A 391,241-nucleotide genomic window follows, 5' to 3' on the forward strand; every position below is an offset into this window, starting at 1 on the left:
CCAAAAGACATCGCAGGCCCTCCGTCCCAGACAGGTCGAAAGGCCTTGAATCACATCCATAAACTCCGGGGAATCACTTTCGGGCATCCCATAGCCTTCCTTGGGCCGGAGTGGGACCACACATACGCCGTTTCCGAATTTCGGTAAAGTGGAATATTTGTGCCGATACGGATTGACCGAGGGCTTGGGTGTTTTGCCCGTCGGGCAACGCAAGTGTTGGGCCTCCGGGCTACGGTCGCCGACTTCCGGGCGTTCGGTCGCACCCGGTTCCCTGTTAATCCCGTGCCTTAACCAACAATTAATTATACGTTTGCGGGTGGGCAACAGCCCGGCCTAGCGTGCGGTGGGGAGCCGTTATCCGCGAAGCCAAACGAGTTGGTGCGTATCATGATGTCCAGATCAAATGGGGCGTTGTTCGCCTCGCTCAGCGCAGCCGCGCTGCTCCTTTCCCCCAGCGACAGTTTTGCACGACCGGGCGGTGCCGCCCCGCATGGCATGGTGAGCGCTGCCGCACCGCCGGTTGCGGCACGTCCGCCGATCGCGCCGGGGGCGCGGTTCCGCGGCCGCAACAATGCTCGCAACAATCCCTGGGTTTATTGGCCGGGCGGCGGCGGGTTCTTCTACGACGGTGCGGCGTACAGCGAACCTTTCGCCGATGCCGGCCAGCCTGTCACCAACGACGTTCGCTATACCTACACCTACGACGTTCCCTGGGACTGGGCGCATCGCTTCCCGCCGAACGTCGTGCCGTCCGATCGGCCCTATGTGCCGAGCTGCCCGACGGAATCCGTGACGGTGCCCGGCCGCGGCGGCGGCGAGCACACCGTCAACATCATGCGCTGCTACTGAGCGGCGCAACTCATTCCGGATGCACTACAAGATTCCGGCCGCGGCTGCCCGGTCGCGGTCGCATTGTTTCTGCCTGACGTTTGCGAGCTCGCGGCTGCAGGCCGCAAAAGAGGTCGTCCCCGGGCGCAGCCCGAACTGACCGCAGACATCCCGATCCTCAGCGGCAATGATGCGCACGAGCTCTGCCTCGGCAGCCTCGCGCAGCGTGGGAGCCGAGACGAGCACGTGGACGGCGAAGGCCGCCACGACGGCGAGCAGCAGCGCAGCTGCGATTCCAAGACGCGGCAGGTCGTCGGCCGTATGCTGGGAAGTGCGAGCCTTGCGTCTGGTTTCGGTCATGAAATCCTCGCGAATGAAAAATCGATAATCAGAAAAATAACGATCGAGCCGTCCGGCAAAATCGGCGGATCGGACACGAATACACGCCGCGCCGCAGCGGAGACGTGAAACAGATTACATATTCAGGCCGGCATGAGCCAAATTCAGAGGCGATACTAGCCGAGCTCAAAACTGGTTATGCCGAACACGCGGTCGAGCCGCAGTGACGGAACTGGTCCAGTGTACATTCGCGCCGTTTCGAATGTCGGCTTCAGGCCAAGGGATTCCGCAAGCGCAATACCTTCGCGGTTCACCGCGGGGATGTCGAGCACAATCTCGCTGCTTCCGGGACAGGCCAGCAAAGCCTGCAGGACAGCGTCTGCCGCGGCGCGGTCATCGGCTACCAGCGGGCCGATCTTGCAGCCGGTCCGGCAGGGCCGGATGACGCCCCACGCGGCGAGCTTGTTATCACGCATCAACGCGCGTCCGACGTGTCCAGGCGTGTTGATCCAGGCGCGCAGGAAAGCGCTTCGCTGCGCCGGGAAGACCGTTGCATCGTCGGCGTCCACAAGCGCGAATGGGATTGTATCGAGCGCAACGACGCCCGCCGGCGGCTTCGGCGGAGCCGCGACGCTGCCGCCATAGCGGATATTGGCGTAAGCGAGCTGAAAGCCGGATTTCTTGTAATTGTCCTGCTGTGCGACGACGCCGTCGAGCCCGATCACACGTGAGCCCGCATGCGCGATCGCAGCATTCCAGATGCGCAGGCCGTGGCCTCTGCCGCGAAATCCTGCCCGCACGATGTAGAAGCCGAGGAAGGCGAAACGGTCGTCGTAATTGACGCAGGAGACAGTCGCGACGGGTTCGCCGTCGATCTCGCCGACGAAGAAGCCTTTCGCGTCGGGGATTGCGAAGCAGGCAGCGTCGCGCAATCCCGGATTCCAGCCCTCGGCCGCGGCCCACTCGATCGCGATGGAGATCTCCTCACGGCCCAAATGGCGGATCTGCAAATCGCTCATGTCGCGAGGCCTCGTGGCGATGGACTTGTTAGCAAGTCTGGTTTGCGGGCAACTCTGGCTGTAGAAGGCCTGATGACAGGCTGAGCCTTCGGTTCGCCTCAACGCTATCACAGGGATGATCGGTCATGGCAGCAGAGAAGGTCGCACTCGTCACCGCGGGCGGCAGCGGCATGGGGGCAGGGGCGGCGCGGCGGCTCGCAGCCGATGGCTTTCGTGTGGCGATCCTGTCGTCCTCCGGCAAGGGTGAGGCGCTCGCGGCCGAGCTCGGCGGGTTCGGTGTGACCGGCTCGAACAAGTCCAATGACGATCTGAAGCGCCTCGTCGACGGCGCGCTGGCAAAGTGGGGACGCATCGACGTGCTCGTCAACAGCGCCGGCCACGGCCCGCGCGCGGCTATCACGGAGATTACCGACGAGCAGTGGCACCTTGGCCTCGACACGTATTTGCTCAACGTGATCCGTCCTAGCCGGCTGGTAACGCCGGTGATGCAGGCGCAGAAGGGCGGCGCCATCATCAACATCTCGACCGCCTGGGCGTTCGAGCCGAGCGCGATGTTCCCGACCTCGGCGGTGTTCCGCGCGGGCCTGGCCGCCTTCACCAAAATCTTCACTGATACCCATGCGGCCGACAACATCCGCATGAACAACGTGCTGCCGGGCTGGATCGACAGCCTGCCACAGCTAGATGCGCGCCGCGACAGCGTGCCGCTGAAGCGCTACGGCAAGGTTGAGGAGATCGCGGCGACGGTCTCGTTCCTCGCATCCGACGGCGCCGCCTATATCACCGGCCAGAACATCCGCGTCGACGGCGGGCTGACGCGCTCGGTCTGAGGCGCGCGCCCGGCGGGAGCAGATTCGGATATTCGCTCGCGCGCGCCTGTCCTGACGCGACGGGGGCCTGCATTTTGCGTCGCTGCAATGAGAAAATGCGTGGCGCTTCGGCCACACCCGTCGCACTTCGCGCGTGGCGGACCGCACCCTTCGTCACAGTCCATGCGAACTTCGCCGCAGCCCAAGACGCCGAGCGGTGTGCCGCCTATGCCTAGGTTGGGCCGGGTCCACTTGGCTGGCGCATTCGAGAACGCAGCTCCGATCGCGTGGGGCAAGGAGATTGCAATGAAGAAGTTTTTGCTGGCGGTCGCGTCGGTTGTTTTAGGCACCGTGTCTGCAATGGCGGCCGACCTCGCGCCGCAGTACACCAAGGCGCCGGCGATCGCGCCCAGCTACAACTGGAGCGGGTTCTATGTCGGCGCCAATGTCGGCGGACAATGGGGCAGCGCCGACCCGACCACATCGACCGTGTTTTCTCCGACCGGCTACTTCGCCGCCAGCAGCGTTCCGGCCATCGCCGCGGTCGGCGCCCAGAAATTCAACAGCTCCAGCGTGACCGGCGGTTTGACCGCCGGCTATAATTGGCAGGTCAACCAGGCCGTATTCGGCCTCGAAGGCGACATCAACTATTTCGGCTTCAAGGGGGGGGCGACCGGCTCGGCGGTCTATCCCTGCTGCGCGCCGTTCAGCTTCGCCGTCAGCTCCCAGGTCTCGGCCGACTGGCTTGCCACTATCCGTGGCCGTATCGGCTTCGTCGCGACGCCGAATTGGCTCATCTATGCGACGGGCGGCGCGGCGATCGCCGAGGTCAGGAGCAATTTCAAATTCACCGACATATTCTCGGTAACGGAATCGGCCGCGATCCGCGACACGCGCGTAGGATGGACTGCTGGCGTCGGCAGCGAACATGCCATTGGCGGTGGCTGGTCGCTCAAGGCGGAATATCTCTATGTTGATCTCGGGCGCAGCACGGCGACAAGCACTAATCTGACTGCGGGCGCGCTGCAGAACGTCTTCACCCACTCGGTCGATCTCAAGTCGAACATCGTGCGCGTCGGCGTGAACTACAAGTTCGGCGGACCGGTCGTCGCCAGATACTGAGCATTCCGTTCCTGTTCTCGCGTGGAAAGCCCTGGCTCGGCCGGGGCTTTCTGCTCCGAAGCTCAGCCGCCGTGCGAGCTCACCAGATGCGCCAGCGCGGGCAGGATCTTGTAGCGGGCGATCTCGTGCGGATATTCGCCGCGATTGGCGAGCAGCACAATGCCGATCCGGTGGGCCGGTACGAGGCCGATATAAGCTGACGCGTTGTTGAGGCCGCCCGGCTTGTCGACGACGGTGACGCCGGGAAGGTGCACGGTCTCCCAGGCCATGGATTGGCCGAACGTGGCTTGGGCGAACCTTTGGTCGACGCGGAAACGTTCGCGCTGTGTCATGCGCAGCGCTTCGCGCAGGTTCGGATCGATCGAACGGCCGTCGACGGCCGCCGCAACGAAGGCTGCAAGATCCCGCGCGGACGAGAACATCTGGCCGGTGCCGGGGAAGTCGAAATAGCTCTGCTGGTTGCCGATCGGGCCGATCGCTCCGCCCTGGTCGGAATAGCCCTGCACGACGCGCCGCATCGAGGCCGCGTCCATGATCGCGCGGTTGTCCGCTCCGCATTCGGGGATGGACGTGGCTTGCATGCCGAGCGGCGTGAGCACGCGGCTCTCGATCAGTCCAGCGATCGGTGTGTGATAGCAGCGCTCGAGCACGAGCTGGAGCAGGACGTAGCCGGCATGACTGTAGATGCGCTGCTTGCCGGGCGCGACGCCGGCGGGCGGTGTCCAGGCGTTGAGCATCGCGATGAATTGCGTCTGCGAGTAGGAATCATTCGGCCAGGGCGGGTGATCGGTCGGCAGCAGCAGTCCCGAGGTGTGCGTGGCGAGCTCGCCGACGGTGACGCGGCGGACATAGTCGCCGTCGAGCTCCGGCAGATATTTCGGCAGGGGATCGTCGAGCCGCAGCTCACCGCGGAGCGCGCCGAGGGCCACCAGCGTCGCCTCAAACGGTTTGCGCAAGGAGGCGAGGCTGAACAGCGTGTCCGGCGTGACCGGCCGCTTGGTGGCGCCGTCTGCGAAGCCGTAATTGAAGAATTCGATATGTTGGCCGGCGTATAGCGCGGCTGCGAGGCCGCCGGGGTGGTCCGGCGTTGCGGTCGGCGCGAGTTCCTCCGCAACGATGTCGCGCATCTGCGCGATCATGTCGGAGTCCGCCGATGCGCGACGCGGCCGGAGCGCGATCGCAACAGGAACGAGCGCGGCGCGTGCGAGGGTTCGCCGGGTGAATTGCGGTGAGATGACAACAGGCGGCACGTGATCCGATAATATGTGTGTGCGCCCCCCGGGGAATCTTCTAGCGGGGAGCGCCCGCTGTCCCAAGTCACAATTGCGCGCTCCGGGTTCCACATCCGCGGTCGGGCGAAATACTTAGCTTACGAGCTAACAATCATTGACGTCCGATCGCGGCAAGCTTATAGTTAGCTACATGGCTAACCAAATATCCCATCTCGACCAGGTTTTTGCGGCGCTCGCCGACCCCACGCGGCGGGCCATCGTGATGCGGCTGTGCGCCGGCGAGGCCTCCGTCGGCGAGCTCGCCGAGCCCTTCGAGATGGCGCTGCCGAGCTTCATGAAGCACATCCACGTCCTGGAGCTGAGCGGGCTCGTGCAGTCGGAGAAGTCCGGCCGCGTGCGCACCTGCCGCCTCAGTCCGGACGCGCTCCTCAGTGCGGAAGACTGGTTCCAGCACCAGCGCGCGATCTGGGAGGCGCGGCTCGACCGGTTCGAGGCTTACGTGATGAAGCTCAAGAAGGAGAGGGCGGCCGCCAGGCGGCCGCCCAAGACGACCGACAAGACCACCAACAAGACAAGCAAACGGAAAGGTGCCTGACGATGACGAGTTCTGCCAATGCTGCCCTGTCGCAATGGTCGATCGACCGCGAGATCGTGATGTCGCGCGTGATCGACGCGCCGCGCGACCTGGTGTTCGAGGCCTGGTCCGACCCAAAGCACCTGCCGCAATGGTTCGGGCCGAAGGGATTCAAGATCGAGACTTTCGAGATCGACGTGCGTGTCGGCGGCGTCTGGCGCTTCAACATGATCGGTCCCGACGGCACCGTCTATCCGAACCGCATGCGCTTCCGCCGCATCGAGCGGCCGTCCCTCATGGAGATGGACCACGGCGCCGACCAGGACGATGACCCCGGCATGTTCCGCTTCACCATCACCTTTGCCGAGCAGAGCAACGGCAAGACCGTGCTGATGATGCGGCAGCTGGCTGCAAGCACCGAGCAGCGCGACGGCATGATCGGTTTCGGCGCCGTCGAGTACGGCTACCAGACGCTGGACAAACTCGCGGCCTATGTCGGCGGGCTGAAGAAGTAAGCTCCCCGCGTTATCCCGGGGGCCTCAAGGAGCGCCCCGGGATCAACTCGGAAACGAGCGAGGCCGTCGCGAATATGACAGCGCGCAGACCAATTATGACAGCGCCGTCACGCAGATTTTTGTCGCGCCTTGCTGCTGATTTATGACAGAATTACTACCGTTGGATGTCATATTGACTACGGCGGAGCGATTCATGTTGCAGTGGCAGGCACGGTCAAATCCCCTCGCGTGGTGGTGGGGGTCCCTGACGCTGGTCAGCACTGCCAACATTCTCGTCTGGTTCATGCTGTACCGCGAGTTCTATCCGACCGTTGCCGGCAGTGTCGGCGGCGGTTCGGATGCTGGCCTGATGTTCCTGCTCTGCGCGGGCTATGTGTTCGGCTGCGCCTTCCGCTCGGTGCTGCCGCGCGCCGACGTGCAGCGCATCTGCCTGTTCGACACCTGGCTGTCGAGCGTGTTCGTCGGCCGCACGGTCGCGACCGTGGCCGAGGTCTGCTTCGCCGCGCAATGGGCGATCATCCTGCATCAGCTCGGTCACATGACCGGCGCAGAGACTGCGGTGAATATCGCGCTGGTGATCGTGCCGATCATCATCATCGCGGAATGTTTTTCCTGGTACGCGGTGGTGACCACCAACTTCCTCTTCAACGCAATCGAGAACTCGCTGTGGGCAGTGACCTTCTTCCTTGCCGGCATCGCGCTGTGCCGGCTGATGCCGGAATTCCAGGGCCCGGTGCGCTGGGCGCTGATTGCTGGCATCGTCGGCATCGCCTGCTTCCTTGCCTTCCTCGTCACCGTCGACGTTCCCATGTATCTCAGCCGCTGGCGGGCCGGGCATGCCGAAGGCGGCAGGTTCCTCGGCTTCCTCGAGGGCCTGCATGACGTCTCGACCAGATGGGTGGTGACCCACGACATCGCGCACTGGAAGGGCGAGCTGACCTGGATGTTCCTGTATTTCAGCGCCGCGGTGTGGTCGAGCCTTGCGCTCTGCGCGCTCTATGCCATGGAAGGCTATCTCACGCGCTATCTCGCCTGAGCGTTCACGCCTCGCCGAGATCGAGCTGCGTCAAGAGTCCCTGCCGTAGCGCCAGCCGGACCAGCTCGATGTCGGAGCCGACACCGAGCTTGTCCTTGATCAGCGAGTGCAGATTCGCCACCGTCTTCGGGCTGACGTGGAGCGTCTCGGCGATCTCCTCCGTGGTGTTTTCGGCGAGCAGCAGCCGCAGCACCTCGAACTCGCGCGGGGTAAGCACGTCGGCGGCCGAGCTCTCGCCGCTGATCCGGCTCAGCGCAAGCTCGTGGTCGATATCCGGGCTGATCGCGATCTTGCCGGCGAGCACGTCCATCACCGCACGCACCAGCGTCTCCGGCGGACTGGTCTTGGTGACGTAACCCCTCGCGCCGGCGCGGATCGCCTGCACGGCGAAGCCGGCATTCTCATGCATGGTGAAGACGAGGATCTTGGCGGCCTTGTCCCATTGCCTGATGCGCCTGACCGCCTCGACGCCGCCGATGCCGGGCATGCTGAGATCCATGATGACGAGGTCCGGCGTCTCGGATTTGAACAGGCGATAGGCCTCCGCGCCGTCGCCGGCCTCGGCGATGACGCGCAGGCCCGGCTGCTTCTCGAGCACGGAGCGATAGCCTTCGCGGACCACGGAATGGTCGTCGACCAGCAGAATGGTCGCGGTCATGCCGCGTGCTCCAGCGCTGGCGGATTGGCGGCTGCGAGCGGAATGACGACGCGCAGCGCCGAGCCACCGGCGGGGCCGGCCTCAAAACTCAGGCGGCCGCGCAGCGCCGCAACGCGCTCGCGCATGCCGAGCAGGCCCATGCCGGATTTCGCGGCGCGATCGGTCGAGCGTCCGTCATCGTCGATGGCGAGTGCGATCTCGCCGGCATGCATCGTCAATTCCATGCTGACCTTGGTGGCGCCGGCATGCTTGGCGGCATTGGTGAGCGCCTCCTGTACGATGCGGTAGAGGTTGGCGCTGATCGTGGCCGGCAGGGTCTCGAACGAGCCGTCGAAACGGATCGAAAAACGGGTCTCGCCGCGGCTGCGTCCATTCCAGCCGGCAACGAGACCTTCGAGGCTGGCGACGAGACCGAGCTCCTCGACGTCAGGCGGGCGCAGCCGGAACAGCGTGCCGCGCAGCGTCTCCATCATGCCGGTTGCGGTCCGCGCAATGCCGTCGCACTCGCCAAGCAAGGAGGGACACTCCTGCGCGGCAGTCTGGCGGGCGGAGGCGGCGAGCGCGCGGATGGCGGCGAGCGACTGGCCGAATTCGTCGTGCAGCTCGCGGGCGAGATGGCGGCGCTCCTCGTCCTGGAGCGCGATCAGTTTCCGCGTCAGCTCGGCGCGCTCGGCCAGCGCAGTGTCGAGGCTTTCGGCGAGATGATTGAAGACGTCGCGAACCGCGGACAGCTCGGCAAGATCGAACGGCGGCAACCGGGCGGTGAGGTCGTTGGCGGCGATCCGCTCGAGGCCGGCGCGGATCATGCGCGTCGGGCGCAGCGCGCGGGCAAGCGCCGCGTAGACCAGGACGCACAACAGCGGCAGCGCGATCGCAAGCGCCAGCATCAGGCGGCCGGCCTCGTGCCAGGCCTCCGCCGTCTGCACGGCCGGATCGACCGAGACCACGGCCTCGCCGAGCTTGGTTCCGCGCAGGATTACGGGCCGCGCGGCCTCGCGGCCGGGGTCGAACAGGCTGTGGTAGAACGCCGTGAAGATCTGCGGCGGCGGGTCCTCCGGGATCGGCGCGCCGCTACAGAAGCGCTGCAGCATCTCGCCGCCGACGCCACGGAAGGCCAGGCATAGGCCGGGCGTCATCACATAGGCTGAAACGGGATCGAGGTTGGGAAAGTCCGAGCGGGGGCTCGCCGCCCACAGGACCTTGCCCTGTTGCAGCTCCAGGGTCTTCGCCACGATAGCGGCAATGCCGTCGATGCGCGCGTGCGCGGCGCGGTCGGCCGTGATCAGGAAATAGGCGGAGATTGCGGCGAAGCAGGCGGCCGATATGGCGGCCACGCGCAAGGTCAGGCGGACCTTGAGATCGAATCTCGGACGGTTCCACATCGGCGGGGCACCTGGCGCGAACGGAATTGTCGCCTCCGCATTAAACGGCAGAACGGGAGCCGCGCAAAGCGGCACCCTTACTGCGGTGCAACGTCGTGAAATTTTCCCGGCGCTGGCCGGGATGGCCACGGCTGCACTGCGCGAAGCGTCCGCCTAGCCTGCGGTCTTTCCGTCACGTGAGGGCTGTCATGCGCCGAACCCTGTCGTTGCTGTCTTTCGTTGTTCTTCTCGGCGCCGGGCTGGATGGCCGGGCCGTAGCCGCTGAGACCACCGTCGCGCTCGACGATTTCAGCTATGCCGATACCTCGGCCGAACCGGCCGACCAGAGCGCCGCCCACGAGCGGCGGCTGCAGGCATTCATGGTCGCGCTCCGGCGGGATATCGCCGCCGACCCGCGCTACCGGCTTGCGCCGTCGATGCAGCAGGGGGCGGCGTTCAAGGTCATCGGCGGCATCCAGAAGACCAGCACGCTGGTGCAATGGGCCAAGGTCGCGGTGATCGACGTCGGCGCCAAAAAGGTCGTGATGGACAAGCTCTACACCTTCCGCGGCGACAATGATGAATCGTGGGAGCGTGCCGAGATCTTCGTCTCCCGCGAGGTCATGGCCGCGCTGGCGCAGCCCTGAGGCCGGCCGGCGCTAGAACGTCAGCTGCACCTTCATCGATTGCGCGCGGTCGCTGGCGAGCTCGAAGGCGGCGACCGCGTTCTCGAATGGCATGGTCGCCGTGATCAGCGGCTTCACGTCGATCAGGCCTTCGCCCATCAGCCGTACCGCCAGCTCGAATTCCGGATCGAAACGGAAGGTGCCGCGGAGCTGCAATTCCTTGGCGACGATGGAGTTGATCGGCAGCGTCATCTCACCGCCGAGGCCGAGTTGCACCAGCGTCGCGCCGGGACGGAGCACGTCGAGTGCGGTGCGCAGCGCGGCCTGATTGCCGGACGCTTCAAACAGCGTGTCGAACACGCCCTTGCCGACGCGCCAGGGATCGAGCGCTGTGGCACTGGTCGCGACGTTGATCGCATGCGTGGCGCCGAGCTTTTTTGCGACCGCGAGCGGCGCGTCGGCGACATCGGTCACGACGATCTCGGACGCGCCGCCGAAGCGCGAGACAAGAATCATCAGCGCGCCGATCGGGCCGCAGCCGGTGATCAGCACGCGCTTGCCGAGGAGGGCGCCGGCCTGCTTGCCGGCGTGGAGACACACCGCGAGCGGCTCGGCGACCGCGGCTTCCGCGAGCGACAGCTTGTCGGCGATCGGCACGGCCTGCGCCGCATCGACCGTGATGAACTCGCGAAAACCGCCCTGCACGTGAGGAAAGCGCATCGCGCTGCCGAGGAAGCGCATGTCGAGGCACTGGTTGCGCATGCCTTCCTGGCAATGCAGGCACTTGCCGCACGGCTTGCTCGGATTGACCGCAACGCGCGTCCCGGTCTTTACGCCGGTGACGCCGTCACCGATGGCCGCGACCACGCCCGCGATCTCGTGACCCAGCGCCATCGGCTGCTGGATCCGGACGACGCCGAAGCCGCCATGATGGTAGTAATGCAGATCGGAGCCGCAGATGCCGCCATTGGCGATCTTGACGCGGACCTCGCCCGGGCCGGGTGCGGGATCGGGATAGCTGTCGATCCGCAAATCCTTCGGGGCGTGAATGACGACGGCGCGCATGGTCTCGTTCCCTCAGGTTTCGCGATTACATCGCGGCGATCATGCCGCCATCGACATAGATGATCTGGCCGTTGACGTAAGTGGAGGCATCCGACGCGAGGAAGATCGCGGCGCCGACCAGCTCGTCAGGCTTGCCCCAGCGCTTTGAGGGGACGCGGCCCATCAGCCAGTTGTTGAAATCGGTGTTGTTGACCAGCGCCTCGTTCATGTCCGTGAGCATGTAGCCGGGGCCGATCGCATTGGCCTGGATGCCGTGCTGGGCCCATTCCACCGCCATCGAGCGCGTCAGGTTCTTGATGCCGCCCTTGGCCGCGGTGTAAGGCGCAATGGTCGGACGCGCCAGCTCGCTGCCAAGCGAGCCGATGTTGATGATCTTGCCGCGCTTGCGCGGGATCATGCGCTTGGCGGCTTCCCGGCCGATCACGAAAGCGCTGGTGAGGTTGGTCTCGATCACCTTGCGCCATTCGTCGGTGGTGAATTCCACCAGCGGCTTGCGGTGCTGGATGCCGGCATTGTTGACGACGATGTCGACCTCGAGCCCTTCGCGGTCGAAGCGGTCGAAGGCCCCGACGATCGCGGGCTCGTCGGTGACGTTGAACGCGGCGCCCTCGGCCTGATGTCCGGCGGCGCGAAACTCGGCGACGGCCTGCTCGACGCGCTTCGGGTCGACGCCATTGACAATGATCCTGGCACCAGCCTTGGCCATGCCTTCGGCAATGGCGCGGCCGAGGCCGCGGGAGGAGCCGGTCACAAGCGCGGTGCGGCCGGAAAGGTCGAAGAGTGCGGTGCTCATCCTAAAAAAATCCTCAAGCGTTGGAGCGACGCACGGTCAGATCGGCGCGATCGAACACGGCGGGCAGAAGGTCGACGCCGAGACCGGGACCTTCCATCGGATAGACATGGCCGTCCTTGATCGTGGGCATCGTGGTGACGAGCTCATTGTACCAGCCCCTGTAGAAGGCGCGCACGGATTCCTGAATCAGCGTGTTGGGCTGGCTGAACGACATGTGGATGGCGGCGATGAAACCGATCGGGCCGATGCAATCATGCGGCGCGAAGGGCCGGTGATAGGTCTCGGCCATCGCCGCGATCTTGCGGCCCTCGGTGAGGCCGCCGGTCCAGCACAGATCGGCCATCACCACATGCATGGCGTCGCGGTCGAGCATGTCCTTGTAGGGGAAGCGCGAGCCGAGGGTTTCGCTGGCGCAGACCCAGACGTCGGTCGAGCGCGCATATTCGGCGAGCGCCTGCGGCGAGTTCATCCGGATCGGGTCTTCGTACCAGGTCGGCTTGTAGGGCTCGAGCGCGCGGGCGATCTGCTTTGCGGTCGGCAAATTCCACAACGAATGGAGCTCGACCATGATCTCCATCTTGTCGCCCACCGCCTTGCGGATCTTCTCGAATGGCTCGATCGCCCGCTTCATCTGCGCCGCCGTGATGTAGAGGCCCTTGTTCTCCTGTGCCGCCGGATCGAACGGCCAGATCTTCATCGCGGAGATGCCGCTCTCCAGCAGGCTTTCGGCGAGCGCATCGGCATGGTGCATGAAGCCGTCGAGGTCCTCGTAGGGACCTTTGGAGGCGCCGAGATTCCAGTTCGCGACCGGGCTGATATTGGTTGAGCGGACATATTGCGTGCCGGCGCAGGTGTTGTAGATGCGCTGCTTGTCGCGGCAGAGGCCGCCGAGCATCTGGTGCACCGGCTGATTGCAGACCTTGCCGAACAGATCCCACAGCGCGATGTCGATCGCCGACGCTGCGCGATATTCGACGCCGGTCGAGGACTGCGCCATCGGCAGGTTCAGCATGTCGCGATGGATCGCCTCGATGTGGAGGGGATTACGGCCGAGCAGGCGGCCGGCAAAGGTGTCGTGGATCTGCGCTTCGACTGCACCCGCACCATAGAAAGTCTCGCCGAGACCGATCACGCCCGTGTCGGTGTGGACGCGCACCCAGATGACGTTGGAAAATTCCTCGGTGCGCAGCGTCTCGATCGAGGTGATCTTCACGGCAATTGTCCTCCCGTCACAGGCGCCTCGCACCGGTCGTGTTTTCATTTTGCGCTGCAGCACGTAGCGCATCCGCGAAAGTCTTACGCTTGCTTGTAATATATCACAACATGTTTTAAGGGTGCCACAAATAAGGCGCCACCCGGCAACGAGAGCGCGGGCTGACGGGAGAGGACGACATGGCACGGCGCAAGCGCTCGCTCGAGGTGGTGAGAAACGACGACGGCGAGGGCAAGCCCTCGCGGCGCAACCGGCTCAATTTCTTCGAGCTGGCCTATCAGAAGATCGAGGAGCTGCTCGTTCATTGCGAGCTCAAGCCCGGCCAGTTCATGACGATGCTGGAATTGCAGCAGATCACAGGGTTCGGCCGCACGCCGGTGCATCACGCCGTCAACCGTCTCTCCGCCGATACGCTCATCATCATCCGCCCGCGCCATGGCCTGCACATCGCGCCGATCGATCTCGCGCGCGAGCGCATGCTGCTGGCCTTGCGCCGGGACATGGAGCGCTTCGTCGTGCGTCTTGCGGCCGATCGCGCCAGCCTCTCGCACCGCAATCAGGCGCTGCACATCGAGCGTTTGCTGCGCGAGCGCCGCGCCACCCTGACCCTCGACGAGTTCAACAGTATCGATCGCCGCATCGATGCGCTGGTGCTGGAAGCCGCGGGCGAGCCGTTCCTGGTGCATACGCTGCGGCCGCTGCACACGCTGTATCGCCGCATCGGCTACATCCACCATCGCTTCATGCCGGGACAGACCGACCTGTCCGGCACGATCGATCGCCATCTTGCCATTCTCGCAGCCGTTGCCGGCCGCCGCGTCGAGGACGCGGTGAAGGCGAGCGATGCCCTGATCGACTACATGGACCTGATGTTCACCGGCATGGAGGCGGGGATCGATCCGCGCCTGCTCGATTGCAGCATCGAGCCGCTGCTTGGCGCTTAAGCTACTTGGCGCTTAAGAAGTACTTGGCGCGTAAAGAGTTTTGAAGAGAGGACCAAAGATGTCAACGATGGCCGTGCCACAACCGACCGCGAGCGAAGCCGCGGTCCGCTACCTCATCACCAATTACAGCCCCAAGGGCAACAAGGTCGGCTGGTTGATGATGGCCTCGATCCTGGTCGAGGCCTGGGATCTCTATTCGATCGCCTTCGTCCTGATCTTCATCAAGGAGCAGTACAATCCCGATCCGCTGATGCTGGGCCTTGCCGCAGCGGGCACGCAGGGCGGCGCACTCATCGGCGCGCTCCTTGGTGGCTGGCTCTCCGACAAGATCGGCCGCCGCGTGATGTTCCTGGTGACGATGGTGATGTTCATCGTGCTGGCACTGGCGCAGGCCTTCGTACCCAGCGTCGGCTGGCTCGTCGTGATCCGTTTCCTGCTCGGCATTCCGCTCGGCTCGGATATCTCGACCGGCTACACCTACATCATGGAATCCATGGCCAAGGGTGAGCGCGAGGTGATGGGCAATCGCTGGCAGTTCATGTTCGCCGTTGGCGAAGTGCTGACCATCGGCGTCATCGTGATCTTCCTGCTGTTCGACATCCACCACGAGACACTGTGGCGCGTGACGCTCGGCCTCGGTGCGGTGCCCGCTCTGATCATCCTGATCATGCGCCACGACGTGCCGGAGACGGCTGTGTGGCTGGTGCAGAAGGGACGTTATCGTGAGGCCAAGCAGGTCGCGCGCGAGATGTTCAACGACGATCTCGCCATGCTGCCCGATCAGGACGTGGTGATGCCGAAGGTTTCGACCCGAGACTTCATCGCCGACCTGAGGAAGGACCCGATCCGCTGGCGCGCCACGATCTACGGCTGGATCGCCTGCTTTGCGCAAGGCAGCGAGTTCTCGACCTTCGCGTTTTACCTGCCCGTGCTGTTCGTGATGGTCGGCGTATCGAGCGTGCTCGGCATCAATCTGGTGACGATGGCGCTGTTCTGCTTCGCCGCGCTGTCCGGCTGGGTCGGTCCGCTGCTAACGCCGAAGATTGGCCATCGCGGCATCTCGATCGCCGGTTTCGGCATCGTGCTGGTCTCGCTGCTGGTCGCGGCCTTTGCGCTCTACACCGACAACAAGATCCTGCTGCCGTTCGCGGCGGCCGCGATGTTGTGGGGCCATTATTGGGACGCGTCGAACTGCATGACCATTCCGACGATGGTCGCCAAGCCCAAGTATCGCGGCACCGCCAGCGGCTTCGCCTACATGTTCGTGAAGCTGCCGTCGTTCCTGGCGATCTTCCTGTTCCCTTCGCTGTTCGCCGCGATCGGGCAAGCCGGCGCCACGCTGTTCGTCGCAATCTTCCCGCTGATCGGATTGCTCGCCGCAATCTTCATCCTGCCGGAAGTTTACGGTTACGAGAACGACTGATCTCGCGAGCTACCTGATCGCGGCGGCCAAGGCCGCGATCAGGGCCGGCGGCGTTACCAGCATGCCGAGCTTGAGGAAGCGCCAGGCGCCGACCTCGATCTTCTCCCGCCGCAGCGCGACCAGCCAGAGGATGGTCGCGAGCGATCCCGTCACCGACAGATTGGGCCCGAGATCGACGCCGATCAGGATGGCGCTGACGACGGGCGCCGGCAGGTGATCGCTGGCCGCGACCGAGCCCGCGACGAGGCCGACCGGCAGATTGTTGGCGATGTTGGTGGCGATTGCCGTTGCAACGCCGACGCTCCAGGCGGCCTTCGGCACCGATTGCGCCACCGCTTCGTGCAGCAGTGCACTGAGCTGACCGATCACACCGGTCTTCACCAGCGCTTCCACCATCACAAAGAGCCCGCCGACCAGCGGCAGCACGCTCCAGGAAACCCCCTTCAGCACGGGGAGAGGCGACTGGCGGTTGATGAGCAGCACGGCGGCCGCCGTCGTACTCCCGCAGAGGAAAGTCGGCAGACCCAATTGCAGATCGAGTGCAGAGGCCCAGATCAACACGATGCCGATGGCGCCGATGCCGTAGGCGGTCAATCGGCCGCCGCGGCCGAGCTTCGGGCGAGGGACCTGCGTTTCAATCGTTTCGTCCTTGAGCTCGCGATGCAGCACAAGGCGCAGTGCGACATAGGTGAGACCGATCGAAGCAAGCGAGGGCAGGGCGAACTGGCGCAGCCACGCCCCAAGATTCGGCATGTGCTTGCCGAAGACCACGAGGTTGGCCGGATTGGAGATTGGCAGCACGAAGCTCGCGGCATTGGCGATGAAGGCGCAGACGAACAGATAAGGCAGGGGCTTGGCGCCGGCCGCGCGCGTCGCGGCGTAGACGGCCGGCGTCAGCACGATCGCGGTGGCGTCGTTCGAGAGCAGCACCGTGACGAATGTGCCGACGAGATAGATCAGCAGGAACAGCCGCTGCGGCGAGCCGCGCGCGTGTTCAACCGCGAACGCGGCCAGATAATCGAACAGGCCTTCAAGCCGGGCGAGCTCTGCGATCAGCATCATGCCGATCAGGAAGAGGTAGACGTCGACGCCCTTCTCGATGCCGGTGAGCGCATCCTGCCACGGCAGGAAGCCGAGCAGGACCAGGGCGCCGGCGCCGAGCACGGCCCAGATCGCTTCGGGCAGTCGAAAAGGGCGGATGATGACGCCCGCGGTCGCGACGACGATGATGCTCCAGGCCCAGATGGCGTCAGACGGCACGTTCGGCAATTGCAGTCTCCCGGTTGCGCCCGACTATCGTATCCGCAGGCTCAAAGCTTCACCGCCAGCAGCACCGCGCCTGCGCCGATCATGGCGATGCCGACCCAGCCTTGCGCGGTCGGACGCTCGCCGAGAAAGGCAAAGGCGAACAGGGCAACCAGTACGACGCTGAGCTTGTCGATCGGCGCCACCAGTGTTGCGGGCCCGAGTTTCAACGCGCGGAAGTAACACAGCCAGGACGCGCCGGTCGCAAGCCCAGACATCACCAGGAATAGCCATGTTTTCGACGAGACCGCCGAGGGCACGGCGAATTGGCCGGTGAAGAACAGCAGCACCGAGAAGGCCAGGAGCACCACGATGGTGCGGATGAAGGTGGCGAGGTCCGGATTGATGTTCTCGACGCCAACCTTGGCGAAGATCGCAGTCAGTGCGGCGAAGCAGGCAGAGAGCAGCGCCCAGGTCTGCCAGGCGGAGAAGAGGGTGGATTTCATATCATCAGGATCCGTTGGTGCATGACGGCGCCCTAGCGCCGCCATTGCGAGCGAAGCGAAACAATCCAGAATCTTTCCGCGGAGGGACTCTGGATTGCTTCGCTGCGCTCGCAATGACGGAATGTGGGGCAACTTTCCACGGCCAAAACTCTCACCGCGCCACCGACAGCTTCTCCGTGATCGCCTTGCGCAAGATGCGCGACAGCGACTCCACCGAATATGGCTTCTGGATCAATTCAAATCCGCGATGGGCGTTTTCGGCGAGCACGTTGCTGTAGCCGCTGGTCAGCACGACGGGCAGGCCCGGATAGCGCTCGCGGATGATGCCGGCGAGCTCGACGCCGTTCATGCCGGGCATGATGACGTCGGAGAACACCAGATCGACCGCGAACTCGTTCTCACCGAGGATAACGAGCGCGGCATTGGCGTTGGCGACGCGGCGGGTGACGTAGCCGAGGTCTTCCAAGAGTTCGGTCGAGAACTGGCCGACATCGTCATTGTCCTCTACCACGAGCACGCGGTAGCCGCGCCCGGTGGTCGCGCTCTCGCTGGTGAGCGATGCGGATTCCTTCCCGGCGGCCGGGCTCTCCGCCTGTGGCAGGTAGATCGTGAAGGTCGCGCCCTTACCAGGCGTGCTCGTCACCGCGACGTCGCCCTCGGACTGCTTTGCGAAGCCGAACGCCTGGCTGAGGCCAAGGCCGGTGCCTTTGCCGACCTCCTTGGTGGTGAAGAACGGCTCGAAGATGGCGTCGATGTTTCCGGGCGCGATGCCGCTGCCGGTATCGGCCACCGAGATTGCGACGTAATCTCCTCCGCGCGCCGATTGCGTGCGCAGGCTCGGAATGCCCTGGACTTTGCGGACGGCGATGGTGAGGCGGCCTTCGCCGTCCATGGCGTCGCGGGCGTTGATGGCGAGGTTGATCAGCGCAGTCTCGAACTGCGCGATGTCGGCGACGGTAAAACAGTCGGCATCGTCGATCTCGACCGCGATCTCGATGCGGCCGCCGACCAGCGGCCGGACCAGCTGCGCCACGCCCTCGACCTGGCTGCCGACATTGAAGATCTGCGGTTTCAGCGGTTGCCGCCGCGCGAACGCCAGGAGCTGCGCGGTCAGTTTTGAAGCGCGCTCGACGGTCTCGGAGATCGCATCGACATAGCGGCGGCGGCGCTCCTCCGGCAGCTCGCGCCGGCGCAGGAAGTCGGTCGCAGAGCGGATGATGGTGAGGAGGTTGTTGAAGTCGTGCGCGACGCCGCCGGTGAGCTGGCCGATCGCCTCCATTTTTTGCGACTGCCGCAGCGCCTCCTCGCCGCGGCGGCGCTCGGTAATGTCGACGGCCTCTGGCACCGCGCCGGTGATGTTGCCGTGGCGGTCGAGCACCGGGCGCATGCCGAACTCGAAATCGCGCTCGCCGATGGGAAGGCGCAACCGCATCTCCATCCGCACCGCTTCGCCTTTCAGCACGGTATCGAAGGCCTCGCGCACGGCGGTGCTCATGCCCTCGGTCGCGCTGAACCAGGGCGTATCCCAGAACGGCTTTCCGATCACGTCCGACGAGTTCGCCGTGATGCCGTCGAGCGCGGTCTTGTTGGCGTAGAGCAATTCACCCCTAAGGTTGACCAGCCCCTGGTACTGGTTGCTGGTGCCCAAAATCGCGCGCAGCCGCGCCTCGTTGGATTCGAGCTCGGCGGTGCGCTCGACGATGCGCTCTTCCAAGGTCTCGTTGAGTTGCCGCAGCTCGATCTCGGCCCGCTTGGCGACGGTGATGTCGTGGGCAACGCCGATGAAGCCGATATGCTTGCCGGTTGGATCCCAGCGCGGCTGCGATTCCGAGCGCAGCCAGCGCCATTCGCCGGAGGCGTCCTTGTAGCGCGCCTCCAGCACGAACGGCTTGAGCGAAGCTTCGCCCTGAACCGATTGTTGCAAGACATGCGGCAGGTCGTCTGGATGCAGCACCTTGCGCCAGTCGAATGCGATCGCCTGGTCGTAGGGCAGGCCGACGAAATCGACATAGGCCTGGTTGGCGAAGGAGCGCGTGCGGTCGAGCTTTGTGACCCAGATCGGCACCGGCGCGCTGTCGGCGATCAGCCGAAAGCGCTCCTCGCTCTCGCGCAAGGTCTCGCGCACCAGCATCTGGTCGGTGGCGTCGATATGGGCGCCGACGAGGCGGATCGCGCGGCCGTCGCCGTCACGCTCGATCTTGGCGACGACGCGGATCCAGCGGGTTTCGCCATCGCTCGGGCGGATGATGCGGTATTCGGCGGTGTAGTCCTCACTGGTCCCGGACAGCGCCTCGAAGAAATGATTGACGGTCGCGTCGCGGTCATCGGGATGGATGCGGCTGACCCAGTCTTCATGGGTCTCGTCGACGGCCTCGGGCGGCAGCCCGTGGATCATCAGATATTCCGGCGAGCGGCGGTTCTTGAAGCCTTCGCGGAAGTCGACCTCGAGCCCGCCGACCTTGCCGATGCGCTGGATGCGCGCGAGCTCGGCCTCGCGCTCCTGGAGCGCGCGATAGGCTTCATCGCGCTCGCGCGCAATGTCTTCGAGGTGCTGGCGCAGCCTTTCGGCGGCAATGGTCTCGGGCAAAGGATCGTTCAAGGCGTCGGCCGTTGTGATGCGGGAGCGCACGTGCCGAGCCGATATTCACACAGACAAAGCGTGATAGCCATTGCTCAAAAGGGAATAGACAAGGAAACGCCCTCGCCGAACGGCATGTGGCGGGTATGAGCGAACGCGGGGTCTGGCTATTTGTTCCAAACATTGGAACGATGGGCCGTCGATAGGCCTGTCCGCGAGGCGCTACAACTCCCCTATCCGAAGAGGCTAAATCTTGAAGCTCTTTGTCTGCCAGGCCTGCGGCAACGTTCTCTATTTCGAGAACCGCGCCTGCGAACGTTGCGGCCACAAGGTCGCCTTTCTGCCGGAGAAGGAGACGATGTCGGCGATCGAGCCTGACGAGGAGGCTGGAGGCGGGACCTGGACCACGCTCGCCGACAGGGGCAAGGGGCGGATGCTGTGCCGCAATGCCGAGTATGATGCCTGCAACTGGCTGACGGATGTTAGCGATACCACCGGCTATTGCCGCGCCTGTCGCCATAACGGCATCGTGCCTGATCTCTCCGACCCCGCGCAGCTGGCGGGCTGGCGAGAGCTGGAGGTGGCGAAGCACCGGTTGTTCTATTCGCTGATCCGCTGGAAGCTGCCGCTTCAGACCCGGCAGGACAATCCCGAGCACGGGCTGATCTTCAATTTCCTCGCCGACGATCCCAACAGCGGCCAGAGAATCCTGACCGGCCATGACAACGGCCTGATCACGATCGCGCTGACTGAGACCGATGGCATCGAGCGCGAGCGGCGCAGGCTGGAGATGGGCGAGCCGTACCGGACGCTGCTCGGGCATTTCCGCCACGAGGTCGGGCACTATTTCTGGGATGTACTGGTGCGCGATGGCGGGAAACTGGAGGAATGCCGCTCCGTGTTCGGCGACGATTCCGCCGATTACGGTGAAGCCCTGCAGCGTCACTATGCCGAACGTGCGCCGCCGGACTGGCAGCAGAGTTACGTGTCGGCCTATGCGACGATGCACCCCTGGGAAGATTTTGCGGAGACCTGGGCGCATTACCTCCACATCGTCGACACCCTGGAGATGGCTAGCGAGTTCGGCATGGAGGTGCGCCCCAAGGTCGATCGCGACGGGGAGTTGTCGACGCGGATCCGGTTCAACCCTTACGAGGCGAAAGGCGTCGAGGCGATCGTCGACGCATGGCTGCCCTTCACCTTCGCCATGAACAGCGTGAACCGCGCCATGGGCCTGCGCGACCTCTATCCCTTCATCCTGTCATCGGCCGTGGTCGCCAAGCTGGGCTTCATCCACAGCCTGGTCCGGGACGTGGCCAAGGCCGGGAAGCCGTAAGTCATCCGAGGGCTTCGCGAGGCCCGTTCGGTCTTGCGCCGGTACGCCAGCGGGGCCGGATTTAGACCGTTGCCTCCCGCCAATTTTGATGTACCACGGGAGCCACACGGCCCGTCCTATAGGCCCCAAACGGCCAGGGAAGGGTCCCGCCCCAGGTCGAGACTCAAGAAAAGCATGTTCAAACGCATTCTGATCGCCAACCGCGGCGAAATCGCCTGCCGGGTCATCAAGACCGCGCGCAAGATGGGAATTCAGACGGTCGCGGTCTATTCCGAGGCCGACCGCGACGCTCTCCATGTCGAGATGGCCGATGAGGCCGTGCTGATCGGCCCGCCGGCCGCGGCCGAGAGCTATCTGGTGATTGAGAAGATCGTGGAGGCCTGCCGCAAGACCGGCGCCGAAGCCGTTCATCCCGGTTACGGCTTCCTGTCCGAGCGCGAGGCATTTCCGCGCGCGCTGGAAGCCGCCGGCATCGTCTTCATCGGCCCGAACCCGGGCGCGATCGCCGCGATGGGCGACAAGATCGAATCCAAGAAGGCGGCCGCGAAAGCCAAGGTTTCGACCGTGCCGGGCCATCTCGGCGTCATTGAGGACGGCAAGCACGCGGTCACGATCGCCGACGAGATCGGCTATCCCGTGATGATCAAGGCCTCCGCCGGCGGTGGCGGCAAGGGCATGCGCATCGCGCATTCGAAGGCCGAAGTCGCGGAAGGTTTCAATCTCGCCAAGGCCGAGGCCAAGGCTTCGTTCGGCGACGACCGCGTCTTCGTCGAAAAGTTTATCGTCGATCCCCGCCACATCGAGATCCAGGTGCTGGGCGACAAGCACGGCAACGTCATCCATCTTGGCGAGCGCGAATGCTCGATCCAGCGCCGCAACCAGAAGGTGATCGAGGAGGCGCCGTCGCCGCTGCTCGACGAAGCCACCCGCCGCAAGATGGGCGAGCAGGCGGTCGCGCTGGCCAAGGCCGTGAACTACGATTCCGCCGGCACTGTCGAGTTCGTCGCAGGGCAGGACAAGAGCTTCTACTTCCTCGAGATGAACACGCGTCTCCAGGTCGAGCATCCCGTCACCGAGCTCGTCACCGGCGTCGACCTCGTCGAGCAGATGATCCGTGTTGCCGCCGGCGAGAAGCTCGCGCTCGCGCAGAAGGACGTCACGCTCACCGGCTGGGCCGTGGAAACGCGCCTCTACGCCGAAGACCCGTTCCGCAACTTCCTGCCCTCGATCGGGCGGCTGGTGAAGTATCGCCCGCCGGCGGAAGTGAGCAAGGATGGCATCACCGTGCGCAACGACACCGGCGTGCAGGAGGGCGGCGAGATCTCGATCCATTACGATCCGATGATCGCAAAGCTCGTCACGCACGCGCCGTCACGCGCGGCCGCGATCGAGGCGCAGGCGACCGCGCTGGATTCGTTCTATGTCGAGGGTATCCGCCACAACATCCCGTTCCTGTCGGCGCTGATGCATCATCCGCGCTGGCGTGAGGGCAATCTGTCGACCGGCTTCATCGCCGAGGAATTCCCGAAGGGCTTTGCGGTGCGCGTGCCCGAAGGTGAGGTCGCGCGACGGATCGCCGCGGTCGGCGCCGCCATCGATCACGTGCTCGGCGAGCGCAAGCGGCAGATCTCCGGCCAGATGGGCGGCCGCATCGTGCAGCGCGAGCGCCGCCGCGCGGTCTGGCTCGACCGCCAGGAGATTTTGCTCGAGGTTGCCCGCGAGGGAGAGGCGATCGCGGTGCGGTTCGTCGACGCCGAGGGCAAGGCCGGCAATGCGCATCTGCTGCAGTCCGCATGGAAGCCGGGCGATCCGGTCTGGCAGGGCACCATCGATGGCCACGTCGTCGCGGTGCAGGCGCGCCCGATCGCCAACGGCATCCGCCTCGCGCATCAGGGCGTCGAGGTGCCGGTCTATGTCTGGACCGAAACGGAAGCCGCCTCGGCGAAGCTGATGCCGGTGACGACGGCCTCCGACACCGGCAAGAAGCTGCTCTGTCCGATGCCCGGGCTCGTCGTCTCGATCGCTGTGACCGAAGGCCAGGAGATCAAGGCCGGCGAGACGCTAGCCGTGGTCGAGGCCATGAAGATGCAGAACGTGCTTCGCGCCGAGCAGGACGGCACCGTGAAGAAGATCCACGCCAGCGCCGGCGCGACGCTCGCGGTGGACGCGCTGATCCTGGAGTTTGCGTAAAGGTGTGAGTTGGGACGGGTGATCGTCCCATAAGCACCCGTCATTGCGAGCGCAGCGAAGCAATCCAGACTGGTGCCTGCGGAAAGATTCTGGATTGCTTCGCTTCGCTCGCAATGACGGAGTATGATGCGGCCTCCGTAACTTGACCGAGACAGCACCATGGCCTTTCGTTCCCGCCGCGAAAAACTGCGATCGATCCTGTCGGGCGGGACCTGCATCCATCCCGGCTCAGTCTATGACGCGATCTCGATCCGCATTGCCGAGGATCTCGGCTTCCCGCTCGGCATGTTCGGCGGTTCGGTGGCCTCGCTCGCCGTGCTCGGCGATCCCGATGTCACCCTGATCACGCTCACCGAGTTGGCCGAGCAGATGCGGCGGATGTCGCGCGCCTCCGCGCTGCCGGTGCTGGTCGATGCCGATCACGGCTATGGCAATGCGCTCAACGTGCGCCGCACGGTGCAGGAGCTGGAGGCGGCGGGAGCGGCCGGTCTCACCATCGAGGACACGCTGCTGCCGGCCGCCTTTGGCGAGACGAAGGCGCAGCTGGTCTCGCTGGAGGAGGGCGTCGGCAAGATGAAGGCCGCGCTCGACGGTCGCAGCGATCCCACGCTGGTCATCATGGGCCGCACCGGTGCGGCCTCGATCAGCTCGATCGACGACGCGATCCGCCGCGCCAAGGCTTATGAAGCCACCGGCGTCGATGCACTGTTCTTCACTGGCATCAAGTCGCGCGCTGAGCTCGAGGCCGTTGTATCCGCAACGCGTCTGCCGATCGTGCTCGGTGGCGCGCCGGACGAATTGAACGCAATCGACTATCTCGCCAGCCGGCGCGTCCGCATCGCGCTTCAGGGCCACGCGCCGATCGCGGCAGCGACCCAAGCCGTCTACGAAGTCCAGAAGGCATTGCGCGAGGGCACGGCGCCGAAAGCGCTGAAGGGATTGCCATCAGCGGAGCTGACCCATCGCGTCATGCGCGAAGCCGAAGTGAAAGCGCGCAGCGCCGACCTTCTCGGACTGAAAAAATGAGCCGGGCGATCCTCCAGGTCATGATCCGCGGCCGCGTGCAAGGCGTCGGCTATCGGGCCTGGGTCGAGTCCCAGGCGGTGACCTGCGGGCTCGAAGGCTGGGTCCGCAACCGCCGCGACGGCAGCGTGGAAGCACTGTTCGCGGGTACGCCCATGCATGTCGCCGACATGGTCGCGCTGTGTCGTCACGGCCCGCCGTCCTCGCGCGTGGATAGCGTCACCAGCGAGACGGCGAGCGTGGATGGGCTGGATTTGCGCAGGGCAGGAGAAACGTTCTCGGTGCTGCCGACGGTTTAGTCGGCCATCACTTCGGAAGCTTCGAGATCGCGTCGCTGAGCTCGTGGATCTCGTACGGCTTGCGCAGGATCGGAAAGTCGCCGCGCACGCCAGCGGCGGCGTCGCTGTAGCCGCTGGCGAGCAGGATCGGCAGGTCGGGGCGGATCTGGCGCAGGCGATGGGCCAAGCCGACCCCGTCCATCTTGCCGGGCATGACGACGTCGGAGAAGACGAGGTCGACGCCGTTATTCTCGACCTCACGCAGCGCGGATTCGGCATCCGCAACCCGGCGCACGCGATAGCCAAGCTGCTCCAGCAGGCCGATGCTGACGATGGCGACATCGGGATTGTCTTCGACCAGCAGCACCGTGCCGCTGCCGCGCACCGGCGCTACCTCAAAGGCCTCGTTCGGCGTGGCCGCGGTTTCGCGCGGCAGCAGGATGGTGAAGGTGGTGCCCTTGCCAAGCTCGCTTGCGACCTTGACCGTGCCGCCGGCCTGATGCGCAAATCCGTGCACCTGCGACAGGCCGAGGCCGGTGCCTTTTCCGACCGGTTTTGTCGTGAAGAACGGCTCAAAAATCTTGTCGACGACGTCGGAGGGGATGCCGAGCCCGGTATCGGCGACGGTGATGGCAACGAATTCGCCGCTGTGGAGCGGACCGTCCAGGACGATGTTGTGCGCGCCGATCGTCACCGTACCGCCGTCGGGCATGGCATCGCGGGCGTTGATGACGAGATTGAGCAGTCCCGTCTCCAACTCGGAGACGTCGGCGTGGATCGGCCAGACCTCGCGCTCGATGTCGAAGGCGAGGCGAACCGCGCTGCCGACGCCGGCGTGAAGCACTTCGCGGATCGCCTCGATGCGGTCGCCGAAATGGATCGCCTGCGGATTGACGCTCTGCCGCCGCGCGAAGGTCAGGAGCTGTCCCGTCAGCGCGGCGCCGCGCTTGGTGGCGGTGTCGATCGCCGAGATCGCACGCTGGAACTTGGAATCGTCGAGGTCGGCCTTCTTCAGGACGTGAAGGCTGCCGCTGATGATCATCAGCAGATTGTTGAAGTCGTGCGCGATGCCGCCGGTAAGCTGGCCGAGCGCATCGAACTTCTGCGACTCCGCGAGCTGCGCCTGCATCGCCTCGAGCTTGATCTGGGCATTGCGCCGCTCGGTGATGTCGCGGGTGATCTTTGCAAAGCCGACGAGGGCGCCGTCCTCGTGGATTGGATCGATGATGACGCTGGCCCAGAAGAAAGTGCCGTCCTTGCGGACGCGCCAGCCTTCCTCCTCGTAGCGGCCTTGGTCCCGCGCGATGCCGAGGGCCCGCGCGGGCTTGCCGTTGGCGCGGTCGGCCTCGGTATAGAAGCGCGAGAAATGCTGGCCGAGGATCTCCTCGGGCGAATAGCCCTTGATCCGCTCGCCGCCGATGTTCCAGCTGGTGATGACGCCGGTTGGATCCAGCATGTAGAGCGCATAGTCCGCGACTCCGTCCACCAACAGCCGAAAACTCCGCTCGCTTTCGAACAAGCCTCTCTGTTGACTGGACTCTTTTACCATTCCTGGACCCCGCCTCGACCGGGAGAAACGCTCAAGAGGGCGGTTGGTTCCCGCTTTCTGGGACGTTTTTAGGCAAAAACTGCGGTCGGTATGCAGGACGGGCACCACGTGATCGCGATGTCCGCAGTCCGGCAAAGATGTCAGGTGGTGGCCACACTTCGAAATGTCGCCGCCATCGCACGCAGCGCCGCAAGCTTTCCGGGATCGCTGACCTTCGAATGGAGCATCACCTTCGAGCTGCCGAGCTTCGGCAGCTTGTGCGCCGGTCCGATGTCGATCAGGCCGGGAGGCGCGATCCGCCGTGCCAGCGGCGCGATTGCAAGCCCGGCAAGCGCAGCCGCGACCACCGCGGTGACGCCGCCGCCGACAAAACGCTCGCGCCAGGCGAGGCCGGCCCTGTCGAGCGCGCGCACGGCGACGGCGCGGACGCCGCAGGGCGGGGCGAGCGTCGCAAGCGGCAGCGGCTCGCCTTTCGGCAGGATGAGGCGCCGTGATGCGAACCAGCCGAACTCGTCCTCGGTCAGCTTCTCGCCGCCGCGGCGGCTGCCCTCCTGGCGGACGATCACAGCATCGAGCTCGCCCGCGTCATAGGCATCCTGCATCTCGCGCGAGAAGCCGATGGTGACGGCGAGGGTGAGGTTTGACGACATCGCATGCAGCCGTTCGAGCAACGGCACCAGCTCGGGGCCTGCGGCGTGATCGGAGATGCCGAGCGAGAGCGATTGCGCGGCCGGTGCCTCGCCGGATAGCGCGCGGTCATGCGCCGCGATCAGTGCCCGGGCGCGGTCAAGGAAGCTGGCGCCGTCGGCGGTGAGCCGGACCGCCCGCGGCGAACGCTCGACGAGGCGTTTGTCGAGCAGGGCCTCAAGCCGCTGCAGCTTGAGACTTACCGCTGCCTGCGTCGTGCCGAGTGCTTCAGCAGCACGCGTAAAACTCTGGAGGTCGGCGACCAGCAGGAAGGCCTGGACGGTGGCGATGTCGAGTGGGGCTGTCATTTTGAATGCTTATCACTGGTATCAATATAGATAAGATACCAAAATGACAGGGGAAGGTCTAGCTTCTCGCCAACACCGCGCAAGCAGCGCGATATCTTGAGGAGAACGACAATGCCCCTGATCACCGTGTCCTACACCTCGTCCCGCCAGTCGCCGTCGCTGAAGGCCGACATAGCCGACGCCGTCTCCGAGCTCACCGCTGAGATCCTGCACAAGGATCCCAAGGTCACCGCCATCATCGTGAAGTCGGTCGATGCGGGTGACTGGTTCGCCGGCGGCAGGTCGCTCGCCGAGCAGAAGCTTGCCAGCTACTGGATCGACATCCACGTCAGCGAGGGCACCAACACCAAGGACGAGAAGGCGGCTTATCTCGCCGCGATGTTCAAGCGCATGGCCGGGATTTTGGGCCCGCTGCATCCCGAAACCTATCTGCATGTCGACGAGGTCAAGGGCGACGCCTACGGCTTTGGCGGCCTGACCCAGGAGCGGCGCTACATTGCCGGCAAGCTCGAAGTGTCGTTGGCTGCGGCGTGAGGCCGCAAGCCGCGGGTGAGTCATCTCACCCGCGGCTTTTGTCGTCAGCTCGCCGCGCGGAACTGAACCTCGGAATTGTTCATGAAACACATCTTGTCGAACAGTGTCAGGTCCAGCGGATTTGGGAGCCTGACATCGCTGAGATCGGGGCAGGGCTTGACGGAGGGGTCATAGGACCGGTCTATCTGCGAGATGAAGACGACGATCAGTCCCTTGTCGCGCGCAAAGGATTTTAGCGCGCGCACCTGAACCGTCAGATCGGGGTTTTCCCGCCTTTGGTCGAGCAGTTGCAGATAGTCGATCACAACGACCGTGCCGCGGGGGACCGCGGCCATTTGCTTGACGATGTAGTCGGCGCTGATGGCGTCGGAGCAATCGACCTCGAAGAGTTTGTCGAACTCCACCGGCTCGACACCAATCGCACGCAAGCGGTCCAGCACGTCCTTCTCAGTGTATTCGAGTGAGAAGAATGCCGCACGACTGCCGGACTTCATGGCCTCGACGGCGAGTTCGAGGCTCATCAATGTCTTGCCCTGACCGGGGCGTGCCCCGACCAGCACGAGGTCGCCGGGCTTAAATTGCGGGAACAGCCTGTTGGCCGGCGTCGCGGCGGCAGCTTTCGCTGCGAGCATGCTCCAGGCGGAAAACCCTTCCGTCGCGGCGATGCGGTCGAGGGCTGCGTGCAGCGGGATGCCTTCCTCGCGGGACAGGCGCTTCGCTTGTCGCTTCAGATGATAGATCGGTGCAGACAACTTCATGGTTAAAACCTCCCATTGCGAGCAGAAGCGCAATCCCTCCTTATGCCTGGCGCTCGAACAGTCGGTCCGACGGTTTAGTCGCCCGACATGAATTCTGCTTTCCCGGCGGAGGGGGGAGGCGCGGGCGGCACCTGATACAAGCGTAACCGATTCCGTGGCCGCGGAGAACGCGCGCGTGGCGCGCCGCCAACAGGAAAACGTCAGGCGGCTGCTTCCGGCAGCAGCGCGCGTGTCGGCCCGAACAGCTCTTCAAAAGCCTGCCGAAGCGCGACGTCGACATCGGCCAGGGTCACCAACTGGCCGAGATCGACCAGCGAGGTCACGCCATAACGAGGATCGGCGACGCCGCAGGGGACGATGCCGGCGAAATGCGCAAGCTCCGGCTCGACATTGATGGCGATGCCGTGGAACGAGACCCAACGCTTCAACCGCACGCCGATCGCCGCGATCTTGTCCTCGTGCTCCGGCCCCTTGTCGGACCGCTTCACCCAAACGCCGACCCGATCTTCGCGCCGCTCGCCGCGGACGTTGAAGGCCGCGAGCGTCTTCAGGATCAGCTCCTCAAGGCTTGCGACATAGGCCCGAACGTCCGGCCGTCGGCGCTTGAGGTCGAGCATGACGTAGGCCACCCGCTGGCCCGGGCCGTGATAGGTGAGCTGGCCGCCGCGGCCGGTGGCAAAGGTCGGGAATCGGGGATCGAGCAGGTCGGAGTCCTTGCCCGAGGTCCCGGAGGTGTAAAGCGGGGGGTGTTCGAGCAGCCAGACCAGCTCCGGCGCCTCGCCCGCCGCGATGGCGGCAACGCGGGCCTCCATGGCGGCCACGGCCTCCGGATAGGGCACGGGCGCGTCCGAGATTCGCCATTCGACGGGCTCACCGCCGGCGGCGGAAAACGACGTCAAATCGAGCTCTTGGCGAGGGTTTTGAGGCGAATTAACCATTGGCTAACCATAACGTGGTGATGATCACAGGCGCAAATGCCAAGTCCTTTGGCGTAAGTCTCCAGTTGCGGTGGTGCTGACAGTGCCTACTCTCGACAAAGTCACCGTGGATCTCATGGTCGTCCTCGGGACGACCACCATGCCGATCCATCAAGTATTACGTCTTTCCCGCGGCGCCATCATCGAGCTGGACGCAACCGAGGCCGACGAGGTCAAGGTTCTCGCCAACAATCTGCCGGTGGCCTCCGGGGTGGTGCTGGTCGACCGCAACCGGATCGCGGTCGAGGTCAAGCAGATGCTGCCGCGGACGCAAGGGACGAGATAAGGCCGATCAGGGGGCAGGGCAGGAACTTTCCTGCCAAGCTTGTGGAATTCGGGGCCTTTGCAGGCTTGTACCCCACTGATGGATTTGTTAGATCGGCGCCGTTGATCCGGCGGGCCTCAAGCCCTAAGCCGGCATCCCCAAAGCGCTCGTGGCGGAATTGGTAGACGCGCTGCCTTGAGGTGGCAGTGAGTAAAATCGTGGGGGTTCGAGTCCCTCCGAGCGCACCATAAACCCACATTTCACATTGAAATCATTAGGCTTTTTTCTGGGTGCTGCCCGGAAATGCTACGACTCCGTTCTCGCTAGGCGTTCGCGTGCCGTTCGCCCGAGGCGCTGCCAGCCAGTCTTCGAGTGACTGGCTCTGATCGAACGTGACGATCTTCTCCATCGCGCTGATTCCAAGCCGCTGTCGATTGGCCTGAGCGATGTAGTGCGCGGGCATTTTTGGGTCGGCCCAGCCGAACATCGCCATCATCTGGCTTTCGGTGCAGTCTGCATAGGCAGCCACTTCGGCTCTAGCCTTGCGGACGCCATGGCAGCTCTTTTTCGGTTCGTTCACGGCGGCCAGGACCGCGTATTTCTTCAGTTTGGCCGCCCATGCCTTCTTGTTCGTCGGGAGAACCCGCCCGCGGACGAGCTTGCCGGTGAATACCTCGGTGCCAATGATGTTTGCCGCACGGGCAGCCCTGAGACTCTCGGCGAACTCCGGATGGAGGGGCACCGTGACGGTGGTATTGCCCCGGCTCTTCTCGGTGGCAATCTGCACAGCCATTTACTTTGCTGCTGCGCTGCTCATGCCGGAGTTGGCCTTCCGGAAGGAAATGAACCGTCACGACCCGGGCCTGACGTGTATCGAAGCACTCAGAAAGGCGTGTGAGACCTCGCTGACTGCCACCGCAATTCGCAACGCCTGTCTTACGCGTGATGGCGCCGCGGTCATCCTGAGTTCGGGCGAGACCATTGAGTACTGCTTCATGTCCGAAGGCCTGAAGGAAGCGAAGGGCATTAGCTGGCAACCTTTTCGGAGGTGGCCGACGCCGGAGCCCGATCGCCTCGGAATCCGGACCTCACGTTTCGTCAGGTTTCAGATCGTGTCATTAGCCTTCAAGGAGGAGCATGCGCTGCCTGCTTTTTTCTCCCGTTAATCCAGACCCTTAACGAGGGCCAGTAGCTCCCTGCGGCTCCTGGGATTGTCTCTCTCAGCCTGACTTCAGAAAAATTTTGCAGACGTCGGCACGACTCCATGAGATGCATGAGCGGGCGCAATGCCGCGCCCACGGGGTGGCAATCGATAGGTTCAGGTTTCGGATCGGAGCCGCCGCGCTGCTCGTTTTTTAGGAATGCGTTTGAGAAGGCTGTCACGCGCCGTTGGCGATCCGTGAGCCAGGGGAGGGAGGCTTGAGATCTTTTGCGATTGACGGTTTCGGACCGTCCGCCGGGTTGTCCCGACACCGATGGTGATGACGGCCGACGATATCCTGTCGCATCCGGCGTTGGAGAGCTGCGTTCGCGGCAAGGCTCAGGCGATGCTGGCGATACACGACGCGAGCCCACGAACTACGTCGCCGTTCGCGACCCAGCAGCGCTGGCTGATGACTCAGGCGATGCTGGCGGCTTATTTTCGCAACCAGGCACAGCAGATCGATTCCGGAATTCTGCCCGCACGACTGGTCGATTCGATCGTGGCCCATGCACTCGCAAGCCGCAACACAGCGACAGCCCTCATCAACGAGATGCTGAAATACGGCACCGTGCGCCATGTCGCGGGGAGCGAAGGCCGGCGCTATCGGCCGATCGAGCCGTCGCCAATAGCGCTTGCAGCGTTGTCGCATTGGCTGGCGGCGCATCTGACGTCGCTGGACGGGCTCGATGGCGGCAACAGATCGGTCGAACTGCGTGAGCGGCCGGCTCTGCTCGGCGCGATTCTGCCGCTCATCGCCGATGGCCTGCTGGCATCGCGCGCGGTTCGGGAGCCGAACGGAACCTTCTCGCTGTTTGCCTGGATCGACGATGGCGGCGTCGTGATGGATCGTCTGATCGTCGGGTGTCAGCAGGATTCGATTGCTCTCTCACGCATTCCGACCGATGTGACGTCGGTTTCGTGGTTGGCGCGGGGGCTCAATCTGTCGCGAAGCCAGCTCGCCCGCAAAATCGCCGCCGCCGAGACGATGAGCAGTCTTGGCTGGTCCGGCGTCCGCGGCAAATCCGCGTTATGGGTATCGGCCGAATTCTGGCGCGAATATCACGCCGCGCAAGCGGTGAAGCTCGCCATTATCGAGCAGGCTTTCGAAGCCTGTCGTCCGTGTTGCGCGGGTGATTAGGCGCGCAACGTTGCGGCATCCAGAAGATGCCGGTCATCGCGAAATTCGCGAGCATCAGCCGTGCCAGAACCGATAATCAAGACCGATGCGAAACTGGTCGAACCGCTCGCCGCGCGACCAGCTGAAGCTCTGGGTGCTGCCGGCAAATCCGGCCGTCGATACCGAACTGGTGACGTTGCCGAGATCGATATGGAGCCATTCGGCGCGCGCAAACCAATTGCCGTCGATATTCCATTCGCCGCCAAGGCCAGCCACCCAACCGGACCGCGTCACCGAACTGCTCGACGTTCCCGCGGTCGCTAAGGGCGACACGCCGCAGCCGCCAACAAGACAGCTCTGTGTTGCCGTTGTATCAATGCGTCCCCAAGCGGCGCCGCCGGTGACATAGACAAGAAATCTGTCCATGGCGATGGTGCCGAACCGGCCGCGCACCGTCGAAAGCCAGGCGGTCTTGCTGCTCAGCGAATCGGTGCCGAAGCCGGTATCGCCGCAGACACCCGGCACAATGGTCCCACGGCAGAAGCCGTATTTGGCATTGGTGAAATCGCCATCGGCTTCGATGCCGACAAGCCAGCGCGGAGCGAATTGCCAATTGTAGCCTGCTTGAACGCCACCGGTGAAACCGGTCGCGTTGATCCGATTGGCAGCCGGGAATGCGAGGTTGGGGAGCGAATCCGTAAAATTCGACGTTCCCGAATTCGAATTGGTGACGCCACCGATGTTGCCGCCGATATAAAAGCCGGTCCAGCCGAGCACCGGCGGTGCGGCGACCACGGGCGCCTTGACGGCCATGTCAGCCGCAAACACTGGCGTCGCGACGAGTGCCGCAAGGCCAAGAATACTGAGCGCGACTTTGTTCAATGCCCCCTCCAGAAAAACGCTTCGTCGGCGACGGACGAATGAAAGCAATTAGTGGTTGACCCTAGCATCCGAAAATAGCGCACACCACCACTATGTGAAAGTAGTGGCTTTCTCGGCATTTCAGAATGTCGAATCAGACGATTCATCCACACCGCGCGAATTTTGCAGGACGCGATTATTGCGGAGCGTTATTGCGAACGTGCATTCACATGCAAGCTCCTCCATCTGCTCATTTTTGGGGCTCGGGCCGCCCGAATGTGTTTTGCCCCACAAATGCGGACTGAACTGCCTTGCGCACGAGACAGGTGTCAACGATACGTGCTTCAGCCGACGGTAACCGGGAGGGTGGCGGTGAAGGCGAAGGGTAAACGCACAGACAAATCGTCGAGCGGCACGACCGCCAAATTCCAGCCCCTGAGCGCGGATGACCTCAACGGCATCGTTGGTGGAAATATCACGCCGCCTCCCGGCCAATTCAATTCGATTGCGGGCTTCGATACATCGCACCTCAATCTCGATGCCAACTCGATGCTTGCCGGTGTCTCTTCTCAGGAGATCGCGCAGGCCGTCGTCAATCATCAGACGACCGAAACGCAGGCGATGCATTTGATCGAGGCCGTGGCGGCTTACGATCAGACTCACACCACCCAAGCGCTTGCTGCCTTTGCCGGCGCGATCACGCAGACTTCGGGCCACACCAATGATGGCTATGCGGTCGGTGCCGAGATCGGCCATCTGATCACCGCGGGGCAGGTGAGTGCCACGCAGGCGATATCGGACGTCGCCGGCGCGGTTACCGCGGGGCAGTCGACCGGCCATGTGGCGGTCACCATGCTCGCGGGTATGAGCGGACCGGTTTCCGCGAGCGTTCAGGCCGCGGCCGGAACGGAAATCGCGGCGCTGGTGACCGCGGGCAACCTCAGCGCCACCCAGGCCGTAACCGACATCGTCAACGCATATGGTGTGGCCGGCGCGCTGACCCTCGATCAAACTATCGATGTCCTGAACGACGCCGCTGGTACGCCGGCCATGCACGCCGCCGTGGCGAGCGAGTACAACAGCCTGATGGCGAGCGGCCTGACTACGGGCAACCACATCGCCGCCGATATCGGTGCCGCAGTGGCGCAGTCCTATTCAGGTATCAGCCACGATTCGACCGCCGACATGAATATGATCATGGTCGCGAAAACCCTGACGATGGATGCGGTTATCGCTGGCGATTATGGTGCTCTGACTGGTTTCCAGCCGTTGTTGGCCACGATGCAGAACGCCGTCGCCAACGGCAACGAGTCCGTTCTCGACAATGCGGTGGCCAATAGCGTGCTGTCGCTGGTGAATGCCGGCGGCCTCACGCTGACGACGGCCGTTGCGGATCTGGTGCAACAGATCAACAGCCACGCCCTCAGCGGCGATCAGGGTTTCGCGCTGCTGAATTCGCTGGTGAACCTCGCGCCGAACTACTCCAATCTTGCGAACAACGTCGGTAGCTCGCTCTCGATCGATGCCGTACTCAATCAATTGGCGCCGGCGAGCGCGCAGACGGGGAGTCTTTCCGACGTCGTCGCTGAAGTGAATTCCGGTCGGTTGGCAGTGGGGCAGGCCATCGCCGCATTTGGCGGCCTTGCTGCCGGCTCCACGGTCGCGCAGATCACGGCAGGTGCCGACATCGCCGGCTTTATCCAGGCCGGCTATATCACCACCAATGCGGCCATTGCCGACATCGTCAGCTCCAACTGGGCCACCACGGAGACGTTCAATTTCCTGCTCGGCATGGCGAGCAGCGGCAACACCGCGATCGCGGGCGCCGCAATTGCTGAAATGCCGAGCGTAAGTTCGCCGTCGCAGGCGGTCGCCGCCATCAATTCCGCCATTGGCCTAACCGCGATCACGCCGACGCAGGCGCTTGGTATCCTGGTCGATCTCGCCAGTTCGACCGGGATGCAGGCGGCTGTCGCTGGTGAAATCGATTCCCTGATCTCGAACCACCAACTGACCACGTCGCAGGTCATGACTGCCATCGGCAGCGCGGTGACCTCATCGGTTCTGACCGCGACGGAAGCCGTGACCTTGCTGGCGGACATCGCGGCGCCGGCTTCCACGACCGTGCAGACCGCCGTCACCGCGGAAATTGCGTCTCTTGTTACGGCCGGCAATCTGACCGCCGATCAGGTGATCACGGCGCTGACCGGTCTTGTCGCGGGCGGCGGGGCTGCGATGCAGTCATTCGTTGTGACGGAGATCGGCGCGCTTGTCGCGGCGAACGAGATCACGACGGTGCAAGCGTTCGCCGACATCGCTGCCGCAGGTGCTTCACATGTTCTGAACGCCGGTCAGACCATTACCCTGCTGGCGTCTTTGGCTGCCAACTCAACGCCTCTGCAATTCACCTTGGGGTCCGACGTCGCCACGATGATCGGGGCGGGCGCGATTACGGCAAGTGCGGCGGTGACCGATATCGCCGGCCTCAACCTGTCGTCGTCGGAGGCATTCAATATACTGCTCGGCCTGGCAACCAGCGGCGACACAGCGACCGCAAGTGCCGCTACCGCGGGAATGGCGAGCCTGCTGTCGCCAACGCAGCTGGTCAACGACATCGATTCCGCCATTGCCAATTTCACGATCACCACGGCGCAGGGAGTGGGCCTGCTGATCCACCTCGCCAGCGGTGCGAACATGACGTCGGCGGTCGCCGGCGAAATCGATGCGCTGATCGCAAGCAATCAGGTCTCCACCAGCACGGCGATGGCGAACATCGGCAGCGCCGTGACGTCGTCCGTCCTCACGGCGGCGCAGGCAGTGACCTTGCTGGCCTATATGGCAGCGCTGGCGTCGACGCCGTTGCAAACCGCCGTGACGGCAGAAATCGCCACGCTGGTGACGGGCACGACCATCACGGCAAATCAAGCGGTCAACGCGCTGACGGCGCTCTTCCCCAGCGGCACCACGGCGATGCAGGCGTTCGTGGTCGCGGAGATCAACGCGCTCGTGGGCGCGAACCAGATCACGGCCATTCAGGCCGTCAGCGACATCGCGGCCGCCGTGACGGCGCATGTCCTGACCGCCGACCAGGCGGTCACTTTGCTGAACATGCTGTCGAGCTCCGGTTCGACCGCCATGCAGGCCGCGGCCGGCGCCGAGATTGCGGCGCTGATCAGCTCGGCCTCGATTTCCACCTCCAATGCGGTCGCCGCGATCACCCACTCGACCAACACGAGCAGTGTTGCGTCGATCGAGCTCGCGATCGTGCAGCTGATGAACGTCGCGGCGAGCGGCAATGCGTCGGTGCGCGCGGAGATCAACGCCGACATCGCGGCGCTGATTTCGACGACCTTCCCGGCCGATACCGCTGTGGCGTTCCTTGCGAGCCTCGCGGCGAGCAATAACGCCGCGCTCGACAATGCGGTCGCCGGCACGATTCTGTCGCTGGTCGGCGGCGGCGCGTTGTCGATCACCTCCGCGATCGCCGACGTGACTCGGGCGGTCAGCGCCCAGGCCGTCAGCGCCGACCAGGCGGTGGCGCTGTTCGCGTCGATGCTGGGCGCCGTCGGCGCCAACGCGACCAATCAGGCCGCGATCATCACGGCGCTCGGTCATCTGGTTCCTGGTTCGCTCACGCTGTCGGCCGTCATGGCGGACATCGCCACCGCCGCGGGTGCTGGTCAGTTGACCCCGGCCCAGGCCATCTCGGCTTTCGTGAGCTTGATCGCCGGCGGGTCCGTCTCCGTGCAGGCTGCAGCAGGCACGTCCATCGCCGCGCTGATTCAATCTGGCGCGATCACTGCGAGCGCCGCCATCGCCGATATCAGGAGCCTCAATCTCGCGTGGAACGAGGCCTCCACCATCCTGCTCGGCGTGGCTGTCGGTGGCAGTGCCGCGACCGCGAGCGCGGTGACTACGGAACTCACCAGCCTGTTGTCGTCGGCTGGCCAGGCACGCAGCGAGATCGCCACCTTTGTCGCCGCTTCCGGGATCGCCGCAACGCCGCTGCTTGGCTTGTTGGTCCAACTCGCCAGCAACACCGCATGGCAGGAGGTTGTTGCCGAGCAAATCGAAACGTTGTCGGTGACGCCCGCGCAAGTGACGACCGCGGTCAACAACGCCGTGATCGCTTCCGTTCTGACGGCGGTCCAGGCCGTGTCCTTGCTGACCGATATCTGCGGAATGGCTTCGGCGAGCATGCAGACCGCGGCAACGACGGAGATTCTCGCGTTGGTCACCGGCGGCCGCATTACCGCTGTGCAGGTGATCGCGGGGCTGACCGGCGTCTTCTCCTCTTCGGGCGGTGAGGGGAGCGGGGCGTCTTCGGCGGCGATGACCTTCGTCTCGCACGTCATCGGCGCGCTCGTCGCGGCCGGGCAGATAACGAACACGGCCGCGATCAACGACATCGTTGGGCTGAGCATCGCGCCGGCGACAGCAGTGGTCGTGCTCGCCGGATTTGCGTCGAACAACAGCTTGACGCTCGACAATGCGGTGGCGGCCGCCATCGTGTCTCTGCTGAACGCCCAGACGTTCAGCATGACACAGGCCGCTCATGGCGTGACCACAGCGGTGAGCAACGGGGCGATCACCGCCGCGCAAGGCATCACGTTGTTGGCGGCGATGCTCGGCATCACCGGCAACGTCAATCCGAATTCGCCGCTCGGGCCGACCGGGATCTATCAGGCGCTTGGGTTCCTCGTCCCGTCCCAGATCACCGCGACGGCGGCCTTGGCGGACATCGTCACGGCGGTCGGCAACGGCCAGCTGACGGCGGTGGAAGCGATCAACGCGTTCGCCTATGTGGCGAGCTCCATCCCGGCGCAGTTCGCAGCGGGCCAGGACATCGCCGCGCTGATCCAGTCAGGCGCCACGACCGCCAGCGCCGCCATCGCGCAGGTCGGCGGCCTCGCCCCGGGTACCATCAACACCAACGAAGCGTTCTACATCCTCGCCGGCATTGCGCTCAACGGCAGCAGCGCGACCGCAAGCGCCGCCGCCGTCGTCATGGCTGGCCTCGGCGTGCCCGGGCAGTCGACCCAATACATCACCACGGCCGTCAACAGCTCGGCAATGACGGTCACGCAGGCGGTCAGCATCCTGCTCGAGCTCGCGGCCGTCACCGGCATGCAGGCGGCGGTCGCCGCTGAACTCGGCACATTCATCTCGAACAACCAGATCACCACGGCGCTGGTGATGACCGATATCGGCAACGCGGTGACGTCGTCGGTTATGACCGCGACACAAGCCGTGGATGTGCTGGCGGATCTCGCGGCACCGGCGTCATTGGCGGTGCAAAGCGCCGCTGCGACGGAAATCACCGCGCTGGTGAGCGGGGGTTACATCACCGGCAACCAGGCGACCACGACGCTGATCGGTCTGCTGACCGGTGGCACGGCGGCGATGCAGGTCTTCGCGCTCACCGCCATCAATGCGCTCATCGCCGCGAACCAGGTCACCGCCACACAGGTGGTGGCCGACGTCGCCGCCGCGGGCAGCGCCAATGCACTGACCCCGGACCAGACGATCTCGTTGCTGACATATCTCGCCGAGTCCGGGTCCGCGACGGTGCTGGCCGCCGTCGGCACTGATATCGCCGCAATGGTCGCGGCCGGCACGGTGACCGCCAGCCACGCGGTCGCCGACATCATGGGCACCACTGACACCGTCACGCCGACCAGCATCCTGCCCGCCATTCCGGTGATGATGTTCGCCGCGGCGAGCGGCAATGTGAGCCTGCAGAACGCTGTCATTGCACAATTGTCGTCGTTGGTCGCACCGTTCTACAGCGCGAGCAGTCTCGATCAGGACGTTGTCGATGCCCTGACGGACGCCTTCGCGGTCAGCAACGTCCCGAGCATCTTGCATATGATGCGGGATTTCGGCCCCATCAACGTCTCTGCCGCCGAGGTGAATGCCGATATCGTCAGAGCTGTTGCGAGCGGCGCGCTGACCGTGAGCAATGCCATCGCGGTCCAGCAGGCACTTGCCGTTCAGCTGGGTTCTGCGTGGCCCAACACGCCTATCACCCAACCGCAGATGGCGACGGCGCTCGGGGCGCTTGCCGCGTATAACAATCCGACGCTCACTGCGCTTGTCGCCAGCACGATCTGGTCCATGGTCAATGGCGGCCAGTTCGCGTCGTTCGCTGTCGCGCTGAACCCTGCCGTCAACAACAACGCCGCGCTCAACGTCACGCAGCAGGCGGCGCTGCTGCTGGCGCTCGCGGCCGATGTGCCCAGCGGCGCGAACAGCACCATCTACCTCAACACCATTGGTGGTGTCTTCGCCAGTCTGACGGCCGCCCAGGGACTCCCGCTCACCGAGCTGACAGCCGACATCGCAGCCGCGGTTAATTTCCATCAATTGACCGGCGATCAGGCGGTTTCGGTGCTGGTCGGTGCCGGATCCATCAGCGTCGCGGCCCAGATTGCTGTTGGCGGCCAGATCGACGCGCTGATCCAGGCCGGCAGCGTCAGCGTGTCCAATGCCGTCGCGCTTGTCGCGGCACTCAATGCTGCCGACGCGTCGTTCGGCGTTCTGATCGGCATGCTGATCAACGGCAACAGCGCAGACATCAGCACCGTTGCGCAGGAGATGCTGAGCCTTACTCAGATCCAATTCCCCGCGTCAGCCTTCAACGACATCAACACCGCGATCTATGCCGGCGCGATCACCGCAGATCAGGGCCTCGCGGTGCTGGCGGCATTCGCTGCTGCAGGCAACGCCTCGACCCAGATTTCGGTCGGCGGGGCGGTTGCCGCACTGATCGGCAACAGCACCATCACGTTGACCAGCGCGATCACCGACATCGGCGCGGCCGTCACGTCGACGGTCCTCAGCGGCGCGCAGGCGGCCAACATCCTGCTCGGTCTCGCGAGCCAGGGCAGTGTGACGACGCAAATTGCCGTCGGCGGCGAGTTTGCCGCGTTGGTCACGGCGAGCGCGCTTACCGGCAACGCTGCGATAGCCGACATTACGGGCGCGGTTCCGTCGATCCTCACGGCCAGCCAGTCCTTCAACGTCCAGATCGGCATGGCATTGAGCGGCGACCCGGCGCTGCAGACGACCCTGACGCCCGCGCAGGTGATGACCGATATCAACGGCGCGCTGGGTGCATCGTCGATCACGGTCACTCAGGCGCTCGCTTTGCTGGCGCAGCTCGCGAGCGGCGGGAACAGCACCATGCAGTCGGCGGTGGCCGGCGAGATCAATCTGCTGGTCGGAAACGCGACCATCACCATGGCGACGGCGGATCAGGCATTCGCCGTGCTGGCGCAACTTGCGGGTGTCGGCAACAGCAGCGTCCAGTCGGCGGTGATCGGCGACATCAATCTGATGATCGCGGATTCGCTCATCACCACGTCGCAGGCAATGACCGACATCGCGACCGCGGTGCACGGTGCGTCGTTGACCGGCGATCAGGCGGTGGCGCTGCTGGTGGGCATCGCCGCGCAAGGCACGCTCAGTGTGCAGTTCGCGGCCGGCGGATCGATCGTCGCGCTGATCGCGGCCGGCGCGCTCTCGGCCACCGGTGCAGCGACCGACATCGGCAACGCGGTCACCGCGTCGAGCCTCACGTCCGACCAGGCGGTCGCGATCCTGCTCGGCATGGCGATCGGCACCAATGCGGCCGCCGCCTCGGCGGCGGCGCACGAGCTTGAAATCCTTGTCACGCCCGCGCAGGTCATCACCGACATCAACAACGCGGTGACGGCGTCCCAGCTCACCGCGACCCAGGCCCTGAGCGTGCTGGCCACGCTGGAGGCGACCGGATCGACCGCGATGCAGACCGCGGCCGTGGCCGAGATCAACACCCTGATCGGCGGGCTCACCGTCACGCAGGCGATGAACGAACTGCTTGCCATCGCCGCCAACGGCCTGACCGTGCAGGGCGCGGTGGCGAACGAAATCAACACGCTGATTTCAGGCAATTTGCTCACCGCCGCGCAGGCCGTCGCCGACATCGGCGCCGCGGTGCCGTCAGTGCTGACGGCGGACGAAGCCGTCACGCTGCTGATCAATCTCGCCACCTCGGCGCCGACAGCGGTGCAGACCGCCGTCAGCGCGGAGATCTCCACGCTGATCACCGGCAGCCACATCACCGCCGACCGGGCGGTCATCGACCTGGTGGGCGTGGCGGCGACCGGCTCCGCCGCATTGCAGGCCGCGGTCGTGGCCGAGATCAACAGCCTGATTGCCGCCAACCAGACCAACGCGGCGCGGATCATCGCCAATCTTGGCACCGCGGTCGCAACTGGCTTGCTCGGCGTGGACGAAGTGATCACGTTGACGGCGATCCTGGTGGCCTCGTCGCCGCAGGCGCAGGTGTATCAGGCCGGACTCGGCATCGCGAACTTCGTCAACTCCGGTCTGGCCACGGCCGCTCAAGCCGTCGCGGATATCATGAGCGCGACGTCGCAGGGTGTGACGCTCGATCAGGCCTACGCCCTGCTGGTCAATGCCGCGGGGGGCAATTCGGCGCTGGACGCTGCCCTGAGGGACCAGCTCTTCAGTGGCACCGTGCCCGATCTCCCGTCTCTCGCCGCGCTGCTGCCGGCAGCGAATTCTGCGGTCGCTGCCGAGATCGGAAAAGCGGTCCTCTGGACTGTCTATCAGACTCCTGTGACGACGCAGGCCCAAGCCAACCTCGAACCGCCAATCGCCGTCAACGCCATCGTCACGCAGCCGTGCGATCAGGCCGTAACGGCTCTGGTCGCTATGGCGGGCCTCGGCGCCCAGTTCGGCATGAACACGAGCGACTTCGGGCGGATTTTCGGCGCGGCGGTGATCAACGGAATCGGCGCGATCATCGGCCACGGCCAGGTGACCGGCGCGAGCGCGGTTGCCGATGTCGTCAACGGCCTGAACGCAGGGCTAATCTCGGCCGACCAGGCCGCCTACATGATGACGTATCTGGCGAGCTCGGGCTACGTGTCGCAAGCCGCCGCCGGCGCCGGCATGGCCGGCATCGTCGCGCAATCTTCGGCCGTTCTCACCAATCTGTACAATGGCAACTACACGTTCCTCATTCCTTCGACGTACAATCTCGACCAGCAGGTCGAGCTGTTCGCAGGAGTGATCGGCGCGCCCAGCGCCAGCGCGTCGCTGCAAGCCACAGTGGCGGGCTGGATCGCCGGCTACACGCCGTTCAACGTTTCGGGCCCGCAAGTCGTCGCCGACATCGACGCGTTGCTCACGAGCGGCGCGCTCACGCCCGCACAGGCGGCGGTCGTGTTCTATCAGCTCGGCGCCAATGTCGGCAGCGCCCAGGGCGGATATACGGATTCGCTACAGACGGCCCTCCAGGGCACGATTTCGGAGCTCGGCCCCAACGCCACCGCCGGGATCGTCGAACTGATCAGCGATCAGATCATCACCGCGGATCATGGCGTCGCCTTGTTGCTGAGCCTCGTCGGCAACGGCACCGGCTCGAACAGCCTCGTCGCCAGCGAAATTGCGAGCCTGGTGCACAACAACGCCACCACCGCCGCGCAGGTGATGACGGACATCACCGCCGCCATGGGCTCGGGTGCCACCGCCGATCAGGCGGTCACGCTGCTGGCGATCCTGTCGGTTCAGGGCAATGCGACGCTGCAATCCGCCGCCGATGCCCAGATTCTCTCGCTCATCACTGGCAACCAGATCTCCCCTGCGCAGGCGATGGCTGACATCGGCAACACCATCGCGGCCGGCACGCTCACCGGCGACCAGGCGGTGGCGCTGCTGGCGAGCCTTGCCGGAAGCGGCAATGCTGTGGTGCAGGCCGCGATCGGTAGCGAAATCGCTGGCCTCATCGGGGCCAGCAATCTCACGGCGAGCCAGGTCAACACCGATCTCGGAAATGCGATCACCGCCCATGCGCTGACGGTCGATCAGGCCGTTGTCGTGCTCGGCAGCGAAGCCCGTGCGGGCAACGCCGCGGTGCGCACCGCGGCCATCGGCGAGCTCTCGGCGCTGGTCAGCGGCAACCAGATCGCGGCCGCCCAGGTCGGCACCGACATCGGCACTGCGATCGGCACCGGCTTCACCGCCGATCAGGCGGTCGCGCTGCTGGCCAGCATCGCGGCCCAGGGCAATGCGGCCCTGCAGGGCGCCGCCGCGGCGGAAATTCTCGCCTTGATCGCCGGCCATCAGGTCACCGCCGCGCAGGCGATGACCGATATCGGCAACGCCATTACCGCCGGCACGCTGACCGGCGACCAGGCCATCGGTGTGTTCGCCCTGCTGGCGAATTCCGGCACCGCGGCCGAGCAGGCCGTCATAGGGGGCGAGCTGGCGACGCTGATCGCCGCCGCCACGATCACGGCCACCCAGGCTACGGCCGATATCAACACGGCCATCACCACCAATGCGCTGACGGCCGATCGTGCGATTGCCGTGCTCGCCAATCTCGCGGCCGCCGGCAACGCCACGGTGGTGGGCGCAGTCATCACCGAAATCGCCGCGCTGGTCGGCGCCAACAGGATTTCGGCCACCTCTGTGGCGACCGATATCGTCGGCACCATCGGTGCGTCGCTCACGATCGACCAGGCGGTCGCGCTGCTGGCTGGCGCTGGCGGACGAGGCGGGGCGGCGCTGCAAGCCGCCGCCATCAGCAACATTCTCACGCTGGTCCAGAACAGCCAGATCACCATCGCACAGGCGCTCACCGACGTCGGCGGCACCGTCGCGGCCGGTACCCTCACGGCAGATCAGGCTGTCGGCCTGTTGGCGGCCGTCTCTAATGCCGGCAGCGCGGCGCAACAGCAGGCGGTCGGCGCCGAAATTGCGGCACTGATCGCGGCGAACCGCATCACCGCCTCGCGGGCGATGACGGATCTCGATAGCGCGGTCGGAGCGGGTGCGCTCACCGCCGACCGCGGCATCGCCGTGCTGGCCGGCGTCTGGCTCGCCGGCGGCACCGGCGTGCCGGCCACCGCGGTCAGCGAAATCCTCGCGCTTGTCACCGAGGGCCGGCTCAGCGCCGCTCAGGCCGCGAGCGATATCGGCGGCATGGTGGGCGGCGTGCTCACCGGCAATCAGGACGTGACGCTGCTGGCGAGCCTGTGGCTGCAGGGTGGCACGACGGTCCGGGGCGCTGTCGCCCAGGAGCTGGTCACGCTGATCACCAACGGCAACATCACGGCCGCGCAGTTCGGCGCCGCAATTACGGCGGGCGCGCTGACGGCCGATCAGGTCATTGCCTTGATGTCGGTGGTCGCGAGCGACGGCGACACCCAGATTCAGATCGACATCGGCGCCGGCATTGCGGCGCTGATCGCCGGCAATCAGATCACCGTCACGGCGGCGATCAGCGATATCGACACGGCCATCGCCGGTGGCGTGCTCACGCCGGACCAGGGCGTCGCGGTCATGTCGGGCATGTCGGCGAACGGCAGCACGGCGGTGCAGACCGCGGTCGCCGACGAGATCGAGGTCCTGGTGCATCCGGTCATTTCGGCGAGCCAGGCGGTGGCCGACATCGCCAATGCCATCGGCAATGGCATTACGGCCGATCAGGCCATCTCGATGCTTGCCGTGCTCTGGACCGAGAACGACGCAACGCTGCAAGGCGCCGTCGTCAGCGAAATTCTCACACTGATTTCCGGAGGCCAGATCACCGCCACGCAGGCGATGACCGATATCGGCAACACGCTCGCCGCCGGCACGCTGACCAATGCCCAGGTCACGGCGCTGTTCAGCGCGCTGTCGAGTGCCGGATCGACGATCGTGCAGAACGCCGTGGCCACCGAGGTCGCGAACCTGCAGGGCGTCGCCGGCATCGATGCGCAGGTCACCAGTCACGGCATCACGGCCGCCGTCGCCATTCCGGCGCTCTTGAGTCTGCTCGCCGGCGATGCGTCGTTGCAGTCGGCGGTCACGACCGAACTTCTCAAGCTGGCGGGAGAGACGCCCAGCGTCATCCCGCTGATCGCCTCCGACATCGGCGCGGCCATCGGACAGAACTTTAGCGCGGATCAGGCGATCAACCTGCTCATCAGCGTGGGCGCGCAGGGCAACGCGGCGCTGCAAGTTGCCAGCGGCGCGGAGATCGCGTCGCTGATCACCAGCAACCAGGTCAGCATCGCTCAGGTGATGTCGGACATGCTCGGCGCGGTCGATTCGCAGTGGCAGGCGGGTCTCGACCCGTTTGCGCGCACGGGAAGTGACATTCGGACCATATCGGCGGATCAAGCGGTTGCACTGCTGACCGTGATCGCGTCGCATTCTGGGGCCGCCGTCCAGGTTGCGGCCGGCGATGCCATCTTCGTGTTCACGCAGCTGAACTGGATATCGGCCGCGCAAGCGGTCGGCGACATCACCGCTGCGGTCACGTCGGGTGCGCTCGGCGCAGGACCTGCGGTGGTCATGCTGGCGGCGGGCGCCGAATTCGCCGCCAATATCCTGCAATCGGGCTACTATACGATCTTCAGCAACGGAATCCCCGCGAACTATGTGGCTCCGACCCAGTCGGTGTTCCTCGGCGGAATCACCACGCTGATTGCCAACAACGCGTTGAGCGCGGCGGCCGCCATGGCCGATGTCGCAACCATCGCGGGCGTTCCCACCCTCGGCTTTGTCGATCAGGCGACCCAGTACTGGATTTATCGGACGCAGTTCGGCAGCGTCACGACCACCCAGTATCAAGGGCCTGGTTACATTTACGCCTACACGATCGATAGCGTCGGGGTGAATGCCACCACCGCACCCACCAGCGCCAGCCAGGTGTTGTCGCTGTTGGTCGGCCTTGCGGAAATCGGCACAATTGCTGTGCAGTCTGCGGCCGGCACCGAAATCTCCACGCTGATCGGACAAAATCAGATCACCGCGACGCAGGCGGCGACCGCCATCGGCGGCGCAATCGGCAACGGCATGACCGCCGACCAGGTCATAGCGATGCTGGCGGGCATCGCCGCCACCGGCACTTCAACCGCGACAGCGGTCGGCAACGAGATCCTCGCGCTGGTGACCGCCGGCAAGATCACGCCCACGCAGGCGATGACCGACATTGACCACGCCGTCACAACGTCGGCTCTGCGAGCCGGCGCTGCACTCGCGGTGCTCAACGCCGTTGCGGCCGGCGGCAATGCCAGCGAGCAAACCGCGGTGATCGGCGAGGTCGGCACGCTGCTGACCGAAACCAAGATCACGTTCTCGCAGGCACTGTCGCTGTTGGCGACCGTCGCGGGCGAAGGCCCGACCGCCGTGCAGACGGCGGCCGTCAGCGAGATCGCCACACTGATCACGGGCCATCAGCTCACAGCAACGCAGGCGCTGTCGACGCTGCTCACGATTGCGGGTGACGGCAACGGCACTGTGCAGACGGCGGTGGTCAGCGAGATTACCACGTTGATCTTGAGCAACCAGCTCACCGTGACCCAAGCGATCACCGGTATCGGCACTGCGGTCGGCGCCGGTCTCAGCGGCGCTCAGGCGGTGAGCATGTTGATGTCGCTTGCGGTGCAGGATACCGCGGCCCAGAGCGCTGTCACGGCCGAATTCCTTGTCCTGCTCAACGCCAACCAGACCACGCCCGATGCCGTGGCGAACACGATCGTCAATGCGGTTCTCGCAGGGACGATCGTGCCTGCACAGGCGCTTACGATGCTGATCGGGCTTGCCGAAGGCGGCAATATCGCGCTCGCGCTCGCTGTCGGCACTGCGATGAACGCCTACACCAGCGGCAACGCCAACAACGGCAATTTGTATACTCTCGACAGCAATGCCGCTGCCGCGATCGCGTCGGCCGTCAATGCCCATGCCATGAGCGCCAATCAGGCCGTCGCCATGCTTGTCGGCATGGAGGTCACGACGCAGGTCACCAGCGCTCTCGTCGCCGCCAACGTCATCACGGCCCAACAGGCCGCCACGGCGCTGTTGCTGGTCTGGACGCAGAACGATCCGTCCCAGCACGTGCAAGCAACCGTGGCCCGCGAACTGACCGCCCTGATGGCCGGCATTGGCTCGGGCGCCCTGATCGCGCCAACTGCGCTGATGGTGGACATCACGGCTGCCGTCACGTCGAATACGATGTCCAGCTCCCAGGCCGTCATCCTGCTCGGCGCGCTGCTCTGGCAAGCGCCATCGACGTCTCTGCCTGCTCTCATCAACGAGGTCGGATCGCTGGCCAATCAATTCGGCGCTGCTCAGATCATCTCGCAAATCCAGGCGATGCTGACCTCGAACCAGGCTCTGGCCGTCTTCTCGAATTTCGAAGCGTATTCTTGGCGTTTGAACGCCGACGTGGCGAAGTACATGAGCCTGCTGTTATCCGGCATTGCCACCGGCAGCGCCGCCAACACCATGCTGGCGGGCGCCGCGCTCGCCTCGATGGTCGAACAGCAGCAGATTTCGTCCTACACGTTCAACATCACGCCGCTGATCACGAGCGGCGCCCTGACCCAGGCCCAGGGCGTCAATGTGCTCGCGGCGACGATCGCCAATCTCTCGCCATCGGACATCGAGTCCGTCGGCATCGCCGGACAGCCGGGCGTCAACGCGATCAGCAACCTCGCCAACTACATCGCCGCTCTGGCGGGTGTCGCCGCGATCGGCGAGATCGACGCCTTTGTCGGCGCGTCGTCGGCGTCGATGGCCGCCTGTGGCGCGCTCGCCGGGGCGTTCGCCGATCTTCTCACGCGGGTGGATAGCCACGGCCAGCCCCTCGCCACCGTTGCGCAGATCGTGACGCAGGTGAACACCGACGTCAGCAACAACGTGCTCGGGGCCGACCGGGCGATCTGGTTGCTCTCGGGCCTCGCCGCTCACGTGACCAGTCCGCTGATCGGCACCGAAATCGCTACGCTGGTGGCCAGCGGCCGCATCACCGCCGCGCAGGCGATCAACGATCTCGATGCCGCCGTCATCGGCAATCTGTTGTCCGCCAGCCAGGCGATCGCGGTCCTTGGTGGCATTGCGGCGAACGCGCATGGCAGCGCCACGCTGCTGACCGGTGTCGCCAACGAAATCGCAAGCCTCGAAGGCGCCGTCCTCGGCACGACGCAATTCCAGGCGGCCATCACGTACGCCGCGGGTGAGTTCGTCGCGCTGGCCAGCGGCCAGAAGACCGCCGCGCAGGTGATCACCGATCTTGAAACCTATTCGACCGCCAGCGTTCCGGCGGACGTGCTGTTGAGCGTGGCGCTGATCGAGAGCCAGGGCGCCGGCCTGACGACTGCCGCCAACGCGATCGCGATCGAGATCTACAACCGCATCAGCAACGATGCCGCGGAAAGCGGCCTCGCCCAGTTGGTCTCGGAGGGCGTTCTCTCCCTGACGATGGCCCAACAGATCGTCAGCCAGGCCTTGACCGCCGCGTGGTCGAACATCCCGACGCCCGTCCTCAATCTAGGGAACGTGCCGGCGACCGGCCCCTATTCGGCCAGCGTTACCGGCGGCATCACCGCGCCCATGACCTTGCAGCAGGCCCTCGTTCCCGCGATCGATCTGCTGAACCAGGATCTCATCGCCTATACGGATGCACCCGCCGTCATCGCCGGAACGATGAGCGCCGCAACGGCGATCGCCAACGTCGAAGCCTACAGCGGCTCCTTCCCCTATGTGGTCGACGTGGCGCTGATGCATCTGTCGGCACTGGTGAACGCCGGCGTCGGCCCGGCGCCGAACCTGACGCTTCTGCAGCAGCTGGGCGGTTACACCCCGGCAGATCTCCAGGCCGTCCAGAACGCCTACAACGTCCTCACCGGGGCGAACGCCGCAATTCTGGTGGCGCTGGGCCATCGCATCGGTACCGGCGCCACCGAAATCGGTCTGGTCGGTGCGATCACCCAAGGATATCTGCCGTACACCCAGGCAATGGCGCTCCTGAACGGCGAACTGACGGCCGCGCTGGTGCATGCCTCGTCGACCGAAAACAGCACGCTGCACAGCGTGGCGAATGCCTGGATCGACATCGTCGCCAACAACATCGCCAACGGCGGTGCTCTCTCGATCCACAACGCCGCGCTGGCGGTGCAGAGCCAGATCGAAAGCGGTGGGCTCACGACCATCCAGTCGTTGCTGACCGGCATTGCGACCATCAATGCTGTCGAGAGCAATGCGGCCAATTACTCCGTCGAGACCGATCTCGCTGTTCACCTCAGCCAGATGTGGACTGTCTTGATATTGCCCGCCAATGCGAGCATCACGGACGTGGCCGCGGCTGCTCACACAGCGACGGCCTGGTACCAGACCGCCTGGACCGCGGCGTGGACCAACTTCCCGCTGTCGCACATCATCGGCGGCGAGATCGCCGGCAACGCGACCAGCGCGCAAGGCTACATGGATCTGCTGTCAAGTCTGCTGGTGTCCGGACTTCCGATCGGGCAGGGGCCACTGTTGAACGCCCTGGGGCTCGGCAAGAATGTTCAGTCCATGCAGAGTGCGTTGATCAACCAAATCTTCGGCACCACGGGCAGCACTGTCGATCCCGAGGACATGGCCAACGGCTTCGGCGATGTGCTCAAAGACGCGTGGGAAAAGATCAGCTTCGGCTATGGCAAGGGTCTGACCGGAAGCGGCGCCGGCGAGGCGGGGGAATTCGAGGTGACGCTCGACTCCGGCACGCTTGTCGAGTTCAGCCCGGCCATGACATTCACGATGGTTCAGCTGGCGTCGAACGGCATGGTCGCATTGATGACCATGGATGCGGTTGCGGGTGTCCTCAACTCCAATCCGGTCATTGCGAATATCTCAGGGCCTCTGCTGGGCGCGTTTAAGCTCGTCGCCAATACTTGCAACCTCGTCACCAACCTCCTGAACACCACGGCGCTCACCTACATGAGTCAGGTCTATACGATGGGTGCGGACATGGTGAATATTTTCGCCGACGGCAGCGACACCCAGAAGATCGCTGCCGATGGGGCGGCGCTTGGCGAGGCGTTGTTCCAATATTCGGTGGGCTTCCAGTTCCCGGCCGTGCAGAACCTCGCACAGGATGTCGGCGCCGCGTTCCAGGATCTGTTCACCGGGCATCCGCTCAGCCTCGCCAGCGACGTGCTGTCGCTTGGCGGTGACACGATCCGGCTGATCCTGAGCAATCCCTACCTGCAGGCCGCCGCGGCCGTGCTCAACACCTATGCCACGCAGGTGGAGGACGATCTTGGCCTGAACAAGGTTGCCAACGCGTTCGAGAGCCTGGGGGATTGGCTGGCCGAGGCCACTGCGCTGCCTCCGAACACCACCGTGCAGCCGCTGGGCCTCAACTCGGCGACGTTCTATCATACCCTTCAATCGACCTTCAGCTGGCTGTGAGGCAAACGTCAGGTTTGGGATTAGGAGTTCACGTGTCCGATCAGACCGAAGTGGCGGCGTCCGGCAAGGCAGCCGATCCCGCAGACCAAAAGGGGGCGGAGGCCTTGGGTACGGCGCTGGGCCTCTCCCTCCAGCAACTGGCCGCGGCCAACGACGCGCAGCAGATTGCCATCATGGCGATGACCGCGGTCCTGGCGCTGTCGCCGGGGACCGCCGCCATCGACACCGAAAAGCTCGGGGCGGTGCTGTCGATCCTGACCAAAGGCCAGCCCAATGGCGACGCCTACCGGGCGCGGATCGCCCAGTACATCTCACTCATGGTCAATATCGCGCGCAGGCTGCCTGCGGCGATGGACGAGGCGAAAAAAGCGGCCGCTCAGGCGCCCGCGGGCGCCACCGAGAGCGCGCGAAAGGACAACTGACGGCGTGGGTCAGGCAGCCGCCGCGGAATTCACCATCCGCGGCAAAAGGCTGAAGTGCCGCAAGGCCATTGGTGTAGATGTGGCAGGCCACCCGGTCAGGACGGGCGCGGCCAGGCGTAGCGAACGGGCATGGCGAACGAGGGCATTTTTCGCGAAGCGGCACTCGAGAGGTTGTCGGCGTCGGAGCGGCTCGACCAGGGGCTCCGTATTGTCGGACGTCCGACTTGGGTCGCGCTGCTGGCGCTGGCGGGTCTCGTGGTCGGCGGCCTGATCTGGAGCATCGTCCTGACGGTGCCGGTCACGGTGCCGGGCCAGGGCATTTTGCTATCGCCGGGCGGCTTGCTCGACGTCACCGCCGACAATCCCGGGCGTCTGTTGAGCTTCAGCGTGGCGGTCGGCGACAAGATCAAGGCCGGTACGGCGGTGGCCCGGCTCGATCAGCCGGAGATTCGCGAAGACCTGATCAACGCGGAAGCCGAATACCGCGACGCCGTCGGCGAACGCGACCAGATCGTGAAATTCCAGGAGCGCCGCGGGCCGACGCTTGCCGCCTCGATCGCGCAGCGCCGGCAGGGCTACAAGGACGATATCGCGTTTCTTGAAAAGCAGCTCGGCTGGCTCGACGATATCGCCAAGGGCGACGCCGTCCTGATGGACAAGCAGATCCTCACGCGCAAGAGCGCGCTCGAGACCCGCGTCGAGATCGGCAAGGCGGAGGCGCAACGCGCGCAGGCCCAGGACGGCATTCGCAACCTCGATTTCGAGGCCACCAAGGCGCAGACCGACGACGAGCGCGAACGCCTCAATGTCGAACTGAAGGTCGCGGCCGCCGAGCGCAAGATCCGCACGGTGCGCGAGAAGCTCGCCCGCCAAAGCGTGGTGCTGAGCCCGTACGACGGCACTGTCATCGAACTCAAGGTCAACCCGGGCGAAATCGTCGATCGCAACGCCGCTTTGTTCTCGCTGATTCCCGACAAGGTCGCCGAGGCATTGCCGAAGGCTGACAAAGACCCGATCGGGCCGCTCTATGCGGTTGTCTATGTGCCGTCGAACGACGGCAAGAAGGTCCGTCCCGGCATGAACGTGCGCCTGTCGCCCTCGACGGTGCGGCGGGAAGAGTTCGGCTTCATCGAAGGCCGCGTCCGTACCGTGGCGGAGGTGCCGGCGACCGCGGAAGGCATGTACCGCACGCTGAAGAACCGGCAGCTCGGACAGTCGCTCGCCAAGGACGGCGCCCCCTACGAAGTCGTGGTGGATCTGTTCGCCGCCAGGGACACGCCGAGCGGTTATCGCTGGTCGTCGTCGCGCGGCCCCGATCTCAGCATCAATGCCGGCACGACGGTCGGCAGCGACATCGAGACCATGTCGTTGCCGGTCCTGAGCCTGTTGATCCCGCCGCTGCGGCAGGTTCTGGGAAGCGGCTCGTGACTACACGGCCTGAACTCAAGACCCGGATCATCGACGCGGTGCGCACGACGCCACAGGTCGCATACTCCTTGCACGCGCTGCATGAGCTGCGCGACAGGGTTGCCGGCGGCTCCGCGCACGCCACGCCCACCATCCTGCAATACGAGGCGGCCGAGTGCGGCGTCGCGTGTCTCGCGATTCTGCTCGGCTATTACGGCCGATGGGTGCCGATCGAGGAGTTGCGCGAAGTCGCGGGCGTCAATCGCGACGGGACCAGTGCCAACAACCTGCTGCTCACCGCGGCGCGTTATGGCCTCGAGGGCCGCGGCTACACGGTCGCTCCCGGCGATCTGACCGGCGACGTTCTGCCCTGCATCGTGTTCTGGGAGTTCAACCACTTCGTCGTGGTGGAGCGTCGCACCAGCGAGAAGGTCTGGATCAACGATCCGGCGACCGGGCCGTGCGTGATCACCGCGCAAGATTTCGAGCGGGCCTTCACCGGGGTGATCCTCGCGCTCGAGCCAGGCGCGGATTTCGTGCCGGGCGGTGAAGCGCCAAACTTTGTGCGCAGCATTCGCCAGACCCTACCGGGCGTCAAGGCGCCGATCCTGGCCGCCGTACTCGGCGGCTTCCTGTTGGTGGTGCCGGGCCTGATGATCCCCGGCCTGCAGCGCGCGTTCGTCGACTATTACATGATCGCCGGATTGTCGCGCTGGCTGTGGTGGCTGGTCGGCGGCATCGCGGCGATCGCGCTGGCGAAGGGACTGCTGACCTTCCTGCAACAGCGCACGCTGGCGCGGTTCCAGGTCAAGCTCGGCGTCGACACCAGTGGCCGGGTGTTGTGGCACATCCTTCGCTTGCCGATGGCGTTCTTCGCCCAGCGCAACAGCGGCGAAATCACCAACCGCCTCATGGTCAGCGACCGCCTGACCGGCCTGCTTTCGGGCAGTCTCGCGGTCACGTTCATCGGCCTGCTGTCGATCGTGATCTACGCGGTCGTCATGCTGGCCTACAACGTGCCGCTGGCGCTGGTGGTGATCGCATTCGCGGCTCTCAACCTGGCGCTGCTGGTCTTGATGTCGCGCCGCTTGTCGGACGCCAACCGGCGGATGCTGCAGGACGAAGCCCGCATGCAATCCACCATGATTCACGGCTTCGCCAATCTAGATACCTACCGCGCCAGCGGCGCCGACAACCTGTTCTTCCGGCGCTGGGCCGGCGAGCACGCCAAAGTCGTCAGCGCCGAGCAGGCTATGGCGTTCTGGCAGCGGCTGCTAGCCGGCCTGCCAATCCTGCTCGGCACGATCGCCGGTGCCTGCATCGTGTTCATCGGCGGCATGGGCGTGATGCAAGGCACCGTCAGCATCGGCATGCTGGTGGCGTTCCAGGCGCTGATGGCCAATTTCAACGCGCCCGTCACCAGCGTGATGGGGTTGACCGCGCAATTGCAGCAGGCGCGGGGCCATATCGACCGGCTCGGCGATGTCGGCCGGCAGCGCGTCGATCCAATTCTCGAGGCCCCTGATGAGTCAGGCGTAATCCCGGCGCTGCATGGCGCCCTGGATATCCAGGGCCTGACCTTCGGCTACACGACGGTGACGGCGCCGTTCCTGCGCGACATTTCGTTGAAAGCGCCGGCCGGCGGTCGCGTCGCCATCACGGGCGCCACCGGCAGCGGCAAGTCCACGCTCGCCCGGCTGATGGTTGGCCTGATGACGCCGCGCGACGGCGTGATCCGGATCGATGGCATCGATCTCGCCCGGCTGTCGGCGCCGGTGTTGCGCTCGGCGGTGGCCTATGTGGACCAGACCACCACGCTGTTCGCAGGTACGGTGCGCGAAAACCTGACCATGTGGGATCTGACCATCAGCGAGGATCGCGTGGTGGCGGCGGCCCGGGACGCGATGGTGCACGAAATGATCGCGTCGCGTCCGATGGCCTACGAGACGCGCGTCGACGACAATGGCCGCAATTTCAGCGCGGGCGAACGTCAGCGCCTTGCCATCGCCCGGGCGCTCGCGGTCGATCCGGTGCTGATCGTGTTCGACGAAGCGATGAGTTCGCTGGATTCCATCGCCGAACAGGGAATTATCGACAACATCCGCCGCCGTGGCTGCACTTGCATCCTGATCTCGCACCGCATTTCGACCCTGCGCGATTGCGACGAAATCATCGTTCTGGACGAGGGCCGCATTGTCGAGCGCGGCCGCCACACCGCGCTGATGGCGGCGCATCGCCATTACCAGAAGCAGGTCGAGGCATGATGGCGACCCGCCCGCCCGTGCTGAGCCTGGCGTCGAGTGACGGAATGCTGGCCGCGCCGTTCGCGGCCGCGCCCAGCATCAATCTCGAGCCCGGCGAGGCGCTGGCGCTCAGCGAAACCCGGCAGGGCCACATCATCGCCGCCGGGCGGGTCGAGATCTATCTCACCGTGAAGAGCGGCGACGAGCCGTCGGGACGCATGTTCCTGTGCGAACTCGGCGGCGGCGAGTACATCGCGCCGATCGTGGTGGCGGACGATCTGCTGGTGACCGCGGTGGCGGTCGAGACCAGCGCGATCGCCGCCATCCGCACCGACACGCTGGCGATCCAGGCCAAAGGCTCCGAGCAGCAGCATAACGCGGTAGCCGCATCCATCGACGGGTGGCTTAGTCATCTGAGCGCCGCCGTGAGCCGCATGGTCGGCCCGGCGCCGCTCGACATCGTCACCTTCGCGCCCGGCGAACAGGAGAAGGCCGCCGGTGAAGCCGCGCTCATGACCCGTGGCGGCGTAGTCTGGTTGACGGCGCTGGGCGCCGATCTGTCGTGCTGTGGCGGCGTGCCGGTCGCCGGCATGAATAGCCGTCAGGTGGCGGCGGTGGCCGGCGGCATCTGGATCTCGCCGGCACGCTCCTGCGATGTTCATGCGGTCGGCACCGCCGATATCCTTCGCCTGTCGGAATGGCAGCGTCTGCTGGAGTTCACCCACGCCACTTTGTTCTCGCTGGTCCGGCGCGCGCACGACACCCGCCAGGACGCGTTGCGCCAGGCGGTCCAAGGCCGGATGGCACGCACCACCCGCACGGTGAATCGTGCCTTCACGCGGTTCGACGCGGTACTGGGCAAGGTCGCGCCGCAAGCGGCCGCCGAGCCTGTCGGCGACGAGCCGTTCGTCGCGCCGTTCGTCACCATTGCGAGCAAGCTCGGGCTCGATTTCACCAACCGGCAGCGCGAACAGCTGTCGCAGGCGCGCAATGTCGACGACGCGGCGCGCGCGGTGCGGTTGCGCAACCGGCAGGTGGTGCTGAGTGGCGACTGGTTGCAGCAGGATCTCGGCCCGCTGATCGGTTTCCTCGACGACACGCGGCGCCCGGTGACGCTGATCCCGACCGACGCGAAGCGCTGGGTGATGATCGAGGCGGAGCACGCCAGGCCGAAGCCGGTCGACGCGACGCTGGCGGCCCGGCTGGCGCCGCAGGCGCACATGCTCTATCCGCCGTTCCCGGATCGGCCGATCGGGTTTCGGCAATTCATCGGTTTCGGCTGGCTGCGCAACCGATGGGATGCGGCGCTCGCCGCCTCCATGGCGCTGGCCTCCGCGCTGCTCGGCCTCGCGACACCGTTGGCGATGCAGCTGGCGTTCGATCGCTTCATTCCAGGCCACGAGACGCTGTCGCTGTTCACCCTCGGCATGGGCCTCGTACTGGCCGCGTTCATCGCCGCCGGCTTTCGTTTCGTGTTTGACATCGCGAGCCTGCGGCTCGACGGGCGCGGGGCGGGCGCCTTGCAGGCCGCCTTCATGGACCGGCTTTTGCGGCTGCCCGACAGCGCGCTGCGCATGAGCCCCGGCAATATCGCAAGTCGCTTCGTCGCGGCGGATCAATTGCGCCGCGGCGCCTATTCGCTGATGCTCGGCTCGATTTCGGCGCTGTTCTTTTTCGTCAGCAACATCGGCCTGATGTTCTACTACTCGCCCGCGGCGGCGGGGGCGGCGATCGGGCTGTTCGCCCTGATCGCCGCGATTGCGGCGTTCTGCGGCTATCATCAGCTCGATGCGTTGACGCGCGGGGAGGAGATCCTCTCCGATATCTACGGCATCGTGTTCCAGCTCGTGCATGGCATCACGACCCTGCGCGCCACCGGATCCGAGCAGCGCGGCTTTGCGCGCTGGGCCATGGACTTCGCCGAACTGCGCTCCCGCATGTACCGGGCGCGGACCTTCGGCACCCTGTTCGAAACCGCGCTGGTGGCCTTCGAGCTGCTGGCGCTGGCGGTCATCCTGTTGATCCTGTCGCAGCTGTCGCGCGACGAACTTTCGACGGGCGCGTTCGTGTCCTTCATCGCCGCCTATGGCGCCTACATGGGCGCCTCGTTGCAACTGGCGCGCAGCGTCGTCGCCGCCTGGAATTCGCAACCCTCCTGGGGGCGTGTGGCGCCCTTGCTGCGCGCCGCGCCTGATGTCGCCGGATCGAAGCGCGATCCGGGCGTATTGACCGGCAACATCGATGTCACCAACGTCTATTTCCGTTACGGCCCCGATGCGCCGTTCGCGCTCCAGGGCATCTCGCTGTCACTGGCGCCGGGCGAGCACGTCGCGCTGGTCGGTCCCTCCGGCTCCGGCAAGTCGACCCTGATGCGGCTGCTGCTGGGGTTTGAGATGCCGGCGAGCGGCACCGTGCAATACGACCGACAGGATCTGCGCTATCTCGACATCGAAATGGTTCGGCGGCAGATCGGCGGCGTGTTGCAGAACACTGCGCTGTTTCCCGGCACGCTCTATGAGAACATCATGGGCACCCACGAGGGCACGCTCGACCAGGCCTGGGAGGCCGCGCGGCAGGCCAATGTCGACCAGGACATCCACGCCATGCCGATGGGCATGCACACCATCGTGACCGAAGCCGCGTCGGCGTTTTCCGGCGGCCAGATCCAGCGCTTTGTGCTCGCCCGCGCCCTAGTCGGCAAGCCGCGCATTCTGCTGCTCGACGAGGCCATGAGCGCCGTCGACAATTTGACGCAAGCCCGTCTGACCGACAGCCTGCACCGGTTGGCGGTGACGCGCCTCGTCATCGCGCACCGCCTCACCACGGTTAAGAGCGCCGACCGCATCGTCGTTCTCGACCGCGGCAAAGTGGTGCAAACCGGCCGTTACGACGAGCTGATGGCGGCCAAGGGCTTGTTCGCTGATATGGTCGCGCGGCAGCTCGTTTGAAATTCATCGCGGCTTCCAGCCTGTGGGACATCCGGCGGTTGCGCATGCAAATGATGTATCGTTGGCCAAGTTGGTGTGGTGACAACAAGGAATGGTGGCCCGGCAGGACTCGAACCGGCAACCAGACCGTTATGAGCGGTGGGGCTAGCGTTACCCTCGCATGGGGCAGGGCTCTTCTTCAGCGGTTCGGCCAAAAGGCATTTTCGCGCGCGAAAAGCACCAAAACTCGTTGCCCTCAGTCGTAACCCTTTGAAATCGCAGCGAATGCGAACGCCCTCCGAGCGCACCACCTGGGGCATAAGTCATTGATGCGAAAATATTTTCGCGATTTCTACTCCCACATTGTTACTCGCAGTGAACCTTTTCTTTGAGCTTTTCCGTCGGCTTCTCTCCGACGTGCTTCTAGTCTGGCGTTCGCTCTTGTCGTGGTCAGCGCTCATTGAACCAAAATCTCGCGAAGGAAAACCACAAGCAGCATACAAGGGGCAGCAGCGTAGCCCATCGTAGAGATAGGCGGGCGTACGTTCATTTCGAACGATAGAACAGCACGCGTCCGGTTGGTATGAGTTGGAGTAGAATATCATAGTCGCCGACATTTGCAGTCAGGACTACGAAGCCGAGCTTTTGCGCCTGAAGGAACAGTACGCAGTCCTGAAGCGCGCGCAACTTGCCGTCCTTTTCATATCCCTGGATGCGGCAGAGGATCCCCGATAGCAGCGCGGCTCGTCCCAGCACCTCTATGTCCGGCGCAAAGATCCGATGTGGTGGCATCGCTTTGATCTGCTTCCCGATTACATCGACGACAGGGGCGGTTCGCGCGTCGGACGGATTCAGCGCGCCGACCGTGTGCATCAACTCCTGGATCGCGACAGTCGAATGGTTGACTTGTCGCTGCGCGATCAGGTCGTCGAGGACCTGATGCGAACGATCTTGCATTTGATCGATATAGACGCAGGTATCGAGCAGTAGTCCCTGTCCGGCGATCGGACTGGCGCTGACGAATGGAAGTTCATCGTCGCTGCGCCGTGCCAGCGTGTTTTCCGGATCGAATCGCGCCCAACGTCGCGCCGCGTCAAAGTCGAATTCCGCCACTTAGAAACCGAGCTTCAACGTTGGATCGACCTTGCCCCGAGACTCCTTGAAAGCCTCTGCGAAATTATCCTCAAGTGCGACCGTCGCCAATGCAAACTCGATCAAGTCCGTATCCGCCTCGATGCCCGTCTGGCGCTTGGCCTGCCGGACCAGGGCGGGACTTACCCGGCCACCGATGCGGCTGTCTTTTTCGCCCAGAAGGCCAGATTGTTCCGCAGCCAGCATGACCGCTTTGAATCGCGCCTTGCTCACGACAAGCCCGCTGGTCGCAAGCTCGCGCTTAAAGGTCTTTATCAATCCAGAGCTGCCCTTGGATGCAGCTCTCCTCTGTTTCGCCCGGAGCAGTGTGCGCTTCTTCGCTGATGCCTTCGCCATGGAATTTCGCCGTGTGTTAGACAAAAATGGATTTTGTCTAACATAGCGCTTTGCTGCTCCATCTTCAAGGCGTCTGCCGGGGGGAAGCCTGGAGGGAAGGGTGTCGGACGCAGGAGACGCCCTCCGAGCGCACCAAAGGCGTAAGTAATTGACACGAAAAATGTTTTCGCGATTTCTCTGCTCCCACATTGTTACTCACAACGAATGTTAGTACTTTACCCGCGCAAATCTCCTGTTTGATCTCGCTCGTCTTGGTGCAGCGCTTAGTTGAACCAACGCCGCGCGAAGGAAAACCACCATTTGATCGCGAGAGGGCAGTGGCGTAGCCCAGCGTAGAAATCAGTGGGCTCGTGCTCATCCGTGAGCGCTACGCGGTTTGTGTCCCATCAAACGACATGTGGGCAGGGTGCGTCCGCACGTTGCCCGACTAGTAGGTCCTTGAGCACGCCTATTGCCGCATGCCGCAATCGCTCAATGACAGCCAAGTCTCGTATGACGGTTACGGCAATGAACGGTGCCGAGACGGGAAAATTGATTTGTCCCGTTGATCCGTTGCCGACGCCCTGGCCCTATGCGCGAGCGCTGATGCTACGCCGGAATTTCAGTTGAACTTGGCAGCGTCCAGCTCTGCGCTATCTCCGTGATTACGCTCAAGGAAGTTTCGGACGAGCGACGCAATTTCGTCGGTTGCTTCGTCGAGTGCGAAATGCCCGCTTCCAGAAGATGAACTTCCGCGTCCGGGGCGCGTGCCCGATTTTTGATCGCGCACCGTATAGCCGGGGAAATTGACATGGCTCCTCTGCAGAATTGAGATTGGAACGAGTTCGGAGCGAATGCGTTCGCAGGCTGCGGAACGTACGTTCACAGGTTGTGTAATGTCATGGAGAACAATCATGCGTCCAGCCACCTCAGTATTGGCTCTAAGCTTAGTCGCCGCTGGTCTAACCCTGCTGCCGGTTGAATCGGATGCACGTCCCCGTGGTCGGGCGGGCGGATTTCATGCAGGCGGTTTTCATGGAGGCGGAGTAAGACCCGGCTGGCACGGCGGTGGCACCCGATGGGCTGGAGGTCGGTACTACCGTGGAGGCTATTACGGCAGAGGCTGGGGAGCCCCCGTAGCCGCGGGCGTGGCAACTGGCGCTGCGCTCGGGGCAGCAGCTGCTTACGGGTCCTGCTATCAAACTCGGTCCGTGTGGAACGGCTATGCGTACGTTCAGCAGTCAGTCAGGGTCTGCTAGAAGCAGCAGCAAGCGCGCCGTCTCCGATCTTCAGTGAGGCAGGCTAGATCGGCCTTCGAATATCCGAGCGCCGGCATTCGAAGCAATTCATCGAGGTGTGTTGGGACGCGGTCTGATGACCTCGTCTGGGCCGGATGGTTGGTCCATGCCGCGTGGAATGTCAATCGGTGTGTCGGCAACGACGGCGGGTTCGTCTATTTTCGCTTCTATGCGCCGGAGCAGGCGTTCTTCGACAAAACGTTCAAGCTGGTTGATTTCGAGATGGTCGGATCGGAACCAACGGTCGGCTCGGGCTCGCGAGCGAAGTGACGCACGGCGGGACGCGCCCCCATGTCGATCACCGCGAGGCGCGTGACCTGCGCCTCGCTTCGCCAGCGAAGCATTTCCAAAAGCACGAGAGCCTCCAATCTGAACGCAAAGAGGAAAGACATGAGAAGCGGAAGCTCAATCCTGACGTCTGCCCTGTTGATCTCATCTCTGTATGGTGTCGTGCCGGCATTGGCGCAACAGGATCAAACAACCCCACCCCTGCTCAAACAGATCAACAACGGAAACTGGCTTCCGCAAAAGGAAGCGGAGACGCTGCGCGACGAGTTGTTTTACCAGCAAGCGGTTCATGCCTACATGACCATGCAGCCCGCGCTGAACGTCATCGGGATGCGCGACGGTTCGGAGGCGGCATTCGGAAAGGGCTACAACGTCCTGCCGATCTGGAAGGACCGCATGGACTCGCGTGCGTGGGTACCGACGCCCAACGCTGATGTCATCTACTCCATGAGCTATCTCGACCTCAAGGAGACCGGACCGCTCGTTATTGCCGCGCCGCCCAACGTAATCGGCATGTTCACCGACTTTTTCCAGCGCACGATCACCGATGTCGGTGCGATCGGGCCGGATCGTGCGCGTGGCGGGCTCTATCTCTTGCTACCTCCAGGTTATGACGGCGAGACACCGCAAGGCTATTTCGTGTTCAAATCGAAAACCTACAACGTCTTTCTGTTCTTTCGTACCGTCATGGCGAACGGCGACAACGGACCGGACCCGAAACCGGCTGTGGCACTTGCAGAAAGAACACGCGTCTATCCGCTGTGGGCTGCGGAGAAAGACGTCAAGCCGATGCAGTTTCCCAACGGAAGCGGCAAGCGCGTGAACATGATGTATCCGGTCGACAATACCTATTGGACCAAGCTCAAGACGTTCGTCGACTACGAACCGGACTCAGCCATCGATCCTGAATTGCGCGGTGTGCTGGCTTCGATCGGCATCATCAAGGGGCAGCCGTTCAATCCGACCAGGCAGCAACAAGAGCTGTTGCAAAAGGCGGTCGAGACGGCGCCCAAGATGATCCTTGCCATGCGGCAACTGGGCAGGCCAGACGGACGTCAGCTCTATTACAACGACAGAAAGTACGAAAACACCTGGGCCGGCGGGACGTCCGAATGGCTCCAGGACGGCTATCTCGACGTGAACCAGCGGGCAAGCTATTTTCAGTTCGCCTATTCGACGGCGTCCGCAATGGTGATGAGGACGCTGGGAGCCGGGTCGAAATATCCGTTCACCGCCCGCGACGCGAGCGGCGAGTTCCTCGACGGTTCGAACACCTACAAAATGCATCTGCCGCCCCATCCGCCGGCCGCGTTGTTCTGGGCGGTGACTGCTTACAACGTCACCGACGGGACCATGCCGGAAACGCCGCAACTGCTGCCGTCGATCAACGGATTCAACAAGGTCGCGACAAACAGCGATGGATCGATCGATATCTGGTTCGGCTCCACGAAGCCCGCCGGCGCTCCTGACTCGAACTGGATACAGACCGTCAGCGGCCGAAACTTCTTGGCCGCATTGCGCCTCTACGGCACCGGCGTCGAATTCTTCGATCAGAGCTGGAAGCCGGATGACGTGGTGAAGGTGAATTGATCTGCGCTCAATGAAGCTAATACAAGCGATCGGTCGGAAAGGAACGAGTAATGAAAACCACATCGGCAAATCAATCAGGGGCCACCCGGCGCGATACGATGAAGGGCGGTATTGTCGCGGCATCGCTCGCTGCTCTGAGCGCCAGAGCGGCTGTTCCCGCCGCGCTATCGACCGCCTCGGTCTTGGCTGTCACGGAGACCGCGCAGGCTCGACCCGCCTCCGGCGCGGCATCGCAGGTCACGGAGCCTGCGACCGGCATCACGATGCATCCAGGCTACGCCAGGACGATTGCGCAGATGGCCTACGTCTGGGGCTGGCCGATTGTGAACATGATGAACCGCAGGGCCATATTCGCACAGGCGCCGCATCCGGGCCACCTTAATGGCGTGGTCCCCGTAGCGCCGACTGGTCAAGTTGGAATGCTCTCCGATTACGTCGATCCTGCGGAGACCTTTGTTACATGCCCGAACCAGGACGTCGTCTATGGCCTTGGGTTCTTCTCACTCGACGATGAGCCGGTGGTCGCGCAGGTGCCCGATTTCGGCGATCGCTTCTGGGTTTATGCCATGTACGATGCGCGTACCGATCAGTTCGGCAATCTCGGCAAGCCTTATAACTCCAAGCCCGGCTTCTACCTGCTTGCCGGTCCGAGGTGGAGGGGCCTGAAGCCGTCCGGCATCACCGACGTCATTCGGTGTCCTACGTCGTTGGCCAATGCCATTCCGCGCATTTTCCAGGATGACACGCCCGAGGACAAAAAGGCAGTTCAGCCGGTCGTGAATCAGGTCGTCTTCTATCCGCTAAAGGATTTTACCGGCAAGATGAAGACCATCGAATGGAGCAAGGCCCCCAACATTCCTGGCCCGAAATCAACCGGGGAAGAAACGAAATGGGTGGTGCCGGAGAAGTTCTTCGATGAACTCGGTCAGGCGCTCGACACCGTTGATCCCTTGCCGGGGGAGCAGGCGATGTATCAACAGTTCCGTCTGCTGCTCGACGCGGCCGCCCAAGACCCGGAACTGAAGAAGCTGCTGGTAGCGATCGCCATCGACACGGACGAGAAGGTCATTCATCCGTTCTTCCAGTGGAAGTACAACGGACGACCGGCCGGCAACGGATGGAATCGCTCGACCAACAACGCGCAATGGGGCGTCGACTATTACAACCGGACCGGGACGGCCAGATCGAACATGTTCGACAACCGTCCGAACGAGACTCAGTATTTTTATACTGACCTGGATGGTGCGGGTGGAGAACTGACCGGCAGAGGCAATTACGAGATCACGTTCGCAAAGGGAGAGGAACCGCCGGTCAACGGATTCTGGTCGCTGACGCTCTACAACGACAAGCATTTGTTCCATCCGAACAATCTCAAGCGCTATTCGCTCGGCACCAAGAACAAGAACTTTAAACGCAACGCCGACGGCTCGCTCACGCTCTATGCGGGCGCGAAATCGCCGGGCGGGGATAAGGAGGCGAACTGGCTGCCGGCGCCCGACGGAAAATTCTCGCTCTACATCCGTGCTTATTGGGGCAAAGAGGGCATCCTCGACGGCTCATGGCAGCCGCCCGTCATTCGGAAAGTAACGTGACACTGATGAGGTAAGGCCGGCGCAAAACACATCGGCCACATCCGGCGAGTTGGCCGCTTCCCAATATGAAAGGGTCGTACAATGACGATCAAGCGATTCCGCACACGTATCCTGTCCTTTTCCGTCCTGCTGAGCGCAACTCTCGTCGCGACCGGCATGGCTTACGGCCAATCCAGCCGCTTCGACGCCTTGGCCAACCTGCCATTCGAACAGAACCGGCCGACGCCGGAGACGGCCAAGACGTTGATGCAGGAGCTTGAATTCCAGCAGGCCACGCAAGCGTACCTGTGGGCGATGCCGCTCATCAACACGCTCGGCATGAAATTCGGCTCCGAGAAGGTGTTCGGCGCCGGCTACAACATCCTTCCGGTCTGGAAGGAGCGGCTCGATCCGAAGACGTTGGTAACGACGCCGAACTCGGACGTGATTTACGCCATGAGCTATGTGGACATGGGCGAGACCGGGCCGATCGTGTTCGAGGCGCCACCCAATCTCCAGGGCATTCTGCTCGATTTCTGGCAGCGGCCGATCCCGGTCGACGGCGGCAAGTTCTTCGGCGACGTCGGATTGCCCGGACCGGACGCCGGCAAAGGCGGCAAGTTTCTCGTTCTGCCGCCAGGCTACAAGGGCGATGTGCCGAAGGGTTACTATGTCTACCGCTCCGGCACGAACAACCTCTTCATCTTCCTCCGCGCCTTCTACCAGGATCCGAAGGATCTTTCGCCCGCGGTGAAGCTGATGGAGCAGGCGAAGATCTATCCGCTGAATCTCCCCGAGGCCGAACGCAAGCCGATGAAGTTTCCGAACGCCTCGGGCGTCGCGGCAAACATGTTGCCGCCCTCCGATATTGCAGCCTTCGAACAAATCAAATGGCTGCTCGATCGCGAGGGTGAGAACCTGGCGGGTGAAGATGGTCTGGGCCTTCTCGCGAATATCGGCATCATCAAGGGCCGCCCGTTCGAGCCCGATGCCGACACGAAGGCGATCCTGAATGCGGCAGCGAAAACGGCTTACAAGACAAGCCGTGTAATCGGCAGAAAGACCGAGATCGGCGGCCGGGACCTCAAAATCTGGAAGGACCGCGGGTGGGTCAATCCGATCAACAATGTCAGTGAGCCGGGTTCCGAGAAGACACTGGATCTGTCGTGGCGCAACAAGAAGGCCGGCTTTACCGAAATCGAGCCTCGCGTCTGGATGTTCACCGACTACTACTCAATCAGTCCAGGAATGGTGTCGTTGTCGCCCGGCAAGGGCGCATTCTACGGGATCGCCTTCAACGACGCAGACGACAAGCCGCTGTCGGGTGATTCCTCGTACAAGGTGACGCTGCCGCCCAACGTTCCAGCCGCGCTGTTCTGGTCTCTCACCCTCTACGAAGCCGAAAACGCCTCAGGCCTGGCGACCGAAACACGGCGCTTCCCCTCGCTGGGATCGCGCGACAAGCCGGAGCAGAACGCCGACGGCACGACGGACCTCTACGTCGGCCCGAAGTCTCCCGCCGCGAAAGAAGCCAACTGGCTTGCCACCGCGCCGGGACGAGGATTCTTCGCCATCTTGCGGCTCTACGGCCCGGAAGAGCCGGCCGTGAACTATAGCTGGAAGCCTGGCGACTTCGAGAAGATCGGATCGGACAGCACGGCAGGTTCAGGCACGAAAGCGAAATGACGCACGGCGCGACGCGCCCATATCGATCCTGGCGAGGCGCGTCGTGCGCCTCGCTCGCAAACCAGATTCGTGACCGCTGAAATTGCCTTCCGCGGCGATCAAGACCGACGCCTGCGAGCGGCTTTGCGTAGATCGGCGACCGCCTGGCGCCAAACGTCGCCGTCGCGTCCACCGAAGCGGCGGGCGTAGGCCGGGTGGAAGGTGATGCGTAGCGGGTAGCCTTCAAACTGGAGCTTTGCTTTGCGCATTAGGCGGATCGACTGCGATTCGCCAAACAGGCGAGACGCGGTGCTGCCAAGAGCAACGATCACGTCCGGCCTGGAACGCCGGATGTCACTCAGCACTGCCGCTCCATAATGATCGACTTCCTCTATTGTTGGGCTGCGGTTACGTAGCCTCCGGTCTTTCGAATACGCGATCGGTCGAAAAGGTATGGCGTTTGCCAAACGCGCCTGTTGGGGGGCGATCCCGGCCTCATTTAGCATCTCGCGCAATGCCCTACCGGCCGGCCCGACAAAGGGCCTACCCTGCGCGACTTCCTCGGCGCCAGGTGCTTCGCCAACCACGTATAGCCGCGGTCGTCGGAACGGGCCCTCAGGCGCGACGCGACGATGATCGAGATGTGTCCTGGCGACGCTTTCCTTAGCCATCGGTTCCTGCGTCCGGCCTGGCCTGACTATGCAAGGTTCAGGCTCTATCAACCGCGATCCCGTCCCTGATTTCCAAAAAGCGCGCGGCACATCCCGTCTCGCCTGGCGGCCGACGGGGGCGTTAGGAACAACCAACGCCTGGGGATGTTTGGCGCTTCGCGGGTCGAAGTGTGCAGGCTCGTCGACCCGGGTCGTTGTGCCGACAGCCTTTGCGCCTACAAACCTTGAGTTCGCCCGTGGAACAAGCCGGCCTTCGCAATTTCACCATCAATTTCGGCCCGCAGCACCCTGCGGCTCATGGTGTGCTTCGGCTTGTGTTGGAACTTGACGGTGAGGTTGTCCGGCGGGTCGATCCTCACATCGGTCTGCTTCACCGCGGAACCGAAAAATTGATTGAAAACAAGACCTATCTGCAGGCGATCGGGTATTTCGACCGGCTCGATTATGTCGCACCGATGAACCAGGAGCATGCGTTCTGCCTCGCAGCAGAGAGACTGCTTGGCCTCGAAGTGCCGCGCCGCGGCCAATTGATCCGCGTGCTGTTCTGTGAAATCGGACGTCTGCTCTCGCATCTTCTCAACATCACGACCCAAGCCATGGATGTCGGCGCGCTTACGCCGCCGTTGTGGGGCTTCGAAGAGCGTGAGAAGCTCATGGTGTTCTACGAACGTGCCTCCGGCGCGCGCATGCACGCAAATTACTTCCGGTTCGGCGGCGTGCATCAGGACCTTTCCCCAAAGCTGATTGACGACATTGAAGCCTTTTGTGATCCGTTCCTTCGCGTGGTGGACGACCTGGATCGGCTGTTGACGCCAAATCGCATCTTCAAGCAGCGCAATGTCGACGTCGGGAGGGTGACGCTGAAGGAAGCCTGGGAGTGGGGCTTTTCCGGCGTGATGGTGCGCGGTTCGGGCGCGGCCTGGGACCTGCGCAAGGCGCAGCCCTACGAATGCTATCCGGAAATGGAATTCGACATTCCGATCGGCAAGAATGGCGACTGCTACGACCGTTATCTGGTCCGCATGGAAGAAATGCGTCAGTCGGTGCGCATCATGAGACAGTGTATCACAAAGCTGCGCGCTTCCGACGGACAGGGTCCGGTCGCGGTGCAGGACAACAAGGTCTTTCCTCCGCGGCGCTCCGAGATGAAGCGCTCGATGGAGGCCCTGATCCATCACTTCAAGCTCTATACGGAAGGGTTTCGCGTGCCGGCCGGCGAGGTCTATGCCGCGGTGGAAGCCCCAAAGGGTGAATTCGGCGTCTACCTGATCTCGGATGGCACGAACCAGCCCTATAAGTGCAAGATCCGCGCACCCTCGTTCGCGCATCTGCAGGCGATGGATTTGCTCAGCCGCGGCCATTTGTTGGCGGACGTCTCCGCAATCATCGGCTCGCTGGACATTGTGTTCGGTGAAATCGATCGCTGACCTCTTGAAGAGGAAACCGCGATGAAAACTGACAAGCAGTGGAAGGGAAGCAGAAATGGTTCATGAAAAACGAACTTTCATCTGCCGCCGAGCGTCCATCATTGGCAGTGCGATCGCCTCCGCGATCGTGTCGGTTGTGACTGTCGAGCCGGCACTGGCCGTCAATCCCGCACAACGGGCCCTATCCGGGGACGAGTCCGTGAACTTCATACGTCAGATCGCGGACCGTGAGAGCAATGCCGGACCGGCTAACTTCGCAGATCTCGCCGAAAGAGTTGTGCCGGCCGTGGTAGCGGTCAGCTCCAAAGCTGCGACGCCCAATTCGTTGCCCGACCAATCATTCGAATTCGGTCGGCCCGACGACGACTCGCCGCAAAGCGAGAATCCCGCGCCGGATGTCCCCGATCGCGGTACCGTTCCAAGAACGACACGCACGGTGAATATCGGATCAGGTTTCTTCATTTCGCCTGACGGCTATGCCGTGACCAACAGTCACATCGTGGAGACCAGTGACATGGCGGAGATCCGCACCAGTGACAAGAAGACCTATTCCGCGAAAGTGGTGGGAAGGGATTCCTTGAGCGACATCGCCTTGATCAAGGTCGAAGGTCGCAACGACTTCAGCTACGTGCAGCTCGCCGACCAGCCGCCGCGCACCGGTGATTGGGTCCTTACCGCCGGCAATACGTTCGGGCTCGGCGGCTCGGTTACAGCCGGCATTGTTTCGGCGCGTGAGCGCAACATCGGGACTGGTTCTGCGCAGGATTTCATCCAGATCGATGCGCCGATCAACCAGGGCGATTCTGGCGGGCCGAGCTTTGACACGAGCGGCAAAGTCATCGGCGTCAACAGCATGATCATTTCGCCTTCCGGAGGCTCGGTAGGCGTCGCGTTTGCGATACCCGCCGAAGTCGTCAAGACGGTGCTACCGCAACTCAAGGACAAGGGCACGGTGACGCGCGGTTGGATGGGTGTCGAGGTTCAATCGGTCACTGCGGAACTTGCCGACAGCCTGGGCGGAAGCGATCTCCACGGCGCGATCGTGGCAGGCGTTCAAGAGAACGGTCCCGCGGCGAAGGCGGGGCTAAGAACCGGGGATGTGATTACCTCGGTGAATGGGGAGCAAATCAAGAATGCCAGCGAATTGACCAAGAAGGTCCACGGGACGGCGCCGGGCTCTCGGATTCAGGTCACTGCGCTTAGACAGGGAAAAGTGAACCCGTTGAGCGTGACCGTGGGCCAGCTGCCGAGTGAACGCAACGTATTCCCTAGCATTCCGAGATAGCGGGATTGTAGTCCGTCACTTGTGAGCCGCTCGGCACAAAGAGATCGATGGTGCAAAAATCAGGAGAGCGCGAATGACATTCAGCTTGAAAAGCCCTGCGTTCCACGATGGCGACCGAATTCCCGCAAAATACACGGCGGATGAACAAGACCTCTCACCTCCGCTGGAGTGGTCGGATCCGCCGGCGGGAACCAAGAGCTTCGCCCTCGTCGTTGAAGATCCGGACGCGCCGTCCGGCACGTTTCACCATTGGGGCCTTTACAACATCATGGGCGAACGAACGCTGCTGCCGGAGGGAATCGGCCACGGCGCGAAGACCAAAACCGAGAGGCTCGGAAAGGGCGTCAATGATTTCGGCGAGATGCGTTATCACGGACCCGCCCCGCCGAAGGGACACGGAACCCATCACTACCACTTCAAGCTGGCGGCGCTGGATGTCGAAGCGCTTTCGCGAGCGCCCAAGATGTCCGTTGCCGACATCTGGAAGTCGGCTGAGAAGCACATGCTCGGGCAGGCCGAGCTCATCGGCGTCTATAGCCGGTGACGCAAACGGCGGTTCGCGATTTGAGAGCGTCTACGACGGCGATCCGAAAGCGCCGCTCGCGCTGGCTGCAAGCACGTTGCTCGCGGCGAAGCCCACCGCTACGAGCGGCCACCCAAAGGAGCGGCGGCGCCGTTCTCGCGCATCGATCGCAGATAGTGCTCTGCGTGTTGAAAGTAGTTCTCCGCAGCAATCCGGTCGCCCTTCAAGGCTTCGGCGCGGGCTAGCGCCAGATAGCGCTCGTAGTGTCTTTGAGCATTCCGGGACGAATTGATCGCGATGCCGTTGCGGGCAGCGTGCTTGGTTTTGCGCATCTGAGACTTGCGCGGCATTTTGATGCTGAAGCGCGGCTCGACCGCCCCGCTGAGTGCAGATGTTGTCATGTCCATCCATAAGTCGCCCGGCTGAAGCCGCACGATGTTCATCTAAAGTCGGTTGGGGGCAGATGGATTGTGGGACGATCATACGTCACCATCCGTCGAAGCTCGCCGCGGCGAGAACCGAAGCGATCCTCATCGACTGCAAACACAGATATAGGAAACCGAGCTGCCAATTCAAGCCGCGTCCAGTCCGAGGGACCGCGCCGAACCGTCCGGTGCAGTTCGCGCGAAACATTGCTTACGAAACGAACGGTACCGCCGCCTGGACGTTGCATGAGAAGCTGCAGCACAGGAGACGCGCATGGACCGTCCGTTGATCGTGCCCGCTGGCAGAGGGCTCCTGGACCCCGGAACCGGCAAACCGACGAGCGACGAGTTTTTCGGCGCGGTCAGGGGCGATCTCGCCGACAAGGGTTTCTTTGTCACCGCGGCCGATGATCTCATCACCTGGGCGCGAAGCGGTTCGTTGATGTGGATGACGTTCGGGCTCGCCTGCTGCGCTATCGAAATGATGCAAATGGCGATGCCGCACTATGACGCAGAGCGGTTCGGATTTGCGCCGCGTGCGAGCCCAAGGCAATCGGATGTCATGATCGTGGCCGGCACGCTGTGCAACAAGATGGCGCCGGCGCTGCGCAAGGTCTACGACCAGATGCCGGAACCGCGATATGTGATCTCGATGGGATCATGCGCCAATGGCGGGGGATATTATCACTACTCTTATTCGGTGACGCGCGGATGCGACCGCATTGTTCCCGTGGACATCTACGTCCCGGGCTGTCCGCCGACTGCAGAGGCGCTCCTTTACGGCGTGATGCTCCTGCAAAAGAAGATCCGCCGAACCGGAACGATCGAGCGTTGAGCGCGAACCGCCCCGGGAGGCAGTAGCATATCGATTGCGGCATCGCTGCGCCGGTATCAATCTCTCAATAATCGAGAACCCATGGTGACGACCGACGTTGTCCGTTCAGCTGTCTTCGAGCAAAAAGGGACGTAATCATGAGTGCAACAGGCCTCGATGTATTTGACAGAACGATCCATCTCACAAACACGTGGCTGGATGAGATGATGACGTCGCTCCCGCATGACAGGCAGCTTGCATGGCATGCGTTGGGAACGGTGCTCCGAACCATTCGCGATCGGATCCCGGTCAATCTAGCCGCACACCTCGGTGCCCAGCTCCCGTTGCTGGTCCGAGGCGTCTACTACGATCAGTGGCGGCCGAGTGAAGTCCCGAAGGACTGGCGTTCTGCCGCCGAATTTCTCGGGATCATTTCCGCAGAGCTGAGCTCGTTGCGGCCGATCGGCGCAGGCGATGCCGCGCAGGCCACGTTCCGGGTCTTGAACCATCACCTTGACCCAAATCAGGTCGAGAAGGTCCGCCATGCATTGCCTGAAGAGGTGCGGGCTCTCTGGACGGCCGGTCGTCAACAAGGGCAGTCTGCCGCCTAACTGGAACGGGACCACGCCTTCCGCAGAGACGGACGGCCCGCCGGATTCTTCACTTGGGCTTGACGAGCCGTCCGTCGAAAGGCCGCATCGCGGTCACCAGTCTGGGCCGATGCCAAAGCTGAAGCCCGGCCCATAGACCCCGATGCCCGGCCGGTCGTAGTAGCCACGATCGTAGTAGTCGTATCGCCGCGGACCGTAATAGTAGTCGTTTCCAATGATGACGCGGCGATCGCCTCTGGTGTGCCAGCATCGGCCGGCGTCGTCACAAACGAGCCGCGCCTGATGGAGCAAAGGCGAGCCGTCTCCGACTTGAAATTCGTCGGCAGCATAAGCGCTCGACGCTATGAGAGCACCAGCACCGGCGAGCAGCGTCAGGATCATTCGTCTCATGTCCGTCTCCTCTGACTGCACGCCCCGACCAGCGAACGCTCCAGCCAGATGGCCGTTCCAATGAATTGCCGGCTGCCGATTGGACAGAATCCTTGAGCTGCCCGGGGTGGGAATGGAAACGTGACCCCGAAGTATCATTATTAGATACGCTGAATGGTGGGTATTGCGGCCGCGGACGTCCAGCCACATCACCTATTGGAACCAAGTGCCATTTGGCGACTTCAGCGTCCATGTGCGACATCGGCGGAGGCGAAAGATCATGGCGACATGTGAAACCTGCGGCAATGACTATGACAAGACCTTTCAGGTCTCGATGAACGGGAAAGCGCACACATTTGACAGCTTCGAATGCGCCATTCACGCGCTAGCGCCGAGCTGCGATCATTGTGGAATCCGTATCGTCGGACACGGCCTGGAGAAGGCGGGTACTTTTTTCTGTTGCGAGCACTGCGCCCAGGGCGAGGGTGTCAAAGGCCTGCGTGATCGGATCTAGCCCGCGCCAGGCGCATCATGGCCCTTCGTTCTGCATCTCGCTTTGAGCGTGCTGCGTCGGGTGGCGACAAGTGAACCGGCCGTACGCGCAACGGCAGGTTACTTAGGGAAATCGGATGTTAACATCCATTCTTGTTCATATCGAACCAGACCACGCATCGCGCAACCGCCTTGAATGCGCCGCGCAAGTTGCGCGTCGCTTTAACGCCAGGCTGATCGGTGTAGCCGCAGCTCAGCTGCGGGCACCAGTGGTCGATAACTACGGCGGGGTTGCCATCGCAGCCGAGATGGAGGCAGAAGAGGAGCGCATCCGGACGGGACTCAAAAACGCGGAGGCGGGGTTCCGGAACTCTCCAGCGGTCGGCGGCCTGCAAACTGAATGGCGCTCAGTGGTTGGGGTGCCTGAAGCGGTATTGGTACGCGAAAGCCGTGCGGCCGACGTCATTGTTCTCGGCCGAGCCCCCGCCCAGCTTGGCGTTTTCAGCTTAATGGACCCAGGCGACGTGCTGATGCACGCTGGCCGACCGGTGCTGGTTGTCCCAGACGGAACACGGAGCCTGGAGGCGAAGCGCATCGTCGTCGGCTGGAAGGATACGCGAGAAGCGCGCCGCGCGTGTCTCGATGCGCTGCCGTTGCTTCAGAGAGCCGACCTCGTATCGGTTGTCGAAGTCGTCGACGAAACTGAAATCGATGCCGCCAAAGCGAGGGTTGCGGACGTTGCGACGTTTCTTGGCCGTCATGATGTCCGCGCAGAAGCGGAAGCGCGTGTGCGCGCGGAACGGTCGGTGGCGGACGCACTCATGCTGGCGGCGGAACAACACGGTGCCGATTTGACGGTCACCGGTGCATATGGACATACGCGGCTACGCGAATGGGTATTTGGCAGTGTCACGGCCGACTTGCTGACACGCAGTCCAAAATGCTGCTTTCTCGCTCACTGATCGGTCAAGAGGCCTGGAATGATTGGCGACATCGATATGGCGCCGGGGCCGAGCTGGTCGAAACCTGCAGCCGCTGAGGCGCGAAAAAAATGCGGAAAAAATTGCGCCGACAGAGGTACGGGTAACCTGCGCGCCTCGTTATTCAGTCAGTGAGCGGTCGACGGAATGACAAAGCCAAACCGAGAGGAATGGCAAATCAAGCCAAAGATCGTTTCACAAGCCCCGTCAGCCTACTTCGGTAGCTGGCGGGGTCGTTTTGCGCGCTTTGGCGCGACCCCTCAACAGGCTATCCACAGGGATATACCGACTTGGCGCACAGCGCTGGCGGCGGTCGGAGGGGCACCGGGCAAGGCTCCCCAGTGTAGGATGGTTGATCCGTCGCGTTTGGCGCGAGCATCATGACCTGTCCTCGCTGGAGGAAGATGCTCAAATCTCCCTGGCTAGCCATATTCCTCGCCGATCCCGTATTCGCGGTAGATCTCGAGCGGATCGAGGTCGGGGAACAGGCGGCATTTGGCCTGGGCGAGATGCAGGCTCACCGCGGCTGGCTCCTTGCCGCTCGACAGCAGCTTGCGAATGTCGTCCATATGCGCGCACGGCTGGTGCTTGGCCTCGAGCTGCTCCAGCGCCACCAGCGCGGTCGCGAGCGCCTCGGTCAGAACCCAGTCGTCGTGGCCCGTGATTCCCTTCTTCGGCATCGGCAGACCCCAATCCGCTGACCTCGGGTGTGGCAGCGGCAGCAGTCTACCGTAGCTTCCGTCGAATCTCCATCGAGCCGGGCGCGTGGAACACGGCGAGGGGCTGCGCTCTCGCTTGCATTATGGCGGCGCGTGGCTAAAAGGCGGCGGCACGCGGGCGATGGTATCTTTGTTGAAACGAAGTTGGGCTAGACGGGCCTCGCGCGACCTCTCTCGGCTGGAGCCAGCATGGTCTTTCTAAGCTTCGTCTACCGCTTCCTGACCAACTTCGCGTTCATGGCGCTGGTCTATTTCAGCCTGAACTTCATGGAGAAGTACCAGAACCGGGCGATCCTCGCGATCCTGGTGCTGGTCTATAGCGGCATGCGCGCGGCCTCGACGCTGCGCGCGTTCTACTTCTTCCAGAAGATCGAGAAGCTGGAAGCCGAGACCAAGCGCCTGCAGGCGCCGATCAATGACGGCTCGGGCGGAACGAATACGCGCAAGCAGGTCGTGGCCGACGTGGCCCGGCTGCGCCGCGACGGCGAGCTCAAGTCCTATATGGACCTGTTCTTCCTGGCGCTGATCGTGCTGCTCTGCGTCGCCAATATCATGCGGCAGTAACGGCTTTTACTCAGGCGCGCTTCTTCACGCTGGTGGCGACGCGGGTCGGGCGGGGCGCCGTGCTCTTGGCTTGGGCCGCGTGCTTCGGGTGTGCAGCATGCTCGGTTCGCCGTGCCTGCATCTTGGCCGCCTTGCCTTTGCCGGCATGCGGCGCTTCGGCGGCCATCGCGAGCCGGGTTGCGGCGCGTCGCGACAAGGTCGCCGACAGCAGCACATCGACCGAGCCCTCGGGGATCGCGAAGAGATCGCGCCCGGGCGCGGGCAGGGTGGCGGCGACATCGGCCTGAGCCATGGTCTTGCGCGGCAACACCAGCGGTTGGTGCCCGGTCTGCGTGTTGAGATCGGCGAGGCCAGGCGCAGGCAGCGTCGCGGTCTGCGTGAACGCGAAGTTCGGCACGGAAGGCCAGCGCGCGATCGGCGTCGTTTCCGTCGGCGGATGCAGCAGCCACTCCACCGCCGTGGTCGGCGTCGCCGGCTGGTCGGCGGTCGCGGGCACCACATGAACGATGCGATAGCCGCGTGCCTTCAGGTCGCGGATGATCTTGGGCAGCGCCGCCACGGTGCGCGCCTGGATGTCGTGCAGCAGCAGGATGCCCTTGCCCTTCGCCTCCAGCCGCTGGATCGCGAGCTGGTAGACGCGATCGGGCGAGATATGGCGCCAGTCGTCGGCCGGGAAGTCGGCGCTCCAGACCTGGATGCCGCGCGAGATCAGCAGGTTTTCGACGCCCTCGGCGCGCATCAGGCCGGGAATGCGGAAGAACGGCGCGAGCTTGGACGGATCGGTCATCGCAGCCGACGTCCACTCGATGCCGCCGTTGATCTGCGCCTCGGCCTTGTCGAGCGGCATCCGGTCGAAGGTCAGCGGATGGTTCATGCTGTGCGTGCCGACAGTGTGGCCCGCCGCGACCAGCTTGCGCACGCCTTCCGGGTTCGCCTTGGCCTGTTCGCCGATGATGAAGAAGGTCGCCTTGATGCACTCGTCGCCGAGGATCTGGAGCACCTGGTTGGAATTCTTCGGCAGCGGACCGTCGTCGAAGGTCAGCACCACCTCGTGGTCTTTCAGCGGCAGCGTCTCGCGGTACTGCATGGTGCCGATGCGCGGATGCTCATGCGGATCGACGACGAGCGTGCGGGAGGTGCCAAGCGCGCCCGGATGGCCCGGGCATTCGGCGGCGAAGGCCGCCGGCGACGCCGTGGTCAGCAGCCCCAGGAGCAGGACGGTCCACGGTCGCGTCCGAAAAACAACGCTACTGCCGATCATGAACCCGGTCTGCCCTCATCTGCGTTTGCCGCCATAGTAGGTCGGAGCCATCAGGAAACGGTTCAGGCGCAAAGACCTTTCCCCGCCTAGGGGTCCCCCTCAATCTTTGCAGGGCGTAGCATGAACGGAGTGTTAATAGGGCTCAAATCACCCCATCTCGGTCAGCCGTGACATTCCGGCATCAATGCGCGTTGGCGTTCTTCTGTAATGTGACCGCCGGGACCAAATGAACCACGTGAAAGCCGTTCTCCCGCAAATACCGGAGGAAGGCCGGCATCATGGCCGCCGTACGCGCCTGGGGATCGTGGAACAGGATGATGCCCTTGCCGGCGGCGGCTAGGCGTTCGGTGACCAGCTTGAGTTCCTGCTCCGGCGTCATGTCGTTCCAGTCGCTGGCCCAGAGATCAGCCCCGAACACGACGATGCCGCGCGACTGGAGCAGGTCGAGCTGGGCTTGCGTCTGTTCGAAATAGGGGAAGCGGAAGAACGGCGTCGACGGCGTCGTCGTCGAGACCCCGTGCAGCGCCATCTCGTCGGAGGCGATGCCGCGGTCGATCTCGTACTTCGCCGCATCGGCCGGGATCCGCGCCATGTACGGATGCGACCAGGTGTGATGGCCGATGGTGTGACCCTCGCGGGCGATGCGCTTGACGAGGTCAGGATATTCGGCGGCGCTCCGCCCGACCAGGAAGAAGGTCGCGCGCACGCATTCCTGTGCCAGCGCCGCCAGCACCTTCGACGTCATCGGCGGACGCGGGCCATCGTCGAAGGTCAGCACCACCTCGTGATCTGCGAGCGGCAGCGTCTGCGGAAAGCTCTTCAGGCCGACGCGCGGCGTGGTCTTGGCATCGACGCTCAGCACCCGCGACGTGCCGAGCGCATCGCTCCGCGGGCAGTCCGCGGCCTCGACTGAACCAATCGCGGTGAGGGCGGCGAGAGCCGGGCCCACAATGATCGAGGTCCATTTCGGTCGATGCATCTTTGCCATTGCGCTCGCGATTGCCTTGTGGGTATTGCCTGACCGTCAGCCCAAACCATCAACCTGTCAACGGCGAGGCGTACCATGGATGAACATATGGATGACGCCGCTTCCACCGGGTCCTTGGTACTCGACCACGTCCCGATGCGCAATGAAGACGGCGAAATTCGGCACGAATTCGTCGAAGAAATTGCCCATGCGATCGAGGCCGCCGACAGCGCCGCGCTGCGCGCCTGCGTCGCCGATCTGCACGAGGCCGATCTCGGTGATCTCATTGCGGCGCTCGCACCCGACGATCGTGTCCGCCTGGTCGAGCTGACGGGGCGCGACTTCGACTTTTCCGCACTGAACGAGGTTGACGAGAGCGTCCGCGAGGAGATCCTCGACGAGCTGCTGCCCGAGACGGTCGCCGAGGGCGTCCGCGAACTGGAATCCGACGATGCGGTCGAGCTGCTCGAAACCCTCGACCAGGAGGAGCAGGAGGAGATCCTCGAGAAGCTGCCGCTGCGGGAGCGCGTCGCGCTCGAGCGCAGCCTGCTGTATCCGGAGAACTCCGCGGGCCGGCGCATGCAGACCGAGTTCATCGCGGTGCCGCAGGATTTCACGGTCGGGCAGGCGATCGATTACATGCGCGATACGCCCGATCTGCCCGACCGGTTCTACGAGATCTACGTCGTCGACAAGGACCAGCACTGGCAAGGCGCGGTTCCGCTGGATGTGCTCCTGCGCGCGCGCCGCCCGGTGGCGCTTGCCGAGCTGACCGACGAGGATCGCCGCCGCGTCTCCGTCCTGGAGGACCAGGAGGAGGTGGCGCGCATGTTCGGCAAGTATAACCTCGTCGCAGCACCCGTGCTCGACACCCAGGACCGCCTGGTCGGCGTCATCACCGTCGACGACGTGGTCGACGTCATCGAGGAAGAGGCGGACGAGGACCTCAAGGCGCTCGGCGGTGTCACCAGCGACGAAGAGCTCTCGGACACGTTTCTGACCATCGCGCGCGGCCGCTTCAACTGGCTGCTGATCAATCTCGCCACGGCCTTCCTGGCGTCCTCCGTGCTCGGCCTGTTCGAGGGCCAGCTCGAGCAGATGGTGGCGCTCGCGGTGCTCGCGCCGATCGTCGCGAGCCAGGGCGGCAATGCCGCGACGCAGACCATGACGGTCGCGGTGAGGGCGCTCGCGACCCGCGAGCTTGGCTCCTCCAACGCCTGGCGCGTGGTCATCCGCGAGACGCTGGTCGGTCTCATCAACGGCGTTGCCTTTGCCGTGATCACCGGTATCGCCGCGGTGGCCTGGTTCAAGATCCCGGGCCTCGGCATCGTCATCGGGCTGGCGATGATCTGCAACCTCATCGCTGGCGCGCTCGGCGGCATCCTGATCCCGATGGCGCTCGAACGCGTCAGGGCCGATCCGGCGGTGGCGTCGGGCACGTTCGTGACGACGGTGACGGATGTCGTCGGCTTCTTCTCCTTCCTCGGCATCGCCACGCTGTGGTTCGGGTTGAAATAGGTCGCGCCTCCGTTCCGTTATTCCGGGGCGCCGCGCTCTCTCCGCTCGTCATTGCGAGCGCAGCCAAGCAATCCATAATCCCTCCGCGGCGACAGTCTGGATTGCTTCGTCGCAAGAGCTCCTCGCAATGACGGGGAGAGGGCGGCGTACCGCTCTCGCATCCCGGGCGCCGCGCCTTTAATCCCACCTTAAGCGTGCTGCCGCATGATCCCTCACGCTTGGGGGAATGAGCATGCGGTTGCGGCTGAAGGCGGACGGACGGGTGGTTGAGTTGCGGGACGGGCAAGAGTTTCCTGTCCAGCCGGTCGTCTCTGCGGTTGAGCCTCCGCCGGCGGAGGCGGGTTCGCCCGCGGTGCGCGATTTGCGCCGGCGCGCCTGTCTCACCCAGATGGAGTTCGCCGCCAAGCTCGGCGTGCCCGTCGAGACCATCCGCAACTGGGAGCAGGGCAAGCGCGCCCCGCGCGGACCCGCTCGCGCACTGCTGGCCGTGATCGCGCATGCGCCCGACACGGTGTTCCAGGCGCTCGCCAAAGCCTGAACGCCTGACGCGAACCCCCCGTTAGCATTGCGCTGAAGATCCGGCCCCGAGGTCGGCGTCCTCAGTTGCACTCTGGCGGACCGGGCCCATAATGATGCCTGTGATGACACTTGGGGCTGCCGCAACAGAGAGGATTCCTCATGCTGTTCGTCGAGGCCAATGGCGCGAAAATTCCGGCGATCGGGCTAGGGACCTGGGAGCTGAGCGGCCGGACCTGCGCGCGCGTGGTCGAGCAGGCGCTGCGGCTCGGTTACCGCCACATCGACACCGCCCAGGTCTATGACAATGAGCGCGAGGTCGGCGACGGATTGCGCGCCTCCGGCGTCCGCCGCGACGACGTTTTCGTCACCACGAAAGTCTGGACCAACCATTTCGCGCCCCACGATCTCGAGCGGTCGGTCAAGGAGAGCCTGGTGCGGTTGCGGCTTCCCGCCGTCGACCTGGTGCTGCTGCACTGGCCCAATTCGCATGTGCCGCTGGAGGAGACGCTGGGCGCGCTGGCGCACGCCAAGCGCATGGGCCTGACACGCCACATCGGTGTCTCCAATTTCACGGTGGCGCTGATCGAGCAGGCGGTCGCGCTGTCACCCGAGCCGCTCGTCTGCAACCAGGTCGAATATCATCCCTATCTGGATCAGGCGAAGGTGAGGGCGGCCTGCGACCGGCATGGGATGGCGCTCGTTGCCTACAGCCCGATCGCGAAGGGCCGCATCAAGGCTGACCAGACGCTCGCCGGGATCGGCCGCGCCCATCACAAGACACCGGCACAGATCTGCCTGCGCTGGCTGGCGCAACAGAATGTGTCCGCGATTCCCAGAACTTCGCGTGTCGAGCGTCTGTCGGAAAACATCGAGATCTTCGATTTCGAGCTCTCCGATGACGAGATGGCCGAGGTCGCGGCACTCGCCAGCCCCAAGGGCCGACTGACCGATTTTGGCTTCGCGCCGAAATGGGATTGAGGGGCTGTTCCGGTATGCTAGGAGCAGGCCGGCAACCCAAGATCGGGCGATGGAACTGCGGAAGATCATACGGACGGACATTGCGGCATCAGCCATCGCGCATCTGACGCTGGTGGTGCTGATCATCGTGATCAGCGAGGTCCATCCGTTTCATTCCGGGCCGCCCGAGACTGTCGCGGTCGATATCGTCACGCCGGAGCAGGTGAAGCAGGAGGAGGCCAAGGCAGAGGAAAAGGCAGTGGAAAAGGCTAAAGAGGAGGCGAAGGAGAGGCCGCCGGAGCCGCTCCCCGAGCTGAGGCTGCCGAAGCTGGATCTCAACGACAAGCCGGACGCCGCGCTGAAGCCTGCGCAGGCCAAGGAGAAGGCGGCTCCGCAATCATCGCCGCAGAAGCAGGCCTCGCACGAACCGCAGCAGAAGCAGCCGCAGCCTCAGCCATCGCAGGTGCCGCCGCAACAGCCGCCGCCTCAGCCTCAGGCGGCTCAGCCGCTATCGCCGGCACCGCAGCCGCAGGCCGCGCCGCCAGCCTATCGGGCGCCGGAGCCTGACGTCACCGTCAAATACGGCGTGATGCTGGGCCTGCCGCCCGAATTGCCGCCCGCGCCGAAAGACGCGCCCAAGGATGACGGCGGCGATGCCATGGATTCGATCGGCGCCAGATTGTCGCCCGAGGTCATTGCCGAGCTTCGCCGGCACTTGAGGAGCTGTTCGAAACTTCCGGCCGGGGTCGCGCCGACCGATGCCGTTCGCATCAAGCTGCGTGCGGTGCTTACCACCGACGGCACGCTGGCGCGTCCGCCGATCCTGATCGAGGCCCCGCCGTCGGCGAAGGGCGTGGCCATCGTGGAATCGGCGATGAGCGCGCTGCAGGCTTGCCAGCCCTACAAGATGCTGCCCGTCGACAAGTACGAGGAATGGAAGGTGATGGACCTGTCGTTCACGCCGGTGGATTTCGGGTCGTAGGCTCGGCGTCGCCCCGACGGGCGAAACACCGCAAAACACCTCAGAGGCTGTCAATCCGTCTTTGCAAAAATATTCCACTTTACCGAAATTCGGAAATAGCGTATGTATCGCCCATCCCGGCTCATCCTTGAGGGGCGATCTCGTGTCGTCTTGTTCGCGAGCCGGGCTTGCGGTGGACGCGGGCAGCGTTGGGTGCGAGAGGTGCGGGCAGGGCGGGTAGTCCCTGTGAGCCCGAAACCGCGTGCCGACGAGCGGCGCTGTCAGGTTCGTCTCGCCAGCAATTTCTCGGCAACGTCGACAAGGCCGGGGAATATTGCGGCGAACTAGCGAGCCGTGCGTACGGCAAAACCGTGTGGTCCTGGCCGTCGTCGCTACGGCCAAGCTTTCGCGGAGGTGTGGAGCGCCCAACCGGGTCAACCACATCGCTAATCTGCGAGGCGAGGGAGGCCAGAAGGAATTCGGCTCCCGGGAGAGCACGGCATAAGCCGTCAAACCACTGCGCAGGGAAGGCCGAGTGATTGGCACCACCCGTATGCTGCTGTGCGGTTTTCCTGCGCTACATTTTCGCGCAGCGGACCGCGGGTGCGAGGTCAGCACCCGGCCTTCCCTGCGCCCTCTTGGACAAGAGGGCGGAGTGACCAGGCAAAGCTCGGGCGAAATACGCCGCGAGGGCGCGAAGGCGCGTCTACGATTCAAATGCGAGGGGGAAGAGCAAAGCTGTTGCCTCATACTCCGTCATTGCGAGCGCAGCGAAGCAATCCAGAGTCTTTCCGCGGAGGGATTCTGGATTGCTTCGCTGCGCTCGCAACGACGATGGGGAGAGGTCCGCGCGACAGACTCCGCTCTCGTGCCCCGGACGCAGTGCAGCGTCTCTTCGACGGTGCGCCGCAGAGCCGGGGCCCATGTCTCAGAGCAATCCGTGCGGCGTGGGTCCCGGCTCCGTGCAGCAACGCTACGCGTTGCAGCGCGTCCGGGACGAGAGAGCATCAATGACCTTGCTTCCGTACCTCCCCACCGTCCACCACCACATCCGGCGCCATCGCCGCCCATGCACTGGACGCAAACTGCCGGCGCCAGGTTACGATCACCACGGCCGCCGTGGTCACGAACAGCACCCAGGGGCTAACGAACCAGCCGAGATAGCCGAGCGCGAAGAAGAAGGCGCGCTGGCCGCGATTGAAGTGGCGGCCGGCGGATTCGAACACGCGCGAGGTGCGGTTGACATGGGCCTCGGCCTCCGGCGTGCCGCGCTGGGAGGCGGGCGGCATGCCGCCGAACAGGATCGCGACATAGTTGAACAGGCGATAGGCCCAGGCGAACTTGAAGAAGGCGTAGACGCAGATCAGCACCAGGCCGACGCATTTCAGCTCCCACATTGCGGGCGAGGTGCTGAGGTCGATCGGCAGCTTGCCCAAAATGGTGATGGCGTCGTTGGTCGCATGCAGCAGCGCCAGCGCGCCGCCGAGCGCGAACAGGCTTGTGGAGGCGAAGAAGGCGGTGCCGTTCTGGAGCGAGGCCATGATCTGCATGTCGACCATGCGCGCATCGCGGTCGAGCAGGCGGCGGACCCAGACCTCGCGGTAGCGGTTCATCCGCGCCGACAGGCTGTCGCGGCCATAGGCGGAATGCTCGAGGGTTGCGGCATAGACCAGCCATTCGATAATGAAGAAGCCGACGGCGGTGATGTCGACCCAATGCCTGCTCATGTCTCTCTCCTCGCGAGGATCGCAACGATTGCCACGCATGCTGGGTTGCGGCAACGATTGATTGGCGGCAGGCAATGGCGTTAAAAGCAGCCGCATAAGAGGACTTACGGAAGGATCAGGACATGGCAGCGCTCAAGCTCGCGATCGGCAACAAGAACTACTCGTCATGGTCGATGCGTCCCTGGCTTGCGCTGCGCGCCAACGACCTCCCGTTCGTGGAGACCGTAATCCCGCTCTACACCGACAATCCTGAGGACAAGGAGCAGATCCTGTCCTTCAGCCGCGCCGGCAAGGTGCCGGTGCTGGTCGATGGCGACATCACGGTGTGGGATTCGCTTGCCATCATCGAGTACATCGCCGAGCGTTATCCGGAAGTGAAGCTGTGGCCCGATGACGTCGCGGCCCGCGCGTTTGCCCGTTCGGTGTGCGCCGAGATGCATTCCGGCTTCATGGCCTTGCGCAACGAATGCGGCATGAACCTGCACCGTCCCGTGCGTCCGGTGACGCTGTCGGCGGACGCCAGCGCCAACGTCGCACGCGTGCAGGAGATCTGGCGCACGTGCCGGACCCGCTACGGCGCCGGCGGGCCGTTCCTGTTCGGCCGCTTCGGCGCGGCGGATGCGATGTATGCGCCGGTCGTGCATCGCTTCCGGACCTACGCCATCGAGGTCTCACCGGAGACCAAGGCCTACATGGACACGATGATGGCGATGCTGGCGTTCCAGGAATGGACCCGCGACGGCCTCGCCGAAACGCTTGTCATCGAAAAATTCGAGACTGTGTAATCGCGAGCATGATCCGGAGAAGTGGACACCGGTTCTCCGACAAGATCATGCTCACTAGAAATGTGAATGGGCGCGGCTTGACGGCATGGCCGCTCGCAGCGCTCAATCACAGGGAATAATGGAGAGGCGACCGCTATGGGAATTCTGGACTCGCTGGAGAACAATCCCGCGCTGCGCAGCGCGCTTGGCCAGCTCGGCGCCGCCGTTCTGCCGGCCGTGATGAACGAGGTGCTCGGCAGCAACAACCAGGGCGGCCTGGGCGCGATCGTCGCAAAGCTCCAGCAGGCGGGTTTTGGCGACCAGGTCAAATCCTGGCTCGGCAACGGGCAGAACCTGCCGATCTCCGCCGACCAGCTGCGCGCCGTGCTCGGCAACGACACCGTCCGGCAGCTTGCCGCGCGCTACAATATTCCGGTCGACCAGCTGGGCGAGATCCTGGCCCAGGAGCTGCCCAAGGCCGTGGATCAGGCAAGCCCGGAGGGTCATCTGCCTCATGGCGCCTGAGGCCTGGTTCCAGCGGTCTGCAGCCCGGCTCTGTTCCCGTTATCGCCCTGAAAAGACTTCAAAATTGGTAGGTTTGCCATGCTCGCGAGGCTGGTCAAAAACGCCGCATGCGTGCTATACAGTGACTGGGCTTCCAGCCGCCTCGCAGTGGGACCACGGGCGAGGCAGGCGTTGTTTGAGTGAATGGAGAGGGTGTTGAAGCACAAATTCTCGATTGGAACGCGCGTATTGTTCACTGCTAGCAACGTCGCGCGCCCGGCTGCGAGTGGTTCGTACGAGATCATTCGCCTGCTGCCGACGGACGGCGACGACTGCCAGTACCGGATCAAGAGCTCGACCGAAGCGTTCGAACGGGTCGCCAAGGAAAGCCAGCTCGCGCTCTCGTAACGCGCTGACGGCACCACCATTGACATCGCGGATGAATTTGCTCCGCCCGCCGTCAAAAGGCCCCGCTTCGCCTCGACAAATTGGGCCGGGGGGCAGTTGCCGACTCGCGGTGCTCGCTTGACCATTCGCTCTTTGCTCGCGTGAGGGGACATCGCGCATGAACTGGGCATGGGCCTCGTCGCTCGACCAAATCTGGCGCTTGCCGGCCTTTCCGATGTGGATGACGCTGGCGGCTGCCGGCTTCTTCGGATTGATCCTGCTGATCACGCTGCTGCGGGCCGAGAAATCGGTCGCCAACGGTGCGCTGACCGTCATCACGCTGCTCTCGATCGGCATCGCGGTGGCCGCAACCATGCGCGTCTACGGACCCGCGGGGCAGGCCGCGCCGAGCGAAGCGCGCGCGCTAGCCATGGCGAATATAAACCTGCCGGCGCTGTCCTGCCTCGACGATCTCGCCGGTGATGCCGTGGCCGTTGGCTGCGAGAAGGCGCTGTTCGGTGCGCCTGACGCGGCGGCTGCCGCCGTTGCTTATACGGCGGCCCGGATCGATCGGCTGACCGCGCTCGGCGACGTCGCGACCGCCGAAATGAGCCTGACACCGGACACGAAGGTGCTGCGCAAGTCGCTGGAGCGCGATCGCTACGGCCTCGTTGCCCAGGTGCTGGTCGTGCGCGACGGCTGCACCCAGTTCGATTGCGCCGCCTTCCGCTCGCTGACCGATCAGCAGCAGGTCGCCGCCCACATGGACGCCCACCTCTACGACATGCTGGTCGCACGCTACGCGCCGACCTGGAATGCCGCCGCGGCGCCGGCGGGGGCCTCGGGCCCGGTCGCCGCGCTGCCGCCGTCGATGCCCACGGGCAAACCGACCAATGCGGAGTTCCCGAGCGCCTCGTCGACGCCGCCGGTGAGCATCATGAATCCTGAGCCGCCGACGGCGGCCACGCGCCAGGGATCGGCCGCCAATGCGGCGGCGGCACCCGCTGCGCCGCCGGCACCACGTGCCCCGGCTGCGACCTCGGCCCAGGCCGCAGCACCGGCTGCGAAGAAGCCGCCGGCGCCGAAGGCTGCGCGCGCGCCCGCGGCCCCGCCGGTTCCGCTCGCGCCGCCGCCGGGCTCGGCTCCCGCGGCTGCGGATAACAACTAGTTCGGCTTTGAAAACCTGTGGCTGGCCCGCTAATGCTGGGCCATGCCACTCCATCTGATCAAGCTTGCCGTCGGCTGTGACTCCGTCAAGGAATTGAAGGGGTGGATCGCCGAGCGGATGCAGACGGCCAAGAAAAAAGGCCTGCCGCGACACCACATCCACATCACCCGCATGGTGCCCAAGCGCGACGCCGAGATTCTCGCGGGCGGATCGCTTTATTGGGTCATCAAGGGCGAGATCGCCGCGCGCGAAAAAATCATCGGCATCGAGCCGTTCCGCGACAAGGACGGCATCGGGCGCTGCCGGATCGTGATGCAGCCGAAAGTGATCTCGGTGTCGCCGCGGCCGATGCGCCCGTTCCAGGGCTGGCGCTATCTCACCGATGATTCCGTGCCGCCGGATCTCGGCAAGTCCGCCGCAGGCACCATCGCGGCGATGCCGGAGCCGATGCGGCGCGAGCTGCGCGATCTCGGACTGCTGTAGTCGCTAGTTCCAAGGTCAATTTTGAGATCAACCTCGGCTATCGCACCGCGATATTGTCGATCAATCGCGTCGTGCCGAGCTTGGCTGCGACCAGAATCCGCAACGGCCCGTCCTTGCGCGAGGTGACAGGTGCCAGCGTCTCGGCATGACGGAGCTCTAAATAGTCGAGCGCAAAGCCGGCGGCGTTGATCGCCTCCGCGCCGCGCGCCATCGCGCTCGCGATGGCTTCGCCGGCCTGGATCCGCCCGGCGCTGTCCTTCATGGTGCGATACAGGACGGTGGCGGTCTGCCGCTCCTCGAGCGAGAGGTAGACGTTGCGCGACGACATCGCGAGCCCATCGCGCTCGCGCACAGTGCGGGAGCCCATCACCTTCACGCCAAGGTCGAGGTCGCGCGCCATCTGCGTCACCACCCGCAGCTGCTGAAAGTCCTTCTCGCCGAAGATCGCGACATCCGGCCGGCATTGCGTGAACAGCTTGCCGACGACGGTGGCGACGCCGCCGAAGAAGTGTGGGCGAAAGCGGTCCTCGAGGCCGGCCAGCGCCGGTCCCTCAGGCACGATGCGCGTCGCAAAGTCCTCCGGATACATCGCCTCGACGCCGGGGTGCCAGACCATGTCGACATCCTCGGCCGCAAGCTTGGCGATGTCGGCCTTCCAGGTTCGCGGATAAGCGCCGAAATCCTCGGTCGGCGCGAACTGCGTTGGATTGACGAAGATCGACACAACGACGCGGCTCGCGCGTCGCTTGGCCAGGCGCACAAGCGACACATGCCCGTCATGGAGCGCCCCCATGGTCGGAACCAGCGCGACCGTGGCTTTTCGCTTGCGAAGATTGTCGACGGCGCGTCGCAGGGCGGGCACCGTGCGGGTGATCAAGGGGTGTCGTGACATCAGGACTCGGGGATCGTTGGGGAATGGGAGCGGCCTGCCGCGCTAGCGGCTAACCTTAACAAGCGGCGGTCGTGGACGCCATGCGTCGACATGCGGCACAGCATCCCCGCAACGCGGATGTCGCGCCATTGTGGGCCGGATCACAGACGCGACACCGCGACACGATTCACGATGAAGACCCGCGCACTGTGATTTCGTTATCCTGTCACGCATTTCACTTGACCGCAGACGCGGCCAACTCGAAGATATTGTTTAGGGGTGTTGAGGATCGCCATGCTTGTGCAGGCTAGCCAAAGCCAATCCGGCTCGGCGCACGTCGTCGTGCTCGGCAATGAAAAGGGCGGCTCCGGCAAATCGACCACCGCCCTGCACATCGCGGTTGCGCTCCTGAAAGCCGGCCAGCGCGTCGCCACCATCGATCTCGACTGCCGCCAGCAAAGCTTCACCCGCTACATCAACAACCGCTCTGCCTGGGCGCGCCGCACCAAGCTCGACCTCGAGCTGCCGATGCATCGCTGCATCAAGCTCGGCGAGACCATGCAGGTCGCCGAGAACGAGAATTCGGAGTTCCTCCAGTTCATGGAGGCGGTCTCGGCGGTCGAGAGCAGCTTCGACTTCATCGTCATCGATACGCCCGGCACTGACAGCTATCTGATGCGGCTGGCCCATTCGATGGCCGATACGCTGGTCACGCCGATCAACGACAGCTTTCTCGATTTCGACGTGCTCGGCACCGTCGACCCCGCCAATTACGCGGTGACAGGTGAGAGCCATTACGCGGAGATGGTGCGCGACGTCAGGCGCAAGCGCCGCCAGCTCGACGGCTCGACCACCGACTGGATCGTGGTGCGCAACCGCCTGTCGATGCTCGGCTCCCGTAACAAGCAACTCGTCGCCGAGGGGTTGAAGGATCTGTCGCTGCGGCTCGGCTTCCGCTACGTCGACGGCTTCGCCGAGCGCGTCGTCTATCGCGAGTTTTTTCCGCGCGGCCTGACGGCGCTCGACGAGATCGACGAGGCCACGCTCGGGATGCGGCCCAATCTCGGCCATCTCACCGCGCGGGAAGAGGTGACGAGCCTGCTCCGCCAGCTCAAGCTGCCGCTCGATGAACGTGGCCGCCGCCGTGCGGCAAATCGCGCCGAGTGGTTCAGCCAGGTCGACAAGCCGCTCGAGGTTCACGACATCCTCGGCGCCTGATCCAGGCGGTATAACGCTACTTCCAGTCGACCAAAACAGCCAGTTCCCGCGGGAACCGTGGTCGTGTTCGGCCGTTTTCATCCCACGTTTACCGCGAAATTGAACCCAATCGAGACGGGTTGCGTCGGATGGTGACCTACACCCTGACGTAGCCGTACAAGAACGCGATGCCCAAGAAACGTGTGCGGCGCACAACGAAAGGGCTGCCAGTTCACAATATTTGGCCTTCCTGTCACGCGGCTGTGACATATATTAGGGAATAGGCGCGAAGGGGCCGAAGAGCTCCTCGAATAACACGATTTTCAACAGGGATCAGGTCGCAGGACCTGAGGCTGAGGACGAAAATGAAGCGTGGAATTGCCGTTCTGGTTTCTGTCGGAGCCCTCTGCGGCGTCGCCTATTTCACGGCGAGCAAGTGGGCCATCAAGCACGAGACCATCACCTTCTACGACGCTTCGCGCGACAACCGTCCCGTGCCTGTCGACATCGCGATCCGTCGCGACAAGGAAATGCAGGCCAACGCCGGCATGATCACCATGCCGGTCGCCGTGATCAATCACGGCAACACCGTCAAGAACACCGAGTACGGCTTCCTCGCCAACATCTTCGCCGCGCGCGGCTACCTCGTCGTCAGCCCGCAGCATGATTTGCCGACCGATCCGCCGATGGTGACCAAACCCGGCGAGATCTATGTCGGCCGCCTGCCGCAGATCCTGCGTGGTGTCGCCAATATCCATCTGGCGATGCAGGAGATGAAGAAGGTTCAGCCCAACGCCGACTATTCCAGGGTGACGATGGTCGGCCATTCCATGGGCGGCGACATCACGATGTATTTCGCCAAGCAGTATCCGGACGAGGTCAAGAAGGTCGTGACGCTGGACAATCTCCGCGTGCCCTTTGTCACTGCCGGCAAGTTCAAGATCCTGTCGTTCCGCTCCAAGGATCCGCAGTTCAAGACCGATCCGGGCGTGATCCCGACCGACGAGGAGTGCGAGAAGGCCGGTATTCAGGTCGTGAAGACCGACTTCCAGCACAACGACATGCGTGACACCGGTCCGGACGGCGCCAAGAACTCGATTCAGGGTATGCTCGATAAATTCCTGAGCGACACTGACAGCGCAATCGCGCCGGTCGATACCACGTCGTCGCCGCCGAAGGTGCTCGAGCCGGGTCCCGTCGCGCTGATGTCGCCGGCCAAGAGCTGATCAGTCCGACTATCGTTCGAAACACGCTTCAAAGCCTCCGCCGGCTTATGCCTGCGAAGGCTTTGCACATTGACCGGGCAGGGCGCGCTATCCACATTGGTGGTGTGAGACCAAGTGCGACCCCAGATGTCCGGCGATCCCATTAAACCGCGCAATAGCGATGCCGTCTCGGCGAGAGCCGAAAGCGACGGCGCGTTGCCGCAGGCAAAGACCTCGACTTCGGAGGACGTCGCCGCCTTTGTCGCCAAGGCGCGTGCACTGTCGCCGCATGCGCCCGGCGCCAAGGGCCGCCTGATCTTCGCGCTGGATGCGACAATGAGCCGGCAGCCGACCTGGGACATGGCCTGTGCGCTTCAGGCGGACATGTTTCGTGAGGCCGCCTCCCTCGGCAGCCTCGACATCCGGCTCGTCTATTATCGCGGCTTCAACGAATGCCGTGCCACCGGGTGGATTTCGGACAGCGGCAAGCTTGCGACGCTGATGAGCAAGATCGATTGCCGCGGTGGCGACACTCAGATCGGCAGGGTGCTGACCGACGCGCGGCGCGAGGCGGTCGCGTCGGGCGTGCGTGCCGTGGTCTTCGTCGGCGACGCCATGGAAGAGAAGGTCGATGCGCTTTGCGCCAAGGCCGGCGAGCTCGGCATGCTGAAGGTGCCGGTGTTCCTGTTTCAGGAAGGCCATGATGCGCTCGCCGAACAGGCCTTTCGCGAGATCGCGCGCCTGACCGGCGGCGCCTGGTGCCGGTTCGATCCGGGCGCGGCGGCACAGCTGCGCGAGTTGTTGCGGGCCGCTGCGGCCTATGCCGCTGGCGGCCGCGAGGCACTATTGAAACTGGCGAAGACGGCGAGCGGTGCGGCGCAGCTGATCGGACAGATGAAGTAGCAGATCAAGCCGGCGCTGCCTGCGGCGGAGGCGGTGCGGCGACAGGCGGCAGCAAGCGTCCCTGCACAAACGTGGCCAAGGCTCTTCTGTTAATTGCGGACGCGCGAAACGACGCCATGCTTTTCGACAAGAGGGCGACTATATTCCAGCCATGACCCTGATCGCCGGCCTTGTCGCCGTTATCACGATTTATCTGCTGCTCCAGATGTTCCGCGCCGCCAATCCGGCGGTGCTGGCGCGCACCATCAAGGTCGGGGGCGGCGTGGTCGCGCTCGCTGTCGCCGCCTTCACGGGCTTGCGCGGCGAATTGGCAGTGGCGATTCCGCTTGGGCTATTCGGTGCCGGATTGCTCGGCTGGACGCCACTAGCGAATGCGGGCTTCGGCAATATCGGAGGCCTGTTCGGCGGCGGCGCGACGCGCTCGTCCGGCCAGAGCTCGCGCGTGCGCTCGCAATTCCTGGACATGCGGCTCGACCACGAGTCCGGCCAGCTCTCGGGCCAGATCGTCGCCGGACCGCACGCCGGGCGTGAGCTCGACGAGTTCGACCTTGCAAGCCTGCTGGCGATGGTCCCGGCATTCGACGCCGAGAGCGTGGCACTACTTGAAAGCTATCTGGACCGCCGGTTTCCCGCTTGGCGTCAGAACGCGCAGGGCAACGCGGCAGGGGGGCAGCGCCGCACGGCGTCGAGCGGCAAAATGACGGCGGAGGAAGCCTATCAGATCCTTGGCTTGCAGCCTGGAGCGGGGCGCGACGACATCAGCCGGGCGCACAAATCCCTCATGAAGAAACTCCATCCCGACCAGGGGGGGTCGACGTACCTCGCTGCCCGTGTAAACGAGGCCAAGGATACTCTGCTTCGTACGCATAACGGCTAACTCCGGCACCACGCCACAAACGCCCGTACCGTGTGAGCTCCACTTGCTCTGTTTGCCGTCGCCCCGATGCCCGCCATTGTCGGCGTGGTCGATCCCTTGAGCAAAGTTTTAACCGTAAAGTCTTGACGAGAGGTTGTCGCGGAACAGCCTCCAGCGCTACCGCTTCCCAAAAACAAGAATGCCCGCGCAGGGCGCGGGCATTTCGCTTGGAGAGGTAGGGAAGATCAGTTGCGGACGGTCATGCAGGAGATGTCGGCGCGCTTCAGCGCCTTGCACACCGCCTCGGCCTGGTCCCGCTCGAGCCCGGCGAAGCGGGCGCGGTAGAGCTTGCGATTGTCCCTGGCGACAACAGGCTCGGTGAACGGATCGGCCTTGCTGAGCAGGCCGCGGGCCGAGCTGCGCGCGGCTTCAATTCGCTGCTGGGCCTCGCTCTCGCTCTCGAGCGCGCCCACCTGGACGATCCAGCCGCTATGGGTGGCGAGCGGCTTGGTGGCGGCGCTCGTCTGGATCGGCTGCGGCGCCGGATCGGCAGAGGCGAGCCTCGCGACCGGGGCAGCGGCGGTGGCCGCCGGCAGCACGCCGAGGATGCCGTTGCCGGTGCCGAAGCCTGCCGGCTGCTGCGGCATCTCGGTCCGGGTGACCTCGGCCCGGGTGGGCTCCGGCTTGTTGATGATGTCGGCCCTGGCGACGACGGCGCCGGAAGTCTCGGCGACGTCGGTGCGGGGCGAAATCGTGTTGGTGACCTGCGGCGCGACCTGGGTCGGGGCGGCGGACGCGACTTTGACCGCGCCGGCCTTGACCTGAACCGTCTTGACCCGGACCGGCTTCATCGGCTCGGACGAGCCCGGAATGAGGGCGAGCGGCTGGCTCGAGATCACCCCATTGGTGAGCGGTGCGGGCTCGATCTTGGACTCCATGGGCTTGGCTTCGGGCTTGGGCTGGGCCGGCGGCATCGCGGCGGTCGCAGCTGCAAGGGCCGACAGGCGCGAGGCGGGTCGTGACGCGGCCGCCTCGGGGGCGGGGGCGGCCGCGACCTGAACCGGCGCAGCGGGACGGGCCGGGGTATCCGAAGCGTCGGCAACGTCGGTGCTGGTGTCGGCGCTGTTGCGCTCGGTCACCGCCACGACAGTGTGGTTGGTCGCGCCCTTCTCGAGATTTTCCGCGAGCAGGTTGCGCATGATGGCATCGCGCGAGCCGCCGCTGCGGCCGCCGAGCACCACGCCGATCAGATGACGGTTGCCACGGCGCATCGAGGTCACGAGATTGAAGCCGGAAGCGCGGGTGTAGCCGGTCTTGATGCCGTCCACACCCTCGACACTGCCGAGCAGGTGATTGTGGTTGCGGATCTGCTCGCCGCGCCAGGTGAACGACGTGGTCGAGAAATAGCGATAGTAGCGCGGGAAGCGCTCCTGGATGGCGCGGCCGAGCGTGGCCTGGTCGCGCGCGGTCGTCACCTGCTCGTCGTTGGGAAGGCCGTTGGCGTTGCGGTAGACAGTCTTGGTCATGCCGAGCGCGCGCGCCTTGCGCGTCATCATCGCGGCGAAATCGTCCTCGTCGCCGCCGATCGCTTCGGCGATCACAACGGCAGCGTCGTTGGCGGAGCGGGTGACGAGACCCTTGATCGCGTCCTCGACGCGGATGGTCTGGCCGGCACGCAGATTGAGCTTGGTTGGATCCTGATCGGCGGCGTGCTGCGACACCGGCATCTCGGTGTCGAGCTTCATCTTGCCGGATTCGAGACGCTCGAACAGCAAGTAGAGCGTCATGATCTTGGTGAGCGAGGCCGGATGGCGAACCCCGTCGGGGCTGGTCGACTGGAGCACTGTGCCGGAATTGCCGTCGACGATGATCGACGCGAATTGCGGGCTGTAGCTTTCGGAAACGTCGCGATGCACACGGTGGTGCGCGTAGTGGCGCCGATAGCGCCGCGCGTCGGCGGCATCGGTCGTGAAGATGACGGCTGTGGTGACCGCGAGAAGCCCGAAAATGCCGACCCGCGCCAAGCGCGAGGAAGACCAGTTGTTACGAAGCATGGAACCCCGTCCCCGTTTGTGACTTGATCACCGGCTCGTGAGGCGAAATTGTGCCCTGCGTACCCGGGATCATTACCTGCTCAGGCTGTCCCTCCGCTGGTGCTCGCCGCGGGGGACGTTGGACCTGAGCCGCTATTCTGGCTAAGGTGATGTTCTCAAACGGCTTTTGACCGTCTGCGGAAGGTGAACACGTCCAGGGAATCAGGGTAGGGGTCCGCGGTTTCCAAAAGCTTAAGGAACCCTTGCGGGAAACCCAGGGAATCTCCGTAACTTGAATTGACTTTTGTGCGTCGCACAAGATTCTTGACTTTTTTGTGCGTTGCACTAATTGTGGGCAGAGTCAGGGAGCCGGGGCTTCCGGACACGAGCCAGGGAAAAGGATTCCAAGATGTTCAAGGTTGAAGACTTTCAGAACTACGGGAAAGAGCATTTCGAGACGTGCGTTGCTTCCGCGACCTCGGTGCAGCACGGCCTCCAGGCGATCGCCAGCGCTTACGGCGACTACACCAAGAAGTCTTTCGAAGACACCAAGTCCTTCGTCGAGAAGCTCTCCGGCGTGAAGTCGCTGGACAAGGCGATGGAAGCCCAGACCGATTTCGCCCGCTCCGCCTACGAGACCTTCGTCGCGGAATCGCAGAAGATCGCCGGCCTCTACAGCGATCTCGCCAAGCAGGCGTTCAAGCCGGTCGAGACGGTCGTGTCGAAGTTCACCCCGGCCGCCCAATAACGCATTCGAAGAGTGCTGGAATCGAAAAAGCCCGGCTGGTTCAGCCGGGCTTTTTCTGCGAGTGGCGGCATGTCAAGAGGTTGGACATGAGGTACCTGGGACGGGCGGCGTCGTCCCGCTTATGATGGTAGGGACAAAGCCCGTTTGACGTGGATACAGGTAGTAGCTGTCGCTGAGCGCAACTGTCCCGCTGATCGTGTAGCCGAGGTTAGGCGTATAGAAGTACGTCGCCTCACCAAGGATAAGCCCAGCTGTCGTCGGCACCCCCGTCAGGGATGTTGGCAGGATGACAGTCGCCCCGGCGGTCCTCGCTGTGCCGTTGAGTGACTGGCTCCAGATCACCTTGGCTGTGACGTTATCGCCGGTCGGCTGCACCTCCGAGACGGTCACGAAGGCCTTGGTGACGTCATAGGGTGATAGAACTTTCGACGAGGCGTTGAGAATGCCGGTGACGTCGCTCGTCGTCACACATTTGTTCTGCGACAGGATATCGGCGATGGTATGTACCGTAGCCGTGACCTTGACATTGATCGAGAGCGCGTTGCCGAGCTCGACTCCGCCCATGCAAAGCAGCAGCATGAACGGTAGCACGATGGCAAGCTCGATGGCTGCCACGGCATTTTCGTCGGCTCGGAATTCCCTCAGGCGCATGGGCAAGCGGGTCATTGATAGGGCTCGTTCTGGAAAGCGGCGGATGCCGTGATCTGGCGATTGCCGTTGGGCAGGTTTGCAAGGGTAAAGCCGAGCGGTCCCATGAAGACCGGCCATTGGTAGATCACCGCCAGGATGACCTTGTCGCTGGGGCCTCCCGGGTTGTAGGGCCAGTTGTTGGCGACACTGCCATCGGCATTGAAAGTTAATGTTGGTGCAGCCGCGCTCAACGCCGACCAGCTGCTCCCCGACTGAACGCTGATCATCAAGTTGTTGCAGTTGAAGATGATACGGACCTGCGAGCAGACCAGGGTCGAAAATTGGGTCTGCGTCATGCCGGCTGCCTGTACCTGGCCGGTCATGACCTGGCGCGCCGACTGCTGCACGACCTGCTGAAGCAGCTGCTGGCCAAAGAAGACCAGGAAGATCTGGATGATTCCAACCAGCAACGCGATGAACACCGGCGCAACCAGCGCGAATTCGACAGCGTTCGCGCCGTCTTCGTCTTTGCGGAAAGTTGCGAACAGCTCGCGAAGGCGTCGCTTTCCGGATATGGCTCGCAACTCGGGCATGACGTTAGCTCAGTTCGTCAGGTGAGGGGCCGTTTCCACGACCAGCAGGAACAGTTTCTTGAGTGCGTCGGTGATGTCGCCGCCTGATTGGACGTCGTAGAACAAGCCGGGCGACGCGCAGGACTTCGCGTTTTGCGCGATCTGTCCGGTCGACGACGAAGGATTGTTGAATGGCGCGATGTAGGAATCGTACCAGTTGTTGCCTGTGAGCGGCAGGTACTCGGTATAAAGCACCGCGATGCGAATTCCCCGGTTCTTGATCGTCGTGCATACCGATGTGTTGATCGGCTGCTGGCACCGATACTTGGAGCCGTTGGCAAGCGGCGTTCCGCTGCAGGACGAGCTCAGCGACACCATCTTGTCATCGACCCCGTCGGTGACGAGGAACACCACTTCCTGAGGTGTATCCCCGGTCTGATTGGATCCTCCGCCGGGTAAGGGCATGAGGTTGTTGACGCTCGTAAGCGCGTTTTCGATGTCTGTGCCATAGTCGGTGGTGCAGCTCCCCGAAACGACGCAGTTCTGATGGTCGACGGTGAGAAGCGAGATGTTGTTGGCGGCCGAGGTCGCGGCACTCGACAGGTCGGCGGATGGCAGCCCCGACGGCGCATAAACCGTGTTGAATCCGTAGTCGAATGTATAGATCGCAGCCCTGTAGGTGTTGTTCTGCGCCGCCTGTACGGTTTGCGCGGTGCGCATGAGACTTGCGGTCGCCTGGGCCACGAGGTCGATGCGCAACGTGATGTTCTTGCTGAGTGCGATGCTGAGGTTGTCCTTGGTCGAGGCGCTCGCGCCGCTGTCGAGATTGGGATGCGTTTCATGACAGGCGAACGCGCAGCTCCTCGAGCCGGAGGGCTGGCTCGCGGTCGCGGCTATCATTTTGGTGATATCGTCCGACGTCGCTGCAATTCCCATCGATGGCGAGTCGTCGAGCAGCAGATAGAAGTTGATGTTCGGCGCGCCGGAGGCGCTGGCCGTCGCTGCGCCCCTGATTGGCCACACGGGGGCGCCGAGCAACGTCGGGAAGGCGTTGCTGGAGTTCGCGGTGTAGCTGACGGTCGCAGTGCGCACCAGGCCGGTGTTGCCGACGTTGACCGTCAGGATCGGATTCCCCGTCAGGCCGCCGGCGATTGCGTTTGCCGTTGCATTGAAGATATTCGTGGCGGTCGTCTGTGCGACTGTCGTGCTTTGGGACATCATCGACGGCGTCACGGCCGCGATTGCGGCGGCATCGGCAGCGGCGTCCAGCTGCGATTGCCGGCGTTGGGCCTGGGTGTAATCGAGCGTCATGCCCAACAAATAGATGGTCGGGAACAGCATGATCGCGAAGATGACGGCGACGTTGGCTTGCTCGGCGGCGGCAAAGCGAGCCAGGGGTCGACGAATGCACCGGGCGGCGGGCAGGCGAAACATGACTTTCCCCGAAATCTCTGGTTTGCCTGATTTCGGGGCGCGCGGCTGAAGACCAGGTAAATTTGGCCGTACAAAACCGGGGCCAATTGCGCGCAAAAGGTCGCGCCCCCGCCGCTGAAGGGGTTCCTGGTTAATGTCGGTGAAACCGAGGATGGATTATTTTGGCAAATCGGTCCGGATTGGTTAACCTTGGCCCGGATCGCCCGAACCGGGAATCGGGACCGCCGCGGCCGCATCGGCTCGGCCGTCGCACGCTTGCGGCGAGCCGGGGGCGGGCCCATATTCCCTGCAATCGATCCGGCTTCGACCGGGCCGGTTGGAAGCGGCGATCCAACAGGGCGGCGCGCCCGTGCGAGGCTCCCCGGTGCGGGACCGCGCGGCGAGCCGCCATACGCTTCCGTGGGGAATTTGAACGCCTGAGCCATGCCGCAAGTGACTTCCAGACTCGATCCGGCCGCCGCCGCCCACGCTCCCCGAATGAGCAACGATGAGAACCGTTCCGGTGGACCGGCGGGTCCGAACACGTCCGTCATCACCAAGGTCAAGCCAAAGACCAAGCGGCCCAACCTCTATCGCGTGCTGATCCTCAACGACGACTACACGCCGATGGAATTCGTCGTCCACGTGCTGGAGAAGTTCTTCCAGAAGGATGTCGAGGCCGCGACCAAGATCATGCTGCACGTCCATCATCACGGGATCGGCGAGTGCGGCGTGTTCACCTACGAGATTGCCGAGACCAAGGTGACGCAGGTGATGGATTTCGCCCGCAAGCACCAGCATCCGCTGCAATGCGTGATGGAAAAGAAGTAACTGCGCGTTCGAGTCCCGAGCTGTCCAGATCGGTTCTGTTCGTGCGGTGTGTGATGTCAGCGGATACCGCTGCATGATCCGGCGAAAATCGGCGCCGACGCCAATCCTGCCCAAACGGGTAGTTTTGCCCAAATCGGAACGGGTTTTGCATTGAGAATGCGGTGGGGCGCGTAATGCCCACCGAGTCGCGGAACCGGTCTTTTGCCGCGGTCTTGTATAACTATATGTGACAAAGGTTGTTGTTGCCTGACCGGGCGATGGCGATCATGATGGTGGGGGCCATAGAGGACGCGAATGCCGACTTTTTCCCAAAGCCTTGAACAATCCCTGCATCGTGCACTGGCGATCGCCAACGAGCGTCACCACCAATACGCGACGCTCGAGCATCTACTGCTCTCGCTGATCGATGATTCCGATGCAGCCGCGGTCATGCGCGCCTGTAGCGTCGATCTCGACAAGCTCCGCACGAGCCTCGTCAATTATCTTGAGACCGAATTCGAAAATCTGGTGACGGATGGCGCCGACGACGCCAAGCCGACCGCCGGTTTCCAGCGCGTGATCCAGCGCGCGGTGATCCACGTGCAGTCCTCCGGTCGCGAAGAGGTGACCGGTGCGAACGTGTTGATCGCGATCTTCGCCGAGCGCGAGAGCCATGCCGCGTACTTCCTGCAGGAGCAGGACATGACGCGCTACGATGCCGTCAACTACATCAGCCACGGCATTGCAAAACGGCCGGGCGTCTCCGAGGCGCGGCCGGTGCGCGGCGTCGACGAGGAGACCGAGACCAAGGGGGCCGAGGACGCCAAGAAGAAGGGCGAGGCGCTCGATACCTATTGCGTCAACCTCAACAAGAAGGCGCGTGACGGCAAGATCGATCCGGTGATCGGACGCAATTCCGAGATCAACCGCGCGATCCAGGTGCTGTGCCGCCGCCAGAAGAACAATCCGCTGTTCGTGGGCGAGGCCGGCGTCGGCAAGACTGCGATCGCGGAGGGCCTTGCCAAGCGCATCGTCGACAGCGAGGTGCCGGAGGTGCTGGCGGCTGCGACCGTGTTCTCGCTCGACATGGGCACGCTGCTCGCGGGCACACGCTATCGCGGCGACTTCGAGGAACGCCTCAAGCAGGTGCTGAAGGAGCTCGAGGCGCATCCCAACGCCATCCTGTTCATCGACGAGATCCACACCGTGATCGGTGCGGGCGCGACGTCGGGCGGCGCGATGGACGCATCGAACCTGCTCAAGCCTGCGCTCGCGTCGGGCACGATCCGCTGCATGGGCTCGACCACCTACAAGGAATACCGTCAGCACTTCGAGAAGGACCGCGCGCTGGTGCGGCGCTTCCAGAAGATCGACATCAACGAGCCGACGGTCGAGGACGCGATCGCCATCCTCAAGGGCCTCAAGCCGTACTTCGAGGACTATCACCGGCTGAAGTACACCAATGAGGCGATCGAGGCTGCCGTGCAGCTCTCCTCGCGCTACATCCACGACCGCAAGCTGCCCGACAAGGCGATCGACGTGATCGACGAGTCCGGTGCGGCGCAGATGCTGGTTGCCGAGAACAAGCGCAAGAAGACGATCGGCATCAAGGAGATCGAGACCACGATCGCCTCGATGGCGCGGATTCCGCCGAAGAGCGTGTCGAAGGACGATGCCGAGGTGCTCAAGCATCTCGAGCAGACCCTGAAGCGCACCGTGTTCGGCCAGGACAAGGCGATCGAGTCGCTTGCCGCTTCGATCAAGCTCGCACGCGCGGGCCTGCGCGAGCCGGAGAAGCCGATCGGCTGCTACCTGTTCTCGGGTCCGACCGGTGTCGGCAAGACCGAGGTGGCCAAGCAGCTCGCGGCGTCGCTCGGCGTCGAGCTGCTGCGCTTCGACATGTCCGAATACATGGAGCGGCACACCGTGTCGCGCCTGATCGGCGCGCCTCCGGGCTATGTCGGCTTCGACCAGGGCGGCCTTCTGACCGACGGCGTCGATCAGCATCCGCATTGCGTTGTGCTGCTCGACGAAATCGAGAAGGCACATCCTGATCTTTACAACGTGCTGCTCCAGATCATGGATCACGGCCGGCTCACCGACCACAATGGCAAGCAGGTCAACTTCCGCAACGTGATCCTGATCATGACCACGAATGCGGGCGCTTCGGATCTCGCCAAGCAGGCGTTCGGCTTCACGCGCTCGAAGCGGGAGGGCGACGACCACGAGGCGATCAACCGGCAGTTCGCGCCGGAATTCCGCAACCGCCTCGATGCTGTCGTCTCGTTCGGCCATCTCAGCGTCGAGGTGATCGGCACTGTGGTCGAGAAGTTCGTGCTCCAGCTCGAGGCGCAGCTTGGCGACCGCGACGTCACGATCGAGCTGTCCGAGCCCGCCAAGGCCTGGCTGGTCAAGCACGGCTATGACGAGCAGATGGGTGCGCGGCCAATGGCCCGTGTCATCCAGGAGCACATCAAGAAGCCCCTGGCCGACGAGGTGCTGTTCGGCAAGCTCAAGGGCGGTGGCCACGTTCGCGTCGTCCTGGTCAAGGACGAAACCGACGAGACCAAGGAAAAGATCGGCTTCGAGTTCGTCGAGGGCCCGGTCACGCCGAAGCAGGAAAAGCTGCCCGGCGCCCGCAAGCGCCCGCCGGGCAAGTCCAAGCCAGGCGGCCCCGGCGGCTCCAAGGGGCCGACCTCGAAGGGGCCGCTGGTCAAAGCGTGATCGGCGCATCATGAATCGAAAAGGCCGGCTGAAAAGCCGGCCTTTTTGTTGGCATGGCGGTGCCTGAATCTAGGTGCCGGCTTCGGGCGCGGCCGCAGCCGGTGGTCGCGGTTTCCTTGGGGCGGACGGCCGCGCGCGGGGAGCGGGAGACGGCTGCATCGTGACGATGACCGGATTCGGCTTGTGATCGGTTGCGGCGCCCGTCGCGGCATCGACGCCCATGCCGACGACACCGCCAAGCAGGAGATTGCCTGCGAAGCCGGCGGCCCCTCCGGTCTGGATGTCCCGGCCGAGCGGCACGATCTGCGGTTCATAGCCTTCCTTCTGGAAGGCGATGGAGATGTCGGCGTTCCGCTTGACGACCACGGAGCACGGCGTTGTGCAGGTCGTTGGCACTTCCAACCCGCTGACGACGGCTTCAACGCCAGACGGTGTCGATGAAATGCTGATGTTCTCGGTCGTGCCGCGCGTGACAGACGCGCAGCCGCCCAGCATGACGCTGAGCGCCACTATTCCAAATGAACGCATGAAATGCCCCTTGTCCCGGCGCAAATGAAGCGCAACCGGAGCGGGAGAGCAATCCCTCATAGGTCTGGATAGTTAAGCCACGCACAGGTTGCGCCTGGGAGCAACGGGAGCCTGTGCATGAACGCCTGTCATTCGCCCCGCAGGCGCTGGTCGTCCTGGACGCGGACATGCTCGGCGCCGCGCGCACCCGCGGGCGACAGCCGCAGCATGCTCAGCATCGCGCCGCACATGGCAAAGCCAACGCCGGTGAAAAGCGCGATCCGGGTTCCCTCAACGGGATAGCGGCCGAGGAACAGCGCGACCAGCGCAGCTCCGGTGGTTTGGCCGAGCAGGCGTGCCGTGCCCAGCATGCCGCTCGCGCCGCCGGCGCGTTGGCGCGGCGCGGCGGCGATCATGGTGCGGTTGTTGGGCGTCTGGAACAGGCCGAAGCCGGCGCCCGCCAGCGCCATCCGCCAGACCACGTCGAGCGGCGCCGGGCTGGCGGGCAGGACGGCGAGTGCGGCGAGGCCACAGGCGAACAGCGTCAGCCCGATGCCGCCGAGCAGGCCGGCCGGATAGTGCTCGACCAGGCGCCCGGCCAGCGGAGCGGCAAACGCCACCGCGATTGGCCACGGCGTGATCAAGAGGCCCATATGCACGGCCGAGTAGCCGAAGCGGCTCTGCAGGTAGAAGGGGATCGCGACGAAGGCCAGCATCTGCCCGCAGAACGAGGCGATCGAGGTCGCAATCGAGAGCCCGAACACCGGGATGCGCAACAGGTCGACCGGCAGCAGCGGCGACTTCATGTGCGTCTCGCGATAGATGAGCAACGCGCCGGCGACGATCGCGATGGCGAACTGGACGAGCCAAGTGATCGGCGCCTCGCCGTGGCCGACGCTGTCGATCGCGGCGATGCCGACGCCGAAGGTGATCGCCGAGAGCCCCGCGCTCTGCCAGTCGAAGGAATGGCTCGCCGGAATCGTATGCGGCAGGCTGCGCAGGCCGAGGACCAGCGTGACCGCGCCGAGCGGAACGTTGATGGCGAACAGCCAGGGCCAGCTGCCGACTGCGAGAATGCCGGCGGCGAGCGTCGGCCCGACCGCGGCGGAGAAGGCAACGACGAGCGCGTTGAGCCCGATGCCGCGGCCGAGCAGGTTGCGCGGATAGGTAAAGCGAACCAGCGCCGCGTTGACGCTCATGATGCCGGCCGCACCAAATCCCTGGATGATGCGCGCGATGGTCAGCAGCGGCAGCGTATGCGCCAGCGCGCAGAAAGCGGAAGCAAGCGTGAACAGCACGAGTCCGACCAGATAGACGCGACGATAGCCGACGATCTCGCCGAGCGACGCCAGCGGCAGCAGCGAGATCGTGATCGCGAGCTGGTAGCCGTTGACGATCCAGATCGAGAAGGCGGGGCTCGCATTCAGGTCGGCTGCGATCGTCGGCAACGCGACATTGGCGATGGCGCTGTCGACGACGGCCATGGTGATGCCGAGCGCAATGGTCAGGATCGCCTGATTGCGCTGGGGCTGTGGCAGGCCGTCGGCATGCTCGATCGGGACGGACGACATGGTGGAGGCGTGCTTGATTCGAGCCGTGATGATCTCCCGATTAGGAAATTGCGCGATGCATCGCAACCCGGCAGGACACGGACGGTTCCTGTGCCGGAAGCAGGTCTCCCGCTGCCACTGGCATGGATCGGTCAGGCTCTCGCAGGCTCACCAGCGCGATGTCCAGCCATTGCTGGTAAGCCAACTAAACAGGCGGCGGATTGCGATCGGAGAAGGTCCCCCGCTGGTGCCAGTACGGATAGGGCAACGTCACCTTGCTAGCCGCGTCGAGCGTTTCGATCTGGTCCTTGGTCAAGGACCATCCGACCGCGCCGAGATTTTCGCGCAACTGTGTTTCGTTGCGGGCGCCGATGATCAGCGTCGAAACGGTCGGACGCTGCAGCAGCCAGTTCAGCGCGATCTGGGAGACGCTCTTGCCTGTCTCCTTTGCGACCTCGTCGATGGCCTCGACGACCCGATAGACGTGTTCGTCCGGTACGGGCGGCCCGAAATCGGCGGTCTGGGGCAGGCGGCTCACTTCAGGCTTCGGCTGGCCGCGGCGAATCTTTCCGGTGAGGCGGCCCCATCCGAGCGGTGACCAGACCACGGCGCCGAGCCCCTGATCGAGGCCAAGCGGCATCAGCTCCCACTCATAATCGCGCCCGACCAGCGAATAGTAGGTCTGGTTGGCGACGTAGCGTGGGAAACCGTGCTTGTCGGCAACGCCAAGCGACTTCATCAGGTGCCAGCCCGAGAAATTCGAGACACCGACATAGCGGATCTTGCCGGCGCGCACGAGGGTATCGAGGGTGCTCAGCACCTCTTCGGGCGGGGTGAAGGCGTCGAAGGCATGGAGCTGGAACAGGTCGATATAATCGGTGCCGAGCCGGCCGAGCGAGCCGTCAACGGCCGCGAGCAGATGCTGGCGTGACGAGCCGATGTCGTTGGGGCCGTCGCCAAAGCGGAACGTGGCCTTGGTCGAGACCAGCACCTTGTCGCGGCGGCCCTTGATGGCTTCACCGAGGACCCGCTCGGATTCACCGAGCGAATAGACGTCGGCGGTATCGAACATCGACACGTCGGCCTCGAGACAAATGTCCAGCAGGCGCCGCGCTTCCGTGGCGTCGGTCGTCCCCCAGGCCGCGAGACGGCCGACGCCGCCGAACGTGCCCGTGCCTAGGCTCAAAGCGGGCACCATGAGGCCGGACCGGCCCAAGCGTCGGTGTTCCATCGAATTGCTCCTCGTGGCCGCTGATTGATTGGCGCGGCCTTGGAAGCAGATCGTAATGCAAGCAGCTGCGTTGTCCTATCGCGCGCTGACATACCCGCCTTGCTTGGAAAATGGCCTAGTCGTGCAGACGCATGTCATCAAATGTTGCGTCTGCGACGCGCGCACCGACCGTCGTCGCAGGAGGTTGCGCTTCGACCCTGGCTGCGGACGAGGCGACGCAGGCAGGTTGGCTGTCGCGCGCCGGCCGCGGCAGGAGACTGAGGCCCCAGCCCACCAGGACCAGCACCGCCAGCCGGATCGCGATCACACCCAGCAGCAGCTCCGACCCGCTTATCGTCGCGTGAGTCCTCATGCATGCGAGCCTGATGCAGACTGCACGACCTGACAATCTGGAATTGGCGAGCATTGCCTTCGCCTGATGCGAAGGCTTGCGATGATGGCTGACCGGAGTGGCTCTCAGTGCGGCAGCTGACTGTGCCGGAAGTCGCGCGGCGACATCCCGAAATGCTCGCGGAAGACGCGGCCGAAATGCGAGACATCGTTAAAGCCCCAGGCGAACGCAATCTCGCCGATGTGGCGCTGGGCGAGCACGGGCGAGGCGAGGTCGCGTTTGCACTGGGCGAGACGCTCGGCCAGCACATGGCGCTGGAACGAAGTGTCCTCGTCGGCGAGGAGATCGTTGACGTAGCGCGAGGAGATGCCGAGCGCGGCGGCGGTCTCGGTCAGCGAGAGGTCGGGGTCGGCGAGGCGTGTGCGGATATGCGCCTTGAGCCGGTAGAGCAGGGCGGAGCGATGGGTCGAGGACGGCAGCGACGTCCCGCCGAGCTGTTCGCTCAGCGCCATGGCGAGCAGGTCGACGGCTTGCTCGGACAGGGTGGCGGCGCTGTTGGGCGCGAGCCGGTCCGCGCTCTGGCAGAGGCGGAAGATGAAATCATAGGCGAGCCGCTCGAGCGGTACATCGGCCCCGAATGTGATCGCGGTGAGTGTCTCGGTGCTGCCCAGCCGGCGCTGCAACATCTCGCGCGGCACCTTGAAGATGGTCTGGGAGAACGTGTCCTTGAACTTCAGCTCATAGGGACGCGTGGTGTCGTAGAGCGCGAACTCGCCGGGATGGATCACGGTCTCTCGACCATCCTGCACCACGGCGCCATCGCCGCGATTGCCGAGCGCGACGAGAACATAATCCTGATCCGAGCGCGCGATGCGCGAGGGCGTGCGGAAAACGTGCTGACGGTCTGAGCAGACCTCGGAGCAAACGGCCTTGCCGAGCGCGACTTGCGTGACCGAGCCGTGAAAGGCGCTGCCGAGGTCGGACTTGCAGTCGAGCCCGACGAAGACGTCGCAGACGATGTCCTGCCAGAGGGCCAGCCGGCGATAGCCGGGGCTGCCGTCTGTCGTGAACTGGATTGGCATCTCACAGGCCTCCCTTTCACATCCAGCAAAACCGCATGGTGGCGCAGATCCAGCCTGACCGCAGGCAAGTTCCGTACCGGGGCGGCGATCCTTCCAGTCGAGTTTTTGTTCCGCCGTGGTCGAGCGCGCGGCTGCCCGGCTTGCCTCAATAGACTGCATCGGACGTGGTCTCCGATCAACCGGCAATGGAGGCGGCAATGGGCATTGAACATCCGAAATACAAGGTCGCGGTGGTGCAGGCGGCGCCCGCCTGGCTCGACCTCGACGCCTCGATCGACAAGTCGATCGCGCTGATCAGGGACGCCGCGGAGAAGGGCGCCAAGCTGATCGCCTTTCCGGAGGCCTTCATCCCCGGCTACCCCTGGCACATCTGGATGGACTCGCCGGCCTGGGCGATCGGCCGCGGCTTCGTGCAGCGGTACTTTGATAATTCGCTGTCTTACGACAGCCCGCAGGCCGAGCGGCTACGCGATGCCGTGCGTAAGGCCAGGCTCACGGCCGTGATCGGCCTGTCCGAGCGCGACGGCGGCAGTCTCTATCTCGCGCAATGGCTGATCGGGCCGGATGGCGAGACAATTGCAAAACGCCGCAAATTGCGGCCGACGCATGCCGAGCGCACGGTCTATGGCGAGGGCGACGGCAGCGATCTTGCGGTCCATGCGCGCCCCGACATCGGCCGCATCGGCGCGCTGTGCTGCTGGGAGCATCTCCAGCCGCTGTCGAAATACGCCATGTACGCCCAGAACGAGCAGGTGCATGTCGCGGCCTGGCCGAGCTTCTCACTGTACGACCCGTTCGCGCCGGCGCTCGGCGCCGAGGTCAACAACGCCGCCTCGCGCGTCTATGCGGTGGAGGGCTCCTGCTTCGTGCTCGCGCCTTGCGCGACGGTCTCGCAGGCGATGATCGACGAGCTCTGCGACCGGCCGGACAAGAACGCGTTGCTACACGTGGGCGGCGGTTTTGCCGCGATCTATGGCCCGGATGGCAGTCAGATCGGCGACAAGCTGGCGCCAGACCAGGAGGGGCTGCTGATCGCCGAGATCGACCTCGGCGCCATCGGCGTCGCCAAGAATGCTGCCGATCCCGCCGGGCATTATTCGCGGCCCGACGTCACGCGGCTGCTGCTCAACAAGAAGCCGTACAAGCGCGTCGAGCATTTCGCGCTGCCGGTGGATACCATTGAGCCCACGGACATTGCCGCGGCGGCGAGCTGATCGCCGGGATCAAGGGGAGGCACGATCATGGAATCCGCAATTCCTCTGCATCTCGAGACACAGCGCACCCGCCACAAGCGCGTGCCGGAGGATTACCAGCCGCCATACCCATCGTTCGTGGCGCGCTACAGGCCCGCGGTGAGCCGCGTCGTGATGGCCTATTTCGGCCTGCAGTATCGCGGGGCGACGCCGGCAGCTGCGGCGGAAGCGCTCGCAGAAATCGCCGGGCTGTTCGCCGGCGAAGGTGGTCCCTCGCATTGGGACCGCGCGCACTATGTCGACCAGGCCGGCCACGCTAACATTGTCTCGGTGGCCTATTGGGACGACATCGCGCGTTTCGACGCCTGGTTTGTGCCGGCACGCGAGGCGTGGACTGGAAAGCACCGCGACGGCATCGGCACCTTCATCGAGGTGCTGCGTCCCACGGTGGCGCGGCACGAGACGCTGTTCTCCTCGCTCGGCAGGCCCGAAGGCGTCGCGATGATCGCCGACGGCATGAGCGGCGAGGTTCAGGAGCACGCCTATTGGGGCGGCATGCGCGACCGCATTCCGCTGTCGCAGACCGACCCGATGTCGCCGGGCGGCAATCCGGAATTGATCCGTGATGGTGCGCGGCTGCGCGTGAAGGCGAACGACAACCTGTGCCTGATCCGCTCAGGCCAGGACTGGAGCGATACCGAGGCGTCGGAGCGCAAGCTCTATCTCGACGATGTCGAGCCGGTGCTGCGTGAGGGCATGGACTTCCTGCGCGACGACGGGCTTGCGATCGGCTGCTATGCCAACCGCTACATGCAAGTGCTCTCGGCTGACGGCAAGGCGAGTGAAAAATCCTACGGCCAGAGCTGGTGGAAAAGTCTCGCTGCGCTGGAGCGCTGGGCGGAATCGCATCCGACCCACGTGAAAATCTTCGGTGCGGCGATGAAATATCTCTCCACGCTAGGGCCGTCAGCGAAGTTGCGGCTCTATCACGAGGTCACGGTGGCAACTGTCGATGAGCAGTTCTTCGAATATCTGAACTGCCATCCGAAGACGGGGATGCTTGCGGCGGTCGAGACAGTCACCGCCTAGGCGACACAATGGCCAAGCAGCTCCGGGTGCGCGGCGCAGATGTGATGCGCGCCGGCGTCCCGCAGCTCGGCCTCGCTGCCATAGCCATAGAGCACGCCGATCGCAGTCATTCCGTTGGTGCGGGCGCCGACCACGTCATGGCTGCGGTCGCCGATCATGATGGCGCTGTTTGCATCGACGCGGGCCTCGTCAAGCGCGTAGCGGAGCAGGTCACACTTGTCGACGCGCGTGCCGTCGAGCTCGGAGCCGAACAAGCGCTCGAAATAGGGTTTTAGGCCAAAATGTTCGACGATGCGGTTGGCGTAGACGGCGGGCTTGCTGGTCGCAACGAACATGCGCTGGCCGGTCGCGGCAATCGTCGTCAGCGTGTCGACAATACCGGCATAGGCCTCGTTCTCGAACAGGCCGATGTTGCTGAAGCGGTCGCGATAGAGCATTAGCGCCTGGTCGGCCAGTGCGTCGGTTCCGGTGAGCTTCTTCAGGCTCGAATGCAGCGGCGGACCGATGCACCAGGTCAGCTCGTCCTCGCTCGGCACTGCGAGGCTCAGCCGCTCGAGGGCGTACTGGATCGAGCGCGTGATCCCGGGCTTCGGGTCGGTCAGGGTGCCGTCGAGATCGAAGAAGACTGTCGCCATCAGGAGCCGGCTCGCGTTGAAATTGGCGTTCCGTTGCTAGTCGGATCGGATCTCAAGTCAAGACCCGTTGCATCATTGCTGCTTCGTCCATTCGACGATCGCGGCGGCATCCGCGCCCGCCTGCGCCTCCCAGGCAGTGATCGTGCCCGTTGCGGCCGTTCGGAGCGCCGCGACGAGGGATGGCGGCGCGGGCTCGGCGATCTTGACGCCGTTGTCGCGCATGCGCGCATAATTCTCCGAGGTGCGATGGGTCAGGAGCGCGAGCTGGCTCTGCTCGGTCTCGGCCGCGGCCGCCATCACCTCGCGTTGCGTCGGCTCCGGTAGCGCGGCAAATGCCTCGCTGCGGACGAAGGCGATCGAGACCGGCATCGCGTAGTTGATGGCTGTGAAATAGGGCAGGAAGTCCCACAGCTTGCGTCCCGCGCCGCCGTCGCCGGAGGTGAGGAACGCGTTCAGTTGATGCTCCCTCAGGCCGACAAGCGCTTTGTCCATCGGCAGGAACTGTGCGTTCGCGCCGGCCGCCTTCATCACCTCGCTGGAATTGGCATCGTAAGCCCGCAAATTGAGTTTCGGCAGGTCGTCAGCGCCTGCAAGCGACCGGTCCGACCACAGGCCCGTCGCAGGCCAGATCGTCAGATAGAGCACCTTGAGGCCGTGGGCGGCGAGGGCCTTTTCGTAAAGCGGCCGTGCGCGCGCATTGGCGGCGCGAGCGATGTCGACCGATTGCACCAGGAAGGGTAGCGTCGAGAGGCTGAGCACGGGGTCGAGGCCCGAGAGCGCGCCTGCAAAGGCGTCGCCGCCCGCGATCCGGCCGTCCAGCGCCGCGCGCGGCATTTCGCCCGAGCTGATCTTCAGCTGATTGTCGAGGGCGTTGGTCACGCTCACGAAACCGTTTGTGCGCGCGGCCACGCGATTGGCGAAAGTGCTGAGCCCGATCCCGGATATGTTGTTCTCGGGATATTCGGTGGTCATCCGCCAGTTCACTTGCGCCATGGCTGGCGCGGCGGACAGGATCAATAATGCGAGGGCAAGGATCGCGCGGATCCGTTTGGCGGGGAAGCGCATTGGGAGAAGCAGGTCAGTCAGCATTTATTGGCAACTCATCGAACCATGGCACGACGCCTCGACATGGCAGATCATCTTGTTGCATGCCGCGCCCGCGTGCGCCACGGCGATACTTGGGCACGGCTGACGCGAATTGCATCACGCATCGTCCCCGCACTGCTCGTGTCCGCGACACAGGCGATGGCTTGGGACAGCTCACCCGCGAAGACCAACGTTGCCGTTCCCAGCGTCGAAGAGCTGGCGATGCCGCCTGCGATGCCGGCGGATGGCCGCGAGAGCGACACGCGGGAATCGATCTGCCTGATCGTTGAGGCGGCCGCACGCGATGCCAAGCTGCCGTTGGAATTCTTCGCCCGCGTGATTTGGCAGGAAAGCCGCTTCCAGGCCGATGCGGTGGGCCCGATGACGCGCAACGGCGAGCACGCGCAGGGGATCGCGCAGTTCATGCCGGGCACCGCGAGCGAGCGCGGGCTTCTCAATCCCTTCAATCCGGTGCAGGCCCTGCCGAAATCGGCCGAGTTCCTGAATGAGCTCCGCAATCAGTTCGGCAATCTCGGCTTGGCTGCGGCCGCCTACAATGCCGGCCCGCGGCGGGTGCAGGAATGGCTCGCCGGCAGTGGTAGCATGCCGGAGCAGACGCGCAACTACGTCTATGCCATCACCGGCGCGACGGTTGACGCATGGGCCAAGGCCGGCAGCACCGGCAAGGGGCCGCCCAGCTCACCGCCCACGAGCTGCCGCGACCTGATGGCGCTGTTGAAGCGCGCACCGAACCCGTTCGTGGCCGAGCTCGAGCAGCATGTCGAGCTCGCTGCCGCCAGGATCTGGGGCGTTCAGCTCGCGGCGGGCTTCGATCGCAACAAGGCGCTGGCGATGTATTCCCGCGCCGTCACGCGCCTCAGCGCCGTGATCGGCGAGCGCGATCCCAGCCTGTTGAGCTCGGTGATGCGCAGCCGCGGTTCGCATCCCTTCTACCAGGTGCGCATCGGCACCGACACGCGCCCCGAAGCGGACGATCTCTGCAACCGCATCCGGAAAGCGGGCGGGGCTTGCTTCGTGCTGAAGAACCGCGGCGTGGCGGGGTAGGCGACAGCTGGAGCTTTCGCTTTGCGAAGAGCGGATCATAGCCTGCATTGATCTTGCGCTGGGTGCAGCCGTGTGAAAGGACAATCAAGGAGCGAACGCCCCGCGGAGGGTGAGCCTTTTGGAGCTGCTGCAGGTGATTGGGGGCGCGACACACAGAGATCCCATCGGAACGATCCACAGAATTGCTCTGGCATGCGCTTGTATGGTGAGCTTCGTGCTCTGGCTTGCATTGGATTCGGACTTCGCCAACGCCCTGTTTTGGGCTGCGAAGCTGGAGGGGCATCCGATCAGTGGGACCGTCCCGGTGAGTAAAGTCGCAATCTGCCTCGGCTGGAGCTTGTTGGCATTCGGATTAATCTGCCACCGCTACTGGATAGGGACGATCGCTATTTTGGCGCTTTTGGCGGCCACCCTTGTTGGCGAGATCGGCTCCAGCATTGTCGACATCAGGTTTTTTGATCTGCCGGTAGCCAAATCGATCGTTCAGTCGGCGCCGCATGGATTGCTTTATGCTCTCAAGCTGCCATTCATCGCGATTGCTCTTGCCTACTTCATCGTTACCAGGCGTGCCTTCGCCAATGCATATGAGCGGCTCTGCCTGGCAGCCATATTGGGCTTGTGCGCTATCATGGCGTGGACCGGCTTGTTCGATCTGATCTATCCGGGCATCGCATGGCGCTAGCCAGCATTGCGCCGCGCATGCCAGCCCCGCCGCGTGTTTCCTTGACGCGGCCGCCGGCATTGCCCGTTATGCAGGCCCGATTCCACAACCCCGACCGGCCGTCCCTTGGCGTTTCCTCCGCTCAATTCTCCTCAATGGCAAAGTCCGTGGCGCACCTTCGCCTGGGGGCTGCGTTCAATCACGCAGACGATCCTGACGCTAGTGCTGTTCGCGACCTATCTCGGCATCGGCGCGCTCGCCCATGACAGCCATTTCAGCCTGCTCTGGGCGCTGTGCTCGACACTGTTCGTCTGGGCCGGGCCGGCACAGATCATTTTGATTACCACGCTCGGTTCGGGTGCGACCGTCATCCAGTCGGCGATCGCGGTCACCGTCAGCGCGATCCGGCTGTTTCCGATGGTGGTCTCCGTGCTGCCGCTGATGCGCACACCAACGACCAAGCGGCGTGAGCTGTTCTTTGCGGCGCATCTCACGGCCGTGACGTTGTGGGTCGAATGCCATCGCTTCCTGCCGCAAGTGCCGCGCGAGCGTCGCATCGCCTTTGTGAACGGACTTGGCTTCGGTCTGGTCTCGGTATGTCTGACCGCCAACACGATCGGCTATTTCCTCGCCGCCAACCTGACTCAGACATTGGGCGCCGCGATCCTGCTGCTGACGCCGCTATCCTTCCTGTTCTCGACCGCGCGCAACAGCCGCGAGGTCGCCGATGTCGTCGCGCTCGCGCTTGGGGTTCTGCTCTATCCGCTGGCCGCGAAGATGAACTCCGGCCTCGACATCCTCGTCAGCGGCCTTGCCGCGGGCACGATTGCCTATGGCGTGCATTGGTGGCGGGAGGTGCGCGCATGAGCGCCCCGCAACTCATCGGCGACTGGCACGCGCTGCTCTTGCTGTTCGTCGCCGGCGTCATTCCCAACCAGATATGGCGCATGCTGGGCCTGTGGTTCGGCGGCGGTATCGACGAGGGCTCCGAGCTTCTGGTCTGGGTGAGGGCGGTCGCGACCGCGATCCTGGCCGGCGTCATCGCCCAGATCGTGGTCGAGCCACCCGGCGCGCTCGCCAGCGTGCCGGATGCCTTGCGCTACGGCGCGGTCGGCGCCGGCCTCGTTGTGTTCCTGCTGACCCGCCGCTCGATCTTCGCAGGCGTTGTCGCCGGCGAAGTCTTCATGCTGGCCGGCAAGTGGTGGTTGGGCTAAAACCGTCGCGAACAGCCAAGGAACTGGAAATATGGTTCGCGAAAACGAACTCCGCGAGGGCGAGGTCGCCATCGAACTTCCTTCAACGGAGGATGCCGGCCTCGTCTTCATCGGCCGCATCCGCACCCCCTGGACCTCGCGGCTGGAGACGCCGCGCCAGGGCCGCGCCGACGGCCCGGTGTGTCGCCTCGAGATTTTCGAGCCGTTCTTGCCCGCGATCAAGGGCGTCGATTTCTACAGCAATCTCGAAGTGCTCTACTGGCTCGACAAGTCGCGCCGCGACATCGTGCTGCAGAGCCCGAAGAACAACGACAAGACCCGCGGCACGTTTTCGCTGCGCTCGCCGGTCCGGCCCAATCCGATCGGCACCTCGATCGTGAAGCTGGTCGGCATCGAGGGCGGCACGATTCTCGTGCGTGGCCTCGATTGCCTCGACAACACGCCGCTGATCGATATCAAACCTGATCGCTGCGAGTTCACGCCATTGGCTGCGCCGCAGCCGGGGGACTTTCAGACGGAATAACGATCAGCTCTTCAACGCCGCGATCAGCTTGATCGCATTCTCTTCCAGCACCTTGACGTCTTCCTTGCGGCTCGCGGGCGGCAGCATCGCCACGCCGTCGTGGCGGGGCATCACGTGCATGTGGAGATGAAACACCACCTGGCCGCCGGCGGCCTCGTTGAACTGTTGCACGGTGATGCCATCGGCCTTGAAGGCCTTCATCGCGGCGGCCGCAATCTTGTGCGTGCCGCGGGCGACGTGAGCATAGTCTTCGGGCTTGATGTCGAGGATGTTGCGGGCAGGCGCCTTCGGGATCACCAGCGTGTGGCCGGGCACCCGCGGCATGATGTCGAGGAAGGCGAAGACATGCTCGTCCTCGTAAACCTTGTAGCAGGGAAACTCGCCGCGCAGGATCTTTGCGAAGATGTTGTTCGGATCATAGGCGGTCATGGCGGCGGCTCCCAAGAATTTTGAGCTTAGTTTTGCGCTTAGTGTCACCAGCGATGGCAAACCGTCAAGGCGCCTCGTCGATGCCTTTCCGGAACGGGCCGAGCTCGGCGAGCTCGCGTCCGGCCTCGGCGACATAGGCACGCTCGCGCTTGAGATAATCGTCGATGGCGCGACGCAGGCCGGGATCGGCGATGAAATGGGCAGAGTGGGTGGTCCGCGGCAGGTAGCCGCGCGCGATCTTGTGCTCGCCCTGCGCGCCGGCCTCGACATATGTGAGGCCGCGCTTAATGGCGAAATCGATTGCCTGGTAGTAGCAGACCTCGAAATGCAGGAACGGATGATGCTCGACCGCTCCCCAGTTGCGGCCGAACAGCGCGTCCGAACCGATGAAGTTGATCGCGCCCGCGATCCAGCGCTCGTTGCGGCGGGCCATCACCAGCAGCACGTCCTGGCTCATGGTCTCGCCGATCAGCGAGAAGAACTCGCGCGTGAGATAGGGACGGCCCCATTTGCGCGAGCCGGTCTCCATGTAGAATTCGAAGAAGGCATCCCAGGCGTCCTCGGTGATGTCCTTGCCTGTGAGCCAATGGATGGTGATGCCGGCGGGTAGCGCATCGCGTCGCTCGCGCTTGATCGATTTGCGGTGGCGCGAGTTCAGCGTCGCCAGAAAATCGTCGAAGGTGGCAAAGCCCTCATTGCGCCAGTGGAACTGCTGGTCGGTGCGCTGGAGGAAGCCGTGCTGGGCAAGCAGCTTCCACTCGGCCTCGCGGGCGAAGGTGACATGCACCGAGGAGGCCTTGCTGACGCCGCACAGCGCCACCAGCCCGCTCGCCAGTGCCTCCGTGATCCGCTCGTGGTCGACGCCGTCGCGGACCAGGAGCCGCGGCCCGGTCGCCGGCGTGAAGGGAACAGAGACCTGCAGCTTCGGGTAATAGCGCCCGCCGGCGCGCTCATAGGCATCGGCCCAGCCGCGGTCGAAGACGTACTCGCCTTGGCTATGCGATTTCAGATAGCAGGGCACGACGCCGGCGACACGGTCGTCGATCTTGGCCACCAGATGCCGCGGTCCCCAGCCGGTGCGGATCGTGGCTGAACCCGATTTCTCAACGGCGGAAAGAAACGCGTGAGATACGAACGGGTTATAGGCGGGCTTTAAAAGGCCGAAAGAATTGCCTGGAAGCCTGGATGAGGTTCCCGTGCCATGCCCGTTGCAGGCCTTGCCAGGATTGGCGCAGGCGTCCCAATCCTCTGGCGAGACTTCGCCAATGGACGGTACGGCCTCCAGCGTGATGTCCGATGATCGCATTGCGCCCAAGATCGTGCATTGCAGCAGCGACTTCAAGGGTGGGGAACATCAAGCCTGCGGCACGAAGCCCTCAAAGATCATCTGATCGGCATATTGCCCAACCCGCGCCCGCTGCTCGGGCGTGCGCACGGTCCAGCCGAGCAGGGCGCAGCCGAAGACGTTTCGGGCGATCCAGGGGGCGGGCGCCGGCAGGTGGTCGACCTTGAAGGCGATGAAGTGGGGCTGGGTCTGGAAGCCGTGGCGGAGGTACAGCATGCTGTCGCGCTGCGCTTGCGTCAGGTAGGCCCAGTACTCGTCTTCATAGGTCCGCTGCGCGACGATGCCGCGCGGGCGGGAGGGCAGCAGCTCACGCAGGGCCAGCACCTGGTCGGGGTCGAAGGACATCCCGACCGCTTGCCCCTGATATGACGCCAGCACCTCGGCCATCCGCTTCACCAGCTTGCGGTCGCCATCAAAATGGCTTTTCACCTCGATCACCAGCGGCACGCGGCCGGCAACCATCGCGCAGAGATCGCCAAGCGACATCATCCGCTCAGGCGTATCCCTGAACCTGATGGCCTTCAGCTCCGCCGCGGTCTTTGCCACCACCGGGCCGGTGGCCTCGGTGAGGCGGCCAAGCGCGTGGTCGTGGTGGACCATGGCCTCGCCGTCGGCGGAGAGCTGGATGTCGACCTCGATCGAGAAATTGCCCGCAACCGCCGCCTGCACCGCGCCCGGCATGTTCTCGACGATACCGCGGGAGATGTCATGCAGGCCGCGATGGGCGACCGGCCGCGCTGTCAGCCAATCCGGAGCACGCACGATGCTGACCTCAGGCGACCTCGAACACGCCTTCGACCTCGACCGCCGCATCCGCGGGCAGCGAGGCCACGCCGACGGTGGTGCGGGCGTGGCGGCCCTTGTCACCGAAGGCCGCGACCATCAGGTCGGAGGCGCCGTTGAGAACCTTTGGCCCGTCCAGGAAGTCCGGCGCCGAGTTGATGAAGCCGCCGAGACGCACCACGCGCACAACCTTGTCGAGGTCGCCAAGCGCCGCCTTGACCTGTGCGAGCAGGTTGACGGCACAGCCGCGCGCGGCCGCAGCACCTTGCTCGAGCGAGACGCCAGCGCCGAGTTTGCCCTTGGCGATCAGCTTGCCGGCGGGATCGAAGCAGACCTGGCCGGAGACGAACAGCAGATTGCCGGTGCGCACGAACGGCACGTAATTGGCGACGGGAGTGGGGGCCTCGTGCAGCTTGATGCCCTGTTCCGCCAGTTTCTGCTCGACCGTGCCCGCCATGTCTCGACCTCGATGTCTGAAAAATTATCCGCTCCGGCGGGTCTGGTGACCGCCGGGCGCGCCCTGTTTCGCCCATCATGCCGCCACATGCAAGCAAGCCGATAGGGCGACGGGACGCCGGGGTGAACTGGATTTTCCCGAGGCAGGTCAGGAGGTTCAACGGAGAGGCGCAACTTTACGTGAAACCGCCGCAGTTGCGACGCAATGGAACGGTCATTAAAGTGTCGAATCTGCGCGTCCCCAGGGAACAGACATGGTGCACCTTTTCCGGACTTCATTCGGTGTGATGGCGCTCGCGATGGCCGCCGTCGGCGCCGGTGGCAGCGCGCATGCCGCGAACGGTCCGTTCCTCGCACACCAGGCGCTCTATGATCTGAGCCTGGTCAAATCGCGCTCCAATTCCATCAACAGCGCGCGCGGCCGCATCCTCTACAATTTCTCCGGAAGTGCTTGCGAAGGCTACACGTCCGAATTCCGCCAGGTCTCCGAGCTCGACAGCGGCGAGGGCAAGGTCACGCTCAGCGATCTCCGCTCCAATTCCTGGGAGGACGCCACAGGGAAAAGCTACCGCTTCAAGATCGAGACGCGGATGAACGAGACCGAGGCCGGCCTGGTCGACGGCTCGGCGGAGCGCGACGGCGACCACATCAACGTCAAGCTGAAGTTGCCGGCACCGAAGAATTTCACTCTCGACGGCAAGATCGTGTTTCCGACCGAGCAGATCCAGCACATCATTGCCGCCGCCAAGGACGGCAAATCGCTGCTCGAGCTCTCCGTCTATGACGGCTCCGACGATGGCCAGAAGGTCTACAACACGCTGACCGTGATCGGTCAGGCCATCCCTGCCGACCGCACCGCCTCGCCCGATCCCTCGACCTCGGACGAGCACATGAAGTCGCTGAAGCGCTGGCCGGTGACCGTCAGCTATTTCGATCGCGACGTCCAGCAGAAGGAAGGCGAGCAGACGCCGGTCTATGCGATGTCGTTCGAGCTCTACGAAAACGGCGTCTCCCGCCAGCTCGTGCTCGACTACAACGACTTTGTCATTTCCGGCGCGATGGGCAAGTTCGACGTCAAGGACAGCAAGCCCTGCAATTGAGGGGCCCCGCGCTCTCTCCTTCGTCATTGCGAGCGCAGCGAAGCAATCCAGAATCTCTCGGCGGAAAGATTCTGGATTGCTTCGTCGCAAGAGCTCCTCGCAATGACGGGCTAGCCCTCAACGCCATCTCCAGTTACGCTCAACCACAAACTCCGGGAGCCAGCACCATGCCCAAGCTCGACCATCTGCGCCCCAGCGGCCTGCACCACAATCCCGCTTATTCCCACGTCGTCACCGCCTCCGGCGCGCGCACGATCTACATCTCCGGCCAGGTGTCGGTGGACGAGGAAGGGCGGATCGTCGGCGAGGGCGATCTCGCCGCACAGACCACGCAGGTGATGCAGAATCTCGGCCATGCGTTGAAGGCAGCCGGCGCGAGCTATGCCAACATCGTCAAGATCACGACCTTCGTCGTCGGCTACAAGCCGGAGCTGCGCCCGATCATCGGCAAGGCCCGCTCGGTCTTCTTCGAAGGCATAGAGCCGCCGGCCTCGACGCTGGTCGGCGTCTCCGCGCTTGCGGCGCCGGAGTGGCTGATCGAGATCGAAGCGATCGCAGTCGCGGATTGATGCTGAGCGCCGCCGGCTCACGCTCCCCGCAAAAAATGAAAAACAACCCCATGCACAGTAGGCGGGCGGTGCAAGGGGACCGCAATTCAATGCCAGTACAAATTTCGCATTTAGCGAATTCCATTTGACGCGTCGGGCAAAACAGTGGCACTCTGCCATGCTGGCATTTTCGAAAAGCCCGTAGCCCGTAGATGGGTTGAGCGTTTGCGAAACCCATCGCGCTTGTTTGTTGGTAACGGGCGATCAGTCTGATGATGGCAACGATTTCGGAGAGCGGTGAGCGGGAAGAGATGGGTTTCGCAAGGGCTCAACCCATCCTTCGGACTGACATCTCTTGCAGCAGCATCATTGCGTCGTCGGCCCGGTCGGTCGGCACGAAGAGATGGTCGTGGTGGAAGGCCGAAACTGCATTGGCGCTGATGCTGGATTCGGCGAGCCGGGCCGTGATGGCGGCGAGAAAGCCGACCGCATCGAGCGCGGAGTGAACCGTCAGGGTGATCAGGCGCGAGGCGAATGCGTAGCTTAGTCCTGCCGCTTGCGCCTCGTCACGCAGGATGACCAGCGTCGTCCCTTCCTGCTCGCGGAACATCAGCAGCGGATTGAGCCCTGCTGGAATGCCCTCGTTTGCCGCGATGGTGCAGAACACGAAGGTGCCCGGCTGCAGCTCCGGTTTCATGTGTTTCAGTAGCACGCTGAGATCGCGTTCACCTGTCACAGCCGTTTGTCTCTCGGGAACGGGGCCCGCCGTATCCCGTCATTGCGAGCGCAGCGAAGCAATCCAGAATCTTTCCGCGGTGACAGTCTGGATTGCTTCGCTGCGCTCGCAATGACGATGTGGATGCACTTTGCCATCATTCCTGCGCTTTCTCCGGGCCGTCATATGCGATGCCCCGAATGACGGCGGCGCTGCCGAACTTCTTGCGCAGGCTGTCCACCGCGCGCTCGGCATGCGCGGCGCGGCGGTCGAGCATGTCGGTGTCGTCGGCGGGGGAGCCTTCGCGCAGTGCGCTGACGCCGGCGCCCATCAGGCGGAAGGCGGTGCCGTCGATCTCTTTCGCCAACATCTCGCGGCAGATCGAAAAGATCTTTGCGGCGAGCTGCGTCGGCGCTGCGATCGATTGCGAGCGCGTGCGCTGGCGGAAATCGGCCGTCTTCAATTTCAGCGTGACGGTCGAGCCGGCAAGCTCGCTGCTCTTGAGCCGCGACGACGTCTTCTCGCACAGCCGCCACAGGATCTTTTCCAGCGAGGCGAAATCGCGGATGTCGGTCTCGAATGTGGTTTCGCTCGAAATCGTCTTGGCGCCGCGATCGGCCTCGACACGGCGATCGTCGATGCCGCGGGCGAGCCGCCACAGCCTGCGGCCGTCGCTCGGAAACTGCCGCATCAGCTCGATCTCGTCGGCCTTCTGCAGGTCGGCGATGAGACGGAAGCCGCGCTGGACCAGGCGCTCCTGCGTCGCCGGTCCCACGCCGAAGATGAAGCCGACCGGCCTCGAAGCCAGCATCGTGCGCGCTTCCTCCTGATCGAGCGCAGCAAAGCCGCGCGGCTTGTCGAGATCGGAGGCGATCTTGGCCAAAAACTTGTTGCAGGACAGGCCGACCGAGACGGAGATGCCGACATCGCGCTCGACGTCTCTGGCAAACCGCGCCAGCACCTTGGCCGGGATCATGCCGTGCACGCGCTCGGTGCCGGAGAGATCGAGAAAGGCCTCGTCGATCGACAGCGGCTCGACCAGCGGCGTCAGCGCCTGCATGGCCTGTCGCACCTCGCGCCCGACGCGGACGTATTTCGCCATGTCGGGCGGGATCACGATTGCATGCGGACAGGCTTCCAGGGCCTTGAACATCGGCATCGCCGAGCGCACGCCATAGGTGCGCGCGATGTAGCAGGCGGCCGACACCACGCCGCGTCTTCCCCCGCCGATGATGACGGGCTTGTCGGCGATGTCAGGATTGTCGCGCTTCTCGACCGTTGCATAGAAGGCATCGCAGTCGATATGGGCGATGGTCAGGCTCGCGAGCGCGCGGTGGCGGACGAGGCGAGGGGATCCGCAGGCGGAACAGCGCCGCAGGCCGAAATTCTGCAAACCGATGTCCAGATCGGCCAGACAATCCCGGCAGAAGCAGCGGGGCCCGGCCGGATCGGCGACGCTCACGGCACATCGCGCTCCCAGGTCCGGTCGCCGAGCGCATCGCCCAGCACCTGCCGCGCTGCGGCAACGTTGGTCGGATGCAGCTCCGAGGCCTTGGCAAAGGCCTTCACGGTGTCGTCATCGCGCAGCACGAAATCGAGCACGCTGAGCAGGAAATTGGGGTCCGAGGCGGCGTTCCGGAGCGTCTCCGGGCCGACCCCTGTCTCAGCCAGGAACAGGCCCAGCCTTTCGGGATCGCCCGCCACAAAGGACAGCGCCTGAATCGCAACGATTTCAGCGACTTCGCGAGGGTTGTGAACAGGCTTTTTCACGGGCCCGGTTTGCCTTTCCATTAACTTTCAGTGTCTACTTTGGATCATGCCCGAGTCTTGGGAGTGAGTCTCGCGCCTGAGTCTTGCGACCCCAGACAAGCAACTGGAAACCACATCGCAGAAAGTGGCCCCTCGGGTTTAACGAAACTCAAGCGAATCTGAGGCTAGTTTGAATCCAGTTTTCGAAGCGCCGGAAAGCGGCGCCTGAGGCGTCACATGCACCGGTCTTTGGGACCAAACAGGAGGGCGGGATGGCTAAGACCGTCCTGATCGTGGAAGACAACGAGCTCAACATGAAGCTCTTCCGCGACCTGTTGGAGGCGCACGGCTACCAGACCTCCGGAACCAGCAACGGCTACGAGGCGCTCGACCTCGTGCGCAAGATGCGGCCCGACCTGGTGCTGATGGATATCCAATTGCCGCAGGTCTCGGGCCTCGAGGTGACGCGCTGGATCAAGGACGATCCGGAGCTGCGCTCCATTCCCGTCGTCGCGGTCACGGCGTTCGCGATGAAGGGCGACGAAGAGCGCATCCGCGAGGGCGGGTGCGAAGCCTATTTGTCCAAGCCGATCTCGGTCGGCAAATTCATCGAGACGGTCCGGCGTTTTATCGGATAGGAAGTGAGTTCAAAGTGTCCGCGCGTATCCTGGTTGTCGACGACGTTCCCGCCAACGTCAAACTCCTCGAAGCCCGCCTGTCCGCCGAATATTTCGACGTGATGACCGCGTCGAACGGCACCGAGGCGCTGGCGCTGGCCCGTCGCGCCGAATGCGACATCATCCTGCTCGACGTGATGATGCCCGACATGGACGGCTTTGAAGTCTGCCGCCGGCTCAAGACCGATCCGGCCACGCACCACATTCCCGTCGTGATGGTCACTGCGCTCGACAGCCCGTCCGACCGCAATCGCGGACTGGAAGCCGGCGCCGACGATTTTCTGACAAAGCCCGTTTCCGACGTCGTGCTGATCGCGCGCGTGCGCTCGCTGACGCGGCTGAAGATGATGACGGACGAGCTGCGCATGCGCGCCATCACCTCGCTCGAGATCGGCATGCAGGCGCCCGAGCGCAGCGCCATCGCCGATGCTGGCAAGGGCGGCCGCATCCTGCTGGTCGACGACCGGCAGTCGTCCTATGAGCGGCTGGCGACGATCCTCGCCGCCGAGCACACCGTCGACGTCGAGTCCAATCCGACCGAAGCGCTGTTCCACGCGGCCGAAGGCAATTACGACCTGCTGATCGTCTCGCTCGACCTCAACAATTTCGACGGCCTGCGGCTGTGCAGCCAGGCCCGTTCGCTGGAGCGCACGCGCCACGTGCCGATCCTGGCGATTGCGGAGGCGGAAAATGCCACGCGGCTGCTTCGTGGTCTCGAGATCGGCGTCAACGACTATCTGCTGCGTCCCATCGACAAGACCGAGCTCTTGGCGCGCGCCCGCACCCAGATCCGCCGGCGCCGCTACACCGATCATCTGCGCGACAACGTGCAGAACTCGATCGAGATGGCGATCACCGACGCGCTCACCGGCCTGCACAATCGCCGCTACATGGAGAGCCATCTGGCGACGCTGGCCGAGCAGGCCTCGACCCGCGGCAAGCCGCTGGCGCTGATGATCCTGGACATCGACTATTTCAAGTCGATCAACGACAATTACGGCCACGACGCCGGCGACGACGTGCTGCGCGAATTCGCGGTGCGCGTGCGCAAGTCGATCCGCGGCATCGATCTCGCCTGCCGCTACGGCGGCGAGGAGTTCGTCATCGTGATGCCGGAGACCGATCTCCACGTCGCCGGCATGGTCGCCGAACGCCTGCGCCGCTCGATCGCGGGCGAGCCCTTTGCCGTCCACAAGGGCACCAAGCGCATCGAGGTCACGATCTCGATCGGGCTCACCACGCTGGAGCAGAAGGGCGAGGCGGTGGCCGACGTCCTCAAGCGCGCGGATACCGCCCTCTACCGCGCCAAGCACGACGGACGGAATCGCGTGGTGTCGCAGGCGGCGTAGCGCCTCAGCCTCAGCGTCGTCCCGGCGAAGGCCGGGACCCATAACCCCAGGGAGAGGTTGTGGGTACGAGCTGATAACTCCGAGTCTTCGTCAAACTACGGCCTGTGGCTATGGGTCCCGGCCTTCGCCGGGACGACAGTTATGATTGCCGCGCGGGCTTGCCTCGCTTTATGACCGGCTTCACCGCACCACCCACATCCACCCCCGCGTTCCGCAGCAGCACCTTCGCCGCTTCCTTCGCCGCGCGCGCCATGGCGGGGTCGTCGCGGACGAGGTCTTGCGCAATCGAGCCGTCGACCAGCAGCACGAGCTGCGTTGCGAGCGCGTCGGCATCCGCAACGCCAAGCTCGTTCAACCGCTCGCGAAACCAGACGCGGCGGCTTTCCTTGAAGGCGATGGCGATCTTCTTCACGGCGCGGTCGGAGGGGCCGAGCTCGGCGACTGCATTCACGAACGGGCAGCCGCGAAAATCCTTGGCCGAAAAGCGCCGCTCCAGCGAATCGAAGGTGCCGAGAATCTGCTCGGCCGGCGGCTTGTCGGAGGGACGCTGGGCTACGAAGCGGCGTTCCAGATAGGCGGCGATCAGCGCGTCCTTGGACGGGAAGTGGTTGTAGAGCGTCCGCTTGGAGATGCCGATCTCGGCCGCGATGGTGTCGACGCCGATGGCGCGAATGCCTTGCAGATAGAACAGCTTGTCGGCTGTCTCGAGGATCCGCTCTTTCATCGTCTGTGGGGCGGGCGGGGGAGCCATGCGGCCGGATAAGTCCTGTTGAGCTTCTCTTGAGCTTCTCTTGGCTTGACAGTGCAACCCTTCTATAGACTAATTACACAGGTCTGTGTACCCAAAATCAGCGCGAATTGCAGACGCCGGCACGCGCGCCGTGCCCATGAGGGAGAACAACAATGCCCCTGTTGCAGGTCCTGCGTCCGACATTGCCGATCCTGATCGGCGCCTCGATCATGCTGACGCTGAGCATGGGGCTGCGGCAATCGCTCGGCATCTTCATGCAGCCGCTGACGCACGACATCCACCTCTCGGTGTCGGACTTCACGCTGGCGCTCGCGGTGCAGAACCTCGCCTGGGGCTTTCTCCAGCCGCTCGCCGGCGCGATGACCACGCGCTACGGTTTTCGTCCGATCATGATCGTGGGTGCCCTGATGTACATCGTGGGCCTCATCCTCATGGCAACCGCGAGCGGGCTTGTCGCCATCATGATCGGCGCCGGCGTGCTGATCGGCACCTCGCTCGCCTGCACCGCGGCTGCGCTCGCGATGTCGGTGGCGGCACGCGCGGTCCCTGCGACCGTGCGTTCGACCGTGCTCGGCATCGTCTCCGGCGCGGGCTCGCTCGGCGCGCTGCTGTCGGCGCCGATCGGGCAGATGCTCAACGAGGGCTTTGGCTGGCGCATCGGGCTTGCCGGCTTCGTCGTGATGTCGGTGCTGATGATCCCCGCCGCCTGGTACGCCGGCCGGGTCGATGCGATTCCGCTGCCGAAGCCGGCCGCCGATGACATCGGCGATGCCTCGGCCATGACAGCGGCGAAGACCGCGTTCGGCAACGCCTCCTTCGTGGTGATGACCTGCGCCTATCTGGTCTGCGGCATGCAGCTGGTGTTCTTGACGACGCATCTGCCGTCGTATCTGGCGATCTGCGGCCTCGATCCGATGCTGAGCGCGCAGACGCTCGGCATGATCGGCGGCTTCAACGTGCTGGGCTCGCTGTTCTTCGGCTGGGCCGGCCAGCGCTGGAACAAGCTGGCGCTGCTCGGCGGCATCTACATTTTCCGCTCGCTCGCGCTCGCCTGGTATTTCATGCTGCCGGCTACACCCGCATCGACGCTGCTGTTCGGCGCCATCATGGGCTTCCTCTGGATGGGCGTCGGCCCGCTCGTCGCGGGCGCCGTCGCCGAGATGTTCGGCCTGCGCTGGCAGGCCATGATCCAGGGCCTCGCCTTCATGAGCCACCAGATCGGCAGCTTCCTCGGCGCCTACGGAGGAGGGCTGATCTACGACCAGCTCGGCTCCTACACCATGGCCTGGCGCATCGGCGTGGCGCTGGGCCTTGCCGGCGGCATCATCCAGGTCGCCTTCGCGCTGATCCGGCCGTCGCAGCCGCCGGCGCCGGTGTTGCGGACGGCTTAGGCGAGGCGAGGGCTCATTATAGGTATGACGCGGATGTCGCGACGCCTGGTTGCGACTGGCCGCTTCTGCCGCCAACGTTGATGTGTGTGCCAGCGACCCCGCAACGAACTTCTCGTCCTATGCGGGATCGCTTGTGACGGCGCTTTCGCCTGAACTGCCGGCCTATTCGGCCAGTTCGCGCATGACCTTGATCAGATCCGACTTGCCTTCGAAGCCGATGCCCGGAATGTCCGGCATGATGATATGGCCGTCTTCAACCCGGACCGAATCCGGAAATCCGCCGTAGGGCTGGAAGAGGTCGGGGTAGCTCTCGTTGCCGCCGAGCCCCAGGCCGGCGGCGATGTTCAACGACATCTGGTGACCGCCGTGCGGGATGCATCGCGACGGCGACCAGCCATGTTGGGCCAGGACGTCCAATGTCCGGAGATATTCGACGAGACCATAGGACAAAGCACAGTCGAACTGCAGCCAGTCGCGATCCGGACGCATGCCGCCGTAGCGGAGCAGGTTGCGGGCGTCCTGGTGCGAGAACAGGTTCTCGCCCGTGGCCATCGGGCCGGGATAGAATTCCGCGACGGCGGCCTGGAGGGCGTAGTCGAGCGGATCGCCGATCTCCTCATACCAGAACAGCGGGTACTCGCGCAGCATCTTGGCATAGGCGATGCCGGTCTCGAGATCGAAGCGACCATTGGCATCGACGGCCAGCCTGGCCTGCGACCCGATCTCCTTGAGCACGGCCTCGATGCGGCCGCGGTCCTCGTCGATCGACGCGCCGCCGATCTTCATCTTCACGACGTTGTAGCCGCGGTTCAGGTAGCCGCGCATTTCCGCCTGCAGCGCGGAGTTGTCCTTGCCGGGATAGTAGTAGCCGCCGGCAGCGTAGACGAAGACCCGCGGGTTGGCCTCCTTGCCCTTCATGTCCGCGAGCAGGCGAAACAGGGGCTTGCCGGCAATCTTTGCGGTCGCATCCCAGATCGCCATGTCGAGCGTTCCGACCGCGACCGAGCGCTCGCCGTGACCGCCGGGCTTCTCGTTCGACATCATCTTCGTCCAGATGCGGTGCGGATCGAGATTGGTGCCATCGTCGTTCAGCAGGCTCGCGTGTTCGGCTTCGAGGATGCGGTCGCGAAAGCGCTCCCGGATCAGCCCGCCCTGACCATAGCGGCCGTTCGAATTGAAGCCATAGCCGACCACCCGCCGCCCGTCGCGGACGACGTCAGTCACGACGGCGACAAGGCTGGAAGTCATCTTCGAAAAGTCGATGTAGGCATTCCGGATCGGTGACGAGATTGGCTTGGTCGTCTCGACGACGTCTACGATACGCATGGCATTATCTTTCTGTGGTTGTTGATGTCTTCGGTTAGGGATCGGTTGCCAGAACTTCGGTCTCGGCCGTGGCGGGCTTGTCGTGGCGCAGCCGCACGGCTTCCTTCGCCTGCTTCTGATCGAACGCGCCGTCCCACTTGGCGATCGCGATCGTCGCGATCCCGTTGCCGACGAGATTGGTCACGGCGCGGGCTTCGTTCATGAAGCGGTCGACGCCGAGCAGAAGAACGAGGCCGGCGACGGGAACGGTGTGGATCGACGATAGGGTTGCGGCGAGCGTCACGAAGCCAGCGCCGGCGACGCCTGCCGATCCCTTCGACGTCAAAAGAAGCACGCCCAGCAGGACGATCTGGTCGCCGAGAGAAAGATCCGTGTTTGTCGCCTGAGCGACGAAGACGGCGGCCATCGAAAGGTAAATGGAGGTTCCGTCGGCGTTGAACGTGTAGCCGGTGGGCAGCACCATGCCGACGACGGTCTTGTCGCAACCGAGCCGCTCGAGCTTCACCAGCATCTGCGGCATCACCGCTTCCGTCGAGCAGGTGCCCAGGACGATGAGGATCTCATCCTTGAAGTAGCGCAAGAACTGCGGCAGCGGAAAACCGGCCCACGCCGCGATGCCGCCGAGCACCAATACGACGAAGAGGATCGTGGTAATGTAGACGCCGAGCATCAGATAGCCGAGTGACCAGAGCGTCGCGATCCCGTATTTCCCGATCGTGAAGGCGACTCCCGCTCCAGCGCCCAGCGGCGCGAGGCGCATGACCATGGCCACGACCCGGAACAGGGCGTGCAGCAGGATGTCGATGACGTTCACCAACGGCTTGCCGTAGTCGCCGAGTTGGACCATGGCGATGCCGATCAGCACCGAAACCAGGATGACCTGCAGCATCATCCCCTTGGCGAAGGCATCCACGATCGTGTTCGGGATGATGTCGAGCAGGAATTGCACGAAGCCGTGGTTGCCGTCGGCGGCCTTCACGTAGGCCGAGATCGATCCCGCATCGATGTGGCTGGCGTCGATGTTCATGCCGGCGCCGGGCTTGATCACGTTGACGACGACCAGGCCGATGACAAGGGCCAAGGTCGAGACCACCTCGAAGTAGATCAGCGACTTCACGCCAATCCGGCCGACCTCCTTGATGTCGCTCATCCTGGCTATGCCGACAACGACCGTACCGAAAATGATCGGCGACAGCAGCATCTTGATCAGCTTGATGAAGCCGTCGGCGAGCGGCTGAAGGCTGGTTCCGACCTGGGGCCAGAGATAACCGAGCAGGCCGCCCAGCACGATAGCAAGCAGGACCTGCACGTAGAGTTCGCTCAAATATCCGAAAGAAGGCGAATTTTTCAATGTTTTCTCCCTGGCGGCTACGTCTATGCCGGGCCTTGGGGGCCTCTGTCGCTGTTTGGGAAGGGCCACTCCGGTCTCCGGAACGGCTTCCGTGCTGCTGTGGTGTTGTGTAGCTTGCGACGATCCGTAGGCTTCGGCCGGAGAGAACGCCAATGCTGTTGCCGAGATTAGTCATGCCGGTTAGGCATCACCGATGGAGCTGATCTGGTTCGAGGATTATCTGGCTCTCTCGGAGACCTTGAGCTTCTCCAAGGCGGCCGAAGCCCGTCACGTGACCCAGCCGGCCTTCAGCCGGCGGATCCGGGCATTGGAGGAATGGGTGGGGGCGCCGCTATTCGTTCGAACGACACACAGCGTGACGCTCACGCCTGCCGGCGAGCATTTCCATGGCCAGGCCGAAATTCTGACCCGGGCGCTGCATCAGTTGCGCCGCGAAACACTCGAAGTGGCCGGACGGGGCACGGGGCCGCTGTCGATCGCGGCGACGCACGTGCTGTCGTTCACGTTCTTTCCGAAGTGGGTTCGGAGCAGCGAGAAGATTCTCGCCTTGGGCAATCTCAATCTCGTCTCGGACAGCATGTTGGCGTGCGAGCGGATGATGCTCCGGGGCGACGTGTCGTTCCTGTTGTGCCACTACCACCGCAGCATGGGCAGCCGGCTCGACACCAGGCAGTTCAAGAGCATCGTCGTGGGTACCGACACGCTCGTTCCCCTCAGCATCGCTGACGCCGGCCGGAAGCCGCGATGGTCGCTGCAGAACGACGAGACCGTCCCCTACCTGGCCTACAGCCCGCAGTCGGGGCTGGGCCGCATCGTGGCAAGCCAGTTGGCGAAGAGGGACCTGAAGAAGATCTTCACGTCGCATCTCGCCGCGACGCTGCTCTCGATGGTCAGGTCCGGAGACGGTGTCGCCTGGCTTCCTCGAACGCTGGCGGAAGACGACATCGAGGCGGGTTCGCTCGTCGAGGCCGGGGACGCCAAGTCCGCGGTCCCGATCGAGATACGGCTGTTCCGCCCGGCAGCACGACAGGGGCAAGAAGTTGAAGCTCTGTGGTCGGCATTCGAAGCCGCAGAGGTCGGCTGAAGAAACACTCGGCAGCCACGCGCTGCCGGGTTGCTATTGCATCCAACGTGGGGTGGGGAGATTTTTCTGACGCAGGAAATCCGGGTTGAACAGCTTGGATTGATAGCGCTGTCCGCCATCCGCGAGGATGGTCACGATGGTCTTGCCCGGGCCGAGGTCGCGCGCGAGCCGCATGGCGCCAACGATGTTGATGGCACTCGACCCGCCGAGCACAAGTCCTTCATGCTCGATCAGGTCGAATAGAACGGGGAGCGCTTCCTCGTCCGTGATCCGATACGCCGTGTCGATTGGCGTGCCTTCCAGGTTCCTTGTCACACGCACTTGCCCGATGCCTTCAGTGATCGAGTCTCCTTCGATCGTCAGCTCGCCCTTGGTGAACCAGTTGTAGAGCGCGGCCCCCATGGGGTCGCTGAGCGCAATCCTGACGGCTGGATTGCGCTCCTTGAGCGCTCGCGCAACCCCACCCAAAGTCCCCCCACTGCCGACGGCACACGTAAAGCCGTCGATTTTTCCGCCGGTTTGTTGCCAAATCTCAGGTCCTGTCGTGCGGTAGTGACCCTCGCGATTGGCGATGTTGTCGAACTGGTTAGCCCAGAACGCACCGAGCTCTTCGGCGAGCTGGCCGGAGTAGCGAGCGTAGTGACCGGGATTCGAATAGGGAACGGCGGGGACCAGTCGCAGGTCCGCACCACACAGACGCAACATATCCTTCTTTTCCTGACTTTGCGTGTCGGGCATCACGATCACGCTTCGATAACCGCGTGCATTGGCCACGAGCGCAATACCGATGCCGACATTTCCGGCCGTGCCTTCGACGATGACGCCGCCGGGTCCGAGCTTGCCGCTCTGCTCGGCATCATTGATCATGGCGAGGGCCGCCCGATCCTTGATCGAGCCACCGGGATTGAGAAATTCAGCCTTGCCGTAGATCTCGCAGCCCGTGGCCTCCGACGCCATTCGCAACCTGATCAATGGCGTATTGCCGATGGAGTCCAAAAATCCCGTTCGCACGCCGTTCATCGCCTGCCCACCTTCACGCTTCCGCAACTTTAGGCTGTTCGGCGGGCAATTCCGTTCTCTAGTTCAGGCGATCCAGGCAACGGTCTTGGCGTGCAGGCCGCTCAATCGGCGATTTTATTCCCGTGCGGTGTTTCATTTTCGCTTGTGGCCAGGGCAGCATGCGCTGAACTGTCCTCATCCGTCGGATACGCAGTTGAACTTTGGGCCCTTGGGGCTATTGTCCTGGGATCGCCGAGTTGGACCTGGCATCGGCGCCTGAGAGCCCATTTCGCTCCCGCCAATCGGCGGAGCGAGTTCATGCACGAAGCTGCTGCCCGTCCCGCGATAGACTGAGGCGGTTCTCACCCAGGAGAGGGCGCCAGGCAGTCACGTGGTGCCGACGTGCCTTTCTCAGAAAACCAGCTGGAGTTGGGCCCTTCGCATGAAAATCCGTGTCGGCTTTGAGATGATCTACGAGTTTCCGCAACCAACGCCTTTGATCGCGGTGATGGGCATTCACTTCACGCGGGCCTCCGACATCATCGTGCCCGATTACCTCACAAGCCAACCCTCCGTGCCGATCACGCCTTATCGCGACGGCTTCGGCAACTGGTGCAGCCGGATCGTCGCGCCCGCCGGTCGCGTGCGCCTCTCCGCCGACGGGACAGTGCGCGATAGCGGTCTGCCCGATGTGATCGTGCCTTCAGCCGCGCAACACGCGGTCGAGGACCTGCCGCCGGACACCATCGTTTACCTCCTCGGGAGCCGGTACTGCGAGACCGATCGGCTGTCCGACGTCGCATGGAAGCTGTTCGAGAAGACAACGCCGGGCTGGGCCAGGGTCCAGGCGATTTGCGACTTCGTTCACGGTCATATCGCGTTCGGCTATGAGCATGCCCGCGCAACCAAGACGGCGTGGGAGGCCTTCAACGAGCGCAAGGGTGTTTGCCGCGATTACGCGCATCTGGCCATCTCGTTCTGCCGCTGCATGAATATTCCCGCGCGCTATTGCACCGGCTATCTCGGCGATATCGGCATGCCGCCGCCGTATTCGCCCGGCGATTTTGCCGGCTGGTTCGAGGCCTATCTCGGCGGCCGTTGGTACACCTTCGATGCGCGCAACAACATTCCGCGAATTGGCCGCGTCCTGATCGCGCAAGGACGCGATGCCGCCGATGTTCCGATCACCCAGACGTTCGGACCCAACACGCTTCTCAGCTTCAAAGTGTGGACCGATGAGGTCGCGGAGACGTCCGGCGCCGCCTCCAGCCCAAGCGACCGCGATTGACCTCGCTATCGGGGGAGGGGCCTGCTACACTCTTCGCATCACCGCACGCTGCCGGGCTGTTATCGGTGACTGAGAGCATTGCGCTCCCGCCTTGATCTTGAAGGGCGGTCTGCATGGCAAACACAGCAATCATCAGGGACGCCTACGGGACTCCGGCAACCTTCGTCGGCTCAAAAACCGGCCGGGACGACGCTCCCTTCGTTTTTGTCAGGGTTGGAGACGAGGAGCGCCGGATGCGATGGTCCGAATGGGATGCGCTTCCAGCGTGGACCGGCGCGCCGCCACCCTGGGCTGGTAAGCAGAAACAATGAATGGATGCTCGACATGAAAATCGTCCGGATAAGAACGCCAATGACGACACTTGTCCTGATCTCCGCGCTTGGCCTGTTCGCGCGCGCTGCTCTCGCCGCGGAGCCAAGCTGCCGAGCCATCGAAAGCACCTCTGAGCGACTGGCCTGCTATGACGCGGCGTTTCCTCCAAAGGCGAAGAAGCCCGCCATGGCCAATATCGATGCGCCGTCCGGCTATAAGGATCCGTTCGTCGAAGAAGAAGCGCGAACCGCGGCCAAGCTGAAGAACATTTGCCGCGGCTGCTGAGAGCTCACCTGACGTCAATCATTGGCGGCGCTTGCATCTGCAGCCTGTGCATTGGCGAGATCGATCGAACCGATCGAAACCATCTCCATGGAGCCGCGGACGTTCTCCGAGGGCACCGTGATCATCGTGGCGACGCGGCGATAAACCGGGAAGCTGAGACCCTCGATCGCCTCCTCGTCGGTGACGACATCATATGTGCCAGCGGGCAGCAGCCGCTCGATGCCGCGGATCCGAAACGGATGTCTGAACGTGACGGTTTCTCGCCGCGAGCGGATGGTCATGTGGGCCTGCCTTTTCGACAAGAGGGGCTCAACCGACGCTGGCGGGGCGACCATGCGCCCGTTGCCCGGCAATAGCCAGCGCTATCGTCGAGACGTGGCGCGCTGCGCCCGCCGTGCGGCGAGCTGCCTCTCGAGTTCGCGGCGAACGTCGTCCACCACGCTGGCCCAGTCGCCTCGCGTGGGCTGCCTGAACAGCTTCATCGACCGATACCACGGACTGTCGTCGCGGTTGAGCAGCCAGCGCCAGTCCGGGTTGAACGGCAGCATCGTCCAGACGGGGGCGCCCAGCGCGCCGGCGAGGTGAGCGACGCTGGTGTCGACCGAGATCACCAGATCGAGGCAGGACATCAGCGCCGCCGTTTCGCTGAAGTCCGTCAGATGTTCCGTGAGATCGACGATGTCACGGCGTTCGGCAAGGAAGGCCCGGTCCTGATCGCGGACGCCCTTTTGCAAGGAGACGAACTGGACGTCGCAATCGAGCAGCGGCGCAAGTGCGCGCAGCGCCATCGATCGATTGTGATCGTTCTTGTGATCGGGATTACCCGCCCAGACCAGACCGACGCGGAAGCGGGTGTGGGGACCAAGCCGGTCCTCCCACGCCTTCACGCGCGCTGCGGGAGGCGCGGGAATGTAGCCTTCCGCAAGCGGGATCGTATCCAGCCGCGTCTTGAACGCCAACGGCAGCGCTCCAAGCGGGCAGTGCAGGTCGAACGCCGGCGGAGACGACCGGCTAACACACTCTGCGACCCCGGCGATGCCGCCGAGACACTGCTGGATCGGAGGTTCGACCTCCAGGATGACCTTGGCTCCGAGCGCGGCCACCATCGGCACATAGCGGGCGAACTGAATTGCATCGCCCAGTCCCTCATCGGAGTGCAGCAAGATGGTCTTGCCTTCGAGCGGCTGGTCACCACGCCAAAGCGCTTGCGAAAAGCCGCGATCGACCAGGCCGACGGATGGAAGCCGCCAGCGCGCCTCGCGCGCAAGCCAGCCGCGCTCGAAATCGCCGGTCAGGAGCTGAAGCGTCGCCAGATAGAACAGCGTCTGCGCATCGTCGGGGGCAGCCGCCTGCGATCTCTGCAGGGTCGCGAACGCTTCATCCAGCAATTGCAGATGCAACAGGACCACGGCCTTGTTGTTGAGCACGGCATGAAAATCCGGGCGAAGCGCCAGCGCCCGATCGAAGCAGGCAAAGGCCTGTTCCAGTCGGCCAAATCGCCAATGCAGCAGGCCGAGATTGTTGTACGTCTCCGCGAGGCCCGGATCCAGCGCAATGGATGTTTCGTAGTCCGCTTGCGCTTCGTCGAACCGGTTTACGGCCGAAAGGCAAACGGCGCGCATTTGGTACAGGGCTGCGGAATTCCGATTCAGCTTCTCGGCTGTATTGAAGCATTCCAGCGCTTCCGCATGCCGGCCGAGTTCTAGCAGCAACATGCCGCAGTTTTGCGCTGGCTCCCAATATTGCGGATTCAGCGTCAGGGCCTGCTGGTAATGCAGCACAGCTTCGTCGCCCTGCGCGACTTGCCAGAGCAAGTTGCCGACGTGATTCCATAGGCCCGCATCATCGGGCTTGAGGCGCAAGGCTTGGCTGTAATGTTGCCGTGCGTCCTCGAGCCGACCCTGCCGCTCCAGGATCGTGGCGAGACTCAGGAGATACTCTGCCCTCGGCGCCTGCCGGACCGCGCGCCCGATCCATTCCACCGCGGCGTCGGGCTGCTGCGCGTGAAAGCAAATCACGCCCAGCAAGTGGAGAGCATCCGGGTGTTGCTCGTCCAGCGTCAGGGCCTGCTGGCAGCAAAGCTCGGCCTCGGCAATTCGTCCCGATTGAAGATGCGTGAAGCCGGTCTGGCTAAGCGCCGCCGGCGTCGCTTGTCCGGATGGCCTGGCCGTGGCCCGGCGCTCGCTGCGATTCATGAACGGCTGGAAATTGTCGCGCTCCGGGCTGATGACTTAGAGCGATGGAGGTCCTAGGAGCCTCGCAATTGAAGAGCGAGGCTACTCCTTCTAACCACGCCAGGATTTCGCGAGGCTGACGGCTCCTCGCCTATCATCGCGCTCCCGTGCCCCGGACGCAGCGCAGCGCGTCTTCAGCGGTGCGCTGCTGAGCCGGGGCCCATGTCTCCACATTCTGCCGTGTTGCTTGCTGGGTCCCGGCTCTGCGCAGCAGCGTTTCACGCTGCAGCGCGTCCGGGACATGAGGGAGCGGCCCAAACGAAAACGGGGCCCGCAAGGGCCCCGCAAACTCTTCAACGCTGCGCCGATCTTACTTGATCTTGGCTTCGCGGAATTCGACGTGCTTGCGCGCCACGGGATCGTACTTCTTCTTGACCAGCTTGTCGGTCATGGTGCGCGAATTCTTCTTGGCGACGTAGTAGAAGCCGGTGTCAGCCGAGGACACGAGCTTGACCTTGATGGTGACCGCTTTGGCCATGTTCTGAACCTCAGAATATTGGGGAATCTGGAGCCGGCCAAACGGCCCGCGTTGGCCGGCAACCTAGCCAGAAACCGCCTGATGTCAAGGTTTCACACGTCGAAAACCACTCGAATCGGGCCCATCAGGCCTCGAAGAACCGGTTTTTCGGTCGGGGAAGGCCCAGATTCTCCCTCAAAGTGGGCCCTTCATATTCTTTCCGGAAAATCCCGCGCCGCTGCAGCTCCGGGACGACCTTGTCGACGAAATCGTCGAGGCCGGCGGGCAGGAACGGGAACATGATGTTGAAGCCGTCGGAGCCGCGCCCGACCAGCCACTCCTCCATCTGGTCGGCGATGGCTTTCGCCGTGCCGACGAAGGCCAGCCCGCCGTAGCCGCCGACGCGCTGGGCGAGCTGGCGCACCGTGAGCTTGTCGCGCCTGGCGAGGTCGACCATGCGCTGCCGGCCGCTCTTGCTGGCGTTGGTTTCCGGGATGTCAGGCAGTTGCCCATCCGGATCGAAGCCGGAGGCATCGGTGCCGAGGATGACCGAGAGCGAGGCGATGGCGCTGTCATAGTGCACGCGGCTGTCGAGCAGAGCGCGCTTCTCCTTGGCTTCCTCGATGCTGTCGCCGACCACGACGAAAGCGCCGGGGAGAATCTTCAGATGCTCGGGATCGCGGCCGATCGTCTCCATGCGGCCCTTGATGTCGGCATAAAGCTTTTGCCCATCGGCAAGGCTGCCGCCGCCGGTGAAGACGGCTTCCGCCGTCTCGGCCGCGAGCTGCCTGCCGTCTTCCGAGGCGCCGGCCTGCACGATCAGCGGCCAGCCCTGCACGGGGCGGGCGATGTTGAGGGGGCCGCGCACCTTCAGATATTTGCCGTTGTGGTCGAGCACATGCATCTTCGAGGGATCGAAGAACAAGCCGCTGTCGACGTCACGCACGAAGGCGTCATCGGCGAAGGAGTCCCACAAGCCCGTGACGACGTCGTAGAATTCGCGGGCGCGCTTGTAGCGCTCGGCATGCTCCATGTGGTCGTCGAGGCCGAAATTCAGCGCCGCATCCGGGTTCGAGGTGGTGACGATGTTCCACCCCGCACGCCCGCCGCTGAGATGGTCGAGCGAGGCGAAGCGGCGTGCCACGTGATAGGGCTCGTCGAACGTGGTCGACCCGGTCGCGATCAGGCCGATGCGCTCGGTGACGGCCGACAGTGCCGACAGCAGCGTGAACGGCTCGAACGAGGTCACGGTGTGGCTGCGCTTGAGCGCATTGACCGGCATGTTCAGCACGGCGAGGTGATCGGCCATGAAGAAGGCGTCGAACTTGCCGGCCTCGAGCTTCCTGATCAGCGTCTTGATGTGGCCAAAATTGAAATTGGCGTCGGGCCAGGCCCCGGGATACCGCCACGCGCCGGTGTGGATGCTGATCGGGCGCATGAACGCGCCAAGCTTGAGTTGCCGTTGTGCCATCGCGCCCTAAATCCCGTTCTGGTGTCGTTGGGGAAGGACATAGGCACGCCGGGGAACTCCGCCATCGGGGAAGGCGGGAAGAATTTTTTGTTTTTCGCGATCTGCTCAGCACAATCCCGTCATTCCGGGGCGCCGCGTAGCGGAGAGCCCGGAATCCATCGGGCCGCAGAGACGGCAAACGAGATCGGGCGAGCGCTCAAGCTTCCCGCGCGCCGGTCCATAGAAGGCCTAGCCACGACCTGTTGCTACCCGTTCCGGAAATTGCCATCCTCGCGGCCGAACACCGCAATGGAAGGCCATGACCTCTGCGAACAATTCCATTCCCGCGATTCTATCGCGCGGCAAAGGCCATCAATTTCTCTTGTATGGCGATGCCTGTTCGGGCGTGCCGGGTGCACCGCACGAGAAGACCTTCGCCTCGGTCAACGCGGTCGTTCAACGCCTCAGACCGCAGCCTGAATTCATTCTGTTTCCGGGCGATGAGATCATTGGACTAACGCCGGATCCGGACGCGCTGCGCTCGCAGTGGCGATATTGGCTGGACACGGAAATGGCCTGGCTCGACCGTGCAGCCATTCCGATGTGGCACACAACCGGCAATCACACGACCTACGACGTGATGAGCGAGGCAGTGTTTCGCGCGGTACTGGACCTGCCGGACAATGGGCCTGCAGGGCAAGCCGGTCTCTCCTACTTCGTGCGGCGCGGCGACCTCGTGATGGTGTTCGTCAACACGCTCTGGAGCGGCCTTGGCGGTGAGGGCCATGTCGAGCTCGCGTGGCTGGAAGCAACGCTCAGAGAACATGGCGATGCCCGACATAAGCTCGTCCTTGGCCATCACCCGGTGTTTCCTGTCAACGGCTTTACGGGGACATATCAGCGCGAGATCGGCCACGAATACGCTCGCCCGTTTTGGGACATCCTGGTGAACGAAAACGTGCTTGCCTACCTGTGCAGCCACATCCTCGCCTTCGATGTGCAGGCGCATCGCGGTGTCCTGCAGATTTGCACTGCGGGCGCGGGAACGGCTCACAGGATGCCGGAAGGCGTCGAGTATCTGCATTGCGTTCAGGCCGCACTTGACGAGGAGGGCATGCGTTATCAGGTGCTCGATATCGACGGCGCCGTCAGGGAGAGGATGGAATGGCCGTTGCCCGATCCTGATCCCGCCAGGTGGAGAGAGCTGCCGCTCGGAGATGTCGATGCGCCGTTCAGCGGACTTGTGACGAGCGGACGTCGGATCGAGCTGAGACTGGTGGGGCAAGGCGCCGCGACCGATGTCGCGTCAGCCCAGACGATTTTTACAGCCTTCGCGCCTGGTTCGATCGCGCCGTTCTGGCTCGGGCTCCGGGGACCGAAGCAAACCCTGACGGCCATCGTTGGTCGTGAGCCGGGGCGCAGTCCGTCCTATTGGTTCGGACCCGATCTTCCAGCAGGCGACGGTTTCGATATTCACGTGACGATCTACCCGGATATGGGTCCCGGTGGTCTCCTGTACCGCGATCACAACTCTCCTCTTTGGTCGTCCTTCACTTCTGCGTCGGCGCAAGGCCTGGAGCAGCTTTCGTGGCCCCGGCATTGGGCGATCGGCCACGGACAAGGCGGCTGCGAAGACCGTGCCTTCAGAGGTGCGGCGCTGAGCTTGCTAATCGCGTGAGTGAGCTTAGTGAGATCGGTGGCTGGATCAGCTCAAAATATCCTTGTGCATCTTGCCGCCGTAGAAATGGAAGAACGGCACCGGCGCGTCGTGGCGCAGCGGGCCGGTGGCAAGGCGGGTATCGAGCTCGTTGAGCACATTCCGTGTCATGGGATGCAGATCGGCGAGCGGTTTTGAGCCGAGCTCGACCCAGACCAATTCGACCAGCTCCGCATCCGCATGGATCACGCCCTCGACGCGGTGGGTGATCGCCGACGCATCCGCCGTGAAGAAGCGCGTGTCGAACCGCTTGACGCGGCCGGGCGGGGTGATCGCGCGCGCGATCAGGAACAGGCTGGAAGGATCTGGCAGCAGGCCCGCATCCGCAAACGGCTTCCAGGCGCCTTCGAGCTTGGCCTTGCCTTCGCTCTTGCGCCCCAAGCAGAGACCGGTCTCCTCGCAGGCCTCGCGGATCGCGGCGATGGCTAGCGATTTTGCGCGCGAGGCCGGGGTCTTCGGGCTGCCCTTGGCGAGATTGGTCTCTAGCTGCGTGGTGATGGGGGCCGCGACTGGCACGCGATAATCATCCTTGTCGACGCGGCCGCCGGGGAAGACGAATTTGCCGGGCATGAACACCACCTTGTCGTGGCGCTTGCCGACCAGGACCTTTGGAACGGTGCCGCTGCGATCGACCAGGATCAGCGTCGCGGCATCCCGGGGACGGAAATAGGGATGGTGATCGGCTTCCTTCTGATCGTGGACCTCAGCCTTTTCGTCCTGCGCAATATCCGTCATGTCCTCACCCAAACCGCTTTTATTTATTTTGCTTACACCGGCGGAATACCATCCGGCGGGTTGTCGTCAAACCCGTGCATGCGCAGAGCCCATTGCAAGCCGACCACAGCTCCCTTCACGGGCTGCAACAGGGCGAGCGAGGCGAAGAAGGTGAAGGGCAAATAGGCCGCGAAGGTCAGCCAGACCGGCGTCGTGTAATTGGTCTCGATCCACAAGATGCTCGGCACGGTGATGTGGCCGACGATGACGATCACGAGATAGGGGGGCAAATCGTCGGCGCGATGCGGCGTGAAGTCGAGGCCGCATTTCGCGCAATTGTCCGCCGTCTTCAGGAAGGCGCGGAACAGTTTTCCCTCGCCGCACCGCGGGCAGCGGCCGCGAAAGCCGCGCTTCATCGCCGCCCAGAGATCGCGCTTCTCGACGAGGCCGGTCTCGCGCGTCCAGATCTTTGGGGCTGTGCTCATGGTCACCATGCCTTGCCCTTCTGTCCCCCGCCTTTGCCCTTGCTCTTTCCTTTGTCCTTCTTGCCGGGCTTTCGCTTCGGCGGCTTGTGTTTTTTGTCCGGGCTGCGTCCGGGATGTGCCTTGAACGCGGGACGGCGTTGCGGACCAGGTTGCCTGCGGTCGCGCGGCGCGGTCTCGCTGGATGACGACAGCAGCTCGAAACGCAGCGCGCCTGCGATGGGAGCTGCCTCGATCAGGCGGACATCAACGACGTCGCCGAGCTGGTACATGGTGCGGCTGCGGGTGCCGACCAGCGCGTGGCGGCCCTCGTCATAGTTGAAATATTCCGTGCCAAGGGATCGGATCGGGATCAGTCCGTCGGCGCCGGTTTCAGCGAGTTTGACAAAGAGCCCGGCGCGCGTGACGCCGGAGACGCGGCCCTGAAAACTTGCGCCGATGCGGTCGGCGAGATGGTGCGCGATCAGACGGTCGACGGTCTCGCGCTCGGCCTTCATCGCGCGCCGCTCGGTCAGCGAAATGTGGGCGGCGACTTCGCCGAGCGATTCCGCCGTGTCGCTGTCGGGCAGGGCGCCTTCGCCGAGGCCAAGTGCGCGGACCAGCGCGCGGTGCACGACGAGGTCGGCATAGCGGCGGATCGGCGAGGTGAAATGCGCATAACGGCGCAAATTCAGGCCGAAATGACCGTAATTCTCGGATGAATATTCCGCCTGCGCCTGCGCGCGCAGCACGACTTCGCTGACCAGCGGGAAGTGGTCGTGGCCTTCGAGCTGCGCCAGCACGCGGTTGAACAGAGCGGGGCGCAACGCGCCGCCTTTGGCGAAGGGGACGTCGAGTGTCTGCAAAAACTCCGAGAGCGCGTGGACCTTCTCCAACGTCGGCTCGTCATGCACGCGGTAGATCAGCGGGAGCGATTTCTTCTCGAGCATTTCCGCCGCCGCGACGTTGGCGAGGATCATGAACTCCTCGATCAGCTTGTGCGCATCGAGCCTGTCAGGGACGACGACACGATCGACGGTGCCGTCGCTCTTGAGCAGAATCTTGCGCTCGGGCAGATCGAGATTGAGCGGATCGCGCTCGTCGCGGGCGCGCTTGACGCAGGCGTAAGCCGCGTAGAGCGGCCTCAGGATCGTATCGAGCAGGGGGCCGGTGGTGTCGTCCGGCCGGCCGTCAATCGCAGCTTGCGCCTGTGCGTAGCTCAGCTTCGCGGCCGAGCGCATCAGGACGCGATGGAATGAGTGCGAACGCTTGCGGCCGTCAGGCGCAATGATCATCCGCACCGCGAGCGCGCCGCGCGGCTCGCCCGGCACCAGCGAGCACAGATTGTTGGAGATGCGCTCGGGCAGCATCGGCACGACGCGGTCGGGGAAATAGACCGAGTTGCCGCGGTCGAGCGCATCGCGGTCGAGCGCGGTGCCCGGCCGCACGTAGAAGCTCACATCCGCGATGGCGACATCGACGATGAAGCCGCCCTTGTTGTTCGGATCGGGATCCACTTGCGCGTGCACTGCGTCGTCGTGATCCTTGGCGTCAGGCGGATCGATGGTGACGAGCGGGACGTCGCGCCAGTCCTCGCGCCCTTTCAGGTTCGCCGGTTCCGCCGCTTCCGCCTCGCGCTCCGCGGCGGAGGAGAATTGCAGCGGAATATCGTGGGCGTAAATCGCGATCAGGCTGATCGCCTTCTCCGACTTGACCGAGCCGAGCTTCTCCTTGACCCGGCCGGAGGCGAGCCCAAAGGCGCGGGAGCGGACGATATCGACGCTGACGAGGTCGCCGTCCTGCGCGCCGTGCGCGTCAGCGGCTGCGATGTTCAGCTCGCGGTCGGCGGACTTCTTGTCGACCGGGATCAGCCGTCCGCCGCCTTCAGGCAGGCTGCGGAACACGCCGAGGATGCGGCTCTTGGTCTTGTCGAAGACCTTGATGATGTGGCCGCGATAGGCCGGGCCTTCGGTCTCATCCGAGCGCTCGACCCGCAGCAGCGCGCGGTCGCCGATTCCGGCTGCGGTGCCGGGCTTTGGCCGGCGTTGCATTACGATGAGGATTTTTGGCGGCTCGCCGCTTTCGACCTCGTCCCATTCGGTGGGGGAGGCGATCAGCTCGCCGTCAGCGTCGCGGCCGGTGATATCGGCGACCAGCGTCGGCGGCAGGCTGTCCGGCTCGGAAACCTTGTGGCGTTTTTTCTTGATGGTGCCGTCGTCGGCAAGCTCGCGCAGCAGGCGCTTGAGCTCGATGCGATCGGCGTTCTTCAGGCCGAACTCGCGCGCAATCTCGCGGGTCCCGACGTTTCCATGATTTGCCTTGATGAAGGCGACGATGGCGCTCCTGTCGGGAAAGCCATGGTCATTCTTGCGTTTCACTTAACCTCTTAAGTCGTGCCGGCACTTTTCTTGGCCGGAGCTTTGGCGGCGGACACCTTGGTCGGCGACGTCTTGACTGCTGAAGTCTTGGCGGTCGACGGCACGGCGGCGCGCGCCTTGCTGGTGGATTCGGATTTGGTTTTGGCCGCCTTCTTCGCGGCCGGTTTCTTCTTCGGCGCGACCTCGGCGCCATCCGCAGTCTTCGCTGCAGTCTTCTCTGCAGTTTTCTTGGCCTTGGCCGGCTTCGCCGCCTTCCTGGGCTTCTTGCCGCCGCCCTTGGCCGCGCGCTCGTCGATCAGCGCGATCGCCTGCGGCAGCGTCACGGTGTCCTTTTCGAACTCCGCGGGGATCGTCGCGTTGACGCCGCCCGCGGTGACATAGGCGCCGTAACGGCCGCTCTTCACGGTGACGGTGCCGAGCGTCGGATGGTCGCCGATAGTCTTGCCGGGATCGGCACCGAAGCGTCGGCTTGGACCCTTGGCGACCTTCTCGGCGATCAGCGTGACCGCGCGATTGAGGCCGATGTCGAACACTTCATCGCCGGCTTCTAAGCTGGCGTAGGTCTTCTCGTGCTTCACGAATGGCCCGAAGCGACCGAGGCCGGCGGTGATCGGCTCACCGGTCTCAGGATGCTTGCCGATCTCGCGCGGCAGCGACAACAGCTTCAGCGCAAGCTCGAGATCGACATCGCCGGGCGAGGTGCCCTTCGGGATGCCCGCGCGCTTCGGCTTCTCGCCTTCCTCATAATCCTTCTGCTCGCCGAGCTGGATGTAGGGACCAAAGCGGCCGGCCTTGACCCAGACGTCGCGACCGGTGTCGGGATCCTGGCCGAGCGAACGGTCCGCGGTGGTCTCGCTGTCGGCGGCGAGCTGACGGGTGTAGCGGCACTCCGGATAGTTCGAACAGCCGACGAAGGCGCCGAACTTGCCGGCCTTCAGGTTCAGCCGGCCGTTGCCGCAGCTCGGGCACTGCCGGATGTCGCCGCCATCGGTGCGGGGCGGATAGATGTGCTGTCCGAGCAGGTCGTCGAGCACGTCCAGCACCTGGGCGACGCGCAGATCCTTGATCTCGTCGACGGCACCGATGAAGCCGGTCCAGAAATCCTTTAGCACCTGCTGCCATGAGATCTCGTTGTTGGAGATGCGGTCGAGCTGCTCCTCCAGATTGGCCGTGAAGTCGTATTCGACGTAGCGGCTGAAGAAGCTTTCGAGGAACGCGACCACGACGCGGCCCTTGTCCTCGCCATGCAGGCGCTTCTTCTCCAGCTTGACGTAGCCGCGGTCCTTCAGAACCTGGAGGATCGAGGCATAGGTCGAGGGCCGGCCGATGCCGAGCTCTTCCATGCGCTTGACCAGCGACGCCTCAGAGAAGCGCGGCGGCGGCTCGGTGAAATGCTGGGTGACGGACAGCGACTGCCGCTTGAGCGCGTCTTTCGGGCTCATCGCCGGGAGGCGGCGTGAGTCTTCGTCCTCCTCGTCGTCGCGGCCTTCCTGGTAGAGCGCCAGAAAACCGTCGAACTTGACGACCTGGCCGGTGGCGCGCAGCTCCAGCGTGCGGGCGCCGGCCTTCGCTGTGATGTCGACGGTGGTGCGCTCGAGCTCGGCCGATTCCATCTGGCTCGCGATGGTGCGCTTCCAGATCAGCTCGTAGAGCCGCGCCTGATCGGCGTCGAGCTTGCGGCTCATGCTGGCGGGACGGCGCGACATGTCGGTCGGGCGGATCGCTTCGTGCGCTTCCTGGGCGTTCTTGGCCTTGGCCTGGTACTGGCGTGGGGCGTCCGGCACGTAGGCATTGCCGTAATCCTCGCCGATCACCTTGCGCGCCTGGGTGATCGCGGACGGATCGATCTGCACGCCGTCGGTACGCATATAAGTAATGAGTCCGGTGGTCTCGCCGCCGATGTCGATGCCTTCATAAAGGCGCTGCGCGATGCGCATGGTGTGCGCGGGCGCAAAGCCGTATTTGCGGCTGGCTTCCTGCTGCAGCGTCGAGGTGGTGAAGGGCGCCTGCGGATTGCGCCGGGCCGGCTTCGCGTCGACCGCGGTCACGGCGTAGCTGGCTGTTTCCAGCGCCTTCTTGAAGTTTTCGGCTTCCGCGCCGGTGCCGATGTCGAGACGCTGGATCTTCTTGCCGTCGGCGCCGACCAGGCGGGCCTCGAAGGTGTCGCCGCGCGGCGTCAGCAGGGTCGCGATCAGCGACCAGTATTCGCGGGCAACGAATTTCTCGATCTCGAGCTCGCGGTCGCAGACCAGACGCAGCGCCACCGACTGGACACGGCCGGCCGAGCGGGCGCCCGGCAGCTTGCGCCACAGCACGGGGGAGAGCGTGAAGCCGACCAGATAGTCCAGTGCGCGGCGCGCCATATAGGCGTCGACCAGTGCGCCGTCGATCTGGCGCGGATGCTTCATCGCGTCCGTGACCGCCTGCTTGGTGATCGCATTGAACACCACGCGCTCGATCTTGTGGTCCTTCAGCGCGCGTTTTTCTTTCAGCACCTCCAGCACGTGCCAGGAGATGGCCTCGCCCTCGCGATCAGGGTCGGTCGCCAGAATCAGGCGGTCGGCGCCCTTCAGGGACCTGGCGATGTCGTTGAGCCGGCCGGCCGCCTTGGGGTCAATCTCCCAGATCATCTTGAAATTGGCGTCGGGATCGACGGAACCGTTCTTTGCGGGAAGGTCGCGGACATGGCCGAACGAGGCCAGAACCTCATAGGACGAGCCCAAATACTTGTTGATCGTCTTGGCTTTCGCCGGCGACTCCACAATGACGATATTCATGTAGTTCCAGTAACTTACGGGGAAATATAGGGCCGAAATCGACGAGATTCGGGTCGGCCGTTTCGACCCGAACATGGGTGGTGAGGCCCTCGCTGTCAAATCGAAGGGTGTTGAAGCCCAGCGAAATGGGAAAAGTTTCATATCGAGAAAGTTGCAAACTACCACCTTGGAGTTGCGGCCGATGTAGGCGTAATGTCCCCAGCGGGCATGGATTCGGATGGGGCTGGTGGCAAAGCCAGGAAAGAAACGGGCGCGCGCCGCATCAGGCGTGCGGGGAGGCTCGCGCAACGAGGAACCGGGGGAGGGCGGGGTCGATGAAGCCGTGGGCTTCATCGCCGAGCAGGCGGGCGCGCTGCGCAAGCTCGCCGAGCGCCACAAGCTCGACGTGCTGCATTATCTCTTAGGCATGACCAAGCTCGAGGCCGACGAGCACCTGCGCCTGCGGAGCAAGCGCAAGCTGTCGTGAGGCGCGGCGGTGCGAGACTTGAGCGCGCCGCTGTCCGACCGTCATCCCCGCGCGAGCGCGCAGCGCTCGTCGCTGGAGGCACGAGTGGCGCGATGCGAAGCATCGCGCCGGGAGCCTCGAAGGATGAACGGCCGAGATGCAGCCGGGCCGTCGTCCTTCGAGGCTCGTCCTGCTTCGCATGACGAGCACCTCAGGATGACGGTGCGGTCAGCCGTTGCGCCCAGCCATCTTCGCCAATCGCTGGCCGAGATATGCGGCGGTGCTGATGTCGCTCTGAGGCAGGGCGCCGTCGACCAAATGTGTCGCCAGGCCAAGCTGGCTGCCCAGGCGATTGCGGCCGCTCGGATCCTCTCCGCCCGGGAGATCCAGCCCGCACCAGAGCATGCCGTGCTGGGCAGCCAGGATGGAAAAGTAGGTGAGCGTGTGGAGTTGATCGCCGCTTGCACACGCGCCGGTCGTGAATCCGCCCGCGATCTTGTTGGCCCATCGCTGCTGGCTCCATCGATCACTTGAAGCGTCTGCGAAGGCTTTGAATTGGGCTGCTGGTCCGCCCATGTAGGTCGGGCTGCCAAACGCGACTGCCTCGGCACGGTCGATCGTTTCCAGCAGGCCCTCATTCTGGAAACGGCCTGACACGATGTCGTCGCCGGTGATCTGACACAGCGCGATCTCCGTCATTCCAGCCGCACCGCGCGCCATCGCATGCGCCAGCCTCTCGGTGGTGCCGGAGATTGAAAAGTAGACGATGGCGAGCAGGGGCATGGTGGCGCCACTTTGCGGTATCTCGTCATCTTCGACGCCGTCTACCTTTTGTACAAGTCCCCCCGCGTCGTCATTGCGAGCGCAGCGAAGCAATCCAGACTGTCTCCGCGGTGGCAGTCTGGATTGCTTCGTCGCAAGGGCTCCTCGCAATGACGGGTGTGGTGACGCTGTCTGCCATCATCAAGCCGATCTTCGCCGCGGCGCCGGCCGCGGTTTCAAGGTGATATCGGCCAGGCTGAGCAATCGTCCATCCTCGGCGTGCAGCTCGAGCTTCTTCACGGCGCGGCCTTTCGCGCGATCGACCATGATGGTGTCGATCTCCTCAGGCGTATCGTCGAACTCCTCGCTCCATTGCCGGAGCGCGACCAGGATCGGGAAGAGGCCGCGTCCCTTCGGCGTCAGCACGTATTCGTGGTAAGCGCTGCCGTCGGAGGCGGGGGCGGTCGCCAGAATGCCGTGCTCGACCATTGATCGCAGCCGCACTGACAAGATGTTCTTGGCCATGCCGAGCTTGTTCTGAAACTCGCCGAAGCGGCTCAGGCCGAGCATCGCTTCGCGGATGATCAGAAGCGTCCACCAATCGCCGATCGCCTCCAGCGATCGCGCGACCGGGCAACCGTCACCCTCAAAACTCGTTCGTTTCACCATCGTCGTAGTCCTGTCGCATTCGCCCGATTTTGGCGCTGATCACGCGCTTGTGTGGTTGCATAATAAAACTATCTGCCCTAGACGCAATATAGTTTTATAATGCAACCACTGGAGACGAGCGTGAGGCTGAAGAGCAAGACGGCGCTGATTACCGGCGGCAATAGCGGCATTGGACTGGCAACGGCAAAGCTGTTCGTGGCCGAGGGCGCCAAGGTGATCATCACCGGGCGCAACAAGGAGACGCTGGAGGCCGCCGCGAAGGAGCTCGGTCCTAACGCGCTCGCAGTCGCGGCCGACGCGACCGACATCGCCGCGACGGAAGCCGCGATCAAGCAGGGCGCCGAGAAGTTCGGCAAGCTCGACATCGTGTTCGCCAATGCCGGCATCCCCGGCGGCACGCCGCTGGGATCGGCAACGCTCGAGACCTTCGAGAAGGTCATCAGCACCAATCTCACCGGCGTGTTCTTCACCGTGCAGTCGGCGCTGCCCTATCTCAACGATAACGCCTCGATCATCCTGAACGGTTCGGTGATCTCCGTGCTCGGCATTCCCGGTTACTCGGCTTACGGCGCGGCGAAGGCCGGCGTGCGGGCGATGGCGCGGATCATGGCCTCGGAACTGTCGCCGCGCGGAATCCGCGTGAATGTCGTTGCGCCGGGTGCGATCCGCACGCCGATCTGGGGCGCGGCGATCGCAACACCCGAAGCGGAGAAGGCGTTCGAGAAGCGCATCGGACTATCGACGCCGTTGGGACGCATTGGTGAACCGGATCACATTTCGAAGACGGTGTTGTTCCTCGCTTCCGAAGACGCCGCGCATATTCAAGGGCAGGAGATCTTCGTCGACGGCGGCGCGGTTGCTTCGCCAGCCGGCGCGCCGATCTATCGCGGTTGATCGACGTTTGCGAAAATTGAATCGGTCGGCGCGCGAGACACGGTTGCGCCGGCCGGTTCCCACACCTGGCGAGACGTATTTTCTGAAGCTTGCGTGATGCATTGAACCTTCGCGCGTGCTGCCAAGACATTTCTACGGGCAGAGGTCATAAGACCCATTTAAGGGAGCCCCTGATGCCAAAGGCAGCTCGCATTTATTCTCCGATTTCAGCACCGCGTATTTACACCGAACGTTCCGCAGTTCCTGCCAAGCGCTCCGACACGTCCGAGTTCATTGGGGTCGCCATCTTCTCCGGCATCGGGCTTTTCATCTCGCTCCTTGCCGTGATCCTGGGTGTGCAGGGCGCCTGGTTTTAGCTTCGCGGACACGCGCCGGTCCATCAGCCGCCGCAGACGCTTTGGCGGCTGATGGTGTCGGCGTGGCCTCAGGCCGCGCGCAGGTTCGTCGCCGCCTGGAGCGCGCCGGCCAGCGCCTTCTCGCGATGCTCCGGGCCGACCTGGATGCCGTCGGCGACGATGAATTCGGGGCTCGTGATACCCATGAAAGCGAACACGCCGCGCAAATAGGTTTCGAGATGCTCGAGCGAGGCGGCAGGCGTGCCCGGGCCGTAATAGCCGCCGCGCGAGATCGCCACGATCACGCGCTTGCCGCCGGCGAGACCCTGCGGACCATTCGCGTCATATTTGAACGTCTTCCCCGCCACCAAGACGCGGTCGATCCAAGCTTTGAGCTGGCTAGGAATCGTAAAATTGTACATCGGCGCCCCGATCACGACGATGTCGGCATCGAGGAACTCGTTCAGCACGGCCGCGCTCGCGGCAAGGTCAGGTCCGAGTTCCGCAGGCGCCGGTGCGCCTTGCGCGGCGGCGAGATGCGACCCCGAGAGGTGGGCGAGCGGGGTCTGGGTCAGGTCGCGATAGACGAGGTCGAGCGAGGGCGTGGCCTGCCGCAGTCGGTCGACGATGGCGGCGGACACCTGCCTGGAGACGGAGTGGGGGCCGAGCACGCTGGAGTCGAGATGGAGGAGTTTCATTGGGGGTCACCTATGGTATAGATTTGTAACCCGCACTACATGAGTGACTATCAAATTCCCCGCAAGAACGCACTTTTTTGAGCCATGGGCACATCTTTGAGACCTGCACACACCGATTTGCCTGAGCCCCGGAGGCCGGATCCGAACCATGCGGACTGCCGCGGCGTAGCCTCGATCCTTGCGCGCGTCGGCGACAAATGGAGCGTGTTCGTCATCATGATGCTGAGCGACGGGCCCAAGCGCTTCAATGAGCTGAAGCGCATGATCAACGGTATCTCGCAGCGGATGCTGACATTGACGCTGCGTGGCCTGGAGCGCGACGGCCTCGTCACGCGCACGATCTTCCCGACCATTCCGCCGCGCGTCGATTACGAGCTGACCGATCTCGGTCGCGGGCTGCAGGAGCCAGTGAAGGCGCTGGGCGAATGGGCGATCGCGCATCAGGAGCAGATCGCATCGGCACGCACGCGCTTCGACGAGCGCAACGGCGGCTAAAGCAGCGAGACCAATCCGCCGCCGTGACGTTCGAGCCGGCCGGCGAGCTCGAGCTCCAACAGCACCGTGCGCACGATCGCGGGCGAGGCGCCGGACATCCGCACGAGATCGTCGACCGTAACAGGCGTGGGGCCGAGCAAGCCCGTGATCTGGTCGCGGTCATGTCCTTGCGGATCGTTCTCGAACGGCTCGCTGTCGGGTTCGCTCATCGGATGCATCGACGGCCGCTCCATGATCGGTGCGACCGCGTTGACGATGTCGGCGGCTTCGGTCACGAGGGTCGCCCCTTGCTTGAGCAGATCGTTGGTGCCGGCGGCGCGCGGATCGAGCGGAGAGCCGGGGACTGCGAACACCTCGCGGCCCTGTTCGGCGGCCATGCGCGCGGTGATCAGCGAGCCCGAGCGGTGCGCGGCTTCCACCACGACCACGCCGAGCGAAGCGCCGGAGATCAGCCGGTTGCGGCGGGGAAAGTCGCGGGCGCGCGGCTCGTGGCCGAGCGGCATTTCGGAGATCGCAGCGCCCCGGTGATCGAGGATCGCGGTGAGCAGATCGCCATGCTCGGGCGGATAGATGCAGTCGTGGCCGCCGGCGAGCACCGCGACCGTGCCGCTTGCGACGCTGGCGCGATGGGCGGCCTGATCCACGCCGCGCGCGAGCCCCGAGATGACGATGAAGCCGGTTTCACCGAGCTCGCGCGCGAGCTGGCCGGCAAACTTCAAGCCCGCGCCGGAGGCATTTCTCGATCCGACGATCGCGATCATCGGACGCATGAGCGTTGCGTTGTCACCGCGCACGGCGAGCAGAGGCGGTGCATCGTCGAGCGTCGCGAGCCGCGCCGGATAGCCGTTCTCGCCAGGCGCGAGCCAGGCGATGCCGAGCTTGCGGCTTGCGGCGAGCTCGGCCTTGGCTTCATCCACGCTGCAGATGCGCCCCGATCGCGCCGCACCGCCGCGGCGCGCCAGATCCGGCAGCCGCTCCAGCGCGGCCCGCGCCGTGCCGAAGTGATCGACCAGCGATCGGAACGTGCGCGGCCCGACATTGTCCGAGCGGATCAGCCGCAGGCGGTCGGTCCTGTCAGCCTCAGTCAGTTCTACGCTCGGATTGATGGCGTCCACGGCGTCTCCTTGTGGGCGCAGCATGGAACAACCTGAGGGCGTGGGCAACAGGGGGGAGCTCGATCGCGGTCAAAAGCACAACCGGGAAGACCCGCCGCGGTCGACGGGTCCTCTCCAAGCTCGTCCGGTTAACGTGCGTGCGCCGCCTGAACGGCACCGACGCTGCCACGCAAGAGGCGTGCGTCAAGGCTGAACGCACCAGCGCCGAAGGCATAGATCTGAAGCAGTCCGCCCGCCATCATCACGTTCTTGAGGAAATGGATCATCTGATTCTGATCGGCAAAGTTGTTGTGGAACGAGACCCCGGCAGCCACCGAGAAGATGGCGAGCGCCAGCGCGACCGAGCGGGCCTGATAGCCTGCGATCAGCAAGAGACCGCCACCGAGTTCGACCAGAACTGCGATCGCATAAGCCACCGGCGGCACCGGTAATCCAGCAGAGGCGATGTAGGCGGTCGTCGCACCATAAGCGGCGAGCTTGCCGAAGCCGCTCATTGCAAACGGGAGGCCGATCATCAGCCGGCCAACGAGGGAAGCATAACGGGTCGTATCCATGGTAGTCGCTCCTGTGCTTGGTTGAGGTCCGACGGCGGTGACGCATCAGCGTCTGCCGTTTGGAAGAAGTTGCGTCGCGGGCCTTCGTTGTGGCCTCACGGTGGCGCTTTTGAATTGCGGCATAAATAGAAATGATAGAAAGTCACCGTTTCTAATTTTGAACCTAAGGACCAGCGCGCGCGGCGACGAGTGCTGCGGCCGAGATGCCTCTCTTGAACTGCTCGACGCATTCATTCGATCGGTGTTGTCTCGCCAGACTCCACGCATGGTTTGCTCGCGTCGACGTGCGCTTGCACGGCCTCGTCGCGATGCTAAAAGCGATCCCAATAAGAAGGATTTTGCCATGATCTCACTCGCCGACCTCCAGCGCCGCGTCGCGAGCGGAGAGCTTTCGCCCGATGACGCCATTGCCCAGTCGCACGCGGCGATCGAGGCCAAGGAGAAGGATGTTCGCGCGTTCGTCCGTCACGACAAGTCGGCGAAAGCTCAGTCCTCCGGCCCGCTGCGGGGCATCGCGGTCGGCATCAAGGACATCATCGACACCGCTGATATGCCGACCGAGATGGGCTCGGAGATCTATCGCGGCTGGCAGCCGCGCTCGGACGCGCCGGTGGTGATGATGCTGAAGCGGGCGGGCGCCACCATCATCGGCAAGACCACGACCACGGCGTTCGCCTCGCGCGATCCGACCTCGACGCTCAATCCGCACAATCTGGGCCATACGCCGGGCGGCTCGTCCTCGGGCTCGGCGGCGGCCGTCGGCGCCGGCATGATCCCGCTGGCGTTGGGCACCCAGACCGGCGGATCGGTGATCCGGCCCGCCGCCTATTGCGGCGCAGCCGCGATCAAGCCGTCGTTCCGGATGCTGCCGACCATCGGCGTCAAATGCTATTCGTGGGCGCTCGACACGGTCGGCCTGTTTGGATCCCGCGCAGAGGATCTCGCGCGCGGGTTGCTGGCAATCACCGGGCGTACTGAATTCGACGGCATTGTCGCGGCGAAGACGCCGCGCATCGGCGTTGTCAGGCAGGAGTTTGCCGAGGCCGTCGAGCCGGCGGCCGAAGAGGGGTTGCTGGCGGCGATCAAGGCGGCCGGGCGCGCCGGCGCCAGCGTGAAGACCATCGATCTGCCCGAGGCGGTGCAGGAAGCCTGGCGCATCCATCCCATCATCCAGGATTTTGAGGCGCATCGCGCGCTCGCCTGGGAGTTCGACCAGCATCACGACGAGATCGCGCCGATGCTGCGCGAGAGTCTCGACGCCACTGTCGGACTGACGCCGAAGGAATATGACGACGCCCGCCGGATCGCGCGACGCGGTCGTCGCGAGTTGGCTGAAATGTTCGAGGGTTTCGACGTGCTGCTGACCTATTCGGCGCCGGGCACAGCGCCGGCCAAGGAACTCGCCTCGACCGGCTCGCCCCGCTACAACCGGCTGTGGACGCTGATGGGCAACCCTTGCGTCAACGTGCCGGTGATGAAGGTCGGTGGCCTGCCGATTGGCGTGCAGGTGATTGCGCGCTTCGGCAACGATCCCGTCGCGCTGGCGGCGGCGTGGTTCCTGGAGGATGCGCTGGCGAAGTCAGGCTAGCGCGGGTTCGCGATCGTCCGATCTGATCTGCACCGCGGCGGCATGCGAACTCGGCCCGAGCCAGCGCTCGGCGGCTTCGCGGCCGCTTCGGTGCAACAGGCGGATGAAGCCGCGGCCGAGGTCGGTGGACGAGCGCTGCGCCAGGCCCTCGATCGAGTCTTCCGCGGCAATTTTGGAGAGGCGCAGTGCGGGCGCTGCGTGGGACTGCGCCCATGCGATTGCTGCGATCTCGGCGTTGAGCGCGGCGTTGGCCGCGATCTGGTCGAGGCGGCGATCGATCGCGGCGAGCGTGATCGGCACATAGCTGTCGCGCGTGGGGGTGACCTGGACGAGCAGCAGATCGGCGGCTGCCGATTGCTGCGCCAGCTCGATCAGCGGCGGATTGCCGCCAAGCCCGCCATCCCAATAGGCCTCGCCGTCGATCTCGACGGCGCAGTGAACCAGCGGCGGGCAGGTCGAGGCCAGCGCGACGTCGGCGGTCACGGCGTCATTGCCAAAAATCTGTTGCTGCCCGTCGCGGATCCGCGTTGCCGCGATCAAGAGCTTTGGGCATCTGGCATTGCGCAAGTCGGCAAAATTGATGTCGCGTGACAGCGCCAGGCGCAGCGGATCGAGATCGAACGGATCGAACTGGCCGGAGCGCAACGTCGGCCCGAAGGCGAGCGAGCTTCCCGCCGGCGAGAAGCCGCCGATCAGCATCAGCGAGCGGAACGAGGCCTCGTGCATCAGCCGGATCCAGAACCGGTTCAGCCGGCTGCGAGCGCCTTCGCGGCCGCCTTCTGCAAGGCCGCAGGCCAGCAGCAGCGCGTTGATGGCGCCGGCGCTGGCGCCGCTGATAGTATCGAATTCAATCGACGGCTCTTCCAGCAGCCGCTCCAGCACGCCCCAGGTGAAGGCGGCAAAGGTCCCGCCGCCCTGAAGCGCTAGTGACAGTTTTCGCGGCGGCCATGGCTCGGCGCGCGGCTGGGCAGGCGCAGCACTGGTTACGACCTTGACCGTTGCAGGAGCTTGCACCACGGGAGCAGGTGGAGGTGCGGGGACAGGCTTCGGCGCGGGAGGCAGTAAGGGCACGTTGGACCAGACGTTGGTCGATGAGAGCAGCCGGCTTGCCGCAGTGCCCTGCGAGCCGCCGTCGTCATGCGTGCCGTCCATCTTCTCGCTCATTCTGAGCAACCGCGTAACACCATTTCCGCCGTCAGGATGACAGGCATGGAACCCGCTCGCCACTGTGGCCGCGAAGGGCTTCCGAGTTGCGAACAGGAATTGGCATATAATGCGGTTGCCCCGCGGCGGTATCCGGACTTTTTCCGGCCTTACGCCTTCTCGCCGATCCGGCTTTCCTTGCCTGATTGCAGCCGCTTGATGTTCTCGCGATGCGCGTAGAACAGCAGCAGCGTCAGCACCACGGCCAGTGAGGCCAACTCATAGTTGCCAAAAAACCAGAGTGAGATTGGCGTTACGAACGCCGCCACGAGCGCCGAGAGCGACGAGTAGCGGGTGGTGAAGGCGGTGGCGAGCCAAACGATACAGAAGACCAAGGCACCGGCCGGAATCAGCCCTAGCAGGATGCCGATATAGACCGCGACGCCCTTGCCGCCTTTGAACTTCAGCCAGACCGGGAAGAGATGGCCGAGGAAGGCGCCGAGGCCCGCCACCATCGCGGCATTGGGGCCGGCGATGTAGCCGGCGATCAGCACGGCCACGGTGCCCTTGAGCGCATCGAGCAGCAGGGTGCCCGCGGCGAGACTCTTGCGGCCGGTGCGCAGCACATTGGTGGCGCCGATGCTGCCGGAACCGATCGAGCGGATATCCTGCGTGCCGGCAAGCCTGGTCAGCACCAGCCCGAACGGAATCGAGCCAAGCAAGTAGCCGATGACGAAGGCCACCGGCAGGAATGCATCAAGCCCCATGGCGGTGTCTCCATGGCCGACATAGCCAGCGCCCATGATCCGGTCCTGACATATTGCCGCGACGCGAGACGGGCCCCGCATCGCCAAAAGACGGCATCCTAGACATGCTCAAAAACCGTCCGTCCGCCAACGATGGTCCGCACCACGCGACCTGTAAAGCGGGCTTCGTCGAACGGGGTGTTCTTGCACGGCGATTTGAGGTCGGCGGGATCGACCACCCAGGGCACGTCGGGATCAATCACGATGACGTCGGCCGGGCTGCCTGCGCGCAGGGTTCCGCCGGGCAGGCCCAGAATCTCCGCCGGCCGGGTCGACATCGCCCGGATCAGCGTCTTGAGGTCGAGCTCCTCATTGTGAACCAGCCGCAGGCCCGCGGGCAGCATGGTCTCGAGCCCGATGGCGCCTGGAGCCGCTTCCGCAAACGGCAGGCGCTTCATCTCGACGTCGTGCGGATTGTGATCGGACATGATGACATCAACGAGGCCGGAGGCCACCGCCTCCACCAGCGCGCGGCGATCGTCCTCCGTGCGCAGCGGCGGCGACAATTTCAGGAAGGACCGGTAGGGGCCGATGTCGTTCTCGTTCAGCGCAAGATGGTTGATCGAGACCGAGGCGGTGACGGCAAGGCCTGCGTCGCGGGCGCGCTTCAGGATCTCGAGCGACTCGATGCAGGACAGCGACGCGGCGTGATAGCGGCCGCCGGTCAGTGCGACCAGGCGCATGTCGCGTTCGAGGATCACGGCCTCGGCGGCCTTGGGGATGCCCATCAGGCCGAGGCGCGAGGCGAACTCGCCCTCGTTCATCACGCCTTCGCCGACGAGATCGGGGTCCTCGGTGTGATGCACGATCAGCGCGTCGAAGTCGCGCGCGTAAGTCAGCGCGCGCCGCATCACCTGCGCATTGGTGACGCTGCGGTCGCCATCGCTGAAGGCCACGGCGCCTGCGGCCTTGAGCAGGCCGAACTCGGTCATCTCCTCGCCGCGCATGCCCTTGGTCAGCGCCGCCATCGGCTGGATGTTGACGATCGCGGTGTCGCGCGCACGCCGCATCACGAAATCGACGGTCGCGGAGTTGTCGATGACCGGAGAGGTCTCGGGCTGGCAGATGATGGTGGTGATGCCGCCGGTCGCGGCCGCCTGGCTCGCGGACGCAAAGGTCTCGCGATGGCTGAAGCCGGGCTCGCCGACGAAGGCGCGCATGTCGATCAGGCCGGGCGCCACGATCATGCCGGAGCAATTGACGACGTCGGTGCCCTCGGGGACGCCGGCGGCACCAATGCCGCGACGGGTCTCGCGGATGACGCCGTCGGCAATCAGGACGTCGCCGGGACCGTCGAAATCCCTGCTGGGATCGACGACGCGGGCGTTGGCGAGCAGGATCGGGCGGCGGTCAATCAGCATGAGCATCACGCGTTCGGCAGGTTGCGGGCGAGCGCTTCGAGCACCGCCATGCGCACGGCCACGCCCATCTCCACCTGTTCGCGGATCAGGGACTGTGCGCCGTCGGCGACCGCCGTGTCGATCTCGACGCCGCGGTTCATGGGGCCTGGATGCATCACGAGTGCGTCGGGCTTGGCGTAGGCGAGCTTCTTCTGGTCGAGCCCGAAATAGTGGAAATATTCGGAGGTCGACGGCACGAAGGAGCCATTCATGCGCTCGCGCTGCAGCCGCAGCATCATGACGATATCCGCGCCGTTGAGCCCTTCGCGCATGTCGCGCGCGACCTCGACGCCCATCCGCTCGATGCCGGGCGGCAGCAGCGTGGAGGGGCCGACGACGCGGACGCGGGCGCCCATGGCGTTGAGCAGGATGATGTTGGAGCGGGCGACGCGCGAATGCAGCACGTCACCGCAGATCGCGACCACGAGGCCCTCGATCCGGCCCTTGTTGCGGCGGATGGTGAGTGCGTCGAGCAGCGCCTGCGTCGGATGCTCATGCGCGCCGTCGCCGGCATTGATCACGGAACCGTCAACCTTGCGGGCCAGCAGTTCCACCGCGCCGGAGGCGTGATGGCGCACCACCAGGATATCCGGATGCATGGCGTTCAGCGTCATCGCGGTGTCGACCAGCGTCTCGCCCTTCTTGATGGACGAGGAGGACACCGACATGTTCATGACGTCGGCACCCAAGCGTTTGCCGGCGAGCTCGAACGAAGACTGGGTCCGGGTCGAGGCCTCGAAGAACAGGTTTACCTGCGTCCGTCCACGCAGGACGGTGCGCTTCTTGTCAACCTGGCGGTTGAGCTCGACATATTCTTCGGACAGGTCGAGGAGGCCGCTGATGTCGGCCGCGGAAAGGCCCTCGATGCCCAGCAAATGCCGGTGGCCGAGGACGAAGGTCGATTTCGATGTCATTAAAGCGAGAGCTATAGGCGCGGATGGCGGAGGGAGCAAGGGCCAATGCCGGGGCGGGGAGTTATCCCCTGATCTGTCGGCCTATTGCCGACGTTGCATGCCCAAGCCGTCTATCTCCGTCATGCCCGGGCTTGTCCCGGGCATCCACGTTCTTAGGTGCTGCCGCAGAAAAGGCGTGGATGGCCGGGACAAGCCCGGCCATGACGATGTGGAGGCATCTCGTGAGATTATTTCCGACGGCGATTGGTGCGATAACCATAATCTCATCCGCTTCAGCCCAATCGCTCCCCGGCGGCTTCGTCTATCTGCGCGACGTCGATTCCACCATCATTCAGGACATCCGCTACGCCACCGTGAACAACTTCGTCGGGCGCCCGCTCGCCGGCTATGGTGCGGGCGAATGCGTGGTGACGCGGGAGGTGGGGCTGCGGCTGAAGGCGGTTCAGCAGGATCTTGCCACGCAAAATCTCTCGCTCAAAATGTTCGACTGCTACCGGCCGGCGCGTGCCTCGCTCGACATGGTGAAATGGTCGCAGAACGGCCACGAGACATCAGCCGATCGGCGCTACAATCCGAAGATCCCCAAGACCGAGCTGTTCCGCCTCGGCTATATCGCGAGCCGCTCGCAGCATTCGACGGGTGCGGCGCTCGACCTCACGCTGGTCGATCTCAAGGCTGACAATTCCGCCAAGATCGATCCGTCAAGATCCTACGCCGACTGCACGGCGCCGGTCGAGGCGCGGCCGCCGGAAGGCAGCGTCGACATGGGCACCGGCTATGATTGCACCGATGCGAAGGGGCATACCGCAGCACCGTCGATCACGCCCGATCAGCGCGCCTGGCGCAGACGGCTGGTGGCCGCGATGGCGAAGCAAGGCTTTGTGAACTATTCGAAGGAGTGGTGGCATTTTTCCCTGCCGGGGGTGGGCGGGGCGGCCTATGATTTCCCGATCCAGCCGCGGCGGAACTGATTCCGGTCCGAGGAAGCGCAGATGACCCAGCCAAGCTTCGCGACCCACGAGGTCTTCAACCAGTCGCCGCCGTTCGAGGACGTCGACCTGTTTGCCGTCGATCGCCCGCTGGTCGACGCTGTGAAGGCCAATGGCGGCGCCGCCGCGGAGCGGGAGCTGTCCGAGTTCGGGAAACATTGGGGCTCGGCGGCGATGGCCGATCGCGGGCGCGCGGCGAACGAGAACACGCCGAAACTCCGCACCTTCGATGCCAAGGGCAATCGCCGCGACCAGGTCGAATTTCATCCCGCCTATCATGAACTGATGGCGCACAGCGCGCATGCCGGCGTGCACAATTCGACGTGGATGGCGGATGGGACACCGGTGGGCGATGCCGCCGAAGTCATTCGTGCCGCAAAATTCTACATGGCCTCGCAGGTCGAGACCGGTCATCTATGCCCGATGACGATGACCCGCGCCTCCGTTGCGGCGCTGGCGATGCAGCCGGACCTGCTCGCCAAGGTGATGCCGGTGTTATCGACGAGGAGCTACGATCCCGGCTTCACGCCGTGGTGGGACAAGCGCGGCATGACGCTCGGCATGGGCATGACCGAAAAGCAGGGCGGCACCGACGTGCGCGCCAACATCACGCGTGCGGTGCGCGACGGGAACGCCTACCGCATCACCGGCCATAAATGGTTCATGTCGGCGCCGATGTGCGACGCGTTCCTGGTCCTGGCGCAGGCCGAGCAGGGACTGACCTGCTTCTTCATGCCGCGCTTCGCGCCGGACGGATCGGTCAACGCGATCCAGTTCCAGCGGCTCAAGGACAAGCTCGGCAATCGTTCAAATGCGTCCTCGGAAGTCGAGTTCGTCGGTGCCCATGCCGAATGCGTTGGTGAAGAAGGCAAGGGCATCCGCACTATCATCCAGATGGTGCAGTTGACGCGGCAGGATTGCGCGATTGCCTCGGTCGGCCTGATGCGCTCGGGCCTCGCGCACGCGCTGCATCACGCCCGTCACCGCAGTGTGTTCCAGAAACATCTCGCCGATCAGCCCTTGATGCAGGCCGTGCTGTCCGACATGGCGCTGCATGTCGAGGCGAGCACGGCGCTCGTCATGCGGCTCTGCCGCGCTTTCGACCGCACGCCGCATGACGCGGCTGACGCGGCCTACATGCGTCTGCTGACGCCCGCGATCAAATACTGGACCTGCAAGAGCGCACCGCCATTCCTTTATGAAGCAATGGAGTGCCTCGGCGGCAACGGCTATGTCGAGGACGGCATTCTGGCGCGCCACTACCGGGAGTCGCCGGTCAACGCGATCTGGGAAGGCTCGGGGAACGTGATGTGCCTCGACGTGCTGCGCGCGCTCTCGCGCGAGCCGGAGGCCGCGATGGCCGTGCTGCAATCGCTTGCGGCCGAGACGAAAGACCTGCCCGGGGCGAGCGAGGCGGTCGCTCTTATCGGGAAAACTTTCCGTCGCGCAACAGCGAGCGCATCGCGCGGCTCGCGGTCGAGAAGCTGGCGCTGCTGGCCGCCGCCGCGGCGCTCAACGGCGTCTCATCCCACCACGCTGAGCTGTTCGCCGCGACGCGCCTCGCCGTCAATCACGCCAGCATGTACGGTGCCGTGGAGCTCGAGAGCGGTGAGGTGCGTGGGCTGCTGGAGCGGGCGCTGCCGTGAGCCCGCCAAACGAAAGCCTTCTGATGGACACGCTCAATCCCGATCATCCGCCGCTGATCTTGAGGCCTGCGCCCCTGCGCGTCTGGAAGTTCTGGGGCACAGCGTTGTGGGGCCTGCTTGTCTTTGTCGCGATGTTCGTCGGCCAGGTTGGGGCGGTCCTGCTGCTAGGGGTCATGCGCGGGCTGCCGCTCGACATGAACTCGATCCAGTCGGTCGGCCGCGAACCGCAGGCGCTGGCGCTGTCCGTGATCATGGGCCTGCCTGCGACGCTCGCGGCGGTGTGGCTCGCCATCCGCATCAAGAAGGCATCCTTCGTTGACTATCTGGCGCTGCGCTGGCCGGCCTGGAGCCAGCTTTTGCTCGGCGCCGCCGGCCTCATCCTGGTCGTGATGGCCTGGGAGGTCGTGTCGCGATCCTTCGGCCGTGAGGCCACGCCAGGCTTCATGACCGACCTGTTGAAATCGGGCCGTGACAAGGGCGCCGCGCTGTTGCTGCTGTTCGCCTTCAGCGTGGCCGCGCCGATGTCGGAGGAGGTGCTCGCGCGCGGCTTCCTGTTCCGCGGCTGGTCGGCGAGCTTCCTGCGCGTGCCCGGCGCGATCATCCTGTCGTCGCTGGTGTGGACGGCGGTGCACCTGCAATACGATCTGTACTTTCTCGCCGAGGTGTTCTCCATCGGCCTCTGGTTCGGCTACATGCGCTACCGCGCCAACTCGCTCTGGCTCACCATTGTGCTGCATGCGCTGAACAACATGACGGCGGTGGTGCTGACGATGTGGCTGGGGGGGTGAGGCGAGGGGCCTGTTGTTTCGACCGCGCTGATCCTGAGCGGGGGCAATTGCCCGTCCGACGATCGCCTAGTATGTTGGGGTAGCACCTACACCCACCTTTGCTCCGACATTGTCGGGGAAAGCCCAAATGTCCGAACTCGAAAAGGCAGGCCCGTCCGCGGCCGGCTCAACCCGGCCGCCCCGGACATGGGATTTCATGCAGACGTTGCTCGTCGTCTTACTTGCTTACGGTGCATTTGTGCTGACGGGCGGGTTCGCGCTGAGGCTCTTGCTCGCCGCCTATGGTGGAACGAAGAACCTGACGCCGGCCGAGTTTCAAGCAGTGTGGGAGCAGGGTCGCTGGCAGGCGTCAGGCATCATCCTGGGAACGCCGGCTGCGATCGCTGTATTGTGGGTAGCGGTCCGGATGGCCGGAAGAGATTTCGCCGACTATCTGGCGCTGAACTGGCCGAGTCGCGACGAGGTGGTCTGCGGGTTCGGCGTCATGATCATTCTGATGACCATCGACACCTTCGTGACGATCAAGCTTGGCATGGTGGAGCCTCAGACCAATTCCGGCATCCTGGTTGGAGGGGCGATAGGGTTGTTCACTTTGGCGATCGGAATCTGCGTTGGGGCGCCGGTGTTCGAGGAGTTCGTTTTCCGAGGATTTATGTTTCGGGGCTGGTCTCAGTCGTTTCTCGGGCCGTACGGCGCCGTCGTGCTAACAGCGGCCCTCTGGGCGCTCAACCACACGCAGTACGGCTGGTATGACCGCTCCTGGCTTTTTGCAATAGGCCTCGTGCTTGGCTATTTTCGCTTGCGAGCTAATTCCACTTGGCTACCAGTGATGCTCCATTCGGGCATGAACACGGGTGTCCTCTTCCTCGGTGGGCCTTACGTTTAGGGCCCGGTGGCCACCAACGCGATCGCGATTGGCATCGTGATCGCCGCCAAAATCGTTTGCAGCGTGATGATCTGCGCCAGCAGCGGCGCATCGCCGCCCATCTGGCGGGCCAGCACGTAGGCGCTTGGCGAGGTCGGCACCGCCGCGCAGATCGCGACGATGGCGAGATTGGTACCTGACAGGCCAAACCAGACGGCGAGCACCAGCGCCAATACGGGCATCAGCGCCAGCTTGAACGCCACGCCGATCGTCGCGCCCAGCCTCGGGCGGAGCAGGCCCTTGAGCTGGAGGCCGGCGCCGGTGACGAGCAGGCCGATGGCGAGCGAGGAGCGGCCGAGCGCGTCGGCAACCTCGTGCCAAATTTTCGGCAGCGGCAGGTGAACCACATTGATGGTGAGGCCGATGATGCAGGCCCAGATCAGTGGATTGCGGATCACGGTCATGACGATGGCGCGCGCCGATTGCTTCTCCGGCGCGGCGTAATGCGCGAGCACGGCGACGCTGAACACGTTGACCAGCGGAATGATCGCGACCATCGCGACCGAGGCCAGCGCCAGCCCGACGTCACCGTACAGATTGGCGGAGACCGACAGCGCGACATAGGTCTGCCAGCGCGTCGCGCCCTGGAAGATCGAGGTGAAGGCGGGGCCGTCGATGTCGAGGCGCGCCAAGGCTGGCCGCAGCGCAAGGCACAACAGCGACATCGCCAGCGCCGACAGCAGCAGCGCGCCGCCGACGCCGGCGACCGGCACTTTTGTGAGGTCGGCTTTCACCAGCGTCTGGATCAGCAGCATCGGAAACAGCACGAAATAAGTCAGCCGCTCCAGCCCGTGCCATTGCGTGTCGAGCCGCATCAGGCTGCGCCTAAGCACCACGCCGAGCACGATGAGGATGAAGACCGGCAGCAGCGCCGCGATCACGACGGCCATGGATCAGCCATTCTCTGAAGCCGTGCGAAGATTGGCGAGCCGGTCAAGCGCGCCCTGCAGGATGAAGATCGCGGCGTGCTCGTCGATCACCTCGGCGCGCTTGGCGCGGCTAACGTCCATGCCGATCAGCTCGCGCTCGACCGCCGCAGTCGAGAGGCGCTCGTCCCAGAGGCCGATCGGAAGCGTGGTGAGGTTGGCCAGATTGCGCGCAAAGGCGCGGGTCGACTGCGCGCGCGGGCCCTCGCTGCCGTCCATGTTGATGGGCAGGCCGAGCACGAAGCCGACGACCTTGCGTTCGGCTGCGATGGCGAGCAGCCGCGCGGCGTCCTGCTTGAACGCCTTGCGCTGGATGGTCTCGACACCGGTCGCGAGCCGGCGGTCCGGATTGGATACGGCAACGCCAATGGTCTTGGTGCCAAGATCAAGGCCGATCAACCCGCCGCGGTCGGGCCAGTGGGTTGCAGCATCGACGAGGGGCAGGATAAGAGCCGGCATGGACTAGCGCATATCACGCGTCGCGCCGCGGAGTGAACCCCGATCTTGGCTCCCGTTGCGCTGCGGCGGTGGTTCATCAGGCCGCGATGATGTCGTCGGCCCTGGTCAGGCATGACAGGAAGCCATGAAGCGCGCTGGTTTGATGGCCGGCGCGACGCTGGATGAACAGCGTCTCGACGCGGCCATGCGACGGGCTCAGCGCGTGCATCGTCACGCTGCCGTTCATCGCGCTGCGCTCGACCACAGCGCGCGGCAGGAGCGTCACGCCCATGTCGGCGGCGACGCAGCCGATCATGCCGTCGAGCGTGCCGAGCTCGAAGCGCGCTGCCGAAGGCCAGCCGAATTCGACGAAGATCTGCTCGAGCCGCTGCCGATAGGTGCAACCGGTGCGGAACGCGAGCGCCGTCGGGCCGGATTCCGGCGTGCCGGCGCGCAGTTCGGCAAGCGAGGCCCAGCGCCGCGCGCTGACCAGCACCAGCTCTTCGCGGAATGCGCTTGTTACGGTGAGGTCGGCGTGCGCGATGGGGCCGGCGACGAAGGCGCCATCGAGTGTGCCTTCGAGCACGCCGGCGACGAGATCGGCGGTCGGCGACGTGCGCAGGCTGAGGCGCACGGCGGGGAAACGGCGGTGGAAATCGGACAGCAGCGGCGGCAGCCGCACTGCCGCCGTCGTCTCCATCGATCCGATCGACAGCGGCCCCTTCGGCTCGCCGTCGTCGCGCGCGGCGAGCACGGCTTCGCGCGACAACGCCGCCATTCGTTGCGCGTAAGGCAACAGCCTCTTGCCGGCGCCGGTCAGCGTCATGCCGCGGCTGTGACGCTCGAACAGCGGTGTGCCGATCTCGGCCTCCAAGGCCTTGATGCGCTGGGTGACGTTGGATTGCACCGTGTTGAGCTCTTCGGCGGCGCGCGTGATGCCCCCGGTGCGGGCGACCGCGGCAAAGGTCTGGATGTCGCTGAGTTCCATGGTGTCGTTTCGCTTTTGTGATGGCAGCGTTCGCTACAATTCATTTTTCGAGAATGCTAGTTGGGCCTAATGTTTCTGTCCAGAGCGGGAGAACGCATGCCGATCACCACGCCGCTGACGGAGCTTCTCGGGATCAGGCATCCGATCCTGTCGGCGCCCATGGACACGATCGCGGGCAGCCGGCTCACCCGCGCCGTCAGCGAGGCCGGCGGCTTCGGGATCCTCGGTGGTGGCTACGGTGACCGCGCCCGACTTCAGGCCGAGGCCGCGGAGTTGAAGGGTTTTGCGCCGTTCGGCATCGGCTTCATCACCTGGAGCCTGGCAAAGCAACCCGAGCTTCTTGAGATCGCGCTCGACGCCCGCCCGCAGGCCGTCATGTTGTCGTTCGGCGATCCCGCGCCGTTCGCGCCGCAGATCAAGGCCAGCGGTGCGCGATTGATGTGCCAGGTCCAGAGCGAGGACATGGCGAAACAGGCGCTCGATGCCGGCGCGGAGATCTTGATCGCGCAGGGGACGGAGGCGGGCGGCCATGGCGCATCGCGAACGACACTCGATATCGTGCCAGCAATCGTCGATCTCGCGGCCGGGCGCGTGCCTGTCGTCGCGGCTGGCGGGATCGCCGATGGTCGGGGCCTCGCCGCGATGATGGTGCTGGGCGCCTCCGGCGTGCTGGTCGGCACGCGCTTCTATGCGAGCGTGGAGGCCAATGCCGCTGCGGACGCCAAGGCGCGCATCCGGACGGCCGATTCGAACGACACAGTGCGCGGCGTCGTTCCCGACTGGTCGCGAAAACTGTTCTGGCCGGCGCCGTTCACTGCGCGAACGCTGGTCAACGGCCATATCAAGACCTGGACCGGCCGCGAGGTCGAGCTGATGCAGCGCGCAGACGACGTTGCCAAGGAATACGCCGCGGCAAAAATGGCGGGCGATTTCGAAATCGCGGCCGTCTTTGCGGGAGAAGCGGTCGGCCTGATCCATGATATTCCACCGGCGGCCGAGATCGTCGAACGGATTGCGACTGAGGCCGAGCAGCTCCTTGCCGGCCGGCGCAACGCCATCGCATCGCTCGCCTGAACCAAGAGAGACACACCATGTGGCCTGACCGTCGACTGATCGATCTCTTTAAGACCGAATTTCCGATCGTGCTGGCGCCGATGGCCGGCGTGATGGACGCCGAATTGGTGATCGCCGTGGCTCAGGGCGGCGGGCTTGGGTCGTTGCCGAGCGCGATGCTGTCGCCGGAGAAGGCGCGCGAGCAGGTCAACATCATTCGCCAGCGCGTGAAGGCGCCGGTCAACATGAACTTCTTTTGCCACACGCCGGTCGAGCTCACGGCCGAGGCCGAAGCGCGCTGGAAGCAGCGGCTCACGGGCTATTACGCCGAGCATGGCCTCGATCCCGCTGCGCCGATCAATGCCGCGAACCGCGCGCCGTTCGATGCCTCTTTCTGCGAGGTGGTCGAGGAGCTGAAGCCGGAGGTCGTCAGCTTCCATTTCGGCTTGCCGGAGCCGGCGCTGCTCAAGCGCGTCAAAGCGGCAGGCTGCCTCGTCATCTCGTCGGCCACGACAGTGAAGGAAGCGGTCTGGCTCGAACAGCGCGGCGTGGACGCCATCATTGCGCAAGGTGCCGAGGCCGGCGGCCATCGCGGCATGTTCCTGACCGACAAGATCTCGGAGCAGCCCGGCACGTTCGCGCTGGTGCCGCAGGTCGCCGATGCCGTGAAGGTGCCGGTGATCGCGGCCGGCGGCATTGCCGACGGGCGCGGCATCGCGGCCGCCTTCGCGCTCGGCGCCTCCGGCGTGCAGATCGGCAGCGCCTACTTGCGCTGTCCGGAGTCCAAGGTCAGCGCAGGCGGCCGCAAGGCGCTTGCCGAGGCGCGGGACGATTCCACGGTCATCACCAATGTGATGACCGGTCGCCCCGCGCGTGGTGTCCAGAACCGCCTGATGCGCGAGGCCGGCCCGATTTCGCCGGACGCGCCGCCGTTTCCCCACGCGGCGACCGCGCTGGGGCCGCTGAAGGCGGCGGCCGAGAAGCAAGGCCGGGTGGATTTCACCAATCTCTGGGCCGGGCAGGCGATCGGCCTCGGCCGGGAGCTCCCTGCGGCCGAATTGACCCGGGACCTCGCCAAATCGGCACTGGCCCGGCTGCGGCAGATGGCCGGGTAGTCCCCAGCGCCGGTTGCGGCGCAAAACCGGCCTCTGCTATACGGCACATAGGTTTTGCCGTGAGAGGCCTTATATAATGTCCGTCGACGCCGCTACCGTCCGCCGCATCGCGCATCTGGCGCGCATTGCGGTTTCCGAGGACGAGGTTCCGCATCTGCAGGGCGAGCTCAACGCCATGCTCGCCTTTGTCGAGCAGCTCTCCGAAGTCAATGTCGAGGGCGTGAAGCCGATGACCTCGGTCACCCCGATGCAGATGAAGAAGCGGCAAGACGTGGTCAATGACGGCGAGATCGCCGACGATATCGTTGCCAATGCGCCTGCGATCGAAGGTCACTTCTTCTTGGTGCCGAAGGTCGTTGAGTAATCCAATTCAGGACGCGTTCCGATGTGCATGCTTTGCGACGATGAGAAGGCCTATCAGGCCTACATGAACTACCTCGACAAGATGGAACGGCAGGGCAAGGCGGCCGATCCCAATGTCGCCGTCAATGCCGTGCTCGACGAGCTCGAGGCCGCTGCGAATGCGGCCGCCAAGAAAAACGACCCGGCCAACGACAAGACCCTGTCTCCGTTCTTCTGCAGCCCGATCAATAAATGACCGATTTGACATCGCTGACGCTCGCCGAGGCCCGCAAGGGTCTCGCGGCCAAGACTTTCACGTCCCTCGAGCTGACCGACGCGCATCTTTCCGCGATCGAAGCCGCGCGCATGCTCAATGCGTTCGTGATGGAGACGCCGGATCAGGCGCGCGCCATGGCCCGCGAGGCGGATGCCAAGATCGCCAATGGTGATGCAGGTCCGCTCGCCGGCATCCCGCTCGGCATCAAGGATCTGTTCGCGACCAAGGGCGTGCGCACCACGGCGTGCTCGAAGATCCTGGGCAATTTCGTGCCGACCTATGAGTCCACCGTGACCTCGCAGCTCTGGCGCGACGGCGCCGTGATGCTCGGCAAGCTCAACAATGACGAGTTCGCGATGGGCTCGGCGAACGAGACCTCGTGCTTCGGTCCCGTCGCCAATCCCTGGCGCCGCGCCGGCAGCAACACCGCGCTGGTGCCGGGCGGCTCGTCCGGCGGCTCGGCCTCCGCGGTGGCGGCGCTGCTCTGCATGGGCGCGACCGCGACCGACACCGGCGGCTCGATCCGCCAGCCGGCCGCGTTCACCGCGACCGTCGGCATCAAGCCGACCTATGGCCGTTGCTCGCGCTGGGGCATCGTCGCCTTTGCCTCCTCGCTCGACCAGGCCGGTCCGATCGCGCGGAGCACGCGCGATGCGGCGATGCTGCTGCGCTCGATGGCCGGGCACGATCCGAAGGACACGACCTCGGTCGACATTGCCGTGCCGGACTACGAGGCCGCGATCGGCAAGTCCGTGAAGGGCATCAGGATCGGCATCCCCAAGGAATATCGTCTCGATGGCATGCCGGCCGAGATCGAAAAACTCTGGAGCGAGGGCGCGGCCTGGCTGAAAGCGGCCGGCGCAGAGCTCGTCGAGGTGTCGCTGCCGCACACCAAATACGCGCTGCCGGCCTATTACATCGTGGCGCCGGCGGAGGCCTCGTCTAACCTCGCGCGCTATGACGGTGTCCGCTATGGCCTGCGCGAGCAGGGCAAGAGCATCACCGAGCTCTACGAGAACACCCGCGCCAGAGGCTTTGGCGCGGAGGTGCGCCGCCGCGTCATGATCGGCACCTATGTGCTCTCGGCCGGCTATTACGACGCTTATTACCTGCGTGCCCAGAAGGTGCGCACGCTGATCAAGAAGGATTTTGAGGATTGCTTCGCCAAGGGCGTCAACGCGATCCTGACGCCGGCGACGCCGTCGGCGGCCTTCGGCATCGGCGAGAAGGGCGGCGCCGACCCCGTCGAGATGTATCTCAACGACATCTTCACGGTCACCGTGAACATGGCGGGCCTGCCGGGCATCGCCGTGCCCGCCGGCAAGGACGCGCAGGGCCTGCCGCTCGGCCTGCAGCTGATCGGCCGTCCCTTCGACGAGGAGACGCTGTTCTCGCTCAGTGAGGTGATCGAGCAGGCCGCCGGCCGCTTCACGCCCGCGAGGTGGTGGTGAATGTCGCCGATTTCATCGCGAGCCTCGACGGCGCGGCGCCCGCGCCTGGCCTGAGCGCGCCGCTCGCCGGTCTCTGGTGGGCCGCGAAGGGCGACTGGGACCAGGCGCACAAGATCGTCCAGGACGACAATGGCCGCGCCGCCGCCTGGGTGCACGCCTATCTGCACCGCGTCGAAGGCGATCTCGGCAATGCCGGCTATTGGTACCGCCAGGCCGGCCAGCCTGCGGCAAAGGATTCATTGGAAGCGGAGTGGGAGCGGATCGCTGCCACGCTGCTCGGGAGCAAGACATGAGCACGGCCACGCACAAGCTTCTGAAGGGCTCAACCGGCGACTGGGAGATGGTCATTGGGATGGAGATCCATGCCCAGGTGACCTCGAACTCAAAGCTGTTCTCGGGCGCGTCCACCACGTTCGGCGGCGAGCCGAACAGCCACGTGTCGCTCGTTGACGCGGCGATGCCAGGCATGCTGCCCGTCATCAACGGGGAATGCGTCAGGCAGGCTGTCCGGACCGGCCTCGGCCTCAACGCAAAAATCAATCTGCGTTCAGTGTTCGACCGGAAAAACTATTTCTATCCGGACTCGCCGCAGGGCTACCAGATCAGCCAGTACAAATCGCCCGTTGTCGGCGAGGGCGAGGTCACGGTTGAATTGGGCGACGGCAAGACTGCCACGATCGGCATCGAGCGGCTGCACCTGGAGCAGGATGCCGGAAAATTGCTGCACGACCAGTCGCCGTCGCTGTCCTTTGTCGATCTCAACCGCTGCGGCGTCGCGCTGATGGAGATTGTCTCTAAACCGGACATCCGCGACGCCGAGCAGGCCAAGGCCTATGTGACCAAGCTGCGCTCGATCCTGCGCTATCTCGGCACCTGCGACGGCGACATGGAGAAGGGATCTTTGCGCGCCGACGTCAACGTCTCCGTGCGCAAGCCGGGCGCGCCGCTCGGCACCCGCTGCGAGATCAAGAACATGAACTCGATCAACTTCATCGGCCAGGCGATCGAGTACGAAGCGCGCCGCCAGATCGAGATCCTCGAGGATGGCGGCCAGATCGACCAGGAGACGCGGCTCTACGACCCCAACAAGGGTGAGACGCGCTCGATGCGCTCGAAGGAAGAGGCGCACGACTACCGCTACTTCCCCGATCCGGATTTGCTGCCGCTGGAGTTCTCGCAAGGCTTCGTCGACGAGCTGAAGGCTGAGCTCCCCGAGCTGCCGGACCAGAAGAAGACGCGCTTTGTCGCCGACCTCGGCCTGTCGGCTTACGACGCGAGCGTGCTCGTCGCCGAGCGCGAGAGCGCGGTGTTCTACGAAACGGTGCTCGACAGGCTCGCCAACCGCGCCCGCGATGGCAAGATGGCGGCGAACTGGGTGATCAACGAGCTGTTCGGCCGTCTCAATAAGGAGGGACGGGATATTACGGGCGCTCCGGTCAACGCCGAGCAGCTTGCCGCGATCGTCGACCTGATCGGCGAGGGCACGATCAGCGGCAAGATCGCCAAGGATCTGTTCGAGATCGTCTGGCAGGAGGGTGGCGACCCTCGCGCGCTGGTCGAAAGCCGCGGCATGAAGCAGGTCACGGATCTTTCGGCGATCGAAAAGGTTGTCGACGACATCATCGCGGCCAATCCCGACAAGGCCGCGCAGGTGAAGGACAAGCCGCAGTCGCTCGGCTGGTTCGTCGGCCAGGTGATGAAGTCATCCGGCGGCAAGGCGAACCCGCAGAGCGTCAACGAGCTGCTCAAGTCCAAGCTCGGCGTCTGACGTCGCGCGTTCGGACGAGACGGCGGGATGCTTGCCGTCACCTCGCGCCACGTCGAGACGAGACGAGACGCGCGCACGCATCGCAAACAGCAAACTTCATCCCGTTGAGGTCACGTTGCAGATGCGAATCGCGGCGGCGCGATTCGCATGAAACGGCGACTTGCACGCGCTCTGACGAGCGCTTCCGCCGTTAAGCATGAAAATAATTTCGTTGCCAAAATTCGCGACTCAGAGTCCGCGATTCGTCCCCGCGACGCCATCGCGCGCTTTGCAGTGCGCATCATCGCACTGATCATTCGTGATGTGCGCGCGCAGAATAATACTTGCTGCATAGTGTTTTCCTGCGATCGCGGCGCTTGCCGACGGCGACGTCACGAGAAGCATTTGCAATCGCTGACGCGTGTCTGTGCGTGCCGGCAAATCAAGCGCGGCTGGCGCACGCGCGCTGCGTCGTCAACACTTCCTTAAGTGAGAAGATGTTTTTTTCGTCGTGTTGGTGTATTCGGGGTGAGTGCACATTCGATCCCCGAATGCGCGCAGCGATTAAAGCCATCTCACACATCGGAGGGCAACATGGCCAAGAAAGCGAAGAAGGCGAAGAAGGCGAAGAGCGCAGTGAAGAAGACTGCGAAGAAGACCCGCAAGGTCGCGAAGAAGAAGAAGTAACTTCGACTTCTGAAGTTGCCGGCTCCCAGAGAGCCGGCACGTCATCAGCGCCTCCTGGAGGTTCTGGTCGACGATAGAGGGTGTCGGCGAGACATCAGGTCAACGGTCGGATCGTCAGCTTTCACGGGCTCGCTCGTCAAAGTCCGGTCCGGCAGAAGAAACAAGTTTTCTTCGTTCGGTGCGGCTCCTTGAATAAGGGCTCCGCAATTCCACAGACGGCCTTCGGGCCAATTTGGAATCTGATCCTGACGTGTTCGCCGACGCCCTCGTTCCCTGAGGCCGGGGTATTGCCGGCATTCCTTTCCCGACATTGTTGATCTGACCGCGACGATAGTCGCACTGCGCTGTCGCGTTGCCTTGGCCGCTTGGGTCTTGGGGCAGGCGAGAGCTGTGGTGTGATTGCGCGCCGCTTCCCCGCACGCGGTGTCATCGCCCGGCTTCGACCGGGCGATCCAGTACACCGCGGCTTCCCGGGGAACGATTGCTGCCTCTGGGAATACTGGGTCCCCAGTGCGCCAGTGCGCACAATGCGGGTGACGACAGTCGGTGGAGAAACACCACAGGACACGCACCACCGCGCGCGATGGTTATCGATGTCCGAAAATCCCAAGGTAAACCAAATCTGACGAATCGTAGAAGTGCCTGCATATCAGGGACTTCTCGAATTTCCCGCGCGTGGGGCGCGCGCATCCGTTTACGTCTGCTTCATCGCGATACTTAAACTGCCATTCAAATTTGCCCGCCATCATCGTCTCCAACAAGCCGGCAAACGGCTTGGGCAACAAGACTTGGACAACAAGACTCGGGGATGAGTTGAACAGCGCAGGATCCCAGAAGGGATCACGCAAATCAGAATTGGACGGGAGCCGCGCTCGGGGAACGAGGCGGCATAAGAAAAAGGGGATGCGTTATGTTTCAGGGTACTTTCGATCTCGATGCGGCAACGCCGATCGATGCAAGCGCGCTGTCGGACGTTCTGTTCGAGCGTGGGATCTATTGGGCGAGCGGCCGCTCGGGCCTGGTCGACCTCGTCGCCGCGCACAAATGGTTCAACCTCGCTGCGCTGAAGGGCCGCAAGGACGCCGTCGCGCTGCGCCAGGAAGTGGCCGGCCAGATGTCCGAGGTCGAGATCTCGGCCGCGCAGCGTGACGCGAGGGCGTGGGTATCCGCTCATTGAATTAAGAAGCGCATCCGGCCCCGTGGCCTCACGGGGCGATCCGGTTGCGCTGAATCAAGTTCCCGCGTCGTGCCACGACGTGTGAGAAATGCGGGCTTGGCCCGCGCGGCATGAGCGATCCCAGAAGAATGGCTCAGTAGTGAGTCGCGGATCGGGCGGTCCGGCCGGCGAGATGCGGACATACATATTATAAGGAGCGCGCGAATCGGGCTGAGCTCAGCCGCGCGAATCCTGGCGCCGGGCTTTCGCGGCCGTGCGACGTCGCTTTTCAGATGAATAGGCCGGGATTCTGCCGCTGGATGGCGGAGAGGGAGGGATTCGAACCCTCGATACAGCTTGAGACCGTATGACGCTTTAGCAAAGCGTTGCCTTCAGCCACTCGGCCACCTCTCCGGTGCGAGCCTTATGCATCTAATTGCTTGGGCCGGTCAATTTGGAAGCGTGTGTTTTCGCTCGAATATTCCCAACGATTTCCGCAGGACTGCGCGCCAATCAGGGCGGTTTGCCTTCCAGTCGAGAAACATCACGTCGGAACAGCGGACGCAGAACTGAAGCGTTTGGCAGGGGCGACAGAGACAGTTTCTGTGGGTTAGGCCATGTCCGCTCTATCAAGCGATTGAATTTACTAGGAATTTCACGCGGCGGTCGGCTTTGCCAGGCAGATGCCGGCTTGCTGCGCCGTTCGAGGCTTATGAAGTCATCGACGGGCGAACCCCTTAATCTCCGCCAGCAGGGAGGCCGGTGCTGATTCCCCCAGTCGGCCGAGTGACTTCAGCTACATAAATGTCTGCGCCGTGCCGGCCGTTTGCACGCGACCGGCCAGAGATCACCGAGAGTTACGGCGCGTTACACATCCTCTGAGTCTGTGGGCCGATTCCACGATTCGAGCGTGTCAAAGCCGCCTCTGTGTGTAAGTCGACCCGCGCACCATCGGGTCGGGAATTTCGGCGGCAGATGAAACCGATCAAAAAAATACAGTAAAAACAATATGTTGCAGACGTCGCGTGATCACATCTGCGTGTTATTTGTGCAACACCCGTCGGAAAACACACGCCATAGGCCCGTTTCGGAGCGTTCTGTTGTTGTGTGTGCAAGGTCGTTCGGTAATTGTGATCGGGCGACGGAGGGGGGCATCCCAAGGTCGTCCCGTTTAGGTCTTTCGCTTAAGTCCCTCGCGTTCATGCGGGTGTGTCCGAAGACGCGAAGGTGGCCAAGGCGGTGATTTAAAGGGGGTTTGGGAATTGGCCATTCGGGTCAGTGACCTTCCCTGAAGAGCAACTTGGAGGTTTAACATGAAGTTGGTTAAGAGCCTTTTGCTCGGCTCAGCGGCGGGTCTTATCGCCGTGGGCGGAGCGCAGGCAGCCGATCTCCCCGTGAAGGCCAAAGCGGTCGAATACGTGAAGATCTGCTCCCTGTACGGTGCGGGTTTCTACTACATGCCCGGCACTGACACCTGCATCAAGCTGGGTGGTTACGTGCGCGCTGACGCAGTCCTCGGCGGCGCCAACGACTACGGTTTCAACAATAGCCAGCCGGCTGCGGCGAACGGTGGTTCGAACAACCGTCTGACGAACTACTATTACACCCGCGCTCGTATGGACCTCAACGTCGATACCCGCACGGCGACCGAATACGGTGTTGTCCGCACCTACGCTGACATGATCTTCAGCTACGATACGGGTAACATCACCGGCAGCGCCCCGGCGACGTTCGCGGCTGGTGGTGCCACGCTCGGCCTCTACCATGCGTTCATCCAGTTCGCTGGCTTCACCATGGGTCGCACGGTCTCGATCTTCGACGCACCGTGGAATTCCTACCCGGCTGGTGGTCCCGATACCATTCCGGGCGGCTCCAACCACGTCACCGGTATCAACCAGTTCGCCTATACCGCTGACTTCGGTCAGGGCATCACCGGTTCGCTGGCATTGGAAAGCCCCGATACGCAGTCCAACGGTCAGGGCAACCTGTGGAACGTTACCGCCTTCACGGCCAGCGGTTCTGTTAGTGGTGCGGGTGTCCCGCTGTTTTCCTCCGCTGCTACAAACGCTGGTAACGCTCTCGTCCTGGGCCAGTACGGCCTCAACGGTTGGGGTGGAACGCGCTCTCCCGATATCGTTGGTGCTGTTCGTGTTGACCAGGCTTGGGGTCTTGCCCAGTTCTCGGTTGCCGCGCATGACCTGCATCCCGGCTACTACGCACAAACGGAACCCTCCGGTCATCCCTCCGACAAGTGGGGTTGGGCTGTCCAGGGTTCGTTGTCGATCAAGAACATCCCGACTGGTGCGGGTGACACGATCAACTTGCAGGCCGTCTACACCGATGGCGACAGCCGGCAGAACTTCCAGGTCCTGTTCCCGCAGAGCTTCTCGATGTACAGCGGTTCGGGCATCGCCTACCAGAGCGTCGGTTTCGCTGGCATTGCTGACGGCGTCTTCGGCGCTGGCGGTAGCATCGAGACCGTCAAGACCTGGGGCGTCCGTGGTGGTTTCACCCACAACTGGAACCCCTACTGGGTGAGCGCGATCTATGGTGGCTATGCTTCGCTGAGCTACACCAGCAACGCCAAGGCCCTGATTTGCGCCAACTTTGTTGCCGCTTACGGTGCCGCTACTGCGACCTGTAACCCGGACTTCAACTTCGGCGTCATCGGCGTCAACACCGTCTGGACCCCGGTCAAGAACCTGGCGTTCACGGCTGACCTGAGCTGGTCGCGCCTGGATCAGAAGTACTCTGGTACAATCGCGATCCCGGCCATCAACGCCTTCGCGAAGCCGACTGCGACGTATGAGCTGAAGGATCAGAACTCTCTGACCCTGCTCCTCCGCGCCAACCGCACGTTCTAATATCGATCTATCAATCGATAGTGAGCCCCCGGCAGGAAACTGCCGGGGGTTTTGCTTTGTGGCGGTACGGCCATTGGTTATGCGAGGCGCAAATCGGCAGATGGGTCATCGAAGGGCAAAAGTCCGGCCCGGGTCCTGCTTTCATTTGCGCCAAGAGCGATAGCAGCAATCAGAAAGTCGTCGAACGCAGGCTCGCGTTGAACTCGACGCCGTACTTTGATGCCGGGGACGTGAGCAATCGTGAAGAGGTGGCGGACTGGTGCGGCAAGGGCCGAAGCCTAGGTACGCGTAGCAACTCAACAGGAGCAATTGCGATGCGTGCGATCTTGGCCTTGGGTATCCTTGTCGCCCTGACCGTCTCGGCCAGTGCTGGAACGACAAATCATAAGCGGCATGCCGCGTCTGCCACACAGACTTTCGCCCCCCGATTGACGCCGCGTGCGGCTAGGGGCTTTGCCTATGTTCCCCACGCGGCCCCATACTCAGCACCGGTCGGACACGGCGATCCCTACCAAAGCCAACACTGGGGCGGTTAACCTCACAAGTGCATGATCGGGAAGAGTGTGAAGCGGTTTTCCGAAAGGGATCGTGCTTCCGCTTTAGAATGGCTCCCGGCAGCCGATATAAGCGCATCAGATTCCTCGATAGCCTGATCCAAATTACTAGAGCCTTCGGACAAATTACTAGAGCCTTCGGACGAAGCATCGGCGGTCGGGCCGCGCGCCGAACTTCTCGCCCCGATTGAGCCTCAGGGTGCGATGGCTTCCTCGCGCCCCTCGGTCGTTCGGGACGTGCCCGCCAAGACCCTATCGCGGGGCAGCCTCTTACGGGCGAGAGAGAAGGTCGCTATTCCACGCTGCCGGCGCCGCGGCGCAAATCGGCCTCGATCTGGAGCCGCGTGCCGCCGCCGAAGCGGGCGCGGTAGACTTGGAGATTCTCCATGATCCGCTGCACGTAGTTGCGGGTCTCGGAGAATGGGATCAGCTCGACCCAGTCGACGGCATCGATCTTGGCGTCGCGCGGATCGCCGTAACGGTCGATCCACTTCTTCACGCTGCCGCGGCCGGCGTTGTAGGCGGCGAAGGTCATGATGTAGGAGCCGCGATAATCCTCGAGCAGGCCGCCGAGCTCGGCTGCGCCGAGCGTGGCGTTGTAGGACGAATCGTTCTTCAGCCGCGAGAGGTCGTAGGTGGCGCCGTGCCGTTTGCAGACGTAACGCGCGGCATCCGGCGTCACCTGCATCAGGCCATAGGCCTGCGCCGGCGAGACGACGGCCGGATTGAACGCGCTTTCCTGTCGCGCGATCGCGTAGACGATGCTGCGCTCGACCTCGGGACCGATCTGCGTGAACTGCGGGATGCCGTTGACGGGATAGGCGTAGAAATCGAACGGCAGGCCACGATTGAGCGCTGCCTTGCCGAGCAGCAGCATGCCGCGTGCGTCGCCGTAGCGCTGGGTCAGCTCGCCGAGGCCGGCAAGCGCTTCGGGATCGCCGTTCTCGCCCATATCGGCGAGCAGCGGTATTGCCATCTCGCGCTCGTCGAGCTCGTAGAGCAGTTGCGCGGCGCGCACGATCTCCAGCCGCTCGGCGCCGCGGCCGCGCGGCTGGCTGTTCAGCTCGATCTGCGGCAGGCCGAGCTTTGCGCGCGCGAGCTGGCCATAATAACTGGTCGATTGCTCGGCAGCGCGGGCATAGGCGTTGCGCGCCTCCTGCTGGCGACCGGCGGCCTCGGCCGCGCGGCCCTGCCAGTAACCGGCACGCGCGAGCGTGGTCGGATTGACGCTGCCGACACCGATGCGGGCAAAGTGCTGGGCGGCTGCGGCGGGATCGTTGAGGAAGCGCAGCGCGATCCAGCCCGCCGTGAACTCCTGCTCGGTCTTGTAGATGTCGCGTGAGGGCAGCGCCGCGTCGCGCGCGATCAGATAGGCGCTGCGGAATTCCTCGGTGTCGATCATCTTGCGGGCCAGCAGGCGCCGCTCGATCCACCATTCGTCGAGATTGTAGAGCCGGTTTGGATCCTTCGGCGCCGACAGCATGAGCTGGGCGGCTTCGGCAAACTTCTCCTCACGGCGCAGCAGCTGGATCTTGCTGAAGATGAAGCCGGGATCATTGTGCAATTCCCGCGGCACCTCTTCGAGCAGAGCGCGCGTGTTCGGCGCCTTCTTGAAGGAGGCGATGCGGGCCTTGGCGAGCGCGACATAGCCGGCGCCGAGCCGTTTTGCCGCGCGCAGTGCCGCCTCGTGCTCGCTGCCATACAGCAGCGTGTCCATCCGTGCCTTCTGGTCGCCCGGCGTGAGCAGGGCGCCGAACTGGTCGAGCGCGTTGTTCTCGGTGTCCTCCGACATCGGATCGCTGCGCCAGGCCTCGCGCACGAGCCGCTCGGCATTGGCGCGATCGCCGCGCGCCAGCATCGCCTTGGCGAGCACGAAGCGGCCCTTGGCCGAAACGGGGGATTCGTTCTCGAACCACGACCAGCCGACGGAATCGTCGCGCCTGTCGTCCCACATCGCAGCTTCAAGGCGCCGGCGCAGGAAGGTCTGCGACGGCCAGCTCGGATTGGCGGAGAGGAAGGCGCGATAGCGCTCGACGCTCGCGCCATTGTCCTCGCTGCGCAGGATGATCCATTCCGCGAGCTTTCGCGCAACGGGGTCCGAAATCGAATCTGCGTAACTGCTGGCGTCGCCCGGCTTGCGCTTGCGCACCAGCTCGATGACGTTCTCGAGCGTGTCCTTGTCGGCTTGCGACGTCGACGAGGTCGCAGCAACCGCGGCCGGCGTGACCGGCTTGCGCGGCGCGGCGTGCTGGCGGGTCGCAGGCGCCAGCACCGGCGTCGCGACAGGCTTGGCGGGGACCGGGGCGGAAGGTCTGACGGTGGCCGTCACCGCCGGCGCGGTCTGCGAGGCCGGAGCATTGGCGGCCGGTCGTGCCTTTGGCGCGGGGGTGGCGGCCGCGGGCTTCGGCTTGTCCTTGGCGGCATCCTTGCTGGCGGGCTTCTTCGCAGCATCCTTCTTCGCAGGATATTTCTTCGCAGGATCTTTGGCCGGCGCGGAAGCTGCTCCCTTGCTGGCGCCTTTGGCGGTTTCTTTGCTTGTGTCCTTGGCCGATCCCTTCGTCGCGTCCTTCGCGGAAGGCTTGACGGCTGGCTTCGCGGTTCCCTTGTCAGTTCCTTTGGCGGCCTGCTTGGCCGGTTCCTTCGCAGTGTCCTCGGCCGTCTCATTGGATTTGGCTAGGGCGACGCAGCCGATCGACAGGCCGGCCATCAGGCAGATGGCCAGACCGGCAGATCGCCATGCGGCGCGCGGAAAGGAGGTCACGGAGGTTCGTCGCCCCGAATCAGTCAATTGGCTCAAGACCTATCTGTACAAGATCTGGCTGTATTTGATTGAATATGCGGACAAAATACCAACAGCCGCTTACCTTCGCCCGGTTTGCACCACCACCGCGGCAAAATCGCGGCTTAAACGGTGCGTCGGCCGGCAGCAGGTCTTTTACCGGCCGGACAGACCCGATAAGAATGGGCCTTGCTCTAAATTCTCGCCGCGTACGGAGGAAGTCCATGGCAGCCAAGACGAAATTCCGGGGGTCGTTCACCGCCTTGGTCACGCCGTTCAAGAACGGCTCGCTGGACGAGGCGGCGTTCCGCTCCCTGGTCAACTGGCAGATCTCCGAGGGCACCAACGGCCTGGTCCCGGTCGGCACCACCGGCGAGAGCCCGACGCTCTCTCACGACGAGCACAAGAAGGTCGTCGAATGGTGCATCGAGGAGGCCAAGGGCCGGGTGCCCGTGATCGCCGGCGCCGGCTCCAACTCGACCAAGGAAGCGGTCGAGCTGGCCCAGCATGCCGAAAAGGCGGGCGCCAACGCCGTGCTGGTGGTCACGCCCTACTACAACAAGCCGACCCAGGAAGGCATGTACCAGCACTTCAAGGCGATCAACGATGCGATCGGGATTCCGATCATCATCTACAACATCCCGCCGCGCTCGGTGATCGACATGTCGGTCGACACCATGAAGCGGCTGTGGGAGCTGAAGAACATCGCCGGCGTCAAGGACGCCACCGCCAGCATGGTACGCGTGTCGCAGCAGCGTGCGGCGATGGGCGAGGACTTCAATCAGCTCTCCGGCGAGGACGCGACCATCCTCGGCTACATGGCGCATGGCGGCCATGGCTGCATCTCGGTGACGTCGAACGTCGCACCGCGGCTGTGCTCGGAGTTCCAGGCCGCCTGGGCGAAGGGCGACCACGCCACCGCGCTGAAGATCCACGACAAGCTGATGCCGCTGCACAACAACCTTTTCATCGAGAGCAATCCGGCGCCGATCAAGTATGCAATGACGCTGCTCGGCAAGATGGACGAGACGCTGCGGCTGCCGATGGTGCCGGTGTCCGAACCGACGCGCGTTGCCGTGCGCAGCGCCATGGTGCACGCCGGCCTGATCAATTGATGCTTTAGCCACCGGGGACGCTTGTCATGAGCGCAGTCGACGAAAAGGGCAGGCGGATCCTCACGGAGTTTCGCGAGTTCGCCATGAAGGGCAATGTCGTCGACCTCGCAGTCGGCGTCATAATCGGCGCGGCCTTCGGCGCAATCGTCACTTCGCTGGTCGGTGACATCATCATGCCGCTCATCGGCGCCGCGACCGGCGGCCTCGACTTCTCGAACTACTACGTACCCTTGTCGAAGGCGGTTACCGCCACCAACTTAGCGGATGCGAAAAAGCAAGGCGCAGTGCTTGCTTACGGCAGCTTCCTGACGCTGACGATCAACTTCATCATCGTCGCCTTCGTGTTGTTCATCGTGATCCGCGCTATAAACACGCTGAAGCGCAAGGAAACGGCGGCACCCGCCGAGCCGCCGAAGCCGTCGGCGGAGGTGGTGCTGCTGACCGAGATCCGCGATCTCCTCAAGAAGTGACGCGCGCGCTTCATCCTAACTGTTAGCTTACGCGCGTATCCCGATCAGGTTTGCTGCCAGGTTTTGAAGGTCATGGCCGATAAGAACGAACGTCCTATCAAGGTCATGGCGGAGAATCGCAAGGCCCGCTTCAACTATGCGATCGAGGATACGATCGAGGCGGGCATTGCGCTGACTGGAACCGAGGTGAAGTCGATCCGCAACGGCAAGAGCACGATCGCGGAGTCCTACGCCGACTCCAAGAACGGTGAGATCTGGCTGATCAACGCCACCATTCCCGAATACCTCCAGGGCAACCGCTTCAACCACGAGCCCAAGCGGCCGCGAAAGCTGCTGCTGCACCGCCGGCAGATCAACAAGCTGATGGGCGCGGTCGACCGCGAGGGCATGACGCTGATCCCGCTCAAGCTCTACTTCAACGAGCGCGGGCGGGCCAAGCTGCAGCTCGCGGTTGCGAAGGGCAAGAAGCTGCACGATAAGCGCGAGACCGAGAAGAAGCGCGACTGGAGCCGGGAGAAGGGCCGGCTGATGCGGGCGAGGGGGTAGGAAATGACTCAGAGGAACCTGCTCGAGGTCGATTGGAGCCAGATCCCGGCGCCCACCGATGACGGCGCCGCCGCGCATCTGAAAGGCCTGACGCTGCCTGCGATCAGCCTGCTCGCGACCGACGATACGTCAGTGACGTTGTCGACGCTCTCCGGGCGCACCGTGGTGTTCGCCTATCCGCGCACCGGCGAGCCCGGCAAGATCTCGCTGGTCGATGATTGGGACATGATTCCCGGCGCGCGCGGCTGCACACCGCAGACCTGCGCGTTCCGCGATCTTTTCGCCGATCTCCGGGCGGCCGGCGCCTCGCACGTGTTCGGCCTGTCGACCCAGGGCAACGAATACCAGACCGAAATGGCCTCGCGGCTGCATCTGCCGTTCCCGGTGCTCTCGGACGAGAAGCTAGCGCTCACGCGCGCCCTCAATTTGCCGACCATGGAGGTCGCAGGCCTGACGCTGATCAAGCGCCTCGCGCTGATCATCGACGATGCCACGATCACGCATGTTTTCTATCCGGTGTTTCCGCCGGACCGGAACGCCGGCGACGTGCTCGACTGGCTGAAGGCCAATCCGGCCGGCGCCTAGTCGAGATCGGCCTTCACCTTCGCGAACACGCTGCGAAACATGTCCGTCGTCAGCACGCCCGTGTTCGTGTTGTAGCGGGAGCAGTGATAGCTGTCGTAGAGCTTGAACCGGCCTGCCTGGTGCACGGCGCCGTGGCCGAAGGGGGCTTGCGAAGCCTTCAGCTTCAGCGGCTTGAGCACGCTGTCGTGTGCAATCCGCCCGAGCGCCACGATCGCGCGCAGCTTCGGCATCGTCTCGAGATTCGTGACGAGGAACGGGCGGCAGGTGTTGATCTCGACCGGCAGCGGCTTGTTCTGCGGCGGCACGCAATGCACGGCATTGGCGATCCGACAGTCGACCAGCTTCATGCCGTCGTCAGGACGCGCCTGATAGGTGCCCTTGGCAAAACCGTATTCCAGCAGCGTGGCGTAGAGCAGATCGCCGGCATAATCGCCGGTGAAGGGTCGGCCCGTGCGGTTGGCGCCCTGCATGCCCGGCGCAAGGCCGACAATCAACAAGCGCGCCTTGATGTCGCCGAACGGTGGTACCGGCGCATTGTGCCAGGACGGCTCGCGCGCGCGGTTCGCCTCGCGAAAGGCGACCAGGCGCGGACAGAGCGGGCAATCACGGTCGGGGACGAGGGTGGGGGCCTGGCGGCTAGACCGGGCTACCTCACTCCTCGAAGTCGTCATCGCCCCTCGGCGCCATCGTGGTCGCGCGCTGGAGGAACTGCGGGGCGTGGTGGCGCGCCTCGCGCTCGCCGCGATCACGCGGGGCGGGGCGTTCGGACGGATCGCGGCCAAGCTTGGACTGCAACTCGACGAGGTCGGTGAAGACGTCGGCCTGGCGACGCAGCTCGTCGGCGATCATCGGCGGCTGGCTGGCGATGGTGGAGATCACCGTGACCCGCACGCCGCGGCGCTGCACGGCCTCGACCAGCGAGCGGAAATCGCCGTCACCCGAGAACAGCACCATCTGGTCGATGTGCTCTGCGAGTTCCATGGCATCGACCGCGAGCTCGATGTCCATGTTGCCCTTGACCTTGCGGCGGCCGGAGGCGTCGATGAATTCCTTGGTCGCCTTGGTGACGACCGTGTAGCCGTTGTAGTCGAGCCAGTCGATCAGGGGACGGATCGAGGAATATTCCTGATCCTCGATGATCGCTGTGTAATAGAACGCACGCAACAGCGTCCCGCGGCTCTGAAATTCCTTCAGAAGGCGCTTGTAGTCGATGTCGAAGCCCAGAGTTTTCGCAGTTGCGTAAAGATTGGCCCCGTCGATGAAGAGCGCGATCTTGTTGGTAGGGGAAGGTGACATTCAGTTTGCTCGCGTAGTGTTCGTGATAAATCGTTTATTGTTGGCGCGGCGGCAGCAAGCCGCGCAATTCAAAGTCCTGCCAAAACCCGTCGAAACCGCAAATCCGGAGAAGTCGGGGCAATCAAGGTATAGTTATGGCGGACCTTCATACACCCGTCGCCGCCCTCAATGGCGGCCCGGGAAACCACCCGTCCCAGCCCCAATGTGGAGGTAGCAGAGGCGTTTGGCGAGGCCAAATCACAAATTTGCCTTGCGAAACCGCCCCGGCCCCTATAACTACCCCCAATCATCCACATATTTCGTCCCACCCACAACGGAGCGACAGTCTATGGCTCGCGTCACCGTAGAAGATTGTATCGACAAGGTCGACAACCGGTTTGACCTGGTCCTGCTGGCCGCCCACCGTGCCCGCATGATCTCGTCCGGTTCACAACTAACGGTTGACCGCGATAACGACAAGAACCCTGTTGTATCTTTGCGTGAAATTGCCGACGAGACCATCTCGCCGGAGGATCTCCGCGAGGAGCTCGTGCACTCCCTCCAGAAGTTCGTCGAGGTGGACGAGCCCGAGCCGGATACGGTGCCGCTGATCGGTTCCGCCGGCGCCAGCGTCGATGCCGACGATACCGAAGTCGCTGTGGAGCGCATGACCGAAGAGGAGCTCCTGAAGGGCCTCGAAGGCCTCGCGCCGCCCGAAGAGCAGCCCGAGGAGGACGAGTAATCGTCCTATCGTGATCGTCGACTTCTTGTGATCTTATCAAAGGCCCGAACCCGTGTTCGGGCCTTTGCTTTTGTTGGCGTTTTCGTGGTTACCATAGCGCTGCCGGATTGCGCCGCGCGCCTGTCATTGAATTGATCGGCCGTGTCCGCGATCGGAGCTTAGGATGTATACAACGGGCCGTTTCATGGTCCGTTTGAAGGCAGGACGGCATGGTGTATCGACGCCGCAGACCCACGCAGATGCAGGCCGCAACCGAATCGGTTGCCGTGGCCCCGACTGCGCCGGTGGCACGGCCAGCGAAGCCGCGCGCGCGCATGATGCGTCAATATGACCTCGTCGAACGCGTCCGGTCCTACAATCCGAACACCGACGAAGATCTGCTGAACCGCGCCTATGTCTACGCCATGAAGGCGCACGGCTCGCAGACCCGCGCTTCCGGCGACCCGTATTTCTCGCATCCGCTCGAAGTCGCGGCGATTCTCACCGACCTGAAGCTCGATGACGCGACCATCGTCGCCGCGCTGCTGCACGACACGATCGAGGACACCGAGGCGACGCGGGCGGAGATAGATCAGCTGTTCGGCCCCGAGATCGGCGCGCTGGTTGAGGGCCTGACCAAGCTGAAGCGGCTCGAGCTGGTGTCGCGCGAGGCCAAGCAGGCCGAGAACCTGCGCAAATTGCTGCTGGCGATCGCCGACGATGTCCGCGTGCTCCTGGTCAAGCTCGCCGACCGCCTGCACAACATGCGCACGCTCGACTTCGTGCCGACCGAGTCGCGCCGGCGCATTGCCGAGGAGACGCTCGACATCTACGCGCCGCTGGCCGGGCGCATGGGCATGCAGGAAATGCGCGAGGAGCTGGAGGACCTTTCCTTCCGCACCCTCGATCCCGAAGCCTATTCGGTGGTGATGCAGCGGCTCGATGCGCTCGCCGAGCGCAACCGCAACCTGATCGGCGAGATCGAGGACCAGCTCTCCAACAATCTGCGCCACAGGGGTCTCGGCGCGCGGGTCTATGGCCGCCGCAAGAAGCCGTTTTCGATCTGGACCAAGATGGAGCGCAAGTCGGTCGGCTTCGAGCAATTGTCCGACATCTTCGGCTTCCGCGTCGTCGTCAACGACATCGAGGCCTGCTATCGCGCGCTCGGCATCGTCCACACAACGTGGCCGGTCGTGCCGGGGCGTTTCAAGGACTACATCTCGACGCCGAAGCAGAACGACTACCGCTCGATCCACACCACCGTGATCGGCCCCGGCAACCAGCGCGTCGAGCTCCAGATCCGCACCGAGGCGATGGACCAGATTGCCGAGCGCGGCATCGCCGCGCACGTCTTCTACAAGGAAGGTGTGGGCTCGCCGACCGAATTCCTCAAGCGCGAGTCCACCGCGTTCGCCTGGCTGCGCCACACCATCGGCATCCTCTCCGAGAGCGCCAACCCCGAGGAATTTCTCGAGCACACCAAGCTCGAGCTGTTCCACGACCAGGTGTTCTGCTTCACCCCGAAGGGCAAGCTGATCGCGCTGCCGCGCCATGCCAATGTGATCGACTTCGCCTATGCCGTGCATACCGACGTCGGCAACAGCGCGGTCGGCTGCAAGATCAACGGCCAGTTCGCGCCGCTGTCGTCTGAGCTTCAGAACGGCGACGAGGTCGAGGTGCTGACCTCGGAAGCCCAGTCGGCGCCGCCCTCGGCCTGGGAGACGCTCGCGGTCACCGGCAAGGCGCGCGCTGCGATCCGGCGTGCCACGCGCACCGCGGTGCGCGATCAATATGTCGGCCTCGGCCGGCGCATCGTCGAGCGCCTGTTCGAGCGCGCCAAGATCGAATACGCCGACGACAAGCTCAAGGGCGCACTGCCGCGGCTGGCGCGCACCTCGATCGAGGACGTCATGGCCGCGGTCGGCCGCGGCGAGATCAAGGCCTCCCACGTCGCGCGCGCGATGTATCCCGACTACAAGGAGGAGCGCGTCGCGCGCTACGGCGTCAAGAAGGGGCTCGCCGCCAAGCTCAAGGAGAAGGCGCTGGAGCCGTCGCGCCGCCCGGTTGCGATCCCCATTGGCGGCAACAATTCCGACCTGCCGGTGAAGTTCGCGCCGAACGGCGGCGCCGTGCCCGGCGATCGCATCGTCGGCATCGTCACGCCGGGCGAGGGGATCACGATCTATCCGATCCAGTCGCCGGCGCTGAAGGATTTCGAGGAGGAGCCGGAGCGCTGGCTCGACGTCCGCTGGGACATCGAGGATTCGGCGCCGCAACGCTTCCCGGCGCGCATCAAGGTCGAGAATGTCAACGAGCCCGGCGCACTGGCGCAGATCGCGACCGTGATCGCCGAGCATGACGGCAACATCGACAATATCAGCATGCAGCGCCGCTCGCCCGACTTCACGGAGACGACGATCGATCTCGAAGTCTACGATCTCAAGCATTTGAGCGCGATCCTGGCCCAGCTGCGCGCCAAGGCGGTCGTCGCCCGTGTCGAACGTGTTAATGGATAGGCGGAGTCGCCTGTCTTTCCGATCTCGTGAGTCCTGAAATGCCCGCACGTCCGCTCCGCCTCGGCGTCAATATCGACCATGTCGCGACCGTCCGTAACGCTCGCGGCGGCCGCCATCCCGATCCGGTCCGCGCCGCGCTGCTTGCGATCGAGGCCGGCGCCGACGGCATCACCGCGCATCTGCGCGAAGACCGCAGGCACATCCGCGACGAGGACATGGCGCGGCTGAAGGCGGAGATCTCCAAGCCGCTGAATTTCGAGATGGCGGCGACCGACGACATGATGCGCATCTCGCTCGCCACCAAGCCGCATGCGGTGTGCCTGGTGCCGGAGCGGCGCCAGGAGGTGACGACCGAGGGCGGCCTCGACGTGGTCGGCCAGCACAATGCGCTCGCGCCCCATATCGCGCGGCTGAACGATGCCGGCATCCGCGTCTCGCTGTTCATTGCTGCGGACCCTGCGCAAATCGAGATGGCGGCGCGGCTGCGCGCGCCTGTGATCGAGATCCACACCGGCGCCTGGTGCGACGCCGTGGTCGACGGCCACGGCGACAAGGCCGAGGCTGAATGGCGGCGGATCGTGGCGGGCGTGAAGCTCGCGAAGGACGCAGGCCTCGAGGTCCATGCCGGCCACGGGTTGGACTACGCGACGGCCGAGAAGATTGCCGCGCTGCCTGAAATCATGGAGCTCAACATCGGCTACTACATGATCGGCGAGGCGCTGTTCGTCGGTCTTGCGGAGACGGTCCGCACGATGCGCGCGGCAATGGATGTCGGACGGAGCCGGGCATGATCATCGGGATCGGCTCCGACCTCATCGACATCACCCGCGTGGCGAAGGTGATGGAGCGCCATGGCGAGCGTTTCCTCGACCGCATCTTCACTGCGGCCGAGCGGGCCAAGGCGGAGCGGCGGGCCAAGAACGAGAAGATGGTGGTGGCGACCTACGCCAAGCGCTTTGCCGCCAAGGAGGCCTGCTCCAAGGCACTCGGCACCGGCATCAGGCAGGGCGTGTGGTGGCGCGACATGGGGGTGGTCAACCTGCCCGGCGGCCGGCCGTCCATGCGGCTGACCGGGGGCGCGCTGGCCCGCCTCCAGGCCCTGACGCCGGAGGGATTCGAGGCCCAGATCGACCTGTCGATCACCGACGACTGGCCGTTGGCGCAGGCCTTCGTGGTCATTTCCGCCGTGCCGCGGGCTAAGCCCTGAAGGTCGGCGTTAATTTTATAATTCGTGTTAAAAATCAACACCTTATTTGTTTTTAATGCGATCCTTGATTGCGTGGCCTGCGACAACCGTCTAAAAGTCCGCGGACGCAAATCAGGCTGGTCGAATTCGGCTTTACGCCGGAATTGGCCCTCACTATCAGAATCAGGACAATCTCCTTGGGCTGCGAATCGGTGGGCCGTTCGCGGGAGGAGGGCGTTCTGTGATCGCCGGCCGGAATTGAGAGAGCAATGAGCGTGACTTCGGGAACGAAAACTGAAAGCGGCGTCGGCGAGACGATCCGGGTCGTGATCCATGCTCTCCTGATCGCGCTGGTGATCCGCACCTTCCTGTTCCAGCCGTTCAACATCCCGTCCGGCTCGATGAAGGCGACGCTGCTGGTCGGCGACTATCTGTTCGTCTCGAAATATTCCTACGGCTACAGCCACTACTCGATTCCGTTCTCGCCGCCGCTGTTCTCGGGACGGATCTGGGGCTCGGATCCGAACCGCGGCGACATCGTCGTGTTCCGGCTGCCGAAGGACGACACCACCGACTACATCAAGCGCGTGATCGGCTTGCCTGGCGACCATGTCCAGATGAAGGACGGTCTGCTCTACATCAACGACACCCCGGTCGAGCGCCAGCGCATGAGCGAGTATGTCGGCGAGGATCCCTGCGGCTCCGAAGGCAGCGGCATCTCGCGCGTGAAGCGCTGGAAGGAGACACTGCCGAACGGTGTCTCCTACGAGACGCTCGATTGCGCCGACAACGGCTACATGGACAACACCAACGTCTACACCGTGCCGTCAGGCCATTTCTTCATGATGGGCGACAACCGCGACAACTCCACCGACAGCCGCTTCCTCGGCCAGGTCGGCTATGTGCCGCAGGAGAACCTGATCGGCCGTGCCCAGATGATCTTCTTCTCGATCGCCGAAGGCGAGCATGCCTGGATGTTCTGGCGCTGGCCGTGGGCGGTGCGCTGGAATCGTTTCTTCAAAATCGTCCGATGAAAGACGAAGCCAAGGACATCACGACCCAATCGATCGAGGCGCAAGCCGCTCCTGAGGGCGAAGCTGCAACCAAGACGCTTGCGACCAAAACGCCTGATACCAAGGCGCCTGATACCAAGACTGCTGAAACCAAGGCTCCGGCGAAGAAGAAGCGGACGCGGAGCAGCAAGGCCAAGGCGGCAGCTGATGCGAATGCGGCGCTCGAGGCGCGCATCGGCCACAACTTCGCCGATCCGAACCTGCTGATGCAGGCGATCACCCACGTGTCGGCGCTGAAGTCCGGACGCAAGCGCGGCGACAGCTATCAGCGGCTAGAATTCCTCGGCGACCACGTGCTCGGGCTCGTCGTGTCCGACATGCTCTATCATGCCTTCCCGAATGCCGATGAGGGCGAGCTGTCCAAGCGGCTTGCCGAGCTCGTGCGCAAGGAGAGCTGCGCCGACGTCGCCAAGTCGCTCGGTCTGCTCGATGACATCAAGCTCGGTTCGGTCGGCTCCAGCGCCGATGCGCGCCTGCGCAAGTCCATTCTCGGTGATATCTGCGAGGCGGTGATCGGCGCGATCTTCCTCGACGGCGGCCATGCGGCAGCGGACGAGTTCGTCAAGCGCAACTGGACCGAGCGCATGCACAAGCCGCGGCGGCCGCTGCGCGATCCCAAGACCGTGCTGCAGGAATGGGCGCAGGGGAAGGGGCTGCCGACGCCTGTCTATCGCGAGGTCGAGCGCACCGGCCCGCATCACGATCCGGAGTTCCGCGTTGCTGTCGACCTGCCGGGTTTGGCGCCGGCCGAAGGCACCGGCGGCAGCAAGCGCGCGGCGGAGAAGGTCGCGGCCTCCGTCATGATCGAGCGCGAAGGCGTTGGTGGCGGCAATGACGGCTGAAGCGAGCGGCGAGGCGCCCATTGCTACGCGCTGCGGCTTCGTTGCGCTGATCGGCGCGCCGAATGTCGGCAAGTCCACGCTGGTCAATGCGCTGGTCGGGGCCAAGGTCACGATCGTCTCGCGCAAGGTGCAGACCACGCGCGCGCTGATCCGCGGCATCGTGATCGAGAACAACGCGCAAGTAATCCTGGTCGACACGCCTGGCATCTTCCTGCCCAAGCGCCGGCTCGACCGCGCCATGGTCTCGACCGCCTGGAGCGGGGCGCATGACGCCGATCTCGTCTGCGTGCTGCTCGACGCCAAGGCCGGGATCGACGAGGAAGCCGAGGCGATCCTCGGCAAGGTTGCCAGCGTGAAACACGAGAAGATCCTGGTCATCAACAAGGTCGATCTGGTCCAGCGCGAGAAGCTGCTGGCGCTGGCGCAGGCCGCCAACGAGCGCATGCCGTTCGCGAAGACCTTCATGATCGCGGCAATCTCGGGCGACGGCGTCGATGACCTCAGGCAGACGCTGGCCGAGATCGTGCCGCCGGGGCCGTTCCTCTATCCCGAGGACCAGATGTCGGACGCGCCGATGCGGCAGCTTGCGGCCGAGATCACGCGCGAGAAGATCTATCGCAAGCTGCACCAGGAATTGCCCTACCAGTCCACGGTCGAGACCGACAAGTGGGAGGAGCGCAAGGACAAGTCGGTGCGCATCGAGCAGACGATCTTCGTGGAGCGCGAAAGCCAGCGCAAGATCGTGCTCGGCGCTGGCGGCGCTACCATCAAGTCGATCGGCGCGGACTCGCGCAAGGAAATCGCCGAGATTCTGGGCGTGCCGGTGCATCTGTTCCTGTTCGTCAAGGTGCGCGAGAACTGGGGCGACGATCCCGATCGCTATCGCGAGATGGGCCTGGAATTTCCCAAGGAATAAGCAAGAACAGATCGGTATTTGATGAGTGTGCCCCGTAACGTCCAGCGCTTCGAAGCGTTGCTCTATGCGTCGCTGATGCTGGATGCGCTGTCTGTGGCGGTGCAGGACCGCACGCCCACCACCGAGATGACCGAGCAGATGATCATGACGTCGACGCTGCTCGCCGGCGTGATGATTTCTCTGCTGATCTATTTCGTCTGGCTGGCGGCGCGCTGGCGCAAGAACTGGCCGCGCTGGGTGCTGGCCGCAGCGCTGGTGCTCTCCGTGATCTCGCTCGGCCAGATCATCGGCGAGAGGGGCATGGAGCTCGACAGCGCCATCGAGATCGTCTCCTGCGTGCTGACGGTGTTCGGGCTATATTTCTCGTTCACCGGCGACGCGCAGGGCTGGTTCAACGCGTGAGGTCTCGCGCGGTGCCGTAGGTTTGCAAAGGCGCGCCCTGGCGCGCCGTGCCCACCATTGATCGTCCGCGTCGCGTGGATCAAATTGGTGGGCACGCTTCCGCTTTGCCCACCCTACAAGCGCTCGAATTGCGCTACAATCGATCCCATGGAATGGACCGACGAAGGCATCGTGCTGGGCGTGCGGCGGCATGGCGAAAGCAGCGCCATCGTCGAGCTCTTGACGCGCCAGCACGGCCGGCATCTCGGTCTCGTGCGCGGCGGTGCCGGCTCGCGGATGCGGCCGCTCTTGCAGCCGGGGAACAGCGTCAGCGCGGTGTGGCGGGCGCGGCTCGACGAGCATCTCGGCACCTACGCGATCGAGGGATTGAAGTTGCGCGCGGCGACGCTGCTGGAATCGTCCCATGGCGTCTACGGCGTCACGCATCTGGCCTCGATTGCGCGGCTGCTGCCGGAGCGCGATCCGCACAACGACATCTTCGCGCTACTCGAACATTCGCTCGACGATTTCGACGACATCGGCAGCGCGGCCGTGCATCTCATTCATTTCGAGCTGGCGATGCTCGCAGAGCTCGGCTTCGGGCTCGCTCTTGAGAATTGCGCGGTGACCGGAGAGACCACAGACCTGATCTACGTCTCGCCCAAATCCGGCGGCGCGGTGTCCCGCGGCGCGGGCGAGCCGTGGCGCGACCGGCTGCTGCGGCTGCCATCCTTCCTGCGCCGTGGCGAAACCGCGAGCGAGCTTACCGATCAGGATCTCCAGGACGGCTTTCGGCTGACCGGCCTGTTCCTGCTGCGCCATGTTCTGGAGCCGCGGGGGCAGGTCCATTCCGACGCGCGCGCCGGGTTCATCAATGCGCTGACGCGGCAGCAGGCCAAAACCGCCCTTCCGGCGTCCTGAAAAGGGGGCAACTCGTCGCCATGACGTCAGCGCGGCTCTGTATTGCCCAATCAGGCAGCTCTTGGCGGAACCAAAGCGGGTTTCCCGGATTGGCCCCTGGGTTCCAACCCCCGGGGGTAACCTGATGCTGATCAAGGGACTTATCGTATCGGCAGCGCTGATGGCGCTGGCGCCGGACGCCCTCGCAGGCGAGCAACCAAGCGTGCTTCGTCGCGCTTCCTGCACGGTCGTCAGGTTCTATGTCGCCAAATATTCCGCTGCGGCCGCAGAGGCCTGGGCGCGGTCCAAGGGCGCAACGGAGGCCGAGATCGAGGCCGCCCGGCGTTGCCTGGCCAATGCGCCTGTCACCGCTCAGGCGAAGGTCCAGCCAACTGTAGCCGCCGGCTGGGCAGGGCAGTAGAAGCCCGCACGGAACCAATCCATCCTTGCCCGATTCGCTTCCACGGTTTAACCGGGCGGCATGGGAAAACGAATCGTTCCGCCGGAAGAACCGGCCGAAATTCATGATGTGCCGCTGCGTGAAGCGCTGGAAGAGCGCTATCTTGCGTACGCGCTCTCTACCATCATGCATCGCGCGCTGCCCGACGCGCGCGACGGCCTGAAGCCGGTGCACCGGCGCATTCTCTACGGCATGCGCCTGCTCAGGCTGGACCCGGGGTCCGGTTTCAAGAAGTCCGCCAAGATCGTCGGCGACGTGATGGGCTCGTTCCATCCGCACGGCGACCAGGCGATCTACGACGCCATGGTGCGCCTCGCGCAGGATTTCTCCTCGCGCTACCCGCTGGTCGACGGCCAGGGCAATTTCGGCAATATCGACGGCGATAATCCGGCCGCCTACCGTTACACCGAAGCGCGCATGACCGATGTCGCGCGGCTTCTGCTCGACGGCATCGACGAGGACGGCGTCGAGTTCCGCCCCAACTACGATGGCCAGTCCAAGGAGCCGGTGGTTCTGCCGGGCGGCTTCCCGAACCTGCTCGCCAACGGCGCGCAGGGCATCGCGGTCGGGATGGCGACCTCGATCCCGCCGCACAACGCCGCGGAGCTTTGCGATGCCGCGCTGCATCTGATCGAGAAGCCCGACGCGAAATCCAAGGCGCTTCTGAAGTGGGTGAAGGGTCCGGATTTCCCGACCGGCGGCATCTGCGTCGATTCCAAGCAGGCCATCGCTGAAGCCTACACCACCGGCCGCGGCTCGTTCCGTGTTCGCGCCCGATGGGAGCAGGAGGAGGGTACGCGCGGCACCTGGGTCGTCGTCGTCACCGAGATTCCCTTTCTGGTGCAGAAGTCGCGCATGGTCGAGAAGATCGCCGAGCTTCTCGACCAGAAGAAGCTGCCTCTGGTTGGCGAGGTCCGCGACGAATCCGCCGAAGACGTTCGTCTTGTCATCGAGCCGAAGTCGAAGAATGTCGATCCGGCCTTGATGATGGAATCGCTGTTCCGGCTGACCGAGCTGGAAAGCAAGATCCCGCTCAACCTCAACGTGTTGATGAAGGGCCGTATCCCCAAGGTGGTCGGCCTCGCGGAGTGCCTGCGCGAATGGCTCGACCATCTGCGCGACGTCCTGATCCGCCGCAGCAATTATCGCAAGACGCAGATCGAGAACCGGCTCGAGATCCTCGGCGGTTATCTGATCGCCTTCCTGAACATCGATGAGGTGATCAGGATCATCCGCACGGAGGACGAGCCGAAGCCGGTTCTTATGAAGACATTCAAGCTTACGGAGGTGCAGGCCGAGGCGATCCTCGATATGCGCCTGCGTCGCCTGCGCAAGCTTGAGGAAATGGAGATCCGTACCGAGGACAAGGATCTGCGCAAGGAGCTGAAGGGCATCGAGGGACTGCTCGCGTCCGAGCCCGAGCAATGGAAGAAGGTCGCCGAGCAGGTCGGCAAGGTCCGCGACATGTTCGGACCCAAGACGCCGCTCGGCAAGCGCCGCACCACCTTTGCGGATGCGCCCGAGCACGATCTTGCCGCGATGGAGGAAGCCCTCGTCGAGCGTGAGCCGGTGACGGTCGTCGTCTCCGACAAGGGCTGGATCCGCACCATGAAGGGCCATGTCGAGGATCTCTCGGGGCTCGCCTTCAAGCAGGACGACAAGCTCGGCTTCGCCTTCTTCGCGGAGACGACCTCGAAGCTGCTGCTGTTCGCGACCAACGGAAAGTTCTACTCGCTCGATGTCGCGAAACTGCCGGGCGGCCGCGGTCATGGTGAGCCGATCCGCCAATACATCGACCTCGAGCCGGAGGCCGCTCCTGTCACGCTGTTCGTCAACAAGGGCGGACGCAAATTCCTGGTCGCGAGCCACGAGGGCCAGGGCTTTGTCGTCAACGAGGACGATTGCGTCGGCACCACCAAGAAGGGCAAGCAGGTCCTCAACGTCGACATGCCGAACGAGGCGCGCACGGTCACCGAGGTGATCGGCGATACCGTCGCGGTCATCGGCGAGAACCGCAAGATGCTGATCTTCCCGCTCGACCAGGTGCCGGAGATGGCGCGTGGCCGCGGCGTGAGGCTGCAAAAATACAAGGACGGCGGCCTTTCTGACATCGCTGTCTTCGAGGCCAAGGCGGGCCTTACGTGGAAGGACTCGGCGGGGCGCGAATTCTCGGCGACCATGAAGGAGCTCGCCGAATGGCAAGGCACCCGCGCCGACGCCGGCCGCCTGCCGCCGAAGGGTTTCCCGAAGTCGAACAAGTTCGGCAAGGTGATCGGGTAGGGCGGCTCTCGCCTCCTCGTCATTGCGAGCGCAGCGAAGCAATCCAGAATCTTTCCGCGGAGACAGTCTGGATTGCTTCGCGCCGCTCGCAATGACGGAGCAAGCGGCGAGACTGTCGCCCTCCAATTCACATTTCAAACAGCAGACACATCTTTGCATTCTCGCGGCGCCTTTCGCCCGAGTTTTGTCTCGCAAGCGCTCTCGTGGAGACGAGGGCGCAGGGAAGGCCGGGCGCCGGCTGGCACCCGCAAGGTCCGTGCGCCATAGAAATGCACACGGGGTGGACCGCAGGTTCGCCGGATCACCCGGCCTTCCCTGCGCGATGGTTTTAACGTGTCCTTCGTGCTCTCCCCGGGGAGCGATGCACTATTGCCCCCGTCGCCCTGCAGATGACTGATGCGCGTGCCCGGTCGGGCCGCAACTTCACCACAGGACTTGACGCACAGGCTCCGGGCGTCAGGACCACACGACTTGTTCGTCCGCGCACGTCTTCGCTGGAACTCCGGGAGCTGGCGTGTGCTCACGCCCGGAGCCATGCGAAGACGCTGTCAGCGTCGTGTCGTGGGCACGACGATCATTGCTCACGGCCAAGGCCGCCCTGCAATGCCGCTCGCGCCCGACGCCGTCGCGTCCATCGCTGCCTGGCCCGCGGTTCGTGACGATCGCGATCCGCCCCTTGTCTCGGGCCAGGGTGTTTCGCTTGTACGACAAATCCGAATTTCGGTAAAGTGGAATATTTTCGTGGATTGTGATTGACAAGCGGTGGCAGGCCGCCGCGGGTGTTTTGCCCGACGGGCAACAATCGACGGGCGCAGGTGCTGGGCTCGTTAACGGCAGCTCGTAGGATGGGTAGAGCACTGGCGAAACCCATCACCGCGCGCCTTGAAGTCTGCAGATGGGTTTCGCTGCGCTCTACTCATCCTACGGGCTCTAGGTTCTAGATCACCCCCGCCAACCGCAGCGCTACACCCGCGGCACAGCTGCCCGCCAGCACCGTCAGCATCCCGAGCTTGAAGCGGAAGATCGCGGTTGCAGCCGCGATCGACAGCACCAGCGCCGGCACGTCGACGCTGGTCGGCACCGGCCTGTCGAAATCCAGCGGGAATGCGTGCACCGGCACGGTCTCGCGGAACAGCGTGTGCAGCGCGAACCAGATCGAGAGGTTGAGGATCACGCCGACGACGGCCGCGGTGATTGCGCCGAGCGCGCCGGCGAGGCCGGTATTGCCGCGCAGCCGCTCGATATAGGGGGCGCCGACGAAGATCCAGAGGAAGCAGGGCGTAAAGGTGACCCAGGTCGCGAGCAATCCGCCGAGCGTTGCGGCGAGCATCGGTGACAGCCCGCTTGGATCGCGATAGGCCGCCATGAAGCCAACGAACTGAAGCACCATGATCAGCGGGCCGGGCGTGGTCTCGGCCATGCCGAGGCCGTCGAGCATCTCGTCCGGCTTGAGCCAGTGATAATGCTCGACCGCCTGCTGGGCGACGTAAGCCAGCACCGCATAGGCGCCGCCGAAGGTGACCAGCGCCATCTTTGAGAAAAACAGCGCGATCTGGCTGAACACGCTGGCCTGTCCGAGGGCCAGAAGCAGCGCGATCACCGGCACCAGCCAGAGCGCCAGCCACAACGCGCCGACGCGGATCGTGCGGCCGTTGTCGGGGCGGACGTGATCGGGCACGGCTTCGCCGAGCATGCTGTCGATCAAGGCGCCGTTGCCGCCGTTGCCGTGACCGGCCGGCGCGAACTCGGGACGGCCCTGTTTGGCGCCGACATAGCCGATCGCGCCGGCGGCGATGATGATGATGGGGAAGGGCACCGCGAAGAAGAAGATGGCGACGAAGGCGATTGCGGCCAGCGCAATCATGACGCGGTTCTTTAGCGCGCGCTTGCCGACCCGCACCACGGCCTCGACGACGACGGCGAGCACGGCGGCCTTCAGGCCGAAGAACAGCGCCTCGACAAAGCTGACATTGCCGTAGGCCGCATAGACGTAGCTCAGGCCCATGATGGCGATGATGCCGGGCAGAATGAAGAGTCCGCCCGCCATCAGCCCGCCGGCGGTGCGATGCATCAGCCAGCCGACATAAGTCGCGAGTTGTTGCGCCTCCGGTCCCGGCAACAGCATGCAGTAGTTCAGCGCATGCAGAAAGCGGCCCTCGGAGATCCAGTTCTTCTCTTCGACCAGGATCCGATGCATCACCGCGATCTGGCCCGCGGGCCCGCCAAAACTCAGGCAGGCGACGCGGAGCCAAACGCGAAAGGCCTCGCCGAAGCTGATGCCGTGACCGGCATCAGCTCCTGCTTGGGCATTACGGATATCCATCACGCCTTCGCCTTGTTGGTCGGCCAGTTGTGAGTTTCTCCGGTCGCATCGCGGCACCAGCGATAGAAGGCGTCGTAGAGCAGCATGCCGGCCTCGAGCTGGTCGAGATCGTCATCATACATCCGCGACAGCCCGAGGGATGCCGCGAGCAGGCCGGGCGCCTCCGGCGCGAGATCCGGCCGCGCGGTGTCGGCACCGCGCACCAGCGTGGCGAGCCGCAGCAGCGCCGGCGTGGCAATGCCGAACTCCTCGATCATGACATCGAAGGTGCAGAGCTCGCCGCGGTGGCTCCAGAACACGTTCTCGATGTCGAAGGGGGCGGCGTTGAAGCGCTCGCCGACCGCGACCACCTCGGATGGTGCAACAAACAAGAACACCGCATTGGGATCGACGAAGCGGCGGATCAGCCAGGGACAGGCGATGCGGTCGACCTTGGGCCGCGCCCGCGTCACCCAGACGGTGCGGCCTTTCGCATCGCGTGGCGGCAGCTTGCGGGTATCGACGAGCGGCAGCTTCGCCGCCTTCCAGCCCTCGAAGCCGCCTTCCAGCGTCTCGGCCCGGACGCCGAGTTGCCTGAGCCAGGCCGCGGTGCCCTGCGCAAGCTTTTCGCCGCGAAAGCATGACACGATCGCGGAGCGGCCGGCGAAGGCGGCACCCCACTCAGCAACATTCTCATGGCTCAGCTTGATCGAGCCGGGGATCAGCCGCCGGTCAGCGGCAAAATCCTCCTCGGTGCGGACATCGATCAGAGCAGGGGCGTTGGCCGTGCCGATCAGGCGCGCCAGCTTGTCGGATGATATGGTCGTGAAACTTGACATGATGCGTCCTCGCATAAAGCAAACGGGACGCGATACTTGGGCATGTCGCCTCGTGGGGAGATCGCTCAAATCCCCATGGCGCTGATTACAGCGAAATCGCGCCACGCTGTCAATCGCCGGTTTCATTGGTATTGAGCGTTCGAAAGATATGTGGCTCGGGCCTATACTGGCCGGGTGGAAGCGGAATTCTGCGGCAGGGGCGGGGTTGATCCTCGGTCGCAGCTAGTAGGCGCTGCCAGGGAGGACCAAGGATGACACGCAAGATCGCGCTCGCTCTCGCCGTTGCCGCATTCGCGCTGTCCGCCCAGGCTGCGTTCGCGCAAAAGCCGGCTGTCGAGAGACTCTACATCATGAATTGCGGTGAGGGTGTTGCTGGCGACATCGGGCGCTGGTCACCCGGAGTGAACGAAGGCCAGTCGATGGATTTCGTCGACACCTGCTATCTCATCAAGCACAGCCAGGGCTGGTTCCTGTGGGACACCGGCATCCCCGACGCCGTCGCCGCGATGCCGAACGGGCTTGCGCCTGCCGATCCGAAGGCCGTGACCTGGAAGCGGCCGAAGACGCTCGCAGCCCAGCTCGAGCAGATCGGCGTCAAGCCCACCGACATCAAGGCGATGGGCGTCTCGCATACGCACCCCGATCACATCGGCAATGTCGAGATGTTTCCGCAAGCGACGCTCTACGTGCAGAAGGCCGAATATGACTGGCCGGGTGCCAACAACGAGCCGCGCTTCAAGCCGTCGCATCCGGTCGAGCTGCTCGTGGGCGACAAGGACGTGTTCGGCGACGGCAGCATCACCATCCTTTCGACGCCCGGTCACACGCCGGGGCACCAGTCGCTGCTGGTGAAATTGCCGAAGACCGGGGCGGTCGTGCTTTCCGGCGACGCAGTCCACTTCAAGAGCAATTGGGAGGCCCGGCGCGTTCCCGTCAACAATGTCAGCAAGGACCAGTCGGTCGCCTCGATGCAGAAGATCGCCGACACGATCGACAAGGAGAAGGGGCAGCTCTGGATCAACCACGACAAGGCCCAGCGCGACAGCCAGAAGATGTCGCCGGAGTTTTATGAGTAAGAGGTGGATCAGCTTTTCGGCGCAGTGACCGTCGGCGGGCTCGTGTCCGGCGTCTTCTTCGGCTTTAGCGTGCCGGCATAGAAGGAGACGAGCCAGACCAGGATGATGGCGAGGAGATAGACGCCCCAGGCCTGCGGAGGCGTGATGGCCCAGCGCAGGAGGCCTTTGAACGTGCGGGGCGGGCTTTTGTCGTCGGTCATGGTGCGCTTGTGCGCGAAAGCGCAGGCTCGGTCAATCCGGCCGCGGCGCCGCGCGGATCAGGAACAGCGCAGCCAGCGCTGACAGGCTGAGCGCGGACGAGACCATCAGCACCTTGGCGCCCATGACATCGATGAGCAGCCCGAAGGCCAGCGGCGCCACCGCCTGCGCCATTCGCGCCGGCGCGCCGATGATGCCGAGGCGGTAGCCAAAATCCTTCGGGCCGAAGATCGACAGTGGCAGCGTGCCACGCGCGATGGTGAGGATGCCGTTGCCGGAGCCGTGGAACAGCGCAAACGCGCTCGCCGCAGGAGCTCCAAAGATGGCGACGACGGCAGCTCCGATCGGATGGGTGAGGCAGGCGAGCCGCGTCGACCACAGCGGATGAAAGCGACTGAGAAAGCCTGCTTCGAGCAGGCGCGCGACCACTTGCGCCGGGCCGATCAGCGCGCCGGCCGCGATCGCCTCGACATGGGTCGCGCCCATGGTCTCCAGGATGCGCGGAAAATGCACGGCCATCGCGCCGGTGACGGTCCAGACCGCGGCGAAGACGAAGGCCAGCAGGATCATGGTGCGGTCGAGCGGAAGATGCGGTTTTTCCGCCGTCGAAGCCGCCTGCTTGGCGCCCTTGATCGCCGGAAGCATGAAGAAATTGAGCGGCAGGCCGATCAGGATGTTGGCGGCAGCCCAGGCGAAGCACGTGTCGCGCCAGCCGATATGGGCGAGCCCCCAGGCAGTGAGGGGCCAGCCGACGGTCGAGGCAAAGCCCGCCATCAGCGTGATGCCGGTGATGGGCCTGCGGGCTTCGGTGCCATAGATGCGGCCGATCGCGGCGAAAGCGGCATCATAGAGCCCCATCGCCATGCCGATGCCGAGCACGAGCCAGGCGAACGCCATCACCGGAACGGACTGCGACAATCCAAGGAGCACGAGGCCGGCGGCAATGGTCAGGTTCGAGACCGACAGCACCTGCCGCCCGCCGAAGAGATCGATCTGCCGCCCGATCCGCGGCCCCAGCATCGCGGAGATCACCAGCGAAGCCGAGAACGCGCCAAAGATCCAGTTGGTGGAGATGCCGAGATCGTGCGCCATCGGATCGGCGAGCAGGGCCGGCAAATAATAGCTGGAGGCCCAGGCCAGGGTCTGAGTCGTGCCGAGCGCCAGGATGATTGGAAGCTGGCGCCCGCTCATGTCGCCGTATGTCTGGTCGTCGGTGTCATCATTTGCATTTGCAGCCCGAGGCGCGGGCGCGTCAACAGCGTCCACGACATATTCGACCTGCTGCGGGCGGGAGCCTTGGTTGGGCGCGGCCTTCCGCTCGTCACGAAGGCACGCCATAATGGCGCATGCAATTGACCTCGCGCCTTGCGCTGATGAACTGGCTGGCCGGCCAGGGGCTCACCGGCCTGCCCGAACCCGAACTCTTGCGCGGCTTCTGCGAGCGCTGCCGAGCCGAAGGGCTGGAACTCTCGCGCGGGCTCGTCGTCATCGACACGCTGCATCCGATTTACGAGGGCCGCGCCTTCCGCTGGAGCGATACGCCGACCAACGAGAGCGACGTGGTCGAATACGGCTCGACCGCCGAGGGCGACGCGGCCAAGAACTGGCGCCGCTCGGTGTTTTATCATTTGCTCGAGCATGGCCACGACGAGATGGTGATCGACCTCGCCGACGCGCCCTCGCTCGATTTCTCGCAAATCGGCGACCTCGCCGAAACGGGTCACCGCCATTTCCTGGCTTTCGTGCACCGCTTCGGCGAGACCGGAGCGCTCGGGCAGATGGACTGCCTCTACTCCTCCTGGACCACGCGACGCGACGATGGCTTCACGGAAGCCGAACTCGCCGCGCTGCGCGATCTCGTGCCGGTGCTCGGACTCGCGATCAAGTCGGCGCAGCAGGTCGACATTGTGCGGACGCTGGGGCGCGTCTATCTCGGACGCGATGCGTCGGAGCAGGTCCTGCGCGGGCGCATTTCGCGCGGCGTCACCGAGCGCATCAATGCCGTGCTCTGGTATTCGGATCTGCGCGGCTCGACCGGGATCAGCGAGAGCATTGGGCCGGACGAGATCATCCCATTTCTCAACGACTATGCCCAGGCCGTGATCGACGCGATCCACGAGGCCGGCGGCGACGTGCTGAAGCTGATCGGCGACGGCGTGCTCGCGATGTTCTGGGGCGAGGACATGGCGGATGCGCGGCGGGCCGCGCTACGGGCCGAGCACCTGTTCCGCAAGAATATCGGGGCGCTGAATGAACGTCGGGCGGTGGAAGGCCGTCCGACGACGTCGGCCTATATCGGGCTGCATGTCGGCGAGGTCTTCTACGGCAATATCGGCAGCGAGGACCGGCTCGATTTCACCGTGGTGGGACCGACCGTCAACGAGGTCAGCCGCATCGCCTCGATGAGCCGCTCGGTCGACCGCGAACTGCTGGCCTCGGCAGAGTTCTACAAGGGCCTCGACGCCGCCGGCCGCCGCTACCTCGTCTCCACCGGTCGCTACGCGCTCCGCGGCATCGGCCGCGCGCAGGATCTCTACACGCTCGATCCCGAGGTCGACGCGAGCGAGCCGGTGACCGGGAGCTACGAGCGGTATCTGGCGAATTAGCACCGCGCAGCCACTTCGTCCCCCACCATGGCCGGCTGCCGATCCAGCGCTACCGCAGGCGACAGCCAAATGATGAGCGCCTGCACGGCGAACACGGCTGCTGCGAGGTAGAGGCACGCTTCCGCGCTGTAAAGGCCGCCGACGATGGCGCCGAGCGCCGAGCCGAGCGGGCGGGCGCCATAGCTCATGATGTTGATGGCGGAGACACGCCCGAGCAGGCGCGGCGGCGTCACCGACTGGCGCAAGGTCGTGGTCGAGATCACCCACAGGATCGGCCCGACGCCGAGCAGGAAGAAGCTGAGGCCCGCAAGCCACGGTGAGGGTACCAGCACCGTCAGCGCCATCACGGCAGCTGCGACGAAGCCGGTGACCGGGCCGAGGCCGACCACGGTGCCGAAGGCGATGCGCTTCATCACGCGCGTCGCAAACAGCGCGCCGATCACCATCCCGACGCCGTACATCGCCAGCACGGCGCCGACGCCGGCGGCGGTCAGGCCGAGATGGCGCACCGCGTAGGGCACGAACACCGCGATCTGCAGGAACCAGCCGGTGTTGAAGATGAATTGCGTGACGAACACCGGCCGCAGCAGCGGATGGTGAAACACGAAGGCCGCGCCCTCGCGGATGTCCTGGAACGGATGGCGCCGCGGCGCCGGTGCACGCGCCGGTTCATAAATGCCGGAGAGCAGCACCACGGCAATGGCCGAGAGCGCCGCGGCAAAGCCGAAGGCCGGGCTTGCGCCCCACCAGCCGACCAGCGCGCCGCCGAGCGCGGGCCCGCTTGCGAAGGCGATGGTGCGGGCAAGCTCGACGCGGGCATTCGCAGCCGGCAGCAGCTCCGCGCTCACCAGCGAGGGCACCAGGGCTGGCGCGGCCACGCTGTAGACGACCGTGCCGCAGACCGCGGCAAAGCCGAGCAACGCCAGCAGCGGCAGGTTGAGCGCGCCGAGCGCGAGTAGCAGCACGATCGTTGCCAGCGCCACCGCCCGCAGCGCCTCGGCGCCCGCCATCAGCGAGCGGCGGGAGATGCGATCGGCAAGCAGGCCGGCCGGAATGGCGAATAGGACGAAGGGTAGGGTGAGGGCGGTCTGGAGCAGGCCGGTCTGGCCCTCCGCCACGCCCAGCGTCAGCACGGCGACGATCGGGGCCGCGGCCAGCGCGATCTGCTCGGCCGACTGGGCCGCGAGGTTGGACCAGGCGAGACGGTTGAAGGTTTTTGGGAGGCGAGGCGGATTTGACATGGCGCACTTCCTGCAAAGTCGAGTAGCCGCCAATAGGCGCCTGTTGCGACGGCCAAACCCACCCGCTTCCCGACAGGGATGGGCACAACGGGAACCAACGCCGCTAGATGCAGTTGCAAATGAGTTGCAATAACGGGCGACATCGGTATTCTGCCAGCATGGATGCCCGATCGCCCGATCTGACCCAGGAACTGACCCAAGCCGGCTGGCGCGCCGACGCGCCGACCACCAAGAGCCTGGCCGAGGTGAACGCCACGGTCGCCATCCCTGCAGCGGGGGCGTGGTGGCGGCGGCTGCTGGCCTTCGTCGGCCCGGGCTACATGGTCTCGGTCGGCTACATGGACCCCGGCAACTGGGCGACCGATCTCGCCGGTGGATCGAAGTTCGGCTACACGCTGCTCTCGGTCATCCTGCTCTCGAACTTGATGGCGATCCTGCTGCAATCGCTGGCGGCACGGCTCGGCATCGTTACCGACCGCGACCTCGCGCAGGCCTGCCGCGCGACCTATTCGCCCGCGACGAACTTCATGCTCTGGCTCGCTTGCGAAGCAGCGATCATCGCCTGCGATCTCGCCGAGGTGATCGGCACCGCGATTGCGCTCAAGCTGCTGTTCGGCATTCCCCTGGTCGGCGGCGCGCTGATCGCTGCGCTGGACGCCTTTCTGCTTCTCATCCTGATGAATCGTGGCTTCCGTTTCCTCGAAGCCTTCGTCATCGCGCTGCTCGTCGTGATCGCAGTCTGTTTCACGGTCCAGCTTGCCGCGGCCGCGCCGCCGGTTGCCGAGATGTTGAGGGGATTTGTGCCGAAGACCGAGATCTTCACCAACCCCGAGATGCTTTACATCGCGATCGGCATCATCGGCGCAACGGTGATGCCGCATAATCTTTATCTGCACTCCTCGATCGTGCAGACGCGCGCCTACGAGCGCAACGACGAAGGGCGCCGCGAGGCGATCAAATGGGCGACGACGGACTCGACCATCGCGCTGATGCTGGCGTTGTTCATCAATGCCGCGATCCTCGTGGTCGCCGCCGCGACCTTCCACACGAGCGGCCATTCCGACGTCGCCGAGATCGGTCAGGCCTTTGAGCTGCTGTCGCCGCTGCTCGGTCTCGGCATCGCCTCGACATTGTTCGCGGTGGCGCTGCTGGCGTCAGGCCTCAACTCGACGGTGACGGCGACGCTGGCCGGCCAGATCGTGATGGAAGGCTTTCTCGATTTGCGCCTGCCGAGCTGGGCGCGCCGCCTTGTGACGCGCGGTATTGCGATCGTTCCGGTGATCATTGTCACCGCGATCTACGGCGAGCGCGGCACCGCGGATTTGCTGGTGTTCAGCCAGGTCGTGCTGTCGATGCAGCTGCCCTTCGCGGTCATCCCGCTGGTCCGCTTCGTCTCCGACCGCCGCAAGATGGGGCAGTTCGCGATTCCGGTCTCCGTCGCCGCGATCGCATGGATCGTCGCGGGCGTCATCGTGGTTCTGAACGTGAAGCTGCTGGTGGATACGCTGTTCGGGTGATGTCGCTACGGGGACCGTTCGGCTTAGCGGTAGATCACAGGAACGGATTGGTGATGCGAAGGCCTTCCTTCAACACCATCCCATGTTGGAAGTCTTCGGACAGCAATGTCTGGCATCCCGCGTGAAGCGCCGAGGCTGCGATCATCGCGTCGTAGGTCGCCATTCCATAACGTTCAGCGAGGCTCAGGCCGGTGTCATGAATATCCAACGTGACGGGGTGGATCGTCAGTAGACCACGCAACGAGTCCAGGAAAGTGTGCGTCTCTCGCCACGACAATTGCATTTTCCGGCGCGCTACGTTGGCAAGTTCGTTGAGGACCTGCACGCTGATCACGCCGCCGCCCGAAAGAGCTTGCTCGGCGCGATCAGCCTTCGTCGCGTCGCCTGACACGAGATAGGCGAGGACGTTGGTGTCGAAGAAGCTAGCGGGCATTCGCTTCTTCTCTGTCGAACTTGAAGTCGGCAGGAAGGCTGCCCCGAAGGGCACGAAGACGCTTTAGCAGCTCGGCACGGTCTGGCTTGCGCGCAACACTGAACTCCCGCTCCCCAGCAACGTGAATTTCGATCTCATCGCCTTCCTTCAGCCGAAGCGCTTCGACGACCGTGGCGGGAAGGCGGACTGCAAGGCTATTTCCCCATTTGGCGACTTGCATATGACTTGCCCTCTGTTAGATATACGTGACGATATATGTATATCTAACGTACAGGATGTCAAGGCCAATACTGGCAACCATGCGTCGCCTGCGCTGGCGACTTGCTTGTTGCGTAACCTCTTTTCATTGCCGACTAACACAGTCCAGACATGTGCCTGAACTTCCAGAGAGATGGCACATCCTGCGGATTGGCTTTCGGCACGTAACCCTGCAGCGTTGCCTTCGGTCCCTTCGATCTGTTTTCATCACGGCCGCATGAGATCGGACCGTCGTATACGCTCATGGTGACATAATAGAAATCGGGCAGGACCTTCTCGATTCTAACATCGGACTCGACGTCTGCATTGGGGCGTGTCCACGAATGGATGATCTTGCGCCCAGGTTCAGTCGTGTCGAATAAACGAGTATCCGGGGCAAAGAGATCGGCGATCTCGCCAACCTTATTGACCTGTTGTCCGTAGCCGTTGAGGAACTTCAGAAGCTTGGCTGGTGGAGGTTTGGCCTCGACGCAACGACCATAATGGTCTTTGTAGCCGGGATCGCAGGCATGGGCGCCGATGCTCGATGTCATGATTAGGGCGGGGAGTGCGACCAGGATGGAGAGTGCGGATGGCACGCGCGTGTTTCTGCTCGCCGCGCGACGTCGACCCACCGTCCCTCAATCCTGCGGCTCGGACGCCGCGTCGCCCTGCGCATCGATGCGCAGCCAGCCTGAGGGCGCGAGGCGCTGCTGCGGCAGGAAGCGGGCCTTGTAGTCCATCTTCTTGGAGCCCTCGATCCAGTAGCCGAGATAGACGTAAGGAAGCCCTTGCCGGCGGGCGCGTGCGATGTGGTCGAGGATCATGAAGGTGCCCATCGAGCGGCTGACCTGGCTCGGCTCGAAGAACGAATAGACCATCGACAGGCCGTCGCTGAGCACGTCGGTGAGCGCGACCGCGATCAACTCCTCGCCGCGGCCGGTGATGCCGCTGTCGGGGCCGCGTTTGCGGTACTCGATGATCCGGGTCTCGACATGGCTGTCCTCGACCATCATGGCGTAGTCGAGCACAGTCATGTCGGCCATGCCGCCATGGCGGTGGCGGGCATCGAGATAGGCGCGGAACACCGAATATTGCTCGGAGGTCGGGACTGCGCTGCGCTGCTCGCCGATGATGTCGGCGTTGCGTGCCATCACCTTGCGGAAGTTGCGGGAAGGGCGGAACTCGTTGGCGATGACGCGGACCGAGACGCAGGCCCGGCACTGGTCACAAGCCGGCCGGTAGGCGATCGACTGGCTGCGACGGAACCCGCCATGGGTCAGGAGGTCGTTGAGGTCGCCGGCGCGCTCACCCACGAGGTGCGTAAACACCTTGCGCTCATGGCGGCCCGGCAGATACGGGCAGGGGGACGGCGCCGTGAGGTAAAATTGTGGGGTGTCGCGCGAGTGCTGGGTCAAGGGACGTCGTGGGCCTCCGAAGTGAATGTCAGCATCGCGCTACGAAAGCTCCGGGTCAATCGGTCCGCTTGGCAGGTCAGGTCAGCCAGCTTAAGCGGACTTGGTTGATAGGTCCTTGATCAGTACGTCCTGGCCGCTTGCGGCACCGGTGCACGGACCGAGTTGTTGATCACGACCGTTCCCAGCACGAAATCGTGCAGCAGGCGCCGGCGGCCGTTGAACAGGCCGACCAGCACGACGAACGGCGACAGGAACGACACCGTCACCCAGAACAGCACGGCATGGGTGGCGCCGAGGACAAAGTAGCCGGGCGCGCCGTACCAGGTGCGCAATTCAAGGTCCATGATCCGCATCCCGATCGTCGCGGAGGAGGGACCGCCGATGCAGGCGCCATAATAGACGATGGCCCAGACCACGGAGGCGGGCCAGGCCAGCCAGAACAGCGCCCAGCCGATGCCGAGCGTGACCACGCCGAACACCGCGATGAAGATGTAGCCGAGGATGACCGGAACGGAGATCACGACCATGTCGATCAGGAACGCGAACACCCGCCGCGTCGCGACACCGCGGAACAGTTCCGGATGCAGATAGGGATCGTAGGCGTGAGCCGCGCCATCACTGCGCCAGGCGCCTGCACCACCCGAATCATAAGACATCGTCCGTCCTCCCAGGGAAAACTCCCGTGGCAGGACATGGGAACAGGCTATTCCCCTGCCAAGGGTGCGCAGAGGTTAACAAGCCGAAATATTCCGGCGATTCGGGGGCGGGGGAGGCGTCACGACGACGCGGGAGATACGCCCACCGGCTACGAGAGCTTATCCTTGGCTCCGCAGCTTCTCTGCCGCCTTCGGCGCAAAATAGCTGAGCACGCCGTCCGCGCCGGCGCGCTTGAAGGCCAAGAGGCTCTCCATCATCGCGCGGTCGCCATCGAGCCAGCCATTGTTGGCGGCGGCTGCGATCATCGCGTATTCGCCCGAGACTTGGTAGGCGAAGGTCGGCATCGCAAACGTGTCCTTCACGCGGCGGAGCACGTCGAGATAGGGCATGCCCGGCTTCACCATCACCATGTCGGCGCCTTCCGAGATGTCGAGCTCGACCTCGCGCAGCGCTTCGTCGGTGTTGGCGCTGTCCATCTGGTAGGTGCGCTTGTCGCCGGTCAGCGTCTTGGCCGAGCCGATCGCGTCGCGGAACGGGCCGTAGAAGGCGGAGGCGTATTTGGCCGCATAGGCCATGATCTGCACGTCGAGCAGACCGGTGCGGTCGAGTGCCTCGCGGATCGCCGCGACGCGGCCGTCCATCATGTCCGAGGGGGCAATGATGTCGCAGCCGGCTTCGGCCTGCACCAGCGCCTGACGCACCAGCACCGTGACCGTCTCGTCGTTCAAAATCTTGCCGTCGGCGATCAGGCCGTCATGGCCGTGGCTGGTGAAGGGATCGAGCGCGACATCGCAGAGGATGCCGAGATCGGGAAACTCCTTCTTGATCGCGCGCACCGCCTGGCAGACCAGATTGTTCGGGTTGGTCGCTTCCGAGCCTTCCTCGTCGCGCAAGGACGGGTCGGTGTAGGGAAATAGTGCAAGGCAAGGGATCGTCAGCTTCATGGCGCGCTCGGCCTCGCGCACGGCCTGATCGACGCTGAGACGCTCGACGCCGGGCATCGAGGCAATCTGCTCGCGCTTGTTGTTGCCGTCGATCAAAAACAGCGGCCAGATCAGGTCGTCGGTGGTGAGCACGTTCTCGCGCACCATGCGCCGGGCCCATTCGGCCTTGCGGTTGCGGCGCGGGCGGACGGTCAGATCGAGGGCATGGGGCACCACTGCACCAGTCCCGCGCGCGACCTCGCGCAGTTCGATCGGACGTCCGTATTTGATCGCCATCACTCTTCCTCCGGCTGGAATTATTCTTATACCAGCTCGCGTGGTTCCCGTCACCGCGGCTTGACCTGCCGCAAGGCAGAATCGAACTGAGCCGCGCTGCCGATTGATTTTGCGGGGCGAAACAGCCAGAAGGGGGCCATGTCCGAGATCTCCACCCGCGATGCGGCCCGCGACAGCGCCAATGCCAGGGACGCCGTCAGAGACAGCGCCCGCGACAGCGCGATGTCGGTTGCGGCGATCTCGTCGGAGCGGCCCGAGTCCGATGATAATGTCTGGACGCGCCGGCTGGTGCTGTTCCTGCGGGTGATGGCGCTGCTGTCGATCCTGAAGGGCCTCTATCACTGGGCGCAGGTGACGGGTTTCGTCGGCGGCGAGGACGAGGCGTTCGAGAACCAGTCGATGGCTTGGCAGGCCTCGACCATCTACTTCGCCGTGATTGAGCTCGTCGCCGCCGTCGGCCTCTGGCTCGCCACGCCCTGGGGCGCGGTGGTGTGGCTCACGACCGTGGTCTCGATGGCGGTGATCGAGCTGATGTTCCCCGGCATCTATGGCGGCAGCCTGGTCGTGGTCGGCGTCGAGGCCTTCATGCTCGCCGCCTATCTCGCGCTCGCCTGGATGGCCGCGCGCGAGCGGCCGCCATAGCGAACTCTCGTGCCCCGGACGCGACGCAGCGCGCCGCACTTCCGGCGTGATGCGTTGCAGAGCCGGGGCCCATGTCTCCACTACCTATGCTCCGGCTTCTTGGTCCCGGATCTTCGCTGCGCTCGTCCGGGACACGAGCGAAGTTGTCGCGACTTGGTTGACCACTCGTTGCGTAAAATTCGAGGTAACTTTTCATTGACCTGGCGATATCCGCCACAGCTCCTAAGCGTGCGTTTCGAAACGGGGCGGGGCTGTTCTGGAATGCGACAGAACGTGCGGACGGAGGGTGAACAGGACCTTGCGACGGTCAACAGAGGGTTGCGAAAAGCCCTTGTGGTACAGGCTTAATCCGCAATTCACTGTCTTAAATTCATGATCTCTTTATTCTCTTATTTAAGCCGATCTTCAAACGCCTCCCCTTAAGTTGCACCTATCAGACGGGACACAAGTTTCGTCGAATGAGTGTCGATAAAAACGACAACAGGGGAAGTGTCATGATGAAAGCCGTCGCAACTGCGGCAGATACCGCAGAGCGCGTTTCGGGCCCGCAGGGTTCGGTGCAGTCGCTCTATCTGGAAGCATTGACTCTGGTGGAGCGGTTGCATCGCCGTCTCCTCGACGTGATCAAGGACGAGTTCGATCGTCGTGGCCGCGCCGACATCAATTCCGTGCAGGCGCTCCTGCTCTATAACATCGGCGACAAGGAGCTGACCGCGGGCGAACTGCGCACGCGCGGTTACTATCTCGGCTCCAACGTCTCCTACAATCTGAAGAAGCTCGTCGAGCTCGGCTTCCTCGACCATCAGCGCTCGCGCGTCGATCGCCGCTCGGTGCGCATCCGCCTGACGCCGCAGGGCCAGGAAATCCGCCGCATCGTCGACTCACTCTACCAGAAGCATGTCAAGACCGTTGAACAGGTCGGCGGCATCTCGGGCGAGGAGTTCTCGACCCTCAACAAGTCGCTGCACCGCCTCGAGCGGTTCTGGACCGACCAGATCCTGTATCGGCTCTGAGCTTTCGAAGGGATTTGGCCAAGCCGGCCCATAACAAGACCGGCAAGCCTTCCCGAAAGCGTCTACCGAACGTGCCTGGACTTCCCCCAAGCGCGCTGGCCCGGCTTCTGCCCGGACCGGCGCGTTTTGTCGTCTCGCGGTTGCGAAAAAATCGACAGTCAGGCGGAACCAGTTCCCTGCCTTCCGGTTATTTCTCCGGATCGGAGGATGCGATGCTGGTCGAACGCGGGTTGCAGGCTACGAACGTCGAGCTCGTGAGCGATTCCTACGCGATCGCCGCGAATTACCTTCGCCGCTCCGGTGCGATCCCCGACACGCTCGTCACCAATGAGCGCCTGCTCGAGATCATCATCAAGCTGCTCCAGCAGGGCGAATTCAACAAGATCAGGCTGGCCAACAAGGCCATTGTCAGGTTCGAGGCGCAGTCCGGCGCCCGAGCCGCCTGATCAAAACTCCCGAAATCCCAGCGAACCAGAGGGGTGCCATGGAAGCCGCCATCGACCGCATCATGCAGACCTACGACCTGCTCGCCAACCGCACGTCCGCGGCGAGCGCAGAGGCGCGGGCCAAGGTGACCAACTACCTCAACACCTTGATGGAAGCCGGCGAGACGGACCCCCACAGGTTGACGGTGTGCGGCCTGACCTATCTGCGCCAGCTCGACGGCAGCGTGGACCCCGTGAAGGCGGGGTATACCGGGCTGTAGGGGGAAATCTGGCGGGCGCCAGCGCGCCATTTTGGGTCCGAATCGGACTCTTCTGGGATGATCGGATCGGTGCGGTTCCGGAGAGCCGTCCACGCTCCAAATCCTTCGATCCCCACCATATCTTGCATAAATGTCAGGCCCGACCCGCAACTACTTGGCCGGGGGCGGGCGATGTGGTAGATCGCGCTCGCCGCTTCCGATCACCACACCAGACCCGCCCGCAGCCCGCCAAAAGGCTGCGGCGGTGGAGATATTCGCAAGATGACCTTCGCCAAAACCGCCTCCGCGCCCGATTCGTTTTTCACCGCCTCGCTCGAGCAGGCCGACCCGGAAATCGCCGCCGCCATCAAGGGCGAGCTCGGCCGGCAGCGCCATGAAGTCGAGCTGATCGCCTCCGAGAACATCGTCAGCCGGGCCGTGCTGGAAGCGCAGGGCTCGGTGATGACCAACAAGTACGCAGAGGGTTATCCGGGCTCGCGCTACTACGGCGGTTGTGAGTGGGTTGACGTCGCCGAGAACCTCGCGATCGATCGCGCCAAGAAGCTGTTCGGCGCCAACTTCGCCAACGTGCAGCCGAACTCCGGCAGCCAGATGAACCAGGCGGTGTTCCTGGCGCTGCTCCAGCCCGGCGACACCTTCATGGGCCTCGACCTCGCGGCCGGCGGCCATCTCACCCACGGCTCGCCCGTCAACATGAGCGGCAAGTGGTTCAAGGCCGCGCACTACACCGTGCGCCGCGAGGACCAGATCATCGACATGGACGCGGTCGCCAGGCAGGCCGAAGAGGTCAAGCCGAAGCTGATCGTCGCCGGCGGCTCGGCCTATTCGCGCGCCTGGGACTTCAAGCGTTTCCGCGAGATCGCGGATTCGGTCGGCGCTTATCTGCTGGTCGACATGGCGCACTTCGCTGGCCTCGTTGCCGGCGGCGTGCATGCCTCGCCCGTGCCGCATGCCCACGTCACCACAACCACGACGCACAAGTCGCTGCGCGGTCCGCGCGGCGGCCTGATCCTCAGCAATGACGAGGTGCTCGCCAAGAAGCTCAACTCGGCGATCTTCCCGGGTCTGCAGGGCGGCCCGCTGATGCACGTGATCGCGGCCAAGGCGGTTGCCTTCGGCGAGGCACTGCGTCCGGACTTCAAGGTCTACGCGAAGAACGTCGTCGAGAACGCCAAGGCGCTGGCCGAGACGCTGAAGAGCCATGGCTTCGATATTGTCTCCGGCGGCACCGATAACCATCTGATGCTGGTTGACCTCAGGCCGAAGGGCCTGAAGGGCAACGTCTCGGAGAAGGCGCTGGTCCGCGCCGCCATCACCTGCAACAAGAACGGCATTCCGTTCGATCCCGAAAAGCCGTTCGTCACCTCGGGCCTGCGTCTCGGCACGCCCGCGGCGACGACCCGCGGCTTCGGCGTCGCCGAATTCCAGCAGGTTGGCGGCATGATCGCCGAGGTCCTCAACGCGATCGCGCAGTCCGACGACGGCAAGGCGCCGCTGGTCGAGGCCGCGATCAAGGAACGGGTCAAGGCGCTCACCGACCGGTTCCCGATCTATCAGTAAGGTCCAAGTAAACTGGTCAAGGTACACGGATGCGCTGCCCGAACTGCAACAGTCTCGATACGCAGGTAAAGGACTCGCGTCCGACCGAGGATTCCTCCGTCATCCGCAGGCGGCGCGTGTGTGTCCCCTGCAATTTTCGCTTCACCACCTTCGAGCGCGTGCAGCTGCGCGAGCTCACGGTGATCAAGCGCAACGGCCGCCGCGTGCCGTTCGACCGCGACAAGCTGATGCGTTCGGTGTCGATCAGCTTGCGCAAGCGGCAGGTCGAGCCGGAGCGGGTGGAGAAGATGGTCTCCACCATCGTGCGCGAGCTCGAGACCGGCGGCGAGGCCGAAATCTCCTCCGAGGTGATCGGCGAGACCGTGATGGAGCATCTGCGTACGCTCGACGACGTCGCCTATGTGCGCTTCGCCTCCGTCTACCGCAATTTCCGCGAGGCCAAGGATTTCGCCGACGTGCTCGGCGAGCTCTCCGGCGAGGAGGAAGCGCGGCTCGCCGCGATCCGCAAATGATCTTCCGTATCCTGGAGGATCAGTTCGCCGAGAAGATCCGCGAGACCAAGGACGCCGATCGCCGCTTCATGCAGCTTGCGCTGTCGTTGGGCCGGCGCGGGCAGGGGCGGACCTGGCCCAATCCAGCCGTCGGCGCCGTGATCGTCAGGGACGGTGTTATCGTCGGCCGTGGCTGGACGCAGCCCGGCGGACGGCCACATGCCGAGCCTGAGGCGTTACGACGGGCCGGCGAGGGGGGGCGCGGCGCCACGCTCTACGTCACGCTCGAGCCATGCTCGCATTTCGGCAAGTCGCCGCCTTGCGCCGACGCGGTGATCGCAGCCGGCATCAAACGCGTGGTGGCTGCGATCGAGGATCCCAATCCGGAAGTGGCGGGGCAGGGCCATGCGCGCCTGCGCGCGGCCGGCATCACCGTGGATGTCGGCCCGTGCGCCGCGGAGGCCGCGTTCGACCACGCCGGTCATTTCCGCCGCATCCGCGACAAGCGTCCCCATGTGATCCTGAAGCTCGCGGTTTCACCTGACGGCAAGATCGGCGCTGCCGGCGGCAAGCCGATCGCGATTACGGGCGAAGCTGTGCGCAACCGCGTGCATCTGTTGCGCGCCTCGTGCGATGCCATCCTGGTCGGCATCGGCACGGTGCTGGCGGACGATCCGCAGCTCAATTGCCGCCTCCCGGGCATGGAAGCGCGTTCTCCCGTGCGTGTCGTGCTCGACCAGAATTTGCGCATTCCGGCCGCGGGCCAGCTTGTTCATTCCGCGCGCGAGACGCCGCTCTGGGTCGTCAGCTCCGAACTCGCCGAAGCCGCCGCGGCGACACGCCTTGGCGCTGCCGGCACGCGGGTGATCCGCGTACCGCCGGGTAGAGGAGCCGGGCTCGACCTTCCGGCCGTTCTGCATGCGCTCGCCGAGAAGGGCATCACGCGGCTGATGGTCGAGGGCGGCAGCCGCGTTGCGGCATCGTTCGTGTCCGCCAACCTCGTCGACGAGATCTGGCTGTTCCGCGGAGCGGAAGAGGTTGGCGCGGACGGGGTCGATGCGCTCGATGCATTGCCCCTGTCGAAAATCACGCAGTCGCAGGCCTACAAGGTTCATGCTAGCGAGACATTCGGTCACGATACTCTCACCATCTACGAGCGCGCCTAACATGTTCACCGGCATTGTCACCGATATCGGCGAGATCGTCAGCTTCAAGCCCGTGGCGCAGGGCCAGCTGCACCGGCTGCGCATCGCCTGCAGCTACGATCGGACCACCATCGCCAATGGCGCCTCGATCGCCTGCAACGGCGTCTGCCTCACCGTCGTCGCCTCAGGCGTCGCTGAGGGCAAAACCTGGTTCGACGTCGATGCCGCCGCCGAGACGCTGGCGCTGACGACCGCGAAGCACTGGAAGCTCGGCACGCGGCTCAATCTCGAGCGTGCGCTCAAGATTGGCGACGAGCTCGGCGGCCACATCGTCGCCGGCCATGCCGACGGCATCGCAACCATCGTCAGCCGCGAGGACCTACCCGAGATGGCACGGTTCGAGCTCTCCACCACGCGGGAGCTGGCGCGCTTCATCGCCACCAAGGGCTCGATCACGCTCGACGGCGTCTCGCTGACGGTCAATACGGTGAAGGACGTGACCTTTTCGGTGCTGATTATCCCGCATACGCTTGATGTCACGACGATCGGCGGCTGGAAGGCGGGCACTGAGGTCAATATCGAGGTTGATTTGATGGCCCGCTATGCGGCGCGCCTGACGGAAATGACGGTTTAAAACTTGGCTTACCCGCCTGCGGCGACTACATAGCGCCGACCCCAGTAAACGGATTGAGACGATGGCAGACGCGCGGCGCGCACCCCTGAAGGACCAGACCGACATTTCCGGCGCACGTGCGCTGATTGTCGAGGCGCGGTTCTATGACGATCTCCAGGACGCGCTTCTGGACGGCGCGGTGGCCGAACTGAAGACGGCAGGCCTGACCCACGACGTCATCACGGTTCCCGGCGCGCTGGAGATCCCGGCGGCAGTGGCGATCGCGGTCGACGCGGCTGCGGCGAACGGCAAACCCTACGACGCGGTGGTCGCGCTCGGCTGCGTCATCCGCGGCGATACCATCCATTTCGAGATCGTCTCGCAGGAATCCTCGCGCGCGCTAATGGATCTTGCGGTGGTGCGAAAGCTGCCGCTCGGCAACGGCATTCTCACCGTCAACAATGAGGACCAAGCCTGGGCGCGGGCGCGCGCCAGCGAGCTCAACAAGGGCGGCGATGCCGCGCGCGCGGCGATCGCGATGCTCCGCATCAAGCGCCGCCTGGCGCGGGCCTGAGCCATGGCTGACACCAGGAAGCCGGCGGGGCTTACGGAGAAGAAAGCGAACCGGCGCGGTGCGGCACGGCTCGCGGCCGTCCAGGCGCTGTACCAGATGGACATCGCCGGCGCCGGCATCAACGACATCTTTGCGGAGTTCGAGAGCCACTGGCTCGGCAACGAGGTCGAGGGCGATACTTACCTGCCGGCGGAAGCCGCATTCTTCCGCGACGTCGTCTCCGGTGTCGTGCGCGACCAGAAGAAGCTCGACCCTCTGATCGACGAGGCATTATCGAAGGGTTGGCCGCTGAAGCGGATCGAGGCGATCCTGCGCGCGGTGTTGCGGGCAGGGGCCTATGAGCTCCAGCACCGCAAGGACGTGCCGGGCCGTGTCGTGGTCTCCGAATATGTCGACGTCGCCAATGCCTTCGTCGACCGCGAGGAGACCGGCATGGTCAACGCCGTGCTCGACCAGATCGGCCGCCAGTTTCGCGGTGATGAGTTCGGGCGGGGGTAGGACAAGACGCAGGGCGGTGAACTGATGCGATGCTGCTGCCCCATACTCCGGTGTCATGCCCCGCGAAGGCGGGGCATCCAGTACGCCGCGGCCTATCGATTTCATACGAACGTCTCTGGAATACTGGATCGCCCGGTCAAGCCGGGCGATGACAGCGGTATGTGGGGTTGACGCTGATGACCACTCCGCACAGTCCCTCCGCCGAAGACTCCCTCATCGCGCGCTACTTCAAGCCGCTGGCGACCGATCCCGGTGCGTTCGGGCTGGTCGATGACGCCGCGATCCTGTCCTCGTCCGGCGACGACATCGTCGTCACCACCGATGCCGTGGTCGAGGGCGTGCATTATCTCGCCACCGATCCGCCCGATACCATCGCGCGCAAGGCGCTGCGGGTGAACCTGTCCGATCTTGCCGCCAAGGGGGCTGCGCCCGCGGGCTTCGTGCTGACTCTGGCGCTGCGCAGCAAGGAGGATGCCTGGCTCAGGCCGTTTGCGGATGCGCTCGGCGAGGACGCCGAGAGCTTCGCCTGCCCGCTGCTCGGTGGCGACACGGTGTCGACACCGGGACCGCAGATGATCTCGATCACCGCCTTCGGCCGCGTGCCGAGGGGGCGGATGGTTGGCCGCACCGGCGCAAGGCCGGGCGACGTTCTTTTGGTGACGGGGACGATCGGCGATGCCGCGCTCGGTCTCGACGTGCTCACCGGCGGCGCGGTGGCCACAGCGCTGGCATCCGATCCAGCTGCAAGAGAAGCGCTGATCTCGCGCTATCGGATCCCTCAGCCGCGCAATGTGCTGGCGCAGTCGGTGCGCGACCACGCGACAGCGGCGATGGACGTGTCCGACGGGCTCGCCGGCGACCTGACGAAACTCTGCGCGGCGTCCGGCGTCTCCGCCACGGTCAACGTGGCGAGCGTGCCGCTCTCGGCCGCGGCGGCAGGCCTGGTCGCGCGCAGCGCCATTTGCGTTGAGACGCTGCTTGCCGGGGGCGACGATTACGAGGTGCTGTGCACGGTCCCGCCGGAACAGAGCGATGCGCTGATGGAAGCGGGGCGGGCGGTCGGCCTGGCCGTCACCGCGATCGGCACCATCGTCGCGGGCCATGAGCGGCCGCGTTTCCTGGACGGGCAGGGCCAGGAGTTGGCCTTGAAGCGTCTGTCCTACAGCCACTTCTAGCAATTGCGCCGGGCCGGCGGCCGGGCGCGCGGGATTAGGTCTAAATACTTGCCGAGATCGGCTTTTTCGGCCTCATCCGGCGTTGCACCCTCAATTTGATTTTGGCAAGCTTGTGACCGACCAGGGCCACACCTTCTGCGAGGGGCGGCCCTGTTCAACATAAGGGCGCCGTACCGCTTGACGGAAAAACAAAAGGCGCCGGGGGTACGTACATCAAGGATCTGAGGCAAAAATCACATGACAGCATTATGGTTGATTGTGCTCTGCGGAGTACTTTCCGTCGTCTACGCGATTTGGGCGACGTCTTCGGTGTTGAGTGCGGATGCGGGGTCACCGCGCATGCAGGAGATCGCGGGAGCTGTGCGTGAAGGCGCACAAGCGTATCTCCGGCGCCAGTACACCACGATCGGCATCGTCGGCATCGTCATCTTCGTGCTGCTTGCCTATTTCCTTGGGCTCTATGTCGCGATCGGCTTTTTGATCGGCGCCATCCTGTCGGGGGCGGCCGGCTTCATCGGCATGAACGTCTCGGTCCGCGCCAATGTGCGCACCGCCCAGGCCGCGACGACGTCGCTCGCCGGCGGCCTCGAGCTCGCCTTCAAGGCGGGTGCGATCACCGGCATGCTGGTGGCGGGTCTCGCGCTGCTCGGCGTGACGCTCTATTTCGGCTTCCTGGTCCACTCGCTGAAGCTCGCGCCCGATAGCCGCACCGTGGTCGACGCCCTGGTGGCGCTCGGGTTCGGCGCGTCTCTGATCTCGATCTTCGCCCGTCTCGGCGGCGGCATCTTCACCAAGGGTGCGGACGTCGGCGGCGATCTCGTCGGCAAGGTCGAAGCGGGCATTCCCGAGGACGATCCGCGCAACCCGGCCACGATCGCCGACAACGTCGGTGACAACGTCGGTGACTGCGCCGGCATGGCCGCCGATTTGTTCGAGACCTATGCTGTGACCGCGGTCGCAACCATGGTGCTCGCGGCGATCTTCTTCGCCAAGACGCCGATCCTCTCCGACATGATGACGCTGCCGCTCGCCATCGGCGGCATCTGCATCATCACCTCGATCATCGGCACGTTCTTCGTCAAGCTCGGGCCGAGCCAGTCGATCATGGGCGCGCTCTACAAGGGCCTGATCGCAACCGGCATCCTGTCGCTGATCGGAATCGCCGGCGTGATCTACTACCTGATCGGCTTCGGCAAGCTCGACGGCGTCGACTACACCGGCATGTCGCTGTTCGAATGCGGAATCGTCGGCCTCGTCGTCACCGCGTTGATCATCTGGATCACCGAATACTACACCGGCACAGACTATCGCCCGGTGAAGTCGATCGCGGCGGCGTCGGTGACCGGCCATGGCACCAACGTGATCCAGGGCCTTGCGATCTCGATGGAAGCGACCGCGCTGCCCGCGCTCGTCATCATCGCCGGCATCCTGGTCACCTACAGCCTCGCCGGCCTGTTCGGCATCGCGATCGCGACCGCCACCATGCTGGCGCTGGCCGGCATGGTTGTCGCGCTCGACGCCTTCGGTCCGGTGACGGACAACGCCGGCGGCATCGCCGAGATGGCGGGCCTGCCGAAGGAAGTGCGCAAGTCGACCGACGCGCTCGACGCGGTCGGCAACACCACCAAGGCGGTGACCAAGGGCTACGCGATCGGCTCAGCCGGTCTCGGCGCGCTGGTGCTGTTTGCGGCCTACAACCAGGACCTCAAGTTCTTCGTTGCAGACTCCGCGCACCATCCTTACTTCGCCGGCGTCAATCCGGACTTCTCGCTGAACAATCCCTACGTCGTGGTGGGCCTTCTGTTCGGCGGCCTGCTGCCGTACCTGTTCGGTGCGATGGGCATGACGGCGGTCGGCCGCGCGGCCGGCGCGATCGTGGAAGAGGTGCGTCGCCAGTTCCGCGAGAAGCCGGGCATCATGCAGGGCACCGACAAGCCGGACTACGGCAAGGCGGTCGACCTGCTCACCAAGGCGGCGATCAAGGAGATGATCATCCCCTCGCTGCTTCCGGTGCTGTCGCCGATCGTCGTCTACTTCCTGATCTACGCCATCGCGGGCGGCGGCGTCGCCGGCAAGTCGGCGGCGTTCTCGGCGGTCGGCGCGATGCTGCTCGGCGTGATCGTGACGGGCCTGTTCGTCGCGATCTCCATGACCTCGGGCGGCGGCGCTTGGGACAACGCCAAGAAGTACATCGAGGACGGCCATTATGGCGGCAAGGGCAGTGATGCCCACAAGTCGGCCGTGACCGGCGACACCGTCGGCGATCCCTACAAGGACACGGCGGGCCCGGCGGTGAACCCGATGATCAAGATCACGAATATCGTGGCGCTGTTGCTGCTGGCGGTTTTGGCGCACTGAGCCGCAAACGACACAAGCCAAAACCCCGCGGCGCGAGCCGCGGGGTTTTTGTTCCTGGTGGCAGCGCAAGGCTACTGCACATCCATCTGCAGGCCTTCCTTCAGGATGATGCCGGCGAACTTCTTCGTCTCCGCGTCCACGAAATCCGCGAATTGCTGCGGCGTGCCGTAGTCGGCGCGGGCGCCCATGGCGGTGATCTGCTTCTTCATGTCGTCGCGCTCCAGCATCGCCTTGACCTGCAGATTGAGCGCCTCGAGCACGGGGGCCGGGACGCCCTTCGGCAGAAACACCGAGAACCATGACGACACATCGAAGTTCGCAAGCTCCGGCGCGCACTCGCGCATGGTCGGCAGGTTCGGTGCGAGATCGCTCCGCTCGGTCGTGGTGACGCAGAGGCCGTTGAGCGTGCCGTTCTGAACCTGCGGCAGGCTCGGATAGAGATTGTCGAACAGGATCTGAATGTCGCCGGCAAGCGCGGCCTGAAGCGCAGGCCCGGCGCCACGGAACGGGATGTGCGTCATCTTCAGCCCGGTGAGCTGGAGGAACCAGGCGCCGGTGAGGTGAGGGCTCTGGCCGACGCCGGAGGAGGCGTAGCTGAGCTTGTCCGGATTAGCCTTGAGAAAGGCAATCAGCTCGGCGACCGACTTGATGCCGGTCTTCGGATGCGCCGACACGATGTTCGGGATCCGGATCATGTTGGACACCGGCTGGAGCTGGTCCGGCTTGTAGCCGAGGTTCTTGAAGATGCTGTAGGCGATCGCGTTCGGCCCGGGATTGCCGATCAGGATGGTGTGACCGTCGGCCTTGGATCGAACGACTTCGGCCGTTCCGATCGTGCCACCGCCGCCCGAGCGATTCTCCACCACCGCGGTCTGGCCCCAGGCGGACTGGAGATGGGCCGCGAGCAGCCGCCCCATCACGTCGGTCGAGCCGCCGGCTGCAGCCGGCACGATGACGCGGATGTTCTCGGTCGGCTTCCAGTCCGCAAGACTCGACCGCGGCAGGATGGCTGCGGCCGACAGACCGGCGGCACCGGCGAGCACGCGACGGCGAGACAGAACTTTGTTGGGCACGAATCCACTCCCTGCTTCTTGTTTTGCAGAGAGCGTATGGAACCCGGCGTGCAACGGCAAGTCGCATTGGGCGGCGGGCGGAGAGCGGCACGACGCCGCAGGCCGAAATGTCAGCTCACGATCTCAGTTGAAACTGAGCAGCTTGAACAGCGGCGCGAGGTAGCTCATCTCCTGACCCGAGGTCGGCGTGGTTCGGCTGATGGAGTCGAAGATCTTGCCGTCCTGGAGGCCGTAATTCGCAAGGCGGCGCACGCGCCGATTCTTGTCGAAATAGACGGCGATCACGCGCTGGTCGACCACCTTCTGGTTCATGAAGGCGACCATGCGCTCCGAGCGCTGCGAGATGTAGTAAAACACTTCACCGTCCAGCGTCGCGACCGTGGAGGGCGTGCCCATCACGATCAGCACCTGGTCCTGGCTCGCGCCGATCGGAATCTGCTCGAGTGCGCCGGGCGGCAGGATGTAGCCCTTCTGGAATTGCTCGCCGGTGCATCCCGCGAGGGCGCCACCGACCAGAGCCACGGCCGCAAGCATGCGCAAGCCGCGCCAGCGTGCATAAAGGCCGCGCCGCTTGTCTGCGCGCAGGCCGGTCTGGTTCGTTATCGTCATAGCGGAACTGATTCCGTCCCCTTGCGTCGCGCGAGGCGCTGAAGTACCGGGCGGAGGCTCTGAATGCAACTCGCGCGCGCCCGCTTGCGGAAACCACAATGCTTTGGCCGTTCAATCACTTCAGGAAACCCCGGCTAGCCCCGGCCGGCACCATTGAGGCCATCTATGGCATGATCGTGACGCAGGCGCGAGAACCCATATTTTACCGGGACTTGGGCGTGCCGGATACGGTTAATGGCCGTTTCGACCTGTTGCTGCTGCACCTCTGGCTGTTGCTGCGGCGCTTAAGGACCGCGCAGGGCGGGGTGGAGCTGTCGCAGGCCCTGTTCGACCGCTTCTGCGAGGACATGGACGACAATCTGCGCGAAATGGGCGTAGGCGACCAGACCGTCCCGAAGCGGATGCGGGCCTTCGGCGAGGCCTTTTACGGCCGGGTCCAGGCTTACGACCAGGCGATCGACACCGGCGCCGAGGGGCTGGCGCAGGCGATCTGCAAGAATATCTTGAACGGCGTCGGGCTGGATCAGGCGCGGCGACTGGCTGCTTACGCAGAGGTCGCGAATGCGGGTCTCGGTCAGATCGACGATCCCGCGCTACTGCTCGGATCCTTCAAATTTCCCGCACCGCCTCGCGAGGATGGAACGTTATGAGCCGACCTTTAGCCGCAACTGAGCCCGACCCCTGGCGCGCGCCTGTGACCGTTGCGCACATTCCCGACACCGGCTTGCACCGTGAGCTGGACGCCTCGGCCGCGGAGCGACAGGCGATGGCGGGTCTTGCGGGCGTGCACGACATTCTGTCGGCTCAGGCCACCTTTGACGTCGTGCCGAAGAGTGGCGGCCGGCTCCAGGTCACCGGCCGTGTTCGTGCCCGGGTTGGCCAGACCTGCGTGGTCACGCTCGATCCGATCGAGAGCGAGATCGACGAGGAGATCGATCTGACCTTTGCGCCAGAGGCCAAGACGCGACGGTTGGAAGACCTGATCGAGGAAGGGCAGGACGGCGAGGAGCCGACGGAGGTCGCCGATCCGGCGGAGGCCATCGTCAACGGAATCATCGATCTCGGCCGTATCGCGACCGACGCGCTGTTCCTGGCCATCGATCCTTATCCCCGCAAGCCCGGGGCCGTGTTCGAGGCGGAGGTCACCGCACTCGACCCCAAGGACCATCCGTTCGCGGCGCTGGAGGCGCTCCAGGGGAATAAGCAGGGCAAGAAGAAAGACAAATAGCTGGGCATTCCCCGTAACACCGCTGTGCTACGGGGGCGTGAGGTGTTTGCGGCGCTGGTTTGAAAGATCACTCCAGCTATTTGATATTTAAGTTGTTTTTGTGAATTCGAGTATCCGCTAGCGGATCGCCCTTAATCCAAAAGGCTGGGGGCAAGAGGTTGTTTCGGGATAACAAAACGCTATTGTCCCGCCCGGTCCGGGTGCGGCGTGGCGCTTGGCCGGTCGCCATGTCCATGGCGAACCCATTTCGCGGTCCCGCTAGCGGCGGACGACCGCGCCAGACCAGGTTTCCGGGATTTTGATGCCAAGCAAGGTTCGTATTGCGCTTGACGCCATGGGGGGCGACGTCGGCGCCCCTGTCGTCATTCCAGGCGCGGCCGTCTCGCTCGGCAGGCATCCCGAGACCGAGTTCCTGCTGGTCGGGGACCGCGCCAGGATCGAGCCCGAGCTCGACCGCCACCCCAGGCTCAAGGCCGCTTCCCGGATCATTCATACCGACGTTGCCGTCAGCGGCGAGGACAAGCCGAGCCAGGCACTGCGCCGCGGCCGCAAGACCTCCTCGATGTGGCTTGCCATCGACGCGGTGAAGAAGGGGGAGGCGGATGTTGCCGTTTCCGCCGGTAATACCGGCGCGCTGATGGCGATGGCGCGCTTCCATCTGCGCACGCTGCCTGGCATCGACCGCCCCGCGATCACCGCAGTGTGGCCGACCATGCGCGGCTCGTCAGTCGTGCTCGATCTCGGCGCCACGATCGGCGGCGATGCGCGCCATCTGGTGGCGCTCGCAGTGATGGGCGCAGCAATGGCAAGCGTAGTGTTCGGCAAGAAGCGCCCGACGGTCGGCCTGCTCAACATCGGGACCGAGGAGATCAAGGGGCACGAGGAGATCCGCGAGGCCGGTGAAACCCTGCGCGCGATGAACCTGCCGGAACTCGATTACATTGGCTTCGTCGAGGGCGACGGTATCGGCAAGGGGCTGGCCGATGTGATCGTGACCGAGGGCTACAGCGGCAACATCGCGCTCAAGGCCGCCGAAGGAACCGCGCGCCAGATGGCGGACTTGCTTCGGAACGAGATTCAGCGGAGCTGGCTCTCCAGGCTCGGTTATCTCTTTGCCCGCAATGCCTTCCAGGCCCTGCGCGACAAGATGGACCCGAACAAGTCGAACGGTGGCGTGCTGCTCGGGTTGAACGGGCTCGTGGTCAAGAGCCATGGCGGGATCAACGCCGAAGGCTTTGCCTATGCGATCGATGTTGGATATGACATGGCCAAATTCGATCTTCTGAACAAGATCAATCAGATGCTCAACCGCGATGGAGGCGCGCTCGGTTCCGCGCCAACCGCGCCGGAGGATGTTTCGTGACCAAGATTCGTTCGGTCGTGCTGGGCTGCGGCTCCTATCTGCCGGAGCAGGTGATGACCAACGCCCAATTGGCGACGCGCATCGACACGTCCGACGAGTGGATCGTGCAGCGGACCGGCATCCGCGAGCGCCACATCGCCGCCGATGGCGAGTTCACTTCGCACCTCGCGATCAAGGCGGCGCAGGCCGCGCTCGCCGATGCGGGGCTGGGCGCGCAGTCGATTGACCTGATCGTGCTCGCGACCTCGACGCCGGACAACACGTTCCCTGCGACTGCGGTTGCTGTGCAGCACGCGCTCGGCATCAATCACGGCGCGGCCTTCGACCTCCAGGCGGTGTGCTCGGGCTTCCTGTTCGCGCTTGCGACTGCCGATAATTTTCTGCGCTCTGGCGCCTTCAAGCGCGCCTTGGTCATCGGTGCCGAGACCTTCTCGCGCATCCTCGACTGGAACGACCGCGGCACCTGCGTGCTGTTCGGCGACGGCGCCGGCGCGGTCGTGCTGGAGGCGCAGGAGCAGCCGGGCAAAGCTGCAACCGACCGCGGCGTGGTGACCACGCATCTGCGCTCCGATGGCCGCCACAAGGCAAAGCTGTTCGTCGACGGCGGGCCGTCCTCGACCCAGACGGTGGGCCATTTGCGCATGGAAGGCCGCGAGGTCTTCAAGCATGCGGTCGGCATGATCACCGACGTCATCGTCGATGCCTTCGAGGCGACCGGGCTCAATGCCGACAGCATCGACTGGTTCGTGCCGCACCAGGCCAACAAGCGAATCATCGACGCCTCCGCCCACAAGCTCCATATCGCGCCGGAGAAGGTGGTGCTGACGGTGGACCGTCACGGCAACACCTCCGCCGCCTCGATCCCGCTGGCGCTGTCGGTGGCGCGCAAGGACGGCCGCATCAAGCGCGGCGACATGATTCTCATGGAGGCGATGGGCGGCGGCTTCACCTGGGGCTCCGCGCTGGTGCGCTGGTAAAGCCACATTCGATAAAATTTTGCCGGAATTGGCCGCGATTATCGATGCGTCTGCATTGATGAGCGGTGTTGACCGCTGTAACGTAAGCTCATAATTTCAGACGACAATTGTTCGCCGTGATGTGGGGCAGGGCGATGACCGATACAAGTAAAACCGTAACGCGTGTTGATCTCTGTGAGGCCGTCTACCAGAAGGTGGGGCTGTCGCGCACGGAATCGTCCGCCTTCGTGGAACTCGTGCTGAAGGAGATCACCGACTGCCTTGAGAAGGGCGAGACGGTGAAATTGTCCTCGTTCGGCTCCTTCATGGTTCGCAAGAAGGGCCAGCGCATCGGCCGCAACCCGAAGACCGGCACCGAGGTGCCGATCTCGCCGCGCCGGGTGATGGTGTTCAAGCCATCGGCGATCCTGAAACAGCGGATCAACGCCCAGCACCGCACCAATGGCGACGCCAGCAAGGCTCAACCCGAGGCGTAAGCCGCCCCGCGCGAAGGATTTGGCATTTGGACAAGGCGCCGGATGCGTTCCGAACCATCAGCGAAGTAGCGCAGGAACTCGACATTCCGCAGCACGTGCTGCGGTTCTGGGAGACGCGATTCTCCCAGATCAAGCCGATGAAGCGCAGCGGCGGTCGCCGCTATTACCGCCCGGACGACGTCGATCTGCTCAAGGGCATCCGCCGTCTGCTCTACGGCGAGGGCTACACCATCCGCGGGGTGCAGCGGATCCTGAAGGAGCACGGCGTCAAATCGGTGCAGGGCCTGGCTGACGGCTCGGCCGCGGTCTCGTTCGGGGCCATCGAGGACGCCATCGGGGCAAGCCTGGTGGAGCCGGACGACGAGGCGCCCATCAAAGGCGTCACTGAAGCCGACGAAAACGACTACCAGGGCGACGAAGAGGAGGGCATCGACTTCCGCTTCGCGGAGGTCGACGACGAGGACATCCTCACCACCTTCCGCAAAGGCGGCACCCCCGCCGGGCCCGCCGGCCCCAGTGCGCTGGATCGCGAGCGGCTCGGACGGGTGCTCGCCGACCTCGTTGCCTGCCGGGAGATGCTCGATCAGGCGCTGAAGGACGGCTGAGGCGGTTTCCGTCCTCTTTGCGGTCGGTTCCGGGGGCTTTGGGCGAAGACGCCAAAATGGTGTGGCTCGCCTTGCGCAAAGCAGCGATCCTAGCTAATGGAACGACGTTCGGAGCGTGGCGCAGCCCGGTTAGCGCACTAGTCTGGGAGACTAGGGGTCGGAGGTTCAAATCCTCTCGCTCCGACCATTTTTCTCAACAGAAACAGAAACTTTTTTGGACGGTGGTCTGCAGCTAACCGCCCGTTTGCAGATAGTTTGCAATCTCGTTCCTCTGCCGTTCCTTGAGTCCGGGTCTGTTCGTTCGCAAATTCGGGCGCTAGCCTGTTTTGACCCTCAGTGGCCTAAATTGAATTTAGTATTGGCGAGCTCAATGTGGATGGTCGATAGCTACTGTCCATTGAGCCAATGAAGCATCCGCCCGAAGAACGGCCTATTCAACGAGAACGAAATCCTAAAGGGAGGCGATTCGATGAAGAGGACTTTGATCTTAGTCGTGCTCGCAACCATGACCTTTGCCGTTGGAAGTGCGCAGGCCATTTCCAATTGTCGCGATCTCGTAAAAAGATGCGAGAATCACCCACAGGGTAATGACGGCCAATGTCAGGCGCGTTTGCAGCATGCGAACGCGACTGGCATTTGGATCGACCGGGACAAAATACAGCACGAATGCACTCGGGATTCGCGATTGCGTACGAAGTAAGTCCACAAAAGACCATCAATCGTGAGGCCATCTATTTCGGTTGCCGCGCCAGCGCTGTCGGAACTGGCATGCGGACGCCACCCCATTGACCAGTGTGATCACAGGCCAGGTCCGCCCCCGCGCGCGGGACCATGTGACGATGATCGAGGCGATCAAATACCAGTTCACTTTAGCAGTCGATCGATTGCAATCTTGACGACTATCCCGATCACGATGCCCGTGAGCAGTATGTTTCGCCAATAACCTGCTATCTTAATCCGATCAGCCGATCGACCTATGTCGAAGGTCAGCCTTGGAAAAACATAGTCCTTGAGGCCGAAGTAGCCTGCCAGAAAAACCACAAGCGGAAGAAGGACCCAACCAGTCGTGCTTTTTTCTGTCACTTCTCCGCCGAACAGCCAAGTCAAAAAGACCGACAGTGCCGATATGAGGACTATCGGAATGAGGAATGATAAAAAGAAGGGCAGGAAAGATGATCTCGGCGCGAGAGAGAACGAATACCAATACTCTGCTCCATGGAGCAACGTGTCCAACTCCCGACGCGCCAAGATGGCGCGGTCGCGATCCCCGGTAATCGTCACCTGCACGACCCTCAACATGTCCGACTCAAAGTTGATCGATATGGAGTGGACTAGGTCCGGGCCAAGTGTTTTTCGGCTTTCAATTTTGATGCGCTGAATCTTCTGTGCCTTGACGAAGCTGTCGGCGAGCAGCGCATCCAGGTTGTGGTCTTTTACCTCGTGATCGTCGTCTAGATAGATTGTAGTGGTCGCAGGACCTTCAGTGAATTTCTTCACCACGGCCACGATCCCTGCCAGAGTGTCCGGCGTTATGTTGTAGGCGCGATACTTCGTGGATATGCTCGAATAGTCAGTCATAAAATTTTCCCCCGCGCAATCTAAGCGCGAGGGATGATTCTGGGCAATAGCGGGGGACTAGCCCAAGCGCCGTATCGCCGTTGGCGGCTCAAGGTGCCTCTGGGCGTCGTCGCAGGCGACTCTGAGATCGTCCGCCAGCCGGATCGCGTCAGCGCGATCACAAATGGTGCCGCCGACGATCGCCCCGTATGAGGTGCGTTCAAATTCGATGACGTCGCCGTCATCCAACGCGACACTTTCGATCCGCGCGGCACGACTGGTCATCACGTCGTTCATCAACTTGGCAACAACACTGCTGTCACCGACCGTCATGGGCCAATTGCGAACGCCGACCGTCAGGACAATCCTGATCGTCCGCTCGGAATCCGTGAGGTGCATAGTGATAGTGTGGAACGACATTCACTTCTCTCCTTGTCAGTGGTTGGGTTGAACGCTCCTCTGACAAGAACCAGCCGGCGAGTGATGCGCGCCGGCTGGTTGCACTGAGAGGAGACGAACGGCCGAAGCTGTTCGATATTTGCGCTATAGTGTTCGCGATCAGGATCGCGCGCGGCAAATTTGCATAGCCCACTCGCGCGATCGACGTTCCTGTTGGCGCTCTAATGCACGCTCGCGCCGCCTAGATTGGCGAGCACCTGCTCGATATCCGTGACGACTTCGCGCGACGGTTCCTCGCCGTGCAGCACGATCGACGGATGGTCGGGATCGCAATCAGCGCTCGACGCTGGATAAACGTCGGCGGCGCGCAAAGCGACCTGAATGCGGTTCTCCACCCAGCCACGCCCCATCACGACGTAGTCGCCAGACCCGGCATGTGCGTCGGTCAACGTGTGAACGAGTTGAAAGTAACGGCCGTCGGCAATCAGCATTTGGTCAGCCCCATGTTTGGTGATGCACGAGACTCGAAATGCGCGATTTGCCAGTCGCCGGCAAGAGGACGCGGCTCGATAAAACCGAAAGATAAGCGATTGCCGACAATACAACCGGAGTCGCATCAGCGGGTTAGCGTTCCTAAGTCTTTTTTGGTCAGCGTCGCTTACATTGCTCGTCGCTTGCTCACGCCGCAGTAGTGAACTATCGTTAAAGCAATTTCGGAGGTCTGTTGCGATCGTTAGCCATGGGAGGTCTGAGCATGGCCAATATCTCGTTCAGGCTCGCAAGGGTTTTCGCCTGGATCGGGCTTGCTTCCATTCTTATTTTTATCGCTGGTGCTACTGTCTGGAGTAGTGGCGCGGATGCGCCGTCGAGTTATAATCCGAATCTGGTGGAGCATGGCTCAACCAGGGTAGACAGGGTAGACTTTGGACTTCTAGCTTTGGTGGGTTCTGCCGTAACTTCTCTAATTGCCACATTGGGGACGGCTTCTACGATCTTGCTAGGTTGGCGCACGGACCTGCGACAGGGCGCAGAATCCAAGCTCAAAAACCAGCAACAAGAATTGCAAATCGAGCAGCTCAAGTTGCAGCTCTTCGAAGTCCAAAGGACATCGGCAAAGGTCGAACCTAACACTCCTGCGCACGCATGATCCTCCGCACCTCGCTGTAGGTTCATTCGCCTTCCCGACGCTCCTGGCCGCTTGCTTCGCTTCCTGCCTCGATCGTCCCCGCTGTCTCTTCATCGTCGGTCGCAACACAAAGCCCATAACGACGTGCCCATTCCAAGGGAAACTTTCTCCCTCCAGAGACAAGCAGAGAGCAACAGCCCAAGTGCTTATCCCGAAGGAGAGAGTTCGAGGATTCGTATTGCGTCGGGGATTGCCTTAATTTCGTACGGGGCAGCACCGGGGGCGATCTGTTCATTAGTCTAGGTGATGCGGTCAGCCAGTCGATGGCCGTCAGCCGCTATGGCCGCGGATTGCTGGTCAGGCTCGGGGATTCTGGCGCCGGCCCTAGATCAACGCCAAGTTAGACGGACCTCTCCGATTCCTCGCTGGGGCCTCGACGATTATTGCAAAAACCCGACCACCATCCGTGTCGTCTCGTCCACCAGCGTCCGCACCATCCTGTCCGACGGCATCTCGGCCTGGTTCAGCACCGTGTTGTGCGCGATCGCTTCGATCGTGCTGACGCAGATGAAGGTTGCGACATCGAGGTCGATTTTGCGGATTTCCTTGCGGTGGTTGTCGAAATAGGCGCGGACGAGAGTGTGGATCTCGCGGTTGAAGGCTTCGACGTCGAGCTTTCCGGCGCGCGGGATCTGCTCGGCGAGGACGCGATGCAGTTCGGGGTTGATGCGGTGCGCCTCGATCGCGACGGTGACGAGGCGACGCACGGCTTTGTCGAGCGGCATGTCTGTGATTTCGATCAGCGCTGAACGGACGATGCCCATGATCTCCTCGTTGTGACGATTGATCACGGCGGCGACGAGCGCCTCCTTGCTCGGGAAATACTGATAGAGCGAGCCGACGCTGACGCCGGCGATTTCGGCGATCCGGTTGGTGCTCGTCTTCTCAAAGCCTTCGCGGACCAGAATGCGAGCAGTTGCCTCGACCAGCGCGTCGACGGTGGCGCGTGATCGCTCCTGCAAGGCATTTTTCCGGGGTTTTGTCGGCGGTTTACGCGCCATGATCCTGCATTCCGAATGCGAGTAGGAAAAGCGAGTGAATGCTCGCATTATAGGCAGGATCGGCGGCCGATGGATAGAAGCAAGTTGGTGCCGGCCAAGCGCAGCAGGTGAGGGCAGGAGCATGAGCGTTGCGAAGATGCTGTCGATCGGGCGGCTTTGCGAAGGCAATTTCGCGCAGGCGAAGCCTTCAAACGATCCCGCGCCGAGCTTGCAGAGCCGCGTCTTCAATGTGCTGCTGCGGCAGCTTCCCTACAAGCAGCAGCTTGCCTCAGCCGAGGCCGTGCAGGCGCATGTGCGGAAGCTCGCATTGGCGCCAGCCTCGCATGAGCCGACCGGTTTGGGCCGCGGCGTCGAGGTGACGCTGACGAAGATGGGCGGGTGGCCGGTCTATTACACGGCGCCGTCATCGGGGCACGAAGGCTGCAACCACGTGATGTTCCTGCATGGCGGCGGCTACATCAACGAGATCGTGCCGGCGCATTGGCGCTTTGTCGGCCAGATGACGCGCAAGGCGGGCGTCGTCTGCGTCGTACCGATCTATCCGCTTGCGCCGCGCGCGACCGCGAAGGATGTCGTGCCGAAGACGGCCGAGCTGGTGCGGATGCTGCTGGAGGATGCGGGATCCGCGAAGGTCACGGTGGTCGGCAATTCGGCCGGCGCCGGCCTCGCGCTCGCCGCCTGCCAGTGGCTGCGCGATCGCGGGCATCGGCAGCCGAACCGGCTGATCCTGATCTCGCCCGCAGCCGATGCCTCGGTGAGCCGTCCGGAGCAGGTTGAAATCGCTGCGCGCGATCCGATACAGGACATTCCGGGAATCGTCGAAGCGGGGCGGCTCTATGCAGGCGAGCTCGAAGTCGGCCATCCCTTCGTCAGCCCTCTCAACGGTGGCTTCCGTTCGCTGGCGCCGATGACGATCTTTTCGGGCACGCGCGATCTGCTGTACCCTGATAGCGTCGATCTTGCCGCGCGGGCGAGGGCCGCGGGCGTGCCGGTCGAGCTGCATCTGCTCCGTGACCAGCCGCACAATTACGCGCTGATGCCGACGCCGGAGGGGCGGCAGGCCCGGGCGATCATCTTGCGTGCGATTGCTTGAGGGTGGGTGCGTGACGATTGTCACAAAGCGCGCCGCCGCAACGGGTCTGGCGCTAGCTGTGCTCGCGCGGGGAAAAGCGGCCCCGGGCGTTTCCTCGATAGGCGTCGTTTTGCGGGGGCCTTAGGCGTGGCCCTTGATCTCGTAGTGACCCGGTACGCATTTGTAGCGGTCGAGGCGCCAGTTGGCGTGATAGATCGGGTGCTCGCCCATCCACTTGGCAAGCGGTGCCTGCGCACCGACCGCACACGCCATCATCGACATATCGGGCGTCATGTTGCTGTCGGTCACGATTTCCTCGACACAGCTGCCCGAGGCAGCAGCGCTAAGCCGGCAGAGCACGGCAACGACGGTAATAAACATTCCAGTCACCTCTTCGGTAGTTTCGACCACGAGGAGGATGCAAGCCGAGTGCCACAACCTGTGTCGGAAACGACACGCCAGCTGGGCCTGCTCGCCCCAGCGTTCCCCATTTGATGATTCGGATTGTAAAAAGATTGCCCATAAACCGAAGCCGGACAAATACGGGGAACCAACAGGGAAAAGGCCGCAGGAATGAGCGAGTGTGGGGGCAGCGCCGCGCGATCCGCCCTTCACAAGGCCGGCGCAGCCGATACGCTCGGCAGCCGTGCGGATACTCGTCAAAAGAGCGGGGCCGTCACGGGACCAAGGAAACGCGAGGGCAGAACATGAAGGTGCGACCGACCGGCGTGATCCCGCCGATGACGACGCCGTTCCGGAAGGACGGCGAGATCGACACCAAGCTCGTGGCGCCCCAGGTCGACTGGATGATCGGCGCCGGCGCGCATGGCGTTGCGGCCGGAGGCTCGACCGGCGAGGGGCACACGCTCGACCACGAGGAATATCGCGAGCTGATGGAAGCGACCGTGGATGCGGTGAAGGGACGCATTCCCGTGATCGCCGGCATCATCGTGGACTCCACGCGCGATGCGATCCGCCGCGGCAGGCTCGTGCGCGACATGAATGTCGCAGCGCTCCAGGTGACCCCGGTGCACTACCTGTTCAAGCCTGATGACGAGGCAATGGTGGCGCATTTTCGCGCCATAGCGGATGAGACTGGCATGCCCATCATCATCTACAACGTCGTGCCGTGGTCGTACCTGTCGCCGGCCTTGCTGACGCGAATCATGACCGAGGTGCCGCTGGTCGTCGGTGTCAAGCAGAGCGCGGGCGACCTCAAGCTGTTCGCAGACCTCATGATGATGGCGCCGGACAAACTGATCTACAGTGCAGTCGACGCGCTGATGTATCCGTCTTACACGTTGGGAGCGCACGGCTCGATAGCCGCGATCCTGACCGCGGCGCCGCACGCCTCCGTCGCGCTGTGGGATGCGGTGAAGGCAGGCGATCATCCGCGTGCGCTCGACCTGCACAAGAAGCTGCTGACGCTGTGGAACGCCGTTATCGCCGATAATCTGCCGGCCTGCACCCGCTACGCGCAGACCCTCCAGGGCCTGCCCAGAACCTATCCGCGTGCGCCGATGCCGGAGGCCTCGTCAGCACAGCAGGCTGCGATCCGCAAGGCGCTGGAAGCCCTCGGCGCGTTGAAGGGACCGCAAGTCGAGGCGGCCGAATAGAATAGCCCGCACCCCGAAATAACTGATGTCGAGCAGCGGCGCCAATCCGCTTTTACCTGCGGCGGCGGCGCTGCTACATTTCACGCGCGTCGCCTGCGCGGCGCGCCAACGACGAAGAAACATGCCGATAAGGGGAGGGGCCGAAGTCCCATGAAGGAATTTGCTGGAAAGATCGCCGTCATCACCGGTGGTGGCACGGGCATGGGGCGCGAGCTCGCCCGGCAGCTTGTTGCCGAGGGCTGCAACGTTGCGATGTGCGACGTCTCGGAGGCCGCGATGGCGGAGACCAGGCGGCTCTGCGAGGTCGAGAAGCTGCCGCAGGGCCTGCGCGTCACGACCCATGTCGCCGACGTCTCGATCGAGGATCACCTCAAGCGCTTCCGCGACGAGCTCGCCGAGCAGCAGAAGACGGACAAGATCCATCTGTTGTTCAACAACGCCGGTATCGGCGGTGGCGGCAGCCTGTTCACCAATACGCGCGAGCAGTGGGAGCGCACTTTCAACATCTGCTGGGGCGGCGTCTATCACGGCGTCCGCACCTTCCTGCCGATGCTGGTCAAGGCCGACGAAGCCCACATCATCAACACCGCCAGCGTCAACGGCTTCTGGGCCTCGATCGGCATGAACCAGGCGCACACCGCCTACAGCTCGGCCAAGTTCGCGGTGAAGGGTTTTAGCGAGGCGCTGATCAACGACCTCCGCTTGCACGCGCCGCACGTCAAATGCTCGGTGGTGATGCCCGGCCATATCGGCACCTCGATCGTCTCCAACTCACGCAAGGTGCAGAGCGGCGACGGATCGGAGCGTCTCAACGCCGAGGAGGTCGTGCTGACGCGCAAGCGCATGGTTGCGGCCGGTGTGCCAGATGCTGACAAAAAGTCGGACGAGGAGATCCAGGCGGCGTTCGCCGAACGCGCCCGCACCTTCCTCGAGGAGGCGCCAACGACGGCGGCGCAGGCCGCCAGGATCATCCTTGACGGCGTGAAGGCGGAGCGCTGGCGCATCCTGGTCGGCGAGGATGCCAAGCTGCTCGACGAACGCGTGCGCGCGGCGCCCGAGCAGGCGTATGACCGCGCATTCTACGAAAGTTTCACCCAGGAAGCCGGCTGGCGGCTCGGCTGACTCTCTCTGGCGGGGACTGTCAGCGAGCGCCCACAGATGTAGGGATGATGAGCATCATCGCAAGAGGTGCGCAGGTGATTTGTTCAGGTAATTTTACTCGGCCAATTACTTGGAAATTTTACTTGGAAATTTTACCTGCGCCACGCGCGTGCATGCTCTTATGACGATACGGAATGTCGCGCATGCGACATATGACACGCGTTCAAGCGATGGTGATCTCGAACGGGTCCCATTCGGCGCGCGGCAGCTTGGTTGGCGAACTGAAATAGTTTAGTGAATCGGGATAGCGCCACGACAAAGCGTAGCTCCGATGATACCGGCATGCCTCTCCGACGACTTTATCCTCTGCCCGGAGGGAGAGGATATCTCCGCTGAGTTCACGCGGCTGCTTACGGCGGCGCAAGAGGGCGGCGCCACCATCGCCGAATGCCTGATGATCGCGCGGCAGCTGAAGCGCGGCGACGAGCGGTCCTGGCATCGCGAGTGGAAGAAGCTGGCACAGGCCAACCGGCATCGTGCCGAGGCGGCGTTCGCGGAAGGCCATATGGCGACGGCACAGCGCAACTGGCTGCGCGCGATGAACTACTACGGTGCGGCCGCGATGCCTCTCGATCCCGCCGACGAGCGCCGCTGGGTCGCAGTGCTCGCGATGCAGGAATGCGCCCGCCGTTTCCTCACGGCGCGCGGGCCGGCCGGCGAAGTCGTGACAATCCCGTGGATCGAAGGACATTCGTTGCAGGGCTATTTCCTGCCTGCGCCTGCGGCGAACGGTCGCGCTCCGACGGTGATCTGCATCGGTGAGCCCGGTCACCGCAAGGAAGAGTTCCTGTTCAAGCTCGCGCCACATGCGCGCGAGCGCGGGTTGTCGATGCTCGCGCTGGACCTGCTCGGCGACCAGCGTGACGATTACGCCGACACGCTTATGCAGCGCCGGGATCTCGAAAGCTCGGTTGCCAGCGCGATGGATTATCTGGAGCAGCGCAAGGACGTCGATTTCGATCGCGTTGCGATCGTGGCGGACGGGTGGGGCTCTTCGTTCGTGGCGCGTGCGGTGCTGCAGGAGCCGCGTCTCGCCGCGGCCGTCTGCGACGGCGGCCTGTGGGACCTGCACGAGCGGTCCTTCTTTGCCAGCCGTTTTGCAATGAGCAACCTCAGCGTCGTCCCGGTGCCGCATGCGCCGCTGATGGCGTCCGGCGCCGAATGTCCGGTGTTGATCACGCTCGGCGAGGACGGCTGGCTCAAGGCCGATCGGGCGCGTCAGATCCTGCAAAGATCCCAGCTCGGCAGCTCGGATATCGTGCTGAAAGTGTTCACCGCGGCGGAGACCGGCGCTGCCCAGGCTCACGCCGACAATCCGAGCCTTGCCAACGAATACATCTTCGACTGGCTCGAATCGCGACTCGGTGCAGCCGGCAAGCGGGTCTGAGCGCGGCCTGCCAGCTCGAGAACCGATGCGCGCCTCAGAAGTCGAGGGATATCCTGACGCAGGCCTTTTCGAGCCGGGTCTTCAGCGTCGCGAGCTTGGTGGTGAACTCCGTCAGCTCGTTCTCATCGAACTCCTGGAAGACGAATTCGCGAATCGTCGTGTACTGCTCGTTGAGGCTCGCGATGTGCTTCTGGGTCTTATCGACCAGCGACAGCCGCACCACGCGGGCGTCGGTCGGTGAGGGGCGACGGCGCAGCAGGCCCTTCTTCTCCAGCAGCTTGGACTGGGTGGTGACGAAGGACGGGTCGACATGAAGCAGCTTGGAGACCACGTTGACGGGCACGCCGTCTTCCTTGTCGAGGTCGGAAATCGCCATCAGGATAAGCCATTGCGGTCCGCTGATGCCGAGCGTCCTGGCCCAGAACTGACGCAGCTCCTCCAGATACATGTTGATCGACGATATCTCCCAGGTGAATCGCCTGATGATATCGAGATTGCCGGTGGAGCGGAGGCGCGCCCCTTCTTTCCTCGTCGCTGACACAGCGTCACTCCCGCGAGCCGATTTCTTTCCGGCTGGTGTTCGTGGCTGCCATAGTTCACGCAAGTCTGCCCTGACGCAAGTGCAGAGCAGGGTAATTATATCACCGAAATTACAAACATGATCCGATCAGCTTTTTTGGCGCGCCAGATCCGGTGTTGCGCCACGGACACAGAGCTGGCGAAACCATAAACCTGATCTAATAAACTATTTTGATTAAGGGAACAGCGCAGGCATATTGATCCGTGACGGTGGGGGGTTCTCGATCGTCCCGTTGCAGGTGGTTCGCCCACGTCCCTCGCGTCGAATGCGGGTGTGTCCGAAAGCGCTAAGCGGCCGAGCGGATTTGAAGAGACGGAGATCTGGGGGGCCTCACGGTCCGGTCTCTGTAAAATGAGCAACTTGGAGGTTTTAATATGAAAGTGGTGAAGAGCCTTTTGCTCGGCACTGCGGCGACCCTGATCGCCGTCGGTGGAGCTCAGGCGGCTGATCTTCCGGTCAAGGCCAAGGCGGTCGAATACGTGAAGATCTGCTCGCTCTACGGTGCGGGTTTCTACTACATGCCCGGCACCGACACCTGCATCAAGCTGGGTGGTTACGTCCGCGCTGACGCCATTCTCGGCGGCGCTGGCGACTATGGTTTCAATAACAGCACCAGCAGTGCAAACGGTGGGTCGAACAACCGTCTGACCAACTACTACTACAGCCGCGCCCGTATGGACCTCAATGTCGATACCCGCACGGCGACCGAGTACGGCGTTGTTCGCACCTACGCCGACATGGTTTTCACCTATGATACGTCCAACGTCACCGGCAGCAGCCCGTCGGCGATCTCGCCGAGTGCGCCTGCGCTCGGTCTCTTCCATGCGTTCATCCAGTTCGCCGGGTTCACCATGGGCCGCACGGTCTCGATCTTCGATGCCCCGTGGCAGAGCTATCCGGCTGGCGGTCCCGACTCCATTCCGGGCGGCAGCAATCACACCAACGGTATAAACCAGTTCGCTTATACCGCTGACTTCGGCCAGGGCATCACCGGTTCGATCGCGCTGGAGGAGGAGACGACGGCGTCGAACGGCCAGTCGAACCTGTGGAACGTTACCGCCTTCACGGCCAGCGGTTCTGTTAGTGGTGCGGGTGTCCCGCTGTTTTCCTCCGCTGCTACAAACGCTGGTAACGCTCTCATCCAGGGCAACTACGGCGTCAACGCTTGGGGTGGAACGCGCGTCCCCGATATCACCGGTGCTGTTCGTGTTGACCAGGCCTGGGGGCTTGCCCAGTTCTCGGTTGCCGCGCATGACCTGCATCCTGGTTACTACGCACAAACGGAACCGTCCGGTCATCCGTCGGACAAGTGGGGCTGGGCTGTGCAGGGCTCGCTGTCGATCAAGAACATCCCGACTGGTGCGGGCGACGTTGTCAACTTGCAGGCCGTCTACACGGACGGTGCTACGCGCTACAACTTCCAGAGCCTGTTCCCGCAGAGCTTCTTCATGTTCGGCGGTAGCAGCACGGCGTACCAGAGCATCGGCTTTGCCGGTCTTGCTGACGGCGTCTTCGGTGCCGGCGGCAGCATCGACACCGTCAAGACCTGGGGTATCCGTGGTGGCTATACCCACAACTGGAGCCCGAACTGGGCGAGCGCCGTCTATGGCGGTTATGCCCAGCTGAAGTACGGTACCACGGGCAAGGCCCTGATCTGCGCCAACTTCGCTCCGATCGCAGTGGCCGGTTCGACCTGTAACCCGGACTTCAACTTCGGCGTCATCGGCGTCAACACCGTGTGGACTCCGGTCAAGAACCTGGCGTTCACTGCCGACTTGAGCTGGTCGCGTCTGGACCAGAAGTACTCCGGCGCCGTCACTGTCCCGGCGATTTCGACTGCCGCCAAGCCGGCTGCGGTGTATGAGCTGAAGGACCAGAACTCGGTGACCATGATGCTGCGCGCTCAGCGCAACTTCTAATATCGATCGCGCAAATCGATCAGAGACCCCGGCGGGAAACCGCCGGGGCTTTTTTCTGGAGCGGTGGTGATTTCGAGAAACCGAACTCTTCTGCACAGACGGCGAAGACGAGCTATGCGAATCCATCGCCACCAAACTTATTTACTTACCTGAGTTGCTCAGCTATATAGCTGTCAGCCGTTTCCAAGAAATCACGGCTCTTAGCTTCACGCTAAGCCTCCAGAGAACCTCCGGTAGTGCCCTGCCGGAGGTTTTTCGTTGTGGGGCAGGGGGACGGCGGGCTTCAGCCGCGCATGACACGCCCACGCGAGTTTGGCCGGTAGGCGAGGCGGCTGTGGCCGGTGCAATAGGACTGTCCGTCGTGCGCGGCGTTGCCGCAGAAGCAGAAATCCTCGGCGCCGGGCGTCGAGATCGGCCAGCGGCAACGGTTTTCGCCGAGCTCCATCAGCGAGCAGCGATTGGCCTCGTCGATCGGCCCGGTCGCGACAGGCCCATCCGCTTCGCCGTAGATCGTGGCGAGCATCTCAAATTGCAGCCGGGGCACCGCTTTTGGCGCGCGTGGGGCGCTAGGCCTGTTCTGATTCCTGTCTTGATTCCTATCCTGGAGCCTGCGTTCGTCGACCGAGCGGCCACGCGTGAGATTGAGGCGTGACAGCTTGCCGATCACGGCGTTGCGGCTGACGCCGATGTCGGCGGCGATCTCGCGGCAGGACAGGCCAGCCTCGAAGTGCTGCTTCAGAAGTTCGATGCGTTCGTTGGTCCAGGTTGGTGAGAGAACAGGCATTGTAACGGTCCCAGGTTGCGACAATCGACCAACCGCTCCTCGAGATCCGTCCGCTTCACGTTCGGCGTGCGCTCACGTCCTGCCATTGTCGCGAATCGACAAAAGCCCGTCCTTGATGGCGAGACGGATGCCTTCCTCGATCAATGTCCGCGCGACGCCGGGAACGCTGGTGCCGTGGGTGCCCTGTCTCACCAACTTCTCCAGGTAGGTGATGGTCGAGAGCGCCAAGGTTACGGGAATTCGGTCAGTCTCGGCTTTTTCGGTGGCCATGGCCCGAACGCTAGCCTCTTACTCGGGTACATAAAAGTAACGATTAAGACTCTATTTAGGTTCAGGGGCAGAAGTCAAATGCAGGCTGAGCCCATCGCTTAGCCCGTTGGAATCGCGAACGAAATCAGACGTGATTCAGCGCGCCGCCGGCATGTCCAGGCGGTGGGCGCGCGTGGAGTGGTCAGGAAGTGCCGGCGCGGTCAGCCGTGCACGATCGCCTTTTCGATCATGCAATGGATGCCCTTGGAGCCGTTGACGGTCTGGGTCACCCGCAGATCGGCCGCGAGACTGCACAGTGTATATGCGTCCTCGCGCGACAGGTTTCGCGTCTCGCCAAGCAGCACGATCATGTCGCGCAGCGCCCGCACCGCGCATTGGTCGAGGTCGGGGTCCATCGCCATGGTCATGTAGTGGGTCGTCGTCTCCGCGCGCGGATAGTCGAACCGCAAATCCTTGCGCAGCGTCAGCCGGAAGCGGCCCTGCAACGCCGTTTCGATCGCGGTGACGCAGACCTCGCCGTCGCCCTGCACGCCATGACCGTCACCGCAGGAGAACATCGCGCCCGGGACGAACACCGGCAGATACAACGTCGCGCCGGCGCCGAGCTCCTTGTTGTCGAGATTGCCGCCCATGGCGCGGGGAACGAGCGAGGAGATGCGGCCCCAGGCCGGCGGCGGCGAGACGCCCATCACGCCGAAGAATGGTTTTAGCGGCAGGTCGAGGCCCCACGGCATCCGGCCGACCATCCGCGACCGGTCCAGCGGGATGTTGAGGATTCGTGTCTCGTGGAAGTCGTCGGGCAGGGTGCCGGACAGCGGCTTGATCATGTTCCAGCCCCAGTCCTGGCGGAGCTGGACGTCGAGGATCTCGACTGCGAGCACATCGCCGGTCTCGGCGCCTTCGACCGCGATCGGGCCGGTCAGGATGTGGCCGGGAAGCATGCGCTCGTTTTTGGCATGAACCTCGAACATCTCCGGCGGAATGTGAAACTTGCTGCGGTCCGGCAGCATGTCCGGGCCGCCGCTGATGGTATCGACTGTCACCTCATCGCCGCTGGCGATGGTGAGGGCGGGCTTGAGCGCGGCTTCAAAGAAGCCCCAATGGCAGGTTTCGGGACTTGAATGCAGGTGATGATGGGTCATTTGCCGCGTCCAATCGGTTTCATCAGAACTTGTCGTGAGATCCTGTTATGCAGATCCTGTTATGCCCCGGCTTGACCTGGCAATCGATCCTCTCCCAAGAAGATTTCTGAATGGGCGGGCGGGTCAAGCCCGCGCACCACGATCATTTCAGCGAGGTTTCTCCTGTATTTCATTCTTTCCAAGACGTTTGGCGCCGCAATGGTGCCGATCAATCTTCTGGTCGAGCTCGGGATCATCTCGGTCGTGCTGATGGCAACGCGCTTTGCCGGGCTCGGCCGGAAACTGGCCGCGACCACGCTGGTTCTGCTCGCGCTCGCCGCGTTTTCGCCGCTCGGCAATTTGCTGCTCTATCCGCTGGAGTCGCGCTTTCCCGCGTGGGATCCGTCGCGCGGTGTCCCCGACGGCATCGTCGTGCTGGGCGGCTCAGTCGATACCGATCTGTCGGCAGCACATCACACGCCGGTGGTCTCGCACGCGGCCGATCGCCTGCTTGCCCCTGCCGAGCTTGCGCGCCGCTATCCGAATGCGCGCATCGTCTTTACAGGGGGCTCTGGCAACCTGGTCGCAACGGGAGCCAGGGAAGCCGACTATTCTGCCCCCATCCTGGAAAATACCGGCATACCCAGAGAACGCCTGATCCTGGAGCGCGAGTCACGCAACACGTACGAGAATGCGATCTTCACGAAGCGGTTGGTGGCGCCGAAGCCGGGCGAGCGCTGGCTGCTGGTGACGTCGGCCTATCACATGCCGCGTTCGGTCGGAATTTTCCGCACGGCTGGATTTGACGTCGAAGCCTATCCCGTGGACTGGCGGATGGGCGGACGCGACGATCTGTTCTCGTTCACCAATATCGGCGCGGATGGTCTCGGCCGGACCGATACGGCTATGCGCGAATGGATCGGGCTTGTGGCCTCCCGCCTCGTGGGCCGGACCAGCGAATTGCTTCCCGGGCCGGCCAAGGACTAGAACAGGCCCGAGAGGCCCAACAAGAGGCGCCGGAATCGGCGCGCCGGGAGGATGCCATGCAGCAGCAAGCCGCAGATACGATCGATCTTGCCGGCCTGGTGGCCGATCTCAACAGCCTGCTGCGGCTGAAGACCACGGTGATCGGCATGAAGCTGTTCGCGCATGCCGCGGACATGGAGGCGATCCCGAAGATCAGGCGGCCGAATGCGGTCCACACCACCGACCAGATCGTCAGCATGGCCTCGCGCCTGGGGTGGACCGTCGGCATTACCGGCGACGATCTCGTCGGCGCGCAGTGCCGCGCTGTGATCGGGCTCAGCCCGCAGGACGAGAAATGGCTTGCCGGCGAAAATTATGTCGGCGTCTGGCACGGCACCGCGGAGGATGCGCGCAAGCGCCAGGAGGCACTGGACGTGGTTCCGTTCGGGCAATATCAGGCGCTCGCGGTCAGTCCGCTTGCGAGCGGGCGGCTCGATCCGCCCGACATCTGCCTCGTTTACGCGACGCCCGGGCAGATGATCATCCTGATCAACGGGCTGCAATATACCGGCTACAAGAAGTTCGAATGGGGTGTGGTCGGCGAGACCGCTTGTGCGGATTCCTGGGGGCGGGCGCTCAAGAGCGGCGAGCCCAGCCTGTCCTTGCCATGCTATGCCGAACGGCGCTATGGCGGCGTGCCGGACGAGGAGATGCTGATGGCCTTGAAGCCTGCGCATCTCGCCAAGGCGATCGAGGGCATGAAGGCGCTGGCCAGGAACGGCCTGCGCTATCCGATTCCGCCCTATGGGATTCAAAGCGACGTCCGCGCCGGCATGGGCGTGAGTTACGCCAAGAAATAAAGGTCGACTATGAGCTCTGCGAAATTCGACATCGTCGTCTACGGTGCGACCGGTTTCACCGGTCAGCTCGTCGCTGAATATCTGACTAAGCATTATAAGAGCGACAAGACACTCAAATGGGCGATGGCGGGGCGCAGCCTTGGGAAGCTGAAATCGGTGCGCGATGCGATCGGCGCGCCTGGCAATACGCAGCTCATTGTCGCGGATGCATCGGATGCCGCCTCGCTGAAGGCGATGGCAGAGCAGACGATGTCGGTGATCACGACGGTCGGTCCGTATCAGCTCTACGGCGAGGAACTGCTCGCGGCCTGCGTCGCCACCGGCACGGATTATTTCGATCTCTGCGGTGAGCCGATCTGGATGCGGCAGATGATCGACAAGTACGAGGCGGCTGCAAAGGAAAGCGGCGCGCGCATCGTATTCTCCTGCGGCTTCGACTCCGTGCCGTTCGAGCTCGGTACGTTCTTCGTGCAGGAAGAGGCCAAACGCGTGTTCGGCGCACCGGCGTCGCGTGTAAAAGGCCGCGTGCGCGACATGCGCGGCACGCTGTCGGGCGGCACCGCGGCGAGCGCCAAGGCGACCTTCGATGCTGTCGCCAAGGACATCAGCCTCATTGCAATCCTGAACGACCCGTTCGCGCTGACGCCGGGCTTCACCGGTCCGAAGCAGCCGAAGGGCAACAGGTCGCTGCTCGAGGAGGATCTGCAATCCTGGGCCGCGCCGTTCATGATGGCGCTGATCAACACCCGCAACGTCCATCGCTCCAACATGCTGATGGGCTTTCCCTACGGTCAGGACTTCGTCTACGACGAGATGGTTCTGACAGGTCCCGGCGAGAAGGGCGAGGCCAACGCCAAGCGCGTGATGGCGGCCAACGCCGAGAAGACTGGCCCGAGCGCGCCGAAGCCGGGTGAGGGACCGTCGAAGGAAGAGCGCGAGAACGGGCTCTTCAATCTGCTTTATGTCGCGATCGCGCCCGACGGCCGCATGGTCCGCGCCGGTGTCACCGGCGACCGCGATCCCGGCTACGGCTCGACCTCGAAGATGATCTCCGAATGCGCCATCTGCATGCTGCGCGACGTGACCGATGTCGCCGCCGGCTTCTGGACCCCGGGCGCAGCGATGCAGGACAAGCTGATCAAGCGGCTGCGGGACAATGCGGGGCTGACGTTCGCAGTGGAAGCATAGGGTCTGCGATCCCCAAGGAGGCGTGATCCGTGTCCGCGAAGTTCGACATCGTCGTCTATGGCGCAACGGGATATACCGGCCAGCTCGTCGCCGAATATCTCGCCACGCACTACCTCGGTGAGGGGGCGCCGGCATGGGCGATGGCGGGGCGCAGCAGAGACAAGCTCGAATCCGTTCGCGACGCGATCGGCGCACCCGCGGACACACCGCTCATCGTTGCGGATGCCGCCGATCCTGCGTCGCTGCGGGCGATGGTCGGTCAGGCGAAGCTGGTCGTCACCACGGTCGGTCCGTACCAGCTTTATGGGTCCGACCTGCTTGCCGCCTGCGTTGCGTCGGGTACCGACTACATGGATCTCTGCGGCGAGCCGATCTGGCTTAAGCAGATGATCGACAAGCATGAAGCGGCCGCCAGGACGAGTGGCGCGCGCGTCATATTCTCCTGCGGCTTCGACTCAATCCCCTTTGAGCTCGGTACGTTCTTCGTGCAAGAGGAAGCCAGGCGCGTGTTCGGAGCGCCGGCGCCGCGCGTCAAAGGGCGCGTCCGCGACCTCAGCTGGAAGTTCTCCGGCGGCACCTCGGCGAGCGCGAGGGTCACCTTCGAGGCGGTTGCGCAGGACCTCAGCCTGGTCTCGATCCTCAAGGACCCGTTTGCATTGACGCCCGGCTTCGAAGGACCCAAGCAGCCGCGTGGCAACAAGCCGGTTTTCGAGGAGGACCTGCAATCCTGGTCCGCCCCGTTCGCGATGGCGACGCTCAACACGCGCAACGTCCATCGCTCCAACATGCTGATGGGATTCCCGTATGGCAGGGATTTCGTCTACGACGAGATGGTGCTGACGGGAGCGGGGGACGAAGGACAGGTCAACGCCAGGCGCGTCATGGCCGCCAACAGCGAAAAGACCGGCCCCGAGGCGCTCAAGCCCGGTGAGGGACCGTCGAAGGAAGAGCGCGACAACGGCCATTACGACCTGCTTTATGTCGCGATTGCGCCCGACGGCCGTCAGGTCCGCGCGGCCGTGAAGGGCGATCTCGATCCGGGCTATGCCTCAACGGCGAAGATGGTTTCCGAATGTGCGATCTGCCTGCTGCGCGACACGCCGGATGTTCCGGCCGGGCTCTGGACCCCAGGCGCAGCGATGCAGCACAAGCTGATCAAGCGCTTGCGGGAGCATGCGGGGCTGACGTTCGCGGTGGAGAAGTAGGTGCCTTCTTCGCCTCGCCCCGCTTGCGGGGAGAGGCCGACGCGCGGAACGCGCGGCGGGTGAGGGGGGTCTCCGCGAGTCCAACTTTCACCGTTTTCGCGGAGGCAGCCCCTCACCCCGACCCTCTCCCCGTAAGAACGGGGAGAGGGAGGAGGACTCCTACACCGCCCGCGCGTCGTACGCGTACATGAACTCCATGCTCTTCGATCCCAACGGCAACAGCCATTTCATCATCTGATTTCTCATCCAGGCGCCGGTGGCGCTGAATTCGCGCTTGCTGTTGCCGTTGCGGCGCGCCAGAGCAACGATCTTTTCCGCGCGCGGGCGTCGCTCGGCCTCGAAGGCCTGGAAGGTGGCGGTTAGCTCCTGGCCCTCCTGCATCAGACGGGCGAGCCGCATCGCATCTTCCAGCGCGAGCGAAGCGCCCTGGCCGGCATGGGGGCTGGTTGCATGCGCGGCATCGCCGATCAGCAGCGAGCGCTTGCGTGACCAGGTCGGCAAGGTTGCGACGTCGAGCGTGTCGGTGACCACGATGTTCTCGGCTGCCTCGATGATGGCGGGGATCGGATCGTGCCAGCCGTGATGGAAGCCGCGCAGATGCTGCTTCAGCGTCGCCGCGTCGAGCGCACGGAACATCGCGGCATCCATGCCGTGCGCCGGCTGCGTGCTCCACCACATCACGCCGTCGCTCGGATCCGGGCTGCAATAGCCGTAGCCGAAGAAGCCGCTCTGCCCGAAGGTGGTCTCGACATGCCGGCCGATCGCGCGGCCGTCGAGCACGGCATGGGGCACGAAGCCGCCGAACCCGATCAGGCCGGTGTTGAACGGCGTTGGCCCGTCCGGCACCACCTGACGCCGCGTGATCGAATGCACGCCATCGGCGCCGATCAGGAAGTCGCCCTCGGCAGTAGTGCCGTCGGCGAAATAGGCGATGATCGGCTGGTCGCCGCGATCCTCGATCTTGATCAGGCGCTTGTCGAAATAGAGCGAGACACAGGCGCACCAGGCCTTGTCGATCAGCATCTCGTTCAGCGTGGCGCGGCAGACATTGACCGCCGGCTGGCCGAAGCGCCGAGCCATGTCGCGGTTGATCGAGCCGAGCCTTCGGCCTTCTTGCGAATAGAAGTCGAAGGACTCTGCGATCGAACCGCGGCTGATCAATTCGCCAGCGAGCCCGATCTCGTCCATGATTTGCATGCCATTCGGCGCGATCTGGAGACCGCCACCAATGCCCTTTGAGTAGGGCCAGGCCTCGTAGATCGCGGATTCGATGCCGGCGCGGCGCAGCAGGATCGCGGCTACGGGCCCGGCGATGCCGGCGCCGATGATCAGGGCCTTGCGGGGACGATGAGGCATTGGCTTGCTCCCGACGTTTCCGTGATGCTAGGAAAAATTACGGTCACTAAATCTCTTAGTGACTAAGATATATATCGACTAAGAGATGAGGTGAGCCTTGTCAAGGGCGAAGGCGCGCACGGCACTACTGGGAGAATTGGAAGAGGCGATGCGGCGGTCGTCCGCGCAGGGCGTGCTCTATGGGCAAGCCGTTGCAAACGTAGCCGGAATTGCCAACTCCGACCTCGAATGCATGGACATCCTCTATCTCGAGGGACGCGTGACCGCGGGTCGGCTTGCCGAGGTGACGGGGCTCACGACCGGCGCCATCACCGGCGTAGTCGACCGGCTCGAGAAGGCAGGCCTCGTGCGCCGCGAGCGGGACGAGGCCGATCGCCGCAAGGTTTACATCGCCGTCGTGCCGGAGACCGCCATGAAGATCGGCGAGCTCTATGTGCCGATGCAACAGGCGATGGAGAAGGTCTGGAACGCCTATTCCGACGAGGAACTGCGCCTGCTGCTGCGTTTCGCCAACGAGGGCTACAAGGGCGTGCTTGCGGCGACCGCTGCACTGAAGGGCCTGCTCGACACGCCGCCGGAGAAGCGGCCCGCGCTCAAGCTGAAGAAGCATCCTCGCCAGACTTGATCTTGTAGGCCTGTGCGGCCGCGATCATGCCCCACATCGCGCCGAGCATCATCCAGAAGTGCCGCCAGTGGTCGGTGTCGATCACGAAACTCTCGCCGACGGTGCCGACGAAGGCCGCGAACACCGCGAGATAAGCGCGCTGCCAGGGCACGCGGACGAAGACGTGGCGGAGGCCCGTGATGACGGTGGTGAAGACCAGCGCGGGATAGCACACGCCGGAGAGCCAGCCGCCGGACATGAAGGCGTTCAGATAGGAATTGTGGGTGTCCTCGGGAAAGAACCGGTGGAATTGTAAGGGACCGATGCCGAACGGCAGGTCGAGCGCCATCTCCGCGCCGAGAATGTGCCGGCCGAACCGGCCGAAGCGGCCTTCGTCATAGCTCTGGTCGAAGCTCGCGCGCTGCTTGAACATCTCGGCGATGGAATCGAACGACAGCAGCACCGCGATCAGCGCGAGACCCAGCACCACCGCGACGATGGCCATGATGATGATGCGCGAGCGCTGCGCATTGGTGCGGCTGGTCAGCACCATCAGCGCCAGCATGAAGGCCGAGGTCAGGACCAGCCCGCCCCAGGCGGCGCGGGAGAAGGCGAGCAGGATCGCCAGCGACATGATGCCGAAGGCGATGACGTTGCGGAACGCCTTGGCCAGCTTGTCCGAGACCACGCTCTGGAGCGCGAACAGCGCCGGCAGGATCAGGAAGGCGCCGAGCACGTTCGGGTCCTTGAAGGTGCCGCGTGCGCGCTCGTACAGCGTCAGGAGATCGTGGCCGCCCGGAACGAGGTTGAAGTAGCCGGCGATCGCCGAAAGCGATGCGATCATCGCGCCGACCACGAGGCCGCGGCGCAGCATGTCCAGGCGCGCCGCCGTGTCCTCGGAGGTCACCATGGCGAAGAACACCACGGTCACCGCCATGTACCACGAGGTCGCGATCCAGCTTGCGACCTCGGACTGGTCGAGCAGCGGGATCGCGCTGATGGTGTAGCCGACATTGAGCAGGACCAGAGCCAGCACCAGTGGCATCAGCACGAGCTTGAGCCGCAGGCCGGTGGCGAAGAAGGCGACGGTGGCGAGCAGCGTCGCGATCTCGTAGGGGCTCGGCTCGATGAAGACGATCGCGCCGGACGCACCGACCAGCCACACCAGCGCGCGCTGGAGGGCCAGCACGCCGGGCGCAGCGCGAACCGCTGCATTCATTTCCCCGGCTGTTGCCGCATACACCATCACACGCTCACGCTACTGGAAACACAATACTTCCGTCGTCATGCCCCGCCTTGTGCGCACTTGCGCACTGGGGCGGGGCATCCAGTACTCCGAGCTGTTCGTGGCAGTTTCCGCTGCCGGCGATTACTGGATCGCCCGGTCAAGCCGGGCGATGACAGTGGGGCTGGGGGACCACAACTCAATACGCGTTCTCGTTCTTGGTCAGCAGCGAGAGCGGCGTCTTCAGGAGAATGACGAGGTCGAACAGCACCGACCAGTTCTCGATGTAATAGAGGTCGAACTCGACGCGCTTCTGGATCTTCTCTTCGTTGTCGATCTCGCCGCGCCAGCCATTGATCTGGGCCCAGCCGGTGATGCCGGGCTTGACGCGATGGCGGGCGAAATAGCCGTCGACGGCTTCGTCGAACAGGCGGCTCTGCAGCTTGCCCTGTACCGCATGCGGACGCGGGCCGACCAGGGAGAGATTGCCGGAGAACACCACGTTGAAGAGCTGCGGCAGCTCGTCGAGGCTGGTCTTGCGAATGAAGCGGCCGACGCGGGTGACGCGCGGGTCGTTCTTGGTCACGACCTTCGATGCGGTCGGGTCGGCCTGGTGGTGATACATCGAGCGGAACTTGTAGACGTCGATGCGCTCGTTGTTGAAGCCGAACCGCTTCTGGCGGAACAGGACCGGGCCGGGGCTATCGAGCCTCACGGCCAACGCCACCAGCGCCATCACGGGAAGTGCGGCGAGCAGCGCGAGGCTGCCGACGATGCGGTCGAACAGCCACTTCATCACCAGATCCCAGTCGGTGATCGGCGCCTCGAACACGTCGAGCGTCGGCACCTCGCCGAGATAGGAATAGGAGCGAGGTCGGAAGCGCAGCTTGTTGGTGTGCGCGGAGAGGCGGATGTCGACCGGCAACACCCAGAGCTTCTTCAGCATCTCCAGGATGCGCGTCTCGGCGGAGATCGGCAGCGCGAACAGCACCAGATCGACCCGGGTACGGCGGGCGAATTCGACGATGTCGTCGACCTTGCCGAGCTTGTGCGCGCCGGCGCAGGTATCGAGCGCGCGGCTGTCGTTGCGGTCGTCGAACACGCCGAGCACGTGGATGTCGGAATCCTCTTGCGCCTTCAGCGCCTCGACCAGCTGCTCGCCGTTGCTGTCGGAGCCGACGATGATGGTGCGGCGATCGAGCCGGCCCTGGCGCGCCCAGCTGCGCACCAGCGAACGCAGCACCAGGCGTTCGGCAACCAGCGCCGCAAGGCCGAGGAAGTAGAACGCGGCAAGCCACAGCCGCGACATGTCGCTGCCGAACTTGGCGAAAAAGGAGATACCGATGAACAGCAGGAAGACGAACGACCAGGACGAGATCATCCGCGTCATCTGTCGAAGCTGGCCGCGGAACAGCTGCACCTGATAGATGTCGGCGGCCTGGAAGCAGACCACGGCGGCGAGCGCGACGGCTATGATCTCTGCGGGATAGACCCAGCTGAAGCCGACGAGCGGCATGACGTATGCGACATACACGGCGATGCCGATCACGCTCAGCAGCGCGAAATCGATGGCGCGCGCAAAGCCGGTGATCACGATCGGCGAATAGGCGCGTGCGACCTTCTGGTTCACGACGTCGAGTGCGGCCGGCGTCAGGCGGCGGCGTCGCTCGACAAACGGCTGGTCGGCCGGCTTGGCCGCGGCGCTGGTCGCGGCATCGAGCATCGAGCGTGCGTTGAGCGGTTCCACGGGCGTCCACGTCCATTCCAACGACCCGCGGGCGCGGCTTTGCATCCCCGGGCAAGCATCCCCTGGCACCTCGATTATCGGACAAATCGGAAGATTCTCTAAAGCGGCCTTAATGATGGTTAATGATTTGCAAATGCGTCGCGGTAACCTGCGATCACGCCGTCAACCATCGCCTGCTGGGAGAAATGCGTCGAGATCCGCTCGCGGAGCGACACTGCGCGTTGGGCGGTTCCCTGCGGATTATCGAGCGCGGTCGCGATCGCCTCGGCCATGGCTTCGGCGTTGCTCGTCGCGAACAGGGCCGGGCTCTCCGGCCCGAAGATCTCGGGGATGCCGCCGACGCGCGCCGCGATCATGGGGACGCCGGCCGCGCCCGCCTCGATCACGACATAAGGCATGGAATCGCCGCGCGAGGGAACGACCAACAGGCGCCCCTTGGAAAAGCCGTAGCGCGCCTTGACGTGGCCGGTGAAGCGGATCGCGTCCGCCAGGCCGAGCCGCCCGACCTGCGCTTTCAACGTCGCCGTCTCCTCGCCGTCGCCGCCGAGCGTCAGCGTGACCCTTTTGCCGTTCTCGTGCAGCCGCGCCACTGCGTCGACCAGGAGGTCGGCGCCCTTGATGTGCCTGAATTCGCCGACATAGGCGAGGTCGGTGGCATCGTCGGCGATAACGACGGGCTCGAACTCCTCTGGCGTCACGCCGTTGAAGACGCAATGCACGACGCCCTTGGGCGTGCCGACGATGCGCTGGTAGGTGTCGCGGGCAAAGGCGCTTTCGAACAGGAACAAATCCGTCGCATCCATCAGCGTACGCTCGAGCCGCGCGTAGAACTCGCCCTTCAGGGTATTGAGCGGATAGTGCAGCGAGCCGCCATGCGGGGTGTAGATGCGGATGGTGTCGTCCGCGCGGCGCCGCATGCGCACGAAGGCGCCGGCCTTGGCACCGTGGCCGTGCAGGACGTCCGGCTTGAGCGTGGCGATCAGGCGGCGCATGCGCAGCCAAACCAGGAAATCCTCCGGCGAGGGTTCGCGGCGGATCGCCAGCCGATGCACGCCGAGCTTCAGCCGCGGCGCGAGTTCAGCCAGCGCCTTGTCCGCACGTTCGCCGCCGGTCAGGCCGTCGGCGAGAATCCCGACAAGATGACCGCGATCGACCTGGCCGTTGGCGAGGTCAAGGATGTGCCGGAAGATGCCGCCGACGGGCGCACGTACGGCGTGAAGGATGCGAAGCGGCTGGTCGGGAGAGGGGGGCATGATCAAAGCCAGCGCTCGACGGCGAATGCCGAACAATGTTCTCGAAATATCGAGATGGATTAAGGGGCCTCGTGGTTAACAAACGGTGACGAGCGCGCGTGCGTTGCTCGCGAGACGTGGCGATTAACCCAGCGGCAACCTTAATGGAGTGTAATCGGCCCCATTGAGGTACATGTGTGGCGTTGCCCTGCGGGAGTGTTCGATGCGTTTAGCGTTCTGGCGTGCCGGCAAGGACAAGGCCGTCATCGAGCGGGCCGTTTCGAAGGCCAAGCTTGAGGCTAAGCCTGAGACCAAGCCCAGAGTTGAAGCTCGGCCCGCGCCGGCCGTTGCGCAGCCGGCATCAGCCGAATCTGGTGACATCGATCTGCACGCGCTTGGCGCCGCGCTTGCGCGCAAGCGCGGCTGGATCATCGTGCCGACGATGCTGGCTCTCGTCGCCTCCGTCGCGATCGTCAATCTCATCACGCCGCGCTACAAATCCGAGTCGCGCATCCTGATCGACGGCCGCGAGAACGTGTTCCTGCGCCCGAGCAGCGACCGCAGCACCGAGGAGCGGCAGGCGCTCGACCCCGAGGCCGTCACCAGCCAGGTGCAGCTCGTGCTGTCGCGCGACCTCGCGCGTGAGATCATCAAGAAGAACAAGCTTGCGGAGCGCCCCGAGTTCGACCCGGTGCTGCAAGGCGTCTCCCCGCTGAAGTCGCTCGCGGCGCTGGTCGGCATCGGCCGCGATCCGTTTTCGATGACGCCGGAAGAGCGCGTGCTCGACGCCTATTACGATCGCCTCCAGGCCTACTCCGTCGACAAGTCGCGCGTTATCGTGGTCGAATTCCAGTCGCAGGATCCCGAGCTGGCGGTGCGCGTCGCCAATTCGATCGCGGATGGCTATCTCGTGCTCCAGCAAAATGCGCGCCAGGATCAGGCCCGCAACGCCAGCCAGTGGCTTTCGGGCGAGATCGAGAACCTGCGCAAGAAGGTCTCCGACGCCGAAGCCAAGGTCGAGGACTTCCGCTCCAAATCGTCACTGTTCGTCGGCACCAACAACACCACGCTGTCGAACCAGCAGATGGGCGAGGTCAACACCCAGCTCAACAATGCACGCTCGATGAGGGCTGACGCAGAGTCCAGGGCTCGGCTGATCAAGGAGATGCTGCAGAGCGGCAAGCCGATCGAGGCCTCCGAGGTGGTGAACTCCGAGCTGATGCGGCGGTTGTCGGAGCAGCGGGTGACGCTGCGTGCTCAGCTCGCCGAACAGTCGTCTACGCTGCTAGGCAATCACCCGCGGATCAAGGAATTGAAGGCGCAGCTCGGCGACCTCGACAATCAGATCCGTGACGAGGCGGCCAAGATCTCGCGCTCGCTCGAAAGCGACGCGCGGATCGCCGGCGGCCGGGTCGACGGCCTGACCGCGAGCCTCGAGCAGCTCAAGAAGCAGGCGACCTCGACCAACGGTCAGGATGTTCAGCTGCGTGCGCTCGAGCGTGAAGCCAAGGCGCAACGCGACCTGCTCGAGACCTATCTTGGAAAATACCGCGAGGCCAGCACTCGCGAGAGCATCGATTCCGCGCCGGCGGAAGGCCGCATCATCTCGCGCGCCATCGTCTCAAACACGCCCGCCTATCCGAAGAAGCTGCCGATCGTGCTGATCGCGACGCTGGCAACACTGCTGCTCTCGTCAGGTCTCGTGGTCACCGGTGAGCTTCTGCGCCAGACCGCGCCGCGCGCCCTTGCTGCGCTCCCGCGGTCTGTGGCTCGCCAGGAGCCGGTCGTCGATGCGCCGGTCGTCGATGCGGTCGAGATCGAGCCGGCCCCGCTTCAGCCAACGATGACGGCCAATGCCGATGTCAGCGAGTTTGCAGAGATCGGGCAACTGGCCGAAAGCCTGATTGCTGCAGGGACGGGTGCGAAGAAGATCACCGTGCTCGGCACCGCTTCGGGCGATGCCATCACGCTGTCGACCCTGACGCTCGCCCGCCATCTTGCGCGCGGCGCGCGCGTCGTCGTGGTCGATCTCGCCGCGTCCTCGCCGACGATTGCTGCGGTGTCGGTCGATCCGACGGCGCCCGGTCTTGCGGAATTGATGCAAGGGCAGGTCTCGTTTGCGCAGGTCATCACGCGCGACAAGCTCTCGCGGCTGCACCTGGTCATGGCTGGCCGTCCCGGCTTCGATCGCAGCCTGCTTCAGTCGCCGCGGGTGACGCTCGCGATCGATGCCCTGCTGCGCGCCTACGACCACGTGCTCGTTGACGCCGGCAGTGCCGAAGACTTGCCTGCAGAGCTGCTGACGGCGAATGCTCGCGCCGTCGTGGTGCCCGATGTCTCGATGGAGGCGGATGCACGCGTGCTGATGTGCGAGCAGCTCAAGGCCGTCGGCTTCAGCGAAGTGACGATGCTGAGCCGGCCGGTGCAGCCGTCGGAAGGGATGGAAGGACCGCGCGTGGTGGCGGCGTAAGGAGAGGGAGCGCTTCGGTGCCTAACCGAACGCTTGCCGCAGCCGTCGCACCAGCTCGAACAGCATCTGGTTCTGCTTGACCAGGCGCTTGCCGTGGTTGAGTGAGGACATCGCCATCGCCGCGAGCTTGCCGCGCGAGGTCAAGGGCACGAAGCTGTCAAAAATGTCCTCGTCGTCCTTGCAGAACATGCGCTTGTAGTCGTCCGTGCCGATACCGAGGTCGAGCGAGCGATAGCCGCGCTCGGCGTAGCGGTCGATGATGTAGCGCATCAGGATCAGACCCGGGCTGTAGCGGGCGTGCTCCGACATCGTGTAGGTGTTGAACATCATCGAGAAGCGCTGGCCGTCGGCGACGCCGGCGAAGATCGCGATCACCTCGTCGCCGCATTCGAGCGCATGGATGTCGATGACACGGCCTTCGCCGCGCGGCGCGAGGCAGGCGCTGCGGATGAACTGTTCGACGCCCGGCTCGGCAAAGACGTTCGGCAGCTTCTGCTCGGCCATCCGTACCGGCTTGAGCCGGAAGAACCAGTCGAGCAGGCGGGTGACGTCCGCGTCCGTCGTCGCAAGGTGGTAGCGATAGCCGGCGAGCGCCTGTAGTTTCTTCTCCTTGCTCTTCAGCCGGCGGCGGAAGGAGTTGCTGATCCGGGATGCCGGCGGGCCGCCCGGCTCCATCGCAAGCAGCGGGCAGCCATTGATCGCGCTCTGCTGCGGCAGCATGGCAAACGGGTTTTGCTGGTCGTGCCAGCGCTTCGGCTGCCGTCTCAGCGCGAGCACGTCGACCTGGTCATGCAAAGGCGCGAACAGTACGTCGAGATCGGCGGTGACAGCCTGTGCTGCGAACTCAGCGTTCCACAGCGCCATGTTGAAGGTCGTGTGCTTGCCGCCCATGAAGCAGGCCGTGCGCACACCGTGGCCCTGGCGTAGCGCGAGGGGGAGCAGCGCGAGCGGTGTCTGCCCGGCGTCGCGGGCGATCACGACGAAGGGACGGGCGCCTTCGCGTTCCCCGACCGATCGTTGCCACGAGCCCAGGAGATCGAACCGCTGATAGGGCGTGAAGAGATGACCGGGCTCCTCGAGGGCGCGCCAGACCGCCTCAGCCTCTGCAATATCGCTGATGAGGTCGACATGCGCGATACGGCTCGCTTTCGACCGCGCTGGCGATTCTGCCGTCCGGCTTTGCATCGCCGCAGCCATGGTCATCCGCGAAACCTGTCGAGAAAACGAAAAATGCGTATTTCGGCCTGTGGCCGACCTTTGCAAATAAATGTCAACAAAGGGTAATGACAATAGCTGAGGGAACGGGCCGCCGGCGAACGCGAAGGTGGGATATTGGCATCCGACGACAGATGGCTGGAGCGGTTGCGGCTCGAGCTGGCCTGGTTCACCGGCCAGCCGCTGCTGCGCAGCCGTGGCGCCGGCGCAATCTTGCGCTTCGAGCGCGTGCGGCCGCGGCGGAGCGGTGCGTTCCAGCCACTGCGCCAAAACGAGATCACGCCGCAATTTCTCGATCGTGCTATTCGCGCGCTGAAGCGCTGGAATTATGATTTTCTCGGCATGGACGAGGTCTGCCGGCGCGCGGTGACGCTGCCGGAGAAGCGGCGCTTCGTGGCGCTCACCTTCGACGGTGCTGCCAAGGACCTCATCAGCTTCGCCTATCCGGTGCTGGCGCGCCACGCCGTGCCGTTCACGCTCTACGTTCCCACCGCCTTTCCTGATGGCGTCGGCGAGGCGTGGTGGCTCGGGCTCGAGCAGGTGATCGCGCGCGAGAGCCGGATCAACCTGATAATGGGCGACAGGGAGCAGCGCTTTACCGTTACTGATAATGCCGAGAAGCAGGCGCTGTTTTCGTTCCTCGAGAGCTGGCTGCGCTCGCTGCCGCCGGCAGATTTGTCGGTGGCGATCGCCGATCTCTGCACGCGCTACCGGATCGATCTTGCCGCACTCTCGCGCGAGGCGTCGATGGACTGGGAGGATCTGGCCAAGTTAGCTGCCGACCCGAGTGTCACGATCGGCAGCGCGACCGTGAACTATCCCGTTCTCGCCAACATAAAGGACGTCGCCGCGTTGCGCGAGATGACGATGGGCAGGGCGGTGGCGGAAGCGGCCTTCCGCCGCGAGATTCGGCATCTGGCGTTTCCGTTCGGCGATCGCGCCTCGTTTCGGCGCAGCCACGTCGTGATGGCGGAGGAGGCCGGTTTTGCCAGCGCGGTGTCGACCATTTCGGGAATCGTAGATGCGGAAGGCCGCACCAATCTGCGTGCGCTGCCGCGGATTTTCTGGGACGGGAGGATGCGCTCGCTGCGCATGATGCGCGTGCTGGTGTCCGGTGTGGCGTTTGCGCCGGTGAAACCGACGGGCAGCGTTGCGAGCCGACTCAACGATGGTTAGAGCCTTCAAATCCGACAAGCGCGCAAGCGCGTTTGCGGGGTTAGGCGCGATCGGGCCGCTGCATCCAGCTCACGATCGGCATCGCCGGCAGCACCCAGCCCATGCCGACCACCACATAGTAGATCGCCTGTCGCCAGCCGGACTCGGCGATCCACGGCATCTGCGCCGCCGCCATGCCGAGCAGGGCCCAGACGGTGGCCAGCACCAGGAGCAGGATGGCGCCGAGGAACTTGCGGGTGCGGATAGTCATGGCGGAATATTGCGGCTTTCGCGTAACTTGCGCTGCGGGAGCGGGGGACTATAAGGGGCACGCAGTCCGGTTCAAGTAGCTTAGATACAAGGCTTGGTCTTGCCCCTGAAATGACGACGAATTCCGCCCCGAAAAACTCACGCGCCGTGCGCTGGTGGCTGATCTCCGTGGCCGCCCTGATCGCGCTGATGGTGCTGGTCGGCGGCGCGACGCGGCTGACGGAATCCGGCCTGTCGATCGTCGAGTGGAAGCCCGTCACCGGCAGCGTGCCGCCGCTGTCGGAGACGCAATGGACCGACGCGTTCGAGGCCTACAAGAAGATCCCGCAATATCGCGAGCTCAACGCCGGGATGTCGCTCTCCGAGTTCAAGCAGATTTTCTGGTGGGAATGGAGCCACCGGCTGCTCGGCCGCTTCATCGGGGTTGCCTATCTGCTGCCGTTCCTGTTCTTCCTGTGGCGCGGCGGTCTCTCCGGCGAATTGAAGCGGCGGCTGTGGCTGCTGTTCGGGCTCGGCGGTCTCCAGGGCGCGGTCGGCTGGTGGATGGTGGCATCGGGTCTGTCGGAGCGGGTCGAGGTGTCGCAATATCGGCTGGCGACGCATCTGGCGCTGGCGCTGCTGATCTTCGCCGGCATCGTCTGGACGGTGCGGCGGCTCGCCGATCGGCCGCAGCTTGCCGTTCCCGCCCGGCTGCGGTTCACGAGCGCGGTGCTGGTGATCGTGACCTTCATCCAGATCTATTTCGGTGCGCTGGTCGCGGGCCTGCGCGCCGGACGCGCCTACAACACCTGGCCGCAGATCGATGGCGCCTTCATTCCGTCCGCAGAGCGGCTGTGGTTCGAGACGCCGTGGTGGCGCAACATGTTCGACAATGTGCTGACGGTGCAGTTCGAGCACCGCATGACGGCTTATCTGCTGTTCGCACTGGCGGCGCTGCACGCGCTCGACGCGGTGCGTTCACGCGCCGGCTCGGCGGCGAGCGGTGCGCTCTGGTTGTTCGCGGCCGTGAGCGTGCAGGCGGTGCTCGGCATCCTTACGCTGCTCAACCAGGTGCCGATCGATCTCGCGCTCTCGCACCAGACGGTTGCGATCGTGGTGCTCACGCTTGCGGTGATGCAGGCGGAGCGGCTCGCTTCTCGGCGATCGGCCGAGATGCAGCCGCGCGTGGTGCCGGTCGGCCAGACCGGCTGATCAGCAATAACCGTAGATGCCGCACGAGTAGGGCAGGCGCCAGAAATAATCGACCTGCTTCCCGCCGTAATACGAGCCCTGATAGTCGTAGTCCCAAGGGCGGCCGTAGTAACCCGGCAGGGTATGCGAGCCCGGCAGCAGCGGCGTGCCCGGCAGATTGCGGATGTAGCTGCCGACACCGTAGGCCGGCGAGATCAGCGCATCCGGATCGGTCTCGACATAGACCTTTGGCGGTTCCTGCGGCGGAGCGGCGGCCCGTCGCTTCGGCGTCGCCGGCAGATCGGCGGCAACAGCGGCTGAAACCGTCAGCATCGCTGCCAGGGCAGGTACCATCCAGCGCAGCATTTTCGGCTCCGAATCAAAGGCGCGATCCAAAGTCCATGTATGCGGCAGATATGGTTAATGACTGTTAACCGCCGCCCGCGGGGCGCGCTTTCACGGGCTGCGCTGATCAGGCAGGGAACGTCCTGACCGGGGTGACGACCGCGTCGAATTGAATGCTCACCCTGTTCTTCAGAACGTGCTGGATGACCTCCGTTTCCGACTTGTCGAAAAACTCATCCCAGTTCGCGGCTTGACCGAACTCTCTCGCGAAATCGATCTCGGCGAATTTTCCAAGGAAGAGGGCCGTGACGTCAGACTCATTGTTCTTCGCGAACAAATGCTTTTGTCCCGACTTCTTCATGTACAGGCTGATCATGCGGAGAGCCTTGTAGACCAGCGTGCTGTCATGAAAGAGAACGATCGCATCGCTCTTCACCAGCGGAAGCGTCCACAGGAAGTCCCTGAAGCAGGCGATATCGGTGTGCTCGCCATCGATGAAAGCGACATCGAAGCTGTTTTCCGTCCCTTGGACCGAATCTACCGAGCCATCGAACGTTGTCAGCTTGGACGTCGGAACGCCACGCGACACCAGATTATCGATCATGGTCTGGTGCGTAATTCCGGAATAGTCGTACTTGGCGCCCCTCTCGTCTGGCTGTTGCCGCCCTCTTTCATCAATTGAGAGCACCGCCTTGCATGCGGGGTCCAGCAGAAACGGGGTCAGGCTCCCGCCGAGATAAGAGCCGATCTCGACGTAAGAAAACGATCCCAGCACTCTCTTGATGAGAGCTATGGTCTGCAACAGGAACCTTTTATCGTGAGCGCTTGTTTGAGAGGGAATTGGGAAAAGCGTTCCGATATCCGGCACGGCGATATTCATGGCCATCCTTGTGCAGTCGTGATCATGATGCCCGGTTGAGTCGTGGGGGCGTTGAGCGACCGTAGCGACGGAAGCTGGCGCGGAGCCTTCGGCATGGCGCAGCGCCAGATCCCGGTGCGGATGGACAGCGTTGAGGCTCTACGCGCTCAGCGCCTGCTCCAGGTCTGCGATCAGGTCTTCCTTGTCCTCGATGCCGATCGAGAGCCGGACCACGTCGGGGCCGGCGCCGGACTTGATCTTGGCGGCGTCGTCGAGCTGGCTGTGCGTGGTTGAGGCCGGGTGGATGACGAGCGAACGGGTGTCGCCGACATTGGCCAGATGCGAGAACAGCTGCAGTTTCGACACCAGATTGACGCCGGCGTCATAGCCACCCTTCAGGCTGAAGGTGAACACGGCGCCCGCACCCTTCGGGGCATATTTGCGCGCGAGCTGGTTGTACTTGTCGGTTGCCAAGCCGGCATAGTTCACCGCGGACACCGCGGAGTGGCCGGCGAGGAATTCGGCGACCGCCTTGGCGTTGTCGCAGTGCTTCTGCATGCGCAGCGGCAGCGTCTCGATGCCGGTGAGGATCATGAAGGCATTGAACGGTGACAGGGCGGGCCCGAGGTCGCGCAGGCCGAGCACGCGGCAGGCGATGGCAAAGGCGAAATTGCCAAACGTCTCTTGGAGACGGATGCCGTGATATTCCGGCCGCGGCTCCGACAGCATCGGATATTTTCCGCCGGTGGACCAATCGAAGGTGCCGGCATCGACGATGATGCCGCCGAGCGAATTGCCGTGGCCGCCGAGAAACTTCGTCAGCGAGTGCACGACGATGTCGGCGCCGTGGTCGATCGGGCGGATCAGATAGGGCGAGGCCAGCGTGTTGTCGACGATCAAGGGCACGCCCGCCTTGCGCGCCACCGTCGAGATCGCCTCGATATCGGTGATGCTGCCGGCGGGATTGGCGATAGACTCGATGAAGATCGCTTTCGTGCGCGGCGTCACCGCGCGCTCGAAGCTTGCGACGTCATCGGGATCGGCCCACACAACGTTCCAGCCAAAACTCTTGAACGCATGCGAGAACTGGTTGATCGAGCCGCCATAGAGTTTTCGCGCGGCGATGAATTCGTCGCCGGGCTGGAGCAATTGCTGCAGCACCACGACCTGCGCGGCATGGCCCGAGGCCACCGCAAGCGCGGCGGTGCCGCCCTCGAGCGCGGCCACGCGCTCCTCCAGCACAGCATTGGTGGGATTGCCGATGCGGGTATAGATGTTGCCGAACGCCTGCAGGCCGAACAGCGAGGCCGCGTGGTCGGCGTCGTTGAACACGAACGATGTCGTCTGATAAATCGGAGTCGCGCGCGCACCGGTGGTGGGATCGGGCTGTGCACCGGCATGCACGGCGAGGGTCGAAAATCCCGGAAGGCGATCGCTCATTTGGGGGGCGTCCTGTTCTTATGGTCTGAAATCGCGCGGCATGCTGATCGGCGTCACGGCTGCCGTCAAGCCGCCGCTTCACAGCTCGGCGCTACGCATTGTCACGTTCGCGCAATGGAAATTTATTGCGTCAGTTTTGTTCGGTCTTGTTTTTGGCGGCGCGATCAGAGGCCGCGGTCTCGCCGCCGCCGACACTCATCCGATTGAGGGACAGCCGCATGCCCTGCGTCGGCGCAGGCGGGCGCTTGGAGCTGAGCGTGCGCGAGTTGACGCCCATCCAGGAAATTTCCGACGACAGCCTGCCATATTCGATTTTTGGGCAGCGGTTCATCACGACCTTGATGCCTGCGGCTTCGGCCTTTTCCGCCGCCGCATCGTCACGCGCACCGAGCTGCATCCAGATCACCTTCGGCAGCGGATCGAGCGTGAGGGCCTCGTCGACGACAGGCACGATGTGGCTGGAACTGCGAAAAATATCGATCATGTCGACGGGACCTCCGATGTCGCGCAGCGAGGCGACGAAAGGCTTTCCGAGCAGGTCCTTGCCGACATGACCGGGATTGACCGGGATCATGTCGTAGCCGCGCTGCGCCAGATATTTGAACGCGAAATAGCTCGGCCGCACATTGACCGGCGAGGCGCCGACCATCGCGATCGACTTGACGCTGTTGAGGATGGCGCGGATGTAATTGTCGGGATAGGCGTCGTGGTTCATCTGGCGTCTTTTCTTGTTGTCACTCATCCCGCCATGTTGGCGCGCGCTTCTCGATGAAGGCGCCGATGCCTTCCTCGGCGTCGCGCGCCATCATGTTCTCGGTCATCACCTCTGCCGCATAGCGATAGGCGTCCGCAAGGCTCATCTCGGCCTGGCGGTAGAACGCCTCCTTGCCGAGCTTGACGGTGTAGGCCGACTTCAGCGCGACTTGTTGCGCCAGCGCGATCGCGGCGTCGCGCTCGGTGCCGGCGGCGACCACGCGATTGACGAGGCCGATCTCACGGGCGCGCTGGGCCGGGACCGGCTCGCCCGTGAGCAGCATCTCCATCGCCTGCTTGCGCGGCACGTTGCGCGATAGTGCCACCATCGGCGTCGAGCAGAACAGGCCGATGTCGACGCCGGGTGTGGCGAAGCTCGCCGCCTCCGACGCGATCGCAAGATCGCAGCTCGCCACCAGCTGGCAGCCGGCGGCGGTCGCGATGCCCTGGACTGCTGCGACCACCGGCTTCGGCAGGTGCACGATCGCCTGCATCATCGCGCTGCAGGCGTTCATGAGCTCGGCGAAATAGGCGCGGCCGCGATCGGGATCGGTGCGGCGTGCGGTCAGCTCCTTCATGTCGTGGCCGGCGGAAAAGGCCGAGCCGTTGGCGGCGATGACGGCGGCGCGAATGCGCTTGTCCTCGGCAATCGCGTTGAAGCTTGCATGCAGCTGGCCGATCATCGCCTCCGACAGGCTGTTGCGCGCGGCGGGGCGGTTCAGCGTCAGCACGGCGACACTGCCGACGATCTCCCGCAGCAAGATCGGCGGTTCCGGGGAGGGGGGTCGGGCGGGCTGGACGGACATTGAAGATTCCGCTTGGGTTATTGCAGTTGGATGACGCAGATAACTTAATGTAACAAGCAACGTGAAGCGAGGGTGAGGGGGCATGGCGTTAGCGAAAATGAGCGTGGCGGAGCTCGAGCAGTTTCTCCGCGACGAATTTCCCCAAGCCTTCAGCGGCGACGACATCATGATCGAGAGCGCGGACGGCCAGACCTGCCTTTTGCGCCAGCGTTACAGCGAACGGATGCTGCGGCCGGGCGGAACGGTGTCCGGCCCCACGCTGATGGCTCTGGCGGATTTCGCCATGTACGTGGTGCTGCTGTCGGCCATCGGGCCGATCGGGCTGGCGGTGACCACCAATCTCAACATCAATTTCCTGCGCAAGGGCCAGCCGGGGCAGGATGTGCTGGCCGAGGCCCGGCTGCTGAAGCTCGGCAAGCGCCTGGCGGTCGGGGAAGTGAACTTGTTGTCGGGGACCTCGCCCGATCCAATCGCCCATGTCACATCGACCTATTCCATTCCAAATGTTTGATCTTTTTGCAGGTATTATAGCACCATATTTATAAGACACTGATTTTATTGATATAATTTCCGTGTCCAGGCATTGACCGTTGCGCGTCTCTTCTCTAGAAACCCGCGCAGTCCGGTGCGGTGTTCGCGCCGCTATTCCCCGTCCACGGAAACTCTGACATGAAAACCTTTTCGGCAAAGCCGGCCGAGGTGACGAAGAAGTGGGTGCTGATCGACGCCAAGGGTCTGGTCGTCGGCCGTCTCGCCACCATCGTTGCCATGCGTCTGCGCGGCAAGCATCTCCCGACCTACACCCCGCACGTTGACTGCGGCGACAACGTCATCATCATCAACGCCCAGCATGCAGTCCTCACCGGCCGCAAGCGCGAGCAGAAGACCTACTACAAGCACACCGGCTATGTCGGCCACATCAAGGAGCGCACCGCGCGCCAGATCCTTGAAGGCAAGCATCCCGAGCGCGTGCTCGAGAAGGCCGTCGAGCGCATGATCCCGCGTGGTCCGCTCGGTCGCGTCCAGATGGGCAACCTCCGCGTCTATGGCGGTGCTGATCATCCGCACGAGGCCCAGACGCCCGAGAAGATCGACATCGCCAAGTTGAACCGCAAGAACACGAGGGCCGCATAATCATGGCCGAATCCATTCAGTCGCTCGACCAGCTCTCGCAGCTCAAGACCGCGGCGGCGCCCGATGCGCCCAAGCACGAGAAGAAAGTCGACAAATTCAACCGCGCCTACGCCACCGGCAAGCGCAAGGACGCAGTCGCCCGCGTCTGGATCAAGCCGGGCGCCGGCAAGGTCACCGTCAACTCGCGCGAGGTCGAGGTCTATTTCGCCCGTCCCGTGCTGCGCATGATGATCGAGCAGCCGTTCTCCGTGGCCGCCCGTTCCGGCCAGTATGATGTAATCTGCACCGTCGCCGGCGGCGGCCTGTCCGGTCAGGCTGGTGCTGTTCGTCACGGCATCTCCAAGGCGCTCACCTATTTCGAGCCCGAGCTGCGCACCGTGCTCAAGAAGGGCGGCTTCCTCACCCGCGACTCGCGCGTGGTCGAGCGCAAGAAGTACGGCAAGGCCAAGGCCCGCCGGTCCTTCCAGTTCTCGAAGCGTTAATCGCTTCGGTCACATTCGCCGCGAAAGCGGCTTCAATGAGAAGCAAAAGGGCGCTGATTTCAGCGCCCTTTTTGTCATTCGTTTGTACGCAAATTGAAGACGAGTTTCCCGAAAACTTGGGGCCGCGTGAAAACCTGAATGGAACTCGCGGGACATAGCGTCGCATCTGGAAGGGCGCGCAAATCGGATGTGCCGATCGCGTAACTGCTATGTTCAAGAGGGGGCCGACATGATGTCGCTCGATAGCATGACGCTCTATTTGGTTGCCACGATGGTCGCCGCATTGCTCGGCGCCATGATGGTGTTTTTCGGCAGACAGGAGAACAGCCCCGCGCTGAAATGGTGGGGCACCGCTTATCTGCTCGGCGCAGCTTCCGTCGCGCTGTGGACGGCGACCGGCGACAAGCTCGGCTCGCACCTCTATCTCGCATTGAACGCGGTCGGTTTCGTCGCCTGCGGCATGGTGTGGAATGCGGCGCGCGTCTTCCACGGCCGCAAGCCGAACTGGCCCGGTCTCGTGCTTGGTGCACTCGCCTGGGTCGCGACCGTAACACTGCTCGATCCCACCGCGTCGATGCTGCGCATGATCATCGGCGCCGGCATCGTCTCGGTCTATGCGGCGCTGACCGCGAGCGAGCTCTGGGTCGAGCGGCGCAAGAGCCTGCAACGGCGCTGGCCGGCCTTCGTGGTGCCGGTGATGCACGGCTGCGTGCTGATGCTGCCGATCCTGCTCGGCAGCTTCCTGCGCCCGAACGATGCCGGCTTCTCCCACAGCGTCTGGGTCACCGTGTTCGCGGTCGAGCTCGTGCTCTATGCCGTCGGCACCGTGTTCGTGATCTTCATGCTGGTGTCCGAGCGCACCGTCACCGCGCACCGCACTGCCGCGTCGACCGATCCGCTGACTGGCATGCTCAACCGCCGTGGCTTCTCGGAAGCCTGTGCGCGGACGATCGAGCGCGAGGCCAAGGGCGGCCGGCCCGTCACCGTGATGATCTTCGACATCGACCATTTCAAGTCGATCAACGACCGCTTCGGCCATCCCGCCGGCGACGAGATGCTGAAGCTGTTCTCGACCGTGGTCGTCAATAATCTGCGCATCTCGGACCTGTCGGGCCGCATCGGCGGCGAGGAGTTCGCCGCACTGCTGCCCTGCGCGCTGGAGGAGGGTGTGCTGGTCGCCGAGCGCGTACGCGAGGCGTTCGAGACCTCGGGCGTCGTGGTCGACGAAGGACCGGTCGACACCACCGTCAGCATCGGTGTGGCCGGCGGCCCCGCCGGCACCGAGCTCGAGGTGCTGCTGGCCTCGGCCGACACCGCGCTCTACCAGGCCAAGCGCGGCGGCCGTAATCGTGTCGAGGCCGCGGAGGAGCTGCCGTTGTCGCTGGAGAACTGGCGCCGCCAGAGCGCCGCGCGGATCGGTGCAGCGAAGCCAGAGTCCAAGACACAGCCGGCGACGGCCTGAGACGAAAGGGCTTCGCGGTAATCCTCTGTTTACCATTCGGTTCCTACCATTGCGGTCATGGAATCGATCCGTCGACAGAACCCGCAGGCCGCCCTGATGTCGCTCGAAGCCGCCGCGGCCTCGACGCGCGGCGGCTTTGCCTGTCTGTTCTCGACAGCGGACGAATACGAGACCGCCCTGATTGCCGAGCGCCGCGCCCAGGGACGTTACACGCCGAGCCGCAGCTATTGGCCGATCGCGCTGTTTCTCGGTTGCGCGCTCATCGTTGCAGGCACCGTGCTGCTATTCGCCTGAGAGCGCCGCATTTTCGGCCGGGCAGGGCGCCGTTTCGGCGCCTTTTTCTTTGGTGCCGGCTGCGGTAGATACGGTCACCAAGCAAAAGGGTGAAACCGATGATCACCGAGATCGCGCAAATCGACGTCAAGCCGGGCAGCGAGAAGGATTTTGAGGCCGCCGTCGCCAAGGCCAAGGCCGCCTTCGGCCGCTCCACGGGCTTTCATGGGTTTGAGCTGCACAAATCGATCGAGAAGCCGCAGCGCTATCGGCTGATGGTGAAATGGGCGACGCTGGAGAACCATACCGTCGACTTCCGCAGCTCCGAGAATTTCACGGAATGGCGCGGACTCGTCGGTCAGTATTTTGCCTCGCCCCCGGAGGTCGAGCACACCGAGACCGTGCTGACGACCTGAGCGAGGTCAGGCCACCTCTGCGAGGGGCGGCGTCTCATACGTCTTGAAATGGTCGATCATGACCTTGGCAATGGCGACGAGGGGCAGCGCCAGCGCCAGGCCCCAGATTCCGAAGACGACGCCGAGCAGGATCTGGAACGCGAACAGCGTGGCCGGCGGAATGTCCAGCGCCTGGCGCTGGAGTAGCGGCGTCAGCACGTAGCTCTCCATCGCGTGGACGCCGAGGAACAGGATCAGCGCCGATAACGCGGGAATCCAGCCCGAGGCGAGGCTCGCCAGCACCACCACCACGCCGGCGATGATGGCGCCGACGGTCGGGATGAAGGCGAGCAGGCCGGCCTGGATTCCCAGGATGAACGAGCCCGGAATGCCGATGATGGCAAGCCCGATCCAGGTCACCACGCCGACCGCCAGCATGACGATGATCTGCGCGATCAGCCAACGCTCCAGCGTCTCGCCGATGCGGTCGATGATAAGGGTCGTGCGGATGCGATATTTCGCCGGTGCGAGAACCAGCAGGCCGTCGTGATAGACGCTGGGCTGCGCCGCGAAGGCCAGCCCCAGGAACAGCACGATGAAGATGTTGCCGACGGCGCTGATCGCCCCGAACAGCAGCTTGAAGGTCCGGCTCACGATCGCCCCGCCGCTGGAGGCAAGCGCGCCTGCGCCCGGCAATGGGCCGTGTGCATTCGAGCTCGGGGCAGGCGCCGAGGCGGTGTCGCTGGTGGAAGAGGCGGGCGCGGCGCTGCCGAGATCGAAGAAGCTGGTGTCGATGCCGCGATTGTCGAGGAAGGATTTGACGTGTGCAATCTGCGATTTGATGGTGTTGCTGAGCAGTGAAGCCTGCTCGGCGATGGTGGCGCCGCCGAGATGGGCCACACCCGCAAGCATCAGGACCAGTGCAGCGCAGACGATCGCGAGCCGAAGCGGATGCGGCAGGTGCACGCGTCGCCCGAGCGCGTTGGTCAGCGCGTTGAGCCCGAGGCCCAGCAGCATCCCGGCGAAGATCAGGAGCAGGGTGGCGGCAAAGTACCAGGTGAAGGCCAGCAGGACGGTAAACAGCACGACGCCGATGCCCCCAGCCGAAATGGCCCAGGCCAGGTCGGTGCGGGTCCGGGACCGTTCATCAACAGGATTGGTCACATCGTTTCCTTTCGGAAGGCGCGGCAGGGCCACTCATTCGTGAAATCCCGCCAGGGAGCAAAAGGCTGCAGCCGCGCCGGTTTGACGCGTCCGCGACCTCCTGAGAGCCAACGCCGGCCCATTGAAGGAGTGCCATGGCCGTCACCTGATGGGCATTTGCGCGAAATAGCATTGCCGTCCCGCGATCCCTTCTGTTGAATTTGTTCCCTCAGAGGGGCATCTTTGGAGAATCTTCTTCGGCGGGGAGGTCGGAACGGGAGATGAGAAAGCCGGTCGTCGGCGTGATCGGGAACGCCCATCGCGTCGAAAATCGATTTCAGGTCCAGATGGTCGGCGAGCGCAATTTGCGCGCCGTGGCCGAGGTCTCCGGCGGCTTGCCGGTGATGTTCGCGGGCTCGCCCGACATCACCGATATCGCCGCTCTGCTCGATACCGTCGACGGCATCGTGCTCACCGGGGCGCGCGCCAACGTGCACCCGACCCGCTTCAACGTCGACCCCTGTGAGAAGCACGAGCCTTACGACATCCATCGCGACGAGGTCGCGCTCGCGCTCTCGGTCGCCTGCGTCGCGCGCGGCATACCGCTGTTCGGCATCTGTCGCGGCTTGCAGGAGATGAACGTCGCCTTCGGCGGCTCGCTGCACCCGGAGATCCGCGAAATCCCGGGCCGCATGAACCATCGCATGCCCAGGCTCGAGAATGGCGAGATCCATCCCGATCCGACCGTCGTGTTCGCCGACCGTCACGACGTCGACCTCACGCCGGGCGGTGCGTTCGCAACGCTGCTCGGCTGCGAGAAGATCCGGGTCAATTCGCTGCACGGGCAGGGCATCCTCGATCCCGGCAAGCGCGTGCTGATCGAAGGCATCGCCGAGGACGGCACCATCGAGGCGATCCAGATCGCGGAAGCCTCGACCTTCGCACTCGGTGTGCAATGGCACGCCGAATACGACCCGCAGCGCAATCCCATCAACCGCAAGCTGTTCGAGGCGTTTGGCGAAGCGATGGCGGAGCGACAGCGCGCGACGACATAGTTTCGGATTGACCAACCGCTCATGGTTCATGCCGTGCCACAAGGTGGCGCGGGCTAACCCTTCCAAGACCCTATCAGAAAAGTGGCGTCGATTCGTTGATCCTTCTCAATGACGCGACCTGTGATGGTGCGAATCGATCGTCGCAAGCGGCGGTGCAGCAAGGATTGCGAGCCCTGCGGAGTAGTCCTTCGGCGGTATTGCATCGTCTGGCACAAACACCACCTGAATGAGTTGTAGAAGGCACAATCGCTCCGGGAGTGAGAGCGTGGCCAGCCGAAGGGTAAACCAGGATCTCCCCGTCATCGCGCGCTTCGAGGTGCGCCACCGCAATTACCTCGCGCCAGATGGCTCGATCCAGCGACCGCTTCCTTCTTTCGCCTCCGATTCCAAGCTGCTGACTGAGCTGTACCGGTCGATGGTACTGCTGCGGCTGTTTGACCGGAAGGCTGTTGCATTGCAGCGCACAGGCAGGCTTGGGACTTACGCCGTTTCGCTTGGCCAGGAGGCCGTATCGGTTGGGATCGCCAGTGCGATGCGGAAGGAGGACGTGCTGTTGCCGTCGTATCGCGACAATGGGGCTCTGCTCTGGCGCGGCGTCAAGCTGGAGGAGATCCTCCTGTTCTGGGGCGGCGACGAACGCGGCAACCGGTTTTCAGGGCCGGTTCACGATTTCCCATTCTGTGTTCCGGTCGGGTCCCAGGCGCCGCATGCCGCCGGTGTCGCCTACGCCCTCAAGCTGCGCAAGCAACCGCGTGTCGCGGTGTGCTTGTTCGGCGATGGTGCCACCTCGAAAGGCGACGTCTATGAGGCGATGAATTTTGCCGGCGTGCACAGATTACCACTCGTCTTTGTCGTCGCCAACAATCAATGGGCCATATCGGTACCGTTGCGACAGCAGACCGCGTGCGAAACGCTGGCACAGAAGGCGATCGCCGCAGGCTTTATCGGTGAGCAGGTCGACGGCGGTGACGTGGTGGCGATCCGGGCCGCCAGCGAGGAGGCCATTGCCGCCGCCCGCGACGGCAATGGACCCCGGTTCATCGAGGCGGTCACGTACCGGCTCGGCGACCACACCACATCCGATGACGCTGCGCGCTATCGCCCCGCCGAGGAGGTCCAGGCGCACTGGAAGGAAGAGCCGATTGCGCGGCTGAGGGCTTATCTCGTCGCGCAGAAGATGTGGAGCAAGGCGGATGAGGAGCAGCTCGCCGCCGAATGCCATGCGCGCGTCGAGGCGGCGGCCGAACGCTATCTGGCGACAGCGCCGCGCCGTCCCGAAACCATGTTCGATCACCTTTATGCCGATCTGCCTGCAGCCTATGCCGCGCAACGCCGCGAACTTGCGGGAGAGCACGATGCCTGAGGCAACGTTGGTCGAAGCCATCAACTTGGCGCTCGCTCGCGCAATGGAGGATGATCCTGACGTGGTCGTGCTTGGTGAGGATGTTGGCGTCAACGGCGGCGTCTTCCGCGCCACCGCAGGTTTGCAGAAACGGTTTGGGACGGAGCGGGTCCTCGATACGCCGCTTGCCGAGCTCTTGATCTCTGGGCTCTGCGTCGGCATGGCCGCGCAGGGACTGAAACCGGTCGGCGAGATCCAGTTCATGGGGTTCATCTATCCCTGCCTGGATCAGCTCGTGAACCATGCATCCCGATTGCGCAACCGGACCCAGGGACGGCTCACCTGTCCCATGGTTCTGCGCACGCCGCACGGTGCCGGCATCCGCGCGCCCGAGCATCATTCCGAAAGCACCGAGGCAATGCTCGCCCATATTCCCGGCTTGCGCGTCGTCATGCCTTCCTCGCCGGAACGTGCCTATGGATTGTTGCTCGCCGCTATCCGCGATCCCGATCCCGTCGTGTTTCTCGAGCCGACGCGCCTGTACCGTGCGGCCAAAGGCGAGGTGGAGGACAATGGCGAAGCCTTGCCGTTGGATGCCGCCTTTGTCTTGAGGGAAGGCCGCGATCTCACGCTGATCAGCTGGGGGGCCATGCTGAAGGAAACCATGGCTGCGGCGGAGGCGCTTTCCGCCGAAGGCATCGCCCCGGAGGTGATCGATCTCGCCACACTCAAGCCCTACGACGAAGACACCGTGCTCGGTTCGGTCGCCAAGACCGGCCGTTGCGTGATCGTGCATGAGGCCGCACGGACCGGCGGATTTGGCGCCGAGATCGCCGCTACAATTGCTGAGCGCCGCCTCTCCTCGCTGCTTGCGCCTGTGACCCGCGTCACCGGCTACGACACCATCGTTCCGATGGCGCGACTGGAGCAATATTACATGCCGTCGGTCGAACGCATCATGACTGCCGCCCGCAAGGTCTGCCAGTTCAGCTAGATGTCAACGGACCGGATTTTAACGGACCCGATTTTCACGGACTTGGGCCCATGCGCCAGTTCACATTGCCGGATCTTGGAGAAGGCCTCGAGGAGGCGGAGATCGTGAGCTGGTATGTCGGCGAGGGCGATCACGTCGTCACTGATCAGCCGCTCGTGTCCGTCGAGACCGACAAGGCGGTGGTTGAGATACCATCTCCGTCGAGCGGGCGCATCGCACGCGTGTTTGGCGCCAAGGGCGATATCGTCAAGGTCGGCGCGCCGCTCGTCGAATTTGCCGAGGGCGCCGAACAGGACACCGGCACCATCGTTGGCGACCTCGGCGGCGGCGAACGTCGGCCCGCTCCAGGAACGCCTGCCGAGCCCCTGACCGGACCGCAGGTGTTTCCGGCAGTGCGGGCACTCGCGCGCAAGCTCGACGTCGATCTTGAGAGCGTGGAGCCCACGGGACCTGGCGGCACCGTCACACGGGCCGATGTCGAGCGGGCCGCGAAGCTTGTGTCCCAGGCCGGCAGCGCCGAGCCCCTCCGAGGCACGCGGCGTGCCATGGCCCAGCGCATGGCAACAGCCCATGCGCAAGTTGTTCCCGCCACGGTGACCGATGAAGCCGACATCGACGATTGGCCGACGGGCGAGGACGTGACGATCCGTCTGGTGCGGGCCATTGCTGCCGCCTGCACGGCGGAGCCCGCGCTAAATGCCTGGTACAATCCCAGCGCAGGAGAACGGCGTCTCATGGCGCGTGTCGATCTCGGCATTGCCGTGGATACCGAGGGCGGCCTGATTGTTCCTGTGTTGCGCAATGTCGCGGAGCGCAGCGTATCGGATTTGCGGACGGGGCTCGACCGGCTGCGGGCCGATGCCATCGCGCGCTCGATACCGCCTGAGGAGCTGCGTGGCGCGACGATCACCCTATCGAACTTCGGGATGATCGGCGGCCGGTTCGCAAATCTGATCGTCGTGCCGCCCCAGACTGCCATCATCGGTGCCGGACGGATTTCGCCGGGTGTCGTCCCGCACCGGGGGCAGCCTGCTGTGAGGCGCACGCTGCCGCTGTCGCTTACCTTTGATCATCGCGTCGTGACCGGTGGTGAAGCTGCCCGCTTCATGGTCGCACTCAAGTCGGATCTTGAGCAGATGTCGTGAACGCTGTCGGCAACGCGCTCGCACCAAAAGTCCTTTGGTTGCCCAGATCAATCGCATCGCACAACGGTGCTCATGATTCCCTTTATTCCTAATTCGGGCATTGAGGTTCCGGAACTGGACGCCATATCTTCGGCAAGGGAGCCCTTGCCGTGCAGACCATGAAGGCGGCCCTCGTTGCGACGATCGGCATCGTCGCTTTTCTGTCCTGTCTCCGTCCCGGCCTGGCGGAGGAGAATCGCCGTCTTGCACTCACCGTCACAATCGATGGAGCCATTGGGCCGGCGTCGGCCAGCTACGTGAAGGAGGCACTGGCCAAGGCGAGCGAACGGCGCGCCGAGGTCGTGCTTCTGACAATGAATACGCCCGGCGGTCTCAACTCCAGCATGCGCGAGATCATCGCGGATGTGCTCGGCTCGTCCGTTCCCGTCGTCGGCTACGTCGCTCCCTCCGGCGCCCATGCGGCGAGTGCGGGGACCTATATCCTCTATGCGACCCACATCGCGGCGATGGCGCCAGGCACCAACATCGGTGCCGCGACGCCGGTGCAGATTGGCGGACCGCTTCCCGGTCTGCCGAGCGGTGCACCCGACAAGGACAGCAAGGACAAGAAGGATGAGCCGAAGGACCCGATGACGGCGAAGGTGACGAACGATGCCGTTGCCTTTATCCGCAGCCTCGCCGAACTGCGCGGCCGCAATGCCGATTGGGCCGAGAAGGCGGTCCGTGAAGCCGCCACCCTGTCCGCCGACGGCGCGTTGCAGGCGCACGCCATCGACCTCGTCGCGCGCGATCCGGCTGACCTGCTCAGGCAAATCGATGGTCGCGTCGTCGAGGTCGCGGGCGGCGCGACGCAACGCCTGGCAACGCAGAACGCGGTTATCGAAGCCGTCGACCCCGGGTGGATATCCCGATTCCTGGCGGTCATCACCGATCCCAACGTCTCGCTCATTCTCCTGATGGTCGGCATCTACGGCTTGATCTTCGAGTTCATGTCGCCCGGTGCAGTCGCTCCGGGGGTGGTCGGGACCATCTGCCTGCTGCTCGGCCTTTACGCCCTCAACCTGCTGCCGATCAATTATGCCGGACTGGGCTTGATGATGGTCGGAATCGCGCTCCTCGCCATCGAAGCGTTCAATCCGACCGTCGTGATCGGCCTTGGGGGCGTCGTCGCCTTTGTGCTGGGCGCCATCATGCTGCTCAGGGTCGAAGCGCCGGGCTACCGGCTGTCATGGTCGGTCATCGCCGTTGTCGCGGCGATGCTCACCGGTCTCGTTCTGGTCGTGCTTGGCGCGCTTCGGCGCGCCCGCCGTGGCCCGCCAAGGGTTGGCGCGCAAGCCATGCGAGGCCTGGCCGCCGAGGTCCTCGACTGGAACGAGAACGAGGGACACGTCTTTACGCATGGCGAACGCTGGCAAGCGCGCGGCGCCGACAGCTTCAAGCCCGGCGAGAGGGTCGAGGTCGCCAATATCGCCGGCTTGACGCTGGTGGTCCGGCGTCCGAACCCTGCGAGCGGCAAGGGAGACCAATCTGATGATTGAATATTCGATTTATGCAGTGCTTGCGCTAATCGTTGTGATGTTTCTCACCCAGGCCGTTCGCATCCTCAGGGAATACGAGCGCGGCGTGATCTTCACGCTCGGCCGCTTCACCGGCGTGAGGGGGCCGGGGCTGATCATCCTCATTCCGGTCGTGCAGCAACTCGTCAAGCTCGATCTCAGGGTGATGGTGCAGGTCGTGCCGCCCCAGGACGTGATTTCGCGCGACAACGTCCCGGTCAAGGTCAATGCCGTTCTCTACTTCCGCATTGTCGACCCCGAGCGCGCCATCATCAAGGTCGGCGACTACATGGCCGCGACCAGTCAGCTCGCCCAGACCACGCTGCGTTCGGTGCTTGGCAAGCATGAGCTCGACGAGATGCTCGCCGAGCGCGACCGGTTGAACGCCGATATCCAGGAGATACTCGACAAGCAGACCGACATCTGGGGCATCAAGGTCACCGGCATAGAGATCAAGGATGTCGATCTCAACGAAAACATGGTGCGCGCGATCGCCAAGCAGGCCGAGGCTGAACGGTTGCGGCGCGCCAAGGTGATCAACGCGATGGGCGAGCAGCAGGCCGCGGAGAAGCTTGTGGAGGCTGGCCGGATCCTCGCGCAGGAGCCGCAGGCAATGCAGCTGCGCTATTTCGCGGCTCTGCACGACATCGCCGGCGAGCGGTCCTCAACCATTGTCTTCCCGCTGCCGGCAGGCCTGCTCGATCATCTCATTCCGCGACGGGATAACCCGTAGCTGGCAAGTTTCTACGTTCGCAAACGAAAAGGCGCCCCTCGCGGAGCGCCTTTTGCTTGATCGCATACAGTCGGGCCAGATCAGCCCGAATAGTACATGTCGAACTCGACCGGGTGCGGTGTCATTTCGAAGCGCTCGACTTCCGTCATTTTCAGCTCGATGTAGCTGTCGATGAAGTCGTCGTCGAACACGCCGCCGGCTTTGAGGAAGCCGCGGTCCTTGTCGAGGCTTTCCAGCGCCTCGCGGAGCGAGCCGCACACCGTCGGGATCTGCTTCAGCTCTTCCTTCGGCAGGTCGTAGAGATCCTTGTCCATTGCCGGACCCGGATCGATCTTGTTCTTGATGCCGTCGAGGCCGGCCATCAGCATCGCCGCGAAGCCGAGATAGGGATTGGCGAGCGGATCGGGAAAGCGCACCTCGACGCGCTTGGCCTTCGGCGAAGCGGTGTAGGGGATGCGGCAGGAGGCCGAGCGATTGCGCGCGGAGTAGGCGAGCAGCACCGGCGCCTCATAGCCCGGGACCAGACGCTTGTAGGAGTTGGTCGACGGGTTGGTGAAGGCGTTGATCGCCTTGGCGTGCTTGATGATGCCGCCGATGTAGTGGAGGCAGGTCTCCGACAGGTCGGCATACTTGTTGCCGGCGAACACCGGCTTGCCGTCCTTCCAGATCGACTGGTGCACGTGCATGCCCGAGCCATTGTCGCCAAAGACCGGCTTCGGCATGAAGGTGGCGGTCTTGCCGTAGATGTGCGCGACCTGGTGGATGCAGTATTTGTAGATCTGCAGATGGTCGGCCATCAGCGTCAGCGTGTCGAACTTCATGCCGAGCTCGTGCTGGGCTGATGCGACCTCGTGGTGATGCTTCTCGACCTTGACGCCCATCTTGGCCATGGCGCCGAGCATCTCGGAGCGCATGTCCTGCACGGAGTCCTGCGGCGGGACGGGGAAGTAGCCGCTCTTGGTGCGGATACGGTGGCCGAGATTGCCGCCCTCATATTCGGTGTCGGTGTTGGTCGGCAGCTCCGAGGAGTCAAGCCTGAAACCGGTGTTGTAGGGACCGGAGGAGAAGCGCACGTCGTCGAACACGAAGAACTCGGCCTCGGGGCCGACGAAGACGGTGTCGCCCACGCCCATCGACTTCACCATGGCTTCGGCCTTCTTGGCGATGCCGCGGGGGTCGCGGTTGTAGGGCTCGCCGGTGGTCGGCTCGAGCACGTCGCAGGTGATGACCATGGTGGTCTCGGCGAAGAACGGATCGATCGTCGCGGTCACCGGATCGGGCATCAGGCACATGTCGGACTCGTTGATCGCCTTCCAGCCGGCGATCGAGGAGCCGTCGAACATCGTTCCTTCGGCGAAAATGTCCTCATCGATCATGCTGACGTCGAACGTCACGTGCTGCCACTTGCCGCGCGGATCGGTGAAGCGCAGGTCGACGTACTTGACGTCGTTGTCCTTGATCGATTTCAGGACGTCTTTGGCGGTCTTCATGCATACCCCTTTTGGCTCTGCGGGTCGGTTTCCAGGTGAGCAGATTCGTTCTCGCTTTCGGCGAGTTGGCGCAACCGCACAAACGAAATCAGGCCGCCGAAGCAGCCTTTTTTCTTTCAGAGTGTCGCAAGATTCGGGATAGCACCCGGCTCAGATAGCGTCCAGCCCGGATTCGCCGGTTCGGATGCGGATCGCCTCCTCGATATTGGAGACGAAAATCTTGCCGTCGCCGATGCGCCCGGTTTGCGCGGCGCGGCGGATCGCGTCGATCGCGCGCTCGACCAGGTCGTCGCCGATCACGATCTCGATCTTCACCTTGGGCAGGAAGTCGACGATGTATTCTGCGCCCCGGTAGAGCTCGGCATGGCCCTTCTGCCGGCCAAAGCCCTTGGCTTCGGTCACGGTGATGCCTTGCAGGCCGACTTCCTGAAGCGCTTCCTTCACCTCGTCGAGCTTGAACGGCTTGATGATGGCTTCGATTTTCTTCACTGCGCGCCTCCCGGCCTGGTCGATCAAATAGCAACGTCTTCGTCAGGATGCGCTTTATCTCACGCACGATCTTGTCTTCGCTATGCCGGGACCTGACCAGCCCGGCAACAACGGCCGGCCACACCCAGATATTGCAGTGAGCACGACGAACCGAAGCGGCTTCCTCGAAAGCAGGGTCTATGCCAAGTTGCAAATGCCCTGATTATTGGAGCGTTATCAGCCTTTTAACGAGCATCTCTGATAGGTGGAGCCGACCGCTCAAAATACCGCAGACTACGAAATAGGCAAACGGTTCAATATCTATGCAGTTCGTTGTCCCGTTGTCTGGATCGGCACGGAACGTGCCTGTTGAAAAGGCGTTTGGACCAGGGAAGTGGCATGGAAGTTCTAACCACCGCCGAAATGCAGCGGGCTGATCAACTCAGCATCACGGCCGGCACGCCCGGCTTCAAGCTGATGCTGAGCGCGGGCCAGGCGGTCGCTAGCGCCGCCAGAGCACTGGTGGAGGCGGGGCCGATCCTGATCGTGGCTGGCCCCGGCAACAATGGCGGTGACGGTTTTGTCGCAGCCGCCGAGCTCGCCGCGCAAGGGCGCGAGGTCTCGGTCATCCTGATGTGCGAGCGGGATCAGCTCCAGGGCGACGCAGCCTCCGCCGCGCGCGGCTGGAAGCACCCGGTGCTGCCGTTCAATCCGCAGGCGATTGGAAAGCCGGCGCTGATCATCGACGCGCTGTTCGGTGCGGGTTTGAGCCGTCCCGTCGACGGCGAGGCGCGGGCGATGATCGAGGCGATCAATGCCAATGGCGCGCCGGTGCTGGCGGTCGATCTCCCAAGCGGCATCAACGGCACCAGCGCGGCCGTGCTGGGCGTGGCGGTGAACGCCACCGAGACCGTCACCTTCTTTCGCAAGAAGCCCGCGCATTTGCTGCTGCCGGGTCGCATGCATTGCGGCCGCGTGCGCGTCGCCGACATCGGCATCGACGCGCAGGTGCTCGACGAGATCGCGCCGCAGACCTTTGAGAACGATCCGGATTTCTGGGGCACCGCCTTTCCGGTGCCGCGCATCGACGGCCATAAATACGCACGCGGTCATGTGCTGGCGATCTCCGGCGATGCGGCCGCGACCGGTGCTGCGCGGCTCGCCGCCCGCGGCGCGTTGCGTGCGGGCGCCGGCCTCGTGACGCTCGCGACCCCGCGCGATGCGCTGGCGATCAATGCAGCCGCGCTGACCGCCGTGATGGTTCGCCCCGTCGACACCGTGGTCGAGTTCGGTGAGTTGCTCGGCGACAAGCGCTACAACACCTGCATGATCGGTCCCGGCGCCGGCGTCGGTGAGCAAACCTGCGATATCGTTCATACCGCCATCTCGGCACAGCGCCATGTCGTGCTCGACGCGGATGCGCTGACGAGCTTTGCCGCCAATCCCGAGCGACTGTTTGAAACGATCAAGTCTTCGCCAGAGGCCCAGGTGGTCCTGACGCCGCACGAGGGCGAGTTTCCGCGGCTGTTCTCCGACCTCAGCAACAAGACTCCGGGCCGCTCGAAGCTCGAGCGCGTCCGCGCCGCTGCCGAACGCTCCGGCGCTGTCGTGCTCTTGAAGGGCCCTGACACCACGATCGCCGCGCCTGACGGCCGCGCCACCATCGCCGCCAACGCCCCGCCATGGCTCGCCACCGCCGGCGCCGGCGACGTGCTCGCCGGCATCATCGCAGGGCTGCTGGCGCAGGGCGTGCCGGCGTTCGAGGCCGCCAGCATCGGCGTCTGGATGCACGGCGAGGCCGCGAGCGAAGCGGGGCCCGGGCTGATCGCAGAAGATCTCACCGAGACGCTGCCGGCCGTGCACCGGCGGATCTACAACGCCCTCGGGATCGAGTACTGATGCTCCGGCCGCTCGCGCTCGCCGACATGGGCGCGGCGGCGCAGGTCCACCGGATCGCGTTCGACCAGGCGATGCCGTGGCTCACTGGGCTGCACACGCCGGAAGAGGACCGCTGGTTCTACCGCGAGCGTGTCTTTCCGACCTGCCGCGTCTGGGGACGCTTCGACGGCGATGAGCTGGGCGGAATCATCGCGTTTCGTGACGGCTGGATCGAGCAGCTCTACGTTCGTCCCGGCGTGAGGGCCGCGGCTTCGGCACGGCACTGCTCGACATCGCCAAAGCCGCCAGCGAGCGGCTCGAGCTCTGGACCTTCCAGCGCAACGCACCGGGCCGGCGCTTCTATGAAGCGCGCGGGTTCAGGCTGGCCGAGGAGACCGACGGAACGCGGAACGAGGAGAAGGAGCCGGACGTCCGGTACGTTTGGCGATGCGGGCCACTTGATCCGTAGTTAATTGTTGGGCGAGAAGCTGACGAATTACGATCCGGCCGAGGACCTTCAATCCGACGAGGGCATCGCCGTGTTCATGGAAGAGGCGTTCAAGACCGAAGATGCCGCCTATATCGCGCATGCGCTTGGGTCGTGGCCCGTGCGAAGGGGATGACGCAGATCGCCAAGGAGACAGGTCTTTCTCGCGAACAGCTCTATCGCTCGTTCAGCGCCAACGGCAATCCGACGTTTAAAGCCACGATAGCCGTTATGAAGGCGCTCGGTATCGAACTCATGGCCAAGCCGCACGCTTAGCCCGCGAGCCTCACTCCACCCCGTACCACCGCACCAGCCGTGGCGCGGCCCAATCGGTCACCACGGACTCGATCAGCCATCGTCCCGGCGAAGTCGCGGCGAAGGCGATGCGCTGGGTCTGGCCGGGCTCGATGGCGAGCGTGTCGAGCCAGTATGGCTTCCAGCCATCGTCGAGCCGGTCGAGCAGGCGAAAATGATGGCCGTGCAAATGGAAGATGGTGGTGATGGGGGCGGGGTTCTTCACCGCCAGCACGACGGTCCGGCCGGCCTTGGCGGTGAATGCGGGGGCGGAGGTGGTGGAGAAATTGGCTGTCCGGGTCCAGCCGGCGCCGGGTGAGCCGGGCGCGACATCGAACCGCAGGGCGCCCCTCAGGTCGCATCCACAAAGGCATCGGCGCGGGCTCCGGGGGCCAGCACCAAGGCGCCGTTGCGGGCCGGGAACGGCTCCGCCGGCTGTCCGTCCAGCGCCATCACCTGGACCTCATGGCTTTCCAATTTGATTGCCAGAACAGAACGTTGCGAGCCGTTGATGAAGCGCAGCCGCAGCCGCTCGCCGGCGGAGGCTGAGAGTTCGAATGAAGTTAGCCCGTTGAGTGTGTAGAGCGGTATCGTGTCTTTGGGATCCTGGCCCGGCGGCAGTGCGGTGCCGTCCTGCCTCACGCGCCATTCCTCGATCAGCAGAACCTCGTCGCGATCGACGGCGATGCGGCTGGTCTCCTCGGCAATTACCGGAAGCGGGCGCGCAGGTTGCTTCAGGCGGTCTTCAAAAAGGCGAAAGTCGGCTACCAGGGTCCCGGCGTTTGGTATTGAAACAATTGATATTTCGGTTGCGTCCGGGGCGGTGGGCGCGCGCCCCCGCAAGGGATCAGCCAGCGCCGCGCCATTGAGGCCGTACCAGACCGGCGCAAGCGGTACCGGCAGGGTATTGCGGAAGGTCACCTCGCAGCGGTCGCCGCGCCTGAGATGGACATTGCCGAGATGGCTTACGGCGGCCAGTTCCCAGATCGGTGCAGGGGGCCGATCCGGCCTTAGAGCGAGGGTCGCAGGGCGGGCCTGGAGCGCAAGCTGGGTGGTGGTAACAGGCGCTGCGCCACCGCCGAGCAAGCCCGCGGCGGAGGCCCCAAGGCCGGCCAGGACCTCGCGTCTGGATGGGGCGAAAATCCGCGGTTTCATAGGCGCGATCCGGACCACGCCGCGCTGGATAAGTCCAGCCATCGTGCTTACTTGAAGGGTGTCTCGATCAAGCCATTTTTTTGCTGCGAACAGGCGGGCGCATGCTATAAGCCCGCCGCCCGCGGCATCGCGGCCGGTCTTGATGCAAATTCACGCGGGCGTGGCGGAACTGGTAGACGCGCTGGATTTAGGTTCCAGTGACGAAAGTTGTGGGGGTTCGAGTCCCTCCGCCCGCACCAAGCGCTTTCAGCGTTTGCACGGATTACTGAGGGGCCTCGCTCCGCGCGGACGTTTTTCCGCCTGGAGCCGGGCTCGATGAACCACCGGCGTTGAGGCGTTTGCCTCGCGCCGGATCGATTAATGACAGCGTTCCGACGCGCGAGCGTGCCGGGACCGAACGAGAAGAAGATTGGACGCCATGCAGGTCACAGAAACCATCTCGGAAGGCTTGAAGCACGAGTTCAAGATCAGCGTTCCCGCCTCTGACCTCGACGCCAAGGCTGGCGCCAAGCTCGTCGACCTCAAGGACAAGGTGCGCCTCAACGGCTTCCGTCCCGGCAAGGTGCCGGTTGGCCACCTGAAGAAGGTCTATGGCCGCTCGGTGATGGCCGAGACCATCGACCAGACCATCCGCGACACCAACACCCAGCTGTTCTCCGAGCGCGGCTTCAAGCTCGCGACGGAGCCGAAGATCACCATGCCGACCGAGAAGGCCGAGGTCGAGGAACTGCTCTTGGGCAAGTCCGACCTGACCTACACGGTCGCGATCGAAGTGGTGCCCGCCATCGCGCTCGCCGATTTCAAGTCCTTCCAGGTCGAGAAGCCCGTCGCCGACGTCTCCGATTCGGACGTCGACGAGGCGATCAAGCGCATCGCCGACACCAACCGCGGCTATGCCGCCAAGGGTGAGGGCGCGAAGGCTGAATCCGGCGACCGTGTCACCATCAGCTTCAAGGGCACCATCAACGGCGAAGCCTTCGAGGGCGGCGCCGGCGAAGGCATCCAGGTCGTGATCGGCTCCAACACCTTCATCCCGGGCTTCGAGGAGCAGCTCATCGGCATCGGCGCGAACGAGACGCGCACGCTGAAAGTGTCGTTCCCCAAGAACTACATGAGCGAGAAGCTCGCCGGCCAGCCGGCCGAGTTCGAGACCACCGTGACGCTGATCGAGGCGCCGCAGGATCTCACTATCGACGACGAGTTCGCCAAGACGCTTGGCCTCGAATCGCTGGACAAGCTCAAGGAAGCCGCGCGCGAGCGGCTGGTTGCCGAATACGCCGGTGCGACGCGCCAGCGCGTCAAGCGCGCGCTGCTCGACCGTCTCGACGAGGCGCATCGCTTCGAGGCGCCGCCCTCGCTCGTCGACGAGGAGTTCAACCTGATGTGGAACTCGGTCAAGGCCGAGATGGATTCCGCCGGCAAGACCTTTGCCGACGAGGACACCACTGAGGACAAGGCGAAGGAAGAGTACCGCAAGATCGCCGACCGCCGCGTGCGTCTCGGCCTCGTGCTCTCCGAGATCGGCGAGAAAAACAAGATCACCGTGACCGACGACGAGGTCGGCCGCGCCGTGATCGAGCGTGCCCGCTCGATGCCCGGCCGCGAGAAGGAAGTCTGGGACTATTACCGCAGCAATGCCCAGGCGCTGGCCCAGCTTCGTGCACCGATCTACGAGGACAAGGTCGTCGACTTCATCCTCGAGCTCGCCAACGTGACCGAGAAGAAGGTCTCGCGCGAGGACCTGTACAAGGACGACGAGGAAAAGACTGCAGCCTGAAGGCTTTGAGACAGTCTTCTATTAAGGATGATCAGCGAACCGGCCCAGCTAGCCAGATGGCCGGCTGGGCCTTTTTGCGAGAATCAGCTTCAAGTGCCCGGTGGATTAAGCCTTAACTCGTTCCGTACTTGTCTGGCGCGAATTGGGCTATATCTGTCGGTGGAGCCTGTATCTACGCGTTCCACTTGCAAGCGTTCTTCTACCAACTTCCTGCATCACGGGACGTCCATCGGCCTTCCGGCAAAAGTGGCGACGTCCTCCGAAAACCTAGGTGACTCATGCGCGATCCGGTTGAAACCTACATGAACCTCGTGCCCATGGTGGTCGAGCAGACCAACCGTGGCGAGCGCGCCTATGACATTTTCTCGCGCCTTCTGAAGGAGCGCATCATCTTCCTGACCGGGCCGGTCGAGGACGGCATGTCGACGCTGGTCGTCGCGCAGTTGCTGTTCCTTGAGGCGGAAAATCCGAAGAAGGAAATCTCGATGTACATCAACTCGCCGGGCGGCGTGGTGACGTCGGGCCTCGCGATCTACGACACCATGCAGTTCATCCGCCCACCGGTCTCGACGCTGTGCACGGGGCAGGCCGCCTCGATGGGCTCGCTGCTGCTCGCCGCTGGCGAGAAGGACATGCGCTTCTCGCTGCCGAACGCGCGCATCATGGTGCATCAGCCTTCCGGCGGCTTCCAGGGCCAGGCCACCGACATCATGCTGCATGCTCAGGAGATCCTGAATCTGAAGAAGCGGCTCAACGAGATCTACGTGAAGCACACCGGCCAGACCTACAAGTCGATCGAGGACGCGCTGGAGCGCGACAAGTTCCTGACGGCGACTGATGCCAAGGAGTTCGGGCTGGTCGACAGGGTGATTGACAAGCGCGCCGAGGAACCGGCGGCGAAGCCTCAGTAACGCGAGCGAGGCGGCAATATCGATCCCTGGTATTCCTCTTGCGGATTCCTTGGGGGGGATTCCCCGGGGATCGTCAGGGCAACGTTCACGTTAACGGCGCACTTCGCGAGGGCGCAAAAAACGCAGTTCTGCGCCCTGCGACAGGCAGAAAGTTCCGCTTTCGTGCTTGTTTTTCGTGGTAATCCAGCAACGCCGGGGTGATTTCGGTCACTTCGCCCGTGCCAAGACCTGAAATCACGGTATTGTCACGGGTTGTCGGCGACCCCTCGATTAGCGAATTCTTGATAGTCGGGTGACAGCATGGTTGGCTACGAATGATCGGCTATGATCGTGGAGAATCGATTGACCGTGATTCGCACGGTATGTAACGCGTAGGGTCTTTTTTGGTACGGAATTTGCTCTATTTGAGTCCCTTACCCGCGAACGTTTCGGGATGGGACGATCGAGCGGACGGGATCGAACCGCGGACGGAGACATGAATGAGTAAGGTCGGCACGAGCGACTCCAAGAACACGCTATATTGCTCGTTCTGCGGCAAGAGCCAGCACGAAGTCCGCAAACTGATCGCGGGTCCCACGGTCTTCATTTGCGACGAGTGCGTCGAGCTCTGCATGGACATCATCCGCGAGGAGAACAAGTCCTCGCTGGTCAAGTCGCGCGACGGCATTCCGACGCCGAAGGAAATCTGCAAGGTCCTGGACGATTACGTCATCGGCCAGAGCCATGCGAAGAAGGTCCTGTCGGTCGCGGTGCACAACCACTACAAGCGCCTCAACCACCAGACCAAGCACAACGACGTCGAGCTCGCGAAGTCGAACATCCTGCTGATCGGTCCGACCGGTTCGGGCAAGACGCTGCTCGCGCAGACGCTCGCCCGCATCCTCGACGTGCCGTTCACGATGGCGGACGCGACCACGTTGACCGAAGCCGGCTATGTCGGTGAGGACGTCGAGAACATCATCCTGAAGCTGCTCCAGGCTGCCGACTACAATGTCGAGCGCGCCCAGCGCGGCATCGTCTACATCGACGAAATCGACAAGATCAGCCGCAAGTCTGACAATCCCTCGATCACGCGCGATGTGTCGGGTGAGGGCGTGCAGCAGGCGCTGTTGAAGATCATGGAAGGCACGGTCGCTTCGGTTCCGCCGCAGGGCGGCCGCAAGCATCCCCAGCAGGAATTCCTGCAGGTGGATACCACCAACATCCTGTTCATCTGCGGCGGTGCGTTCGCCGGCCTCGAGAAGATCATCTCGGCGCGGGGACGGTCGACTTCGATCGGTTTCGCTGCCCAGGTGATGGCGCCGGAAGACCGCCGGACCGGCGAGATATTCCGTCACGTCGAACCTGAGGATCTCCTGAAGTATGGCCTGATCCCCGAGTTCGTCGGCCGTCTGCCGGTCGTCGCGACGCTGGAGGATCTGGACGAGGTTTCGCTGAAGAAGATCCTGACCGAGCCGAAGAACGCGCTGGTGAAGCAGTACCAGCGGCTGTTCGAGATGGAGAATATCGAGCTGACCTTCGCCGACGAGGCGCTTGGCGCGGTTGCCCGCAGGGCGATCGAGCGCAAGACCGGCGCGCGTGGTCTGCGCTCGATCCTCGAAGCGATCCTGCTCGAGACCATGTTCGACCTGCCGGGCCTGGAAGGTGTGGAAGAAGTCGTGATTTCCCGCGAAGTCGTGGAAGGAACGGCGCGTCCGCTCTACATCTACGCCGATCGGTCCGATCGCGCCGTCGAGAACGCCAGCGCCTGATTTTGCGGCGCTGGAACGCTCCAAACGTCTTTCATGGTAGCGGCTGCGGAAATGTACTCCGCAGCCGGAATTGCGTCGCTTACCTGCGTGCGTAAGCGCCTGATGGCGCGCGTTTTTCGATGACTTGACACCCCCCCGGTCGATAGCCACCTTATGTCGGCGGCGAGCGAAAATTCTGTTCAAGATTCGCCTCAGTTCCGATCCGGCAAGCCCGGTCCAACCTTCAAATGGTAGACCGGTTTGTGGATCACCTCGGCACCTTGTGGCGGTTGCGCATGAGAGAAGCGGGCTGCGTGCGAGGGGGCAAAGCAAAAGGAAAAGGCCATGACTAATCCAAAACCCCGGCCAACCATCGTCCATGGCGAGACGCACGCTTATCCCGTGTTGCCGCTGCGCGATATCGTGGTCTTCCCGCACATGATCGTTCCGCTCTTCGTCGGTCGCGAGAAGTCGATCCGCGCGCTCGAAGAGGTGATGAAGAATGACGCGCTGATCATGCTCGCGACGCAGAAGAACGCGTCCGACGATGATCCGGCGCCCGATGCCATTTACGAGACCGGTACGCTTGCAAGCGTGCTGCAGCTCTTGAAGCTTCCCGACGGCACCGTGAAGGTGCTGGTCGAAGGGCTCGAGCGTGCGCGCGTGCAGAAGTACACCGATCGCGCCGATTATTATGAGGCCACCGCAATTGCGCTCGCCGACACCGACGCGAAGTCGGTCGAAGCCGAAGCTCTCTCGCGCTCGGTCGTGTCCGACTTCGAGAGCTATGTGAAGCTCAACAAGAAGATCTCGGCCGAGGTCGTCGGCGTCGTGCAGGCGATCACCGATTTCGCCAAGCTCGCCGACACAGTTGCCTCGCATCTCGCGGTCAAGATCGCGGATCGCCAGGGCATCCTGGAGACGCTGTCCGTCACCACGCGCCTGGAGAAGGTGCTGGGCCTGATGGAGAGCGAGATCTCGGTGCTGCAGGTCGAGAAGCGCATCCGCTCGCGCGTCAAGCGCCAGATGGAGAAGACCCAGCGCGAGTATTATCTCAACGAGCAGATGAAGGCGATCCAGAAGGAGCTCGGCGACGATGACGGTCGTGACGAGCTCGCCGACCTCGAAGAGAAGATCTCCAAGACCAAGCTCTCCAAGGAAGCGCGCGAGAAGGCGCAGCATGAGTTGAAGAAGCTGCGCCAGATGTCGCCGATGTCCGCGGAAGCGACCGTCGTGCGCAACTATCTGGATTGGCTGCTGTCGATCCCGTGGAACAAGAAGTCCAAGGTGAAGAAGGATCTGGAAGCCGCGCAGACGGTTCTGGACGCCGATCACTACGGGCTCGAGAAGGTCAAGGACCGTATCGTCGAGTATCTCGCGGTGCAGTCGCGCGCCAACAAGTTGACGGGCCCGATCCTGTGCCTCGTCGGACCTCCCGGCGTCGGCAAGACTTCGCTCGGCAAGTCGATCGCGAAGGCGACAGGGCGCGAGTTCGTGCGCGTCTCGCTCGGCGGCGTGCGCGACGAGGCCGAGATCCGCGGTCACCGCCGCACCTATATCGGCTCGATGCCCGGCAAGATCATCCAGTCGATGCGGAAGGCGAAGTCGTCCAATCCGCTGTTCCTGCTGGACGAGATCGACAAGATGGGCGCCGATTTCCGCGGCGATCCGTCCTCGGCGCTGCTCGAGGTCCTCGACCCCGAGCAGAACGGGACGTTTGCCGATCACTATCTGGAGGTCGACTACGATCTGTCGAACGTCATGTTCATCACGACCGCGAATACGCTCAATATTCCGGGCCCGCTGATGGACCGCATGGAGATCATCCGGATCGCCGGCTACACCGAGAACGAGAAGGTCGAGATCGCGCGCAAGCACCTGATCCCGACCGCGGTGTCCAAGCACGGCCTGGACTCCAAGGAGTTCTCGATCGACGACGAGGCGCTGCTGCTTCTGATCCGCCGCTACACCCGCGAAGCGGGCGTGCGTAACCTGGAGCGTGAGCTCTCCACACTCGCCCGCAAGGCGGTGAAGGAGCTGATGATCTCCAAGAAGAAGTCGGTCAAGGTCACCGAGAAGACTCTCGAAGAGCTTCTGGGTGTGCCGAAATACCGCTTCGGCGAGATCGAGAGCGAGCCGCAGGTCGGTATCGTCACCGGCCTTGCCTGGACCGATGTCGGCGGCGAGCTCTTGACCATCGAAGGCGTCATGATGCCCGGCAAGGGCAAGATGACGGTCACGGGCAATCTGCGCGACGTCATGAAGGAATCGATCTCGGCGGCGGCGTCCTACGTCCGCTCTCGCGCGATCGTTTACGGCATCGAGCCGCCGCTGTTCGACCGGCGCGACATCCACGTGCACGTGCCGGAAGGCGCGACGCCGAAGGACGGTCCGTCGGCGGGCGTGGCGATGGCGACCGCGATCATCTCGGTCATGACCGGCATTCCGGTCCGCCACGATGTCGCGATGACCGGCGAGATCACGCTGCGCGGCCGCGTGCTGCCGATCGGCGGTCTGAAGGAGAAGCTGCTCGCCGCTGCCCGCGGCGGCATCAAGACGGTGCTGATCCCCGAGGACAACGCCAAGGATCTCACGGAGATTTCCGATGCGATCAAGGGCGGCATGGAGATCATCCCGGTCTCGCGTCTGGACGACGTCGTCGCCAAGGCGCTGGTGAAGAAGCCGATGCCGATCGTCTGGGAAGAGGACACCAAGGTGACGGTGAAGCCCGACGGCGATGAGGCCGCCGGCGGCCTGACCGCTCACTGAGATCAGCGAAAGATGATAAAACGGCGCCTTCGGGCGCCGTTTTTATTTGGGGGGCAAGGAGCAAGGAGACCGGGCGATGCAGATCGACGGCAAGTGTCATTGCGGGCGGATCACCTTCGAGGCCGAGATCGACCCTGAGGCGGTCTCGGTCTGTCACTGCACCGATTGCCAGACCCTGACCGGATCGCCGTTCCGGGTGACCGCGATCTGCACCAAGGCCGACGTGAAGCTGATCGCCGGTGCGCCAAAGGTCTACGGCAAGCGCGGCGACAACGGCCGGATGCGCCTCCAGCACTTCTGTGGCGACTGCGGTTCCCCGCTGTTCACCAGCGGCGAGGGCGACCAGGCCGACGATTGGGGCATCCGCTGGGGCTCGATCCGCCAGCGCGACCAACTGCGGCCTGTGAGGCAGATTTGGTGTCAGTCGGCCGTGGTCTGGATCGACGCGGTGCCGCTGCTGCAGGGGAGGCCGAAAGATTGAGCTGGGCTTGCGACAAGCCCGCCTGCGCCGGCCTCGCACCAATGTGTGCCTCGGCTGGCTCGCCAAGCCGTAGCCAGCGAAGCAGGCGAAGGCTGGTGGGCGGTCACGGATTCGAACCGCGGACCCTCTCGGTGTAAACGAGATGCTCTAACCAGCTGAGCTAACCGCCCGGGTGGGCCTCTTTAGCGCCCCGGCCGGTGTCGAGGCAAGAGCCGAACGCGCCGCAAACTGGCTCCAATTTGCGGCCTGGTCAGGGTTCATGCTGGACACGAGCAGCCCTGCAGCAGGCCTGCTGGAGGGCAATCCGCTTTCGCAGCGCGAATCCGTCATCCGGCGGAAGAGGCCGGCGATCGTGCGTGCCGCCGCCGCGCAACTCCCGTCCGATATCAGGCCGTCTTGGTGAACATCGTCAGGACGCCGTCGGCGATGTTGATCGCGACGACTTGTGACGAACTCAAGCCCTTCGCCTTGAGGACGGAGGCTGCCTGCGGTGTGGCGTCGATGGACTGCCGAAGCGACTGAATGTCCTTGTCGCTTGTCTGCGCCACGAGTTCATCGACTTTCGCGCGCACCGCCGGCTGCAATTCCTTGACGTCCACCACCTGTATGCTCCGGATCACCGTGCTGGACTGAGAGGACGGCTGTTCCGCGCCGGGCTGCGACGACGCACCCTGCGCCTGCACCAGAGCCGGAGTTCCGAGGGAGAGAACTGCAACGATGACGGATGCCGTGAAGCTGCGCATGGTCTGCCTTTCTGGTTTGAGGAGCTGCGAATCTACCGAGGAAATCTGGTTGGCATCTGATTCCGATGTGGCCGTTCGGTGAAACCAATGCGGCCGCAATGCGCACAGACGCGCTGTGCCGGGGCCGGTGATGTCTGCGGCAAACGCCGGCTCGTGCCCTGAGCTCGACACGAGGGCGCTGCTGCGAGCTGAGGCCGGAAAGTGCTCCCCGGTTCAGGCCGGCTCAGGGAGTAGACTGGATTTGGCAGGTGGGCGATAGATGTCGCCTGACCTGAGTGACAGAGGCTCCGATGCAGCAACCAAGCGGACACGAGCAAAACGCCGACCAGATCGCCTATTGGAACGGCCCGAGCGGCCAGCGCTGGGCCGATCGCCACGCGGCGCAGGAGAGCGTGCTTGGACCCATTGCCGACGTGCTGATCGACCGCGCCAAGCCGCAGCCGGGCGAGCGCGTTCTCGATGTCGGCTGCGGCTCGGGTGCGACGACTTTTGCGTTCGCGAAGGCTGTGGCGCCAAACGGCTTTGCGCTCGGTCTCGATGTCTCCGAACCGATGCTGTCGCAGGCGCGTGCGTTTGCGCCGAAGGGGCTGCCGCTGGATTTCGTACTGGCGGATGCGACGGTGTGTCCGTTCGAGCCGGCGAGCTTTGACCTGCTCGCCTCGCGCTTCGGCGTGATGTTCTTTGCCGATCCGATTGCGTCCTTCAGCAACCTTCACCGTGCGCTGAAGCCGACGGGGCGGCTGGCATTTGCCTGCTGGCGCGAGCCGAAGGAAAACCCGTGGATGATGGCGCCGTTGATGGCGGTCTACAAGCACGTGCCGAAAATGCCGCCGGTCGGGCCGGAAGAGCCGGGCCCGTTCGCCTTCGCCTCGGAGGAGCGCGTGACGCGCATCCTGAAAGGTGCCGGCTTCATCGACGTGGCGATGGAGCCGCATAATCTCGCGATGGACATCGCCATCGGCGGCGGGCTCGATGCCGCCGTCGACGGCTCACTGCAGATCGGCCCCGCCAGCCGCGCGCTGCAGGGCCATCCGCCGGAGACGTACGCTGCCGCCAAGGCCTCGATCCGCGAGACGCTCGCGCCGTTCCTCAAGGGGCAATCGGTCGCGTTGCCGGGCGCGATCTGGATCGTGACGGCGAAGGCGGGGTAGATTGGAGCGGCCGCACTCCCCTCACACCACATCATCCGGCGCCAGCGCGCAGCCATTGTCCGGATGCGTCTCGACCTGGAGCGTGGTGTGGCCGATGCGGAAGGTGGTCTTCAGCTGCTGCGCGGTCTCCATCAGGAACGCGTCGGCGCTGCCTGCGGGCATCACGAGATGGCAGGTCAGCGCGGTCTCGGTGGTGGAGATCGGCCAGACGTGGAGGTCGTGGATCCCTGAGACGCCGGGCCGCGCCAGCAGGAACGCCTTGATAGCGACGAGGTCGGTGCCCCTGGGCGCTGCCGCCATCGACATGTCGATGGAGCCGCGGAGCAGGTTGGTCGTGCCCCAGAGGATGCTGGCGCAGATGACGAGGCTGGTGAGGGGATCGAGCCAGAGCCAGCCGGTCCAGATGATCAGCGCCGCCGAGAGGACGACACCGAGCGAGACTGCGGCGTCGGCCGCCATGTGCAAGTATGCACCTTCGATGTTGATGTCGTCCTTGCGTCCGCGTGCGAACAGCATGGCGGTAAAGCCGTTGATGAGGATGCCGATGCCGGCGACCACCATCACGGTGACGCCCGCGACCGGCTCGGGCTCGCGCAGCCGCAAGATCGCCTCCCAGCCGATCGCGCCGGTTGCGACCAGCAGGAACACCGCATTCGCCAGCGCCGCCAGAATGGTGGAGGCACGAAAGCCATAGGTGAAGCGGCCGCTCGGCGCGCGCCGCGCCGCGATCGAGGCGCCCCAGGCCACGACCAGGCCGAGCACGTCGGACAGATTATGGCCGGCGTCCGCCAGCAGCGCGGTGGAATTGCCGAGATAGCCGTAAACCGCTTCGGCCACGACCAGCGCGGTGTTGAGCGTAATGCCGATCGCGAACGCCTTGCCGAAATCGGCGGGCGCATGGACATGCCCGTGACCGTGCGAATGGTCGTGGTCATGGCCATGATCATGAGCGTGGCCGTGATCATGGTGGCGATGACCGTGATGGTCGTGACTGCTCAAACCTAGCGCTCCCCGGAAACCGCCAAATCAGGCGCCATTGTAGGCGTTTCGCCCGCGCCGTCACGCCGGAACAGTACGTAGAGTGCCGGCAGCACGAGCAATGTCAGCACCGTCGAGGAGATGATGCCGCCGATCACGACGGTCGCGAGCGGCCGCTGCACCTCGGCGCCGGCGCCGGTGGCGAGCGCCATCGGCACGAAGCCGAGCGAGGCGACCAGCGCGGTCATCAGCACCGGGCGGAGCCGCGTCAGCGCGCCCTCGCGGACGGCGTCCGCAATAGGGCGTCCTTCGCTGCGCAGACGCTCGATGAAGGTGATGATGACGAGGCCGTTGAGCACAGCGACGCCCGACAGCGCGATAAAGCCGACGCCGGCGCTGATGGATAAGGGAATACCGCGCAGCAACAGTGCGGCGACGCCGCCCGTCAGTGCCAGCGGCACGCCGGAGAACACAAGCGCTGCATCCGCTGCCGATCCCATGCCCATGAACAGCAGCAGGAACACCAGCAGCAGTGCCACCGGCACGACGATGGTCAGCCGCTTGGTCGCCGAGACCAGCTGCTCGAACTGTCCGCCCCAGCCGATCCAGTAGCCGGGCGGCAGCTTGACCTTCTCGGTCACCGCCTCCTGGGTCTCGGCGACGAAGGAGCGCAGGTCGCGCCCGCGAACGTTGGTCATGACCACCACGCGGCGCTTGCCGTTCTCGCGGCTGATCTGGTTGGGGCCGGGCGCGATCTCGATTGTCGCAACCGAGGACAGGGGGACGTAGCGGGGTGTCGTGCCCGATGCCCCCGGCCACGCGGTCTTCGTGACCGCGGCTGCATCCTCGCCGGGCGGCAGCGGGATCGGCAGCGACCTGATCGTGTCGGGGTTGGCCCGCAGGATTTCCGGCAGCCGCACCACGATGTCGAAGCGGCGATCGCCCTCGAACAGCTTGCCCACCGGCTTGCCGCCGATCGCGATCTCGACCAGGTTCTGCACCTCGCCGAGACTGAGGCCGTAGCGCGACAGCGCCTGGCGGTCGAGCCTGACAGTGAGGATCGGCAGACCCGCGACCTGCTCGGTCTTCACGTCGGCGGCGCCCTCAATGGCGCGGACCACGCCGTTGACCTGCTGGGCGATACCGGCGAGCACGTCGAGATCGTCGCCGAAGATTTTCACGCCGACGTCGCTGCGGATGCCGGCGATGAGCTCGTTGAAGCGCATCTGGATCGGCTGGGTCATGCCATAGGCGCTACCGGGCAGGGTGTTGGCGGCGCGCTCGATCTCTTCGATCACCTCATTCTTCGGCTTGGCGGGATCGGGCCATTCCTCGCGCGGCCTCAGCGTGACATAGGTGTCGGCGACGTTCGGCGGCATCGGATCGTTGGCGATCTCGGCGGTGCCGACCTTGGAGAAGATGGTCGCGACCTCCGGAACCTGCTTGACTGCCTTCTCAAGCCGGAGCTGCATGTCGACGCTCTGGGTCAGGCTGGTGCCGGGAATCCGGATGGTCTCGATGGTGATGTCGCCTTCATCCAGGCTCGGAATGAACTCGCCGCCCATGCGTGTCGCGGCAAGGATGCTGCCGGCGACGATCAGCACGGCAGCGAACGCGACGCTGCCGCGGTAACGGATGGCGCGCTCGAGCAGCGGCACATAGATCCGCGTGGCCGCCCGCATGAAGACGTTCTCCTTCTCCGAGACCTTGCCGGTGACGACAATCGCCACCGCAGCCGGGACGAAGGTGACCGACAGCAGCGCCGCACCCGCGAGCGCCATCAGCACGGTCAGCGCCATCGGCGTGAACATCTTGCCCTCGGTCCCCGTCAGGGTCAGGACCGGCAAATAAACCACGGCGATGATCAGCGTGCCGAACAGGCTTGGCTTGATGACCTCGCTGCTGCCGTCGCGGATGGTCTGGAGGCGTTCGTCCAGCGTCAGCAGCCGTCCGCGCCGGTGCTGCCCGGCGGCGAGCAACCGCAGGCAGTTCTCGACGATGATGACCGCGCCGTCGACGATGATGCCGAAGTCGATTGCGCCCAGACTCATCAGATTGGCGCTGACCTTGCTCTCGACCATGCCCGTGATCGTGAACAGCATCGAGAGCGGGATGACGCAGGCGGTGATCAGCGCAGCGCGGATGTTGCCGAGGATCAGGAACAGCACCGCGATCACCAGCGCCGCGCCCTCGACGAGATTCTTCTCGACGGTCTGGATGGTCGCTTCGACCAGATGTGTGCGGTCATAGACGGCGCGCGCGATCACGCCATCGGGCAGCGATTTCGCGATCTCCGCGAGCCGGCCCTTCACGCGTTGGGCCACCGTGCGGCTGTTCTCGCCGATCAGCAGCATGGCTGTGCCGAGCACCGTCTCCGTGCCGTTGGCCGAGGCCGCGCCACTGCGCAGGTCCTGGCCTTCCTGGACGTCGGCGACGTCGCGGATGCGGACCGGTACGCCGCCGCGCGAGCCGATCACGATGTCTCTGATGTCCTCGATATCGGCGACCTGGCCGGGCGCGCGGACGAGATATTGCTCGCCATTGCGCTCGATATAGCCAGCGCCGACATTGGCATTGTTGGCGGCCAGCGCCGTCATGATGTCGCGGAAGCCGAGCTTGTAGGCCATCAGCCGGCCGGGGATCGGCAGCACGTGGAATTGCCGCTCATAGCCGCCGATCGAGTTGACCTCGATCACGCCGGGAATGGTACGCAGCTGCGGCTTGATGATCCAGTCCTGGATGGTGCGCAGCTCGGTCGGCGTGAACTCGGCGCCAGTGGGCGATTTTGCGCCGGCCTTTGCCTCGACGGAGTAGACGTAGATCTCGCCAAGGCCGGTCGAGATCGGCCCCATCGCGAGCTCGGTGCCTACAGGAAGCTGGTCCTTCGCCTGCTGGATGCGTTCGTTGACGAGCTGCCGGGCGAAATAGATGTCGGTGCCGTCCTGGAATACGACGGTGACCTGGCTCAGGCCATAGCGCGAGATCGAGCGGGTGTAATCGAGCTTGGGCAGCCCGCCCATCGCGGTCTCGATCGGGAAGGTGATGCGCTGCTCGGCTTCGAGCGGCGACAGGCCCGGCGCGCGCGTGTTGATCTGGACCTGGACGTTGGTGACGTCAGGGACGGCGTCGATCGGCAGGCGCGTGAAATTCCAGGCGCCGAAGGCGCCGACTGCCAGCGCGAACAGGACCACGAGCCATCGTTGACGAATGGAGAAGCCGAGGAAGGCGTCAATCATGATCGGCGTCTCCCTTGCCCATCTCCGCCTTCACGACGAAGCTGTTTTCGGCGACGTAGTGCTCGCCGGGTATGAGGCCGGCGCGGATTTCCACGAATTGCGGATCGGAATCTCCAAGCTCCACCGGGCGCGCCTCGATCTTGTCGCTGTCCTCGCGGACGAACACGATGGTTCGGTTCTCCAGCGTCTGGATCGCACTGCGGCGCACGGCAACCGCGACATTGCGGGCGGCGAGGATCAGCCGCGCCGTGACGAACAGGCCGGGGCGAAGCCGGCCCTCCGGGTTCGGCAGCACCACGCGCGCCAGCGCGGTCTGGGTCTCGCTGCTTCCGATCGGCGCCATGTAGGAGATACTGCCCTTGATCTCGCCGCGGGCGTCGTCGGGATCGATCAGCACCTCGTCGTTGAGGCGGACGCGCCGGAGGTCCTGCCGGTAGATCGACAGATCGACCCAGATGGTCGCGAGGTCGGCGACGACGAAGGCCGGCTTCTGCTCGGAGACGTATTCGCCGAGCGAAATCTGCCGCTCGATGACGGTGCCGGCGATCGGCGCCTTGAGCTCGTAGACGGTCAGGCTCTGGTTGCTCTCGATGCTGGCGAGCAGATCGTCCTTGCCGACCTTGTCGCCGATCCGCTTCTGGATCGATTTGGCGAGGCCCGGAAAGCGCGGGGTGACCTGCACCACGGCCTCCTGGTTGGCGCGCAAGATGCCGTTGAAGGACAGCGTATCGGTCAGCGTGGCGCTCGCGGCTTCCGCGAGCGTCACGCCGGCAGCGGCGAGCTTGACGTCGGAGATGCGGATGCGGTCGGCGCCATGCTCATCCTGCTCGACATGATCGTTCTGCCTCTCCGGCTTCTTCTCTTCGGTATGCGCGGCGGGCGCGACCCTGGCCGGGGCGAGCAGGGAATAGCCGTAGGCGCCGAGCGTGGCGGCAAGGATGGCGATGAGGACGGTGGAGGACGTCTTCATCGCGCGCTCTCCCGCGCCAGCGCAAACGGATTGCCGACGAGGCCTTCGATGGTGGCAACGCCGGCATGGAAGTTCTGCAGCGCCTCCTGCTCGCGAAGCCGCGCCTGGGCGACGCTGGCTTGGGCATCGAGCACCTCCAGCAGGGTGAAGCGGCCCTGGCCGTAGCCCTGCGAGATCGCTTCCGAGGCCTCGGTGGCCTTGGGGATCGCAGTCTCGCGCAGCACCGCGAGCTCGCGCAAGGAGCCCTGGAGCGAGTCGTAGGCGCGGCCGGCGATCACGATCAGCGTGTTGCGGTTGGCCTCGCGCTCGGCCCTGGTCTTGGCCAGGCTTTCCTGGGCTGAGAGGATGTTGCCCTGGTTCTGGTCGAACACGGGGATCGGCACCGAGACGGTGAGGCGCGCCGCATCGTCATTGGTCTCGTTGAAATGGCGCCAGCCGGCCGCGATCCGCACGTCGGGATAGGGCCTGAGCCGCGCCATCAGCAGCTCGGCATTGCGTTGCGCATACACTGCGGTCCAGCGCACCAGCTGCGGATTGGCGTCGATGGCGGCGACGACAGACTGGAACGTCGGCGGCCGTCCCATGGTGTCGAGCCGACCGGAGACCTCGCCGAATTTCGCCACGGGATCGCCCATCAGCACCGCGAGCTCGCGCCGGGCGCTCGCCAGCGTCGCCTTGAAACGCTCGCGGTCGGCCTTCACCAGCGCCGAGGCGACCTCGGCGCGGCCGGTCTCTGCCGGCGAAGAGGCGCCGGCCTCGACACGGCGGCGGAGCAGCGGCGTCAGGCGATCGATCGCGGCAATCTGCTCGTCGAGGATCTGGATGCGGCGCTGCGCGCCGAGCACGCTGAGGAAGGCGATCGCGGTCTCCGACAGCACCTCGAGCCTGATTGCTTTGCGCTGGATTGCGGCGACCTCGATGCCGGCCGCGCCCGCCGCGATCCGCGCGTCGCGCTTGCCGAACAGCTCAAAAGCCTGGCTGATCTGGAGCGTGGTCTCGGCCGATCTGGTGCCGCGATAGATGCCCGAGCCGAACGAATTGTCCTGCTCATAGGACAGTTCGGGATTGAGCAGGGCGCCCGCCTGGATGCGCTGGCCCGTGGCGACGCCGATGTCGCGCTCCGCCGCCGTCAGGCGCGGGCTCGCGGCCAGCGCGCGCGTCAGCGCCGCGCGCATCGTCAGGGTCTGGGCGTGGGCGTGCTGCGTCAGCCAGGGGCTGACGAAAATCGTCATCGCGCACGAAAGGCGCGCGGCAGTCCGTCTGCAAGACATGAAGGTGACCTGTGAACAAAAGCATCGTGGGCGCACGCGGCGCCCGACTGGTCAGTTCAGGTCAGATGTTCTGGGGGGCGGGGATTCGGTGTCAGGCGCAATGCCGATCAGCGCAGGCGCGCGCTGCGGAACCGGTGCGGCAACGAAGTCGGCTGCTGCTTCCGCCTGCATCAGCTGCGCCACGGCGACGGAGAAGCAGCCGTGGCAGTGATGGCCGCCGAGTGCCTTGTGATCGCCATGACCGATGGAACCGTTGTCGACGATCGAGGCGATCTCCGAGCCGCCTGCGGGGCTGGTGACATCGATGTCGTGGGCGCCATGGAGCGCGCCGGAGAGCAGATACATGACCGCAACGAATACAGCCACGAGCCCGCGCCAGTTGCGCGAGCGGCTCGATCGATTGGCTGTGCAGGTGGCAGTCACGATATGACTCGAGTTCCCCGATCCGGCTGCGGTACCACGGCGGCCGCAACGATGTCGACCCGCAACATTGTTACGTGTGCGAAACGCGATGTCGCCCCTACGCCTTTTCCTCCCAGATCATCGCCAGATGCACGATGGTCTGGACCGCCTTCTCCATGTCCTGCCGGCTGACCCATTCCAGACGCGAATGAAAGGCGTGCTCGCCGGCAAAGATGTTGGGGCAGGGCAGGCCCATGAAGGAGAGGCGCGAGCCGTCGGTGCCGCCGCGGATCGCGGTCCGCATCGGACGAAGGCCGGCGCGTCGGATCGCCTCGATCGCGTATTCGAGGATGTGCGGGTGACGGTCGATCACCTGCTTCATGTTGCGGTACTGCTCGCGGACCTCGAACTTGTAGGTCGAGCGCGGATAATCCTTCATCACATCCTTGACGATGGTCTCGAGCAGGATCTCCTTCTCCTTCAATCCTTCCTCGGTGAAGTCGCGCACGATGAACGAGAGGGTCGCCTGTTCCAGCGCGCCTTCGATGCCGACCGGATGCAGGAAACCCTGCTTGCCCGACGTCGTCTCCGGCGAGCAGCCTTCCTTGGGCAGCCGCTCGACGATGGCCGCCGCAATCTTGATCGCGTGCTCCATCTTGCCCTTGGCATAGCCGGGATGGGCGCTCACGCCGGTGATGGTAATGGTGGCGCCGTCGGCGGAGAACGTCTCGTCCTCGACACTGCCCGCGCTCTCGCCGTCCATGGTGTAGCCGAAATCGGCCCCCAACTTCTTGATGTCGACATTGTCGACGCCGCGGCCGATCTCTTCATCCGGCGTGAACAGGATCTTGATGGTGCCGTGCTTCACATCAGGGTTGTTGATGAAGAAATGCGCGGCATCCATGATCTCGGCGACGCCGGCCTTGTTGTCGGCCCCGAGCAGCGTGGTGCCGTCGGTGGTGATGATGTCGTTGCCGATCTGGTTCTTCAGCGCGGGGTGCTCGGCAAAGCGGATCACCTGGGTCGTATCGCCCGGCAAGGTGATGTCGCCGCCGCGATAGTTCTTCACGACTTGCGGCTTCACATCCTTGCCCGTGACGTCGGGCGAGGTGTCCATGTGTGAGCAGAAGCAGATCACCGGCACCTTCTTGTCGGTGTTGGCGGGGATCGTTGCGTAGACATAGCCGTAATCGTCGAGATGGGCGTCGGCGACGCCCATGGCCTTTAGCTCGGTGACGAGGACGCGGCCGAGATCCTTCTGCTTCTCGGTCGATGGCGAGGCCGGGGAATTCGGATCGGACTGGGTGTCGATGGTGACGTAACGCAGGAAGCGCTCGGTCACGGTATGGACGAAGGTCAGGGACATGTCTGTTCAAACCGCCGGGTCTTTTGGGAGCAGGTCTTGGGAAGCAGGTCTTGGGAAGCAACCGGTATACCAGAAAAGCGGGCCGCGTTGCGGCCGGACGAAGGCGAATCCGACTAAACGAAAGGGAGCATCAGATCGCCTCTTTCAGTTCCTTGACCGGGCGGAACGCGACCTTCTTGCTGGCCTTGATGTGGATCGCCTCGCCGGTGGCGGGATTGCGGCCGGTGCGGGCGGCCCGCTTGCGGACCTGGAGGATGCCAAGCCCGACGATGCGGACGCGGTCGCCCTTCTTCAGATGCCTGGTGATCAGCTCGACGAGGTCGGTGAGGACGGCCTCGGCGTGCTTCTTCGAGAGGTCCTGGCTTTCCGCGATCTCGGCCGCGAGGTGCTTGAGCGTGATCGTGGCCGGAGCAGCTGCCTTCTTCGCCATATCTGGCCTCCTCGGGTGTCGCGCGGAAGCTTGCCGGGGCTCCCAAACTGCCAAGTTCCACAGGCCTAGACGATTCGGGATGAGACTGACTATGCCGGTCAGCGGGCGTGGGATTTTCGCGTGATTTCTCAATCGAATCCGCGCGTTCCTGCCGGCTGATAGGTCGAGATGCGGCACGATACTGCTAATCGGAATGAAGAGCCGATACTAAGCCTTTGAAGATGTTGTCACAATGTCGAGAGGAAGACAGCGCTCGACCCCCGCAGGCTCCGGCTTGGGCGCATCCACATCGAGACGATCAGTGCCGTGTCCCCGTAGCCAATCGGATTGCATGCACGTCGCGGTTAATGTTCAAGTGCCCGCGTGAACCCAAATGCGGCCGATAGCACGGCAGCAGGGGCGGCGGGGGCCGTTCGGATCGCAATTGATTTCGCCCAAGGCCGCGTTTGCGCGGTGTTACTTGGCGCGATGGCTTTTGCTGCGGTCTATTTCCTCGTCTACCCTGTCTGGCGATCGCAATTCCTGGTGGAGATCTGGTTCACCGAGGGATGGAACGCCTATTTTCAGGACGCGGCCGGCGCCGGTCGAGCGCTCTATCCCCCGTCTGATGCGCTGATCGTCAACAACTACCCGCCATTGTCCTTCTATGCGGTCGGCGCACTCGGCAGGATGCTTGGCGCCGACAATCTGTTCATCGGCCGTGCACTCTCGCTGACCGCGGTGATCGCGATCGCCGTCGAGATATTCGCCTGCGTCAGGCTTCTATCGGGAGGACTGGCTGGAGGCCTGTTGGGGGCCTTCTGGTACGTCGCGATCACGTCGCACAACTTCACCGCATATGCGGGTGCGAACGATCCCCAACTCGCCGGCGAGGCGATCATGGGCCTCGGATTGGTCTTGTTCCTGTCGCGCCAGCAGTCCGGCCGCTCGGTGCTCGGTCCTTTGCTCTTGATGGTGCTGGCCGGTTTCTGGAAGCACAACATGATCGCGATCCCGCTGGCGGCGATCGCGTGGCTTCTTATCAGGCGCGGCCGCTCTGCTTTCCCCGACATCGCGGTCAGCGCAGCCGTCGCGGCCGCGGGGCTAGCGCTCTGCGGGGTTCTGTTCGGTCTCGACTTCTTCAGAAACATCTTCGTCAGCAGGCACTATGGCTTCTCGCACTTGCTTGCGAACGTAGGTCACCTCCAATGGTCGGCTCCGGCGTTTCTCTCTTGGCTGACATGGGTTCTGTTCTCGAGAAGCCAGGCTGCAAAATTTACGGCCTTGCACGTACCCATCGGCCTCGGGGCATGCTTGCTGCAATGGCTCGGCGACAAAATCTATGGCAATGCCGAATTCGATCTCATCATCGCGCTTGCCGTTGGCGTGGGCGTCGCCTTCGAAGAGATCAAGACCTCGCCGTTTGTTCGCCTGATTGGCGAGAACGGCACACGCGTCGTGCTGGTCTCGTTTTTGCTGCTTCGCTTCGTTGCCAGCGATCGCCAGGAACCGCTTCTTGTGATGTTCGACCGGGACTTCGAGCATCAGTTCTTGCTCAGCGAGCTCGCGGTCAAGCGCGAAGCTGAAATTGTCTCTCAGACCAGCGGCGACGTCGCATGTACGGTGAAGGTGGTCTGCCGGGAGGCCGGCAAGCCGTTCGTCGTCGACGACTTCAAAATCGACGAGATGTTGGCGACGAAGCAAATGTCGCCTGATGGGCTGCATCGGCTCCTTTCCGATCGAGGTATCCAGACGTTCACGAACAGTCTTGCGACATCGGCCACCGTGAACACATCGCTAAGCCATGCATGGGCGCGCGGCGCGCTCGGACGCTGAAACGCAAGAGCCCCACCGGCCCGGGCTCGGTGGGCTCGAATTTAGTCTGCAGACCAAACTGGCCACCCTGAAGCCGCGGCGCTCGCGAACGAACAGGGCCGGCAAGTCAGAGGTCCTCGGCATACCCAGGATACGCCGTACCAGGCTCCGTTAAGGCGTCTCTCTAAATGATTGATATTCCGCCATAAATGGCGCGAGAGACGGGGCTCGAACCCGCGACCTCCGGCGTGACAGGCCGGCGCTCTAACCAACTGAGCTACTCCCGCGTGACGCGTATGTGTCCGCGCGGAACGAGGGGGGACTTAAAGGGGGGACATGGTGAAGTCAAGGACGTTGCGTTCACGGGGAGCAAACGCCGGCTGGAGCGGGGCGGGACCGTATCGCTATGGTCCGAACAGCTGGCTCCGGGCGCCGAATCAATCAATGGTGATGCAAGCTCCACGGGCTATTTCCGAGGACAATTGGCTTGACCGTCGGCTCGCGCGCCTTCCAGGCCGGCGCGGATTTCGCGATGTTGCTGGCCGCGCGCAAATACTGATGGGACGACGTCGGCGCCAGGATTCAGCAACACTCCAGCGGCAGTCGGCTCGGAGTTTTTGGCCTCAATTCTTCAGAGATCGGCCAAAAGCAAAAGGCCGCCCTGAAGGGCGGCCGTTTTGTCTCAAAACGGACCTTTTCCGCAATCAGCGGATCGTCGAGGCGCCCGAGCTCGTGACCGCCACCGGCTTGCCGGCCTTGATCACGTGGGTGGACTGGGCGGTCTGGCTGTAATCGGCGTTGGTGCGGGCTGCGATCCCGAAGGCGGCAACTGCGATGCCGGCCACCAGCGCCACCACCACGATCTTCAGGTGGGTACCCCGATCTGCAGAGTGAATTGAGTGGTTCATCCGAGCCTCCCGACGGGCTTTGGCGCCGTCTGTAGGCCGATGTCTTAAGGAGCATCTGTTTCCGCATCGTTTCGCCGGTTCGGCAAAATGGTTTCATCCGGCCATTTCAGGACGGCATAAGTGGTTTTACCTGCCGCGTAATCGCGGGGGCCAATTCCCTTCGCCATGATCGTTTCCGTCGGCCGCGAACGATCCGGCAAGGGAGAAGCACCATGAACCGTCGAACCATCCTTGAGGCCACCTTGCTTGGAACCGCCTTTGCGGCGTCGGGCGCGAGCGCGCCAGTGGCCGCAGCCCAGGAGACTGCGCGGCCGGCCTATGTAATGGCCAGGGACGGCACAAAGCTGTTCGTGCAGGACTGGGGCAGCGGGCCACCGGTGCTGCTGCTGTCGGCCTGGACCTTCGACGCCAGTAGCTGGGGCAGCCAGATCGCGGCCCTTAATGCGAAAGGCTTCCGCTGCGTTGCGCCCGACCGGCGCGGGCATGGCCGGTCCGAGATGCCGTCTTCGGGCTATGATTTGGAGACGCTGACCGATGACGTCGCCGCGGTGATCGAGGCCCGCGACCTGCGCGACGTGACGCTGGTGGGCTTCTCGATGGGGACGGCCGAGGCGGTGAACTACCTCGGCCGTTACGGATCGGACCGCATCGCAAGGCTGGTGCTGGTCGCGCCGACGACACCGTTCCTGGTCAAGACCGAGGACAATCCGAATGCGGTCCCGAAGGCGATGATCGAGGCGGACAACGCGGCGGTCGCGCGCGACTTCGCAAAATGGATCGCGGCGAACGAAGCGCCGTTCTTCACCCCTGACACGCCCGAGATCACGCGGACCTGGATCCGCGAGATGATGCTGAGCGTGCCGCTGCCGGTGGCGCTGGCGTGCCGCAAGAGCACCGCGTTCGCCGATCTGCGCGCGGCTGCCGCCAGGATCGATCGGCCGACGCTGATCCTCCATGGCGACAAGGACGCCAGCGCGCCACTGCCATTGACGGGCGCCAAGACCGCAAAGCTGATCAAGGGCAGCAAGCTGATTGTCTATGAGGACGCGCCGCATCCGCTGCCGCTGACGCACAGCGAGCGGCTGATGGCGGACATGCTCGCTTTCATGAGCGCGTAAGCGCGCTCAGCTCGCCCGCTCGATGTCGGCGCGGATGGTCCGCGCCGCCCAGACGAACAGCAGGGCGCCGAGAGTGGTCGTGACCGCCGCCGAGAGCAGGGAATAGCGCACCGCGTCGGCGCCGTAGCTGCCTTTCAGCGCGTCGTTGACCACGCCGACCGCGAGCGGACCGACGCCCTGGCCGAAGCAGGTCGCGGTGAGCGCGATCAGGGCAGAGGCGAGCGCGCGCATGCTTGGCTTCGCCACCGTCTGCGCGATCGCGAAGATCGGCCCGAGATGGAAGCCGACCAGGAACGAGGTCAGCGCCAGCATCGCCACCATCATCGCAAAATCCTGCGTCAGCATGCACAGCGCAAAGACGGGGCCGGCGAGGCCTGAGGTGATCGCCGGCGCCCACAGCTTCCAGCGGTCGTCGCGGCGGCTCACTTGCGCCACGACGAAGCCGCCGAGCAGGGTGCCGGCCATGCCGGCGAGCCCCTTGAACGTGCCGGCATAGGTGCCGATCTCGGCGCTCGACAGATGATGCACGCGCGCCAGGAACGGCGGGATCCAGGCCGCCGTCGCATAGTTCGTGTAGGTGGTGAGACAGAAGCCGATCAGCACGATGATGAAGCTTTGCTGGGAGACGAGGAAGCGCAGCGTCGGCCCGAGCGGCTCGGGCACGAAGCTTTCCTGCATCGCGCCACGCTTCGGCTCCGAGATTGTCAGCCACAGGATCAATGCGAGCAGCATGCCCGGCACGCCCGCGACATAGAAGGCCATCCGCCAGCCATAGTGCTGGTTGACATAGCCGCCGATGAAATAACCGAGGAAGACGCCGAGATAGGTGCCGATGGCGTAGATGCCGAGCGCGCGCGGGCGCTCGTTCTTGGCAAAGAGATCGGCGACGATCGATTGCGAGGCGGGGGAGCCGGCGGATTCGCCGATGCCGACGCCGATCCTGGCAAAGGCCAGCGCGGTCACGCTCGAGGCCATGCCGCACAGCGCCGTCATCGCGCTCCAGAACGCGAGGGCCAGCGCCACGATGTTGCGGCGGTTGAGCCGGTCGGCGACGCGCGCGATGGGGATTCCGAGCAGGGAATAGAACAGCGCGAAGCCGAAGCCTGCGAGCAGGCCCATCATGGTATCGCTGAGCTGAAATTCCTTCTTGATCGGCTCGATCAGGCCATTGAAGATCGTGCGGTCGAGAAAGTTCAGCGCGTAGATGATGGTAAGCAGCCCCAGCACATAGTAGCGCCGCGCCGACGGCGTTGCCGCGGCGGCCGTTTGCACCGGCACCTGTGACGTGACATCGACCATCGCTTCCCCCAATTTGTCTTTGTTATCTTTATGGGTCCAGCCCTTATTGGAGCTGGTTGCGTGAGAGCGTTTTCGAGCGAAGTGGATACCGGTTCGCGTGAAGAAAACGCGTCAAACAAAAGCCAGAGCCTCGCCCGATCACCTCGGACGAGGCTCTACCCTTCGCGAATGTAGTTCCCCGCTTCGAACTCGACCAGCGGCGCGCTTGCGTCGAATGAGACACCGACGGGGTCGCGGCCCGCCTCCATCGCCTCGAGTTGGTCGCCCAGCATGCGCCGGATCATCAGGATGCCGCGGTCGCTCTGGCCGAAATGCTCGTCGGAATGCACCGTCACCGGGCCCTGGCCGACCTGCGCCTCGTAATCGCCGGGGAATTGCTGGTGCTCTTGCTCCGTCATGTCCCACCAGAATTTTCCGTTGAACTTCGAGCGCATGCGGCCGATGTCGCCGGAATTTTTCACGCGGCCGGCGACATAGATGCGGAACGAGGTGTCGTCGATCGGCAGCGTCCAGCCGATCGATTCCACGCGGGCGAACTGCGCCACGCGCGGGTTCGGCACCACTCGCAAGGTGGGGAGGGCGGCTTCTGTGACGCGGTAAAACGCACGGCCGTCGTCCTGCTTGCGGATCGAGCGCACGGCGATGCCGCGCGGCGTCTTGTCGAACTTCACTTCCGGCATCGAGGCCATCATGTCAGTGAATTGCGGCCCCGAGAACGAGCCGTGCAGCACCGGCACGTGGTAGGGATCGACCACGTTCTCGAAATGCTGCAGCCAGTTGCAGGGGATGACCGCAGGCCCCCCGCCGCCGATCGAGGTATCGTCGGCCTCGACGAACTCTCCGTCGTCCATGTTTTCAAGGCACTCGTAGCGCGGCAGCACTGGGCGTTTCTCGGCCGGGCCCATATAGGCAAAGATCAACCCGTAGCGCTCCTCGACCGGGTACCATGGCTGGCGCACCTTGTCCTTGAACTGGCCGCCGTCGGGCTCACAGGGCTGCTCCAGGCAATGGCCCTCGGTGTCGAACTTCCAGCCGTGATAGCAGCAGCGGATGCCGTCCTCTTCGACCTTGCCGTAATAGAGCGTGGTGCCGCGATGGCAGCAGCGGGCGTGGAGGAGGCCGACGCGGCCGTGCTTGTCGCGAAACAGGATCAGATCCTCGCCGAGCGCGCGCACCTTCTTCGGCGTGTCGGTGGCGTCGCTGGTGAGCCCGACCGGATGCCAGTAGCGGCGGAGCAGTTCCCCCATCGGCGCGCCGCGCGCAACAGAGGTGAGCTCGGTGCGCGTCTGCGCCGGCTTCATCGCATAGGCCGTGCCGAGATCGCGATCCCGCTGGGTGATCGTCATGCTTGTTCCTCCCGCCGCAGGCCTTGTGGCCGGGTCGTTTCTGGTGCGGTGACCCCAGTGAAAAATAGTTCGATGACAATGTCAACGATCTTCCTGGATGCCTCTTAATTGCATTTCGATCAGGCTGGGGAGGTTGCGCTACCAAGGCTTGGCACGTCCTGGCTTTCTTGGCAGAGGTGGACCATGAGCCAGACATCGAGCAGGGACGGACGCGCATCGTCCGATACGGACGACAATCACTCGCCGGCGCCGATCACCGTGATGCTGTCGTCACGGCTGATGGTGCTGGCCAACCTGCTCAAGCGCGGTGCGATCCTGCGCTACAAGCGCCTGGCCGGACTGTCCTCGGTCGAGTTCGGTCTGGTTGCCTCGCTCGGCCGGCGACCGCCGATGAGCGTGGCGCGGCTCGCCGAGGCCGTCGGTCAGGACAAGGGCCAGATCAGCCGTGCGCTGGCTGAACTGGTCTCGCGCAAGCTGATCGCGAAGTCCGAGAATCCCAAAGACAGCCGCGAGGTGCTGGTGTCGCTGACGCCGGCCGGGCTCGCCGCGCATGACGCGATCGTCCAAGGCGCACAGGAACGCAACCGGATGCTGCTCGCGCAATTGAGCAACGACGAGTTGGAGACGTTGCTTGCGCAAATCGATCGTCTCACCGCGACGGCGGAAGCGATGCTCGAAGCCGAGAAGGTTTCGCGCTGATCGCGCAGCAATCTCCGGAAATATTCGAGTGCTTCTAAGAGACTCTCTAAGAGTCGTTCTAAGAGCCTTTCAATTAGCGATATCGCGCGCGCTCCCCTAAGCGTCACCCAATCGCATGCCGTCCCGGGACAGGCGGCATGACGCATCATGTTGCACTTTTGGGGTGGCGCGTTGAACAGTCTTGGAATGCTGCGGTCGGCCGTATTGGCGACCGCGTCCGTTTGGGTTTTGATGCCGCAGGTATCGCTTGCACAATCGCCGGCGCAGAGTGGCGCGCAGAGCCTGCCGCCGGTAAACGTGGCTGCACCGGAGCAGCGCCGCCGCGCGGCCGTCCGCGCACCGCGCCGGACGCAAGGCCCGGTGCAGACGGCCGACAGCCGGAAACCGCAGCCACAGCGCAACGTCGGAATCGTCGAGACGCCACGTGGACCGGTGCAAGGTTACGTCGCTCATCGCAGCTCATCCGGCACCAAGACCAACACGCCGATCATGGAGACGCCGCAGTCGGTCTCGGTGATCGGCGCCGAGCAGATCCGCGACCAGAAGCCGAACAAGCTCGACGAAGTGCTGCGCTACACCGCCGGCGTGCGCGCCGGCACCTTTGGCGCTGACACCCGCAACGACTGGTGGCTGATCCGCGGCTTCAAGTCCGACGACGTCGGGCTGTTCCTCGACGGCATGCAGCTGTTCTACACGTCCTATGCAAGCTGGAAGCTGCAGCCGCCGAACATGGAGCGCGTCGAGGTGCTGCGCGGTCCGTCGGCCGTGCTCTATGGCGGATCGAGCCCGAGCGGCATCGTCAACGTCATCAGCAAGATGCCGCCGGCCGAGCCGGTTCGCTACATCGAGACCGGCGTCAACAATTTCGGCAACGCCTATGTCGGCTTCGATGTCGGTGGTCCCGTCGCGACGCAGCCCCGGGACGGCAAGCTGTTCTACCGCGTCGTCGGCCAGGTCCAGAACGGCAACACGCAGGTCAACTTCACGCCCGACAACAACTACTTCATCGCGCCGTCCTTCACCTGGAAGCCGGATGCCGACACCACCTTCACGGTGCTGGCCTCGGCCTCGAAGCAGGACACCCGCGGCATCAACTTCCTGCCCTATCAGGGCACGGTGACCAACGCGCCGTTCGGCAAGATTCCGACCAGCTTCTTCGCGGGCGATCCCAACGTCGACAAGTTCACGCGCGAGCAGGAGATGCTTGGCTACCAGTTCGAGCGCAATCTCACCGACGACCTCACGTTCCGGCAGAACGCGCGGTTTGCGCATATCGACCTGACCTATCGCGGCTTCGTCGGCAATGGCTGGGACAATATCAACACGGCCACAATGGCCCGTTACAATTGGTATGCGAAGAACACCGCCAACCAGGCCGATCTCGACAATCAGCTCGAGTACCGCTTCAACACCGGCCCGGTGAAGCACACGATGCTGTTCGGGGTCGATCTGAAGGGCTATCAGATCGACGACTACCAGGCGTTTAACTTCGGCACGGTGCCGTCCATCAACGTCTTCAGTCCCGCCTATGGCCTGGACATTCCGCTCACCGGCGCGCCGTTCCGCAACTTCCTGCTCACGCAGAAGCAGGCCGGCACCTACGTCCAGGACCAGATGAAGCTCGGTAATTTCGCGCTGGTGCTGAGCGGCCGCAATGACTGGGTCGAGACGACGCAGGCCGCCCGCGACACGGGCGCAAACATTGCCCAACGCGACGACAGCAGGTTCAGCGGGCGCGCCGGGCTGATCTACAACTTCGACAACGGCATCGCGCCCTACGTCTCCTATTCGACGAGCTACAATCCGATCATCGGGCTCAACGCGCAGAACCAGCTGTTTCTGCCGGAGACCGCGAAGCAGGCCGAGATCGGCGTGAAGGTCGCGCCCAAGGGATTTGACGGCTATTTCACCGCGTCGCTGTTCGACCTGAAGCGCCAGAATGTGGCGACCACCGATCCGTCGAATGTCCTGCTGCAAAACCAGACCGGTGAGGTGACGTCGCGCGGCATCGAGCTCGAAGCGGTGGCCAACGCCACCAAGGAACTGAAGTTCATCGGCGCGTTCACCGCCTATCATCTCTTCACCAGCAAGGACCTCGATCCGACCCTGATCGGCAAGACGCCGACCAACACGCCGGAGATGCTGATCTCGGGCTGGGCGGACTACACCTTCAAGGACGGACCGCTCGAGGGATTTGGTTTCGGCGGCGGCGTGCGTTATGTCGGCGCGTCCTGGGCCGACACCGCCAACACTCTGGAAGTTCCCGCGGTGGTGCTTGGAGATCTCGCGGTCCATTACGAATGGCAGAACTGGCGTACGGCCATCAACGTGGTCAACCTGACCGACAAGATTTATGTCGCCAGCTGCGCGTCGGCATCGTCCTGCTTCTACGGCGACCGCCGCCGCATCACCGCGAGCCTCGCCTACAAATGGTGAGCGCAGGCGAGGGGAGGGCATCGTGAAGGCGCGCACGGTCCGGCTCTGGTCCATGGTCCACACCTGGACCAGCCTGATCTCGACCCTGTTCCTGCTTTTGCTCTGCCTGACCGGCCTGCCGCTGATCTTCCATCACGAGATCGATGAGCTCCTGGGCTACGCCCCCCAGCCCGAAGCTCATGCGAGCGCGGCGCGCGCGACGCCCCAAGTCGTCGCCGACGCCGCGCTCGCCGCCGATCCCGGCCGCGTCCTGCAATATGTTTCCTGGGACAAGGACGAGCCCGGGATCGTAACGGCCTTCACCAACAGCGCGCCCGATGGTGCGCCTGACAACGCGACCGTGCGTGCCTTCGACGCGGTCTCGACCAAGCTGCTCGGGCCGGTCGGCGTCGGGCCGATTCTGATCGTGCTCAAGCTGCACACCGACATGTTCGCCGGCCAGGCCGGAAAGTTGTTCCTCGGCGCGATGGGGCTGCTGTTCGGTGTGGCGATTGTCTCCGGCGTGGTGCTGTACTGGCCGTTCACCCGCCGCCTGCGCTTTGCCACCATCCGTGACAGCGCCGCGCGCCGCGTCCGCTGGCTCGACTGGCACAATCTGATCGGCGTGGTGACGGTGGCCTGGGCGCTGGTCGTGGGCTTGACCGGCGTCGTCAACACCTGGGCCGAGCTGATGCTCAACCAGTGGAAGGCGACCGAGCTCGCCAGCATGGTCGCGCCCTATGCCGGCAAGCCGCCGCCGGTACGTCTCGCCTCGCTCGATGATGTCGTCGTGCGCGCCAGGCAGGCTGCGCCCGGCATGGAGGTCGCCTTCATCGCCTTCCCGGGCACGCCGTTCACGTCCTCGCACCATTTCGCCGCTTTTATGCGTGGCGACACCGCTTTGACCGCGCGCCTGCTCAAGCCGGTGCTGCTCGACGGCGAAACCGGGGAGGTCACGGATATCAGGGCGCTGCCACTTTACCTTCAGGCGCTGCTGATCTCCCAGCCGCTGCATTTCGGCGATTATGGCGGGATGCCGCTCAAGGTGATCTGGGCCGCGCTCGACGCGCTCACCATCGTTGTGATCGGCAGCGGCCTCTATCTCTGGGTGGCACGGCGGCGCAAGCGTGCCCCTGCCAAAGCCGAAACATTCGCCAGACGAGCCCGGGTCCCGTCGTGATGCATGGCTTCTCTGACCGCGCGCGGCTGTGGACACGTGTCTTTGCTGCACCTGGCCTGCTCGCGGCCGCGACCATCACCGGTCTCCTGGCTGCATTGCTGTGGGGAACGGTCGGCCAGTATGTCGCCTGGGTGACAGTGGGAGCGCCGGTCGCGGTCGTTGCCTGGGTTTGGGTGCGCCGGCGGCCCCAAAAAACCGGGCCATTTTCGCCGACGATGCGCGGCAAATAGCCGGCGCCGCCTGTGCGCCGCAATCTTAGAACGGCTGCCCTGCAAAACTGTGGCCGCCCTTGCTGGGTTTGCCGATCTGCTCCATACCAGCGTGGGGTGATTCCGGGATTTCTACCGTGCCGGGGGCGGCAAAGGGCCTGAAAAGAGCGTGTCTTGCGCCCATTGGTGCACTGCGCTAAGGCTCAGAACAATTCCAAATCGGACGAATCCGTGGCTGTCCCGAGGCTGCGGGAAAAAGGGCTCGCCATGAGCGGCATTCTACAGAACTATCTTCCACTCGTCGTCTTTATAGGGGTAGCTGCTATCATCGGCCTGGTGCTGCTGATCGCGCCCTTCATCGTGGCGTTCCAGCAGCCGGACCCGGAAAAGCTGTCGGCGTATGAGTGCGGTTTCAACGCCTTCGACGACGCCCGCATGAAGTTCGACGTCCGCTTCTATCTGGTCGCGATCCTCTTCATCATCTTCGACCTCGAGGTGGCGTTTCTGTTTCCCTGGGCGGTGGCGTTCGGCAAGCTTGGTGCGACCGGCTTCTGGTCCATGCTGGTGTTCCTCGCCGTGCTGACGGTCGGCTTCGCCTATGAATGGAAGAAAGGCGCACTCGAATGGGATTGAACCCTGCACCATCAGCTGGCCCGATCGTAACGCCGGCCCCCAAGGGCATCCTGGATCCGTCGACCGGCAAGCCGGTCGGGGCCAATGATCCGTTCTTCCTCGAGGTCAATCACGAGCTGTCAGACAAAGGCTTCTTCGTGGCCGCGACCGACGACCTCATCACCTGGGCCCGCACCGGCTCGCTGATGTGGATGACCTTCGGTCTCGCCTGCTGCGCGGTCGAGATGATGCAGGTGTCGATGCCGCGCTACGACGTCGAGCGTTTCGGCTTCGCCCCGCGTGCCTCGCCGCGCCAGTCCGACGTGATGATCGTCGCCGGCACGCTGACCAACAAGATGGCGCCGGCGCTGCGCAAGGTCTACGACCAGATGCCCGAGCCGCGCTACGTCATCTCGATGGGCTCCTGCGCCAATGGCGGCGGCTATTATCACTATTCCTACTCGGTCGTGCGCGGCTGCGACCGCATCGTGCCGATCGACATCTACGTGCCGGGCTGCCCGCCCACGGCGGAAGCGCTGCTCTACGGCGTGTTGCTGCTGCAGAAGAAGATCCGCCGCACCGGCACCATCGAACGCTAAGGTTTTACGTCATGGACGACGCCAAGCTCGACGCCCTGGGGCAGACGATCGTGAGCGCGCTTCCGGGCGCCGCCCTCGGTCACTCTGTCGCCTTCAACCAGCTCACGGTTGATGTCGAGGCCAGCAAGATCGTCGAGGTGGTCACGTACCTCCGCGACGATCCGAACTGCCGTTTCGTCAACTTCACCGACATCACGGCGGTGGACTATCCGGATCGCGAGAAGCGTTTCGACGTGATTTATCACTTCCTGTCACCGACCCTGAACGCCCGCATCCGCCTCAAGGCCCAGGCCGACGAGACCACGCAGGTGCCGTCGCTGATCGAGGTGTTCCCCGGTGCCGACTGGTTCGAGCGCGAGGCCTATGACCTCTACGGCGTGTTCTTCGTCGGCCATCCTGACATGCGCCGGCTGCTTACCGATTACGGTTTCGAGGGCCATCCGCTGCGCAAGGATTTCCCGCTGACCGGCTTCCTCGAGGTCCGCTACGACGACCAGGAGAAGCGCGTGGTGTACGAGCCGGTGCGCCTGAACCAGGAGTTCCGCAAGTTCGACTTCCTCTCGCCGTGGGAGGGGGGCGACTATCCGGTCCTTCCGGGGGATGAGAAGGCGGGGCCGAAGAGCTGATCATGAACGAGCAACCAGAAGTCCTCCGTAACTTCACCATCAACTTCGGGCCGCAGCATCCGGCCGCGCACGGCGTGCTGCGCCTGGTGCTGGAGCTCGACGGTGAAGTCGTCGCCCGCGTCGATCCCCATATCGGCCTGCTTCACCGCGGCACCGAAAAGCTGATCGAGCAGAAGACCTATCTCCAGGCGATCCCGTATTTCGACCGGCTCGACTACGTCGCGCCGATGAACCAGGAGCACGCCTTCTGCCTCGCCGCCGAAAAGCTGCTCGGCATCGGGGTGCCGCGCCGCGGCCAGCTGATCCGCGTGCTCTATTGTGAAATCGGCCGCATCCTGTCGCATCTGCTCAACGTCACCACGCAGGCGATGGACGTTGGCGCGCTGACCCCGCCGCTGTGGGGTTTCGAAGAGCGCGAGAAGCTGATGGTGTTCTACGAGCGCGCCTCGGGCAGCCGCATGCACGCAGCCTTCTTCCGCGTCGGCGGCGTGCATCAGGACCTGCCGCAGAAGCTGGTCGACGATATCGAGGCCTGGTGCGATCCGTTCCTGAAAGTGGTCGAGGATCTCGACCGCCTGCTCACCGCCAACCGCATCTTCAAGCAGCGCAACGTCGACATCGGCGTGGTGTCGCTGAAGGAAGCCTGGGAGTGGGGCTTTTCGGGCGTCATGGTGCGCGGCTCGGGCGCGGCCTGGGACCTGCGCAAGTCGCAACCCTATGAGTGCTACGCCGAGATGGATTTCGACATTCCGATCGGCAAGAACGGCGACTGCTACGACCGCTATCTGATCCGCATGGAAGAGATGCGTCAGTCGGTGCGCATCATGAAGCAGTGCATCCAGAAGCTGAATGCAGCCGACGGGCAGGGCCCCGTCGTCGTCGAAGACAACAAGGTTGCGCCGCCGCGCCGTGGCGAGATGAAGCGCTCGATGGAAGCGCTGATCCACCACTTCAAGCTCTACACCGAAGGCGTTCGCGTGCCGGAAGGCGAAGTCTACGCCGCGGTCGAGGCGCCGAAGGGCGAGTTCGGCGTCTATCTGGTCTCCGACGGCAGCAACAAGCCCTACAAGTGCAAGATCCGCGCGCCGGGCTTTGCCCATCTGCAGGCGATGGATCACATCTGCCGCGGCCATCTGCTCGCCGACGTCTCGGCCATTCTCGGTTCGCTCGACATCGTGTTCGGAGAGGTCGATCGGTGATGGCGCAGGCGCCAATCCAGTTTGACCGTGCCTCGGGGGCCCTTGAAGGGGCCAACCTGTGGGAGCGGACGGCTGCCTTGGCGCTGGTGACGGGATCGAAGATCTCGTCGCATTTCTCGCATATGGGCTACATCGCCTGCGCCAATCTGCTGCGGAAAACGCTGCCCGAGCGCAACATCGCGATCAAGCTCAACCCGGACGCCGTGTTCGAGTTCCCTTACGGCGACGGCTATTGGAGCAAGCTGCTCAACCGCTCCTATTGCTACGAGGACGAGCTTGAGCTGTTGTTCGCCGACTCCATCGACGTCGACTACACGCTGCTCGATTGCGGCGCCAATTACGGCTACTGGTCGGTGCTGGTCTCGAGCAAGCCGTTCGGCTCGCACAAGGCGATCGCGATCGAGCCGTCGGGCCAGAACTACCCGAAGCTCGCGAATAACGCGCGCATCAACGGCAGTCGCTTCGAGACCATGAAATGCGCGATCGGCGCGACACGCGGCACCGCGCGGCTGTCGGGCACCAAGCACGAGGCCTTCAGCATCGCCGGCGCTCCCACGGACGGCGGCGAGGACGTGCCGGTTCTCGCGCTCGATAACCTCATCGACGACGGCAAGGTCGCGGCCAGCGGCAAATATCTGATCAAGCTCGACGTCGAAGGCGTCGAGATCGAGGCGATCAGGGGCGGCGCCCGGCTGCTCCAGACCGACAGCGTCATCATGTGCGAGGAGCACGGCAGCGACCGCTCTCATGCGGTGTCGCGCTACATCCTCGAGCAGACCCCGCTGAAGCTGATCGTGCTCGATCCGCGCACCAACCGGCTTGAGACGGTGAGCGATCTGTCGATCCTCGACCGCATCAAGGTCTCGACCCACGTCGGCTACAACGTTTTCGGCACCGCAAGCGCATTCTGGCAGGACAGGATCAATGTCCTGAATGCGAAACCCGCGCGCCGCATGCAGTGAGAGATAAGACATGTCCGTTCGCCGATTAGCACCGAAGGAAGTCCAGCCCGCGAGCTTTGCGTTCACGGACGAGAACCTTGCCTTCGCCAAGCAGCAGATCGCGAAATATCCGGCCGGCCGGCAAGCCTCCGCCGTCATCGCCATCCTCTGGCGCGTCCAGGAGCAGCACGAAGGCTGGGTCTCGGAAGCCGCGATCCGCGCCGTCGCCGATCTGCTCGACATGCCCTATATCCGCGTGCTCGAGGTCGCGACCTTCTACACGATGTTCCAGCTCGCTCCGGTCGGCAAGAAGGCCCACGTCCAGGTCTGCGGCACCACGCCGTGCCGCCTGCGCGGCGCCGAAGACCTGATCCACGTCTGCGAGAGCCGCATCCATCACGATCCCTTCCATCTCTCCAAGGACGGCAATTTCAGCTGGGAAGAGGTCGAGTGCCTGGGCGCCTGCGTGAACGCGCCGATGGTGCTGATCGGCAAGGACACCTATGAGGACCTGACCAAGGAAACCTTCGGCAAGGTGCTCGACGGCTTCGCCTCGGGCAATCCGCCGAAGCCCGGTCCGCAGAACGGCCGCCAGTTCTCCGCGCCGGCGGGTGGGCCGACCACGCTGAAGGAGACCACTTGATGGATCTTCCGTCTCAGGCGAACCGGGGGAGCGAAGCCGTGAAGAAATGGGGCTTCGTCGCCATGCATGCCGCGCTTGCGGCCGCCTTCATGTTCCTGCTGCAGCGCTTCGTGATGAACGCGACGCAGGAAACCAGTCTGCTCTGGGCGCTGGCCTTCGCCGTCTGCGCCGCCGGGCTTGCCTACAAGCAGGCCAATCGTTGATCGGAAAGCACTGATATGCTCGAGGACAAGGACCGCATCTTCAAGAACCTCTACGGCCTCCACGATTGGGGGCTCGAGGGTGCGCGGCGCCGCGGCGCCTGGGATGGCACGAAGAATATCATCGACAAGGGCCGCGACTGGATCATCAACGAGATGAAGGCGTCGGGCCTGCGCGGCCGCGGCGGCGCCGGCTTCCCGACCGGTCTGAAGTGGTCCTTCATGCCGAAGGAATCGACCGACGGTCGTCCCAGCTACCTCGTCGTCAACGCCGACGAGTCCGAGCCCGGCACCTGCAAGGATCGCGAGATCATGCGGCACGATCCGCATCTGCTGGTCGAGGGCTGCCTAATCGCGAGCTGCGCGATGAACGCGCACGCCTGCTACATCTATGTCCGCGGCGAGTTCATCCGCGAGCGCGAGCATCTCCAGGCCGCGATCGACCAGGCCTATGAGGCCAAGCTGGTCGGCAAGGACAACATCAATGGCTGGCCGTTCGACATCTATGTCGCGCACGGCGCCGGTGCTTACATCTGCGGCGAAGAGACCGCACTGCTCGAAAGCCTCGAGGGCAAGAAGGGCCAGCCGCGCCTGAAGCCGCCGTTCCCGGCCAATGTCGGCCTGTTCGGCTGCCCGACCACCGTCAACAACGTCGAATCGATCGCTGTCGCGCCCGACATCCTGCGCCGTGGCGCCGCCTGGTTCGCCGGCATCGGCCGTCCGAACAATGTCGGCACCAAGCTGTTCTGCATCTCCGGTCATGTCGAGCGGCCCTGCAACGTCGAAGAGGCCATGGGGATTCCGTTCCGTGAGCTGATCGACAAGCACTGCGGCGGCATCCGCGGCGGCTGGGACAACCTCAAGGCCGTGATCCCCGGCGGCTCGTCGGTGCGCATGGTGCCGGCGGAGCAGATCATCGACACGCCGATGGATTTCGACAGCCTGAGCAAGCTGCGCTCGGGCCTCGGCACCGCGGCCGTGATCGTGATGGACAAGTCGACTGACTTGATCCGCGCCATTGCCCGCATCTCCTATTTCTACAAGCACGAGAGCTGCGGCCAGTGCACACCGTGCCGCGAGGGCACCGGCTGGATGTGGCGCGTGCTCACCCGCATGGCCGAGGGCCGCGCCCACAAGCGCGAAATCGACATGCTGCTCGAAGTAACAAAACAGGTCGAAGGCCACACCATCTGCGCGCTCGGCGACGCAGCCGCCTGGCCGATCCAGGGCCTGATCGCGCATTTCCGTCATGAGATCGAAGCGCGCATCGACCAGTATTCGCACAAGGCCGACATCGACGATGCCGGCGTCCGCGATCCCGAGAACATGGTCGCGGCGGAGTAATATCGATGTCGCAACCGAGCTCCTGGTGGCAGAGATACGGAACGCTGGCGCAGATGGCGCAGGCGAGCGTCGCGCTGCTCGGCTTCGTTGCGATCCTGTTCCAGATCAACGAGATCCGCACCGGCAACCGCGCCGCCAGCGCGCGTCAGGCTTTTCTTGGTTACACCGACCTGGCGTTCAAGAATCCGAAGTTTGCGCAACCGGACTACGAGAAAATCAAGGCCAGCGACCGCGACGAGCAGGTTCAGTACGAGAGCTTCGTCACTTACTTGCTTTACGCCTGCGAGGAAGCGATCAGCGCGTTCTCCGGAAAGCGCGAGTGGCTGGCGTCCTGCGACTATGACCTGAAGCCGCATCTGCCGTTCCTATGCGAGAAGAGCGCCGCGCAGCCGGCCTATCTGGCCACCTACGGCACCGAGACCCAGCAATGGATCAAGGCCTCGCTGAAGGCGGCCAGCATTACACCGCCAGATTGCAAGCTGGGAAAGACTTGAGACCGCAATGACCAAACTCATCATCGACGGCAAAGAGATCGATGTCCCCGCCGAGTACACGCTGCTTCAGGCGTGCGAGGCGGCCGGCGCCGAGATTCCACGCTTCTGCTATCACGAGCGGCTGTCGATCGCCGGCAATTGCCGGATGTGCCTCGTCGAGGTGAAGGGCGGCCCGAAGCCGGTCGCAAGCTGCGCCTGGGGCGTGCGCGACTGCCGTCCGGGTCCGAAGGGCGAGCCGCCGGAAATCTCGACGCGTTCGCCGATGGTGAAGAAGGCACGCGAAGGCGTGATGGAGTTCCTTCTGATCAACCATCCGCTGGATTGCCCGATCTGCGACCAGGGCGGCGAGTGCGACCTGCAGGACCAGGCGATGGGCTATGGTGTCGACACCAGCCGCTTCGCCGAGAACAAGCGCGCGGTCGAGGACAAATATCTCGGCGCGCTGGTCAAGACCTCGATGAACCGCTGCATCCAGTGCACGCGCTGCGTCCGCTTCTCGGCGGAAGTCGCAGGCGCCCCGGAGATGGGCGCGACGGGGCGCGGCGAGGACATGGAGATCACGACCTATCTCGAGCACGCGCTGACGTCGGAATTGCAGGGCAACCTCGTCGACATCTGTCCGGTCGGCGCGCTGACCTCGAAACCCTATGCCTTCGCGGCGCGTCCGTGGGAGCTCGGCAAGACCCAGTCGATCGACGTCATGGACGGCGTCGGTTCCGCGATCCGCGTCGATACCCGCGGCCGTGAGGTGATGCGCGTGCTGCCGCGCATCAACGAGGCCGTGAACGAGGAGTGGATCTCGGACAAGACCCGCCACGTCGTCGACGGCCTGCGCACCCAGCGGCTCGACCGGCCCTATATCCGCGAGGCCGGCAAGCTGCGTGCGGCAAGCTGGCCCGAGGCCTTCGCGGTGATCGCCGCGAAGGCGGCGCGTACCGACGGCAAGCGCATCGGCGCGATCGCTGGCGACCTCGCCGGCGTCGAAGAGATGTTCGCGATGAAGGATCTGCTTGCTAAATTCGGCTCGGCCAATCTGGCGGTGCAGGGCGGCGACGCCTTCGATCCCGCACTCGGCCGCGGCTCCTACATCTTCAATCCGACGCTCGCGGGCGTCGAGCAGGCGGATGCGCTGCTCATCATCGGCGCCAATCCGCGCAAGGAAGCGGCCGTGTTCAACGCCCGCATCCGCAAGCGCTGGCGTGCCGGCGGCTTCAAGGTCGGCGTGATCGGCGCCAAGGCCGATCTCACTTACGACTACGACCATCTCGGCGCGGGTACCGAGACGCTCGGCGAGCTCGCGGCCGGCAAGCACTCCTTCATGGACGTGCTGAAGAACGCCAAAAACCCGATCATCCTGGTCGGCGCGGGCGCAGCCTCGCGTCACGACGGCGCCGCCATTCTGGCCGCTAGCGCCAAGCTCGCGCTCGACGTCGGCGCGGTGAAGGACGGCTGGAACGGTTTTGGCGTGCTGCACGAGACCGCTTCGCGCGTCGGCGCGCTCGACATCGGCTTTGTCGCCGGTCCCGGCGGGCTGAACGCCGCGCAGATGACGACCTTCGGCACGCTCGACCTGCTGTTCCTGCTCGGCGCCGACGAGATCAAGGCGCCGGATGGCACCTTTGTGGTCTACATCGGCACCCATGGCGACCGCGGCGCGCACCGCGCCGACGTGATCCTGCCGGCGGCCGCCTACACCGAGAAGTCCGCGATCTATGTCAATACCGAAGGCCGCGTGCAGATGACCGGCCGCGCCGCGTTCCCGCCGGGTGAAGCCCGCGAGGACTGGGCGATCGTCCGCGCGCTCTCGGAAGCGCTCGGCAAGAAGCTCGGCTACGACTCGCTTGCTGCGCTGCGCCAGGCGCTGTTCAAGGCCGTGCCGCATCTGATCCGTCTCGATCAGATCGAAGCGGGCGCGGCCGACCAGATCAAGAAGCTGGCGGGGAAGGGCGGCTCGACGGAGAAGGCGCCATTCAAGGCTGTCGTCGAGGACTTCTATTTGACCAACCCGATCGCGCGTGCGTCCGCCGTGATGGCGGAATGCTCGCGGCTTGCCTCCGGGCAGATGCTGACCGCAGCGGAGTGAGCCGATGGAATTTTTCGCAAGCGCATTCTGGACCGGCTTCCTCTGGCCGCTGATCATCATGATCGCGGAGAGCGTGCTGGTGCTCGTCGTTCTCCTGGTCGCGATCGCCTACATCCTGCTCGCCGATCGCAAGATCTGGGCGGCGGTGCAGATCCGTCGCGGCCCGAACGTGGTCGGGCCCTGGGGCCTGTTCCAGTCCTTCGCCGACCTGCTGAAGTTCGTGCTCAAGGAGCCGATCATTCCGTCTGGTGCCAACAAGGGCGTTTTCCTGCTGGCGCCGCTGGTGTCCTGCGTGCTCGCGCTCGCGGCCTGGGCGGTGATCCCGACCAATCTCGGCTGGGTGATCTCCGACATCAATGTCGGCGTCCTTTTCATCTTCGCGATCTCGTCGCTGTCGATCTACGGCATCATCATGGCCGGCTGGTCGTCGAACTCGAAATATCCGTTCCTGGCCGCGCTGCGCTCCGCGGCGCAGATGGTGTCCTATGAGGTCTCGATCGGCTTCGTCATCATCACGGTGCTGCTCTGCGCCGGTACGCTGAACCTCTCGGCCGTCGTCGAGGCCCAGCATGCGCGGGGCCTCGCCAGCCTGATCGGGCTGCCGCAGCTCACCGTCCTGAACTGGTACGTCTGGCCGCTGTTCCCGATGTTCGTGGTGTTTTACGTCTCGGCGCTGGCGGAAACCAACCGTCCGCCCTTCGACCTGGTCGAAGCGGAATCCGAGCTCGTCGCCGGCTTCATGGTCGAATATGGCTCGACGCCATATCTCTTGTTCATGCTCGGCGAGTATGTCGCGATCGTCACGATGTGCGCGCTGGCGACGATCCTGTTCCTCGGAGGCTGGCTGCCGCCGGTGGATCTGCCGCCCTTCAACTGGGTGCCGGGGATCATTTGGTTCTCGATCAAAGTGTTCTTCATGTTCTTCCTGTTCGCGATGGCAAAGGCGATCGTGCCGCGCTACCGCTACGACCAACTGATGCGCCTCGGCTGGAAGGTGTTCCTGCCGCTGTCGCTGGCGATGGTGGTCGTGGTGGCCGGCGTGCTGCAATTCGCCGGCATCGCGCCGAAGTGAGGGCTGTCATGGGTATCAACATCAACGCCACTGCACGCTCGCTTCTGCTGTCGGAATTCGTCTCGGCGTTCTTCCTCGCCATGCGCTATTTCTTCCAGCCGAAGCCGACGCTGAACTATCCGTTCGAGAAGGGCCCGATCTCGCCGCGCTTCCGCGGCGAGCACGCGCTGCGCCGCTATCCCAACGGCGAGGAGCGCTGCATCGCCTGCAAGCTGTGCGAAGCGATCTGCCCGGCGCAGGCCATCACCATCGAGGCCGGACCGCGCCGCAACGACGGCACCCGCCGCACCGTGCGCTACGACATCGACATGGTGAAGTGCATCTATTGCGGCCTCTGCCAGGAGGCCTGCCCGGTCGACGCCATCGTCGAAGGTCCGAACTTCGAGTTCGCGACCGAGACCCGCGAGGAACTGTTCTATGACAAGGCCAAGCTGCTCGCCAACGGCGACCGCTGGGAACGCGAGATCGCAAAAGCGATCGAGCTCGACGCGCCGTACCGGTGAGATGAGAGCATGATCCTTCCCGCGCTGTTCTTCTATCTCTTCGCCGGCGTCTGCGTCGCCTCGGCGGTGATGGTGATTGTGTCGCGCAATCCCGTCCACTCCGTGCTGTACCTGATCCTGGCCTTCGTCAACGCCTCCGGCCTGTTCGTGCTGCTGGGCGCCGAATTCCTCGCAATGATCCTGATCGTCGTCTATGTCGGCGCCGTCGCGGTGCTGTTCCTGTTCGTGATCATGATGCTCGATGTCGACTTCCTCGAGCTGCGCGAGGGCTTCATCCAGTACCTGCCGGTCGGAGTCGTGATCGGCGGCATCTTCCTGTTCGAGCTGCTCCTGACCGTCGGCGCCTGGGTCATCAATCCGACCGTGAGCAAGACCATCACGTCGCCGATCCCGACCAACGTCTCGAACACCGAGGCGCTGGGCCTCGTGCTCTATACGAAGTACGTCCACTACTTCCAGCTCTCGGGCATGGTGCTGCTGGTCGCCATGATCGGCGCCATCGTGCTGACGCTGCGCCACAAGGCGAACGTGAAGCGGCAGGACATCAATGTTCAGAACGCACGCACGCCCGAAATGGCGATGGCGATGCGCAAGGTGGTACCGGGGCAGGGGCTCCAGGACAGCGACGCGGCGGAGTGGGTGAAATGACGGTCGGGCTCGGGCACTATCTGGCGGTCGGCGCGATCCTGTTCACCCTTGGAATCCTCGGCATCTTCCTGAACCGCAAGAACATCATCGTCATCCTGATGTCGATCGAGCTGATCCTGCTCTCGGTCAACATCAATTTGGTGGCATTCTCGACCTTCCTCGGCGACATCGTCGGCCAGGTCTTCGCGCTGCTGGTCTTGACCGTTGCGGCTGCCGAAGCCGCGATCGGTCTCGCCATCCTGGTGGTCTATTTCCGCAACCGCGGCTCGATCGCGGTTGAGGACGTCAATCTGATGAAGGGTTAACCCGGCTATGGTCCAGGCAATCGTCTTTCTGCCGCTGCTGGGCGCCATTCTGGCCGGCGTGATCGCGCTGTTCGGCGCGCATGCCCGCAACTCCTCAGGTGACACGGTCGAGCATCACGACGACCACGGGCACGGTGCGCAAGCCCATGCCTCCGATACGATCAACGAGGATGCCTCGGTCATCCACGAGAGCCATCACGAGCTCGGTGACGGCCACGACGACCACGGCCACGGCCCGGTCGAGCCGGCGGCCGCCGGCTCGCGCGGTGCCGAGCTGATCACCACGGCGCTGCTGTTCGTGGCGGCGGCGCTGTCCTGGATGACGCTGGTCGATGTCGGCTTCAATGGCCACGACGCCCGGATCCAGATTCTGCCCTGGATATTCTCCGGCGAGCTCGAGGTCTGGTGGACGCTGCGTGTCGATACGCTCACCGCCGTGATGCTGGTGGTGGTGACGACCGTGTCCTCGCTCGTGCATCTCTATTCCATCGGCTACATGGACGAGGATCCGTACCGGCCGCGCTTCTTCGGCTATCTCTCGCTGTTCACCTTCGCCATGCTGATGCTGGTGACGGCGGACAACCTCGTGCAGATGTTCTTCGGCTGGGAAGGCGTGGGTCTGGCGAGCTATCTGCTGATCGGCTTCTGGTACCAGAAGCCGTCGGCGAACGCCGCCGCCATCAAGGCCTTCGTGGTCAACCGCGTCGGCGATTTCGGCTTCGCGCTTGGCATTTTCGCGATCTTCTACCTCACCAGCTCGACCGATTTCGAGACTATCTTCCATGCGGCGCCCGGCCTGACTGGCAAGACCATCGACTTCCTCGGCTGGCACGCCGACGCCCTGACGCTGACCTGCGTGCTGCTGTTCATGGGCGCGATGGGCAAATCGGCCCAGTTCCTGCTGCACACCTGGTTGCCGGACGCGATGGAAGGCCCGACGCCAGTGTCGGCGCTGATCCACGCCGCGACCATGGTCACCGCCGGTGTGTTCATGGTGGCGCGCCTGTCGCCGCTGTTCGAGCTCGCCCCGAACGCCCAGGCCGTCGTGATGTTCTTTGGTGCGACCACGGCGTTCTTCGCGGCGACCATCGGTCTCGTCCAGAACGACATCAAGCGCATCGTCGCGTACTCGACCTGTTCGCAGCTCGGCTACATGTTCGTGGCGATGGGAGCGGGGGCCTATTCGGTCGGCATGTTCCATCTGTTCACGCACGCCTTCTTCAAGGCGCTGCTGTTCTTGGGCTCCGGCTCGGTGATTTACGCGATGCACCACGAGCAGGACATCCGCAACATGGGCGGCCTCTGGAAGAAGATCCCGTACACGTTCGCGGTGATGACCGTCGGCACGCTGGCGCTGACTGGCTTCCCGCTATTCGCCGGCTACTTCTCCAAGGATGCGATCATCGAGTCCGCCTACGCCTCGCACAATCCGTTCTCGATATATGCCTATCTGTTGACGATCGCAGCCGCCGGCCTGACCTCGTTCTACTCCTGGCGGCTGGTGTTCAAGACCTTCTTCGGCGAGCCGCACGACCAGGAGCACTACGAGGCCGCGCACGAGAGCCCGATCTGGATGCTGATCCCGATCGGCGTGCTGGCGGTTGGCTCGGTCCTCGCCGGCTTCCCGTTCAAGGAGCTGTTCACCGGGCCTCACGGCGTGGAAGAGTTCTTCCGTGAGTCCGTGAAGATGAACCCGCATATCCTCGAGGATATGGAGCACATGCCGCCGCTGCTCGGCTGGCTGCCCTTCGTGATGATGGTCGGCGGCTTCCTGGTGTCCTACACCTTCTATATCCGCAAGCCCTACCTCCCGGTCGAGCTCGCGAACACGCAGCCGATGCTGTACCAATTCTTGCTCAACAAATGGTACTTCGACGAGCTCTACGACTTCATCTTCGTCCGTCCGGCGAAGTGGATCGGCTACCAGCTCTGGAAGAAGGGCGACGGCTCCATCATCGACGGCCTCGGCCCCGACGGTATCTCGGCCCGCGTGCTGGACATCACCCGCAACGTCGTGAAGATCCAGACCGGCTATCTCTATCACTACGCATTCGCCATGCTGATCGGTGCCGCCGGCCTGATCACCTGGTTCATGTTCGGCCTTGGAGGCCAGTAAATGACAACCTGGCCCATCCTATCGGTCACGACGTTCCTGCCGGTGGTCGGCGCGCTGATCGTCTATCTCAGCCGCGGCGATGACGAGGCGGCCAGGCGCAATTCGCGCTGGATCGCGCTGTGGACCACGCTGATCACCTTCGCGGTGTCGGTGCTGCTGGTCATGCGCTTCGACCCGTCGAATGCGGACTTCCAGTTCGTCGAGAAGGCGAACTGGCTCGCCACCGGCATCACCTACCACATGGGTGTCGACGGCATTTCGCTGCCCTTCGTGATCCTGACCACCGCCTTGATGCCGTTCTGCATCATTGCGAGCTGGAAGTCGGTCACGAGCCGGGTGCGTGAATACATGATGGCGTTCCTGATCCTGGAAACGCTGATGATCGGCACCTTCTCGGCGCTCGACCTCGTGCTGTTTTACCTGTTCTTCGAAGGCGGCCTGATCCCGATGTTCCTGATCATCGGCGTCTGGGGCGGCCCGCGCCGGGTCTATGCGTCCTTCAAGTTCTTCCTCTACACGCTGCTCGGCTCGGTCTTGATGCTGCTCGCCATTATGGCGCTGTACTGGAACGCCAGCACCACCGACATCCCGACCCTGATGCACACCGCCGTGCCGAGGTCGCTGCAAACCTGGGCGTGGCTCGCCTTCTTCGCCTCGTTTGCAGTGAAGATGCCGATGTGGCCGGTGCACACCTGGCTCCCCGACGCGCACGTCGAGGCACCGACCGCCGGCTCCGTGGTGCTGGCGGCGATCCTGCTGAAGATGGGCGGGTACGGCTTCCTACGCTTCTCGCTGCCGATGTTCCCGCTGGCCTCGCATGACTTCGCGCCGCTGATCTTCACCATGTCCGTGATTGCCATCATCTACACCTCGCTGGTGGCCCTGATGCAGGAGGACATGAAGAAGCTGATCGCGTACTCGTCGGTTGCGCATATGGGCTTCGTCACCATGGGCATCTTCGCCGGCACCATGCAGGGCGTCGCCGGCGGCGTGTTCCAGATGATCTCGCACGGCATCGTCTCCGGCGCGCTGTTCCTCTGCGTCGGCATCGTCTATGACCGCATGCACACCCGCGAGATCACGGCCTATGGCGGCCTCGTCAACCGGATGCCGCTCTATGCGCTGACCTTCATGGTGTTCACCATGGCCAATGTCGGTCTGCCCGGCACGTCCGGCTTCGTCGGCGAGTTCATGACGCTGCTCGGCACCTTCAAGGTCTCGATCCCGACCGCGTTCTTCGCGACGACCGGCGTGATCTTGTCGGCATGCTACGCGCTGTGGCTCTACCGCAAGGTCGTGTTCGGGGCGCTGGTCAAGCCGTCGCTGGCGAGCATGAAGGATCTCACTTTGCGTGAGTGCGTGACTCTGTTCCCGCTGATCGCGCTGACGATCCTGTTCGGAATCTATCCGAAGCCGGTGCTCGACATCTCGGCCGCCTCGGTCCAGCAACTCGTCAACAATTACAACACCGCTGTGACGGCCGTGAAGGCCGCCGCACTGCTCCATTGATCGGGCAGGTCAGGATATCGCCATGAGCTTTACGACTGCAGGTTATCAACTGGCGCCGGTGCTGCCCGAGCTCGTGCTCGCGGTCGGCGCCATGGCGCTTCTGATGCTCGGCGCCTATCGCGGGCAGGGGACCACCGGCGCGGTGAACACGCTGGCGGTGCTGCTGCTGATCGTGGTCGGCGTGCTCGAATACATGCTGCCCGCAGGCAAGCAGGTGACCTTCGGCGGCAGCTTCATCGTCGACGATTTCGCCCGCTTCATGAAGATCCTGGCCCTGATCGGCTCGGCGGTGACGCTGGTGCTGTCGACCGAGTTCCTGTCGGACCCGTCGCGGCGCATTTTCGAGTACGCGATCCTGGTGCTGCTCTCGACGCTCGGCATGATGGTGCTGATCTCGGCCGGCGACCTGATCTCGCTCTATCTCGGCCTCGAATTGATGTCGCTCGCGCTCTACGTCGTGGCGACCTCGAACCGTGACAACGCCAAGTCGACCGAAGCCGGCCTGAAGTACTTCGTGCTGGGTGCATTGTCCTCGGGCATGCTTCTCTACGGCGCCTCGCTGATCTACGGCTTCACCGGCACCGTCAGCTTCGCCGGCATCGCCTCGGCTGCGACCGCCGCGAATATCGGCCTCGTGTTCGGCCTGGTGTTCCTGCTCGCGGGTCTCTGCTTCAAGGTCTCGGCCGTGCCGTTCCACATGTGGACGCCCGACGTGTACGAAGGCGCCCCGACCCCGGTCACCGCGTTCTTCGCGTCTGCGCCGAAGGTGGCCGCGCTCGCTGTCTTCACCCGCGTCACGCTGACCGCATTCCCCGGCATCGTCTCGCAGTGGCAGCAGATCCTGGTGTTCGTGGCGATCGCCTCGATGGCGCTGGGTTCGTTCGCCGCGATCGGCCAGAGCAACATCAAGCGCCTGATGGCGTACTCCTCGATCGGCCATATGGGCTTTGCGTTGGTCGGCCTTGCCGCCGGTACCGTCGAGGGCGCCCAGGGCGTGCTGATGTACATCGTGATCTACGTCGCGATGACGCTCGGCTCGTTCTCGATCATCCTTGCCATGAAGCGTAACGGCCAGGCCGTCGAGCAGATCAGCGATTTCGCCGGTCTGTCGCGCACCAACCCGCTGCTCGCCTTCATGTTCGCGATGCTGCTGTTCTCGCTCGCCGGCATTCCGCCGCTCGCCGGCTTCTTCGCCAAATGGTACGTCTTCGTGGCCGCCATCAAGGCGAATTTGTTCACGCTCGCCGTGATCGGCGTGCTCTCCAGTGTGGTTGGCGCCTACTACTATCTCACCATCGTCAAGACGATGTATTTCGATGAGCCGGCCGGCCAGGTCGATCCGGTGCGCGTCGAGGTCAAGACGGTGCTGGCGGTCGCGGGCCTCTTCAACATCCTGTTCGCACTGTTCGCGGGTCCGGTGGTGAGCGTCGCCTCCGCAGCCGCCAAGTCGCTGTTCTAGGATGGGCTTCGCGCTCGGTCCTCGTGCCATCGCGGCGGGCTACAGGCTCGCAGCTTCTGAGCGGACCGGCTCGACCAACACGGATGCGATCGAAAGCGCGCGTTCCGGCGAACGCGGCCCGATCTGGTTCGTGACGGCGGAGCAGACGGCGGGCCGCGGTCGCCGCCAGCGTGCCTGGGTCTCGCCAAAGGGCAATCTCGCTGCCAGTGTCCTCGAAGTCGTGAACTTGGCCCCTGCGGTCGCCGCGACGATAGGTTTCGCCGCCGGGCTGGCGCAGGAAGCCGCCCTGGAGAAAGTCAGTATCGAAGCCGCGCTGCGGCTCGGGCCCGACCGGCCGCGCTACACCCTGAAATGGCCGAACGACGTCCTCGCCAATGGCAAGAAGCTGGTCGGCATCGGGCTGGAGGCCGAAGCCGTCGGCGATCGCCTCGCCATTGTGGTCGGCATCGGCACCAATATCGTGTCGGCGCCCGAGGGCACGCCGACGCCGGCGGTATCGCTCGCAGCTCTCGGCGTCCAGATCAGCGCAGAGGAGCTGTTCTCGGCGCTGACGGATACCTGGGTCGAGTTTCGCGGCATCTGGGACAATGGTCGCGGCTTTGCCGAGATCCGAAAACTCTGGCTGGAGCGCGCCGCCCGCCTTGGCGAGCCGATCGCGATCAATACGGGAACGACGACGCTGGAAGGCATTTTTGACACGATCGACGACACCGGCTGCCTGATCGTCCGCACCGCGGAGGGCCGTCGTGTGCCGGTGGCCGCGGGCGAGGTGTTCTTTGGCCCGGTTCGTTCGGTAGGAGCTGCGTGATGGCGAGGCCCGACGAACTGGTATTTGCGCCGCTCGGCGGCGTCGGCGAGATCGGCATGAACCTGTCGATCTACGGCCTTGGTAACCGCCAGCAGCGGTCCTGGCTGGCGGTCGATCTCGGCGTCTCCTTCGGCGACGAGGAGCATCTGCCCGGCATCGACCTGATCATGCCGGACATCAGCTTCCTTGAGAAGGAGCGCAAGAACGTGATGGGCCTGGTGCTGACCCACGCCCATGAGGACCATTTTGGCGCCATCATCGACCTCTGGCCCAGGCTGAAATGCCCGATCTACGCCACGCAATTCAGCGCGGCGCTGTTCGAGGCCAAATGCGCCGCCGAGCGCAACGCGCCAAAAATTCCCGTCACCGTGGTCCCGTCCGGCGGCCGTATCGACGTCGGCCCCTTCAACGTCGAGTTCATCCCGGTTGCGCATTCGATTCCGGAAGCGCATGCGCTGGCGATCCACACCGAGGCCGGCACGGTGCTGCACACCGGCGACTGGAAGATCGACCCGACCCCGACGCTGGGACGCCCCACCGACGAGAAGCGGCTGCGCGAGCTCGGCGAGGAGGGCGTGCTCGCCCTGATCGGTGATTCCACCAACGCCGTGCGCGACGGCCGTTCGCCTTCCGAAGCCGAAGTCGCCCGCACCATCATCGACCTCGTCAAATCAGCCAAGGGCCGCGTCGCGGTCACGACCTTCGCCTCCAACGTCGCGCGCATCAAGGCCGTCGCCGACGCGGCGAAAGCCGCCGACCGCGAGGTCGTCGTGGTCGGCCGCGCCATGGAGCGCGTGGTGCAGGTCGCGCGCGAGACCGGCTATCTCGACGGCGTCCAGAATTTCCGTTCGCCCGAGGTCTACGGCCATCTGCCGCAGGACAAGGTGCTGGCGCTCTGCACCGGCAGCCAGGGCGAGCCCCGCGCCGCATTGGCCCGCATCGCCAATGACGACCATCCCGAGATCACGCTCAACCGCGGCGACAGCGTGATCTTCTCCTCGCGCACGATCCCGGGCAACGAGAAGGCGGTCGGCTCGATCATCAACAATCTGGTGCTGCAAGGCGTCGAGGTCCTCACCGACCGCGACCATCTGGTTCACGTCTCCGGCCATCCGCGTCGCGACGAGCTGCGCGACATGATCTCCTGGGTGAAGCCGCAACTCCTGATCCCCGTCCATGGCGAGGCCCTGCACCTGAACGAGCACGCCAAGCTCGCGCGCGCTGCCGGCGTGCCGCGCGTGCTGGTCATTCGCAACGGCGACCTCGTCAAGCTCGGCCCCGGCGATCCCGGCATCATCGGCGAGGTGCCGTCGGGCCGGATCTACAAGGACGGCACGATTCTCGAGGATTCCAAGTCCCGCGCCGTGGTCGAGCGCCGCCGCCTGGCCTTCTCCGGCTGTGCCTTCGTCGCCATCGCCATGACCGCGCAGGGCGAGCTCGCCGACGAGCCCGAGGTCGATCTGGTCGGCATCCCCGAGAAGAACCGGGCGGGCGAGCCGTTCGACGACATCGTTTTCGATGCCGTGATGTCCACGATCGAGGGCCTGCCGAAGGCGCGGCGCCGGGATCCGGACGCGCTGGCTGAATCGGTGCGGCGCGCAGTCCGGGCGGTCATCAACGAACATTGGGGCAAAAAGCCCCCCTGTCTGGTACACATCCTGACAGTCTAAGGGAGAAGCACATGCTGGGCCGGCTCAACCATGTGGCGATCGCCACAAAGGACGCGATCAAGGCTGCCAAGATCTACGGCGCGGCGTTCGGGGCGCAGATTTCCGAGGCCGTCGCGCTGCCCGAGCATGGCGTCACCACCGTGTTCGCGACGCTCCCCAACACCAAGATCGAGTTCATCGAGCCGCTCGGCGAGACCTCGCCGATCGCAAAGTTTCTCGAGCGCAATGCCGATGGCGGCATCCACCACGTCTGCTACGAGGTCGTCGACATCATCGCCTCGCGCGACACCCTGGTGAAGGAGGGCGCGCGCATCCTCGGCGACGGCGTGCCGAAGATCGGCGCCCACGGCAAGCCGGTGCTGTTCCTGCACCCGAAGGACTTTTCCGGGGCGCTGGTCGAAATCGAGCAGGCGTAAGACCGCACCATGGCCGTCCAGATATCAACCGCGCTCGCGATCTACTTCGTCATCTGGTGGATCGCACTGTTTCTGACCCTGCCGTTCGGCGTGCGCAGTCAGCACGAGGATGGCGTCGGCGCGCCCGGCACCGACCCCGGCGCCCCGGTCCTGACCGGCATGAAGCGCAAGCTGATCTGGACCACGATCATCTCGGCGATCATCTATGGCCTCGGCATGGCCGCCTATGAGGCCGGCTATCTCTCGATCGAGCGGCTGTCGAAATTGATGGGAATGCCGTTTTAGAGGTGAGCCGACGAGAGACAAACCAAGGTCGTCATTGCGAGCGCAGCGAAGCAATCCAGTATCCCACCGCGGAAAGATTCTGGATTGCTTCGCTTCGCTCGCAATGACGCCCGAGATAGTTCGATTAGTTGGGGAATAACGAATGACTTTTCAGAGGATCGTCGTCGCGCTTCTGGTGCTGATCGTCGCCGGGATCAGTGCCATCGGCTATTTTGAATGGAGGACGGCCGTGCAGGCGCGAACCCTTAAGGCGTTCGTCGAGGGCTACGTCTTCAACGAGGCCGTGATGGCCTGCGAGCAGGCCAAGAGCTCGACGCCGTTCAAATGGAACGGCGGCAAGAGCACCTCGGTCATCGGCCTGAACTCGGTCAAGCTGGACAAATACGCCGTCAGCGCCAGCTACACGCTGGTGGCGGACAGCGTTTATTGTGATTACGATCCCATCAAAAGAAAGGCCGAGATCGGCTCGAGCTTCCTGGAGCGGGAGTAACGATCCGGCCTTGCCAAGCATGGGATGGGATCGTCATGACCGGGAGCCGGGTGGGGGACTATCGGATTCTGCAGGAAGCGGCCTTGCGGGACTATCTCGCAGGCTTGCCTGAGATCGCGGCACTGCTCGGCGGCGCGCCGGCCGGCTGGGCCATCACCGAGGTCGGCGACGGCAATCTCAACCTCGTCTTCATCGTCAAGGGCAACCGCGGCGGCATCGCCGTGAAGCAGGCGCTGCCTTACGTCCGCCTGGTCGGCGAGAGCTGGCCGCTGCCGCTGTCGCGGGCCCATTACGAATATCTCGCGTTGTCCCGGCAGGCCGAGCTCGCGCCCGGCCTCGTGCCGGCGCTGCTGCACCACAACGAGACGCTGGCACTCACCGTGATGGAGCTGCTCGAGCCCCACGTCATCATGCGCAAGGGGCTGGTGGCTGGGACGCGCTACCCGCGCTTCGTCGAGGACATCACCACCTTCATGGCGCGGACGCTGTTCTTCACCTCCGACCTCGCGCTCACAGCCGCCGAGAAGAAGGACGCGATCGCGGCCTTCGCCGGCAACCATGCGCTGTGCAAGATCACCGAGGATCTGATCTTCACCGATCCCTATCGTATCGCCGAGCAGAACCACTGGACTGCGCCGTATCTCGACGGCCTGGCCGCGTCCTTGCGCGACGACATGGAGCTGCATGTCGCGATCTCCCGGTTGAAGCTGAAGTTCATGGCAAGCCCGGAAGGACTGCTCCATGGCGATCTCCACACCGGCTCGATCATGGTGACCGAGGGCGAGACGCGGGTGATCGACCCGGAATTCGCCTTCTACGGCCCGATGGGTTTTGATGTCGGCGCGGTGCTGGCGAACCTCCTGATGGCATATTTTGCATCAAGCGGTCACGAGCGCTCGCCCGGCGAGCGGCAGGCATTTGAGAGCTGGGTGCTGGAGACAGTCGAGAAGGTCTGGAACGGGTTCGCGCGAAAATTCCTTGGCCTCTGGCGGACGGAAGCCCGCGGCGACGCCTATCCGGTCTCGCTGTTCGCCGGCGACAAGGGCGCCGCGCGGCTGGAGATCGAGCGGCAGGCCTATCTACAGCGTCTGTTCACCGACACGGTCGGGTTCGCCGCCGCGAAAACGATCCGCCGCATCTTCGGCCTCGCTCACAACATCGACTTTGAGCTGATCGAGGATCCGAAGAGCCGCGCCATCAGCGAAGCCCGGGCCGTGCGGCTCGCACGCGGAATGATGGTGGAGGCGGTGGCGTTTCGGACGATCGCCGACGTCACGGGCGCTGCGCGAAAATTGCGCGATTGGCAGCCGGAGCTATCGCAATGACGGTGGAGGGAGTTGGGTCGTCAGCGGGCTCTTTCTTTCGCGATGGACGGCGGAGAGAGCCGAGTCACCCAACCACCGCCGCCCGCGGCACCACCATCGGCTGCCGCTCTCCATACATCAACGACCGCCACAACCATTCGAGCGGGCCGTAGCGGTAGTGGCGCAGCCAAAATGCGCTGAAGCGCAACTGTGCGGCGTAGACGATGATTCCGATGGCGAGGGCCGGGGCGACGCCGAGCCGGCCGAACAGGCCAAGGCCATAGCCGTAAAATATCCAGCCGAAGATGACGGATTGTGCGACGTAGTTGGTGAAAGCCATCCGGCCCAACGGCGCAGCCCAGCCAAGCAACTTCTTTCCGCGCTCGACATGGGCGATGCCGAGGATCGCGGCACCATAGCCCAGCGCCAGCACAATGGTGCCAAGCGGCTCGATGCCGCGATAAAGGAGGCCTGCGCCGAGGCCGATCGCGGGGAGCGCGATGGCGAACAGGCCGCGCGTATTTTGCACAATGCCGCTGCGCCAGGCCAGCGCGCCCAGCAGAAACAGCCCGATCGTGCGCAGGAAGACGAATGCGTGCAGCGAGGCGATGAGGGGAATTTCGCGCAGACGAAACGGCAGCACGTCGCGGAAACCGCCCGTCGCATAGATGCGATTGGCATCCATGACGTCCTGCCAGATCGCGGCCCGGCTCGGAAACAATCCGGCCGGCGGAAAAGCCTGCATGGCCAGATACAGCGCGAGAGACACCAGAGCGGCAAGCGTCAGCAGCCAGCGTGGACCAAACAGGAACGGCAGCACGATGAATCCGGCAATCGCATATTCGGTGAGGATGTCACCGTTCCAGATCAGGCACAGATGAATGACGCCGAACACCAGCAGCACGGCGAGCCGGCGCAGGAGCAGCGCGGTGCGGCGCTCGCTGTTGGCGAGCCGGTCGAATTGAATGGCAAGGCCTGCGCCGAACAGCAGCGAAAACAGCGCAAATGCCTTGAGCTCGACGGCCTGGCTCAGGATCGCCTCGACGGCGCGATCGATTGGTGAAGCGAGAATCCTGGGGCCAAGAAACTGCTCGAAAATCGAAACGCGAAATTCCATCACCAGGTTGATGGCCATGACGCCGAACAGCGCGATGCCCCGCAGCACGTCGATGGCGTCGATCCGCTCCGCGGAGGGCGTCGGCCTGGGAGCTCCGGCGTTATCGGACGTCATCGAAGGATTCCAATCGTAGCTCGGCGACATGCGATGGAGGACGAGATGCCGCCACATTCTCTGTCATTGCCCATCCTACGGGCTACGGGCTGAGGGCGCGTTAATACAGCCGCATCTGAAGCGGAGCGCCGTCCGGGCCGACCGGCAGGCCCCGGGTCTCGTTGGCTGCGACCTCGAGCTGTCGACCCATCTGATCGGGAAAAATGTTCACCGGCCCTGGCTTGCGGGATGTGCAGCGCAAGAGCGTGCCGAGACAGCCAGGGTGTCGCGCCGGGCGCCGCGTTCCGGAACCCGTCTCCATCAAAACGAGGCTTGCATTCGACGGGCTCCGAATGATCAAATCCCTGATCGGGATACCTGCGTTGTTGGGGGACATATGATGTTCAGGATGATTGCGATCGTTGCGGGCTTGGGACTGGCGCTCGCCGCCCCGGCAGAGGCCCAGACACCGCGCAAGGGCGGAACCATCCGCATGACCGCACCCTACGGTTCGAGCTTCACCAGCCTGGACATCCACACCACCCAGCGCGCCCAGGACGAGATCTACGCCAAGGCCCTGCATCGTTCGCTCTACATCTGGGATTCCGCGGAAGGAAAGCCGGTTCCGGAACTTGCCAAGGAGGCCGTCGTCTCCGGCGGCGGTCTCGTCTACACCTTCAAGCTCCGCGACGACGCCTACTTCCACAATGGCCGCAAGATGACGGCCGACGACGTCATCTGGTCCTATAACCGCATCATGGACGGCACCAGGGCCTATCCTGGCGCGCGTTATGTCCGCATCATCGAGGGCGCGGCCGCGGTCGAGAAGGGCCAGGCCAAGGAGATCTCCGGCCTGAAGAAGATCGACGACTTCACCGTCGAGATGAAGCTGACCGAGAAGGTCGATCCGGCCTTCTACCTGTTCACCGCGCTGACCTCGATCTATCCCGCCGACGAGGCTGTCAAGGACAGCTTCATCCAGCACCCGATCGGCCTTGGACCGTTCAAATTCGTCGAGCACGTGCCGGGATCGCGCATCGTCATGGAGCGCTGGGATCGGTTCTACAAGCCCGGCAAGCCCTACGCCGACAAGGTCATCGTGTCGGTCATGGGCGAGGCCGCGGCACGCGATGTCGCCTTCCGCAACAAGGAGATCGACACCTCCGTGCTCGGGCCGGCGCAATATGTCGCCTATCAGGCTGATCCCAACCTCAAGGGCACCATCGCCGAGGTCGCCGAGGTGTTCACGCGTTACATGGGGATGAATCCCGCGTTCAAGCCGTTCGCCGACAAGCGTGTCCGGCAGGCGATCAACTATGCGATCGATACCGATCTGATCATCAACAAGCTGGTCAAGGGCAAGGCCTATCGCGCCACCAGCTGGCTGCCGCTGACCTCGACGGCCTACGACAAGGCGATGAAGCCGTACCCCTACGATCCCGCCAAGGCCAGGCAGCTGCTCGCGGACGCCGGCTATCCCTCGGGCTTCGAATTCGAATGGACCACCAGCCAGAATGAAAGCTGGGGCCTGCCGATCGTCGCGGCCGTGATCCCGATGCTGGACAAGGTCGGCATCAAGGCGAAGGTCAAGCAGGTCGAGGCCGCGGTGCTGTCGGAGGTGGTTCGCTCCGGCGACTACCAGGCCTTCATCTATTCCCAGCAGACCGGCCCGGACCCCCAGGCCGCCCTGAAATGCTTCCACTCCTCGACGCCGCAATCGGCCTGCAACTACATGAACTTCAAAAACGTCGAGTTCGACAAGATCATCGATGAGGCCGGGCAGGCCGACGACACTGCCAAGCGCACCCAGCTGCTGCAGAAGGCCAATGCGCTGCTCTACGACGAGGCGCCGGTCTGGTTCTTCAACTACAACAAGGCGGTCATGGCGGTGCAGCCGTGGCTCCACGGCGTTCAGCTGAACGCGACGGAGCTGACCCACCAGAATGTCGAGGACCTCTGGGTCGACGAGACCTCGCCCGCGAAGTGACACGCGTTCTCGTGCTCCCTCCATCGCCATGAGCGATGGGGGGCGGAAGAAAGTGCCGATGCTCTCCTTCCTGATCCGCCGCCTGCTGCAAACCATTCCGACCGTGCTCGCTGTCGTGGCTCTGGTGTTCGTGCTGTTCAGCGTCGTTCCCGGCAGCATCGTCTCGTCCATGAGCGACGACGCCGATCCCCAGGTCGAGCTGCGCCTGAAGAAGCAGCTTGGCCTCGACGATCCCGTCCATGTGCGTTTCGGCGCCTATATCGCCAAGCTTGCCACCGGTGATTTCGGCACGTCTTTCCGGACCCGCGAGCCTGTGACGACCATGATTGCCAAGCGGGCCTGGCCGACGCTGCAACTGATCTTCACCGCCATGGCGTTTTCGGTTCTGCTCGGCGTGCCGCTCGGCTTCATCGCCGCATTGCGGCCGGGCGGGCTCGTCGACACGCTCGCGATGGTCGTGGCGGTGTCGGGCCTGTCCATTGCCAAGTTCTGGCTCGGGCTGGTGCTGATGTATGCGTTTGCGCTGAAGCTCGGCTGGCTGCCGAGCTTCGGCTATGGCGATGGCGGCCTGAAATATCTGCTGCTGCCGGCCGTGACGCTCGGCGTCTCGCCGATGGCGCTGTTTGCCCGGACCACGCGCGCTGCGGTGCTCGAGATCATGACGGCCGATTTCGTCCGTACCGCGCGTTCCAAGGGCATGAGCGAGACGCGGGTGGTGAAGTGGCATGTGATGCGCAACGCGCTCGTGATCATTCTCACCACCGTCGGCCTGCAGTTCGGCGGGCTGATGGGGCAGGCGGTCGTCGTCGAAAAATTGTTCTCGTGGCCGGGTATCGGTTCGCTGCTGGTGGACAGCGTCCTGCAGCGCGACATTCCGGCCGTCCAGGGCTCGATTCTCGTGGTGGTGCTGGCCTTCCTCGCGATCAATCTGCTGATCGACGTGCTCTATGGCGTGATTGATCCCAGGATCAGATACGCATGAAGCTCCGCGCCAATCTCGTCATCGGTGGCGCGCTGTTCGCGCTCGCGATCCTGGTCGGTGTGCTCGCGCCCTGGCTGGCGCACACCGATCCCGTCCTGGACGCCAATCTGCTGAACGCGGAGGAGCCTCCGGGCTGGACCTGGTGGTTTGGCACCGACGACCAGGGTCGCGACATCTATTCCCGCGTCGTCTACGGCGCGCGCGTCTCGCTGACGGTCGGCATCGTCTCGCAGCTCATCAACAGCGTCATCGGCGTGGCGCTGGGCCTGAGCGCCGGCTATTGGGGCGGCTGGTGGGACGATGTCGTCAACGCCCTGACCAATGTCATGCTCGCGATCCCCTCGCTGATCTTCGCGCTCGCCATCATGGCGGTGCTTGGCCCGGGCCTGACCAGCCTGCTGATCGCGCTCGGGCTGACCAACTGGTCCTTCACCTGCCGGATCGCACGCGCCTCGGCGCTGTCGCTGAGGAGCCAGGGCTATGTGCAGGCGGCGACCGTGCTCGGCTATGGCGATCTGCGCATCATGATCACGCAGCTGTTGCCGAACATGCTGGGGCCGATCGTCGTCATCGGCACGCTCGGCATGGGCAGCGCGGTCCTCTCCGAGGCCGCATTGTCGTTCCTCGGCCTCGGCGTCCGCCCGCCGTTTCCGAGCTGGGGCAGCATGTTGTCGGACGCCCGTGACCAGATCACGACGGCGCCGTGGCTCTCGGTATTTCCGGGCCTCGCCATCTTCCTGACGGTGCTCGGGCTCAATCTGCTTGGCGACGGCCTGCGCGACATTCTCGATCCCCAATCGCGGAGCAGGCGGACATGACCGGCGCGCCGCTGATCGAGGTCCAGGATCTGCGCATCGATCTCGACAATGGATCGCGGCGCGTTGCGGCCGCCGAGGGCGTTTCATTCCGCATCGATCGTGGCGAGACGTTTGGTCTTGTCGGCGAATCCGGCTGCGGCAAGAGCATCACGGCGCTCGCCCTGATCGGCCTGCTGCGGCAGCCGCTGTCGATCGGCGGCGGCGTCATCCGCTTTGACGGACGGGAGATCCAGCACCTTTCAGCCGCCCGGCAACGGGATCTGCGCGGCAATCGCATCGCGATGATCTTCCAGGAGCCGATGACGGCGCTGAACCCGGTCTCGCCGGTCGGACGGCAGATCGCCGAGATGTTCGTGCTGCACAAGGGCAAGAGCTGGCGCGAGGCCAATAAGCTTGCGGTCGAGGCGCTGGCGAGCGTCCGCGTTCCCGCGCCGGAGCGGCGCGTCAACGATTACCCGCACCAGCTCTCCGGCGGCATGCGCCAGCGCGTGATGATCGCCATTGCGCTCGCCTGCAGTCCGGATCTCCTGATCGCCGACGAGCCGACAACCGCGCTCGACGTGACCGTGCAGGCCGAGATCATCGAGCTGATGCGCAATCTCTGCGCCGAACGCGGCACGGCGATCCTGATGATCAGCCACGATCTCGGCCTGGTCGCCAATGTCTGCCGCCGCGTCGCCGTCATGTATGCCGGCCGCATCGTCGAGGAGCGCGGCTCCGCCGACATCTTCCGCGCGCCCTCGCACCCCTATACGCAAGGTCTTGTCGCCTCGCTGCCGCGGCTCGGCAGCCGTGCTGCGCTCGGCCGCAGCAGGCTGAAGGAGATCGCGGGCGTCGTCCCGGCGATCACGAATTTTCCGGAGGGCTGCCGGTTCAATCCGCGCTGCGCAAATGCGACGGACATTTGCAGGAGCGTGGCGCCGACGGCGGAGTTTCTGGAGGCGGGCGGCCTGGTGAGGTGTCATCACCATGCATGAGCCCAAAAACAGATCGGGTGAGGGGAGGCCGGACGACGATCTCATTCTCAGCGTCGAGGATCTCGCGGTTCATTTTCCGCTGGGCGGCGGCTTGTTCGGCCGCGGCCAGCGGTTACTTCGTGCCGTCGACGGTGTCGATCTCAAGCTGAAGCGCGGTGAATGCCTCGGCCTCGTCGGCGAGTCCGGTTCTGGCAAGTCGACAGTGGCCTTGTCGATCCTGGGTCTGCTGACGCCGACGCGCGGCCGCATCGTGCTGGACGGGCAGGTCGTGACCGGCCGGCCGTCCGGCGATCGCAAGGCGCTGGCCCGGACTGTCCAAATCGTCTTTCAGGATCCCTACGCCTCGCTCAATCCGCGCCAGACCGTGCGTCGCACGCTGGAGGATCCCCTTCGTGTGCATGGCGTGACCGCAAGGAGCGAGATCGAGGATCGCGTCGCGACCATGCTGCGGCATGTCGGCCTGCGGCCCGAACAGGCCGACCGCTACCCGCATGAATTCTCCGGCGGCCAGCGCCAGCGTATCGGCATTGCGCGTGCCCTGATCCTCAACCCCAAGATCGTCATCTGCGACGAGCCCGTCTCGGCGCTCGACGTCTCGATCCGCGCCCAGATCATCAACCTGCTGCTGGAATTGAAGGACACGCTCGGTCTGTCCTACATCATGATCAGCCACGACCTCGGCGTGGTCGAGCACATGAGCGATAGGGTTGCCGTGATGTATCTCGGCCGCATCGTCGAGAACGGCGACTGGCGCGAAATCTTCGAACGCCCGGCGCACCCCTATACCCAAGCCTTGATTGCCGCCATCCCCGATCCCTTGCGCCATGCCCCGCTGGCGACGACAGGGGGAGACCAGCCCAATCCGCTCAATCCGCCGAACGGATGCGCGTTCAGCCCGCGGTGTCGTTATGCGGAGGCGGTTTGTCGGAGGGAGCCGGGACCGGTGCTGGAGACGCGCGCGGATGGTCATGCGGTGCGCTGCTGGCGAGCGGATGAGATTGCGGGGCAGGTGGCGTTGGCTTCGAACGAAAGCGAGCACCTCTAGGATGGTGGGTCCGTCTTGGCGTGCTATCTCCCCATCGTCATTGCGAGCGCAGCGAAGCAATCCAGAATTCTTCCGCGGCGACAGCCTGGATTGCTTCGCTGCGCTCGCAATGACGAGCTCGGTTGAGCGAGCTTCGCTCTATCCCCGTCACCCTCTGAGGTGGCCGCTTCTTCAGCGGCCCTCGAAGGGCGACGGCCACGCTGGAACAGGATATTCGCCCTCGCTGTGGTAACCTCTAAGGGGTTGCACGAAACATAGTTGGAACGACGTCTCTCGTCGTCCGTTGACGCGGCGTCGCGCCGGACGCTTTTTCCGAGTCCGGCGGAGCCATATGAGCAGCGAGGAGACTGGTTATGGCAAGTGCGGCAGGCCGCGATCCGCGACACCATACTCAGTAGATGCAGAAGGCCCTCCGGGATATCCGGAACCATTTGCGCGAAGACATCCAGAAGGTCGACGAGCCACAGTTGAAGGCGATGTTCGAGACGTCCGCCGAGGTTTTGGGTGGTCTCGAGAAGGCCTTCAAGGACTATGAGCAGAAGAACGAACCGGCCTGGCGCTGACTGACAGGTCCCGGCGCCGCTACGGCCCCGCGCATCCACAGGAGCGCCGTGATGGAAGTCGTTGTGCCAAGCAAGCGCCGTCTCCTCTTGCTCGAGGCCGGGATCTCGGCCATGCGGTCCACCGGAGCGACAAGCCTATGCGCCGTGGTACCTCGCCGCCTTGGGCGCGACCCACGCCCCGATCGAACGGCTTGACGATGCGCCGGCGGGGCGGACGGCGGTGACGGGTTCCCCCCGCGTTCCCCCCGATGACTTCTTTGCAGCTTTCAACGCAGGCGGGTTGACAGTCCGGCCATCAGGGCATTTATTCGCGCCACGGGGAATTGCGATCTCCCCGCGAGGCGACATGCCCAAGAATCGCGTCCTGGTCACCAAGGGCGCAGCATGTCAACATCATACGCCTCTATCTCACCCGACAAATTATCCCGACTGATCGGCACGACCACTTCGCCGACGCTGATCGATGTGCGTATCGACGCGGACTTCGCGGCAGATCCGCGCTTGATACCTGGCGCGACAAGACGCTCTCAACTCGACGTTCGGGACTGGGGCTCGCGCTTGACGGGGCAGTCTGGCGTCGTCGTCCCAATAAGATGCATCCAAGTGCTCGCACCTCGCCAGGGGAGCACGACCTAATGGATGGACTTGTCTTTGTTGTTTTTGCTCTTGCCGCCCTTGTGGGCGGCTTCGTCAGCGGCTTTTCGGGCTTCGCGATGGGGCTGGTCGTGTCCGGTGTCTGGTTGCACATCATCTCGCCGATGCAGACTGCTTCTCTGATCGCCGGCTACGGCCTGCTCACACAGGGCTACGGCATCTTCAAGCTGCGCAAGTCGCTGGATTTGCGCAGGGCGTGGCCCCTCGCGCTCGGGACCGTTATCGGGATTCCGATCGGAGTTGGGATTCTCTCGTATCTCAACCCGGCCTACCTTCGGCTCGGCGTCGGTGTATTATTGATGGTCTACTCGATATACGGCCTCGCACGACCGGTGTTCGCTCCGATCAAGATCGGCACCCGAGCCGACATCGCCATCGGCATTTCGAATGGTCTGCTTGGCGGTTTGACGGGGCTGGGCGGCGTGATCTCCACGATCTCATGCCAATGGCGGGGCTGGCCCAAGGATGTGCAACGGGCCGTGTTCCAGCCGGTGTTGTTCGTGGCCTTCGTTGTGATTTCGCTCTCTCAAATCGCCGCCGGAACCATCACGGAAGACACGGCGAAGCTGTACGCCTTGGGCGTCCCTTTCATGGTCGTCGGCCTGTGGTCTGGCTTCCGGCTGTTCGGAAAGATTGACGACGAGACCTTCCGCAAGACGGTGCTTGCGCTGCTGCTGTTCGCGGGAGTGTCGCTGATCGCATCGACGCTTCCTTCCCTTCGCTGATTGATGAGGGCACCATGCCGCTGAAGACTGTTGGCACGATCGCCATCCCCAACGGACAGGACAGCGATTTCGATCACGCCGCCTTCGATCCGAAGACCCGTCGCGTTTTCATCGCGCATACGGCACGTGGCTGCATTGAGGTGATCGATCACGATGCGCAGAAGCATATCGCAACTCTCCCTGGTTTTCCGGCCGTAGCCGGCGCGGTCGCCGATGACGGGGAGATACTCACGACCAACCGTGGCGCGGCGACGATCACGTGGATGGACGCTGCAACATACGAGATCAAGGGCGTGTTCCCGTCGGGGCAGCGTCCGAACGGCGCGGTCATTGTCAAAAACAGGCAGATTGGCATTGCCGCCTGCATCGGCGACGCAAATCAAGGACCGACGCTTCAGCTCATTGATTTGAAGCAGATGACGCAGCGTTGCATTGAGCTCCCGGGCAGGCCGCGCTGGTGCGTTACTGACGCCAATGGCGAGCGCGTGTTTCTCTGCATCCGCGAACCGTCGATGATCCTGTCGGCGCGACTGCCTGATCTCTCGGAGATTGCTTATTGGCCGTTGCCGTCGGGCGGCGCGCACGGCCTCGATATCGATCACGCGCGCAATCGTCTCTACGCCGCCTGCGACGACGGTGATCTCGTGGAGATCGACAGCAAATCCGGGAAGGTCACCAACGTCTGGCCGATTGCCGGGCCGCCTGACGTGACATTCTTCAATCCGGCGACCGGTCGCGTGCATGTGGCGATTGGGAACCCAGGCGTCATCGAGACGATCGATCCTCGGTCGGGCGATCGCATCACTACTGTGACGGGCGCCGGCGCGCATACGACCGCTCTGGTGGGACCGGATCGGCTCTACGTGATCTCGCCGAGCCACGGCGGCGTGCTGGTGCTCTCCGATGGGTGATAACTGGAGCGGCGGCATGTCGCAAACGACTTCGATGGCCCGAATCTCTATGGCAGGACGATTGATGATGTGCACCATTGCAGGCTTTCCGTCGCGATCTTCTTTACGCGCGAGGCTCGTGGCGACTGTGCTGATTTTTTCAGTGGGAGGAAACGCCGTGGCCGAGACCCTGAATTTTGACAATGCTCCTGTCGGAATGCCGCCCGAGGGATGGACCTTGACGATGACCGGCAAGGGAGAACCGAAATGGACCGTCGAGGCCGAACCCTCCGCGCCAAGCAAGCCGAACGTTCTCAAGCAATCCGGACGAGCGACATTTCCGGTGGCGATCAGACGCGACACTGCCATCCGCAACGGCTTCGTTGAGGTCAAATTCAAGGCCGTCTCCGGGTCGGAAGATCGCGCCGCGGGCATCATCTGGCGGGCGAGGGATGCCGACAATTACTACGTCGTCCGGGCCAACGCGCTGGAGGACAATGTCGTGCTCTACAAGACGATCAAGGGCATTCGGACATCGCTGGGGATCGTCGGCCGCAAGGGCGGATACGGCGTCAGCGCACCCGTGACATCAGGGCAATGGCACGTGCTGCGTTGCGATTTCGCTGGAGGTCGATTCAAGGTGAGCTATGACGGAAAGCCAATATTCGAAGTGGAGGACGCCACCATCGTGGATGCCGGCATGATCGGCCTCTGGACCAAGGCGGATAGCGTGACCCTGTTCGACGATCTGACATATGGCGAGATCAAATAGAGGTTCGTCCACCTTGCCGGAGACCACCATGAATGTCAGATGTTTATCGGTCGCGACGGCCCTGCTGATCGCGTCGATCTGCCCAATGCGGGCGGAAGATGCGTTGGTCGCCTATAAGTCACTCACTCCGGAGCTGGCGCTCGATCTCGCGACCGCTGCGTTGGGCAGCTGCCGTGATCATGGTTACCAGGTTGCCGTCGCCGTTGTCGATCGCTTCGGCGTGACGCAAGTGATGTTGCGTGATCGCTTTGCAGGCGCCCATACGCTGTCAACGGCATCCGGCAAGGCCTGGACAGCTGCGTCGTTCAAGACCAGCACGACAGAGCTGAATGCGGTCAGCCAGTCGGGCATGATGCAGTCGGGCATTCGGAGTCTTCCCGGGGTGGTCATCATAGGAGGAGGACTGATCGTCGAGGCAGGCGGCGCTCTGGTCGGAGCGGTCGGCGTGTCCGGAGCGCCGGGCGGCGATGCGGATGAAGCCTGCGCGAGAGCCGGGATCGCGGCCATACGTGACAAGCTCGAGTTCTGAGAGCGGACGTGGAGATATCGGATCGAGGGTTCGTGCTTCTCAACTTCCGGCGCCGCCGACAAGACGAGGGCGCCGGTTTGCGAGCGGATTCGCAACCGGCAGGGCGCGCAACCATTCGCGAAAACTGACGATCTCAGGGCAATCCGCGGTGCCTTCAGGCGCAACCAGCCAATCGCCCAAGCCCGACCTCTCATTGACCCGCTCGCAGCGATAGCCCGGATGGTGGCCGAGACCGCGGGCGATCAGCAGGTCCACCTTGCCCTCGACCAATTCGTGCAGGCCGGCCGGGTGCAGCACCCGCAAGCCGATCTCCGCATGCGCGCTGCGAAACCTCGCCAATTCGAGGCGGCGCAGGTCGAAGCTGCCATGGACTCCCAATTGCAGCAGCGCCGCGCCTGCCGGCTTCAATTGCAAGGTCGCCTCCGCAATGTAGCGAAAGCCTTCGGAGACCCCGGGCAAGTAGGCCTGACCGGCCGCGGTGAGGATGAGCTGCTTATGTAGCCGATCGAACAGTTGCACGCCGAGACGGGCCTCCAGCGCTTTCACCTGCTGCCCCACGGCGGCGGGTGTCACGTGCAGCTCGTGCGCGGCAAGCTTGAAGCTGAGATGCCGGGCGGCGGCCTCAAAAGCGCGAAGCGCGTTGAGGGGTGGAAGGGTGTAGGTCATCGCGCACCAGTTTGACACCGACGGGCCGTGACCTTGCAATAGATTTTCTTGCGCCGAGCTGCAGGAATGATGCTTTGCGCGACGCCGATGCCGCCGGATACGGTCGGCCCGCAATCCGGAGAAAGCCCATGCCCCCAGCTCACATCGTCAGCCACAATCCCGCAACTGTCCATGCTCCCGCCGGCGGCTACAGCATGGGACTCGAATTGAAGCAGCATCGCCGCCTGCTGTTCATCAGCGGCCAGGTCCCCGAGAAATCCGACGGCACCGTGCCCGAGGGTTTCGAGGCGCAATGCGAGCAGGCCTGGCGCAACGTGATCGAGGTGCTCGCCGCGGCCGGCCTTGGCGTCGAGCACCTGGTCAAGGTCACCACGTTCCTGACCGATCGCGATCAGGTCGTGACCAACCGCACCATTCGCGGCAGGGTGCTCGGGGAACACCAGCCCGCGCTGACGGTCGTGATCGTCGAGACCGTCGACAGCAAATGGCTGCTGGAGATCGAGGCGATCGCCGCCGACTGAAGCCGAGTTTGGTGATCGTGCAATGAGCTAATCCTATCAGGTGTCCAATGGCTGAGAACATCCATCCCTTCTACGGGACGCATCGCGACGCCATGGAGGCCGCCATGCGCCATCGACTCGACCTTGCCGATGCGATGTTGCGCGAACGCGCGCATCTCACCGGGATCGACGGGATCAGACGAGAGGTGATGGACGAATTCGAGATCGTGCTCACCCAGATGCCCTATGTCGGCGGTGCGGCAAGCCGCATGAGCGATTTCTTCATGCGTCTGATGGGTTTTATGGCCATCAGTCGGGTCCTGCGACGGCATGGTGTGCCGGTGCCCGTGATCGGCGAGATCGAGCGGGAGACCTACGAGGCGCAATTGCTCGCCGTGTCAGAAGCGGAACGTCTCGCCTCGGGGCGTCAATTCATGTCGCCGGAGAACCAGGCTCTGCTGCGCGAGCAGGCGGCAACAAGCGCGACTGAGAGCCATCAAAAGGATTTTCCGGAAGATTTCGTCTACGACTTCGTCGAGCCGGGTCCGGAAGACACCTTTGAATTCGGTATCAACTACAAGGCTTGCGGCTTCTGCAAACTCGCGGCGCGCCATGGCGACAAGGAAATCCTGCCGAACATCTGCGGGCTCGATTTCGTCGCCTACGCAGCGCGAGGCATTCGCCTGGAAAGAGCACAAACGCTAGCGGGCGGCGCGAGCCATTGCAATTTCCGCTTCTCGCGGCTGTCGTCGGACTAAATGGCTCTCCTGTCTCCACATCGTCATTGCGAGCGCAGCGAAGCAATCCAGAATCTTTCCGCGGCGGCAGTCTGGATTGCTTCGCTCCGCTCGCAATGACGGTGGTCGGGGCACGGTCCTGAGCCCATCGGCACACACCGCGATGATGACATCGTGCTCCTGTTTTGCCCGACGTGTCAAACGCCGTCGCGGCGGGCATTCAAACCGCTCCGCGCCAAATTCCCTAGCAATTTCTACTGTGCATGGGGTTGTTTTTGCGGCTTTGTTTTGGGGCGGTCTAGTCCGCCGCTTTTTCTCGTAAGCGCTGCGCATAGACGTTGATGATCAGCGCCGCCAGCAGGATCACGCCCCGGATCAGGATCTTCAGGAAGCTGTCGATGTTGACGTGGTCGAGGCCGTTGTTGAGAACACCGAGGACGAAAAGCCCAACGATGGTGTTGCCGATGCCGCCGCGGCCGCCGAACAGGCTGGTGCCGCCGACCACGACGGCGGCGATGGAATCGAGCAGGTAGGTGTCGAACTCGTTCTGCTGCGCGCTGCCGAAATGGGCGACGCCGAGCATGCCGCCGATGCCGGAGCAGACCGCGGAGATCACCATGACCGCGCCGAGGATGAGCTTGACGTTGAGGCCGGAATATTCGGCCGCCTCGCGATTGCCCCCGACCATGTAGATGTAGCGGCCAAAGCGCGTGTAGGTCAGCACCAGATGGCCGCCGAGCAGCATGATGGCCGCGACGATCACGATCCAGGGGATGCCGCCGATCGCGCCTGACCCGAGCGTCGTGATCAGGTCCGGCACCTTGTAGGCGATCTGGCCGCGCACCAGCAGCGCCGAGATGCCGGCCGCGATTTGCATCATGGCGAGCGTCATGATGAAGGAGGGGATGCCGATCACGGTCAGCCCCAGCGCGTTGACGAGACCGAGCGCCGCGCAGAGCAGGATCGCGAGCAGGATCGCGGCGGCGCCGGGAAGGGGGATGTTTGGAATGTTGACGTAGGATTCCTGCAGCGTGAAGTAGGCGACTGCGATGCCGGTGACGTTGGCGATGCCGGCGATCGACAGATCGATCTCGGCGCAGAGGATCACGAAGGTGAGACCGACGGCGATGATGCCGGTGACCGACACCTGCGTCAGGATGTTGCCGAGATTGTCGATGGTCGCAAAGGAGGGGCTGGCAAGCGCGAAGAAGCCGGACAGGAAGATCAGCGTCAGGAACGGCGCGATGTTGCGCATCTGCGAGCGCAGGAAGGGCGCAAGGCCTCGTGCGCGCTGTCCCGTCGCTGGAGCCGTCTCACTGCTCACCATGGTGCTTCTCCGTCACGCCGCTTCCAGCAGGCGGTCCTTGCTGACCGGCTCGTTCCTGAATTCCCGCACCACGGCGCCGCGCTTGAGCACGAGGATGCGGTCGGCCAGCGACAGCACCGTCTCCGGCTCGGTCGACAGCACGATGATCGCGAGTCCCCTGGCGCGGAGGTCGCGGACGATGTTGATGACGTCGTTCTTGGCGCCGACATCCATGCCGCGGGTCGGCTCGCACAGCACCAGCAGCTTGGGCGGATAGGTCAGCCATTTTGCCAGCGCGACCTTCTGCTGGTTGCCGCCCGAGAGCATGCCGAGATCGAGGCCGACCACCGGCGGCCTGATCTGCAACTGATCAATCTGGTGCTTCGCGATGTCGCGCTCCTGCGCCGGCTTGAGCAGCAGCGACGAGATGCGGTCCAGAATGCTGATCGAGATGTTCTTGTAGACCGGCTCCTGGTGAAACAGCATGGCGCGCCGGCTTTCGGGCACCAGCGCCACGCCGGCGCGCCGCGCCGCCGCCGTGCTGGTAAATCGCTTTGGCGTGCCGTCGACGGCGAGGGTGCCGGCGTCCGGCTTCAGCTTGCCGAACAGGATGCGGGACAATTCCTGCTGCCCGCAGCCCATGAAGCCGTAGATGCCGAGCACTTCGCCGGCGCGCGCCTCGAACGAGACGTCCTGAAGGCTGCGCGCCAGCGACAGCTTGTCGACCTTCAGCACGACCGAGCTGTCGCTCGGCCGCGGCAGCATCAAATCGTCAGTATAGCTGTGCTCGAGCGCTTCGCCACCGCGGCCGATCATGGCCTCGATCAGCGCGCCCTTGGAGGTCGCGGCGCTCGCGGTCTCCGCGACCTTCCGCCCGTTGCGGAACACGGTCACTGTGTCGGACACGCGAAGAATGTCCTCGATGAAATGCGAGATGAAGACGATGGCCGTGCCTTGCTCCCGCAGCCGCTTGAGCGTTGCGAACAGTCGCTCGACCTCGGGTGGAGAGAGGGCGGAGGTCGGCTCGTCCAGGATGACGATGCGGGCACCGGAGAACAGCACGCGGGCGATCTCGATCAGCTGCTGCAGCCCGATCGGCAGGTCGCCAAGCCGCGACATCGGATCGACGTCGATGCCGAATCGAGCAAGCTGCTCGCCGGCCTCGCGCGCCATGCGCCGCCATTGCACCAGGCCAAGGCGGTTGGTCGGCTGGTTGCCGAGGAAGACGTTCTCCGCGACGGTGAGGTCGGGCGCGACGGAGAGCTCCTGATGCACCATGGCGATGCCGGCCGCGTGCGCATCGCGCGCCGAGCGGAAGTGGGTCGCCTGGCCGTCGATCAGGACGCGGCCGGAGAACTCGGTGTGCACGCCGGCGATGATCTTCATCAGCGTGCTTTTTCCCGCGCCGTTCTCGCCGACGAGACCGTGAATCTCGCCGGGAAGAAGCGCGAAGTCGACACCACGAAGCGCTTCGACGCCGCCGAAGCTCTTCGTGATGCCCTGGAGTTCCAGGATGGGCGAACGACCCTCAGGCATGCAAGATCAGATCTTGGAGGATTTCAGATCAGGAAGTGATCCTGCATCCACTGCATGCCGGCGGCATTGGCCTTGGTCACGACCGGACCGTCGGTGACGACGTTCTTGGGGATGCCCTGGCCGCTCTTCTCGCCACCGGCGACTGCCGCGACACCGGCGATGATCGCGCCGCCATGGATGCGGCAGGACGGATTGCGGACGGTCGCGAACATGCGGCCCTCGCTCACGGCCTGGATCGCCGGCGGCATGGCGTCGACGCCGCCGATCAGGATGTTGGTGCGGTTGTGCGCCTTCATGATGTTGGCGGCAGCGAGCGCCATGTCGTCATTGTGGAAGAACGCCGCGTCTATCTGCGGGTATTTGGTCAGATAGGTTTCCCAGAGCCGCGCGGTCTTGGAGACGTCCCAGTCGGCCGGCTGGGTGTCGAGCACCTCGATGCCAGGGAATTGCTTGACGACGTTGTTGAACCCCTTGGCGCGGCCTTGTGCGCCTGTATGTCCGAGCGCGCCTTGGGTCATGATGATCTTGCCCTTGCCGCCCATCGCGTTGCACAGCGCCTGCGTCACCGAGGCGCCCATGAACTCGTTGTCGGGGGCGAGGAAGGAATGGACGTTGATCTGGTCGAGCGGCGCGATCAGCGTGTCCATGTCGATCACAGGCGTGCCGGCGTCGATCATCTTCTGCACCGGCTGGGTGAGGGTGCCGATGCCGAAGGCCTGGATCGCGACGAAGTCCCATTTCTGCGAGGCCATGTTGTCGATCGCCGCGCGCTGTTTCACGGCGTCGAGCTGGCCATCGAACCAGGTGACCTCGACGTTGAACAGCTTGCCCCAGAATTCCGCGGCCTGCTTGCCCTGTGCGCACCAGGTCGCCTGAAGGCCGGCGTTGGAGAATGCCGCCTTCAGCGGCTTCTCGGATCGTCCGACTTCGGCTGCCAATGCTGGATTTATGCCCATGCTGCCGAGGATGGCAGTTGCGGCGCCGGCGGTCGCAGCCGCCTGAAGAAGATCGCGCCTCGTCGTCGAGAAATCTTTCGTCCCGGACATTGCTCGCTCCCATATATTTTTGTCGGCGCGTCATTGATTGCGCGACCGATGTTGGAAAGTCTCTCACAATCGAAGAGCTCACGCCACCCAATCTGCTATCGCGCGGGATTTCGCCCCAGTCTCGGGATGCTCGCGCAGCAGACGTTGATAGACCAGCGGCGTGAGATCCGGGCCGCGCGATGCCGCGATCTCAAAGCTCTGTTCGATTGTATGAGGCGTTCATCGACGTGTCGGCCGCTCAAGGCAAAAAAAGAGCGGGGCCCTAGCCCCGCTCAAAAATTGTGTCGACCCTATTATCCCCGATTCTAAGATTTGATCTTGATTGGCGGGGCGACGCTGCATTTTGCGCGCCAGGGGCTCCTCCCGAGACTTGGACCACCAGACTTTGACCTCGCGGCTAGCCTGAGCAAGAGCGATGCTAGATCAACTTTTCTCACTTGTCATCATTTTCGGCAACGATTGTTCAAAATTCGAGCAGTTGACGAAATGATCGGGTTATTTGACCCCATAAGTATATGACAAACATAAGAATTCTGTGGACGGACAGGCCGGCGCGGCTGCCTCAAATGCCGGACGCGGCCTCGGAGCGAGGCCGTCCGAGCACATTTTTCGAGAGATCTGCGCCACCCCAACAAGGCGGCCGAAGTGACCTCGACTCGGAGCGGGGGTGGTGTTTAGTTAGCAGACGAATGAATGGTTCGGCGGATGCGCGCTCGGCTGCAAAAATTCCTACCGGTTGTCCTGCTCGCTTTGGTGATGCAGGTGCTGGCGCCGATTGCCGCCTGTTGGGCGGCCGGCCAGGCCGTTGCCGATCCGCTTGGCACCGGCGTCATCTGCCACAGCGTCAGCGAGCAGGGTACTCCGAACGACCAGAACGGCGCGCCGACCGCGCATGCCGGCGCCTGCGTGCTGTGCTGCCTGGCGCAGGCCAACGCATCGTTCGATTCGCCGCCGCACGCGGTGCTCTCCGTCCCCTTCCGCCACGCCGAGCGCGTGGTTTGGCATGAGGCGGATGCGTCCGCTGTCGCTGCCCATAGGGGCTCAAGCGCCCAGGCGCGGGGACCTCCCCACTTTTCCTGACGACCCCTCGTGATCGCCGCGGTTCATCCGTTGGCGATTGATGCTGTCGAATGGCCGGAAGAGAAAGCCGGCGTCAGGAATCCCGAGATGTTACCTCGTCATGCCCGCTGCGGCGTGAGTGTCGTTGCCATTCAGGCTGCGCTGCTCGCCTCGTCGAGTGACGTTTTCGCCCAGAGCAGCCCAAAGGAGCTGCCCGCGGTGACCGTCGATGCACCCGCGGCGGTAAAACCCAAGCCGCGCAAGCCGCCGGTGCAAACCGCTGGCGCCAGGAGAAATTTGGCAAAGCCTGCGGTCGAGCGACCGGCCTCGGTCGCGGCTGACCAGGGCGCGGGCGGCGTCCGGGCGTCGCTGGATCAGCCGGCGGCGGTAGCCCGCTATCAACTGCCGCAGCGGTCCTTCAGCATCACGGCAAAGCAGGTCGACGAGACCATCAACCTCAAGGACCCCGAGGACGCCGTCAAATACATGCCGAGCCTGTTCGTGCGGAAGCGCAATGACGGTGACAATCAGGCAGTGCTCGCGACGCGAAGCTGGGGCCTGAACTCGAGTGCGCGGACGCTGATCTATTACGATGACCTCCTGATCTCGGCGCTGATCGGCAACAACAACTCCGGCGCCTCGCCGAAATGGAACTTGATCTCTCCCGAGGCGATCGGGCGGGTCGATTTCCTCAACGGTCCGTTCGCGGCCGCCTATCCCGGCAATTCCATCGGCGGTGTTCTGCTGATCACCTCGAAGATGCCGGAAAAGCCGTTTGCGGTGGCCAAGGAAACCGTCTCGGTGATGCCGTGGAATCAATACGGCACCAAAGACACCTATTTAACCAGCCAGACCAGCGCCGCCGCAGGCAATCGCGATGGCAAGCTGTCCTGGCTTGTCAGCGCGAACTATCTCGATAGCTACCAGCAGCCGCTGACATATACGACCAACGCCTCGTTCCCGGCCGGCACGACCGGTGGTTTTGCCGCACTCAACAAGACCGGTGGCGTTGCCAACGTCGTTGGCACCGGCACGCTGGCGCATTCGCAGCAGACTTCCGGCAATCTGCGGCTCGCCTACGACATCACGCCACTGGTGCAGGCGACGTATTCGCTCGGCATCTGGAACAATCACCAAACCTCCGATCCGCAGACCTATCTCAGATCGACCGCAACGGACTTGCCGACGTTCGGCAGCATCAGCAGCTTTGCGAGCAGCAAGTACACCTGGGATCAGCTCCATATGAGCAACGCCGTCTCGCTCAAAAGCGATACCAAGGGCGTATTCGATTTCGACCTTGCCGCGTCGAGCTACAATTATCTCCAGGATACCCTCATCAATCCCTTTACTGTGGTGCCGTCGCCGGGCCTTGGCTATTCGTTGAACGGCAAGGTGACGCGGATGGACGGCACCAACTGGCAGAACGCCGAAGCTAAGGGCATCTGGCGTCCGTTCGGAATCGATGGTCCGCACGAGATCAGCTTCGGCGCGCACGGCGACCGCTACCGGCTCGAGAACCCCGTTTATGCCTCGACCGTCTGGTTCAATGCGCCCTCAGCGGGCAACGGCCAGCTGTATTCGACCGGTGTCGGCGAGACGCGCACTGAAGCTCTCTGGGTACAGGATGCCTGGAAGATCACTCCGATCGTCAAGCTGACGTTCGGTGGACGGCTGGAGAGCTGGCAGGCGGTCGAGGGTTTCAATCTCAACACCACGACGACCAGCGCCGGTGTCGTCACGTCGGCAGTGCCGACGTGGCAGCCGGGCCTGTCCTCGACGAATTTCTCGCCGAAGGCGTCGTTGTCGTTCGATCCCAACAAGGACTGGAATGTTACTGCGAATTTCGGTGAAGCCTACCGCTATCCGACGGTGACCGAGCTCTACCAGAACATCAGCGTGGGCGGCGTCACCTATCTCGCCAATCCGCTGCTGTCACCAGAGCAGGACTTCACCGGCGAGCTCAATCTCGAGCGGCGCTGGGCCGATGGGCGGGTGCGGCTCACTGTGTTCGGCGAGCGGACCAACAATGCGCTGATCTCGCAATCGACTACGGTAACGGACGCAAAGGGGGCGCAAACGGTGCAGACAGCGGTCAGCAACGTCGCTGCAATCCGCATGCAGGGAGTCGAATTGTCGGCTGACAAGGACAATGTGGTGGTGAACGGCCTGCAAGTCTTCGGCAGCGTCACTTACGTCGATTCCAGAATCATCTCCGATCCGAACTGGAAGGGACCGACCAGTGTCGTCGGCAAGCGCGTACCTTTCGTGCCTGACTGGCGCGCCAAGTTCGGCGTGACCTATCGGCCGAACGACAGTTGGGCCTATACGGTTGCGGCGCGCTACAGCGGCAAGCAGTATTCGACGCTGGACAACTCGGATATCATCCCGCACGTCTACGGCGCCTTCGATAACTTTTTTGTTGTGGACTTGAAGATCCACTACAACGCGACGAAGAATTTCGCGTTCGACTTCGGCATCGATAATCTCTTCAACGCGCAATACTTCCTGTTCCATCCATTCCCGGGACGAACTTTCGTTCTCGCCGGCAAGTACACGTTCTGACGGGTGGTACCCCCTCAATGGCGACAAGAAAGGCAATCAACATGAACACACTCTCACGCATTTTCGCGCTCGCAGTGCTCTCGGCGGTCGTGATCGCGGTGCCGGTCCGCGCCGAGGACGTCAAGGCGGGCGATCTCGTCATCACCCAGGGCTGGAGCCGGGCGACCCCGAGCGGCGCGAAAGTCGCCGGCGGTTTCCTGACCATCGAGAACAAGGGCACGGCGCCCGACAAGCTCGTCAAAGTGACCGCCGAGATCGCGGGCAAGGCCGAGGTCCACGAAATGACGATGGACAATGGCGTGATGAAGATGCGCCCGCTCGACAAGGGGCTCGTTATCGGGCCGGGCAAGACCGTGAAGCTCGCTCCGGGCGGCTATCATCTGATGCTCCAGGAGCTCAAGGGCCCCTTCAAGGAGGGCGAGAAGGTGGCGGTGACGCTCGAATTCGAGAAGGCCGGTAAGGTCGCCGTCGCGCTCGACGTCCAGGGCGTCGGCGCGCAGGCGCCCGGCGGCGGCGGAAGCATGATGATGAAGAAAATGCCCGACCATTCGGGAATGAAAATGTGACGCGTGTGATCTAAACCCCGGGAGATCGAGCATGTCGAAGACACCCTGGCTGATCCTGATGGCTGCGCTGGCCGCATCGCCTGCGGCGGCACATGTCTATCTAGAAGGCAAGCAGGCCACGGTCGGTGCGTCCTATAAGGCCGTCTTCGCCGTGCCGCACGGCTGCTCCGGCTCGCCGACGGTCAAGATCCGCGTGCAGATCCCCGAAGGAGTCATCGCGGTGAAGCCGATGCCGAAGGCTGGTTGGAACGTTGATGTCGTCGAGGGCCAGTATGCCAGTGCGTACGACTATCACGGCAACAAGCTGACCTCTGGCGTGAAGGAAGTGGTCTGGTCCGGCGGCAAGCTGCCGGACCACAATTACGACGAGTTCGTCGTCAGCAGCTTCCTCACCGACAGCCTGAAGCCCAACACCACGCTGTATTTTCCGGTGGTGCAGGAATGCGAGAAGGGTGTCAGCCGCTGGATCGAAATCCCGGCGGAGGGGGCAGCCTATTCGCATGAGGAAAAGTCGCCGGCGCCCGGCGTGAAGCTGCTGCCCAAGCCGTAATGCGTCGTCTCGCTGCGCTCGCGATGTTGCTCGTCGTCGCCGGCACTTCGACCGGCGCGTCGGCGCATGCGGCGCTGATCTCGGTTGAGCCGGCGAGCGGTAGCATCCTGACGAGCGCGTCAAAGGCGGTGGAATTGCGCTTCAACGAAGCGGTGACGCCGGGCGCGATCCAGTTGATCGATGGCGCGGGCAGGGCGCGCGACGATGCGCGCGTCACGACATCCGGCGAGAGCATTTCGATTGCGATGCCGCCGGACCTGCCGCAGGGCACGGCGGTCGTGAGTTACCGGGTGATCTCGCAGGACGGCCATCCTGTCGCGGGATCGGTGATCTTTTCGGTCGGCGTGCCGACGGCCACGCAGCCTCCGGCCAATGCGGATGGCCGGCTGAACGCGCTGATCTGGCTGTCGCGGATCGGTCTCTATCTCGGGCTGTTTGTCGGTGTCGGCGGCGTATTCTTTGCCCGCTGGATTTCGCGGTCAATGGCGGGGATGGGCGCGCCGCGCGCCGCGCTGCTTGTCGGTCTCCCAAGCGCAATTGTCTCGCTGGGCGTGTTGGGTCTCGATCTCCTTGGCCTGCCGCCGGCAGCACTCGTGACGGCGGCTCCCTGGACCGTCGCATTCGTCACCAGCGCCGGCCCAGCCTTGCTCGTCGCCATTGCGGCGATGCTGCTCGCGCTGATGGCGCTGGGCCGCGCGTGGCATGCGCGCGCTCTTGCGGCGGTCGCGTTCGCTGGCGTCGGCCTGTCGCTCGCCATGACCGGGCACGCCGCAACGGCGCCGCCGGAGGTGCTGACGCGGCCGGCGATCTTCCTCCATGGCCTTGCGGTTGCATTTTGGATCGGCGCGCTGGCGCCGCTAGCAGCGCTGCTGTCGAAGCCGACGCCGGCGGTGCTGCCGCTACTGAACCGCTTCTCGCGCATCGCCATGCCGGTGGTCGCCGCGCTGGCGTTGACCGGGCTCACGCTTGCAATCATCCAGCTCGAAAAGCCGTCAGCGCTGGTCGAGACGAGCTACGGACTCATTCTGTCAGTCAAATTGGCTCTGGTTTTATCCCTGCTTGGGCTCGCCGCGCTCAATCGCACTCGGCTGACGCCGGCGCTGGCGAAGGACCAAAGGGCCGCGCCCGCGCTCAGGCGCTCGATCCTGTTCGAATGCGGGGTCGCGCTCGGCATCTTTGCCGTCGTCGCCGGTTGGCGCTTCACGCCGCCGCCGCGGACCATCCTCCCGGAGACGCCGCTGGCGATCCACATCCATACCGACAAGGCGATGTTCCAGGTGCTGGTGTCCCCCGGCAAGGCCGGCGTGGACGATTTCGTGCTTCAGCTCATGACCGGCGAGGCGACGCCGCTGAAGGTCAAGGAGGCGACGCTGACGCTCAGCCTGCCCGAGCGCGGTATCGAGCCGATGGAACGCGACGCCGAGCTGGGACCAGACGGCTATTGGCACGTGCGCAAAGTCGAGCTGCCCTTCGCCGGCCGCTGGCATGTGCGGATCGATGCGCTGGTGACCGATTTCGAGAAAGTCACTCTCGAGGACGAGCTCGAGGTCGCGCCGCGTTAAGTCGGCAGGGTTCAACTCGAACCCGAAGTCGACGGAAAAATGACAGGAATTCCGCCGCGTTAGCGGCTTTTCCTCATTCCCGGTCTTGTGTTTTCGCTTCCAATCCGGTTTCACTGCGGGCCACCACTGATTCCCAGAGTCTTGCCATGCGGTTGTCGCGGTTCTTTCTGCCCATCCTGAAGGAAAATCCGAAAGAAGCGGAGATCGTCTCGCATCGGTTGATGCTGCGCGCCGGCATGATCCGCCAGGAGGCGGCCGGCATCTATGCCTGGCTGCCGTTGGGCTTCCGGGTGCTGAAGAAGATCGAACAGATCGTGCGGGAGGAGCAGGATCGCTCCGGCGCGCTGGAACTGTTGATGCCGACGCTCCAGCTCGCCGACCTCTGGCGCGAGAGCGGCCGCTACGACGCCTACGGCCCGGAGATGCTGCGCATCGCCGACCGCCACAAGCGCGAGCTGCTATACGGGCCGACCAACGAGGAAATGGTCACCGAGATTTTTCGCGCTTACGTGAAGTCCTACAAGAACCTGCCGCTGAATCTCTATCATATCCAATGGAAATTCCGCGACGAGCAGCGGCCGCGCTTCGGCGTGATGCGCGGCCGCGAGTTCCTGATGAAGGATGCCTATTCCTTCGACCTCAACGAGGCGGCGGCGCGTATCTCCTACAACAAGATGTTCGTCGCCTATTTGCGCACCTTCGCGCGGATGGGGCTGAAGGCGATTCCGATGCGCGCCGAAACCGGCCCGATCGGCGGCGACCTCAGCCACGAGTTCATCGTGCTCGCCGAAACCGGCGAATCCGGTGTTTTCATCAATCGCGACGTGCTGGACCTGCCGGTGCCGGGCGAGGACGTCGACTATGAGAGCGATCTGACCCCGATCATCAAGCAGTGGACCTCGGTCTATGCCGCGACGGAGGACGTTCACGATCCCGCGCGGTTCGAGCAGGAAGTGCCTGCGGACAAGCGCGTGAACACCCGCGGCATCGAGGTCGGCCAAATCTTCTACTTCGGCACCAAATACTCCGAACCGATGAAGGCGACGGTGGCGGGCCCGGACGGCGTGGACGTGCCGATCCATGGCGGCTCCTACGGCGTCGGCGTCTCGCGCCTGCTCGGTGCCATCATCGAGGCCTGCCATGACGATGCCGGCATCAAATGGCCGGAGGCGGTGGCCCCGTTCCGTGTCTCGATCCTCAATCTCAAGCAGGGCGATGCGGCGGTCGATACGGCCTGCGAGAAGCTCTATGCCGAGCTCCGGGCCAAGGGCGTCGATGTGCTCTATGACGACACCGACCAGCGCGCCGGCGCCAAATTCGCCGCCGCCGACCTGATCGGCATCCCCTGGCAGATCATGATCGGGCCGAAGGGGCTGGCCGACGGCAAGGTCGAGATCAAGAAGCGCAGTGACGGCTCCCGCGAGACGATGTCGCCAGCGGACGCGGTCGCCCGCCTGGTCGGCTGAATATTGTTCATCGCCTGATATCGCGGCCGCCAATCCGGCCACAATTGACCCCGAATCATGGGATTATCGAGCGATGGATGAGACCATGACTGAAACCGTTCAAACCGCGCCGTTCGCGCCCTTCGAGTGGATGCTGTCGGCGCGCTATTTGCGGGCGCGGCGCAAGGAGGGATTCATCTCGGTCATCGCCGGGTTCTCCTTCCTTGGCATCATGCTCGGCGTCGCCACGCTGATCATCGTGATGGCCGTCATGAACGGCTTCCGCAAAGAGCTGCTCGACAAGATCCTGGGGCTGAACGGCCATATCCTGGTCCAGCCGCTGGAATCGCCGCTGACCGACTGGAAGGACGTTGCCGAGCGCATCAGCCAGGTCCAGGGCATCCGGCTGGCTGCCCCCGTGGTCGACGGCCAGGCGCTGGCGTCCTCGCCCTGGAACGCCTCGGGCGTGCTGGTGCGCGGCATCCGCTCCGACGACCTGAATAACCTCACCTCGATCGCCAAGAACATCAAGCAGGGATCGCTCGAGGGGTTTGACGACGGCCAGGGCGTCGCAATCGGCCGGCGGCTCGCCGACCAGCTGTCGCTGCATGCCGGCGACAGCGTGACCTTGGTGGCGCCGAAGGGCGCGGTGACGCCGATGGGCACCACGCCGCGCATAAAACCGTACAAGATCGTCGCAGTGTTCGAGATCGGCATGTCCGAGTACGACCTCGGCTTCGTCTTCATGCCGCTCGCCGAGGCGCAGGCCTATTTCAACCGCAGCAGCGACGTCACCTCGATCGAGGTGTTCACCACCAATCCCGACAAGATCGATTCATTCCGCAAATCGGTGACGGAGGCCGCGGGCCGGCCGGTGTTCCTGGTCGACTGGCGCCAGCGCAACTCGACTTTCTTCAACGCGCTCCAGGTCGAGCGCAACGTGATGTTTCTGATCCTGACCATGATCGTGCTGGTCGCGGCGCTCAACATCGTCTCCGGCCTGATCATGCTGGTGAAGGACAAGGGCAGCGACATTGCGATCCTGCGCACGATGGGGGCCTCGCAAGGCTCGATCATGCGGATCTTCCTGATCACGGGCGCATCCATCGGCGTGGTCGGCACGCTGGTGGGGTTCTTCGTCGGGCTGGTGATCTGCCTCAACATCGAATCCATCCGGCAATTCCTGTCCTGGCTGACCAGCACCGAGCTGTTCTCGCCGGAACTCTACTTCCTGTCGAAGCTGCCCGCCGAGATCGACGTCGGCGAGACCACGGCCGTCGTCGTCATGGCGCTGACGCTGTCGTTCCTGGCGACGCTCTACCCGTCGTGGCGCGCCGCGCGCCTCGATCCGGTCGAAGCGCTGCGGTACGAGTGAGGGCCTGATGGAGCAGCAGGGGGCGGAAGATGTACCGGTCATCTATCTCCACGAGATAAGACGGCAGTACCTGCAGGGCGAGGCGGCGCTGACGATTCTCGACAATGCCAAGCTCGCGCTGTGGGCGGGCCAGTCCGTCGCGCTGGTCGCGCCGTCGGGCTCGGGCAAGTCGACGCTGCTGCACATCGCGGGCCTGCTCGAAGCTCCCGATTCCGGCGAGGTCTATGTCAATGGCGCGCCGACCTCGCAACTGCCCGACATTGAGCGCGCCCAGCTGCGCCGCACCGATATCGGCTTCGTCTACCAGTCGCACCGGCTGCTGCCGGAATTCTCGGCGCTGGAGAACGTGATGATGCCGCAGATGATCCGCGGCCTGAAGAAGTCCGAGAGCGTCAAGCGCGCCAAGGAGATCCTTGGCTATCTCGGCCTCGGCGACCGCATCACCCATCGTCCGGCGGAGCTGTCGGGCGGCGAGCAGCAGCGCGTCGCAATTGCGCGCGCCGTCGCCAACGCACCGCGGGTGCTGTTCGCGGACGAGCCGACCGGCAACCTCGATCCGCACACCGCCGACCACGTGTTCCAGGCCCTGATGCAGCTGGTCAAGGCAACCAAGGTCTCGATGCTGATCGCGACCCACAACATGGAGCTCGCCGGCCGCATGGACCGGCGCGTGTCGCTGGCCGACGGCCAGGTCGTCGAGCTCGAATAAAGAAAACGCGAAAACAACCCCATGCACAGTAGACGGCCGCTGCCGTCCACGATCGGGGTGACGTCTTCCAGTGACTTGATCGATCAGGCAAACTCGCCGCAGCAGCGCATTGCCGCAGTGTGCAGGCAATTTACGGCCTGATCACAGTCAATTTGAACGGTCCGCCATTGGCGGCGGCGTGGGCCACGGCCTCATTGACGTGGTCGAGGTCGAAATCCGTCGTCACATATTCGTCGAGCCGCAGCAGCCCGGCGCGCACCAACCCGATCAGACGCGTTGCCGCATCCGGCGGATACATCCAGACGCCGTGGACGGAGATGCAGTTGCGCATGAGCCAGGGGTAGGGCAGCTCGAGGCCCGGCCCCCCCGCCATGCCGACGCCGCCCATCAGCACGACGCGGCCATAGGCGCGCACCGTCATGACCGCCGCCCGCACCACGCGCGTGCTGACCGAGGGCGGCATGATGTCGAGCACGCAGTCGATCGGCCCGGGCGCGGCGCGCTTCATCGCCTCGCGGTCGTCGTCCTCGTTGCCGGTGAGCCTGACCGGCTTCACCCGCGCGCCGAAGCGGCGGACGAGGTCGGCCAGGATTTTCTCGTTGCGGCCGGGCGTCACCACGCAGGCCGCGCCCATCGCGAGCGCGACGGAAACGGCGGCGCTGCCGAAATTGCCGGTGGCCCCGCTCACCAGAACGGTCTCGCCTGCTTGCAGGTTTGCGGCAAGAAAGCCGCCATAGGGCACCAGCGCCGTTCCGAGCGCGCACCATTGCGAGGCTTCTTCCGACGTGATCGCGCCAAGGCGCTTCACGTTCTCGGTCGGCACCCGCATCTGCTCGGCATACGAGCCGTGGCGAAAATGCTGCTGCAGGCGCATGCCGCCGGGGCCGGCTGCCGTGAGTCCCTGCAGGGCAATATCGGGCGCCACGACATCGTCGCGCGACCGCACCGTCGGGTCGCAGAACACCCAGTCGCCAATGCTAAGCTTGGTTGCGTCCGGGCCGATCGCACGCACCCGGCCGATGCCGCCGGGGCCGGGGATGATCGGCAGCTCGAGCGCATAATTGCGCTCACCGCTGAAAACCTCGTTCATGTAGGACAGAACGCGCGTGGCGACGACATCGACGATGACCTCGCCGGTGCCGAGCACCGGGTCCGGAGCAGTCTCGATCACCAGCGGCGATCCAAAGGACTTGAGTACGGCAGCTTTCATGATGTTCACCTCGAAGTCAGGTGACACTCATATGCGGCGCCCTTGAAGGGACAAGAAGGCCTGGTATTATCCTAGTATTCCATAGGCCCTGCATGATGTATGCAAGCGCGGCTAATGAAGAAACTGGAAACGCGACATGCCCGTGATGTTCAATACGATTCTGGCGCAGGACGGAATTGACGCCAGCCAAGTGCGGCTACTACGACACCAGGATACGCGTGCCGATACCATTCGCTCGCCCTATGAGCTGTGGCGTGATGACCGCCCCGGATTTGAATCGTATCAGTCGGTCCAGAGCACGCAGAACCGTGCGAAATTCGCTTCGCCTTATTGGGCATCATTCGTGGCTGACTTTGCGGGAGCCACGCTTTTCGCTGGCTTGTACGCAGCCCAATATGTCGGCGTGGGAGACAAGGATCTCTCCCTCGACCGCACCGGGAAGGGCTGGACAAGGCCGGGGCATATGATTTGTACCGTCTCGAATTAGGAAAGTTGATCCGCTTGCGGCGCCGCGCTCCACTTGCTTAAGTTGCAGGAACTGGAGTAGGCGATTTATGAAATGTCAGTTATCCACTTCAGCACTCATCGTTTTGGTGCTGATCTTCACCAGCAATCGCGCAGCCGCAGTCAACACTGACATGAAGATCAGCGGCGGAAAAGGCTGCTTCATGGGTGATTGCAGCAAACGTCAAGAGCGGACTGCTGTAAGTTGCTCTCACCGCGCTGATTCATGTCGGATGAAGAACAGCGCCCATCCCAGCATGGCTTCACGATGTGACGCCGCCCGCCTAGCATGTCTCAAAACTGGTACTTTTGTAACGTTATCCGGTGAAAGGATAACTGGCACCTTAAGGGAATAATCGAGACCACTTAATCTCGACGTCTACTTCCTGACCCGCTGTGCACATTCTTGAGGGGAGTGATCCATTGCCCCTGAAGGAGGAGTGGGCGGAGTTCTCAGGGCGTCACCTTTGCGTGAGCTCACTGCTCCCACAGTTTCCGCGGCCGAGGCGTGTCGGATATATGCGACGCTCCCCAATAGGAGCGCAGCATGACCAAGATGGTTCAACAGCAGATCGATCAACTAACCTGCGATATCGACCTTGCTCGAGAAGCTATGCGGATCGAGCAAGATCGGTACAACCGCGAGCATTTCACTTGGACGTCGCAAGACGTCGACGACTGGCGGACAGCAAGCCAATCCGACAGTGACCAGCTGCGCGAGATGCTCGAAGAGCGCGACAGGCTGCGCGGCCAACTCACTTGAAGGGAGTGAACCCTCAATCGCGATCATCGATCTCTCTGACTGGCCCTCAGCATTGATCCGCCCAATTTGACGGACCAAGAAGGCCTGGTATTATCCTAGTATTCCCAAAGCCCTCCGTCGCGGGAGCACGCCATGGCCGATCCACGCCGCGTAGAATTCGGCGATTTCCTCCGCTCCCGCCGCGAAAAGCTGTCGCCGAAGACCGTGGGCCTTCCCGCAGGGACGCGGCGCCGCACGGCAGGGCTCCGCCGCGAGGAGGTCGCCCAGCTCGCCGGCATCGGCGTCGACTGGTACATCCGCCTCGAGCAGGGCCGCACCGTCAGCCCGTCGGTCACCACCGTTGACGCGCTGGCGCGTGCACTGCGCCTCAGCAAGACCGAGCACGCGCACCTCAAGGACCTCGCGCGCGACGGCGCGAGGGGGGCGTTCACTCGCGAAATCGTGCCGCCGCCGATCCTGCGCCTGGTCGAGAGCCTGCCGCATCCGGCCTACATCACCGGGCGGCGCTGGGATGTGCTGGCCTGGAACGCAGCCGCCGAGGAGATCTTCGCGTTCGGCCGGTTGCCGAAGGAGGATCGCAACACGCTGCTGCTGATGATGACCAACAAGCGCACGCGAAAATCCTACGGCGCAGGCTGGGCCGATGTCGCCAAGCGCATGGTCGCGATGTTTCGCGCCACTCACGACGTCTGGGCCGGCGATCCCGCGTTTGCGGAATTGCTGACGCGGTTGCGCGAAGGCAGTCCCGAATTCGTCAAATGGTGGGGCGCGCACGAGGTGCATGGCACCTTGTCGGGCCGCAAGACCATGTCCCATCCGACCAAGGGCGTGCTGCACTTCGAGCACACGAGCTTTCAGGCCAATGACGATCCCGCGCTGAAGCTCGTGATCTACACGCCGATGTGAGGACGAATGTCGCAAAGTGCCTGCAGGCGGCGAAGACCGCGCACTATCATTGCGGCCAACGCAAATTAATGTTACAATTCGTAGCATTGGCTGGCGGTGGAAAGCGAGGTCGGCGAGGGATCGGATGAGGCGTCGGCAATTCATTTCGCTTCTCGGCGGAGCTGCCTTGGCGCCAATCGCCGGGCCTTCGGTCTGCGCTGACCCACCGGCCAATTGTGCCGCTCCGGCGAAGCGTGATGACGGCTGGTCTGTTCCGTCCGCCAATGGAGACAATGACGTCGACCAGGCCGCGCTGTGCAGGATGACCGATCGACTCGAAAGCTCCGGCTCTAACATCCATGCCGTGCTGGTCGCTCGCCACGGTCGACTGGCGTTCGAGCGATACTTCAAAGGATCTGATGAGGTCCCCAGTCGCATCTTCGGCGTCCGGGTCAGGGACATCAGCTTCGACGCCGATACACTGCATAATCTGAAATCGTGCTCAAAGAGCGTCGCGTCGCTGGTCGTCGGGATCGCGATCGACCAGGGCCTCATCCGAAGCCTCGACGAACCGGTCTTCAGCTTCTTCCCCGAATTGTTCGACCTGCGGTCCCCGGACAAGGATCGCATCCTGCTCTCACACGTGCTCACCATGTCGATGGGCCTGAAGTGGGTGGAGGCAACTCCGGCGACAGGTGACGACAACGACGAAGTGCGCATGCACATGGCGCAGGATGCCTGTCGCTACGTCCTTGGCCTTCCCGCAACTGCACCGGCCGGGCAGGGGTTCTTCTACAACACCGGCGCGCTTGCGCTGCTCTCGGCGATCGTCCGCAAGGCCACCGGCCGTCCGCTTGATGAATTTGCGCGCACCATGCTGTTCGATCCTCTCGGCATCACCGAATTCGAGTGGGGCCGGTTCAAAGGCGACAGCGACGCCGGCGGGGGATTGCGCCTGCGACCGCGCGACATGGCGAAGATCGGCCAACTCGTCCTCGCGGGCGGTCGCTGGAACGATCGGCAAGTCGTTTCCAAGGCATGGATCGAGGCGTCGACCACAATGAAGCTCAAGGCGACCGACGGTCAGTCCTATGGATATTTATGGTGGCTGCGGAGCTCCCGGCTCAATGGGCGTGTTGTCCAATCGATCGCCGCGCAGGGCCGAGGTGGCCAGTCGATCCGCATCGTCCCGGAGCTCGATCTCGTCGTCGCGGTGACCGCGGGATACTATCAAGACTATAGCCCTGAAACTTTCAAATTGCAGTACGGCGTGTTCAGGGAGGTCTTGCAGGCGATCTCGCCTCCGGTGTAAGGCCCCGCGAACCGGCAGCGGAATCGCTGCCTCATTCGCCACTGTCTGGAGCTTGCTTGTGACAATCGCGCTGAAGGGCATCATTCCCGTGATGCTGACGCCATTCACCGAGGCGAACACGATCGACTATTCCGGCCTCGAAAGGCTGATCGAGTGGTATATCGCCAACGGTGCCGACGCATTGTTCGCGGTCGCTCAGTCCAGCGAGATGCAGTTCCTGACGCTGGACGAACGTGTCGAGCTGGCGCGATTTGTCGCCCGGACGGCTGCCGGCCGGCTTCCCGTCATCGCATCCGGCCATATCAGCGAATCCAGGGAAGACCAGCTCACCGAGCTGACATCGATCGCGAAGACGGGCGTCGACGGATTGGTTCTGGTGACCAACCGTCTCGCGTCCCTCGATCCGACGCGGACGATCTTCACCGACAATTTGACCTGGCTGCTCGACCGGCTGCCCAGGGAAATGACCCTCGGTCTTTATGAATGCCCGGCGCCATTTCGCCGGCTTCTCTCCGACGATGAGCTGGCCTTTTGTGCCGACAGCGGCCGTTTCGCGATTCTCAAGGACGTCTCGTGTGATCTCGCGACCGTGCAGCGCCGGGTCAAGCTGACGAACGGCTCGCCGCTGACGATCGTCAACGCCAATGCCGCGATCGCCTTCGACGCGATGAAATCGGGGGCGCCGGGGTTTACCGGTGTGTTCACGAATTTCCATCCCGATCTCTACAAGTGGTTGCTGACCCGGCACACGAAGCATCCGTCGCTGGCGAACGAGCTGTCGGTCTATCTCGCGCTTGCCGCGATGGCTGAGCCGATGGGCTATCCAAAACTGGCCAAGCTCTATCATCAGCGGCTCGGCACCTTTTCCCGTATCGAGAGCCGGGCGGTCGATTTCGACATTCGCGAGCGCTTCTGGGCGCTCGATGCGCTGATCGACAAGATCGTCGAGGGACAGGAGTCGTTCCGCGCGAAGATAGCAGCGGCAGGCTGAGCACGACGCATATGACGATCCGGGCGGCGCCAAAACAGCGGCGCCGGGGGGCTTGCGGCGGCCAATGACGATCCCGCGCTGAAGCTCGTGATCTACACGCCGGTGTAGCCGCAGAAGCGGTTCCCGCGTGGCAGCGCAAGAGGAGGCAGCAACTCTTCCTGCAGAACACAGGGTGCGCGACAGGTGCGAACATGCTCGCGCGTGGAATGCCCATTATTCGTGCTGGAGGCACGGTGAGGCCAATCGCTGCTCCGCCGCACATGGAACCGTATGCGGCTGGCGTGCATGCGCTAAAAACTTCCAATGCAACCGTGGCCTGTCGTGGTGCCGATGATCGATGGACGAGAGCGCAACGGTGCATGACCCCGATCGAGTTCGACGATTGATCTGTGACTCTCTCGCCACGCTCGGCATCAAAGTCTCAACCAAGCCATTTCGGTCACAATCGCGGCGCGATCCGGCGGAAGAGTGAGCATCATGATTTGCAAGGTTAAATTGCATTAAAATCTAGCGTTCCTCGCCAGAACGGCGGCCCCGCTTTTTCAATTTGTCGCTTAGCGACTGTTGGATAGGGAAGGGATTGCCCGATGAAGCATCTGACTGGCTCGGCATTGCGCACGAGCTCCACCGATTGCGTCGTTTCGCCACAGCGTGCAAACGGGTTCGCAAGGGTTTTACCGACAGCCTCCGTCAACGACACGCGTAAGAGGACCGAGTCTCAGAATATCCCGGGCAACATCCGCAGGTTCGGTCTGGCTGCCATCGCCATGATCGCCTCGGGGGTGGTGGTTGATACGGCTTCGGCTCAATCTTGTACCGTGGCACCCGATTCGACCGTCACGCTTACATCCGGAAATTGCGCAATCGACGCGAACACCACGCTGACCGGGACGCCGGACGTTCACGCCAGCACAAGCGCGTCCATCACCACCAACAACGTGACCATAAACCCGTTCAATGGCGGGAGCGTTGGCGGGCTTGCCGATACGAATGGCACGATCATCTTCAGCCCAGGATCCAGCATCAATGGCAATTGGAGCATCGGGGCTTCAGCGCAGAGCGGCGGGCAAATCATTTTTTTACCGGGGTCGGCGATCAATCCCGCCTTCGGGGGAGGTGGCACTGCACTCCTGGCCGATGGCACCGGCACAAGGATCAGCTCGACGGGGCTGAGCGTGAGCCTGAACAGTGGCGGCAATAACGTGGCGGCCAGAGCCACGAACGGCGCCTCCATCGATCTCGCGAACGATACGATCAGCTATGCCGCCGGCGGCGGTGGCAATACCGGATTGTGGGCGACCGGTACGGGTAGCCTGATCGCTTCGACCGGAACCAGCATTTCGATGCCTGGCGGAGGGGGAGGCGACATCGGTGTTCGAGCGGATGGCGGCGCGGCGGTCTCGCTGAACCAGACCACCGTCACCTTAGAAGGCAATGGCGGCGGCGAGACCGGCTTGCTGGCGCAGTCGGCGGGAAGCACGATCACCGCGACCAACAGTGCAATCACCGTGTCCGGAGGCGGTGGCGATGTCGGCGCGAAAGCATTGGACGGTGGAGCGATTTCGCTGACTGGAGGCAGCGTCGCAGCAACCGGTAGCGGCGGCGGCGAAATCGGCATGCAGTCCAGCGGCGCCGGCAGCACACTCACTGCGTCCGGCGCGGTCGTGACTGTTCCAACCAGCGAAAACGGACGTGGTGTTCAGGCCGACAATTCGGGAAGCATGGCGCTCACCGGTGGTACCACCGTGACCACATCCGGCGCGGGCACCCACGCCGCCGGCGTCACGACGGGCGGCGTCTTGAGCATGAGCGGCGGTTCGCTGACGGCGAATGGGAGCGGGGCCAACGCACTCAACGTGAGTGGTGGCGATGTGACGCTCTCCGGCGTGGTCATGACGAGCCCGAACGGCGCCTCGGTCGCAGCGCCTGGTGGCACGAACAATCTGAGTTTCACCGGTGTGACGGCGACAGTCAACAACGGTCAATGGCTGACCGTGAGCGGCGGCGCGGCATTCAACCTCGTTGCCGACAGTTCGAGTTTTCAGGGGACCGCGACCACCGACGGCGGCAGCACTTCAACCGTCACGCTTCAGAACAATTCACTCTGGACGATGACGGGGAATTCCAATCTCACCAACCTGACCAATGCCTCGAGCTTGATCCAGTTCACACCTCCGGGCAGCGACCCGACGCAACTATCCAGCTACAAGACGCTCACCGTAGTGAACTATGTCGGCCAGGGCGGCAGGCTCGGTCTGAACACATATCTAGGAACGGATGGTTCACCGTCGGACAGGCTCGTCATCGATGGCGGTAACGCGAGCGGCCACTCCTTCTTGCGGATATCGAACACCACCGGCGCCGGCGCGCTCACCAGCGGGAATGGCATCCTTGTCGTCGACGCGATCAACGGTGGGACCACAGACCCTGGATCGTTCAATTTGTCGCGTCCGGTTTTGGCCGGGCCCTATCGATACTCATTGTTCAGATCGAGCGTGGACGCCAGCAATCCGCAGGCCTGGTATTTGCGCTCGGCGCTCGATTGCACTGCTCATCCGAACTTGCGCATCTGTGGCGGCGGCGGCGGCGGCGGTGGCGGTGGCGGTGGCGGCGGCGGTGGTGGTGGTGGTGGCGGCGGCGTTCTTCCGGATTATCGGGAAGAGACGTCGCTCTATGCGGCAATCCCGTCGATGACGCTGCTGTATGGGCGCAGTCTGCTCGACTCGCTTCACGAGCGCGTCGGCGACGAAGAAGACGAGCGCGCCCGTGTCAATCCCGAGAACGCGAAGGTTGGTTGGGCTCGCATGATCGGGGTCAATGGCGTGCACCAAGGCGATAGTCTCGGCGTGCTTGGCGGCTCGGCCGGCCCACATTTCTCGTACAATTTCCAGGCGGTGCAGGGCGGCATGGATTTCTACCGGCATGACCGTCCCGATGGTTCGCGCGATCAGGCGGGGGCCTATTTTGCGATTGGCGGTGCCCAGGGGCGGGTTGCTCACTTCGATGGTGAAATGGGCAGCAGCGACTTCGCGGCCTACACGCTCGGCGGCTACTGGACGCATTTCGGGTCGACCGGCTGGTACACTGACGCAATCGTGCAAGGCACCTTCTACGACATTCGCAGCGTGGGTGATTACTCGGGGATTCCGGCGCTCAAGACCGGTGCCCAGGGCGGAGCGGTGTCGTTCGAGGGCGGATATCCGTTCAAGCTTGGAAATGGATATTTCATCGAACCGCAAGCGCAACTGGTCTATCAGAACATCCATATCAACGACGCGAGCGACATCGCTGCCCAAGTCCGCTTTACGGACGTCAATTCGCTCGCCGCCCGCGTCGGCGCCCGGTTTGGCCGGACTTGGGCGATCGATGATAGTGCGCGCACTGTCACAGCCTGGATACGTCCAAATCTCTGGAACGAGTTTCTCGGCAATCCGACAACCCTGTTCTCCTCCGAGACGGGCTTCGTCCCATTTCACGCAGACCTCGGCGGTCTTTGGGGAGAGATCAACGCCGGCATAAGCGGGCAGATCGATACGACGACGACACTCTACGCCAATGCGTCATACCAGAGCCGCTTTGACGGAGGTGAGTTTGCCTACAACGGAAAGGTTGGACTCCGGATCAACTGGTGACCGTAGGCCGGAATTCGCCCGAAGCCTCAGACGACGTTTGGGACGGTCAATTTCGACTACTTCGAAGATCACGATCCCACTTTGCGCAAGCCGAACGCGTGTACACGCGTTCGGAACAGGCCTTGGTATAGCTGAGCGGCCGGACGTCAGTTTGCGAAAATGGCGGTTGCGAATGCCAACTTGAAATGTCGAGGGTGAAGGGGAGCAATCCTCGCGTCAGCGCGACGGGCCCATGGCTAACTGCCGCGCCTCGGTGGCGGAATGGCTGGCCAGGGGTTGACCGGGCCGGTCGTTGCCGGCGGGCACGATGCCACCAACAGCGTCCACACCGGCGCCAGGCCCGTCACGTCGATGTCGAACTTTGCCATCTCCGCCTTTCCGTCCGGCATCGGCTTGCTCTCGCGGACTTGCAGGGTGCGGGATGTCAGCATCGTCTTGACCATGTCGGGATCGACGGCGCCGCTCCACATCTCGTACTTCGTGGCTCGCACGAGAGGCCCGCCGGTCTCCCTGGTCGCATCGGCGCCGACCGTCATCGTGATCGTACTCTTGCCGGTCGCCGCGTCGTCGATTTCGGCCGCGAACATCAGCGGCACGCGATTCTTGCTTTCGCAGAACAGGCGCCATTCCATCGTCCGGAATGAAGGATCGTTCTCCGTTTTCAGCACCGCGAACTTGCTGACGTAGGGCCACGTTCCCTTCTCCAGCCGCCACATTGTCTCGGCAAGCGGTCGTGTGTCGATCCCGAACCGATACAGTTCGGCGCGCGTCAGCAGATGCAGATTTTCGAACTTCACGGTGTGGATCAGATCATCAAGCTCGCGGCTGATCCCCATGGCGGCAATGTAGGCGGTGCGATCGCGGTCGGCGGTTGCCGTGCGCTGCTGCCTGAGCTCGGCGAGCAGTCCCGGAGGCGGATGGCCGTGTATGGCGAGGACGAGCCTGGAGTTATGGACCGCCAGCGCGGCGTCGGGTGCCACCTCGCGCGACGTCGCGCCGAGAAACAGGTAACCGCAGGCCGAGTTGCACATCGCATGGTAGGTGGTGAGCTCGGCCTCGATCTCGCCACCTGCGTTCTTCGTCTTCAGGCATGCAGCGTCCACCTGCGTGCCCGCGGCACATGCCGTCGCGATGGTCTGGCCGACCCGCGCCACCGCCTTGCGGCTGCGCAACAGCCGCCCGATGACGTAGGACTGCTCCACATTGCCGCCGGGCGAATGAAGGTAGATCGGACGTTGCGCGTCCTTGACGCCGGCGAGGAAGCGGCGGACGCGGGACGCAGCGTCATTATCGACCTGGCCCTCGATCGCGATCCAGCGGTTGCAGCCCGGCCCGCACGCGTCTGCGGGCCCTTTGGCAAGGTAGATCGTCAGCCTGGCGGCAAATCCAGCCTTCTCGGCCGGTGTCTGTTCTGCACGCAATGCGCCGGGAATCGTCAGCGAGGCTACGAGAAGCAGAATACGGGCAAGCATCTAATGAGCAGACCGGACGGGAAAGGACACGCGCCAACGCTACAGGATGATCGGAGTGGTCACAACTTTTAGTGGCACTCCCGCGTGCGGAGGTGGGTCCGCCGCAAGCGGCATTGATCCCTCAATCGACGCGTCGCGAGCGGCGAGGGCCGCCGGGCTTCTTCTGTGCGAAATACGGATTTGCGACCCAGCTTGCGGAGCGGCCGACGGCGAGAAATTGGCATTGCTCCAGCGAGGCGTAGCAGCAATCGAAATAGCTGACGCTGCCGTAGATCTGCATGCAGGCAGGACAGTCGGGATCAATAATGGGGATCATAGGTTTGCCCGCGCACGGGAGAGTTCACGCCCGACATGAACGCAATTGTGGCGATCGCGCGTGAGAATGTGGCGACAATGGGGAGAGAAAACGATGCGCGCATTCTTCGATTCTCGGATCACAGGATCGTGCGTGCGACGTTGTTTCGCGCGGTCGCGATGCATGTCGCGTCGATGACGTTGGAACTGCTGAAGACTCTTGTTTCAAAGGGTTTCCGCGCGCGCGTCGCTAAACTTTCATTAATGTTGCGAGGCCCTTTGGAGTGAACTGTTGCGTCGAGGTTACAGCAATTCCGTCGATGGCTGATATGACGTCGCCATGGCCCGGGGGCCTAACGACGAAACTGGAACGGGATTCAAATGAACAAGAATATGTTGCTTGCAGCTGTGAGCCTCGTCGCGATCAGCGCGACTGCACCGGCGCTCGCTGCTGACCTCGCTGCACGTCCTTACACCAAGGCGCCGGCGATGATCGCAACCGTCTATGACTGGAGCGGCTTCTACATCGGTATCAACGGTGGTGGCGCTTCGGCTCACACGACCTGGGATCAGCGCGCTCCGCTGGTTGGCGGCGAAGGCTCGCACAACGCGACCGGCGGTACGGTCGGCGGTCAGGTTGGTTATCGCTGGCAGTCGGCGCAGTGGGTGTTCGGCCTGGAAGGCCAGGGCAACTGGGCTGACTTCTCCGGCGACAATCTCAGCGCGTTGACCGGCTTCACCAATCGCTCGAAGATCGATTCGTTCGGTCTGATCACCGGCCAGGTCGGCTACGCCTGGAACAACGTCCTGCTCTATATCAAGGGCGGTGCGGCTGTGGTTGGCACCAAGAACGAGCTTCGTCTTGCCGGTGCGACCGTTGCTTCCGTCAGCGACAGCCGTTGGGGCGGCACCGTCGGTGCGGGCCTCGAGTTCGGCTTCGCTCCGAATTGGTCGGTTGGTGTCGAGTACAACCACATCTTCCTGTCGGACAAGGACATCACCTTTACTGGCATTCAGACCGATCGCGTTCGCCAGGACGTCGACATGGGTCTCGTCCGCCTGAACTACAAGTTCGGTGGTCCGATCCTCGCCAAGTACTGAGCAAGATACTGAGACGATCGCTTCGCAAGAGGCGGTCGTCGAAAAGCCCCGGCCTTGCGCCGGGGCTTTTTTATTATGTAATTCAGCGAGTTAACCATTTCATTTTGAAGCGGCTGAGTCTGCTTGACTCCTGAGAACGAAATGAGAACAATGTTCTTCATACGTTCTGGTGATGGAGCAAGCCATGTTCAGGATCTTCGTGGAAGAAGCCGCTGCACTAACGTCGATCGCACTGTTCGTCGGGATGATCGCGATCTGGGCCCAGGTCATCCCGCAGCTCTGATCCCGCAGCTTTAGACCAGCGGTTTTGTAAACCGTTGGTCGGGAACCTGACGGCGGCCGCTGGGCGGCCCCTTGGGGAAAAGCGGGATGAGGCGGCCGATCGGCTGCTCTGGCGTGGACTCCGGCGCGGCGAGCCCCCACCATTGTGAGGCGAGTCGGCCGGGCGAGTGCAGGATGCCTCCACTGCCGGCAACCGCTCCAACCCATCTGCAAGAGGCCGTCACGCGACCATGCCGAGCGCCGGATTTGTCCACCTTCACGTTCACTCGGCCTATTCGCTGCTCAAGGGCTCGATCAAGATCGCCAAGCTCGCCGAGCTGGCGAAGAAGGACCACCAGCCGGCGCTGGCGCTGACCGACACCGACAATCTGTTCGGTGCGCTGGAATTCTCGGACAAGATGGCGGGTTCCGGAATCCAGCCGATCGTCGGCTGCGAGCTCGCGATCGATTTCGGCGATCAGGACCCCAATGCGCGCAACGCGCTGCCGCCTTCGCGCGTGGTGCTGCTGGCAGCCCAGGAGCGCGGCTATCGCAGCTTGATGCGGCTGAATTCGCGCGCGTTCCTCGAATCGCCCGACAGCCACGCGCCGTTCATCAAGTTCGACTGGTTCGATGGCGAGACCGAGGGCCTGATCGCGCTGACCGGCGGCCCCGACGGGCCGATCTCGCTCGCGCTTGCGAGCGGCCAGGCTGAGATTGCGGCCTCGCGCTGCGAGCGTCTCGCCGGCCTGTTCGGCGACCGCCTCTATGTCGAATTGCAGCGCCACAACATCGACAAGGAACGGCGCATCGAGAGCGGGCTGATCGACATGGCCTATGCCAAAGGCCTGCCGCTGGTCGCAACCAACGAGCCGTATTTCGCTACGACCGACGACTACGAGGCCCATGACGCGCTGCTCTGCATCGCCGGCGGGCGGCTGATCGCGGAGACCGAGCGCGAGCAGCTCACGCCCGATCACCGCTTCAAGACCCGCGCCGAAATGGCGGTGCTGTTCGCCGATATTCCGGAGGCGCTGGCCTCCACAGTGGAGATCGCCGAGCGGTGCTCGTTCCGCCCGATGACGCGCAAGCCGATCCTGCCGTTATTCACGGTCGGCGCCGCTGCGAGCTCCGATGCCGCTGCGGTCGAGTCGGCCGAACTGAAGCGGCAGGCGGAGGAGGGGCTCGCCAATCGTCTGCGCGTGCACGGCCTGTCGCAGGGCACGACCGACGAGGATTACTCCAAGCGGCTGGCGTTCGAGCTCGACGTCATCATGCGCATGAAATACGCGGGCTACTTCCTGATCGTGTCCGACTTCATCAAATGGGCAAAGAGCCAGGGCATTCCGGTCGGACCGGGCCGTGGCTCCGGCGCGGGCTCGCTGGTGGCGTGGGCGCTGACCATCACCGACCTCGACCCGATCAAGTTCGGCCTGCTGTTCGAGCGCTTCCTCAATCCCGAGCGCGTCTCGATGCCGGACTTCGACATCGACTTCTGCCAGGACCGCCGCGGCGAGGTGATCAAGTACGTCCAGGAGCGCTACGGTCGTGACCAGGTCGCGCAGATCATCACCTTCGGTACGCTGCAGGCGCGCGGCGTGCTGCGCGACGTCGGCCGCGTGCTGCAGATGCCGTACGGCCAGGTCGACAAGCTGACGAAATTGGTGCCGCAGAATCCGGCCGCGCCGGTGACGCTGGCGGCTGCGATCGAGAGCGAGCCAAAGCTTCAGGCCTTCCGCGACGAAGACCCGGTGGTGGCGCGCGCCTTCGACATCGCGCAACGCCTCGAAGGCCTGACCCGCCATGCCTCGACACACGCCGCCGGCATCGTGATCGGCGATCGCCCCCTAAGCGAGCTCGTGCCGATGTACCGCGATCCGAAGTCGGACATGCCGGTGACCCAGTTCAACATGAAATGGGTCGAGCCGGCCGGTCTCGTCAAGTTCGACTTCCTCGGCCTGAAGACGCTGACCGTGCTCGACGTCGCGTGCAAATTGCTCAAGCCGCGCGACATCCATGTCGATCTCGCGACGCTGCCGATCGACGATGCCGACAGCTACCAGATGCTGGCGCGCGGCGAGGTGGTCGGCGTGTTCCAGGTTGAAAGCCAGGGCATGCGGCGTGCGCTGGTCGACATGCGTCCCGACCGTTTCGAGGACATCATCGCGCTGGTCGCGCTCTATCGCCCGGGCCCGATGGCGAACATCCCGACCTATTGCGCGCGCAAGCATGGCGACGAGGAGCCGGAATATCTCCATCCGGTGCTCGAGCCGATCCTCAAGGAAACCTTCGGCGTCATCATCTACCAGGAACAGGTGATGCAGATCGCGCAGGTGATGTCGGGCTATTCGCTCGGCGACGCCGACCTGTTGCGCCGCGCCATGGGCAAGAAGATCCGCGCCGAGATGGAGAAGCAGCGCGAGATCTTCGTCGCCGGCGCGGTGAAGAACGGCGTGCCGAAGGGGCAGGCCGAGACCATCTTCGAGCTGCTCGCAAAGTTCGCCGACTACGGCTTCAACAAGAGCCACGCGGCGGCCTATGCGCTGGTGTCCTACCACACCGCCTACATGAAGGCGCATTATCCGGTGGAGTTCATCGCAGCGTCGATGACGCTCGATCTCAACAACACCGACAAGCTTTCCGAATTCCGCTCCGAGGCGCAGCGCCTCGGCATCAAGGTCGAGCCGCCGAACATCAATCGCTCGGGCGCGACCTTCGAGGTCGGCGACAAGGTCATCTACTACGCGCTCGCAGCACTCAAGGGCGTCGGCATCCAGGCCATCGATCAGATCATCGAGGAGCGGACCAAGCGGGGCCTGTTCACCTCGCTCGCCGACTTCGCCGCGCGGGTCAATCCGCGGGCGATCAACAAGCGCATCATCGAGAGTTTGGCTGCCGCCGGCGCCTTCGACACGCTGGAGCCGAACCGCGCCCGCGTCTTCGCCGGCGCGGACTCGATTCTGGCCGCCTGCCAGCGCGCGCATCAGGCCGAGACCATCGGCCAGAACGACATGTTCGGCATGTCGGCGGACGCGCCCACCATCATGCTGCCGCAGATCGAGCCGTGGCTGCCGGCCGAGCGGCTGCGCCGCGAATATGACGCGATCGGCTTCTTCCTGTCGGGCCATCCGCTCGACGATTACGCCACCGTGCTGAAGCGGCTGCGGGTGCAGAGCTGGGCGGAATTTTCGCGCGCGGTGAAGACCGGCGCCACCGCCGGCAAGGTCGCGGCCACCGTGGTGTCGCGCATGGAGCGGCGCACCAAGACCGGCAACAAGATGGGCATCATGGGGCTGTCTGATCCCACGGGTCATTTCGAGGCGGTGCTGTTCTCCGAAGGCCTCGCGCAATATCGCGACGTGCTGGAGCCGGGCGCCGCGGTGCTGCTCCAGCTCGGTGCCGAATTGCAGGGCGAGGACGTCCGCGCCCGCGTCCTGCATGCCGAGCCGCTCGATGACGCTGCCGCCAAGACGCAGAAGGGCCTGCGCATCTTCGTGCGTGACACCAAGCCACTGGACTCGATCGCCAAGCGCCTGGCCGGACCGGAGGCCGCAGGCGCCAACGGCGCCGCGCCAAAGATCGGCAGCCCCGGCATCGCACCGCGCCCCAATGGCGACGGCGAGGTCTCGCTTGTGATGATGCTCGACCTCGAGACCGAGGTCGAGATGAAGCTGCCCGGCCGCTTCAAGGTCTCGCCGCAGATCGCCGGCGCGATCAAGGCGGTCGCGGGCGTGGTGGACGTGCAGCAGATCTAGCCTGCTGCCGCGAAGGCGCGTTGCGGATGTAGTGGTTTCGTCACGTGATCGCGGCTATGATCGGCCGCGACGGTGCTCGTCCATGAGGGCGCGTCCGTCGCGCCGGGAGGGATCGGGACATGTGCGATCAGTGCTCTGGAACCATGCGTGACAGATCAACGCCGTCGCGGCGCTCCGCGATGCTGCTGACCGCTTCGGCGCTGAGCGTCGCTTTCGCCGGCCGAGCCTTCGCCAAGGAGAACAAGAGGCCGCCCAAACCGCAGAACGTGCTGTCGCCGGATGCGGCGCTGAAACGGCTGATGGACGGCAATGCGCGCTACGTCGACGGCGTGACGCGGCGCCACGATTTCAAGCATGAGCGCGAGGTTTTGGCCGGCGGGCAGAATCCGTTCGCAGCCGTGCTGAGCTGCGCAGACTCGCGCATCGCGCCGGAATACGCCTTCGACACCGGCCGCGGCGATCTGTTCGTCTGCCGCGTTGCCGGCAATTTTGCCGGCACCGAGACCATCGCCAGCATGGAATATGCGGTGGCCGTGCTCAACACGCCGCTGATCCTCGTGCTCGGCCATGATGCCTGCGGCGCGATCGGTGCGACGCTGAAGGCACTCAAGGACAACACATCGCCGCCGGGACACATTCCCTCGCTGGTCGATGCGATCGCGCCGGCCGCGAAAGCTGCAATGCAGCAGGGCGGGGACGTGCTCGACAAGGCGACCCGGCAGAACGTGGTCGACAACATCGCCAAGCTGAAGTCGGCCGCGCCGATCCTTAGTGCAGCCGTGGAACAGGGCAAGCTGAAGATCGTCGGCGGCATCTACCGGCTCACCACGGGAACCGTGGATCCGATCGCGCAAGGCTGAAGCATAAGGCTGATGCTCGCGCAAAAAGACTGAGGCTTACGCGGAGCTTACGCAGGACATCGCGCTCGGCTGGCGCCATGCCGCTGCCTCAATCCGGGACTTTCGTTCAACTGCCGTTCAGCCGGCCGCGCGTCTCATGCGTGCTGGCATCTCAACAACAATAACGAGCAAGCCATGCGCGGGACACACAAGGCCTTCATCTGCCTCCTTCTGCCGATCCTCTTCGTTGCGGGCGCGCTGACACCGGCTCGCGCGCAGCAGCAGGAAAAGCGTATCGCGCTCGTGGTCGGCAACGGCGCCTATGCCAAGTCGCCGCTGGCAACCACCGCGAACGATGCCGGCCTGATCGCGCAGACGCTGCAGGCGGCGGGCTTCGACGTGGTCGGCGCACGCGATCTCGACGGCGACACGCTGCGCAAGAGCTTTCGCGATTTCATCCAGAAGGCGCAGGCCTCAGGCCCCGGCACGGTCGCGATGATCTATCTGGCCGGCTATGGCATGCAGCTCGCCGGCGAGAACTATTTCATCCCGGTCGATTCCAACATCAGCCGCGATACCGACGTTCCGACCGAGGCACTGCGCATCAGCGACTATACCCGCCAGCTCGCCGCGATTCCGCTCAAGGCCAATATCGTCGTGCTCGACGCGGCGCGCGCGCAGCCCTTCATCGAGGGCGGGCAGCAGCCGATCGCGAGCGGCCTGGCGCTGGTCGAGCCCGATCCGAACATGCTGATCGCCTTCAACGCCGCGCCCGGCACGGTGGCGCCGGAAGAGCCGGGGCCGTACGGCATCTATGCGCAATCGCTCGCCGAGATGATCCGCACCGGCGGCCTGTCGTTGCCGGAGGTGTTCGACCGCGTTCGCTTGCGCGTCAACGAGGCCTCCAAGGGCGCGCAAGTGCCGTGGGACGACCAGAAGATCACCGCGCAATTCGCCTTCTTCGAGCGCGCCCCCGACGCGCCGCCGCCGCAGGCTGCGCCCGACCAGGTCGCTGCGATCCGCAACAAGCCGATCCGCGATCTCGGCGTGCAGGACGCCTATGCGGCCGCGCTCGAGCGCGACACGCTGCCGGCCTATGAGGAATTTCTCGCCGCCTATCCCGGCGATCCCATGGCGAAGCGCGTGATGGCGATCGTGGCGGCGCGCCGCGAGGCGATCACCTGGCGGCGATCCTATCGCGCCGACACGGCGGACGCCTATTGGTCGTATCTGCGCCGCTATCCGCACGGACCGCATGCGGGCGATGCGCGTCGGCGTCTGGCGATCCTGACGGCGCCGCTCGAGCCGCCGCCGACCTTCGCGATGATGGACTATGACGTGCCGCCGCCGCCGCCGGCCGAGGTGGTCTATGTCGATCGTCCCGTGCTGTATTTCAGCGACCCTGATTTTGGCTTCGCGCCGCCGCCGCCGCCGCCGGAATATTTCTGTCCGCCGCCGCCGCCGGATTTCGTGGTGCTGGCACCGCCGCTCGCCGTCGTCGGCCTGTTCGTGCTGCCGCAGCCGATGTTCGTGCCGATCCCGGCGTTCTACAGTCCGCCGGTCTATGTCGCGCCGCCGCCGAACAACATCATCTTCAACAACATCCATAACACCACGGTGATCAACACCGTGATCAACCAGCAAGCACCGGCACCAGCAGCGGCAGCGGGTGATCCAGCCATCACCGCGACCGTGGCAGCATCCGGAAAGCCTGTCGGGGCAACGACGGCTGTGCCGCCGACCGTGGTTCAAAAGGCGGCCTTGATTCGGGACAACAAGGCTCCTGTCCCCAAGACAGCCTTGGTCGATCCGACAACGAAGGCCGGCGCGGCAGCCTTGAAGACAAGGAGCCAAGTCACGACGCAGACCGGCAACGCTGCTGCGGGGAGTCCGGCGGGCGCGCCCGGAACCGGCAATGCCACGACGAAGACGGGAGCCCCCGGCGCTCCGGTCACCGGCAACGCAACCGCACCCACGGCCGGAGGCAAGGCCAATCCGGCGACAGCTACCGCGCCGAGCACGGCGGATACGAAGGCCGGTGCGCCGGCCGGCCACTCCTTGCCCGTGCCCGGCCAGACCGCGCCCGCGATCAAGGGCGCGCCACAGACAGGAACTGCTGCCACGGGCACGTCTTCGTCGACGTCCTCGACGAACCCCGTCGGTCGCTCTGGCGCAACCACCAAACCCAGCAGCAGCTCGCAGCCTGCCAACGCCAAACTTACACCGCAGACGACGCCGTCAAATGCGCCGCCTACCGGGGGAGCGCGTCCGAACGTCCAGGAGCATGCCAATACGGCCAATCCCGCCAATACGGCCATTGCGCCGGTAAGGCCCGGCGAGACCAAGCTGACCCCGGCAGGCAAGCCGGGCGTGACCACGACCAATGTGACCAATGGAAAGCCGACGCAGCCCTCGCCGCCCGTCGCCGCGCGCGAGCCGATCAAGCCGCAGGGCCAGCGGCCTGCAACGCCATCGCCCGCGCAGGTCACAAGGCCGCCGCCGCCAGCGCCGCACCCGCAGGCGCTCGCAAGGCCGACGCCTCCACCTCCGCCACACGTGGCGCCGCCCCCGCCACCGCGCCCGCCGGTTGCAGCCGCACGGCCCGCTCCGCCACCGCCGCCCGTCGCCAGGCCGGCGCCCCCACCGCCGCCGCCGCGAATGGCGGTCGCGCCACCGCCGCCGCGTCCGGCCGCCCCTCCGCCACGACCGCCTGCGCCGCCGCCAGCGGCGAAAAAATGCCCGCCCAACCAGCCCAGGTGCTAGCGGGTAGGGCGGAAACCCCGAAAAGGGCCTTTCGCGGGCGGTAAAGCCCGGAAAGGCCCTTATTTCCTTGCTTCTGGCCGAAATGGCGCTATACAGCGCGCCATCTCACACGGAAGCATGGCTCACAAGGCCGTCCGGTGGCAGCCGGGGCGAAACGCTCCGTCTTGCTCACACGCTTCCGGAGGAACCAACCGGAGAACTAGAACGATGGCACTACCCGATTTCACTATGCGTCAGCTGCTCGAAGCTGGCGTGCACTTTGGTCACCAGTCTCACCGCTGGAATCCGAAAATGGCTCCGTTCATTTTCGGCGCCCGCAACAACATCCACATCGTCGACCTCGCCCAGACCGTGCCGTTGCTGCACACGGCCCTCCAGGCCGTCAGCGACACGGTTGCCAAGGGCGGCCGCATCCTGTTCGTCGGCACCAAGCGCCAGGCGCAGGACGGCGTCGCGGACGCGGCCAAGCGCTGCGCGCAGTATTTCGTCAATTCGCGCTGGCTCGGCGGCACGCTGACCAACTGGAAGACGATCTCGGCCTCGATCAAGCGCCTGCGTCACCTCGATGAGGTGCTGGCCGGCGGCGAAGCCAGCTCCTACACCAAGAAGGAGCGCCTGACGCTCCAGCGCGAGCGCGACAAGCTCGATCGCTCGCTCGGCGGCATCAAGGACATGGGCGGTCTGCCCGACCTGATCTTCGTGATCGACACCAACAAGGAAGATATCGCGATCCAGGAAGCCCAGCGGCTCAACATTCCGGTCGCCGCGATCGTCGACACCAACTCCGATCCGAAGGGCATCACCTATGTGGTGCCGGGCAATGACGACGCCGGTCGCGCTATTTCGTTGTACTGCGATCTCATTGCGCGCGCCGCGATCGACGGCATCTCGCGCGCCCAGGGCGATTCCGGCATCGACATCGGCGCCTCGGCCCGTCCGGTCGCCGAAGAGCTGCCCACGACCGCCGGCTTCCAGGGCCTTGCCGGCCCGCGCGGCACCGCCGACGACCTCAAGAAGCTTCCGGGCGTGTCGGGCGCGATCGAGAAGAAGTTCAACGACCTCGGCATCTTCCACTTCTGGCAGCTCGCCGAGCTCGATCACGACACCGCGCACAAGATCGGCGAAGAAGTCGGTCTGCCGAGCCGTGCGGATGCGTGGGTGGCCAAGGCCAAGGCGCTGACCGCGGAAGCGGAATAGTCAAAAAGAGCGATCGGTTGGCCGGATAGGATCCGGCCACCATTTCATTCAGTTGACGCGAATACCTGAGATGGACCGCGGCGGGGCAATTGGAGCCGCGCCGCGGCGAACCGGCAGGCAAGAAGGATTTTCAACGATGGCAACGATCACTGCTGCGATGGTCAAGGATCTGCGCGAGTCCACCGGCGCAGGCATGATGGACTGCAAGGCCGCGCTGACCGAGAACGACGGCAACATGGAAGCGGCGCAGGATTGGCTGCGCAAGAAGGGCTTGTCCAAGGCCGCCAAGAAGTCGGGCCGGGTCGCGGCCGAGGGCCTGATCGGCGCGCTCACCAAGGGCACCAAGGGCGTCGTGGTCGAGGTCAACTCCGAGACCGACTTCGTCGCGCGTAACGGCCAGTTCCAGGGCCTGGTCAAGATGGTCGCCCAGGTCGCTTTCGACGTTGGCGCTGACGTCGAGAAGATCAAGGCCGCCAAGATCGGTGACGTCACGGTGGAAGCTGCGATCAACGACGCGATCGCCACCATCGGCGAGAACATGACGCTGCGTCGTGCCGCTTCGCTCGAAGTGAGCCAGGGCGTGGTGTCGAGCTACATCCACGGTGCGGTCGTCGACGGCGCCGGCAAGATGGGCGTGATCGTGGCGCTGGAATCGCCCGGCAAGGCCGACGAGCTCGCAGCGCTCGGCCGCCAGATCGCGATGCATGTCGCCGCCACCAACCCGCTCGCGCTCGATCCGTCCGGTCTCGATCCGGCTGTCGTCAAGCGTGAGAAGGACGTGCTCGCCGACAAATATCGCCAGCAGGGCAAGCCGGAGAACGTGATCGAGAAGATCGTCGAGTCCGGCCTGAAGACCTACTACAAGGAAGTCTGCCTGCTCGAGCAGGCCTTCATCCACGACACCGGCAAGTCGGTGGCACAGGCGGTGAAGGAAGCCGAAGGCAAGGTCGGCGGCGCCGTGAAGATCGCGGGGTTCGTGCGCTATGCTCTCGGCGAGGGAATCGAGAAGCAGGAATCGGACTTCGCGGCTGAGGTCGCGGCGGCCAGCGGCAAGAAGTAAGCGCCGGAACGTTCCTTCCGGCGTGCCGCCGGAAGCGGCGCCCGGACGAGGAAAGTGCTCATGACTGATCCGGTCTATCGTCGCGTCGTGATCAAGCTGTCCGGCGAGTATCTCGCGGGACAGCAAGGCTTTGGCATCGATCAGCCGACCATGGACCGGGTTGCGGACGATCTGATCGCCGCCCGCGAGCTTGGCACCGAGATTGCGGTCGTGATCGGCGGCGGCAATATCTTTCGCGGCGTCGAGGTGTCCTCCCGCGGCGTGTCGCGCCCGACCGGCGACACCATGGGCATGCTTGCCACCATGATGAACTGCCTCGCGCTCGAAGCCACGATCGAGCGCAAGGGCACGCCGGCGAGGGCGCTGTCGGCGTTCGTCATGCCCGAGGTTTCCGAGCTGTTCACCCGCACCGCGGCGCACAAATACCTCGCTGAGGGCCGGATCCTGTTGCTCGGCGGCGGAACCGGCAATCCGTTCTTCACCACGGACACGACGGCGGTGCTGCGCGCCGCCGAGATCGGTGCCGAGGTGGTGCTGAAGGCGACCAACGTCGACGGCGTCTACTCGGCCGATCCGAAGAAGGACCCGTCCGCTACGCGATTCGACCGGCTGACGCATTCGCAGGCCATCGAGGGCGGCTACAAGGTGATGGATGCGACCGCCTTCGCACTTGCCCGCGAGACATCGCTGCCTATCATCGTGTTTTCGATCGCGGAGCCCGGCTCGATCGGCGCGATTCTATGCGGCGCCGGCCACGGGACGATCGTCGCCGGCTGACGGCTCATCTGGCGCGCCCGAGGGCGCGGTGAGGTCGCCGGGATATTGAAGGAGAAACGTGATGGCCACGGATAATTTCGACCTCAACGAAGTGAAGCGCCGCATGCAGGGCGCGGTCCAGTCGCTCAAGCACGAGCTTGGCGGCCTGCGTACGGGCCGCGCGTCGGCCTCGATGCTCGATCCGGTGCAGGTCGAGGCTTATGGCAGTCACATGCCGCTCAATCAGCTCGCCACCGTCAGCGTGCCCGAGCCGCGCCTGATCTCGGTGCAGGTCTGGGACAAGTCGATGGTGAAGCCGGTCGAGAAGGCGATCGTCGATTCCAATCTCGGCCTGTCGCCGGCAACCGAAGGCCAGGTGCTGCGCCTGCGCATTCCCGAGCTGAACGAGGAGCGCCGCAAGGAGCTGGTCAAGGTCGCGCACAAATACGCCGAAGCCGCCAAGGTGGCCGCGCGTCATGTCCGTCGCGACGGTCTCGATGTTCTGAAGAAGCTGGAGAAGAATCACGAGATGTCGGAGGACGATCAGAAGCGTCACGCCGACGAGGTGCAGAAGGTGACCGACGGCACCATCACCGAGATCGACCAGCTGCTGGCCGCCAAGGAAAAAGAAATCCTCACCGTCTAAAGTTCGATGAGCATGATCGTCACGCTCTGGAGTATTGTTCGTACATGATCTCCGCGCAAACGCGTTCCGCGTTTGTCGCGAGGGAACACCGCTTCGCACCTTGCGCTCACGCGGCCCTTCGGGTCCGGATCATGTTTTAAGGCTGCCGTCATGTCCAACGCCGCCGCGCCCGCCACGGAAGGACCAGACCGGTCCGACGCGCCTGCGCATGTCGCCATCATCATGGATGGCAACGGGCGGTGGGCGGCTGCGCGCGGTCTGCCGCGGGCGGAGGGGCATCGCCGCGGCGTCGAGGCGCTGCGCCGCGTGGTGCGTGCCTCGCACGAGCTCGGCATCCGCTATCTCACCATCTTCTCGTTCTCCTCGGAGAACTGGTCGCGCCCGGCGAGCGAGATCGGCGATCTCTTCGGTCTGCTCAAGCGCTTCATCCGCAACGATCTCGCGACCCTGCATCGCGACGGCGTCAAGGTTCGGATCATCGGCGAGCGCGACGGGCTCGAGGGCGACATCTGCGCGCTGCTGAACGAGGCCGAGGAATTGACGCGCGACAACACGCGCCTCACGCTCATTGTCGCCTTCAACTACGGCTCGCGGCAGGAGATTGCGAAAGCGGCCCAGAAGCTTGCGCGCGAAGTCGCAGACGGCAGGCGCGATCCTGCCTCGATCGACGCCGATGCTCTCGGCGCCCATCTCGACGCGCCCGACATTCCCGATCCCGATCTCATCATCCGCACCAGCGGTGAGCAGCGCCTGTCCAATTTCCTGATGTGGCAGGCTGCCTATAGCGAGCTCGTGTTCGTGCCGGTCCATTGGCCCGATTTCGACAAGGCGGCGCTTGAAAGCGCGATCGCCGAATTCGCCAGGCGCGAGCGCCGTTTCGGCGGCCTGGTCGCGAAAACCGCCTCGTGAGCGAACACGACGCCGCACCGGCGGGCTCTGCGCCCGCTTCCAGCAATCTAGTGATGCGAGTCCTCGCAGCGCTGGTGCTGGCGCCGCTCGCGATTGCGCTCGCCTATGCCGGCGGCTGGCTGTGGGCGCTCCTCGTTACCCTGGTGTCGATCGGGCTGTTCGCGGAATGGCTGATGGTGGTGGGGGCGGGGTCTGCCGCGCTGACCGCTTCCGGGACAATCGTTCTCGCCATCATGGGTTTCTGCGCCGCGTTCGGTGCCCTCAAGACCGGCGTCATCGCCGGCTGTGTCGGCGGCGCGATCGTGACGCTGATCGCGCGGGGCAAGTTCGTCTGGGCCGCAACCGGATTCGCCTATGCTTCCGCGGCCCTGCTGGCCTCGATCCTGGTGCGGCAGGATCTCGCGCACGGCTTCGCCGCGCTGATGTTCGTGCTGCTGGTGGTGTGGGCGACCGATATTGGCGGTTATTTCGCTGGCCGCAGCATTGGCGGACCGAAGCTATGGCCGCGCGTCAGCCCCAAGAAGACCTGGGCCGGCGCGTTCGGCAGCTTTGCGGCGAGCCTTGCGGTCGCGGCCGGCTTTGCCGCCTGCGGGATCGGAAAGGCGGTTCCGCTGCTGCTCGTGAGCGCCGTCCTGACCGTGGTTTCGCAGCTCGGGGATCTCTTCGAATCCGCGGTGAAAAGACGCTTCGGCGTCAAGGATTCCAGTCACTTAATTCCCGGCCATGGCGGACTTCTGGACCGCCTCGACGGCTTTGTCGCCGCCATCCTGGTGGCATGGATTATCGGCTTCCTCCGCCATGGTGTGCATAGCGCCGGAAGCGGTCTTATGGTTTGGTGAGGATATGAGCGCTGTCCCTTTGCGTAACAACAAGCCTGTTGCGGCCGACATCCGCAGCGTCACGGTGCTCGGTGCCACCGGCTCGATCGGCGACAGCACGATGGATCTGCTGCGCGCCTCGCCCGAGCGCTATCGCGTCGAGGCCCTGACCGCGAACGGCAATGTCGAGGCGCTGGCGAAGCTTGCGAAGGAATTCTCCGCGCGCTTCGTCGCGATCGCAGACGCCTCCAAGCTTGCCGAGCTCAAGTCCGCACTTGCAGGCACGAGCACCGAATGCGGCGCCGGCGAAAGCGCGGTGATCGAGGCGGGCGCGCGTCCGGCCGATTGGGTAATGGCGGCGGTGAGCGGCGCGGCCGGACTGAAGCCGGCTCTGGCTGCGGTCGATCGCGGCGCGCATGTCGCGCTCGCCAACAAGGAATGCCTGGTTTGCGCCGGCGATTTCTTCATGCAGCGCGCGGCGAAAGCGGGCGCCTGTATCTTGCCGGCCGATTCCGAGCACAACGCGCTGTTCCAGGCGCTGGCATCGGGCAATCGCGACGAGCTGGTTCGCGTCATCATCACCGCCTCGGGCGGCCCGTTCCGCACCTGGAAGCCGGCCGACATCGAGCAGGCGACCCTCGAACAGGCCCTGAAGCATCCGAACTGGACCATGGGCCAGAAGATCACGATCGATTCCGCCTCGATGATGAACAAGGGGCTCGAGGTGATCGAGGCGTCCTATCTGTTCGCGCTGAGCCCGGACGAGATCGACGTCCTGGTGCATCCGCAGTCGATCATTCACGGCATGGTCGAGTTCTCCGACCGCTCGGTCATGGCCCAGCTCGGTTCGCCGGACATGCGCACGCCGATCGCCCATTGCCTCGGCTGGCCCGACCGGATCAAGGGACCGGCAGCCAAGCTCGATCTGGCCAAGATTGGCCAGTTGACCTTCGAGGCACCGGATTTCGAGCGATTCCCCGGGCTGCGCCTGGCCTTCGATGCGCTCCGGCACGGGAAGGGGGCAACCACCGTCTACAACGCCGCCAACGAGGTCGCGGTCGCGGCCTTCATCGCCGGCAAGATCCGGTTCGGCGCCATTGCCCGGCTGGTCGAGGCGACGCTGGAGGACTGGATCCGGGGCGGGAACCACGGCCCTATGACCTCAGCGGACGATGCAATATCCGTTGACCATGTTTCGCGAAATAAAGCTGCCGCCCTATTGCCTCAAATTGCCTTAAAGGCATCCTAGGTAGTTCGGGGCCAGGGCCTTGCGGCGCTGGATGAGGGAATTCGATGATCGACTTTTTCGTCCATAGTTTCAATACGTTGAGCCATGGGCTCCTCGGTTACGCGGTTCCCTTCCTGTTCGTCCTGACCATCGTCGTGTTCTTCCACGAGCTTGGCCATTTTCTGGTCGCGCGGTGGGCCGGCGTTCGGGTGTTAACCTTTTCGCTCGGTTTCGGACCTGAGCTGGTTGGTTTCAACGACCGCCACGGCACCCGCTGGAAGATCTCGGCGATCCCGCTCGGCGGCTACGTCAAGTTCTTCGGCGACGAGAGCGAGGCTTCGACCCCGTCAGCCGAAGCGCTGGCGGCCATGACGGCCGAGGAGCGCGCCGGCAGCTTCCACCACAAGAAGGTCGGCCCGCGCGCCGCCATCGTCGCGGCCGGTCCGATTGCCAATTTTATCCTCGGTGCCCTGATTTTCGCAGGCATGGCCCTGTATTACGGCAAGCCGAGCACGATCGCGCGCGTCGACGGCGTCGTCGCCGAAGGCGCTGCGGCCGCCGCCGGCTTCAAGATCGGCGACGTCGTCGTGCAGATCGACGGCAAGCCGATCGAAAGCTTTGCCGACATGCAGCGGATCGTCGCGACGAGCGCCGGTTCAGCGCTGGCTTTCCAGGTGAAGCGGGATGGCGCGATCGTGTCGCTGACCGCGACGCCGGCGCTGCTCGAGCGCAAGGATCCGTTCGGCAACAGCCACCACGTCGGCGTGCTCGGCGTCGAGCACAAGTCGCAGACCGGTGAGGCCTCGACCGCCCCGGTCGGTGTCGGCGAGGCGCTCAAGATCGGGGGCGAGCAGGTCTGGTTCATCATCACCAGCACCTTCAAGTTCCTGGGCTCCTTGTTCATCGGCCAGGGCAATCCGAATGAGGTCAGCGGCGTGCTTGGCATTGCCAAGATGTCGGGGCAGGCGGCCAGCGCCGGGTTCCAGTTCGTGATCAATCTGTGCGCCGTGCTGTCGGTCTCGATCGGGCTTCTGAACCTGTTCCCGATCCCGCTGCTAGATGGCGGGCACCTTCTGTTCTACACGGCCGAGGTGGTCCGGGGCCGTCCGCTGTCCGAGCGGACCCAGGAGATGGGATTCCGAATCGGGCTCGGCCTGGTGCTGATGCTGATGGTGTTTGCCACCTACAACGACATCCTGCGAATGGCGGCTTCCTGATAGGGGCTTTTGTGTGGCGTTGCTATTGGGCAACGTCTTGGAATGAAATTGAAATTGCGGCGCGCTCGGCCGTTTGCGGCGTCGGTGAAATTGGCTACAAGCGGCTTCGAACTTGGGGAATCTCCCAGACCGACTTTGGGGTTGGGTCTGGTAAGTTGATAAGGGCGCGTTGCGCAATGAAGTTTGGACTGCGACTCCGGGGGGGCTTGCTCGCAACCCTGATCATGTTCGGCGCGCCGGTGTTTGCCCCGGTTGGGGCTGTTTTGGTATCTTCGTCTGCGCTCGCTCAGACCGTGCAGTCGATTTCCGTCGAAGGAAATCGCCGCGTCGAGGTGGAGACGATCCGCTCCTATTTCAAGCCGGGCCCCGGTGGTCGCCTCGATCAGGCCGCCATCGATGACGGCCTCAAGGCGCTGATCGAGACCGGCCTGTTCCAGGACGTGAAGATCAACCGCGGCGCCGGCGGCCAGATCGTCGTCTCCGTGGTGGAAAACCCGGTGATCGGGCGCATCGCCTTCGAGGGCAACAAGAAGATCAAGGACGAGCAGCTCACCGCCGAAGTCCAGTCCAAGGCCCGCGGCACGTTCTCGCGCGCCATGGTGCAGTCGGACACGCTGCGAATCGCCGAAATCTATCGCCGTTCCGGCCGCTATGACGTGACCGTCACGCCGGAGATCATCGAGCAGCCGAACAACCGCGTCGATCTCATCTTCACCGTCAACGAAGGTGCCAAGACCTCGGTCAAGTCGATCGAGTTCATCGGCAACACCGCGTTCTCATCCTACCGCCTCAGGGACGTCATCAAGACGCACGAATCGAATCTGCTGAGCTTCCTCAGCAGCGGTGACGTCTACGATCCGGACCGCGTCGAGGCCGACCGCGACCTGATTCGGCGCTTCTACCTGAAGAACGGCTTCGCCGACGTCCAGGTCGTGGCCGCGCTCACTGAATACGATCCGGAGAAGAAGGGCTTCAACGTCACCTTCAAGATCGAGGAAGGCCAGCAGTACCGCGTCGGCACCGTCGATTTCCGCACCAGCATCCAGAACTTCGACCCGAGCACGCTGCGCAGCTTCTCGCGCGTCAATGTCGGCTCGCTCTACAACGTCGAATCGGTCGAGAAATCGGTCGAGGACATGCAGATCGAGGCCTCACGCCGCGGCTATGCCTTCGCAGTGGTGCGTCCGGGCGGCGATCGCAATTTCGATGCGCACACCGTATCCGTCGTGTTCAACATCGACGAAGGTCCGCGCACTTATATCGAGCGCATCAATATCCGCGGTAACACGCGTACCCGTGACTACGTGATCCGTCGCGAGTTCGACCTCTCCGAGGGCGACGCCTACAACCGTGCGCTGGTCGATCGCGCCGAGCGCCGCTTGAAGAATCTCGACTACTTCAAGAGCGTGAAGATCACGACCGAGCCGGGCTCTTCCAGCGACCGTGTGGTCCTGCTCGTCGATCTCGAGGAAAAGTCGACCGGCGACTTCTCGGTCTCCGGTGGTTACTCCACGACCGATGGTGCGCTGGCCGAAGTCTCGGTCTCCGAGCGCAACCTGCTCGGCCGCGGTCTGTTCGCCAAGGCGTCGGTCACCTATGGCCAGTACGCCCGCGGCTATTCGCTGTCGTTCGTCGAGCCGTATCTGCTCGACTACCGCGTCGCGCTGGGCCTCGACCTCTATCAGCGCACACAACTGTCCAACAGCTACATCTCCTACGGCACCAAGACGCTGGGCTTCAGCCCGCGCCTCGGCTTCGCCCTGCGTGAGGACCTGTCGCTCCAGCTGCGCTACTCGATCTACCAGCAGGAAATCACGCTGCCGTCCTATCTGGCGAACTGTAACAACGTCGTCGGCTCACCGGCATACAACCCGAGCCCGGCCTTTATCAACGCAACAACAGGCGTCGATCCGATCCTGACAGGCAATCTCGGCTGCTACGCTGACGGTGAAGCGTCGCTCCCGGTGCGCAAGGAACTTGCGAACGGCAAGACCCTGACCTCGGCGCTAGGCTACACGCTGACCTACAACACGCTGGACAACAACAAGAACCCGACCGACGGCCTGCTGATCGACTTCAGGCAGGACTTCGCCGGCGTCGGCGGCGACGTCTCCTACCTGAAGACCGTGGCCGATGCGAAGTACTACCAATCGCTGGTGTCGGACCTTGTCGGTCTCGTCCATCTCCAGGGCGGTATCCTGAACAAGGTCGGCAGCACAGATCTGCGCATGCTGGATCATTTCCAGATGGGCCCGAACCTCGTCCGCGGCTTTGCGCCGAACGGCATCGGTCCGCGCGATTTGAATCCCTTTGGTACGCAGGACGCGCTCGGCGGCACCAAATATTGGGGCGCTTCGCTCGAGTTGCAGATGCCATTCTGGTTCCTTCCGAAGGAAGTGGGTCTGAAGGGCGCTGTCTATGCCGACGCCGGCGGTCTGTTCGACTATCAGGGCCCGACGACGTGGTCAGTGACCAACGAAATGACCACGACCAGGAACTCGACCTGTACGCCATCGACCGTCAACCCGGCCTCGACTGGAACTTGTACCGGCCTGGTGTATGACAATGGCAATGTGGTGCGATCGTCGGTCGGTGTCGGCCTGATCTGGGCTTCGCCGTTCGGACCGCTGCGCTTCGACTATGCAGTGCCGCTCACCAAGGGCAAGAATGACCGCACGCAGGAATTCCGGTTCGGCGGCGGCACCTCGTTCTAGTTCGATCAGCAGGGCATGATCCGCCCGCTCGGGAGTTCCTTGTAGCAATTGCTTCCAGGAACTCCCTGCGGCCGGTCGCCAAAAAGATCGTGCTCAATCCATGAGATAAGGCATGATGCGGCCTTTCCGCTTCATGCCGAAGCCGGACCGCGACGGGGTGGAATGGCGCAGCCGACCTTCTTTAGGAAACCGCCGGCATCAACGCTGGCTGAGATCGCCGCGCTGACCAAGGCGCAACTGGTCGACCCTGTCAGGGGCGGTCATGTCGTCACGGGTCTTGCTTCGCTGGACGAAGCCGGCCCGATGCATCTGGCGTTCTTCGACAACCTCAAATACGCCGATGAGCTCAAGGCGACCAAGGCTGGTGCCTGTCTTGTGAGTCCGCGCTTCGAGGCCCAGGTGCCCGCGCACGTGGCCGTGCTGCGGGTGGCGCAGCCGTTCCGCGCTTTTGTCGGGATCGCCCGGGAATGGCATGGCGATGCGTTGCGCCCGCAATCCTGGTTCGGCAATGAAGGCATTGCGCCATCGGCCATCATCGACCCGTCGGCGCGGCTGGAGGACGACGTCATCGTCGAGCCGCTGACCGTCATCGGTCCCGATGTCGAGATCGGCAGCGGCACCGTGATCGGCGCCGGTGTGGTTCTTGGTCCGGGCGTCAAGATCGGGCGGGACTGCAATGTCGGCGCGCGCACGGCTATCCAGTGCGCACTGATCGGCAACAACGTGCTGATCCACCCCGGCTGCTCGATCGGCCAGGACGGCTACGGCTTCATCTTCTTCGGCCCCGAGGGCCATCTGAAAGTGCCCCAGACCGGCCGTGTGCTGATCCAGAACAATGTGGAAGTCGGCGCCGGCACCACCATCGATCGCGGCTCCTTGCGGGACACGGTGATCGGAGAGGGCACCAAAATCGACAATCAGGTCCAGATCGGCCACAATGTGACGATCGGCCGGAACTGCCTGCTCGCGGCCCAGATCGGGCTCGCGGGCAGCCTGACGATCGGCGACAACGTGGCGCTGGGAGCAAAGGTCGGCATCAACAATCACCTCAAGATCGGTGACGGAGCCCAGGTCACCGCGATGAGCGGGGTCAAGGACGACATCCCGCCGAACGGTCGTTGGGGCGGTTTTTTTGCCAAGCCGACCAAACAATGGTTCAAGGAAATTATCGCGGTGGAGCGCCTGGTACGCGACAGCAAGGCCGATCCGAAGGACGAGGGACGGGAATGACGGCGGAATCACCTGTTAAGTTCGAGCTGGTGGATATCAATGCGATCCTCCAGACCCTGCCGCACCGCTTTCCGATGCTCCTGATCGACCGTGTGATCAACATCCGGGCCGATTACAGCGGCATCGGCATCAAGAACGTCACCTTCAACGAGCCGGCCTTCCAGGGCCATTTCCCCGAACGTCCGGTCTATCCGGGCGTGATGATGATCGAGGCGATGGCGCAGACCGCCGGCGTGATCGGCATCAAGTCCGTCGAGGGCACCGAGAAGCCGCGCGCGGTCTATTTCCTCACCATCGACAAGTGCAAGTTTCGCAAGCCCGTGCTGCCCGGCGATACCATCGAGTATCACATGCGCTCGGTCGGCCGCCGCAAGGCAATGTGGTGGTTTCACGGGGACGCCAAGGTCAACGGCCAGATCGTCGCCGAAGCCGATGTCGGGGCGATGCTGACGGACTGAGGGGGAGTGGCGAGAGCGGCGAAACACGCCGAGATCATACGTCACTGGACAGATCGGGCGCAGTCGCGCTAACCACCGGAAAGCCGAGCAAGTTCAACACATAGTCAGACCTTCTTGATGAGTAAGATCGACCCCACCGCACGGGTGGAAGACGGCGCCGTGATCGGCGGGGGCACCGAGATCGGGCCCTTTTGCATCATCGGTCGCAACGCCCGGATCGGGGCCAATTGCAAGCTGATTGGACAGGTGACCGTCATCGGCCATACCTCGGTCGGGGACAATTGCGTGATCTCGCCGTTCGCGGTGCTCGGCGGCGCGCCGCAGGACCTCAGCTACAAGGGCGAGCCGACCACGCTCGACATCGGGTCCGGCTGCACCATCCGTGAAGGCGCGACGATGAACGTCGGCACCGTCAAGGGCGGCGGGAAGACGCGCGTCGGCAACGACGGCTATTTCATGAACAACAGCCATGTCGGCCATGATTGCATGGTCGGCAACAACGCGATCTTCGCGACCTCGGCGACGCTCGGCGGTCATTGCGAGATCGGCGACGCCGTCTATATCGGCGGGCTGTCCGCGGTGCACCAGTTCACGCGCATCGGCTCCTATGTGATGGTCGGCGGCCTCTCGGGCGTGCGCGACGACATCATCCCGTACGGGCTCGCCAACGGTCAATATGCGGTGCTGGAGAGCCTCAACCTGATCGGCATGAAGCGGCGCAAGTTCACCAGGCAGCGCCTCGCAGCCGTGCGTGCGTTCTACCAAAAGCTCTTCCATGGCCCCGGCACCTTCGCCGAGCGGCTGGAGGCGGCGCGGTCCTTCGAGAGCGAAGATCCTGCGATCGCCGAAATCCTCGGCTTCATCGGCAAGGGCAAGCGTCCGCTCTGCCTTCCCGCCATCGAGAAGTGACGCCGGGATGGCCGCGGATATGACATCGGCGGCTCCAGGCGTTTCATCACCGGTCGGCGTGGTCGCGGGCGGTGGCGCGATGCCGTTCGCGGTGGCCGAGTCGCTCGCCGCGCGCGGCATCACGCCGGTGCTGTTTCCGCTGCGAGGCGCCTGCGATCCGGTACAGGTGGAGAAATTCCGCCACCGCTGGATCTCGGTCGGTCAACTCGGCCGCGCCATGCGGCTGTTCCGCGAGGAGAGCTGCCGCGACCTGATCTTCATCGGCACGCTGGTGCGGCCTTCGCTCACGGAAATCCGCTTCGACGTCACCACGTTGCGGCTGCTCGGCAACGTCATCCGCGCCTTTCGCGGCGGCGACGATCATCTGTTGTCGGGTGTCGGCCGCATTCTCGAGCAAGGCGGCTTTCGCATGGTCGGCATCAAGGACGTCGCGCCCGACCTGCTGATGCCCGAGGGCTGCGTCACCCGCGCCTGGCCGGCCGACAATGCCAAGGGCGACATCGAACGCGGGCGTGCGGTGCTCACCGCGCTCGGGCCGTTCGACATCGGTCAGGCCGCCGTGGTGATCGACGGCCATGTGGTGGCGGTCGAGGACATCGAGGGCACTGATGCGCTGCTCGCGCGCGTGGCGCGGCTGCGCGAGGAGGGCCGCATCCGTGCCGCGACGGGGCGTGGCGTGCTGGTGAAGGCGCCGAAGAGCGGCCAGGATTTGCGCTTCGACCTGCCGACGATCGGCGCGCGCACGATCGAGGGCGTCGCCAAGGCCGGCCTTGCCGGTGTCGCTGTCATCGCCGGCAACACCATCGCCGCCGAGCCGCAGGCGATGATCGGGCTCGCCGACGCCAAATATCTCTTCGTCGTCGGTCTGCCCGCGTGATGCCGACCCGCGATCCCCAACGGAAGATCTTTCTGATCGCGACGGAGGAATCCGGCGACCGGCTCGGCTCGGCGCTGATGAAGGTGCTGCGCCAGCGCCTCGGCGACGGCGTGCAGTTCGAGGGCGTCGGCGGCCGCACCATGGCGCGCGAGGGGCTCGAGACGCTGTTTCCGATCGAGGAGCTGTCGATCGTCGGCTTTGCCGCGGTGGTGCAGCAATTGCCGAAGATCCTGGGGCTGATCCGCGAGACGGCGGATGCCGTGACCGAGTCCGCGCCCGACGCGCTGGTCATCATCGACAGTCCCGATTTCACCCATCGCGTCGCGCGCCGCGTGCGTGCGAAGAATCCGGCGATCCCCGTCATCGACTACGTCTCGCCCTCGGTCTGGGCCTGGCGGCCCGGCCGCGCGCGCGCGATGCTCGGTTATGTCGATCACGTGCTGGGTCTGCTGCCGTTCGAGCCGGAGGAGTACCGCAAGCTGAAAGGGCCGCCATGCAGCTATGTCGGCCATCCCCTGATCGAGCAATTGCCGTCGCTGCGCCCGAACCTTGACGAGCAAAAGCGCCGCGACAGCGAGCCGCCGGTGCTGCTGGTGCTGCCGGGCAGCCGCCGTAGCGAGATCCGGCATCATCTCGGCCTGTTCGGCGCCGCGCTCGGGCGATTGCAGGACGAGGGCCGCGCGTTCGAATTGATGTTGCCGACGATGCCGCATCTCGAGGCCACCGTCCGCGCGGGCGTGGCGACCTGGCCGGTCAAGCCGCAGATCGTGGTCGGCGAAACCGAGAGGCGCGCCGCATTCCGGATCGCGCGCGCGGCGCTGGCGAAATCCGGCACCGTGACGCTGGAGCTCGCGCTCTCGGGCATTCCGATGGTGACCGCCTATCGCGTCGGCGCGATGGAGGCCTTCATCCTGCGCCGCGCGATCCAGGTCTCTTCGGTGATCCTCGCCAATCTCGTGATCGGCAAGGAGGTAATTCCCGAATTTTTACAGGAGGACTGCACGCCGGAGAAGCTCGCTGCCGCACTGGCCGAGATGCTGAGCGAGACGCCGATGCGCAAGCAACAGCTCGAAGCCTTCGCCCAGCTCGACACCATCATGTCCACCGGCAACAAATCACCGAGCGTGCTCGCCGCCGACATCGTGCTCACGACGATGCGGAAGGGACGGCGAAGCTAGGCCAAGCCGCCGTCGACCCGGAAGCACTGGCAGGTGATGCGCCGGCTCGCGTCGGAGGCGAGGTAGAGCGCCATGTCGGCGATATCATCGGGCGTCACCGCATCGGGAATGGCCTGGCGCGTGCGCATCTCGGCGATCTGCCGCTCGTCCGGATACCACAGCTTCCGCTGCCGCTCGGTGATCACCATTCCAGGCGCGATCGCGTTGACGCGGATGCGGTCGGCGCCGAACCGGCGGCCCAGTGAGTTGGTGAAGCCGACGATCGCAGCCTTTGCCGCGGCGTAGACCGGGAGCGCCGGTGCGCCGCGGATCCAGGCGACCGACGACATGTTGACGATCGAGCCGCCGCCGCGCGCCTGCATCTGCGGCACCACGGCTTGTGCGGCGAAGAAGACGTGCTTGAGATTGACGCCGATCATCCAGTCGAATTCGGCCGGCGTCACGTCCGATAGCACCTGGCGCTGGTCATTGGCGGCGTTGTTGACGAGCACCGCGGCATCGCCCAGCGATCCCTGCACCTTCGCCAGCGCCGCGCGCAGGGCGTCGATGTCGAGGAGGTCGCAGGGCACGAATAGCGGAGCGGTGCCGGACGTTTTCGCCACCTCGTGCGCCAGCGTTTCACCGGTCTGGGCGTCGATGTCGAGGAAGGCGACGCGGGAACCTTGGCTCGCAAAAGCGCGCACGAAGGCGGCGCCGATGCCGCTGGCGCCCCCGGTGATCAGCACCACGCGGTCCGCGAGGTCGGGGTAGCTCGTCTTGGTCATGCGATCAGTCGCTCCGTCTCAGGGTCGAACAGGCAAATGCGGCGGGTATCGAGGGCGAAGGAGGCGGTCCCGCCCGGGGTCGGGCGGATCTCCGGCGAGATGCGCGCCTGCGCGGGTTCGCCGCCGAGTCGCAGCAGGACAATGGTCTCCGCGCCGGTGGGCTCGACCAGCTCGACCGGCGCGGTGACGATAACAGGCGCGCCCGTGGCGCCAGAGAACACGCGATCCCCCTCGGCGATGCATTCCGGCCGGATCCCAAGCACCACCTCGCGGCCGACATAGGACGTAGCTGCGTCGTAGTCTTGCAAGTGGATACGGACCTCGTCCGGCCGGCCGGCGCCGATCACCGCCACAGGCCCGCCGGCATTAGCCTCGAGCCGTGCCGGCATCGTGTTCATCGGCGGCGAGCCCATGAAGCGGGCGACGAACAGATTGGCCGGATAGCGGTAGACCGTGTCGGGGTCGGCGAATTGCTGCACCACGCCGCGATGCATCACGGCGATGCGGGTTGCCATCGTCATCGCCTCGATCTGGTCGTGGGTGACATAGATGATGGTGGCGCCGATGCGCTGGTGCAGCCGCTTGATCTCCATCCGCATCTCGACCCGCAGCTTGGCGTCGAGATTGGAGAGCGGCTCGTCGAACAGGAAAAGCAGGGGATCGCGCACCAGCGCGCGCCCCATCGCCACGCGCTGGCGCTGGCCGCCGGACAGTTGCGACGGCTTGCGGCCGAGCAGCGGCTCGATCTGCAGCAGCTTGGCCACGTTCGCCAACGCCTTCTCTTGCTCCGCCTTGGCGACGTGTCGGCATTCCATGCCGAAGGTGATGTTCTGGCGCACCGTCATCGACGGATAGAGCGCGTAGGACTGGAACACCATGGCGATGTCGCGGTCCTTCGGAGGCACGTCGTTGACGACGCGTCCGCCGATCTCGATCGTGCCGTCGCTCGGCCGATCGAGCCCGGCGACGATGTTGAGCAGCGTGGACTTGCCGCAGCCGGACGGACCGACCAGCACGGTGAATTCACCGCTCTCGATGTCGAGGTCGATGCCCTTCAGCACTTCCAGATTGGCGTAGCGCTTCGACAGGGCGCGAATGCTTAGTGCTGCCATGACACATCCATCATTTCACGGCCCCGGCAGTGAGGCCGCGTACGAAATACCTGCCGCCGAAGAGATAGATCAGCAAAGTGGGGAGCGCCGCGATGATCACCGCGGCGCTCTGCACGCCGTGCTGCGGGATATCCGCGACCGCGGCAGACAGCGCGATGAGCGCGGCCGTCACGGGCTGCTGCTGGCCGGTCGTGAATGTCACGCCATAGAGGAATTCGTTCCAGATATGCGTGAACTGCCAGATCACTGTGACGATCAGGATGGGGGACGAGAGCGGCAGGATGATGCGCCAGAAAATACGGAAGAACCCGGCGCCATCGATGCGCGCCGCCCTGATCAGTTCATGCGGAATGGCGATATAGTAGTTTCGGCAGAACAGCACGGTGAAGGAAAGCCCCTGGATCGTGTGAATCAGCACGAGGCCCCACAGCGTGTTGATGAGCCCGATGTCCCGCAACACGATGGTCCAGGGCAGCAAGCGCATCTGCTGGGGCAGGAAGAGACCGAGGGTGACGATGCCGTAAATCCAGTTGTCGCCGCGAAAACGCCAGAGCGACACGGCGTAACCCGCGACAGCACCGAGCAGGGTGGAGAAAATCGTCGCGGGGATCGTGATGAGTGCGGAGTTCAGCATGTACGGCCGGATACCGGCGCAGGTCTCGGCGATGCAAAAGCCGCTCCAGGCAGTGAGGTAGTTGCGCCAGGCCATGTGTTGCGGCCAGCCGATCATCGAACCCTGCGCAATCTCCTCATTGGTCCGGACCGAGTTCAGCACGACGACGACCAGCGGCGCGAGATAAGCGGCCGCGAACAATGTCACGACGAGATAGATCAAAATCCTGCTCGGCGCGAAGCTGCGGTCACGCATGGGCGGCCTGCCGTCGCTGGACATAACGCCACGCCGCATAGGGCAACAGCACGGCGAGAAGGATGAGCAACATGAGCACCGCCGCCGCCGCGCCACGGCCGAGCTGGCTGCGCTGGAACATCAAATCGTAGACGACAAGGGCCGGCAGCTGGGTCGCGATGCCGGGCCCGCCGTTGGTGAGCGCGCGGACGAGGTCGAAGGCCGAAATCGCAAATTGCAGCTGGACGACGACGACGGTGATGGTGATCGGCCAGAGCGTCGGCAGAATGACGCGCCAATAGGTTCGGATCGGCCCAGCGCCGTCGATCTGCGCGGCCCTGATAATGTCGGTGTCGACGGAGCGAAGGCCGGCCAGGAACAGCGCCATGGCGAAGCCCGAGGATTGCCAGATCGCAGCGATGACGATGGTCCAGATCGCCATGTCGCGATTGACCAGCCAGTCGAAGTGGAAGGAGCTCCAGCCGAGATCATGGACGAGCTTCTCGATCCCGATACCGGGATTGAGCAGCCAGCTCCAGACCGTGCCGGTGACGACGAACGACACCGCCAGGGGGTACAGGAAGATGGTCCGCAGCACGTTCTCGCCGCGAATGCGCTGATCGAGCAGGATCGCCAGCACGAGACCGGTGATCAAGCTCAGCAGCACGAACGCGATGCCGAACAGCAGCAGATTGTCGAAGGCGATTTGCCAGTTCCGCGACGCCAGGACCGAATTGTAGTTGCGCAGACCCACCCAGCCCGTGACCGGAACAAGGGTGGATGGCGTGAACGAAATCCAGATCGTCCAGATCGAAAACGAAATGAGGTGCGCTGCGGACAACAGCAGCGGCACCCAGATCATCAGATATTCGGGCAGCCGGCGCACCATGTCAGAGGTCGCCGGCCAGCCCGGTCGCGTTGCTGTCGAGACGGCGTCGGTCAACGCGAGCCCTCGACGGCCTCGGCAAGGCGGGTGACTGCCTGATCCGGCGTAATCGTCTTGTTCTTCGCGTATTCGGTGAACACGTCGATCATCGCGGCGGTCAAGCCATTTTCCTGCGCCATGTTGTGCGCGAGGCTCAGGACGGCCTGATTGCTGGCGACAGCGTCCTTGAGTGCGGCTGCGGTTCGCCGTTGACCATCCGACCAGCCCTCACCGGACAGATCGACATCGGTGCGCACGGGGATCGATCCCGTGATTTGCGAATACATCGTCTGGATCGCCGGGTCCATGACGAGCTGGGCCATCAACATCTGGCCGGCTTGCAGATCGGGCTCCTTGCGCTGCCAGAAGATGAAGGCATCGGCATTCAGCAAGAATACCGGCTTGCCATTGTCGCTGGGGCCTGGCGCGATGACGAAGTCGTCGAGCTTGAAACCGGCGTTCCGCAGCACACCCTGCGCCCAGCCGCCCATGATCAACATGCCCATGTCGCCATCGACGAAGCGCTTCAAATTGATGGCATAGGGTTGGGCGCCGACATTGGGATCCATCCAGTTGGTGATCTTACGCATCTGTGCGAAGGCAGCCTTGATCTCGGGACCCTCCAGGGCCTTCTTGTCGAGATTCATGGCGGCTGCGCGATATGCGGTGGGACTGATGCCGGCGAGCGAGGCCTCGAATTTTTGCCCATCGTCGGCGCGGGTGCCACCGTTGGCGACGGGAAAGGTGACCCCGGCGGTTTTCATCTTCTCGGCAAGATCGTTGAAGTCAGCCCAGGTCACGGGGGGCTTGTCGGCCTTGGCTTTGTCCATCGCGCGCTTGGAGAGAAACAGCATGTTGGTGCTGTAGATCTGCAAGGGCAGGGCAATCCACTTGCCTCCCGGCTTGTGCAATTTTGCAAGGTCCGGCGCGACGACCTTTTCGTAGCCGGCGGCAGCGACAACGGCGTCAAGATCGACGGTCGGCGCAATCTTCGACCAGGCGGCAATCTCCGGGCCCTTGAGCTGCGAGCAGGCCGGCGGATCGCCGGCGATGATCTGGGCGCGCAGCTTGTTCATCATCTCGGTGGTGAAGCCGGGGACTGGCGAGTGCTGCCAGATGCCGCCCTTCTCCTCGAATTTCTTGCCGAGCGCGGTGATCGCCGCTCCGTCGCTGCCTGCGGACCATTGCGAGATCGCGGTGAGGCGCGGCTTGACTGCGCCTTGCGCGCGAGCAAAGGCCGGCAGCGCGAGCGCGGCAGCAGATCCAGCTAGCAGACGGCGCCTTGTTGTTGTGATCGGCATCGCAAGTTCCTCCCGGGTGTGAACTCTTTTGCGCGAGAGCCGCGCAGGCTATGTCAGGCGGCCTCCGTCGATGCGGCCGGCATGCCGCCGCTTCTGGTCAGGCAGAGCGCGGCGAAGGCAAGTGCTGCCTGCGGATCGTTGCTCATCGAGGGCGGCACGAAGGCGAGCGACACCTGCGCCAGTTTCCGGCCGCCGAGCAGGCAGGAGTCGATCCCGTCGATGACGGCCTTTCGATCGTCTTCAGTGAGCAGCGATGGCCAGCCGCTGACGACAACGCCGCGGCATGGCTTGACGTTCAATGTGTTGCCGATGGCGAGGCCAAGCCTGAAGAGGCGCTGGCGCAATTCCTGGCGCACCCGCGATGTGAGGGGGATCGTGGTCACCCATTCACTGCCGAGCCGGAGCAATTCTGCTTCGGTGACGCGCAGAAGGTCGGCCAGCGCCGGCAGCGACGTATAGGCTTCGACGCAACCGTGATGTCCGCAGCGGCAACGCGGGCCGTCGGTTCCGAACACCATGTGGCCGAGCTCGACCGGGTCGAGCGCGTCGTTCTCGATCGGATCATCCAGCCAGGCGCCCGCGACGCCCTGGCCGACGAAGACGAACAGATGCGCATCGCTGAACGGATAGTTCTCGGTGCGGCAGCGGTGAAATGTGGCGTGCGCCACCACCGAATTGGTGAAGGTGACCGGCACGCCCGCGAACAATTCGCCGAACATGTCCCCGATAGCTCCGACGTCGCACGGAATGATCGGATTGCCTGATACACTCAGGCGGCCGAGGCCGGGAACGGTCACGCCGACCTGTGCGAGCCTGATGCGGCGCCGGCGCGTCCAGTCGCGCAGCAACGCCAGTGCTTCGCGAAACACCCGGCCGACGGATTCAACGGTCGGCTTCTTCGGCAGCGGCACACGCTCGGTGTAATGCAGTTCCCCCGACAGGCCGCCAACGCCGACGCTGAGCCATTGGCCGGTCAGCTCGAGGGCGGCAAGCGCCACCGTGCGGTCGAGCGACACCAGACCCGTCGGGCCGCCGACATAAGGGGCGGGGCGCCGCACTTCCTCGATCAGGCCTTCGGCTTTCAAGTCGAACAGGATACGCGACAGGCTTGCTTCGGACAGGCGCACGGCGCGCGCCAGGGGCGGCCGGAACGAGCCGCCGGACTGGAGCAAATGAGTCAAAATGGCAGCACGCGTCTGCCGCCGACTTCTCGGCTGCTCCGGCATTTCCATCCCTGTCGTCATTCTTACTTAGTGTAAGAATGCGCGCGGAGCATTTCGACTGTCAAGCGTTCGCCGGCGCGATGCGGCGACTTGTTGTTGTGCGCGGCAGCAAGATTGGGGCGGCCCACGAGTTTCGTAGGGTGGGCAAAGCGAAGCGTGCCCACTATTTTTGTCGCGCTCGCAGAGTTGCGGGGGGGGGGGGGGGGGGGGGGGGCACAACAACAAGGAAGAAAAAAAAAAAAAAAAAACACAACCCCAAAGGGGCCGCCGCATATAACAAAAGCGGAAAAATTAATATTTGATAAATTA

360 protein-coding genes, 6 tRNA genes and 6 pseudogenes are annotated in these 391,241 nt (G+C 64.0%); 232 read left to right on the top strand and 140 right to left on the bottom strand.

Annotation, left to right across the window (positions count from 1 at the left end):
• Positions 1–387: 387 nt before the first annotated feature.
• A complete protein-coding gene (locus tag ABID58_RS10370) occupies positions 388–849 on the top strand; it encodes a hypothetical protein (RefSeq protein ID WP_354032565.1) in 462 nt (153 codons plus the stop codon).
• A gap of 24 nt (positions 850–873) precedes the next feature.
• Here the strand turns inward: ABID58_RS10370 and ABID58_RS10375 are convergent, their stop codons facing one another.
• Positions 874–1,188 carry a hypothetical protein gene (locus ABID58_RS10375; RefSeq protein ID WP_354032566.1) on the bottom strand — a complete coding sequence of 105 codons (315 nt, stop codon included), beginning with the start codon at positions 1,186–1,188 and terminating at the stop codon, positions 874–876.
• Between the two features lie 155 nt (positions 1,189–1,343).
• Complete coding sequence (locus ABID58_RS10380; protein WP_354032567.1) at positions 1,344–2,186, bottom strand: GNAT family N-acetyltransferase; 843 nt, start codon at positions 2,184–2,186, stop codon at positions 1,344–1,346.
• 125 nt (positions 2,187–2,311) lie between these two features.
• On the opposite strand from ABID58_RS10380, the gene ABID58_RS10385 reads away from it, so the two are divergent.
• Complete coding sequence (locus ABID58_RS10385; protein ID WP_354032568.1) at positions 2,312–3,016, top strand: SDR family oxidoreductase; 705 nt, start codon at positions 2,312–2,314, stop codon at positions 3,014–3,016.
• 285 nt (positions 3,017–3,301) lie between these two features.
• Positions 3,302–4,117 carry an outer membrane protein gene (locus ABID58_RS10390; RefSeq protein ID WP_354032569.1) on the top strand — a complete coding sequence of 272 codons (816 nt, stop codon included), beginning with the start codon at positions 3,302–3,304 and terminating at the stop codon, positions 4,115–4,117.
• A 62-nt stretch (positions 4,118–4,179) separates the two neighbouring features.
• On the opposite strand, the gene ABID58_RS10395 is transcribed toward ABID58_RS10390, so the two are convergent.
• The gene (locus ABID58_RS10395; protein WP_354032570.1) at positions 4,180–5,256 is read right to left on the bottom strand and encodes a serine hydrolase; all 1,077 of its coding nucleotides are present in this window, start codon (positions 5,254–5,256) and stop codon (positions 4,180–4,182) included.
• Positions 5,257–5,539: 283 nt separating this feature from the next.
• On the opposite strand from ABID58_RS10395, the gene ABID58_RS10400 reads away from it, so the two are divergent.
• The 3 genes from ABID58_RS10400 to ABID58_RS10410 all read left to right on the top strand — a co-directional run bounded on the left by ABID58_RS10400 (position 5,540) and on the right by ABID58_RS10410 (position 7,474).
• The gene (locus tag ABID58_RS10400; protein WP_354032571.1) at positions 5,540–5,944 is read left to right on the top strand and encodes an ArsR/SmtB family transcription factor; all 405 of its coding nucleotides are present in this window, start codon (positions 5,540–5,542) and stop codon (positions 5,942–5,944) included.
• Between the two features lie 2 nt (positions 5,945–5,946).
• The gene (locus ABID58_RS10405; RefSeq protein ID WP_354032572.1) at positions 5,947–6,438 is read left to right on the top strand and encodes an SRPBCC family protein; all 492 of its coding nucleotides are present in this window, start codon (positions 5,947–5,949) and stop codon (positions 6,436–6,438) included.
• Between the two features lie 193 nt (positions 6,439–6,631).
• Positions 6,632–7,474, top strand: coding sequence for a hypothetical protein (locus tag ABID58_RS10410; protein WP_354032573.1), 843 nt, complete (start codon positions 6,632–6,634; stop codon positions 7,472–7,474).
• A 4-nt stretch (positions 7,475–7,478) separates the two neighbouring features.
• Here the strand turns inward: ABID58_RS10410 and ABID58_RS10415 are convergent, their stop codons facing one another.
• Both ABID58_RS10415 and ABID58_RS10420 read right to left on the bottom strand, forming a co-directional pair.
• On the bottom strand, positions 7,479–8,132 hold the full coding sequence (locus tag ABID58_RS10415; RefSeq protein WP_354032574.1) for a response regulator: 654 nt from the start codon (positions 8,130–8,132) through the stop codon (positions 7,479–7,481).
• Positions 8,129–9,514 (bottom strand): sensor histidine kinase, encoded by a 1,386-nt coding sequence (locus ABID58_RS10420; RefSeq protein ID WP_148750410.1) that lies wholly within the window; start codon positions 9,512–9,514, stop codon positions 8,129–8,131. The genes ABID58_RS10415 and ABID58_RS10420 overlap by 4 nt, the downstream gene beginning before the upstream one ends.
• A 188-nt stretch (positions 9,515–9,702) precedes the next feature.
• On the opposite strand from ABID58_RS10420, the pseudogene ABID58_RS10425 reads away from it, so the two are divergent.
• A pseudogene (locus ABID58_RS10425) lies at positions 9,703–10,137 on the top strand (DUF2380 domain-containing protein); the annotation flags it as partial.
• 15 nt (positions 10,138–10,152) lie between these two features.
• On the opposite strand, the gene ABID58_RS10430 reads toward ABID58_RS10425, so the two are convergent.
• From ABID58_RS10430 to ABID58_RS10440, 3 genes are read right to left on the bottom strand one after another with little or no spacing between them, the layout of a single operon-like run.
• The gene (locus ABID58_RS10430) at positions 10,153–11,184 is read right to left on the bottom strand and encodes an L-idonate 5-dehydrogenase (RefSeq protein WP_354032575.1); all 1,032 of its coding nucleotides are present in this window, start codon (positions 11,182–11,184) and stop codon (positions 10,153–10,155) included.
• A 25-nt stretch (positions 11,185–11,209) separates the two neighbouring features.
• Positions 11,210–11,977, bottom strand: coding sequence for an SDR family oxidoreductase (locus tag ABID58_RS10435; RefSeq protein WP_354032576.1), 768 nt, complete (start codon positions 11,975–11,977; stop codon positions 11,210–11,212).
• A 13-nt stretch (positions 11,978–11,990) separates the two neighbouring features.
• A complete protein-coding gene (locus tag ABID58_RS10440; RefSeq protein ID WP_354032577.1) occupies positions 11,991–13,190 on the bottom strand; it encodes a mandelate racemase/muconate lactonizing enzyme family protein in 1,200 nt (399 codons plus the stop codon).
• A 179-nt stretch (positions 13,191–13,369) separates the two neighbouring features.
• Here ABID58_RS10440 and ABID58_RS10445 point away from each other — a divergent pair, with 179 nt between their 5' ends.
• Positions 13,370–14,134, top strand: a complete 765-nt coding sequence (locus tag ABID58_RS10445; RefSeq protein ID WP_148750414.1) for a GntR family transcriptional regulator — start codon at positions 13,370–13,372, stop codon at positions 14,132–14,134.
• A 58-nt stretch (positions 14,135–14,192) separates the two neighbouring features.
• Entirely contained in the window at positions 14,193–15,557 is a 1,365-nt protein-coding gene (locus ABID58_RS10450; protein WP_148750415.1) for an MFS transporter, read from the top strand.
• Between the two features lie 9 nt (positions 15,558–15,566).
• Here ABID58_RS10450 and ABID58_RS10455 read toward each other — a convergent pair whose 3' ends face one another.
• The 3 genes from ABID58_RS10455 to ABID58_RS10465 form a co-directional block, all read right to left on the bottom strand.
• The gene (locus ABID58_RS10455; RefSeq protein WP_354032797.1) at positions 15,567–16,817 is read right to left on the bottom strand and encodes an arsenic transporter; all 1,251 of its coding nucleotides are present in this window, start codon (positions 16,815–16,817) and stop codon (positions 15,567–15,569) included.
• Positions 16,818–16,867: 50 nt separating this feature from the next.
• Positions 16,868–17,308: an EamA family transporter gene (locus ABID58_RS10460; RefSeq protein ID WP_148750416.1), complete on the bottom strand. Its 441-nt coding sequence runs from the start codon at positions 17,306–17,308 to the stop codon at positions 16,868–16,870.
• Positions 17,309–17,459: 151 nt separating this feature from the next.
• Positions 17,460–19,937 carry a PAS domain-containing hybrid sensor histidine kinase/response regulator gene (locus ABID58_RS10465; RefSeq protein ID WP_354032578.1) on the bottom strand — a complete coding sequence of 826 codons (2,478 nt, stop codon included), beginning with the start codon at positions 19,935–19,937 and terminating at the stop codon, positions 17,460–17,462.
• A gap of 202 nt (positions 19,938–20,139) precedes the next feature.
• On the opposite strand from ABID58_RS10465, the gene ABID58_RS10470 reads away from it, so the two are divergent.
• The 4 genes from ABID58_RS10470 to ABID58_RS10485 all read left to right on the top strand — a co-directional run bounded on the left by ABID58_RS10470 (position 20,140) and on the right by ABID58_RS10485 (position 24,734).
• Complete coding sequence (locus ABID58_RS10470) at positions 20,140–21,222, top strand: zinc-binding metallopeptidase family protein (RefSeq protein ID WP_354032579.1); 1,083 nt, start codon at positions 20,140–20,142, stop codon at positions 21,220–21,222.
• A gap of 174 nt (positions 21,223–21,396) precedes the next feature.
• Complete coding sequence (locus ABID58_RS10475) at positions 21,397–23,412, top strand: acetyl-CoA carboxylase biotin carboxylase subunit (RefSeq protein WP_354032580.1); 2,016 nt, start codon at positions 21,397–21,399, stop codon at positions 23,410–23,412.
• 159 nt (positions 23,413–23,571) lie between these two features.
• A complete protein-coding gene (locus ABID58_RS10480) occupies positions 23,572–24,438 on the top strand; it encodes an isocitrate lyase/PEP mutase family protein (RefSeq protein ID WP_354032581.1) in 867 nt (288 codons plus the stop codon).
• Positions 24,435–24,734, top strand: coding sequence for an acylphosphatase (locus tag ABID58_RS10485; RefSeq protein WP_354032582.1), 300 nt, complete (start codon positions 24,435–24,437; stop codon positions 24,732–24,734). The genes ABID58_RS10480 and ABID58_RS10485 overlap by 4 nt, the downstream gene beginning before the upstream one ends.
• A 7-nt stretch (positions 24,735–24,741) precedes the next feature.
• Here ABID58_RS10485 and ABID58_RS10490 read toward each other — a convergent pair whose 3' ends face one another.
• Both ABID58_RS10490 and ABID58_RS10495 read right to left on the bottom strand, forming a co-directional pair.
• A complete protein-coding gene (locus ABID58_RS10490) occupies positions 24,742–26,262 on the bottom strand; it encodes a PAS domain-containing hybrid sensor histidine kinase/response regulator family protein (RefSeq protein ID WP_354032583.1) in 1,521 nt (506 codons plus the stop codon).
• A 140-nt stretch (positions 26,263–26,402) separates the two neighbouring features.
• On the bottom strand, positions 26,403–27,257 hold the full coding sequence (locus tag ABID58_RS10495; protein ID WP_354032584.1) for a LysR family transcriptional regulator: 855 nt from the start codon (positions 27,255–27,257) through the stop codon (positions 26,403–26,405).
• 111 nt (positions 27,258–27,368) lie between these two features.
• Between ABID58_RS10495 and ABID58_RS10500 the strand changes: the two genes are divergently transcribed.
• Entirely contained in the window at positions 27,369–27,791 is a 423-nt protein-coding gene (locus tag ABID58_RS10500; RefSeq protein ID WP_148750424.1) for a tautomerase family protein, read from the top strand.
• 44 nt (positions 27,792–27,835) lie between these two features.
• On the opposite strand, the gene ABID58_RS10505 is transcribed toward ABID58_RS10500, so the two are convergent.
• Positions 27,836–28,549 (bottom strand): DNA helicase, encoded by a 714-nt coding sequence (locus tag ABID58_RS10505; RefSeq protein ID WP_354032798.1) that lies wholly within the window; start codon positions 28,547–28,549, stop codon positions 27,836–27,838.
• Positions 28,550–28,749: 200 nt separating this feature from the next.
• Positions 28,750–29,487, bottom strand: coding sequence for a lipoyl(octanoyl) transferase LipB (gene lipB, locus ABID58_RS10510; protein ID WP_354032585.1), 738 nt, complete (start codon positions 29,485–29,487; stop codon positions 28,750–28,752).
• Positions 29,488–29,569: 82 nt separating this feature from the next.
• Between lipB and ABID58_RS10515 the strand changes: the two genes are divergently transcribed.
• Positions 29,570–29,812, top strand: coding sequence for a FliM/FliN family flagellar motor switch protein (locus ABID58_RS10515; protein ID WP_008141759.1), 243 nt, complete (start codon positions 29,570–29,572; stop codon positions 29,810–29,812).
• Between the two features lie 142 nt (positions 29,813–29,954).
• A tRNA-Leu gene (locus ABID58_RS10520) sits at positions 29,955–30,039 on the top strand.
• A gap of 26 nt (positions 30,040–30,065) precedes the next feature.
• On the opposite strand, the gene ABID58_RS10525 is transcribed toward ABID58_RS10520, so the two are convergent.
• The gene (locus tag ABID58_RS10525) at positions 30,066–30,584 is read right to left on the bottom strand and encodes a hypothetical protein (RefSeq protein ID WP_354032586.1); all 519 of its coding nucleotides are present in this window, start codon (positions 30,582–30,584) and stop codon (positions 30,066–30,068) included.
• Positions 30,585–30,633: 49 nt separating this feature from the next.
• Here ABID58_RS10525 and ABID58_RS10530 point away from each other — a divergent pair, with 49 nt between their 5' ends.
• Both ABID58_RS10530 and ABID58_RS10535 read left to right on the top strand, forming a co-directional pair.
• Complete coding sequence (locus ABID58_RS10530) at positions 30,634–30,957, top strand: hypothetical protein (protein ID WP_354032587.1); 324 nt, start codon at positions 30,634–30,636, stop codon at positions 30,955–30,957.
• A 315-nt stretch (positions 30,958–31,272) separates the two neighbouring features.
• A complete protein-coding gene (locus tag ABID58_RS10535) occupies positions 31,273–32,133 on the top strand; it encodes a hypothetical protein (RefSeq protein WP_354032588.1) in 861 nt (286 codons plus the stop codon).
• Positions 32,134–32,187: 54 nt separating this feature from the next.
• On the opposite strand, the gene ABID58_RS10540 is transcribed toward ABID58_RS10535, so the two are convergent.
• Positions 32,188–32,994, bottom strand: coding sequence for an outer membrane protein (locus ABID58_RS10540; RefSeq protein WP_354032589.1), 807 nt, complete (start codon positions 32,992–32,994; stop codon positions 32,188–32,190).
• A gap of 351 nt (positions 32,995–33,345) precedes the next feature.
• On the opposite strand from ABID58_RS10540, the gene ABID58_RS10545 reads away from it, so the two are divergent.
• The 5 genes from ABID58_RS10545 to ABID58_RS10565 all read left to right on the top strand — a co-directional run bounded on the left by ABID58_RS10545 (position 33,346) and on the right by ABID58_RS10565 (position 57,228).
• Entirely contained in the window at positions 33,346–50,208 is a 16,863-nt protein-coding gene (locus tag ABID58_RS10545) for a beta strand repeat-containing protein (RefSeq protein ID WP_354032590.1), read from the top strand.
• A gap of 32 nt (positions 50,209–50,240) precedes the next feature.
• Positions 50,241–50,630, top strand: a complete 390-nt coding sequence (locus ABID58_RS10550; protein ID WP_354032591.1) for a hypothetical protein — start codon at positions 50,241–50,243, stop codon at positions 50,628–50,630.
• Between the two features lie 129 nt (positions 50,631–50,759).
• On the top strand, positions 50,760–52,058 hold the full coding sequence (locus ABID58_RS10555; RefSeq protein WP_354032592.1) for an NHLP bacteriocin system secretion protein: 1,299 nt from the start codon (positions 50,760–50,762) through the stop codon (positions 52,056–52,058).
• Entirely contained in the window at positions 52,055–54,301 is a 2,247-nt protein-coding gene (locus ABID58_RS10560; RefSeq protein ID WP_354032593.1) for a cysteine peptidase family C39 domain-containing protein, read from the top strand. The genes ABID58_RS10555 and ABID58_RS10560 overlap by 4 nt, the downstream gene beginning before the upstream one ends.
• Positions 54,298–57,228: an NHLP bacteriocin export ABC transporter permease/ATPase subunit gene (locus ABID58_RS10565; protein ID WP_354032594.1), complete on the top strand. Its 2,931-nt coding sequence runs from the start codon at positions 54,298–54,300 to the stop codon at positions 57,226–57,228. Before ABID58_RS10560 ends, ABID58_RS10565 begins: the two co-directional genes overlap by 4 nt.
• A 525-nt stretch (positions 57,229–57,753) precedes the next feature.
• Here the strand turns inward: ABID58_RS10565 and ABID58_RS10570 are convergent.
• The 3 genes from ABID58_RS10570 to ABID58_RS10580 form a co-directional block, all read right to left on the bottom strand.
• Positions 57,754–58,320 (bottom strand): type II toxin-antitoxin system VapC family toxin, encoded by a 567-nt coding sequence (locus ABID58_RS10570; RefSeq protein WP_354032595.1) that lies wholly within the window; start codon positions 58,318–58,320, stop codon positions 57,754–57,756.
• On the bottom strand, positions 58,321–58,695 hold the full coding sequence (locus ABID58_RS10575) for a hypothetical protein (RefSeq protein ID WP_354032596.1): 375 nt from the start codon (positions 58,693–58,695) through the stop codon (positions 58,321–58,323). It abuts the gene before it with no gap.
• A 601-nt stretch (positions 58,696–59,296) separates the two neighbouring features.
• Positions 59,297–59,590 carry a hypothetical protein gene (locus ABID58_RS10580; protein WP_354032597.1) on the bottom strand — a complete coding sequence of 98 codons (294 nt, stop codon included), beginning with the start codon at positions 59,588–59,590 and terminating at the stop codon, positions 59,297–59,299.
• A 673-nt stretch (positions 59,591–60,263) separates the two neighbouring features.
• Between ABID58_RS10580 and ABID58_RS10585 the strand changes: the two genes are divergently transcribed.
• The 3 genes from ABID58_RS10585 (at position 60,264) to ABID58_RS10595 (ending at position 65,107) form a co-directional block, all read left to right on the top strand.
• Positions 60,264–61,850, top strand: coding sequence for a DUF1254 domain-containing protein (locus ABID58_RS10585; protein WP_502916399.1), 1,587 nt, complete (start codon positions 60,264–60,266; stop codon positions 61,848–61,850).
• Between the two features lie 50 nt (positions 61,851–61,900).
• A complete protein-coding gene (locus tag ABID58_RS10590) occupies positions 61,901–63,442 on the top strand; it encodes a DUF1254 domain-containing protein (RefSeq protein WP_354032598.1) in 1,542 nt (513 codons plus the stop codon).
• 81 nt (positions 63,443–63,523) lie between these two features.
• Positions 63,524–65,107, top strand: coding sequence for a DUF1254 domain-containing protein (locus ABID58_RS10595; protein WP_502916400.1), 1,584 nt, complete (start codon positions 63,524–63,526; stop codon positions 65,105–65,107).
• 98 nt (positions 65,108–65,205) lie between these two features.
• On the opposite strand, the gene ABID58_RS10600 is transcribed toward ABID58_RS10595, so the two are convergent.
• Complete coding sequence (locus ABID58_RS10600) at positions 65,206–65,757, bottom strand: uracil-DNA glycosylase (RefSeq protein WP_354032599.1); 552 nt, start codon at positions 65,755–65,757, stop codon at positions 65,206–65,208.
• Positions 65,758–65,993: 236 nt separating this feature from the next.
• Between ABID58_RS10600 and ABID58_RS10605 the strand changes: the two genes are divergently transcribed.
• From ABID58_RS10605 to ABID58_RS10615, 3 genes are all read left to right on the top strand, one after another.
• Positions 65,994–67,184, top strand: coding sequence for an NADH-quinone oxidoreductase subunit D (locus ABID58_RS10605; protein ID WP_354032801.1), 1,191 nt, complete (start codon positions 65,994–65,996; stop codon positions 67,182–67,184).
• Between the two features lie 55 nt (positions 67,185–67,239).
• Complete coding sequence (locus ABID58_RS10610; protein ID WP_354032600.1) at positions 67,240–68,469, top strand: S1C family serine protease; 1,230 nt, start codon at positions 67,240–67,242, stop codon at positions 68,467–68,469.
• Positions 68,470–68,542: 73 nt separating this feature from the next.
• Positions 68,543–69,013 (top strand): YbhB/YbcL family Raf kinase inhibitor-like protein, encoded by a 471-nt coding sequence (locus ABID58_RS10615; protein WP_148754831.1) that lies wholly within the window; start codon positions 68,543–68,545, stop codon positions 69,011–69,013.
• A 98-nt stretch (positions 69,014–69,111) separates the two neighbouring features.
• Here the strand turns inward: ABID58_RS10615 and ABID58_RS10620 are convergent, their stop codons facing one another.
• Positions 69,112–69,435, bottom strand: a complete 324-nt coding sequence (locus ABID58_RS10620) for a DUF4167 domain-containing protein (protein WP_502916401.1) — start codon at positions 69,433–69,435, stop codon at positions 69,112–69,114.
• A 256-nt stretch (positions 69,436–69,691) separates the two neighbouring features.
• Between ABID58_RS10620 and ABID58_RS10625 the strand changes: the two genes are divergently transcribed.
• Together ABID58_RS10625 and ABID58_RS10630 are read left to right on the top strand one after the other, a co-directional pair.
• Complete coding sequence (locus tag ABID58_RS10625; protein WP_148754832.1) at positions 69,692–70,252, top strand: NuoB/complex I 20 kDa subunit family protein; 561 nt, start codon at positions 69,692–69,694, stop codon at positions 70,250–70,252.
• A gap of 137 nt (positions 70,253–70,389) precedes the next feature.
• A complete protein-coding gene (locus ABID58_RS10630) occupies positions 70,390–70,842 on the top strand; it encodes a DUF2267 domain-containing protein (RefSeq protein WP_148754933.1) in 453 nt (150 codons plus the stop codon).
• Positions 70,843–70,935: 93 nt separating this feature from the next.
• On the opposite strand, the gene ABID58_RS10635 is transcribed toward ABID58_RS10630, so the two are convergent.
• Positions 70,936–71,232, bottom strand: coding sequence for a hypothetical protein (locus ABID58_RS10635; protein ID WP_148754833.1), 297 nt, complete (start codon positions 71,230–71,232; stop codon positions 70,936–70,938).
• A 259-nt stretch (positions 71,233–71,491) separates the two neighbouring features.
• On the opposite strand from ABID58_RS10635, the gene ABID58_RS37385 reads away from it, so the two are divergent.
• Positions 71,492–71,725: a metallothionein gene (locus ABID58_RS37385; protein WP_148754834.1), complete on the top strand. Its 234-nt coding sequence runs from the start codon at positions 71,492–71,494 to the stop codon at positions 71,723–71,725.
• Positions 71,726–71,840: 115 nt separating this feature from the next.
• Entirely contained in the window at positions 71,841–72,665 is an 825-nt protein-coding gene (locus tag ABID58_RS10640; RefSeq protein WP_354032601.1) for a universal stress protein, read from the top strand.
• A gap of 440 nt (positions 72,666–73,105) precedes the next feature.
• On the opposite strand, the gene ABID58_RS10645 is transcribed toward ABID58_RS10640, so the two are convergent.
• Positions 73,106–73,363 (bottom strand): hypothetical protein, encoded by a 258-nt coding sequence (locus ABID58_RS10645; protein WP_148754836.1) that lies wholly within the window; start codon positions 73,361–73,363, stop codon positions 73,106–73,108.
• A 228-nt stretch (positions 73,364–73,591) separates the two neighbouring features.
• Between ABID58_RS10645 and ABID58_RS10650 the strand changes: the two genes are divergently transcribed.
• A complete protein-coding gene (locus tag ABID58_RS10650; protein WP_148754837.1) occupies positions 73,592–73,966 on the top strand; it encodes a hypothetical protein in 375 nt (124 codons plus the stop codon).
• Positions 73,967–73,976: 10 nt separating this feature from the next.
• Here ABID58_RS10650 and ABID58_RS10655 read toward each other — a convergent pair whose 3' ends face one another.
• Both ABID58_RS10655 and ABID58_RS10660 read right to left on the bottom strand, forming a co-directional pair.
• Positions 73,977–75,227 (bottom strand): polysaccharide deacetylase family protein, encoded by a 1,251-nt coding sequence (locus ABID58_RS10655; protein WP_354032602.1) that lies wholly within the window; start codon positions 75,225–75,227, stop codon positions 73,977–73,979.
• 181 nt (positions 75,228–75,408) lie between these two features.
• Positions 75,409–76,215 carry a polysaccharide deacetylase family protein gene (locus ABID58_RS10660; protein WP_148754839.1) on the bottom strand — a complete coding sequence of 269 codons (807 nt, stop codon included), beginning with the start codon at positions 76,213–76,215 and terminating at the stop codon, positions 75,409–75,411.
• A 75-nt stretch (positions 76,216–76,290) separates the two neighbouring features.
• Between ABID58_RS10660 and mgtE the strand changes: the two genes are divergently transcribed.
• The 4 genes from mgtE (at position 76,291) to tolA (ending at position 80,170) form a co-directional block, all read left to right on the top strand.
• On the top strand, positions 76,291–77,712 hold the full coding sequence (gene mgtE / locus ABID58_RS10665; protein ID WP_354032603.1) for a magnesium transporter: 1,422 nt from the start codon (positions 76,291–76,293) through the stop codon (positions 77,710–77,712).
• 226 nt (positions 77,713–77,938) lie between these two features.
• Positions 77,939–78,250: a helix-turn-helix domain-containing protein gene (locus ABID58_RS10670; protein WP_148754841.1), complete on the top strand. Its 312-nt coding sequence runs from the start codon at positions 77,939–77,941 to the stop codon at positions 78,248–78,250.
• A 140-nt stretch (positions 78,251–78,390) separates the two neighbouring features.
• On the top strand, positions 78,391–79,209 hold the full coding sequence (locus ABID58_RS10675) for an aldo/keto reductase (protein ID WP_354032604.1): 819 nt from the start codon (positions 78,391–78,393) through the stop codon (positions 79,207–79,209).
• A gap of 49 nt (positions 79,210–79,258) precedes the next feature.
• Complete coding sequence (gene tolA, locus ABID58_RS10680; RefSeq protein ID WP_354032605.1) at positions 79,259–80,170, top strand: cell envelope integrity protein TolA; 912 nt, start codon at positions 79,259–79,261, stop codon at positions 80,168–80,170.
• A gap of 986 nt (positions 80,171–81,156) precedes the next feature.
• Here tolA and ABID58_RS10685 read toward each other — a convergent pair.
• Complete coding sequence (locus ABID58_RS10685; RefSeq protein ID WP_148754845.1) at positions 81,157–81,876, bottom strand: DUF599 domain-containing protein; 720 nt, start codon at positions 81,874–81,876, stop codon at positions 81,157–81,159.
• Between the two features lie 122 nt (positions 81,877–81,998).
• On the opposite strand from ABID58_RS10685, the gene ABID58_RS10690 reads away from it, so the two are divergent.
• The 5 genes from ABID58_RS10690 (at position 81,999) to ABID58_RS10710 (ending at position 85,182) form a co-directional block, all read left to right on the top strand.
• Positions 81,999–82,661: a glutathione S-transferase family protein gene (locus ABID58_RS10690; RefSeq protein WP_354032606.1), complete on the top strand. Its 663-nt coding sequence runs from the start codon at positions 81,999–82,001 to the stop codon at positions 82,659–82,661.
• A gap of 135 nt (positions 82,662–82,796) precedes the next feature.
• Complete coding sequence (locus tag ABID58_RS10695; RefSeq protein ID WP_148754847.1) at positions 82,797–83,165, top strand: YidB family protein; 369 nt, start codon at positions 82,797–82,799, stop codon at positions 83,163–83,165.
• A 183-nt stretch (positions 83,166–83,348) separates the two neighbouring features.
• Positions 83,349–83,552, top strand: coding sequence for a hypothetical protein (locus tag ABID58_RS10700; protein ID WP_148754848.1), 204 nt, complete (start codon positions 83,349–83,351; stop codon positions 83,550–83,552).
• A 157-nt stretch (positions 83,553–83,709) separates the two neighbouring features.
• Positions 83,710–84,699 (top strand): hypothetical protein, encoded by a 990-nt coding sequence (locus tag ABID58_RS10705; RefSeq protein WP_354032607.1) that lies wholly within the window; start codon positions 83,710–83,712, stop codon positions 84,697–84,699.
• 42 nt (positions 84,700–84,741) lie between these two features.
• The gene (locus ABID58_RS10710) at positions 84,742–85,182 is read left to right on the top strand and encodes a DUF1489 family protein (RefSeq protein ID WP_354032608.1); all 441 of its coding nucleotides are present in this window, start codon (positions 84,742–84,744) and stop codon (positions 85,180–85,182) included.
• Positions 85,183–85,219: 37 nt separating this feature from the next.
• On the opposite strand, the gene panC is transcribed toward ABID58_RS10710, so the two are convergent.
• On the bottom strand, positions 85,220–86,074 hold the full coding sequence (gene panC, locus ABID58_RS10715; protein WP_354032609.1) for a pantoate--beta-alanine ligase: 855 nt from the start codon (positions 86,072–86,074) through the stop codon (positions 85,220–85,222).
• 273 nt (positions 86,075–86,347) lie between these two features.
• Here panC and ABID58_RS10720 point away from each other — a divergent pair, with 273 nt between their 5' ends.
• The 4 genes from ABID58_RS10720 to ABID58_RS10735 all read left to right on the top strand — a co-directional run bounded on the left by ABID58_RS10720 (position 86,348) and on the right by ABID58_RS10735 (position 90,235).
• Positions 86,348–87,271 carry a division plane positioning ATPase MipZ gene (locus ABID58_RS10720; protein WP_148754852.1) on the top strand — a complete coding sequence of 308 codons (924 nt, stop codon included), beginning with the start codon at positions 86,348–86,350 and terminating at the stop codon, positions 87,269–87,271.
• A 344-nt stretch (positions 87,272–87,615) separates the two neighbouring features.
• Positions 87,616–88,476, top strand: a complete 861-nt coding sequence (locus ABID58_RS10725; RefSeq protein WP_148754853.1) for an alpha/beta fold hydrolase — start codon at positions 87,616–87,618, stop codon at positions 88,474–88,476.
• Between the two features lie 126 nt (positions 88,477–88,602).
• Positions 88,603–89,358, top strand: a complete 756-nt coding sequence (locus ABID58_RS10730) for a VWA domain-containing protein (protein WP_148754854.1) — start codon at positions 88,603–88,605, stop codon at positions 89,356–89,358.
• Positions 89,359–89,509: 151 nt separating this feature from the next.
• On the top strand, positions 89,510–90,235 hold the full coding sequence (locus ABID58_RS10735) for a DnaJ domain-containing protein (protein ID WP_354032610.1): 726 nt from the start codon (positions 89,510–89,512) through the stop codon (positions 90,233–90,235).
• A 224-nt stretch (positions 90,236–90,459) separates the two neighbouring features.
• On the opposite strand, the gene ABID58_RS10740 is transcribed toward ABID58_RS10735, so the two are convergent.
• The gene (locus ABID58_RS10740; RefSeq protein WP_354032611.1) at positions 90,460–92,268 is read right to left on the bottom strand and encodes a serine hydrolase; all 1,809 of its coding nucleotides are present in this window, start codon (positions 92,266–92,268) and stop codon (positions 90,460–90,462) included.
• 388 nt (positions 92,269–92,656) lie between these two features.
• Here ABID58_RS10740 and ABID58_RS10745 point away from each other — a divergent pair, with 388 nt between their 5' ends.
• A complete protein-coding gene (locus tag ABID58_RS10745; protein ID WP_148754857.1) occupies positions 92,657–92,995 on the top strand; it encodes a phasin family protein in 339 nt (112 codons plus the stop codon).
• A 72-nt stretch (positions 92,996–93,067) separates the two neighbouring features.
• Here the strand turns inward: ABID58_RS10745 and ABID58_RS10750 are convergent, their stop codons facing one another.
• From ABID58_RS10750 to ABID58_RS10760, 3 genes are read right to left on the bottom strand one after another with little or no spacing between them, the layout of a single operon-like run.
• Positions 93,068–93,661, bottom strand: coding sequence for a TadE/TadG family type IV pilus assembly protein (locus ABID58_RS10750; RefSeq protein ID WP_354032612.1), 594 nt, complete (start codon positions 93,659–93,661; stop codon positions 93,068–93,070).
• Positions 93,658–94,218: a TadE/TadG family type IV pilus assembly protein gene (locus ABID58_RS10755; RefSeq protein WP_148754859.1), complete on the bottom strand. Its 561-nt coding sequence runs from the start codon at positions 94,216–94,218 to the stop codon at positions 93,658–93,660. Before ABID58_RS10755 ends, ABID58_RS10750 begins: the two co-directional genes overlap by 4 nt.
• Before the next feature lie 9 nt (positions 94,219–94,227).
• Positions 94,228–95,631, bottom strand: a complete 1,404-nt coding sequence (locus ABID58_RS10760) for a TadE/TadG family type IV pilus assembly protein (protein WP_354032802.1) — start codon at positions 95,629–95,631, stop codon at positions 94,228–94,230.
• 477 nt (positions 95,632–96,108) lie between these two features.
• Here ABID58_RS10760 and clpS point away from each other — a divergent pair, with 477 nt between their 5' ends.
• Positions 96,109–96,441: an ATP-dependent Clp protease adapter ClpS gene (gene clpS, locus ABID58_RS10765; RefSeq protein WP_027530069.1), complete on the top strand. Its 333-nt coding sequence runs from the start codon at positions 96,109–96,111 to the stop codon at positions 96,439–96,441.
• A gap of 294 nt (positions 96,442–96,735) precedes the next feature.
• Positions 96,736–99,144 (top strand): ATP-dependent Clp protease ATP-binding subunit ClpA, encoded by a 2,409-nt coding sequence (gene clpA / locus ABID58_RS10770; protein ID WP_148754862.1) that lies wholly within the window; start codon positions 96,736–96,738, stop codon positions 99,142–99,144.
• Positions 99,145–99,213: 69 nt separating this feature from the next.
• Here the strand turns inward: clpA and ABID58_RS10775 are convergent, their stop codons facing one another.
• From ABID58_RS10775 to ABID58_RS10795, 5 genes are all read right to left on the bottom strand, one after another.
• Positions 99,214–99,672: a peptidase associated/transthyretin-like domain-containing protein gene (locus ABID58_RS10775; RefSeq protein ID WP_187435277.1), complete on the bottom strand. Its 459-nt coding sequence runs from the start codon at positions 99,670–99,672 to the stop codon at positions 99,214–99,216.
• A 128-nt stretch (positions 99,673–99,800) separates the two neighbouring features.
• Positions 99,801–101,222: an MFS transporter gene (locus ABID58_RS10780; protein WP_354032613.1), complete on the bottom strand. Its 1,422-nt coding sequence runs from the start codon at positions 101,220–101,222 to the stop codon at positions 99,801–99,803.
• A gap of 184 nt (positions 101,223–101,406) precedes the next feature.
• Complete coding sequence (locus ABID58_RS10785) at positions 101,407–102,432, bottom strand: aldo/keto reductase (protein ID WP_354032614.1); 1,026 nt, start codon at positions 102,430–102,432, stop codon at positions 101,407–101,409.
• 115 nt (positions 102,433–102,547) lie between these two features.
• Complete coding sequence (locus ABID58_RS10790; RefSeq protein WP_354032615.1) at positions 102,548–102,784, bottom strand: hypothetical protein; 237 nt, start codon at positions 102,782–102,784, stop codon at positions 102,548–102,550.
• Positions 102,785–102,888: 104 nt separating this feature from the next.
• Positions 102,889–103,845 carry an AraC-like ligand-binding domain-containing protein gene (locus ABID58_RS10795; RefSeq protein ID WP_354032616.1) on the bottom strand — a complete coding sequence of 319 codons (957 nt, stop codon included), beginning with the start codon at positions 103,843–103,845 and terminating at the stop codon, positions 102,889–102,891.
• Positions 103,846–104,042: 197 nt separating this feature from the next.
• On the opposite strand from ABID58_RS10795, the gene ABID58_RS10800 reads away from it, so the two are divergent.
• Together ABID58_RS10800 and ABID58_RS10805 are read left to right on the top strand one after the other, a co-directional pair.
• Positions 104,043–105,059, top strand: coding sequence for a carbon-nitrogen hydrolase family protein (locus ABID58_RS10800; protein ID WP_354032617.1), 1,017 nt, complete (start codon positions 104,043–104,045; stop codon positions 105,057–105,059).
• Between the two features lie 27 nt (positions 105,060–105,086).
• A complete protein-coding gene (locus ABID58_RS10805; protein WP_354032618.1) occupies positions 105,087–106,127 on the top strand; it encodes a phenylacetaldoxime dehydratase family protein in 1,041 nt (346 codons plus the stop codon).
• On the opposite strand, the gene ABID58_RS10810 is transcribed toward ABID58_RS10805, so the two are convergent.
• Both ABID58_RS10810 and ABID58_RS10815 read right to left on the bottom strand, forming a co-directional pair.
• Complete coding sequence (locus ABID58_RS10810; RefSeq protein ID WP_354032619.1) at positions 106,124–106,762, bottom strand: HAD family hydrolase; 639 nt, start codon at positions 106,760–106,762, stop codon at positions 106,124–106,126. The genes ABID58_RS10805 and ABID58_RS10810 overlap by 4 nt on opposite strands.
• 72 nt (positions 106,763–106,834) lie before the next feature.
• On the bottom strand, positions 106,835–107,851 hold the full coding sequence (locus tag ABID58_RS10815; RefSeq protein WP_354032620.1) for a TRAP transporter substrate-binding protein: 1,017 nt from the start codon (positions 107,849–107,851) through the stop codon (positions 106,835–106,837).
• A 39-nt stretch (positions 107,852–107,890) separates the two neighbouring features.
• On the opposite strand from ABID58_RS10815, the gene ABID58_RS10820 reads away from it, so the two are divergent.
• From ABID58_RS10820 to tsaA, 5 genes are all read left to right on the top strand, one after another.
• Positions 107,891–108,913, top strand: coding sequence for a lytic transglycosylase domain-containing protein (locus tag ABID58_RS10820; protein ID WP_246230271.1), 1,023 nt, complete (start codon positions 107,891–107,893; stop codon positions 108,911–108,913).
• Between the two features lie 118 nt (positions 108,914–109,031).
• Positions 109,032–109,595, top strand: coding sequence for a hypothetical protein (locus tag ABID58_RS10825; RefSeq protein WP_354032621.1), 564 nt, complete (start codon positions 109,032–109,034; stop codon positions 109,593–109,595).
• A 105-nt stretch (positions 109,596–109,700) separates the two neighbouring features.
• The gene (locus tag ABID58_RS10830; protein ID WP_148754874.1) at positions 109,701–110,441 is read left to right on the top strand and encodes an AzlC family ABC transporter permease; all 741 of its coding nucleotides are present in this window, start codon (positions 109,701–109,703) and stop codon (positions 110,439–110,441) included.
• Entirely contained in the window at positions 110,438–110,788 is a 351-nt protein-coding gene (locus ABID58_RS10835) for an AzlD domain-containing protein (RefSeq protein WP_354032622.1), read from the top strand. The genes ABID58_RS10830 and ABID58_RS10835 overlap by 4 nt, the downstream gene beginning before the upstream one ends.
• Positions 110,789–110,819: 31 nt before the next feature.
• A complete protein-coding gene (tsaA, locus tag ABID58_RS10840) occupies positions 110,820–111,311 on the top strand; it encodes a tRNA (N6-threonylcarbamoyladenosine(37)-N6)-methyltransferase TrmO (protein WP_148754876.1) in 492 nt (163 codons plus the stop codon).
• A 3-nt stretch (positions 111,312–111,314) separates the two neighbouring features.
• Here tsaA and ABID58_RS10845 read toward each other — a convergent pair whose 3' ends face one another.
• From ABID58_RS10845 to ABID58_RS10860, 4 genes are all read right to left on the bottom strand, one after another.
• The gene (locus tag ABID58_RS10845) at positions 111,315–111,740 is read right to left on the bottom strand and encodes an HIT domain-containing protein (RefSeq protein ID WP_354032623.1); all 426 of its coding nucleotides are present in this window, start codon (positions 111,738–111,740) and stop codon (positions 111,315–111,317) included.
• A 64-nt stretch (positions 111,741–111,804) separates the two neighbouring features.
• Positions 111,805–113,046 (bottom strand): GNAT family N-acetyltransferase, encoded by a 1,242-nt coding sequence (locus tag ABID58_RS10850; RefSeq protein WP_354032624.1) that lies wholly within the window; start codon positions 113,044–113,046, stop codon positions 111,805–111,807.
• Positions 113,047–113,094: 48 nt separating this feature from the next.
• Positions 113,095–113,847 (bottom strand): glycerophosphodiester phosphodiesterase, encoded by a 753-nt coding sequence (locus ABID58_RS10855; RefSeq protein WP_354032625.1) that lies wholly within the window; start codon positions 113,845–113,847, stop codon positions 113,095–113,097.
• A gap of 10 nt (positions 113,848–113,857) precedes the next feature.
• On the bottom strand, positions 113,858–114,325 hold the full coding sequence (locus ABID58_RS10860) for a RidA family protein (protein WP_354032626.1): 468 nt from the start codon (positions 114,323–114,325) through the stop codon (positions 113,858–113,860).
• Between the two features lie 253 nt (positions 114,326–114,578).
• Between ABID58_RS10860 and ABID58_RS10865 the strand changes: the two genes are divergently transcribed.
• On the top strand, positions 114,579–115,424 hold the full coding sequence (locus ABID58_RS10865; RefSeq protein WP_354032627.1) for a cell envelope integrity EipB family protein: 846 nt from the start codon (positions 114,579–114,581) through the stop codon (positions 115,422–115,424).
• A gap of 167 nt (positions 115,425–115,591) precedes the next feature.
• A complete protein-coding gene (locus ABID58_RS10870) occupies positions 115,592–115,993 on the top strand; it encodes a RidA family protein (protein ID WP_354032628.1) in 402 nt (133 codons plus the stop codon).
• Between the two features lie 307 nt (positions 115,994–116,300).
• Here the strand turns inward: ABID58_RS10870 and ABID58_RS10875 are convergent, their stop codons facing one another.
• The 3 genes from ABID58_RS10875 to ABID58_RS10885 form a co-directional block, all read right to left on the bottom strand.
• On the bottom strand, positions 116,301–116,708 hold the full coding sequence (locus tag ABID58_RS10875) for an ACT domain-containing protein (protein WP_148754881.1): 408 nt from the start codon (positions 116,706–116,708) through the stop codon (positions 116,301–116,303).
• A 136-nt stretch (positions 116,709–116,844) separates the two neighbouring features.
• Complete coding sequence (locus tag ABID58_RS10880) at positions 116,845–118,149, bottom strand: DNA polymerase IV (RefSeq protein ID WP_354032629.1); 1,305 nt, start codon at positions 118,147–118,149, stop codon at positions 116,845–116,847.
• Positions 118,146–118,457, bottom strand: coding sequence for a DUF3572 domain-containing protein (locus ABID58_RS10885; RefSeq protein WP_008130066.1), 312 nt, complete (start codon positions 118,455–118,457; stop codon positions 118,146–118,148). The genes ABID58_RS10880 and ABID58_RS10885 overlap by 4 nt, the downstream gene beginning before the upstream one ends.
• Positions 118,458–118,708: 251 nt before the next feature.
• On the opposite strand from ABID58_RS10885, the gene ABID58_RS10890 reads away from it, so the two are divergent.
• Both ABID58_RS10890 and ABID58_RS10895 read left to right on the top strand, forming a co-directional pair.
• Entirely contained in the window at positions 118,709–119,074 is a 366-nt protein-coding gene (locus ABID58_RS10890) for a response regulator (protein WP_008130064.1), read from the top strand.
• Positions 119,075–119,088: 14 nt separating this feature from the next.
• Positions 119,089–120,462 carry a PleD family two-component system response regulator gene (locus tag ABID58_RS10895; RefSeq protein ID WP_354032630.1) on the top strand — a complete coding sequence of 458 codons (1,374 nt, stop codon included), beginning with the start codon at positions 119,089–119,091 and terminating at the stop codon, positions 120,460–120,462.
• A gap of 139 nt (positions 120,463–120,601) precedes the next feature.
• Here ABID58_RS10895 and ABID58_RS10900 read toward each other — a convergent pair whose 3' ends face one another.
• Positions 120,602–121,213 carry a TetR/AcrR family transcriptional regulator gene (locus ABID58_RS10900; RefSeq protein WP_354032631.1) on the bottom strand — a complete coding sequence of 204 codons (612 nt, stop codon included), beginning with the start codon at positions 121,211–121,213 and terminating at the stop codon, positions 120,602–120,604.
• 152 nt (positions 121,214–121,365) lie between these two features.
• Between ABID58_RS10900 and ABID58_RS10905 the strand changes: the two genes are divergently transcribed.
• A complete protein-coding gene (locus ABID58_RS10905) occupies positions 121,366–122,604 on the top strand; it encodes an MFS transporter (RefSeq protein WP_354032632.1) in 1,239 nt (412 codons plus the stop codon).
• A 162-nt stretch (positions 122,605–122,766) separates the two neighbouring features.
• Here the strand turns inward: ABID58_RS10905 and ABID58_RS10910 are convergent, their stop codons facing one another.
• Together ABID58_RS10910 and dctA are read right to left on the bottom strand one after the other, a co-directional pair.
• Positions 122,767–123,930, bottom strand: a complete 1,164-nt coding sequence (locus tag ABID58_RS10910) for a mandelate racemase/muconate lactonizing enzyme family protein (RefSeq protein ID WP_354032633.1) — start codon at positions 123,928–123,930, stop codon at positions 122,767–122,769.
• Positions 123,931–123,964: 34 nt separating this feature from the next.
• Positions 123,965–125,281: a C4-dicarboxylate transporter DctA gene (gene dctA, locus ABID58_RS10915; protein WP_354032634.1), complete on the bottom strand. Its 1,317-nt coding sequence runs from the start codon at positions 125,279–125,281 to the stop codon at positions 123,965–123,967.
• Positions 125,282–125,474: 193 nt separating this feature from the next.
• On the opposite strand from dctA, the gene ABID58_RS10920 reads away from it, so the two are divergent.
• On the top strand, positions 125,475–126,365 hold the full coding sequence (locus tag ABID58_RS10920) for a LysR family transcriptional regulator (RefSeq protein WP_354032635.1): 891 nt from the start codon (positions 125,475–125,477) through the stop codon (positions 126,363–126,365).
• Between the two features lie 33 nt (positions 126,366–126,398).
• Here the strand turns inward: ABID58_RS10920 and ABID58_RS10925 are convergent, their stop codons facing one another.
• A complete protein-coding gene (locus tag ABID58_RS10925; RefSeq protein ID WP_354032636.1) occupies positions 126,399–127,385 on the bottom strand; it encodes a cysteine synthase A in 987 nt (328 codons plus the stop codon).
• A 421-nt stretch (positions 127,386–127,806) separates the two neighbouring features.
• On the opposite strand from ABID58_RS10925, the gene ABID58_RS10930 reads away from it, so the two are divergent.
• Complete coding sequence (locus ABID58_RS10930; RefSeq protein WP_148754891.1) at positions 127,807–128,652, top strand: transglutaminase-like domain-containing protein; 846 nt, start codon at positions 127,807–127,809, stop codon at positions 128,650–128,652.
• 252 nt (positions 128,653–128,904) lie between these two features.
• Positions 128,905–129,249: a type VI secretion system-associated protein TagO gene (locus ABID58_RS10935; RefSeq protein ID WP_354032637.1), complete on the top strand. Its 345-nt coding sequence runs from the start codon at positions 128,905–128,907 to the stop codon at positions 129,247–129,249.
• 14 nt (positions 129,250–129,263) lie between these two features.
• Here the strand turns inward: ABID58_RS10935 and ABID58_RS10940 are convergent, their stop codons facing one another.
• The 4 genes from ABID58_RS10940 to ABID58_RS10955 form a co-directional block, all read right to left on the bottom strand.
• Positions 129,264–129,530 carry a hypothetical protein gene (locus ABID58_RS10940; protein WP_148754893.1) on the bottom strand — a complete coding sequence of 89 codons (267 nt, stop codon included), beginning with the start codon at positions 129,528–129,530 and terminating at the stop codon, positions 129,264–129,266.
• Positions 129,531–129,611: 81 nt separating this feature from the next.
• The gene (locus ABID58_RS10945; protein WP_354032638.1) at positions 129,612–131,444 is read right to left on the bottom strand and encodes a tetratricopeptide repeat protein; all 1,833 of its coding nucleotides are present in this window, start codon (positions 131,442–131,444) and stop codon (positions 129,612–129,614) included.
• Between the two features lie 349 nt (positions 131,445–131,793).
• The gene (gene rpmG, locus ABID58_RS10950) at positions 131,794–131,961 is read right to left on the bottom strand and encodes a 50S ribosomal protein L33 (protein ID WP_007603295.1); all 168 of its coding nucleotides are present in this window, start codon (positions 131,959–131,961) and stop codon (positions 131,794–131,796) included.
• Between the two features lie 124 nt (positions 131,962–132,085).
• Positions 132,086–133,411, bottom strand: coding sequence for an LLM class flavin-dependent oxidoreductase (locus ABID58_RS10955; RefSeq protein ID WP_354032639.1), 1,326 nt, complete (start codon positions 133,409–133,411; stop codon positions 132,086–132,088).
• Between the two features lie 298 nt (positions 133,412–133,709).
• On the opposite strand from ABID58_RS10955, the gene ABID58_RS10960 reads away from it, so the two are divergent.
• Positions 133,710–135,068 (top strand): metallophosphoesterase family protein, encoded by a 1,359-nt coding sequence (locus ABID58_RS10960; RefSeq protein ID WP_354032640.1) that lies wholly within the window; start codon positions 133,710–133,712, stop codon positions 135,066–135,068.
• 27 nt (positions 135,069–135,095) lie between these two features.
• On the opposite strand, the gene ABID58_RS10965 is transcribed toward ABID58_RS10960, so the two are convergent.
• The 4 genes from ABID58_RS10965 to topA are packed head-to-tail and all read right to left on the bottom strand — an operon-like array spanning position 135,096 to position 141,437.
• Entirely contained in the window at positions 135,096–135,842 is a 747-nt protein-coding gene (locus ABID58_RS10965; protein WP_354032641.1) for an NUDIX hydrolase, read from the bottom strand.
• Between the two features lie 32 nt (positions 135,843–135,874).
• Entirely contained in the window at positions 135,875–136,315 is a 441-nt protein-coding gene (locus ABID58_RS10970) for a DUF983 domain-containing protein (protein ID WP_354032642.1), read from the bottom strand.
• Positions 136,309–138,660, bottom strand: coding sequence for a ribonuclease R (gene rnr, locus ABID58_RS10975; protein WP_354032643.1), 2,352 nt, complete (start codon positions 138,658–138,660; stop codon positions 136,309–136,311). Before rnr ends, ABID58_RS10970 begins: the two co-directional genes overlap by 7 nt.
• Before the next feature lie 8 nt (positions 138,661–138,668).
• Positions 138,669–141,437 carry a type I DNA topoisomerase gene (gene topA, locus ABID58_RS10980; protein ID WP_354032644.1) on the bottom strand — a complete coding sequence of 923 codons (2,769 nt, stop codon included), beginning with the start codon at positions 141,435–141,437 and terminating at the stop codon, positions 138,669–138,671.
• 217 nt (positions 141,438–141,654) lie between these two features.
• Here topA and ABID58_RS10985 point away from each other — a divergent pair, with 217 nt between their 5' ends.
• Positions 141,655–141,903, top strand: a complete 249-nt coding sequence (locus ABID58_RS10985; RefSeq protein ID WP_148754901.1) for a hypothetical protein — start codon at positions 141,655–141,657, stop codon at positions 141,901–141,903.
• A gap of 207 nt (positions 141,904–142,110) precedes the next feature.
• Here ABID58_RS10985 and ABID58_RS10990 read toward each other — a convergent pair whose 3' ends face one another.
• Both ABID58_RS10990 and ABID58_RS10995 read right to left on the bottom strand, forming a co-directional pair.
• Positions 142,111–142,665, bottom strand: a complete 555-nt coding sequence (locus tag ABID58_RS10990) for a flavodoxin family protein (protein WP_354032645.1) — start codon at positions 142,663–142,665, stop codon at positions 142,111–142,113.
• 180 nt (positions 142,666–142,845) lie between these two features.
• Entirely contained in the window at positions 142,846–143,313 is a 468-nt protein-coding gene (locus ABID58_RS10995) for a winged helix-turn-helix transcriptional regulator (RefSeq protein ID WP_354032646.1), read from the bottom strand.
• A 120-nt stretch (positions 143,314–143,433) separates the two neighbouring features.
• Here ABID58_RS10995 and ABID58_RS11000 point away from each other — a divergent pair, with 120 nt between their 5' ends.
• Positions 143,434–144,207, top strand: coding sequence for an SDR family oxidoreductase (locus ABID58_RS11000; RefSeq protein ID WP_354032647.1), 774 nt, complete (start codon positions 143,434–143,436; stop codon positions 144,205–144,207).
• Positions 144,208–144,380: 173 nt separating this feature from the next.
• Positions 144,381–144,563, top strand: a complete 183-nt coding sequence (locus tag ABID58_RS11005) for a hypothetical protein (protein ID WP_148754904.1) — start codon at positions 144,381–144,383, stop codon at positions 144,561–144,563.
• 68 nt (positions 144,564–144,631) lie between these two features.
• On the opposite strand, the gene ABID58_RS11010 is transcribed toward ABID58_RS11005, so the two are convergent.
• On the bottom strand, positions 144,632–145,240 hold the full coding sequence (locus ABID58_RS11010) for an FMN-dependent NADH-azoreductase (RefSeq protein ID WP_354032648.1): 609 nt from the start codon (positions 145,238–145,240) through the stop codon (positions 144,632–144,634).
• Positions 145,241–145,324: 84 nt separating this feature from the next.
• On the opposite strand from ABID58_RS11010, the gene ABID58_RS11015 reads away from it, so the two are divergent.
• Positions 145,325–145,735 (top strand): winged helix-turn-helix transcriptional regulator, encoded by a 411-nt coding sequence (locus ABID58_RS11015; protein ID WP_354032649.1) that lies wholly within the window; start codon positions 145,325–145,327, stop codon positions 145,733–145,735.
• Here ABID58_RS11015 and dprA read toward each other — a convergent pair.
• Positions 145,732–146,874 (bottom strand): DNA-processing protein DprA, encoded by a 1,143-nt coding sequence (gene dprA / locus ABID58_RS11020; protein WP_354032650.1) that lies wholly within the window; start codon positions 146,872–146,874, stop codon positions 145,732–145,734. The genes ABID58_RS11015 and dprA overlap by 4 nt on opposite strands.
• A 104-nt stretch (positions 146,875–146,978) precedes the next feature.
• Positions 146,979–147,404, bottom strand: a complete 426-nt coding sequence (locus ABID58_RS11025; protein ID WP_148754908.1) for a DoxX family protein — start codon at positions 147,402–147,404, stop codon at positions 146,979–146,981.
• A gap of 343 nt (positions 147,405–147,747) precedes the next feature.
• On the opposite strand from ABID58_RS11025, the gene ABID58_RS11030 reads away from it, so the two are divergent.
• On the top strand, positions 147,748–148,992 hold the full coding sequence (locus tag ABID58_RS11030; protein WP_354032651.1) for an amidase: 1,245 nt from the start codon (positions 147,748–147,750) through the stop codon (positions 148,990–148,992).
• Here ABID58_RS11030 and ABID58_RS11035 read toward each other — a convergent pair.
• The 4 genes from ABID58_RS11035 to ABID58_RS11050 all read right to left on the bottom strand — a co-directional run bounded on the left by ABID58_RS11035 (position 148,984) and on the right by ABID58_RS11050 (position 153,255).
• Positions 148,984–150,156: a patatin-like phospholipase family protein gene (locus tag ABID58_RS11035; protein ID WP_354032652.1), complete on the bottom strand. Its 1,173-nt coding sequence runs from the start codon at positions 150,154–150,156 to the stop codon at positions 148,984–148,986. The genes ABID58_RS11030 and ABID58_RS11035 overlap by 9 nt on opposite strands.
• 149 nt (positions 150,157–150,305) lie before the next feature.
• Entirely contained in the window at positions 150,306–150,902 is a 597-nt protein-coding gene (gene plsY / locus ABID58_RS11040) for a glycerol-3-phosphate 1-O-acyltransferase PlsY (protein WP_148754935.1), read from the bottom strand.
• Positions 150,903–151,000: 98 nt separating this feature from the next.
• Positions 151,001–152,302 carry a dihydroorotase gene (locus tag ABID58_RS11045; RefSeq protein WP_148754936.1) on the bottom strand — a complete coding sequence of 434 codons (1,302 nt, stop codon included), beginning with the start codon at positions 152,300–152,302 and terminating at the stop codon, positions 151,001–151,003.
• A 5-nt stretch (positions 152,303–152,307) separates the two neighbouring features.
• Complete coding sequence (locus ABID58_RS11050) at positions 152,308–153,255, bottom strand: aspartate carbamoyltransferase catalytic subunit (RefSeq protein ID WP_148754911.1); 948 nt, start codon at positions 153,253–153,255, stop codon at positions 152,308–152,310.
• Positions 153,256–153,461: 206 nt separating this feature from the next.
• On the opposite strand from ABID58_RS11050, the gene ABID58_RS11055 reads away from it, so the two are divergent.
• From ABID58_RS11055 to ABID58_RS11070, 4 genes and pseudogenes are all read left to right on the top strand, one after another.
• A complete protein-coding gene (locus ABID58_RS11055) occupies positions 153,462–154,226 on the top strand; it encodes a M15 family metallopeptidase (protein ID WP_354032803.1) in 765 nt (254 codons plus the stop codon).
• Between the two features lie 21 nt (positions 154,227–154,247).
• Positions 154,248–155,890 (top strand): annotated as a pseudogene (locus ABID58_RS11060) (acyl-CoA dehydrogenase family protein).
• A gap of 23 nt (positions 155,891–155,913) precedes the next feature.
• Entirely contained in the window at positions 155,914–156,678 is a 765-nt protein-coding gene (locus ABID58_RS11065; protein ID WP_148754937.1) for a CPBP family intramembrane glutamic endopeptidase, read from the top strand.
• A 127-nt stretch (positions 156,679–156,805) separates the two neighbouring features.
• Positions 156,806–157,564 (top strand): CPBP family intramembrane glutamic endopeptidase, encoded by a 759-nt coding sequence (locus tag ABID58_RS11070; RefSeq protein WP_354032653.1) that lies wholly within the window; start codon positions 156,806–156,808, stop codon positions 157,562–157,564.
• Here the strand turns inward: ABID58_RS11070 and ABID58_RS11075 are convergent.
• The 3 genes from ABID58_RS11075 to ABID58_RS11085 all read right to left on the bottom strand — a co-directional run bounded on the left by ABID58_RS11075 (position 157,561) and on the right by ABID58_RS11085 (position 159,955).
• A complete protein-coding gene (locus tag ABID58_RS11075; RefSeq protein ID WP_354032654.1) occupies positions 157,561–158,493 on the bottom strand; it encodes an AEC family transporter in 933 nt (310 codons plus the stop codon). The genes ABID58_RS11070 and ABID58_RS11075 overlap by 4 nt on opposite strands.
• 3 nt (positions 158,494–158,496) lie before the next feature.
• Positions 158,497–158,988: a Holliday junction resolvase RuvX gene (gene ruvX / locus ABID58_RS11080; RefSeq protein ID WP_148754915.1), complete on the bottom strand. Its 492-nt coding sequence runs from the start codon at positions 158,986–158,988 to the stop codon at positions 158,497–158,499.
• 76 nt (positions 158,989–159,064) lie between these two features.
• A complete protein-coding gene (locus ABID58_RS11085) occupies positions 159,065–159,955 on the bottom strand; it encodes a LysR family transcriptional regulator (protein ID WP_354032655.1) in 891 nt (296 codons plus the stop codon).
• Between the two features lie 96 nt (positions 159,956–160,051).
• Here ABID58_RS11085 and ABID58_RS11090 point away from each other — a divergent pair, with 96 nt between their 5' ends.
• From ABID58_RS11090 to ABID58_RS11125, 8 genes are all read left to right on the top strand, one after another.
• Entirely contained in the window at positions 160,052–161,029 is a 978-nt protein-coding gene (locus ABID58_RS11090) for an NAD(P)H-dependent flavin oxidoreductase (protein ID WP_354032656.1), read from the top strand.
• Positions 161,030–161,046: 17 nt separating this feature from the next.
• Positions 161,047–162,123 (top strand): NAD(P)H-dependent flavin oxidoreductase, encoded by a 1,077-nt coding sequence (locus tag ABID58_RS11095; RefSeq protein ID WP_354032657.1) that lies wholly within the window; start codon positions 161,047–161,049, stop codon positions 162,121–162,123.
• A 76-nt stretch (positions 162,124–162,199) separates the two neighbouring features.
• On the top strand, positions 162,200–162,487 hold the full coding sequence (gene gatC / locus ABID58_RS11100) for an Asp-tRNA(Asn)/Glu-tRNA(Gln) amidotransferase subunit GatC (RefSeq protein ID WP_354032658.1): 288 nt from the start codon (positions 162,200–162,202) through the stop codon (positions 162,485–162,487).
• A gap of 21 nt (positions 162,488–162,508) precedes the next feature.
• Positions 162,509–162,721 carry a hypothetical protein gene (locus ABID58_RS11105; RefSeq protein ID WP_354032659.1) on the top strand — a complete coding sequence of 71 codons (213 nt, stop codon included), beginning with the start codon at positions 162,509–162,511 and terminating at the stop codon, positions 162,719–162,721.
• Entirely contained in the window at positions 162,718–164,193 is a 1,476-nt protein-coding gene (gatA, locus tag ABID58_RS11110; protein WP_354032660.1) for an Asp-tRNA(Asn)/Glu-tRNA(Gln) amidotransferase subunit GatA, read from the top strand. Before ABID58_RS11105 ends, gatA begins: the two co-directional genes overlap by 4 nt.
• Positions 164,184–164,486 (top strand): hypothetical protein, encoded by a 303-nt coding sequence (locus ABID58_RS11115; RefSeq protein ID WP_354032661.1) that lies wholly within the window; start codon positions 164,184–164,186, stop codon positions 164,484–164,486. Before gatA ends, ABID58_RS11115 begins: the two co-directional genes overlap by 10 nt.
• Positions 164,483–165,961: an Asp-tRNA(Asn)/Glu-tRNA(Gln) amidotransferase subunit GatB gene (gene gatB, locus ABID58_RS11120; RefSeq protein ID WP_354032662.1), complete on the top strand. Its 1,479-nt coding sequence runs from the start codon at positions 164,483–164,485 to the stop codon at positions 165,959–165,961. Before ABID58_RS11115 ends, gatB begins: the two co-directional genes overlap by 4 nt.
• Before the next feature lie 1,576 nt (positions 165,962–167,537).
• Complete coding sequence (locus tag ABID58_RS11125; RefSeq protein ID WP_148754922.1) at positions 167,538–167,804, top strand: hypothetical protein; 267 nt, start codon at positions 167,538–167,540, stop codon at positions 167,802–167,804.
• A 300-nt stretch (positions 167,805–168,104) separates the two neighbouring features.
• On the opposite strand, the gene ABID58_RS11130 is transcribed toward ABID58_RS11125, so the two are convergent.
• Positions 168,105–168,197, bottom strand: a tRNA-Ser gene (locus tag ABID58_RS11130).
• Between the two features lie 899 nt (positions 168,198–169,096).
• Between ABID58_RS11130 and ABID58_RS11135 the strand changes: the two genes are divergently transcribed.
• On the top strand, positions 169,097–170,647 hold the full coding sequence (locus ABID58_RS11135) for a porin (RefSeq protein ID WP_354032663.1): 1,551 nt from the start codon (positions 169,097–169,099) through the stop codon (positions 170,645–170,647).
• 846 nt (positions 170,648–171,493) lie between these two features.
• Here ABID58_RS11135 and ABID58_RS11140 read toward each other — a convergent pair.
• Positions 171,494–173,908 (bottom strand): lytic transglycosylase domain-containing protein, encoded by a 2,415-nt coding sequence (locus ABID58_RS11140; protein ID WP_354032804.1) that lies wholly within the window; start codon positions 173,906–173,908, stop codon positions 171,494–171,496.
• 296 nt (positions 173,909–174,204) lie between these two features.
• On the opposite strand from ABID58_RS11140, the gene dapA reads away from it, so the two are divergent.
• The 4 genes from dapA to ABID58_RS11160 all read left to right on the top strand — a co-directional run bounded on the left by dapA (position 174,205) and on the right by ABID58_RS11160 (position 176,696).
• A complete protein-coding gene (gene dapA / locus ABID58_RS11145) occupies positions 174,205–175,095 on the top strand; it encodes a 4-hydroxy-tetrahydrodipicolinate synthase (RefSeq protein ID WP_187435282.1) in 891 nt (296 codons plus the stop codon).
• A gap of 26 nt (positions 175,096–175,121) precedes the next feature.
• Positions 175,122–175,565 carry a large conductance mechanosensitive channel protein MscL gene (gene mscL, locus ABID58_RS11150; RefSeq protein ID WP_354032664.1) on the top strand — a complete coding sequence of 148 codons (444 nt, stop codon included), beginning with the start codon at positions 175,122–175,124 and terminating at the stop codon, positions 175,563–175,565.
• A gap of 72 nt (positions 175,566–175,637) precedes the next feature.
• Positions 175,638–176,111 (top strand): SsrA-binding protein SmpB, encoded by a 474-nt coding sequence (smpB, locus tag ABID58_RS11155; protein WP_061847806.1) that lies wholly within the window; start codon positions 175,638–175,640, stop codon positions 176,109–176,111.
• 3 nt (positions 176,112–176,114) lie between these two features.
• Entirely contained in the window at positions 176,115–176,696 is a 582-nt protein-coding gene (locus tag ABID58_RS11160) for a peroxiredoxin (RefSeq protein ID WP_354032665.1), read from the top strand.
• Here the strand turns inward: ABID58_RS11160 and ABID58_RS11165 are convergent.
• Positions 176,693–177,367 carry a uracil-DNA glycosylase gene (locus tag ABID58_RS11165; RefSeq protein ID WP_148754928.1) on the bottom strand — a complete coding sequence of 225 codons (675 nt, stop codon included), beginning with the start codon at positions 177,365–177,367 and terminating at the stop codon, positions 176,693–176,695. The genes ABID58_RS11160 and ABID58_RS11165 overlap by 4 nt on opposite strands.
• Positions 177,348–177,992 carry a LabA-like NYN domain-containing protein gene (locus tag ABID58_RS11170; protein ID WP_148773836.1) on the bottom strand — a complete coding sequence of 215 codons (645 nt, stop codon included), beginning with the start codon at positions 177,990–177,992 and terminating at the stop codon, positions 177,348–177,350. The genes ABID58_RS11165 and ABID58_RS11170 overlap by 20 nt, the downstream gene beginning before the upstream one ends.
• A 328-nt stretch (positions 177,993–178,320) precedes the next feature.
• On the opposite strand from ABID58_RS11170, the gene rpoZ reads away from it, so the two are divergent.
• The 11 genes from rpoZ to parC all read left to right on the top strand — a co-directional run bounded on the left by rpoZ (position 178,321) and on the right by parC (position 189,246).
• Entirely contained in the window at positions 178,321–178,713 is a 393-nt protein-coding gene (gene rpoZ, locus ABID58_RS11175) for a DNA-directed RNA polymerase subunit omega (protein ID WP_014494742.1), read from the top strand.
• Between the two features lie 209 nt (positions 178,714–178,922).
• On the top strand, positions 178,923–181,208 hold the full coding sequence (locus ABID58_RS11180; RefSeq protein ID WP_354032666.1) for a RelA/SpoT family protein: 2,286 nt from the start codon (positions 178,923–178,925) through the stop codon (positions 181,206–181,208).
• Positions 181,209–181,246: 38 nt separating this feature from the next.
• On the top strand, positions 181,247–181,999 hold the full coding sequence (locus tag ABID58_RS11185; protein WP_354032667.1) for a pyridoxine 5'-phosphate synthase: 753 nt from the start codon (positions 181,247–181,249) through the stop codon (positions 181,997–181,999).
• Positions 181,996–182,415: a holo-ACP synthase gene (acpS, locus tag ABID58_RS11190; RefSeq protein WP_354032669.1), complete on the top strand. Its 420-nt coding sequence runs from the start codon at positions 181,996–181,998 to the stop codon at positions 182,413–182,415. The genes ABID58_RS11185 and acpS overlap by 4 nt, the downstream gene beginning before the upstream one ends.
• 248 nt (positions 182,416–182,663) lie before the next feature.
• Positions 182,664–183,428, top strand: coding sequence for a signal peptidase I (lepB, locus tag ABID58_RS11195; protein ID WP_354032670.1), 765 nt, complete (start codon positions 182,664–182,666; stop codon positions 183,426–183,428).
• Positions 183,425–184,309, top strand: coding sequence for a ribonuclease III (gene rnc, locus ABID58_RS11200; RefSeq protein ID WP_148753498.1), 885 nt, complete (start codon positions 183,425–183,427; stop codon positions 184,307–184,309). Before lepB ends, rnc begins: the two co-directional genes overlap by 4 nt.
• Positions 184,299–185,225, top strand: coding sequence for a GTPase Era (era, locus tag ABID58_RS11205; protein WP_354032671.1), 927 nt, complete (start codon positions 184,299–184,301; stop codon positions 185,223–185,225). The genes rnc and era overlap by 11 nt, the downstream gene beginning before the upstream one ends.
• A 21-nt stretch (positions 185,226–185,246) precedes the next feature.
• Positions 185,247–185,627: a hypothetical protein gene (locus ABID58_RS11210; RefSeq protein ID WP_148753500.1), complete on the top strand. Its 381-nt coding sequence runs from the start codon at positions 185,247–185,249 to the stop codon at positions 185,625–185,627.
• A 147-nt stretch (positions 185,628–185,774) separates the two neighbouring features.
• Positions 185,775–186,527, top strand: coding sequence for a DNA repair protein RecO (gene recO, locus ABID58_RS11215; protein WP_148753501.1), 753 nt, complete (start codon positions 185,775–185,777; stop codon positions 186,525–186,527).
• A gap of 124 nt (positions 186,528–186,651) precedes the next feature.
• Positions 186,652–186,927 carry a hypothetical protein gene (locus tag ABID58_RS11220; protein WP_354032672.1) on the top strand — a complete coding sequence of 92 codons (276 nt, stop codon included), beginning with the start codon at positions 186,652–186,654 and terminating at the stop codon, positions 186,925–186,927.
• A gap of 60 nt (positions 186,928–186,987) precedes the next feature.
• Positions 186,988–189,246 (top strand): DNA topoisomerase IV subunit A, encoded by a 2,259-nt coding sequence (gene parC, locus ABID58_RS11225; RefSeq protein ID WP_354032673.1) that lies wholly within the window; start codon positions 186,988–186,990, stop codon positions 189,244–189,246.
• Positions 189,247–190,183: 937 nt separating this feature from the next.
• Here the strand turns inward: parC and chrA are convergent.
• Together chrA and ABID58_RS11235 are read right to left on the bottom strand one after the other, a co-directional pair.
• The gene (chrA, locus tag ABID58_RS11230; protein ID WP_354032674.1) at positions 190,184–191,569 is read right to left on the bottom strand and encodes a chromate efflux transporter; all 1,386 of its coding nucleotides are present in this window, start codon (positions 191,567–191,569) and stop codon (positions 190,184–190,186) included.
• Positions 191,569–192,387, bottom strand: a complete 819-nt coding sequence (locus ABID58_RS11235; protein ID WP_354032675.1) for a chromate resistance protein ChrB domain-containing protein — start codon at positions 192,385–192,387, stop codon at positions 191,569–191,571. The genes chrA and ABID58_RS11235 overlap by 1 nt, the downstream gene beginning before the upstream one ends.
• A gap of 251 nt (positions 192,388–192,638) precedes the next feature.
• Between ABID58_RS11235 and ABID58_RS11240 the strand changes: the two genes are divergently transcribed.
• Entirely contained in the window at positions 192,639–193,463 is an 825-nt protein-coding gene (locus tag ABID58_RS11240) for an N-acyl homoserine lactonase family protein (protein WP_354032676.1), read from the top strand.
• Between the two features lie 8 nt (positions 193,464–193,471).
• Here ABID58_RS11240 and ABID58_RS11245 read toward each other — a convergent pair whose 3' ends face one another.
• Together ABID58_RS11245 and ABID58_RS11250 are read right to left on the bottom strand one after the other, a co-directional pair.
• Positions 193,472–193,663, bottom strand: coding sequence for a hypothetical protein (locus ABID58_RS11245; protein WP_354032677.1), 192 nt, complete (start codon positions 193,661–193,663; stop codon positions 193,472–193,474).
• A 31-nt stretch (positions 193,664–193,694) separates the two neighbouring features.
• Positions 193,695–194,852: an MFS transporter gene (locus tag ABID58_RS11250; RefSeq protein ID WP_354032678.1), complete on the bottom strand. Its 1,158-nt coding sequence runs from the start codon at positions 194,850–194,852 to the stop codon at positions 193,695–193,697.
• Positions 194,853–195,007: 155 nt separating this feature from the next.
• Here ABID58_RS11250 and ABID58_RS11255 point away from each other — a divergent pair, with 155 nt between their 5' ends.
• On the top strand, positions 195,008–196,267 hold the full coding sequence (locus ABID58_RS11255) for an adenylate/guanylate cyclase domain-containing protein (RefSeq protein ID WP_148753509.1): 1,260 nt from the start codon (positions 195,008–195,010) through the stop codon (positions 196,265–196,267).
• On the opposite strand, the gene ABID58_RS11260 is transcribed toward ABID58_RS11255, so the two are convergent.
• A complete protein-coding gene (locus ABID58_RS11260) occupies positions 196,264–197,508 on the bottom strand; it encodes an MFS transporter (RefSeq protein WP_354032679.1) in 1,245 nt (414 codons plus the stop codon). The two genes, ABID58_RS11255 and ABID58_RS11260, sit on opposite strands and share 4 nt — an antisense overlap.
• Positions 197,509–197,666: 158 nt before the next feature.
• Between ABID58_RS11260 and ABID58_RS11265 the strand changes: the two genes are divergently transcribed.
• Positions 197,667–199,025 (top strand): Nramp family divalent metal transporter, encoded by a 1,359-nt coding sequence (locus ABID58_RS11265; protein ID WP_354032680.1) that lies wholly within the window; start codon positions 197,667–197,669, stop codon positions 199,023–199,025.
• A gap of 34 nt (positions 199,026–199,059) precedes the next feature.
• Here the strand turns inward: ABID58_RS11265 and ABID58_RS11270 are convergent, their stop codons facing one another.
• The 6 genes from ABID58_RS11270 to hemB all read right to left on the bottom strand — a co-directional run bounded on the left by ABID58_RS11270 (position 199,060) and on the right by hemB (position 202,990).
• Positions 199,060–199,458, bottom strand: a complete 399-nt coding sequence (locus ABID58_RS11270; protein ID WP_354032681.1) for a PIN domain-containing protein — start codon at positions 199,456–199,458, stop codon at positions 199,060–199,062.
• Positions 199,448–199,678 (bottom strand): AbrB/MazE/SpoVT family DNA-binding domain-containing protein, encoded by a 231-nt coding sequence (locus ABID58_RS11275; protein WP_354032682.1) that lies wholly within the window; start codon positions 199,676–199,678, stop codon positions 199,448–199,450. Before ABID58_RS11275 ends, ABID58_RS11270 begins: the two co-directional genes overlap by 11 nt.
• Positions 199,679–199,811: 133 nt before the next feature.
• A complete protein-coding gene (locus ABID58_RS11280; protein ID WP_354032683.1) occupies positions 199,812–200,294 on the bottom strand; it encodes a hypothetical protein in 483 nt (160 codons plus the stop codon).
• 42 nt (positions 200,295–200,336) lie between these two features.
• Entirely contained in the window at positions 200,337–201,113 is a 777-nt protein-coding gene (locus ABID58_RS11285) for an arginyltransferase (protein ID WP_027529977.1), read from the bottom strand.
• Between the two features lie 119 nt (positions 201,114–201,232).
• Positions 201,233–201,769: an RDD family protein gene (locus tag ABID58_RS11290; RefSeq protein ID WP_354032684.1), complete on the bottom strand. Its 537-nt coding sequence runs from the start codon at positions 201,767–201,769 to the stop codon at positions 201,233–201,235.
• Between the two features lie 159 nt (positions 201,770–201,928).
• The gene (gene hemB / locus ABID58_RS11295; protein ID WP_354032685.1) at positions 201,929–202,990 is read right to left on the bottom strand and encodes a porphobilinogen synthase; all 1,062 of its coding nucleotides are present in this window, start codon (positions 202,988–202,990) and stop codon (positions 201,929–201,931) included.
• Positions 202,991–203,128: 138 nt separating this feature from the next.
• On the opposite strand from hemB, the gene ABID58_RS11300 reads away from it, so the two are divergent.
• From ABID58_RS11300 to ABID58_RS11355, 12 genes are all read left to right on the top strand, one after another.
• A complete protein-coding gene (locus tag ABID58_RS11300) occupies positions 203,129–203,632 on the top strand; it encodes a DUF6163 family protein (RefSeq protein WP_148753514.1) in 504 nt (167 codons plus the stop codon).
• 494 nt (positions 203,633–204,126) lie between these two features.
• Entirely contained in the window at positions 204,127–204,645 is a 519-nt protein-coding gene (gene ldtR, locus ABID58_RS11305; RefSeq protein ID WP_148753515.1) for a transcriptional regulator LdtR, read from the top strand.
• Between the two features lie 212 nt (positions 204,646–204,857).
• Positions 204,858–205,091: a hypothetical protein gene (locus tag ABID58_RS11310; RefSeq protein ID WP_148753837.1), complete on the top strand. Its 234-nt coding sequence runs from the start codon at positions 204,858–204,860 to the stop codon at positions 205,089–205,091.
• Between the two features lie 38 nt (positions 205,092–205,129).
• A complete protein-coding gene (locus ABID58_RS11315) occupies positions 205,130–205,351 on the top strand; it encodes a hypothetical protein (RefSeq protein ID WP_148753516.1) in 222 nt (73 codons plus the stop codon).
• Between the two features lie 261 nt (positions 205,352–205,612).
• Positions 205,613–206,911, top strand: coding sequence for a serine hydroxymethyltransferase (gene glyA / locus ABID58_RS11320; RefSeq protein ID WP_354032686.1), 1,299 nt, complete (start codon positions 205,613–205,615; stop codon positions 206,909–206,911).
• Positions 206,912–206,940: 29 nt separating this feature from the next.
• On the top strand, positions 206,941–207,423 hold the full coding sequence (gene nrdR / locus ABID58_RS11325; RefSeq protein WP_148753518.1) for a transcriptional regulator NrdR: 483 nt from the start codon (positions 206,941–206,943) through the stop codon (positions 207,421–207,423).
• Positions 207,420–208,568: a bifunctional diaminohydroxyphosphoribosylaminopyrimidine deaminase/5-amino-6-(5-phosphoribosylamino)uracil reductase RibD gene (gene ribD, locus ABID58_RS11330; RefSeq protein ID WP_354032687.1), complete on the top strand. Its 1,149-nt coding sequence runs from the start codon at positions 207,420–207,422 to the stop codon at positions 208,566–208,568. The genes nrdR and ribD overlap by 4 nt, the downstream gene beginning before the upstream one ends.
• Position 208,569: 1 nt before the next feature.
• Positions 208,570–209,181, top strand: a complete 612-nt coding sequence (locus tag ABID58_RS11335; RefSeq protein ID WP_354032688.1) for a riboflavin synthase — start codon at positions 208,570–208,572, stop codon at positions 209,179–209,181.
• 61 nt (positions 209,182–209,242) lie between these two features.
• On the top strand, positions 209,243–209,734 hold the full coding sequence (ribH, locus tag ABID58_RS11340; protein WP_148753521.1) for a 6,7-dimethyl-8-ribityllumazine synthase: 492 nt from the start codon (positions 209,243–209,245) through the stop codon (positions 209,732–209,734).
• Positions 209,735–209,737: 3 nt separating this feature from the next.
• Positions 209,738–210,232: a transcription antitermination factor NusB gene (gene nusB, locus ABID58_RS11345; RefSeq protein WP_148753522.1), complete on the top strand. Its 495-nt coding sequence runs from the start codon at positions 209,738–209,740 to the stop codon at positions 210,230–210,232.
• 176 nt (positions 210,233–210,408) lie between these two features.
• Positions 210,409–211,407, top strand: a complete 999-nt coding sequence (thiL, locus tag ABID58_RS11350; RefSeq protein ID WP_354032689.1) for a thiamine-phosphate kinase — start codon at positions 210,409–210,411, stop codon at positions 211,405–211,407.
• 237 nt (positions 211,408–211,644) lie between these two features.
• Positions 211,645–213,765: a sodium-translocating pyrophosphatase gene (locus ABID58_RS11355; protein WP_354032690.1), complete on the top strand. Its 2,121-nt coding sequence runs from the start codon at positions 211,645–211,647 to the stop codon at positions 213,763–213,765.
• A 71-nt stretch (positions 213,766–213,836) separates the two neighbouring features.
• On the opposite strand, the gene ABID58_RS11360 is transcribed toward ABID58_RS11355, so the two are convergent.
• Positions 213,837–214,838: a Bug family tripartite tricarboxylate transporter substrate binding protein gene (locus tag ABID58_RS11360; RefSeq protein WP_354032691.1), complete on the bottom strand. Its 1,002-nt coding sequence runs from the start codon at positions 214,836–214,838 to the stop codon at positions 213,837–213,839.
• 123 nt (positions 214,839–214,961) lie between these two features.
• Complete coding sequence (locus tag ABID58_RS11365) at positions 214,962–215,447, bottom strand: outer membrane protein assembly factor BamE (protein ID WP_354032692.1); 486 nt, start codon at positions 215,445–215,447, stop codon at positions 214,962–214,964.
• Positions 215,448–215,545: 98 nt separating this feature from the next.
• On the opposite strand from ABID58_RS11365, the gene ABID58_RS11370 reads away from it, so the two are divergent.
• The 7 genes from ABID58_RS11370 (at position 215,546) to ABID58_RS11400 (ending at position 220,283) form a co-directional block, all read left to right on the top strand.
• Positions 215,546–216,097: a ubiquinol-cytochrome C chaperone family protein gene (locus ABID58_RS11370; protein ID WP_354032693.1), complete on the top strand. Its 552-nt coding sequence runs from the start codon at positions 215,546–215,548 to the stop codon at positions 216,095–216,097.
• Positions 216,094–216,675 (top strand): YceD family protein, encoded by a 582-nt coding sequence (locus ABID58_RS11375; protein ID WP_354032694.1) that lies wholly within the window; start codon positions 216,094–216,096, stop codon positions 216,673–216,675. The genes ABID58_RS11370 and ABID58_RS11375 overlap by 4 nt, the downstream gene beginning before the upstream one ends.
• Before the next feature lie 301 nt (positions 216,676–216,976).
• Entirely contained in the window at positions 216,977–218,038 is a 1,062-nt protein-coding gene (plsX, locus tag ABID58_RS11380; protein WP_148753529.1) for a phosphate acyltransferase PlsX, read from the top strand.
• Entirely contained in the window at positions 218,035–219,015 is a 981-nt protein-coding gene (locus ABID58_RS11385) for a beta-ketoacyl-ACP synthase III (RefSeq protein ID WP_148753530.1), read from the top strand. The genes plsX and ABID58_RS11385 overlap by 4 nt, the downstream gene beginning before the upstream one ends.
• 134 nt (positions 219,016–219,149) lie before the next feature.
• Entirely contained in the window at positions 219,150–219,491 is a 342-nt protein-coding gene (locus ABID58_RS11390; RefSeq protein WP_177243187.1) for an integration host factor subunit alpha, read from the top strand.
• A gap of 26 nt (positions 219,492–219,517) precedes the next feature.
• Complete coding sequence (locus tag ABID58_RS11395) at positions 219,518–220,096, top strand: MerR family transcriptional regulator (protein WP_148753531.1); 579 nt, start codon at positions 219,518–219,520, stop codon at positions 220,094–220,096.
• 109 nt (positions 220,097–220,205) lie between these two features.
• Positions 220,206–220,283 (top strand) — tRNA-Pro (locus ABID58_RS11400).
• A gap of 300 nt (positions 220,284–220,583) precedes the next feature.
• On the opposite strand, the gene ABID58_RS11405 is transcribed toward ABID58_RS11400, so the two are convergent.
• From ABID58_RS11405 to ABID58_RS11420, 4 genes are all read right to left on the bottom strand, one after another.
• A complete protein-coding gene (locus ABID58_RS11405) occupies positions 220,584–220,760 on the bottom strand; it encodes a hypothetical protein (protein WP_354032695.1) in 177 nt (58 codons plus the stop codon).
• 200 nt (positions 220,761–220,960) lie between these two features.
• On the bottom strand, positions 220,961–221,674 hold the full coding sequence (locus ABID58_RS11410) for a hypothetical protein (RefSeq protein WP_354032696.1): 714 nt from the start codon (positions 221,672–221,674) through the stop codon (positions 220,961–220,963).
• A gap of 57 nt (positions 221,675–221,731) precedes the next feature.
• On the bottom strand, positions 221,732–222,073 hold the full coding sequence (locus tag ABID58_RS11415) for a hypothetical protein (RefSeq protein WP_354032697.1): 342 nt from the start codon (positions 222,071–222,073) through the stop codon (positions 221,732–221,734).
• Positions 222,074–222,273: 200 nt separating this feature from the next.
• Entirely contained in the window at positions 222,274–222,543 is a 270-nt protein-coding gene (locus ABID58_RS11420) for a hypothetical protein (protein ID WP_354032698.1), read from the bottom strand.
• A 263-nt stretch (positions 222,544–222,806) separates the two neighbouring features.
• Here ABID58_RS11420 and ABID58_RS11425 point away from each other — a divergent pair, with 263 nt between their 5' ends.
• Positions 222,807–223,199 (top strand): hypothetical protein, encoded by a 393-nt coding sequence (locus ABID58_RS11425; RefSeq protein WP_354032699.1) that lies wholly within the window; start codon positions 222,807–222,809, stop codon positions 223,197–223,199.
• Between the two features lie 419 nt (positions 223,200–223,618).
• Here the strand turns inward: ABID58_RS11425 and ABID58_RS11430 are convergent, their stop codons facing one another.
• Entirely contained in the window at positions 223,619–224,200 is a 582-nt protein-coding gene (locus ABID58_RS11430; RefSeq protein WP_354032700.1) for a TetR/AcrR family transcriptional regulator, read from the bottom strand.
• A gap of 160 nt (positions 224,201–224,360) precedes the next feature.
• On the opposite strand from ABID58_RS11430, the gene ABID58_RS11435 reads away from it, so the two are divergent.
• A complete protein-coding gene (locus ABID58_RS11435) occupies positions 224,361–225,332 on the top strand; it encodes an alpha/beta fold hydrolase (RefSeq protein ID WP_354032701.1) in 972 nt (323 codons plus the stop codon).
• Positions 225,333–225,452: 120 nt separating this feature from the next.
• On the opposite strand, the gene ABID58_RS11440 is transcribed toward ABID58_RS11435, so the two are convergent.
• Complete coding sequence (locus ABID58_RS11440; protein ID WP_148753562.1) at positions 225,453–225,692, bottom strand: hypothetical protein; 240 nt, start codon at positions 225,690–225,692, stop codon at positions 225,453–225,455.
• A 326-nt stretch (positions 225,693–226,018) separates the two neighbouring features.
• On the opposite strand from ABID58_RS11440, the gene ABID58_RS11445 reads away from it, so the two are divergent.
• From ABID58_RS11445 to ABID58_RS11455, 3 genes are all read left to right on the top strand, one after another.
• Positions 226,019–226,927, top strand: coding sequence for a dihydrodipicolinate synthase family protein (locus ABID58_RS11445; RefSeq protein ID WP_354032702.1), 909 nt, complete (start codon positions 226,019–226,021; stop codon positions 226,925–226,927).
• A 150-nt stretch (positions 226,928–227,077) separates the two neighbouring features.
• The gene (locus ABID58_RS11450) at positions 227,078–228,049 is read left to right on the top strand and encodes an SDR family NAD(P)-dependent oxidoreductase (RefSeq protein ID WP_354032703.1); all 972 of its coding nucleotides are present in this window, start codon (positions 227,078–227,080) and stop codon (positions 228,047–228,049) included.
• A 310-nt stretch (positions 228,050–228,359) separates the two neighbouring features.
• The gene (locus tag ABID58_RS11455) at positions 228,360–229,475 is read left to right on the top strand and encodes an alpha/beta hydrolase family protein (protein WP_354032704.1); all 1,116 of its coding nucleotides are present in this window, start codon (positions 228,360–228,362) and stop codon (positions 229,473–229,475) included.
• 34 nt (positions 229,476–229,509) lie between these two features.
• Here ABID58_RS11455 and ABID58_RS11460 read toward each other — a convergent pair whose 3' ends face one another.
• The gene (locus ABID58_RS11460; protein WP_354032705.1) at positions 229,510–230,016 is read right to left on the bottom strand and encodes a MarR family winged helix-turn-helix transcriptional regulator; all 507 of its coding nucleotides are present in this window, start codon (positions 230,014–230,016) and stop codon (positions 229,510–229,512) included.
• 413 nt (positions 230,017–230,429) lie between these two features.
• Here ABID58_RS11460 and ABID58_RS11465 point away from each other — a divergent pair, with 413 nt between their 5' ends.
• Positions 230,430–231,974, top strand: coding sequence for a porin (locus ABID58_RS11465; RefSeq protein ID WP_354032706.1), 1,545 nt, complete (start codon positions 230,430–230,432; stop codon positions 231,972–231,974).
• Positions 231,975–232,257: 283 nt separating this feature from the next.
• Here the strand turns inward: ABID58_RS11465 and ABID58_RS11470 are convergent, their stop codons facing one another.
• From ABID58_RS11470 to ABID58_RS11480, 3 genes are all read right to left on the bottom strand, one after another.
• Positions 232,258–232,758 carry a GcrA family cell cycle regulator gene (locus tag ABID58_RS11470; protein WP_354032707.1) on the bottom strand — a complete coding sequence of 167 codons (501 nt, stop codon included), beginning with the start codon at positions 232,756–232,758 and terminating at the stop codon, positions 232,258–232,260.
• Positions 232,759–232,830: 72 nt separating this feature from the next.
• Positions 232,831–233,028 carry a hypothetical protein gene (locus ABID58_RS11475; RefSeq protein ID WP_007603456.1) on the bottom strand — a complete coding sequence of 66 codons (198 nt, stop codon included), beginning with the start codon at positions 233,026–233,028 and terminating at the stop codon, positions 232,831–232,833.
• Positions 233,029–233,228: 200 nt separating this feature from the next.
• Positions 233,229–234,170, bottom strand: a complete 942-nt coding sequence (locus tag ABID58_RS11480; protein WP_354032708.1) for an acetamidase/formamidase family protein — start codon at positions 234,168–234,170, stop codon at positions 233,229–233,231.
• A gap of 198 nt (positions 234,171–234,368) precedes the next feature.
• On the opposite strand from ABID58_RS11480, the gene ABID58_RS11485 reads away from it, so the two are divergent.
• Genes ABID58_RS11485 through ABID58_RS11500 form a run of 4 tightly spaced genes read left to right on the top strand, consistent with a single transcriptional unit; the run spans position 234,369 to position 238,368 of the window.
• Positions 234,369–235,136 carry a YdcF family protein gene (locus tag ABID58_RS11485; protein WP_354032709.1) on the top strand — a complete coding sequence of 256 codons (768 nt, stop codon included), beginning with the start codon at positions 234,369–234,371 and terminating at the stop codon, positions 235,134–235,136.
• 56 nt (positions 235,137–235,192) lie between these two features.
• On the top strand, positions 235,193–235,975 hold the full coding sequence (locus tag ABID58_RS11490) for a DUF169 domain-containing protein (RefSeq protein ID WP_148753571.1): 783 nt from the start codon (positions 235,193–235,195) through the stop codon (positions 235,973–235,975).
• A 9-nt stretch (positions 235,976–235,984) separates the two neighbouring features.
• Complete coding sequence (locus tag ABID58_RS11495) at positions 235,985–237,163, top strand: saccharopine dehydrogenase family protein (RefSeq protein ID WP_354032710.1); 1,179 nt, start codon at positions 235,985–235,987, stop codon at positions 237,161–237,163.
• Between the two features lie 29 nt (positions 237,164–237,192).
• Entirely contained in the window at positions 237,193–238,368 is a 1,176-nt protein-coding gene (locus ABID58_RS11500; protein WP_354032711.1) for a saccharopine dehydrogenase family protein, read from the top strand.
• 159 nt (positions 238,369–238,527) lie between these two features.
• Here the strand turns inward: ABID58_RS11500 and ABID58_RS11505 are convergent, their stop codons facing one another.
• Entirely contained in the window at positions 238,528–239,724 is a 1,197-nt protein-coding gene (locus tag ABID58_RS11505) for an FAD-dependent monooxygenase (RefSeq protein WP_354032712.1), read from the bottom strand.
• A gap of 148 nt (positions 239,725–239,872) precedes the next feature.
• Here ABID58_RS11505 and ABID58_RS11510 point away from each other — a divergent pair, with 148 nt between their 5' ends.
• A complete protein-coding gene (locus ABID58_RS11510) occupies positions 239,873–240,349 on the top strand; it encodes a MarR family winged helix-turn-helix transcriptional regulator (RefSeq protein ID WP_148753575.1) in 477 nt (158 codons plus the stop codon).
• Here ABID58_RS11510 and ABID58_RS11515 read toward each other — a convergent pair.
• The 3 genes from ABID58_RS11515 to ABID58_RS11525 form a co-directional block, all read right to left on the bottom strand.
• On the bottom strand, positions 240,318–241,574 hold the full coding sequence (locus ABID58_RS11515) for an O-antigen ligase family protein (RefSeq protein ID WP_354032713.1): 1,257 nt from the start codon (positions 241,572–241,574) through the stop codon (positions 240,318–240,320). The two genes, ABID58_RS11510 and ABID58_RS11515, sit on opposite strands and share 32 nt — an antisense overlap.
• Before the next feature lie 178 nt (positions 241,575–241,752).
• Positions 241,753–243,300 (bottom strand): undecaprenyl-phosphate glucose phosphotransferase, encoded by a 1,548-nt coding sequence (locus ABID58_RS11520; protein ID WP_354032714.1) that lies wholly within the window; start codon positions 243,298–243,300, stop codon positions 241,753–241,755.
• Between the two features lie 119 nt (positions 243,301–243,419).
• A complete protein-coding gene (locus ABID58_RS11525) occupies positions 243,420–244,553 on the bottom strand; it encodes a glycosyltransferase family 4 protein (RefSeq protein ID WP_148753578.1) in 1,134 nt (377 codons plus the stop codon).
• 202 nt (positions 244,554–244,755) lie between these two features.
• Here ABID58_RS11525 and ABID58_RS11530 point away from each other — a divergent pair, with 202 nt between their 5' ends.
• Positions 244,756–247,002, top strand: coding sequence for a GumC family protein (locus tag ABID58_RS11530; RefSeq protein WP_354032715.1), 2,247 nt, complete (start codon positions 244,756–244,758; stop codon positions 247,000–247,002).
• 21 nt (positions 247,003–247,023) lie between these two features.
• On the opposite strand, the gene ABID58_RS11535 is transcribed toward ABID58_RS11530, so the two are convergent.
• Entirely contained in the window at positions 247,024–248,205 is a 1,182-nt protein-coding gene (locus ABID58_RS11535) for a GNAT family N-acetyltransferase (RefSeq protein ID WP_354032716.1), read from the bottom strand.
• A gap of 129 nt (positions 248,206–248,334) precedes the next feature.
• Here ABID58_RS11535 and ABID58_RS11540 point away from each other — a divergent pair, with 129 nt between their 5' ends.
• Positions 248,335–249,393, top strand: a complete 1,059-nt coding sequence (locus ABID58_RS11540; protein WP_354032717.1) for a polysaccharide deacetylase family protein — start codon at positions 248,335–248,337, stop codon at positions 249,391–249,393.
• A 40-nt stretch (positions 249,394–249,433) separates the two neighbouring features.
• Here the strand turns inward: ABID58_RS11540 and ABID58_RS11545 are convergent, their stop codons facing one another.
• On the bottom strand, positions 249,434–249,643 hold the full coding sequence (locus ABID58_RS11545; RefSeq protein WP_148753582.1) for a DUF2842 domain-containing protein: 210 nt from the start codon (positions 249,641–249,643) through the stop codon (positions 249,434–249,436).
• Positions 249,644–249,753: 110 nt separating this feature from the next.
• Here ABID58_RS11545 and ABID58_RS11550 point away from each other — a divergent pair, with 110 nt between their 5' ends.
• Entirely contained in the window at positions 249,754–250,833 is a 1,080-nt protein-coding gene (locus ABID58_RS11550; protein ID WP_354032718.1) for a COX15/CtaA family protein, read from the top strand.
• On the opposite strand, the gene ABID58_RS11555 is transcribed toward ABID58_RS11550, so the two are convergent.
• From ABID58_RS11555 to ABID58_RS11575, 5 genes are all read right to left on the bottom strand, one after another.
• Entirely contained in the window at positions 250,834–251,178 is a 345-nt protein-coding gene (locus ABID58_RS11555) for a hypothetical protein (protein WP_354032719.1), read from the bottom strand. It abuts the gene before it with no gap.
• 106 nt (positions 251,179–251,284) lie between these two features.
• On the bottom strand, positions 251,285–252,037 hold the full coding sequence (locus tag ABID58_RS11560) for a class I SAM-dependent methyltransferase (protein WP_354032720.1): 753 nt from the start codon (positions 252,035–252,037) through the stop codon (positions 251,285–251,287).
• A 138-nt stretch (positions 252,038–252,175) separates the two neighbouring features.
• Positions 252,176–253,456: an O-acetylhomoserine aminocarboxypropyltransferase gene (locus tag ABID58_RS11565; protein WP_148753586.1), complete on the bottom strand. Its 1,281-nt coding sequence runs from the start codon at positions 253,454–253,456 to the stop codon at positions 252,176–252,178.
• A 130-nt stretch (positions 253,457–253,586) separates the two neighbouring features.
• Positions 253,587–254,171, bottom strand: coding sequence for a CoA-binding protein (locus tag ABID58_RS11570; RefSeq protein ID WP_354032721.1), 585 nt, complete (start codon positions 254,169–254,171; stop codon positions 253,587–253,589).
• A gap of 19 nt (positions 254,172–254,190) precedes the next feature.
• Entirely contained in the window at positions 254,191–255,015 is an 825-nt protein-coding gene (locus ABID58_RS11575) for an enoyl-CoA hydratase (protein ID WP_354032722.1), read from the bottom strand.
• Positions 255,016–255,097: 82 nt separating this feature from the next.
• On the opposite strand from ABID58_RS11575, the gene ABID58_RS11580 reads away from it, so the two are divergent.
• The 6 genes from ABID58_RS11580 (at position 255,098) to ABID58_RS11605 (ending at position 258,782) form a co-directional block, all read left to right on the top strand.
• Positions 255,098–255,526 (top strand): PaaI family thioesterase, encoded by a 429-nt coding sequence (locus ABID58_RS11580; protein WP_148753589.1) that lies wholly within the window; start codon positions 255,098–255,100, stop codon positions 255,524–255,526.
• Positions 255,527–255,684: 158 nt separating this feature from the next.
• Positions 255,685–256,149, top strand: coding sequence for a 50S ribosomal protein L13 (rplM, locus tag ABID58_RS11585; RefSeq protein ID WP_091965253.1), 465 nt, complete (start codon positions 255,685–255,687; stop codon positions 256,147–256,149).
• 2 nt (positions 256,150–256,151) lie between these two features.
• A complete protein-coding gene (gene rpsI / locus ABID58_RS11590; protein WP_007611021.1) occupies positions 256,152–256,631 on the top strand; it encodes a 30S ribosomal protein S9 in 480 nt (159 codons plus the stop codon).
• Positions 256,632–256,860: 229 nt separating this feature from the next.
• Entirely contained in the window at positions 256,861–258,093 is a 1,233-nt protein-coding gene (locus tag ABID58_RS11595) for a GGDEF domain-containing protein (protein ID WP_148753590.1), read from the top strand.
• A 57-nt stretch (positions 258,094–258,150) separates the two neighbouring features.
• Positions 258,151–258,387, top strand: a complete 237-nt coding sequence (locus ABID58_RS11600; RefSeq protein WP_148753591.1) for a hypothetical protein — start codon at positions 258,151–258,153, stop codon at positions 258,385–258,387.
• 98 nt (positions 258,388–258,485) lie between these two features.
• On the top strand, positions 258,486–258,782 hold the full coding sequence (locus ABID58_RS11605; protein WP_148753592.1) for an antibiotic biosynthesis monooxygenase family protein: 297 nt from the start codon (positions 258,486–258,488) through the stop codon (positions 258,780–258,782).
• A 6-nt stretch (positions 258,783–258,788) separates the two neighbouring features.
• Here the strand turns inward: ABID58_RS11605 and ABID58_RS11610 are convergent, their stop codons facing one another.
• Positions 258,789–259,925 (bottom strand): AI-2E family transporter, encoded by a 1,137-nt coding sequence (locus ABID58_RS11610; RefSeq protein ID WP_148753593.1) that lies wholly within the window; start codon positions 259,923–259,925, stop codon positions 258,789–258,791.
• 260 nt (positions 259,926–260,185) lie between these two features.
• Here ABID58_RS11610 and ABID58_RS11615 point away from each other — a divergent pair, with 260 nt between their 5' ends.
• The 6 genes from ABID58_RS11615 (at position 260,186) to ABID58_RS11640 (ending at position 266,729) form a co-directional block, all read left to right on the top strand.
• Positions 260,186–260,959, top strand: a complete 774-nt coding sequence (locus ABID58_RS11615) for a gamma-glutamyl-gamma-aminobutyrate hydrolase family protein (protein ID WP_187435127.1) — start codon at positions 260,186–260,188, stop codon at positions 260,957–260,959.
• Positions 260,960–261,224: 265 nt separating this feature from the next.
• Positions 261,225–262,322: a pyruvate dehydrogenase (acetyl-transferring) E1 component subunit alpha gene (gene pdhA, locus ABID58_RS11620; protein WP_246230107.1), complete on the top strand. Its 1,098-nt coding sequence runs from the start codon at positions 261,225–261,227 to the stop codon at positions 262,320–262,322.
• A complete protein-coding gene (locus tag ABID58_RS11625) occupies positions 262,315–263,295 on the top strand; it encodes an alpha-ketoacid dehydrogenase subunit beta (RefSeq protein ID WP_354032723.1) in 981 nt (326 codons plus the stop codon). The genes pdhA and ABID58_RS11625 overlap by 8 nt, the downstream gene beginning before the upstream one ends.
• A gap of 50 nt (positions 263,296–263,345) precedes the next feature.
• A complete protein-coding gene (locus tag ABID58_RS11630; RefSeq protein WP_354032724.1) occupies positions 263,346–264,440 on the top strand; it encodes a dihydrolipoamide acetyltransferase family protein in 1,095 nt (364 codons plus the stop codon).
• A gap of 149 nt (positions 264,441–264,589) precedes the next feature.
• The gene (locus ABID58_RS11635) at positions 264,590–265,978 is read left to right on the top strand and encodes an NfeD family protein (RefSeq protein ID WP_354032725.1); all 1,389 of its coding nucleotides are present in this window, start codon (positions 264,590–264,592) and stop codon (positions 265,976–265,978) included.
• On the top strand, positions 265,968–266,729 hold the full coding sequence (locus tag ABID58_RS11640) for a slipin family protein (RefSeq protein ID WP_148753598.1): 762 nt from the start codon (positions 265,968–265,970) through the stop codon (positions 266,727–266,729). The genes ABID58_RS11635 and ABID58_RS11640 overlap by 11 nt, the downstream gene beginning before the upstream one ends.
• 80 nt (positions 266,730–266,809) lie before the next feature.
• Here the strand turns inward: ABID58_RS11640 and glnA are convergent, their stop codons facing one another.
• Both glnA and ABID58_RS11650 read right to left on the bottom strand, forming a co-directional pair.
• A complete protein-coding gene (gene glnA, locus ABID58_RS11645; protein ID WP_148753599.1) occupies positions 266,810–268,219 on the bottom strand; it encodes a type I glutamate--ammonia ligase in 1,410 nt (469 codons plus the stop codon).
• Between the two features lie 150 nt (positions 268,220–268,369).
• Positions 268,370–268,708 (bottom strand): P-II family nitrogen regulator, encoded by a 339-nt coding sequence (locus ABID58_RS11650; RefSeq protein WP_007603495.1) that lies wholly within the window; start codon positions 268,706–268,708, stop codon positions 268,370–268,372.
• Positions 268,709–269,086: 378 nt separating this feature from the next.
• Between ABID58_RS11650 and ABID58_RS11655 the strand changes: the two genes are divergently transcribed.
• The 3 genes and pseudogenes from ABID58_RS11655 (at position 269,087) to ABID58_RS11665 (ending at position 271,328) form a co-directional block, all read left to right on the top strand.
• On the top strand, positions 269,087–270,586 hold the full coding sequence (locus ABID58_RS11655; protein WP_354032726.1) for an NAD(P)H-hydrate dehydratase: 1,500 nt from the start codon (positions 269,087–269,089) through the stop codon (positions 270,584–270,586).
• A pseudogene (locus ABID58_RS11660) lies at positions 270,586–271,034 on the top strand (GNAT family N-acetyltransferase). Before ABID58_RS11655 ends, ABID58_RS11660 begins: the two are co-directional and overlap by 1 nt.
• 7 nt (positions 271,035–271,041) lie before the next feature.
• Positions 271,042–271,328 (top strand): annotated as a pseudogene (locus ABID58_RS11665) (addiction module antidote protein).
• A 10-nt stretch (positions 271,329–271,338) separates the two neighbouring features.
• Here ABID58_RS11665 and ABID58_RS11670 read toward each other — a convergent pair.
• Positions 271,339–272,501 (bottom strand): annotated as a pseudogene (locus tag ABID58_RS11670) (multicopper oxidase domain-containing protein).
• A gap of 154 nt (positions 272,502–272,655) precedes the next feature.
• On the opposite strand from ABID58_RS11670, the gene ABID58_RS11675 reads away from it, so the two are divergent.
• The 6 genes from ABID58_RS11675 (at position 272,656) to ABID58_RS11700 (ending at position 280,169) form a co-directional block, all read left to right on the top strand.
• Positions 272,656–272,740, top strand: a tRNA-Leu gene (locus ABID58_RS11675).
• Positions 272,741–272,919: 179 nt separating this feature from the next.
• On the top strand, positions 272,920–274,278 hold the full coding sequence (gene tig / locus ABID58_RS11680) for a trigger factor (RefSeq protein WP_354032727.1): 1,359 nt from the start codon (positions 272,920–272,922) through the stop codon (positions 274,276–274,278).
• 278 nt (positions 274,279–274,556) lie between these two features.
• On the top strand, positions 274,557–275,189 hold the full coding sequence (locus tag ABID58_RS11685) for an ATP-dependent Clp protease proteolytic subunit (RefSeq protein WP_148753604.1): 633 nt from the start codon (positions 274,557–274,559) through the stop codon (positions 275,187–275,189).
• Positions 275,190–275,668: 479 nt separating this feature from the next.
• The gene (gene clpX / locus ABID58_RS11690; RefSeq protein ID WP_354032728.1) at positions 275,669–276,940 is read left to right on the top strand and encodes an ATP-dependent Clp protease ATP-binding subunit ClpX; all 1,272 of its coding nucleotides are present in this window, start codon (positions 275,669–275,671) and stop codon (positions 276,938–276,940) included.
• A 324-nt stretch (positions 276,941–277,264) separates the two neighbouring features.
• Positions 277,265–279,688: an endopeptidase La gene (gene lon / locus ABID58_RS11695; RefSeq protein ID WP_354032729.1), complete on the top strand. Its 2,424-nt coding sequence runs from the start codon at positions 277,265–277,267 to the stop codon at positions 279,686–279,688.
• Between the two features lie 76 nt (positions 279,689–279,764).
• Positions 279,765–280,169: a GFA family protein gene (locus ABID58_RS11700; protein ID WP_354032730.1), complete on the top strand. Its 405-nt coding sequence runs from the start codon at positions 279,765–279,767 to the stop codon at positions 280,167–280,169.
• A gap of 93 nt (positions 280,170–280,262) precedes the next feature.
• On the opposite strand, the gene ABID58_RS11705 is transcribed toward ABID58_RS11700, so the two are convergent.
• Both ABID58_RS11705 and ABID58_RS11710 read right to left on the bottom strand, forming a co-directional pair.
• A tRNA-Val gene (locus ABID58_RS11705) sits at positions 280,263–280,339 on the bottom strand.
• Positions 280,340–280,555: 216 nt separating this feature from the next.
• Entirely contained in the window at positions 280,556–280,912 is a 357-nt protein-coding gene (locus ABID58_RS11710) for a hypothetical protein (protein ID WP_354032731.1), read from the bottom strand.
• Positions 280,913–281,202: 290 nt separating this feature from the next.
• Here ABID58_RS11710 and ABID58_RS11715 point away from each other — a divergent pair, with 290 nt between their 5' ends.
• Positions 281,203–282,063: a class I SAM-dependent methyltransferase gene (locus tag ABID58_RS11715; protein ID WP_354032732.1), complete on the top strand. Its 861-nt coding sequence runs from the start codon at positions 281,203–281,205 to the stop codon at positions 282,061–282,063.
• 21 nt (positions 282,064–282,084) lie between these two features.
• On the opposite strand, the gene ABID58_RS11720 is transcribed toward ABID58_RS11715, so the two are convergent.
• The 7 genes from ABID58_RS11720 to ABID58_RS11750 all read right to left on the bottom strand — a co-directional run bounded on the left by ABID58_RS11720 (position 282,085) and on the right by ABID58_RS11750 (position 290,716).
• Complete coding sequence (locus ABID58_RS11720) at positions 282,085–283,062, bottom strand: cation diffusion facilitator family transporter (RefSeq protein ID WP_354032733.1); 978 nt, start codon at positions 283,060–283,062, stop codon at positions 282,085–282,087.
• Between the two features lie 2 nt (positions 283,063–283,064).
• Positions 283,065–286,277, bottom strand: a complete 3,213-nt coding sequence (ihpC, locus tag ABID58_RS11725) for a divalent metal ion exporter subunit IhpC (protein ID WP_354032734.1) — start codon at positions 286,275–286,277, stop codon at positions 283,065–283,067.
• Positions 286,270–287,247 carry a divalent metal ion exporter adaptor subunit IhpB gene (gene ihpB, locus ABID58_RS11730; protein ID WP_354032736.1) on the bottom strand — a complete coding sequence of 326 codons (978 nt, stop codon included), beginning with the start codon at positions 287,245–287,247 and terminating at the stop codon, positions 286,270–286,272. The genes ihpC and ihpB overlap by 8 nt, the downstream gene beginning before the upstream one ends.
• A complete protein-coding gene (ihpA, locus tag ABID58_RS11735; RefSeq protein WP_354032737.1) occupies positions 287,244–288,518 on the bottom strand; it encodes a divalent metal ion exporter subunit IhpA in 1,275 nt (424 codons plus the stop codon). The genes ihpB and ihpA overlap by 4 nt, the downstream gene beginning before the upstream one ends.
• A 51-nt stretch (positions 288,519–288,569) precedes the next feature.
• Positions 288,570–288,863: a hypothetical protein gene (locus tag ABID58_RS11740; RefSeq protein WP_354032805.1), complete on the bottom strand. Its 294-nt coding sequence runs from the start codon at positions 288,861–288,863 to the stop codon at positions 288,570–288,572.
• 175 nt (positions 288,864–289,038) lie between these two features.
• On the bottom strand, positions 289,039–290,286 hold the full coding sequence (pepT, locus tag ABID58_RS11745; RefSeq protein WP_354032738.1) for a peptidase T: 1,248 nt from the start codon (positions 290,284–290,286) through the stop codon (positions 289,039–289,041).
• 130 nt (positions 290,287–290,416) lie between these two features.
• Entirely contained in the window at positions 290,417–290,716 is a 300-nt protein-coding gene (locus tag ABID58_RS11750) for an HU family DNA-binding protein (protein WP_148753615.1), read from the bottom strand.
• 720 nt (positions 290,717–291,436) lie between these two features.
• Between ABID58_RS11750 and ABID58_RS11755 the strand changes: the two genes are divergently transcribed.
• Positions 291,437–292,531, top strand: coding sequence for a hypothetical protein (locus ABID58_RS11755; protein WP_354032739.1), 1,095 nt, complete (start codon positions 291,437–291,439; stop codon positions 292,529–292,531).
• Positions 292,532–292,720: 189 nt separating this feature from the next.
• Here ABID58_RS11755 and ABID58_RS11760 read toward each other — a convergent pair.
• From ABID58_RS11760 to ABID58_RS11770, 3 genes are all read right to left on the bottom strand, one after another.
• Positions 292,721–292,797, bottom strand: a tRNA-Asp gene (locus ABID58_RS11760).
• A 417-nt stretch (positions 292,798–293,214) separates the two neighbouring features.
• Positions 293,215–293,418, bottom strand: a complete 204-nt coding sequence (locus ABID58_RS11765) for a hypothetical protein (RefSeq protein WP_148753617.1) — start codon at positions 293,416–293,418, stop codon at positions 293,215–293,217.
• A gap of 44 nt (positions 293,419–293,462) precedes the next feature.
• Complete coding sequence (locus ABID58_RS11770) at positions 293,463–293,585, bottom strand: hypothetical protein (RefSeq protein WP_354032740.1); 123 nt, start codon at positions 293,583–293,585, stop codon at positions 293,463–293,465.
• 45 nt (positions 293,586–293,630) lie between these two features.
• Between ABID58_RS11770 and ABID58_RS11775 the strand changes: the two genes are divergently transcribed.
• Positions 293,631–294,536 carry an alpha/beta fold hydrolase gene (locus ABID58_RS11775; protein ID WP_354032741.1) on the top strand — a complete coding sequence of 302 codons (906 nt, stop codon included), beginning with the start codon at positions 293,631–293,633 and terminating at the stop codon, positions 294,534–294,536.
• A gap of 6 nt (positions 294,537–294,542) precedes the next feature.
• On the opposite strand, the gene ABID58_RS11780 is transcribed toward ABID58_RS11775, so the two are convergent.
• Together ABID58_RS11780 and ABID58_RS11785 are read right to left on the bottom strand one after the other, a co-directional pair.
• Positions 294,543–295,835 carry a spinster family MFS transporter gene (locus ABID58_RS11780; protein WP_354032742.1) on the bottom strand — a complete coding sequence of 431 codons (1,293 nt, stop codon included), beginning with the start codon at positions 295,833–295,835 and terminating at the stop codon, positions 294,543–294,545.
• Positions 295,836–295,990: 155 nt separating this feature from the next.
• The gene (locus tag ABID58_RS11785) at positions 295,991–297,181 is read right to left on the bottom strand and encodes a Rieske 2Fe-2S domain-containing protein (protein ID WP_354032743.1); all 1,191 of its coding nucleotides are present in this window, start codon (positions 297,179–297,181) and stop codon (positions 295,991–295,993) included.
• A gap of 183 nt (positions 297,182–297,364) precedes the next feature.
• On the opposite strand from ABID58_RS11785, the gene ABID58_RS11790 reads away from it, so the two are divergent.
• The 27 genes from ABID58_RS11790 (at position 297,365) to mtnK (ending at position 323,031) form a co-directional block, all read left to right on the top strand.
• Positions 297,365–297,880 carry a MarR family winged helix-turn-helix transcriptional regulator gene (locus ABID58_RS11790; RefSeq protein ID WP_148753621.1) on the top strand — a complete coding sequence of 172 codons (516 nt, stop codon included), beginning with the start codon at positions 297,365–297,367 and terminating at the stop codon, positions 297,878–297,880.
• 186 nt (positions 297,881–298,066) lie between these two features.
• Positions 298,067–300,316, top strand: a complete 2,250-nt coding sequence (locus ABID58_RS11795; RefSeq protein WP_354032806.1) for a TonB-dependent siderophore receptor — start codon at positions 298,067–298,069, stop codon at positions 300,314–300,316.
• Between the two features lie 22 nt (positions 300,317–300,338).
• Positions 300,339–301,475 (top strand): PepSY-associated TM helix domain-containing protein, encoded by a 1,137-nt coding sequence (locus tag ABID58_RS11800; RefSeq protein WP_354032744.1) that lies wholly within the window; start codon positions 300,339–300,341, stop codon positions 301,473–301,475.
• Positions 301,475–301,705: a hypothetical protein gene (locus ABID58_RS11805; protein ID WP_354032745.1), complete on the top strand. Its 231-nt coding sequence runs from the start codon at positions 301,475–301,477 to the stop codon at positions 301,703–301,705. The genes ABID58_RS11800 and ABID58_RS11805 overlap by 1 nt, the downstream gene beginning before the upstream one ends.
• A gap of 246 nt (positions 301,706–301,951) precedes the next feature.
• On the top strand, positions 301,952–302,317 hold the full coding sequence (locus ABID58_RS11810) for an NADH-quinone oxidoreductase subunit A (protein WP_092290902.1): 366 nt from the start codon (positions 301,952–301,954) through the stop codon (positions 302,315–302,317).
• The gene (locus tag ABID58_RS11815) at positions 302,314–302,895 is read left to right on the top strand and encodes a NuoB/complex I 20 kDa subunit family protein (protein ID WP_430640188.1); all 582 of its coding nucleotides are present in this window, start codon (positions 302,314–302,316) and stop codon (positions 302,893–302,895) included. The genes ABID58_RS11810 and ABID58_RS11815 overlap by 4 nt, the downstream gene beginning before the upstream one ends.
• An 11-nt stretch (positions 302,896–302,906) precedes the next feature.
• Positions 302,907–303,521, top strand: a complete 615-nt coding sequence (locus tag ABID58_RS11820; protein ID WP_354032746.1) for an NADH-quinone oxidoreductase subunit C — start codon at positions 302,907–302,909, stop codon at positions 303,519–303,521.
• A gap of 2 nt (positions 303,522–303,523) precedes the next feature.
• Positions 303,524–304,720 (top strand): NADH-quinone oxidoreductase subunit D, encoded by a 1,197-nt coding sequence (locus tag ABID58_RS11825; RefSeq protein ID WP_354032747.1) that lies wholly within the window; start codon positions 303,524–303,526, stop codon positions 304,718–304,720.
• Positions 304,720–305,682 (top strand): FkbM family methyltransferase, encoded by a 963-nt coding sequence (locus tag ABID58_RS11830; RefSeq protein WP_354032748.1) that lies wholly within the window; start codon positions 304,720–304,722, stop codon positions 305,680–305,682. Before ABID58_RS11825 ends, ABID58_RS11830 begins: the two co-directional genes overlap by 1 nt.
• 10 nt (positions 305,683–305,692) lie before the next feature.
• Entirely contained in the window at positions 305,693–306,304 is a 612-nt protein-coding gene (nuoE, locus tag ABID58_RS11835; protein WP_148753629.1) for an NADH-quinone oxidoreductase subunit NuoE, read from the top strand.
• Positions 306,304–306,507 carry a hypothetical protein gene (locus ABID58_RS11840; RefSeq protein WP_148753630.1) on the top strand — a complete coding sequence of 68 codons (204 nt, stop codon included), beginning with the start codon at positions 306,304–306,306 and terminating at the stop codon, positions 306,505–306,507. The genes nuoE and ABID58_RS11840 overlap by 1 nt, the downstream gene beginning before the upstream one ends.
• 15 nt (positions 306,508–306,522) lie before the next feature.
• A complete protein-coding gene (gene nuoF, locus ABID58_RS11845; protein ID WP_148753631.1) occupies positions 306,523–307,848 on the top strand; it encodes an NADH-quinone oxidoreductase subunit NuoF in 1,326 nt (441 codons plus the stop codon).
• 5 nt (positions 307,849–307,853) lie between these two features.
• Positions 307,854–308,342, top strand: a complete 489-nt coding sequence (locus ABID58_RS11850) for a hypothetical protein (protein WP_354032749.1) — start codon at positions 307,854–307,856, stop codon at positions 308,340–308,342.
• 7 nt (positions 308,343–308,349) lie between these two features.
• Positions 308,350–310,425 (top strand): NADH-quinone oxidoreductase subunit NuoG, encoded by a 2,076-nt coding sequence (gene nuoG, locus ABID58_RS11855; RefSeq protein WP_354032750.1) that lies wholly within the window; start codon positions 308,350–308,352, stop codon positions 310,423–310,425.
• Positions 310,426–310,429: 4 nt separating this feature from the next.
• On the top strand, positions 310,430–311,497 hold the full coding sequence (nuoH, locus tag ABID58_RS11860; RefSeq protein ID WP_148753634.1) for an NADH-quinone oxidoreductase subunit NuoH: 1,068 nt from the start codon (positions 310,430–310,432) through the stop codon (positions 311,495–311,497).
• Between the two features lie 14 nt (positions 311,498–311,511).
• Positions 311,512–312,000 (top strand): NADH-quinone oxidoreductase subunit NuoI, encoded by a 489-nt coding sequence (gene nuoI, locus ABID58_RS11865; RefSeq protein WP_027529879.1) that lies wholly within the window; start codon positions 311,512–311,514, stop codon positions 311,998–312,000.
• A 9-nt stretch (positions 312,001–312,009) separates the two neighbouring features.
• Entirely contained in the window at positions 312,010–312,648 is a 639-nt protein-coding gene (locus ABID58_RS11870; RefSeq protein ID WP_148753635.1) for an NADH-quinone oxidoreductase subunit J, read from the top strand.
• Positions 312,645–312,953 carry an NADH-quinone oxidoreductase subunit NuoK gene (nuoK, locus tag ABID58_RS11875; RefSeq protein ID WP_092028826.1) on the top strand — a complete coding sequence of 103 codons (309 nt, stop codon included), beginning with the start codon at positions 312,645–312,647 and terminating at the stop codon, positions 312,951–312,953. Before ABID58_RS11870 ends, nuoK begins: the two co-directional genes overlap by 4 nt.
• Positions 312,954–312,960: 7 nt before the next feature.
• The gene (nuoL, locus tag ABID58_RS11880) at positions 312,961–315,069 is read left to right on the top strand and encodes an NADH-quinone oxidoreductase subunit L (RefSeq protein WP_354032751.1); all 2,109 of its coding nucleotides are present in this window, start codon (positions 312,961–312,963) and stop codon (positions 315,067–315,069) included.
• Entirely contained in the window at positions 315,070–316,578 is a 1,509-nt protein-coding gene (locus ABID58_RS11885; RefSeq protein WP_148753637.1) for an NADH-quinone oxidoreductase subunit M, read from the top strand.
• A 22-nt stretch (positions 316,579–316,600) separates the two neighbouring features.
• A complete protein-coding gene (nuoN, locus tag ABID58_RS11890; protein WP_148753638.1) occupies positions 316,601–318,037 on the top strand; it encodes an NADH-quinone oxidoreductase subunit NuoN in 1,437 nt (478 codons plus the stop codon).
• A gap of 1 nt (position 318,038) precedes the next feature.
• Positions 318,039–318,845, top strand: coding sequence for a biotin--[acetyl-CoA-carboxylase] ligase (locus ABID58_RS11895; protein ID WP_148753639.1), 807 nt, complete (start codon positions 318,039–318,041; stop codon positions 318,843–318,845).
• Positions 318,845–320,515, top strand: a complete 1,671-nt coding sequence (locus tag ABID58_RS11900; RefSeq protein WP_354032752.1) for a ribonuclease J — start codon at positions 318,845–318,847, stop codon at positions 320,513–320,515. Before ABID58_RS11895 ends, ABID58_RS11900 begins: the two co-directional genes overlap by 1 nt.
• A gap of 11 nt (positions 320,516–320,526) precedes the next feature.
• Positions 320,527–320,931, top strand: a complete 405-nt coding sequence (mce, locus tag ABID58_RS11905; protein WP_354032753.1) for a methylmalonyl-CoA epimerase — start codon at positions 320,527–320,529, stop codon at positions 320,929–320,931.
• Between the two features lie 9 nt (positions 320,932–320,940).
• Positions 320,941–321,216, top strand: a complete 276-nt coding sequence (locus tag ABID58_RS11910; protein WP_354032754.1) for a DUF1467 family protein — start codon at positions 320,941–320,943, stop codon at positions 321,214–321,216.
• 142 nt (positions 321,217–321,358) lie between these two features.
• Positions 321,359–321,706, top strand: coding sequence for a hypothetical protein (locus ABID58_RS11915; RefSeq protein WP_354032755.1), 348 nt, complete (start codon positions 321,359–321,361; stop codon positions 321,704–321,706).
• A 35-nt stretch (positions 321,707–321,741) separates the two neighbouring features.
• Positions 321,742–323,031 carry an S-methyl-5-thioribose kinase gene (gene mtnK / locus ABID58_RS11920; protein ID WP_354032756.1) on the top strand — a complete coding sequence of 430 codons (1,290 nt, stop codon included), beginning with the start codon at positions 321,742–321,744 and terminating at the stop codon, positions 323,029–323,031.
• A gap of 64 nt (positions 323,032–323,095) precedes the next feature.
• On the opposite strand, the gene ABID58_RS11925 is transcribed toward mtnK, so the two are convergent.
• Complete coding sequence (locus tag ABID58_RS11925; RefSeq protein ID WP_354032757.1) at positions 323,096–324,241, bottom strand: DUF418 domain-containing protein; 1,146 nt, start codon at positions 324,239–324,241, stop codon at positions 323,096–323,098.
• A gap of 376 nt (positions 324,242–324,617) precedes the next feature.
• On the opposite strand from ABID58_RS11925, the gene ABID58_RS11930 reads away from it, so the two are divergent.
• The 11 genes and pseudogenes from ABID58_RS11930 (at position 324,618) to ABID58_RS11980 (ending at position 334,162) form a co-directional block, all read left to right on the top strand.
• Positions 324,618–326,207 (top strand): ABC transporter substrate-binding protein, encoded by a 1,590-nt coding sequence (locus ABID58_RS11930; protein ID WP_502916402.1) that lies wholly within the window; start codon positions 324,618–324,620, stop codon positions 326,205–326,207.
• Positions 326,208–326,265: 58 nt separating this feature from the next.
• Positions 326,266–327,189 carry an ABC transporter permease gene (locus ABID58_RS11935; protein ID WP_354032808.1) on the top strand — a complete coding sequence of 308 codons (924 nt, stop codon included), beginning with the start codon at positions 326,266–326,268 and terminating at the stop codon, positions 327,187–327,189.
• Entirely contained in the window at positions 327,186–328,007 is an 822-nt protein-coding gene (locus ABID58_RS11940; protein WP_354032758.1) for an ABC transporter permease, read from the top strand. Before ABID58_RS11935 ends, ABID58_RS11940 begins: the two co-directional genes overlap by 4 nt.
• On the top strand, positions 328,004–328,984 hold the full coding sequence (locus tag ABID58_RS11945; RefSeq protein WP_354032759.1) for an ABC transporter ATP-binding protein: 981 nt from the start codon (positions 328,004–328,006) through the stop codon (positions 328,982–328,984). The genes ABID58_RS11940 and ABID58_RS11945 overlap by 4 nt, the downstream gene beginning before the upstream one ends.
• Positions 328,977–330,029 (top strand): ABC transporter ATP-binding protein, encoded by a 1,053-nt coding sequence (locus tag ABID58_RS11950; protein WP_354032760.1) that lies wholly within the window; start codon positions 328,977–328,979, stop codon positions 330,027–330,029. Before ABID58_RS11945 ends, ABID58_RS11950 begins: the two co-directional genes overlap by 8 nt.
• A 398-nt stretch (positions 330,030–330,427) precedes the next feature.
• Complete coding sequence (locus tag ABID58_RS11955) at positions 330,428–330,592, top strand: hypothetical protein (protein WP_354032761.1); 165 nt, start codon at positions 330,428–330,430, stop codon at positions 330,590–330,592.
• Between the two features lie 384 nt (positions 330,593–330,976).
• A pseudogene (locus ABID58_RS11960) lies at positions 330,977–331,177 on the top strand (rhodanese-like domain-containing protein); the annotation flags it as partial.
• Positions 331,178–331,227: 50 nt separating this feature from the next.
• Positions 331,228–331,971 carry a sulfite exporter TauE/SafE family protein gene (locus ABID58_RS11965; RefSeq protein ID WP_354032762.1) on the top strand — a complete coding sequence of 248 codons (744 nt, stop codon included), beginning with the start codon at positions 331,228–331,230 and terminating at the stop codon, positions 331,969–331,971.
• 14 nt (positions 331,972–331,985) lie between these two features.
• Entirely contained in the window at positions 331,986–332,882 is an 897-nt protein-coding gene (locus ABID58_RS11970) for a YncE family protein (protein WP_354032763.1), read from the top strand.
• 157 nt (positions 332,883–333,039) lie between these two features.
• Positions 333,040–333,633 (top strand): hypothetical protein, encoded by a 594-nt coding sequence (locus ABID58_RS11975; protein ID WP_246230113.1) that lies wholly within the window; start codon positions 333,040–333,042, stop codon positions 333,631–333,633.
• Between the two features lie 28 nt (positions 333,634–333,661).
• Entirely contained in the window at positions 333,662–334,162 is a 501-nt protein-coding gene (locus ABID58_RS11980) for a GlcG/HbpS family heme-binding protein (RefSeq protein WP_354032809.1), read from the top strand.
• Between the two features lie 39 nt (positions 334,163–334,201).
• Here the strand turns inward: ABID58_RS11980 and ABID58_RS11985 are convergent, their stop codons facing one another.
• Positions 334,202–334,828, bottom strand: a complete 627-nt coding sequence (locus tag ABID58_RS11985; RefSeq protein ID WP_354032810.1) for a LysR family transcriptional regulator — start codon at positions 334,826–334,828, stop codon at positions 334,202–334,204.
• A 128-nt stretch (positions 334,829–334,956) separates the two neighbouring features.
• Here ABID58_RS11985 and ABID58_RS11990 point away from each other — a divergent pair, with 128 nt between their 5' ends.
• Entirely contained in the window at positions 334,957–335,349 is a 393-nt protein-coding gene (locus tag ABID58_RS11990; RefSeq protein ID WP_354032764.1) for a RidA family protein, read from the top strand.
• A 47-nt stretch (positions 335,350–335,396) separates the two neighbouring features.
• Positions 335,397–336,086 (top strand): L-2-amino-thiazoline-4-carboxylic acid hydrolase, encoded by a 690-nt coding sequence (locus ABID58_RS11995; protein WP_354032765.1) that lies wholly within the window; start codon positions 335,397–335,399, stop codon positions 336,084–336,086.
• Between the two features lie 277 nt (positions 336,087–336,363).
• On the opposite strand, the gene ABID58_RS12000 is transcribed toward ABID58_RS11995, so the two are convergent.
• From ABID58_RS12000 to ABID58_RS12010, 3 genes are read right to left on the bottom strand one after another with little or no spacing between them, the layout of a single operon-like run.
• A complete protein-coding gene (locus ABID58_RS12000) occupies positions 336,364–337,392 on the bottom strand; it encodes an ABC transporter permease (protein WP_354032766.1) in 1,029 nt (342 codons plus the stop codon).
• A 12-nt stretch (positions 337,393–337,404) separates the two neighbouring features.
• Positions 337,405–338,907, bottom strand: a complete 1,503-nt coding sequence (locus ABID58_RS12005) for a sugar ABC transporter ATP-binding protein (protein ID WP_354032767.1) — start codon at positions 338,905–338,907, stop codon at positions 337,405–337,407.
• A 23-nt stretch (positions 338,908–338,930) separates the two neighbouring features.
• Positions 338,931–339,953: a sugar ABC transporter substrate-binding protein gene (locus tag ABID58_RS12010; RefSeq protein WP_148753658.1), complete on the bottom strand. Its 1,023-nt coding sequence runs from the start codon at positions 339,951–339,953 to the stop codon at positions 338,931–338,933.
• Positions 339,954–340,658: 705 nt separating this feature from the next.
• Between ABID58_RS12010 and ABID58_RS12020 the strand changes: the two genes are divergently transcribed.
• The 8 genes from ABID58_RS12020 to ABID58_RS12055 all read left to right on the top strand — a co-directional run bounded on the left by ABID58_RS12020 (position 340,659) and on the right by ABID58_RS12055 (position 349,781).
• On the top strand, positions 340,659–341,033 hold the full coding sequence (locus tag ABID58_RS12020) for a DUF2946 family protein (RefSeq protein ID WP_354032768.1): 375 nt from the start codon (positions 340,659–340,661) through the stop codon (positions 341,031–341,033).
• Between the two features lie 87 nt (positions 341,034–341,120).
• Positions 341,121–343,574 carry a TonB-dependent receptor gene (locus ABID58_RS12025; RefSeq protein ID WP_354032769.1) on the top strand — a complete coding sequence of 818 codons (2,454 nt, stop codon included), beginning with the start codon at positions 341,121–341,123 and terminating at the stop codon, positions 343,572–343,574.
• A 41-nt stretch (positions 343,575–343,615) separates the two neighbouring features.
• A complete protein-coding gene (locus ABID58_RS12030; protein ID WP_148753664.1) occupies positions 343,616–344,140 on the top strand; it encodes a copper chaperone PCu(A)C in 525 nt (174 codons plus the stop codon).
• 31 nt (positions 344,141–344,171) lie between these two features.
• Positions 344,172–344,690: a YcnI family copper-binding membrane protein gene (locus ABID58_RS12035; protein WP_354032770.1), complete on the top strand. Its 519-nt coding sequence runs from the start codon at positions 344,172–344,174 to the stop codon at positions 344,688–344,690.
• Positions 344,690–346,252 (top strand): copper resistance CopC/CopD family protein, encoded by a 1,563-nt coding sequence (locus ABID58_RS12040; RefSeq protein ID WP_354032771.1) that lies wholly within the window; start codon positions 344,690–344,692, stop codon positions 346,250–346,252. The genes ABID58_RS12035 and ABID58_RS12040 overlap by 1 nt, the downstream gene beginning before the upstream one ends.
• Positions 346,253–346,398: 146 nt before the next feature.
• Positions 346,399–347,718, top strand: coding sequence for a proline--tRNA ligase (gene proS, locus ABID58_RS12045; protein WP_354032772.1), 1,320 nt, complete (start codon positions 346,399–346,401; stop codon positions 347,716–347,718).
• 73 nt (positions 347,719–347,791) lie between these two features.
• Positions 347,792–349,072, top strand: coding sequence for a lipoprotein-releasing ABC transporter permease subunit (locus ABID58_RS12050; protein ID WP_148753668.1), 1,281 nt, complete (start codon positions 347,792–347,794; stop codon positions 349,070–349,072).
• Positions 349,073–349,079: 7 nt separating this feature from the next.
• Positions 349,080–349,781, top strand: a complete 702-nt coding sequence (locus ABID58_RS12055) for an ABC transporter ATP-binding protein (protein WP_354032773.1) — start codon at positions 349,080–349,082, stop codon at positions 349,779–349,781.
• Between the two features lie 130 nt (positions 349,782–349,911).
• On the opposite strand, the gene ABID58_RS12060 is transcribed toward ABID58_RS12055, so the two are convergent.
• Positions 349,912–350,991 (bottom strand): zinc-binding dehydrogenase, encoded by a 1,080-nt coding sequence (locus tag ABID58_RS12060; RefSeq protein WP_354032774.1) that lies wholly within the window; start codon positions 350,989–350,991, stop codon positions 349,912–349,914.
• A gap of 136 nt (positions 350,992–351,127) precedes the next feature.
• Between ABID58_RS12060 and ABID58_RS12065 the strand changes: the two genes are divergently transcribed.
• The 6 genes from ABID58_RS12065 (at position 351,128) to ABID58_RS12090 (ending at position 359,078) form a co-directional block, all read left to right on the top strand.
• Positions 351,128–351,478: a hypothetical protein gene (locus ABID58_RS12065; protein ID WP_354032775.1), complete on the top strand. Its 351-nt coding sequence runs from the start codon at positions 351,128–351,130 to the stop codon at positions 351,476–351,478.
• A gap of 564 nt (positions 351,479–352,042) precedes the next feature.
• On the top strand, positions 352,043–352,258 hold the full coding sequence (locus ABID58_RS12070) for a hypothetical protein (protein ID WP_354032776.1): 216 nt from the start codon (positions 352,043–352,045) through the stop codon (positions 352,256–352,258).
• Between the two features lie 132 nt (positions 352,259–352,390).
• Complete coding sequence (locus ABID58_RS12075) at positions 352,391–353,164, top strand: helix-turn-helix transcriptional regulator (protein WP_354032777.1); 774 nt, start codon at positions 352,391–352,393, stop codon at positions 353,162–353,164.
• A 166-nt stretch (positions 353,165–353,330) separates the two neighbouring features.
• On the top strand, positions 353,331–354,455 hold the full coding sequence (locus ABID58_RS12080; RefSeq protein ID WP_354032778.1) for a serine hydrolase domain-containing protein: 1,125 nt from the start codon (positions 353,331–353,333) through the stop codon (positions 354,453–354,455).
• A gap of 58 nt (positions 354,456–354,513) precedes the next feature.
• On the top strand, positions 354,514–355,446 hold the full coding sequence (locus tag ABID58_RS12085; protein ID WP_354032779.1) for a dihydrodipicolinate synthase family protein: 933 nt from the start codon (positions 354,514–354,516) through the stop codon (positions 355,444–355,446).
• A 587-nt stretch (positions 355,447–356,033) separates the two neighbouring features.
• Positions 356,034–359,078 (top strand): autotransporter family protein, encoded by a 3,045-nt coding sequence (locus ABID58_RS12090; protein ID WP_354032780.1) that lies wholly within the window; start codon positions 356,034–356,036, stop codon positions 359,076–359,078.
• 236 nt (positions 359,079–359,314) lie between these two features.
• Here the strand turns inward: ABID58_RS12090 and ABID58_RS12095 are convergent, their stop codons facing one another.
• Positions 359,315–360,550 (bottom strand): hypothetical protein, encoded by a 1,236-nt coding sequence (locus tag ABID58_RS12095; RefSeq protein WP_354032781.1) that lies wholly within the window; start codon positions 360,548–360,550, stop codon positions 359,315–359,317.
• Between the two features lie 121 nt (positions 360,551–360,671).
• Positions 360,672–360,866, bottom strand: a complete 195-nt coding sequence (locus ABID58_RS12100) for a DUF3551 domain-containing protein (protein ID WP_354032782.1) — start codon at positions 360,864–360,866, stop codon at positions 360,672–360,674.
• A gap of 35 nt (positions 360,867–360,901) precedes the next feature.
• Here ABID58_RS12100 and ABID58_RS12105 point away from each other — a divergent pair, with 35 nt between their 5' ends.
• The 19 genes from ABID58_RS12105 to lpxB all read left to right on the top strand — a co-directional run bounded on the left by ABID58_RS12105 (position 360,902) and on the right by lpxB (position 384,760).
• Positions 360,902–361,132, top strand: a complete 231-nt coding sequence (locus ABID58_RS12105) for a hypothetical protein (RefSeq protein ID WP_148753675.1) — start codon at positions 360,902–360,904, stop codon at positions 361,130–361,132.
• Positions 361,133–361,225: 93 nt separating this feature from the next.
• Complete coding sequence (locus ABID58_RS12110) at positions 361,226–361,945, top strand: outer membrane protein (RefSeq protein ID WP_148753676.1); 720 nt, start codon at positions 361,226–361,228, stop codon at positions 361,943–361,945.
• A gap of 512 nt (positions 361,946–362,457) precedes the next feature.
• Positions 362,458–365,961: a DNA polymerase III subunit alpha gene (dnaE, locus tag ABID58_RS12115; RefSeq protein ID WP_354032783.1), complete on the top strand. Its 3,504-nt coding sequence runs from the start codon at positions 362,458–362,460 to the stop codon at positions 365,959–365,961.
• A 119-nt stretch (positions 365,962–366,080) separates the two neighbouring features.
• On the top strand, positions 366,081–366,821 hold the full coding sequence (locus ABID58_RS12120; RefSeq protein WP_354032784.1) for a carbonic anhydrase: 741 nt from the start codon (positions 366,081–366,083) through the stop codon (positions 366,819–366,821).
• A gap of 174 nt (positions 366,822–366,995) precedes the next feature.
• Positions 366,996–369,563: a caspase family protein gene (locus ABID58_RS12125; protein ID WP_354032785.1), complete on the top strand. Its 2,568-nt coding sequence runs from the start codon at positions 366,996–366,998 to the stop codon at positions 369,561–369,563.
• A gap of 207 nt (positions 369,564–369,770) precedes the next feature.
• Positions 369,771–370,760, top strand: coding sequence for a 30S ribosomal protein S2 (locus tag ABID58_RS12130; RefSeq protein WP_354032786.1), 990 nt, complete (start codon positions 369,771–369,773; stop codon positions 370,758–370,760).
• A 136-nt stretch (positions 370,761–370,896) separates the two neighbouring features.
• Entirely contained in the window at positions 370,897–371,820 is a 924-nt protein-coding gene (gene tsf / locus ABID58_RS12135; protein ID WP_148753681.1) for a translation elongation factor Ts, read from the top strand.
• A 60-nt stretch (positions 371,821–371,880) separates the two neighbouring features.
• Complete coding sequence (gene pyrH, locus ABID58_RS12140; protein ID WP_354032787.1) at positions 371,881–372,597, top strand: UMP kinase; 717 nt, start codon at positions 371,881–371,883, stop codon at positions 372,595–372,597.
• Positions 372,598–372,658: 61 nt separating this feature from the next.
• Positions 372,659–373,222, top strand: a complete 564-nt coding sequence (gene frr, locus ABID58_RS12145) for a ribosome recycling factor (protein ID WP_148753683.1) — start codon at positions 372,659–372,661, stop codon at positions 373,220–373,222.
• 150 nt (positions 373,223–373,372) lie between these two features.
• A complete protein-coding gene (locus tag ABID58_RS12150; protein WP_148753684.1) occupies positions 373,373–374,131 on the top strand; it encodes an isoprenyl transferase in 759 nt (252 codons plus the stop codon).
• 53 nt (positions 374,132–374,184) lie between these two features.
• Positions 374,185–374,970 carry a phosphatidate cytidylyltransferase gene (locus tag ABID58_RS12155; protein WP_502916403.1) on the top strand — a complete coding sequence of 262 codons (786 nt, stop codon included), beginning with the start codon at positions 374,185–374,187 and terminating at the stop codon, positions 374,968–374,970.
• 4 nt (positions 374,971–374,974) lie between these two features.
• Complete coding sequence (gene dxr, locus ABID58_RS12160) at positions 374,975–376,198, top strand: 1-deoxy-D-xylulose-5-phosphate reductoisomerase (protein WP_354032789.1); 1,224 nt, start codon at positions 374,975–374,977, stop codon at positions 376,196–376,198.
• A 44-nt stretch (positions 376,199–376,242) separates the two neighbouring features.
• Positions 376,243–377,394 (top strand): RIP metalloprotease RseP, encoded by a 1,152-nt coding sequence (gene rseP / locus ABID58_RS12165; protein WP_148753687.1) that lies wholly within the window; start codon positions 376,243–376,245, stop codon positions 377,392–377,394.
• A 176-nt stretch (positions 377,395–377,570) separates the two neighbouring features.
• On the top strand, positions 377,571–380,108 hold the full coding sequence (gene bamA, locus ABID58_RS12170; RefSeq protein ID WP_148753688.1) for an outer membrane protein assembly factor BamA: 2,538 nt from the start codon (positions 377,571–377,573) through the stop codon (positions 380,106–380,108).
• Positions 380,109–380,270: 162 nt separating this feature from the next.
• Entirely contained in the window at positions 380,271–381,338 is a 1,068-nt protein-coding gene (gene lpxD, locus ABID58_RS12175) for a UDP-3-O-(3-hydroxymyristoyl)glucosamine N-acyltransferase (protein ID WP_354032790.1), read from the top strand.
• Positions 381,335–381,796 carry a 3-hydroxyacyl-ACP dehydratase FabZ gene (fabZ, locus tag ABID58_RS12180; protein WP_148753690.1) on the top strand — a complete coding sequence of 154 codons (462 nt, stop codon included), beginning with the start codon at positions 381,335–381,337 and terminating at the stop codon, positions 381,794–381,796. Before lpxD ends, fabZ begins: the two co-directional genes overlap by 4 nt.
• A 117-nt stretch (positions 381,797–381,913) precedes the next feature.
• Positions 381,914–382,705, top strand: coding sequence for an acyl-ACP--UDP-N-acetylglucosamine O-acyltransferase (gene lpxA / locus ABID58_RS12185; protein ID WP_354032791.1), 792 nt, complete (start codon positions 381,914–381,916; stop codon positions 382,703–382,705).
• Between the two features lie 19 nt (positions 382,706–382,724).
• Positions 382,725–383,582 (top strand): LpxI family protein, encoded by an 858-nt coding sequence (locus ABID58_RS12190; protein WP_354032792.1) that lies wholly within the window; start codon positions 382,725–382,727, stop codon positions 383,580–383,582.
• The gene (gene lpxB, locus ABID58_RS12195) at positions 383,579–384,760 is read left to right on the top strand and encodes a lipid-A-disaccharide synthase (RefSeq protein WP_354032793.1); all 1,182 of its coding nucleotides are present in this window, start codon (positions 383,579–383,581) and stop codon (positions 384,758–384,760) included. The genes ABID58_RS12190 and lpxB overlap by 4 nt, the downstream gene beginning before the upstream one ends.
• Here lpxB and ABID58_RS12200 read toward each other — a convergent pair.
• Genes ABID58_RS12200 through ABID58_RS12225 form a run of 6 tightly spaced genes read right to left on the bottom strand, consistent with a single transcriptional unit; the run spans position 384,757 to position 390,941 of the window.
• On the bottom strand, positions 384,757–385,524 hold the full coding sequence (locus ABID58_RS12200; protein WP_354032794.1) for an SDR family NAD(P)-dependent oxidoreductase: 768 nt from the start codon (positions 385,522–385,524) through the stop codon (positions 384,757–384,759). The genes lpxB and ABID58_RS12200 overlap by 4 nt on opposite strands.
• A complete protein-coding gene (locus ABID58_RS12205; RefSeq protein WP_354032795.1) occupies positions 385,521–386,636 on the bottom strand; it encodes an ABC transporter ATP-binding protein in 1,116 nt (371 codons plus the stop codon). Before ABID58_RS12205 ends, ABID58_RS12200 begins: the two co-directional genes overlap by 4 nt.
• A gap of 10 nt (positions 386,637–386,646) precedes the next feature.
• Positions 386,647–387,504 (bottom strand): carbohydrate ABC transporter permease, encoded by an 858-nt coding sequence (locus ABID58_RS12210; RefSeq protein ID WP_354032796.1) that lies wholly within the window; start codon positions 387,502–387,504, stop codon positions 386,647–386,649.
• Entirely contained in the window at positions 387,497–388,426 is a 930-nt protein-coding gene (locus ABID58_RS12215; protein ID WP_187435138.1) for a carbohydrate ABC transporter permease, read from the bottom strand. Before ABID58_RS12215 ends, ABID58_RS12210 begins: the two co-directional genes overlap by 8 nt.
• Positions 388,423–389,709: an ABC transporter substrate-binding protein gene (locus tag ABID58_RS12220; protein WP_148753697.1), complete on the bottom strand. Its 1,287-nt coding sequence runs from the start codon at positions 389,707–389,709 to the stop codon at positions 388,423–388,425. The genes ABID58_RS12215 and ABID58_RS12220 overlap by 4 nt, the downstream gene beginning before the upstream one ends.
• Before the next feature lie 53 nt (positions 389,710–389,762).
• Positions 389,763–390,941, bottom strand: a complete 1,179-nt coding sequence (locus ABID58_RS12225; protein ID WP_354032811.1) for an ROK family transcriptional regulator — start codon at positions 390,939–390,941, stop codon at positions 389,763–389,765.
• Between the last annotated feature and the right edge of the window lie 300 nt (positions 390,942–391,241).

Origin of the sequence: Bradyrhizobium sp. S3.2.6 (assembly GCF_040546885.1) — a bacterium.
Taxonomy (GTDB): domain Bacteria; phylum Pseudomonadota; class Alphaproteobacteria; order Rhizobiales; family Xanthobacteraceae; genus Bradyrhizobium; species Bradyrhizobium cytisi.

Bases quoted from the DNA above. Each gene is read 5' to 3' on its own strand.
- mtnK (WP_354032756.1), top strand. From the start codon at position 321,742: ATGACCGGGAGCCGGGTGGGGGACTATCGGATTCTGCAGGAAGCGGCC.
- ABID58_RS12120 (WP_354032784.1), top strand. From the start codon at position 366,081: ATGTGCGATCAGTGCTCTGGAACCATGCGTGACAGATCAACGCCGTCG.
- ABID58_RS11895 (WP_148753639.1), top strand. From the start codon at position 318,039: ATGGGCTTCGCGCTCGGTCCTCGTGCCATCGCGGCGGGCTACAGGCTC.
- ABID58_RS11090 (WP_354032656.1), top strand. From the start codon at position 160,052: ATGCCGATCACCACGCCGCTGACGGAGCTTCTCGGGATCAGGCATCCG.
- nusB (WP_148753522.1), top strand. From the start codon at position 209,738: ATGGCTGACACCAGGAAGCCGGCGGGGCTTACGGAGAAGAAAGCGAAC.
- nuoF (WP_148753631.1), top strand. From the start codon at position 306,523: ATGCTCGAGGACAAGGACCGCATCTTCAAGAACCTCTACGGCCTCCAC.
- ABID58_RS10835 (WP_354032622.1), top strand. From the start codon at position 110,438: ATGAGCGCCCCGCAACTCATCGGCGACTGGCACGCGCTGCTCTTGCTG.
- ABID58_RS12010 (WP_148753658.1), bottom strand. From the start codon at position 339,953: ATGTCCGGGACGAAAGATTTCTCGACGACGAGGCGCGATCTTCTTCAG.
- ABID58_RS11030 (WP_354032651.1), top strand. From the start codon at position 147,748: ATGATCTCACTCGCCGACCTCCAGCGCCGCGTCGCGAGCGGAGAGCTT.
- ABID58_RS11275 (WP_354032682.1), bottom strand. From the start codon at position 199,678: ATGCAAGTCGCCAAATGGGGAAATAGCCTTGCAGTCCGCCTTCCCGCC.
- ABID58_RS12030 (WP_148753664.1), top strand. From the start codon at position 343,616: ATGAACACACTCTCACGCATTTTCGCGCTCGCAGTGCTCTCGGCGGTC.
- ABID58_RS11945 (WP_354032759.1), top strand. From the start codon at position 328,004: ATGACCGGCGCGCCGCTGATCGAGGTCCAGGATCTGCGCATCGATCTC.
- ABID58_RS11565 (WP_148753586.1), bottom strand. From the start codon at position 253,456: ATGAGCGATCGCCTTCCGGGATTTTCGACCCTCGCCGTGCATGCCGGT.
- dapA (WP_187435282.1), top strand. From the start codon at position 174,205: ATGGCAGCCAAGACGAAATTCCGGGGGTCGTTCACCGCCTTGGTCACG.
- ABID58_RS11710 (WP_354032731.1), bottom strand. From the start codon at position 280,912: ATGCGCAGCTTCACGGCATCCGTCATCGTTGCAGTTCTCTCCCTCGGA.
- parC (WP_354032673.1), top strand. From the start codon at position 186,988: ATGGGAAAACGAATCGTTCCGCCGGAAGAACCGGCCGAAATTCATGAT.
- ABID58_RS11850 (WP_354032749.1), top strand. From the start codon at position 307,854: ATGTCGCAACCGAGCTCCTGGTGGCAGAGATACGGAACGCTGGCGCAG.
- ABID58_RS10410 (WP_354032573.1), top strand. From the start codon at position 6,632: ATGTTGCAGTGGCAGGCACGGTCAAATCCCCTCGCGTGGTGGTGGGGG.
- ABID58_RS10945 (WP_354032638.1), bottom strand. From the start codon at position 131,444: ATGAATCGCAGCGAGCGCCGGGCCACGGCCAGGCCATCCGGACAAGCG.
- ABID58_RS10630 (WP_148754933.1), top strand. From the start codon at position 70,390: ATGAGTGCAACAGGCCTCGATGTATTTGACAGAACGATCCATCTCACA.
- ABID58_RS11840 (WP_148753630.1), top strand. From the start codon at position 306,304: ATGGATCTTCCGTCTCAGGCGAACCGGGGGAGCGAAGCCGTGAAGAAA.
- ABID58_RS11140 (WP_354032804.1), bottom strand. From the start codon at position 173,908: ATGGCCGGCCTGTCGATCGGCTGCGTCGCCCTAGCCAAATCCAATGAG.
- tsf (WP_148753681.1), top strand. From the start codon at position 370,897: ATGGCAACGATCACTGCTGCGATGGTCAAGGATCTGCGCGAGTCCACC.
- ABID58_RS10930 (WP_148754891.1), top strand. From the start codon at position 127,807: ATGAAAATCCGTGTCGGCTTTGAGATGATCTACGAGTTTCCGCAACCA.
- ABID58_RS11950 (WP_354032760.1), top strand. From the start codon at position 328,977: ATGCATGAGCCCAAAAACAGATCGGGTGAGGGGAGGCCGGACGACGAT.
- ABID58_RS10995 (WP_354032646.1), bottom strand. From the start codon at position 143,313: ATGGTGAAACGAACGAGTTTTGAGGGTGACGGTTGCCCGGTCGCGCGA.
- ABID58_RS10565 (WP_354032594.1), top strand. From the start codon at position 54,298: ATGATGGCGACCCGCCCGCCCGTGCTGAGCCTGGCGTCGAGTGACGGA.
- ABID58_RS10635 (WP_148754833.1), bottom strand. From the start codon at position 71,232: ATGAGACGAATGATCCTGACGCTGCTCGCCGGTGCTGGTGCTCTCATA.
- ABID58_RS11420 (WP_354032698.1), bottom strand. From the start codon at position 222,543: ATGCTGATTGCCGACGGCCGTTACTTTCAACTCGTTCACACGTTGACC.
- ABID58_RS12065 (WP_354032775.1), top strand. From the start codon at position 351,128: ATGCCCGTGATGTTCAATACGATTCTGGCGCAGGACGGAATTGACGCC.
- nuoN (WP_148753638.1), top strand. From the start codon at position 316,601: ATGAGCTTTACGACTGCAGGTTATCAACTGGCGCCGGTGCTGCCCGAG.
- ABID58_RS12210 (WP_354032796.1), bottom strand. From the start codon at position 387,504: ATGCGTGACCGCAGCTTCGCGCCGAGCAGGATTTTGATCTATCTCGTC.
- ABID58_RS10690 (WP_354032606.1), top strand. From the start codon at position 81,999: ATGGCAGCGCTCAAGCTCGCGATCGGCAACAAGAACTACTCGTCATGG.
- tsaA (WP_148754876.1), top strand. From the start codon at position 110,820: ATGGTTCGCGAAAACGAACTCCGCGAGGGCGAGGTCGCCATCGAACTT.
- ABID58_RS11780 (WP_354032742.1), bottom strand. From the start codon at position 295,835: ATGGTCGATGTCACGTCACAGGTGCCGGTGCAAACGGCCGCCGCGGCA.
- ABID58_RS11010 (WP_354032648.1), bottom strand. From the start codon at position 145,240: ATGAAACTCCTCCATCTCGACTCCAGCGTGCTCGGCCCCCACTCCGTC.
- ABID58_RS11955 (WP_354032761.1), top strand. From the start codon at position 330,428: ATGCAGAAGGCCCTCCGGGATATCCGGAACCATTTGCGCGAAGACATC.
- chrA (WP_354032674.1), bottom strand. From the start codon at position 191,569: ATGGATATCCGTAATGCCCAAGCAGGAGCTGATGCCGGTCACGGCATC.
- ABID58_RS10970 (WP_354032642.1), bottom strand. From the start codon at position 136,315: ATGGTGACCATGAGCACAGCCCCAAAGATCTGGACGCGCGAGACCGGC.
- lipB (WP_354032585.1), bottom strand. From the start codon at position 29,487: ATGGTTAATTCGCCTCAAAACCCTCGCCAAGAGCTCGATTTGACGTCG.
- ABID58_RS11255 (WP_148753509.1), top strand. From the start codon at position 195,008: ATGCAATTGACCTCGCGCCTTGCGCTGATGAACTGGCTGGCCGGCCAG.
- ABID58_RS11245 (WP_354032677.1), bottom strand. From the start codon at position 193,663: ATGACCGACGACAAAAGCCCGCCCCGCACGTTCAAAGGCCTCCTGCGC.
- ABID58_RS12040 (WP_354032771.1), top strand. From the start codon at position 344,690: ATGCGTCGTCTCGCTGCGCTCGCGATGTTGCTCGTCGTCGCCGGCACT.
- ABID58_RS10430 (WP_354032575.1), bottom strand. From the start codon at position 11,184: ATGCGCGCCGTCGTCATTCACGCCCCGAAGGATTTGCGGATCGACAGC.
- nuoL (WP_354032751.1), top strand. From the start codon at position 312,961: ATGGTCCAGGCAATCGTCTTTCTGCCGCTGCTGGGCGCCATTCTGGCC.
- rseP (WP_148753687.1), top strand. From the start codon at position 376,243: ATGATCGACTTTTTCGTCCATAGTTTCAATACGTTGAGCCATGGGCTC.
- ABID58_RS11885 (WP_148753637.1), top strand. From the start codon at position 315,070: ATGACAACCTGGCCCATCCTATCGGTCACGACGTTCCTGCCGGTGGTC.
- ABID58_RS11910 (WP_354032754.1), top strand. From the start codon at position 320,941: ATGGCCGTCCAGATATCAACCGCGCTCGCGATCTACTTCGTCATCTGG.
- ABID58_RS11045 (WP_148754936.1), bottom strand. From the start codon at position 152,302: ATGCTGATTGACCGCCGCCCGATCCTGCTCGCCAACGCCCGCGTCGTC.
- ABID58_RS11790 (WP_148753621.1), top strand. From the start codon at position 297,365: ATGAGCCAGACATCGAGCAGGGACGGACGCGCATCGTCCGATACGGAC.
- ABID58_RS10370 (WP_354032565.1), top strand. From the start codon at position 388: ATGATGTCCAGATCAAATGGGGCGTTGTTCGCCTCGCTCAGCGCAGCC.
- ABID58_RS10940 (WP_148754893.1), bottom strand. From the start codon at position 129,530: ATGACCATCCGCTCGCGGCGAGAAACCGTCACGTTCAGACATCCGTTT.
- ABID58_RS11105 (WP_354032659.1), top strand. From the start codon at position 162,509: ATGTGCATGCTTTGCGACGATGAGAAGGCCTATCAGGCCTACATGAAC.
- ABID58_RS10935 (WP_354032637.1), top strand. From the start codon at position 128,905: ATGCGCTTCCAGCGTGGACCGGCGCGCCGCCACCCTGGGCTGGTAAGC.
- ABID58_RS10585 (WP_502916399.1), top strand. From the start codon at position 60,264: ATGTCGATCACCGCGAGGCGCGTGACCTGCGCCTCGCTTCGCCAGCGA.
- ABID58_RS11260 (WP_354032679.1), bottom strand. From the start codon at position 197,508: ATGTCAAATCCGCCTCGCCTCCCAAAAACCTTCAACCGTCTCGCCTGG.
- ABID58_RS11570 (WP_354032721.1), bottom strand. From the start codon at position 254,171: ATGAACCACGACGCCTATCCCGACAATTACATCCGCGCCATCCTCAAC.
- ABID58_RS11180 (WP_354032666.1), top strand. From the start codon at position 178,923: ATGGTGTATCGACGCCGCAGACCCACGCAGATGCAGGCCGCAACCGAA.
- lepB (WP_354032670.1), top strand. From the start codon at position 182,664: ATGAGCGTGACTTCGGGAACGAAAACTGAAAGCGGCGTCGGCGAGACG.
- nuoG (WP_354032750.1), top strand. From the start codon at position 308,350: ATGACCAAACTCATCATCGACGGCAAAGAGATCGATGTCCCCGCCGAG.
- ABID58_RS11370 (WP_354032693.1), top strand. From the start codon at position 215,546: ATGCTTTGGCCGTTCAATCACTTCAGGAAACCCCGGCTAGCCCCGGCC.
- nrdR (WP_148753518.1), top strand. From the start codon at position 206,941: ATGCGCTGCCCGAACTGCAACAGTCTCGATACGCAGGTAAAGGACTCG.
- glnA (WP_148753599.1), bottom strand. From the start codon at position 268,219: ATGAAGACCGCCAAAGACGTCCTGAAATCGATCAAGGACAACGACGTC.
- ABID58_RS11535 (WP_354032716.1), bottom strand. From the start codon at position 248,205: ATGACCATGGCTGCGGCGATGCAAAGCCGGACGGCAGAATCGCCAGCG.
- ABID58_RS10685 (WP_148754845.1), bottom strand. From the start codon at position 81,876: ATGAGCAGGCATTGGGTCGACATCACCGCCGTCGGCTTCTTCATTATC.
- ruvX (WP_148754915.1), bottom strand. From the start codon at position 158,988: ATGCCGGCTCTTATCCTGCCCCTCGTCGATGCTGCAACCCACTGGCCC.
- ABID58_RS11990 (WP_354032764.1), top strand. From the start codon at position 334,957: ATGCCCCCAGCTCACATCGTCAGCCACAATCCCGCAACTGTCCATGCT.
- ABID58_RS11410 (WP_354032696.1), bottom strand. From the start codon at position 221,674: ATGACTGACTATTCGAGCATATCCACGAAGTATCGCGCCTACAACATA.
- ABID58_RS11375 (WP_354032694.1), top strand. From the start codon at position 216,094: ATGAGCCGACCTTTAGCCGCAACTGAGCCCGACCCCTGGCGCGCGCCT.
- ABID58_RS11545 (WP_148753582.1), bottom strand. From the start codon at position 249,643: ATGACTATCCGCACCCGCAAGTTCCTCGGCGCCATCCTGCTCCTGGTG.
- dprA (WP_354032650.1), bottom strand. From the start codon at position 146,874: ATGCTGCGCCCACAAGGAGACGCCGTGGACGCCATCAATCCGAGCGTA.
- hemB (WP_354032685.1), bottom strand. From the start codon at position 202,990: ATGGCGATCAAATACGGACGTCCGATCGAACTGCGCGAGGTCGCGCGC.
- ABID58_RS10870 (WP_354032628.1), top strand. From the start codon at position 115,592: ATGCCCAAGCTCGACCATCTGCGCCCCAGCGGCCTGCACCACAATCCC.
- ABID58_RS11450 (WP_354032703.1), top strand. From the start codon at position 227,078: ATGAAGGAATTTGCTGGAAAGATCGCCGTCATCACCGGTGGTGGCACG.
- ABID58_RS11035 (WP_354032652.1), bottom strand. From the start codon at position 150,156: ATGAGCGAGAAGATGGACGGCACGCATGACGACGGCGGCTCGCAGGGC.
- gatA (WP_354032660.1), top strand. From the start codon at position 162,718: ATGACCGATTTGACATCGCTGACGCTCGCCGAGGCCCGCAAGGGTCTC.
- ABID58_RS10700 (WP_148754848.1), top strand. From the start codon at position 83,349: ATGGAGAGGGTGTTGAAGCACAAATTCTCGATTGGAACGCGCGTATTG.
- lpxD (WP_354032790.1), top strand. From the start codon at position 380,271: ATGGCGCAGCCGACCTTCTTTAGGAAACCGCCGGCATCAACGCTGGCT.
- ABID58_RS11985 (WP_354032810.1), bottom strand. From the start codon at position 334,828: ATGACCTACACCCTTCCACCCCTCAACGCGCTTCGCGCTTTTGAGGCC.
- rpmG (WP_007603295.1), bottom strand. From the start codon at position 131,961: ATGGCCAAAGCGGTCACCATCAAGGTCAAGCTCGTGTCCTCGGCTGAC.
- ABID58_RS11605 (WP_148753592.1), top strand. From the start codon at position 258,486: ATGATCACCGAGATCGCGCAAATCGACGTCAAGCCGGGCAGCGAGAAG.
- clpX (WP_354032728.1), top strand. From the start codon at position 275,669: ATGAGTAAGGTCGGCACGAGCGACTCCAAGAACACGCTATATTGCTCG.
- ABID58_RS11935 (WP_354032808.1), top strand. From the start codon at position 326,266: ATGCTCTCCTTCCTGATCCGCCGCCTGCTGCAAACCATTCCGACCGTG.
- ABID58_RS11490 (WP_148753571.1), top strand. From the start codon at position 235,193: ATGCAGCAGCAAGCCGCAGATACGATCGATCTTGCCGGCCTGGTGGCC.
- ABID58_RS12200 (WP_354032794.1), bottom strand. From the start codon at position 385,524: ATGACCAAGACGAGCTACCCCGACCTCGCGGACCGCGTGGTGCTGATC.
- ABID58_RS12055 (WP_354032773.1), top strand. From the start codon at position 349,080: ATGGAGCAGCAGGGGGCGGAAGATGTACCGGTCATCTATCTCCACGAG.
- ABID58_RS10800 (WP_354032617.1), top strand. From the start codon at position 104,043: ATGGGCATTGAACATCCGAAATACAAGGTCGCGGTGGTGCAGGCGGCG.
- ABID58_RS11940 (WP_354032758.1), top strand. From the start codon at position 327,186: ATGAAGCTCCGCGCCAATCTCGTCATCGGTGGCGCGCTGTTCGCGCTC.
- ABID58_RS11825 (WP_354032747.1), top strand. From the start codon at position 303,524: ATGAACGAGCAACCAGAAGTCCTCCGTAACTTCACCATCAACTTCGGG.
- ABID58_RS12050 (WP_148753668.1), top strand. From the start codon at position 347,792: ATGGATGAGACCATGACTGAAACCGTTCAAACCGCGCCGTTCGCGCCC.
- ABID58_RS11810 (WP_092290902.1), top strand. From the start codon at position 301,952: ATGAGCGGCATTCTACAGAACTATCTTCCACTCGTCGTCTTTATAGGG.
- ABID58_RS11015 (WP_354032649.1), top strand. From the start codon at position 145,325: ATGGGCACATCTTTGAGACCTGCACACACCGATTTGCCTGAGCCCCGG.
- ABID58_RS12070 (WP_354032776.1), top strand. From the start codon at position 352,043: ATGACCAAGATGGTTCAACAGCAGATCGATCAACTAACCTGCGATATC.
- proS (WP_354032772.1), top strand. From the start codon at position 346,399: ATGCGGTTGTCGCGGTTCTTTCTGCCCATCCTGAAGGAAAATCCGAAA.
- acpS (WP_354032669.1), top strand. From the start codon at position 181,996: ATGATCATCGGGATCGGCTCCGACCTCATCGACATCACCCGCGTGGCG.
- ABID58_RS11505 (WP_354032712.1), bottom strand. From the start codon at position 239,724: ATGCCTCATCGTCCCCGCAAGGCCCTGATCATCGGCGCCGGCATCGCC.
- ABID58_RS10450 (WP_148750415.1), top strand. From the start codon at position 14,193: ATGTCAACGATGGCCGTGCCACAACCGACCGCGAGCGAAGCCGCGGTC.
- plsX (WP_148753529.1), top strand. From the start codon at position 216,977: ATGCCAAGCAAGGTTCGTATTGCGCTTGACGCCATGGGGGGCGACGTC.
- ABID58_RS10655 (WP_354032602.1), bottom strand. From the start codon at position 75,227: ATGATCGGCAGTAGCGTTGTTTTTCGGACGCGACCGTGGACCGTCCTG.
- ABID58_RS12005 (WP_354032767.1), bottom strand. From the start codon at position 338,907: ATGCCTGAGGGTCGTTCGCCCATCCTGGAACTCCAGGGCATCACGAAG.
- ABID58_RS10910 (WP_354032633.1), bottom strand. From the start codon at position 123,930: ATGCGTATCGTAGACGTCGTCGAGACGACCAAGCCAATCTCGTCACCG.
- ABID58_RS10865 (WP_354032627.1), top strand. From the start codon at position 114,579: ATGGTGCACCTTTTCCGGACTTCATTCGGTGTGATGGCGCTCGCGATG.
- ABID58_RS10695 (WP_148754847.1), top strand. From the start codon at position 82,797: ATGGGAATTCTGGACTCGCTGGAGAACAATCCCGCGCTGCGCAGCGCG.
- dnaE (WP_354032783.1), top strand. From the start codon at position 362,458: ATGCCGAGCGCCGGATTTGTCCACCTTCACGTTCACTCGGCCTATTCG.
- rplM (WP_091965253.1), top strand. From the start codon at position 255,685: ATGAAAACCTTTTCGGCAAAGCCGGCCGAGGTGACGAAGAAGTGGGTG.
- ABID58_RS10380 (WP_354032567.1), bottom strand. From the start codon at position 2,186: ATGAGCGATTTGCAGATCCGCCATTTGGGCCGTGAGGAGATCTCCATC.
- tig (WP_354032727.1), top strand. From the start codon at position 272,920: ATGCAGGTCACAGAAACCATCTCGGAAGGCTTGAAGCACGAGTTCAAG.
- ABID58_RS12220 (WP_148753697.1), bottom strand. From the start codon at position 389,709: ATGCCGATCACAACAACAAGGCGCCGTCTGCTAGCTGGATCTGCTGCC.
- ABID58_RS11925 (WP_354032757.1), bottom strand. From the start codon at position 324,241: ATGACGTCCGATAACGCCGGAGCTCCCAGGCCGACGCCCTCCGCGGAG.
- ABID58_RS10890 (WP_008130064.1), top strand. From the start codon at position 118,709: ATGGCTAAGACCGTCCTGATCGTGGAAGACAACGAGCTCAACATGAAG.
- ABID58_RS12155 (WP_502916403.1), top strand. From the start codon at position 374,185: ATGCGAGTCCTCGCAGCGCTGGTGCTGGCGCCGCTCGCGATTGCGCTC.
- ABID58_RS37385 (WP_148754834.1), top strand. From the start codon at position 71,492: ATGGCGACATGTGAAACCTGCGGCAATGACTATGACAAGACCTTTCAG.
- ABID58_RS10610 (WP_354032600.1), top strand. From the start codon at position 67,240: ATGGTTCATGAAAAACGAACTTTCATCTGCCGCCGAGCGTCCATCATT.
- ABID58_RS10740 (WP_354032611.1), bottom strand. From the start codon at position 92,268: ATGCTTCGTAACAACTGGTCTTCCTCGCGCTTGGCGCGGGTCGGCATT.
- ABID58_RS11525 (WP_148753578.1), bottom strand. From the start codon at position 244,553: ATGCCCCCCTCTCCCGACCAGCCGCTTCGCATCCTTCACGCCGTACGT.
- ABID58_RS10525 (WP_354032586.1), bottom strand. From the start codon at position 30,584: ATGGCTGTGCAGATTGCCACCGAGAAGAGCCGGGGCAATACCACCGTC.
- ABID58_RS10795 (WP_354032616.1), bottom strand. From the start codon at position 103,845: ATGCCAATCCAGTTCACGACAGACGGCAGCCCCGGCTATCGCCGGCTG.
- ABID58_RS10805 (WP_354032618.1), top strand. From the start codon at position 105,087: ATGGAATCCGCAATTCCTCTGCATCTCGAGACACAGCGCACCCGCCAC.
- ABID58_RS10475 (WP_354032580.1), top strand. From the start codon at position 21,397: ATGTTCAAACGCATTCTGATCGCCAACCGCGGCGAAATCGCCTGCCGG.
- ABID58_RS12000 (WP_354032766.1), bottom strand. From the start codon at position 337,392: ATGGTGAGCAGTGAGACGGCTCCAGCGACGGGACAGCGCGCACGAGGC.
- ABID58_RS11915 (WP_354032755.1), top strand. From the start codon at position 321,359: ATGACTTTTCAGAGGATCGTCGTCGCGCTTCTGGTGCTGATCGTCGCC.
- ldtR (WP_148753515.1), top strand. From the start codon at position 204,127: ATGATGAAAGCCGTCGCAACTGCGGCAGATACCGCAGAGCGCGTTTCG.
- nuoK (WP_092028826.1), top strand. From the start codon at position 312,645: ATGACGGTCGGGCTCGGGCACTATCTGGCGGTCGGCGCGATCCTGTTC.
- ABID58_RS10575 (WP_354032596.1), bottom strand. From the start codon at position 58,695: ATGGCGAAGGCATCAGCGAAGAAGCGCACACTGCTCCGGGCGAAACAG.
- ABID58_RS12025 (WP_354032769.1), top strand. From the start codon at position 341,121: ATGTTACCTCGTCATGCCCGCTGCGGCGTGAGTGTCGTTGCCATTCAG.
- ABID58_RS10505 (WP_354032798.1), bottom strand. From the start codon at position 28,549: ATGAAGTTGTCTGCACCGATCTATCATCTGAAGCGACAAGCGAAGCGC.
- ABID58_RS10790 (WP_354032615.1), bottom strand. From the start codon at position 102,784: ATGAGGACTCACGCGACGATAAGCGGGTCGGAGCTGCTGCTGGGTGTG.
- ABID58_RS11595 (WP_148753590.1), top strand. From the start codon at position 256,861: ATGATGTCGCTCGATAGCATGACGCTCTATTTGGTTGCCACGATGGTC.
- ABID58_RS11290 (WP_354032684.1), bottom strand. From the start codon at position 201,769: ATGTCTTATGATTCGGGTGGTGCAGGCGCCTGGCGCAGTGATGGCGCG.
- ABID58_RS11075 (WP_354032654.1), bottom strand. From the start codon at position 158,493: ATGGCCGTCGTGATCGCGGCGCTGCTGCCGGTCTTCATCCTCATCGTG.
- ABID58_RS11740 (WP_354032805.1), bottom strand. From the start codon at position 288,863: ATGTATCTGCTCTCCGGCGCGCTCCATGGCGCCCACGACATCGATGTC.
- ABID58_RS10435 (WP_354032576.1), bottom strand. From the start codon at position 11,977: ATGAGCACCGCACTCTTCGACCTTTCCGGCCGCACCGCGCTTGTGACC.
- ABID58_RS11575 (WP_354032722.1), bottom strand. From the start codon at position 255,015: ATGTCCGTCCAGCCCGCCCGACCCCCCTCCCCGGAACCGCCGATCTTG.
- ABID58_RS10390 (WP_354032569.1), top strand. From the start codon at position 3,302: ATGAAGAAGTTTTTGCTGGCGGTCGCGTCGGTTGTTTTAGGCACCGTG.
- ABID58_RS12060 (WP_354032774.1), bottom strand. From the start codon at position 350,991: ATGAAAGCTGCCGTACTCAAGTCCTTTGGATCGCCGCTGGTGATCGAG.
- ABID58_RS10660 (WP_148754839.1), bottom strand. From the start codon at position 76,215: ATGGCAAAGATGCATCGACCGAAATGGACCTCGATCATTGTGGGCCCG.
- ABID58_RS10990 (WP_354032645.1), bottom strand. From the start codon at position 142,665: ATGCCCCTGCTCGCCATCGTCTACTTTTCAATCTCCGGCACCACCGAG.
- ABID58_RS11510 (WP_148753575.1), top strand. From the start codon at position 239,873: ATGCGGCGGTCGTCCGCGCAGGGCGTGCTCTATGGGCAAGCCGTTGCA.
- recO (WP_148753501.1), top strand. From the start codon at position 185,775: ATGGAATGGACCGACGAAGGCATCGTGCTGGGCGTGCGGCGGCATGGC.
- nuoH (WP_148753634.1), top strand. From the start codon at position 310,430: ATGGAATTTTTCGCAAGCGCATTCTGGACCGGCTTCCTCTGGCCGCTG.
- panC (WP_354032609.1), bottom strand. From the start codon at position 86,074: ATGTCACGACACCCCTTGATCACCCGCACGGTGCCCGCCCTGCGACGC.
- nuoE (WP_148753629.1), top strand. From the start codon at position 305,693: ATGTCCGTTCGCCGATTAGCACCGAAGGAAGTCCAGCCCGCGAGCTTT.
- ABID58_RS11170 (WP_148773836.1), bottom strand. From the start codon at position 177,992: ATGTCACCTTCCCCTACCAACAAGATCGCGCTCTTCATCGACGGGGCC.
- ABID58_RS11070 (WP_354032653.1), top strand. From the start codon at position 156,806: ATGTCCGAACTCGAAAAGGCAGGCCCGTCCGCGGCCGGCTCAACCCGG.
- ABID58_RS10860 (WP_354032626.1), bottom strand. From the start codon at position 114,325: ATGGCGGGCACGGTCGAGCAGAAACTGGCGGAACAGGGCATCAAGCTG.
- ABID58_RS11455 (WP_354032704.1), top strand. From the start codon at position 228,360: ATGATACCGGCATGCCTCTCCGACGACTTTATCCTCTGCCCGGAGGGA.
- ABID58_RS10400 (WP_354032571.1), top strand. From the start codon at position 5,540: ATGGCTAACCAAATATCCCATCTCGACCAGGTTTTTGCGGCGCTCGCC.
- ABID58_RS11630 (WP_354032724.1), top strand. From the start codon at position 263,346: ATGCGCCAGTTCACATTGCCGGATCTTGGAGAAGGCCTCGAGGAGGCG.
- ABID58_RS11555 (WP_354032719.1), bottom strand. From the start codon at position 251,178: ATGCTGCGCTGGATGGTACCTGCCCTGGCAGCGATGCTGACGGTTTCA.
- ABID58_RS11050 (WP_148754911.1), bottom strand. From the start codon at position 153,255: ATGACATCGAAATCGACCTTCGTCCTCGGCCACCGGCATTTGCTGGGC.
- ABID58_RS10625 (WP_148754832.1), top strand. From the start codon at position 69,692: ATGGACCGTCCGTTGATCGTGCCCGCTGGCAGAGGGCTCCTGGACCCC.
- ABID58_RS10675 (WP_354032604.1), top strand. From the start codon at position 78,391: ATGCTGTTCGTCGAGGCCAATGGCGCGAAAATTCCGGCGATCGGGCTA.
- ABID58_RS12205 (WP_354032795.1), bottom strand. From the start codon at position 386,636: ATGGCAGCACTAAGCATTCGCGCCCTGTCGAAGCGCTACGCCAATCTG.
- fabZ (WP_148753690.1), top strand. From the start codon at position 381,335: ATGACGGCGGAATCACCTGTTAAGTTCGAGCTGGTGGATATCAATGCG.
- ABID58_RS11830 (WP_354032748.1), top strand. From the start codon at position 304,720: ATGGCGCAGGCGCCAATCCAGTTTGACCGTGCCTCGGGGGCCCTTGAA.
- ABID58_RS11480 (WP_354032708.1), bottom strand. From the start codon at position 234,170: ATGACCCATCATCACCTGCATTCAAGTCCCGAAACCTGCCATTGGGGC.
- ABID58_RS11300 (WP_148753514.1), top strand. From the start codon at position 203,129: ATGTCCGAGATCTCCACCCGCGATGCGGCCCGCGACAGCGCCAATGCC.
- ABID58_RS10580 (WP_354032597.1), bottom strand. From the start codon at position 59,590: ATGATTGTTCTCCATGACATTACACAACCTGTGAACGTACGTTCCGCA.
- ABID58_RS11870 (WP_148753635.1), top strand. From the start codon at position 312,010: ATGATCCTTCCCGCGCTGTTCTTCTATCTCTTCGCCGGCGTCTGCGTC.
- ABID58_RS11615 (WP_187435127.1), top strand. From the start codon at position 260,186: ATGAGAAAGCCGGTCGTCGGCGTGATCGGGAACGCCCATCGCGTCGAA.
- mscL (WP_354032664.1), top strand. From the start codon at position 175,122: ATGAGCGCAGTCGACGAAAAGGGCAGGCGGATCCTCACGGAGTTTCGC.
- ABID58_RS10960 (WP_354032640.1), top strand. From the start codon at position 133,710: ATGACCTCTGCGAACAATTCCATTCCCGCGATTCTATCGCGCGGCAAA.
- ABID58_RS10590 (WP_354032598.1), top strand. From the start codon at position 61,901: ATGAAAACCACATCGGCAAATCAATCAGGGGCCACCCGGCGCGATACG.
- ABID58_RS11365 (WP_354032692.1), bottom strand. From the start codon at position 215,447: ATGACGATAACGAACCAGACCGGCCTGCGCGCAGACAAGCGGCGCGGC.
- ABID58_RS11775 (WP_354032741.1), top strand. From the start codon at position 293,631: ATGAACCGTCGAACCATCCTTGAGGCCACCTTGCTTGGAACCGCCTTT.
- bamA (WP_148753688.1), top strand. From the start codon at position 377,571: ATGAAGTTTGGACTGCGACTCCGGGGGGGCTTGCTCGCAACCCTGATC.
- ABID58_RS11185 (WP_354032667.1), top strand. From the start codon at position 181,247: ATGCCCGCACGTCCGCTCCGCCTCGGCGTCAATATCGACCATGTCGCG.
- rnc (WP_148753498.1), top strand. From the start codon at position 183,425: ATGAAAGACGAAGCCAAGGACATCACGACCCAATCGATCGAGGCGCAA.
- lpxA (WP_354032791.1), top strand. From the start codon at position 381,914: ATGAGTAAGATCGACCCCACCGCACGGGTGGAAGACGGCGCCGTGATC.
- ABID58_RS11995 (WP_354032765.1), top strand. From the start codon at position 335,397: ATGGCTGAGAACATCCATCCCTTCTACGGGACGCATCGCGACGCCATG.
- ABID58_RS10645 (WP_148754836.1), bottom strand. From the start codon at position 73,363: ATGCCGAAGAAGGGAATCACGGGCCACGACGACTGGGTTCTGACCGAG.
- ABID58_RS10460 (WP_148750416.1), bottom strand. From the start codon at position 17,308: ATGAAATCCACCCTCTTCTCCGCCTGGCAGACCTGGGCGCTGCTCTCT.
- ABID58_RS11445 (WP_354032702.1), top strand. From the start codon at position 226,019: ATGAAGGTGCGACCGACCGGCGTGATCCCGCCGATGACGACGCCGTTC.
- ABID58_RS11240 (WP_354032676.1), top strand. From the start codon at position 192,639: ATGACACGCAAGATCGCGCTCGCTCTCGCCGTTGCCGCATTCGCGCTG.
- ABID58_RS10375 (WP_354032566.1), bottom strand. From the start codon at position 1,188: ATGACCGAAACCAGACGCAAGGCTCGCACTTCCCAGCATACGGCCGAC.
- ABID58_RS11165 (WP_148754928.1), bottom strand. From the start codon at position 177,367: ATGACGACTTCGAGGAGTGAGGTAGCCCGGTCTAGCCGCCAGGCCCCC.
- rpsI (WP_007611021.1), top strand. From the start codon at position 256,152: ATGGCCGAATCCATTCAGTCGCTCGACCAGCTCTCGCAGCTCAAGACC.
- ABID58_RS12130 (WP_354032786.1), top strand. From the start codon at position 369,771: ATGGCACTACCCGATTTCACTATGCGTCAGCTGCTCGAAGCTGGCGTG.
- ABID58_RS10485 (WP_354032582.1), top strand. From the start codon at position 24,435: ATGAGCCGGGCGATCCTCCAGGTCATGATCCGCGGCCGCGTGCAAGGC.
- ABID58_RS10600 (WP_354032599.1), bottom strand. From the start codon at position 65,757: ATGGCTAAGGAAAGCGTCGCCAGGACACATCTCGATCATCGTCGCGTC.
- ABID58_RS11135 (WP_354032663.1), top strand. From the start codon at position 169,097: ATGAAGTTGGTTAAGAGCCTTTTGCTCGGCTCAGCGGCGGGTCTTATC.
- ABID58_RS10495 (WP_354032584.1), bottom strand. From the start codon at position 27,257: ATGACAGCCCCACTCGACATCGCCACCGTCCAGGCCTTCCTGCTGGTC.
- ABID58_RS11125 (WP_148754922.1), top strand. From the start codon at position 167,538: ATGTTTCAGGGTACTTTCGATCTCGATGCGGCAACGCCGATCGATGCA.
- ABID58_RS11465 (WP_354032706.1), top strand. From the start codon at position 230,430: ATGAAAGTGGTGAAGAGCCTTTTGCTCGGCACTGCGGCGACCCTGATC.
- ABID58_RS11795 (WP_354032806.1), top strand. From the start codon at position 298,067: ATGCTGCGGTCGGCCGTATTGGCGACCGCGTCCGTTTGGGTTTTGATG.
- ABID58_RS10720 (WP_148754852.1), top strand. From the start codon at position 86,348: ATGCTTGTGCAGGCTAGCCAAAGCCAATCCGGCTCGGCGCACGTCGTC.
- ABID58_RS10445 (WP_148750414.1), top strand. From the start codon at position 13,370: ATGGCACGGCGCAAGCGCTCGCTCGAGGTGGTGAGAAACGACGACGGC.
- ABID58_RS12150 (WP_148753684.1), top strand. From the start codon at position 373,373: ATGTCCAACGCCGCCGCGCCCGCCACGGAAGGACCAGACCGGTCCGAC.
- ABID58_RS10530 (WP_354032587.1), top strand. From the start codon at position 30,634: ATGAACCGTCACGACCCGGGCCTGACGTGTATCGAAGCACTCAGAAAG.
- ABID58_RS10615 (WP_148754831.1), top strand. From the start codon at position 68,543: ATGACATTCAGCTTGAAAAGCCCTGCGTTCCACGATGGCGACCGAATT.
- glyA (WP_354032686.1), top strand. From the start codon at position 205,613: ATGACCTTCGCCAAAACCGCCTCCGCGCCCGATTCGTTTTTCACCGCC.
- ABID58_RS10490 (WP_354032583.1), bottom strand. From the start codon at position 26,262: ATGGTAAAAGAGTCCAGTCAACAGAGAGGCTTGTTCGAAAGCGAGCGG.
- ABID58_RS11440 (WP_148753562.1), bottom strand. From the start codon at position 225,692: ATGTTTATTACCGTCGTTGCCGTGCTCTGCCGGCTTAGCGCTGCTGCC.
- ABID58_RS10385 (WP_354032568.1), top strand. From the start codon at position 2,312: ATGGCAGCAGAGAAGGTCGCACTCGTCACCGCGGGCGGCAGCGGCATG.
- ABID58_RS11820 (WP_354032746.1), top strand. From the start codon at position 302,907: ATGGACGACGCCAAGCTCGACGCCCTGGGGCAGACGATCGTGAGCGCG.
- ABID58_RS10815 (WP_354032620.1), bottom strand. From the start codon at position 107,851: ATGCTGACTGACCTGCTTCTCCCAATGCGCTTCCCCGCCAAACGGATC.
- ABID58_RS10480 (WP_354032581.1), top strand. From the start codon at position 23,572: ATGGCCTTTCGTTCCCGCCGCGAAAAACTGCGATCGATCCTGTCGGGC.
- ABID58_RS11435 (WP_354032701.1), top strand. From the start codon at position 224,361: ATGAGCGTTGCGAAGATGCTGTCGATCGGGCGGCTTTGCGAAGGCAAT.
- ABID58_RS11065 (WP_148754937.1), top strand. From the start codon at position 155,914: ATGGACACGCTCAATCCCGATCATCCGCCGCTGATCTTGAGGCCTGCG.
- ABID58_RS10725 (WP_148754853.1), top strand. From the start codon at position 87,616: ATGAAGCGTGGAATTGCCGTTCTGGTTTCTGTCGGAGCCCTCTGCGGC.
- ABID58_RS10640 (WP_354032601.1), top strand. From the start codon at position 71,841: ATGTTAACATCCATTCTTGTTCATATCGAACCAGACCACGCATCGCGC.
- ABID58_RS11655 (WP_354032726.1), top strand. From the start codon at position 269,087: ATGGAAGTTCTAACCACCGCCGAAATGCAGCGGGCTGATCAACTCAGC.
- ABID58_RS12190 (WP_354032792.1), top strand. From the start codon at position 382,725: ATGACATCGGCGGCTCCAGGCGTTTCATCACCGGTCGGCGTGGTCGCG.
- ABID58_RS11425 (WP_354032699.1), top strand. From the start codon at position 222,807: ATGGCCAATATCTCGTTCAGGCTCGCAAGGGTTTTCGCCTGGATCGGG.
- ABID58_RS11355 (WP_354032690.1), top strand. From the start codon at position 211,645: ATGACAGCATTATGGTTGATTGTGCTCTGCGGAGTACTTTCCGTCGTC.
- ABID58_RS12075 (WP_354032777.1), top strand. From the start codon at position 352,391: ATGGCCGATCCACGCCGCGTAGAATTCGGCGATTTCCTCCGCTCCCGC.
- ABID58_RS11600 (WP_148753591.1), top strand. From the start codon at position 258,151: ATGGAATCGATCCGTCGACAGAACCCGCAGGCCGCCCTGATGTCGCTC.
- ABID58_RS11475 (WP_007603456.1), bottom strand. From the start codon at position 233,028: ATGGCCACCGAAAAAGCCGAGACTGACCGAATTCCCGTAACCTTGGCG.
- ABID58_RS11770 (WP_354032740.1), bottom strand. From the start codon at position 293,585: ATGGCGAAGGGAATTGGCCCCCGCGATTACGCGGCAGGTAAAACCACT.
- ABID58_RS10650 (WP_148754837.1), top strand. From the start codon at position 73,592: ATGGTCTTTCTAAGCTTCGTCTACCGCTTCCTGACCAACTTCGCGTTC.
- ABID58_RS11750 (WP_148753615.1), bottom strand. From the start codon at position 290,716: ATGGCGAAGAAGGCAGCTGCTCCGGCCACGATCACGCTCAAGCACCTC.
- pepT (WP_354032738.1), bottom strand. From the start codon at position 290,286: ATGTCCCTGACCTTCGTCCATACCGTGACCGAGCGCTTCCTGCGTTAC.
- dxr (WP_354032789.1), top strand. From the start codon at position 374,975: ATGAGCGCTGTCCCTTTGCGTAACAACAAGCCTGTTGCGGCCGACATC.
- plsY (WP_148754935.1), bottom strand. From the start codon at position 150,902: ATGGGGCTTGATGCATTCCTGCCGGTGGCCTTCGTCATCGGCTACTTG.
- ABID58_RS11580 (WP_148753589.1), top strand. From the start codon at position 255,098: ATGGCGTTAGCGAAAATGAGCGTGGCGGAGCTCGAGCAGTTTCTCCGC.
- ABID58_RS10955 (WP_354032639.1), bottom strand. From the start codon at position 133,411: ATGGCACAACGGCAACTCAAGCTTGGCGCGTTCATGCGCCCGATCAGC.
- thiL (WP_354032689.1), top strand. From the start codon at position 210,409: ATGACCACTCCGCACAGTCCCTCCGCCGAAGACTCCCTCATCGCGCGC.
- ABID58_RS11265 (WP_354032680.1), top strand. From the start codon at position 197,667: ATGGATGCCCGATCGCCCGATCTGACCCAGGAACTGACCCAAGCCGGC.
- ABID58_RS11715 (WP_354032732.1), top strand. From the start codon at position 281,203: ATGCAGCAACCAAGCGGACACGAGCAAAACGCCGACCAGATCGCCTAT.
- ABID58_RS12035 (WP_354032770.1), top strand. From the start codon at position 344,172: ATGTCGAAGACACCCTGGCTGATCCTGATGGCTGCGCTGGCCGCATCG.
- ABID58_RS11560 (WP_354032720.1), bottom strand. From the start codon at position 252,037: ATGAATATCGCCGTGCCGGATATCGGAACGCTTTTCCCAATTCCCTCT.
- ABID58_RS10750 (WP_354032612.1), bottom strand. From the start codon at position 93,661: ATGACCCGCTTGCCCATGCGCCTGAGGGAATTCCGAGCCGACGAAAAT.
- ABID58_RS11970 (WP_354032763.1), top strand. From the start codon at position 331,986: ATGCCGCTGAAGACTGTTGGCACGATCGCCATCCCCAACGGACAGGAC.
- ABID58_RS11390 (WP_177243187.1), top strand. From the start codon at position 219,150: ATGACCGATACAAGTAAAACCGTAACGCGTGTTGATCTCTGTGAGGCC.
- pyrH (WP_354032787.1), top strand. From the start codon at position 371,881: ATGACTGATCCGGTCTATCGTCGCGTCGTGATCAAGCTGTCCGGCGAG.
- ABID58_RS10595 (WP_502916400.1), top strand. From the start codon at position 63,524: ATGACGATCAAGCGATTCCGCACACGTATCCTGTCCTTTTCCGTCCTG.
- ABID58_RS10710 (WP_354032608.1), top strand. From the start codon at position 84,742: ATGCCACTCCATCTGATCAAGCTTGCCGTCGGCTGTGACTCCGTCAAG.
- ABID58_RS11235 (WP_354032675.1), bottom strand. From the start codon at position 192,387: ATGTCAAGTTTCACGACCATATCATCCGACAAGCTGGCGCGCCTGATC.
- ABID58_RS11005 (WP_148754904.1), top strand. From the start codon at position 144,381: ATGCCAAAGGCAGCTCGCATTTATTCTCCGATTTCAGCACCGCGTATT.
- ABID58_RS10555 (WP_354032592.1), top strand. From the start codon at position 50,760: ATGGCGAACGAGGGCATTTTTCGCGAAGCGGCACTCGAGAGGTTGTCG.
- ihpA (WP_354032737.1), bottom strand. From the start codon at position 288,518: ATGTCTTGCAGACGGACTGCCGCGCGCCTTTCGTGCGCGATGACGATT.
- ABID58_RS11685 (WP_148753604.1), top strand. From the start codon at position 274,557: ATGCGCGATCCGGTTGAAACCTACATGAACCTCGTGCCCATGGTGGTC.
- ABID58_RS10775 (WP_187435277.1), bottom strand. From the start codon at position 99,672: ATGCGTTCATTTGGAATAGTGGCGCTCAGCGTCATGCTGGGCGGCTGC.
- ABID58_RS11805 (WP_354032745.1), top strand. From the start codon at position 301,475: ATGCATGGCTTCTCTGACCGCGCGCGGCTGTGGACACGTGTCTTTGCT.
- ABID58_RS11495 (WP_354032710.1), top strand. From the start codon at position 235,985: ATGAGCTCTGCGAAATTCGACATCGTCGTCTACGGTGCGACCGGTTTC.
- rpoZ (WP_014494742.1), top strand. From the start codon at position 178,321: ATGGCTCGCGTCACCGTAGAAGATTGTATCGACAAGGTCGACAACCGG.
- ABID58_RS11485 (WP_354032709.1), top strand. From the start codon at position 234,369: ATGGTGCCGATCAATCTTCTGGTCGAGCTCGGGATCATCTCGGTCGTG.
- ABID58_RS11025 (WP_148754908.1), bottom strand. From the start codon at position 147,404: ATGGATACGACCCGTTATGCTTCCCTCGTTGGCCGGCTGATGATCGGC.
- ABID58_RS10780 (WP_354032613.1), bottom strand. From the start codon at position 101,222: ATGTCGTCCGTCCCGATCGAGCATGCCGACGGCCTGCCACAGCCCCAG.
- ABID58_RS11900 (WP_354032752.1), top strand. From the start codon at position 318,845: ATGGCGAGGCCCGACGAACTGGTATTTGCGCCGCTCGGCGGCGTCGGC.
- ABID58_RS10405 (WP_354032572.1), top strand. From the start codon at position 5,947: ATGACGAGTTCTGCCAATGCTGCCCTGTCGCAATGGTCGATCGACCGC.
- ribD (WP_354032687.1), top strand. From the start codon at position 207,420: ATGATCTTCCGTATCCTGGAGGATCAGTTCGCCGAGAAGATCCGCGAG.
- ABID58_RS10500 (WP_148750424.1), top strand. From the start codon at position 27,369: ATGCCCCTGATCACCGTGTCCTACACCTCGTCCCGCCAGTCGCCGTCG.
- ABID58_RS11700 (WP_354032730.1), top strand. From the start codon at position 279,765: ATGCAGATCGACGGCAAGTGTCATTGCGGGCGGATCACCTTCGAGGCC.
- ABID58_RS11250 (WP_354032678.1), bottom strand. From the start codon at position 194,852: ATGAGCGGGCGCCAGCTTCCAATCATCCTGGCGCTCGGCACGACTCAG.
- ABID58_RS10735 (WP_354032610.1), top strand. From the start codon at position 89,510: ATGACCCTGATCGCCGGCCTTGTCGCCGTTATCACGATTTATCTGCTG.
- ABID58_RS11470 (WP_354032707.1), bottom strand. From the start codon at position 232,758: ATGCCTGTTCTCTCACCAACCTGGACCAACGAACGCATCGAACTTCTG.
- ABID58_RS11315 (WP_148753516.1), top strand. From the start codon at position 205,130: ATGGAAGCCGCCATCGACCGCATCATGCAGACCTACGACCTGCTCGCC.
- ABID58_RS10845 (WP_354032623.1), bottom strand. From the start codon at position 111,740: ATGACCGCCTATGATCCGAACAACATCTTCGCAAAGATCCTGCGCGGC.
- ABID58_RS11765 (WP_148753617.1), bottom strand. From the start codon at position 293,418: ATGAACCACTCAATTCACTCTGCAGATCGGGGTACCCACCTGAAGATC.
- ABID58_RS11160 (WP_354032665.1), top strand. From the start codon at position 176,115: ATGACTCAGAGGAACCTGCTCGAGGTCGATTGGAGCCAGATCCCGGCG.
- ihpC (WP_354032734.1), bottom strand. From the start codon at position 286,277: ATGATTGACGCCTTCCTCGGCTTCTCCATTCGTCAACGATGGCTCGTG.
- ABID58_RS12100 (WP_354032782.1), bottom strand. From the start codon at position 360,866: ATGATCCCCATTATTGATCCCGACTGTCCTGCCTGCATGCAGATCTAC.
- ABID58_RS11515 (WP_354032713.1), bottom strand. From the start codon at position 241,574: ATGGTGTATGCGGCAACAGCCGGGGAAATGAATGCAGCGGTTCGCGCT.
- ABID58_RS10420 (WP_148750410.1), bottom strand. From the start codon at position 9,514: ATGTGGAACCGTCCGAGATTCGATCTCAAGGTCCGCCTGACCTTGCGC.
- ABID58_RS10850 (WP_354032624.1), bottom strand. From the start codon at position 113,046: ATGCGATCATCGGACATCACGCTGGAGGCCGTACCGTCCATTGGCGAA.
- ABID58_RS10985 (WP_148754901.1), top strand. From the start codon at position 141,655: ATGGGGCTGGTGGCAAAGCCAGGAAAGAAACGGGCGCGCGCCGCATCA.
- gatB (WP_354032662.1), top strand. From the start codon at position 164,483: ATGAGCACGGCCACGCACAAGCTTCTGAAGGGCTCAACCGGCGACTGG.
- ABID58_RS12020 (WP_354032768.1), top strand. From the start codon at position 340,659: ATGCGCGCTCGGCTGCAAAAATTCCTACCGGTTGTCCTGCTCGCTTTG.
- ABID58_RS10705 (WP_354032607.1), top strand. From the start codon at position 83,710: ATGAACTGGGCATGGGCCTCGTCGCTCGACCAAATCTGGCGCTTGCCG.
- ihpB (WP_354032736.1), bottom strand. From the start codon at position 287,247: ATGAAGACGTCCTCCACCGTCCTCATCGCCATCCTTGCCGCCACGCTC.
- ABID58_RS11085 (WP_354032655.1), bottom strand. From the start codon at position 159,955: ATGGAACTCAGCGACATCCAGACCTTTGCCGCGGTCGCCCGCACCGGG.
- mce (WP_354032753.1), top strand. From the start codon at position 320,527: ATGCTGGGCCGGCTCAACCATGTGGCGATCGCCACAAAGGACGCGATC.
- ABID58_RS11210 (WP_148753500.1), top strand. From the start codon at position 185,247: ATGAGTGTGCCCCGTAACGTCCAGCGCTTCGAAGCGTTGCTCTATGCG.
- topA (WP_354032644.1), bottom strand. From the start codon at position 141,437: ATGAATATCGTCATTGTGGAGTCGCCGGCGAAAGCCAAGACGATCAAC.
- ABID58_RS10755 (WP_148754859.1), bottom strand. From the start codon at position 94,218: ATGCCCGAGTTGCGAGCCATATCCGGAAAGCGACGCCTTCGCGAGCTG.
- ABID58_RS10730 (WP_148754854.1), top strand. From the start codon at position 88,603: ATGTCCGGCGATCCCATTAAACCGCGCAATAGCGATGCCGTCTCGGCG.
- ABID58_RS10965 (WP_354032641.1), bottom strand. From the start codon at position 135,842: ATGACGGATATTGCGCAGGACGAAAAGGCTGAGGTCCACGATCAGAAG.
- ABID58_RS11335 (WP_354032688.1), top strand. From the start codon at position 208,570: ATGTTCACCGGCATTGTCACCGATATCGGCGAGATCGTCAGCTTCAAG.
- ABID58_RS10810 (WP_354032619.1), bottom strand. From the start codon at position 106,762: ATGGCGACAGTCTTCTTCGATCTCGACGGCACCCTGACCGACCCGAAG.
- ribH (WP_148753521.1), top strand. From the start codon at position 209,243: ATGGCAGACGCGCGGCGCGCACCCCTGAAGGACCAGACCGACATTTCC.
- ABID58_RS10925 (WP_354032636.1), bottom strand. From the start codon at position 127,385: ATGAACGGCGTGCGAACGGGATTTTTGGACTCCATCGGCAATACGCCA.
- ABID58_RS12090 (WP_354032780.1), top strand. From the start codon at position 356,034: ATGAAGCATCTGACTGGCTCGGCATTGCGCACGAGCTCCACCGATTGC.
- mgtE (WP_354032603.1), top strand. From the start codon at position 76,291: ATGGATGAACATATGGATGACGCCGCTTCCACCGGGTCCTTGGTACTC.
- ABID58_RS11530 (WP_354032715.1), top strand. From the start codon at position 244,756: ATGCGTTTAGCGTTCTGGCGTGCCGGCAAGGACAAGGCCGTCATCGAG.
- ABID58_RS10920 (WP_354032635.1), top strand. From the start codon at position 125,475: ATGGAGCTGATCTGGTTCGAGGATTATCTGGCTCTCTCGGAGACCTTG.
- gatC (WP_354032658.1), top strand. From the start codon at position 162,200: ATGTCCGTCGACGCCGCTACCGTCCGCCGCATCGCGCATCTGGCGCGC.
- ABID58_RS10900 (WP_354032631.1), bottom strand. From the start codon at position 121,213: ATGGCTCCCCCGCCCGCCCCACAGACGATGAAAGAGCGGATCCTCGAG.
- clpA (WP_148754862.1), top strand. From the start codon at position 96,736: ATGCCGACTTTTTCCCAAAGCCTTGAACAATCCCTGCATCGTGCACTG.
- ABID58_RS11930 (WP_502916402.1), top strand. From the start codon at position 324,618: ATGATGTTCAGGATGATTGCGATCGTTGCGGGCTTGGGACTGGCGCTC.
- lon (WP_354032729.1), top strand. From the start codon at position 277,265: ATGACTAATCCAAAACCCCGGCCAACCATCGTCCATGGCGAGACGCAC.
- ABID58_RS12095 (WP_354032781.1), bottom strand. From the start codon at position 360,550: ATGCTTGCCCGTATTCTGCTTCTCGTAGCCTCGCTGACGATTCCCGGC.
- ABID58_RS10620 (WP_502916401.1), bottom strand. From the start codon at position 69,435: ATGAACATCGTGCGGCTTCAGCCGGGCGACTTATGGATGGACATGACA.
- ABID58_RS11550 (WP_354032718.1), top strand. From the start codon at position 249,754: ATGACGACGAATTCCGCCCCGAAAAACTCACGCGCCGTGCGCTGGTGG.
- ABID58_RS10905 (WP_354032632.1), top strand. From the start codon at position 121,366: ATGCCCCTGTTGCAGGTCCTGCGTCCGACATTGCCGATCCTGATCGGC.
- ABID58_RS12105 (WP_148753675.1), top strand. From the start codon at position 360,902: ATGAACGCAATTGTGGCGATCGCGCGTGAGAATGTGGCGACAATGGGG.
- ABID58_RS11310 (WP_148753837.1), top strand. From the start codon at position 204,858: ATGCTGGTCGAACGCGGGTTGCAGGCTACGAACGTCGAGCTCGTGAGC.
- ABID58_RS10415 (WP_354032574.1), bottom strand. From the start codon at position 8,132: ATGACCGCGACCATTCTGCTGGTCGACGACCATTCCGTGGTCCGCGAA.
- ABID58_RS11785 (WP_354032743.1), bottom strand. From the start codon at position 297,181: ATGACGATCACCCAGCGGGATCGCGATCTCGGCACGGCCTATGCGATG.
- ABID58_RS10760 (WP_354032802.1), bottom strand. From the start codon at position 95,631: ATGTTTCGCCTGCCCGCCGCCCGGTGCATTCGTCGACCCCTGGCTCGC.
- ABID58_RS10670 (WP_148754841.1), top strand. From the start codon at position 77,939: ATGAGCATGCGGTTGCGGCTGAAGGCGGACGGACGGGTGGTTGAGTTG.
- ABID58_RS10745 (WP_148754857.1), top strand. From the start codon at position 92,657: ATGTTCAAGGTTGAAGACTTTCAGAACTACGGGAAAGAGCATTTCGAG.
- ABID58_RS12125 (WP_354032785.1), top strand. From the start codon at position 366,996: ATGCGCGGGACACACAAGGCCTTCATCTGCCTCCTTCTGCCGATCCTC.
- ABID58_RS10395 (WP_354032570.1), bottom strand. From the start codon at position 5,256: ATGATCGCGCAGATGCGCGACATCGTTGCGGAGGAACTCGCGCCGACC.
- ABID58_RS10535 (WP_354032588.1), top strand. From the start codon at position 31,273: ATGACGGCCGACGATATCCTGTCGCATCCGGCGTTGGAGAGCTGCGTT.
- ABID58_RS11625 (WP_354032723.1), top strand. From the start codon at position 262,315: ATGCCTGAGGCAACGTTGGTCGAAGCCATCAACTTGGCGCTCGCTCGC.
- ABID58_RS10820 (WP_246230271.1), top strand. From the start codon at position 107,891: ATGGCAGATCATCTTGTTGCATGCCGCGCCCGCGTGCGCCACGGCGAT.
- ABID58_RS11270 (WP_354032681.1), bottom strand. From the start codon at position 199,458: ATGCCCGCTAGCTTCTTCGACACCAACGTCCTCGCCTATCTCGTGTCA.
- tolA (WP_354032605.1), top strand. From the start codon at position 79,259: ATGGAACTGCGGAAGATCATACGGACGGACATTGCGGCATCAGCCATC.
- ABID58_RS11220 (WP_354032672.1), top strand. From the start codon at position 186,652: ATGCTGATCAAGGGACTTATCGTATCGGCAGCGCTGATGGCGCTGGCG.
- frr (WP_148753683.1), top strand. From the start codon at position 372,659: ATGGCCACGGATAATTTCGACCTCAACGAAGTGAAGCGCCGCATGCAG.
- ABID58_RS11055 (WP_354032803.1), top strand. From the start codon at position 153,462: ATGTGGAGGCATCTCGTGAGATTATTTCCGACGGCGATTGGTGCGATA.
- ABID58_RS11415 (WP_354032697.1), bottom strand. From the start codon at position 222,073: ATGTCGTTCCACACTATCACTATGCACCTCACGGATTCCGAGCGGACG.
- ABID58_RS12110 (WP_148753676.1), top strand. From the start codon at position 361,226: ATGAACAAGAATATGTTGCTTGCAGCTGTGAGCCTCGTCGCGATCAGC.
- smpB (WP_061847806.1), top strand. From the start codon at position 175,638: ATGGCCGATAAGAACGAACGTCCTATCAAGGTCATGGCGGAGAATCGC.
- ABID58_RS10785 (WP_354032614.1), bottom strand. From the start codon at position 102,432: ATGGAACACCGACGCTTGGGCCGGTCCGGCCTCATGGTGCCCGCTTTG.
- clpS (WP_027530069.1), top strand. From the start codon at position 96,109: ATGAGCAACGATGAGAACCGTTCCGGTGGACCGGCGGGTCCGAACACG.
- ABID58_RS11980 (WP_354032809.1), top strand. From the start codon at position 333,662: ATGAATGTCAGATGTTTATCGGTCGCGACGGCCCTGCTGATCGCGTCG.
- ABID58_RS11095 (WP_354032657.1), top strand. From the start codon at position 161,047: ATGTGGCCTGACCGTCGACTGATCGATCTCTTTAAGACCGAATTTCCG.
- ABID58_RS11965 (WP_354032762.1), top strand. From the start codon at position 331,228: ATGGATGGACTTGTCTTTGTTGTTTTTGCTCTTGCCGCCCTTGTGGGC.
- ABID58_RS12225 (WP_354032811.1), bottom strand. From the start codon at position 390,941: ATGGAAATGCCGGAGCAGCCGAGAAGTCGGCGGCAGACGCGTGCTGCC.
- era (WP_354032671.1), top strand. From the start codon at position 184,299: ATGACGGCTGAAGCGAGCGGCGAGGCGCCCATTGCTACGCGCTGCGGC.